At 63.1% G+C, this 372,947-nt stretch carries 333 protein-coding genes, 10 tRNA genes, 1 other RNA gene and 2 pseudogenes; 221 read left to right on the forward strand and 125 right to left on the reverse strand.

Features of this window, described 5'->3' with window-relative positions:
* Positions 1-282: 282 nt before the first annotated feature.
* Positions 283-1,119 carry an ammonia-dependent NAD(+) synthetase gene (nadE, locus tag CXY72_RS17315; RefSeq protein WP_104128921.1) on the forward strand — a complete coding sequence of 279 codons (837 nt, stop codon included), beginning with the start codon at positions 283-285 and terminating at the stop codon, positions 1,117-1,119.
* A 66-nt stretch (positions 1,120-1,185) separates the two neighbouring features.
* Here the strand turns inward: nadE and CXY72_RS17320 are convergent, their stop codons facing one another.
* Together CXY72_RS17320 and CXY72_RS17325 are read right to left on the reverse strand one after the other, a co-directional pair.
* A complete protein-coding gene (locus CXY72_RS17320; RefSeq protein ID WP_104128922.1) occupies positions 1,186-1,944 on the reverse strand; it encodes a hypothetical protein in 759 nt (252 codons plus the stop codon).
* Positions 1,945-2,051: 107 nt separating this feature from the next.
* Positions 2,052-2,357 carry a DNA mismatch repair protein gene (locus tag CXY72_RS17325; RefSeq protein ID WP_233197925.1) on the reverse strand — a complete coding sequence of 102 codons (306 nt, stop codon included), beginning with the start codon at positions 2,355-2,357 and terminating at the stop codon, positions 2,052-2,054.
* A gap of 152 nt (positions 2,358-2,509) precedes the next feature.
* Here CXY72_RS17325 and msrA point away from each other — a divergent pair, with 152 nt between their 5' ends.
* The 7 genes from msrA to CXY72_RS17360 all read left to right on the forward strand — a co-directional run bounded on the left by msrA (position 2,510) and on the right by CXY72_RS17360 (position 7,848).
* Positions 2,510-3,034 carry a peptide-methionine (S)-S-oxide reductase MsrA gene (msrA, locus tag CXY72_RS17330; RefSeq protein ID WP_104128923.1) on the forward strand — a complete coding sequence of 175 codons (525 nt, stop codon included), beginning with the start codon at positions 2,510-2,512 and terminating at the stop codon, positions 3,032-3,034.
* A 208-nt stretch (positions 3,035-3,242) separates the two neighbouring features.
* Entirely contained in the window at positions 3,243-3,773 is a 531-nt protein-coding gene (locus CXY72_RS17335; protein WP_104128924.1) for a single-stranded DNA-binding protein, read from the forward strand.
* Positions 3,774-3,838: 65 nt separating this feature from the next.
* Positions 3,839-4,357, forward strand: coding sequence for a hypothetical protein (locus CXY72_RS17340; protein ID WP_158252625.1), 519 nt, complete (start codon positions 3,839-3,841; stop codon positions 4,355-4,357).
* 5 nt (positions 4,358-4,362) lie between these two features.
* Positions 4,363-6,045, forward strand: a complete 1,683-nt coding sequence (gene ettA / locus CXY72_RS17345; RefSeq protein WP_104128926.1) for an energy-dependent translational throttle protein EttA — start codon at positions 4,363-4,365, stop codon at positions 6,043-6,045.
* A gap of 18 nt (positions 6,046-6,063) precedes the next feature.
* On the forward strand, positions 6,064-6,534 hold the full coding sequence (locus CXY72_RS17350; RefSeq protein ID WP_104128927.1) for a thioesterase family protein: 471 nt from the start codon (positions 6,064-6,066) through the stop codon (positions 6,532-6,534).
* A 91-nt stretch (positions 6,535-6,625) separates the two neighbouring features.
* Positions 6,626-7,135, forward strand: a complete 510-nt coding sequence (locus tag CXY72_RS17355; protein WP_104128928.1) for a sigma-70 family RNA polymerase sigma factor — start codon at positions 6,626-6,628, stop codon at positions 7,133-7,135.
* A complete protein-coding gene (locus CXY72_RS17360; protein WP_104128929.1) occupies positions 7,132-7,848 on the forward strand; it encodes a zf-HC2 domain-containing protein in 717 nt (238 codons plus the stop codon). The genes CXY72_RS17355 and CXY72_RS17360 overlap by 4 nt, the downstream gene beginning before the upstream one ends.
* A 9-nt stretch (positions 7,849-7,857) precedes the next feature.
* On the opposite strand, the gene CXY72_RS17365 is transcribed toward CXY72_RS17360, so the two are convergent.
* Positions 7,858-8,733: an acyl-CoA thioesterase II gene (locus CXY72_RS17365; RefSeq protein ID WP_233197926.1), complete on the reverse strand. Its 876-nt coding sequence runs from the start codon at positions 8,731-8,733 to the stop codon at positions 7,858-7,860.
* Between the two features lie 68 nt (positions 8,734-8,801).
* Here CXY72_RS17365 and CXY72_RS17370 point away from each other — a divergent pair, with 68 nt between their 5' ends.
* The 3 genes from CXY72_RS17370 (at position 8,802) to CXY72_RS19365 (ending at position 10,460) form a co-directional block, all read left to right on the forward strand.
* Positions 8,802-9,479, forward strand: a complete 678-nt coding sequence (locus CXY72_RS17370; protein WP_104128930.1) for a hypothetical protein — start codon at positions 8,802-8,804, stop codon at positions 9,477-9,479.
* Positions 9,480-9,595: 116 nt separating this feature from the next.
* On the forward strand, positions 9,596-10,243 hold the full coding sequence (locus CXY72_RS17375) for an FMN-dependent NADH-azoreductase (RefSeq protein WP_104128931.1): 648 nt from the start codon (positions 9,596-9,598) through the stop codon (positions 10,241-10,243).
* Between the two features lie 16 nt (positions 10,244-10,259).
* A complete protein-coding gene (locus CXY72_RS19365; RefSeq protein ID WP_146071227.1) occupies positions 10,260-10,460 on the forward strand; it encodes a hypothetical protein in 201 nt (66 codons plus the stop codon).
* Positions 10,461-10,651: 191 nt separating this feature from the next.
* Here CXY72_RS19365 and CXY72_RS17380 read toward each other — a convergent pair whose 3' ends face one another.
* The 3 genes from CXY72_RS17380 to CXY72_RS17390 all read right to left on the reverse strand — a co-directional run bounded on the left by CXY72_RS17380 (position 10,652) and on the right by CXY72_RS17390 (position 13,487).
* Positions 10,652-11,695, reverse strand: coding sequence for an LLM class flavin-dependent oxidoreductase (locus CXY72_RS17380; protein ID WP_104128932.1), 1,044 nt, complete (start codon positions 11,693-11,695; stop codon positions 10,652-10,654).
* Positions 11,696-11,865: 170 nt separating this feature from the next.
* Positions 11,866-12,273: a globin gene (locus CXY72_RS17385; protein WP_304466254.1), complete on the reverse strand. Its 408-nt coding sequence runs from the start codon at positions 12,271-12,273 to the stop codon at positions 11,866-11,868.
* A gap of 89 nt (positions 12,274-12,362) precedes the next feature.
* On the reverse strand, positions 12,363-13,487 hold the full coding sequence (locus tag CXY72_RS17390; protein ID WP_104128933.1) for a mechanosensitive ion channel family protein: 1,125 nt from the start codon (positions 13,485-13,487) through the stop codon (positions 12,363-12,365).
* A 26-nt stretch (positions 13,488-13,513) separates the two neighbouring features.
* Here CXY72_RS17390 and CXY72_RS17395 point away from each other — a divergent pair, with 26 nt between their 5' ends.
* Positions 13,514-13,711 (forward strand): hypothetical protein, encoded by a 198-nt coding sequence (locus tag CXY72_RS17395; protein WP_104128934.1) that lies wholly within the window; start codon positions 13,514-13,516, stop codon positions 13,709-13,711.
* Here CXY72_RS17395 and pepN read toward each other — a convergent pair.
* Positions 13,708-16,254 (reverse strand): aminopeptidase N, encoded by a 2,547-nt coding sequence (gene pepN, locus CXY72_RS17400; protein WP_104128935.1) that lies wholly within the window; start codon positions 16,252-16,254, stop codon positions 13,708-13,710. The two genes, CXY72_RS17395 and pepN, sit on opposite strands and share 4 nt — an antisense overlap.
* A gap of 119 nt (positions 16,255-16,373) precedes the next feature.
* Between pepN and CXY72_RS17405 the strand changes: the two genes are divergently transcribed.
* The gene (locus CXY72_RS17405) at positions 16,374-17,384 is read left to right on the forward strand and encodes a DUF2332 domain-containing protein (protein WP_104128936.1); all 1,011 of its coding nucleotides are present in this window, start codon (positions 16,374-16,376) and stop codon (positions 17,382-17,384) included.
* Here CXY72_RS17405 and CXY72_RS17410 read toward each other — a convergent pair.
* The 3 genes from CXY72_RS17410 to CXY72_RS17420 form a co-directional block, all read right to left on the reverse strand.
* Positions 17,367-18,929 (reverse strand): AAA family ATPase, encoded by a 1,563-nt coding sequence (locus CXY72_RS17410; protein ID WP_104128937.1) that lies wholly within the window; start codon positions 18,927-18,929, stop codon positions 17,367-17,369. The two genes, CXY72_RS17405 and CXY72_RS17410, sit on opposite strands and share 18 nt — an antisense overlap.
* Before the next feature lie 171 nt (positions 18,930-19,100).
* Complete coding sequence (locus CXY72_RS17415) at positions 19,101-20,606, reverse strand: SDR family NAD(P)-dependent oxidoreductase (protein WP_104128938.1); 1,506 nt, start codon at positions 20,604-20,606, stop codon at positions 19,101-19,103.
* 124 nt (positions 20,607-20,730) lie between these two features.
* Positions 20,731-22,305 carry an MFS transporter gene (locus tag CXY72_RS17420; protein WP_104128939.1) on the reverse strand — a complete coding sequence of 525 codons (1,575 nt, stop codon included), beginning with the start codon at positions 22,303-22,305 and terminating at the stop codon, positions 20,731-20,733.
* A 160-nt stretch (positions 22,306-22,465) separates the two neighbouring features.
* On the opposite strand from CXY72_RS17420, the gene CXY72_RS17425 reads away from it, so the two are divergent.
* The 4 genes from CXY72_RS17425 (at position 22,466) to CXY72_RS17440 (ending at position 26,262) form a co-directional block, all read left to right on the forward strand.
* On the forward strand, positions 22,466-23,086 hold the full coding sequence (locus CXY72_RS17425; RefSeq protein WP_104128940.1) for a DsbA family protein: 621 nt from the start codon (positions 22,466-22,468) through the stop codon (positions 23,084-23,086).
* A 9-nt stretch (positions 23,087-23,095) separates the two neighbouring features.
* The gene (locus tag CXY72_RS17430) at positions 23,096-23,587 is read left to right on the forward strand and encodes a ribose-5-phosphate isomerase (RefSeq protein ID WP_104128941.1); all 492 of its coding nucleotides are present in this window, start codon (positions 23,096-23,098) and stop codon (positions 23,585-23,587) included.
* Between the two features lie 6 nt (positions 23,588-23,593).
* Positions 23,594-24,595, forward strand: a complete 1,002-nt coding sequence (locus CXY72_RS17435; protein WP_104128942.1) for an Fpg/Nei family DNA glycosylase — start codon at positions 23,594-23,596, stop codon at positions 24,593-24,595.
* Between the two features lie 74 nt (positions 24,596-24,669).
* Positions 24,670-26,262 (forward strand): multicopper oxidase family protein, encoded by a 1,593-nt coding sequence (locus CXY72_RS17440; RefSeq protein WP_104128943.1) that lies wholly within the window; start codon positions 24,670-24,672, stop codon positions 26,260-26,262.
* A gap of 75 nt (positions 26,263-26,337) precedes the next feature.
* On the opposite strand, the gene CXY72_RS17445 is transcribed toward CXY72_RS17440, so the two are convergent.
* Positions 26,338-26,411, reverse strand: a tRNA-Gly gene (locus tag CXY72_RS17445).
* 184 nt (positions 26,412-26,595) lie between these two features.
* On the opposite strand from CXY72_RS17445, the gene CXY72_RS17450 reads away from it, so the two are divergent.
* The 5 genes from CXY72_RS17450 (at position 26,596) to clpX (ending at position 31,036) form a co-directional block, all read left to right on the forward strand.
* A tRNA-Pro gene (locus tag CXY72_RS17450) sits at positions 26,596-26,669 on the forward strand.
* A gap of 43 nt (positions 26,670-26,712) precedes the next feature.
* Positions 26,713-28,137, forward strand: coding sequence for a trigger factor (gene tig, locus CXY72_RS17455; RefSeq protein WP_158252626.1), 1,425 nt, complete (start codon positions 26,713-26,715; stop codon positions 28,135-28,137).
* A gap of 180 nt (positions 28,138-28,317) precedes the next feature.
* On the forward strand, positions 28,318-28,914 hold the full coding sequence (locus CXY72_RS17460; protein ID WP_104128945.1) for an ATP-dependent Clp protease proteolytic subunit: 597 nt from the start codon (positions 28,318-28,320) through the stop codon (positions 28,912-28,914).
* Positions 28,915-28,941: 27 nt separating this feature from the next.
* On the forward strand, positions 28,942-29,625 hold the full coding sequence (locus CXY72_RS17465) for an ATP-dependent Clp protease proteolytic subunit (protein WP_104128946.1): 684 nt from the start codon (positions 28,942-28,944) through the stop codon (positions 29,623-29,625).
* 133 nt (positions 29,626-29,758) lie between these two features.
* Positions 29,759-31,036 carry an ATP-dependent Clp protease ATP-binding subunit ClpX gene (gene clpX / locus CXY72_RS17470; protein ID WP_104128947.1) on the forward strand — a complete coding sequence of 426 codons (1,278 nt, stop codon included), beginning with the start codon at positions 29,759-29,761 and terminating at the stop codon, positions 31,034-31,036.
* 28 nt (positions 31,037-31,064) lie between these two features.
* On the opposite strand, the gene CXY72_RS17475 is transcribed toward clpX, so the two are convergent.
* From CXY72_RS17475 to CXY72_RS17525, 11 genes and pseudogenes are all read right to left on the reverse strand, one after another.
* Positions 31,065-31,835: a hypothetical protein gene (locus CXY72_RS17475; RefSeq protein WP_104128948.1), complete on the reverse strand. Its 771-nt coding sequence runs from the start codon at positions 31,833-31,835 to the stop codon at positions 31,065-31,067.
* A gap of 181 nt (positions 31,836-32,016) precedes the next feature.
* Positions 32,017-34,081, reverse strand: a pseudogene (locus CXY72_RS17480) (M3 family metallopeptidase).
* A gap of 91 nt (positions 34,082-34,172) precedes the next feature.
* Positions 34,173-34,535 (reverse strand): GntR family transcriptional regulator, encoded by a 363-nt coding sequence (locus tag CXY72_RS17485; protein ID WP_104128949.1) that lies wholly within the window; start codon positions 34,533-34,535, stop codon positions 34,173-34,175.
* Positions 34,536-34,545: 10 nt separating this feature from the next.
* Positions 34,546-35,496: a hypothetical protein gene (locus CXY72_RS17490; RefSeq protein WP_104128950.1), complete on the reverse strand. Its 951-nt coding sequence runs from the start codon at positions 35,494-35,496 to the stop codon at positions 34,546-34,548.
* A gap of 79 nt (positions 35,497-35,575) precedes the next feature.
* Positions 35,576-35,845 carry a hypothetical protein gene (locus CXY72_RS17495; protein WP_104128951.1) on the reverse strand — a complete coding sequence of 90 codons (270 nt, stop codon included), beginning with the start codon at positions 35,843-35,845 and terminating at the stop codon, positions 35,576-35,578.
* Positions 35,846-35,848: 3 nt separating this feature from the next.
* A complete protein-coding gene (locus CXY72_RS17500; protein ID WP_104128952.1) occupies positions 35,849-36,295 on the reverse strand; it encodes a GNAT family N-acetyltransferase in 447 nt (148 codons plus the stop codon).
* An 8-nt stretch (positions 36,296-36,303) separates the two neighbouring features.
* Positions 36,304-38,898, reverse strand: a complete 2,595-nt coding sequence (valS, locus tag CXY72_RS17505) for a valine--tRNA ligase (RefSeq protein WP_104128953.1) — start codon at positions 38,896-38,898, stop codon at positions 36,304-36,306.
* A gap of 127 nt (positions 38,899-39,025) precedes the next feature.
* A complete protein-coding gene (locus CXY72_RS17510) occupies positions 39,026-40,747 on the reverse strand; it encodes an ABC transporter ATP-binding protein (RefSeq protein WP_104128954.1) in 1,722 nt (573 codons plus the stop codon).
* Positions 40,744-41,604 carry an ABC transporter permease gene (locus tag CXY72_RS17515; RefSeq protein WP_104128955.1) on the reverse strand — a complete coding sequence of 287 codons (861 nt, stop codon included), beginning with the start codon at positions 41,602-41,604 and terminating at the stop codon, positions 40,744-40,746. The genes CXY72_RS17510 and CXY72_RS17515 overlap by 4 nt, the downstream gene beginning before the upstream one ends.
* On the reverse strand, positions 41,601-42,527 hold the full coding sequence (locus CXY72_RS17520) for an ABC transporter permease (protein ID WP_370446279.1): 927 nt from the start codon (positions 42,525-42,527) through the stop codon (positions 41,601-41,603). The genes CXY72_RS17515 and CXY72_RS17520 overlap by 4 nt, the downstream gene beginning before the upstream one ends.
* A gap of 94 nt (positions 42,528-42,621) precedes the next feature.
* Positions 42,622-44,325 (reverse strand): ABC transporter substrate-binding protein, encoded by a 1,704-nt coding sequence (locus CXY72_RS17525; RefSeq protein ID WP_104128957.1) that lies wholly within the window; start codon positions 44,323-44,325, stop codon positions 42,622-42,624.
* A 386-nt stretch (positions 44,326-44,711) separates the two neighbouring features.
* Here CXY72_RS17525 and ileS point away from each other — a divergent pair, with 386 nt between their 5' ends.
* From ileS to ndk, 4 genes are all read left to right on the forward strand, one after another.
* Positions 44,712-48,131, forward strand: coding sequence for an isoleucine--tRNA ligase (gene ileS / locus CXY72_RS17530; RefSeq protein ID WP_233197945.1), 3,420 nt, complete (start codon positions 44,712-44,714; stop codon positions 48,129-48,131).
* A gap of 85 nt (positions 48,132-48,216) precedes the next feature.
* Positions 48,217-49,587: a folylpolyglutamate synthase/dihydrofolate synthase family protein gene (locus CXY72_RS17535; RefSeq protein WP_104129208.1), complete on the forward strand. Its 1,371-nt coding sequence runs from the start codon at positions 48,217-48,219 to the stop codon at positions 49,585-49,587.
* Entirely contained in the window at positions 49,584-50,006 is a 423-nt protein-coding gene (locus CXY72_RS17540) for a DUF4233 domain-containing protein (RefSeq protein WP_233197927.1), read from the forward strand. The genes CXY72_RS17535 and CXY72_RS17540 overlap by 4 nt, the downstream gene beginning before the upstream one ends.
* The gene (gene ndk / locus CXY72_RS17545; protein ID WP_104128960.1) at positions 50,003-50,425 is read left to right on the forward strand and encodes a nucleoside-diphosphate kinase; all 423 of its coding nucleotides are present in this window, start codon (positions 50,003-50,005) and stop codon (positions 50,423-50,425) included. Before CXY72_RS17540 ends, ndk begins: the two co-directional genes overlap by 4 nt.
* 75 nt (positions 50,426-50,500) lie before the next feature.
* On the opposite strand, the gene CXY72_RS17550 is transcribed toward ndk, so the two are convergent.
* Positions 50,501-51,100: a vitamin K epoxide reductase family protein gene (locus CXY72_RS17550; protein WP_199184085.1), complete on the reverse strand. Its 600-nt coding sequence runs from the start codon at positions 51,098-51,100 to the stop codon at positions 50,501-50,503.
* Between the two features lie 304 nt (positions 51,101-51,404).
* On the opposite strand from CXY72_RS17550, the gene CXY72_RS20265 reads away from it, so the two are divergent.
* Entirely contained in the window at positions 51,405-54,983 is a 3,579-nt protein-coding gene (locus CXY72_RS20265; RefSeq protein ID WP_233197946.1) for an Rne/Rng family ribonuclease, read from the forward strand.
* A gap of 229 nt (positions 54,984-55,212) precedes the next feature.
* Here the strand turns inward: CXY72_RS20265 and CXY72_RS17560 are convergent, their stop codons facing one another.
* The gene (locus tag CXY72_RS17560) at positions 55,213-55,485 is read right to left on the reverse strand and encodes a DUF4031 domain-containing protein (RefSeq protein WP_104128961.1); all 273 of its coding nucleotides are present in this window, start codon (positions 55,483-55,485) and stop codon (positions 55,213-55,215) included.
* A 226-nt stretch (positions 55,486-55,711) separates the two neighbouring features.
* On the opposite strand from CXY72_RS17560, the gene rplU reads away from it, so the two are divergent.
* The 14 genes from rplU to CXY72_RS17630 all read left to right on the forward strand — a co-directional run bounded on the left by rplU (position 55,712) and on the right by CXY72_RS17630 (position 65,464).
* Entirely contained in the window at positions 55,712-56,020 is a 309-nt protein-coding gene (gene rplU, locus CXY72_RS17565) for a 50S ribosomal protein L21 (RefSeq protein ID WP_104081810.1), read from the forward strand.
* Between the two features lie 18 nt (positions 56,021-56,038).
* Positions 56,039-56,296, forward strand: a complete 258-nt coding sequence (gene rpmA, locus CXY72_RS17570; RefSeq protein ID WP_104128962.1) for a 50S ribosomal protein L27 — start codon at positions 56,039-56,041, stop codon at positions 56,294-56,296.
* Between the two features lie 149 nt (positions 56,297-56,445).
* A complete protein-coding gene (gene obgE / locus CXY72_RS17575; RefSeq protein WP_199184086.1) occupies positions 56,446-58,173 on the forward strand; it encodes a GTPase ObgE in 1,728 nt (575 codons plus the stop codon).
* Positions 58,170-58,976, forward strand: coding sequence for a glutamate 5-kinase (gene proB / locus CXY72_RS17580; protein ID WP_104128963.1), 807 nt, complete (start codon positions 58,170-58,172; stop codon positions 58,974-58,976). Before obgE ends, proB (CXY72_RS17580) begins: the two co-directional genes overlap by 4 nt.
* A 260-nt stretch (positions 58,977-59,236) precedes the next feature.
* Positions 59,237-60,043: a glutamate 5-kinase gene (gene proB, locus CXY72_RS17585; RefSeq protein WP_104128964.1), complete on the forward strand. Its 807-nt coding sequence runs from the start codon at positions 59,237-59,239 to the stop codon at positions 60,041-60,043.
* 43 nt (positions 60,044-60,086) lie between these two features.
* Positions 60,087-61,355 carry a glutamate-5-semialdehyde dehydrogenase gene (locus CXY72_RS17590; protein WP_104128965.1) on the forward strand — a complete coding sequence of 423 codons (1,269 nt, stop codon included), beginning with the start codon at positions 60,087-60,089 and terminating at the stop codon, positions 61,353-61,355.
* Positions 61,356-61,469: 114 nt separating this feature from the next.
* Positions 61,470-61,685: a hypothetical protein gene (locus tag CXY72_RS17595; RefSeq protein ID WP_104128966.1), complete on the forward strand. Its 216-nt coding sequence runs from the start codon at positions 61,470-61,472 to the stop codon at positions 61,683-61,685.
* A gap of 15 nt (positions 61,686-61,700) precedes the next feature.
* On the forward strand, positions 61,701-62,294 hold the full coding sequence (gene nadD / locus CXY72_RS17600) for a nicotinate-nucleotide adenylyltransferase (RefSeq protein WP_104128967.1): 594 nt from the start codon (positions 61,701-61,703) through the stop codon (positions 62,292-62,294).
* A 317-nt stretch (positions 62,295-62,611) separates the two neighbouring features.
* Complete coding sequence (locus CXY72_RS17605; RefSeq protein WP_146071228.1) at positions 62,612-63,400, forward strand: hypothetical protein; 789 nt, start codon at positions 62,612-62,614, stop codon at positions 63,398-63,400.
* Between the two features lie 124 nt (positions 63,401-63,524).
* A complete protein-coding gene (gene rsfS / locus CXY72_RS17610) occupies positions 63,525-63,926 on the forward strand; it encodes a ribosome silencing factor (RefSeq protein WP_104128969.1) in 402 nt (133 codons plus the stop codon).
* A 73-nt stretch (positions 63,927-63,999) separates the two neighbouring features.
* Positions 64,000-64,075 (forward strand) — tRNA-Ala (locus tag CXY72_RS17615).
* A gap of 62 nt (positions 64,076-64,137) precedes the next feature.
* The gene (locus tag CXY72_RS17620) at positions 64,138-64,605 is read left to right on the forward strand and encodes an Lsr2 family protein (protein ID WP_233197928.1); all 468 of its coding nucleotides are present in this window, start codon (positions 64,138-64,140) and stop codon (positions 64,603-64,605) included.
* 24 nt (positions 64,606-64,629) lie between these two features.
* Positions 64,630-65,025, forward strand: a complete 396-nt coding sequence (locus CXY72_RS17625) for a YchJ family protein (protein ID WP_104128971.1) — start codon at positions 64,630-64,632, stop codon at positions 65,023-65,025.
* Positions 65,026-65,122: 97 nt separating this feature from the next.
* Positions 65,123-65,464, forward strand: a complete 342-nt coding sequence (locus CXY72_RS17630; RefSeq protein ID WP_104128972.1) for a TIGR02611 family protein — start codon at positions 65,123-65,125, stop codon at positions 65,462-65,464.
* A 37-nt stretch (positions 65,465-65,501) separates the two neighbouring features.
* Here CXY72_RS17630 and CXY72_RS17635 read toward each other — a convergent pair whose 3' ends face one another.
* Entirely contained in the window at positions 65,502-65,900 is a 399-nt protein-coding gene (locus CXY72_RS17635; RefSeq protein ID WP_104128973.1) for a hypothetical protein, read from the reverse strand.
* Between the two features lie 377 nt (positions 65,901-66,277).
* Between CXY72_RS17635 and glgX the strand changes: the two genes are divergently transcribed.
* From glgX to CXY72_RS17665, 6 genes are all read left to right on the forward strand, one after another.
* The gene (gene glgX / locus CXY72_RS17640; RefSeq protein WP_104128974.1) at positions 66,278-68,476 is read left to right on the forward strand and encodes a glycogen debranching protein GlgX; all 2,199 of its coding nucleotides are present in this window, start codon (positions 66,278-66,280) and stop codon (positions 68,474-68,476) included.
* On the forward strand, positions 68,476-70,890 hold the full coding sequence (gene treY, locus CXY72_RS17645) for a malto-oligosyltrehalose synthase (protein WP_370446280.1): 2,415 nt from the start codon (positions 68,476-68,478) through the stop codon (positions 70,888-70,890). The genes glgX and treY overlap by 1 nt, the downstream gene beginning before the upstream one ends.
* Positions 70,887-72,641, forward strand: a complete 1,755-nt coding sequence (treZ, locus tag CXY72_RS17650; protein ID WP_104128975.1) for a malto-oligosyltrehalose trehalohydrolase — start codon at positions 70,887-70,889, stop codon at positions 72,639-72,641. Before treY ends, treZ begins: the two co-directional genes overlap by 4 nt.
* A gap of 110 nt (positions 72,642-72,751) precedes the next feature.
* Positions 72,752-73,279 (forward strand): hypothetical protein, encoded by a 528-nt coding sequence (locus tag CXY72_RS17655; protein ID WP_104128976.1) that lies wholly within the window; start codon positions 72,752-72,754, stop codon positions 73,277-73,279.
* Positions 73,276-74,013, forward strand: coding sequence for an enoyl-CoA hydratase/isomerase family protein (locus CXY72_RS17660; RefSeq protein ID WP_104128977.1), 738 nt, complete (start codon positions 73,276-73,278; stop codon positions 74,011-74,013). Before CXY72_RS17655 ends, CXY72_RS17660 begins: the two co-directional genes overlap by 4 nt.
* Before the next feature lie 158 nt (positions 74,014-74,171).
* Positions 74,172-75,191, forward strand: coding sequence for a hypothetical protein (locus tag CXY72_RS17665; protein ID WP_146071229.1), 1,020 nt, complete (start codon positions 74,172-74,174; stop codon positions 75,189-75,191).
* On the opposite strand, the gene CXY72_RS17670 is transcribed toward CXY72_RS17665, so the two are convergent.
* The 6 genes from CXY72_RS17670 to CXY72_RS17695 all read right to left on the reverse strand — a co-directional run bounded on the left by CXY72_RS17670 (position 75,188) and on the right by CXY72_RS17695 (position 81,902).
* Positions 75,188-76,702, reverse strand: coding sequence for a DUF2079 domain-containing protein (locus CXY72_RS17670; RefSeq protein ID WP_104128979.1), 1,515 nt, complete (start codon positions 76,700-76,702; stop codon positions 75,188-75,190). The two genes, CXY72_RS17665 and CXY72_RS17670, sit on opposite strands and share 4 nt — an antisense overlap.
* Positions 76,703-76,883: 181 nt before the next feature.
* Entirely contained in the window at positions 76,884-78,290 is a 1,407-nt protein-coding gene (locus tag CXY72_RS17675) for a dihydrolipoamide acetyltransferase family protein (protein ID WP_104128980.1), read from the reverse strand.
* The gene (locus CXY72_RS17680; RefSeq protein ID WP_104128981.1) at positions 78,290-79,309 is read right to left on the reverse strand and encodes an alpha-ketoacid dehydrogenase subunit beta; all 1,020 of its coding nucleotides are present in this window, start codon (positions 79,307-79,309) and stop codon (positions 78,290-78,292) included. The genes CXY72_RS17675 and CXY72_RS17680 overlap by 1 nt, the downstream gene beginning before the upstream one ends.
* Positions 79,306-80,448 (reverse strand): pyruvate dehydrogenase (acetyl-transferring) E1 component subunit alpha, encoded by a 1,143-nt coding sequence (gene pdhA, locus CXY72_RS17685; RefSeq protein WP_199184087.1) that lies wholly within the window; start codon positions 80,446-80,448, stop codon positions 79,306-79,308. The genes CXY72_RS17680 and pdhA overlap by 4 nt, the downstream gene beginning before the upstream one ends.
* Before the next feature lie 109 nt (positions 80,449-80,557).
* A complete protein-coding gene (locus CXY72_RS17690) occupies positions 80,558-81,046 on the reverse strand; it encodes an Lrp/AsnC family transcriptional regulator (RefSeq protein ID WP_104128982.1) in 489 nt (162 codons plus the stop codon).
* A gap of 7 nt (positions 81,047-81,053) precedes the next feature.
* On the reverse strand, positions 81,054-81,902 hold the full coding sequence (locus CXY72_RS17695; RefSeq protein WP_233197929.1) for an oxygenase MpaB family protein: 849 nt from the start codon (positions 81,900-81,902) through the stop codon (positions 81,054-81,056).
* Positions 81,903-82,096: 194 nt separating this feature from the next.
* On the opposite strand from CXY72_RS17695, the gene CXY72_RS17700 reads away from it, so the two are divergent.
* The gene (locus tag CXY72_RS17700; protein WP_104128984.1) at positions 82,097-82,657 is read left to right on the forward strand and encodes a YceI family protein; all 561 of its coding nucleotides are present in this window, start codon (positions 82,097-82,099) and stop codon (positions 82,655-82,657) included.
* A 142-nt stretch (positions 82,658-82,799) separates the two neighbouring features.
* On the opposite strand, the gene CXY72_RS17705 is transcribed toward CXY72_RS17700, so the two are convergent.
* Positions 82,800-83,090: a DUF4287 domain-containing protein gene (locus CXY72_RS17705; protein ID WP_104128985.1), complete on the reverse strand. Its 291-nt coding sequence runs from the start codon at positions 83,088-83,090 to the stop codon at positions 82,800-82,802.
* Between the two features lie 181 nt (positions 83,091-83,271).
* Here CXY72_RS17705 and CXY72_RS17710 point away from each other — a divergent pair, with 181 nt between their 5' ends.
* The gene (locus CXY72_RS17710) at positions 83,272-84,306 is read left to right on the forward strand and encodes a nitronate monooxygenase family protein (RefSeq protein ID WP_104128986.1); all 1,035 of its coding nucleotides are present in this window, start codon (positions 83,272-83,274) and stop codon (positions 84,304-84,306) included.
* Positions 84,307-84,397: 91 nt separating this feature from the next.
* Here CXY72_RS17710 and CXY72_RS20270 read toward each other — a convergent pair whose 3' ends face one another.
* Both CXY72_RS20270 and CXY72_RS17720 read right to left on the reverse strand, forming a co-directional pair.
* A complete protein-coding gene (locus tag CXY72_RS20270; RefSeq protein WP_233197930.1) occupies positions 84,398-84,847 on the reverse strand; it encodes an FUSC family protein in 450 nt (149 codons plus the stop codon).
* A 760-nt stretch (positions 84,848-85,607) separates the two neighbouring features.
* Complete coding sequence (locus CXY72_RS17720; protein WP_104128987.1) at positions 85,608-86,561, reverse strand: LysR family transcriptional regulator; 954 nt, start codon at positions 86,559-86,561, stop codon at positions 85,608-85,610.
* Between the two features lie 173 nt (positions 86,562-86,734).
* Between CXY72_RS17720 and CXY72_RS17725 the strand changes: the two genes are divergently transcribed.
* Together CXY72_RS17725 and CXY72_RS17730 are read left to right on the forward strand one after the other, a co-directional pair.
* On the forward strand, positions 86,735-88,207 hold the full coding sequence (locus CXY72_RS17725; protein WP_233197948.1) for an amino acid ABC transporter substrate-binding protein/permease: 1,473 nt from the start codon (positions 86,735-86,737) through the stop codon (positions 88,205-88,207).
* A complete protein-coding gene (locus tag CXY72_RS17730; RefSeq protein ID WP_104128989.1) occupies positions 88,204-88,965 on the forward strand; it encodes an amino acid ABC transporter ATP-binding protein in 762 nt (253 codons plus the stop codon). The genes CXY72_RS17725 and CXY72_RS17730 overlap by 4 nt, the downstream gene beginning before the upstream one ends.
* A gap of 124 nt (positions 88,966-89,089) precedes the next feature.
* Here the strand turns inward: CXY72_RS17730 and CXY72_RS17735 are convergent, their stop codons facing one another.
* From CXY72_RS17735 to CXY72_RS17755, 5 genes are read right to left on the reverse strand one after another with little or no spacing between them, the layout of a single operon-like run.
* Positions 89,090-90,133, reverse strand: coding sequence for an aromatic acid exporter family protein (locus CXY72_RS17735; protein WP_104128990.1), 1,044 nt, complete (start codon positions 90,131-90,133; stop codon positions 89,090-89,092).
* A gap of 28 nt (positions 90,134-90,161) precedes the next feature.
* Positions 90,162-91,301, reverse strand: coding sequence for a winged helix DNA-binding domain-containing protein (locus CXY72_RS17740; protein WP_104128991.1), 1,140 nt, complete (start codon positions 91,299-91,301; stop codon positions 90,162-90,164).
* A gap of 52 nt (positions 91,302-91,353) precedes the next feature.
* A complete protein-coding gene (locus CXY72_RS17745; protein WP_104128992.1) occupies positions 91,354-93,012 on the reverse strand; it encodes a tripartite tricarboxylate transporter permease in 1,659 nt (552 codons plus the stop codon).
* A complete protein-coding gene (locus CXY72_RS17750) occupies positions 93,013-93,540 on the reverse strand; it encodes a tripartite tricarboxylate transporter TctB family protein (protein WP_104128993.1) in 528 nt (175 codons plus the stop codon).
* Positions 93,541-93,542: 2 nt separating this feature from the next.
* Complete coding sequence (locus CXY72_RS17755; RefSeq protein ID WP_104128994.1) at positions 93,543-94,562, reverse strand: tripartite tricarboxylate transporter substrate binding protein; 1,020 nt, start codon at positions 94,560-94,562, stop codon at positions 93,543-93,545.
* A gap of 198 nt (positions 94,563-94,760) precedes the next feature.
* Between CXY72_RS17755 and CXY72_RS17760 the strand changes: the two genes are divergently transcribed.
* Positions 94,761-96,452, forward strand: a complete 1,692-nt coding sequence (locus CXY72_RS17760) for an ATP-binding protein (RefSeq protein WP_158252627.1) — start codon at positions 94,761-94,763, stop codon at positions 96,450-96,452.
* Positions 96,445-97,131, forward strand: coding sequence for a response regulator (locus CXY72_RS17765; RefSeq protein WP_104128996.1), 687 nt, complete (start codon positions 96,445-96,447; stop codon positions 97,129-97,131). The genes CXY72_RS17760 and CXY72_RS17765 overlap by 8 nt, the downstream gene beginning before the upstream one ends.
* A gap of 12 nt (positions 97,132-97,143) precedes the next feature.
* Here the strand turns inward: CXY72_RS17765 and sepH are convergent, their stop codons facing one another.
* Positions 97,144-98,280, reverse strand: a complete 1,137-nt coding sequence (gene sepH, locus CXY72_RS17770) for a septation protein SepH (RefSeq protein WP_104128997.1) — start codon at positions 98,278-98,280, stop codon at positions 97,144-97,146.
* 200 nt (positions 98,281-98,480) lie between these two features.
* On the opposite strand from sepH, the gene CXY72_RS17775 reads away from it, so the two are divergent.
* Complete coding sequence (locus tag CXY72_RS17775) at positions 98,481-98,774, forward strand: DUF4193 domain-containing protein (RefSeq protein WP_092112645.1); 294 nt, start codon at positions 98,481-98,483, stop codon at positions 98,772-98,774.
* A gap of 9 nt (positions 98,775-98,783) precedes the next feature.
* On the opposite strand, the gene CXY72_RS17780 is transcribed toward CXY72_RS17775, so the two are convergent.
* A complete protein-coding gene (locus CXY72_RS17780) occupies positions 98,784-99,236 on the reverse strand; it encodes a DUF3093 domain-containing protein (RefSeq protein WP_104128998.1) in 453 nt (150 codons plus the stop codon).
* Between the two features lie 38 nt (positions 99,237-99,274).
* Here CXY72_RS17780 and dut point away from each other — a divergent pair, with 38 nt between their 5' ends.
* The 5 genes from dut (at position 99,275) to dxs (ending at position 106,465) form a co-directional block, all read left to right on the forward strand.
* Complete coding sequence (dut, locus tag CXY72_RS17785; RefSeq protein ID WP_104128999.1) at positions 99,275-99,784, forward strand: dUTP diphosphatase; 510 nt, start codon at positions 99,275-99,277, stop codon at positions 99,782-99,784.
* A gap of 35 nt (positions 99,785-99,819) precedes the next feature.
* A complete protein-coding gene (locus tag CXY72_RS17790) occupies positions 99,820-100,410 on the forward strand; it encodes a DUF3710 domain-containing protein (RefSeq protein WP_104129212.1) in 591 nt (196 codons plus the stop codon).
* Between the two features lie 7 nt (positions 100,411-100,417).
* Complete coding sequence (locus CXY72_RS17795; protein ID WP_158252628.1) at positions 100,418-101,311, forward strand: DUF3159 domain-containing protein; 894 nt, start codon at positions 100,418-100,420, stop codon at positions 101,309-101,311.
* 209 nt (positions 101,312-101,520) lie between these two features.
* A complete protein-coding gene (locus CXY72_RS17800; RefSeq protein WP_104129001.1) occupies positions 101,521-104,367 on the forward strand; it encodes an aconitate hydratase in 2,847 nt (948 codons plus the stop codon).
* 148 nt (positions 104,368-104,515) lie between these two features.
* Complete coding sequence (dxs, locus tag CXY72_RS17805) at positions 104,516-106,465, forward strand: 1-deoxy-D-xylulose-5-phosphate synthase (RefSeq protein ID WP_104129002.1); 1,950 nt, start codon at positions 104,516-104,518, stop codon at positions 106,463-106,465.
* Positions 106,466-106,595: 130 nt separating this feature from the next.
* Here the strand turns inward: dxs and CXY72_RS17810 are convergent, their stop codons facing one another.
* From CXY72_RS17810 to CXY72_RS17825, 4 genes are all read right to left on the reverse strand, one after another.
* Positions 106,596-108,764, reverse strand: coding sequence for a 3-hydroxyacyl-CoA dehydrogenase NAD-binding domain-containing protein (locus tag CXY72_RS17810; protein ID WP_104129003.1), 2,169 nt, complete (start codon positions 108,762-108,764; stop codon positions 106,596-106,598).
* Complete coding sequence (locus tag CXY72_RS17815) at positions 108,761-109,966, reverse strand: thiolase family protein (protein WP_104129213.1); 1,206 nt, start codon at positions 109,964-109,966, stop codon at positions 108,761-108,763. Before CXY72_RS17815 ends, CXY72_RS17810 begins: the two co-directional genes overlap by 4 nt.
* Before the next feature lie 97 nt (positions 109,967-110,063).
* The gene (locus tag CXY72_RS17820) at positions 110,064-111,266 is read right to left on the reverse strand and encodes an HRDC domain-containing protein (RefSeq protein ID WP_199184088.1); all 1,203 of its coding nucleotides are present in this window, start codon (positions 111,264-111,266) and stop codon (positions 110,064-110,066) included.
* Positions 111,259-111,849 (reverse strand): DUF3000 domain-containing protein, encoded by a 591-nt coding sequence (locus CXY72_RS17825; protein WP_104129005.1) that lies wholly within the window; start codon positions 111,847-111,849, stop codon positions 111,259-111,261. The genes CXY72_RS17820 and CXY72_RS17825 overlap by 8 nt, the downstream gene beginning before the upstream one ends.
* Before the next feature lie 64 nt (positions 111,850-111,913).
* On the opposite strand from CXY72_RS17825, the gene CXY72_RS17830 reads away from it, so the two are divergent.
* Positions 111,914-113,143 carry a S9 family peptidase gene (locus CXY72_RS17830; RefSeq protein WP_104129006.1) on the forward strand — a complete coding sequence of 410 codons (1,230 nt, stop codon included), beginning with the start codon at positions 111,914-111,916 and terminating at the stop codon, positions 113,141-113,143.
* Here the strand turns inward: CXY72_RS17830 and CXY72_RS17835 are convergent.
* Both CXY72_RS17835 and CXY72_RS17840 read right to left on the reverse strand, forming a co-directional pair.
* A complete protein-coding gene (locus tag CXY72_RS17835) occupies positions 113,116-113,544 on the reverse strand; it encodes a SufE family protein (RefSeq protein ID WP_104129007.1) in 429 nt (142 codons plus the stop codon). The two genes, CXY72_RS17830 and CXY72_RS17835, sit on opposite strands and share 28 nt — an antisense overlap.
* Positions 113,541-114,446 (reverse strand): sulfurtransferase, encoded by a 906-nt coding sequence (locus CXY72_RS17840; protein WP_104129008.1) that lies wholly within the window; start codon positions 114,444-114,446, stop codon positions 113,541-113,543. Before CXY72_RS17840 ends, CXY72_RS17835 begins: the two co-directional genes overlap by 4 nt.
* Positions 114,447-114,600: 154 nt before the next feature.
* Between CXY72_RS17840 and zapE the strand changes: the two genes are divergently transcribed.
* Together zapE and CXY72_RS17850 are read left to right on the forward strand one after the other, a co-directional pair.
* A complete protein-coding gene (zapE, locus tag CXY72_RS17845; protein ID WP_104129214.1) occupies positions 114,601-115,653 on the forward strand; it encodes a cell division protein ZapE in 1,053 nt (350 codons plus the stop codon).
* A 157-nt stretch (positions 115,654-115,810) separates the two neighbouring features.
* Positions 115,811-117,031, forward strand: coding sequence for an ammonium transporter (locus CXY72_RS17850; protein WP_104129009.1), 1,221 nt, complete (start codon positions 115,811-115,813; stop codon positions 117,029-117,031).
* A 205-nt stretch (positions 117,032-117,236) separates the two neighbouring features.
* On the opposite strand, the gene CXY72_RS17855 is transcribed toward CXY72_RS17850, so the two are convergent.
* Positions 117,237-118,418 carry a MarP family serine protease gene (locus tag CXY72_RS17855; RefSeq protein ID WP_104129010.1) on the reverse strand — a complete coding sequence of 394 codons (1,182 nt, stop codon included), beginning with the start codon at positions 118,416-118,418 and terminating at the stop codon, positions 117,237-117,239.
* 178 nt (positions 118,419-118,596) lie between these two features.
* Between CXY72_RS17855 and CXY72_RS17860 the strand changes: the two genes are divergently transcribed.
* Both CXY72_RS17860 and CXY72_RS17865 read left to right on the forward strand, forming a co-directional pair.
* The gene (locus tag CXY72_RS17860) at positions 118,597-119,328 is read left to right on the forward strand and encodes a YqjF family protein (RefSeq protein ID WP_104129011.1); all 732 of its coding nucleotides are present in this window, start codon (positions 118,597-118,599) and stop codon (positions 119,326-119,328) included.
* Between the two features lie 70 nt (positions 119,329-119,398).
* Positions 119,399-119,968 (forward strand): hypothetical protein, encoded by a 570-nt coding sequence (locus CXY72_RS17865; protein WP_104129012.1) that lies wholly within the window; start codon positions 119,399-119,401, stop codon positions 119,966-119,968.
* Positions 119,969-120,005: 37 nt separating this feature from the next.
* On the opposite strand, the gene CXY72_RS17870 is transcribed toward CXY72_RS17865, so the two are convergent.
* The 3 genes from CXY72_RS17870 to CXY72_RS17880 form a co-directional block, all read right to left on the reverse strand.
* Positions 120,006-120,656, reverse strand: coding sequence for an SDR family oxidoreductase (locus tag CXY72_RS17870; RefSeq protein ID WP_104129013.1), 651 nt, complete (start codon positions 120,654-120,656; stop codon positions 120,006-120,008).
* A gap of 35 nt (positions 120,657-120,691) precedes the next feature.
* Complete coding sequence (locus tag CXY72_RS17875; RefSeq protein WP_104129014.1) at positions 120,692-121,405, reverse strand: M50 family metallopeptidase; 714 nt, start codon at positions 121,403-121,405, stop codon at positions 120,692-120,694.
* A 74-nt stretch (positions 121,406-121,479) separates the two neighbouring features.
* Positions 121,480-121,555 (reverse strand) — tRNA-Val (locus CXY72_RS17880).
* 235 nt (positions 121,556-121,790) lie between these two features.
* Here CXY72_RS17880 and CXY72_RS17885 point away from each other — a divergent pair.
* The 3 genes from CXY72_RS17885 to CXY72_RS17895 all read left to right on the forward strand — a co-directional run bounded on the left by CXY72_RS17885 (position 121,791) and on the right by CXY72_RS17895 (position 122,124).
* Positions 121,791-121,862 (forward strand) — tRNA-Gly (locus CXY72_RS17885).
* Between the two features lie 73 nt (positions 121,863-121,935).
* Positions 121,936-122,006, forward strand: a tRNA-Cys gene (locus tag CXY72_RS17890).
* A 46-nt stretch (positions 122,007-122,052) separates the two neighbouring features.
* A tRNA-Val gene (locus CXY72_RS17895) sits at positions 122,053-122,124 on the forward strand.
* A 205-nt stretch (positions 122,125-122,329) separates the two neighbouring features.
* On the opposite strand, the gene CXY72_RS17900 is transcribed toward CXY72_RS17895, so the two are convergent.
* Complete coding sequence (locus CXY72_RS17900; RefSeq protein ID WP_104129015.1) at positions 122,330-123,412, reverse strand: Ig-like domain-containing protein; 1,083 nt, start codon at positions 123,410-123,412, stop codon at positions 122,330-122,332.
* A 225-nt stretch (positions 123,413-123,637) separates the two neighbouring features.
* Here CXY72_RS17900 and thrS point away from each other — a divergent pair, with 225 nt between their 5' ends.
* From thrS to CXY72_RS17965, 13 genes are all read left to right on the forward strand, one after another.
* Positions 123,638-125,581: a threonine--tRNA ligase gene (thrS, locus tag CXY72_RS17905; RefSeq protein ID WP_233197949.1), complete on the forward strand. Its 1,944-nt coding sequence runs from the start codon at positions 123,638-123,640 to the stop codon at positions 125,579-125,581.
* Between the two features lies 1 nt (position 125,582).
* Positions 125,583-126,191 (forward strand): HIT domain-containing protein, encoded by a 609-nt coding sequence (locus CXY72_RS17910; protein ID WP_104129017.1) that lies wholly within the window; start codon positions 125,583-125,585, stop codon positions 126,189-126,191.
* 101 nt (positions 126,192-126,292) lie between these two features.
* Positions 126,293-127,195 carry a pyridoxal 5'-phosphate synthase lyase subunit PdxS gene (gene pdxS, locus CXY72_RS17915; protein ID WP_104129018.1) on the forward strand — a complete coding sequence of 301 codons (903 nt, stop codon included), beginning with the start codon at positions 126,293-126,295 and terminating at the stop codon, positions 127,193-127,195.
* Between the two features lie 26 nt (positions 127,196-127,221).
* Entirely contained in the window at positions 127,222-127,848 is a 627-nt protein-coding gene (gene pdxT, locus CXY72_RS17920) for a pyridoxal 5'-phosphate synthase glutaminase subunit PdxT (RefSeq protein WP_104129019.1), read from the forward strand.
* Positions 127,849-127,923: 75 nt separating this feature from the next.
* The gene (locus CXY72_RS17925) at positions 127,924-128,484 is read left to right on the forward strand and encodes a DUF1697 domain-containing protein (RefSeq protein WP_104129020.1); all 561 of its coding nucleotides are present in this window, start codon (positions 127,924-127,926) and stop codon (positions 128,482-128,484) included.
* A 128-nt stretch (positions 128,485-128,612) separates the two neighbouring features.
* The gene (locus CXY72_RS17930; RefSeq protein ID WP_104129021.1) at positions 128,613-129,377 is read left to right on the forward strand and encodes a YebC/PmpR family DNA-binding transcriptional regulator; all 765 of its coding nucleotides are present in this window, start codon (positions 128,613-128,615) and stop codon (positions 129,375-129,377) included.
* Positions 129,378-129,381: 4 nt separating this feature from the next.
* Positions 129,382-130,008, forward strand: a complete 627-nt coding sequence (ruvC, locus tag CXY72_RS17935; protein WP_104129022.1) for a crossover junction endodeoxyribonuclease RuvC — start codon at positions 129,382-129,384, stop codon at positions 130,006-130,008.
* The gene (gene ruvA / locus CXY72_RS17940; protein WP_104129023.1) at positions 130,005-130,673 is read left to right on the forward strand and encodes a Holliday junction branch migration protein RuvA; all 669 of its coding nucleotides are present in this window, start codon (positions 130,005-130,007) and stop codon (positions 130,671-130,673) included. The genes ruvC and ruvA overlap by 4 nt, the downstream gene beginning before the upstream one ends.
* Positions 130,674-130,708: 35 nt before the next feature.
* A complete protein-coding gene (gene ruvB, locus CXY72_RS17945; RefSeq protein ID WP_104129215.1) occupies positions 130,709-131,719 on the forward strand; it encodes a Holliday junction branch migration DNA helicase RuvB in 1,011 nt (336 codons plus the stop codon).
* A gap of 113 nt (positions 131,720-131,832) precedes the next feature.
* The gene (yajC, locus tag CXY72_RS17950) at positions 131,833-132,219 is read left to right on the forward strand and encodes a preprotein translocase subunit YajC (protein WP_104129024.1); all 387 of its coding nucleotides are present in this window, start codon (positions 131,833-131,835) and stop codon (positions 132,217-132,219) included.
* A gap of 116 nt (positions 132,220-132,335) precedes the next feature.
* Positions 132,336-134,057, forward strand: coding sequence for a protein translocase subunit SecD (gene secD, locus CXY72_RS17955; protein WP_104129025.1), 1,722 nt, complete (start codon positions 132,336-132,338; stop codon positions 134,055-134,057).
* Positions 134,057-135,070, forward strand: coding sequence for a protein translocase subunit SecF (gene secF / locus CXY72_RS17960; protein ID WP_104129026.1), 1,014 nt, complete (start codon positions 134,057-134,059; stop codon positions 135,068-135,070). Before secD ends, secF begins: the two co-directional genes overlap by 1 nt.
* Positions 135,071-135,235: 165 nt before the next feature.
* Positions 135,236-137,491, forward strand: a complete 2,256-nt coding sequence (locus tag CXY72_RS17965) for a bifunctional (p)ppGpp synthetase/guanosine-3',5'-bis(diphosphate) 3'-pyrophosphohydrolase (RefSeq protein ID WP_104129027.1) — start codon at positions 135,236-135,238, stop codon at positions 137,489-137,491.
* Here CXY72_RS17965 and CXY72_RS17970 read toward each other — a convergent pair.
* From CXY72_RS17970 to CXY72_RS17980, 3 genes are all read right to left on the reverse strand, one after another.
* On the reverse strand, positions 137,488-138,096 hold the full coding sequence (locus CXY72_RS17970; protein ID WP_104129028.1) for a type IV toxin-antitoxin system AbiEi family antitoxin: 609 nt from the start codon (positions 138,094-138,096) through the stop codon (positions 137,488-137,490). The genes CXY72_RS17965 and CXY72_RS17970 overlap by 4 nt on opposite strands.
* Positions 138,097-138,211: 115 nt before the next feature.
* Positions 138,212-139,444, reverse strand: a complete 1,233-nt coding sequence (locus CXY72_RS17975; RefSeq protein WP_104129216.1) for a DUF349 domain-containing protein — start codon at positions 139,442-139,444, stop codon at positions 138,212-138,214.
* 110 nt (positions 139,445-139,554) lie between these two features.
* On the reverse strand, positions 139,555-140,370 hold the full coding sequence (locus CXY72_RS17980; protein ID WP_104129029.1) for a peptidylprolyl isomerase: 816 nt from the start codon (positions 140,368-140,370) through the stop codon (positions 139,555-139,557).
* Positions 140,371-140,477: 107 nt separating this feature from the next.
* Between CXY72_RS17980 and CXY72_RS17985 the strand changes: the two genes are divergently transcribed.
* The 11 genes from CXY72_RS17985 (at position 140,478) to aroB (ending at position 151,716) form a co-directional block, all read left to right on the forward strand.
* On the forward strand, positions 140,478-141,818 hold the full coding sequence (locus tag CXY72_RS17985; RefSeq protein ID WP_104129030.1) for a replication-associated recombination protein A: 1,341 nt from the start codon (positions 140,478-140,480) through the stop codon (positions 141,816-141,818).
* A 197-nt stretch (positions 141,819-142,015) separates the two neighbouring features.
* Entirely contained in the window at positions 142,016-142,645 is a 630-nt protein-coding gene (gene rpsD / locus CXY72_RS17990; RefSeq protein WP_092107727.1) for a 30S ribosomal protein S4, read from the forward strand.
* Between the two features lie 129 nt (positions 142,646-142,774).
* Positions 142,775-143,146 carry a DUF948 domain-containing protein gene (locus CXY72_RS17995; protein ID WP_104129217.1) on the forward strand — a complete coding sequence of 124 codons (372 nt, stop codon included), beginning with the start codon at positions 142,775-142,777 and terminating at the stop codon, positions 143,144-143,146.
* Positions 143,147-143,229: 83 nt separating this feature from the next.
* Entirely contained in the window at positions 143,230-143,439 is a 210-nt protein-coding gene (locus CXY72_RS18000; protein WP_104129031.1) for a hypothetical protein, read from the forward strand.
* A gap of 69 nt (positions 143,440-143,508) precedes the next feature.
* Positions 143,509-146,163: an alanine--tRNA ligase gene (alaS, locus tag CXY72_RS18005; protein WP_104129032.1), complete on the forward strand. Its 2,655-nt coding sequence runs from the start codon at positions 143,509-143,511 to the stop codon at positions 146,161-146,163.
* Positions 146,164-146,165: 2 nt separating this feature from the next.
* The gene (gene ruvX, locus CXY72_RS18010) at positions 146,166-146,636 is read left to right on the forward strand and encodes a Holliday junction resolvase RuvX (protein ID WP_104129033.1); all 471 of its coding nucleotides are present in this window, start codon (positions 146,166-146,168) and stop codon (positions 146,634-146,636) included.
* A gap of 2 nt (positions 146,637-146,638) precedes the next feature.
* Entirely contained in the window at positions 146,639-147,991 is a 1,353-nt protein-coding gene (gene mltG / locus CXY72_RS18015) for an endolytic transglycosylase MltG (RefSeq protein WP_233197931.1), read from the forward strand.
* On the forward strand, positions 147,984-148,862 hold the full coding sequence (locus CXY72_RS18020; protein ID WP_104129034.1) for a shikimate dehydrogenase: 879 nt from the start codon (positions 147,984-147,986) through the stop codon (positions 148,860-148,862). Before mltG ends, CXY72_RS18020 begins: the two co-directional genes overlap by 8 nt.
* A gap of 5 nt (positions 148,863-148,867) precedes the next feature.
* Positions 148,868-150,076, forward strand: coding sequence for a chorismate synthase (gene aroC / locus CXY72_RS18025; protein WP_104129035.1), 1,209 nt, complete (start codon positions 148,868-148,870; stop codon positions 150,074-150,076).
* A gap of 19 nt (positions 150,077-150,095) precedes the next feature.
* Positions 150,096-150,617 carry a shikimate kinase gene (locus CXY72_RS18030; RefSeq protein WP_233197932.1) on the forward strand — a complete coding sequence of 174 codons (522 nt, stop codon included), beginning with the start codon at positions 150,096-150,098 and terminating at the stop codon, positions 150,615-150,617.
* A 10-nt stretch (positions 150,618-150,627) separates the two neighbouring features.
* The gene (aroB, locus tag CXY72_RS18035) at positions 150,628-151,716 is read left to right on the forward strand and encodes a 3-dehydroquinate synthase (protein WP_104129220.1); all 1,089 of its coding nucleotides are present in this window, start codon (positions 150,628-150,630) and stop codon (positions 151,714-151,716) included.
* Positions 151,717-151,808: 92 nt separating this feature from the next.
* Here aroB and CXY72_RS18040 read toward each other — a convergent pair.
* The 3 genes and pseudogenes from CXY72_RS18040 to CXY72_RS18050 all read right to left on the reverse strand — a co-directional run.
* Positions 151,809-152,204, reverse strand: a pseudogene (locus CXY72_RS18040) (DUF779 domain-containing protein); the annotation flags it as partial.
* Between the two features lie 130 nt (positions 152,205-152,334).
* Positions 152,335-153,858: an aldehyde dehydrogenase family protein gene (locus CXY72_RS18045; RefSeq protein ID WP_104129037.1), complete on the reverse strand. Its 1,524-nt coding sequence runs from the start codon at positions 153,856-153,858 to the stop codon at positions 152,335-152,337.
* Positions 153,859-153,914: 56 nt separating this feature from the next.
* Positions 153,915-155,267 (reverse strand): GAF domain-containing protein, encoded by a 1,353-nt coding sequence (locus tag CXY72_RS18050; protein WP_233197933.1) that lies wholly within the window; start codon positions 155,265-155,267, stop codon positions 153,915-153,917.
* 272 nt (positions 155,268-155,539) lie between these two features.
* On the opposite strand from CXY72_RS18050, the gene CXY72_RS18055 reads away from it, so the two are divergent.
* The 19 genes from CXY72_RS18055 (at position 155,540) to CXY72_RS18145 (ending at position 175,828) form a co-directional block, all read left to right on the forward strand.
* On the forward strand, positions 155,540-155,938 hold the full coding sequence (locus CXY72_RS18055) for a hypothetical protein (protein ID WP_104129039.1): 399 nt from the start codon (positions 155,540-155,542) through the stop codon (positions 155,936-155,938).
* A gap of 49 nt (positions 155,939-155,987) precedes the next feature.
* On the forward strand, positions 155,988-156,422 hold the full coding sequence (locus CXY72_RS18060; protein ID WP_104129040.1) for a type II 3-dehydroquinate dehydratase: 435 nt from the start codon (positions 155,988-155,990) through the stop codon (positions 156,420-156,422).
* A 106-nt stretch (positions 156,423-156,528) separates the two neighbouring features.
* Entirely contained in the window at positions 156,529-157,092 is a 564-nt protein-coding gene (gene efp / locus CXY72_RS18065) for an elongation factor P (protein ID WP_104129041.1), read from the forward strand.
* A complete protein-coding gene (gene nusB, locus CXY72_RS18070) occupies positions 157,089-157,508 on the forward strand; it encodes a transcription antitermination factor NusB (protein WP_104129042.1) in 420 nt (139 codons plus the stop codon). Before efp ends, nusB begins: the two co-directional genes overlap by 4 nt.
* Positions 157,509-157,570: 62 nt before the next feature.
* The gene (locus CXY72_RS18075) at positions 157,571-158,530 is read left to right on the forward strand and encodes a thioredoxin domain-containing protein (protein WP_104129043.1); all 960 of its coding nucleotides are present in this window, start codon (positions 157,571-157,573) and stop codon (positions 158,528-158,530) included.
* Positions 158,531-158,641: 111 nt separating this feature from the next.
* Entirely contained in the window at positions 158,642-159,184 is a 543-nt protein-coding gene (gene pyrR / locus CXY72_RS18080; protein WP_104129044.1) for a bifunctional pyr operon transcriptional regulator/uracil phosphoribosyltransferase PyrR, read from the forward strand.
* Complete coding sequence (locus CXY72_RS18085) at positions 159,181-160,143, forward strand: aspartate carbamoyltransferase catalytic subunit (protein WP_104129045.1); 963 nt, start codon at positions 159,181-159,183, stop codon at positions 160,141-160,143. The genes pyrR and CXY72_RS18085 overlap by 4 nt, the downstream gene beginning before the upstream one ends.
* Positions 160,133-161,500 (forward strand): dihydroorotase, encoded by a 1,368-nt coding sequence (locus CXY72_RS18090; protein ID WP_199184089.1) that lies wholly within the window; start codon positions 160,133-160,135, stop codon positions 161,498-161,500. The genes CXY72_RS18085 and CXY72_RS18090 overlap by 11 nt, the downstream gene beginning before the upstream one ends.
* Positions 161,493-162,032, forward strand: a complete 540-nt coding sequence (locus tag CXY72_RS18095; RefSeq protein WP_104129046.1) for a hypothetical protein — start codon at positions 161,493-161,495, stop codon at positions 162,030-162,032. The genes CXY72_RS18090 and CXY72_RS18095 overlap by 8 nt, the downstream gene beginning before the upstream one ends.
* Before the next feature lie 97 nt (positions 162,033-162,129).
* On the forward strand, positions 162,130-163,320 hold the full coding sequence (gene carA / locus CXY72_RS18100) for a glutamine-hydrolyzing carbamoyl-phosphate synthase small subunit (RefSeq protein WP_370446285.1): 1,191 nt from the start codon (positions 162,130-162,132) through the stop codon (positions 163,318-163,320).
* Positions 163,320-166,607 (forward strand): carbamoyl-phosphate synthase large subunit, encoded by a 3,288-nt coding sequence (gene carB / locus CXY72_RS18105; RefSeq protein WP_104129048.1) that lies wholly within the window; start codon positions 163,320-163,322, stop codon positions 166,605-166,607. Before carA ends, carB begins: the two co-directional genes overlap by 1 nt.
* Before the next feature lie 20 nt (positions 166,608-166,627).
* Positions 166,628-167,533: an orotidine-5'-phosphate decarboxylase gene (gene pyrF, locus CXY72_RS18110; RefSeq protein ID WP_104129222.1), complete on the forward strand. Its 906-nt coding sequence runs from the start codon at positions 166,628-166,630 to the stop codon at positions 167,531-167,533.
* Positions 167,526-168,446: a guanylate kinase gene (gene gmk, locus CXY72_RS18115; RefSeq protein ID WP_104129223.1), complete on the forward strand. Its 921-nt coding sequence runs from the start codon at positions 167,526-167,528 to the stop codon at positions 168,444-168,446. The genes pyrF and gmk overlap by 8 nt, the downstream gene beginning before the upstream one ends.
* A gap of 114 nt (positions 168,447-168,560) precedes the next feature.
* Complete coding sequence (rpoZ, locus tag CXY72_RS18120; protein WP_092107764.1) at positions 168,561-168,821, forward strand: DNA-directed RNA polymerase subunit omega; 261 nt, start codon at positions 168,561-168,563, stop codon at positions 168,819-168,821.
* Positions 168,822-168,845: 24 nt separating this feature from the next.
* Positions 168,846-170,072, forward strand: coding sequence for a bifunctional phosphopantothenoylcysteine decarboxylase/phosphopantothenate--cysteine ligase CoaBC (gene coaBC, locus CXY72_RS18125; protein ID WP_104129049.1), 1,227 nt, complete (start codon positions 168,846-168,848; stop codon positions 170,070-170,072).
* A gap of 74 nt (positions 170,073-170,146) precedes the next feature.
* Positions 170,147-171,340, forward strand: coding sequence for a methionine adenosyltransferase (metK, locus tag CXY72_RS18130; RefSeq protein WP_104129050.1), 1,194 nt, complete (start codon positions 170,147-170,149; stop codon positions 171,338-171,340).
* A 13-nt stretch (positions 171,341-171,353) separates the two neighbouring features.
* Positions 171,354-173,399, forward strand: a complete 2,046-nt coding sequence (locus CXY72_RS18135) for a hypothetical protein (protein WP_104129051.1) — start codon at positions 171,354-171,356, stop codon at positions 173,397-173,399.
* On the forward strand, positions 173,400-174,317 hold the full coding sequence (gene fmt / locus CXY72_RS18140; RefSeq protein WP_104129052.1) for a methionyl-tRNA formyltransferase: 918 nt from the start codon (positions 173,400-173,402) through the stop codon (positions 174,315-174,317).
* On the forward strand, positions 174,314-175,828 hold the full coding sequence (locus tag CXY72_RS18145; RefSeq protein WP_104129053.1) for an RsmB/NOP family class I SAM-dependent RNA methyltransferase: 1,515 nt from the start codon (positions 174,314-174,316) through the stop codon (positions 175,826-175,828). Before fmt ends, CXY72_RS18145 begins: the two co-directional genes overlap by 4 nt.
* Before the next feature lie 80 nt (positions 175,829-175,908).
* On the opposite strand, the gene CXY72_RS18150 is transcribed toward CXY72_RS18145, so the two are convergent.
* From CXY72_RS18150 to CXY72_RS18160, 3 genes are all read right to left on the reverse strand, one after another.
* Entirely contained in the window at positions 175,909-176,142 is a 234-nt protein-coding gene (locus CXY72_RS18150; protein ID WP_104129054.1) for a helix-turn-helix transcriptional regulator, read from the reverse strand.
* Complete coding sequence (locus CXY72_RS18155; protein ID WP_104129055.1) at positions 176,142-176,912, reverse strand: hypothetical protein; 771 nt, start codon at positions 176,910-176,912, stop codon at positions 176,142-176,144. The genes CXY72_RS18150 and CXY72_RS18155 overlap by 1 nt, the downstream gene beginning before the upstream one ends.
* A gap of 725 nt (positions 176,913-177,637) precedes the next feature.
* Positions 177,638-177,985, reverse strand: coding sequence for a DUF2809 domain-containing protein (locus CXY72_RS18160; RefSeq protein ID WP_158252629.1), 348 nt, complete (start codon positions 177,983-177,985; stop codon positions 177,638-177,640).
* 171 nt (positions 177,986-178,156) lie between these two features.
* On the opposite strand from CXY72_RS18160, the gene rpe reads away from it, so the two are divergent.
* The 15 genes from rpe to pyk all read left to right on the forward strand — a co-directional run bounded on the left by rpe (position 178,157) and on the right by pyk (position 195,266).
* Positions 178,157-178,840: a ribulose-phosphate 3-epimerase gene (gene rpe, locus CXY72_RS18165; RefSeq protein WP_104129057.1), complete on the forward strand. Its 684-nt coding sequence runs from the start codon at positions 178,157-178,159 to the stop codon at positions 178,838-178,840.
* Entirely contained in the window at positions 178,837-179,100 is a 264-nt protein-coding gene (locus CXY72_RS18170; RefSeq protein WP_092340073.1) for a phosphoribosyl-ATP diphosphatase, read from the forward strand. Before rpe ends, CXY72_RS18170 begins: the two co-directional genes overlap by 4 nt.
* Before the next feature lie 71 nt (positions 179,101-179,171).
* A complete protein-coding gene (gene hisG, locus CXY72_RS18175) occupies positions 179,172-180,011 on the forward strand; it encodes an ATP phosphoribosyltransferase (protein WP_104129058.1) in 840 nt (279 codons plus the stop codon).
* A gap of 21 nt (positions 180,012-180,032) precedes the next feature.
* Positions 180,033-180,794 carry an imidazole glycerol phosphate synthase subunit HisF gene (gene hisF / locus CXY72_RS18180; RefSeq protein WP_104129059.1) on the forward strand — a complete coding sequence of 254 codons (762 nt, stop codon included), beginning with the start codon at positions 180,033-180,035 and terminating at the stop codon, positions 180,792-180,794.
* The gene (gene hisI / locus CXY72_RS18185; protein WP_104129060.1) at positions 180,794-181,159 is read left to right on the forward strand and encodes a phosphoribosyl-AMP cyclohydrolase; all 366 of its coding nucleotides are present in this window, start codon (positions 180,794-180,796) and stop codon (positions 181,157-181,159) included. Before hisF ends, hisI begins: the two co-directional genes overlap by 1 nt.
* On the forward strand, positions 181,156-182,712 hold the full coding sequence (locus tag CXY72_RS18190; protein WP_104129061.1) for an anthranilate synthase component I: 1,557 nt from the start codon (positions 181,156-181,158) through the stop codon (positions 182,710-182,712). The genes hisI and CXY72_RS18190 overlap by 4 nt, the downstream gene beginning before the upstream one ends.
* A gap of 11 nt (positions 182,713-182,723) precedes the next feature.
* Positions 182,724-183,371, forward strand: a complete 648-nt coding sequence (locus CXY72_RS18195) for a Trp biosynthesis-associated membrane protein (protein WP_158252630.1) — start codon at positions 182,724-182,726, stop codon at positions 183,369-183,371.
* Positions 183,372-183,444: 73 nt separating this feature from the next.
* Complete coding sequence (locus tag CXY72_RS18200) at positions 183,445-183,666, forward strand: DUF6704 family protein (RefSeq protein WP_104129063.1); 222 nt, start codon at positions 183,445-183,447, stop codon at positions 183,664-183,666.
* Between the two features lie 19 nt (positions 183,667-183,685).
* The gene (gene trpC, locus CXY72_RS18205) at positions 183,686-184,456 is read left to right on the forward strand and encodes an indole-3-glycerol phosphate synthase TrpC (protein ID WP_104129064.1); all 771 of its coding nucleotides are present in this window, start codon (positions 183,686-183,688) and stop codon (positions 184,454-184,456) included.
* Positions 184,457-185,668, forward strand: a complete 1,212-nt coding sequence (gene trpB / locus CXY72_RS18210; protein ID WP_104129065.1) for a tryptophan synthase subunit beta — start codon at positions 184,457-184,459, stop codon at positions 185,666-185,668.
* Positions 185,665-186,498, forward strand: a complete 834-nt coding sequence (trpA, locus tag CXY72_RS18215; RefSeq protein ID WP_104129066.1) for a tryptophan synthase subunit alpha — start codon at positions 185,665-185,667, stop codon at positions 186,496-186,498. The genes trpB and trpA overlap by 4 nt, the downstream gene beginning before the upstream one ends.
* An 89-nt stretch (positions 186,499-186,587) precedes the next feature.
* Positions 186,588-187,577, forward strand: coding sequence for a prolipoprotein diacylglyceryl transferase (gene lgt / locus CXY72_RS18220; RefSeq protein ID WP_370446281.1), 990 nt, complete (start codon positions 186,588-186,590; stop codon positions 187,575-187,577).
* Positions 187,578-187,726: 149 nt separating this feature from the next.
* Entirely contained in the window at positions 187,727-192,304 is a 4,578-nt protein-coding gene (gene gltB / locus CXY72_RS18225; protein ID WP_104129068.1) for a glutamate synthase large subunit, read from the forward strand.
* Entirely contained in the window at positions 192,297-193,754 is a 1,458-nt protein-coding gene (locus tag CXY72_RS18230) for a glutamate synthase subunit beta (protein WP_104129069.1), read from the forward strand. Before gltB ends, CXY72_RS18230 begins: the two co-directional genes overlap by 8 nt.
* Before the next feature lie 66 nt (positions 193,755-193,820).
* Positions 193,821-195,266, forward strand: coding sequence for a pyruvate kinase (pyk, locus tag CXY72_RS18235; RefSeq protein WP_104129070.1), 1,446 nt, complete (start codon positions 193,821-193,823; stop codon positions 195,264-195,266).
* A 218-nt stretch (positions 195,267-195,484) separates the two neighbouring features.
* On the opposite strand, the gene CXY72_RS18240 is transcribed toward pyk, so the two are convergent.
* Positions 195,485-195,567, reverse strand: a tRNA-Leu gene (locus CXY72_RS18240).
* A 38-nt stretch (positions 195,568-195,605) separates the two neighbouring features.
* On the opposite strand from CXY72_RS18240, the gene CXY72_RS18245 reads away from it, so the two are divergent.
* Both CXY72_RS18245 and CXY72_RS18250 read left to right on the forward strand, forming a co-directional pair.
* Positions 195,606-196,211, forward strand: coding sequence for an ANTAR domain-containing response regulator (locus tag CXY72_RS18245; protein WP_035879545.1), 606 nt, complete (start codon positions 195,606-195,608; stop codon positions 196,209-196,211).
* A 130-nt stretch (positions 196,212-196,341) separates the two neighbouring features.
* A complete protein-coding gene (locus tag CXY72_RS18250) occupies positions 196,342-199,845 on the forward strand; it encodes a bifunctional RecB family nuclease/DEAD/DEAH box helicase (RefSeq protein ID WP_104129071.1) in 3,504 nt (1,167 codons plus the stop codon).
* On the opposite strand, the gene CXY72_RS18255 is transcribed toward CXY72_RS18250, so the two are convergent.
* Entirely contained in the window at positions 199,842-200,258 is a 417-nt protein-coding gene (locus CXY72_RS18255; protein ID WP_104129224.1) for a hotdog fold thioesterase, read from the reverse strand. The genes CXY72_RS18250 and CXY72_RS18255 overlap by 4 nt on opposite strands.
* Positions 200,259-200,319: 61 nt before the next feature.
* Here CXY72_RS18255 and polA point away from each other — a divergent pair, with 61 nt between their 5' ends.
* The 19 genes from polA (at position 200,320) to CXY72_RS18345 (ending at position 226,107) form a co-directional block, all read left to right on the forward strand.
* Positions 200,320-202,998 carry a DNA polymerase I gene (gene polA, locus CXY72_RS18260; RefSeq protein WP_104129072.1) on the forward strand — a complete coding sequence of 893 codons (2,679 nt, stop codon included), beginning with the start codon at positions 200,320-200,322 and terminating at the stop codon, positions 202,996-202,998.
* 74 nt (positions 202,999-203,072) lie between these two features.
* Entirely contained in the window at positions 203,073-204,746 is a 1,674-nt protein-coding gene (locus tag CXY72_RS18265) for a DUF885 domain-containing protein (RefSeq protein WP_104129073.1), read from the forward strand.
* Positions 204,747-205,068: 322 nt separating this feature from the next.
* The gene (locus CXY72_RS18270; protein WP_199184090.1) at positions 205,069-206,037 is read left to right on the forward strand and encodes a hypothetical protein; all 969 of its coding nucleotides are present in this window, start codon (positions 205,069-205,071) and stop codon (positions 206,035-206,037) included.
* A complete protein-coding gene (locus CXY72_RS20275; RefSeq protein WP_233197934.1) occupies positions 206,034-206,783 on the forward strand; it encodes a hypothetical protein in 750 nt (249 codons plus the stop codon). Before CXY72_RS18270 ends, CXY72_RS20275 begins: the two co-directional genes overlap by 4 nt.
* Positions 206,784-206,795: 12 nt before the next feature.
* Positions 206,796-208,706 carry a multicopper oxidase domain-containing protein gene (locus tag CXY72_RS18275; protein ID WP_233197935.1) on the forward strand — a complete coding sequence of 637 codons (1,911 nt, stop codon included), beginning with the start codon at positions 206,796-206,798 and terminating at the stop codon, positions 208,704-208,706.
* Positions 208,707-208,913: 207 nt separating this feature from the next.
* Positions 208,914-210,368 (forward strand): 30S ribosomal protein S1, encoded by a 1,455-nt coding sequence (gene rpsA / locus CXY72_RS18280; protein ID WP_092448535.1) that lies wholly within the window; start codon positions 208,914-208,916, stop codon positions 210,366-210,368.
* Between the two features lie 330 nt (positions 210,369-210,698).
* Positions 210,699-211,274, forward strand: coding sequence for a response regulator (locus tag CXY72_RS18285; protein ID WP_104129074.1), 576 nt, complete (start codon positions 210,699-210,701; stop codon positions 211,272-211,274).
* 128 nt (positions 211,275-211,402) lie between these two features.
* Positions 211,403-212,071 carry a dephospho-CoA kinase gene (coaE, locus tag CXY72_RS18290; protein ID WP_104129075.1) on the forward strand — a complete coding sequence of 223 codons (669 nt, stop codon included), beginning with the start codon at positions 211,403-211,405 and terminating at the stop codon, positions 212,069-212,071.
* Positions 212,072-212,119: 48 nt separating this feature from the next.
* Positions 212,120-214,183 (forward strand): excinuclease ABC subunit UvrB, encoded by a 2,064-nt coding sequence (gene uvrB / locus CXY72_RS18295; protein WP_104129076.1) that lies wholly within the window; start codon positions 212,120-212,122, stop codon positions 214,181-214,183.
* Between the two features lie 373 nt (positions 214,184-214,556).
* Complete coding sequence (gene uvrA / locus CXY72_RS18300; protein WP_104129077.1) at positions 214,557-217,424, forward strand: excinuclease ABC subunit UvrA; 2,868 nt, start codon at positions 214,557-214,559, stop codon at positions 217,422-217,424.
* A 13-nt stretch (positions 217,425-217,437) separates the two neighbouring features.
* Positions 217,438-219,339 (forward strand): excinuclease ABC subunit UvrC, encoded by a 1,902-nt coding sequence (uvrC, locus tag CXY72_RS18305; protein ID WP_104129078.1) that lies wholly within the window; start codon positions 217,438-217,440, stop codon positions 219,337-219,339.
* Between the two features lie 73 nt (positions 219,340-219,412).
* Positions 219,413-220,288, forward strand: a complete 876-nt coding sequence (gene rapZ, locus CXY72_RS18310; RefSeq protein ID WP_104129079.1) for an RNase adapter RapZ — start codon at positions 219,413-219,415, stop codon at positions 220,286-220,288.
* An 81-nt stretch (positions 220,289-220,369) separates the two neighbouring features.
* On the forward strand, positions 220,370-221,359 hold the full coding sequence (gene whiA / locus CXY72_RS18315) for a DNA-binding protein WhiA (RefSeq protein ID WP_104129080.1): 990 nt from the start codon (positions 220,370-220,372) through the stop codon (positions 221,357-221,359).
* A gap of 124 nt (positions 221,360-221,483) precedes the next feature.
* On the forward strand, positions 221,484-222,110 hold the full coding sequence (locus tag CXY72_RS18320; RefSeq protein ID WP_104129081.1) for a superoxide dismutase: 627 nt from the start codon (positions 221,484-221,486) through the stop codon (positions 222,108-222,110).
* Positions 222,111-222,203: 93 nt separating this feature from the next.
* Positions 222,204-223,211, forward strand: coding sequence for a type I glyceraldehyde-3-phosphate dehydrogenase (gene gap / locus CXY72_RS18325; RefSeq protein WP_104129082.1), 1,008 nt, complete (start codon positions 222,204-222,206; stop codon positions 223,209-223,211).
* Positions 223,212-223,221: 10 nt separating this feature from the next.
* Positions 223,222-224,436, forward strand: a complete 1,215-nt coding sequence (gene pgk, locus CXY72_RS18330) for a phosphoglycerate kinase (protein WP_104129083.1) — start codon at positions 223,222-223,224, stop codon at positions 224,434-224,436.
* A complete protein-coding gene (gene tpiA / locus CXY72_RS18335) occupies positions 224,433-225,227 on the forward strand; it encodes a triose-phosphate isomerase (RefSeq protein WP_104129084.1) in 795 nt (264 codons plus the stop codon). Before pgk ends, tpiA begins: the two co-directional genes overlap by 4 nt.
* A 130-nt stretch (positions 225,228-225,357) precedes the next feature.
* Positions 225,358-225,609, forward strand: coding sequence for a preprotein translocase subunit SecG (secG, locus tag CXY72_RS18340; protein ID WP_092340102.1), 252 nt, complete (start codon positions 225,358-225,360; stop codon positions 225,607-225,609).
* 129 nt (positions 225,610-225,738) lie between these two features.
* Positions 225,739-226,107, forward strand: a complete 369-nt coding sequence (locus tag CXY72_RS18345; RefSeq protein WP_104129085.1) for an RNA polymerase-binding protein RbpA — start codon at positions 225,739-225,741, stop codon at positions 226,105-226,107.
* Positions 226,108-226,208: 101 nt separating this feature from the next.
* Here the strand turns inward: CXY72_RS18345 and pgl are convergent, their stop codons facing one another.
* From pgl to tkt, 6 genes are all read right to left on the reverse strand, one after another.
* Positions 226,209-226,994, reverse strand: a complete 786-nt coding sequence (pgl, locus tag CXY72_RS18350) for a 6-phosphogluconolactonase (RefSeq protein WP_104129086.1) — start codon at positions 226,992-226,994, stop codon at positions 226,209-226,211.
* Positions 226,995-227,008: 14 nt separating this feature from the next.
* Positions 227,009-227,953 (reverse strand): glucose-6-phosphate dehydrogenase assembly protein OpcA, encoded by a 945-nt coding sequence (locus tag CXY72_RS18355; RefSeq protein WP_104129087.1) that lies wholly within the window; start codon positions 227,951-227,953, stop codon positions 227,009-227,011.
* The gene (gene zwf / locus CXY72_RS18360; protein ID WP_104129088.1) at positions 227,950-229,491 is read right to left on the reverse strand and encodes a glucose-6-phosphate dehydrogenase; all 1,542 of its coding nucleotides are present in this window, start codon (positions 229,489-229,491) and stop codon (positions 227,950-227,952) included. Before zwf ends, CXY72_RS18355 begins: the two co-directional genes overlap by 4 nt.
* Positions 229,492-229,634: 143 nt before the next feature.
* Complete coding sequence (locus CXY72_RS18365) at positions 229,635-231,236, reverse strand: glucose-6-phosphate isomerase (protein ID WP_104129089.1); 1,602 nt, start codon at positions 231,234-231,236, stop codon at positions 229,635-229,637.
* Complete coding sequence (tal, locus tag CXY72_RS18370) at positions 231,236-232,363, reverse strand: transaldolase (RefSeq protein ID WP_104129090.1); 1,128 nt, start codon at positions 232,361-232,363, stop codon at positions 231,236-231,238. The genes CXY72_RS18365 and tal overlap by 1 nt, the downstream gene beginning before the upstream one ends.
* 100 nt (positions 232,364-232,463) lie before the next feature.
* The gene (gene tkt / locus CXY72_RS18375; RefSeq protein ID WP_104129091.1) at positions 232,464-234,557 is read right to left on the reverse strand and encodes a transketolase; all 2,094 of its coding nucleotides are present in this window, start codon (positions 234,555-234,557) and stop codon (positions 232,464-232,466) included.
* A 324-nt stretch (positions 234,558-234,881) separates the two neighbouring features.
* Here tkt and CXY72_RS18380 point away from each other — a divergent pair, with 324 nt between their 5' ends.
* Positions 234,882-235,799 (forward strand): heme o synthase, encoded by a 918-nt coding sequence (locus tag CXY72_RS18380; protein WP_104129092.1) that lies wholly within the window; start codon positions 234,882-234,884, stop codon positions 235,797-235,799.
* 26 nt (positions 235,800-235,825) lie between these two features.
* On the opposite strand, the gene CXY72_RS18385 is transcribed toward CXY72_RS18380, so the two are convergent.
* Together CXY72_RS18385 and CXY72_RS18390 are read right to left on the reverse strand one after the other, a co-directional pair.
* Positions 235,826-236,413 (reverse strand): hypothetical protein, encoded by a 588-nt coding sequence (locus CXY72_RS18385; protein WP_146071230.1) that lies wholly within the window; start codon positions 236,411-236,413, stop codon positions 235,826-235,828.
* Between the two features lie 122 nt (positions 236,414-236,535).
* Entirely contained in the window at positions 236,536-237,513 is a 978-nt protein-coding gene (locus tag CXY72_RS18390) for a heme A synthase (RefSeq protein WP_104129094.1), read from the reverse strand.
* A 310-nt stretch (positions 237,514-237,823) separates the two neighbouring features.
* Between CXY72_RS18390 and sufB the strand changes: the two genes are divergently transcribed.
* The 8 genes from sufB to CXY72_RS18430 all read left to right on the forward strand — a co-directional run bounded on the left by sufB (position 237,824) and on the right by CXY72_RS18430 (position 245,831).
* Positions 237,824-239,242, forward strand: a complete 1,419-nt coding sequence (gene sufB / locus CXY72_RS18395; RefSeq protein WP_104129095.1) for a Fe-S cluster assembly protein SufB — start codon at positions 237,824-237,826, stop codon at positions 239,240-239,242.
* Positions 239,243-240,490 carry a Fe-S cluster assembly protein SufD gene (gene sufD / locus CXY72_RS18400; protein WP_104129096.1) on the forward strand — a complete coding sequence of 416 codons (1,248 nt, stop codon included), beginning with the start codon at positions 239,243-239,245 and terminating at the stop codon, positions 240,488-240,490.
* A gap of 2 nt (positions 240,491-240,492) precedes the next feature.
* Positions 240,493-240,819, forward strand: a complete 327-nt coding sequence (locus CXY72_RS18405; protein ID WP_104129097.1) for a non-heme iron oxygenase ferredoxin subunit — start codon at positions 240,493-240,495, stop codon at positions 240,817-240,819.
* Positions 240,820-240,885: 66 nt separating this feature from the next.
* Positions 240,886-241,650 carry a Fe-S cluster assembly ATPase SufC gene (sufC, locus tag CXY72_RS18410; protein WP_104129098.1) on the forward strand — a complete coding sequence of 255 codons (765 nt, stop codon included), beginning with the start codon at positions 240,886-240,888 and terminating at the stop codon, positions 241,648-241,650.
* A gap of 4 nt (positions 241,651-241,654) precedes the next feature.
* Positions 241,655-241,984, forward strand: a complete 330-nt coding sequence (locus CXY72_RS18415; protein ID WP_104129099.1) for a metal-sulfur cluster assembly factor — start codon at positions 241,655-241,657, stop codon at positions 241,982-241,984.
* 165 nt (positions 241,985-242,149) lie between these two features.
* Positions 242,150-242,797, forward strand: coding sequence for a TetR/AcrR family transcriptional regulator (locus CXY72_RS18420; RefSeq protein ID WP_158252631.1), 648 nt, complete (start codon positions 242,150-242,152; stop codon positions 242,795-242,797).
* A 107-nt stretch (positions 242,798-242,904) separates the two neighbouring features.
* Entirely contained in the window at positions 242,905-244,503 is a 1,599-nt protein-coding gene (locus tag CXY72_RS18425; protein WP_104129101.1) for an ABC-F family ATP-binding cassette domain-containing protein, read from the forward strand.
* 53 nt (positions 244,504-244,556) lie between these two features.
* A complete protein-coding gene (locus CXY72_RS18430) occupies positions 244,557-245,831 on the forward strand; it encodes a glycosyltransferase (protein WP_104129102.1) in 1,275 nt (424 codons plus the stop codon).
* Positions 245,832-245,844: 13 nt separating this feature from the next.
* Here CXY72_RS18430 and CXY72_RS18435 read toward each other — a convergent pair whose 3' ends face one another.
* From CXY72_RS18435 to CXY72_RS18445, 3 genes are all read right to left on the reverse strand, one after another.
* Entirely contained in the window at positions 245,845-246,693 is an 849-nt protein-coding gene (locus tag CXY72_RS18435; RefSeq protein WP_104129103.1) for an SURF1 family protein, read from the reverse strand.
* Positions 246,690-246,872, reverse strand: coding sequence for a hypothetical protein (locus tag CXY72_RS18440; RefSeq protein ID WP_370446282.1), 183 nt, complete (start codon positions 246,870-246,872; stop codon positions 246,690-246,692). Before CXY72_RS18440 ends, CXY72_RS18435 begins: the two co-directional genes overlap by 4 nt.
* An 89-nt stretch (positions 246,873-246,961) precedes the next feature.
* Positions 246,962-247,240: a DUF3099 domain-containing protein gene (locus CXY72_RS18445; RefSeq protein ID WP_104129105.1), complete on the reverse strand. Its 279-nt coding sequence runs from the start codon at positions 247,238-247,240 to the stop codon at positions 246,962-246,964.
* Between the two features lie 168 nt (positions 247,241-247,408).
* Here CXY72_RS18445 and CXY72_RS18450 point away from each other — a divergent pair, with 168 nt between their 5' ends.
* Entirely contained in the window at positions 247,409-248,119 is a 711-nt protein-coding gene (locus CXY72_RS18450) for a beta-ketoacyl-ACP reductase (protein ID WP_104129106.1), read from the forward strand.
* 27 nt (positions 248,120-248,146) lie between these two features.
* Here the strand turns inward: CXY72_RS18450 and serB are convergent, their stop codons facing one another.
* Complete coding sequence (gene serB / locus CXY72_RS18455) at positions 248,147-248,800, reverse strand: phosphoserine phosphatase SerB (protein ID WP_233197936.1); 654 nt, start codon at positions 248,798-248,800, stop codon at positions 248,147-248,149.
* Entirely contained in the window at positions 248,797-250,041 is a 1,245-nt protein-coding gene (locus CXY72_RS18460; protein ID WP_104129107.1) for a glucose-1-phosphate adenylyltransferase, read from the reverse strand. The genes serB and CXY72_RS18460 overlap by 4 nt, the downstream gene beginning before the upstream one ends.
* Before the next feature lie 80 nt (positions 250,042-250,121).
* Between CXY72_RS18460 and glgA the strand changes: the two genes are divergently transcribed.
* From glgA to CXY72_RS18475, 3 genes are all read left to right on the forward strand, one after another.
* The gene (gene glgA, locus CXY72_RS18465; RefSeq protein WP_104129108.1) at positions 250,122-251,303 is read left to right on the forward strand and encodes a glycogen synthase; all 1,182 of its coding nucleotides are present in this window, start codon (positions 250,122-250,124) and stop codon (positions 251,301-251,303) included.
* An 83-nt stretch (positions 251,304-251,386) separates the two neighbouring features.
* On the forward strand, positions 251,387-252,169 hold the full coding sequence (locus CXY72_RS18470; RefSeq protein WP_104129109.1) for an ABC transporter ATP-binding protein: 783 nt from the start codon (positions 251,387-251,389) through the stop codon (positions 252,167-252,169).
* 195 nt (positions 252,170-252,364) lie between these two features.
* Positions 252,365-252,616 (forward strand): type B 50S ribosomal protein L31, encoded by a 252-nt coding sequence (locus tag CXY72_RS18475; protein WP_092107894.1) that lies wholly within the window; start codon positions 252,365-252,367, stop codon positions 252,614-252,616.
* 207 nt (positions 252,617-252,823) lie between these two features.
* Here the strand turns inward: CXY72_RS18475 and CXY72_RS18480 are convergent, their stop codons facing one another.
* The 4 genes from CXY72_RS18480 to treS form a co-directional block, all read right to left on the reverse strand.
* Positions 252,824-253,510, reverse strand: coding sequence for an exonuclease domain-containing protein (locus CXY72_RS18480; protein WP_104129110.1), 687 nt, complete (start codon positions 253,508-253,510; stop codon positions 252,824-252,826).
* 92 nt (positions 253,511-253,602) lie between these two features.
* Positions 253,603-254,316, reverse strand: coding sequence for a GAF and ANTAR domain-containing protein (locus CXY72_RS18485; RefSeq protein WP_104129111.1), 714 nt, complete (start codon positions 254,314-254,316; stop codon positions 253,603-253,605).
* Positions 254,317-254,412: 96 nt separating this feature from the next.
* Entirely contained in the window at positions 254,413-255,114 is a 702-nt protein-coding gene (locus CXY72_RS18490; RefSeq protein ID WP_104129112.1) for a GAF and ANTAR domain-containing protein, read from the reverse strand.
* Positions 255,115-255,232: 118 nt separating this feature from the next.
* Positions 255,233-256,930, reverse strand: a complete 1,698-nt coding sequence (gene treS, locus CXY72_RS18495; RefSeq protein WP_104129113.1) for a maltose alpha-D-glucosyltransferase — start codon at positions 256,928-256,930, stop codon at positions 255,233-255,235.
* Between the two features lie 118 nt (positions 256,931-257,048).
* On the opposite strand from treS, the gene CXY72_RS18500 reads away from it, so the two are divergent.
* Both CXY72_RS18500 and CXY72_RS18505 read left to right on the forward strand, forming a co-directional pair.
* Positions 257,049-257,984 carry an alpha/beta fold hydrolase gene (locus tag CXY72_RS18500; RefSeq protein ID WP_104129114.1) on the forward strand — a complete coding sequence of 312 codons (936 nt, stop codon included), beginning with the start codon at positions 257,049-257,051 and terminating at the stop codon, positions 257,982-257,984.
* Entirely contained in the window at positions 257,981-259,051 is a 1,071-nt protein-coding gene (locus CXY72_RS18505; protein WP_104129115.1) for a glycosyltransferase family 1 protein, read from the forward strand. The genes CXY72_RS18500 and CXY72_RS18505 overlap by 4 nt, the downstream gene beginning before the upstream one ends.
* A 68-nt stretch (positions 259,052-259,119) precedes the next feature.
* Here the strand turns inward: CXY72_RS18505 and CXY72_RS18510 are convergent, their stop codons facing one another.
* Positions 259,120-259,773 (reverse strand): histidine phosphatase family protein, encoded by a 654-nt coding sequence (locus CXY72_RS18510; protein ID WP_104129116.1) that lies wholly within the window; start codon positions 259,771-259,773, stop codon positions 259,120-259,122.
* A gap of 6 nt (positions 259,774-259,779) precedes the next feature.
* Positions 259,780-260,622: a Sir2 family NAD-dependent protein deacetylase gene (locus CXY72_RS18515; RefSeq protein WP_104129226.1), complete on the reverse strand. Its 843-nt coding sequence runs from the start codon at positions 260,620-260,622 to the stop codon at positions 259,780-259,782.
* 220 nt (positions 260,623-260,842) lie between these two features.
* Here CXY72_RS18515 and CXY72_RS18520 point away from each other — a divergent pair, with 220 nt between their 5' ends.
* Together CXY72_RS18520 and CXY72_RS18525 are read left to right on the forward strand one after the other, a co-directional pair.
* Complete coding sequence (locus CXY72_RS18520) at positions 260,843-261,652, forward strand: RNA methyltransferase (protein WP_104129117.1); 810 nt, start codon at positions 260,843-260,845, stop codon at positions 261,650-261,652.
* Positions 261,653-261,697: 45 nt separating this feature from the next.
* Positions 261,698-262,939 carry a D-alanyl-D-alanine carboxypeptidase family protein gene (locus CXY72_RS18525; protein ID WP_104129118.1) on the forward strand — a complete coding sequence of 414 codons (1,242 nt, stop codon included), beginning with the start codon at positions 261,698-261,700 and terminating at the stop codon, positions 262,937-262,939.
* 87 nt (positions 262,940-263,026) lie between these two features.
* Here CXY72_RS18525 and CXY72_RS18530 read toward each other — a convergent pair whose 3' ends face one another.
* A complete protein-coding gene (locus tag CXY72_RS18530) occupies positions 263,027-263,815 on the reverse strand; it encodes an SGNH/GDSL hydrolase family protein (protein ID WP_104129119.1) in 789 nt (262 codons plus the stop codon).
* 87 nt (positions 263,816-263,902) lie between these two features.
* Between CXY72_RS18530 and CXY72_RS18535 the strand changes: the two genes are divergently transcribed.
* Positions 263,903-265,720 carry a DEAD/DEAH box helicase gene (locus CXY72_RS18535; protein ID WP_233197937.1) on the forward strand — a complete coding sequence of 606 codons (1,818 nt, stop codon included), beginning with the start codon at positions 263,903-263,905 and terminating at the stop codon, positions 265,718-265,720.
* Between the two features lie 164 nt (positions 265,721-265,884).
* Positions 265,885-266,364, forward strand: a complete 480-nt coding sequence (locus CXY72_RS18540; RefSeq protein ID WP_092107921.1) for an Lrp/AsnC family transcriptional regulator — start codon at positions 265,885-265,887, stop codon at positions 266,362-266,364.
* Between the two features lie 93 nt (positions 266,365-266,457).
* On the opposite strand, the gene CXY72_RS18545 is transcribed toward CXY72_RS18540, so the two are convergent.
* Entirely contained in the window at positions 266,458-266,661 is a 204-nt protein-coding gene (locus CXY72_RS18545) for a cold-shock protein (protein ID WP_035840308.1), read from the reverse strand.
* A 311-nt stretch (positions 266,662-266,972) separates the two neighbouring features.
* On the reverse strand, positions 266,973-267,809 hold the full coding sequence (locus CXY72_RS18550) for a DUF3097 domain-containing protein (protein WP_104129121.1): 837 nt from the start codon (positions 267,807-267,809) through the stop codon (positions 266,973-266,975).
* Between the two features lie 38 nt (positions 267,810-267,847).
* Here CXY72_RS18550 and CXY72_RS18555 point away from each other — a divergent pair, with 38 nt between their 5' ends.
* Positions 267,848-268,579, forward strand: a complete 732-nt coding sequence (locus tag CXY72_RS18555) for an SOS response-associated peptidase (protein ID WP_104129122.1) — start codon at positions 267,848-267,850, stop codon at positions 268,577-268,579.
* Positions 268,580-268,684: 105 nt separating this feature from the next.
* Positions 268,685-268,849 (forward strand): hypothetical protein, encoded by a 165-nt coding sequence (locus CXY72_RS19700; RefSeq protein ID WP_158252632.1) that lies wholly within the window; start codon positions 268,685-268,687, stop codon positions 268,847-268,849.
* A 38-nt stretch (positions 268,850-268,887) separates the two neighbouring features.
* Here the strand turns inward: CXY72_RS19700 and CXY72_RS18560 are convergent, their stop codons facing one another.
* The gene (locus tag CXY72_RS18560) at positions 268,888-269,541 is read right to left on the reverse strand and encodes a DUF1345 domain-containing protein (protein WP_233197938.1); all 654 of its coding nucleotides are present in this window, start codon (positions 269,539-269,541) and stop codon (positions 268,888-268,890) included.
* A gap of 134 nt (positions 269,542-269,675) precedes the next feature.
* Here CXY72_RS18560 and CXY72_RS18565 point away from each other — a divergent pair, with 134 nt between their 5' ends.
* Positions 269,676-270,611, forward strand: a complete 936-nt coding sequence (locus CXY72_RS18565; RefSeq protein ID WP_104129123.1) for a DnaJ domain-containing protein — start codon at positions 269,676-269,678, stop codon at positions 270,609-270,611.
* On the opposite strand, the gene CXY72_RS18570 is transcribed toward CXY72_RS18565, so the two are convergent.
* The gene (locus tag CXY72_RS18570; protein ID WP_199184091.1) at positions 270,608-271,501 is read right to left on the reverse strand and encodes a hypothetical protein; all 894 of its coding nucleotides are present in this window, start codon (positions 271,499-271,501) and stop codon (positions 270,608-270,610) included. The genes CXY72_RS18565 and CXY72_RS18570 overlap by 4 nt on opposite strands.
* 94 nt (positions 271,502-271,595) lie before the next feature.
* Between CXY72_RS18570 and CXY72_RS18575 the strand changes: the two genes are divergently transcribed.
* The 4 genes from CXY72_RS18575 to CXY72_RS18590 all read left to right on the forward strand — a co-directional run bounded on the left by CXY72_RS18575 (position 271,596) and on the right by CXY72_RS18590 (position 275,131).
* Positions 271,596-271,976 carry a hypothetical protein gene (locus tag CXY72_RS18575; RefSeq protein WP_104129229.1) on the forward strand — a complete coding sequence of 127 codons (381 nt, stop codon included), beginning with the start codon at positions 271,596-271,598 and terminating at the stop codon, positions 271,974-271,976.
* A 99-nt stretch (positions 271,977-272,075) separates the two neighbouring features.
* Positions 272,076-273,242 (forward strand): DUF2092 domain-containing protein, encoded by a 1,167-nt coding sequence (locus CXY72_RS18580; protein ID WP_104129124.1) that lies wholly within the window; start codon positions 272,076-272,078, stop codon positions 273,240-273,242.
* 58 nt (positions 273,243-273,300) lie between these two features.
* The gene (locus CXY72_RS18585) at positions 273,301-274,269 is read left to right on the forward strand and encodes an ATP-binding cassette domain-containing protein (protein ID WP_104129125.1); all 969 of its coding nucleotides are present in this window, start codon (positions 273,301-273,303) and stop codon (positions 274,267-274,269) included.
* Entirely contained in the window at positions 274,256-275,131 is an 876-nt protein-coding gene (locus tag CXY72_RS18590; RefSeq protein ID WP_104129126.1) for an ABC transporter permease, read from the forward strand. The genes CXY72_RS18585 and CXY72_RS18590 overlap by 14 nt, the downstream gene beginning before the upstream one ends.
* Positions 275,132-275,243: 112 nt before the next feature.
* On the opposite strand, the gene CXY72_RS18595 is transcribed toward CXY72_RS18590, so the two are convergent.
* A tRNA-Leu gene (locus CXY72_RS18595) sits at positions 275,244-275,328 on the reverse strand.
* 107 nt (positions 275,329-275,435) lie between these two features.
* Between CXY72_RS18595 and CXY72_RS18600 the strand changes: the two genes are divergently transcribed.
* The 3 genes from CXY72_RS18600 to mshC all read left to right on the forward strand — a co-directional run bounded on the left by CXY72_RS18600 (position 275,436) and on the right by mshC (position 279,099).
* Positions 275,436-276,803 (forward strand): M20/M25/M40 family metallo-hydrolase, encoded by a 1,368-nt coding sequence (locus tag CXY72_RS18600; RefSeq protein WP_104129127.1) that lies wholly within the window; start codon positions 275,436-275,438, stop codon positions 276,801-276,803.
* A gap of 75 nt (positions 276,804-276,878) precedes the next feature.
* Positions 276,879-277,733, forward strand: coding sequence for an undecaprenyl-diphosphate phosphatase (locus CXY72_RS18605; RefSeq protein ID WP_104129128.1), 855 nt, complete (start codon positions 276,879-276,881; stop codon positions 277,731-277,733).
* A 73-nt stretch (positions 277,734-277,806) separates the two neighbouring features.
* Positions 277,807-279,099 (forward strand): cysteine--1-D-myo-inosityl 2-amino-2-deoxy-alpha-D-glucopyranoside ligase, encoded by a 1,293-nt coding sequence (mshC, locus tag CXY72_RS18610; RefSeq protein WP_104129129.1) that lies wholly within the window; start codon positions 277,807-277,809, stop codon positions 279,097-279,099.
* A 35-nt stretch (positions 279,100-279,134) separates the two neighbouring features.
* On the opposite strand, the gene CXY72_RS18615 is transcribed toward mshC, so the two are convergent.
* Positions 279,135-280,091 carry a PAC2 family protein gene (locus tag CXY72_RS18615; protein WP_104129130.1) on the reverse strand — a complete coding sequence of 319 codons (957 nt, stop codon included), beginning with the start codon at positions 280,089-280,091 and terminating at the stop codon, positions 279,135-279,137.
* Between the two features lie 106 nt (positions 280,092-280,197).
* On the opposite strand from CXY72_RS18615, the gene CXY72_RS18620 reads away from it, so the two are divergent.
* From CXY72_RS18620 to lnt, 9 genes are all read left to right on the forward strand, one after another.
* Complete coding sequence (locus tag CXY72_RS18620) at positions 280,198-280,938, forward strand: HAD family phosphatase (protein ID WP_255409391.1); 741 nt, start codon at positions 280,198-280,200, stop codon at positions 280,936-280,938.
* The gene (locus CXY72_RS18625; protein ID WP_104129132.1) at positions 280,935-281,936 is read left to right on the forward strand and encodes a tRNA (adenine-N1)-methyltransferase; all 1,002 of its coding nucleotides are present in this window, start codon (positions 280,935-280,937) and stop codon (positions 281,934-281,936) included. The genes CXY72_RS18620 and CXY72_RS18625 overlap by 4 nt, the downstream gene beginning before the upstream one ends.
* 130 nt (positions 281,937-282,066) lie before the next feature.
* Positions 282,067-283,014 (forward strand): FKBP-type peptidyl-prolyl cis-trans isomerase, encoded by a 948-nt coding sequence (locus CXY72_RS18630; protein WP_104129133.1) that lies wholly within the window; start codon positions 282,067-282,069, stop codon positions 283,012-283,014.
* A 14-nt stretch (positions 283,015-283,028) separates the two neighbouring features.
* Positions 283,029-285,170: a YafY family protein gene (locus CXY72_RS20280; RefSeq protein WP_233197939.1), complete on the forward strand. Its 2,142-nt coding sequence runs from the start codon at positions 283,029-283,031 to the stop codon at positions 285,168-285,170.
* Between the two features lie 3 nt (positions 285,171-285,173).
* Complete coding sequence (locus CXY72_RS18645; protein WP_104129134.1) at positions 285,174-285,488, forward strand: hypothetical protein; 315 nt, start codon at positions 285,174-285,176, stop codon at positions 285,486-285,488.
* 26 nt (positions 285,489-285,514) lie between these two features.
* Positions 285,515-285,781 (forward strand): Sec-independent protein translocase subunit TatA, encoded by a 267-nt coding sequence (tatA, locus tag CXY72_RS18650; RefSeq protein ID WP_104129135.1) that lies wholly within the window; start codon positions 285,515-285,517, stop codon positions 285,779-285,781.
* 45 nt (positions 285,782-285,826) lie between these two features.
* Complete coding sequence (gene tatC / locus CXY72_RS18655) at positions 285,827-286,579, forward strand: twin-arginine translocase subunit TatC (protein WP_104129231.1); 753 nt, start codon at positions 285,827-285,829, stop codon at positions 286,577-286,579.
* 40 nt (positions 286,580-286,619) lie between these two features.
* Entirely contained in the window at positions 286,620-289,082 is a 2,463-nt protein-coding gene (locus CXY72_RS18660) for an RNA helicase (RefSeq protein ID WP_104129136.1), read from the forward strand.
* A gap of 7 nt (positions 289,083-289,089) precedes the next feature.
* Positions 289,090-290,616 (forward strand): apolipoprotein N-acyltransferase, encoded by a 1,527-nt coding sequence (gene lnt / locus CXY72_RS18665; RefSeq protein ID WP_104129137.1) that lies wholly within the window; start codon positions 289,090-289,092, stop codon positions 290,614-290,616.
* Between the two features lie 82 nt (positions 290,617-290,698).
* Here the strand turns inward: lnt and CXY72_RS18670 are convergent, their stop codons facing one another.
* From CXY72_RS18670 to CXY72_RS18685, 4 genes are all read right to left on the reverse strand, one after another.
* Positions 290,699-291,067 carry an RNA polymerase-binding protein RbpA gene (locus tag CXY72_RS18670; RefSeq protein WP_104129138.1) on the reverse strand — a complete coding sequence of 123 codons (369 nt, stop codon included), beginning with the start codon at positions 291,065-291,067 and terminating at the stop codon, positions 290,699-290,701.
* Between the two features lie 111 nt (positions 291,068-291,178).
* Positions 291,179-291,943, reverse strand: a complete 765-nt coding sequence (locus tag CXY72_RS18675; RefSeq protein ID WP_233197940.1) for a glycerophosphodiester phosphodiesterase family protein — start codon at positions 291,941-291,943, stop codon at positions 291,179-291,181.
* 3 nt (positions 291,944-291,946) lie between these two features.
* The gene (locus CXY72_RS18680; RefSeq protein WP_104129139.1) at positions 291,947-292,897 is read right to left on the reverse strand and encodes an SPFH domain-containing protein; all 951 of its coding nucleotides are present in this window, start codon (positions 292,895-292,897) and stop codon (positions 291,947-291,949) included.
* On the reverse strand, positions 292,890-293,384 hold the full coding sequence (locus tag CXY72_RS18685; protein WP_104129140.1) for an NfeD family protein: 495 nt from the start codon (positions 293,382-293,384) through the stop codon (positions 292,890-292,892). The genes CXY72_RS18680 and CXY72_RS18685 overlap by 8 nt, the downstream gene beginning before the upstream one ends.
* Positions 293,385-293,548: 164 nt before the next feature.
* Here CXY72_RS18685 and CXY72_RS18690 point away from each other — a divergent pair, with 164 nt between their 5' ends.
* The 3 genes from CXY72_RS18690 to CXY72_RS18700 are packed head-to-tail and all read left to right on the forward strand — an operon-like array spanning position 293,549 to position 298,876.
* Positions 293,549-294,313 carry an SDR family oxidoreductase gene (locus CXY72_RS18690; RefSeq protein WP_104129141.1) on the forward strand — a complete coding sequence of 255 codons (765 nt, stop codon included), beginning with the start codon at positions 293,549-293,551 and terminating at the stop codon, positions 294,311-294,313.
* A gap of 14 nt (positions 294,314-294,327) precedes the next feature.
* Positions 294,328-296,508 carry a S9 family peptidase gene (locus tag CXY72_RS18695; protein ID WP_104129142.1) on the forward strand — a complete coding sequence of 727 codons (2,181 nt, stop codon included), beginning with the start codon at positions 294,328-294,330 and terminating at the stop codon, positions 296,506-296,508.
* Entirely contained in the window at positions 296,471-298,876 is a 2,406-nt protein-coding gene (locus tag CXY72_RS18700) for an excinuclease ABC subunit UvrA (protein WP_104129143.1), read from the forward strand. The genes CXY72_RS18695 and CXY72_RS18700 overlap by 38 nt, the downstream gene beginning before the upstream one ends.
* A gap of 21 nt (positions 298,877-298,897) precedes the next feature.
* Here CXY72_RS18700 and CXY72_RS18705 read toward each other — a convergent pair whose 3' ends face one another.
* Both CXY72_RS18705 and CXY72_RS18710 read right to left on the reverse strand, forming a co-directional pair.
* Positions 298,898-300,403: a mannitol dehydrogenase family protein gene (locus tag CXY72_RS18705; RefSeq protein WP_104129144.1), complete on the reverse strand. Its 1,506-nt coding sequence runs from the start codon at positions 300,401-300,403 to the stop codon at positions 298,898-298,900.
* A 7-nt stretch (positions 300,404-300,410) separates the two neighbouring features.
* Complete coding sequence (locus CXY72_RS18710; RefSeq protein WP_233197941.1) at positions 300,411-301,781, reverse strand: MFS transporter; 1,371 nt, start codon at positions 301,779-301,781, stop codon at positions 300,411-300,413.
* Positions 301,782-301,925: 144 nt separating this feature from the next.
* Between CXY72_RS18710 and CXY72_RS18715 the strand changes: the two genes are divergently transcribed.
* The 6 genes from CXY72_RS18715 to CXY72_RS18740 all read left to right on the forward strand — a co-directional run bounded on the left by CXY72_RS18715 (position 301,926) and on the right by CXY72_RS18740 (position 308,182).
* A complete protein-coding gene (locus CXY72_RS18715; RefSeq protein WP_158252633.1) occupies positions 301,926-302,771 on the forward strand; it encodes a DeoR/GlpR family DNA-binding transcription regulator in 846 nt (281 codons plus the stop codon).
* A gap of 164 nt (positions 302,772-302,935) precedes the next feature.
* Positions 302,936-303,865, forward strand: coding sequence for an aldo/keto reductase family oxidoreductase (locus CXY72_RS18720; RefSeq protein ID WP_104129147.1), 930 nt, complete (start codon positions 302,936-302,938; stop codon positions 303,863-303,865).
* Positions 303,866-303,893: 28 nt separating this feature from the next.
* Positions 303,894-305,792, forward strand: coding sequence for a Na+/H+ antiporter (locus CXY72_RS18725; protein ID WP_104129148.1), 1,899 nt, complete (start codon positions 303,894-303,896; stop codon positions 305,790-305,792).
* Positions 305,793-305,943: 151 nt separating this feature from the next.
* Positions 305,944-306,648 carry a DNA-3-methyladenine glycosylase gene (locus tag CXY72_RS18730; RefSeq protein ID WP_104129149.1) on the forward strand — a complete coding sequence of 235 codons (705 nt, stop codon included), beginning with the start codon at positions 305,944-305,946 and terminating at the stop codon, positions 306,646-306,648.
* A 54-nt stretch (positions 306,649-306,702) separates the two neighbouring features.
* Positions 306,703-307,551, forward strand: coding sequence for an alpha/beta fold hydrolase (locus CXY72_RS18735; RefSeq protein ID WP_104129150.1), 849 nt, complete (start codon positions 306,703-306,705; stop codon positions 307,549-307,551).
* 220 nt (positions 307,552-307,771) lie between these two features.
* Positions 307,772-308,182, forward strand: coding sequence for an ester cyclase (locus tag CXY72_RS18740; protein ID WP_104129151.1), 411 nt, complete (start codon positions 307,772-307,774; stop codon positions 308,180-308,182).
* A gap of 163 nt (positions 308,183-308,345) precedes the next feature.
* Here the strand turns inward: CXY72_RS18740 and CXY72_RS19370 are convergent, their stop codons facing one another.
* The 4 genes from CXY72_RS19370 to dhaK form a co-directional block, all read right to left on the reverse strand.
* Entirely contained in the window at positions 308,346-308,567 is a 222-nt protein-coding gene (locus CXY72_RS19370) for a hypothetical protein (RefSeq protein WP_146071231.1), read from the reverse strand.
* Between the two features lie 74 nt (positions 308,568-308,641).
* The gene (gene dhaM / locus CXY72_RS18750) at positions 308,642-309,337 is read right to left on the reverse strand and encodes a dihydroxyacetone kinase phosphoryl donor subunit DhaM (protein ID WP_104129153.1); all 696 of its coding nucleotides are present in this window, start codon (positions 309,335-309,337) and stop codon (positions 308,642-308,644) included.
* Positions 309,337-310,035, reverse strand: a complete 699-nt coding sequence (gene dhaL, locus CXY72_RS18755) for a dihydroxyacetone kinase subunit DhaL (protein WP_104129154.1) — start codon at positions 310,033-310,035, stop codon at positions 309,337-309,339. The genes dhaM and dhaL overlap by 1 nt, the downstream gene beginning before the upstream one ends.
* Before the next feature lie 11 nt (positions 310,036-310,046).
* Positions 310,047-311,048: a dihydroxyacetone kinase subunit DhaK gene (gene dhaK, locus CXY72_RS18760; RefSeq protein ID WP_104129155.1), complete on the reverse strand. Its 1,002-nt coding sequence runs from the start codon at positions 311,046-311,048 to the stop codon at positions 310,047-310,049.
* Between the two features lie 217 nt (positions 311,049-311,265).
* On the opposite strand from dhaK, the gene CXY72_RS18765 reads away from it, so the two are divergent.
* Together CXY72_RS18765 and glpK are read left to right on the forward strand one after the other, a co-directional pair.
* Positions 311,266-312,033, forward strand: a complete 768-nt coding sequence (locus CXY72_RS18765; RefSeq protein WP_255409380.1) for an MIP/aquaporin family protein — start codon at positions 311,266-311,268, stop codon at positions 312,031-312,033.
* 98 nt (positions 312,034-312,131) lie between these two features.
* On the forward strand, positions 312,132-313,646 hold the full coding sequence (glpK, locus tag CXY72_RS18770; RefSeq protein WP_104129156.1) for a glycerol kinase GlpK: 1,515 nt from the start codon (positions 312,132-312,134) through the stop codon (positions 313,644-313,646).
* Positions 313,647-313,675: 29 nt separating this feature from the next.
* Here glpK and trpD read toward each other — a convergent pair whose 3' ends face one another.
* Complete coding sequence (trpD, locus tag CXY72_RS18775) at positions 313,676-314,728, reverse strand: anthranilate phosphoribosyltransferase (protein WP_104129157.1); 1,053 nt, start codon at positions 314,726-314,728, stop codon at positions 313,676-313,678.
* Between the two features lie 104 nt (positions 314,729-314,832).
* Between trpD and CXY72_RS18780 the strand changes: the two genes are divergently transcribed.
* The 6 genes from CXY72_RS18780 (at position 314,833) to CXY72_RS18805 (ending at position 320,622) form a co-directional block, all read left to right on the forward strand.
* Entirely contained in the window at positions 314,833-315,501 is a 669-nt protein-coding gene (locus CXY72_RS18780; protein ID WP_104129158.1) for a heme-copper oxidase subunit III, read from the forward strand.
* A gap of 38 nt (positions 315,502-315,539) precedes the next feature.
* Positions 315,540-316,352 (forward strand): c-type cytochrome, encoded by an 813-nt coding sequence (locus tag CXY72_RS18785; RefSeq protein WP_104129159.1) that lies wholly within the window; start codon positions 315,540-315,542, stop codon positions 316,350-316,352.
* Between the two features lie 95 nt (positions 316,353-316,447).
* Complete coding sequence (locus tag CXY72_RS18790; protein WP_104129160.1) at positions 316,448-317,521, forward strand: ubiquinol-cytochrome c reductase iron-sulfur subunit; 1,074 nt, start codon at positions 316,448-316,450, stop codon at positions 317,519-317,521.
* Complete coding sequence (locus CXY72_RS18795) at positions 317,518-319,167, forward strand: ubiquinol-cytochrome c reductase cytochrome b subunit (RefSeq protein ID WP_104129161.1); 1,650 nt, start codon at positions 317,518-317,520, stop codon at positions 319,165-319,167. Before CXY72_RS18790 ends, CXY72_RS18795 begins: the two co-directional genes overlap by 4 nt.
* A 25-nt stretch (positions 319,168-319,192) precedes the next feature.
* Complete coding sequence (locus CXY72_RS18800; RefSeq protein WP_104129162.1) at positions 319,193-320,014, forward strand: methyltransferase domain-containing protein; 822 nt, start codon at positions 319,193-319,195, stop codon at positions 320,012-320,014.
* Between the two features lie 341 nt (positions 320,015-320,355).
* Positions 320,356-320,622, forward strand: a complete 267-nt coding sequence (locus tag CXY72_RS18805; RefSeq protein WP_104129163.1) for a hypothetical protein — start codon at positions 320,356-320,358, stop codon at positions 320,620-320,622.
* 133 nt (positions 320,623-320,755) lie between these two features.
* Here CXY72_RS18805 and CXY72_RS18810 read toward each other — a convergent pair whose 3' ends face one another.
* From CXY72_RS18810 to CXY72_RS18840, 6 genes are all read right to left on the reverse strand, one after another.
* A complete protein-coding gene (locus tag CXY72_RS18810) occupies positions 320,756-321,187 on the reverse strand; it encodes a hypothetical protein (protein WP_104129164.1) in 432 nt (143 codons plus the stop codon).
* A 627-nt stretch (positions 321,188-321,814) separates the two neighbouring features.
* Complete coding sequence (locus tag CXY72_RS18820; protein WP_104129166.1) at positions 321,815-322,231, reverse strand: cytochrome c oxidase subunit 4; 417 nt, start codon at positions 322,229-322,231, stop codon at positions 321,815-321,817.
* Positions 322,232-323,962: a cytochrome c oxidase subunit I gene (gene ctaD / locus CXY72_RS18825; RefSeq protein WP_104129167.1), complete on the reverse strand. Its 1,731-nt coding sequence runs from the start codon at positions 323,960-323,962 to the stop codon at positions 322,232-322,234.
* Positions 323,963-323,965: 3 nt separating this feature from the next.
* Positions 323,966-324,856 carry a cytochrome c oxidase subunit II gene (coxB, locus tag CXY72_RS18830; protein WP_104129168.1) on the reverse strand — a complete coding sequence of 297 codons (891 nt, stop codon included), beginning with the start codon at positions 324,854-324,856 and terminating at the stop codon, positions 323,966-323,968.
* A 249-nt stretch (positions 324,857-325,105) separates the two neighbouring features.
* A complete protein-coding gene (locus tag CXY72_RS18835) occupies positions 325,106-325,492 on the reverse strand; it encodes a HesB/IscA family protein (protein WP_370446284.1) in 387 nt (128 codons plus the stop codon).
* Between the two features lie 147 nt (positions 325,493-325,639).
* Positions 325,640-327,115, reverse strand: coding sequence for a dipeptidase (locus CXY72_RS18840; RefSeq protein ID WP_104129169.1), 1,476 nt, complete (start codon positions 327,113-327,115; stop codon positions 325,640-325,642).
* 38 nt (positions 327,116-327,153) lie between these two features.
* On the opposite strand from CXY72_RS18840, the gene CXY72_RS18845 reads away from it, so the two are divergent.
* A complete protein-coding gene (locus tag CXY72_RS18845) occupies positions 327,154-327,747 on the forward strand; it encodes a DUF3043 domain-containing protein (RefSeq protein WP_104129170.1) in 594 nt (197 codons plus the stop codon).
* Positions 327,748-327,780: 33 nt separating this feature from the next.
* Here the strand turns inward: CXY72_RS18845 and CXY72_RS18850 are convergent, their stop codons facing one another.
* A complete protein-coding gene (locus CXY72_RS18850) occupies positions 327,781-328,926 on the reverse strand; it encodes an alkaline phosphatase family protein (RefSeq protein ID WP_233197942.1) in 1,146 nt (381 codons plus the stop codon).
* A 120-nt stretch (positions 328,927-329,046) separates the two neighbouring features.
* Between CXY72_RS18850 and CXY72_RS18855 the strand changes: the two genes are divergently transcribed.
* Positions 329,047-331,536 carry a DNA topoisomerase (ATP-hydrolyzing) subunit A gene (locus CXY72_RS18855; protein WP_233197943.1) on the forward strand — a complete coding sequence of 830 codons (2,490 nt, stop codon included), beginning with the start codon at positions 329,047-329,049 and terminating at the stop codon, positions 331,534-331,536.
* A gap of 26 nt (positions 331,537-331,562) precedes the next feature.
* Here the strand turns inward: CXY72_RS18855 and CXY72_RS18860 are convergent, their stop codons facing one another.
* Positions 331,563-333,641: a type IIA DNA topoisomerase subunit B gene (locus tag CXY72_RS18860; RefSeq protein WP_199184092.1), complete on the reverse strand. Its 2,079-nt coding sequence runs from the start codon at positions 333,639-333,641 to the stop codon at positions 331,563-331,565.
* A 183-nt stretch (positions 333,642-333,824) separates the two neighbouring features.
* Here CXY72_RS18860 and CXY72_RS18865 point away from each other — a divergent pair, with 183 nt between their 5' ends.
* Positions 333,825-334,061: a hypothetical protein gene (locus CXY72_RS18865; protein ID WP_104129172.1), complete on the forward strand. Its 237-nt coding sequence runs from the start codon at positions 333,825-333,827 to the stop codon at positions 334,059-334,061.
* A gap of 104 nt (positions 334,062-334,165) precedes the next feature.
* Here CXY72_RS18865 and CXY72_RS18870 read toward each other — a convergent pair whose 3' ends face one another.
* The 5 genes from CXY72_RS18870 to CXY72_RS18890 form a co-directional block, all read right to left on the reverse strand.
* On the reverse strand, positions 334,166-334,927 hold the full coding sequence (locus CXY72_RS18870) for a type 1 glutamine amidotransferase (protein WP_104129173.1): 762 nt from the start codon (positions 334,925-334,927) through the stop codon (positions 334,166-334,168).
* Positions 334,924-336,201, reverse strand: a complete 1,278-nt coding sequence (locus tag CXY72_RS18875) for a Mur ligase family protein (protein WP_146071233.1) — start codon at positions 336,199-336,201, stop codon at positions 334,924-334,926. Before CXY72_RS18875 ends, CXY72_RS18870 begins: the two co-directional genes overlap by 4 nt.
* Positions 336,202-336,244: 43 nt before the next feature.
* Complete coding sequence (locus CXY72_RS18880; RefSeq protein ID WP_104129175.1) at positions 336,245-337,534, reverse strand: RNA polymerase sigma factor; 1,290 nt, start codon at positions 337,532-337,534, stop codon at positions 336,245-336,247.
* A gap of 197 nt (positions 337,535-337,731) precedes the next feature.
* Positions 337,732-339,063 carry a nitrate/nitrite transporter gene (locus tag CXY72_RS18885; RefSeq protein WP_104129176.1) on the reverse strand — a complete coding sequence of 444 codons (1,332 nt, stop codon included), beginning with the start codon at positions 339,061-339,063 and terminating at the stop codon, positions 337,732-337,734.
* Between the two features lie 69 nt (positions 339,064-339,132).
* Positions 339,133-340,056: a proteasome assembly chaperone family protein gene (locus tag CXY72_RS18890; protein WP_104129177.1), complete on the reverse strand. Its 924-nt coding sequence runs from the start codon at positions 340,054-340,056 to the stop codon at positions 339,133-339,135.
* A 113-nt stretch (positions 340,057-340,169) separates the two neighbouring features.
* Between CXY72_RS18890 and CXY72_RS18895 the strand changes: the two genes are divergently transcribed.
* The 3 genes from CXY72_RS18895 (at position 340,170) to sucB (ending at position 344,565) form a co-directional block, all read left to right on the forward strand.
* Entirely contained in the window at positions 340,170-341,663 is a 1,494-nt protein-coding gene (locus CXY72_RS18895) for a leucyl aminopeptidase (protein ID WP_104129178.1), read from the forward strand.
* 99 nt (positions 341,664-341,762) lie between these two features.
* Entirely contained in the window at positions 341,763-343,136 is a 1,374-nt protein-coding gene (gene lpdA / locus CXY72_RS18900; protein ID WP_104129179.1) for a dihydrolipoyl dehydrogenase, read from the forward strand.
* Between the two features lie 61 nt (positions 343,137-343,197).
* Positions 343,198-344,565 carry a 2-oxoglutarate dehydrogenase, E2 component, dihydrolipoamide succinyltransferase gene (gene sucB, locus CXY72_RS18905; RefSeq protein ID WP_104129180.1) on the forward strand — a complete coding sequence of 456 codons (1,368 nt, stop codon included), beginning with the start codon at positions 343,198-343,200 and terminating at the stop codon, positions 344,563-344,565.
* 45 nt (positions 344,566-344,610) lie between these two features.
* Here the strand turns inward: sucB and CXY72_RS18910 are convergent, their stop codons facing one another.
* Complete coding sequence (locus tag CXY72_RS18910) at positions 344,611-346,482, reverse strand: protein kinase (protein WP_146071234.1); 1,872 nt, start codon at positions 346,480-346,482, stop codon at positions 344,611-344,613.
* Between the two features lie 167 nt (positions 346,483-346,649).
* Between CXY72_RS18910 and lipB the strand changes: the two genes are divergently transcribed.
* The 3 genes from lipB to CXY72_RS18925 are packed head-to-tail and all read left to right on the forward strand — an operon-like array spanning position 346,650 to position 349,071.
* Entirely contained in the window at positions 346,650-347,330 is a 681-nt protein-coding gene (lipB, locus tag CXY72_RS18915; protein ID WP_104129182.1) for a lipoyl(octanoyl) transferase LipB, read from the forward strand.
* On the forward strand, positions 347,327-348,316 hold the full coding sequence (gene lipA / locus CXY72_RS18920; RefSeq protein ID WP_104129183.1) for a lipoyl synthase: 990 nt from the start codon (positions 347,327-347,329) through the stop codon (positions 348,314-348,316). Before lipB ends, lipA begins: the two co-directional genes overlap by 4 nt.
* Positions 348,317-348,363: 47 nt before the next feature.
* Positions 348,364-349,071, forward strand: a complete 708-nt coding sequence (locus tag CXY72_RS18925; protein ID WP_104129184.1) for a DUF4191 domain-containing protein — start codon at positions 348,364-348,366, stop codon at positions 349,069-349,071.
* A 71-nt stretch (positions 349,072-349,142) separates the two neighbouring features.
* Here CXY72_RS18925 and CXY72_RS18930 read toward each other — a convergent pair whose 3' ends face one another.
* Positions 349,143-349,571: an RDD family protein gene (locus CXY72_RS18930; protein ID WP_104129185.1), complete on the reverse strand. Its 429-nt coding sequence runs from the start codon at positions 349,569-349,571 to the stop codon at positions 349,143-349,145.
* A 144-nt stretch (positions 349,572-349,715) separates the two neighbouring features.
* Here CXY72_RS18930 and glnA point away from each other — a divergent pair, with 144 nt between their 5' ends.
* Entirely contained in the window at positions 349,716-351,140 is a 1,425-nt protein-coding gene (gene glnA / locus CXY72_RS18935; RefSeq protein ID WP_104129186.1) for a type I glutamate--ammonia ligase, read from the forward strand.
* Positions 351,141-351,296: 156 nt separating this feature from the next.
* Here glnA and CXY72_RS18940 read toward each other — a convergent pair whose 3' ends face one another.
* Together CXY72_RS18940 and CXY72_RS18945 are read right to left on the reverse strand one after the other, a co-directional pair.
* Positions 351,297-354,392 (reverse strand): bifunctional [glutamine synthetase] adenylyltransferase/[glutamine synthetase]-adenylyl-L-tyrosine phosphorylase, encoded by a 3,096-nt coding sequence (locus CXY72_RS18940; protein WP_104129187.1) that lies wholly within the window; start codon positions 354,390-354,392, stop codon positions 351,297-351,299.
* Between the two features lie 37 nt (positions 354,393-354,429).
* Positions 354,430-355,767, reverse strand: a complete 1,338-nt coding sequence (locus CXY72_RS18945) for a glutamine synthetase family protein (RefSeq protein WP_104129188.1) — start codon at positions 355,765-355,767, stop codon at positions 354,430-354,432.
* 115 nt (positions 355,768-355,882) lie between these two features.
* Here CXY72_RS18945 and panB point away from each other — a divergent pair, with 115 nt between their 5' ends.
* Positions 355,883-356,761: a 3-methyl-2-oxobutanoate hydroxymethyltransferase gene (gene panB / locus CXY72_RS18950; RefSeq protein WP_104129189.1), complete on the forward strand. Its 879-nt coding sequence runs from the start codon at positions 355,883-355,885 to the stop codon at positions 356,759-356,761.
* Between the two features lie 14 nt (positions 356,762-356,775).
* On the opposite strand, the gene CXY72_RS18955 is transcribed toward panB, so the two are convergent.
* Positions 356,776-356,964, reverse strand: coding sequence for an SPOR domain-containing protein (locus tag CXY72_RS18955; RefSeq protein WP_104129190.1), 189 nt, complete (start codon positions 356,962-356,964; stop codon positions 356,776-356,778).
* A gap of 12 nt (positions 356,965-356,976) precedes the next feature.
* On the opposite strand from CXY72_RS18955, the gene map reads away from it, so the two are divergent.
* Both map and ppgK read left to right on the forward strand, forming a co-directional pair.
* Complete coding sequence (gene map, locus CXY72_RS18960) at positions 356,977-357,840, forward strand: type I methionyl aminopeptidase (protein WP_104129191.1); 864 nt, start codon at positions 356,977-356,979, stop codon at positions 357,838-357,840.
* A gap of 31 nt (positions 357,841-357,871) precedes the next feature.
* Positions 357,872-358,630 (forward strand): polyphosphate--glucose phosphotransferase, encoded by a 759-nt coding sequence (ppgK, locus tag CXY72_RS18965; protein WP_104129192.1) that lies wholly within the window; start codon positions 357,872-357,874, stop codon positions 358,628-358,630.
* A 102-nt stretch (positions 358,631-358,732) separates the two neighbouring features.
* Here the strand turns inward: ppgK and rnpB are convergent.
* From rnpB to CXY72_RS18995, 6 genes are all read right to left on the reverse strand, one after another.
* An RNA gene (gene rnpB, locus CXY72_RS18970) (RNase P RNA component class A) lies at positions 358,733-359,128 on the reverse strand.
* Between the two features lie 47 nt (positions 359,129-359,175).
* The gene (locus tag CXY72_RS18975) at positions 359,176-359,913 is read right to left on the reverse strand and encodes a zinc ribbon domain-containing protein (protein ID WP_104129193.1); all 738 of its coding nucleotides are present in this window, start codon (positions 359,911-359,913) and stop codon (positions 359,176-359,178) included.
* Between the two features lie 72 nt (positions 359,914-359,985).
* Entirely contained in the window at positions 359,986-360,804 is an 819-nt protein-coding gene (locus CXY72_RS18980; RefSeq protein ID WP_104129194.1) for a Nif3-like dinuclear metal center hexameric protein, read from the reverse strand.
* 80 nt (positions 360,805-360,884) lie between these two features.
* Entirely contained in the window at positions 360,885-361,220 is a 336-nt protein-coding gene (locus tag CXY72_RS18985; RefSeq protein ID WP_104129195.1) for a hypothetical protein, read from the reverse strand.
* Positions 361,221-361,530: 310 nt separating this feature from the next.
* A tRNA-Val gene (locus CXY72_RS18990) sits at positions 361,531-361,603 on the reverse strand.
* 68 nt (positions 361,604-361,671) lie between these two features.
* On the reverse strand, positions 361,672-362,142 hold the full coding sequence (locus CXY72_RS18995; protein ID WP_104129196.1) for a peroxiredoxin: 471 nt from the start codon (positions 362,140-362,142) through the stop codon (positions 361,672-361,674).
* Between the two features lie 276 nt (positions 362,143-362,418).
* Here CXY72_RS18995 and aceE point away from each other — a divergent pair, with 276 nt between their 5' ends.
* From aceE to CXY72_RS19030, 7 genes are all read left to right on the forward strand, one after another.
* A complete protein-coding gene (gene aceE, locus CXY72_RS19000) occupies positions 362,419-365,145 on the forward strand; it encodes a pyruvate dehydrogenase (acetyl-transferring), homodimeric type (RefSeq protein ID WP_104129197.1) in 2,727 nt (908 codons plus the stop codon).
* A gap of 48 nt (positions 365,146-365,193) precedes the next feature.
* The gene (locus tag CXY72_RS19005) at positions 365,194-366,357 is read left to right on the forward strand and encodes a CdaR family transcriptional regulator (protein ID WP_199183220.1); all 1,164 of its coding nucleotides are present in this window, start codon (positions 365,194-365,196) and stop codon (positions 366,355-366,357) included.
* 293 nt (positions 366,358-366,650) lie between these two features.
* The gene (locus tag CXY72_RS19010) at positions 366,651-368,024 is read left to right on the forward strand and encodes an amino acid permease (protein ID WP_233197953.1); all 1,374 of its coding nucleotides are present in this window, start codon (positions 366,651-366,653) and stop codon (positions 368,022-368,024) included.
* Between the two features lie 134 nt (positions 368,025-368,158).
* A complete protein-coding gene (locus CXY72_RS19015; RefSeq protein ID WP_104129200.1) occupies positions 368,159-369,079 on the forward strand; it encodes an ACP S-malonyltransferase in 921 nt (306 codons plus the stop codon).
* A gap of 17 nt (positions 369,080-369,096) precedes the next feature.
* Positions 369,097-370,101: a beta-ketoacyl-ACP synthase III gene (locus CXY72_RS19020; RefSeq protein ID WP_104129201.1), complete on the forward strand. Its 1,005-nt coding sequence runs from the start codon at positions 369,097-369,099 to the stop codon at positions 370,099-370,101.
* A 58-nt stretch (positions 370,102-370,159) separates the two neighbouring features.
* Positions 370,160-370,408, forward strand: coding sequence for an acyl carrier protein (locus CXY72_RS19025; RefSeq protein ID WP_104129202.1), 249 nt, complete (start codon positions 370,160-370,162; stop codon positions 370,406-370,408).
* Between the two features lie 104 nt (positions 370,409-370,512).
* Positions 370,513-371,748: a beta-ketoacyl synthase gene (locus tag CXY72_RS19030; protein WP_104129203.1), complete on the forward strand. Its 1,236-nt coding sequence runs from the start codon at positions 370,513-370,515 to the stop codon at positions 371,746-371,748.
* Between the two features lie 150 nt (positions 371,749-371,898).
* Here the strand turns inward: CXY72_RS19030 and CXY72_RS19035 are convergent, their stop codons facing one another.
* Positions 371,899-372,378 carry a DUF3145 domain-containing protein gene (locus tag CXY72_RS19035; protein ID WP_104129204.1) on the reverse strand — a complete coding sequence of 160 codons (480 nt, stop codon included), beginning with the start codon at positions 372,376-372,378 and terminating at the stop codon, positions 371,899-371,901.
* Positions 372,379-372,947 lie beyond the last annotated feature (569 nt).

A 372,947-nucleotide genomic window follows, 5' to 3' on the forward strand; every position in this document is an offset into this window, starting at 1 on the left:
CACAATTATAGCCCGAATCGACCATTAAAGCGAGTAAATCTCAGCATAAAAGTGATGTCAAATCAAAAGTTTCTTCTCATTCTTAAAAAGGCCAAAACTCGTCGATTTAGTGGCCCAACACAACTACTTTTGCATTCTCGTGAACAGTGGTCGGAAGGGGGTCGTTTGGTTTACCGTGCTGGCAGAATGTCGTCGCCGTCGCTGCCCAACTGCCGGGTGTGACCAGCCATATTCCTTGAGTTGACCGGCAGCAACATTTCTCGAGGATTGCTAGATTTAGGTATGCGAGAACTGCAGGCGCGAATCATCGCCGAACTCAACGTGTCACCCACTATCGACCCGGCCGCCGAAGTGCGCCGTCGGGTGAAATTTCTCAAGGAGTACCTGAAGCGCACCGGCGCCCAGGGCTTCGTGCTCGGCATTAGCGGCGGCCAGGACTCCACCCTCGCCGGCCGTCTTTGCGCCCTGGCGGTCGACGAACTGACCGAGGAAGGGCATCCGGCTACCTTTGTGGCAGTGCGCCTGCCGTACGCAGTGCAGCGGGATGAGGTGGATGCTCAACTTGCTTTGACATTTATCCGCCCGCCTTCGCAAGCTACTTTCAACATTGAACTCGCCGTCGATGGATTCGAAAGTGAATTCCTGGCGAGCCTCGAGGTGGCCATGACGGACTTCACCAAGGGCAACATCAAGGCTCGCTCACGCATGATCGCCCAATATGCCGTGGCCGGCCAACTCGGCTTGCTCGTGGTCGGAACCGACCATGCTGCCGAAGCTGTGACCGGATTCTTCACCAAGTACGGCGACGGCGGCACCGACATTCTGCCGTTGACCGGGCTGACCAAGCGCCAGGGTCGCGCCCTGCTGATGGAGCTGGGTGCGCCCGAACAGCTTTATCTGAAGGACCCCACCGCTGACCTGCTCGACCACACTCCTGGCCAGACCGATGAGGCCAACCTCGGTCTTCAGTACGAGCACATCGACGACTTCCTCGAGGGCCGATCGGTCGAAGATGAAGTGGCCGAGGCCATCGAGGCACGCTATCTCAGCACCGAGCACAAGCGGCGCGTACCTGCGTCACTGTTCGACACGTGGTGGCACTCGTCACCGACGCGGTAAACAAAACACGAACCGGTCAGCGCTAAGAAAGCGCCGACCGGCTCGTCGTTTGTATGAGAAGAGCGACTACAGCGTGGGGGCCGCCGAGGAACGCGTGAGCGGGTCAGTGCCGCGCACCTCGAGCTTGTTCACGTCATCCAAAAGGCGCTGGGTCTCGGTCGAAGCGTCCGCAGCCGTCGAAGCGGGCGAGGTGGACCGGTTGGCGACCGCCGGTGTGAGCGGCGTGGCCCGCATCGGAGCGGGTGCCGAATCGGTTGGGGTGTACTGGTCATGGTGTTGCTGGGCCACCCACGCTTCCTGCTCTGCCAGCAGGCTCTTCTCGGTGGAGGAGTTCTGCGACTTCCATCGGTCGAGATCGCCCTGAAAAATCTTGCGTGCGCGGGCGGGCTTGTTTTGCCATTCGATCAGTCGGTCACGAAACTCCACCAACGCCGGCTCCAGCTGGTAACCGAACGTGGCGGAGGTGCGCTTGAGTTCGTACAGTTCGTGGGCAGCCCAGTTCGCGGCGATTCTCGATCCGCGAATTGGCAGCAGCCGGACCTGAATATCGGCCTGGGCGACCGCGCGGTCGCTCATGACTTGTTCCTGCGGTGTGAGCGAATTCCACACGGATGCCTCGGTGGCGGCATCGACGAGGGTCGCGATAGCAGCCACCTTGATCTCGCGATCGCGCTGGGTAATGAGCCGTTTGATGGCTCCGCGCGAGATCAACGCGGCCAGCACGCTGGCAATGACGATCGCGCCGATGAACACGACCGCAGTGAAAATCATCGGTTGGGTACTGACGTCGGTAAACCAGGCTACGAAGTTATTCCACCATTCCATGTGCAGGATTTTATCCGTGCCGAACCCTGTTCTCTGGGATCAGACGCGGCGTGCCCTCAGGCAAGTGCACTCCTTCCCCTCACGACGGTGCACTTATTAAAGCGGCACTAGCGAAAGCAGTCGACCGCATCGTCGATGAGACAGAACTCGCCGAGGTCCCGGGTGCGGGTCGCGAAGACGATTCTCCGGGCGCTGTATCGGCTGCCGTCGACGCCGACGTGATGTTCGATATACCCGATGACAGCGCCGGCCGGATCGACAATACGCCACAGCCCGTCGCGCACGAGGATGAAGCTGCGGCCACGCACCGTGCGAAGCGCTGTTGTGGGAAGCGCTGTTGCGGGAAGTGCGGTTACGGGGCGTGCTGGGATGGAAATTGCTGAGCGAAGAATCGGTGCGATGAGAGTGGTCATTTGTGCGCCTCCGTAATAATGCCGCAGTGGCCCAGCCGCCTTGGGTGTTTCTTCAGCGTACGGGCGACCACCGACATCCGCTTTAGGCGAACAGGCGGCGTGAATGCCGGTTCGACCGGAGGCTGCCGCAAGCGAAGAGTTATACTGATACGATGCAAACTTTTGTGGTCGCAGGTGGATGTTTTTGGTGTCTCGATGCCGTGTATCGGGTCTTACGCGGAGTAAGTGACGTTGTGTCGGGGTACACCGGCGGTACGACGATCAACCCGAGCTATGAATCGGTCTGCACCGGTCATACCGGTCACGCCGAAGCCGTCGCGGTGACTTTCGATCCCGATGTCATTCCGGCTAGCGTGATCCTTGATGTATTTTTCACCCTGCACGATCCCACCCAGCTCAATCGGCAGGGTAACGATGTGGGTACCCAGTACCGTTCGGCAATGTTCTACACCGACGACGCGCAGAAGCAGCTGTTTGAAACGGCCCGTGATCGCGCGACTGAATGGTGGGGTGCCGGCATCACAACCACGATCGAGCCGCTCGACGATTACCACGAGGCCGAGGACTACCACCAGGACTTCTTCGCCAAGAATCCCGGACAGGGGTACTGCATGGCGGTCGCCGTGCCCAAGGTCAACAAGATTCGCAAGTCTTACTCGGAGTACCTGATCGGCTAGGTCCTCCTCCACAGGCGTTTCTGTGCCCCGTTCTCCACTGATCGCACACAGCGTGCGCGGCGGCGTCGTTCCGCGCGACACACTCACAGTATGCGATCCGGGAACGGCAAAGAATGGCACGAGTTGCCGTTTCCGGGTCGCGTGCGCCGGGTGTTCGCCCGGCGGGTGACGTGCGCGTACTCACGCGCTGACCGTGCCGGGAGAAACTATGAGCGACCACATCACCGTATCCGGAATCATCGGCACCGTTCCCCGCCGCAGTGTGGCCAAAAACGGCGCCCCGATCACGTCCTTTCGACTGGCCTCCCGCCAGAGTCATCTTGACCGCGCGAAAGATGAGTGGGTTGAAGACGAAAGCAGCTGGTACTCCGTCACGACGTTTCGCCAGCTGGCCACAAATGCGGCGTCGTCGCTCAGTAAGGGCCAGCATGTCATCGTGAGTGGCCGCTTGGTCATCCGCAATTGGTCCAACGCCGAAAAATCCGGAATTGACGTCGATATCGTGGCCGACGCTCTCGGCCACGACCTTACGTGGTACACCACGACGCCGGTGCGCAGCGATGCTTCCTCCAAAATCCCCCCCGAGCAGACCGGGCCAGAACCGGTAGAGCCAGCAGAATACGCCGAATTAGCGATCGCGGATGAGGCGGACAGTAGGCAGATCCTCCGTTCCGACGACGGTTTTATTCCGATCGACGCCGACGCTGCTCAGGATGCGTATGCCCGTTTAGACTCATAGCACCGTTCACGTGCGTGGACTGGGGGAGGCAAGTCGTGGGCGTGGCGAAACCAGCATGGCAGAGTGTGGGCACGAGAACAGCGGGGGGACGTGCCTGCCGCCCGCGGTTCGTGCTGGGCGTGGTGAGCGCTGGACTGCTCCTCGGGGTCAGCCTGACCGCGTGCACGAGCATCCCAGCAGAACCCCGCGCTAACGACACGGCGCCGTCCAGCTCCGGCGCGCGTGAGCCCTCGGCCACACCGGCGCCTGATGCAACGCTCGTGCCTGACGGGACCGCGGCCGAGAACCTGGTCTACTTCAACTTTCTCGCCGCCGCGGTCACCAAAGCTAACCCCGCAGCCGACGGACGCGACTACATCGATGCGCTCGTGGCCGGCGGGTTCGACCGTGCCGCACTGGAGGTGACCTTTGATCGAACCCAGGCCGATCTGGCGGTGGACTCTACCCAGTTCTCCGTGCGTTTCGCCGGCGAATGCCTGATCGGCCAGATCGGGCCGGCCACCAACGGCTTCCACAGTGTGGTTGCGCCTATTTTGTCGACCGGTTTGTGTCTTGTTGGGTCCACCCGGCAAATAGACTGGTAAGCACTATGGCCGAATTTATTTACTCAATGGTCCGCGCTCGCAAGGCGATCGGCGAAAAGCTGATTCTTGACGACGTCACCATGTCCTTTTTTCCCGGCGCCAAGATCGGTGTGGTCGGCCCGAATGGTGCCGGAAAGTCTACGATTCTCAAGATCATGGCGGGCCTGGACACCCCCAGTAATGGCGAAGCGAGACTCTCCCCGGGCTACACCGTCGGCATCCTGATGCAGGAGCCGCAGCTTGACGAGAGCAAGACCGTGTTGGAGAACGTGCAAGAGGGCGTCGGACCGATTAAAGCCAAGGTCGACCGCTTCAACGAGATCAGCCTCGCCCTCGGCGAGCCCGACGCAGATTTCGATACGCTGCTCGCCGAAATGGGCGTGCTGCAGGAAGCCATCGATGCAGCGGACGCCTGGGATCTCGACTCGCAGCTGGAGCAGGCCATGGACGCCCTGCGCACCCCGCCTGGAGACTCCGAAGTCTCCAACCTGTCCGGTGGTGAGAAGCGCCGGGTGGCCCTGACCAAACTGCTGCTGCAAAAGCCTGACCTACTGCTTCTCGACGAGCCCACCAACCACCTCGACGCCGAGAGCGTGCTCTGGCTCGAACAGCACCTCGCCAAGTACCCGGGCGCTGTGCTCGCCGTCACTCACGACCGGTACTTCCTCGACCACGTGGCCGAGTGGATCGCCGAGATCGACCGCGGACACCTGTACCCGTACGAGGGCAACTACTCCACCTACCTCGAGATGAAGCAGGAGCGTCTGCTCGTGCAGGGTAAGAAGGACGCGAAGCTGTCGCGTCGTCTCGCCGACGAACTTGAGTGGGTGCGTTCCAACGCCAAGGGCCGCCAGGTGAAGTCGAAAGCGCGACTGGCTCGCTACGAAGAGATGGTCACCGCCGCCGAAAGCACCCGCAAGCTCGACTTCGAAGAAATCGTGATTCCGGTCGGCCCGCGCCTCGGCGCCCAAGTGATCGACGCAACCAAGCTGGAGAAGGGGTTCGACGGACGCATACTCATCGAGAACCTCAGCTTCACCCTGCCGCGCAACGGCATCGTCGGCATCATCGGCCCGAACGGCGTGGGAAAAAGTACCCTTTTCAAAACCATCGTCGGCCAGGAACCCCTCGACGGCGGTGAGCTCAAGATCGGCGAAACGGTGGATATTTCCTACGTCGATCAGGACCGTGGCGGCATCGATCCGAACAAAACGCTGTGGGAGGTCGTCTCGGACGGCCAGGACTATATCCAGGTCGGCAAGACCGAGATTCCGTCGCGCGCCTACGTTTCAACCTTCGGGTTCAAGGGTCCAGACCAACAGAAAAAGGCCGGTGTGCTCTCCGGTGGTGAACGGAACCGCCTGAATCTGGCGCTCACCCTGAAGCAGGGCGGCAACCTGCTGCTCCTCGACGAACCCACTAACGACCTGGACGTTGAAACTCTCGGCTCGCTCGAGAACGCGCTGCTCGAGTTTCCCGGTTGCGCCGTGGTGATCACTCACGACCGGTGGTTCCTCGACCGGGTGGCCACGCACATCCTCTCCTATGAAGGAACCGATGACAACCCGGCCAACTGGTACTGGTTCGAGGGAAACTTCGAGTCGTACGAACAGAACAAGATCGAGCGGCTCGGCCCGGATGCAGCCAAGCCGCACCGCTCTGCGTATCGCAAGCTCACCCGCGACTAAGCAGAACAGGGAAATCTGGTGAAGCTGCACGTTCCGATTCGCCTGCGTTGGTCCGACCTCGACGCTTACGGTCACGTGAACAATTCTGAGATGCTGCGCCTGCTCGAGGAGGCGCGCATCCTGGCGTTCTGGGTGACCGAAGACGACGGGGCGATCGGAGCGAGTACGGCCGTGCTCGACGGTCGCCCCGGGGCGTCGACCCTGACGTTGATCGCGCGCCAGGAGATCGAATACCTCGCGCCGGTGCCCTACCTGCGCCAGCCCCTCGACGTGAGACTCTGGCTCGGCAAACTCGGCGGTGCCAGCCTCGATGTCTGTTACGAGGTATTCAGCCCGGAGGGCGTCACACCCGAGGTTCTCTACGCCCGGGCGAACACCACCATCGTGCTCGTCGACGCGACGAGCGAACGCCCGCGCCGCATCAACGACACGGAGCGGGTGGCTTGGACGCCCTACCTCGACGCGCCGATCGAGTTCGCGCGGCGGTGATAATCACCGCACTCTGCGGCTAGAATTCCCGTAATACCGGTACTACTGAACCACAGACGCGTTTACCGCGTGTTAAGCGGGGGAGGTACTTATGGCCGATGAGCGCGCCGAACTCTTGCAGGCCCTGCACGATGAGCACGCACCGCTGTTGTGGCGCTATGTCGTACGGTTGACGCAGGATCCGGCCTTCGCCGATGATGTAGTGCAGGAGACGCTGCTTCGAGCTTGGCAGCGCCCTCGCCTGCTCGACCAGACCGAGGTGTCTGCTCGCGCATGGCTGTTCACGGTAGCCCGAAACCTGGTGATCGATGACCGGCGCTCGGCCCGTGCCCGCCATGAGATTCCCACCGACCAACTGCCCGAGGTGCCCACCGACGATCAAACCGATGCCCTGCTCGATGCTTGGCTGGTCGCGGACGCACTGCACGATCTCTCTCCCGACCACCGGGCGGTCATCGTCTGCGCATATTATCGAGGTCAATCCGTGGCCGAGACTGCGCGCGATCTCATTATTCCCGAAGGCACCGTGAAATCGCGGCTGCACTACGGACTGCGAGCCCTGCGACTCGCACTGCAAGAACGTGGAGTGACGGAGCGATGAACACTCCAGCAGATCTGTACGCCGACTGGGACGGCGCGTATATGCTCGGCGCCCTGTCACCGGGCGACCGCCGGGACTACGAACGGCATCTCAATGACTGCGTCGCCTGCAGCCAGGCGGTCGCGCACCTCGTCGGCTTGCCAGGGCTGCTGGCTCAAGTCCCACTCGATCAGGCACTGCAGCTCGGCCCGTCCACCGAGACGTCCACCGAGACCAGAGCGGATGCCGCGCACTCCGCCACCCTGTTGCCCCGCCTGGTGCAAGCGGCGCGGGCCAGTGTCCGGCGCGCCCGTTTGCTCGCCGCCGGAGCCGTGGTCGCGGCGGCTGCGATCGCGGCATCCGCTGCCCTGGTCGTCCCGGGGTGGCTGGAACAGCCGGGCGTAAACGTCACCGAACCGGCCGTGGCTATGGCCGCGGTGGTTCCCAGCCCGCTCACCGCATCCTTTCGCCTGGCCGGCGAAGACTGGGGCACCCGGATCGACGCGAACTGCAGCTATGCCACGAGCGGTAACGATTTCGGTCCGCAGGCCTACGCCCTGTTCGTGACCGACCGGGACGGACATGACACCCTTGTCGCCAGCTGGATCGCTGGTCCCGGAAGCACGATCAGCGCTGTCGGCACCACGAGTGTGGTGGAGAACGATATTGCCAGTGTGGATATTCGCTGGATGCCCGACGAGCGGGTGCTGTTGGAATCCACCCCCACCTGGTAGGTGCTCGAGTTATTCGAGAATGATGGGCACGCGCAGCATGCCCTCCTGCGCAACGGTGGCCAGGAGTACGCCATCGCGGCTGAAGATACTGCCCGTGGCCAGTCCGCGACCGCCCTGAGCGCTCGGTGAATCCTGCACATAGAGCAGCCATTCATCGACGCGCCCGAAACGGTGCCACCACATGGCATGGTCAAGGCTCGCGACCTTGAGGCCGGGGGAGGACCAGGCGATGCCGTGCCGGCGCATGATCGGCTCCATGATCGAATAATCACTGGCATAGGCCAGGGCGGCGCGATGCAGATCGGGGTCGTCGGGCAAAGGAGAAAAAGTCTTCATCCACACGGCTTGGCGGGAGGTGTGCTCACCGTTCACCTTGAGGTAGATCGGTGAGGGGACATGCCGCATATCGAAGGGACGCTCGCTTGCCCAATAACGGGCCACCGAATGATCGATGTGCGCAAGCGCATCGGATGCCGTCGGCAGGCTCTCCGGGTCGGGGATATCCTTCGGCATCTCGATATGGTGCTCCAGGCCCTCATCGGCGTCCTGGAAGGAGGCGATCATCGACAGGATGGGCACGCCCTCCTGGTAGCACTGCGTGCGGCGGGTGGAGAATGAGCGACCATCGTGAATGCGCTCGACCGAGAAGGTGATCGGCGCTTTGACATCGCCGGGACGCAGAAAATATCCGTGCATGGAGTGCACGTGGCGTTCGTCGGGAACGGTGCGCATCGCGGCAACAAGCGATTGGGCCAGAACCTGCCCGCCGAACACGCGGCCAAGCGGCATCCACTGGGACGGACCGGTGAAGATATCCTCACTGGTGCGGGCACCGGTGTCGGTCAGATCGAGAACGGCCAGAAGGCCTTCCATCGGCTTGTGCATGCTGTCTCCTCGGGCAAGTTCGCGACCGCGGCACGCGGATGTTTCGTATCTTGGTAGTTTAGGAGGTGATGAGCCAGTCATTCACTCTTACCGATTCCCAGTCCCTCAGCGATTTGATCGTGTTTCTCTCACGATCCGGCCGCGTCCTCGATGGTTCCGTGCGTCTCATGGCGTCCGAGGGCGTTCTCGCGGTCTACACTGCTATTTTCTATCCGCGCGGTCTGCTCGACGCGAGCCCGACCGTGCTGGGGCTACGCACCTTCGCCCTGACGGAGCCGGTCGACCTCGACACGGTCGTGCCGGTGCGGTCCCTGCTAGAACGCCTCAAACGCCTCGAATCCACCGCGCGTGACCTCACCGTGCCGGTGATCGTGACCGTTCCGCTGGAGGTGAATACCGTGACCTGGACCGGCATCTCCCCGCCGAAGGGCGGCTGGGAACCCCACGGCCAGACGCCGGCATCTCACCTCGAAGCGGCCGCCCGGGAGGGCATCGACGAGGTTGCCGCCGCCGTGCCGGAGGGCACCGGAGAGTTGATCGTCGAACGCGTGCGCGCTGAGGTCTGGGGCCGCCAGGTCGATGGGCTCGAATTCGTACCGACCGGGGCCGGTTTCGCAGCCTTCAGCCTGGGCTTTCTCGCCGATGACGAACCGGTGCACCTGTTCGAGTCGGGCCTGTGGACGCGCCTGAGTACGAGTCGCGGCCACGTTTTGGTGCGACGCAAGCCGTGGACTCTCCAGGCCTGACCGGCTCTAGAGTGCACTGGCGGCCGCGGTGGTACCTATGCCGTAACCCGCTTGCATCCGAAGTCATCACAGCAGAGACTCGGGCGGGCACGCTGGATGCCTCTAGGCTGTGGGGCATGCCCATACTGTTGCAGCTCGATTCGTCCGCCGACCTTATGAGTTCGCGCTCGCGCGCGATTACGGCGACTTTCGCGGATACCTGGCGCGGTCTGAGCAGTGAACACACCGTCGTTCACCGTGATCTGCACCGGGAACCGTTGCCCCACCTGACCGATGCCGCGCTGCACTTTCCACCACGGCTCCGCCCGGAGGGTGCGAGCGCCAGCCCGGAGCAGGAAACGCTGCAGCAGCTCCTCATTGCGGAACTCGTCGCGGCCGACGTGCTGTTGATCGGTGTTCCGCTGTACAACTATTCGATGCCATCGACCCTGAAGGCGTGGATCGATTACATTCACCTGCCGACGGTGACCGCTCCGTTCGACGACCCGACCAGTCAGCAGCCCCTCGCTGGTCGCCCGGCCGTACTCGTTTCCACTCGCGGCGCGGTCTACGACCCGGGAACCTCCACAGAGTTCGACGATCACGCGCTTCCGGCGCTGAGCCTGATTCTGGCGAACGCCTTGGGAATGACCGTCGAGACGATCGTGGCCACTCGCACTCTCAGCGAACGGTTCGGTGCTCCCGCCGACGAGGTCGACAAGGAACACCGGGAATTGACCGCGGCGCACGAGTCCGCTGCCCAGACCGCCCGCCGCCTGGGCTGAGGGACGTCGCGACGACGTGACGCTGAGTGCGGTCGGCGCGCATCCAGGGCTGCGCCGCAACGTTGCCTTCTGGCAGGCGGTGCTGTTGACCGGCACCCGCGCGGTGCTGGGCCGACTCTTCGGCCTAATGGGGCCCACCATGCTCGGGCTGGTCGGTCTGCTGACTTTCGCACCGCCGTGGCCTCAGGTCGCCTGCTCGTTCTCGTGCTACCCGTGATCATCGCGGTCGGCAGCTGGATCCTCACCCGCCCGGCCGAATTCGAAGAGCGTCTGCAGCGCACGCTGAACTGATCCTGGTCAGGATGCTGCTGGATCCCGAAAGTGTGGCTGTTCAGGCGGATTCGTTTGGGCCAGCAGTCACCCGACGAACTGCTGCGTCATTGCCCTCGATGAGCGGCCGGAGCGCGCTTATTTGGCGGCGAGCAGGCGCGCAACGCGGGGCTTGACCTCGGTGGCGAGCAGGGTGATGGACTCGAGCAGGTGTTCCTGGGGGAGCCCACCGTGGTCGCCCTGCAGAAAATGACGCATGTGGCCGAGGTGCCTGTGCAGCGCGACAATGCGTTCCGCGACGTCGTCGGGGTCGCCCACGAAGTAGGCGCTGGGTGCATCGACCTGAGCCAGATAGGAACTGCGCTGCGGCACCGGCCAGCCCCGCAACCGACCCATCTCCACGTTCAAGTTCACCCACCCCGGATACATCCGCTCGACGGCTTCCTTCTTGGTCGGGGCCACCAGGCCGAAGGTCGCGACCGAGACCTTGATGTTGTCGCCGGTGTGGCCGGCCTGCGCAGCGGACTGCCGATAGAGGTTGGCGAGGGGCGCGAACCGGTGCGGCTCTCCGCCGATGATGGCGTAGGCGAGGGGGAGACCGAGGCGTCCGGCGCGGGCCGACGACGGCGCGCTGCCGCCGGTTGCGATCCAGATGGGGAGTGAGCCCTGCACGGGGCGCGGCACGACGTCGAGCTGGGGGATCGACGGACGTGCGGTGCCCGACCAGGTCACGTTTTCGGTGCTGCTGGCGTTGAGCGTGAGCAGCAGGTCGAGCTTCTGGGCGTAGAGCTCGTCGTAGTCGTTCAAGTCATAGCCGAACAACGGAAAAGTCTCGACCGAGGAGCCGCGGCCGGCGGTGATCTCGATGCGGCCACCGCCCGAGATCGCATCAGCGATGGCGAACTGCTGGAAGACCCGCACCGGATCATCCGTTCCGATAATGCTCGCCGCGCTGCCCAGTTTGATCTGACTCGTCGCGGCGGCGGCCGCTGCGATGATCGCACCGGGAGAGGAGGCTGGCATCGACACGGTGTGGTGCTCACCGACACCGAAGTAGTCGAGCCCGGCCTTATCGGCCAGCACGATGGCGTCGAACAGGTTCCTGATCGCTTCCGCGGTGGAGCGCGAGCTGCCGTCGGGGTCGAGCTGAGTGTCGCCGAAGCTGTAGGCGCCGATCTCCATGATGTTCTCCATTGTGTACGGGATAGTGAGGCGGCGTCCGGGAGCGGGCGCGCCTTCTGGTGCAGAAATCCTCCGACGATCGCACGCGTTGTGCGCGAGTCGCCGTAGCTAGTTTCGCGCCTCTGTTACCCGCCCGGAAATGGGTAACGACCATTCGCCGCGCGCGCGCCCTAGTCTTCGAAGCTGTTCACCATCGCGAAGGCGGCGCGTTCCATATAATCCCAGAGAATTCCCCGCTGCAACGGCGGCAGGTTGGCGGCGTCCACGGCGACTTTCATGTGGCCCAGCCAGCGGTCGCGGGCATCCGGGTTGACCTTGAACGGAATGTGACGCTGACGCAGACGCGGGTGGCCGCGCTGCTCGCTATAGGTGCCTGGACCGCCCCAGAACTGCTCAAGGAACATAACCAGGCGGTGTTCGGCCGGTCCGAGATCTTCTTCGGGATACATGGGCTTCAGCACCGGGTCGGTGGCTACCCCGACGTAGAAGTCGTGCACGAGCTTTTCAAAGAACGGGGTTCCGCCGACTTCGTCGAAGAATGTGGGCACTGCGGCTGGGCCGTTCTCACCTTCGCGCAGGTACACGTCGGCAAGGGCTGCAGGCTGATCGGTGGGGTGTCGTTCAGTGGTCACGTGGTGCGGCTTTCTTCTCTTCGGTTAGTTCACTGTCAGTCAATGCCATCCCCACGAACTTCAGGGTCGGGCGTCTTCATCGGAGCCGGAACATTTTTGGGCTTGCGCGGCCCGCGGGGCTTGCGTACCGCAACTGGCCCGGTGCGTACGCCATCGACGGCGTCGGGTACGGCCGCAGCGGCCGCTTCGGCCGCGTCGAGAGCGCCTTCGGCCGGTTCACTGGTCGATCCCTCAAGGGTACCGTCGCCGGTGGTCATGACCACGCTGTTGAGCGGCGTGAGTGGCACTCCCATGCCGTCGAGGGCCTTCTTCATGTGCAGGCGCAGGTCACGGGCGAAGTCCCACTTGGCGGAGACCCGGGTCTTGACCACGAGCCGGGTCACGAGGGCTTCGGCGCTGATCGACTCGAGGCCCCAGATCTCGGGCTTTTCGAGAATGAACGCGCGCCACTTGCGACTTGAGGCGAGGGCAGTGGCCACGCGCAGCAGCTCGTCTTGCACGGCCTCCACGTCGGAACTGTAGGGAATGGCGAGGTCGATGATGACGCGCGCCCAGCCCTGCGACATGTTGCCAACTCGCAGAATCTCGCCGTTGCGCACGAACCAGAGCGTGCCATCGATGTCGCGTACCTGAGTGATACGAATTCCGACCGTTTCGACCACACCGGAGGCGAATCCCACGTCGACGATGTCGCCCACGCCGATCTGGTCTTCCATGACCATGAACAGGCCGTTGAGAATGTCCTTGACGATGTTTTGTGCGCCGAAACCAAGGCCGGCGCCGAGCGCGGCGGTGAGCAGAGCGAAGGAACCGAGAATGTCCTTGTTCAGGACCGTGACGATGAGCAACAGGGCGGTGATCAAGATGAACACGTTCACTATGTTCGCCAGCACGGCCCCGAGCGTGCGTGAGCGCTGGACAACGCGAACCGCCGCGAGCGGTGAGACATTGAGTGCCTGGGTGTCGTCGACCTTCTGATTCTTCTTGACGCCGGAGACGATCTGCTGCACCACGCGCCGAATGACGAATTGCAGAACCCAGCGCAAGGCGAAAGCGATGAGGATGATCATCGCGATGGCGAAGGCCTTTTCCAGAAACACGGTCCACGGAATTTTAGCGAAGTAGGTACCGAGATCGGCCCAGAAAGTTTCCCAGTTCATATCCAAACCAGTCTACCGAGAGCCGTTTGTGGAACCCGGGAAGGGACCCCGGTCACGGTATCGGCGCCCGCGACACGCAGCCGCAGCAGACCGGTCTCGGCGCCGCAGGCAGTGGCATCCTCTCGGAAACCGTGGAATTTGCTGTGAACCTCACGGGATGCGTGAAGCCCGCGGCCAACCGTCGGCTGGCTGCGGGCTTCACGGTGTTCCCTGCCGATGGCTAGTCGGCGTCGCGCGCTTGTACCTTCAGCGACCGCTCGACTCCGGCCAGGTTCTCGACCACGAGGCGGCGAAGCGCTGCCGGTTCCGGGTTCGCATCGAGCCAGGCCCGGGTCGCGTCGGCGAGGGCCTGGTTGTTCAGCGGCGCCGGGTAGAGACCGATGACGAGCTTCTCGCCGATCGAGAAGCTACGCGCCTCCCATACGCGCTGCAGCATCTCGAAGTAGGTCACGACAAACGGCTCGAGCAGGGCCGCGTCGTTGACGCGCAGGAACCCGGCGGCCGTCGTGCGCACGATGGTCGTCGCTGCCGTGTCAACGTCGATGAGTGACGACCAGGCGGCGAGCTTGCCGTCGGCGGTGGGGAGAGCGGCCCGGGCCAGGGCGGCCGACTGGGCGCCGGTGGCCGTGTTGTCGGCCGTGAGCGCCGCGTCGATCTCGGTGGCGTCGGCGCGTCCACCGGCCACAAGAGCCGTGAGCAACTCCCAGGCCAGGTCGGTATCGACCGTGAGGCCCTCCAGCACGGTACTGCCCGACCGCAGGGCAGCTACGTTCTCGAGCTCGGCTGGGTTGGTCGCAACAGCGGCGAAGAACTTCACGAACTGGAACTGGGCGTCGCTGCCGGCCACAGCATTCTGGGCCAGCGTCCACAGTGTCGCGGCGACCTCGGTCGTGACGGCAGCGCGGTGTGGCTGGCCGACGTAGTAGTTCGCCGTGAGTACGACCTGGCCGAGCACGGTGCGCAGCGTGGTCGACTCGGTTTCGGTAGCCACGTTGTTCAGTACCAGGCGCACGAAGTCGCGCGCCGTGGTTTCAGCGTCGCGGGTGGCGTCCCAGACCGAACCCCAGACCAGAGCGCGGGCGAGCGGGCTCTCAATGGCGGAGAGATGTTCCAGCGCCACCGTCTCTGAGGCCGGGTCCAGGCGAACCTTGGCGTAGCTGAGGTCGTCGTCGTTGAGCAGGATCAGGTCAGGACGCTCGCGGCCGACGAGGGCGGGGACATCCGTTCGCGAGCCGTCGACGTCGAGCTCGACCCGGTGCGTGCGCACGAGCTTGTGGGCGTCGGTGAAGGTGTAGAAGCCGATGGCCAGGCGGTGCGGGCGAATGGTGGGGTAAGCGGCTGCGGCGCTCTGCAGCACAGCGAAGCCGGTGATGACTCCCGCCGCGTCGACGGTGATTTCGGGGCGCAGGGTGTTGACGCCGGCGGTTTCGAGCCACAGCTTCGCCCAGTCGCGAAGGTCCCGGCCGCTCGCCGCTTCGAGTTCGACGAGCAGGTCGCGCAGCTCGGTGTTGCCCCACTGGTGCTTCTGAAAGTAGGAGCCGACACCGGTGAAGAACGCCTCGATACCGACCCAGGCGGCGAGCTGCTTGAGCACGGAGCCGCCCTTTGCGTAGGTGATGCCGTCGAAGTTGACGAGCACGTCGTCAAGGTCACGGATGGTGGCGACGACCGGGTGGGTCGAGGGGAGTTGATCTTGCTTGTAGGCCCAGCTCTTCTCCATCACGGCGAAGGTGGTCCAGGCTTCGTGCCACTCGGTGGCTTCGGCGGTGGCGATGGTCGATGCCCACTCGGCGAAGCTCTCGTTGAGCCAGAGGTCGTTCCACCAGGTCATCGTGACGAGGTCGCCGAACCACATGTGGGCGAGCTCGTGCAGAATCGTCACGACGCGGCGTTCCTTGACGGCGTCGGTCACCTTGGAGCGAAAGATATAGGTTTCGGTGAAGGTGACGGCGCCCGCGTTCTCCATGGCGCCGGCATTGAACTCCGGCACGAACAGCTGGTCGTACTTGTCGAAGGGGTATGCGTAGCCGAACTTCTCTTCGTAGTAGGCGAAGCCCTGGCGGGTCTTCTCGAGGATGTAGTCGGCGTCGAGGTGCTCCGAGAGGCTTTTGCGACTGAACACGCCAAGTGGGATGGTGCGTCCGTCGCTTGAGACGAGCTCGCTGCGCACGACGGCGTACGGGCCGGCGATGAGCGCGGTGATATAGCTCGAGATGGTGTGGGTGGGTGCAAACGCCCAGGTGCTGGCGCCGTCGCCGGCGTCGATGGGTTCGGGCGTGGTGGAGTTGGAGACGACCTGCCACTCGCTCGGCGCCGTGACGGTGAAGGAGAATTTTGCCTTCAGGTCGGGTTGCTCGAACACCGCGAACACGCGGCGGGAGTCGGGTACCTCGAACTGGCTGTACAGGTAGACCTCGTTGTCGACCGGGTCGACGAAGCGGTGCAGGCCCTCACCGGTGTTGGTATAGAGTGCGTCGGCGACGACGACGAGCTCGTTCTCAGTCTGCAGGCCGTCGAGCTGAATGCGGATGCCGTCGCTCACGACGGCGGGGTCGAGCGCGGCACCGTTGAGGGTCACCGAATACACCTGTGCTGTGATGGCGTCGATGAAGGTCGAGGCGCCGGGGGTGGCGTTGAAGCGCACCGTGGTGGTGCTGCCGAATGTGGTGGGGCCGGTAGTGAGGTCGAGTACAACGTTGTAGCTCGCTACCGTGATGAGCGCGGCGCGCTCGGACGCTTCCAGTCGGGTGAGGTTCTCTCCAGGCAAGTTAATACTCCAATTCGATTCACGATTCGATTCGCGACGGATTCCATTTGGAACGGTGAAGCTTTGGCGCTCGTGGCGCCAACGCACCCCGCAAGCCTAGCCATGATTAGGATGTGGGCATGAGAGCGAGCACCGATCCCGGAGTCGCGACCGCTGAACGCTACCGGGCCTTCGCCGAGGTTGAAGCCCGCGGAATGAGCGCCTGCTACGAACGCTGGGCCGCTGGGGTTGCGGCTGATCCTGAGATCGTAACGCTGATCAATCTGCTGCCGCCAGTCAAGCGGCAACCGAACCTGGTGTTCAGTGCGGCCCGGTTGCACGGGGCAGTGGCGGGGGAGTACCCGGCATTCGTGGCCTGGCTGCGCGCGCACTGGGCGCTCGTCGCCGCCACCTGCCTGACCCATGCGACCCAGACCAATGAGGCCGGGCGGTGCGCTGTGCTGTTACCGGCCCTGGCGGCGCTCGCCGGGCCGCTCGCGATCATCGAAGTGGGGGCATCCGCCGGCCTCTGCCTGCGCCCCGATCGGTACAGCTACCGGTATCGCTCTGCCGATGGTGGCGAGCGGATGCTGCACCCGGCAGACGGCCCCAGCCCAGTGCTGCTCGACTGCGCCGTCATCGGCCCGGTGCCATTGCCCGAGCGGATGCCCCAGATCGTGTGGCGGGCCGGAATCGACCTTCATCCCCTCGACGTGCACAGCGACGCGGACGTGGCCTGGCTCGAGGCGCTGATTTGGCCGGAGCACGACGACCGTCGAGCCCGGCTGCGCGCCGCGGTTGCCGTGGCCCGCCAGGAGACGGTTGAGATCGTGCCGGGAGATCTTAACGGCCAGATCGAGGCCCTCGTTGCCCGGGCACCGGCCGGGGCAACCGTTGTCGTGTTCCACACCGCGGTGCTCGCCTACCTGAACGCAGCCGACCGCGACCGGTTCGCCGCGCAGATGACCCGACTGCCGGTACGTTGGCTATCGAACGAGGGGCAGAGTGTGGTGCCCGGGGTGCTGGAGCGGCTGGGGGAGGCGCCGGCACCGTCACATTCAACTCCGGCATCCGCTTTCATTCTCGCCCTGGACGGCGAGCCGATCGCCCTGACCCAGCCACACGGCCGGTCATTACACTGGCTCGGGTGAGTCCGCTGAGGGCTCGGGGGTCGGCTCCGCTGTCAACGGCGCTGCGCTACCGGCTGCCCAGCCGAAGGAGGCAGATTGGCGCGCCATCACGGCCGCCGCATCGTGCATCGAAACGTAGCTCCCGCTGTTCGGCCCATCGCTTGGCTCCTCATCGGGCTGCCAGCGCGGGCTTCCGCTGCTGCGGGTGCCGAGGAGCCGTCGGGTGAGGGATTCGCCCGCCGACAACAGATCGTCGAGGGCGACCTGCAGGTCATTGTCGTCGACGGTGTCGGTGCGAAGGGCAGCGCGAAGCACGGCCCGGCGAATCAGCTCCTTCGCAAAGGAGCCCGTGACGCCTTCCGCACGGCGGGCAGCGGCGTCGAGGGCAGCCGGGCTGAACGGCAGCCCTCCCGCATAGCGCCGGAACAGCCGCTCGCGTTCGGCCAGGGCGGGCAAGGGTACTTCGACGGCGAGATCGACCCGGCCTGGCCGTTCGGCGAGGGCGCGTTCGAGCACCTCGACTCGGTTGGTGGTCATGACGAAAGCTACATCGGCGTCGCCGTCGAGCCCGTCGAGGGCGTCGAGCACCTCGAACAACAGCGGCTGCGGAGTGGCATTGCGTTGCATCGCGACCAGGTCGATGTCTTCCAGCACGACGATCGACGGCGCGAAGGTGCGGGCGATCTCGGCCGCGGCAGCGATATGCACGATACTGGACCCGGTCAGTAGTACGGCCGTGATGCCCGGTGTCTCGCTGAGCAGGTGGCGCACGGTGAGGGTCTTACCGGTGCCGGGAGCACCATAGAGCAGCACGCCGCGCTTCAGGTGTTGACCGGCGGCGAGTAGGGCCTGGCGTTGCTCACCGATTCCGATGACGTGGTCGGAAATGGTTCCGAGGATCCCCTCCGGCAGCACGATCGCCGCGGCGGGCACGACGGGCCGTTCCAGAAAGGTGATTCCGGCCCCGGCCCCGTATTCGGTGTGCACGAAAGACAGCACCTGCCCGCGCAGCACGCTGTGCTCGATCATGAGCCCGCGCAGGTGCTCGAGAAAGTCCGTGACCGTCTGCGCTGACACCGCCATGATTTCGAGTTCGGCCGTATTACGCCCGAATTGCGGGTTCGCGGCGCGCTGCAGCACGGCGATCGGCTGCCCGTTGAAGCGGATGAGCCGGAGGCCGAACGAGACCACCTGGCGGGTCGACGTTGGCCCGGTCGCCCGGGCCGAGTAGTCCACCGGTCCGGGGCCGAAGCCCGGAAACGGGCTGGCCACGAGCTCGGACAGCGTCGAGTGAAACCGCTGCTGCCCACCCGTTACGCCCAGAAGCGCGGCCGGATCCGCGCCGGTCAACGTGCTCAGGGCGATGTCCGCGTCGACGAGGCGATGATCGGCCAGGGCCTCCGACACGACCGGCAACATCGACGCGTTGGCGCCGAGAAAGGCGCTGATGCGGTCGCCGAGTGGTGTCAAGCCCGACCCGGCCCGGTCATCTGCCGCAGATACGACCCGCTCCATGAAGTGTTTGAACGCGCGTACGACGTCTCGGTCGAAAGTGTCCTCGGTCATGTCGTTCTCCTGTTCTCGTGGCAGCCCTGTCGAACCTAGCGGGCCTGGGCGATTATTGCTTCAGCGACAGCGACGGTACGTGACTCGATACGCGCTCGAGCCGGTCAGAGAAGGGCTAGCCCAATTATGTGGCCGCCTGAGGCACACTCCAGGAGCCGACGGCACTGAGCGTTACCATGCTCCGGGCTGGTAGTCCTTGAGGAAGACGCCGTAGAGGTCTTCGCCAGCCTCGCCGCGCACGATCGGGTCATAGACCCGGGCGGCGCCGTCAACCAGGTCGAGCGGCGCGTGAAAGCCTTCCTCGGCCAGGCGCACCTTGGTCGGGTGTGGCCGTTCATCCGTGATCCAGCCGGTGTCGACGCTCGTCATGAGAATGCCATCATCGAGCATCTCTTTGGCGCTCGTACGCGTGAGCATGTTCAGCGCTGCCTTGGCCATATTGGTGTGCGGGTGGCCAGGCCCCTTGTAACCGCGACCGAACACGCCCTCCATCGCCGACACATTCACAATGTAGGTACGACGCGCAGCGGATGCCGTGAGCGAGCCCCGCAGACGGCTCACCAGCAAAAATGGTGCGGTTGTGTTGCACAGCTGAACTTCGAGCATCTCGAGCGGATCGACGTCTTCGACGTTGGCCGTCCAGCTGTTCACGTCGTGCAGGTCGGGAACGAGCCCGCCGGCGTCAATGGCGGTGCCGGCGGCGAGACGCTCCAGTGACGACGACCCGGCGGCGAGAGCCAGTCGGGTGAGGTCATCCGCTGTGAGCGCGCCGGAACCGGACGCCGCCGCGAGCAGCGGATGCCCGGAGACCGACGCGGCCAGGGCGAGCGGATGCGCATCATTGGTGTGCCCGAACGACACGATCTCGGGGAGGGGACCGTCGGGCAGCGGAGCGTCCTCGGCCTCGACCAGGGGGGAGTACGAACCGCGGGAGCGTCGCACGGTCTGCGCTGCATTGTTGATGAGAATGTCGAGCGGTCCCTGGGCAGCGACGGAATCAGCGAGAGCGATCACCTGGGCCGGGTCGCGCAGATCGATTCCGACGATGCGCAGGCGGTGCAGCCAGTCCTGGGAATCGGGCATAGCGGCGAAGCGGCGAACGGCGTCGCGCGGAAACCGGGTCGTGACGGTGGTGTGGGCACCGTCACGCAGCAGGCGGAGTGCGATGTACATGCCGATCTTGGCACGGCCGCCGGTAAGCAGTGCGCGCTTGCCGGTGAGGTCGGTGCGAGCGTCACGCTTGGCGTGACTGGAGAGGGCGCAGCTCGGGCAGAGCTGGTGGTAGAACGCGTCGACCACGGTGTACTTCTGCTTGCAGATATAGCAGGCGCGCGGAACGAGCAGCTCACCGGCGGTCGCCGCGCTGGTACCGAGGGAAAGCTGGGCCCCGCGGGTCTCGTCGTCGATGCGGGTGGGCGCGCCGGTGGCGGTGGCGGCGATGACGCTGCGATCGGCATCGGCGATGACCGCGCGTTTCTCGATGCGACGCACCATCTTGACCGACTTGAACATCTTGGCGGTGGCCTGGCGCACAGTGACGAAGTCGGGGCTGTCCGGGTCGATGTCGGCCAGGGAGGCGAGCACGCGGAGGGTGACGGCGAGATCGTGTGGATCGATTCCGACGAACTCGGTAGCCGGTGCTGCCAACTCGTCGGCGGTAGTGGGCGCAGAAGTCATTAGAGAATCCTACGCGGACCGACTGGGAGCATCGGTGTCAGCGAAACGATGGCGCCCATACGGAAGGCCCATTCCGCCTCCACCCGATCATCGACTGGCCCCGACGAACAGATACCGGGAAGCACTACACCTTGGTCGATTCCTGAGTCGGAATGGCGCTGGTCGGGGGCTCGAAGGTATGGTCAAACGGCATCTGGTCGGTATCGAGCAGGGGATTGCCGTCTTGCGTTTTGACGAGTTCATGCGCTTCCTCCTCGCTGTTCACGCTCGGCATGGAGCCAGGAAGATGGCGGTTGGCCGATTCCCGCAGAAAGAAGATGGCGATCGCGCCGATGAACGACGTGCCCATCAAGTAGAACGCCGGCATCAGGTCATTGCCAGTGCCCACAATGAGCGCCGCGATGATGAATGGCGTGGTCCCGCCGAATATGGCCACGGCGAAGTTGTACGAGATGCCCATGGCACCGTACCTGCTCGCCGTGGGAAACAGTGCGGGCAAGGCGGAGGCGAGGTTGGAGACGTAGAACGTAACCGGAAACGCGATAAACGCCAGGCCGAGCAAGGTCGACCAGACGTCGCCGATACCGATCAGCAAAAATGCCGGGTAGGCCAGTACGACCGTGCTGATCGCTCCGATCCACAGCACCGGTCGGCGCCCGATGCGGTCGGACAGGCGGCCGGCCAGCGGGATACACAGGGCCATGACCACGAGAATAGGAATCGTCAGCGCTGTGCCGTGCAATTCGTCGTAGCCCTTGTTCTCGGTGAGGTAGGTGGGCATATACGAGGTGAGCGCGTAGCCGACCGTGTTCGCGGCGGCGACGAGGATCATCGCGATGATGATATTGCGCCAATATGCCTTGAAAATGGCGATCGGACCCTTCGGGGTATCCGCCGTGGCGCCGATGGGATTCTTCTGCGCTTCCTCTTGGGCGTCGAGAGTGGCCTGGAAGGCGGGCGACTCGTCGATCTTCAATCGGAAGTAGATTGCGACCAGGCCGAGCGGCCCGGCGACGAGAAACGGAACCCGCCAGCCCCACTCCTCCATGACCGACTGCCCGAGCGTGAGCTGAAGTACCGAGACGAGCGAGGCACCGACGGCGAAACCAAGGTAGCTGCCCATATCGAGAAAACTCGCGAAGTAACCGCGCTGGGTGTCGGGCGCGTGCTCACTGACGAACGTTGTCGCCCCCGCGTACTCGCCACCGGTGGAGAACCCCTGTACGAGCTTGACGAATACCAGCAGAACCGCAGCCCAGACGCCGACCTGCGCGTAACCGGGAAGGATACCGACGGCAAACGTCGAGGCGGCCATCAACATCAGCGTGGTGGCGAGCACCTTCTGCCGGCCGATGCGGTCACCCAGCCAACCGAAGAACACGCCGCCGAGCGGGCGGGCGAAAAAGGTAGCGGCGAAGGTTCCGAGCAAAAACAGGGTTTGAACGGATGCGTCCGCCTCCGGCAGAAAGACCGGACCCATCGTGGTGATGAGGTAACCGAAGATACCGACGTCGTACCACTCCATGGTGTTTCCCACGATGGTGCCACCGAGGGCACGCTTCATAATGGGTTTGTCGACGACATTCACGTCGGACACCGCGATCCGTCGGCGGCGCAAGATTTTAGCGGGCTTTCTCCTCCCGGCCGAGGCGTTCGTGGCGTCGAAATGCGGGCTGGATGTACTTCGGTCAGTGGGCATGAAATTTCTCCCGTGGAGATTTTGTGCTGCGAAGTCGAGGCTGTGCTGCGTGGTGCAGATTTTTTTTAGTTGAATCAGAATACCCCCGAAGGGGGGCATTGTCTAAATAGCAAGTCCCGGTTTCGGGGAGGACCCAGAGAGTTCTGCCTAGGCTGGAGATATGACTGATTCCGTAGATTTCTGGTTTGACCCCTCCTGCCCCTGGGCCTGGATGACTTCGCGCTGGGTGGACGAGGTTGCGCGCCTGCGCAATCTCGACGTGACCTGGCACGTGATGAGCCTCGCCGTACTCAACGAAGACCAGGATGTGAGCGCGGAATACGCGGCGTTCTTTCCGCGGGCGCTCAAGTACACCCGACTCGTGGCTGCCGCTGCCGAACTGCACGGGCAGCCGGCGGTCAAGGCGCTGTACGACGCGCTCGGCACCCAGATTCACCCGGGCGGTAGCAACAATCCCGACGAGGTCATTCCCGCAGCGCTCGCCGAGGTGGGCCTACCCGCCAGTTTCGCAGCCTTCGCCGACAGTGATGAGTATGACCCCCAAATGCGCGCGAGCCACTTCGACGGCATCAATCGGGTCGGCCAGGACGTCGGAACCCCGGTGATTGCGGTCAACGGTGTGGCGTTCTTCGGCCCAGTCATCTCACCGGCACCCATGGGGGATGCCGCACTGGCCCTGTGGGACGGCGTCGTGGCGCTTGCAAGTTACGACGGGTTCTTCGAGCTCAAGCGCAGCCGCACCCGCGAACCAATTTTCACCCCAGTGGCCAGCACTAAATAGACTGATCACATGCGCATCCACATCGCCACGGACCATGCCGGTCTCGACCTCAGTCACCACCTGATCACGCACCTGAGTGCAGCCGGTCACGAGGTCATCGACCACGGCCCCCAGATCTATGACGCCTTCGACGACTACCCGGCGTTCTGCATCAACGCCGCGCAGGCAACCGTCGACGACCGCGAGTCTGGCATCGAAGCGCTCGGCGTCGTATTCGGCGGTTCGGGCAATGGCGAGCAGATCGCCGCCAACAAGGTACCCGGAGCCCGAGCAGCCCTCGTCTGGAATCTCAGCACGGCCCGGCTCGCACGTGAGCACAACGACGCCAACGTCATTTCCATCGGGGCCAGAGAGCACACCATCGCTGCGGCCACGAGCTTTATCGATGCTTTTGTTGCCGAGCCGTTCAGTGACGAGGAACGGCACACGCGGCGTATCCGTCAGCTCGGTGAGTATGAGCGAACCGGAACCATCGCCGGGAAAAACGTCGACGGCAGGTGAACTGAGGTGCCAGAGGGTCACTCCGTTCATCGCATCACCCGCCAGTTTCAGCGCAATTTCATCGGCCACCGCGTGACGGTCAGCTCGCCGCAGGGCCGGTTCGCGACTGGCGTCACCCAGCTCAGCGGACATTCGGTGGTAGATGCTCGCGCCGTGGGCAAGCAGATGTTTTTGGAGTTTGATCACGGATTGTGGCTGCGCATCCACCTGGGATTGTACGGCGCCTGGGATTTCAGCGGCGAGGTTCTCATGGATGCCACGATGGCGTCGGCCAATGGCCGGATGGGCCAGACCAATCAGCGCGGCACCACGGTCGCGGCGGGGGCCGAGACCGCGACCCTGGACGCCGACGGTGAAAATTCGATCTTCAGTATCGGGGCGCCGCGGCGCACGCGGGTGCGCATGGCCGAGCAGGAAAAGGAGATCGACCTCGTCGATTCCTTTCCCCCTGAACCGGTCGGCCAGGTGCGGGTGCGGCTGCTCACCGACACGGTGTGTGCAGACCTGCGTGGACCGACGGCGTGTGAGGTGCTCGACCCGGCTCAGGTCGACGCTGTGATCGCCAGGCTCGGACCCGATCCGGAACTGGATAACACCCCCGCAGCCGAGGAACGCTTTGTCTCTGTCGTGCGAAAAAAACCCACGCCGATCGGCCGGCTGCTGATGGACCAGAGCGTGGTCAGTGGAATCGGCAACGTCTATCGTGCCGAAATACTCTTTCGTGCCGGTCTCAACCCGCACACTCCCGCCAGGTCACTCAGCGACAAAACCGTGCGCGCGCTGTGGCAGGACTGGGCACACCTCTTGCATATAGGTGTTGCCACTGGCCAGATGATGACCATGGACAAGCTCGAGGGTGCGGGGTACCGGCGCGCCATGAGGAGTCGGGCCCATCGACACTGGGTCTACAAACGCGAAGGCCTGCCCTGCCGAGTCTGCGGTACGCACATCGTGCTCGAAGAAATGGCGGCCCGCAAGCTGTACTGGTGCCCGCGCTGTCAGGCGTAACCGCTCCTGCCGCAGCGTGAGGGAGGACACCACGCGTGGTACTCGGGTGTGGGGCATGCTGCGAAAATAAAGTCATGATCCATCGTCGATTTGCCCGGCCGCGCCGGCGTGTTGCAACCATCGTCAGCGGTGTCATCGTCGGAGCGGTCGTACTCACCGTCGCACTGACCGCCTGCTCCAGTGACAACGGCGCCGGCGTCATCGACACCGTCGGCAGCGTCGACTTCGTCACTGCGCTTGCGATCCCGCCGCTGGCCGAATCGACCGTGAACGCCGCAGGTGAGCGAGTGTTCGACCTCGCCGCCCAAGAGGGAACGAGCGAGTTCAGGCCGGGCGTCAGCACCGAAACCTGGGGCTACAACGGCAGCTACCTCGGCCCCACCCTCGTCGCCGAGCGCGGCGAAAACGTGCGCGTCAATGTCTCCAATAACCTTCAGGAAGCTACGAGCGTGCACTGGCACGGCATGAGCCTGCCCGCAAAAATGGACGGCGGCCCGCACCAGATGGTCGACCCGGGCGCTAAGTGGAGCCCGAACTTCACGATCGACCAGCCCGCCGCGACCCTCTGGTACCACCCGCATCCCGACGGCACAACCGAGCACCAGGTGGAAATGGGCCTAGCCGGCCTGTTCCTGATCCAGGACGACGAGGAGGCCGCACTCAATCTGCCCCGCAGCTACGGGGTCGATGACATACCCGTTGTGGTGCAGGATCGCCGCTTCGACGCGACGGGCCAATTCATCAGCGACGTGCGCGGTTACATCGGTCCCATCGGCGATGAGTTGTTGGTCAACGGCACTCTCGCGCCGTACTTCGACGTGACAACCGAGGTGGTGCGCTTGCGCCTGGTCAACGGATCGTCGGCGCGCGTGTACGACTTCGGCTTCAGCGACGGCCGGTCCTTCGACCTGATCGGAACCGACGGGGGGCTGCTCACTGAAGCGGCACCGATGGACGGCATCCGCTTGTCGCCGGGGGAGCGCGCCGAGATCCTCGTCACAGTGATCCCGGGTGAGACTGTGAAACTGCAGTCCACCCCGCCCAACCTCGGCACCTCGGCCCGAGCTTCGACCCGCAACGCGGGTGATGACACGCTCGACGTGATGGAGTTGCGCGCGGCCGCCACGCTCGGCAGCATCGGCGCAGTATCGACGACTTTGGCCAACATCGAGCCACTGCAGAAAGCGGATGCCTCCGTCGACCGCTCGTTCACCCTCAACGGCTACACGATCAACAACCGGCTGATGGACATGACACGCATCGACGAGACCGTCGAGGCCGGTGCCATCGAGGTGTGGACCGTCGATAATACCATGCCGTTACCGCACAACTTTCACGTGCACGCCGTGCAGTTTCAGGTACTGCGGGTGGGGACGAAATCGCCGCCACCCGAACTTTCCGGCTGGAAGGACACGATCTACCTCGAGCCGGGTGTGCGCTACGAACTCATCATGCAGTTCGCGGAATATACCGATCCAAACTTTCCTTACATGTTCCACTGCCACATGCTTGCCCACGAAGATGCCGGAATGATGGGCCAGTTCGTCGTAGTGGAACCCGGTGAGCGGGCCGGTACGCCGCCGACGGCTCACGCCGCGAGCCTGCCGAAAGTAAACCGGGCCGTTGGCAGCGGGCCGCGCGTGATCTCGAAGGCCCACGGTCACTAGAGGCGGACATCCGTCTCACCAGCGAAAGCCGCCAGCTTGGGGCTGGCGGCTTTCGCTGTGTGCATATTCACGCTGTGGAGGGGACGACGGGAATCGAACCCGCGTCATAAGTTTGGAAAACTCAGGCTCTACCATTGAGCTACGTCCCCAGGCCCAATATTTGAGCACTCGACGATCCTAGTACAGGAAACCGGGGGACGTTTGCCAGTGCGGGCGCATCCGCTCGAACGGCGTGCATTAGACTGGTCGAGGTCAATCCGCCTGTCGTGAGCTTTCGCCTGCGCCAACAGATTGGTTCCCCAACAAAGCAGTATCGATGGGTCGAAGTAGATCCGGGGCGTAGCTCAGCTTGGTAGAGCGCTCGTTTTGGGGGCGAGAAGTCGCAGGTTCAATTCCTGTCGCCCCGACATTATCCGCAGCACACCGTTTCAATACACAGGAGAGTCTCGAGTGAAGTCCACGGTCGAAAAACTGAGCCCCACGCGCGCCAAGCTCACCATCACAGTGAGCCCCGACGAGCTGAAGCCAGCCATCACCCACGCCTACGGCCACATCGCCGAGGACATCAACATCCCCGGTTTTCGTAAGGGAAAGATCCCGCCGGCCATCATCGACCAGCGCGTCGGCAAGGCCGCTGTTCTGGAACACGCTGTCAACGAGGGTCTCGACGGTTTCTACCGTGCGGCCGTCGAAGAGAACAAGCTGCGCCCCTTGGGTCGTCCCGAGGCCGATATCGTCGAATGGCCGAGCAACACCGACTTCTCCGGTGACCTGCTCCTTGCTATCGAGGTTGACGTGCGCCCCGAGATCGACCTGCCCAGCTATGCCGGCCTCAAGCTCACCGTGGATGCCGTCGCGGTATCCGATGAAGAAGTCGCCGAAGAACTCGACAAGCTGCGCAGCCGGTTCGGTACGCTCATCACCGTCGATCGTCCCGCCAAGACCGGTGACTTCGCTCAGATCGACCTGAACGCCGCAATCGACGGCGAAGAGGTCGACACCGCCAGCGGCATCTCTTACGAGGTCGGCTCCGGCGACCTTATAGACGGCATCGACGAAGCGCTTGACTCGCTCAGCGCCGGCGAGACCACGACTTTCAACTCCGACCTCATGGGTGGGGACCACGAGGGTGAGACGGCTGAGATCACCATCACCGTGATCGCCGTCAAGGAGCGCGAGCTTCCCGCCGCCGATGACGACTTCGCTCAGATCTCGAGCGAGTTCGACACGATCGCTGAGCTCACCGAGAGCCTCAAGGTGCAGGTCGAGAAGTCCAAGGCCTTCAGCCAGGGTAGCCAGGCCCGAGAGCGTCTCATCGAGACGCTCCTCGGTTCGGTCGAGGTTCCGATCCCCGCCGCGATCATCCTCGACGAGGTGAATCGTCACCTCGAGGGCGAAAGCCGCCTGGAAGACGACACTCACCGCGCCGAGGTGACCGAAGCCAGCGAGAAGACGTTCCGTCAGCAGATCCTGCTCGACACGATCGCCGAAGCTGAGCAGGTCAAGGTCAGCCAGGACGAGCTTACCCAGTACCTCATCCAGGGTGCAAGCCAGTACGGCATGGACCCGAGCGAGTTTGTGCAGACGCTCAACACCAACGGCCAGATTCCGTCGATGGTTGCCGAAGTTGCCCGTAACAAGGCCCTCGCCATTGCCCTGGGCAAGGCGGAGGTCGTTGACTCCAACGGCAAGCCGGTCGACCTGAGCGAGTTCACGGGCCCGGTCGACGATGAGGGTGCTGGCGAAGAGGATGCTGCTGACGCGGCTGCTGACGCACCTGTTGACGCTGCACCTGTTGACGCTGCACCCGTTGCCGAGGCTGACGCTGAGGTCGACGAGAAGCCGAAGAAGAAGAAAGCCGCTGCTAAGAAGTAGCGTGTGTAGCACTACTTCCTAAGTGCGTGCATGGGCCGGCCGGATTCACTCCAGTCGGCCTTTTGCATGCTGTGGGAGCCTGGGCGTGCGCCCGGTAATCTGCCGAGGGCGAACACAGCCGTTTTCCGCCGCGCGCTCCGATAGATTCATTGAGAAGCGACAACTGAAACGGAGCACGACATGGCCGACCCGACACCCACTAACGTTGTATTTGACCGACTGCTGAAGGACCGCATCATCTGGCTCGGCTCAGAGGTCCGTGATGAAAACGCCAACGAGATCTGCGCCAAGATCCTGCTTCTGGCAGCCGAGGACTCGAAGCGCGACATCTATCTCTACATCAACTCTCCCGGCGGTTCGATCACCGCCGGAATGGCGATCTACGACACGATGCAGTTCGTACCCAATGACATCGTCACGGTCGGCATCGGAATGGCGGCCTCGATGGGCCAGTTCCTGCTCACCTCGGGCACTAAGGGTAAGCGGTACATCACCCCGAACGCCCGGGTGCTGTTGCACCAGCCGTCCGGCGGATTCGGTGGCACCGCGGCCGATATCCAGACTCAGGCACGCCTCATCCTTGATATGAAGCAGCGACTGTCGGAGATCACAGCCGTGCAGACCGGCAAGACCCCCGAGCAGATCAACGCTGACGGTGACCGCGACAACTGGTTCAGCGCTCAGGAAGCCCTCGAGTACGGTTTCGTCGACCACCTCCGCGCATCCGCTTCGGATGTCATCGGTGGCGGCGGCACCGATCCCGACGCCACCAAGTAGTCCGCCGAAACTGAACAGGAAGAAATCATGACTATCCCCACATTCGGTGGAACGGCCTACAGCTCGATGGGCGGCTCGACCAAGAACTTGCCCGAATCCCGCTATATCCTTCCCACCTTCGAAGAGCGCACCGCCTACGGGTATAAGCGCCAGGACCCCTACGCGAAGCTGTTCGAAGACCGCATCATCTTTCTCGGTGTGCAGGTTGACGACGCTTCGGCCGATGACGTGATGGCCCAGCTCCTCGTGCTGGAGAGCCAGGACCCGGACCGCGACATCATCATGTACATCAACTCGCCCGGTGGATCGTTCACCGCCATGACGGCGATTTACGACACCATGCAGTACATTCGCCCGCACGTGATGACGGTCTGCCTCGGACAGGCGGCATCCGCTGCGGCCGTGCTTTTGGCCGGCGGTACCGCGGGCAAACGTCTCGCCCTGCCGAACGCGCGCATCCTCATTCACCAGCCCTCGGTTGGCGGCCAGGGTGGTGGCCAGGCTTCGGATATCGAAATTCAGGCGGCGGAGATTCTGCGCATGCGCGTCTGGCTCGAAGAGACCCTCGCTCACCACTCCAATCGGAGCGTGACTCAGGTCAACAAGGACATCGATCGCGATAAGATCATGAGCGCAGCAGAGGCCCTCGAATACGGACTCATCGACCAGGTTCTGACCAGCCGGAAGAACCTTCCCATGCTCGTCAAGTAGCCTGTGGTCTGAACCGGCCTGACCGGCGCGTCGCCTTCGGGCGGCGCGCCGTTTCGGTTTATTGCGTGCTGCACCTAACTGTCGGATGCACAGACTAGGCTCGATTGCAGCGAGACCAATGGAGGAGGCTGACATGGCCCGAATCGGTGAAAGTGCCGACCTGCTCAAGTGTTCCTTCTGCGGAAAGAGCCAGAAGCAGGTGCAACAGCTCATCGCCGGCCCCGGCGTGTATATCTGCGATGAATGCGTCGAGTTGTGCAACGAGATTATCGAAGAGCGCCTGGCTGAAGCCGGCTCGGAAGACACGACCGGTGAGTTCGACCTCCCCAAGCCCAAAGAAATCTTCGGCTTCCTCGAGGAATACGTCATTGGCCAGGAACCTGCCAAGCGTGCCCTCGCCGTTGCCGTCTACAACCATTACAAGCGTGTCCGGTCCCGGGCTACGCTCACGGCCGCCGAAGCTATCCACGACGACGTCGAGATCGCCAAGTCCAACATTCTGCTCATCGGCCCGACCGGCTGCGGCAAGACCTATCTCGCCCAAACCCTCGCCAAGCGGCTCAACGTTCCCTTCGCCGTAGCGGATGCGACGGCGCTCACCGAAGCTGGATACGTCGGCGAAGACGTCGAGAACATTTTGCTCAAGCTCATCCAGGCCGCAGACTACGACGTCAAACGGGCCGAGACGGGCATCATCTACATCGATGAGATCGACAAGATCGCCCGCAAGGCTGAAAACCCGTCGATCACCCGCGATGTTTCGGGCGAGGGCGTGCAGCAGGCGCTCCTGAAAATTCTTGAGGGCACGATTGCCTCGGTCCCCCCGCAGGGTGGGCGCAAGCATCCTCATCAGGAATTCATTCAGATCGACACCACGAACGTGCTGTTTATCGTGGCGGGCGCTTTCGCCGGGCTCGAAGACATCATTTCGTCCCGCGCCGGCAAGAAGGGCATCGGATTCGGAGCTCCCCTGCACGTCAAGGGCGACGACATCAACCTATTCAGTGAGGTTTTGCCCGAAGACCTGCACAAATTCGGGCTGATTCCTGAATTCATCGGGCGTCTGCCCGTCGTCACGACGGTCACACAGCTCGATCAAGTGGCGCTCATGCAAATTCTGACCGTGCCCAAGAATGCGCTTGTGCGTCAATACCAGCGCATGTTCGAGCTCGACGGGGTCGAGCTCGAGTTCGAGCAACCGGCACTCGAAGCCATCGCCGACCTCGCTGTGCTCCGAAAGACCGGGGCCCGAGGCCTGCGAGCCATTCTCGAAGAGGTACTTGGCCCGGTCATGTTCGAGGTTCCGTCGAGCACTGACGTGGACCGCGTCATCATCACGCGCGACACGGTGTTGAACAACGCTCCCGCTGAGATGGTGCTGCACAAGTCCCGCGACGTAAAATCCGCGTAGATGGATGTGGACCGTGGAGCTCCTGCGCTCACGGGGATGCGAGCGTACGCTTAGTGGCCGTGTCGTCGGTTTGGGCAAATGAAGTGCGAATCAAGACTCCGGCCGTCGTGCGTTTAATGGTCAACGCGGACAACGCTGCGGCCAGCGCGAGGAAAGCGCCCGTCACTTCGATGCCCTCTTCGAGAGCGACCATCATGTGGTGCGGCACGCTGGCGCGCGCGAGATCGTTGGCTTGTCCGCCGACCACGATGCCGCCGATGGCCTCGAAACCGACAGCGCCGAGCAAGAATATGATGCCCGCGACGACGAGACGGCGACGGAGATGTCGATTGATTCTCTTGGCGATCCAGAGAACGATCAGGCCGGCAATAACGGCCAACGGCACACCGACCGTTAGCCAAGCGTACGTAAATCGGCTGCCGAGATCGAAGCGCGCGAGCTTTTCATGAAGCTGGGCGATTTCGTCGGCCGACAGCACGACGGCCACGGCAGCGAGTAAAAAATAGGGAACGCTACTTGCTCTCTCATTTCGAACAGCGAACCCGATAGCGGCGAGGGAGAGCCCAATGGTGGCTAAGAGCAGCCCTGACGCCCAGGCCCACAGGTTCGCTTCACCGTCAGCATAGATCAGGCTCGCTAGGGCGCTGAGCGCGGCCCACCCCGGGGTCGTGGTGTCGAGGTTGGCGCGCAGGTAGTGCGCGACGGATCCGACCACAAGCATGAGTGTGAAACCGATGGCGGCGGTCCAGAGAAGCCGCCGTCGAGTCGCGCCCGGAATCCTATCTGTCGTAATGTCCATGGGCAAGGACCGTACGACAAGCCAACGCGCTGCGCACCCCCCAATGTTAGGGGGGGGTACCGACCGTTGCGACCCACCGTCAGCAATCGCGACGTTTTGGGGGCCGGGGGGACGAGTCGCGCAGAGGTGGCCGCGTCGCGCGGAAAGTGCATCAGCTTACTGTTTACGAGCCCCCTGCGCCCTAGTTCAGGCCGCGTCGGTCGAGCAACGGCTGCAGATCGGCGTCGTGGCCGCGCCAATCCCGGTAAGCCTCGAGCGGATCCTGAGTGCCGCCGACTCCGAGCAGGCGATCACGAAAACGATCGCCGTTGGCGCGAGTCAGGCCGCCGTTGTCCCTGAACCATTCCACGGTGTCGGCGTCGAGTACCTCGCTCCAAATGTAGGAGTAGTACCCGGCGTCGTATCCTCCCGAGAATGTGTGCGCGAAGTAGGTGCTCGCGTAACGGGTGGGAACAGCCGGATTATCCAGTCCAACAGAAGTGAGGGCATCCGCTTCGAACCGGGCGACGTCGGCGACGGTCGTGTCGGCGTCAATGCGATGCCAGGCCTGGTCGAGGAGTGCTGCGGCGAGATACTCGCTGGTCAGGAAGCCCTCGTTGAAAGCCGACGATGCCTGGATGCGGTCCACCAGGTGCTGCGGCATCGCCTCACCGGTCTGGTAGTGACGGGCGTAGTTGGAGAGTATTTCGGGCCAGAGCATCCACATCTCATTGACCTGACTGGGGAATTCCACGAAGTCCCGATACACGTTGGTGCCGGAGAACTTGGGATAGGTCGCACGGGCCAGGAGCCCGTGCAGGGCATGACCGAATTCGTGGAACAGGGTGGTGACCTGGTCGTAGGTGAGCAGAGTCGGCTCCCCGGCAGCAGGTTTCGACACGTTGAGGTTATTACAGACCACGCTCGTATCGGTTCCGAGCAGGGCAGACTGCGAGACCAGGGCGTTCATCCAGGCCCCGCCGCGCTTGGAATCGCGGGTGTAGAAGTCGCCGATGTACAGACCGAGCGCTAAGCCTTCTTCGGTGGTGACCTCGAAGACGCGCGATTCAGGGTGCCAGCCGACCAGTTCGGGCCTCGCCGTGAAGGTCAGCCCGTAGAGCTGGTTAGCCGCGTAGAAGACCCCATTGGTCAGTACGCTTTCAAGCTCGAAGTAGGGGCGCATGGCCGCGGTGTCCACGTCGTACTTCTCCCGCCGTACCTTTTCGGTGTAGAACGCCCAGTCCCAGGCCGCCAGCTCGAAACCGCCGCCCTCGGCATCGACCACGGCCTGCAGATCGGCTTGTTCCACGCGGGCATTGGGGGCAGCAGCCGGTGCGAGGCGCCCGAGCAGGTCCCAGACGGCTTCGGGTGACGTGGCCGTTTGATCGGCGGTCACGACAGGCGGCGTGACTGTCAAACCCGAGCAGGCGGGCACGCTGGGCGCGGAGATGAGTAATCTCGATCACGAGAGGCCGGTTGTCATTGGCCGCTCCCGTCGTATCCGAGCGGATGCCGCGGGCTCGGCTCGCTGCGAGCAACCGTTCGCGCACCCCCCGGTCGGTGAGGCTCGCAAGGTAGGGGTGCGAGGTGGGGAGTACGAGGTTGATCAGGTATTTGCCGTCGAGCTGGCGTTCCCGAGCGGCCTCGGCCGCCGCCGAGATCTCGCCGTCCGTGAGTCCGTCGAGCTCGGCCACGTCGTCAAGGACGAGGGCGAGCTCGTTGGTATCGGCCAGCAGGTTCTCTTCGAAGCGGGTGGTGAGGGTCGACAGGCGCGAGTTGACGTCACGCAATGTCTGCTTGTCGTCATCGCTCAGGCCGGCCCCGGCCAGCGTGAACTCGGTGAAATAGCGGTCGATGAGGTACAGAGACTCGGCGTCGAGTGTGAGGCCGGCGCGCTGCTCGTGCACGGCTTCGACGCGCGCGTAGAGGGCGGGATCGAGCCGGATCGCGTCGGCGTGGGCGGCCAGCAACGGCGCGAGTTCTTCTTCGAGGTCGTTCGTGAAGTCAGTGGAGTCGGACGAGCTTTTGTTGAAGAAGACCTCGGAGACCCGGGCGAGCATTTGTCCGCTGCGCTCGAGGGCGACGAGCGTGTTGTCGAAACTGGGGGCATCCGCTGCGCCGGTGATAGCGCTGACTTCGGCGAGCTGCTCGACCATGCCCTGCAGAAAGGCCGGCCGATAGTGGTAATCGGAAATGGACGAGAAGGGCGGCAGCTGGTGCGGCAGCGTGCTGCGCGTGAAAAAAGGGTTGTTCGCGGTGAAAGCCATGCGTCCACACTAACCAACACGGTCCTTAGGTCCGACGGTGCGAAGAAGTAGTGACGTTGATGCCGGATATCGAGCAGCCCACCCGCCCGAGTTACGAGTTATTGCCGCGCGACCACTCGGCACGCACGGCGCTGAGCGCATCGTCGAGACTGACTCCCCGTCGATGTAGGGCCTGTGTGAAGAGTCGCGCACTCGCGCGAGACTCGTCGTCGATGCACTGACCGGCGCGTACCCTGGTGCCGCTGCCCCGACTGGTCGAAATGAGCCCCGCCGCCTCCAACGCGGCATAAGCACGCGCAACGGTGCCCGTCGCTATCTGAAGATCGGTCGCGAGCTGGCGCATCGAGGGCAGGCGCTGGTCCGCTCTGAGCGATCCAGCGCGGATCTGATCCGCCACCTGGGCCCGAATCTGCTCGAACGGCGGCGTGGCCTGGTCTTCGTCGATGGCGATCATGTGCCGAGGCTCAGGACTGCTGAGTGGATGCCGCACTCGTTGTCGAGGCGCGTGCCGGATAAACGCGGCCGAGTGGCTGCCTCGTGGCATCCAGGATCGAGAGGATGACCAGAACCCCTCCAAGTAGAGCGACGATCAGCCCGGTACCCAGCTCGATGAGACCGAAGGCAGCGGCTGGCTGCACGGCGGAGGTGGTCCCGCCGGGCAGGAACGTGATTGCAGCGTTTCTCGTGGCCCAGCCGGCGACGAGCAACACGCCGCCGGAGTAGAGAAACAGTGCACCAGAACTGAGCTGCATGACGACGCGCGTGGCCAGAACTCGCACAGCCCGATCGAGCTCGTCGAAGTGTTCGGGGCGCGCTGCCGAGGCGATTCGACCGAGTGCGAACAGTGTCGCCGCGGCGAGCAGCACGGTCAAGCCGATCAGCGGCACACCGTAATACCAGCCCGGGTAGGGTCCCGCTGTGCGTGAGCCGATGGTGATCGAACGGAAAGCGCCGTCAGGCGGCGTACTAGCGGCCAAGCCGGCGATGACCGCGAAGACGACCACGGCGACTGCAGCACAAAGCGGCAGCAGAAATCCCCAGGCCGGTCCGTACGTCCACACTCGGCGCGGCACCAGGTCGGCCGAGCGGCGCCTGGATCGGTCGGTCACGATGCGCGTCGGGCTGAGGGCGAAGACCAGCAGGCCGATCACCGCAGCGACGCCAGGAGCCAGCATCAGCGGCAAACCGTACCAGCTCGGTTGCGCCTGGTTGATCCGATCGAGCGCCCAGAGCACGACTCCGCCGGCCGCGAGGCCGCCGATGTTGCGCAGCATGATCGAGCGGGCGAACCTGCGCGCGGTCACCGCGTTAATCTCGGGAACCGTCACGACCAGGTCGGCCAAGCGTTTTCGGCTGCTCACCCGAACAATCCCGACCACCAGGAAAAGGAGTAGGAAGTAAATGAGAAACAACATGCACGCCGCCTTGTGTGTATCAGTCAGGTGATACACACAAGGCTAGCAGGCGTCTCATCGCACAGCTACACGTGAAACCCTAAATCCATTCCTCGTCATCGTCATCGACGTTGGTGGACGGCTGCGTGATGGTTGCGCTGTCGTCGACCGGGTTGAACCGAATGATGGTGCCATCGTCGAGCTCGATCACCGGTTTGGACTCCAGCCAGGTCAGAGTCCAGCGCCAGGTGCTGCTGTCGACGGCCAGCGCCGTGACGTCTTCTTCGACCGATCGCACGGCGATTTCAGCAACGTGCGGCAGCCCGGCCGGCAGGGTGCCGCCGAGCGTCCATCGAGTGCCTAACTGCATGATCTAGACGTCGATCTCGTAGGTGACCCAGTCGGTACGCGTTCCGAGCTGCTCATAGAGTACCTGCGCGGTTGCGTTGTCGGCGGCGGTCACGAGCTGAATCTGGGCCAGCTTGTGCGCACGGGCATAGGTCTTGGTGAATTCCATCAAAAGGGAACCGACGCCGTTCTTGCGCGCGTCTTCGGCCACATAGAGATCGTCCAGGAACAGCGCCACGTCGCCGCTGAGGGTACGCGGAACGCTGCGATAGTGGGCAAAGCCGACAAAATCACCATCGTCGTTGACTGCCACGGCACCAACAAGGGCGTTGTTCGTGTCGATAATCCAGCTCCACACCTGCAGGGCTTTCTGATCGGTCAGTTCGCTTTCGTAGAACGCGCTGTAGCCTTCGAACAGGCCCAGCCAGGCAAAAAAGTCCTTGTCGCCCAGTGGGCGGACGGTCACTGACATCTGGTCTCCTAACTTTCCAACACGGTGGCGAACACGATGTCGGTCACAGCGAGTTCGCTGCCGTCGACAAAGGTCAGATTGTGAATGCGACCGACAGCTTTGAGATCAGCGGCGGCCAGGGTGAGTAGGGCGATTTCGGCGGGAGCACCGCATATTATCGCGGAATCCACCTCGGACTTTTGCGACGCTTTCGCATCCGTTTTGGCACGACGGATTCCCGTCAAAGCTCGGCTGGCCAGATCGAGCAGAGCGATATTGCCGGTGGCAACCTCGTCACTGCCGAGCAGATCGGCCGCGACCGGCCACGGCGCGGTGTGCACCGAGCCGTCGTTCGACCAGGACCAGGCTTCTTCGGTCGCGAACGGAACGAACGGCGCGAACAAGCGCAGCAGTGTAGCCAGTGCAGTGCGCAGCGCGGCAACGGCGGAAGCCTGGCCGGGGCCGGGCTCACCGTAGGCACGTTCCTTCACCAGTTCGAGATAGTCGTCGCAGAAAGTCCAGAAGAAGCTTTCCGTGGTCTCCAACGCGCGCGCGTGATCGTAGTTCTCAAATGCGGTCGTGGTTTGGGCGACGACGGCTGTAAGGCCGGCGAGCATGCTCTGGTCGACTGGTTCGGTGATCGGGGCCGTACTGCTGCCCTGCGACATGGAGACGAACTTGCTCGCGTTCAGAATCTTGATGGCGAGGCGACGGCCGATCTTGATCTGCGTCGGGTTCTGTGGGTCGAAGGCCGCGTCGGTACCGAGGCGAGACGATGCCGCCCAGTAGCGCACCGCGTCGGATCCATGCTTTTCGAGCATGTCGGCCGGGGTGACAACGTTGCCCTTGGACTTCGACATTTTCTTGCGGTCAGGGTCGACGATGAAGCCGCTGAGCGCGGCATGCTGCCACGGCGACACCCCGTGTTGCTGCTCGGCGCGCAGCACCGTGGAGAACAACCAGGTGCGAATGATGTCCTGGCCCTGCGGGCGCAGCGAATAAGGGAAGACCAGCTGGAACAGTTCCGGGTCTCGCTCCCACCCACCGGCAAGTTGCGGAGTGAGCGAGGACGTGGCCCAGGTATCCATGACGTCGACTTCGCCCACAAAACCGCCGGCCTCGCCGCGCTGGTTCTCGGTGTAGCCGGGCGCGGCATCCGAGGAGGGATCAACCGGAAGCAGGTCGCGCGTGGCGACGATCGGCTGGTCGAACACCGGGTTGGCGTCGGTGTCGAGCGGGTACCAGACCGGCAGCGGCACGCCGAAGAAGCGCTGGCGGGAGATGAGCCAGTCGCCGGTGAGACCATTCACCCAATTCTCGTAGCGCACCTTCATGAATTCAGGGTGCCAGGCCAGCTCGGTACCGTGCTCGAGCAGTCGCGCGCGTAGCTTCTCGTCACGGGCACCGTTGCGGATGTACCACTGGCGAGTCGAAACGATCTCCAGCGGCTTGTCACCCTTTTCGAAGAACTTGACCGCGTGCACGATCGGCTTCGGCTCGCCGATCAGGTCGCGGCTGGCTGTCAAAAGCTCAACCACGGCGGCCTTCGCGCCGAACACGGTCTTGCCGGCAAGCTGCGCATACGCGTCGCGGCCGACGACGGAGGTGATCGCCTCCGGGGCTTCTGCGATGATGCGACCATCGAAACCCATGATGGCGCGGTTGGGCAGGTCGAGTTCGCGCCACCAGACCACGTCGGTCACATCTCCGAAGGTGCAGATCATGGCGATTCCTGAACCCTTGTCCTTCTGGGCGAGGTGGTGCGCGAGAACGGGAACCTCGACGCCGAACACCGGCGTCGTCACGGTAGTGCCGAACAGGTGCTTGTAGCGTTCGTCATCGGGATGCGCGACGAGGGCGACGCACGCTGGGAGAAGTTCGGGGCGGGTGGTCTCGATCTCGATCGTGCTGCCGTCGGGCTTGAGAAACGACACCCGGTGATACGCGGCGGGCATATCTTTGTCTTCGAGTTCGGCCTGGGCTACAGCGGTGCGAAAAGTGACGTCCCAGAGGGTCGGTGCCATCGCCTGGTACGCCTCGCCGCGTTCGACATTGCCAAGAAAAGCGAGCTGGGAAGTGAACAGCGCCTCCTGGCCGATTGTGCGGTAGGTCTGGGTCCAGTCGACACTCAGACCGAGAGTACGCCAGAGCGCTTCGAACTGCTTCTCATCTTCTTTGGTGAGGGTTTCGCACAGTTCGATGAAGTTGCGGCGGCTGATCGGCAGCTGGTCGGCGGCCTTGGAGCTCTTGCCGTCTCCACCTTCGAACGGTGGAACAAAGTTCTCGGTGTAGCCGAGCGAGGGGTCGCAGCGCACACCGTAGAAGTTCTGCACCCGGCGTTCGGTGGGCAGACCGTTGTCGTCCCAGCCCATCGGGTAGAACACGTTCTTGCCGCGCATCCGCTGAAAACGGGCAACGACATCGGTGTGGGTATACGAGAAAACGTGGCCGATGTGCAGTGAACCAGATGCGGTCGGCGGGGGAGTGTCGATCGAGTAGATCGTCTCGCGGGTGGCGTTCGCTCGTGCAAAGCGGTAAGTGCCGTCGGTTTCCCAGCGAGACTCCCACTTGGTTTCGAGCCCTTCGAGCGCAGGCTTTTCGGGGACGCGGTCGGCGTGGGTCATAACTCTCCGGTTCGGTGTATTCGGCACCGTGTGAATGATGAGGTGCCCGAGTGTGCCCACCTAATCTACCCGATCGGCTCTTTTTCCCCGAACGGGGGTCTTCCTCCCCAGCGTGAATGTGCTCGTTTCACACGGGTCCGCGGGGCACAGCAGCCAGTAACTGCGCCGAGTACGGATGCTGTGGCGCGGCAAAGACGCGCTCCGCCGGGCCGATTTCTACGATGCGCCCGTCACGCATGACCGCGATCTGATCACTGATGTGTTGCACGACACCGAGATCGTGCGAGATGAAGATGAGGCTGAGCCCACGCTCTCGCTGCACGTCGTCAAGCAGATCGAGTACTTGGGCCTGAACGGTCACGTCGAGTGAGGAGACGGGTTCATCACAGATGAGAATCTCGGGTCGACCGGCTAGCGCCCGGGCGATACCAACCCGCTGTCTCTGCCCGCCGGAGAGTTCGAGCGGGCGTCGGGGCAGCACGGTAGGTGCGAGGCCGACCTCGTCGAGCAGGCTGGTGAGTCGCGTCGTCGTGTGCGGGGCGCCACGCTCGCGCCGTAGGTTCAGGGCGTCGGTGAGGATTTCGGCGATACTCCAGCGCGGATCGAACGAGCCGAGGGCGTCCTGATAGATCGCCCCCACGGATGCGCGCAGTTCGCGCCGGGTCTTTTCGCTGGCCGCGCTCCACGGCTCGCCGAAGACGTGGACTTCACCGTGCTCTGGCGCCAGCAACGCGAGCAGAAGACGCGCTACCGTGGTTTTGCCGGAGCCGGATTCGCCGACGATGCCGAGGGTGCTGCCGTGGTGCAACGTGAACGAGACGTCGTCGACGGCGAGCTGACTGGTGCCGTCGGGGCGTCGAAAACTCTTCGACAGCCCGATGGCTTCGAGCACGACGGTGCTCTCGCGCGAAACCTCAGCGCCGAAATTGCTCGGGGTGCTGAGAAAGCTCGGGGTGCTGAGAAAGCTCGGGGTGCTGAGAAAGCTCGGTGTGTCGGGAGTGCTCGGTGCGCCTGACCGGTTGGCCGGGCTCAGTCGCGTGCCGCGTGGTTTATCGGCCGGTATCGCGGCGACCATTCGCCGCGTCTGCTCGTGCTGGGGCGAGCCGAGAACCTGTGCTGTGCGGCCGGTTTCCACGAGTTGTCCGTCGTACATGACGGCGACCCGGTGAGCGATGCGACTCACCACAGCCAGGTCATGGCTGATCAGAAGCACGGCAGTGCCGGCACCGGTGATCTGTTCAAGCAGTGCCAGAATCTGCGCCTGCACGGTGACGTCGAGCGCCGTCGTCGGTTCGTCGGCGATCAGCAGCGGCGGGTTCAACGCAATCGCCGCCGCTATCAAAGCGCGTTGACGTTCGCCGCCGGATAGCTGCCCCGAGAGCTTGCGCACCTGCAACTCAGGTTGTGGCAGGCCGACCGCGTCGAGTAGCTCGAGCACCCGGCGGGCCCGGCCCGCAGCACCAAGAGTGGTGTGCAGCCGCAGCGAATCAGCGATCTCTCGGCCGATCGGCCTCAGCGGATCGAGCGAGACCAGGGCGTCCTGCAACACCAGGCCGACGTCCTTGCCTCGTCGAGCCTGCCATGCGCGATCGGTCAACCCCAAAACGCTCCGCCCGCCGAGCTCGAGCCGGTCGGCACTGACCCGGGAATTCGTACCGGCCAGACCGAGCAGGCTGCGGGCGGTCACGCTTTTGCCCGAGCCGGATTCGCCGACGATGGCGAGGCACTCACCCGGGGCGACGACGAAGGACACACCGCGAACGACCGGTTCGGCCGAGCCGAAACCCACCCGCAGATTGCGCACGGTCAACGCGGCAGCACTGTCACTTTCGAGTACCTGCCCATTCATACGTGCCTCATCCGCCGGTCGATGCTGCGGCCGAGTACCGTGGCGGTCACGGCGGTCAGCACGATGAACAGGCCGGGAAAGAAACTCATCCACCAGGCCGAGGTGATGTAGGTGCGCCCGGCCGAGAGCATGGCGCCCCACTCCGCGGTCGGCGGTTCAGCGCCGAGCCCGAGGTAGCTCAGCGTTGCCGCCCAGACAATGGCCTGGCCGATGCCGAGGGTTGCGAGAACGAACAGGGGGGCGAGGGTGTTGGGCAGAATGTGGCGCAGCAGAATCTGCCACCGAGTGCGGCCGAGCACGGTTGCCGCCTCGACGAACGCTTGTGATCGCACGGTAATCAGCTGGGCCCGAATGATGCGCGCATACCCGGGCGCTGTCGACAGTCCAACAGCAATCGTCGCGGTGACCACGCCGGGGCCGAAGATGACAATGAACAAAAGCGCCAACAGCAACCCCGGAAAAGCGAAAAGTACCTCAAGAAATCGATTGACAGTGAAATCGATGACACGGCCCAGCATCCCAGCCAGGGTGCCCAGCACGATGCCGAGCCCCAGTCCGATAGCGGTAGCGGCAGCCCCGATCACGAGTGAATACTGGGTGCCGTGCACGACTCTGGTGTAGATGTCGCGGCCCGATTCGTCGGTGCCGAACCCGTGCGCGAAGTTCGGCGGCTGAAACGCCGAGAGCGGGTCGATCGCGAAGGGGTCGCCCGGCGCCAACAACTGGGGCACCACCGCTGATGCCACCAGCAGCAGGGCGAGAACGCCAGCCGTTGCCTCGGCAACCCCGAGACGCCGTGACGGGCCGGACTGTCGGGATTGGGCCGAGAGGCCGGTCTGCACTTCGAGGTCGCTCATGTCAGTCGCAATCGCGGATCAACGAGGCGACTGGCAGCATCCGTGAGCAGTGTCATCAGGATATAAGCGACCGCGACGATCATGACCACGCCGGTCACTACCGGAACGTCCCGAAGGGTGACGGCATTGAGCAGGGTGCGGCCAAGTCCGGGGCGGGCGAAAATGGTCTCGACGACGACCGCGCCGCTGATCAGGGAACCGAACGCCCATCCGGAGAGGCTGATCGCCGGCAGCGAGGCATGGCGCAGCGCGTGCACCCAGCGCACACCGCGCTCGCTCTCTCCGCGGGCGCGAGCCGAGAGTACGAAGGGGCTCTCCAGCGCGGCCAGGAGCGATTCGCGCATGATCTGCCCGAGAAATCCGGCCAGCGGAACGGCCAGGGTGAGAACCGGCAATACAAGCCCGGCGATGTCGCCGGTGCTGATTGGCGGCAGCACGCCGAGCCCGATGCTGAACACGACGATCAACGAGGTCGCGAGCCAGAAGTGTGGCAGCGCGGCCGCGACGATTTCAAGGCTCGACCCTACCCGGGCGGCGACTTTGCCACCGCGGGTCGACCAGGTGGCGAGGGCGAGGGCGAGCAGCCAGGCGAGGACGAGGGCGAGAACGGCCAGCAGCAGGGTGCCGCCGAGCTGGCTGAGCACGAGCGGTCCGACATCCATGTTGAGTGCATACGACCGCCCGAGGTCGCCGGTTATGAGCCGGCCCAGCTGGGCGAAATACTGCACGATCACCGGTTGGTCGAAGCCATATTCGGCGCTCACGGCAGCAAGCGCCTCCGGCGAGGCTTGCGATCCCGGGCCCCCCAGAACGGCTTGGGCAGGGTCACCCGGAATGAGGCGCACCGCAAAGAACGTAATGGTGGCCACCATCCACAGCACGAAGACCGCTCCGGCCAGTCGGGCTGCGAGTCGGGGGAGCACCCGGGCCAACATCTCGAGCGCGGCTAGGAATCGCGCGCGCTGGCGCTGTTGCGGTCGGGGAGAGCCCGGCCCGGCCCGGGGCGACCGGCCGGCGCTACCGGTTCAGCCACGCGTCGTACAGCGTGGGAACGGCCACGGTCGGCAGGGTACGCAGACCTATCACGTCGCTGCGCAGCAGAAAGTGGTTCTGCTGGTCGTACAGCGGCAGAATGTAGAAGCCCTCCAGAATGCGGTCCTGGGCATCGGAATAAAGGGACGCGCGTTCTGCGGCATCCGCCGTGGTCGCAGCAGTCGTGAGCAGCTCGTCGATCGCGGGGTCATCGACCTGGGCGAGATTGGCGAAGTAGCCGCTCGGTGCCGGCACGATGCTGTCGGAGTGGTACAGGATGCGCAGGACGTCGGGGCCGACCTTGGTGTACGGCGCGCTGACCGCGTCGTAGTCGTTGCCGGCAAGGGCGGCGTACCAGCTGGAAAGGTCCATCGGGCGCAGTTTTACCTCGAAACCGGTGGCCTTCGCCGTGGCCTGAATCTGCTCGAATACGCTCTGCTCGGCGGGAATGGACTGGTTGGTGCTCACCGGAAACTCCACCGTCAGGCGAACGCTGTCTTTGATGCGGTAACCGTCGGCATCAGTCTCGTCCCAGCCGGCTTCATCGAGCAGGGTGCCGGCAGCGGCCGGGTCATAGGCGAACAGGGCGGCGTTTGAGACGGCGGTCGGCTCGACGCTCGACAGTGCCGAGTACGAGCGGGTCGCCGTGCCCTGGAACAGGCTCGACACGGCGTCGTCGACGTTCGCCGACCGGATGAACGCCTCTCGAACGCGTACATCGTCGAAGGGAGCTTGACCCGAGTTCAGTTCGATGCGGTTGGAAGAGCCGGGACGCGGGGAATCGAGCTCTTCGATTGAATCACTTTGCTCGGCCTGCACGATCGTGTCGGGCTGGGCGTTGTCGATCACGTCGACCTCGCCGGACTGCAGGGCCGCGTACCGCGAAGCGGAATCGGGAATGAACCGCCAGATAACCGTGTCGAGGTAGGCGGGACCGGAATGGCCGGCATCTGCTGGCGGGGAAACGTAGTCCTCGTTGCGCACCAGGGTGATGGCGTTCTGCTTCACCCAGCTCTCCACGATAAACGGGCCGGTGCCGACCGGGGCGGCGCAGTTGTCGTCCTGGCTGCGTTCGAGCGCCGCCGGCGATTCGATGGCGAGCCACGGCTGGGACAGCGATTCCAGCAGGGCACTGTCGGGTTCGCTGAGGGCGAAGCGCACGACGGTGGGGGAGACCGCCTCGGTGCCGGTGACCTTGCCGAGGGCAAGATATCCGGTGGAGGACAGCGTCGTCGGGTCTTGCAGATGAGCGATGTTGGCCTGCACCGCGCTCGCGTCGAAAACCGTGCCGTCGGTGAAGGTCACGTCGTCGCGCAGGGTGAATTCCCAGGTCAGGCCGTCGGCGCTCGGAACCCAGGACTCGGCCAGCCAGGGGATGATCTGGCCAGTGCTGTTGCGGGAGACGAGCGACTCGAGGTATTGGGCGCTGACCAGCGCCTGGGGAAAGTTTCCGCCGACGTGCGGGTCGAGGCAGCTTGGCTCGGCGTCGCCCGAGGCGTAGGTGAGCGTGCCGCCACTTTTGGGTTCACCGACCGATTTGGTCGAACCAGCCGCGGTGCAGCCGGCTACGAGCAGCCCGAGGGCGACCAGGCCGGCGAGGGAACCAAGCGCACGAGTAGTGCACCGTGAAGTGGTTCGCGCCGGAGTGCCAGTTGGGGCGGGGCTGTGGAAGGCGGGCCGGGTAGGCATTCACAAACTCTTTCCCCGGCATTCGCTGCCGAGTTGATAGCACGTTGAACCGGCCCCTCGTGCGAATGAACCGGCCTTTAACACTAACGCCGCCTGCGTTCCGGTAGAATCAAACGCGAATGACAGTGACCCGGCTATCACCGGGAAGTCTTCGGAAGAACGGATGCTCACCCCCGGGTGGACAGCTCAGTAGAACCGAACGAGTCGGGCCCGTCACAGCCTGTGAACAAGCGGTCGCCCGGTAATTGTGGGCGGCAAGCGAGGTGGTACCGCGGCGATTTCTCCAGGATCGTTCGTCCTCGTGGAGCAGGGCCCCTGTGACCCGTCCCGGTAGGAGAAGCAATTTGTACCCCAAGAAGCGCAACGCCCCAAGTGGCAGCACCCCCCTGAACAGCGAGCCGACGCCCGGCGCGAACATCGTTCCGTCGCCGAACTTTCCCGCGCTGGAAGCCGACATACTCGCCTTCTGGAAAAGCGACGACACGTTCCAGACCTCGATCGACCTGCGTGAAGGCGCCGAGGAATGGACCTTCTACGACGGACCGCCCTTCGCCAACGGACTGCCCCATTACGGTCACCTCCTCACTGGCTACGCCAAAGACCTGTTCCCACGGTTTCAAACCATGCGCGGCAAGCAGGTGCACCGCCGTTTCGGCTGGGACACCCACGGCCTGCCGGCCGAGCTCGAGGCCGAACGTAAGCTCGGCATCACCGACAAGAGCCAGATCGAAGAGATGGGCCTGGCCGCGTTCAACGCCGTCGCTCGCGAGTCGGTGCTCGAGTACACCAAGGACTGGGAAGAGTACGTCACTCGCCAGGCCCGCTGGGTCGACTTCGACAACGATTACAAGACCCTCGACATCACCTTCATGGAGTCGGTGATCTGGGCGTTCAAGCAGCTGCACACCAAGGGTCTCGCCTATGAGGGCTACCGGGTGCTGCCGTACTGCTGGCGCGACCAGACCCCGCTCTCCAACCACGAACTGCGCATGGACGACGACGTCTACAAGATGCGCCAGGACCAGACGGTCACCGTGACCTTTCCGCTGATCGGTGCCAAAGCCGAAGCGCTCGGCCTCACTGCGGTACGCGCCCTTGCCTGGACCACGACCCCGTGGACCCTGCCGACGAACTTCGCGCTCGCCGTGGGCCCTGAAATTGTCTATGCTGTGGTGCCGGCCGGACCGAACGGAACGCCAGACGCGGAGGTGCTGCGTGAGGGCAATGATTCATCGGATACCTCCTTCCTCGGTTCGGTAGAAGTACTCGGCGCCGAATACCTCATCGCGATCGACCTGGTCGGCAACTACGCAAAAGACCTCGGCTACGAGACTGCAGCGGAGGCATCCGCTGCCGTATCGCGCACCGTGCTCGGCAGCGAACTCGAGGGGGTCTCCTACGACCGCCTGTTCGACTACTACGCCGACGCATCGATCTGGGGCACCCAGAACGCGTGGCGCATCCTCGTCGCCGACTACGTCACCACGAGCGACGGTACCGGCATCGTGCACCAGGCGCCGGCCTACGGCGAGGAGGACCAGAAGATCGGTGAGGCCGCCGGCATCCCGGTCATCCTCTCCCTCGACGACGGCGGAAAGTTTCTGAGTGACATTCCCGAGGTCGCCGGTCAGCTCTGGAGCGATGCCAACAAGCCGCTCACCGCGCTACTCAAAGCCAACGGCCGACTGCTGCGCCAGGCCAGCTATGAACACTCCTACCCGCACTGCTGGCGCTGCCGTAATCCCCTTATCTACAAGGCGGTTTCGAGCTGGTTCGTGCGCGTCACCGACTTTCGCCCGCGCATGGTCGAGCTCAACCAGGAAGTGAACTGGGTTCCGGAAAACGTGAAAGACGGCCAGTTCGGCAAGTGGATCGGCAACGCCCGCGACTGGTCGATCAGCCGCAATCGGTACTGGGGCTCGCCCATCCCGGTCTGGAAAAGCGACAACCCCGAGTACCCCCGAACGGATGTCTACGGCTCGCTCGACGAACTGGCCGCCGACTTCGGCGCACGCCCCACCGACCTGCACCGCCCCTACATCGACGAACTCACCCGTCCGAATCCCGACGACCCCACCGGCCAGTCCACGATGCGCCGCATTACCGACGTGCTCGACGTCTGGTTCGACTCCGGCTCGATGCCGTTCGCCCAGGTGCATTACCCGTTCGAGAACAAGGACTGGTTCGAGGCGCACAACCCGGCCGATTTCATCGTCGAGTACATTGGGCAGACCCGCGGCTGGTTCTACCTGCTGCACGTGCTCTCCACTGCACTGTTCGACCGGCCCGCGTTTAAAAACGTAGTCAGCCACGGCATCGTGCTCGGTAACGACGGCCAGAAGATGAGCAAGTCCCTGCGCAATTACCCCGATGTCAATGAGGTCTTCGACCGCGACGGCGCCGACGCCATGCGTTGGTTCCTGATGAGCTCGCCGGTGCTGCGCGGCGGCAACCTCGTCGTCACCGAGGAGGGTATTCGCGAGAGTGCCCGCCAGGTGATGCTGCCGCTGTGGAGCACCTGGTACTTCTTTTCCCTCTACGCCAACGCCTCGGGAACCGGCGGTGCCACCGGCTCCGACGCACGGGGCTATGAAGCACAGTGGCGCACCGACTCCACTGACGTTCTCGACCGCTATCTGCTCGCCAAGACCCGCGACCTGATTGTTGGTGTCACGACCGATCTCGAAGCGCTCGACAGCACGGTTGCGGCTGCTCGCCTGCGCGACTTCGCCGACGTACTCACCAATTGGTACGTGCGCCGGTCACGCGACCGATTCTGGGGTGGAGCGGCCGAAAACGCCACCGCCCACGAAGCCTTCGACACCCTCTACACCGTTCTCGAAACCGTGTGCCGCGTCACCGCGCCGCTGCTGCCGCTGGTCACCGAGCGCATCTGGCAGGGCCTGACCGGCGGTCGCAGCGTTCACCTCGAGGACTGGCCAGACGCCACCCTATTCCCCGCCGACGAGAACCTCATCGTCGCGATGGACCAGGTGCGCCTGATCAGCAGCACCGTGTTATCGCTGCGCAAGCAGGCCAGCCTGCGCGTGCGCCTGCCGTTGACCAACCTCACCGTCGTCACCGGCAACACCGCCGCACTATCGGCGTTCGTAGGAATCCTCCGCGATGAGGTCAATGTGAAAACGGTCACCTTGGTCGAGCTCGAAGATGACAGTGCCGCCGCCTACGGTGTCACGAGCAAGCTCGTCGTCAACGCCCGGGCTGCCGGTCCCCGCCTCGGTAAGCAGGTACAGCACGTTATCAAGGCCGCGCGCGCCGGAGACTGGAGCGAATCCAACGGCGTCGTCACGGCCGGCGGCATCGCGCTCGAAGCGAGCGAATTCGAGTTGACGCTCGAAGCGAACAACGTCGGCACTGACGGCGGGACGGCCTTGGCGTTGTTGCCCGGTGGCGGGTTTGCGCTTCTCGCAACGAACACCACGCCCGAACTTGAAGCTGAGGGTTTCGCCCGCGACCTGATTCGCGCCGTGCAGGACACCCGCAAGTCGGCTGGTTTTTCGGTGAGCGACCGCATCCGTCTCGATCTGGTCTTTCAGAGCGAAACGGATGCCGAATCCTTCGACCTCGCCCTCGGGGTCGATGTGGCGGCCGAAACACTCGCCACGAGTTTCACCACTCATCGTCCGTCAACCGGGGAAATTCTTGCGGAGTTGCCGTCGGAGTGGCTCGAAGCTCGTGTCGGCGCTCCCGTCGAACACTACGTTCGGTTTGAAGCACACCACTATGTCAACCAGGGCGCCGTCATTGTGGCTGTCGCACGCGTGAACGGAGCCATCCTTGTCTGAGAACGACACCCCCACCGACGGCGTACCCGACGACGACAGCACTGACTGGAAGAACATCACCGGGCGCGGCGACGATGAGGAGCCGATGAACCAGCCGGCTCCGCTGGACGCTTTTCGCGAAGCCGGCGACGCCGTGTTCGCTGAACTATTGCAGCGGGTGGGGGAGGCGCAGCCGCAGCCGCGCCTGGCCCCGACCCGGCGCGCCCTCGATTTTCTCGGCGACCCGCAAGGGTCGTACCCGATCATCCATGTGGCCGGGACGAACGGCAAGACCAGCACGAGCCGCTTGGTCGAGAGCATTGTTCGGGCCTACGGGCTGCGCACCGGCCTGCTGACCAGCCCGCACCTGGTGCGGCTGAACGAGCGCATCGTCATTGACGGCGAGCCGATCAGCGACCAGATCCTCGCCGCTAACTGGGCCGACATCCAGCCCTACCTGCAGCTCGTCGACGCTGAACTCGACGCCGCCGGCGAAGTACCGCTGACCTTCTTCGAGGCGCTCACCGTGCTCGCGTACGCCTGCTTCGCTGACGCGCCGGTGGATGTGGCCGTGATTGAGGTCGGTATGGGCGGCGAGTGGGACTCCACCAACGTCGCCGACGGGCAGGTCGCGGTGTTCACTCCGATCGCGCTGGACCACACCCTGCGACTCGGCACGACCGTCGCCGAGATCGCCCGCACCAAGAGCGGCATCATCAAGCCGGCAGCCGCCGTTGTCTCCGCAGCGCAGAGCGCGGACGTGCAGGCCGAACTCAACCGTGCCGCCGAGCTGAGCGAGGCGACACTCGCTCGTGAGAACGAGGGCTTCGAACTGATTTCCAGTACCGTCGCTGTCGGCGGACAGGTCATCTCGGTGCGCGGTCTCGCCGGCACCTACACGGATCTGTTCCTGCCGCTCTACGGCACCCATCAGGCCCACAATGCGGCGCTTGCCATCGCTGCCGTCGAGTCGTTCCTCGGTGCGGGCAGCCAGGCGCTGGTCGGCGACCTGCTCGCCGAAGGCCTCGGCTCGGCGACTTCGCCCGGTCGGTTGCAACTCGTCGGCATCGAACCGACCGTGCTCGTAGACGCCGCGCACAACCCGCACGGCGCCGGCGCTCTCGCCGCCGCCCTCGAGGACTACTTCGACTTCGATGAAATCGCCGTGGTTGTCGGGATTCTCGCCGACAAGGACGCCCAGGGCATCATCGCCGCCCTCGCCCCCCAGGTCGACCGGTTCTACGTCACGGAGCCGCACTCCGAACGCGCCGCGCGCATGGACGACCTCGCCGACAACATCGCCGAGTGGACGAGCGATGAGGTCACGTTTCGCTTCGACGACCTGGCCGGCGCGCTGGAGAGCGCGCGGGAGTGGGCCGCCGAGGCCCCCAAGCGTGCCGTGCTCGTCACCGGGTCGATCGTGCTCGTCGGCGAAGCGATCACCCTGGCGGCCGCCGGCGAATGGATGGAGAAATGAGCTCCGTGGGCGCCGACGATGCCGACGCTGACCCGGGCGCAGGTCGGTTTCGCCGGTCGTCGGGCCCGCGCTCGGTCAAACGCTCGCTCGCTACCATCGTGCTCGGTTTCGAAACCATCGTCGTGTTTCTCGGTGCGGTGGTCACCCTCGGGCTGGTCTCGGTGGCGACCGAGCCGGGTCCGGTCTCACCGCTGACTGTCATCATTGGCGGTGCGCTGCTCTGCCTGGCCATGGTCGTCCTGATTGCACTACTGCGTTTTCGCTGGTCCTACCCGATCGGCTGGCTGCTGCAGGCGGTCATCATCGCTACCGGGTTTATCACCCCGGCCATGTTTTTTGTTGGCGCCCTCTTTGCTGCCATGTGGACGTACTGCATGGTCACCGGCTCACGAATAGATCATCAGAAGGAGATTGAATGAACACCACGGTCGAAGAAACCCTCGTTTTAGTCAAACCCGACGGCGTTGCCCGCAACCTGACCGGCGAGATCCTGCGACGCATCGAGGCCAAGGGATACTCCTTGGTTGACGTGAAGCTGGTCGAGCCTGACCGCTCACTTCTCGCGGCACACTATGCCGAGCACGAGGGCAAACCATTCTTCGAGCCCCTCGTCGAATTCATGGAAAGTGGGCCCATCGTCGCGTTCCGCGTTGCAGGCAACCGGGTCGTCGAGGGGTTTCGCGCCCTGGCCGGCACGACCGACCCCACGACCGCCGCGCCCGGCACGATCCGCGGAGACCTCGGCCGTGACTGGGGCTCCAAAGTTCAGCAGAACCTCGTGCACGGCTCGGACTCGCCCGAGTCGGCCGCGCGTGAGCTCGCGCTCTGGTTCGACTGACCGAACAGCATCCGGTAGGTACAGGATTGGCCCGTCTCATCCGTGAGGCGGGCCACTCCTGTTTACACCAGCGCGTCACAGCCGATTCAACACGTCCATATTGACCTGCGCGACGATGAAGAACACGATGTAGCAGACGATGGTTATGACGAATATCCAGGAATACGCGGCGTCGGCCACGCGGCGTACGGATGCCCCACCGGGCAGATTGCCCACCGTGAAGTTGTACAGCGTCACAGCCAAAAAAGCCGGAATGGTCACCGCCCAGGTCACCATGCACCACGGACACAGAACGTCAAGCACGAAAATACTCTGGGCGATCAGCCAGATCACGAAAACAATCGCGGCGAGCATGCCCACGTTCAGACCGATCCAGAACCAGCGGGCCAATTTGGCCCCGGCCAGAATGGCGACACCGATCGTGACAACCACGCTCCAGGCGACGAGCCCGATCAGCGGGTTCGGAAAGCCGAGCACTGCGCCCTGGGGCGAGGCGAGGTTGGTCGCGCATCCGATCAGAACACTGAAGCTGCAATTCAATTGAGCGTTCGGATCCTCCAGCAGGTGGATCTTGTCGAGGGTGAGGGCGAATGCCGCTGCAAGTGCGATTAATCCGGCGATGATCAGGAAAATAGCCAGGCCGGTTGGACGCTGAGAACGCTCTGTCTGAGGCACGCTTGCGATTATGCCACGCGTGCTGCGCGGGTTTGTGCGATTACATGCGATAATCACTGGTAGTCGTTGAGCCGCGCTCAAGCAGACGCCAAAGAAGCTTGCCTGGGCAACAGTCGCCCAGAATTAGGGTCCCACGATCCGAAGTATTTGCAGCCAGAGCACAGTCCCCGAACAGCAACAGGGGACAACGCCGGTTGCCGCAGTAAAAAAAGTTCGCGGAATCGTCACGAAGGTGACAATCCCGCACGAGAGAGTAACCGGTGGATGGCGCGGTCATCCACAACGGTCAAGGAGCGCACCAGTGATGGTGGAAGACAACGAAAACAAAAAACGCAAGAGCCTGTTCGGCCCTCGCAAATCAACCCGGAAGGCGCCGGTCACCCGTTCAACAGCACCAGCGATCGAGGCTCCGGCAGCGTCAGTGACCGCTGAGCCTGCAACCGCTGAACCTATACCCGCCAAGACAACCATCGCGGAGTACAACAACGTCACCGGAGCGCAGCAGATGACCGGCGTCACGTCCGCAAACGACACGGCGAGCGACGGATCAGTCGCGCCGGCAGCGACACCCGTACGCCCGTCGTTGTCTCTATTGTTCCAAGCGCCGGAAATTCTGCCGATGATGGCACGCACGGGTATCCGCTCGGCGCAGGAGTCGCACCAGCAAGAACGCGATCTGGATGACGACGAGGAAGAAGAGGCGACGACGGTTCGGCGTCGAGCCCGTCGGCGCACCGGCGACGAAAACAGATCAGGCTCCGACGACCCCGCCAACACGGTGGTCAAGGTGCGCGCCCCGCGCGAACCCGAACTCATCACCGAACCTCAGCGCATCAAGGGGTCAACCCGGCTCGAAGCAAAGAAGCAGCGTCGCCGCGACGGCCGTGACGCCGGCCGTCGCCGCCCGGTTATCACGGAGGCAGAGTTTCTCGCCCGTCGTGAGTCCGTCGACCGCCTCATGGTCGTGCGCGCCAAGCACAATAAAATCCAGATTGGTGTGCTTGAAGACGGCGTGCTGGTCGAGCACTACGTCGCCAAGAACCAGGACGCCTCCCTCATCGGCAACGTCTACCTCGGGCGGGTGCAGAACGTGCTCCCGAGCATGGAAGCCGCCTTCGTCGATATTGGGCGTGGCCGCAACGCTGTGCTCTACTCCGGTGAAGTCGACTGGGATGCTGCCGCCGAGAACTCCGGCAGCAACAATCAAGCCCGCCGCATCGAGCTCGCGCTCAAGCCCGGCGACAAGGTGCTCGTGCAGGTCACGAAAGACCCGATCGGGCACAAGGGTGCCCGCCTCACCAGCCAGGTCTCCCTGCCTGGCCGCTACCTCGTCTATGTACCCAACGGTTCGATGAACGGCATCAGCCGCAAGCTTCCTGACACCGAACGCGCCCGCCTGAAGAAGATTCTCAAGGAGGTCCTCCCCGACAACGTTGGCGTGATCGTGCGCACCGCTGCTGAGGGCGCGACCGATGAGCAGCTCACTGTCGATGTCAACCGGCTTCGTGAGCAGTGGGCGCACATCGCTGAGCAGGTCGAGTCCGCGCAGGCGCCCGCCGAACTGCACAGCGAGCCCGACCTGCTCGTCAAAATCGTTCGGGACGTCTTCAACGAAGACTTCCAGCGCATGGTCGTGGCCGGCCCCGACGTGCGGTCCACGATTGAGACGTACCTGAGCCAGGTCGCTCCCGATCTGCTCGAGCGCATTGAAACCTACGAGGGCGAGATTGATTCCTTCGATCAGTTCCGCATCTCGGAGCAGATCGAAAAGGCCCTCGACCGCAAGGTCTGGTTGCCGTCCGGCGGATCCCTCGTGATCGACCGCACCGAGGCCATGACCGTTGTCGATGTCAACACCGGCAAGTTTGTTGGCAGCGGGGGAAACCTCGAAGAGACCGTCACCAAGAACAACCTTGAAGCGGCTGAAGAGATCGTGCGCCAGCTGCGCCTGCGCGATATCGGCGGCATTATCGTGGTCGACTTCATCGACATGGTGCTCGAGTCCAACCGCGACCTCGTGTCGCGCCGGCTGATCGAATGCCTCAGTCGAGACCGCACCAAGCACCAGGTGGCCGAGGTCACCTCGCTCGGGCTCGTTCAGATGACGCGCAAAAAGCTCGGCCTCGGACTGTTGGAATCGTTCAGCGAAGACTGTGAGTCCTGCGCCGGACGCGGCATCATCGTGCACCACGACCCGGTCACCAAACACCGCCAGACCGCGCAGCCGCCGCAGGAACGCCGTCCGCGCGCCAAGGGCGGCAGCAATGCGGCGGGCGCCAACGGTGGAGGAAACAACGGTGTGGGAAACGGCCGTGACAATTCGGGCCAGCGCGACGGTTTCAACCGCGACGCGCACTCCGGCAGCAGCGCCGGGTTCGACGCGCCGAAAAGCGGTCAGGGCACCCACGGCATCACGGAGGACGCCAAGCAGGCCCTCGCGCTGATCGCTGCTCGTACCATCACCCGCACCGGCTCCATCGCGATCATCCCAGCTTCGGATACGCGGGCAGCGGATGCTGGTGCAGCGAAGGTCGTACCGGTCACCACCGGTACTGCCAGCACCGGCACTGCCAGCGCCGAGGCTGTCACTATCGAGGCTGTCAGCACCGAGTTGGCTGGCACGGAGTTGGCTGGAATCGTACCGGCTGGCACGCTGCCGGCTGGCGATGGACCCGCCAGCACCGAGGCGGTCGAACCGACGAACACCGAGCGTTCACGAGGCCGTCAGTCGCGATCGCGCGGTCAGGGCGGGCGCGGTCAGCAGTCGCGGTCCGAACAAGCTCGTGCCCGTCAGGCCAGTACGGAACAGGCCAGTACGGAACAGGCCAGTACGGAACAGGCCAGTACGGAACAGGCCAGTACGGAACAGGCCAGTACGGAACAGGCCAGTACGGAACAGGCCAGTACGGAACAGGCCAGTACGGAACAGGCCAGTACGGAACAGGCCAGTACGGAACAGGCCAGTACGGAACAGGCCAGTACGGAACAGGCCAGTACGGAACAGGCCAGTACGGAACAGGCCAGTACGGAACAGGCCAGTACGGAACAGGCCAGTACGGAACAGGCCAGTACGGAACAGGCCAGTACGGAACAGGCCAGTACGGAACAGGCCAGTACGGAACAGGCCAGTACGGAACAGGCCAGTACGGAACAGGCCAGTACGGAACAGGCCAGTACGGAACAGGCCAGTACGGAACAGGCCAGTACGGAACAGGCCAGTACGGAACAGGCCAGTACGGAACAGGCCAGTACGGAACAGGCCAGTACGGAACAGGCCAGTACGGAACAGGCCAGTACGGAACAGGCCAGTACGGAACAGGCCAGTACGGAACAGGCCAGTACGGAACAGGCCAGTACGGAACAGGCCAGTACGGAACAGACGGGCGCTGAGCTGGGGAACATCGGTCAGACCAACACGGGACAGACCAACACGGAACAGGTCGACGCAGCCGTATTGGCTACGCCGGGTACCGAGCCGGTCGTCGGCACCGTCACCACTGCTGGGGCGCCCCGCACCCGCGGTGGTCGCAGCGCCCTGCCGGCTGGGGCGCCGGCTGTGCAGTCGCCCGTGCAGTCGCCTGTCGCCGTGCCGTCACTCGTGGACGTGCAGTCACTCGCAGCCGATATAGCGGAGTCTGTCGATATCCTCGACATTCCGGTGAAGAAGGCGTCGCGTACCGCGGGGCGCCCCAGTAAGCAGGTCACTGACCAGCTGCTGGACTCGGTGTTGGATTCGCTACCCGAGCCGAAACTTCCCGGTCAGGGACGTGCGCGCAGCCGCCGCGTCACGACCGCTGGAGGTTCTGGTGGGCAGGCCATTCTGACCAAGACGGGTACGGCGACGTCCGCTTCGGCACCGAGCCAGTTGCCGCCGGGTGAATAGGCCGCGGCGCCAAATCAGGCGATAACGTAATCGGTCCGTAGCTCTCTGCTGGGGCGATAGCCTGTCGGCCTTGCCCAGGGGACCCGATCGCCATTATCACCATGCAGCGGGCCGTCGGCTGGGGCTGCCACATCCTCGTGGCACACCAGCCGGTTCGCCGCGCCGCGCCGCGCCGCGACGGGCTCGTGCTCGGGTTCGACGCTCCGTGAGTAGGCGGGAAGCAGTGTGCTTATTCGAAGCGCCGTTCTCGAGCCGTCACACGCAGCCCGCTGGAGCGTAACCGCTCGATCATCTCGCGAAAGCCCACCGGGAGTGCCCCGGCGGCGACCAGGTCGGCGTAGCGAGCTTCTGGGACGTCGTAGTGGTCACGGTCGAAACCACGTCGCGGAATGCCGGCTGCGGCCGCGAAAGCGTGCAATTCGTCAAGATTTGAATCACTCACGAGGTGTGCCCACACTGTTCCGTGCGCCGGCCAGCTAGGCTGGTCGATAAGTATTGCCATGATTGAAGTCTATGAGCCGCACTGGTTCAGACACCGTGGTTCAGACACGCCGCGCCATTGGTTTGACCACGGGTAGCGGATCAGGTAAAGTCAACCCTTGGTGTGCGTTAGGCAATATCAACGCAAACACCATGATTTTCTGAGTGCTCTGGGCCAACCGGTCCGGCCATGCAGCAAATTTCCAGATTCGGAGTCTTTTGGGGCTCCCCAACGATTGGTACGTAAAGTGGTTTACGCAGTTGTGCGCGCCGGAGGGCGGCAGGAGAAGGTAGAGGTCGGTACCATCGTGACGATGGACCGAATCAAGGCTGACAAGGACGGCAACGTCGAGCTGGCCGCCGTGCTTCTCGTCGACGGCGACAAGATCACCTCTGACTCTACGTCGCTGGCCAAGATCAAGGTCACTGCCGAGGTTTTGAACAACCTTCGCGGTCCGAAGATCGTCATCCAGAAGTTCAAGAACAAGACCGGGTACAAGAAGCGTCAGGGGCACCGTCAGGAGCTCACTCGCGTTCAGGTTACCGGCATCGCCTAGGCCTGAGGAGATAGACAGATGGCACACAAAAAAGGTGCGAGTTCCACTCGCAACGGTCGCGACTCGAACGCTCAGCGCCTCGGCGTAAAGCGCTTCGGAGGTCAGGTTGTCGGCGCGGGCGAGATCATCGTTCGTCAGCGCGGCACGCACTTCCACCCCGGCATCAACGTCGGTCGTGGCGGAGACGACACGCTCTTCGCCCTTGAGGCTGGCTCCGTGCAGTTCGGCGCCAAGGGTGGCCGCAAGGTCATCAACATTGTGGTCGCAGCCGCGTAGGTTTCCACAGCATAATATTTTTTAGCACAGCGTCAGGGCGGGCTTCGGTCCGCCCTGACGTGTTTGTCCGTGACAGATTTGATTACCGCACCTAGTTTCATAGCACCGTGTTTTGAAGCACTTCTTGCGCCACCTGAAAGGGGCACTCCATGGCCACATTCGTTGACCACGTGACGCTGCATTTACGAGCGGGCAATGGAGGAAACGGATGCGTTTCGGTCAAGCGCGAAAAGTTCAAACCCCTGGCCGGCCCCGATGGCGGTAACGGCGGGGGCGGCGGAGACCTCGTACTCGTCGCCGACCCGAGCACGACCACCCTGCTCGGATACCATCGTTCGCCCCACCGTAGCTCCGACAACGGTGGCCCCGGCATGGGGGACCACCGCAATGGTTATAACGGTGACATGCGCGAGCTTATGGTACCGATCGGCACGGTCGTCAAAGACGTAGACGGCAACCAACTCCTCGATATGAACGAACCCGGCCTGCGCCTCATCGTCGCACCCGGCGGCCAGGGCGGGCTCGGTAACGCTGCCCTCGCCTCGACCAAGCGCAAGGCCCCAGGCTTCGCTCTGCTCGGCACGCTTGGCTGGGAAGGTGACGTCTATCTCGAGCTCAAGACCGTAGCGGATGTCGCGCTCGTCGGGTATCCCTCCGCAGGCAAGTCCAGTCTTATCGCCGCCATGAGCGCGGCTCGGCCCAAGATCGCCGACTATCCCTTCACCACGCTGCACCCCAACCTCGGCGTCGTCGAGTCCGGTGAGTCGCGCTACACCATCGCCGACGTGCCCGGCCTCATCGAAGGAGCGAGCGAAGGCAAGGGCCTCGGCCTCGAGTTTCTGCGGCACGTCGAGCGGTGCACCGCCCTGCTGCACGTGTTGGATTGCGCCACACTTGAGCCTGGCCGCGACCCGATCAGCGACCTCGACGTCATCCTGAGCGAACTTGACGCCTACCCGGTACCCGAGGGTCAGAAACCGCTGCTGCAGCGTTCTCAGCTCGTGGCCTTGAACAAGATCGACGTGCCGGAAGGCCGCGAGCTGGCCTCCTTCGTCAAGGCAGACCTCGAAGCCCGTGGCTACCGCGTGTTCGAAATCTCCAGCGTCACTCACGAGGGTCTCAAGCAACTCAACTACGCCCTTGCCGAGGTCGTGGAGCAGGGCCGCGCCGAGACGGCCGCAGCTGAAGCGAAGAAGCCACGCATTATCATCCGTCCCAAGGCCGTCGACGAGGGTGGTTTCGTCATCAAGGTCGAGGGTGGCACCTTCGGCAACATCTACCGCATCCTCGGTACCAAACCGGAACGCTGGATTCAGCAGACCGATTTCACCAACGACGAAGCCGTCGGCTTCCTCGCCGACCGGCTCGCCAAACTCGGCATCGAGAACCAGCTGTACAAGTCGGGGGCCATTGCCGGTTCGACCGTCATCATCGGCCCTGGCCACGGTGTCGTCTTCGACTGGGAGCCCACGCTGACCTCGACCGCCGAGCTGATCACCGCTCCGCGCGGCACCGATTCCCGGCTCGACGAGCCCAAACGCCGCACGAGCAACGAACGCCGCGAGGAATACTTCGGTCGAATGGACGCCAAGTCCTCGGCCCGCGCCGAGCTCATTCGCGAGCGCGAAGCCGGCATGTGGCAGACCGGCGAAGAGGAATACAACGAAGACGTGCGCCTCGCCGACGTCGAATTGACCACCGATGGGGGAGTTGCTGCCGCCGACAGCTCGCCGGCGGCGACCGAAGCCGAGACTGGAGCCGAGACTGAAGCCGAGATCGAAGCCGAGACCGAAGCCGAGACCGAAGCCGAGACCGAAGCCGAGTTCGACCAAAGCAACGACGTCGACAGTGACACTGTGGAGGAAATTCAGAAGTGAGTGGTTTAGCCAGAGAAAACGTAGCGGGCGCGAAACGCGTTGTTGTGAAGGTGGGGTCGTCGTCGATCAGCGGCGAGAACTCCGACCAGATCACCCTCCTCGTTGACGCTTTGGCCGAGACATACGGTCGTGGGATCGAGGTCGTACTGATTTCTTCGGGTGCCGTCGCCACCGGAATGCCGTTCCTCAACCTCGAGGAGCGACCCAGCGATGTCGCCACGCAGCAGGCAGCCGCCGCCGTCGGGCAGAACGTATTGATCTTTCGCTATCAGGAAAGTCTGGACCGCTACGGCATCGCGGCGGGCACGGTGCTATTGACCGAGGGTGACGCCCTCAACGAACCGTACCGCAGCAATACCCGGCGCGCGCTCGAACGCCTGCTCGACCTGCGCATCCTGCCGGTCGTCAACGAGAACGACACCGTGGCGGTGTATGGTTTGCGGTTCGGAAGCAACGACCGCCTCGCTGCTCTGGTGGCGACACTCATCCGTGCGGACCTGTTGATCATGCTCAGCGACGTCGATGCGCTCTACACCAAGCCTCCGCACCTGCCGGGGGCGGTAAAGCTCGACTTCATCGGCGCGGACGATCCACTCGACGCATTCGAGTTCAGCTCCGGCGGGGCGACCGGAGTCGGCACCGGGGGAGCGAGCACCAAGGTCGTGGCCGCCCGTCTGGCAACCGAGGCTGGTACCGCTGTTCTCGTGACGTCGACCGAGCTGGCCGCCGCTGCCCTCCGCGGCGAGCACGTCGGCACCTGGTTCGAACCGAAAGCGACTCAAGAGCGCCACGCGCTGCTCTAGTGAAGTGGGGGCAGGCGCACTGTTTCTACTTACGGGTACCCTTTTGGGGGCGTCAACGTGATCGGCCTCATGCGTGACGATTCTGCTTCCCCTCAGTTAGATGCTCTTCGGACGCTACCGGGCAGCGTGCAGCGGTGAAAAACGTTCGCTGCATTCGGTAAGCTGCCACTAACCGCGCTCGGCGCGGTCGCTTTTTCGCCGAAGGTTGAGTCCGTGGGGTTGCACGTCGTGAGTTTTAAATTCGTGGGGCTTGCGAGGCGATGAGGGCGCATTCGCAGCACGTCGTTCGATCCGCGTCGCGCGTCGTAGTCAAGGTGGGATCCTCGTCGATCAGTGGTGAGAACTCCGGTCAAATTGCGCTCCTCGTTGATGCTTTGGCCGAAGCCCATGCTCGGGGTACCGAGGTGGTTCTGGTGTCATCCGGTGCCATCGCGATCGGAATGCCCTATCTGCAACTGCAGGAACGCCCCACCGACCTGGCCACCCAGCAGGCGGCGGCATCCGTTGGGCAGAATCTGCTGATCTTTCGCTACCAGGAGCGCCTCGACCGCTACGACATCGTAGCCGGTCAGGTGTTGCTCACGGCGAGTGACCTCGACAACGCCACTCACCGTGGTAACGCCCAGCGCGCCATGGAACGCCTGATGGCACTGCGTATACTGCCGATCGTCAACGAAAATGACACGGTCGCCACCCACGAAATTCGATTCGGCGACAATGATCGGCTGGCCGCACTCGTTGCCACTCTCATCGGCGCCGACCTGCTGGTGTTGCTCAGTGACGTGGACGCCCTCTATACCTGCCCACCAGACGTGCCCGGGGCAGCGCGGATCAGTCACGTTGCGTTCGGTGACCCTTTAGCCGGTATGACATTCGGTGCCACAACCGTCAATGGAGTCGGTACCGGGGGAGCCAGCACCAAGGTGACGGCGGCTCGCATCGCCGCCCAGGCCGGCACTGCAGTGCTGGTCACCGCTACCGGGCTGGTGGCCGAGGCTCTACGCGGGGACCCGGTGGGAACCTGGTTCGAATCCTCGACGGCTCCGTCGGCATTGCGGATTTCCTGAGGACCAAGAATGCTCTCCCGGATGCCTCCCGTAAACTAGGGATATGTTGCAGTCTCCGAACGATGTAGCCCAACTCACGCCCACCCTCGAGGCCGCGCGCACCGCCTCCCTGTCACTCGCGTCGGCGCCGACGGAGCTAAAAAACAAAGCCCTCAAGCTGATCGCCCAGGCGTTGCGTGATCATGTCGCAGAGGTCGTCACTGCGAACCGGGCCGACCTCGCCGCCGGCGTCACCAACGGTCTGCGTGACGGACTGCTGGACCGGCTGAAGCTCGATGAGCCCCGAATATTGGCCCTGGCGCATTCCGTCGACCAGATCGCGCTGCTCACCGACCCGGTCGGACAGATCGTGCGCGGCAGCAGCCTGCCCAACGGCATCAAGATCAGCCAGGTGCGCGTTCCCTTCGGCGTGATCGGGGTCATTTACGAAGCTCGGCCCAATGTCACGGTCGACCTCGCGGCCCTCGCGCTGAAGAGCGGAAATGCCGTTGTGCTCCGCGGTGGTTCCGCTGCCGAGAACAGCAACCGGGTGCTCATCGGCTTGGTGCAGGCGGCGATCATCGATGCCGGGCTCAACCCCGATTCAGTGCAGACCATCGATCCCTTTGGTAGAGCCGGTGCCACCGAGCTTATGAAGGCCCGCGGCTACGTCGACGTGCTCATTCCCCGTGGCAGTGCCACCCTTATTCAGACCGTGGTGGCCGAGTCCCAAGTACCGGTCATTGAAACCGGAGCCGGTGTCGTGCACGTCTTCCTTGACGAATCGGCCACCAAAGAGTGGGCGATCGAGATCGTGCACAATTCCAAGACGCACCGCCCGAGCGTTTGCAATGCCCTCGAAACCCTCCTCGTGCACCGAAGCGCCGCCGAACGACTGCTTCCCGCTGTGTTGGCCAAGCTTGCGGCATCCGGTGTCACCATCCATGCTGATGCCCGCACTCGGTCGATCTATCCCGCTGCGGTCCCGGCGACCGACGAAGACTGGGGCACCGAGTACATGAGCCTTGATATCTCCGTAGCAATCGTCGACTCACTTGACGAGGCCATCGCCCACATCCGCCGCTATTCCACGGGGCACACCGAGTCGATCATCACCAATAACCTGCAGAACGCGGAACGTTTTCTGAACGAGGTCGATTCGGCGGCGGTCATGGTCAATACCTCGACCCGGTTCACCGACGGCGGGGAGTTCGGGTTCGGCGCCGAGGTGGGAATCTCTACCCAGAAGCTGCACGCTCGCGGGCCGATGGGTTTACCGGAACTAACCAGCACAAAATGGATCGTGCGCGGCACCGGACAGGTGCGTGCTTAGGTCCGATGGCGGGGTCCGGCTAGAATAGGGCGACGGCGTGAGTCGCCAGGCCTGCGATCCGTCGCTGTCATCTCAAGCCGCGCTTAATCGGTGCGGCCCGTGAATGGAGAACCGATGTCTTTTCTGACTGCCGTGCTGACCGAAGTCGAGCACATCGCCCTGCCGTTGCCGCTCCTGGTCTACCCGATGGTCGCGGCCGTCTTGTTTCTGGCGCTCGGCGTCGTGGTGTGGAGCTTTCGTGACGTAGCGAACCGTCATAGCGGCAAGGCGAATGCTTACGCGGCCGCGCACGGCGGACATGGTGGCGCCTCTGGCACCGGTGGCCATTAGAAGCCTGATTTCACAGTGACAGTTCGTCGTCCACGTATCGGCGTAATGGGCGGAACGTTCGACCCCATCCACCATGGGCACCTGGTCGCCGCCAGCGAGGTGGCACAGAGTTTCGACCTCGACGAGGTGGTCTTCGTGCCGACCGGGCAGCCGTGGCAGAAAAGCGGCGTAACCCAAAGCGAACATCGATACCTGATGACCGTGATCGCAACCGCCTCCAATCCACGGTTCACGGTAAGCCGCGTCGATATCGACCGGGTCGGACCGACCTACACAATAGACACGTTGCGTGACCTGCATGAAGAGCGTCCGGACGCCGAATTGTTCTTCATTACCGGAGCAGACGCCATCACCCAGATTCTCGGCTGGAAAGACGTACGCGAACTCTGGGAGCTGGCGCACTTCGTCGCTGTGAGTCGCCCGGGGCATGAGCTGAGCGTTTCAGGATTACCGAACCAAGACGTAAGCTTGTTGGAGGTTCCGGCACTGGCCATTTCGTCCTCTGACTGCCGGGCACGGGTCAATCGGGGATTCCCGGTCTGGTATCTGGTCCCCGACGGGGTTGTCCAGTACATCTCAAAACATCATCTGTATCGGAGTGTGGCATGACGTTGGGAGAGCCTCAGCCGCTCAGCCGACGTCAGGCGCGCGAACTCGCCCGCGACCAGGGCGAAGCGGCTGCGTCACACGACGCAATCCCGACTCTCGACGTTCCGGTCCTGGCGCCGGCCGCGCTCCGCCCTGCATCCTTCGTCGCCTCAACGCAGCCTTCGACATCTCGTCGAACGAGCCGGCACCATACGACGTCCGAAATAGACGAGGCCCAGGAGACAGTATTTCCTAGCCCAAGTCCACTCGCAGCCGAGTCCGCGCCGTCTGCTCCGGTTTCGGCACCACACACGCCCAGTCGCCGGGAGTTACGTGCATTGCACGCGCGTGAGGAAGAGCGGGCCCTCTCTACCGGCGACTTTGCGATTTTGGCTGGTGAGCCAGTCGAGGCGAAACCTGCTGATGCTACGCCGGTCGAGCCCGAGCCCGAGCTAATCGAGCCCGATCTGATCAAGCCCGAGCTAACCCAGTTCGAGCCGGCCACTCCGGTCACCGTTGACCGGGTCGAACCCGAGCAATTGTATGCCGAACCGATCGTGGCCGAACCGATCGTCACGGCACCGATCGAGGCGCCAGCCTCGGCTGTCAGCTCCGCCACCGGTTGGATACCACCGATCGGGCACTGGTCGGTCGATGAGGATGCTCTACGCGTCGAAGCGCCAAAGCGTGACCAGTCCCTCGACGAACTGATCAACCGCGGTATCGGGGCCGGTGGGATCCCCACCACCACGAACGCGCTCATATTGCCGTCGATTCCGCATCAGGGCAGCAGCGTGAGTCCCATCTCCAATACCGGTGAGATCATGATCACCGGTTCATTCGACCTGCCGCGTAGTCTTGGCTCGACTGGCGCGCACCCGAATCTGTTCGATTCGTCGGAGATAGACCACATGATGGACCAGCTCGATGCCGATCAACTCGGGGGGGACTCGGCCCCGGTTAGTGCGAGTCGCGCTGTGAGTACGCATGCCTCGACGCGGGGAATGCTGGCCCCGCCCAAGAAACGCCGTGCCTCGCTTCCGATGATTCTCGTCATCGCGACGGCAGTTTTGGCTGTGAGCGTTCTAGCGCTTTTCGTGACCGGCTATCTGCTGGGCAATTTCTAGTGGCTCGAAGCCTTCAACCTCGTTCCACCCGCTCTATGATCCCCTGCTGTCCGCCTTCTTTCGTTCCCTCTTTCATCGCCGCAATGGCAATACCGCCTCGCTTTACAATCTCAAGGATTCATTCATGACCACTTCACCTCACGCCCTCGAGCTGCTTGCAATCGCCGTCGCTGCCGCCGACTCCAAGGGAGGAGAAGATCTTGTCGCTCTCGATGTCTCAAATCCGCTTCCTCTGGCCGATATCTTTTTCATCGTCACTGGCCGATCCGAGCGCAACGTGGTTGCGATTGCCGGTGAGATCGAAGACAAACTGATCGAGGCCGGCTACAAGCCGCTTCGTCGTGAGGGACGAGCTGCCGGTCGCTGGGTGCTGGTTGACTTCGGTGACCTGGTCGTGCACGTCTTCCACGAGGAAGAGCGCCAGTATTACTCCCTTGAGCGCCTGTGGAAAGATTGCCCGGTGATTCCAACCGGGATCCCCGCCAAACTGTCGGTAGAAGACGCCGTAGAAGAGGTCGCGGAGTAGTTTCGGTTTCGCAGATCCCATTCTGTGTTGTAAGCTAACAAAGTTGTTTCGAAGCAATTCGAAACAACAATCTGGGTCCGTGGCGCAGCTGGTAGCGCACCTGCATGGCATGCAGGGGGTCAGGGGTTCGAATCCCCTCGGATCCACCAAGTATGAAATAGCTCCGACATTGTCGGGGTTATTTTTTGTATTGGCAGTGTAGAAGTTGTGAATGCAAAAGAATACCGCGTGGCGGGTATCGGAATGCGGGTGGGGCAGCCATAATCTGTTAGTGGTTATTGCCACAACGAATGCATCCATCCCGAATGTATTTGACACCGTATTGGAGAAACTCAGAATGAAAAAGACCACGGTTCAGCTGCTCGACGACCTTGACGGTACCGTTATCGAGAATGGCTCCGGTGCGACCGTTTCCTTTACCTTTGAGGGTGACTCCTACGAGATCGATCTGTCTGCAGGGAATCTCGCTGAATTCCGATCTGCAATCAAGCCCTACGTAAATGTTTCACGGCGCGTTGGCTATGTGCCCGCCAAGCCGCGCGGTGCCAGTTCGGCTGGTTCAGACCGGGCCGAGCTGCAGGCCATCCGCGCCTGGGCTGCTGCCAACGGCACGCACGTATCCGACCGTGGGCGCATCTCCGGCACCGTGCGCGAGGCTTACGCCAAAGCGCACGCGTAGCAGACTCTCACGCAGACCATCACTGTGCATCAGCGTTGTCCGTGCCTGAGCGGCGACACCTACTCCGTCTGCTGCGGCCGCTTTCACGGTGGTGCTGCGTCACCACCAACGGCTGAATGGCTCATGCGTTCGCGGTATAGCGCGTTTTACCTCGGCGACACCCAGTACTTACTCAAGACCTGGCATCAGCTGACCAGGCCTGAATCATTCGAACTGGACCCGGAGATAACGTGGCGGCGGCTCGATATCGTGCGCACAGAGCGCGGCGGATTACTCGATAAAGAAGGCATCGTGGAATTCGCCGCGCACTATCGTGAAGACGGCATAGCAAGGCAGCATAAAGAAGTCAGTCGCTTTCTCAAGGTCGACCGCCAATGGTATTACTTCGATGCTGTGTCAGAGGGTCTGGCGTGGAAATAGCCCGGCTCGGCAATGGCGTGCGTCAGATTTCAACAGATTTGTCAGCGACGGGGATATTCGGCGACCATTTCCCAGACACGTAACCGAGGTTTGATAAATGTCAGAGCACCTCTCCCACGATATAGTCAGCGGCAGCGACCCGCGGCATCCGGTGCGGCGGGCACTGCGCCGAGCTCGCACGTGGGTCGACGGGCACCCGCATCTGCTCTTCGTCTATCGTCTCGGCGTCGCGCTGCTCGGCACGCTGATTACCGCGATCGGCATCCTTCTGATTCCCTTGCCGGGACCGGGGTGGCTCATCGTCTTTTTGGGCCTCGCCGTGCTCGGAACGGAATTCGCGTGGGCGCGTCGGTTTGGATCATTCCTCAAGCGCATTGTCGCTCGGGTCTGGACGTGGTGGCGTGTGCGACGTGATCGCCGGGTGGCGAGTTCTACCTGATCGCATCCGCGTATCTGCTGGCGGCGGAGGCGATTGGTCAGCGGCCCAGCGACGGTGCGGGAACGGTGACGAAAAGTGAAATCAAGATAGCGACGTAGACAATCACGAAGATCGCCGGGGTCACGTAACGCACGACATTGACCCACGCTGCCATAGCGATGATGCATCGGGTCAGCGAGCTGGGCGCCGTCACGGAACGCAGGTCCGCGATGACGGCCAGTCCCTCGTTGGCGGCTGCTATTTGCGCGAGCGCCCCGAAAATACCCGAGGCGAGCAAAATACCCGCCGCGGCAATGCGTACAGCCAGGTCGGCGGTGCCGAGTCCGAGTGCGAGAAAGCCCACGGTGGCGGTCAACAGAAAAGTTGGGGCGGCCTGGGACGCGATGATGTGTGCTCGCGCCTTGACCCACAAACTGATGAGGTCGATTTCGGTCATGGGGGTCTCCAGTCGTCGGGTGCAGAGAGCACGTGATTCCATTTTGGTGGCTCTGACAGTGCAAATCGAAAATGATGAACGAAATTCTGTCAGGACCTTGTTGCCCCGGCAGATTTATGTGCAGGGAAAGATTCACATGTCGTGAGAGGCGCTAATCGTCTGACGTGCACGGGTGAACCGGGATTCGATATTTTCGGAGTCGTCACCGTTTCTGTTTCTGTTTCTGTTACCGTCGCCGTCGCCAGTCGCGGAGAAGGCGGATATGTCGGCGGATGCCTGTAGCGTGTTCTGCAAGCGCGATCCGATCGCCTGGCTGCGCGTGCCCTCGTCGCTGCTTTCGCATCTGACCGTGTCTTATCTTCATCCCGAGGAGTCTCATGGAAACCTGGCCTGGAACCGCCTATCCCCTCGGCGCGACGTTTGATGGGAGCGGTACCAACTTCGCCCTGTTCAGCGAAGCCGCCCAACGCGTCGAGCTGTGTCTGATCGACGAGGACGGGGGTGAGACGCGGGTGGAGGTGCGCGAGTCATCCGCTTTTATTTGGCACTGTTACCTACCACTGGTACAGCCGGGCCAACGTTACGGGTATCGGGTGCACGGCACTTATGACCCGGCTGCCGGTAATCGGGCCAACCCGAGCAAGCTGCTGCTCGATCCATACGCCAAGGCCACGACCGAGGCCATCGACTGGGATCCCTCGCTCTTCTCCTACGATTTCGATGACCCCGACTCACCGAATAACGACGATTCCGCCTCGCACATGATGCTCGGCGTCGTCGTCAACCCGTTTTTCGACTGGACCGGTGACCGGTCTCTGCGCACACCGTACAGTGAGTCCTTCATCTACGAAGCACACGTCAAGGGCCTCACCAAGCTTCAACAATCAGTGCCCGAAACGCAGCGCGGCACCTACGCAGGGTTGGCGCATCCGTCGGTCATCGACCACCTGCAAAAGCTCGGCGTGACCGCCATCGAGCTGATGCCGGTGCACCAGTTCGTCGACGACGGAACCCTCGTTGATCAGGGCCTGAACAACTACTGGGGCTACAACACGATCGGATTCTTCGCGCCGCACAGCGCGTATTCCTCGACCGGCGACCTCGGGCAGCAGGTGCAGGAATTCAAGGGCATGGTGCGCAGCCTGCACGCCGCTGGCATCGAGGTCATTCTCGACGTGGTGTATAACCACACCGCCGAGGGCAACCATATGGGACCGACCCTGTCGTTCAAGGGCATCGACAATGAGGCCTACTATCGCCTGATGAACGACGACAAGCGCTACTACATGGACTACACCGGTACCGGAAACACCCTCAATGTGCGCCACCCGCATGTGCTGCAGCTCATCATGGACTCGCTGCGGTACTGGGTGCTTGAGATGCACGTCGACGGATTTCGCTTCGATCTGGCGTCGGCCCTGGCCCGAGACCTCTACGACGTCGACAAGCTCTCCACCTTCTTCGAGCTTGTGCAACAAGACCCGATCGTCTCGCAGGTCAAGCTCATCGCCGAACCGTGGGATGTCGGTCCCGGCGGCTACCAAGTGGGAAACTTTCCCTCCCAGTGGTCAGAATGGAACGGTCAGTACCGCGACACCGTGCGCGATTTTTGGCGTGGTGAGCCGTCCACTCTGGGCGAATTCGCCTCCCGCGTGGCCGGATCCGCCGACCTTTACGAGCACTCCGGGCGCCGCCCGATGGCCTCAATCAACTTCGTAACCGCGCACGACGGTTTCACCCTCGCCGACCTCGTCTCGTACGACGAGAAACACAACGATGCCAACGGCGAAGACAACACAGATGGCGAGTCGCACAACCGCTCGTGGAACTCCGGTGTCGAGGGCCCCAGTGATGATCCGTCGATTCGCGGGCTCCGCGCCCGGCAGGCACGCAATTTCATCGCGACGCTGCTTTTGTCGCAGGGAGTACCGATGTTGCTGCACGGCGACGAACTGGGCCGTACGCAGCTCGGCAACAACAACACCTACGCGCAGGATTCCGAGTTGACCTGGATTCACTGGGACGAGGCCGATGTGCCGCTGATCGAATTCACGGCGGCCGTATCCCGCCTGCGCCGTGAGCACCCAACTTTTCGGCGCAGCAGATTCTTCGACGGTCGACCCGGAAAGCGGGTAGCGGGCGAATCGCTGCCCGATATCGTCTGGCTCAACACCGATGGTGAACCGATGGCTCCCACAGACTGGGATGAAAGCCTGGCCCGCACAGTGGCCAAATTTCTCAACGGTAACGGAATCCGCGAGCGTGACGCGCGAGGCCAGGACGTCACCGACGACAACTTTCTCCTCTTGTTCAACGCCGACGCCGAAGACGAGGAATTCAGGCTCCCGCCCGATGAGTACGCCCCGGCCTGGGAGATCGTGGTCGACACCGCCGGCGACGGCGCCGATTCCACCCCCCGTCCGGCCGGAGCGATTCACACCGTGGCCGGTCGTTCCCTCGCGGTGCTGCGCGCCTATTACGAACCCGAAGTTGTACCGGATCACTCCGTCGCAGCGTCACTGGCCGGTGCCACCGGCTTGATGATCCTTGCCGGCCACAGCGAAGGGCCAGGCTGATGACCGACGAACCAAGTAGTGCGGCAACGGAGCCGATACCCGTACCGCGCTCGACCTATCGACTGCAGATTACCCCGGCCTTCGACCTGGATGCCGCCGCAGCAACGGTCGACTATATTCGCGATCTCGGTGCCGACTGGGTCTACCTCTCGCCGTTGCTGCAGGCCGAGGCCGGATCGGATCACGGGTATGACGTCGTCGATCATTCCCTCGTCGACCCGGCCAGGGGCGGGGCGGATGCCCTGGATCGGTTCGCGACAGCGGCCCACCTGTCGGGGCGGGGCGTACTCGTGGACATCGTGCCGAACCACATGGGGGTCGCGACGCCGCGGCAGAATTCCTGGTGGTGGGATCTGCTCCAAAATGGCCAACAGTCGCGTTACGCCGAGGCTTTTGACGTGGACTGGGCCTTCGGCCGGGGGCGAATTCGCATTCCGGTGCTAGGGGACGGGCCTGGCCAGCTCGACCAGTTGAAGATTGTCGACGGCGAACTGCACTACTTCGATAATCGCTTTCCGATTGCTGCCGGATCGGCCGACACCGGTGCCAGCCCAGCCGGTGTGCACGATCGGCAGAACTATGAGCTGGTGAACTGGCGGCGCGCCGACGACGCATTGAACTACCGTCGATTCTTCGCTGTGAACAGTCTGGCCGGTATTCGCGTCGAAATACCGTGGGTGTTCGAGGAGTCGCACCGTGAGATCGTGCGTTGGGTGCGTGAGGGTCTCGTGCAGGGACTGCGGGTCGACCACCCGGATGGCCTGGCCGACCCGGCCGCTTATCTCGAGGCGCTGCGTCGTGCCACACATGGCGCTTACGTTCTGGTCGAGAAAATTCTCGAGGGGCCAGAGCAACTGCCCACGAGCTGGGCTACGGCCGGTACCACCGGGTATGACGCCCTCACCGACGTCGATCGGGTTCTGGTTGATCCGGCCGGTCAGGTAGATCTCGACGCACTGGAGTTGCGGCTGCAGGGGGAGAACGCGGCTGGGTGGGGGACGCTGATGTATCTCAACAAGCGTGCGGTGGCCGACGGCATTCTGCGCTCGGAGGTGCTGCGCATCGCTCGCCTAGTACCAAGCGACGAGCAGAGCAACGACCACACCGCCGACGCTCTCGCCGAACTTCTCGCCTGGTTCCCGGTCTATCGTTCCTACCTGCCGCTGGGCCGGGGCAACCTGCAGGCGGCGGCGAATCGATCGATCGCCCACAGACCCGAATTCGAGGCCGAAATCCACCGGCTCCTGCCGCTGCTGGGCGACCAGGAGCATCCGGCTGCCGTGCGCTTTCAACAAACGTCGGGCATGGTCATGGCCAAGGGTGTCGAGGATCGGGCCTACTACCGATTCAGCCGGCTGACCTCGCTCAATGAAGTCGGCGCTGACCCCGATGAGTTTGCGGTCACGGTAGCGGAATTCCATGAGCGGCAGCGAGCGCGCCAGGCCGGGTTTCCGCTGTCGATGACAACCCTGTCAACCCACGATACGAAACGTGGCGAAGACGTGCGGGCGCGCATCTCGGTGCTCGCTGAGATCCCCGCTCGCTGGGGGGCCATGCTCGAGCAACTGCGGGCGCGCCATCCGCTTGATGACGCGCCGTTTGAGAACCTGCTCTGGCAGGCGATCGTCGGCGCCTGGCCAGCCAGCCGGGAGCGCCTCTTCGCCTACGCGCTCAAAGCGGCGCGCGAGGCCGGAACGTCGACCACCTGGACCGAGCAGAACGCTGATTTTGAGGCGAAACTCGAGGGAATGATCACCGCCGTCGTCAGTCCCGGACCGACCCACGACCTCATCATCGGTCTGGTCTCTGAACTGCAGCAGGCAGGCTGGAGTAATTCGCTCTCGCTCAAACTGTTGCAACTGACCATACCGGGAGTCCCCGACGTGTATCAGGGCAGTGAGCTGTGGGAGACGTCGCTGGTCGACCCGGACAACCGGCGCCCGGTCGACTATGAGGTGCGCCGCGAACTGCTGACCCGCATCGACGACGGATGGCTCCCTCCCATCGACGAGGGCGCAGCCGCCAAGCTGCTGATCACCTCGCGCGCCCTGAGGCTGCGCCGGGACCGGGCGGGCTTGTTCACTCGCTACGTTTCGATACCCGCCTGTGGCGCGGCCGCCGGGCACATCGTGGCATTCGATCGCGGGGGAGCGATCACGCTGGCCACCCGGTTGCCGACAGGGCTGCGCCGCGACGGGGGCTGGGGCGACACGACCGTTGTGGTGGCCGGCCGCAGCTACGTCGACGTGCTCACCCAGGAGAGGTTCCATGGCCCGAGCTTGCGCGTCGCTGATGTTCTCGCACGCTACCCCGCAGCTCTGCTGGTCGCCGATGACGATGACGATGACGATGACGATGATCGAGGTACCCCGTTCGACTCCGCCCTCCACAACCGCACAGGACGACACACATGAACGATCAGAAATTTGAGGTCTGGGCACCCGACGCGCACTCCGTGCAGGTGCAGCTCGGGTCGCGCAGGCTCGAGCTGACGGCGCGCGGTGACGGCTGGTGGGAGCTGCCGGCATCGATTCCCCCTGCCGGTGCAGGCGGAATCGACTATGGGTTCATCGTCGACGGGAGCGGGCCGTTCCCAGACCCGCGCGCGCGGCGTCAGCCCGATGGGGTTCACGCCCTGTCGCGCACCTTCAACTCCGCTGAACATATCTGGCAGGACACCGCCTGGACCGGTCGCCAACTCGCCGGCGCCATCATCTATGAGCTACATGTGGGAACGTTCACGCCCGAGGGCACGTTCGAAGCAGCAGCGAGCCGACTCGATCACCTGAAATCGATCGGTGTCGACTTCGTTGAACTGTTGCCGGTGAACGCGTTCAACGGAACGCACAACTGGGGTTACGACGGTGTGCTCTGGTACGCCGTGCACGAAGGCTACGGCGGCCCGGCCGGGTATCAGAATTTCGTCGACGCCTGTCACCGGCATGGCATCGGCGTGATTCAGGATGTCGTGTACAACCACCTCGGTCCGAGCGGCAACTATCTGCCCCGGTTCGGTCCATATCTGAGCGAGGCGGCGGAAAACACCTGGGGTTCCTCGCTCAACCTCGACGGGCCGCACTCCGACCCGGTACGCCGCTATATTCTAGATAATGCCCTGATGTGGCTCGGCGAATACCACGTCGACGGCCTGCGACTCGACGCTGTCCACGCGCTGCGCGACACGAGCGCCACCCACCTACTCGAGCAACTCGCCACCGAGGTCGCCTCGCTCAGCGCCGCAATCGGGCGTCCGCTCACCCTGATAGCCGAATCCGACCTCAACGATCCGCGCCTCATCACGCCCAAAGCGGCGAACGGTTACGGCCTGGACGCCCAGTGGAGTGACGACTTCCACCACGCCGTGCACGTGGCCCTCACCGCGGAAACCGCCGGGTATTACGCCGACTTTGAGCCGCTTGATGCCCTCGCCAAGGTGATCACCCACGGATTCTTTCACGACGGCACGTATTCGAGTTTTCGTGAACGCACCCACGGCCGCCGCATCGATCGCGAACGGATGCCCACTTGGCGACTGGTCGTCGCATCCCAGAATCACGACCAGATCGGCAATCGAGCCATCGGCGACCGCCTCAGCGCCCAGCTGGATGTGGGTCAACTCGCCATTGCGGCCGCGCTGATTCTGCTCGGGCCGTATACGCCGATGCTGTTCATGGGGGAGGAATGGGGTGCGACAACGCCGTGGCAGTTCTTTACATCGCATCCCGAGCCCGAGCTCGGCACAGCAACGGCCACCGGGCGTATCAACGAGTTCGCCCGGATGGGCTGGGATCAGCAGATCGTTCCCGACCCGCAGGACCGGGCCACGTTCGAGCGTTTCAAACTCAACTGGAGCGAGTTAGGCGAGACCGAGCATGGTCGGCTGCTCGGGTTCTATCGTGACCTCGCGGTGCTTCGACGTTCGCATCCCGACGTTACCGATCCACGGTTCGACCAGATTGGTGTGGAGTTCGATGCTGCCGACGAGTGGTTGCGGCTGCGCCGTGGCGGCATAGAGGTTGTGATCAACTTCGGTGAGCGGTCGGTACACGTGCCGGCCGGTGGGGGAGAGGTGGTGTTGTCTTTCGCGACCGGTCCCAATGCTGTGCAGGATCGGCTGCCCAATGCTGTGCAGCTGGCTCCGCACTCCGTCGTCGTGTTGGCCTGAGCTGATCTGTGCTGGCGTGCGCTGAGCTGATGGGCTGCGCTGGTGACGGATCTGGTCTGGCAAGATGGGTCTGCTGACACCGGTTGCAGCAGATGTGATGAGGACCAGGCATGGGATCGTTTTTAGCACCGACGACAGCAGCCGCGCTCGAGCGGCTTCTGGCGCTGCACACGGATGCCGGCAGCTCGCCCCTGGACCGGCTGCGCGCCATCCGCTCGCTGCAGGCCTCCCTCGATCAAGATCCGGCAACGCTGGTCGCTGTGCGCGCTGCGCTCGCCGCCGACACATCGTGGGAGCAGGTCGCCGATGCCACCGGGCTCAAACCCCCGGCGGCCAGATGGCGTTGGGGCGGCACCGACGATGAGATCAGCGCCCGCCTTGAAGCTGGCCGCAAACGCTCCGCGCGGCCGAGCAGTGTGCCCACCGACCTCCCAGGTCTGTCCGTCGCTGAGGCGGCAGCCGAACGTGGGGTGAGTGCCCAGGCCATCTACCTGCAGGTGCGTCGCGGTACCTTGGTCAGCCGCACGGTGACCCTGCCGGACGGCCGCAGCTACAAGCGAGTGTTCCCCGCCGCCGCGACTGGACCCGATGCCAGCCACGACCGAAGTGTCGACCTCAAGGGAGATGTCCCACAATGACCACCACCCTCACGATTGACCGCCGCGTCGACCGGGTGCACGTTCAGCTCGACCGGCCCGACGTGCGCAATGCCATCGACCAGACCATGATCGACGAGCTGCACGCCGTCTGCGCCGAACTCGAACAGCAGCCGCGGATCCTCATCATCAGCGGTGCAAATGGTGTTTTTGCCTCGGGCGCTGATATCGCCCAGCTGCGCGAACGTCGCCGCGACGACGCGCTGCGTGGAATCAACTCTGCCCTGTTCTCGCGCATCGCACAGCTGCCGATGCCCGTGATCGCCGCGATCGACGGCTGGGCGCTCGGCGGCGGAGCCGAACTCGCCTACGCGGCCGACTTTCGCATCGCCTCAACGAGCGCCCGGCTCGGCAACCCGGAGACAACACTCGGCATCCTGCCCGCAGCCGGTGCGCTCTGGCGCCTCGCCGAGCTCGTCGGCGAGCCGGTGGCCAAGGAGATCATACTGGCCGGACGCATCCTGAGCGCCTCCGAATGCCTCGCGGTACACCTGGTCACCGAGGTACACGACCCCGATGACCTGCTCGCCGCCGCTCACGCACTGGCCGACCGGATCGCCGCCCAAGACCCGCTGGCGACCAGGCTTGCCAAGGAGGTCTTCCACGCTCCGCGGGCCGCGCATCCGCTGGTCGATGACGTCGCCCAGTCGATCCTGTTCGAGTCCGAGGCAAAATTCACCAGAATGGATGCGTTCCTCGCCCGTCGAAAGCGCTAGCCCTTCCGTGAAAGCGCGTACAGGGTTGCTTCAGCAGCCATGACGCAAGCCATTACGTGCTTGGGGAAGAAGTTTCCTGACTACGCCATGGCTGGTTCGTGATTGGATGAAGTCGGTGCGATGGTGGACTTACCCGCCCGCACTCATTGGGGGACCTCATGACACTGGTGAATAGTTCGGCGCCAACCCGCCCGAGGGATGTTGTTGCAGCTCTGACCCTGTGGCTGCCGGTTCTGGCGGTGATCGTCACCTGGTTGCTCTGGATCGATCGCCTGCCCGACGTGCTGCCGCGGCAGTGGGGGCGCGACGGTACAGTCAGTTCAACGATGCCCACGTGGGCCATGGCCGTGGTTGCCCTCGTGGTGAGCCTGGGTGCGGCGATTCTGACCACCTACTGGCTACGCGAGCGCGGTGCGCCGAATCGGCGTCAGGCGTACCTCGGACTCGGCCTCGCCGCCGGGTTGTCATCGTGCCTGTGGCTGACCACGGCCGGTATCACGATTGCCTCCGGCGGCGCGGAACCCGACTGGGGTGCTTGGCTGCTGTTCACCTATACCGCCTGCGGCTATGGTGCGCTGCCGTTCCTGATCGCCCATAAGTGGGTTGTTCCGGCGTCCGTGGCTGAACCCGTCGATGCGATGGCCGAGACGACCGCCGAGACGACCGCCGAGACGACCGCAGTCGACCTCACCGCCACCTGGACCCAGCTCGTGACAAGTCCGGTCATGGCCGTCATCGGCGGACTCATCGTGCTTGGCGGAATCATCGGTGTGATCGCGGTGTTCGGCGCGGACGGTCAGGCCTCTTCGGTGGGCGCCGGTGTCATGACGATGGTGATTGTCGGGCTGATCCTGGTGATGACTCTCGCCTGTGCGCAGGTGCGGGTGAGCGTGGATCAGCGGGGGCTCCGCGTCGTGTCTCGGTTGCTGGGCATCCGTTTGAAGCAGGTGTCGCTCGATCAGGTGGAGTCGGCTTTCGCCGACACGGTGAGCCCGCTGCGATCCGGTGGCTGGGGGTACCGCCTGACGGGCGGGCGCACGGCAGTGGTCCTGCGCGGCGGGCCTGCACTCGTGGTGAACCTGCGTCGCGGTAACCAATTCGCTGTCACGGTCGACGACCCGCAAACCGGCGCAGCCCTGCTGACCGCCCTGGGCGCCGAGAATCCGTCGGCGCACTAGCTTCTGGGTTCACCAGGGGAAGGCAGGTCCAGTTTCTCCGCTGGGCCCGGGACCTGGAGGTCACGGCGGGAGCTAGGGAGCTGGGGAGCTAGGGGGGTAGGGAGCTCGGGCGTCGGGGTGGCCAGGCGGGCCACCTCGTAACCGCCGGCAGAGTAGAGCGTCGTGAATGCCACCCCGGGGTGCAGCGCCTCACCCACGACCTGCGCCGACGTCCACTCGGCGGGCAGACCTCCGGCCACAAGGTCGATCACGAGATAGTCCGGCAGGGGGTTCGTGTTGCCGAGCCAGAAGACATCCGTTCGTTCCACGAGATAGTTCATCAACCCAATATCTGATTCGACCCGGGCGCCGTCTGGCACGACCCGCAGAGCGGCGGTCGCAGCGATGCTGCGATCCATTGAAAAATTGCCCGCCGCATCCGTCAGTGTGAACAAGGGTAGCGTCGTGGCGAGCACGAGGGCGGCGGCAATCGAAACGGATGCTGCCTGCCGCCCGTATGCGCGCAGCCAACGTCGTCGGCTGCCGCGCGCGAGCGCGATACCGTCGAGCGCGGCGGCGAATACGATCGGCATGAGCACGGCGCTGTACTGCCAGGTCGGCCCCCAATAGCCCGAATTATCGGATAGAAATCGCCAAGCCAGGGTCGGCAACAGCACGAGCGCGAGCGGCGAACGCACCGCGATAACGCCGCCGGCCACGAGGATCAGCGCGAGAGTCACGCCTTTCTGAGGCTGAAACAGCGACGCCGGGTCACCCATGATTTTGAGCAGGTCGATGCTGCTCGAATATGCCCAGGCCCCATTCGGGTTGAGCAGCGGCAGGATGACCAGGCTGGCTAGGGCGAACCAGCCTACGCCCCAGACCGCCAACCACACCCCGAGCGGATTCCGGCTGCGTACGGCCAGGACGATGCCCAGCGCGGCCACGGTCAGTCCGAGGTCTTCCTTCACGAACACGAGCGGCATCGCCCAGAGCAGGCAGGTTACCCACTTTTGCCCAAGAAAGGCCGTCAGAGACAGCGCCAGCAACGGAACGGCGAAGGCGATCTCGTGGAACTGCGCCGCGACCGCGGCTTGCAGACCAAAGCTGAACGCAAACGCCAACCCGAACAGAGTGCCGGTGCGCGACCCCAGCAGTCGAATGGCGGCGTAAGTCAGGGCTGCCGCGGCGATCCCCAACATCGCATTCTGCACCACCAGTAGGGTGAAAGCGTGCGGAAAGATAGCGAAAATCGGGCCGAGTACCACCAGAAGCGGATGAAAGTGGTCACCGAGCAGGTTGAAACTCTCGCCCTTGATCGTGACGAGAGGCGCCTCGACTGTCGCGTACTGCCGGGCCAGCTGCGTGAAGATTCCGAGGTCCCAGGATGGTGCGGCGAAACTGCGCCATTGCAGGTGCGAGAACACGGTGTACAGCGCGGTCGTCACGAGCCCGACACCTACCGGAAGCACGAACGGTCCGAGCGCGCGCCGCAATTCAGGCCGTCGCCGACCGCCGCCCATTCCCCTCATCCGACCACGCTAATGCACCCCTGGCTGTTCCTGTAGCGGTACGGGACCTATGGCCCTGGATAACCGACGATGCAGGCGGCACACTGAGAGCGCGCCACCTCGGTTCGTGGGCAGCTGGCCACCACAAACGCCTCTGGCGCCTGACAGTACCGCAAAAACTAACCTGTTTTTCCCTGTGGAACTACAGGTCGGCCAGCAGAGTGACCGGGTTTTCGATGCAGCGAGCCACATAGGTGAGAAACCCGGCCGCGGTCGTGCCGTCGCAGACGCGGTGATCGAACACCATCGACAGTTCAACGACGGTGCGCACCGCGAGTGCGCGGTCGACCACCCACGATCGCTCGATCATGCGGCCGATACCGAGGATCGCCGCCTCCGGGTGGTTGATGATCGCCGCCGAACCGTCGACACCGAGCGACCCGAAGTTGTTCAGGGTGAACGTTCCACCGGTGAGCGCGCTCGGCGGGAACGTGCCGTCTGGCGAGTGCGCCACGAGCTCGGCGAGGGAATCGCGCAACTGCCGTGTCGTCATCGCGTGCGCGCCGTGGATCACCGGAACCATCAGCCCGCGCGAGGTTTGCGCCGCAATGCCGAGGTTCACGGCTCCGTGTTGCAAAATCTCCTGGCTTGCGGTGTCGACCGAGGAGTTGAGCAGCGGAAACTGTCGCAACCCGGCGACGACGAAACGCGCGATGAGCGCCGTCACGCTGAACCGCTCGCCGGTCACTGCCAGCAATTGATCGCGGGCGGTGAACAATGCCGTTGCGTCGACGTCGAGCCAGATTGTCGCCTCGGGAATCTCCCGCCGCGACGTCGTCAACCGCGCGGAGACGGCCTTGCGCAGGCCGGTGATGGGAATGCGGATGTCGGCACTCACATCGGCCGGTTGGACGGCGTTGCGGGCAGGCGTCGCGCGGGCAGTCAGGTCGCAAATATAGTCGTCGACGTCTGTACGCAGCACCAGGTTGTTCTGCCCGGTGCCGGCGAGCATGCTCGCATCGAAGCCGTTGTCGCGGGCGAGTCGACGCACGATCGGCGAGACGACGGGGGAGCGGCGGGCTGGGTCCGGCACGTCGGTCATAACGGATGCCGTGGGCGTAGTCCGCGCCGCGGCCACCGGGAGAGTCGGCGCGGGCAAAGCCGAGGCATCCGCTGGAAATACGCGGGTATCGCGGGACGTACTTATGCCGCCGAAACGTCCGGCGGCCACCGTGCGCGCCGGCCGGGTACTCTCCGTCGTGCCGTAGCCGACCAGTACGGCGCCGGAGCCTTCGGACGCGGTGGCGGCGGTCGCTGCGGCAACCGGAACGTCTGGAACGCCTGGAACGTCTGGAACGTCCACAGCCTCGGCGGCGTCAGCCACGGTCAGTAAGACCTCCCCGGCGTGGATGATCTGCCCTGGGTCACCGAACAGGCTGGCCACGACACCGCCGTATGGTGAGGGCAGTTCCACGATCGATTTCGCCGATTCGACCTCGACCACGGCCTGATCGATGACAATCGTGTCGCCGGGAGCGACCAGCCAGGCCACGATCTCGGCCTCGGTGAGGCCCTCGCCGAGGTCGGGCAGCCGAAATTCGCGGCCCATCAGGACCACTCCCAGGTCGATAGTGCGGCAAGAATGCGGTCCGGGGTCGGCAAGTAGTACTCCTCGAGTTTGGGTGACGGGTAGGGAATGTCGAAACCGGTGACGCGCAGAATGGGTGCGGCCAGATAGTAGAAATTGCGTTCGGTCAGGCGAGCGGCGACCTCGGCGCCATAGCCGCCGAATTGGGCGGCTTCGTGCACGATGCACGCGCGGCCGGTCTTTTGAACGGATGCCCCGACCGTCTCGTCGTCAAAAGGCGAGAGCGAACGCAGATCGATGACCTCGATCGAGAGCCCCTCAGTGACAGCTTGCGCGGCCGTGGCAAGGGCCGTTTTCACGGTCGGACCGTAGGCGATGAGTGTGACGTCGGTGCCGGCCCGCAGCACGACCGCCCGGTCCAGCGGCTCGGTCTGCACCGGCAAGGCGACAGAAGCCTTGCTCCAGTACCGGCTCTTCGGTTCCATGAAAATGACCGGGTCATCGCTTGCTATGGCGCCCCGCAGCATGGAATAGGCGTCGGCCGGGTTCGACGGGCTCACCACGGTCAGTCCGGGCGTAGCCGTCCAGTAGGCCTCGGAAGAATCGGAGTGGTGTTCGACCCCGCCGATGTCGCCGGCGTAGGGAATGCGGATGACGATGGGTAGCTGGATTTTGCCGCGCGTTCGATTGCGCATCTTGGCCACGTGCGACACGATCTGTTGAAACGCCGGGTAGCTGAACGCGTCGAACTGCATCTCTACGACGGGGCGCAGGCCGTACATGGCCATGCCGATCGCGGTTCCGACGATGCCGGCTTCGGCCAGTGGGGAGTCGCTCACCCGGGTTTCACCGAATTCGGCGTAGAGCCCGTCGGTGACTCGAAAGACGCCGCCGAGCGGGCCGATGTCTTCGCCGAACAGCACGACCGTCGGATCATCGACCATGGCATCGTGAATGGCGGCGTTGAGCGCGGCGGCCATGGTGAGGGTTTCTGGCGCGCGTACCGCGGTGCCGGTCTGCAGGGGCTGGTTTGGGCTCATCGGGTGCTCTTTTCACGAGCAACAACGGATGCCACAGCGTCGCCGTCGAGTTCGGCCGCCAGAAAGGCGCGTTGCTCCGCCAAGGCGGTGCGCGGGGTGGAGTAGACGTGCTCGAACAGTTCCAGCGGGTCGACCACCGCCTGCTCGGTCATGCAGTCCCGGGTCGTGGCGGCGAGCTCCTCGGCGGCCGCCAGGATCGAAGCACGCACCTCATCGGTCAGGGCGCCCTGCGCGACGAGGTATTTTTCCAGACGTTCGATCGGGTCTCGGTGGCGCCACAGGTCGACGTCGGCCGCCTTTCGATAGCGCGTGGGGTCATCCGAGTTGGTGTGTGCTTCGATGCGGTAGGTGAGGCCCTCGATCAGGGTCGGACCGCCGCCGCTGCGAGCGCGGTCCATCGCGGCCGAGATGACGGCGTACATAGCCGCAACGTCGTTGCCGTCGACGTAATAGCCGGGCATGCCGTAGCCGATCGCCTTGTCGGCGATGGTGCGGCAGGCCATCTGCTTGTCGAGGGGCACGCTGATGGCGAACTGGTTGTTCTGCACGACGAAGACGACGGGAGCCTGCCAGACGGCCGCGAAATTGAACGCCTCGTGGGCGTCACCCTCGCTCGTGGCGCCGTCACCGAGCAGTGTCAGCGCCACGGTGTCGTGGCGTTTAAGCTTCGCTGCGGTCGCCAGACCGACGGCGTGGAGCGCCTGAGTGGCCAGCGGGGTGGCTTGTGGGGCGATGCGGTGCGTGTGATAGTCGTAGCCGCTGTGCCAGTCCCCGCGGAATGAGGCGAGGATATCTTTCGGCTCGACGCCCCGGGTGAGCAGCGCGATACTGTCGCGGTAGGTCGGAAACAGCCAGTCCTGCGGGTCGAGCGCGGCGACCGCGGCGATCTCACAGGCTTCCTGGCCGAGCGCGGAGGGGTACGTGGCGAGGCGACCCTGCCGGGTGAGGGCGGTGACCTGTACGTCGAAACGGCGGGCGATGACCATCTGCCGGTACAGACTGAGCAGGGTGCCCACGGCCGGCAGGGTGAATCCGCCGCTCTCGTTGTGCGGGACCGTGTGGCCGAGGTCGTCGATCAAACGCAGTGGTGGCGCCGGTGGCATGGTGGTCATGATCGGGTTCTCGACATTGAGGCTCATGAGGCAATGGTGCGCCTTTACGCCAGCCCGCACCCAGCTTTTTTGCAGTTGTGAACGATTGGCCGTGCACCTGCACGACAGCGACCAAACGTCATTGCTGAAGTGTGTTTCAGTGCCAAGCGTCCGGGGCGGTTCCGGGCGTGTGCCCTACGATCTCGTCGAGGATGAGATGCGACCGGGTCGAGATCACCCCGGGCATGCTGTGGATGTCGCGAAGAATGGCCTGGCTGAGCTGTTCGTGGTCGGGAGCGCTCACGGTGAGAATGATGTCGATGTCCCCGCTCACTGCCTGCGCCTTCTCGACGAAGGGGAGTTCGGCCAGCTGCGCGGCGATATCGCCCCAGGCCACGTCAGCGATCTTCACGATGACGAGAGCCGACACATTGAGGCCGAGGGCCTTGCGGTTGGTCTGGGCGCCGAAACCGGTGATCACACGATGGCTGATGAGCTTCTGCACCCGGGTGTGTGCGGCGGTGCGGGAGATGTGCACCTGCAGGGCCAGCTGGCGAATGGAGAGTCTGGCGTCCCGGCTGAGCTCGGCGATGATCTGGCGATCAACGCCATCGAGTCCGGGGTGGGGTGTCTGCGGCTGCGTCATTGGACCCTCAGGCTACCGGCGTCGATGCGGGCGGTACCGGCGCGGGCGGCATCGATCCGCGCAGCGCGGATTTGCGCAGCAGGCGCAGGTAGTGATTCTTCGGCCAATGTCGTATCAGGCGCGGCAGCCGCGGATAGACCAGGCGGATGCCGCGCAGCACCAGGTCAAAGCTGCGCCGCTGCCGCGTCGACCAGGGCAGGTCGAAGAGCACCCGAACGTGCGGAGGCAGCAGTCCGGCGGTCATCAGGCGGACCACGGGCAAGGCGGCGCGATACCAGAGCGGTGCAGTGCGCGAATGCAACAGTTCGTGCGCGACGGCGCGGGTGGCGGCATCCGTTGTCAACAGGGCGAGCTGCTCGTTCCAATAGAGTCGAAACGCCGCGCGGTCGGTCGGGCACAGCCCGGGCGGCACCTGCAGCGACGTGCCGAGGCGAGAGTATTCGCGGTAGACCTTATCGGCTGCCTGGTCGTCGAGCGCACCGAAGAGCAGGCCGTGCAGGTGAGTGGCCGATTCGTACAGCGTCGCGGCGACCCAGAGCTGGAGCTCGGGGGTGAACGCGTTGTACCCGGGTGTCGTGCCCCTTGAATGCACGGGACCGTGCGCGTGGTTGACCCGCGCCGCCATGGTGGCGGCCAGCTCCGCATCGCCGAAGACGATGGCGTAGACGTAGCTGAGCGTGCCGTTCAGTCGATCGAGGGGACGATCGGCGAAATGACTGTGATCGGCGACGCCGTGACCGATGGCCGGATTGGCCAGCTGTAGCAAAATGGCGCGGCCTCCGGCGGCAATCAGGATGCCCTCACCAGCGACCCCCATCAGGCTCGGGGCTATCCTGCGGGAATGACCTATGCGCACAGCTACCTCCCGATAAACACGCAGAACCCCGTGACACGCTGAGTGTATTCGGTCGGCCTGCATGCAGGCTTCGTCCGAATGCCCAATGAGGGGAAGATAAATTCTTGCCTTCCCGGGAATACGACCGAGTTCTATGCACTTGCATGTATCTGAGGGCGTCAATTCCTGGGCCCACACACTGGAGGAGATTTTTTATGAGCGAGAGCACCACAACGAGCATCCCCGGCTTCAAGGCCGGAACCTGGACCATCGACAAGACCCACAGCTCGGTGAGCTTCAGCATTCGCCACATTGTCATCAGCAAGGTCAAGGGCACCTTCGAAGACTTCGACGCCACCTTCGTGACCGGCGAAAACCCGCTCGAGACGAGCGTCACCGCCTCGGCCAAGGTCGTCTCCATCAACACCAACGAGCCAAGCCGCGACGGTCACCTGCGCACCGGGGACTTCTTCGACGCCGAGACGTACCCGACCATCGACTTCGTGTCGACCGGTGTGCGCGAAGTCAAGGGCGACTACCTCGTCGACGGCAACATCACCATCAAGGGCGTCACCAAGCCGGCCACCTTCGAGCTCGAGTTCGGCGGCTTCGGCGGCGACCCCTACGGAAACTACAAGTTCGGTGCCACGGCCAAGACCGAAGTCAACCGCGAAGACTTCGGCCTCACCTACAACGCCGCCCTCGAAACCGGCGGCATGCTGCTGGGCGACAAGGTCACCATCACGCTCGAACTGCAGGCTGCGCTCAACGCGTAACCGGTATTTTGTCGGTCAGGGCCCCACCTCGGTGGGGCCCTGTGTCGTTAAGAATCCACGACTCCGGGGTGAGACAGAAACGAATGTCATTCCCTTCGTGACGCGCTGGTTTCGAACTGCGCCGCGCTGCGCTTGCTGAAGTTCAGACCGGGCGGGTATCCTCGCCATCAAGCCACAGCTCGACAGTCTCGTCGTGGTGTACGCCATCTGTGCCGACATGTTTGTCGCTGATCGTGGCACCATTCTTGATGACATAGACCAGGGCTATGGCGTGGCCGCGACCCAGCCCGTAGTCGGCCTTGAGCCAGTCGACGATGACGCCGGCCTTCGTGGTTGGTGCGTCGAGACCGCGTTCGTGCGCGAGGGCGACCAGCGCGCGCGGCGTGAACCCAGTCTTTTCTTCGATCACGGTGAGGTAAGCCTGAAATGACATGAGGTCTCCTGACGTCGAGGCGCGCACTCGTTAGTATGCCGGAGACAGCACTGCGGGGCTAGGGTGAAATAACGCCCGCACACTAATCCCGGTGCGTAACGTGCCTAAGACCGTGCGAAACGAGCTTGAGATCACCGTTCCAGTCACTAGAACAATGGTCTAATCAAACGAGGAGATTCCCGTGTTCACCCTGAACGACCTGAAGATTCCGATTCTCGCGGCCCCCATGGCCGGCGGCGCCTCAACGCCCAACCTCGTGGTCGCTGCAAGCGACGCTGGCAGTCTCGGTTTTCTGGCGGGCGGCTACAAAACCCCCCAGGCGCTGGCCGAGCAGGTCATCGAGGTGCAGCGACGCACCGAGAATGCCTTCGGCGTCAACCTGTTCGTACCGCAGCCGCCCCTGACCGACCGGGCCGCCGTTCTGGCCTATCGAGATGCACTGGCAGACGAATATACAACTGCGTTTTCCGAGATTGTCGCCGAGGACGACGATGGGTTCACCGAGAAGGTAGCCGTGGTCATCGAGCATCAGGTTCCGGTGGTCTCCTTCACCTTCGGACTGCCTCCCGCCGATGTGGTGGCACGGATGCACGCAGCCGGGTCATACCTGGTCGCCACGGTCACCTCGGTCCCGGAAGCTCTGCAAGCGGTCGAGCGTGGAGTCGACGCACTCTGCGTGCAGGGCCCGGAAGCCGGCGGACACCGGGCGACCTTCCAGACGCAAGACGAACCGGGCACCCTGGCATTGGGCGCGCTGGTGACCGCGATTCGTGCGGAGGTGACACTGCCCCTGATCGCGGCGGGCGGCATCCACTCGGGGGAGCAGATCGCCGCGTTGCTGGCGACCGGTGCCGAGGCCGTTCAGCTGGGCACGGCCGTTCTGCGCACCGACGAATCGGGCGCAACCCAGGCCCACAAAGACGCGCTGGTCCAATCGCGATTCACCGAGACGGTAATCACCCGCGCTTTCTCGGGCCGTCCGGCGCGCGCCCTGCTGAACGCCTTCATCATCAACCACGGCAATACCGCACCGAGTGAGTACCCCCAGGTGCATCACCTCACCAAGGGTCTTCGAGCGGATGCTGCCCGCCGCGGTGACGCCGACGGGCTCGCCCTCTGGGCCGGCACCGGGTATCGCGCTGCGACTGCGGGCTCTGTCCAGTCTGTTCTTGAGGCCCTCTGGGTTGACGCAACGGCGCTGATCGCTCGTCCTTGATCGGGATCCGGTTCAGCGGATGAGCCGTGGCTGCACTGGGCTGACCCGCCGCCTCGGGGTAGCGGCACGCGGGCTGCGCCGCGCTGATTGGTCAGGCGGCAGGGTTTTCCGACAGTGTCATGCTGCTTCGGGGGAGACGGTCGCGGATCAGCAGAACGACGGTGATCCCGACCACGGCACCGATCAGGGTTTCCAAACCGCGGTCAGCGAGCAGGGCCATCGGGTCGACCGGGCTGGCGAGTTGGGTCATCAGCAGTATCACGGGCGTGAAGAAAATGAGGGCGAGACCGTAATGGCGCACCATGAATAGTTCCGCCGGAAATTGCAGGGCCATGACGAGGATAACCAGTACGGTCGTGCCGGGATGCAGAAGCAGGACACCAGCCGTCACGCCCAGACCGGCATAGGTCCCGAATACGCGATGGATGCCTCGCTGCACCCGGCTGGGAAGATCGACCGGCGAGGGGAACGGCCGCAGCGGCCATAGCCCAATAGGCGTGCCCGATTCCCAGAAGCAGGCCGAGAGCACCGGCGGCTGCAACGGCGACGATATAACGCGTGGCGTGCATGCCCGCCTTCGAGAGCCATGGTCCGGAGCGAGGTTCGATAGTGCGTCTCGCCGTGGAATCCCAGGTGCGGTTTCTCAACCAGCCGGTGAAGCCGACCAGCAGGGAAAAGAGTGCGGACGCGGCGCAGATCAGCGCGGCGGCCCACAGTGGAATGGCCGGGGGGATCGATGCGCAGGCTCCCAACGCAAAAATGCCAAAGAACGGCCCGGCGGGTCTGAGCTTTATTTTGTCGGCTACGAGTGAACCAAGTCCGGCCAGGAGCGCCTCGATACAGACCAGTCCCCAGGCCTGAACGTGAGTGATGGACAGAGCCACACCGACAGTCACCCCGGTCAGCAGTAACGCCGCGGCCTGGGCCTGGTGCACCAACCGAAGCTGATGGGTTTCACCGCGGCCGTACGTGCCCGTGAAGGCACCGAAAACGGCATAGATGGTCAGTTCGGGGTGGCCAAAAATCAGCAGGACCAGTACGGGGACGGTGACCCCCAGACCGACGCGAAGCGCCGGCCAGTGGTCATTGACCGCGGGTGGGACGCTGACGAGCGCGCGCAGGTGGAACAGGACCGGGCGCACAAGTCTCACGGCCTTTCGAACAGAACAATGGTGGCGCGGCGTAAACAGCAGAACCCGGTTGGCTGGTTGTACGCCCGACTGCTGCGCTCACCCCCAGTCTGTCCCGCTTTGCCCCGCCGGTCCAAGACTGGAATTCAACCAGTCGATAACCAGAAATTATCAATCAGCCTGGGGCGTCGTGGGCGCGTCGGGCGCGACCGACGAAAGTTCCCGATCGAACAGCTCACCCAGGGAAAGCCGCGTTGCAACGGCCGCGAACGCCCGTGCGGTCACCGAACCAGGCGACGCCGGACTTATTGCCGCAGCGACGCGCGCGGTGGCGACGGGATCGACCAGTGGCACAATGCGGGTCCGCGATGACGGTGTGATGGTTTGCACCCACGAATGTGGCACGATGCTGGCCCCCTGGCCCGTCTTCATGTGCGCGTGGAGAGAGGCGATCGAGTCCGTCTCCACCTGCGGCTCCATCCGAATCTGGTTCTGGCTGAAGGCATCGTCGATCACCTGTCTGCTGCGCATTTCCGTCGTCAAGACAGCGAGGGGGAGCGCAGAGGCCTGACGCCAGGTCATTGTTTCTGAAATCTCCGGAAGGAGTTCGTCGGAGGCGATGAGAACGTAGCGTTCCTCATATAACGGTATGAACAAGAGTCGCGGGTCTTCCCCGTCATTGAGATAGGTGACGCCGGCATCCAGCTCGAAATTACGCAATCGCCGACCAATCTCGACCGCGGACAGGCCCGACGTGATCTGCACCCTGGCCAACGGATGCGCAGCACAGAACGCGGCAACCACCAGCGCGACCGTGGTCGAGGCACTCGGTACAACACCCAGCTTCAACACTCCGGTCACTCCGGACTGGACGGCCTGCACCTCCGCCTTGAAAGCGTCGTGTTCGGCGAGGATTCGTTTGGCCCAAATCACCAAGCGTTCGCCCTCCGGCGTCAGCTCCTCAAAGGTATGACCACGATTGATCAAAGAAACATTGAGTTCCTGTTCCAATCTGTTGATTGCCGCGGAGAGGGCAGGCTGGGAAACCTGGCATGCGGCGGCCGCACGAGCGAAGTGCCGTTCCCGGGCCACAGCGACAAAATATTCGAGCTGGCGAAAACGCACAGGCTCTCCTTTCACGTTGGTAATCAGTGCGGCGTGTACCCCAAGGTAGGCTCGTTTCGACAGGGTGTGCAGCAACCGCCCTGGGGTAGATCAGCGTCGATCGGCGCGAAACAACTTTCTGGCCGCCAGTCCAAGCAGATCGCACGACAAGAAATGGTTCTCCTTTGCGCAAAATGAATATGTCCCGGGCAAGAAAGCTCTCGGTTGCCGTCACGGCGCTGCTGGCCCTCGCCAGCGGATTTGCGGGCGTCAGCGCCGTGGCCGCGAGTCAGCCGAACAGCCACGTGCAGCCCCAGGCAGCGGTCGCCGGCGAAACCTACGTTATCGGTACCGACACGACCTTCGCACCGTTTGAGTACCGCAAAGACGGTGAACTGACCGGCATCGACATGGACTTGATTCGGGACATCGCTGCTAACCAGGGCTTCACCGTTGAGATCAAGTCGCTCGGCTTCGACGCCGCGCTGCAGGCGTTACAGTCCAATCAGGTGGACGGCGTCATTGCCGGAATGTCGATCACCGACGAGCGCAAGCTGGTGTTCGATTTCTCCGACCCGTACTTCGACTCCGGTGTGCAGATGGCTGTCGCTGAGGACAACACCGAAATCACCGGTTACGCCGACCTGGCCGGTGAAACCGTCGTTGCCAAACGCGGCAGCGAGGGTGAGACCTTCGCCAACTCGATCAAAGACGAGTACGGCTTCACCGTCAAGGCCCTGGCCGACTCGGCCACGATGTACGACGACGTCAAGGCTGGCAACTCTGTCGCCGTCTTCGATGACTACCCGGTGCTCGCCTACGGCATCAATCAGAACAACGGGCTCAAGTCGGTCACCGAGAAGGAACAGGGCAGTTCCTACGGCTTCGCTGTCAACAAGGGCCAGAACCCCGAGCTGCTTGCTGCCTTCAATACCGGTCTGGCCGAGCTGAAAAGCAACGGTGAATACCAGTCCATTCTCGATACGTATCTGAAGCAGCCGGCGCCCGTCGCGGCATCCGGTTTCTTCGGGCTGTTGTCCGACAGCCTGCCGGCCCTCATGAAGGGCCTCGGCCTGACGCTGCTCGCGACCGGGCTGTCGATCGTGGTCGCCCTCGTGCTCGGCGTACTGTTCGGGTTCTTCAAGGTCTCCGAGAGTCGCGTGCTGCGCGGCTTGGCGAGCATCTACGTGAGTATCTTCCGGGGTACCCCGCTGCTCGTGCAGGCGTTCTTCTTCTACTTCGGCCTGCCGCAGCTCACCGGGCAGCCGATCGACGTACTCACCGCCGGTGTACTGACCCTGAGCCTCAATGCCGGCGCCTACATGACCGAGATCGTGCGCGGCGGTATCCAATCGGTCGACCCGGGCCAGACCGAGGCCGGCCGGAGCCTCGGCCTCGGCTACGTCACGACGATGCGACGCGTCGTGCTCCCGCAGGCCGTGAAGATCATGACGCCGTCATTCATCAACCAGTTCGTGATGACGCTGAAGGACACCTCGCTCCTGGCGGTGATCGGCTTCGCCGAGCTCACCTACCAGGGCCAGCAGATTTACGCCGCAAACTTTCGCACCGGTGAGACCCTGCTGATCGTGGCCGCGCTGTACTTCATTGTCATCAATTTGCTCACCATGCTCTCCAACAAGCTCGACAAGAGGTTCAACAAATGAGCACCAGTTCCAATAACACCGCGAGCGTCGGCAGTAAAATCAGTGTCAGGGGACTGCGCAAGTCATTCGGTTCCAACGAGGTGCTCAAGGGCCTCGACGTCGAGATCACCGAGGGCGAGGTCGTCTGTGTCATCGGTCCGTCGGGCTCGGGCAAGTCCACGTTTCTGCGCTGCCTGAACAAGCTCGACGAGCTCAGCGCCGGCACGGTCATCGTCGACGGATTCAACCTCGGCGATAAGACGGTCGACCTCAACGAGGTACGGCAGCACATCGGCATGGTTTTTCAGCACTTCAACCTGTTTCCGCACATGACGGTGTTGCAGAACATCATGTTGGCCCCGGTTGAGTTGAAGAAGGAATCCAAGGTGGATGCCCGCGCCACCGCCCTCACACTGCTCGACCGGGTGGGCCTCGCCGACAAAGCAGACGCCCGTCCCGGCCAGCTTTCCGGCGGCCAGAAGCAGCGTGTCGCCATCGCCCGGTCGCTCGCTGTGAACCCCGACATCATGCTCTTCGACGAGGCCACGAGCGCCCTCGACCCGGAGATGGTCGGCGAAGTGCTGCAGGTCATCCGTGATCTCGCCGCCGAGGGCATGACCATGGTCGTGGTCACCCACGAAATGGGTTTTGCCCGCGAAGTCGCCGACCGGGTCATCTTCATGGCCGACGGGGTCATCGTCGAAGAGGGTACCCCGGCCGAGCTGTTCGGCAACCCGCAACAGGAACGCACGCAGGACTTCCTCGCCAAGGTGCTGTAGCTTCAGCGCACCCCATTTCGATGGCCGCTACGGTAACCCCCGGAGTGCACACCGAAGTGCGGCGCACCTACTCGATGGATACTGCATCCACGGTGCGCGCAGCATCCGCTCCTGCGAGGGAAGCTCAGGCGCGGTCGCCGACGATTTCTTCGCGCACCCGGCGCAGGTCTTCCATGAGCGATCCGATCAGAATCCAGTGGTCAGGGTGCGGCGTCACGATCCGCAGCGGCGCGGTCAGGGCGAGCACGTCGGGCGCGGCCGGCTCCGGCACAGACGCACGGTCACCGTCGGCGCGGGCGAGTAAGCCCAGGTCGTGCGCCGCCCGGGCGAGTTCCTGAGAGAAAGCCTGAACGGTGGGCTCGAACTGCAGGGAGGGGTCGTAGTGGTCGTGCAGTGCACGAGTCATGCCGATTGCGCGGGTCACGAGAGTCGGCAGTCGCTCGATCATGTCGTGGTCGGCGTCGAGGGCCACTCGCAGCTTGGCCTTGCGAGGGTTGAGCATGAGGCTCTCCTCGGCCTGCGCGATGGCCTTCTCCGCCGACGCGAGCATGGGGCGCAGCAGCCGGGCCTTGATCATCAATTCCATCAGGTCGATCGGGCTCTGTGGGGTGCGCAGCGCCTGCGCAATGCGGTCGAAGGTATCGGCCAGCTCGCGAGCCAGCAGCCCGACAGCGTCGCGGGCGGGTGCAATCAATACCGGGGGAACGATGAGGGCATTGATGACCAGGGCGATTCCGGCGCCGATGAACGTCTCGAAGATGCGATCGAGGGCGTACCCGGGTGTCGTGGCGCCGAGGGCGAGAACGAGCATGGCGCTGATGGGAATCTGGCTAGCCGAGGACGGGGAGAGGCGCAGAGCCCAGGCAACGAACAGGCTGACCATAATCGTGCCGAGCACGACCCAGCTGGACTCGCCGAGGAAGAAACCGATCGTGGAGGCGATGATGACGCCGCCGATGACGCCCGCGGTGCGTTCGATCGCTCGCCCGAGGGTCTGGTTGACGCTCGGCTGCACCACGAGCAGGGCAGCGATCGCAGCAAAGATCGGCAGGTCGCTCGGCAACAGCAGTTGGGAGGTGACCCAGGCCAGGGCGACGGCGACGGCCACCTTGACGACCTGCAGCAGCGGGAGTCGTTTGGAGATGCGCAGGGCCGAGGTTAGTTTCACTGGTCAAGGGTAACCCGGGCCGGGTCAGTCAAGCGGATGCCGGCGCATCCGCTTTCACGGTGTACCGATTTGGCACGCCGAGAAACCGGGCATAGTCCTGCGCGGCCCGGCCGAAGCCCCGCCGGGTTTTCGCCGCCCGAGTGCGGGCGGTGGCCGAGGCCGGGTCCTCGAACAGTGCCGCCTCGGTGGTCAGGCCGGACGCCGTGATCTTCTTGCGCCACGTTCCGACGACGCGACCATTCGTGACCATGAGCGGCAGAAAGATGCCGTTCAGTCCGGGCACGACCCGAACCAGCTCGTTCGCGGAGATCACGTGGCTGCGATCGCGATACCCGAGTAGGTACTCGTCGAACCCGGGCAGCGCGAGCACCGGCGTGTGCTGGGGGAGCGCATCCGTTGTTTCGTCGGCCATGAAGTAGGCAGCTCCGTCGACCTGCACCTCGATCAGTCTGTCCAGCGCCACGGCCAGACCGATTTTGGCGTCGGCCACGGTGAGCTGGGACCACCAGGCGAAGTCGACCAGGGTCGCCGGCCCGTGGCCGAGAAAATAGCGGTACACGAACTCGCCGAGCGCCTCGTCGCGCTCGAGCCGGCGCGGGTTCGGCACCCACTCATCGAGCAGCACGAGACCCTGCTGGGTACCCACCTGTCGGCCCCAGCACAGGGTTCCGGTGAGGGCGAGATGGGCGATCGTATGGTACCCGCGCTGGCCCTCTGTCGACAGTCCCGCCGCGTGCAGCATGCCCATGAATTCGGCGCGGCTGAGCTGCTTGTGTCCGGTCAGGGCGGCGATCGCAGCTTCGCGAGCCCGCTCCAGCACGGCCGGGCCGAGACCGAGTCGCTCGTTGATCGTTCGGGTTTTCGCGAGCAGTCGCGGTGTCGTGAGGCCTTGCATCCAGCCCAGTTCCCGCGCCGGGACAAAATGCAACGTGCCCCGCATCGGCCACGACCGCACGATCTCACCAGTCGAAATGACGGCCTGAAGGTCATGGATCGTCGTGCCGGGGGAGCGCACCCCGAGGGCCCACTGCCCGGCCGGGTAGTCCTGGGCCTGTACCGCGAGCATCCGCTCGGCAACGGCTACCGCACCGGGGAGCGGAACCCCGGCCAGCCCCTGGGCCTGCAGGCGCAGGCGCACGACATCGGCGCGGGAGGCAGCAGTTGGCATGACACCAGTATGCCGACTCCCGCGCCGGGCGTAGCTCACATCAACCGATGTGCTATTTTTCGCGCCGCCCGACTTTGGGTCGAACCACCCGAATCACCCGGGCGCTTCCGTCCGACGTCCGGGTTCCGAACGCATCGAACTCCACGGTCTCATCTGCCTCGGCGCCGTAGCCATCGGTGTCATCCATGCTGCCGCCTGCCAGGGGGCCGTCGGCAGGTCCGCCGCGTCCGAAGCGACGGCGTAGGGCCTTGACCAGCGGCGGGCCGATCAGGAACAACACGATCACGCTGTAGACCACGACGGCAAGCGGCTCACTCACCAGCGCAGCGGGGTCGCCCGCGCTGATCTGCAGTGCACGGCGCAGCTGGCGTTCCATCTCCGGGCCGAGGATGGCACCGACGATGATCGGCAGCACCGGAAAGCCGAAGCGCCTGGCCATGTAGCCCAGAGCGCCGAGCAGGAGCAGAATGCCGATGTTGAAGGTTTGCATTCCCGCCGCGTAGGCGCCGAGGGTTGCGAAGAACAGAATCCCGGCGTAGAGGTAGGGCCGTGGAATGCGCAGCAGCTTCGCCCAGAGCGGTGCGAGTGGCAGGTTGAGCGCGAGCAGCAGCGTGTTGCCGATGAACAGGCTCGCGATCAGGGTCCACACCAGAACGGGTTCGGTCTGGAACAGTAGCGGACCGGGGTTGATGCCGTACTGGTTGAACGCGAGGATCATCACGGCGGCTGTCGCCGTGGTGGGAAGACCGAGGGTGAGCAGCGGAACGAGCGTTCCGGCGGCCGAGGCGTTGTTGGCTGCTTCCGGTCCGGCTACGCCCTCGATGGCGCCGTGCCCAAACTGCTCGGGATGCTTGGACAGCTTCTTTTCCGTCACATAGGAGAGGAAGGTCGGGATCTCGGCGCCGCCGGCCGGGATGGCCCCGAATGGAAAGCCGATAACCGTGCCGCGCAGCCACGGCTTCCAAGAGCGTTTCCAGTCGTCCTTACGCATCCACGGCACACCCACCGGGATGGTCGCGGGGGTACCGTGCCGCAGGTGCGCAGCAATCCACAAGGCTTCACCGACCGCGAATAGGGCGACGGCGATGACGACGACGTCGATGCCGCCGGAGAGCAGCGGCTGCCCAAACGTCAGTCGTGGCTGCCCGGTCGTGCCGTCGAGGCCGACCAAACCGATGGTGAGGCCGATGAACAGCGAGGCGAGCCCGCGAATGCGGCTCGAGCCGAGCACGGTGCTCACCGCGATGAAAGCGAACACCATCATGGCGAAGTACGAGGGAGCCCCGAGCCCGATAGCCATCGCCACCACGAACGGGGCGACGAAGACGAGGGCACCCGTGGCCAGGGTGCCGGCCACGAAGGAGCCGATCGCCGCCGTTGCGAGCGCTTGGGCGCCGCGGCCGGCCTTGGCCATTTTGTTACCCTCGAGCGCTGTGACGACCGAGGAAGATTCACCGGGGGTGTTGAGCAGAATCGACGTCGTCGACCCGCCGTACATGCCGCCGTAGTAGATGCCGGCGAACATGATCAGCGATCCGGTCACATCAAGCGCGTAGGTGAGTGGCAGCAGCAGGGCCACGGTCATGGCCGGGCCGATGCCGGGCAACACGCCGACGGCGGTGCCGAGCAGCACACCAATGAGGGCGAACAGAAGGTTCTGCAGGGTCAGCGCGTTGCTGAACCCTTCCATCAATAGGGCGAGGTTGTCCATTTAGAGAATTCCCGTCAACAGGCCGGCCGGCAGGTTGATGCCGAGGCCTAATACGAAGCCGTAGAACGTGCCGACGGCGAGAAGAATGCCGATCACGAGCGCCCAGACGAAGCGGCGGGAGCCAAGCAGCAGGGCAGATCCGTAGAACAGCAGCGCACTGCCGATCACGAATCCGAGAAAGTCCATCGAGAGCGCGAAGACGAGAATCAGGCCGCCGAGGCCGAAGACGGTCGGCCAGTGGGCCTTCTGAGAAAGGTCGATGTCCTCACCGTCTTCGGCATCGGCGTGGCCGCCCCGCAGTACAGAGATCGCTAGGGCGATGGCACACAGGCCCAGGCCGATCGCGATGATCGTCGGAACGACCCGCGGTCCCATCACACCGGCATTGATGGCGGTGTGACGGATGTTCGCGGTATCGACCGCGATCACGATCGCGATCACCGCGAGCAGGGCGGCGACGCCGAGCTCGGAGCGACCCTGGAGTCTGGCGCGCAGCCCGGAAGTCGCTGCTGTGCTGGGGGCGGTCATGGTTAGACCAGACCCAGGGTTTTCAACACGTCGGCGACGCGGGCGTCCTGCTCGGTGAGGAAGGTGCTGAAGTCGTCGCCGGTCATGAAGGCATCGGTCCAGCTGTTCTCCGTCAGGACCTGCTTCCACTCCGGGCTGTCGTGCATCTTCGTTACGGCATCGACGAGGCGAGCGATTTCGGCATCCGTCAGGCCTGGTGCGGCAAGCAGGCCGCGCCAGTTGGTGAAAACCAGGTCGATACCCTCCTCGGTCAGCGTGGGGGCCTCGATGACCGGAACGCGCTCCTCGCTCGTGACGGCGAGCACGCGCAGGCCGCCCGCCTTCACCTGTTCGAGAAACTCTCCATAGCCGGAGGCCCCGAACTGCAACTTGCCGCCAAGAATGGCCGGCAGCAATTCGCCGCCGCCATCGTAGGCGACGTAGTTGACGGCACTGGGGTCGATGCCGACGGCATCCGCGAGCTGCATCGGTAGCAGGTGGTCAGGCCCGCCCGGCGACGAGCCGCCGCCGACGGCGAAGGTGGATGGGTCGGCCTTCCATGCCGTTACAAGATCATCAATCGTTTTGTAGGGGGAGTCAGCGGCGACGAAGATCGCGCCGGCTTCTTCGATCAGCCCGGCGATCGGGGTCGCTTCGGCAACCGTGGCATCGCCCTCGTTGGTGTACGCGGCACCGACGACGCCGAGCCCCATCATGAGCATGAAGTTGGCGTTGCCGGTCTCGGTCAAGGTGCGGGCCAGGCCCACGGTTCCGCCGGCGCCGGCCAGGTTGGTGACCTCGGTGCCGGAGGCCAATTTCAAGTCATCCATCACCTTGACCGCAGCGCGGCCGGTGACGTCGTAGCCGCTGCCGGGAGCGTTGGGAATCATCACCTGCAGGTTTTGGATGGGACCGCTATCGGTGGCCTCGGTGTTCTTGGCGCTGGTGACCCCGCAGGCGCTGAGGGCGAGTGCGACGGCACCGGCGAGAACGACGGTCCCCGCGGTGCGGCGCGAACGCGTGGTGCGTGCTGTGATTGGCATGCTCAAATCCTCTTCGATTTTTTGGCGAGCGTCTTTGCCGGCCGAGCTCAGCCTGCCGGGTGGGCCGGGCGAGACACAACTTGTGGCCTGAGTGAACGTTGTGTAGCTTGCGGTTGCGCGCGGGAAAATTGCACAATTTCGGTTTGGCTTCACGATGAGGGAGTATCTCTTATGGCCAGAGTCGACCGAAGGGACCCGATGCCGAAACGCGAGGCGTCGTCCCCTTTGCCGACGGCGTGCCCGCGTGGGTCGGGCATCCGTTCGAGCCGCCTCAGCCTGACCCGTCAACTGCTGCTCTTCCAGTTGAGCTTGATCGCCCTCGTTCTGGTCGCCGTCACGGCCATCTCAATCGAGCAGACCCGCAGCAGCTTTGAAAGCGGCGCCCAGCGACGCATGCTGACGGTCGCCGAATACACCGCCGCCAATCCGCTCGTGCGCAGCCTGCTCGACACCGCGGCGGTGCCCCAGCAATCTTCCGGTCCGGTCGAAGCGCTTCGCACCACAACCGGGGTCGACCAGCTGATCGTGACGGATGCGGCCGGCCGAATCATCGCCTCACCGGCCGATCCGCGGCTGCTCACGACCGACCTGGCCATCGATCCCACGCCGGACGAATCTGATGCCGCGTGGGCCGGCGCTGCGCCGATCGGCGCCAACGATTACGTTGTCGCGCAGGTGCCGGTGCTGTCCAACTCCGGAGAGGTGGTCGGTTCGGTGGTAGCCGCCCACCAGTTTCCGGCCGTGGCTGAACTACTCAAGGCCGCGGCACCGAACCTGCTCACGTATCTCGGGGTGGCCGGGGTGCTCGGCGTCGTGGGATCGCTGCTCCTGGCGGCCCGGGTGAAACGGCAGACCCTCGGCCTGGAGCCGGAACAGATCGGTCGGCTGGTCGAGCATCGGGAGGCGATGATCCACGGCATCCGGGAAGGGGTGATCTCCATCGACAGCGACGGACTCATCACGCTCGCCAATGACAGCGCACGCACCCTGCTGGGTTTGCCTTCTGACGCGGAAGGCCGGGCGATCGACGCGGTCGGCCTTGATGAGGAGGCGGTGCGGGCGCTGCGCCAACAGAAAGTCGGCGGCATGGATACAGTGTTCGTGAATCGGGGGGTGCTGCTCGTGCTCAACCAGACGCTCATTCACCCTCCCCGGTCGCGGCCCGAGGTCGTCACAACCCTGCGCGATCGCACCGAACTGGTCACCCTGCAGCACGATCTCGGCAGCAGCCGCCAGACTACGGACACGTTGCGCGCCCAAACCCACGAGTTCGCCAACCGGCTGCACACCATTTCAATGCTCATGCAGCTGGGCGATACCGCAGCGGCGGTCGAATATGTCGATGCCGTCACGCGCGACCGCACCGACCTCGACAACTCAGTCCTCACCAGGCTCCAGGAGCCGGCGGTCGCCGCACTCGTGATCGCCAAGACCTCGCTCGCTCGTGAACGCGGTGCCACGCTCCTACTCTCGGCCGAATCGACGCTGGCTCGGGTCGACGCTGGCCTCTCCACCGACCTCGTCACGGTGATCGGAAACCTGGTCGACAACGCCCTCGACGCCGTCACCGGAGCCCGAGAACGCGGTGTTCGCCTCGATGTACAACCGATTTCCGATGCCGGGGCCGGTGCCGTGCGGGTGACGGTGAGTGATTCCGGACCAGGCATCGATATCGCGCTCATCGACCGGGTGTTCGAGGTGGGGGTGACGAGCAAATCGGCGCTCGGCGATACCGACGCTCACGGTTACGGACTCGCCATTGTGCGCCTCGTGGCGATGCGCCGCGGGGGATCGGTCGACTACCGGGCGGAGAACGGTGCCCTGTTCGAGGCCGTGCTCCCGATTGATGCGGCCGGGGCAACCGAAAAGAAGGAGCTGACCTATGTGTGACGTGCTCATCGTCGACGACGATTTCATGGTGGCGCGCGCGCATCAACGCATTGTGGCGCAGCAGGTCGGTTTCACTGTCGTCGGCGTCGCCGTGTCCGGGGCAGACGCGCTCGCCCAGATTGTCGATAAGGCCCCGCACCTCGTCCTCCTGGACATGTACCTGCCCGATATGACCGGCCTCGACGTGATCCGTCGCGCGCGAGAGGCGGGGTGGGCTGTGGACTTTCTCGTGCTCAGTGCTGCCCGCGAGGCCGAAATGGTCACCGCGGCGCTGCAGGGCGGCATTGTGAGCTACCTGCTCAAACCATTCAAGATCATCGAACTGCAGTCGCGGTTGGTGGGATACGGCCAAAGACGACGACTGCTCGACCGCGAGGGAGACCTCAACCAGATCGAGCTTGACCGGGTGATTGGACCCGCGCCCGTTGTGCCACCCACTGGGGCACTCTCCACGCTACCGAAAGGACTGAGCAAGGAGACGGCTGCGCCGACCACTGCGGCCCTGACTAACAGCAAACCAGACCTGGCCGCGTCGGAGTGCGCCGAACTGCTCGGCTTGTCTCGGGTGGTGGCACGCAAATACCTGGAATACCTCGTAGCGACGGGGCAGGCGGCCGTCAGCCTGCGCTACGGCCAGACCGGCCGCCCGCAGCGGCGTTACGCCTGGCTGGTCGGCTGACTTTCCCGCTGGTTAGCCCAAGTCGTCGTCGGTGCGAGCGCCAAACACGATCTCGTCCCAGCTCGGCATGGATGCCCGGCCGCGTTTCGGTGTCGTCCGACTGTGGTTTGTGCGTTCCTGGGCGCGGGCAGCCTGGTTGGCCCAGGCATTACCGGTCGGCTCAGGGGTGGTGGCTGGCGCCGCAGCGGACTCATCGGTGACCGTGCCGGCGGTCGGAGTCGCCGGCCGGGGCCGCAGCGGTTCAGTGGAAACCGGCACCGAAGCGGATGCCGCCGGCTTGGCTGCAGACGCATCCCCGCTCGACGCCGCTTCGCGTTCGCCGCGTCGTCGACGCAGGGATTCTAAGAGATCGGCGGTTTCGCTCATGTTCGAGGCCGGCTCTGCAGCACGCTTGATCGCCGCTTTCGACACCGCATCGTCCCGGCTCAGCGAGCGCGAGTACGGGACGGCTTCGAGGTTGGGACTGGTGTCGCTCAGAATCTCGTCGGCAAGGGATTCCTTGAAGTTGAACGCGTTACTGTCGAAGCGCGACACGTCGGCGGCGCTCGTCTCGGAGCCGACGGCACGTAGGCGCGGGATCAAGGAACCCTTCAGCTCCCCCTGTTGGGATAGCGCGATGGCTTCGCTGCCAACCGGAGAGAGAGAATTCTTCTTCGGTTCGAAACCCCACCGAGCGTCATGGTCGATCTCGTCGGCGGTGAACGACAGTTTGACGATCCAGCCGCCACCGGGTTCTTTCCAGCTCGCCCAACGCTCACCGGTGGCCCCGAGGGAGGCGAGCCGTTCGCGAATCACACTTCCGAAGTTGACGTTCTCGTCGATCGGATCCGGGTCGATGGCGGTGTGCACCGGAACGCTCAACGCCGACGAGACGATGTACTCCCGCTCGGCGACGACCGGCCCCTCGAATCGGCGCACGTAGTCGAGTGATGCCCCCGTGACCGCAGCGACGTCCTCGGCGGACATTCCCGAGCGTATGTGCGCCTGAACTTCCCGCGGGGACAGCTTGGGAGCGTTGACGCGCTCCGTCTGGGTTTGGCGAAGCCGGGACTGAAGAACTTCGTCGATGGCGATGCGATATCGGTCGCCATCTTCGGACGCTGCGAGCAGCGCACCGTTCTCAACTCCAATAACCTTCAATTCCTGCATGAAGACAAGCCCTCTCGCGATTACCGTTGGCTGCAAGACTGCCACGGGTTGGTGCCTTTTCGCGGGAATACGCCGGGCGTGCCGCAAGTTGTTTCTTCGTGTCCGAATAAAAAGGTTGGCGGACGGTTTGCTATTCCGTCTGGATTGTTGGAAACTGTGGCCGCCGATTTCGTTTTTCGGCGTAACTGAAATGGATGGGCATGGCAACCGATTACGACGCACCCCGAAAGACTGAAGACGACTCTGAGTCGATCGAGGCTCTTAAGGAACGTGTGCCAGACAAGATGTCCGGCAGCGTTGATGTCGACGACTCCGACAACCCAGGGGGGTTTGACCTTCCGGGTGCTGACCTGTCCGACCTGGACCTCGATGTCGTCGTTCTGCCCGCGCAGGCCGACGAATTCACCTGCGTGAATTGCTTCCTGGTGAAGCACCGCTCGCAGATGGGTCACGAGACCAAGCTCGGCACCGTCTGCTTGGAGTGCGACTCTTAAACCTTCGATTCATTCCACGTTGGCCGTTCGCGATTCATTGATCGCGGCGGCCAACTGTGTTGGGTGGCGGCTGGAGATGATCCAGTACGGCGCAGGGTCGGTCGCGTCGACGATAGGCACGCGCACAATTGGGTCGATCCAGCCGCGAATGAGCAGCCAGGCTCGGGCGTCCAATCGGGGCCCGCGTTCCTGGGTCGCTTCCGACTTTTCATATGCCGTTGCTTCGCCGAGCAGCCCGGTGGAGATCGTGGCGGGGCCGGCGGTCAGTACGCCGCCCTGTACGCGTACGACCGGCGCGGCCAGCACGAGCAGCAGCACGCATCCGCCGTACAAAACGGCGGCCGTGACGATACCCGCAAACAGGGAAATCGGCACGAGCACGAGAATGCTCGCCGGTATCACCAGGGCGGTGACAAGGAAGGCCCAGGCATTGGGCCACAGTTTTTCGCGGTATTCAGGCATGGCTCTATTCGATCAGATATCTGCACTACCCTCGACACGTGGCAGAAAGCGTCGAAGTACTGATCCAGGCATCCAACCTCCCAATCTATGCACACCCCGGTGATGCCGGGGCTGATCTGCATGCTGCCGAGGCTGTCGTGCTCGGCCCGGGAACCCGTGCACTTGTCGGTACCGGCGTGTCGATCGCCCTTCCCGATGGCTTTGCAGCTTTCGTCGTTCCTCGCAGCGGCCTTGCGGTCAAACATGGCATCACGATCGTGAACTCGCCCGGAACAGTGGATGCCGGCTACCGCGGTGAAATCAAGGTGGCGTTGCTGAACACCGATCTGCATGAATCGTTCACGATCGCGATCGGCGATCGCATCGCTCAAATCATCGTGATGCCCGTCGCTCGTGCCACATTCATCACCGTCGACAAACTACCCGGCAGCCAGCGCGGCGAGGGCGGTTTTGGCTCGACCGGAGTTGTGCCCCGCGCGACAACCAACACGTCCAACAGCGCGCCAGTATCGGGCCCTACAGTCCCGCAGTCAGGAGACAACCGGTGAGTGACCTCACAAACTCTGGGGAGATCCCCGAATCGATGCCGAAGTCGGCCCCTGAAGACCGCGAAACCGAGGGCCCGCTCGATGAATCAGAGGCCAACCCGGTGCGTCCGTACGTGGACCTCGGTGGGATTAAAATCCTTCCGAGAGAGGGTCTGCACCTACGCCTTGAAATCGAAGAGGGTAGTAAGCGAGTGGTAGCCATCGGCCTTGACTTCGCCGGGTCGACGTTGCAGGTACAACCGTTCGCCGCACCGCGCTCGAGCGGCCTTTGGCATGAAATTCGAGAACAGATCGCCGACCAGATCGGCAAGCAGGGCGGAACCACGACTCCGCGAGAAGGCCCCTTCGGCCCCGAACTCGTGGCTGAGATCCCCGTCGCGGCCGGGCAGCAAGCCGGTGGTGTCACCCGCCTCGCACGCTTCATCGGTGTCGACGGTCCGCGCTGGTTCCTGCGGGGCGTCATCGCGGGCGAGGGCGCAATCGACCCAGATGCTGCCACGCAGATCGAAGACCTGTTCCGCAGCATCGTCGTCGTGCGCGGGTCCACGCCGATGCCGCCGCGCGATTTGATTCCGCTGCGCATGCCGGCCACCCCCGCCGGCGCGTCCGAAACCACCGCAGTCTAAACAGGCGATGAGCGACACCTCCAAAGAGCGGCCGGAGCAGTCCGTTCAGCCGGAGCAGCCCGAGCGGCCCGGTCAGCCCGAGCAGTCCGGTCGGCCCGGTCAGCCCGGTCAGTCCGGTCAGCCGGAGCAGTCCGGTGAACCGCACGGCGAGCCGGAAGACGCCTTGCCTCCGACAACCTCCGGACTGTTTGCCGAGTCGATGGCCGGCGCAGCGCGGCGCGCCGGGTTTGGCGCGGCAACCGAGGGAAAGCCGATCAGTGGCCAGGCGCTGCTGGCGGCGATGGGCGGCATTCGCGGCCTGATTGAAGCTGTCCTGCCGGGTCTGGTCTTTCTGATCACCTACTCGCTCACCATCGATCCCTCCACCGATGTGACGAGCGACCCGATCGGAACTTTGCTGCCGTCGCTCGTGGCGCCGCTGGTGATCGGCGTGATCTTCGTCGCTCTGCGGGCGATCACCCGGCAGACCACGACGCCCGCCCTCGGCGGCCTGGTCGGAACCGCGATCAGCGTCGCGCTGGCGCTGTTCTCAGGCAAACCGTCCGACTTCTTTCTGGTCGGCCTGTGGACCAACGCCGGTTACGGAGCTGTCCTGCTGATCTCCGTACTCGTGCGCTGGCCGCTCATCGGCGTGGCCGTCGGCTTTCTCATGGGTGACGGTGTCGCCTGGCGTCTCGACATGTCGAAACGCCGGGTTCTGACCATCCTCACCCTGTGTTGGACCGGTCTCTTTCTGGCTCGTCTGGCCGTACAGCTGCCGCTCTACCTGGCTGACAACGTCGAATTGCTCGCCTCGATGAAACTGCTCATGGGCATCCCGCTGTACGCGCCGCTCCTGATCGTTTCGTGGCTCATGGTGCGCTCGGTCTATCGCAAAGCGGATGCCACTGACACGGTGTGAATGACGACTCGGGCACCCGCTCTCCCTGCTAGAGTTATCTCGACGTCAAGATAGTTGTTCGGCGAGGAGTCGCCGGTGCAACTCGATGGAAAAAGGCAGCTCCCGGCATCCGCTGGTTAGGCTTGCCTTGCTGGCACGAGGTTGTGCCTGTCAGAAGAATTGAGGATTGCCGCCGGTCTCCCGTCGGCTCCCACAACGGAGAGGGCATTGTGTCGGAATCAACAAATACCGCGGTAAACAGCTTCGGAGCCAAAGACACCCTGCGCGTCGGATCGACGGAATATGAAGTCTTTCGTCTGGACGCGGTCGACGGCTACGAGAAGCTGCCATACAGCCTGAAGGTGCTGCTCGAGAACCTCCTCCGCACCGAGGATGGCGCCAACATCACCGCCGAGCACATTCGCGCTCTCGCCGCGTGGGTACCCACCGCTGAGCCCGACACCGAGATCCAGTACACGCCGGCTCGCGTCGTGATGCAGGACTTCACCGGTGTTCCCTGCATCGTCGACCTCGCCACCATGCGCGAAGCCCTCGTCGAACTCGGCGGCGACGCCAAAAAGATCAACCCGCTCGCCCCGACCGAAATGGTCATTGACCACTCCGTCGTGGCCGACCTGTTCGGCACGACCGACTCGTTCGAACGCAACGTGGAAATCGAATACGAACGTAACGGTGAGCGCTACCAGTTCCTCCGCTGGGGCCAGACCGCGTTTGACGACTTCAAGGTCGTTCCGCCGGGAACCGGAATCGTACACCAGGTCAACATCGAATATCTCGCGCGCGTCACCATGACGCGAGAGGTCAACGGCGTTCTGCAGGCCTATCCCGACACGTGTGTCGGCACCGACTCGCACACGACCATGGTCAACGGCCTCGGCGTGCTCGGCTGGGGCGTCGGCGGAATCGAAGCCGAAGCAGCCATGCTCGGCCAGTCGGTTTCCATGCTCATTCCGAAGGTTGTCGGCTTCAAGCTCTCCGGAATCATCCCGGCCGGCGTCACCGCAACGGATGTCGTGCTCACCATCACCCAGATGCTGCGTAAGCACGGCGTCGTCGGCAAGTTCGTCGAGTTCTACGGATCGGGCGTGGCCTCTGTCCCGCTCGCCAACCGCGCCACCATCGGTAACATGAGCCCCGAGTTCGGCTCGACGGCCGCCATGTTCCCGATCGACGACGTCACGCTGGGCTACCTGCGCCTCACCGGCCGCAGCGAGGAGCAGGTCGCGCTGGTCGAGGCCTACTCCAAGCTGCAGGGACTCTGGCACAACCCCGACCAGGAGCCGGTCTTCAGCGAGTACCTCGAGCTCGACCTCTCCACGGTCGTTCCCTCGATCGCCGGACCGAAGCGCCCGCAGGACCGCATCGTCCTCTCCGAGGCCAAGACCCAGTTCGAGCGCGACCTGGACAACTACGCCAATGCGTCCGTATCCCTCGTGGACGCGGCAATAGAGGGCACCTTCCCGGCCTCAGACCCGATCGGCCTCACCCCGCAGGACGAAGAGACCGCGCACAACCACGCGTTCGAGAGTGGCTTGGCTCGCCACACCAGCCACCCGACGCAGTCGCACCCGCAGCCGACCGACGTCACCCTGGCCGACGGCCGTGAATTCACGATCGACAACGGTTCCGTTGCGATCGCGGCCATCACTTCCTGCACCAACACGTCCAACCCGAGCGTTATGCTTGCGGCCGGCCTGCTGGCCCGCAACGCGAGCCTCAAGGGCCTCAAGAGCAAGCCGTGGGTCAAGACCACGCTCGCTCCCGGCTCCAAGGTCGTCACCGAGTACTACGCGAAGGCCGGTTTGAACGGCTACCTCGAAGACCTCGGTTTCTATCTCGTTGGCTACGGCTGCACCACCTGCATCGGTAACTCCGGCCCGCTCGAAGATGAGATCTCCACCGCCGTGCAGGAGAACGACCTCGCCGTGACCGCCGTGCTCTCGGGTAACCGCAACTTCGAGGGACGCATCAACCCCGACGTGAAGATGAACTATCTGGCCAGCCCGCCACTCGTCATCGCCTACGCCCTGGCTGGAACGATGAACTTCGACTTCGACACCGACTCGCTCGGCACCGACCACGAGGGCAACAACGTGTTCCTCAAGGACATCTGGCCCGATGCCGACGAGGTGCAGAAGACCATCGACGAGTCGATCGACTCGAACATGTTCGAGACCCAGTATGCCGGTGTCTTTGACGGCGACGAGCGCTGGCAGTCGCTGGAAACTCCCGTCGGCGACACCTTCGCCTGGGACGCTGAGTCCACGTACGTGCGGAAGCCCCCGTACGTCGACGGAATGACCCTAGAAACCAGCCCGGTCGTCGACATCTCCGGTGCTCGAGTACTCGCCAAACTCGGCGACTCCGTCACCACCGACCACATCAGCCCCGCCGGTTCCATCAAGGCAGACGGCCCCGCCGGCCGCTACCTGGCCGAGCACGGCATCGAACGTGGCGACTACAACTCCTACGGCTCGCGCCGGGGTAACCACGAGGTCATGATTCGCGGAACGTTCGCGAACATTCGCCTGCGGAACCAGCTCCTCGACAACGTCGAGGGTGGCTTCACCCGCGACTTCACCGTCGCCGGAGGACCGAAAGCCGACATCTACGATGCCAGCCAGAACTATCAGGCCGCCACAACCCCGCTCGTCATCTTCGGTGGCAAGGAGTACGGGTCGGGTTCCAGCCGCGACTGGGCAGCCAAGGGCACCAGCCTTCTCGGCGTCAAGGCCGTCATCGTGGAGAGCTTCGAGCGCATTCACCGCTCGAACCTCATCGGTATGGGTGTTGTGCCGCTGCAGTTCCCGGCGGGCGAGAGCGCCGATTCGCTCGGCCTCGATGGTACCGAGATCGTTTCGGTCGCGGGTATCACCGAGTTGAACAACGGCACGACCCCGAAGACCGTGCACGTGACCTGCGCTCCGAGTGAATTCTCGGCAGCAGGCAAGGCTCCGGTCGAGTTCGACGCCATCGTGCGCATCGATACGCCGGGCGAGGCCGAGTATTACCGTAACGGCGGCATCCTGCAGTACGTGCTGCGCTCGCTCGTCTAAGCCAGTAAACGCGCTGGAAGGGCCTCGCTCTACCAACACGACACCGGCGCGTAGACTCGATTCATTCGGGTCTGGGCGCCGGTTTGTGTCAGTGCCGGTTCAACCAATTCAACAGATTCGTGAACAAACGATGTGAAAGGTGTGACGGATGATCCTTCTGGAGACAATTCATGGTCCCCGGGACCTCGATGGTCTCTCGAAAGAGCAGCTGCCCCAGCTGGCCAGCGAGATCCGTTCCTTTCTCGTGCGGGAGGTTTCCAAGACCGGTGGGCATCTGGGTCCCAACCTCGGCGTCGTTGAGCTGACCATTGCCATCCACCGGGTCTTTCATTCGCCGATCGACCCCATCGTCTTCGACACCGGTCACCAGTCCTACGTGCACAAGCTGCTCACCGGGCGCCAGGACTTCAGCAAGCTGCGCCGGGTCGACGGGCTTGCCGGCTACCCACAGCGATCCGAATCCGAGCATGACATCGTCGAGAGTTCGCACGCGTCGAGCTCACTGTCCTGGGCCGACGGCATCTCTCGCGCCTTTGAAATCACCGGTCAGACTGAGCGACACGTCGTCGCCGTCGTCGGCGACGGGGCACTGACCGGGGGAATGACCTGGGAAGCGCTCAACAACATCAGCGACGACAATACCCGCAAGCTCATCATCGTGGTCAACGACAACGGGCGATCCTACGCACCCACCATCGGCGGTATGGCGCGTTTCCTCAACACCATCCGCACGCGGGCCAGCTACCGGGATGCCTACCTCACCAGCAAAGACGTGTTCGATCGCCTGGGTGCTCCCGGACGCGCCGTCTGGCGCGGTGTGCGCGGTGGCATGCACGGTTTCCTCGCCCGGGTCACCAACAATGAAGCCCTGTACTCCAACCTCGACATCAAGTACATCGGTCCCATCGACGGGCACGACGTACACGCGATGGAAGAGGCCCTCACCCAAGCCAAGGGTTACGGCGCACCGGTCATCGTGCACGCCATCACGCAAAAAGGGAGGGGCTACGACCCGGCCGTCAAGGACATCGCCGACCAGTTCCACGCGGTCGGGCAGATCGACCCGGAAACCGGCGAATCCGTCGAAGAATCCGGTGCCGAATCCTGGACCTCGGTCTTCGCCGACGAACTATTGCAATTAGCGATCGGCAACGAGCGCATCGTGGGTATCACCGCCGCCATGCTGCGTCCGACCGGCCTCCACAAGATGGCCGAGCGTTTTCCTTCCCGCGTGCATGACGTGGGAATCGCCGAACAACACGCGGTGACCAGCGCGGCCGGCCTGGCCTACGGTGGTCTGCACCCCGTCGTCGCGCTTTATGCAACGTTTATCAACCGCGCCTTCGACCAGGTACTGATGGACGTCGCCCTGCACAAAGCCGGGGTCACCTTCGTTCTCGACCGCGCCGGGGTCACCGGACCGGACGGCCCCAGCCATCACGGCATGTGGGACCTCGCTATCTTGCAAGTCGTTCCCAATATTCGCCTGGCGGCCCCGCGCGATTCTGTTCGGCTGCGCGAAGAACTGGCTGAGGCTGTCGTCGTCGACGATGGACCGACGGTCCTGCGCTATCCCAAGGGCACCGTCGGGGTCGAGTTCGATGCCATTCGCCGCCTCGACGACGGTGTTGACGTGCTCCAGGAATCCACCCAGCTCGACGTGCTCATAGTGACGGTCGGCCCCATGGCGGCGATGGGGCTCGACGTCGCTGACCGCCTTGCCGCCCAGGGCATCGGTGCAACCGTCGTCGACCCACGCTGGGTGGTGCCCGTGCCGCGAAGCATCATCGGCCTCGCGGCCGCGCACCGCATAGTCGTCACGATCGAAGACGGCATTCGCGTGGGTGGGATCGGCACACGGATCCGTCAGGACCTCCGCGAGGCGGGCGTTGCCACGGCGGTGACCGAACTCGGCTTGCCCGATCAGTTCCTCGATCACGGCACCCGGGCCCAGATTCTCGAGCGGGTCGGGCTGACCCCGCAGGTGATCGCCCGCGATGTGGTCGCGATGGTACTCGGCAGCAAAATTCCCAATGCCCGGCCGCTGCCTGCCGACTACACCGACACCGGTGCCATCCAGGTGACCCGCCGCGACTAGCCCCCTCCGCCGTCCCGCACCGATCCCTCCCGAATACGGACGGGGCCCAGGCCCCGTCCGCGGGCCCAGTCTATAAACTGGGCCCGCGGACGCAAGGTGGGCCCGGTCACCGGGCCGCCCAGAGGCCCGGTTAGCCGCGGGTGACCGCGGGCACGGATGCAGCGATACCGCGGATCGGCGGGGTGTGGAACGTACCGCCGAACACTCGCTCACTCGCGCCGACGCGATCGAGGTACGGGGTGATGCCACCCATCTGGAACGGCCAGCCGGCTCCGAGGATCATGCACAGGTCGATGTCCTCGGCCGCGTGCACGACGTCTGTGTCCAGCATTCGCTTGATCTCGTCGACCAGGCCGTCTTCAACGCGCTGCAGAATTTCCTCGGCCGTCATCGGTGTGGTGCCGCCGGCGACGATCTTCAGTGCGCCCTTGTCGAAGCCTGTGCGACGTCCCTTGCCGTCGCGTTCGAGAATCTTGCCGTGCTCGGCGAGCCTGTGCAGGTTGTCACTCTCGAAGAAGCGATCGGGGAACGCCGCGTGGTGCGTGTCGAGCACGTGAGCGCCCACGGTGAGACCGACGAGCTCGAGCAACTCGAACGGGGTCATCGGCAGTCCGAACGGTGCCACAGCGGCTTCCACGACCTCGAACGACGTTCCGGTATCAACGGCGTGCATGGCTTCGCCGAGCAATTTGGCGAGTACACGGTTGACCACGAAGCCGGGGGTGTCCCTGGTGATCACGGCGTTTTTTCGCAGCTTGCCGGCAATGACCATCGCGGTGGCGAGTGTCACTTCGTTGGTCTGCGGCGCGTTCACCACCTCGATGAGCGGCATCACGGCAACCGGATTGAAGAAGTGGAACCCGACCAAACGCTCCGGGTGCGCGAGCTTCGACCCGATTTGTTCAACTGAGAGCGACGAGGTATTGGTGGCCAGAATCGCGTCGGGCGAGATGATCTTTTCGATCTCGGCGAACACCGACTGCTTGACGCCCAGTTCCTCGAAGACAGCCTCGATCACCCAGTCGGCGTCGGCGAACGACGACTTGTCGGTCGTGCCGGTGACGAGTGCGCGCAAGCGGTTCGCCTCGTCGGGGGAGATGCGGTTCTTGGCCTGGAGCGCGGCGATTTCGTCGTGAATGTACGCCACACCCTTATCGACGCGGGCCTGGTCAAGGTCGGTGATGACGACGGGCACCTTGAGGCGGCGCACGAACAGCAGCGCGAACTGGCTCGCCATAAGGCCGGCGCCGATCACGCCGACCTTGGTTATCGGCCGGGCCAGTTTCTTGTCCGGCGCTCCGGCTGGGCGCTTGGCGCGTTTCTGAACGAGATTGAAGGCGTAGATGCTCGCCTGCAGCTGATCGCCGGCGATGAGGCCGGCCAGGGCGTCATCCTCGCGCTGAAAACCTTCAGCGCGACTGCCGCTCTTGGCCGCCTGCAGCAGGTCGAGCGCCACATACGGTGACTGGGCAACGTCGCCGATGCGGTTGATGAGCATCTTGCGGGCGATACCGACGGCCGCGTCCCACTTGACGAGGCGCTCGATCTTGTTAGGCGCATTGGATCGCGACACCTTCTCGCTGCCCGCGATGACGCCGTCGGCCCAGTTGATGGAGTCTTCGAGGAACCGCGCCGATGGGAACATGACGTCCGCGATACCGAGCGCGAGGGCATCCGCTCCAGTGAGGGTGCGGTTGTTCTTGAGGGGGTTCTCGATGATGACCTTCAAGGCATTTTCGATGCCGATCAGGTTGGGCAGCAGATACGAACCGCCCCAGCCGGGAATCAGGCCGAGAAAAACCTCGGGAAGAGCGATCGCGGGCACGGACGCGTCCACGGTGCGGTATGCGGCATTGAGACCGATTTCGAGCCCGCCGCCGAGCGCGAGCCCGTTGATGAACACGAACGAGGGCACGCCGAGCGTGTCGAGCTTGCCGAGTGCGTGGTGGCCGAGCTGGCTGAGCAGCTTGCCGACCGCGAGCGAGGGGATGTCGGCGACCTTGCTGAGGTCGGCGCCAGCGGCGAGAATGAACGGCTTACCCGTGACGGCGACACCGTGAATCTCCCCGCGCGCGGCGCGAGCGGTGAGCTCGTCCATGGTGGCGGCGAACTCCAGCAGGGTGAGTGGGCCGAGTGTGTTCGGCCGGGTGTGGTCGCGCCCATTGTCAAGGGTGACCAGCGCCAGTCTGCGGCCAGCGGCGAGCGGCACGTCGCGCACAAAGGAGTGCGTGATGACCTCGTCTCCGGAGATCGCGACGAGCGAACTGAAGTCGAGGGAATTGTAATCGGTGGTCGTCATCGTTTGGCTGCCTTCTTGGTGAAGTGCGGGTTTTCCCAAATCACGGTGCCACCCTGGCCGAGGCCGATGCACATCGCGGTGAGGCCGTAACGCACCTCGGGGTGCGATTCGAACTGGTGGGCGAGCTGGTTCATCAGTCGAACGCCGGAGGAGGCGAGCGGATGCCCCAGCGCGATCGCCCCGCCGTACTCGTTCACGCGGGGATCGTCGTCGTCGATGTCGAAGTGGTCGAGAAAGGAGATGACCTGCACGGCAAAGGCTTCGTTGAGCTCGAACAAACCGATGTCGGTGATCGACAGACCGGCCTTGCGCAGTGCTTTCTCAGTGGAGGGCACCGGCCCCAGACCCATGACCTCCGGTTCCACGCCGGCGAAGGCGAAGCTGACCATGGTCATCTTCACGCCGAGACCGAGTTCCCTGGCCATGGCGCCACTCGCCATCAGACAAGCGGACGCGCCATCGTTCAGACCGGACGCGTTACCCGCCGTGACGCGGCCATGCGACCGGAACGGCGTGCGGAGGGTGGCGAGGCCCTCGAGTGTGGTGTCCGGGCGCGGTGCTTCGTCGCGGGTCGCGAGGCCCCAGCCGGATTCGCTGCGCGTGGCAACGGGAATCAGGTCGGGCTGAATGTTTCCGGCCGCGTAGGCGGCTGCGACCTTCTGCTGGCTGCGCAGCGCGAACCGATCGGAGCGTTCCTTGGTGTACTCGGGGAACCGGTCGTGGATGCGTTCGGCGGTAGCACCCATGTTCAGGGCGTCTTCGCTGACCAGCCGCTCGGAGAGGAACCGCGGGTTCGGGTCTGCCCCGAACCCCATCGGGTGGCGGCCCATGTGCTCGACGCCACCGGCGATGGCGAGATCGTAAGCGCCGAAACCGATGGAGGACCCCATCATGGTGACGGCGGTCATCGCTCCGGCGCACATGCGGTCAATCGCGAAACCGGGGACCGATTTCGGAAGACCGGCCAGAAGAGAGGCGGTACGCCCGAGGGTTAAACCCTGGTCACCGGTCTGGGTTGTGGCTGCGATAGCAACATCATCGATGCGGTCGGGCGGTACAGCGGGGTTTCGTTCCATCAGCCCGATGATCGCCTTGACGACGAGATCGTCCGCTCGGGTGTTCCAGTACATACCCTTGTCGCCGGCGCGTCCGAACGGGGTTCGAACTCCATCCACAAAAACGACTTCTGCTCTCTCGGCCACAATGCCTCCCATACGTCAAACAGATCCGAAGCGGCCTGTTAGCTCTGAATCGATCCTAGGGTGACTCAAATGGGCCTCTCGAATCGTTTGCAGGTTTCTACGACGTCAGATCCGAGATGGGATCGGCTGTTTGTGGAATCTCTACAAAAGCATCCGCTATTAATTGTGCGGTCACGTCAATTTGCCAGCGCCGGGCTCCGAGAACGCTGAGGGCCTGCCCAACGGATGCCGTGTCAGCCGGTTCTGGCGGCGACCACGACACCCGGCGCAGATAGTCCGGAGTGAGCAGATTCTCCAAGGGAATCTCGAGTTCATCCGTGGCCGTCTGCAGCGCAGCGCGCGCCGCCCGATAGCGCACATCGGCCTCCGGATTGCGGTCCGCCCAGGCCCGCGGCGGCGGCAGGGTATCGCTGATCGCCTTGAGCGCTGGCAGATCAGTCGTCGTCCGACCGCGCTCAATGGCGGCCCACCAGCGTTCGAGTTCCGTGCGACTGGCACGACCGTTGAACTCGCGCAGATCGGCCAGGGCCTGTCTCGTTGCCGGCAGCAAGCGTGCGGCGGCAAGCAAGGAAGCGTCGGGAATGAGGCGCCCGGGGGAGACATCGACGTCACGGGCAAATTCATCGCGGGCAAGCCATAATTCGCGGGCAACGGCCAGATTGCGCTGCCCGTGCAGGGAGTGGATGCCCGCCAGCCGCCGCCAGGGATCGATGCGCGCAGCCTTGGCCTCTTTGGCCAGGGTGGCGGCGAACTCCTGGTCGGCGATGTCGGTCTTCTCGGACTCGACGAGCAGTTCGACCATGCGGTCGCGCAGGTCCGGCAGTAGTTCGACGTCGAGTGCGGCGTACACCAGCCACGATTCGGGCAGTGGCCGGGTCGACCAGTTCGCGGCAGAATGCTCCTTGGCGAGGTGGATTCCGAGCAGCTCCTCTACCACGGTGCCGAGGCCGACCCGTGGGATGCCCAGCAGCCGGGCGGCGAGCTCGGTATCGAAGATGTGGGCCGGGTCGAGTCCGACTTCGCGCAGGCAGGCGAGATCCTGGCTCGCAGCGTGCAACACCCACTCGGCGTCGGCGAGCGCAACGTTCAACTCGCTGAAGTTGCCGATCGGCGGTGGGTCGAACAGAAACGTGCCGGCGCCGCGACGGTAAATTTGAATCAGGTACGCGCGCTGCGAGTACGTGAAACCGGATGCCCGTTCCGCGTCGACCCCGACCGGCCCGTTCCCGGCCGCCAGAGCGGCCGTCGCAGCAAGGTACGCCTCCCGGGTGTCAATGACGAGGTGGTGCGATTCAGCCACGGGCTGCTCGGCGTGCTGATAACATGCTGACTCCTTCCCCAGCGGGAGGGAGTCCGGCGAGCATGCACAGCAGCTCGCCCCACCCCTCGACGTGGGCGGTGAGATTGTGATTCAGGGGCGTCCACGATGCGCGCAGCTCAATCTGCGCACCATCTCCCTGTTTGGCGAGTGCGCCAAAGCCGGATGAGATTATTTTAGTCGCCGTTCCGGAAGCCGCGGTGTACGTGGCCTTGCGCGAGTCGAGGGCATCGACGAGCCACGTCCAGGTGACCTCGGCCAGAAACGGGTCGAGCCCGATCTCGACCTCAAGCGGAGCGTGCGCGAAACAGACGACGCGGAAGGCACCATTCCAGCTTTCTGGTTCCTCCGGGTCGTACAGCAGGATGAACCGGCCGGTTCCCAGCTCGGAGTCGCTGCCGTGCCGCACCGGCCCGATATTGGCGGCCAAGGCGATCGAATACGGGGCGAGTTGTGCGGGAGCAGCAATTTCGGTGACGACCAGTTCGGCCCGGCTCCTGGCACGACGAATCGCTGTCAACGCCGCGGCGAACTCCGTGGGGAGCGATTGATCTGTTTCGGGCACGTCTGCAGACTAGAGTTTTTTCTGGGTGTTGTCCGTGAGGCACGCCGATCAGTCGGAGGTGCACATGCACGACCCACAGCCCCCAAACAGGCGTCATGATCACGTTCTGCGCGCGATTCTCGGTGTCACCGGCATTGTTATCGCCGGCTCTGCTGCGGCCATCGTCGGTGTCGCCGGTGTGCTTGCGGGGGTCATGGCGAAGACCATTGTCACACCGCCGGCAGCCCGTACCGATGACACCCGGGTTGTTGCGGTCGACCTGCCAAGCGGCACGATCACACTGCAACGCCATCGCGATTCCGTCCTTGCGGGTGATTACAGCTTCTTCTTCAGCGCGGGCACCGGGCATGCGCGGGTCGGTGAGATTACCGCGCGCTCGGCCGTGACCGTCACCCGGCGTATCCTCACGGTGGACTACGGCGACCTCGCCGCTGCCCGCCGAGGGCGGTTCAGCGGTTGGCTCTACACGGGCCCCGCCGATCTTGGTTTCGCCTGGTCTGAGGTCATCATTCGCACGCCCGTGGGGCTGGCGCCCGCCTGGCTCATTCCAGCGGATGCCGCCATCCGTTCGACAGGGTGGGTGATCCAGGTGCACGGCCGGGCCGTGCGCCGCGAGGAGGCTCTACGGGCCGTGCCGGTGTTTCACTCGGCCGGCTACACCTCGTTGCTCGTCTCCTACCGAAACGACGGCGACGCTCCCGCCAGCACTGATCGCCGTTACGGCCTCGGCGACACCGAATGGCCAGACGTCGACGCCGCCATCGACTATGCCGCCGCGCACGGGGCGACGAGCATCGTGCTGATGGGCTGGTCGATGGGCGGCGCCGTGGTGTTGCAGACGCTGACCCGCGGTCGACGCGCTGACCTGATCGTCGGTGTCGTGCTGGAATCGCCGGTCATCGACTGGCGAGACGTTGTTGACGCGCAGGCCACAGATCGCAAGTTGCCAAGGCTGATCGCCCGCGGCGCCATCGTTGCGCTGGGGGCGCGCTGGGCCCGGCGCCTGACCGGGCAAGACGCTTCCATTGATTTTGCCAGGCTCGACTTTGTGGAACGCGCCCGCGACGTGCACCGTCCCGTTCTCCTGTTGCACAGCGACGACGATGGTTTCGTGCCCCCGACCGGGTCGCGTCGACTCGCCGACCGACGGCCCGACATGGTGACCTTCGTTGCTTTTACCGAAGCCAGACATACGAAACTATGGAACTACGACCCCGATCGGTGGAACGAAGAGATCGCAGCCTGGCTGGCGCAGTTGCCAATGTCTCAAGTAGCGAGTCGATCTCGGAGCTGACGTTTGGCCCGGCCGAGCATAGCGCTCATGCCGCGCAGGCGCAGCGGTGAGACGGCTTCGCTCAAGCCGATGGACTGGGGATAGTCATCGGGAACGGCGAGCACCTGCTGGGCGCTCAGGCCGTCGAGCCCCTGGGCGAGGATTGACGCAAACCCTCGTGTGGTCGGCGACTCGCGCGGAGCAGTGGCGTGCAGGTGGAAGGCGCCGTCGGCGTCCAGGTCGACGAAAATAAAAACCGGCGATTGGCATTCGACGACACGTTCGAGCAGGTCGGGATGATCCTGAAAATTTTGCGGAAGTTCCGGCAGGTCGTTGGCGAACTCGAGCAGCAAGAGCAGGCGGTCCTTCTGCTCGAGTGCCAGAAAGTCCTCCCGAATCTCCGCCAGCAGGTCTGCGCTCATGGACGCGGTGCCGGGGCGGTACCCGGCGCCGTACCGACCGCGATCGGCACGGCGACGGCGTTGCCCCACTCGGTCCAGGAACCGTCGTAGTTGCGCACATTCTCGAAGCCGAGCAGGTAGGTCAGCACAAACCAAGTGTGACTCGACCGTTCACCGATACGGCAGTAGGCGATCACGTCGTCGCCGTCGGACAGGCCTGCTTCCCCGCGGTAGATGTCGTCCAGCTCGGTGCGGGCGCGAAAAGTGGAATCGGTGTCCGCGGCACGGGCCCATGGAACAGACGCTGCCGTAGGAATGTGGCCGCCGCGCAGGGCTCCCTCCTCCGGGTAGGCGGGCATCGTCGTGCGCACACCGCTGTACTCCTCGTCGGAGCGCACATCAATGAGCGGTTTACCGAAATGGGCGAGCACGTCGTTCTTGAAGGCGCGAATCGGGGCGTCGTTGCGCGAGACTACCGGGTATTCCGTGGGGGTGACGGAGGTGGTATCCGTTGTCATCTCGCGCGCCTCGGCAAGCCACTTGGTGCGTCCACCGTCGAGCAGACGAACATCGTCGTGGCCGAACAGGGTGAACACCCAGAGGGCGTAGGCAGCCCACCAGTTGCTCTTATCGCCGTAGATGACCACAGTGCTGTCGCGGGTGATGCCCTTGCTGCTCATGAGGGCAGCGAAAGCGGCGCCCTCGATGTAGTCGCGGTTGACCTTGTCGTTGAGGTCTGTGTGCCAATCGATTTTCACTGAGCCGGGGATGTGTCCCACTTCATACAGCAAGACGTCTTCGTCGGATTCGACCACGACCAGTCCGGCGTCATTGCGATGTTCGGCCAGCCAATCGGTGGAAACCAGTCTGGAAGGGTAGGCGTAGGTGGCAAACTTCTCGGTGGGATCGAACGGGGCAGACATGTAACCTCCAGTGGACAGCGGATGCATACGGATTTGGGTTGACCGCGGATTAGGCTTATCTGGTCCACCCCATAAATCTACGCGGTGCCGGCACACAGCGCATTTGCACACACTGCGCATTCGCAGCACGAAGAACGAGAACGGGCGATTCAGCATGGCACCAGAGGCCCACCAGAAGGCGCACCATACAGTTCCGCAACTGGCCGACCGAACTCCGAGCATCACGGGCCGGGAAATAGTGGCCGAACTGGTGCCGCCTCCCCAGTTTGAACACGCCTCGTTCGAGAACTACCGGCCGGATCACGACTACCCGTCCCAGGTCGCGGCCGTTGAAAAGCTGCAGGAATTCGTGAACCCTCGGCCGGCCGGATTCTTTTCCCGCCGCCGACAGGCGAAGGACGACCTGCCGGGCATCTACCTCGATGGTGGGTTCGGTGTCGGCAAGACGCACCTGCTCGCAGCGCTCTGGCATGCCGCGACCGGCCCGAAATACTTTGGCACCTTCATCGAGTACACCGCCCTCGTGGGCGCCCTCGGCTATCAGGAGACCATCAAGGAGCTGCGCAGCGCGAAACTCATCTGCATCGACGAGTTCGAGCTCGACGATCCGGGCGACACCATGGTGATGACCCGGCTGCTCGGCGAACTCGTCGCCACCGGCACCCGCGTCGCCGCCACGTCGAACACCCCGCCCAACTCGCTCGGCGAGGGCAGATTTGCCGCGCAGGATTTTCTCCGCGAGATCTCCGCGATGAGCGCCAACTTCGAGACCCTGCGCATCGACGGTCTCGACTACCGTCGCCGCAACGTCACCGGTCAGGCCGTGGCGGTTGAGCCGGAGGCACGTGAACACCTCGTCAACACCCTGCTGGAGCGTGGTTCGAAGGTCACCGAGGATGACTTCGGTTCCCTGATTCGTCACCTGGGAACCGTGCATCCGTCTAAATACATCAAGGTCATCCGTGACGTCCAGGTCATTGCTCTGCGGGGCGTCTTTCTTCTGACCGATCAGTCGGACGCCCTGCGTCTGGTCGCGTTCATTGACCGCGTCTATGATGCTGAGATTCCGATCGTCGCCAGTGGACGTCCGCTCAATGAGGTGTTCGACGACGAGATGATGGCGGGCGGGTATCGCAAGAAATACCAGCGGTCGCAGTCGCGCATGGTCGCCCTCACTACGGGAGAGTTGCCGCCGCACACCGACTGACCCCGAAATCTGGCGTTAACAATTTGCCAGCGGCCGTAACCGCGACGAAACACGTCGGAACGTTTGTTGTAACAGTCACCTCGGATACTTATCTCGTATCCGAGGTGGATCGCCTCGCGCTACGCCCTGCACATTTGAGACGCGTGAGGACAATTCTATGGAAACCGGAAGCATTGCCTGGGGGCTGACCGCCACCGCGCTCGTGTTGTTCATGACACCGGGGGTCGCCTTCTTCTATGGCGGGCTGGTCAAGGCGAAAAGCGTCATCAGCATGATGATGATGAGCTTTGGTGCACTGGGCCTCATCAGCGTCCTGTGGATTCTGTACGGCTACAACATGAGCGCCGTGAACGGTCCCACCGAATTCGCCGGCAATCCGTTCTCCGACTTCGGCCTGGGCAATCTCGCCATGGGAGAGACGGGTAGCACCGACCTGCTCGGTGCCACGTACGGTGCCACATTCGCCATCATCACCGTCGCGCTCATCAGCGGGGCCGTTGCCGACCGGGCAAAGTTCGGATCCTGGATGATCTTCGCGGGAATCTGGGCGACCCTCGTCTACTTCCCGGTCGCAGCCTGGGTCTGGGGCGGCGGCTGGATCATGAAGCTCGGCGAAACGTTGGGCCTGCCGAGCGTCATCGACTATGCCGGTGGTACCGCGGTGCACATCAATGCCGGTGCCGCAGCTCTCGCGCTTGCCCTGGTCCTCGGCAAGCGCGTCGGGTTTCAGAAGGGCATCACCAAACCGCACAACGTACCGCTCGTCCTCATCGGCGCCTCGATTCTCTGGTTCGGCTGGTTCGGTTTCAACGCCGGTGCTGAATGGCTCAATGGCCTCGCCAATGTCGGCATCATCGTGATCAACACCCTGGGCGCCACGGCAGCGTCCATCCTCGCCTGGATGCTCGTGGAAAAGTTCAAGGACGGTAAAGCCACCTCGGTGGGCGCCGCATCGGGCGCCGTTGCCGGCCTCGTCGCCATCACCCCGGCCTGCGCCAACCTGGAGCCGGGGTGGGCGCTCCTGCTCGGCGGGCTCTCCGGTGCCGTGTGCGCCCTCGCCGTTGAACTCAAGTTCAAGCTCGGCTTCGACGACTCGCTCGACGTCGTCGGCATCCACCTGGTCGGTGGCATCATCGGCACCCTGTATCTCGGCTTCTTCGCCATCAACACCGGACTCCTCACCGGCGGAGACCTCGGTCAGCTCGCGGTGCAGGCCATTGCAGGCTTTTCAGTTCTCGTCTACTCCTTCATCGTCGCCTACCTGCTCGGCCTCGCGATCGAGAAGACCATCGGCTTCCGTATCAAGAACGAAGATGAACTGGCCGGAATCGACACGAGCGTGCACGGCGAAGAGGGTTACGCCCTCGAGCGGGTCTAGCTTCTGACGTCGTCAGTGTGCACTGTCTGCCTGGCACGGGGCGGCACGGAATACGGGTTGGCCCGCTTCTGTACCGCCCTTCGTGCGTTGCGCACCTCGTTGACACCGCGCACTGTTCGTGCGAAACAGATTGGTGCGAAGCAGGTTGCTGCTGGGAAGAATTTGTGCGGGGCTGTGTTTCTGCGAGCGAGCGGATACCGGCGGTTCAGCCGCGAACGCAGGTCCCGGATGATATCGGCGAGCTCAAACCGGGCGCCTGGCTGATAACCGGCTGCACCTCTTCGAGCGCGAGGGCGTAGCCGACATTTTCGGTGTTGGACGCCTTGGCAAAGATAACGCCGACCACCAGGCCGGATTCGCTCAAAAGAGGTCCGCCCGATTCGCCCTGCTGCACGTCCGAAGCCACGGTGTACACCTGGCGGGGCGTGGGGTCCTGTCCATAAATATCGGCGACGTTGATGGTGCCGATCGAGATGACCTGCGCGGGATCGGAGACATACGGACCTCCGAAGGGATACCCGTCGGCGGCCGCGCCGCTGCCTACTGGGAGATTTGCGCCGACGGTCAGCGGTGCAGCATCCAGGCCGGGTACCGAAATGATGGCGAGGTCATCGACCGGGTCGAAGTAGACAATTTCGCCGGCAATTGTTTCACCGGCCGGCGTTTGCACGACGGGCTGCCTCACGCCAGCGACGACATGCGCATTCGTGACGACGCGGCCGTCAGAGACGACAAAACCGCTGCCGGACTGGCTCTGCCCGCAGGCGTAGGCCGTTCCGGTGATGCGTACGACCGACTGCGCCGCCACAGCCAGTGCCGGGCTGCTCGTGTCGGCTTCGGCGGCATCCGGTGCCGGTCCCGCAAATGCGTCGACGATGCGCGGCAGGCCCTGCTGCACGGCCAATGAACGCAACTCGGCCAGGAGCGCCTTGACCGGGTCGGGGGTGAGAGAGTCAATTCCTGAGACGACGGTGGAGGAGGCGATGGCGGGGGACAGGAACGGGATGCCCAGGGCGCCGATGCTGAACGCGACCATCGACGCGACGAGGGCGGAGGCAACAGCGGCAAACGCTGATCCCAACACGCGGTTGAGGGTGCCGAGCGGGGAGCGCCGTGTCTGACTACCGAACAAGCCACCCACGGACACACCGATCGAGTGGCCGATGAGTACGAGCAGAATCGCCACGGCGATCGTGGCCGGAGTGCGCCATTCGGCCGCAGGCACCCAGGCACCCACGAGGGGCACTATGAAGAAGGCGGCTATCCCGCCGAGCACGGCGCCGACGATACCGGTGAGGCTCCGCAGCAGTCCACTGCGATAACCGTTGACGAGGGCTACAAAGAGGACGAGAACGAGAAAGAGGTCGAGAACGGTCGAACCCGGCATTCGTCTCCTCATCTGTAGTTCGTGTGGTGCAGCACGACGTTTCTTGTCTTCTTCATGTTTACACAGGCCGCCTCCGCGATTGCTGAGCGGAACCGCCTCCCTGCATGCATTCCCGGGTGATCAACATGCGCAGGGGGTGCCCAGCGAGTACCGTGAGGCAGATCGAGAAAGGATTCGTATGGCGAACGCTGAGGCACATCCCATTTCCGCGATAGCACCGCCCCTGGCCGGGAGGGCCTCGGCGAGCCAGAACTGGTCGCATGTGGTGTTTCTGCACTGGCGAGTGGATGCGGCTCTGGTCGCGCCGTTGTTGCCGAAAGGCCTCGTCCCCGACGAACACGACGGGTCGAGCTGGGTCGGCCTGATTCCTTTTGTGCTCGATCGCGCGACCATTCTCGGGAGCCCGCCGATTCCGTACTTCGGCACCTTCGTCGAAGTGAATGTTCGGCTCTATGCGGTCGACTCCGAGGGCCGTCGCGGTGTCGTGTTTGTCTCATTGGAGGCCGGTCGCCTCGCGGCTGTGCTGGCTGCCCGCGCCCTGTTCTCGTTGCCCTACATCTGGTCGCGCACCCGACTCACGATCGATTCCGGCCAGTACCGGTACACCTCGACGCGACACGGGGACCGTTCCAAGCGCTCAGAGATCGTGGCGCGACCGCGGTCAGGTGCTGTCGTTGATGATCCGCTGGCAGATTTTCTCACGGCACGATGGGCGTTATTCACGAGTATCCGTGGGCGGACCGTGTATTTGCGCAACCACCACGAGCCGTGGCCCTTGTTCGGGGCTGAGCTGGTCAGACTCGATGACACACTATTGGCCGGGGCTGGTTTTGCCGGCCTCACCGATCGCGCGCCCGATTCTGTGCTCTATTCACCCGGCGTCACGACCTGGTTCGGCCGGGGAAAGTAACGACGCCAGCGCTCAGAAAGATCTGGGAAAATAATTGTGACAGACAAATCCACACGAGGAGCAATACACCATGGGATTTCTTGACTTTCTGCTGGGCCGCAAGGAGCAATCACCCACCGACCACCGATCAAACCGTTCGACCAGCGGCGCCACGCGCAGCGAGGATGAGATCGCAGTCGAGCGCTACCAATACCTGCTGCGCACGGCCCCGCCCGAAACCATCGAACAGGTGCATAGCGAGGCGTTCTCAAAGTTGACCGACGAGCAGCGCGATATTCTCTTTCGCCAACTCACCGAGAACGTCGAACCGAGCGAACGCCCCGCGGACGCCGCACCGGCCGCGCTCGCCCAAGCCGCGACCCGGGCTGAACTGCGTCAGCCCGGCACGCTGACGCGCTCGTTTGGAAACCAGAACGGAAGGGGCTTCGGCGGCATGATGGGCAGCTCACTGCTGGGCACCGTCGCCGGATTCGTCATTGGTTCGGCACTGGTCAGCGCCTTTATGCCGATGGATGGCGGCGGTACGGATGCCGGAGCCGACGCCAACACCGAAACCAACGCGGACCCCGCGAGCGATGCGGGCGGCGACTCCGGCGGCGATTTCGGCGGCGATTTTGGTGGCGGCGACTTCGGCTTCTGAGCCTGTGAGCTTCTGGGCCTGTGAGCTTCTGGGCCTGTTAGTGGATAGCGGCTATCGCGTCGCCGATCGGCACGTCGCCGTCGGTGAATTCAATGAACGCGCCCACGGTGTTAGCCTCGTCCAGCACGGCCGCGGCAACGAGCGCCACGTTCTCGCGTGAAGTGTCACCGGTCGCTTTCGAGCCCACGTTGATGGAGCCCGTCGCGGCGGCCAAGGTCAACGTGCTCGGTCCGAGAATGGTCCAGTTCAGCGAGGTGGCGCGCAGATAGTCATCGGCGGCAGCCTTGGCCTCGTAGTAGGCGAACATGCCGTTGTCGGGTGAGGCACCGTGATCGGCACGTGATCCCAGATACGACACCATCACGTAACGGTGGATGCCGGCTTGAGCGGCGGCATCCATCGAGCGGATGGCCGCGTCCCGGTCCACCGCGTACGTGCGCTCTGCGCCTCCTCCGCCGGCGCCGGCGGACCAGACCACCGCAGCATGCCCGGCGAGCGCTTTGGCCATTTCATCCGCAGTCAGGTGCTCGACATCCGCTACGAGCGGCGTTGCACCGGTCGCCGTGACGTCGTCGACGTGTTCGGGGTTGCGGATGAGCGAGGTGACATCATGTCCCGCAGTCGTGAGCAAACGGGCCAGGTGGAGGGCAACTTTTCCGTGTCCGCCGATGATCGCAATTTTTGTCATGCCTTCAGCCTCCCACGATTGACTGAAAGCGCGTCTTAGATCTGAACAAAGCCGAGCAGTTGGGCACTCAGGGCCACGCAGATCAGTTGCACGGCGGTGAAAACGGCCACCCAGAAAATACCCGGAATGTGGGTGAGTCTTGCCAATTGATCGGCGTCCGACGAGGAGCCGCCCCGACGCGACCGGGATTGTTGCAGTTCGAAAGACGTGCGCAGCGAACCGAAAAGGAGAACCAGGGTGACCAACAGCGCGAACACACCCTGTACCCGGGGCGACCCAAACCAGGAGACACTAAACACGACGGCGCCGGTAACAGCAACCGACCAGAGCCCGAACCAGTTGCGGATCTGTACGAGCAGCACTGCCAGTAGCACGAGAAGTACCCATAAGAGACCCACGTCGTAGCCCAAACTGAGTAACCAGGCCGCGCCGAGGCCGAGCAGCGCTGCGGCCGGGTAGCCGGCCAGCAGGGTGAAGATCATTCCGGGGCCGGTCGCACGTCCGCGACTCACGGTGAGCCCGGAAGTGTCCGAATGCAAGCGGATGCCGCCCAACCGCCGCCCGCTCAGCACGGCGACGACACCGTGGCCGCCTTCGTGCACGATCGTGATGACATGCCGCGCGAGGCGCCACGTCGGAGGAAAGAGCACGATCACAGCTGCTGCTGCCACGGTTAGCCAGGCAATGAGCGGTTCCAGCGCGGCATGTGGTGTCGTCATGCGCTGCCAGATGTCGAGAAGTACGTCCATGTCTCTCAGACTAGGTCGCCTCGACCGCGCGAGGTGATCAACAGAAAAACCCCCGCTGACCGGGGGGTTTTTCGTGGTGGGCGATGCGGGACTTGAACCCACGACCTCTTCCGTGTGAAGGAAGCGCGCTACCAGCTGCGCCAATCGCCCAATTGCTTTTCGCACAACAGCCAAGGCTTATCGTGCGGCTTTTGATACTAGCCCAGACTGGCGCGCCGCCGCACATCGAGACCGCACCGGGAGTGGCGCGGGTGCCGTGCGCGGTCAGCAGTCAGGTCACGGCAGGCCGTTGCGCCGACCGACGCAACACGCCGTAAACGCCTCGGTTTGGTTTCCGTCTTGCTATTCGGCTAGAGTCTCCAAGTACGCAGAAATGCGGACAGTTGCGGATGTGGCGCAGTGGTAGCGCATCACCTTGCCAAGGTGAGGGTCGCGAGTTCGAATCTCGTCATCCGCTCGAATGAACTGGAATCGGTCGAAAGGCCGGTTCCAATTCGTTTGGTATGAACCCATATGGTGTGAACCCACATGGTGGATTGGCCGAGAGGCGAGGCAGCGGCCTGCAAAGCCGTTAACACGGGTTCGAATCCCGTATCCACCTCCGTTCTTTGTGCACGTCCTGAAGAATAGATAGTTCCCAGAATCTTGGGCGATTGGCGCAGCGGTAGCGCGCTTCCCTGACACGGAAGAGGTCACTGGTTCGATCCCAGTATCGCCCACAGAGCATCTCCTGCTGTACAAGAACCCCGGTCATCCGGGGTTTTTTTTGCCCGAAGCCTCGGCGCAGACGAGCGGCAGGGGAGCGGCAGGGGGCGGCGGGGTTGTCGGCGCCGATGTCGTGATTGAACGCTCGACGGTTTCGGAATCGGTATCGGTGTGAGATCGGAACCCGGGCATCACCAGGCTGCGCCCTCACACCCCCTGCTACCGAACTACCCGTACGATTTTTGGCACGGTCAACGCCTGAGCGAATTTCGACGTGCCCAGGTAGCGGGCGACCAGCGCGTGAGTGCCGACCTTGAGCGACGCGTACCTGAACGTGGCTGAACCGTTCTTGAGCGCCACCGGGGTGCCGACCTTCGTTGTCACGTCGTAGAACTGCACGAAACCGGTCACCACGGCGGTGCCGGAGCGCGGAGCGAATTTCGCCAAAGCCGTGACGGCGGTGCCGACAGTAACCGAACCTCTCGGCGACACGGTCAGCGTTCCATGGACCTTGCTGGCCCTGGCGGTCTTGGCCAGAACTGTGACCGTCACCGCCAGCGACTTCGAGGACTCGTAGAACACGGCGAAACTTTCGGCGGTGATGCGGTGCACCCCCACGGACAGACTCGTCGTGGTCAAAGTGGAGTGCCATTCGCCAAACACCTGGCTGCCAACGAGTGGCTGGCCGTTGTCGTAGAAAGTGATCTCTTCGCCTGATCGGTCACCGTTGAGGGCGCGTCCCTGACTGTCCGTGACGTTCGCCGTGAAGGTGATGCGCTGCCCGGCTGTTACGGTGCCGGACGGCGTCGCGGCCAGCGTCGTTTTCGTATCGGGACCGGTCGGTACGAAGTAGTTGAAGGTTTTCGAGGCCGGGGCAAAGTTCTTATCCCCGAGGTAGTCCACTCGAAACTGGCGCGTTCCGGCCGCGCTGGGATGAGCGTCGGAGTAGAACACACCGGCCGTGTCGCTTGGCAGGAGCGGCGGCGTTTCGGTGGGGTTGCCTGGCTCGAGGGAGACGACCCGAACAGTCCCCGTCGGGACGCAGGTGGCAGGGGTGGTGGGCGTGATCTCGCCATAAACCGAAGCGGCCCGCCCGGCAAAGTAGATGTCGAACGTGCCGGCCACGATACTGACCGTGGCCTGCCCCGTGGACACGGCCGACGCATCCGTTACCGCCGATGCTGATGGCGCGGCGATGAGGGCGCCGAGCATCACGGCGACCGGTACTACCAGCGCGGGAAAGCGCCACGAGCGCCTCGCGCCCGCACGGCTGGAATGGGATGGGTGCGGTGCAAGTATCATGCTTGGCTTCTTTGCGGTCGGTAGTAATCGATCCCCCAAATTAAGGACAAGATACTCCGATATCGGCGAGGCTAGAAGTGCGGGCGAGCGTTTTCGCGGCGACGTGACGGCGCAACCGACGAGCGCACCCGTGCACGCCGCTAAAGTTGACGGGTAGGCAAACAACAGGGAGTTATACACGTGGCTGACGGCTTTGCGCTTTTCACCGATCGATCCATTGTCGCCATGCGCGTCAACGGCGAGTTGAAAGACCTGGCCGCCACGGTGTTGCCAACGGATACCGTCGAGCCGGTCAGCATAAATTCTCCCGACGGCCTCAGTATTTTGCGCCACTCCGCCGCTCACGTGCTCGCCCAGGCAGTGCAGACGGTCAACCCGACCGCCAAGCTCGGCATCGGCCCGCCCATCACCGACGGGTTCTACTACGACTTCGACGTCGAGGTTCCGTTCACCCCGGACGACGTGAAGTCTTTGGAAAAAGCGATGGATCGCATTATTCGTCAGGGGCAGCGCTTCGTACGCCGAGTCGTGACCGATGACGAAGCCCGAGCCGAGCTGGCTGCCGAACCGTACAAGCTCGAACTGATCGGGCTGAAGGGTGGCTCCACCACCGAAGACAACGAGTCCGTCGAGGTCGGCGGCGCCGAGCTCACCATCTACGACAACGTTGATCCGAAGACGGGGGAGACGCTCTGGAAAGACCTCTGCCGCGGCCCGCACCTGCCCAACACCCGCATGATCGGCAACGGCTACTCGCTCACCCGCCTGGCCGCCGCCTACTGGCGTGGTTCCGAGAAAAACCCGCAGCTGCAGCGCATCTACGGCACCGCCTGGCCCACCAAGGACGAACTGCGCGCCTACCAAACCCGCCAGGAAGAGGCCGCCAAGCGCGATCATCGCAAGCTCGGCGCCGAACTCGACCTGTTCAGCTTTCCTGAGGAGATCGGCTCAGGCCTGGCCGTGTTCCACCCCAAGGGCGGCATCATCCGTCAGGAGATGGAAAGCTACTCCCGCAAGCGCCACGTGGAAGCCGGCTACGACTTCGTCTACTCGCCGCACATCACCAAGTCGACCCTGTTCGAAACCTCGGGCCACCTCGACTGGTACCGCGACGGCATGTTCCCGCCGATGCACCTCGACGAGGAACGTGACGAGACCGGCCATGTCACCCGCCAGGGCGTCGACTACTACCTCAAGCCCATGAACTGCCCGTTCCACAACCTCATCTTCAAGTCCAGCGGCCGCAGCTACCGCGAGTTGCCGATGCGCCTGTTCGAATTCGGGTCGGTTTACCGCTACGAGAAGTCCGGCGTGCTCAACGGGCTCACCCGGGTGCGCGGCATGACCCAGGACGACGCCCACATCTACACGACCAAGGAAGGCATGAAAGAGGAGCTCACCAGCACGCTCAACTTCGTGCTGCAGCTGCTCGCCGATTACGGCCTCGAGGACTATTACCTCGAGCTGTCCACCAAAGACCCGAAAAAGTTCGTCGGCAGCGACGACGCCTGGGACGAAGCGACCGAGACGCTGCGGGAAGTCGCGGAGGCATCCGGTCTCGATCTGGTCGCCGACCCGGGCGGGGCGGCGTTCTACGGCCCGAAGATCTCGGTGCAGGCCCGCGATGCCATCGGCCGCACCTGGCAGATGTCGACCATTCAGCTCGACTTCAACCTGCCCGAACGGTTCGACCTCGAATACACCGCGAACGACGGCAGCCGCCAGCGCCCGGTCATGATCCACCGCGCCCTGTTCGGCTCGATCGAACGCTTCTTCGCCGTGCTCACCGAGCACTATGCCGGGGCGTTCCCGGTCTGGCTGGCGCCGGTGCAGGTCGTGGGCATCCCCGTCTCCGAGCAGTACGGCCCGTACCTCGACGACGTGATCGCCACCCTGAAGAAAGTCGGCGTGCGCGCTGAGGTCGACCATTCCGACGACCGCATGCAGAAGAAGATTCGCACCCACACCAAAGCCAAGGTGCCCTACCAGCTCATTGTGGGCGAAGACGACCAGGCCAACGGAGCGCTGAGTTTTCGTTTTCGAGACGGTACGCAGCAAAATGGCGTGCCGGTCGCCGAGGCCGTGCGCCTCATCGTGGAATCGATCGAGAACCGCGCTCAGGTCACCACGAGCCCGGTTGCCCCGATCGCGGCCGAAGTACAGGCGTAGCATGACGGAAATTCCGGACGATCGACTGCGCGGCTCGGAATCTGTCGCCCCGGATGCGACCGAAGTCTCTGCGGCGTTCGCGGCGGTTCCGGATGCCTTCCAACGCCTCTGGACACCGCATCGGATGGTCTATATCCAGGAGGGGCAGCAGCCACACCCGGATGACTGCCCGTTCTGCATCGCACCGAGTCTGGACGACGAGAAGGCGCTGATCGTGGCGCGCGGCACCCACGCTTATGTGCTGCTCAACCTATTTCCATACAACAGCGGTCACCTGCTGGTCTGCCCGTATCGGCACGTCGCCACCTACGACCAGGCCACACCGGAGGAGGTCGCCGAAATCGGCGAACTCACGCAGATCGCCATGCGGGTTCTGAAGCAGGTGTCCAATTGTGACGGATTCAACATCGGCATGAATCAGGGGCGCATCGCCGGGGCGGGCATCGCCGAGCATCTGCACCAGCACATCGTGCCCCGCTGGGCCCTCGACTCGAATTTCTTCCCGATCATCGCCGGCACCAAGGCGATTCCGCGCCTGCTCGGCGACGTACGGCGCGAAATCGCCGATGGCTGGCCCGGCGCCACGACGGCGGCTGCAGCGACCCGCTAACTCTAGAAACACTGGACGCGTGCTGGCGCGCGCCTGGTCTTCCCCTGTCGGTGCACTAGCCGCCGACCAGACCACCACCGTGCAAGGAATATAATCGTATTATGACTAAATCAACCTCCGCCGAGCAGTTCGGCTCGAGCCGCGTCAAGCGTGGACTCGCCGAAATGCTCAAGGGCGGCGTCATCATGGACGTCGTCACCGCTGCCCAGGCTCGTATTGCTGAAGACGCCGGCGCTGTCGCCGTCATGGCTCTTGAACGCGTTCCCGCCGACATTCGCTCACAGGGTGGCGTAGCCCGGATGAGCGACCCTGACCTCATCGACAGCATCATCGCGGAGGTCAACATTCCGGTCATGGCCAAGGCTCGTATCGGCCACTTCGTCGAGGCGCAGATTCTTGAAGTGCTCGGCGTTGACTACATCGATGAGTCCGAGGTGCTCAGCCCGGCCGACTACATGAACCACATCGACAAGTGGAATTTCACCATTCCCTTCGTCTGCGGTGCTACCAACCTCGGAGAGGCGCTTCGCCGCATCAATGAGGGTGCGGCCATGATCCGTTCCAAGGGAGAGGCCGGCACCGGCGACGTCTCCGAAGCCACCAAGCACATCCGCACCATCAACGGCGAGATCAAGCGTCTCACCTCACTCAGTCGCGACGAACTGTACGTCGCCGCCAAGGAGCTGCAGGCACCCTACGAGCTCGTCGTTGAGATCGCCTCCACCGGTAAGCTGCCCGTCGTGCTGTTCACCGCCGGAGGCGTGGCCACTCCGGCTGACGCTGCCATGATGATGCAACTCGGCGCTGACGGCGTTTTCGTCGGCTCCGGCATCTTCAAGTCGGGCAACCCCGAGCAGCGCGCAGCGGCCATCGTCAAGGCCGTCACGTTCTACGACGACGCCAAGGTCATCGCAGATGTCTCGCGTGGCCTCGGCGAAGCCATGGTCGGCATCAACGTGTCGGACATTCCCGCGCCGCACCTCCTCTCGACCCGCGGCTGGTAACTGAGCGGTTCGTGACGATCCTCTCCATGCGCACCCGACCGGCAGAAACCGCTGTACCAGCAGGTCTGCGGGTCGGGGTGCTCGCCCTGCAGGGCGATTTTCGCGAACACGCGCACGTGTTGCGCGAACTCGGCGCACACGTCGATGCGATACGCCGCCCGGAAGAACTCGACCGCATCGACGGTCTGGTCATCCCGGGCGGTGAATCGAGCGTCATGGACAAACTCGCCCGCACGTTCGGTCTCGCCGCGCCGCTGAAGGCCGCTATTCGGGGCGGACTGCCGGTCTACGGCACGTGCGCCGGCCTCATCATGCTGGCCGACACGATCATCGACGGTATGAACGGTCAACAGAGTCTCGGCGGACTCGACATCGTCGTGCGCCGCAACGCCTTCGGGTCGCAGACGGCCTCCTTTGAGACCGACCTCGACATTGCGGTGCTCGGTCAGCAGCCGGTGCATGCCGTGTTCATTCGAGCACCGGTCGTGGAAACCATCGGTGCGCGGGCGACCGCGCTGGCCACCCTCAAGGACGGACGCTGCGTCGCTGTCGAGCAAGGAAACCTGCTCGGGACCTCCTTTCACCCGGAAATCACCGGCGAATACCGTTTTCACCAGTATTTCCTGCAGAAGGTGATGTCCGCCGCGCGGTGAGAAGTCGGCTTAATTGTGTCGTGTGCGCGAGTGTGGCTAGGGTTCAGACATGACTCAGACAACCGGTGGTCAACGATGACCCGATATGTAGCACTGCTCCGTGGCATCAACGTCAACGTCAACGGCATCACCATAGCCATGACGGATCTTGCTGAAACATTCCACGAACTCGGTTACATCGACGTCAAAACCGTGTTGGCAAGTGGCAATGTGATCTTCAGTATCGACAGTCCGCTCGTTGATAAAGCGGATGCGGCGGCCCTCAAGGCCCGAATCGAGAAGGCCCTGGCGGCTCGGTTTGACTACGAGGCGTGGATCGTGCTCGTCGACGCCGAATCCCTCGACCGGATCGTTCGCGCCTACCCCTTCGACGCGGACCGCGACGGCTGGCATCCGTATGTGATGTTCTCCTCGGACCCGGGACATCTCAGCGAGCTCGCCGGACACGGTAAAGAACTCGAGGCCGCCGAGGAACGCATCGAACTCGGCCATGGTGTGCTCTACTGGGAGGTTCGCAAGTCGGTCGGCATCAAGAGTGCTTTCAGCAAGAAGAGTGCCAAGCTCAAGTACCGCAACACGACGACCACCCGCAACCTGCACACTCTGCACAAGCTGCTGGAACTCACACCGGGATAGACTGATTTAGCACCTACGCGTGCACCGACCACGCACTGCCGCCGTCCGCAGCATAACGGCCACAGAGCCACGGGCCCCCGCGCCTGCTGCACCACGTCCAAACGATCGAGCACAACAACGGGAGATGTATGTCCGGGCATTCCAAATGGGCCACCACCAAGCACCAGAAAGCGGTCACCGACTCCAGGCGGGCCAAGGCGTTCGCCAAGCTCATCAAGAACATCGAGGTTGCGGCTCGATTGGGCGGCGCTGACCTCTCGGGTAACCCGACGCTGGTCGACGCCATTCAGAAGGCCAAGAAGACCTCGGTACCCAACGACAACATCGACCGCGCGGTCAAGCGCGGTGCCGGCCTATCGGGCGAGCAGGTCGACTACACGACCATCATGTACGAGGGCTACGCCACCCACGGTGTCGCGATCATGATCGAGTGCCTCACCGACAATAAAAATCGTGCAGCGGCCGAGGTGCGCACCGCGATGGCCCGCAACGGCGGAGCCATGGCCGATCCGGGCAGCGTCGCCTACAACTTTCACCGCAAGGGCGTCGTTGTGGTCAAGCACCTGCCGACGCTCACCGAAGACGACATCATGCTTGCCGTTCTCGATGCCGGCGCCGAAGAAGTCATTGACGAGGGTGAGACCTTCGAGATTCACTCCAATGTGAGCGACCTCGTCGCTACCCGCACCGCGCTGCAGGCCGCCGGCATCGACTATGAGTCAGCGGATATTGCGTTCATTCCCTCGCTCAAGATCGAGGTCGATGCTGAAACCGCCCGCAAGGTGTTCCACCTGATCGACGCCATGGAAGATCTTGACGACGTGCAGAACGTGTATTCCAATTACGATCTGTCGGCCGAGGTGCAGGCCGCACTCGCGAGCGAGTCCGAGTAGTTCGATGGCGGTACGGGTTCTCGGCATCGATCCGGGCCTCACCCGTTGCGGTGTGGGCGTGGTCGACGTCGAGGGTAACCGCTCGGCTCGCCTGGTGGATGTGACGGTGCTGCGTAGCGCACCCGATCTGCCCCTGGAGCAGCGTCTGCTGCTGCTGGCCGAGGGCTTGGAAGACATGCTCGACCGCCATCGGCCTCAATTCATTGCCATTGAACGCGTCTTCGCCCAGCACAACGTGCGCACCGTCATGGGCACCGCGCAGATCAGCGGCGTCGCCCTACTCCTCGCCGCGAAGCGCGGTCTGCCGGTGACCCTGCACACCCCGAGCGAAGTGAAGGCGGCCATCACCGGCTACGGCGCTGCCGACAAGAAACAAGTCGGCACGATGGTCGCCCGCATCCTGGGGCTGACCGAAATTCCCCAACCAGCCGACGCAGCGGATGCCCTCGCCCTCGCGATCTGCCACGCGTGGCGTACCGGGGCATCCGGTGGAACTCTGCCGACCGTCACCTCGGTGAAAGCGGCCGTCGTCAGGCCCGGAGCGCTCACCCCCGCCCAGAAAGCGTGGCGCGACGCCGAACGTAAATCGGTGCCAGCAGTGTCGGTGGTGCCCCGTAGTCTTAAGCGGTGATCTCCTCCGTACGTGGCCCTGTCCGCTCAGCTGTCGGCTCAACCGTCGTGATCGAGGTCGGCGGTGTCGGTCTCGCCGTGCAGGTGACGCCGGCCACCGCACTCGGCCTGCGCATCGACGAGGAAGCCCGGCTGGTGACCGTACTCATCGTGCGTGAGGATTCGCTCACGCTCTATGGCTTTCCGAGCGGCGATGAGCTCGCCGTCTTCGAACTGCTCGTCGGTGTGACCGGTGTGGGGCCCAAGTCCGCTCTCGGCGTGCTCGCGGTGCTCACCCCCAACCAGATCGCGCAGGCTGTCGCCGGTGATGACGACGGCGTGTTCCGTAAGGTCAGCGGCATCGGACCGAAAACGGCAAAACTCATCGTGCTCTCCCTGGCCGGCAAACTCGCGGTGACGGCGGCAACCTCTCCAGCCCGAGCACGTGGGGCCTCCTCGGTCGCGGCCAGCGTGCTGGCTGCACTGATCGGCCTCGGCTGGTCGGAGCGGGTCGCGGCGGAGGCGGTCGACGAGACCCTGTCCGAGCTGGCGGATGCCGCCGGCGCAGACTCCGCCCCGCCTGCGGTTGCCGCTGTGCTCCGGTTGGCCCTCGGCCGGCTCGGACCGGCAGCGCACCACGTGACCGGTGTGGCCGCCGCAGCGAGCACCGGAACGGCTCGCTCGTGACAACCGATCCATCCATCGAGAACCCTGCCGTTCAGCTGGTCAACCCCTCGCTGGAAAGCGAGTCAGAGCTGGCGTTCGAGGGCGCCCTGCGCCCGGCGAGTCTGGGCGAATTCGTTGGCCAGAAGAAGGTGCGTGGGCAGTTGCAGCTGCTGCTGACCGCTGCGACGATGCAGAACCGCACACCCGACCACATCCTTCTGGCCGGCCCTCCCGGCCTCGGCAAGACCACCCTGGCCATGATCGTCGCCTACGAGGGCAACCGTCCGTTACGCATGTCGAGCGGTCCAGCCATTCAACACGCCGGCGATCTCGCGGCCGTGCTGTCGTCCCTGGTACCCGGCGAGGTACTCTTCATCGACGAGATCCACCGCATGGCTCGCTCCGCGGAAGAGATGCTCTACCTCGCCATGGAGGACTTTCGCATCGACATCATGGTCGGCAAGGGCGCCGGCGCCACCTCGGTCCCGCTCGAACTGGCCCCGTTCACCCTGGTCGGCGCCACTACCCGGTCCGGGCTGCTGCCGAACCCCTTGCGTGACCGATTCGGTTTCACCGCCCATCTCGAGTTCTACGCTCAGAGCGAGCTCGAACAAGTTCTCGCTCGGGCAGCACACTTAATCGGGCTGCCGATCAAAAAGGATGCTCTCGCCGAAATCGCCGGGCGATGCCGCGGCACGCCGCGCATCGCGAATCGCCTGCTGCGTCGGGTACGGGACTATGCGCTCGTGCACGGGGGAGCGGCCGACATTGCTGCGGTGCATGCAGCTCTCGAACTCTATGACGTCGATGCGATCGGCCTCGACCGCCTCGATCGCGAGGTGATGAAGATCATCTTGACCCGGTTCGGGGGAGGGCCGGTAGGGCTCAACACCCTGGCCGTGTCTGTTGGCGAAGAGTCCGAAACGGTGGAGGCGGTGGTAGAGCCGTTTTTGGTGCGGATAGGATTTCTCACGCGCACCCCGCGAGGTCGAGTTGCCACCAGCGCAGCATGGCAACACTTCGGTCTGACCTCTCCTCAGGGCAGTGCGACCCTTCTTGACCTATAATTCAATTTGGCCCGTCTGCCTATAGCTGTAATTCAGTAGGCGCGTCCCCGCAAATCGGGCCCCCATCACAAGCTTCGGCCACTCGTGCCGCAATCGAAAGGTAATACAGTTTTATGGATTCATTGACTCTCGTCATGTTGGCCGTTTTGGCCGTTCTTGTCTTCTTCATGTTCCGAAACGGCCGCAAGCGCAAGAAGGACCAGGAAGCGCTGCAGGCCACCATGGTTCCCGGCGCCGACGTTATGACCAACTTCGGCATGTACGGCACGATCATCGCTATTGATGAAGAAGCCAACAAAGTCGAGCTGCAGATCGCCCCCGGCGTCGTCGTCGAAATTCACCGTCAGACCATCGCCCGCGTGGTGGAGCCGGTTGTCGTCGACGTTTCCGAGGGCTCTAGTGTTGATAGCATCGATTCGCTCACCGAGCCGGAATTCGGCCAGCGCGTTGCCGATGTCGACACCGACACCACCGAACAGCCGAAAAAGGGTGACGCGTAGTTTTCAACTTTTAGGGCATACTCGCTTGGCACCATAGTTCACACAACGCACGTACTGCATCACGCGGCGCGCCCACGCATGTTGGCGTGGGCGCCAACAGAAAGCTGAGTTCATAGGTGGCTAAGTCGTCTCCGGTCAAGAAGGCCTGGCGTTCCCTGACCTGGCTTGGCGTGATTATCGTCGGCCTGATCGCCCTCAACGCTTTCGGGGTGCTGACCCAGAACGGATCATGGACGCCGAAACTGGCCCTTGACCTTGAGGGGGGAACACAGATCATCCTCGCCCCCCAGGTTGAGAGTGGCGCGTCAGTGAGTTCGGAGCAGCTCACTGAAGCCGTGGGTATTATTCGCCAGCGTGTCAACTCCTCGGGGGTATCCGAGGCGGAGGTCAACACCCAGGGCGGACGAAACATCGTCGTGTCGATCCCCGGCACCCCCGATGACGCCACCCTGGAACGCATCAAGTCGTCAGCGAAGCTCGAGTTTCGGGCGGTGCTCGTGGCCGGTCAGCCGTCCGGCCAGACCGTCGGTGCTGACGGAACGGCAACACCGGTGCCGCAAGCTCCTGTCGATCCGAGCCTGTCGACCACTCCCGCCGTGGCGCCGACCAACGCAAGCGACTTGAACTACGTCACCCCAGCGCTTCAAGCCGAGTACGACGCCTTCGACTGCAGCAAAATCAATACCACCAACGTGGCACCGGCCAACCAGCCCCTGATCACCTGCGAAACAGATGGGTCCGTCAAGTACATCCTGGGTCCGGTCGAAGTAGACGGTTCCACGATCGCCGACGCGACCAACGGCCAAGTCACGACTCAAAACGGTGCCACCACCGGCGAGTGGGCTGTCAATATCGTCTTCAACAATAATGGAACCGCGAAGTTCGCTGACGTTACGACCCGGCTATTCGACCTCACCGGTGTGCAGAACCAGTTCGCGATCGTGCTCGATGGCCGTGTCATCTCTGCACCAGCCACCCGGGGCGCCATCCTCGATGGCAAGCCACAGATCACCGGGTCATTCGACCAAGACAGTTCCAAGGCCCTGGCCGACCAGCTCAAGTTCGGTGCCCTTCCGATCAGCTTCACCGTGCAGAGCCAGGACACCATTTCAGCGACGCTCGGGTCGACCCAGCTGGTCAACGGGCTGATCGCCGGCCTGATCGGCCTGATCCTCGTGGTCTTGTACTCGCTTGCGCAGTACCGTCTCCTCGGCCTGATCACGGTTGCATCGCTCGGCGTGGCTGCGGTGATCACCTACCTGCTCATCACCATCCTGTCCTGGCGCGAAGGCTATCGCCTGTCTCTGGCCGGTGTGGCTGGTTTGATCGTGGCCATTGGTATCACCGCCGACTCGTTCATCGTGTACTTCGAACGTGTCCGTGACGAGCTGCGTGACGGTCGCGGGTTGGAGTCCTCGGTCGAGGCCGGCTGGAAGCGGGCTTTCCGCACCATCGTCGCCTCTGACGTCGTCAATTTTCTTGCCGCTGCCGTGTTGTTCGTGCTCGCCGTCGGCAACGTTCGCGGTTTCGCGCTGACGCTTGGCCTCACGACGATCGTCGACCTGCTCGTGGTGAGCTTGTTCACGCACCCGATGCTGCAGCTGGTCGCCCAGACGAAGTTCTTCAATGAGGGTCACAAACTCAGTGGGCTTGATCCGCGTGCACTCGGCGCCGTCTACCGGGGGCGGGCCCGATTTGAACCATCGGCGTCGATATCCGCCTCCAAGGTCTCATCCTCGAGCAAAGAGGCAGCGAAGCGACAAACCATCGCCGAGCGTAAAGCTTCCGAGCTCGTAAGCAGCAGCACTGAACGATCGACTAACGAGAAGGATTCCTGATGGCTAGCTTCTCAAAATTTGGAAACGACCTCTACACGGGCGCTCGTTCGCTCAATATCGTCGGGCGTAGAAAGCTCTGGTACTTGATCGCTGGAGGAATGGTTCTCATTGCGTTGCTTGGTCCGTTCCTGCTGCGCGGCGGTTTTGTCTTCGGAATCGAATTCACCGGGGGCAGCGAGTTCGTTGTCTCGCAAACGACCAGCCAGTCAGAGACCACGGCAACGGATGCCGTCGCGAGCGTCGTTCCAAATGCCATCCCGAAGGTCTCCACGATCGGCAACGACGGCGTCCGGGTGCAGACCGATCAGCTGTCGGAAGCGGAGTCGACGAGCGTGCGAGACGCTCTCGCATCCGCTTACGACGTTCCCGTCGCTGAAGTGGCCACTTCGTTCATCGGTGCAACCTGGGGGCAGGACATCACCGGGCAAGCTCTTCGTGCCCTGGTTGTGTTCCTCGTGCTGGCCGGAATCATCATGGCGATCTACTTCCGCACCTGGAAGATGTCCGTCGCGGCGATGGTCGCCCTACTGCACGACCTCGTGATCACCGCGGGTTTCTATGGAATAACCGGTTTTGAAATCACGCCAGCGGCGGTGATCGGGTTTCTCACGATTCTCGGGTACTCGCTCTACGACACCGTCGTTGTCTTCGACAAGATTCGTGAGAACACGAATTTCGACGGGTCAGGCTCAAGCCGAACGTTCTCTGAGTCGGTCAACCTCGCGGTCAACCAGACGCTCGTGCGATCCATCAACACCTCCGTCGTGGCAGCCCTGCCCGTGGCATCCATTTTGTTCATCGGTGCGTTCGTTCTGGGCGCCGGTACCCTGCGCGACATCTCGCTCGCCCTGCTGATCGGGATCCTGGTCGGCACCTACTCGACCATCTTCATTGCGTCACCGATGTATGCCCAGCTGCGAAACGGTGAGGACGTCATTCGTAAGCACGACAAGAAAGCCCTCGCTGCTCGCGCCAAGGCATCAGCTCCAACCGCGGCGAGCGTCACGGTGTAGTCAGAGAAACGTGCACAGCGAAAAGCGGTCGGCCCTGTCGGGTCGGCCGCTTCTGCGTGTGATCGATGTGTGATCGCTGGGGGCGTACGGGTGAGCCTCAGAGAACCGGCATAATTGACAGTACCCACACCCGCCCCTGTAAAGCGTGAAGTACGAGGTGAGACTTTGACGGACACGACGACACCATCGCCGGCCTCGCTGCGCCGACTCGTGCCGCGCATCTTCTCCCGCGCGCAGCCCGCCGGTGCCGTGGATCGCTTGATCAAGACAGTCCGGTCGAACCATCCCAAGGTTGATCTGTCGATCATCGAACGCGCGTATACCGCTGCCGAGCGAGCACACGACGGGCAGTTTCGGCACAGCGGGGAACCGTATATCACGCACCCGGTTGCGGTAGCTCAGATTCTGGCCGACCTGGGCATCGGTACCAAGACCATCGCCGCAGCGCTGCTGCACGACACCGTGGAGGACACCGACTACACCCTCGACGCACTCCGAGGCGACTTCGGCGATGAAATCGCGATGCTGGTGGATGGGGTCACCAAGCTCGACAAGGTGAAGTACGGCGATTCGACCCAGGCTGAGACCGTGCGCAAGATGATCGTGGCAATGTCTAAAGACATCCGGGTGCTCATCATCAAATTGGCCGACCGGCTGCACAACGCGCGCACCTGGGGTTTCGTACCCAACGAATCCGCCGTACGAAAAGCAACAGAGACGTTGGAGATCTACGCGCCGTTGGCGCATCGGCTGGGAATCCAGACCATCAAATGGGAACTCGAAGACCTGTCTTTTGCAGTGTTATACCCCAAGTTGTACGCCGAGATCGAAAGTCTGGTCAAGCAGCGCACTCCGCAGCGCGAAGAGTTCGTTCAGCAGGTCATCGACACCATCAACGATGACCTCAAATCGGCACGCATTCGCGGCAAAGTCGCCGGTCGACCCAAACAGTACTATTCGATCTACCAGAAGATGGTCGTGCGCGGCCGGGAGTTCGATGAGATCTACGACCTCGTCGGTATACGCATTCTCGTGAACTCTGTGCGGGACTGCTACGCCGTGCTGGGGTCCATCCACGCCCGGTGGACGCCGCTGCCCGGCCGGTTCAAGGACTACATCGCCACCCCGAAGTTCAACCTGTATCAGTCCCTGCACACGACCGTGCTCGGTCCGAGCGGTCGTGCAGTGGAAATTCAGATTCGCACCACCGAGATGCATCAGCGTGCTGAGTTTGGCGTTGCCGCGCATTGGAAGTACAAGGAACAGGTCAACGGTAAGAGCACCGGCGGGCCAGGTCCCCAGAGCGATACCGATATGGCGTGGCTCGCGCACATCTCTGACTGGCAGGCCGAAACGGCCGACCCGGGCGAGTTCCTGGACTCCCTGCGTTATGAGATCGGTGCCAAGGAGGTTTACGTCTTCACGCCGAAGGGACGAGTCATCGGCCTGCCGTCCGGCGCCACCCCGGTCGACTTCGCCTATGCGGTGCACACCGAGGTTGGCCACCGCACCATGGGTGCCAAAGTCAACGGCCGACTGGTTCCGTTGGAGAACGAGCTGATCACCGGCGACGTCGTCGAGGTGTTCACTTCCAAGAACCCTGACTCCGGCCCGAGCAAGGATTGGCTGAACTTCGTCAAGAGCCCTCGGGCGCGCAACAAGATCCGGCAATGGTTCACGAAAGAACGCCGCGACGAAGCCATCGAACAGGGTCGCGACGCCATCGCGCGTGCGATGCGCAAGCAGAACCTGCCCCTGCAGAAGCTGATGAACCAGGATTCCTTCGCGGAGGTCGCGGCCCAGCTCAAGTACGAAGACGTATCGGCGCTCTATGCCGCTGTGGGTGAAGGTCACGTTTCAACCCAGTCGGTGCTCGAAAAGGTTGTCTCGTCGGTGCAAAGCATCGAAGACAATGACAACAACGACTTCCCGGTCGCCGCACGGGGTCGCACCCAGTCCACCCGCAATACAGATTCGGGAGTGCTCGTGCGCGGTGCGCCCGACATCCTGGTCAAACTCGCCCGTTGTTGTACTCCGGTGCCCGGTGACAAGATTGTCGGGTTCGTCACTCGCGGAGCCGGCGTTTCGGTGCATCAGGCTTCCTGCCACAATGTGCAGTCGCTGCTCAAAGAACCGGAGCGCATGATCGAAGTCGATTGGGCACCCACGTCCAAGAGCCTGTTCCTCGTGCATATACAAATTGAAGCTCTCGATCGTTCCGGGCTGCTCTCCGACGTGACCCGGGTGCTGTCAGAGCACCACGTGAACATTCTTTCGGCTACCGTCAACACGTCCAGTGATCGGCTGGCGCTGAGTCGTTTTGTGTTCGAAATGGGCGACACTACTCATCTCGACCGTGTACTGAACGCGGTTCGTCGCATCGATGCCGTTTATGACGTGTACCGGGTCAGCGACGGCTAACCTACGATAACGGTTGCAGCACGCTGCGGGCTGTGCAGCCGCAGGGCCTGCAGGGGCGCCCGGACGGCCGCCAATCGCCCCACGGCGAGTGTGCTGTGAGCGGGGCTGCCGCGTTTGCAAAGGCGAATGGCAGCCGAGACGTCGGAGAACTCGCCGTAGTGCAGGAGGCGGGCCAGCAAGGTGGTGAGCCCGGCGGTTGACGTGGTACCGGGCGTGTAGCGCGCGAGGTCGACCGCGGTACGCAGGGGCGTGGTAACGCGCACCCCCGAGATGGTGCGGACGTCATCGGGAGAACGCACGATTTCACGCACCTGTGCCCGCGGAGACCACACAGCGGTAGTGCGGGCGCTGATCAGCACGCAGAACTGGTGGCGACGCGGCTCCGGTGCGAGGCCGTAGATCCACGCGGCGGTGAGTTGCTCGGCGATGGCGCGGGGCGGGACCAACTGGCTGGCCGCGATGGCCCGGGTGTCGCATCCGTCTATCTCATCGATCACGCACCAGGAATCTGCGACTTGAAAGACCTGGCCATCGAGGCGGGCGCTGTAGAGCTCAGTGAGCGGGAGATCGTTTACGGTGAGCGGTCGTCCCGGTAGATTCGTCATGCTCCCAGAGTGACGGCCTTACCCAGTCAGGCCCCTCGGGGGGGCCGGATCTGTGGATAAAGTGCGGACTCCCGAGGAGTGTGTATAACTCCGCGGGAGTCCGCTGCCGCCCTGGCTACTGGCCGATCGCCTTCAGCCAGGCCTTGCGGGCCTCGAGCGCTTCGGTGGCGTCCTTGATGGCGCGCGCGTTTTGCCCCTTCTGCGCCGCGACCAGCTCAGCCTCGAGCTTGGCAATCGCGTCGTTCAGCTGGCCGGCGAGGCCCTCCGTGCGGGCCTTCGTCTCCGGGTTGTTGCGCTTCCAGTGGTCGTCATCGAGTTTGCGGACGACGGCTTCCACTTTGCGCAGGCGATCCTCGATCGGCTTGACCTGGTCGCGGGGGACCTTGCCGATGTCATCCCACTTGCGCTGGATCACGGTGAGCGTGTCGCGGCCGGCGTTGCGGTCGCTCGTGGTGAGCAGGGTTTCGGCCTCGGTCAGCAGTTCAAGCTTGAGCATGAGGTTTGCAGAGAATTCCTCGTTGTCCTGGGCTTCGACCTCGCTCTTGACCGCGTAGAGCACATCGCCGGCGGCCTTGAACTTCGCCCACATGGCGTCGTCCTGCTTCTTGCCGCTGCGACCGGCCTTCTTCCATTCGTCAAGCAGGTTTCGGTACGTCGAGACGCCGTCGGCACCCTGCGGGGCCAGGGCCTCCGCCTGTTCGATCAAGTTCTGCTTCTTGGTGCGTACGTCTTTGTGAGCGCTGTCGAGCTCGGCGAAAAAGGCCTTGCGGTTCTGCTCGATCGTCGTGCGTGCGGCACGGAAGCGCTTCCACAGGTCGTTGGCTTCCCCCTTGGGAATGCGCGGGGCATCGTGCTGGTGTGCCTGCCATTTAGCGAACAGGGCATCGAGGGCGGCGCTGGTCTGTTTCCACTGCGTCTTCGCCGGATCTTCGGCGGCGAGACGCTCGGCCTCAGTCACGATTTCGGCCCGCTCCGCGACGGCGGCAGCGGATGCGGCCTTGGTCTCGATGCTCTGCTGCTCGGTGAGCTCGCTGACGGCGCCGCCGAGGGCACCGAGACGTTCGGCCAGTGCGGCGAGATTGCCAACGGCGTTGGCGTTGGCGACGGCAACGGTGAGATTGGCGACTGATTTCGCGATATCCGCAGCCGGAGCGCCACCTTTCGCACGCTGTTCGAGCAGGGTGACCTGCCCGTTGAGTTCTACGTACTTGCGTTCGAAGTAGGCCAGGGCCTCTTCCGGAGTGGCATCCGGGTACTGGCCGACGGCGCGTTCACCATCGGCCTCGCGCACGTAGACCGTGCCGGTTTCGTCTACGCGACCCCATGGTTGCTGATCTGTCGTAGTCAAGAGCCTCACCTTTGCTGAATTGTTGTGTGTGGATCCGCGGGAGGGACGAGTGCGGAGCCAGGAAATACCCTGATAAGCCTATTGCAATAGCGCAGGCGGGTCGATTGATCCTACTGAACTGTTATGCCCGTGATCGTCGTTGGCACCTTCGGGGCACCGTCGCCGGCACCATCCGCGGTTCCGGCATCCGTGATCTGGGCCTTGAGCTCGTCCAGGCCGCTCGTGACGTGGCCAAGCACGGTGTAGCCACCGCCCGCGTCCGATGGGATGGTCGTGTCGTCATAGACCACGAAGAACTGACTCCCCATGCTGTACCCATTTCCACCTTGACGGGCCATCGCGAGTGTTCCAGCGGGGTAGATATCGTCGGCCGGGGCGTTTTCCACAGGGCCATAACTGTAACCCGGGCCGTGCGTGGCATCTGCGCCAGTTTTTTCGGCGTCCGGGTCGCCGCACTGCAGCACGAAGAACCCACCCGTGGTCAGGCGATGGCACGTGACGCCGGTGTAGAAACCGCTCTGGGCGAGGCTGATGGTGGACGAGACTGCCTGAGGAGCGAGCGCACCGTCAAGCTCGATGCCGAGATTGACCTCGTTGAGGGTGAGGCTTCCCGTCCAGGTGCGGCCTTCGGCGAGGGTACTCGCGGGGACGTCTCCGCGGTTCTCACCCGCTGCTGGTGTGCCGGGCGCTGTCGGAGTGGGACTCTCCGCTGCGGTGGGCGCAGGGGTGCCGGGGCCGCCGTCGAAGTAGAAGACCTGAGCGATTACGATCAGGGTCAGCACCACGAGTAGACCGGCGCCGGCGATCACGTTGTCGCGCACACGACGCTTCTTCTGGTGCTCGTGCACGGCCCGTCTGGCCTGGTAGGAACGAACGCGTCCGCGCTCCTCGCGTGCCGCGCGCTCGAGCTTGTAATTCGAAGCCACTAGAACCCCTCCAGGGCCGTCGGGGTTGGCGACGACCGAACACAAAGCAATCGGACGCGTCGTGCTTCCGACCTCGTAGAACTCTACGCACAAACTACGCTGGAAGAATGTCCGATGCTCAACCGGGTCTGCGCAGTGGTGCGACCCCCCTCGCCGTACGAATGCGCCCAAAAACTCTTGACGAGGTCGCCGGCCAGCGCCACCTGCTGACACCGGGCTCGCCACTGGTGAGTCTCGCGAGTGACAAGACCGGGGAACGCGGCAGCGTGTCGGTCATCTTGTGGGGACCGCCCGGCACCGGAAAAACCACGCTCGCGCAGGCTATCGCGCACAGCTCAGGGCGGCGATTCGTCGAGCTGTCCGCAGTGACGGCCGGCGTACGTGACGTGCGGCAAGTGATGGAAGATGCCCGTACCAATCGCGATTTGTACGGCCTCGCGACGGTGCTGTTTCTCGACGAGATCCACCGCTTCTCCAAGGCCCAACAAGACACCCTGCTGCCCGGGGTCGAGAACGGCGTCGTCATCCTGGTCGCCGCGACGACCGAAAACCCGTCGTTCTCGATCATCTCCCCGTTACTGTCTCGTTCCCTGTTGCTCACCCTCGAAGTTCTCAGCGACGACGACCTCGGCATCGTCGTCGATCGTGCCGTCACCGATGCGCGCGGCCTGGCCGACCGGTTCGAACTCGAACCCGAAGCCCGCGGCGCGATCATCCGACTCGCCTCCGGTGATGCGCGGCGGGCACTGACCGCGTTGGAGGCAGCATCCGTTTCGGCCGAATCAACGCTCGAAGCGGGAGCTACCGGCAAGCCCGTCATCACGACCGATATTGTCGCCCTGGCCGTTGATCGCGCCTTGCTGCGCTACGACCGCAACGGTGACGAGCATTACGACGTGATCAGCGCGTTCATAAAATCGGTGCGCGGCAGCGACGTCGACGCTGCACTGCACTACCTGGCGCGCATGATCGAGGCCGGCGAAGACCCGCGCTACATTTGCCGGCGCATTATCGTTCTCGCCTCTGAGGACATCGGTATGGCGGACCCGCAATCGCTCCTGATCGCCGTAGCCGCTGCCGATGCCGTGCAACTGATCGGCATGCCTGAGGGCCGCATACCGCTGGCTCAGGCCGTCGTGCACCTCGCAACCGCCCCCAAATCCAATGCCGCCTACATGGCGCTCGACGCGGCGATCGCCGACGTGCGGGCCGGCAAGATGGGCCGGGTACCCAAGGGCATGCGCGACGCGCATTACCCCGGTGCCAAACGGCTCGGTCATGGGAAGGGGTATCTGTACCCGCACAATGATGCGCTCGGCGTGGTCACCCAACAGTATCCGCCGACCGAATTGAAAAACACCCGCTACTACGAGCCCACCGAACACGGCCACGAACGCGACATTTCTGCGCGCTTGCTGAAAATTCGTCGGATAGTACGCAATCAGTAACAGTCCCCCCGTGTGCTAGCCTTATTCCTGCCTACAACTGGTTTCGGCATGCGGCTGCGTCCGTTTCCAGTTTGGAGGGAGTCGTTCTGTAGCCGAACGTCCCCTGGCACCCAATCCTCTGATCTCCCATGACCTGTGTCGGTTCTGTCCACACTCGCCCTGGTATCCCTGTTATTGAGTCCGATCGAAAGGAAACCGTGTCTACCAAGTCACGTACCCGCAGTAAAACTCGCCTCTCGCGCGCCCTGGGCATTGCCCTCACGCCGAAGGCAGCCCGCTTCCTCGAGAAGCGTCCTTATGCACCCGGTGAGCACGGCCGCACCAAGCGCAAGACCGATTCGGACTACGCCGTGCGCCTTCGCGAAAAGCAGCGCTTACGCGCCCAGTACGGCATCCGCGAAGCCCAGCTCAAAATTGCCTTCGAGCAGGCTCGTCGTCGCCAGGGACTGACCGGTGAGAACCTTGTGGAAATCCTCGAGACCCGTCTCGACGCCCTTCTCGTTCGTTCCGCGATTGCGCGCACCACGGCCCAGGCGCGTCAGATGATCGTGCACCGTCACATCCTCGTTGACGGAGAGCTCGTCGACCGGCCTTCCTTCCGCGTGAAGCCGGGCCAGCTCATGCACGTCAAGGCTCGTAGCGAGGGCATGGAGCCCTTCCAGGTTGCAGCAGCCGGCGGACACGTCGACCTGCTCCCCAAGCTCCCGCCGTACCTCGAGGTTGAGCTCGACAAGCTTCAGGCCCGCCTCGTGCGCGCCCCGAAGCGCATCGAGATTCCCGTGACCTGTGAAGTTCAGCTCGTCGTGGAGTACTACGCAGCTCGCTAAGCACCTGACCGATCGAGGGCAGCCCCCGGCTGTCTGAAACGGTACGCTGAAAGGCGGATCACCCCAGGGTGATCCGCCTTTTTGTATACCCGCGCTCCGCTGGAGCCGATCGAACTGAGTGGAGTCACCGTGTCAGGTGGAGATATTGCCGGTCTTATCGCAGCCGGCGTGTTCGCGATTCTGGTCGCGGTCATCGCTATTCCGCTGATCAAATTGGGTCGGGTGTTTGACGAAACCACCGCCGCCATCCATGAACTCAGCGAGGGAATCAGTCCGATGCTGACCGAAACGACCGATGCCATTCGCGGCGCCAACCAACAACTGGCTCGGGTAGACACCATCACGAGTAACGTGGCGGATGTCACCGGTAACGTTTCCGCGCTCGTCGCGTTGTTCGCCGCGACGGTTGGCGGACCACTGATCAAGCTCGCCGGGTTCTCTGCCGGCGTGCGGGCGGCGTTTCGCGCCGGGCGGCCGCGGCCTCGGCGTGATCAGGGTTGACCGGCTACTCTGGACTCGGCGCTGATATTCTGGCGACCGACTTATCGATGGCTTCGGCTAGCGCAGATTCAGGGAGAAGTGCAATGAAGAACGTCATCTGGTTGGTCATCGGCGTGGCCGCGGGCTTCGTGGTGGCCCACGAGGTCAACAAGACCCAGCAAGGCAAGCAGTTCTTCACCGAACTCGACACCAAGGCCCGCGAGTTCGGCGAGGCCATCTCCGAGGGCTACCGCCAGCGCGAGGCCGAACTGCACGCCGCGGTCGGCACCGCGCCAACGCCCACCGTGCCGTAGGCATCCGGTCACACAGAACCACAGCCTTTCGCACCACCACACTCACGCATCATCAAAGCTACGGACACCATGCAGACTGCTGACATTCGCGGGCGCTGGCTCGACTTCTTCGCCGATCGTGGACACACCGTTGTGCCGTCCGCGTCACTGGTGAGCGACGATCCCACCCTTCTTTTCACCGTGGCCGGCATGGTACCGTTCGTGCCATACCTCACTGGGCTCGTTCCAGCGCCATATCCGCGCGCCACGAGCGTGCAGAAGTGCATTCGCACAAACGACATCGAAGAGGTCGGCAAAACACCCCGGCACGGCACCTTCTTTCAGATGAACGGCAACTTCAGCTTCGGTGACTACTTCAAAGAAGAAGCCATCGGCTTCGCCTGGGAGCTGCTGACCACACCGGAGAACCAGGGCGGCTACGGCTTTCGCGAAAGCGAGCTCTGGGTCACCATCTACCTCGATGACGACGAGGCCTACCGCTACTGGCGTGCCATCGGGGTGCCGGACAACCGCATCCAGCGCCTCGGCATGGAATCCAACTACTGGTCCACCGGCCAGCCCGGCCCGGCTGGCCCCTGCTCAGAGATCTTCGTCGATCGCGGCCCAGCGTATGGAGCCGATGGCGGCCCGGCCACGGACGATGACCGCTACGTCGAAATCTGGAACCTCGTCTTCATGCAGTACCTGCGCGGTGAAAGCACCGGTAAAAACGACTTCAAAATTCTTGGCGACCTGCCCAAGAAGAACATCGACACCGGCATGGGCCTCGAACGCGTCGCCTTCCTCAAGCAGGGCGTCGAGAACATGTACGAAATCGACCAGGTGCGCCCGGTACTCGACCGGGCCGCTGCGCTCACTGGCCGCCGCTACGGCGCCGACCACGACGATGACGTGCGCATGCGAATCGTCGCCGACCACGTGCGCTCCTCCCTCATGCTCATGAGCGACGGCGTCATGCCATCCAACGAAGGTCGCGGCTATATCCTGCGCCGCCTCCTGCGCCGTAGCGTGCGCGCCATGCGCCTGCTCGGCGTCGACGCCGTCAGCCTTCCCGAACTGCTGCCCGCCTCGCGTGACGCCATGAGCGCCGCCTACCCCGAGGTCAAGAGCGACTTCGGGCGGATCAGTCAGGCCGCGTTCGCCGAGGAGGAAACCTTCCTGCGCACCCTCGCGAGCGGCAGCACCGTGCTCGACCTTGCCGTGGCGAAGACGAAAAAGGCTAACAAGACCGAACTGGCCGGCCCGACGGCATTCCTGCTGCACGATACCTACGGGTTCCCCATCGAGATCACCCTCGAGATTGCCGAAGAAGCCGGCCTGAGCGTCAACCGTGACGCCTTCGACGTACTCATGACCAAGCAGCGCAGCCTGGCAAAGGCCGACGCGAAGTCCAAGAAGACGACCCTCGCCGACCTCGGCGTCTACAGCCCGTTCCGAGCCCTGGGTGAGACCGTCTTCACCGGGTACGACAACCTGCGGAACGAGTCAAGCGTGCTCGGCCTCATCGTCGACGGCGAGTCCGTCACGAGCGCGGTGGCCGGTCAAACAGCCGAGATTATCCTCGCCGAGACCGCGCTCTGGGCCGAATCCGGAGGACAAGAGGCGGATGCCGGCCTCATCGTCGGCGCCGGTTACGAGCTCAAGGTGCTCGACGTGCAGAAGCCGGTCAGGGGCCTCATCAGCCACAAGGTACTCGTGCTCGCCGGCGAGGTAGGCGTGGGAGAGCGCGCCACGAGCGTCGTCGACGAAAGCTGGCGCCGCGGTGCCCGCCAGGCGCACTCCGGAACGCACGTGCTGCACGCCGCCCTGCGGCAGGTTCTCGGCCCCAACGCCCACCAGTCCGGCTCCTACAACAAGGCTGGATTCTTTCGACTCGACTTCTCCTGGAACCAGGCACTATCGCCGGCGTCCCGCACCGAAATCGAAGAGATCTCCAACAACGCCATTCGTGACAACCTTCCAGTCACCACGCGGGAGCTGCCTCTCGCTGAAGCGAAAGCGCTTGGCGCTATGGCGCTGTTCGGCGAAAAGTACGGCGATGTCGTACGCGTCGTCGACATTGGCGGCCCCTGGTCGCGTGAACTCTGCGCCGGAACGCACGTGTCCAGCAGTGCTGAGATCGGCATGATCAACCTCATCAGTGAAGCCTCGGTCGGATCGACCAACCGCCGCGTCGAGTCTCTGGTCGGCCTTGAGGCCTTCCGCGATCTCGCCGCCGAACGAGCCCTCGTCTCGCAGCTCACGTCGAGCCTGAAAACGCCGCGTGAACAGCTGCCAGAACGCATCAGCGACCTCGTGACGAGCCTCAAAGCGGCGGAGAAGAAGATCGCCACCTTCGAAGCCCGCGCCCTGACCGACCGTGTTCCCGCCCTGCTGACAACGGCCCGCCGGGTCGGCGCCGTGACCGTTGTCGCCGAAGACCTCGGTGTGCTCGGTTCGCCGGACGACCTACGCGTGATGGCTCTGGCAACCCGAGATCGCCTCGGCACCGACGCGGTCGTCGTGGCCCTCTCCGCCACTGCCGCGGGCAAGCCCGTCGTGATCGTTGCCACCAACACGGCCGCGCGAGCTGACGGTCACAAGGCCGGAAGCCTCGCCAAGACCGTTGCGGGAATTCTCGGCGGAGGCGGTGGCGGCAAGGACGACGTCGCGCAGGGGGGCGGCCCCAACGGCGACGCCATTCCGGCCGCGCTGCAGGCCGTCGTAGCAGCGATCAGTCGCTAACGATGCGGTCAGGGGTGCGTGTCGGTGTCGATGTCGGCAAGGTGCGCATTGGCGTGTCCCGCAGCGATAACCACGGGATGCTCGCTACACCGGTCGAAACCGTTGCCCGCGACCTGGCCGGGCTGACCGACCTCGTGCGCATTCGAGCTGTGGTGCTCGAGCTTGACGCGGTCGAGGTCATCGTCGGTTTGCCCCTGGCTTTGTCGGGAAACGTGACCGCGTCGACCGACGACGCGATCGATTTCGCAGCGCGGCTCTACCGAATTCTCGATGTGCCGGTGCGCTTGGTCGATGAACGGCTCTCGACCGTGTCTGCGCAGTCGGCGTTGCGGGCGTCCGGTCGGCCCACGAAAACGCACCGGCCAGTGATTGATCAGGTGGCGGCGACTATCATTCTGCAACACGCGCTTGACAGTGAGCGTGCCTCAGGGCGACCGCCAGGGTCGCCCGTCGAACCGACAGAGAGGCCGTAACCGTGCCGAGTTCCACCCCGGAAGAGCCGTTGCCGAGCCGTCGGCAGTTGCGCGCGCAGCAGGCCGCAGCGGAACAAGCGGCCGCGGGAGAGCGCCAGGCTGCACCGCCTCCTGTCACCGTCGCCAAAGACAGACCGCTGTTGCCTCGATTGGCCAGCGAAGCAGCCGTACCCCCGACCGACGCCACCGACTTTTGGACGGCGACCGAGAGCGGCGGCGCCGGCCGCGGCCGTGCAAACCGGCGCTCACTTTTGGCCGGCGAACCTCCCCGAGAAAAGCGCAGCCACAAGGCCGCCTGGGGTTGCCTCATCGTTTTTGCCGTTCTGGCTGCGCTCGTGGCCGGGGCCTACTTCTTTCTTCAAGGTCCGATCTCGCAAATCATCGCGGCTACACAGGGCCCCGCTGATTTCACGACCGAGGAGGCAGCCTCCGGTGAAGACGTCGTCGTCATGATTCACGGTGGTGATGGCGGCTCGGACATCGCCTCCACCCTGGTAGACCGGGGCGTAGTGAAGAGCTTCGATGCGTTTTACACGCTTCTGTTACAGGCTACCCCGGAGCCGGTGTTCCAGCCCGGTGCTTACCAGTTGAAGACCAAAATGGTCGCGAGCACAGCCCTCGATGCGCTGCAGGCTGACGGTACGCGACTACGCCAGACCGTCGTCGTTCCGGAGGGAACCGCGGCCGTCGACGTGTTGCAGTCGATATCCGAGGGCACCGACATTCCTCTCACCGACGTGCAAGCCGCTGCGGCCAACGTGGGCTCGTTTGGGTTACCGCCCGAAGCGACCACGCTCGAAGGTTTTCTCTTTCCTGCCACCTATACGTTCTCACCCGGGGACACCGCCCAGGTCGTCCTGCAGGCCATGGTTGATCGGCAGTTCGAGGCCCTTGATTCGGCCGGGGTCGCTGTTGCCGACCGCTGGTCGACCGTCGTGTTCGCCTCCCTCATTCAACGAGAAGCTGGCCTCGCCGCCGATTACTACAAGGTGTCCCGAGTCTTTCTGAACAGGCTGAATCCGGCGCAGTGGAAAAGTGGTCTACTGCAGTCCGATGCGACCGTCGCTTACGGTACGGGAAACACCCACCTGGTGACCACGACCGATGCCGAACGCGGCAATGCCGGCAACGCGTACAACACCTACGTGCACCCCGGCATGGTCGTCGGCCCCATCTCGAACCCGGGTGACTTGGCTATTGACGCCGCCCTGCACCCGCTGGATGGCCCGTGGCTGTTCTTCGTGACCGTCAACCTCGATACCGGTGAGACGGTCTTCTCCACCACCGTGGCAGAACACGACGCCGCGGTCGTCATCTGGCAGAACTGGATGAGGGAGCACCCCGAATATGGATAGTCTGACCTCGACTCGGCTGGCGGTGCTCGGCTCGCCGATCAAGCACTCCCGTTCGCCGCTGGTGCACCGAGCCGCCTACCGGCAGCTGGGACTCGACTGGTCCTACGATGCTGTCGAGGTCAAATCGGGTTCCCTCGCCATGTTCCTGAGCAAGCTCAAGCCAGAATGGCGAGGTTTGTCACTCACGATGCCGCTCAAGCAGGAGGTTCTGCCGTTCATCGACGACTGCGACCGGGTTGCCCAGCTGACCGGTTCGGTCAACACAGTGCTGCTGCGCCGGGTTAGGGGGCGCGGCACACTGAGCGGCTTCAACACGGATGTTTCGGGTCTGGTGCGCGCCCTCGCCGAAAGTGCAGTCACCCAGGCGACGCACGTGACCCTGCTCGGATCGGGCGCAACGGCGTCATCCGCTTTGATGGCGGCCGCAGAACTCGGCGCCGAGTTCGTCACGGTGCTCATGCGGGACGCACGGAAAGCGCAGCCACTGGTGGACCTCGGCCGGACCCTGGGCGTGGTCGTTGACCTGCAGGATTTCAGCGGGGTGAGCCGGGTCGACAGCGATGTCGTGATCAGCACGCTGCCGGGAGGAACCGTGCTGCCGTCGCCGCTTCCGCTGGAACTGCGCGAACGTGCCGTCTTGTTCGACGTCGCGTACTCACCGTGGCCGAGTGGGGTCGCCACGTCGTGGCAGGCGGCGGGGGGCACGGTGGTGAACGGACTCGGCATGCTGCTGCATCAGGCTCTCATTCAAGTGCGGGTCTTTGTTACCGCTGACCCGTTTGAACCATTGCCCGACGAGCCGTCCGTGCTCGCGGCCATGCGCGGTGCGCTCACCCGTGACACTGGCTTCGACGATGCTGTGGAAAGATAGGAACCATGCTTCGTTGGCTCACTGCCGGAGAATCTCACGGCCCAGAACTCATCGCCATTGTCGAGGGTTTGCCCGCTGGAATCCCGGTCACCCTTGATTCGATCCGCCTCGATCTGGCGCGCCGCAAGCTCGGCTACGGCCGAGGCGCGCGCATGAAATTTGAAGAGGACGAGCTCACCATCTCGGGTGGTGTGCGGCACGGGCTCACCCTCGGTGGCCCGGTCGCACTGCGCATCGGCAACTCGGAATGGCCCAAATGGGTCGACGTGATGAGTGCAGCGCCGGTGGACCCCGGCACGATGACCCGCGGTCGTGGTGCGCCGCTGACCCGGCCGCGGCCTGGTCACGCCGACCTGGTCGGCATGCAGAAGTACGACTTCGACGAAGCCCGCCCGGTGCTGGAACGCGCCAGCGCTCGGGAAACCGCCGCACGGGTGGCGCTGGGCGCTATCGCCAGGTCCCTTCTGAACGAGCTCGGGATTCACCTGGTCAGCCACACGATCGCCATCGGACCGGTACGCGTGCCAGACGGCGCGCCGTTGCCGTTGCCCGGAGACGTCGACGCCCTTGATACTGACTTGCTGCGCTGTTTCGACGCCGCGACATCTGCTTTGATGGTCGCTGAAGTGGATGCCGCGCACGATGATGGTGACACCCTCGGCGGCGTCGTCGAAGTGCTCGCCTACAATCTTCCGCCAGGCCTCGGATCATTCGTGCACTGGGACCGTCGTCTGGATTCGCAGCTGGCCGCTGCCCTCATGGGCATACAGGCGATCAAGGGCGTCGAGGTCGGCGATGGTTTCGAGACCACCCGTCGTCGCGGGTCCGACGCGCACGACGAGCTCGTGCAGGCGGATGGCGTTATTGTGCGGGTCAGCGACAAAGCCGGCGGCACAGAGGGTGGTATGAGTACCGGCACGGTGCTGCGCGTTCGCGCCGGTATGAAGCCGATCGCCACGATTCCCCGGGCACTGCGCACGGTCGACGTGGCAACGAGCGAGCCGGCAGCGGCGCACCACCAACGCTCCGATGTCTGTGCGGTTCCGGCGGCCGGTGTCGTCGCCGAGGCCATGGTGGCGCTCGTGCTCGCCAACTCGGTGCTCGAGAAGTTCGGCGGCGACTCGATCAGAGAGACCCGCCGTAACCTCCAGTCGTATCTGGCCGAAATTCCCGCCAACCTGCGCACCGGTGCGTCCAGCGACGCGACACTGTGACGAGTTTTCGGCCCGAGCGATGCTGAGTCTGCGTAACTCGTTGCTGCCGGTCGTCTTCATCGGGCCGATGGCCTCCGGGAAGACCAAGATCGGTCGCCGAGTGGCACGCGGCCTGAACGTGCCCTTCATCGACACCGATAAACGCATCGTTGAACACTACGGTCCGATTGGCGAGATCTTCGCTCGTGAGGGCGAAGAGTACTTCCGCATCATCGAACGCGAAGCCGTCGATTGGGCTCTCGGCGAGCCCGCCATCGTGTCGCTCGGTGGGGGAGCGGTGCTGAATGCCGACACCCGGTCCGACCTGGAAAACGCGACGGTCGTCTATCTGAGCGTCACGACGGCGGCAGTGCAGGCGCGTCTGGGCGGCAGCACAAGACCGCTTCTGGCGGGGGGAGTCACCGACTGGGAACGCATTTACAACGTTCGTCGCTCCACCTATGAGGCCCTCGCGACGATTCACCTGGATACCTCCAACCGGCCCATCAGCGGCATCGCCGACGAAATCGTGAATTGGGTACAAGAAAGAAATGATGAGTGAGATTTTCGAGATGACCGATCAGCCCGCAACGACCGTGATCACCGTGACGGGGGTCGAGAGCTATCCGGTCCACGTGGGGCGTGGCCTCGTCACCACCGTCGCCGAGCAGCTGGGCAGCGGCGTCAACAAGGTGCTTATCGTGCATACGTCCACCGTCGGTGCCCGCGCCGTTGCACTGCGGGACAGCCTGCTTGAAACCTATTCCGAAGTGTTGCTCGCTGAAGTTCCCGACGCCGAGGCCGCCAAGCGTGTCGAGGTGGCAGCGTTCTGCTGGGGCGTGATGGGTCAATCCGACTTCAGCCGTACCGACGCCGTGATCGGGCTCGGCGGCGGCGCGGTCACCGACCTCGCCGGTTTCGTCGCGGCTACCTGGCTGCGCGGTGTGAAGCTCGTGCAGATTCCCACAAGTGTGCTCGGCATGGTCGACGCCGCCGTCGGCGGCAAGAACGGTATCAACACCGCCGAGGGCAAGAACCTGGTCGGCACCTTCTACGCGCCCGCCGCCGTGCTCTGCGACCTGGACCTGCTCGAGGCGCTGCCGAAGAATGAGATCCTGGCCGGGTTCGCAGAAATCGTGAAGGCTGGCTTCATCCAGGTTCCCGAAATTCTCGACATCATCGAAGCGGATGTCGACCGTGCCACTGACCCGACCACCCCCGAATTTCGCCGGCTGATCGAACTGTCCATCGCGATGAAAGCCCGCATCGTGGGGGAGGACTTCAAGGAGGTCGGCCTCCGTGAGATCCTCAACTACGGCCACACCCTCGGCCACGCGGTCGAGCACGCCGAACGGTACGGCTGGCGCCACGGCGCTGCCGTTGCCGTCGGCATGATGTTCGCGGCCGAGCTCGCTGCCTTGAGCGGCCGGCTCCCGGTCGAGGTCGTCGACCGGCACCGCAGCATTCTCGAATCGCTGACCCTGCCGACCGGTTATCCGGTGGGCCGCTGGCCCACCCTGCTCGCCACGATGCAGCGCGATAAGAAGACGCGCAGCGGCATGCTGCGCTTTGTCGTGCTGGACGATGTGGGCAAGCCCACCATCCTCGAGGGCCCGGACGCCTCCCTGCTGTTCAGCGCGTACCAGGCCATCGGCCAATAGCCTCAGGCCGGGACAGCCTTCGTGGCACTGGCCACGGCATCCTCTTCGGCGGTGTCGGTTTCGGCCGATCCGGCAAGCGGGGTCATCGTGGTCATGAGCTCGGAGCGGATGAGAAAGCGCACACCGCGCGGGGCTTCGGCGCTGAAGCCGCTGCCGCGACCCGGTACGACGTCGACGGTGAGAAAGGTGTGGCTCCAGTAGGTGAACTGTTCGGCCGACATCCAGAAGTCGAGTGGCTGGCCGGGCTCATTGGCCGGAGCGATATCGAACTGGCCGAGGCGCACGTCCTGATCGGAGGTGATGAACTCGCCGGCCATGAACAGCATCGGGGAACTACCGTCGCAGCATCCGCCGGACTGGTGGAACATGAGGGGCCCGTGCTCCTCCCACAGGCTGCGGAGCAGATCCACCGCGACCGGAGCGAGTTGCACGCGGGGAACGGTTTCACCGGCGATCGTGACCGATGCGGTGATCGTGGGTGTCGACATTGACTGACCTCCTGCTAGACGGATGAAGATATAAGGGGCTGCCTACGACGTTACGTCGTTAGCAGCCCCCGGGCCAGATTTCGAGCGAACTCCCACCCGTTGGGCTGCTCGGCGGACCCGATTGATCGGTTTAGAAGAAGCCGAGCTTATTTTCGGAGTAGGACACCAGCAGGTTCTTGGTTTGCTGGTAGTGACCGAGCGCGAGCTTGTTGTTCTCCCGGCCGATGCCGGAGCTCTTGTAGCCGCCGAATGCCGCGCCGGCCGGGTAGGCGTGGTAGTTGTTCACCCAGACACGGCCGGCCTGGATGTCGCGGCCGGCCCGGTAGGCGACGTTGCCGTTTCGCGACCAGACACCGGCTCCGAGGCCGTAGATGGTGTCGTTGGCGATGGAGATAGCGTCGTCGTAGTCCGTGAAGCTCGTCACGGCCAGTACCGGACCGAAGATCTCCTCCTGGAACAGGCGCATCTTGTTGTGGCCCTCGAAGATGGTCGGCTGCACATAATAACCGTCGGTGAGGTCACCGCCAAGATCGGCACGTTCGCCGCCGAGCGCCAGTTTCGCGCCCTCCTTGGTGCCGATGTCGATGTACGACAAGATCTTCTCGAGCTGGTCGTTGCTGGCCTGTGCGCCCATCTGGGTGTCCGTGTCGAGTGGGTTGCCCTGGATGATCTTTCTGGCGCGGGTGACCGCGTCCCCGAGGAAGCTGTCATAGATCGGCTTCTGCAGCAGCGCCCGGCTGGGGGCCGTGCAGACCTCTCCCTGGTTGAAGGCGAACAGCACGAAACCTTCCTGGGCCTTGTCGTAGAAAGAATCCTTCGCCTCTGCGACGTCGCTGAAGAAGATGTTTGGGCTCTTACCGCCGAGCTCGACGGTCGACGGGATGATATTGGCCGAGGCGTATTGAAGGATCAGGCGGCCGGTAGTGGTTTCGCCGGTGAAGGCGATCTTGCGGATGCGGTTGCTTGAGGCGAGCGGCTTGCCGGCCTCGAGACCGAAACCATTGACGATGTTGACCACTCCGGGGGGGAGGATGTCGCCGATGAGCTCCATCAGCACGAGAATCGAAACCGGGGTCTGCTCGGCTGGCTTGAGGACGACCGCATTGCCGGCGGCGAGGGCAGGGGCCAGCTTCCAGACGGCCATCAAAATGGGGAAGTTCCATGGAATGATCTGGCCGACGACGCCGAGCGGCTCGTGGAACTGATACGAGACCGTGTCGCCGTCGAGCTGGGCGTGGTCGCCGTCCTGGGCGCGGATCGCCGAGGCGAAATAGCGGAAGTGGTCGGCGGCGAGGGGAATGTCGGCATTGACCGTCTCGCGAATGGCCTTGCCGTTGTCCCAGGTTTCGGCGACGGCGAGCATTTCGACATTGGCGTCGATGAGGTCGGCGATCTTGTTCAGCACAGCGGCGCGCTCGGCGGGGCTGGTCTTACCCCAGGCAGGAGCGGCCTTGTGGGCGGCGTCGAGCGCCAGTTCGATGTCTTCGGCGGTGCCCCGAGCGACTTCGGCGAATGCCTTGCCGGTGACCGGGGTGATGTCTTCGAAGTACTGGCCTTTGACGGGGGCGACCCATTCGCCGCCGATCCAGTTCTCATAGCGGGACTTGAAGGTAATTTTAGAGCCTGGTGTTCCTGGGACTGAATAGACGGTCATGTCACTCCTATTTCGACGACGATGTCGGGCTCGCAAACCTGCGGCCTAACATGACTCTACGAGGGGGGACGTTGCGAAACGTTGCGATGGCCACCGATTTCAACTTCGATGCGCGCAAGATGCGCCACGACCGTTGCACGTTTGGGCGATCGGGCCGGAAGCAGCTCAAGACAGGCCCGCCAGACTTCGGTGTCCCAGGTGGCTTCTTCGGTGCGCGCGTAGCTGAGCAGCAGGTCGACCGAAGCATCCGCGAGCATTGCGTCGCGCAGTCGGCTGCTCACTTCTGAACGTATTTCGATGATCCCGGGAGCGGACGATCCCGGAAGTACAGCGCCGCGGTAAGCGCCGAGAGCCACCCGGTGGGCGCCGCGCTGCAGAAAGGCCAACACCTGTTGGGCATCGAGTTCAAGCCGTGATTCCAGCCGATACGGTCGGGAGGTGATCGTGATCGAGGGATCGAGGAGGGCAAGTACCTTGCGTACCCGCACCATTTCGGCGCGCAGCGTTTCCACCGCTGTGTCCAGATCGAAGAGGTAGCTGGAAAGACGATCGGCGGAAAGTCCTTCGCGGTGCCAGGCGAGGAGCGTGAGAATCTCGGTGTGGCGGGGCGAGACATCCACGGTGTTGCCGCCGTAGCATAACTGGCCGTGATCGGTGCCGAGCACACTGAGGCGGGCCGGCGCCAGTCGCTGCACGGTCGTCGGTAGTGATGTCTGCGACCGGCGGGTGGGCGGTGAAGAATTCGGCTGGCCGAGGCGCTGGATGCGTAATTCTGCCTCCATCGCGGCGACAGCTGCTTCAACGAGGGGGAGTGTTTGCGGTGCGACTGCCTGATCGCCGCCGGTGATGTCGATCACGCCGAGGATTTTGCCGGTGTCTGGATCGTGGATGGGCACGGCCGTGCAGCTCCAGGAGTGCGCAAGGGCGTTGAAGTGTTCGGCGCGCCGAATCTGAATACCGCGGTCCAGGGCCAGCGCGGTACCGGGGGCGCTGGTTCCGACCCGTTTTTCTGACCAGTCCGCTCCCTCGACGAACAGCATCTCCTCGACCTGACGGCGCAGCGCCCGGTCGCCATCGATCCAGAGCAACCGGCCGGATTCGTCGCCGATGGCCACGAGTAACTCAGCATCAAAGGCGTGGCGAATAAGCAGGTTCTGCACGACGGGTAATACCGTGGCGAGCGGATGCTGGTTGCGCAGGTCCCGCAGTTCGCGATCGGACAGCGCCCGCTCGGGTGCCACACTGCCGGGATCGAGGCTGAGAGAGAGCGACCGCTGCCAGGAATCCTGGACGAGCTGGCGCACGCCGGTCTGGAAGACTCGGCCTGTGACGGCGGATTCGTGGGCCCGTTCCAGGGCGAGCAGACTTTCGTACGCCGACCCGGACGGAACCGACGAGGTACTCTTCAAGCCGTGTCCCATCAGCGTCTGCCTCCATTAGCAGTAGCGGGCGCAGCTGCCGCGGCCGCCGTTTCAATGTCATTCTACGGGCACTGCCGCTCCGGGGCGTGCGGACCATCGAATTACCCGAATCCGTGCCATCGCCGCCGCCCAAATTGAACCGCAACGTCGCCGACACCCGGACGACCGGACGCCCGCCGGAAGATACCCACAGCCGAGCGGATTCAGGAAATTCCTGTGGATAATCCTTCGCGACTGCGAGACCGGCTCATGCTGGGCACATGACACTCAACATCGTCGACGCTCCACCCGTGAGCACTGTGGTGCAGGCCAAGGCACGGGTTTTCGACCTGATCGGCCACGCTATCCGCCACCAGCTCTGGCTCATGGTTCTCGACGCCCACGGGCAACAGCTCCCGCTGATGATTCCCCTCGACGGCATTCCGCTCCGGCCGGAACCTGGTTCGGTGCGAGCGTTCGCCGTGAGGATCAACGAAATCCTGGCCAGGGACGCCCCGGGAGGCAGCCTCATTGTGACCCTGGAACGACCAGGGTCAGCGGCCCGCACCGCCCCAGACCAGGCCTGGGCAGTGGAGTTGACCGAGTCCTTTGGCAAACTCATGCGCATTACCGGCCTGTTCATCGCCCACGATGACGGCGTGGCCGTACTCACTCCCTGACGGAGACTGCCGACACGGCAGCTGCACGGGGACGGCCTAGGCTGAGAGGATGAGTACAGTGCTGGTTCTGAACGGTCCGAACCTCGGGCGCCTGGGTAGTCGCGAGCCGGACGTGTACGGGTCGGCGAACCTGGAGGACCTGCGCGAGCTGCTCGTCGCATCCGCTCGTGACGGGGTCTCTATCGATCTGCGGCAGACCGACGACGAGGCTGAGCTGATCCACTGGCTGTACGAGGCCGTTGACGAGCGGACGCCGGTCATCCTGAATCCGGCAGCGTTCACGCACTACAGCTACGCGCTGAGGGATGCCGCTGCCCTCGTCACCAAGGCTGGCCTGCAACTGATCGAGGTGCACCTCTCGAACCCGCACGCTCGTGAAACCTTTCGCCACACGAGTGTGGTGAGCGCCATCGCGACCGGTGTCATTGCCGGTCTTGGCTTCGACTCCTACCGGTTGGCACTGGACTTCGTCACCGCTTCGTGACGCAGGGTCGAAACGGTGCCTTTGGCGCTTGAGGCTTCGGCACCTAGACTTATTATGGTGCCATTTGCACCCGCGCACCTTATCAATTGAACGGAACACCCCTCCCATGGCTTCTACCGCTGATATCAGAAACGGCGTCGTACTCAACATGGACGGCCAGCTCTGGGCCGTCGTCGAGTTTCAGCACGTCAAGCCGGGCAAGGGTGGCGCCTTCGTTCGCACCAAGATGAAGAACGTCGTCTCGGGTAAGACCGTTGACCGCACGTTCAACGCCGGTGCCAAGATCGAGACCGAGAACGTCGATCGTCGCGACTTCCAGTACCTCTACAACGACGGCGATGCCTACGTCTTCATGGACGTGGCCGATTACGACCAGATCACCGTCCCCGCAGCAGTCGTGGGCGATGCGAGCAATTTCATGCTCGAAAACCAGGCCGTGACCGTGGCCCTGCACAACGGCAACCCGCTGTACGTCGAGCTGCCGGCATCCGTCACCCTGGAAATCACCTACACCGAGCCGGGCCTGCAAGGCGACCGCTCCACCGGCGGCACCAAGCCGGCCACAGTGGAGACCGGTTACCAAATTCAGGTTCCGCTGTTTCTCGAGCAGGGCACCAAGGTGAAGGTCGATACCCGCACCGGCGACTACCTCGGCCGCGTCAACGAATGAGCGCACGTACCAAGGCTCGCAAGAGAGCCATCGACATCCTGTACGTCGCGGACGTGCGCCAGATCAGCATTCCGGAGTCGCTCGCGATCGAGGCTGAGCGTGCAGCAAGCGAGCCAGCCCGTCTGGTGTCCTGGCTGTATGCCCGAGAGCTCGTGGACGGGGTCGTCGACCACCGTGAGGAGATCGACGAACTGATCGAGACCTACTCGCAAGGCTGGTCGCTCGCTCGCATGCCCAACATCGATCGCGCTATTTTGCGGATCGGTATCTGGGAGATCCTGTACAACGACTCAGTACCGCACGCCGTCGCCATCGATGAAGCCGTCGAAGCCGCCAAGATTTTTTCAACGGATGACTCGGCCGGTTTTGTCAACGGACTGCTCGGCAAGATCGCCCAAACCGCGCCGTCTGCTTAACAACCCGACCGGCAGGATCGGCTGTTGCCGGGCGCGTCTCGACGTCACCGAAGGACACGAACATGGATAGCTTCGGACCGAACGGCTCCCGCGACGAGCCGGTGCAGCCCAACTCATTCGTGCCGCCGCTGCCGGGGCCAGTCGTTTCGTTTGCGACCGTGCCGAAGACCAACACCTTGGCGATTGTGTCACTCGCGTCGTCGTTCTTCGTCGGTCTCGTCGCAGTCATAACGGGGCACATTGCGCTGGGGCAGATTCGCGCACGCGGCGAACTCGGCCGCGGTTTTGCGCTGGCCGGTCTCATCATCGGATACGTCCATATTGCGGTGGCAACCCTTCTGGTGGTGTTGCTGATCGTGTTCGCCTCCGCTTTTGGAGCATTCTTCGTCGCGCTGAATGCAGGCCTAGCTTCCTCGACGCCGGCGGAATCTCCGGCACCGCTGCCGACCGGTCAGGTCGGCGCCGCCAACTTCGATGGCGGCTATCTCGAATTCGGTTCCGGCGCCGTCATCGTCGACGAGTATGTGGATTTGATGTGCCCGTTCTGCGCCCAGTTCGAAGAGACCAATGGAGAACTGCTGGCCGCGGGGGTGGAAAGCGGTGTCATCACCCTTCGGGTGCACTCGCTCACCTTTCTCGACCGAGTCTCTCAGAGCACGAACTACTCCAGCCGCGCATCCGCAGCGCTGACCTGCCAGGCCACCCTGAACCCCGATCAGACCCTCGACTTTCTCGCGTCACTGTTCGCCAAGCAACCACTCGAACAGACGACCGGGCTCAGCAATAGCCAACTCGTCGACCTCGCGTCCGGCGCGGTCAGCATCGCCGACTGCGTTGAAGCTGGGAAATACCAGACCTGGTCGCAGGAGAACACCGAAACGGCCGTGACCGGGCCGATCGCCGGAGCTGAGGTCGCGTCCATTCAGGGCACCCCAACCGTGCTCGTTGACGGGGCGCTCTACACCGGCAGCAACCTTGACCGGGCCGAATTTCAGGCTTTCGTTGCCGCTGCTTTTTCGTAATTCGTTTTTCCCGAAGCCGTTGGTGCGCGGACAACGGCGCCAACGGTAAGCTAGTCCCACTCAGACATCCTTTAATGATCCGTCCTGTGAGACGGGGAAGGAGGTCGGCATTTGGCGCACATTGTGCTCACCCAAGCTGACATCACCCGCGCGTTGACTCGAATTTCCCACGAGATCCTGGAGTCCAATCGGGGGCCGGACAATCTCGTCATTCTCGGCATCCCGACGCGGGGCGTGATCCTTGCCCGTCGTATCGCCGAGATCATCCAGCGGATCGAACCGGCGGCAACCGCCCTTCGGGTCGGATCGCTTGACGTGACGCTCTATCGTGACGATCTCGCCCACGGACGTACCCGCACGCCGTCGCGCACCGAGGTTCCTGGCCGCATCGACGACGCGACTGTCGTGCTCGTCGATGACGTGCTGTACTCGGGGCGCACCATCCGCAGCGCCCTCGACGCGCTCGGCGACCACGGCCGCCCGAACATCGTGCGCCTGGCTGTGCTCATTGATCGTGGCCATCGTGAGCTGCCGATTCGCGCCGACTTCGTCGGTCGAAACCTGCCGACGGCTGCTGACGAACGCATCAACGTGCACCTCGAAGAGATCGACGGTGACGAATCCGTCTCGATCGATGGCCGGAGTGACCGATGAGGCACCTTCTCTCCACCAAAGACCTCTCCCGCGACGAGGCCATCAACCTGCTCGACATTGCCGAAGACATGGCGGATGTCGCACAGCGCGAGGTCAAAAAGCTCCCGACCCTGCGTGGCAAGACCGTGGTGAACCTTTTTTTCGAAGACTCCACCCGCACGCGCATTTCCTTTGAGGCGGCTGCGAAGCGACTCAGTGCCGACGTGATCAACTTCAGCGCCAAGGGATCGAGCGTGTCGAAGGGGGAAAGCTTGAAAGACACCGCGCAGACCCTCGCCGCAATCGGTGCGGACGGCGTCGTCATTCGCCACCCCGCCTCAGGCGCCCCCGCCGTGCTCGCCGCGAGCGGGTGGATCGACGCCGGCATCATCAATGCCGGCGACGGCACCCACGAGCATCCCACCCAGGCCCTGCTCGATGCGTTCACCATCCGCCGTCGCATCCACGGTCAGGCCTCCCGGACCCGGGGACTCGACGGGGTCACGGTTACCATCGTCGGCGACGTACTGCACTCCCGGGTGGCCCGCTCCAACCTCTGGCTGCTCACCACTCTCGGCGCGGAGGTCACGTTCGTCGCCCCGCCCACCCTGTTGCCGAGTAATACCGCACTGTGGCCGGCTCGCTTCAGCTTTGACCTCGATGATGCGATCGATGCCGGCCCCGACGTGGTCATGATGCTGCGTATCCAGACCGAACGGATGAGCGCAGCGTTTTTTCCAAGCAGCCGCGAGTACTCCCGGGTCTGGGGACTCGACGACGCGCGATTTGGCCGACTCGGTCCGGCTAGCATTGTTATGCACCCCGGCCCGATGAATCGTGGTCTGGAGATTTCCTCGGCGGCGGCCGACTCCGCGAATTCGACCGTACTCGAACAGGTCACGAACGGTGTCTCCGTGCGGATGGCCGCGCTCTACCTGCTCTTATCCGGTGATCGGAAGGAATCGAAGAATGTCGATTGACGGATTACAGCAACACGACGTGCACGAAGCCTGGCTGATTCGCGGGGCGACGTTACCGGACGGCACGCGCACCGACATCCGTCTCGCTGGCGGACGTATCGACGAGCTCGGGACCGGCCTGTCCCCGAGCGGCGCGCGCGTGCTCGACGCCGACGGCCTCATCGCGCTGCCCGGCCTGGTAGACCTGCACGCCCACCTGCGCGAACCCGGCTACGAGCACAGCGAAACCGTGCGGAGCGGCAGCCGCGCCGCTGCCCGGGGCGGGTTCACGAGTGTGTTCGCCATGGCCAACACCCTGCCGGCCCAGGACACGGCCGGGGTGGTCGAGCAGGTACTCGCCCTAGGCGAGAGCGCCGGCTACGTTGACGTTCAGCCGATCGGCGCCGTCACCGTTGCCCTGGCCGGCAAACAGCTCGCCGAACTCGGAGCCATGGCATCGAGCAGGGCTCGCGTGCGGGTGTTCTCGGACGACGGATTCTGCGTCTCGGACCCGCTCCTCATGCGCCGTGCCCTCGAGTATGTCAAGGCCTTCGACGGCGTCATCGCGCAGCACTCTCAGGAACCACGCCTTACCGAAAAAGCCCAAATGAACGAGGGCGCCCTCTCCGGTGAGCTCGGTCTCATCGGCTGGCCGGCCGTCGCCGAAGAGTCGATCATCGCCCGCGATGTCCTGTTGGCCGAACATGTCGGGTCCCGCCTGCACGTCTGCCACGTCTCCACGGCCGGCTCGGTCGACGTGATCCGCTGGGCCAAGGCTCGCGGCATCAACGTGACGGCCGAGGTCACCCCGCACCACCTGCTGCTGACCGAAGACCTCGTGCGCGGCTACGATGCCCGGTTCAAGGTGAATCCGCCGCTGCGCAGCCGTGAAGACGTCGAGGCGCTGCGCGCCGGACTGGCCGACGGCACGATCGACATCGTCGCGACCGACCACGCACCGCATCCGGCCGAAAGCAAGGACTGCGAGTGGGACGCCGCCGCCAATGGCATGGTCGGGCTGGAATCGGCCCTCTCGGTCGTGCATGCCGCCGTTGTCGCCACCGGGCTGCTCGACTGGGCCGATATCGAACGCGTTCTGTCGCGCACCCCGGCCCGTATCGGTCGCCTGGCCGGTCAGGGCAACCCGATCGCGGTCGGTTCGCCGGCCGAGCTGGCGCTCTACGACCCGGCAGCGAGCCGAGTTTTCGGCCGCGCCGATTTGGCCGGTACCAGCTCGAACTCGCCCTACCTGTCCATGACGCTGCCCGGCGACGTGCGAGCGACATTCCACCGTGGCTATGCCACGATGCTCGACGGCGCGATTCGCAGCAGCCTCGAGATAGCCGGCCACACCAGAAAAGTAGTCACCCATGGATAGGTCTATTCCCGCCATCATCACAGGCCTTGTTCTGATCGGCGTTCTCGTTCTCATGTGGCGCAGTTGGCGAAAGCGTAGTCGACGAGATGGCGCCCTTGCCGCCGGCTACCCGATGCCGGAGAACACCGGAGCTGCACTGGCCGATGCCGCGACCTACTATGTGGCAACCACCCCCCGCGATGCGCCGCTCGAGCGGCTTGCTATTCGCGGGCTGGGTTTTCGGGCTCGCGCCGCTGTCACCGTGACCGAGGCCGGCGTGACGCTCGACCTCGATGGGAACCAGCCGGTGTTCATTGCTGCCAGCGCTATCGACGCGGTGGGTGCGGCCCAGGTGGCCATCGACCGGGTGGTCGAAACCGATGGTCTGGTCTGCCTGAGCTGGCGCCTCGCTACGGGCGCCACTGCCGGGCCCGACGACCGCCGCGCCGTTGACAGCTTCTTTCGCATCATCGATCCCAGTGATCGTGCTCGCCTCGTCGACTCGATCCGAACCATTGCCGCTACGGCCCATCAAGATGAAAGCGAGGCCTGACGTGCCCGACTCGACCGCTCCAAACCAGGCAGAAGCAATCCAGGCTGTACCAACGGAGGCCGTACCAAGCGACGCCGTCGCATCCGCTGCCGCCGTCTTGCCCGCAGTGAGTAGCACTTTCTCGACGACGACGACCGACCGGCCCGGCCCGGCCGTACTCGTTCTCGAAGACGGCCGCCGCTTCGTGGGTCGCCGCTACGGCAGCGAAGGCCAGACGCTCGGCGAAATCGTCTTCGCGACCGGCATGACCGGCTATCAGGAAGCCCTGACCGACCCGTCCTACGCCGGGCAGATCGTGCTCATGACTGCCCCGCACATCGGCAACACCGGAATGAACGACGAGGACATGGAGTCCAGGAAAATCTGGGTCGCCGGCTTCATCGTGCGGGAACCGGCCCGGATCGCCTCGAACCATCGTGCCACCCGCACCCTCGACGACGACCTCGAAGCGCAGGGCGTCGTCGGGATCAGCGGCATCGACACCCGTGCGATCACCCGCCACATCCGCTCGAAGGGCGCGATGAAGAGCGGCATCTTCTCGGGCGACCTGTTCGGCTTGTCCGACAGTGAACAGCTCGAACGGGTGCTCTCGGGCGCGCCCATGCGCGGTCGCAATCTCTCGCTGGAGGTCTCGACGGTCGAACCCTTCTCGATTCCCGCGCAGGGCGAGCACATCGGCTCCGTCGCGGTGCTCGACCTCGGTGTGAAGACCAGCACGCTCACCTACCTCGCCGAGCGCGGGTTCGAGGTGCTCGTCTTACCGCAGTCGGTCACCGCCGAGCACGTTCTCTCGCTGAAGCCCTCTGCCCTGTTCTTCTCCAACGGACCCGGTGACCCGGCCGCCTCCGACGCCCACGTCACCCTGCTACAGGAAGTGCTCCGCGCCGGCATCCCCTACTTCGGTATCTGCTTCGGCAACCAACTGCTCGGCCGGGCGCTCGGGTTTCGCACCTACAAGCTGCCGTTCGGGCATCGGGGCATCAACCAGCCCGTGCTCGACAAGACCACCGGACGAGTGGAGATCACCTCGCAGAACCACGGATTCGCCGTCGACATGCCCATCGAGGGTGTCCACGACTCGCGCGCCGGGTTCGGCCGCGTGGAAGTGAGCCACTACAGCCTCAACGACCAGGTGGTCGAAGGCATCCGCTGCCTCGATATCAACGCTTTCTCGGTGCAGTATCACCCGGAGGCAGCCTCCGGCCCGCACGACGCCAACCACTTGTTCGATCGATTCAGAGACGTTGTGCTGGCTTCGCAGCGCGGCAGTGCAGGAGAAACCAAATAATGCCCAAGCGCGACGATATCAACAGCGTTCTTGTCATCGGCAGCGGCCCGATCGTCATCGGTCAGGCGTGCGAGTTCGACTACTCCGGTACCCAGGCCTGCCGGGTGCTGCGCGAGGAAGGCGTTCGCGTCATCCTGGTCAACTCCAACCCGGCCACCATCATGACCGACCCCGACTTTGCCGATGCGACCTACATCGAACCCATCACGGCCGAGATTCTCGAGACGATCATCGCCAAGGAACGGCCGGATGCGATTCTGCCGACCCTGGGTGGGCAGACCGCCCTCAACGCGGCGATCCAGCTGCACGAGCGCGGAATCCTTCAGAAGTATGACGTCGAGCTGATCGGCGCGAGCTTCGACGCTATCAACAAGGGCGAAGACCGCATGATCTTCAAGCAGCTCGTCCTCGACGCGGGCGCGGGCGTGGCCCGGTCGTTCATCGCCCGCACGGTCGAGGAAGCCGTCGGCTACGCCACCGACCTCGGCTACCCGCTGGTCGTGCGTCCCTCCTTCACCATGGGCGGACTCGGCTCCGGCTTTGCCTACACCGAGGTGGAACTGCGGCGCATCGTCACCGACGGCCTGCACCACAGCCCGACGACCGAGGTATTGCTCGAGGAGTCGATTCTCGGCTGGAAAGAGTACGAGCTCGAGATGATGCGCGACACGGCCGACAACACCGTCGTCGTCTGCTCCATCGAAAACATCGACCCGGTCGGAGTCCACACCGGCGACTCGATCACCGTCGCCCCGGCCCTCACCCTGACCGACCGTGAATTCCAGCACCTGCGCGACATCTCAATCGACATCATCCGCGCCGTCGGCGTCGACACCGGCGGCTGCAACATCCAGTTCGCGATCAACCCGGTCGATGGCCGCGTCATCGTGATCGAGATGAACCCGCGGGTGTCGCGTTCCTCTGCCCTGGCCAGCAAGGCCACCGGATTTCCGATCGCCAAGATTGCGGCCAAACTCGCCATCGGTTACCGTCTCGACGAAATCCCCAATGACATCACCGGTGTCACCCCGGCAAGCTTCGAGCCCACCCTCGACTATGTCGTGGTCAAGGTGCCGCGCTTCGCGTTCGAGAAGTTCCCGGCCGCCGACCAGCGCTTGACCACGACCATGAAGTCGGTCGGTGAAGCTATGGCGATCGGTCGCAGCTTCACATCCGCATTGCAGAAGGCGCTGCGCTCGCTCGAGAAGCGCGGCTCGAGCTTTCACTGGGGCGAGGAATCCCGCACGGTCGACGAACTGCTCATCGCCGCCGAGATTCCCACCGACGGCCGCATCGTCACCGTGCAGCAGGCCCTCCGCCGTGGCGCGACCATCGATCAGGTCTTCGCCGCCACCAAGATCGATCCGTGGTTCCTTGATCAGATCGTTCTGATCAACGAGATCGCCGACACGGTCAAGGCCGCCGACCGGCTCGACCGCGACGTCATGATCCTCGCCAAGGACCACGGCTTTTCCGACGCCCAGATCGGCGAGTTGCGCGGTTTCGGGGAAGCGGATGTCCGCACCGTGCGCCACATTCTCGGTGTGCGTCCCGTGTTCAAGACCGTCGACACCTGCGCGGGGGAGTTTCCCGCCCTCACGCCGTACCACTACTCGAGCTACGACGACGAGACCGAGGTCGTCGCCAGCGACCGGCGCAAAGTCGTCATCCTGGGCTCCGGCCCGAACCGCATCGGGCAGGGTGTCGAATTCGACTACTCGTGTGTGCACGCCTCTTTCGCACTGTCGGAGGCCGGCTACGAGACCATCATGATCAACTGCAACCCGGAGACGGTCTCCACGGACTACGACACGAGTGACCGGCTCTACTTCGAACCGCTCACCCTTGAAGACGTGCTCGAGGTCATCTACGCCGAAAGCCAGAGCGGCGAACTCGTCGGTGTCGTCGTGCAGCTCGGCGGCCAGACCGCTTTGAGCCTCGCCCGAGGCCTGGAAGCGGCGGGTATCCCCATTCTCGGCACAACCCCCGATGCGATCGACCTCGCTGAGGAACGTGGACTGTTCTCGAAGATTCTGGACGATGCCGGCCTGCTCGCGCCCCGCAACGGAACAGCGATCGACTTCGCCGGAGCCGTCGTGGTCGCCGAAGAGATCGGTTACCCGGTGCTCGTGCGCCCGAGCTACGTGCTTGGCGGCCGCGGCATGGAGATCGTCTACGATTCCCCGTCACTCGCCGACTACTTCACCCGCATGGCCGGGCAGGGAATCATCGGCGCGGGGCATCCGCTTCTCGTCGACCGTTTTCTCGATGACGCGATCGAGATCGACGTTGACGCCATATACGACGGTCACGAGCTCTACATCGGCGGCGTCATGGAGCACATCGAAGAAGCCGGAATCCACTCCGGTGACTCGAGCTGCACCTTGCCGCCGGTCACCCTCGGGCGCGCCGAAATCGACCGGGTACGCGAAGCCACCCTCGGCATCGCCCGTGGCATCGGAGTGAAGGGCCTGCTCAACGTGCAGTTCGCGATCGGCGCCGGTGTGCTCTACGTGCTCGAGGCCAACCCGCGCGCCTCGCGCACCGTGCCGTTCGTCGCGAAAGCGCTGGGCATCACGCTCGCCAAGGCCGCCGCGCTGATCATGGTCGGTACGACCATCGCCGAGCTCAAAGCCGAGGGCAAGCTGCCGCTGATCGACGGCTCTCGCGTTTCGATCGAATCGCCGGTAGCGGTGAAGGAAGCCGTGTTGCCGTTCAACCGGTTCCGCACCCCCGAGGGCCTCGTCGTCGACTCCATCCTCGGCCCGGAAATGCGCTCCACCGGCGAGGTCATGGGCATCGATCGCGACTTCCCACGGGCCTTCGCTAAGAGCCAGCTCGCTGCCTACGGCGGAATTCCGCTGTCCGGCACCGTCTTCGTGTCGGTCTCCGACCGCGACAAGCGTGCGATCATCTTGCCCATGCTGCGGCTGCAGCAGCTCGGCTACGAGATCACCGCGACCATCGGTACCGCCGAGGTGCTGCAACGCAACGGTATCCGCGCCCGCGTTGTGACCAAGTTCAGCGAGAAATCGGGGGAGGACGACGTGTCCATCGTCGAGCTCATTCGCCGCGAAGAGATTCAGATCGTCATCAACACTCCCGGTGGCAGCACGGCCAGGGCCGACGGCTATGAGATTCGTGCGGCCGCCGTTGCCGGCGACCTGCCGTTGTTCACCACGATTGCTGAGCTCAGCGCTGCGGTCGCCTCAATCGACTCTATTCGCGACGGGTTCGAGGTGACCTCGCTCCAGGAATACGCCACCGCGCGAACGGCCCTGTTGTGACGAGGTCGCCTGAACCGGACGTGACCGGATCGGTTCTCACCTTCGGCGATCGTCTCACTGGAGTGTTCGCCGAACGCGGCCAGCTGTGCGTGGGTATCGATCCGCACTCCTGGCTACTGAGCGACTGGAACCTACCCGACACGGCCGCTGGCGCCGAATCCTTCGGCCGCACGGTCGTCGCCGCTGCGGCCGGCCGGGTCGGCCTGGTCAAACCTCAGGTCGCTTTCTACGAACGTTTCGGTTCGGCCGGGTTCGTCGCGCTCGAGCGGGTACTGGCCGACGCCCGGCAGGCTGGCCTGCTCGTGATCGGCGACGCCAAACGCGGCGATCTCGGCACGAGTGCCCTGGCCTATGCCGAGGCCTGGTTCTCACCCGGTTCCCCGCTCGAAGTGGATGCCCTCACCCTGGCCGCGTACATGGGTGTCGGTTCGCTCGACGCGTCACTCAGTCTCGCGGCCGCACACGGCAAGGGTGTCTTCCTGCTTGCCGCGACGTCCAACCCCGAGGCCGGCAACATTCAGCGCGCAATCGTGGCCGACGGGAGCTACGCCGGTTCGAGTGTCGCGCGCGCCATTCTCGATGATGTCGGAGAGCGCAATGCGCGCGCTGGCCGGGATACCGAAGTGACGGCATCCGTTCGCGCAGTGACCGGTCTCGGGTCGATCGGCGTCGTGCTGGGGGCCACGCTCGACCTGGCCCTCTTCGGCATTGACGTGCACCGGGCGCCGACCGAATTTCGAACACCCGTGCTCGCACCGGGCTTCGGACACCAGGGTGGGAATATTATGGATCTGATCTCGATATATGGCGGATACGCCGATGGGGTTATCGTGAGTGAATCGCGCAGTGTGCTCTCGGCCGGACCCCACCGAATCGAAGAAGCCATTGAGCGCCGAGTAGCCGAGGTAGGTGCCGTTCGTGGCTGAAAATCGTCCAACCCCGCCCGAAGTCGACCGGGTCGCTGCCTCGCGTGCTGCTGTCGCGGCACGCCGCGCTCGCGCTCGGGTCAAGGCGGAGGTCGCCTCCGGCGAACGGACCGCGCTCGAGGTGCTCTCCACAGCGATCGCGAACCCGATCGGAACCGAGGGTCGGCTGCGCGTGACCGAGCTGCTCGTGAGTATTCCGGCCATCGGCGTGACCAAGATGCAGCGCATCATCCACCGCTTGGAGATTTCACCGTCCAAACGTCTCGGTGGGCTCGGCCGGCACCAGCGCGATCGGTTGCGCGATTTTCTCTCTGAACGACCCACCCTGCGCCATAGCGCTGTCGACTCCAAGCTCATCGTTCTTGCTGGCCCGACTGCTGTGGGCAAGGGAACTGTGGCCGGGTACATTCGCGAGAACTACCCGCACGTGTTGCTCTCCGTTTCAGCGACGACTCGAGCACCGCGCCCCGGAGAGGTTGAGGGAGTGAGCTATTTCTTTGTCTCGGACGATGAGTTCGATGAAATGATCGAGTCCGGCGAATTGCTCGAGTGGGCCACAGTGCACAACGCGTACCGCTACGGTACCCCCCGCGGACCCGTCGACGACGCCATCGCTGCAGGCAACAGCGTGCTTCTCGAAATCGATCTGCAGGGCGCCCGCGCCGTTCGGCGTGCCATGCCGGAAGCCTGCCTCGTGTTCCTGCTGCCACCGAGCTGGGAGGAACTGGTGCGCCGCCTGATCGGTCGCGGTACCGAAGACGCGGCAGAACAGGCCCGCCGTCTGGAGACCGCAAAGCTGGAATTAGCCGCCCAGGGCGAGTTCGATTATCGCGTGATCAACCATGATGTCGGCGACGCCGCTCGTGAGGTCGTAGACTTGATGGAGATTCGCGCTGCATCCAGCATGTCGTAGCACCCGTTTCTGATGAATTCTTGCGTGTCCTCGGGCGCGCTCGCCCTCGTATGTTCTCGTTCAACAACAGATTCGCACAGGCCACGGCCGTGCTCTATTAGGAGTGTGACACCAATGGCGAACAAGCCCACTGGCATCATTGACCCGCCCATCGACGACCTGCTCTCCAAGGTCGATTCGAAGTATGCCCTCGTGATTTTCGCATCCAAGCGTGCGCGCCAGATCAACGACTACTACGCCGACCTCCACGAAGGCAGCTTGTTCGACAACGTCGGACCGCTCGTCGACTCAACCGTTGAAGACAAGCCGCTCTCGGTCGCCCTGCGCGAGATCAACGACGACAAGCTCGTTTCCCGCCCGATCGTCGAGGCCTAGAACACCGCACCCCAAGCGCGCAGGATGAAGACACCTCGCACGATCGTCGTCGGAATCACCGGCGGCATCGCCGCGTACAAGGCAGTCAACATCGTGCGCGCTTTCGTGTTGAACGGCGACTCGGTGCACGTTGTCGCCACCGCTGCTGCCCTGCGCTTCGTCGGCAAGCCGACCCTCGAAGCGATCTCGCGTAACCCGGTGTACACCGACCTCTATGAGGGCGTTGACGAGGTGCGCCACGTAGCCATCGGGCAGAGCGCGGACCTCATCGTCGTGGCTCCGGCTACGGCAAACAGCATTGCCAAACTCGCCGTTGGCCTCGCCGACGATCTGCTCGGCAACACGATTCTGGCCAGCACCGCGCCGCTCGTGATCGCCCCGGCGATGCACACCGAAATGTGGAACAACATAGCCACGGTCGCCAACATCGCCACCCTGAGGTCGCGCGGCGTCACCATCGTCGGCCCCGGCGTCGGCCGCCTCACCGGCACCGATACCGGTGTTGGGCGCATGGAGGACCCCGAGACCATCGTGGCGATGGCTTTGGCCGTACTCGACCGCGTGCAGCCCGGTGGCGAGTGCGCGGCATCCGCTGTGCACGATCTGACCGGTCGCCGGGTGCTGATCAGCGCCGGCGGCACCAGGGAACCGCTCGATCCGGTGCGGTTCCTCGGCAATCGGTCGAGTGGAAAGCAGGGCGTCGCACTCGCTCAGGCTGCGCTGGCCCGGGGAGCTCAGGTCACCCTGGTCGCCGCTCATCTCGAGGTGCCCGTTCCCACCAGCGTCACCACCGTCAGGGTCAGCAGCGCTCTGGAGATGCACGAGGCTATGACACTCGCCGCCGAATCGGCCGAGGTCATCATCATGGCCGCTGCGGTGGCCGACTATCGGCCCAAGACCGTGCAGCTCGGTAAAATCAAGAAGGAAGACGTGGGGGATACCCTCACCCTGGAACTTGTCAAAAATCCCGACACTCTGGCCAGCCTGTCTGCTGCGCGCCGGCGGGACCAGCTGATCATCGGCTTCGCCGCCGAGACAGAAATGGATGTTGATCGGCTGCTCACTCTCGGCCGCGCCAAAATCTCCCGCAAGGGGTGCGACTACCTGGTCGTGAACCGGGTAGGCCCGGGCGTCGGTTTCGGCACGGAACGTAACACCGTGACGGTGCTCGATCGCCACGGAGTTATAGTGAAGGAGGCCTCCGGCAGTAAAATGTCGGTGGCCAATTGCATACTTGACCTGATCGGCTAGCGTCCGCTGCGACAGGCGAGAACTCCTACGTTTTCATTCAAAACTACGTTTTTTAGTAAACAGAGACGAGCCAGATGAGCGACCTTCGCCTCTTCACCTCGGAATCAGTGACCGAGGGTCACCCCGACAAGATCTGCGACCAGATCTCCGACAGTATCCTCGATGCCCTGCTCGCCGACGATCCGCACAGCCGGGTCGCGGTTGAGACCCTGGTCACCACGGGGCTCGTGCATGTGGCGGGCGAGGTCACTACCGATGCGTATGTCGAGATTCCCTCGATCGTGCGCAAGTGCATCACCGACATCGGCTACGACTCTTCCGACGTCTGGTTCGACGGCCGGTCCTGCGGCGTGGAAATCTCCATCGGCGGCCAGTCACCCGACATCGCCCAGGGCGTCGACGACGCTTTCGAAACGCGCGAGCAGTCCAGCCTCGACGACTTCGACCGCCAAGGCGCCGGCGACCAGGGCATCATGTTCGGCTACGCCACGCGGGAGACCCCCGAACTCATGCCGATCCCTATCTGGATCGCCCACCGCCTGGCGGAACGCCTCGCCTTCGTGCGCAAAAGCGGCGAACTCGATTACCTGCGCCCCGACGGCAAGACCCAGGTCACCATCGGCTATGACGGAATCGTTCCACGCACCGTCGAGACCGTCGTGGTGTCAACCCAGCACGCGCCCTCGGTGTCCACCGAGCAGTTGCGCCTCGAGGTGGAAGAGCGCGTGATTCGTCCGGTGCTCGACCTGATCGATCTTGATTCTTCTGAGCTCACAACCCTGATCAACCCGACGGGGCGCTTTGAAATCGGTGGCCCGCAGGGCGATGCCGGCCTCACCGGTCGCAAGATCATCATCGATACCTACGGCGGATCGAGCCGCCACGGCGGCGGTGCGTTCAGTGGCAAGGACCCGTCCAAGGTCGACCGATCTGCTGCCTATGCCATGCGCTGGGTCGCGAAGAATGCTGTGGCTGCCGGCCTGGCCGAGCGCCTCGAAGTACAGGTTGCCTATGCGATCGGAAAGGCGTCCCCGGTTGGCCTGTACGTTGAAACTTTCGGCACCGGTGTGCTGCCTGATAAGGAGATCACCGCGGCTATTCGCGCCGTGTTCGACCTGCGACCGGCAGCCATCATCCACTCGCTTGACCTGCTGCGTCCCATCTACGCGCAGACGGCCACGTATGGCCACTTCGGCCGGGAGCTTCCCGACTTCACCTGGGAGCGTCTCGACAAGGTCGACGACCTGATCCGCGCCGCCGGCCTCTGAAGTCGGCGCAGTCATGACGCACTCCGGCCTCGTCGCACGGGTGCTGATCGAGTCCCCCCTGCCGCAACTGGACCACCTGTTCGATTACGGCGTCCCCACCGAACTGGTCGGTCAGGTTGCGGCGGGAATGCGCGTCAAGGTGCCCTTTCGGTCTGGCGGCCGTGTCGTCGACGCGTATGTGATCGAGGTGCTGGATCCGCGAGCCGCTCGGCCCCGGTCCGACTCGGAAACGGATGTCGCCTTCCGCGGCGCCCTGAGTCCGCTCGACTCGGTCGTATCCGCAGCCGTCGTGCTCACGCCCGACGTGTGGAAACTGGCGCGCCGGCTGGCGGATCGGGCTGCCGGCAACGCGAGTGACATCATCCGACTCGCGGTGCCGCCGCGGCAGGTGCGCGTTGAAAAGGCCTGGTTGGCGGCGCAGGCCGTTCCTGCCGTTTCGCGCACGGGTACCGAACCGGCTGATCCTGCTCCGTCACCCGTAAGGATCGGCCTGGCCGCTCCCGCCTTCGTCGGCTACCCGACCGGACGGCTCGATAGTGTGATCATGGAGCACCACCGCGTCGCCGTCGCCGCTATCCCCGAACTCACGCAGCTGATCGACGGCAGCACGATCGGCCGTTGGGCTCAAACCCTGGCCGAACTCGCCGTCGCCACCGTCAGCGCAGGGCAGAGCGCCATTCTCTGCGTGCCCGACTTTCGTGATCAGGACCAGGTACAAGCCGCCCTGGCCCAGCTCGCCCCGACGCTGCCGCTCTGCCGGGTCGATGCCCGCCAGCCGAACCCCGACCGGTACCGCGCCTTTCTGGCCTGCCTCGAGCCCGCACCGCGCATCATCCTCGGAAACCGCTCGGCTGTCTACGCGCCCGCGCACGACCTCGGCCTCATCGCCGTCTGGGACGACGGCGATCCGCTCTACTCCGAACCGCTCAGCCCCTACGTCAATACCCGCGACGCGGCCCTGGTGCGCCAGCAAGACAGCGACTGCGCCCTCGTGCTGCTCGGCCACTCGCGCAGCGTCGAAACCCAGCGCCTGGTCGAGCTGGGGTACCTGACCGAGGTGAATCCGGCCGCCGATCGACACCCGCGCATCATCCCTACTGATTTTCAATCCGAACCCGACCAGCAGGCTCGCGCGGCCCGGATCCCGTCGGCAGCATGGCAGGCTGCGCGGGAGGCGCTCGTGCATGGGCCGGTACTGGTGCAGGTCGCGAGCCCGGGGTATGCCCCGATGCTCGCCTGCCAAAGCTGCAAGAAAGCCGCTCGGTGCACCCACTGCCAGGGGCCGCTCGGGCTGAAGTCAGCCTCGGCCGTGCCGTCTTGTCGGTGGTGCGGCGCCCTCGCCGCCGGGTGGACCTGCGCGCACTGCGAAGGCACCAAACTGCGTGTGGTGACGCTCGGCACCGGGCGCACCGCCGAAGAACTCGGCCGCGCCTTTCCCGGCGCGCGCGTCATCGTCGCCGACGGCGAACATACGATTCAGACCCTTGGCGCCCAGCCGGCTCTCGTAATCGCCACCCGGGGCGCCGAACCGGTGCCGACCGGCGGGTACCGGGCCATCCTCATCCTCGACGGCGAGCGGATGCTTGCCCGCGAATCGCTGCGCGTCGCTGAGGACTGCCTGCGCTGGTGGGCCAACGCGGCCGCTCTTGCCGCGCCCGGCGCTCCCGTGTTGCTCGCCGGGGTCGGGGGCACCCTCGCCCGGGCACTCAATTCCTGGCGGCCAGACAACTTCGCCGCGAGCGAGCTCGCCGACCGTCGCCAGCTGCGGTTTCCGCCGGCCGTACGCGTGGCTTCGGTCACCGGCACCGCTGCAGACGTCGACGCTGCCCTCGCTGATCTCGTTGCGGTGGCCGGCCTGGACATACTGGGCCCGGTCGACACCGACGCCCCCCTGGTGCGGGCGGTCGTCCGGTTCGGCTACGCCCGCGGCGATGAAGTGGCCCACGCGCTCAAGGCGGCGGTCGTGCGAAACGCCGCCACACGCCGCAAGTCGAAGTCGGGTTCGTTCCAACCGCCACCTACACTTAAAGTTCGATTCGACGACCCGGAGCTGCTCTAAATGAAACTCGTCTTTGCCGGCACGCCCGAGGTCGCGCTGCCCAGCCTCACGGCCCTGGCCAGCTCCGAGCACGAGATTGTCTCTGTGATCACTCGAGCGGATGCTCCGCTCGGCCGCAAGCGCACCCTCACTCCGTCGCCGGTCGCGCAGGCCGCGATGGCCCAGGGCTACCCGGTACTGAAGACCAACCGACTCGACGCTGAGGCGACCGAGACCATCCGTGCCCGGCAACCCGATCTCGGTGTCATCGTCGCCTACGGCGGCATCGTGCGTGAGCCCCTGCTCTCCGTTCCCCGCCTCGGTTGGATCAACCTGCACTTCTCCCTCCTGCCGCGGTGGCGGGGAGCCTCCCCGGTGCAGCGCGCCGTCATCGCCGGTGATGAACGAACCGGCGCCGCAGTGTTCCAGCTGGTACCCGAACTCGACGCCGGTGCCGTTTTCGGAAGTTTCTCCCAACCCCTCGGCGCACATGCCACATCAGGAATACTTCTCGAGGAGCTCAGCCACAGCGGCGCCGCGCTGCTCCTGCGGGTCGTCTCTGAGCTCGCCGCCGGCACCGCCCTGGCCGTGGCGCAGACCGGCGAGGCGACCCTCGCGCCCAAACTGGTGCGAGACGATGCGCGGATCGTGTTCAGCCGACCAGCGGCATCCGTTTATAACCATATTCGCGGGGTGACCCCGGAGCCGGGTGCGTTCACGACCGTGAACGGCGCCGAATTGAAACTCCTCGAGGTCGCTCCCAGCGTCGACCAACCCAACCTGCCTGCCGGAACTATTGTGCAGCGCGAAAAGATAGTGCTGATTGGCACGCAGACCGAACCCCTGGTTCTGCTGCGCGTGCAACCGGCCGGAAAGACAGCGATGACAGCGAACGACTGGTGGCGCGGAGTGGCAGCAGAATCGGTGACGGCGTCATGAGTGACGACCGCCCAGGCTCGGCCCGTGGAGGCTCGGACCGTTCAAAATCGGACCGTGCTCACTCAAACCGTACCTACTCGGACCGTGCGGCCGACTCGGTAGTGTCGGGCACTGTCCGGTCGCGCCCGGCCCCGGCCGACTTCGTGCAGCCGGCCCGACGTATCGCCTATGAGGTGATCGCGGCGGTGCGCGAATCCGACGCGTACGCGAACCTGCTGCTGCCGACGCGCATTCAACGCGCAGCCCTGAATACGGCGGATGCCGCCCTCGCGACCGAGCTCACCTACGGAACCCTGCGCATGCAGGGGTTCTATGACCGTGTGATCGCCCTCGCCGCCAACAGACCGGTCAGCGCCATCGATCCGGGCATTCTCGATGTGCTGCGCCTTGGCACCCATCAGCTGCTGGCGACTCGTATCGCGACCCACGCCGCGGTCAACGAATCCGTCTCACTCGCCAAGCAGGTCGGTTCGCGCTCCGCGACCGGTTTCACCAACGGCGTGCTGCGCACCATCTCTCGATCGAGCGCCGAGGAATGGCGTGACCGGGTGCTCGAAGGCGCGGTCAACGTCGATGACCGGCTCGCCGCCGAATATTCGCATCCCGCCTGGATCGTGCGGGCCTTTCGGCAGGCACTGCGTGCGGAAGGTCACGAAGACGAGCTGGCCGATCTGCTCGCAGCCGACAATATGGCGGCAAAGGTCAATATGGTCGCGTTGCCCGGCCTCGCCACCGACGAAGACCGCGAACGGCTGGGCCTCGCCGATGAATTCTCACCGGTGGGTTTTGTGTTGGACTCCGGAGACCCCTACCACCTCGTGACCGCGACAGCGGGTCGCATTCGGGTGCAGGATGAGGGATCGCAGATCGCCGCTCTGGCACTCAGCCGGGCCCGGCCGATCGTTGCGGGGGAGCGGTGGCTCGACCTCTGCGCCGGACCCGGTGGCAAGGCCGCCCTGCTCGCTTCCGAGGCACGCGCCGGGGGAGCCGAACTTGTAGCCAACGAGCTTGTTCCCGCCCGGGCGACCCTCGTGCGCACCGCCCTCGAGGCCCTTCCCGAGCCAGTTCCGGTGTGGGAAATCGACGGCACCACCATCGGCCGAACGCACCCGGAAACCTTCGACCGTATTTTGCTCGACGCCCCCTGCACCGGCCTCGGCGCCCTTCGGCGCCGACCCGAGGCGCGTTGGCGCAAACAGCCCAAGGACGTCGCCGACCTCGCTGGCCTGCAGTCGGGACTCATCGAGGCGGCCTTGCTCGCGCTCAAGCCCGGCGGCATCCTCGCCTACGTCACCTGCTCCCCGCACACCGCCGAGACACGGGCAATTGTCGCCCTCGCTGTGCGCAATGCCGGCGGAACCGTGACGGCGCTCGACACTGCCGCCGTCGTGCAGTCATTCAGCGCGGCGAACCTTGACCTGCCCGCCGATACCGGGAGCGTGCAACTGTGGCCGCACCGCCACGGTACCGACGCCATGTTCATCATTCTGCTGCAGCGCTCCGACGAGTAGGCGCACCGCCGCCCAGACCAGCGGATGCGCGCTCCCGAAACGGGTGCGCGGCACGCCCGTTACCGTAGCGGCTACCGAGATCAGGCGCTGGGTCCCACCACCAGCAGATCTCCTACATCGCAGTCGAGCGCATCACAGATCGCCCGCAAGGTTGAATACCGGATGGCTCTGGCTCGGTCGTTCTTCAGCACCGACAGGTTGACGATGCTGACGCCCACGAGGGAGCTGAGCCGCGTCAGGGTCATGCCACGCTGCTCGAGGAGCTCGTCGAGCCGGCAATGAATACCGGAGTCCTCATCGGGAACCGCGGGCATCAGACGAGCCCGTCGGAGTCTCTTTGCAACTTCTGCCCGTATCGAAATACCGCGGCTACGGCGAACAGGGCCAGGCCCACCCAGATCGGCCAGAAATCCAGAGTCCATTCGTGGCCTGCCATCGGCAGCCCGATGACCTGACGAATATCAGTCCAGTCGATCTCGGCTGTGTCCAGACTCCACCCGGTTGCCCTGAGTACCTGAGAGGAGGCGAGGCCGCCCGCGACAGCATCACACACCTGCCAGCCAAGGCCGCCGACGATGATCGAGGTCGCGGTCAGGTTGATGCCGCGGGTCAGCGCCGGACGGAACGGATCCAGCCTGATGATGCTCGTGCAGAGCATAACAACAACGACAGCGATCACAACGTTCGTCGCTCCCTGAAGCGCGTCGCCGGCTGCCAGCCAGACGCGGGTGGCAGTGTCCAGCCCTGCCACGGTCACCACAGCGTGGTCGAACCCTCCACCCACAACGTCGGCGGTCGTCCCCGTGACCTCAACCGTGTTCGGCAGGCTGGGCCAGAATGGCTTGACGGGCAGCCGCACACTCACAGCGTCGCTGAGTAGCCGTTGCAGGGCATCGGCTACAGTTCTAAACACCGTCACCACCGCATAGAGGATCGCGATGATTCTGGTGGCCCGCACCGCCTTGGTGGGGCCGACATCGGTGCCCGGTCGAGATCCCGATCGACGTTCGATTACCACGACGGTCGCTATGGTGCCGAGCACGAGTAAGACGAGGAGAGCAGTCCACCAGGTTAGAGCCGCCATCAGCGTGTCATTTCAGAGTTCTTCGTGTCGTGTTGAATCAGCATCATGCTGGACCCTTACACCATAACGTTTGTCGATACATAACGATAAACGCTAACACGATTTAGACAGCGCGAAATGCGCCCCGAGCGATGACCAAGCATGCTGCCCAGTGTCGAGCAGTGGTGGCGCTCGGAGCGCCGCGCGGCAGCGCGAGGAACTTTATGCTCGCCGTCTCCTTGTTTCTGCCTGTGCATAGCTTCTGGTACTTTCGAAAATTTGGTCGATAACTCGCACTAAGGCCGGGTCGGGGAGGTTTTTTCTTTGAGCAAGTTTGCACTCAATTTCAGGTTTTTTCATAATGCACCGGACGGGTCTGCGCCGCGGTGAGGCCCCGGCGCACGGGCGGACCTGCCGATATCGACAATGCTGTGCTGCTCTGCAACGCCGGGCGTGTGAGTATCGAGACCTCTGGCTCGGACATCACCATGCGAGACGGCCGGCCCGGGGTCTGCGGCCCCTTGTGTTCGACCCCACCCAAACCTGGCGCGCCGCCGGCCAAAACCGCGCCGCCACCCCTGCCGAAAAACCCAAGTGGGAAAAGTAGGCGCCCGCCCCACGTGTACGACGCCGAGACCGCGCCACGTCGTGCACGTAGAGGTGTCGGCAAGATCGACTAGCGCGGATGTAGATTGTGGCGCCTCGACCACGGTGAGTGCCGCTTGCACGAGCGCATTCCGTAACTGCTACCTGGCGGTTGACCGGATCGATCGCGTGCGGCGTTGTGGAATGAGCCTGTCGCAGACCAGGACGGCTGACACCCCCACGGCATAGGCGAGGAGATCCACCGGCGCAAACGTCGTGCCGAGAATGAGTCTGGCCGGCGGAAAGACATCGGCCAGGGCAGCCGGCCCTGGGGATAGTTGGGTTGCCTCGATCGTCACGCAAACCAAGTAGGCGACCGTTGCACTGACCTGAGGTCGAAAGCGTGGAACGATGAACGAAACGGCCAGGTAGGTCAGCACCGCGTACAGAGCGTCGGCAGCGAAATCACCGACCGGTCCATTGTTGGTGAAATGAATTGTCAACCCCATGCCCGTGATGACAGCGCCGGAAGCCAGGAGGCTCCGTCTGCTCCTCGACGCGGGTCTCGTCCCACGCGAATACGGGGATTCCGAGCGTTCCATCCCTTGAGGATAGGGGACCGTCCCGCGGCACGGTCCTGGGGCAACCGTGTGCCGCGCTGGGCTCGATAAACTGAGCGGATGGCTAACCGCATCAATCCGAGCATTCTCGCCGCCGATTTCGTCAATATTGAGAGCGAGCTGGGTCGCATCCGCTCCGCCGACCTCGTGCACGTCGACATCATGGACAATCACTTCGTTCCAAACCTCACCTTCGGGCTGGGAATGGTCGAACGCTTGCAGCAGGTATCGCCGCTGCCGCTGGACATCCACTTGATGATCGACGATCCCGAGCGGTGGGCGCCCGGCTACGCCGAGGCCGGGGCCTACTCGGTCACCTTCCACGCCGAGGCCACGACCGAGCCCGTCGCTTTGGCCCGTAGCCTGCGACAGATCGGCGCGCGCGCCGGCATCGCTCTGAAACCGGGCACCGATGTCGCACCATATCTCGAACTGCTTTCCGAATTCGACCAGGTGCTGGTGATGACTGTAGAACCCGGATTCGGCGGCCAGAGCTTCATGGAATCGACCATGCCGAAGCTGGTTCAGTTGCGCACAGCAGTACAAAAGACCGGCCTCGACGTCTGGTTGCAGGTGGACGGCGGCATTACCGCACAGACTATCGAGATCGCAGCCATGGCCGGCGCCGACACCTTCGTGGCAGGTTCCAGCGTGTTCGGGGCCGAGAATCCGGCCGCCCAGATCGGCCTGCTGCGGGAGCGCGCGGCCAGCCACCGGCACGGGGCGGGTAACCTAGAGCTGTGAAAACATTCGATGACCTTTTCGTAGAACTGAGCGACAAGGCCGCCACTCGTCCAGAGGGCTCCGGTACCGTGCGCGAACTCGACGCCGGCGTGCACGCCATCGGCAAGAAAATTGTTGAGGAAGCCGCCGAAGTCTGGATGGCCGCCGAGTTTCAAAGCGACGACGAAACCTCCGCGGAAATCTCCCAGCTGCTCTACCACCTGCAGGTCATGATGATCGCCAAGGGCCTCTCTCCGGCCGATATCTACCGACATTTGTGATCCGCACCAGCGTGCGCCGCTGGCTCGTATTCACCAAATAGTCGTGTGAAAAAAACCAAGAGAGTATCCCTATGCTGAGAATTGCCGTGCCCAACAAGGGCTCGTTATCTGAAACCGCCGCGCAGATGCTTGCTGAAGCCGGCTATACCGGTCGCCGCGACCCCCGCGACCTTGTCACCGCCGACCCGCGCAACGGCGTCGAATTTTTCTACCTTCGCCCCCGTGACATCGCCACCTACGTCGGTTCCGGCGCCCTCGACGTCGGCATCACCGGACGCGACCTGCTGCTCGACTCGCACTCGAAAGCCGTGGAGATCGCCAGCCTCGACTTTGGAGACTCGACCTTCCGCTTTGCCGGGCCGGCCGGTCGCTTCACCGAGCTGACCGACCTCGACGGCCTGCGCGTCGCCACGAGCTACCCGGGTTTGGTCGAACGCTTTCTCGCCACGCACTCGGTGACCGTCGAACTGGTTGAACTCGATGGCGCGGTCGAATCGGCGGTTCAGCTCGGGGTAGCGGATGCCGTCGCCGACGTCGTCTCCACCGGGACGACCCTGCGCAAAGCCGGCCTCGAGATCTTCGGACCGGTCATCCTCGAGTCCACCGCCGTTCTGATCAGCTCCACCAACGACAAGGCTGGAATCGACACTCTGCTCCGCCGTCTCCAGGGCGTGCTCGTGGCCCGCCAGTACGTGCTTCTCGACTACGACATTCCCGTTGCCCTGCTCGATGCGGCCGCAGCGCTTGCGCCCGGCATCGAATCGCCGACGGTTTCCTCCCTTCACGACCCGGAGTGGGCCGCCGTTCGGGTCATGATCGGCCGTGTCGACATGAATAACGTGATGGATGCCCTCTACGCCCTCGGGGCCCGGGCCATTCTCGTCACCACCATCCACAACGCCCGTTTGTAACCCGGTGAGAGGAGAACTCGCATGAGTTTGAGTGTGCGCGTCATTCCCTGCCTTGACGTGGCCAACGGTCGTGTCGTCAAGGGCGTCAACTTTCAGAACCTGCGTGACGCCGGCGACCCGGTCGAACTGGCGCGACGCTACTACGAGCAGGGTGCCGACGAACTGACTTTTCTCGACGTCACGGCCACGGTAGACAACCGCTCAACGACCTATGACGTGGTGCGCGCCACCGCTGAGCAAGTCTTCATTCCGTTGACGGTCGGCGGCGGCATCCGCAGTGTCGAAGACGTCTCCCGGTTGCAGGCGAGCGGCGCCGACAAGGTCGGCGTCAACAGCGCGGCCATTGCCCGGCCCGCCCTCATCGCTGAAATCGCCGACCGGTTCGGCGCTCAGGTACTCGTGTTGAGCCTCGACGTGAAACGGTCCGAACGCACCGAGAGCGGTTTCGTCGTCACCACGCACGGTGGTCGTACCGAGACCGACCTGGATGCCGTGGCCTGGGCCCGGCAAGCGATCGAGCTCGGTGCCGGAGAACTCCTGGTCAACTCGATCGACGCCGACGGTACCAAGGCCGGTTTCGATACCGACCTGATTGCGCTCATGCGCGCGAATAGTCGGGTTCCGGTGATCGCCTCCGGTGGCGCCGGGCGGGTAGAAGACTTTCCCCCGGCGATCCGAGCCGGCGCGGATGCCGTTCTCGCGGCGTCTGTTTTTCACAATGAATTATTGACCATAGGCGACGTCAAGCGTGAGCTCGCCGACGCCGGAATGCTGGTGCGCTGATGACCAACGAACTGACCGATCAGCTGGATGCCGCTGTATTCAGTGACAACGGGCTGCTGCCCGCCGTCATCCAGCAGTGGGACACCCATGAAGTGCTCATGCTCGGGTGGATGAACCGGGAAGCGCTGCGCCGCACCCTCACCGAGGGCCGCGTCACGTTCTGGTCGCGCAGTCGGCAGGAATTCTGGCGTAAGGGCGACACCTCCGGCCACGCTCAGTATGTGCAGTCCGCCGCCTTCGACTGCGATAGCGACACACTGCTCGTGCAGGTCGACCAGGTTGGAGCGGCGTGTCACACCGGAACGCATACCTGCTTCGACGGCCGCGACCTGGGCGCGACCACCATGAACAGGCCGATGGAATGAGTGACGGTATCCCAGTGGCAACCGGTTCCCGTACCGCCGGTTCGACGACGCGCCATCAGTTTGACGCGTTGACCGGGGAGCACCGGGTAATCCCGGTGATCCGGGAACTATTCGCCGACGGTGAGACCCCCGTCGGCATCTACCGCAAGCTCGCCGAGGGGCTGCCGGGTAGCTTTTTGCTCGAGTCCGCCGAACAGGGCGGCATCTGGTCTCGGTTCTCCTTTGTCGGTGTCTCCTCGTTTGGTGTGCTCACCCAGCAGGGCGACGACACCCGATGGATCGACTATGGGCTCTCTGCCGAGCGTGCGCTCGGTTCCGCAGCCGATCTCGGACCGCTCGATGCTCTGGCCTACTTGTTCGAACGCTGGCAGACGCCCAGGCTGCCCGAGCATCCTCCACTCACGGGCGGACTGGTCGGCTTCATCGGCTGGGAGGCGATTCGCCAGATCGAACGCCTGCCGCACCAGCCGCCGGCCGACTACGACGTGCCAGGCCAATCCTTCAGCTTCGTCGCCGACCTCGTTGTCCTCGACCACAAGTACGGAACCGTGCAGCTCATCGCCAACGTGCTCAACGACGGTGCCGACACCCCCGAAAAGCTCTGGGCTGACGCGAGCACACGACTGGATTCACTGCAAACCCGTCTCGCCGCGCCCGGAGAAGCCTGGCTGGCCGAGGTTGACCTGCAGGCGCCGAGCGCGCCCCTCCACCGCACCACGCGAGACGATTTTCTCGCCGCCGTCAACGTCGGCAAACAGCACATCGTCGACGGCGACGTGTTTCAGGTCGTCATCTCCCAGCGTTTCGACCAGGTCTGCACCGCACACCCCATCGACGTCTACCGGGTGCTGCGCAGCCTCAACCCGAGCCCATACATGTACCTGCTCAGCCTGGAAACGCCGAACGGCGACCCGTACTGGATCGTGGGGTCCTCGCCCGAAGCGCTCGTCAAGGTGCAAGACCAACGCGTCTTCACCCACCCGATCGCTGGCTCGAAACCCCGTGGCACCACACCGGATGCCGACGCCGACTTCGCGATCGAGCTCGCCGAAGACCCCAAGGAACGTGCCGAGCATCTCATGCTCGTCGATCTTGCCCGCAACGACCTGCTCAAGGTCTGCGCGGCCGGGTCGGTCGAAGTGACCGAATTCATGCGGATCGAACGGTTCAGTCACATCATGCACCTGGTGTCCTCGGTCGAGGGCAACCTGGTTCCCGGCAAGACCGCGATCGACGTCTTCCGTGCCACGTTCCCGGCCGGCACCCTGTCGGGCGCGCCGAAACCGCGGGCGCTCGAGATCATCGACGCCCTCGAACCGGCCCAGCGTGGCGTGTACGGGGGAGTGGTCGGCTACTTCGGCTTCGCCGGCGACGCCGACCTGGCTATCGCCATCCGTACCGCCACCATCAAGGACGGCATCGCCCGAGTGCAGGCCGGCGGCGGCGTCGTCACCGATTCCGATCCGGCCTCCGAGTATGCGGAGTCGCAGAACAAAGCGGCAGCCCCCCTGCGCGCTGTCGCTATCGCCAACGCGATGCGGCGAGTGTTCTAATGAGCAAACGGATGTCTCCGCGTCGCCTCAAACTCGTGCTCATTCTCACCATTTTGGGCGCGAGCGCCCTGGCAATGCTCGCCTGGACGCAGGTGTGGGTGCACGCTGAAGTGGGGCTGCCCGACGCTGGAACCCAGGTACTCCAAATCGACGGAGCCATCGCCGCGCCGGCCCTGACGGCGCTGGCGCTCTCCGGGTTCGCCCTCGCCGCGGCCCTCACTATCGCGGGGCGGTTCATCCGGGTCGTGCTCGGTGCGCTCGAAGTTCTTCTCGGATTCTCGGTGTTTCTCGCCGCCTACCTCGCGGTCGAGGATCCCTCCCAGGCCAGTGCCGCTGCGGTCACCGCCGCGACCGGAGTTGCCGGACACGAGTCCATTCAGCTGGGCGTTCTCGGCACGGTGGTCACCGCGTGGCCGTTCGTCGCAATGGGCGCCGCGGTCATTATGGTGGCGACCGGTGTGAGCGTCATCATGACGAGTGCACGGTGGCCCGGGCCGACCCGTAAATACCAGGGCGTGCGTTTTGAACCGGTAGTCGCCCCCGACGGTTCCCTGCCAGCTTCGCCCGTGACCGATGATGTGTCGACCGAGCCCGCACCGGCGGACTCCGTCGGTGACTGGGACGATCTCAGTCGCGGCGAAGACCCGACCGCTCGCTAGGGACGCGCTGCCGCTCCGCTAGACTTGGGTTGCTTGTCAACGCATACAGGCTTACGCATTCACGAGGAGAACCATGAGCATCGATCTGTCAGATCCCGGACACGGCCACTCCCCGGCGGCTTGGATCGCGGTCATCATCATGCTGGCTGCCTTCACTATCGGCACCACAGCATTCTTCTTCAACCTGGTCTGGCTCGTCTGGGCCTCCTTCGGATTGCTTATTGCCGGGCTCATCGTCGGCTACGTTCTCGGTAAAGTCGGCTACGGCGTCAGCGCCACGTCGACCGGCCACTAGCCGTCGGCGCTGAGACCTGGTGCTCCAAGAACTTCTCGCCGGCGCGCTCTCTGACGCCGAACAGCGCCTCCTCACTCGCCCGCTGGCGAGCGTGGAGGCTGCGGCGCGCGCCCACGCGCCCGCCCTCGATGCCTTGGCAGCCCTGGCCCCCACTGACCGAGTCAAGATTCTCGCAGAAATCAAGCGGGCCAGCCCGAGCCGTGGCGCCCTGGCGTCCATCACCGATCCGGCAGCCCTGGCAGTCTCCTATGAAACCGGTGGGGCCAGTGCTATCAGCGTGCTCACCGAGGGTCGCCGTTTTCACGGCTCCATGACCGACCTGGAGCAGGTGCGGGCTGCGGTGAGCCTTCCCCTCCTACGCAAGGATTTCATCGGCACGCCGTACCAGGTGTTCGAGGCCCGCGCTGCGGGCGCCGATCTGGTGTTGCTCATCGTCGCCGCCCTCGATCAAGCCACGCTGCTCTCGCTGCACGCGCTCATCCACGAGCTCGGCATGACCGCCCTGGTCGAAACGCACAGCGGCGACGAAGTCAGTCGCGCTCTCGACATCGGAGCCAGCCTGGTCGGGGTCAACGCGCGTAACCTGTCCACCTTTGAGCTCGATCCGAACCTCTTCGGCACTCTGGCCGGCACAATTCCGTCCGGCGTCATCCGTGTCGCCGAATCCGCCGTCAAGACAGCCGCCGACGTCGCGCACTACCGTGGCGCGGGCGCCGATGTCGTCCTGGTCGGCGAAGCGCTCGTCACGAGCGATCCCATCCGAACCCTCTCTGAGTTTTTGGCGGTCTAAATGTCTCTACGTACACAGCCCGGCCCGTATTTCGGTGACTTCGGCGGCAGGTTCGTGCCCGAATCCCTCGTGGCGGCACTTGATGAACTGACGGCGGAGTACGAACTCGCCAAGAACGATCCGGCTTTCGCCGCGGCCTTGATGACGTTGCACATGAACTACAGCGGTCGCCCTTCCATCATCACCGAGGTGCCGCGCTTCGCCGAATATGCCGGTGGCGCCCGCATCATCCTCAAGCGCGAAGACCTCAACCACACCGGTTCGCACAAGATCAACAACGCCCTCGGCCAGGCCCTTCTCACCCAGCGCATCGGCAAGACCCGTGTGATCGCGGAAACCGGGGCTGGCCAGCACGGTGTGGCCACGGCCACCGTCGCGGCCCTGTTCGGGCTGGAGTGCGTCGTCTACATGGGCGAGGTCGACACCGAACGTCAAGCCCTCAACGTCGCCCGCATGCGTTTGCTCGGCGCCGAGGTCGTTCCCGTGAAAACCGGCTCGCGCACCCTCAAGGACGCCATCAACGACGCCATGCGCGACTGGGTCAGCAACGTCGACACCACCAACTACATTTTCGGGACCGTAGCCGGACCGCATCCGTTCCCCGCCATGGTGCGTGACTTTCAAAAAATCATCGGTGAAGAGGCCCGCAAGCAGGTTCTCGATCTGACCGGCAGCCTGCCCGACGCGGTCACCGCCTGCGTTGGCGGCGGTTCCAACGCCATGGGGATTTTCGATGCCTTCCTCGACGACCCCGATGTCGCCCTGTTCGGCTATGAAGCGGCTGGCGACGGCGTCGAAACGCCCAGACACGCGGCGACCATCACGAAGGGCCGCCCAGGCGTGCTGCACGGAGCCCGCAGCATGCTGCTGCAGGACGAAGACGGTCAAACCGTTGATTCGCACTCCATTTCGGCGGGCCTCGACTACCCGGGGGTCGGGCCAGAGCACGCCTGGCTTGCCAGCATCGGCCGGGCCACCTATCTGCCGATCACCGACGACGAGGCAATGAGCGCCCTGCGGCTGCTGAGTCGCACCGAGGGTATCATTCCGGCGATCGAGTCGTCCCATGCCCTCGCCGGCACCCTCGAACTTGGTCGCGCGCTCGGCCCGGAGGCAACCATCCTGGTCAACCTCAGCGGTCGCGGCGACAAAGACATGGAAACAGCCGGTCGGTACTTCGACCTGCTCGACGAAGGCGCGGAACAGTCATGACGACCCCCATCACCAGCGGCGCTGTGAGCACGGTCGAACACACCATCGCCCGGAAGCGCTCCGAGGGCGGGGGAGCCCTCATCGGCTATCTTCCGGTGGGTTTCCCCACGCTGACCGACAGCATCGATGCTGCGGTGGCGCTCGTGGCCAACGGCGTCGACATCATCGAACTCGGCCTGCCCTACTCCGACCCGGTGATGGACGGCGCCGTGATCCAGGCGGCCACCCAACAGGCGCTGGCCAACGGATTCAAGCTGCGCCACGGGTTCGAGGCTATCCGGGCCATCACCGCGCAGGTCGATGCCCCCGTTCTGGTCATGACCTACTGGAACCCCGTCCTGCAGTACGGCGTTGAACGATTCGCCGACGACCTGCGCGCCGCTGGCGGTGCCGGACTGATCACTCCAGACCTCATTCCCGACGAAGCCGACGACTGGATGAGCGCAAGCGAACGCACCGACCTCGACCGCGTCTTTTTGGCCGCACCATCGTCGTCTGACGCACGCCTGGTGCAGGCGATCGAGGCGAGCCGCGGCTTCGTCTACACCGTCTCGACGATGGGAACCACTGGCGCTCGCGCCGGCGTGGACGCGGCCGCCCGCATATTGGTGGAGCGCCTGCGCGGGGTCGGCTGCACGAGTGCATGCGTCGGCCTCGGCATTTCCACCCCCGAGCAGGTGCGGGAAATTCTCGGCTATGCCGACGGCGCCATTGTCGGGTCAGCCCTCGTGAAAGCACTCACCGACGGGGGAGTACAAGCTGTCGCCCGTCTGGCACTCGACCTGGCTGCGGGCGCTAACAATATTCGCCCGGCGTCAGCCCCCCGGTAAATCCAGGCGCGCTCTACACTCAATTGTTCGCGGCGATCGATTCGCCCCAGGTGACGTGAGTCACGATGAAAGGTAGTACCCCGGTGTCTGTGAATCTTCTTCTGAGCGCGAGTATCCCGAGCCCTGAGTGGAGCTTCTTCGATGTCGGCCCGTTCCGCATCCATGCGTACGCGTTGTGCATCCTTGCCGGAATCATCCTGGCGACCATCATCACCTCGCGTCGCCTGACCAAGCGTGGCGCGGAACCGGGCGTCGTACTCGACATCATCCTCTGGGCGGTCCCGCTCGGTATCGTCGGGGCGCGCGTCTACCACGTACTCACCCACCCGGGGGACTACTTCTTTGAAGGCGCCGACCTGCTGCGCACCCTGTACATCTGGGAGGGCGGTAACGCCATCTTCGGATCATTGATCGGTGGCGCCGTCGGCGCGTATATCGGCTGCCGGCTGGCGGGCATCCGCTTTTGGACGTTCGCCGATGCTGTCGCGCCAGCGCTGCTCGTCGCGCAGGCCACCGGCCGGCTCGGCAACTGGTTCAACCACGAACTGTTCGGCCTGCCGACGACCCTGCCCTGGGGCCTCGAAATCGAACCAAACAATGTTGCCTTCCCGGTCGGGCTGCCGGCCGGCACGCTGTTCCACCCGACTTTTCTCTATGAAATCATCTGGAACCTGCTCGGTGTGGCCGTCATCCTCTACCTCGAACGCAAATTCCGTTTGCGGTTCGGTCAGACCCTGGGTGCCTACCTCATCTGGTACGGACTGGGACGCAGCTTTTTTGAGTCGATTCGCATCGACCCGAGCGAGATCTACTTCGGTATCCGAACCAACGTCTGGGCTGCCCTGGCAGCCATCGCACTCGGTCTGGTCATCATTCTCGTGCAGCGTCACCGCCACCCAGGCCTTGAGTCCAGCCCGTATGTTTCCGGCCGGGAATGGATTGCGCCTGACGCTGGGGTAGAATTCGAAGACAGCGATTCGGAACCAGAAGACGACACCACCGCGGATCAGAGCGATGATGCCGATCACCCCGAATCACCCGCGACCGCAGCCACAAGCACGAGCGCTCCGCGTCTGTAGTCTCACGTCTGCCAATCCCAGCTGACATACCCGTAGCGGCGCCCGGTTGTGGGCCCGGCCCGAACAGGGCGCCGCTCCGGTCTCCTGCACACTTCACCATCGGGCCAACGTCGTCCCTTACAGCCAATCATTTCGTGAGGACGGTCTCCATGGCGCAGAAACCTCTCTATTCCCGCTTCAGCAGCATGCCCGAAGCATCCGGTCTGTACGACCCGTCGGCCGAACGCGACGCGTGCGGGCTGGCCATGGTGGCGACCCTGCGGGGAACCGCCGGTCACGACATCATCACCCAGGCCCTCGATGCCCTGCGCAACCTCGAGCACCGCGGTGCGGTCGGCTCCGACGCCGGCACCGGTGACGGCGCCGGCATCATCACGCAGGTACCGGATGCGTTCCTGCGCGCCGTGACGGATTTCGCGCTTCCCCCGACGGGTCAGTACGCCGTCGGCAACGTGTTCCTACCGACCGACCCGACCGCGCGCACCAGGATCAAACGCGCAATCAGCCTGATCGCTGACGAGGAAAGCCTCACCATCCTCGGCTGGCGCGAGGTTCCGGTGCACCCGGAAGACCTCGGCATCCAGGCCCGCGCCAATATGCCCGCCATCCAGCAGCTGTTCGTGCAGAGCGCCCGCACCACCGAATCCGGCGACCCGTTTTCGGATATCGCGCTGGATCGGCAGACGTTTCGGCTGCGCAAGCGTGCCGAACGCGAACTGGAGATCTACTTCGTCTCGCTGTCCAGTCGCACCCTGGTCTACAAGGGCATGGTCACGACCCTGCAGCTCGAACCGTTCTACCCCGACCTGTCCGACGAACGCTTCGTCTCGACACTCGCCCTCGTGCACTCCCGCTATTCCACAAACACGTTCCCGTCCTGGCCCCTGGCCCAGCCGTTCCGCATGATCGCCCACAACGGCGAGATCAACACGGTGCAGGGCAACCGCAACTGGATGCGTGCGCGCCAGTCCCAACTCGAATCCGAGCTGCTCGGCGACGTCGCGCCACTGCTGCCGATCGTCACCCCGGGCGCGAGCGACTCGGCCTCCTTCGATGAGGTCGTCGAACTGCTCAGCCTGTCCGGTCGATCGCTGCCACACGCGATCATGATGATGGTGCCCGAGGCGTGGGAGAACCAGACCGACCTCGACGACGAACGTCGTGACTTCTACGAATACCATTCCATGCTCATGGAGCCGTGGGACGGCCCAGCCGCGATCGTTTTCACCGATGGTTCCCTGGTAGGGGCAACGCTCGACCGCAACGGCCTGCGCCCCGGACGCTACCTCGTCACCGACGACGGCCTCGTTGTGCTCGCGAGCGAAATCGGCGTGCTCGGCATCGACCCGGCCCGCGTCGTGCGTAAGGGCCGCTTGCGCCCCGGACAGATGTTCCTGGTCGACACCAAGGCCGGCCGCATCATCGACGACCGGGAGATCAAAGCAGAACTGTCCGCGAGCGAACCGTGGGGAGATTGGCTCGAGAAGGGGCGCATCAACCTCGAGGACCTCCCGGAGCGAGAGCACATCGTGCACCCGCCGGCATCCGTCGTGCGTCGTCAGCGCACCTTCGGCTACACCGAAGAAGAGGTGCGCATTCTGCTCGCCCCGATGGCCAGAACCGGTGCTGAACCGCTGGGCGCCATGGGTAGCGACACCCCTATCGCCGTGCTCAGCGACCGCCCACGCCTCATGTTCGACTACTTCACCCAACAGTTCGCGCAGGTCACCAACCCCCCGCTCGACTCGATTCGCGAAGAAGTCGTCACAAGCCTCAAGCTCGCTCTCGGGCCGGAACGCAACCTGCTCTCCGCCGGTCCGGAGCACGCCCGCCAGGTCATTTTGAATTTTCCGGTCATCGATAACGACGAACTGGCGAAGATCCAGCACATCGACCCGGTCGTCGGCAGCCGCACCACCACGACCATTCGTGGCCTCTACCGCGTCGAAGAAGGCACCGACGCGCTGTCAGAGCGCCTTGCTGCCATCTGTGTTGAGGTCGACGAAGCCATCGCGGCCGGTGCGTTGTTCATCGTGCTGAGTGACCGCGACTCCAACAAAGACCTCGCACCCATCCCATCGCTGCTCATGATCGCTGCCGTGCACCACCACCTGATTCGCACCGAACACCGTATGAGGGTCGGGATCGTCGTCGAGGCCGGCGACGTGCGCGAGGTGCACCACGTGGCGCTGCTGATCGGCTACGGCGCGTCCGCCGTCAACCCGTACCTGGCAATGGAAACCTGCGAAGACCTCGTGCGCAGCGGAATCATCACCAACGTCACGCCCGAAAAGGCGGTGCGCAACGTCATCAAAGCCCTCGGTAAGGGCGTGCTCAAAATCATGTCCAAGATGGGCATCTCCACCGTGTCGTCCTACGCCGGCGCGCAAACCTTTGAAGCCGTTGGCCTCGCCCAGTCCTTCGTCGACCAGTACTTCACCGGAACGACGAGCAAGCTCGGCGGCGTCGACATCGACGTGATCGGTGTCGAAAACCTGGCGCGGCACGCATCCGCGTATCCGATGGATGCCGCCGTCACCGCCCACGAACGCCTCGCGACCGGCGGCGAATACCAGTGGCGTCGGGACGGGGCCCCGCACCTGTTCAACCCGGAGACCATTTTCCGTCTGCAGCACGCCACCCGCACCCGGCGCTACGACATCTTCCGTGAATACACGAAGATGGTCGACGATCAGGCCGAATCGCTGATGACGCTGCGGGGCATGTTCACGCTCAGCCCCGGCCAGCGCCCCCCGGTACCCCTTGACGAGGTCGAATCGGTCTCCCAGATCGTCAAACGGTTCTCCACCGGCGCGATGAGCTACGGCTCCATTTCGCAGGAAGCGCACGAGACCCTCGCGATTGCCATGAACCGCCTCGGCGGTAAGTCCAACACCGGCGAAGGCGGCGAAGACCTCGACCGTCTACTCGACCCGACCCGGCGGAGCGCGGTGAAGCAGGTGGCGTCGGGCCGATTCGGCGTGACGAGCATGTACCTGACCCACGCTGATGACATCCAGATCAAACTTGCCCAGGGTGCCAAGCCCGGTGAGGGCGGTCAGCTTCCTCCCACCAAGGTGTACCCGTGGATCGCCCGCACCCGGCACGCCACGGCCGGCGTCGGCCTCATCTCGCCGCCACCGCACCACGATATCTACTCGATCGAAGACCTCAAGCAGCTCATCTTCGACCTGAAACGGGCCAACCCGAAGGCGCGCATCCACACCAAACTGGTCAGCCAGTCCGGTATCGGTGCCGTCGCGGCCGGTGTCGCCAAGGCACTCTCCGACGTGATCTTGATCAGCGGGCACGACGGCGGAACGGGCGCCAGCCCAGTCAACTCGCTCAAGCACGCCGGCACTCCGTGGGAACTCGGCCTCGCCGAGACCCAGCAGACGCTCATGCTCAACGGCATGCGTGACCGCGTGGTCGTGCAGGTCGACGGCCAGCTGAAGACCGGGCGTGACGTGCTCGTTGGTGCCCTGCTCGGCGCCGAGGAATTCGGTTTCGCCACCGCGCCTCTCGTCGTCTCGGGCTGCATCATGATGCGCGTCTGTCACCTCGACACCTGCCCGGTCGGCGTCGCCACGCAGAACCCGGAGTTGCGCAAACGCTTCAACGGTCAGGCTGACCACGTCGTGAACTTCTTCGAGTTCATCGCCCAGGAGGTTCGTGAGTACCTCGCCGAGCTTGGATTCCGCAGTCTGGACGAAGCCATCGGTCACCGTGAGGTGCTGAACGTCAACCGTGCCCTGAACCACTGGAAGGCACAGGGGCTTGACCTCTCACCCATTCTGAGCGGCCCGGACTTTTCCGAGAACGAACCGCGCAAGTGGGCCCGCTCCCAGGAGCACGAACTCGACAAGCACTTCGACAACGAACTGATCCGCCGAAGCCAGAACGTGCTCGAGCACGGCGGAACGATCAGCATCGACCTGCCGATCCGCAACACCGAGCGCGCCGTCGGAACCATGCTCGGCAACCAGGTCACCCTGCGGCATGGCGAAAACGGCCTGCCGGCCGGGTCCATCGAGGTCACCCTCACCGGGTCTGCTGGGCAATCATTCGGAGCGTTCCTGCCGAGCGGCATCACCCTGCGGCTCGAAGGCGATTCCAACGACTATGTCGGCAAGGGCCTCTCGGGCGGGCAGATCGTCGTGCGCCCCGACCGGGCCAGCCAATTTCCCGCCGAAGACAACGTCATCGCCGGAAACGTCATCGGTTACGGGGCTACCCAGGGCAGCATGTTCATTCGCGGCATCGTCGGCGAACGATTCCTGGTGCGCAACTCCGGCGCGATCGCCGTCGTGGAGGGTGTGGGCGACCACGCCCTCGAGTACATGACCGGGGGCCTCGCGGTCATCCTCGGCGAGACCGGACGCAACCTCGGAGCCGGGATGAGTGGCGGCACGGCATACGTCTACGGGCTCACCGCCGAACGGGTCAACCGTGATGCGTTGACCTCGGGGGAGTTGCGCCTGCTGGCACTCGACAGTGTCGACCGTGAGATCGTGCGCGACCTGCTCGAACAGCATCGAGACCAAACCGACTCCGCGCTGGCCACGCGAATGCTCGACAACTGGGAAGAAACCATGGATACATTTGTCAAGGTGCTGCCGCGCGACTACGCGGCCGTACTGGAGACCAGACAGACGGCACTCGATGAGGGACTCGATCCCGACGGACTCGTTGTCTGGAATCGAATTCTGGAGGTAACCAATGGCTGATCCGAAGGGATTCCTGAAGACCACGGAACGTGAGCTGCCGGCTCGTCGGCCGGTGGCCATCCGTTTGATGGACTGGAAAGAGGTCTACGAGCAGGGTGATAGTGCCGTGCTCAAACGGCAGGCCGGCCGCTGCATGGACTGCGGTGTGCCGTTCTGCCACCAGGGTTGCCCGCTGGGCAACCTCATTCCCGAGTGGAACGACCTGGTCTGGCGCGACGAGGGTCGAGCGGCCATCGAACGCCTGCACGCGACGAACAATTTTCCCGAATTCACCGGTCGTCTCTGCCCGGCGCCGTGTGAATCGTCGTGCGTGCTCGGCATCAACCAGCCGGCAGTGACCATCAAGCAGGTCGAGGTGTCAATTATCGACCAGGCCTTCGCGAAGGGCTGGGTGCAGCCGCAACCGCCCGGCCGTCTGACCGGCAAGACCGTCGCGGTCGTCGGCTCCGGCCCGGCCGGGCTGGCCGCAGCCCAGCAACTCACTCGCGCCGGTCACACCGTCGCCGTGTTCGAACGGGACGATCGCATTGGCGGGCTACTGCGCTATGGCATTCCGGACTTCAAAATGGAGAAGAAGCACCTCGAGCTGCGCCTCGCCCAGATGACCGCCGAGGGCACCCGGTTTCGCGCGAACGTCAACATCGGTGTGGACATCGCCTGGGACGACCTGCGGGCCCGCTATGACGCTGTCGTGGTGGCGACTGGCGCGTTGGTTCCCCGCGACCTGCCCATTCCGGGGCGCGATCTGCCCGGAGTGCACTTCGCCATGGAATTCCTCGTTCAGCAGAACAAGATCGGCGCCGGTGGAAGCATCGAAGCGTTGATCACCGCCGAGGGCAAGCACGTCGTTGTGCTCGGCGGTGGCGACACCGGTGCCGACTGCATCGGCACCGCGCATCGCCAGCTGGCAGCATCCGTCACCAACCTGGCGATCGGCAAGCAGCCGGGCACCACCCGCCCGGAGAGCCAGCCCTGGCCGATATCGCCGACCCTGTTCGAGGTGTCCAGCGCTCACGAAGAGGGCGGGACCCGCCAGTACCTCGCGTCGACGGTCGAATTTCTCTCCAACGAATTCGGCGAGGTGCGCGCCATTCGCATCGCCGAGACCGAGTACCTTGACGGACGTCGCGTTCCCAAGGCCGGTTCGGAACGGGAGATTCCGGCGGACCTGGTGTTGCTCGCTATGGGATTCACCGGTCCGGAACAGGGCGACCTCAACCATCAGCTGAAGGTTCCTTTCGATGGGCGCGGCAACGTTGAGCGTGACGGTAACTATCAGACCAGCCAGGAGGGTGTCTTCGTCGCCGGTGACGCCGGCCGTGGCCAGTCGCTGATCGTCTGGGCCATTGCTGAGGGTCGCGCCGCTGCCGCTGCGGTCGATGAGTTTCTGGAAGGGCAGACGCAGCTTCCGTCTCCCGTCAAGCCCACAGATCGCTCGTTTGCCCTGTAACTCACTAGCCTTCCTGCCCTACGTTCAAATGCGCCTGAAGAGCGCGGAAATCGGAGATTCACCAGTATGAGACGCGCAAAAATCGTCGCCACCCTTGGGCCGGCAGCTGCCAGTTACGAGCAGATCAGGGCCCTCATCGATGCGGGCGTCGACGTATGTCGCATGAACCTGAGTCACGGCAACTACCAGGTGCACGAGAGCGTCTATGCCAATGTGCGCAAGGCCGCCAACGATTCCGGCCGTGCCATCGCCGTCATGGTCGACCTGCAGGGTCCGAAGATTCGTCTGGGTAAATTCGAAGGCGGCCCGTACGACCTTGCCGTCGGCGACATCTTCAAGATCACCACCGAAGACGTACTCGGCACCAAAGAACTATCCGGCACGACCTTCAAAGGTCTGCCGCACGACGTGCACCCCGGCGATTTTCTCCTCATCGACGATGGCAAGGTCAAGGTGCAGGTCGTGGAAACGGATGGCGTCGTGGTCACGACCAGGGTGATCGTTGCCGGCCCGGTCTCCAATAACAAGGGCATCAACCTGCCTGGCGTCGCCGTCAACGTTCCCGCCCTGTCGGAGAAGGACGAAGCAGACCTGCGCTGGGGCCTGCGCCTCGGAGCCGACCTCATCGCGCTGTCGTTCGTGCGCAGCGCCGATGACATCACCCGCGTGCACGAGATCATGGCCGAAGAAGGTCGCCGCGTTCCGGTGATCGCCAAGATCGAGAAGCCCCAGGCCGTCGACAACCTCGAAGAGATCGTTGATGCCTTCGACGCGATCATGGTCGCCCGAGGCGACCTCGGCGTCGAGCTGCCGCTGGAGGCCGTGCCGATTGTGCAAAAGCAGGCCGTCGAAATCGCACGCCGCATGGCCAAGCCGGTCATCGTGGCGACGCAGATGCTCGAATCCATGATTTTGAGTCCGGTACCCACCCGGGCTGAGACCAGCGACGTTGCCAACGCCGTGCTCGACGGCGCAGATGCCGTCATGCTCAGCGGTGAGACCAGCGTCGGAGAATACCCCGTTGTCACGGTACAGACCATGGCCCGCATAGTGGAGTCCACCGAGGTACACGGACTCGAGCGCATCGGCAAGCTGACCAATAAGCCACGCACGCAGGGCGGTGCCATCACCCTGGCCGCCATCGAGGTCGCCGAGTTCGTCGACGCCAAGTTCCTGTGTATTTTCACCGAGTCGGGAGACTCTGCCCGACGCATGTCGCGTCTGCGGTCAAAAATCCCGATGCTGGCCTTCACCCCGGAGGCCGCCATCCGTCGTCGTCTGGCCCTCACCTGGGGCATCCAGACCTATCTGGTAGACCCGGTCACGCACACCGACGCAATGTTCGGTCAGGTGGATGACATCCTCATCGGTCAGGGCCTCGCGCAAATCGGTGACAAGGTCGTCGTCATCTCGGGTTCCCCTCCCGGAATCGTCGGTTCGACCAATGACATTCGCGTGCACCGCGTGGGCGACGCCCATAACGAGGTCGCACCGGCGTACGTCAAGAACTAGCGTGTAGGACGTATAGCCCCGCTCCGTGATTTCTACGGAGCGGGGCTATTGGTCGATAACGACGACTCATTTCTGGTGCCGTCAGCGCGCTCGTTTTCGCCGATACGAACCGGCGTACCTCAGCGACCGTGTGAAAACCTCACCTGCACATACGTACAGACAAGGCCCAGCAGCAACAGAAGCTACATTTGATCTGCTTATTTACTGGTAAAAAATTGTACCGGTGGTGGGACTCGAACCCACACGTCCTTGCGAACAAAGCATTTTGAGTGCTCCGCGTCTGCCATTCCGCCACACCGGCTTACAACTACTCGTTCAGAATACCGTAGGCTTTTGCACGTGACCGACCAAGACAGCACTCCCACCCCTCCGCGCCGCGTTGTCGTCGCTGAGGATGAATCCCTCATCCGCCTCGACATCGTCGAGATTCTGCGCGACAACGGCTTTGAAGTCGTCGGCGAAGCCGGTGACGGAGAAACTGCGGTCGCCTTGGCACGGGAACTCCGCCCCGACCTGGTCATCATGGACGTCAAGATGCCCCAACTCGATGGCATCAGCGCAGCTGAACGCCTGTCCAAAGAGCACATTGCACCGGTCGTCCTGCTGACAGCGTTCAGCCAGAAAGAACTGGTCGAACGCGCCACCGAAGCTGGCGCCCTCGCGTACGTTGTCAAGCCCTTCACCCCGAACGACCTGCTGCCTGCAATCGAGATCGCCCTCTCGCGCTACAGCCAGATCATCACCCTCGAGGCCGAGGTCGCCGACCTGGTCGAGCGGTTCGAGACCCGTAAGCTCGTCGACCGGGCCAAGGGACTGCTCAATGAGAAAATGGGCCTGACCGAGCCGGAAGCCTTCCGCTGGATCCAGAAAGCCTCGATGGACCGTCGCCTCACCATGCACGACGTGTCGCAGGCGATCATCGAACAGCTCAGCGCCAAGAAGTAGACGAACGTAACAGAAGAACGGCCCGGCAGGTTCTGCCGGGCCGTTCGGCTGTCCAGCGGTCCAGCCCAGGGTCTGGCGGACTGGGTGTCAGTAGTGCCCGCTACGCTCGAAATTGACGAAGGGCGGGCGCATGTTCTTACTCGATGGCCAGGTGGTGACCAGCGCGAGTGACCTGAGCGCCGCATCCGTCTGCGAGTTTGCGTTCCTGCGCCGTATCGACGCCAAACTCGGCCGCATTGAGCGGGTTGTTGAACCGGTCGACGCCATGCACAATCGCACGTCCCGGCTCGGCGACGAGCACGAACATCGGGTGCTCGAACGCTACCGGCAGGAGTATTCGGTCGTGGAGATCGCCTGGCCAGAGCGGATATCGCGCTCCGCCCTCGAGACAGCAGCCGAAAACACGCGGCTGGCCTTCGCGGAGCACACCGACGTTATTTTTCAGGCCACCTTCTTTGATTCCGATTATGGCCTGCCCAACATCGCCGGCCCCATCGTCTTCCTCGGCTTCGCCGACTTCATCGTGCGGCAAAGTGATCACACCTGGCTGGTACAAGACACGAAACTTGCCCGGCACGCCCGGGTCACCGCCCTGCTGCAGCTGGCCGCGTACGCCGAACAACTCGAACGCATTGGGGTTGACCCGGCTGAGACCGTGGAGCTGCTGCTCGGCGATGGCTCCGTCAGCGTGCACCAGCTGGCAGATATTCGTCCGGTATACCGCAAGCGCAAACAACGTCTCGTGCAGATCATCACGGAACGACTCGGCGACAGTGCCTGCGTGCGGTGGGGTGACTCGCGCTACAGCGTCTGTGGGCGCTGTGTCACGTGTGAGGTAGAGGTGCACCAGCACCGCGACCTGCTCCTGGTAGCCGGCCTGCGGCTGTCCCAGCGCGCCCGGCTCGTGGCCGCCGGCCTCTGCACCATCGATGAACTCGCTGCATCCGGTGGCGCTATCGACGGCATGGCCGATTCCACGCTCGCCGCTCTGCGCACACAGGCGCGGCTGCAGCTTCAGGCGGTCGCGGGAACAGCGCCGCCGGTAGATCTGTGCAATCCGGGCGCGCTGGCGGTGCTGCCCGAGCCCAACCCCGGCGATATCTTCTTCGACTTCGAGGGTGACCCGCTGTACACAGAAGACACCGCGGCCGAGGGTGCTAGCACGCGGTGGGGCCTGGACTACCTGTTCGGTCTGGTCGACGTCGATGAATCCTTTCGCGCCTTCTGGGCGCACACCCGGGCCGAAGAGAAGCAGGCTCTCACAGACTTTCTGGCATACCTGGTCGAGCGTCGCGCTCGATACCCCGGCATGCACGTCTACCATTACGCCGCGTACGAGCGCACTCACCTGCTCAGCCTCGCTGCCCGGCACGGCGTCGGCGAAGATCAGGTCGACTCGCTGCTGCGTGAGAACGTGCTGGTCGACCTCTATCCACTCGTGCGCAAGAGCATGCGTGTCGGGTCCCGCTCCTACTCGATCAAGAAGCTCGAGCCGCTCTACATGGGCTCCGAACTGCGCGGCGGCGAGGTCACTAACGCAGCGGATTCCATTACCGAATATGCCGGCGCTCGAGACCTGCACGCGCACGGCGACACGGCCGAAGCCCAGCGCATGCTGGAATCCATCGCCGACTACAACCGCTACGACTGTGTGTCAACATTGCGGCTGCGTGACTGGCTGCTCGCGCTCGCGCGTGGGGCGGGCATCCGCTCCGTCGGCACCCGGCCCGAAGCGCATGTCGACACGCTCGAGCCGTCGCCGGCGCGCGACGCCCTGCTCGCCATCGCGGCCACGGCTGGCCGCAGGTCGCGCACCGCAGACCAGGCAGCGGCAGCCTTCGCCGCCGCTGCGATCGACTACCACCGCCGGGAGCAGAAGAGTTTCTGGTGGGGACACTATTCTCGGCTCGAATACCCCATCGACGAATGGCAAGATACCCGCGACGTGCTCAGAGTCGACCGTGTCGACGTGGACCGTGACTGGTTTCGCGAGGGCCAGCAGCGCGTCGATCGTCGCCACCTCTGGCTTCGGGGGCGTTTGGCACCGGGCAGCAGCATCAAACCGGGCGACCAGGCCGGGCCATATCTGCTCTATGAATACCCCGGGCCTTTCGCCAACCCCGACGCAGCGGAGGGCGCCCGCACCCACCGCGCCGTAAAAGTGCTCGCGGTCGACGACGACGGCGCAATCCTGGTCGAAGAGACCCTGCCAAAAGATGTCGGCCGCTACGACCACCGACCGAGCGCTCTGGCACCGGCCGCACCACCCCGACCGTTGCAGCAGAAGCCCGCCATCGATGAGTGGGCTCAGACAATCGTTGACGCCCAGCCGGACTGGCCACGCGACCCGATGGTCGATATTTTGCGCCGCACCCCGCCGCGCACCCAGACCGGACACCTCGCGCCCGTCACGGTTGCTGGAGAGATCATCGGCGCTGTCGTGACAAGTCTGCGTGACCTCGACAGGTCGTATCTTGCGATCCAGGGGCCACCCGGCACCGGCAAAACCTACCTCGGTGCCCACGTCATCACGGCGCTCGTGCAGCAGCACGGCTGGAAGATTGGTGTCGTCGCCCAATCCCACGCCGTCGTTGAGAATTTGCTCGGCGCCATCGTCACGGCCGGGCTCGACCCTGCACTGGTCGGAAAGGTGGCCAAAACCGGGGTTGACCCGGCACCGGCCGCGTACACGGTGCTGCCCAAAGACGGCCAGCTGCTCTTTGCACTCGACCACGGCAACTCCGGATTCGTCATCGGCGGCACTGCCTGGGACTTCAGTAATCCTGCCCGTGTGCCGCGGCACAGCCTGGACCTGCTCGTCGTCGACGAGGCGGGCCAGTTTTCACTCGCCTCGACCATCGCGGCGAGTGTCGGCGCGAAGAACCTGCTCTTGCTGGGTGACCCGCAGCAACTGCCGCAGGTGAGCCAGGGCATACACCCCGAGCCGATCGACCAGTCAGCGCTCGGCTGGGTCGCGGCCGGCCACGACGTGCTGTCAGACACGCGAGGCTATTTTCTGGCCGAGAGTCGCCGCATGCATCCGGCGGTGACGGCCCCGGTCTCCCGCCTCTCCTACGGCGGACTCCTGCGCGCCAATCCGATCACCTCGACCCGGTTCCTCGCCGGTGTCACGCCTGGGCTGCACGCTGTTCCGGTGGTGCACACCGGCAACGCCATTTCATCGGCTGAAGAAGCGGAAGCCGTCGTGGCACTCGTGCGTAACGTCCTCGGCCGGCTCTGGACCGACCCGACCGACCGCCGCTGCGAGAACCCACTCAGCGAAGCCGACGTGATCGTCGTGACCCCCTACAACGCCCAGCTGGCCCTCGTGCATGCAGCACTGGCTGCTGCCGGCTACTCCAACGTGAGAGTGGGCACGGTCGATAAATTCCAGGGGCAGGAGGCGGCCGTCGCGATCGTCACGCTCGCCGCCAGCTCGGCCGACGACGTACCACGCGGCCTGGCCTTCCTCATTATGAAGAACCGCTTGAACGTCGCCATCTCGCGAGCCAAATGGGCCGCGTACCTGGTCTACTCACCTGCCCTGACCGCATATCTGCCGGTGACGCCCGCCGGCCTCACCGAACTCAGCGCGTTCATCCGCCTGGTGGAGCCAGACCCGGCCGAGATCTAGGCTTGCGGCGGCAAGTCCTTGATGATGTTCGTGATGCGAATCGTCGAGCAGCGCCGGCCGGCATCATCGGTGACGACGATCTCGTGGGTGGTGAGCGTGCGCCCAAGGTGAATCGGGGTACACACCCCCGTGACGTAGCCGGACGTTGCCGAGCGATTGTGCGAGGCGTTGATTTCGATACCGACAGCGAGTTTTCCCGGTCCGGCATGCAGGTTCGCGGCCATCGAGCCCAGCGACTCACCGAGCACGACATAGGCACCGCCGTGCATGAGCATGGCCGGCTGTGTGTTGCCCGCCACGGGCATCCGTGCCACGGCTCGGTCAATGGTGAACTCGGTGAACTCCAGCCCCATCTTGTCGGCGAGATCTCCGCAGCCACGCTGCTGAACCCAGGCGAGTGCGTCGTCAGTCATATTGAACATGATCACCTTTGGTCGGGGAGCCTTGTCGGGGAGACACTTGTAGGCTAGGGGAGTGTTGGACTCCGAAAAGCCTACCCTGATGATCATCGACGGCCACTCCCTGGCATTCAGAGCGTTCTACGCCTTGCCGGTGGACAGCTTCCAGACCCATGCCGGTCAGCATACAAACGCCATCCACGGCTTTCTGTCGATGCTGCTCAGCCTGCTGCGCAACGAGAAGCCGACCCACCTCGCCGTCGCCTTCGACATTTCGCGCGCATCCTTTCGCACCCGGGAATACCCGGAGTACAAGGGCACGCGCAATGCGACACCGCCGGAGTTCCTCGGCCAGATTCCACTGCTGCAAGAAGCTCTCGCCGCGATGCACATCACGACCATCACCAAGGAAGACTTCGAGGCCGACGATATTCTGGCGACCCTCTCGGTGCAAGGCACCGTGGCCGGCTACAACGTACTCGTCGTCTCTGGCGACCGGGATGCGATCCAGCTCGTCAACGAGACCGTCACCCTGCTCTACCCTTCCAGCCAGGGCGTGTCCGCCCTCACACGCTACGACCCGGCCCGGGTGCGCGAGCGCTACGGCGTCGAACCGGAACAGTATCCCGACGTCGCCGCCCTCGTCGGTGAAACCAGTGACAACCTGATCGGCATCAGCAAGGTCGGCGAGAAGACCGCCGTCAAGTGGCTCGGCCTCTACGGCAGCCTCGATGGCATCCTCGAACACGCCGACGAGATCAAGGGCGTCGTCGGCAACAACCTGCGCGAGCAGCGGGAGAACGCGATTCGCAACCGCCGTCTCAACCGTCTGGTTACCGACCTGGAGCTGCCCGTGGCCGTTGCCGGCCTCGAACGCGGGGCTATGAACACCGACGCTGTGCGTGACATCTTCACCCGCCTCGAATTCAAGACATTGCTCGACCGGGTGCTCAAGCTCGCCGGCGAAGACCCGGCGGCTGCAGTATCCGCTCTTGTCGCCGCTATCGACGAGGTTCCAGCCGTGCAGTCGCCCATCGCGCAGGACCTGCTCGACGAAGAGTTGCAGTCCTGGCTCGACCGGGCAACGGTGGCGCACCCGGCCGGTCTCGGCCTCACGGTGGAAGTACAAGACGGCAAAGCCATCGGTTTCGGACTGGCCAGCCCGACCGAAACCATCAACCTGCCGTGGCAGCAGGGCCGCAAAGACTACGCCCCGTTCGAAGCCTGGCTCGCGAGCGACGCCCTGAAGATCATGAACGACGCCAAACACCAGGTGAAGGCGCTGCGCCGCAGCGGTCTGCCCTTTGCCGGCCTCGCCTTCGACACGCTGGTCGGTGCCTGGCTCGTCCGTCCGGGCGGACCGGATAAGTCTCTGGCCGACCTCGTGTCACGGTACCTCGACGAAGCACTGCCGGTGGCCGACCCCAACCAGCTCGTGCCCGACGAGGCCCAGCAGGCCGGCGCTCCCGCCCAGGCCTGGTACACGCTACGGGTGTTCGCCGCCGTCGAGACCGCGCTCGACCCCGGCTCTCTCAAGCTGCTGCTAGAGATCGAACTGCCCACCCTGCTGGCTCTTGCCGACATGGAGCTCGCCGGCGTCAGCGTCTCGCACGAGCAACTCGCCGAACTCTCAGCTGAGCTCGGCGCCAGCACCGCGAGTCTCGCAGCGGCGGCCTATGCCGAAATCGGCCGTGAGGTCAACCTCGGCTCACCCAAGCAACTACAAGACGTGTTGTTCGAGCAGCTTGAGATGCCCAAGACCCGGGCGAACAAGACCGGTTTTTCAACGGATGCCGGCGCCCTGGCCGACCTGCAGGCGAGCAACCCGCATCCGTTCCTCGACCTACTGCTGAAGCACCGTGATGCCACCAAGCTGCGCCAAATTGTCGAGACCCTCGATAAAGCCATCGACAGCACCGGACGCATCCACACGACGTATGTGCAGATCGGTACCACGACCGGCCGCATCTCCTCGAACGACCCCAACCTACAGAACATCCCCGTTCGTACCGAGGAGGGTCGGCGCATCCGGGCCGCTTTCCAAGCCGGTGCGGGAAGCGAGAGCCTGCTCACTGCAGACTATTCACAGATCGAGATGCGCATCATGGCGCATCTGTCCGAGGACGCGGGGCTGATCGAAGCCTTCAATGCCGGCGAGGACCTGCACCGTTTCGTCGGTTCGCGTATTTTCGGTGTCGACCCCGCTGACGTATCCGGTGAGATGCGCAGCAAGGTCAAGGCGATGAGCTATGGGCTCGCCTACGGCCTCAGTGCCTTCGGCTTATCCAAGCAACTGCGCATCGACACCAAAGAAGCCAAGCAGCTCATGACCGACTACTTCGAGCGGTTCGGAGCTGTGCGCGACTACCTGCGCAACGTCGTTGAGCAAGCCAAGGTTGACGGCTACACCGAGACCATCTACGGACGGCGCCGGCCGTTCCCTGACCTGGCCAGCCCCAAACGAGTGCTGCGCGACAACGCCGAACGCGCGGCCCTCAACGCTCCGATCCAAGGTTCGGCGGCCGACATCATGAAGATCGCCATGAACGGTATCGCCGCCGATCTGGCGGATGCCTCGATGGGGTCCAGCATGCTGCTCCAGGTTCACGACGAGTTAATTTTCGACGTCGCGCCGGGGGAGTGGGACGCCCTGCGCCAGGTCGTCACCCATAACATGGAGTCCGCCGCCGACCTGCTCGTTCCGCTGACGGTGCAGGTCGGTCGCGGACCCAACTGGGACGTAGCCGCCCACTAGTTCCGTGCGGGTTGACCGGCCACTCTCCCCGAATGGGGGGTTCAGCCGGAACTCTGGTGTCCTAGGCTCGGGGCATGACACACGACATCCAGCGCACGCCAACGGCCATCGACCAGATCGCTGAAGAGTGGGTGGACACCCTCGTCGACCTCGACCCCACGGTGGGTACCTACATCGGCCGCACCGAGGGGGATGGTCGCTACGGCGACTATTCCCCGGCCGGCCACGAACGATTCGTCGCCGAGGCGAAGAAGACCATTGCCCAGCTGGATGCCGCCCGCCCGGTCGACAGTGTCGATGACGTTACCCAGACCGACCTGGCCAGCGAGTTGGCCCTCACCGTGGAAAGCTCCGACGCCGAGTTACAGCTGCGCGACCTCAACGTCATCGCATCACCGGCGCAAGAGATTCGTGAGATCTTCGACCTCATGCCAACCAAGACCGTTGACGACTGGGCCAACATCTCATCCCGGCTCGGCAATCTGCCCGCAGCTATCGACGGGTATATCGACACGCTGCGCCTCGGCATCGAACGCGGCGTGACGCCGGCTCTTCGGCAGGTGCGGGAGGTGCTCGCCCAGGCGCAACGCCACGCGGCCAGCGACGGGTTCTTCGCCGAGTTCACCGCGAACGCCGCTGTGGACGATGGCACACTGCCGGCGTCCCTGGTCACAGACCTCGGTATGGGCGCACGCCGCTCAGCGACCGCCTACGACAAACTGGCCACTTTCTTCACCACAGAACTCGAGGGCAGAGCCACCGAAAACGACGCGATCGGTCGTGATCTCTACTCCCTCGCCTCCCGTCGCTTTTTGGGCGCGACTGTCGACCTCGATGAAACCTACGAATGGGGCATCGAAGAACTTGCTCGCATGGTGGAAGAGCAAGAAAAGATCGCCGACCAGATCAAACCCGGTGCGAGCGTACTCGAAGCCATCGCCTACCTCGACACGGACCCGAAACGCAAACTGCACGGCACGCGAGCCTTGCAGGAATGGATGCAGAAAACCAGCGATAAAGCCGTCGCCGACCTCGCCGAAACCCAATTCGACATTCCCGACGAGATCAAGACCATCGAGTGCATGATCGCGCCGACCCAGGAGGGCGGCATCTACTACACCGGCCCCACCGACGATTTCTCCCGCCCCGGACGCATGTGGTGGTCAGTACCCGTCGGAGTGACCGAATTCGACACCTGGCGCGAACTCACCACCGTCTATCACGAGGGCGTGCCCGGCCACCACCTGCAGATCGGCCAGGCCGTCTACAACCGGGCCAAGCTCAATACCTGGCGCCGTCAACTGGCCGGCACGTCGGGCCACGCCGAGGGCTGGGCGCTCTACGCCGAGCGACTGATGGAACAGCTCGGCTACCTCGACGACCCGGCTGACCGTTTCGGCATGCTCGACGGGCAGCGAATGCGCGCCGCTCGTGTGGTTCTTGACATCGGCGTGCACCTCGGCAAGACCCTGCCAGACGGTTCGGGTAAGTGGACTTCAGAGTATGCCTTCCAATTTCTCGGTCAGAACGTCAACATGAACGAGGGTTTCGTGAAGTTCGAGGTCAACCGCTACCTGGGCTGGCCGGGCCAGGCGCCGTCGTACAAGGTCGGCCAGCGCATCTGGGAGCAGCTGCGCGACGAGTGTGCCGCCCGCGAGGGAGCGAACTTCAGGGTCAAGGAATTTCATCGTCGTGCCCTGGACCTCGGCGGCGTTGGCCTCGACACCCTGCGGTCGGCGCTGGCGTAACGGGCAGGGGCGACGCAGTCCTCAGTGAGCATATAAGGCTCGGTAAACTCGACAGGTGCGTCCCCCGAGTCGTCCTCGTTCGATACCTGCTCTATATCTAGGCCGGAACAACTATCGGGCGTCACCGCTCCACTGCCGCTTCGGCCGAAGTCCCGCTGGGGAGTGATCGATCGAACGGGCATCCGCTTTTTGTTTTTGGCTCCAGCCGGGGCGTCGCTGCTGCTGGGGCTCTACGCGGCAACGGCCCTGCTCGGCTTCGACGTTCCACCGCTCGCCGACCGCGTCGCCGCGTCGCCGCGTCGCCGCGTCCCACGGTGCGCTGATGGTTTTCGGTTTCGTGGGTACCCTCGTTGTGCTCGAACGGGCCGTCGCCATCAAGAGGTGGTGGGCCTTCACCGCCCCGGCCTTGCTCGGCCTCGGCAGCCTGCTCGTGCTGGCGCCGCTGCCGTCCTGGCTCGGACGGAGCGCGATCGCGGTCGGTGCGCTCGGCCTGCTGCTGATCTACCGCAGCATCTGGAGACGGCAGGCGATGACCGCCATCGCGATCCAGTTCCTCGGCGCAGTCAACCTCCAAGTGGCCGCGATTCTCTGGCTCGCCAACGTACCGGTTGCCCACCTGATCCCGGCATTCAGTGCCTTCCTCGTGCTCACCATCGCCGGTGAACGCCTCGAACTCGCGCGGTTGACCCTGCGCGGCACCCATCCCGGACGAGGCCTGCTGTGGGCGGCGCTGTCGTTGACCGGATGCGTCTCGCTCGCCCTGTGCCTGCCCGCATTAGGCTATCCGTTGTTGGGCCTGGCTCTTTTCTGGGTGGTCGGCTGGCTGTTTCTGCACGACGTCGCGCGCCGCATGCTGGGGTCGGTCGGGCTTCCAAGGTACCTGGCAGCCTGCTTGCTCAGCGGGTATGCCTGGCTGGTCGTCGCCGGCGGAATCTGGCTCGTCGGAGGCGCCGCGACGAGCGGCCCGACCTACGACGCAGTCATCCACGCTGTGCTGCTGGGGTTCACGCTCTCGATGATCATGGCGCACGCGCCCGTCATCCTGCCGGCGGTGCTGCGCCGCCCGCTGCCGTACCGGCCGATCATGTACCTACCCGTAGCTTTGCTGCACGCCTCGCTCGTGCTGCGGGTGCTGTTCGGCGATGCGCGCGGGTTGCCCCACCTGCTCCAGCTGGGCGGATCGCTCAACATCACAGCACTGCTGCTGTTCATCGTCATCGCTGTGGTCTCCGCGGCGCTCGGCCCCGTGCACCAGGGCAAGCCCGCGAGACCCGTTCGGAAAAACCGATGATGAGTCCCGTCTCGGCCCGCGTGCATGCCCGCCGCACCTGGTATCTGCAGACCAACGCCGTCGTCGCCGCCTGGCTCGCCGTACTCGGCGTCGTTGTTCTGGGCCATCAGGGCATTCCGGTTGCCGACTGGCTCATGGTGCATCTTTTGCTCCTCGGCGCAGTCAGTACGGCGATCATCATCTGGAGCCAGCATTTCGCCGACACCCTGGTGCGACGACCGGCACTCGCCGGGCGCCGGTCGCTGATCGTTCGCCTGGTGGGGCACACGCTCGGGGCCATTCTCGTGATGATCGGCATGATCGTGAACCTGTTCGCCGTGGTGCTCGTGGGCGGCGTGCTGGTCGGCGCGGTTGCGGTGCTGCATGCGATCCTCCTGGGCGGCGAACTCTGCCGGGCGAAACCATCCCGCTTCGGCTCGCTCGTGCGGTACTACGTCGTCGCCGCGGTGAGTCTCTTCGGTGGGGTCGGTCTCGGCATCTGGATGGCGAACCCGGGGACAGACAGCGACCTGCACGCTCGCCTTTACGTGGCGCACATTGCCCTCAACGTGCTCGGTTGGGTCGGTCTGACCGCGGTCGGAACCCTGCTGTTGCTCTGGCCTACGGTGCTGCGCACCCGGCTCGGTGATGGAACGGATGCCGCCGCCCGCGCCGCCCTTCCCGTACTCATCGCCGGCGTAACGGTCGTCGCCGGCGCCAGCCTGGCCGGAGTGCCGCTCGGTGTCGGGGCGGGCAGCGTGCTCTAACTGCTCGGACTCGTGCCCGTCGTGCGGGAGGCAGTGCGGCAGGCGCGGCACGCGCCACCGACGACTTTCGCCGGCTGGAGCCTCGCCGCCTCGATGGCCTGGCTCGCGTTCAGTGTTGCGGCGCTCGGGGTCGTGGTCGGGACGGCGGCCACCCCGGCCGACGCCGTCGCCCGCCTCGGCTGGCTGGTGATTCCGTTGCTGGCCGGTTTCAGTGCGCAACTGCTGCTCGGCGCCCTCAGCTACCTGGTTCCGATGGTTTCCGGCGGCGGACCGCAAGCCGGTAAGGCTGCCGCTCTCGAACTCAACCGGGCGCCGCTGTTTCGCCTGCTCGTCACCAACGGCGGCATCGTGTTGTACCTCCTGCCGGTACCGAGCCTGGTCAAGGTCGTGCTGTCCCTGTTGGTGTTCGGGGTGCTGCTGAGCTTTCTGGTGCTGCTGGTGCGCGCGGTCGCGGCGGGCGGGCGCATCCGCTCCCGTGCCGGGTCCGTTCCGGTCGCCGGGCTCACAGCGGTCCCGGAAGGTGCGGTGGGCTCGCGCCGCACGCGCAGTGGGATGGCCGCCGCCGCGGTCGGTGCGCTCGTACTGGCCGTCACCGCGGGTGTCGCACTCGACCCGGTCACGGCCGGGGTCGGTACGGCATCGGTCACTACTCGGGGCGCCAACGCGAGCGTCGCCTCGGGCGAGGTCACCGAGGCGACCGTGACCATGCTGGACATGCGGTTCTCACCGTCAAGCCTGACTGTACCCGCCGGTAACCGGCTCGAAATCACCGTCACCAACGGTGACACCGCCGTGCATGACCTCACCCTCGCGAGTGGAGTGACCTCGGGCCGGGTCGCTCCGGAGGAGGCCGTCATCGTCGACGCCGGAATCATGGCCGCCAGCAGCGAAGGCTGGTGTTCCATTGCCGGCCACCGCCAGATGGGCATGGTGCTGCAGATCGTCGTCACCGGGTCCGGAGCGACGGATGCTGCGGCCGACCACGCCGTCGCCGGCGCGACGGGCTCCGAAGCATCCGAAGCATCCGAAGCATCCGCCGCCGACGACCTCGGAGCCCAGTCGGAGCCCTCGCTGGGATTCGTGGCGCGCGATGCCGTCCTGCTGCCCGCATCCGCCGAAACCCATCATGATTACACCTTCCGGGTCGGCGACACCGAGATCGAGGTCGCCCCAGGGGTGACCCAGACACTGTGGCCGTTCAACGGCACTGCGCCAGGCCCGACCCTGCGCGGAAAAGTCGGCGACACCTTCACGATCACCCTGATCAACGAGGCCTCGATCGGCCACTCCCTCGACTTCCACGCCGGCGCGCTGGCCCCCGACGGTCCGATGCGCACCATCGAGCCGGGCGAAACCCTCGAGTATTCCTTCACTGCCACGCGGTCCGGTGCCTGGCTGTACCACTGCTCCACGATGCCGATGTCGCTGCACATCGCCAACGGCATGTTCGGGGCGGTCGTCATCGATCCCGCCGGACTCGACCCGGTCGACCGAGAATACCTGCTGGTCCAGTCTGAGTTCTACCTCGGGCCGCAGGGAGGCGTTGCCGATTCCGACAAGATCGCCGCTGCGGCCCCCGATCTCGTTGTCTTCAACGGCTATGCCGACCAATACCAGGACCAGCCGCTCCGCGCGAAGGTGGGCGAGCGCATCCGCTTCTGGGTAATCGACGCCAGACCCAACCGGGCGAGTTCCTTCCACATCGTCGGGGGCCAGTTCGACACGGTCTACGCGGAGGGTGAATATCTGCTGCGTGACGGCGGCAGCACCGGCACCGGCGGCAGTCAGACGCTGGCGCTCGCGCCGGCGCAGGGCGGGTTTGTGGAGCTGAGCTTTTCCGAGGCGGGTATCTATCCGTTTGTGACGCACGCGATGACAGATGCTGAACGCGGCGCCGCCGGGCGGGTCATGGTCGTCCCCTAGGCACCGTTCAGCGGCAGGGCACCCGTGTTGGACATCGAGTTGCTCCTCGTCGCTCAGGGTGGCTAGACTAAAGTGTCACAATCGTGACGCCTATCCGCTGCCATGCGCGGAGTGTTCCCCGGCTTTTTTGCACCGCTGAGCATCCTCAACACCTGTACGATCTTTTCGCGCGTGGCCCGATTTTGTCCATCCTGGAGCAACTACTACATGACAATCGCAACGACCGAACGGGCACCCAAGCAGGTCGCCATCAACGACATTGGATCTGCTGAAGACTTTCTTGCCGCGGTCGAAAAGACTCTGAAATTCTTCAACGACGGAGACCTCATTGAAGGCACCGTTGTGAAGATCGACCGCGACGAGGTTCTCCTCGACGTTGGGTACAAGACTGAGGGTGTCATTCCCTCCCGCGAACTCTCCATCAAGCACGACGTCGACCCTTCTGAGGTTGTCAAGGTCGGCGACCTGGTCGAGGCCCTCGTTCTTCAGAAAGAAGACAAAGAAGGCCGCCTCATCCTGTCCAAGAAGCGTGCTCAGTACGAGCGTGCATGGGGCGACGTCGAGAAGATCAAGGAGTCCGACGGTGTTGTCACCGGTTCGGTCATCGAGGTCGTCAAGGGTGGACTCATCGTCGACATCGGCCTGCGCGGCTTCCTGCCGGCATCGCTCATCGAACTTCGTCGTGTTCGCGACCTGACCCCGTACCTGGGCCAGGAGATCGAAGCGAAGATCCTCGAGCTCGACAAGAACCGCAACAACGTTGTGCTGTCACGTCGCGCCCTGCTCGAGCAGACGCAGAGCGAAAGCCGCACCACGTTCCTCAACAACCTCCAGAAGGGACAGGTCCGCAAGGGCGTCGTCTCCTCGATCGTCAACTTCGGTGCGTTCGTCGACCTCGGCGGCGTCGATGGTCTGGTTCACGTTTCCGAGCTCAGCTGGAAGCACATCGAGCACGCCAGCGAGGTCGTTGAAGTTGGCCAGGAAGTCACCGTCGAGATCCTCGAAGTTGACCTCGAGCGCGAGCGTGTCTCACTGTCCCTCAAGGCAACGCAGGAAGACCCGTGGCAGGTATTCGCCCGCACCCACGCCATTGGCCAGGTTGCACCGGGTAAGGTCACCAAGCTCGTTCCGTTCGGCGCGTTTGTTCGCGTGGCCGAGGGCATCGAGGGCCTCGTGCACATCAGCGAGCTCTCCGGCAAGCACGTCGAGCTCGCCGAGCAGGTTGTCTCGGTCGGCGACGAGGTCTTCGTCAAGGTCATCGACATCGACCTCGAGCGTCGCCGCATCTCGCTGAGCCTCAAGCAGGCTAACGATGGCGTCGACCCCGACGGCACCGAGTTCGACCCGGCGCTCTACGGAATGCTCACCGAGTACGACGACAAGGGCCAGTACAAGTACCCCGAAGGCTTCGACTCCGAGACCAACGAGTGGCGCGAAGGCTTTGACGAGCAGCGCGAAAAGTGGGAGCAGGACTACGCTGCTGCCCAGGCTCGCTGGGAAGCCCACAAGAAGCAGGTTTCGACCGCGAACGACGAGATCGCTGCCCCCAGCGACGTCGCACCGGCCGGATCGGCCTTCTCGAGCGAGTCGGCTGGCGCCGGCACGCTCGCCGACGACGAAGCACTCGCGGCTCTCCGCGAGAAGCTCTCCGGCGGCAACTAGCACCACAGCTACACCCCCAACAGCGGGCTGCATCCTTCGGGGTGCGGCCCGCTGTGTCGTGTCACCGACGGATCTGGTACCCACGGTTCACGTAACGCCTGCGGTTGAGCCGGATGCCACAGGCCGCTGGGTATCCGTCGCGGTCGGGCTGACCGTGGAACTGTGAAACTTCGTGCTATACCTGATAGTGAGGATTTTTTCTCCTCTTTGGCGCGTCCCGATATCTTCAGGATTGCCGCGCACTTCCCACTTCCCCACGAGAACCTGTTTTCTGGATGAATTCGCCCGGGCACAACAGTTCCACGAACCACAGCCCCATCGGAAAATCGCATGAATAGTTTTCATCCCTCAGACAATACGGAAGGCTCCGCTACCTCCGACGCAGCGCCGCCCAGTCTCACTGAAGCCATCGTCTGCAGCATCACCATGCAGAGTCACTCGACGGCGCTTGTCGTCGAGAACGATCCCACATCGGCCGAGCTCCTGCGGCTGCTCCTGGAGACGGAAGGATTCCGGGTGATCACGGCCGCGAGCGGCGAAGAAGCTGTCGAGATCGCGCGGCGCGTTCCGCTGAGGCTGATCACCCTCGACGTGCACCTTCCGGGAATGGACGGTTGGAAATTCCTGCTGAACCTGCAAGATTCGTTGGGGTTGGCATCCGCACCGGTCATCATCATCGATGGCCTGACGGACATGGGCCTGGCGCTGAGCCGGGGGGCTGCTGCCGTTCTGGAGAAACCAGTCCAGCCTGCCGAGCTGCAGATCTCACTCGCCCTACTGGGTCTCCGCCCCGATCGGCCGCAGACGCGCACCATCCTCGTTGTCGACGAGGATGAAGAAACCGTCAACCAGGACACGCTGGACAGCGGCCCAAAACGAGGTTGTGGTCGAGGTGAACGGGCCTGACATCGACCGTGCGGCACTCCTGGCCGAGATTCAGCGAGCCCTCGGGTAGGGCGACGCCCGCCCCTTCGGTGTTGATGCGGGCGGTCGCATCCGCTCGGCGCCGACGGCGCAGCGGATAACATGGCGGAATGTATCTGATTGGACTGACCGGCGGAATCGCGTCGGGCAAGAGCACCGTGGCAAAGCGTCTGGCTTCCTGGGGCGCCATCGGAATCGACGCCGACCAGCTGGCCCGTGAAGTGGTCGAACCCGGAACGCCCGGCCTCGCCGCGATCGTCGCTGAGTTCGGCGGCACGATCCTGCTGAACGATGGCACGCTGAATCGACCAGCGCTGGGCGCCATCATTTTTACCGACGCGCGCCAGAGGGAGCGGCTGAACGCCATCACGCATCCGGCGGTACGGCGACTCACTCGCGATCGGGTCGCCGCCGCGGTGGCCGCCGACCCGCACGTCATCGTCGTGTATGACGTTCCGCTCCTGGCCGAGGCTATCGCCGGCGGTCTGGTCACGTTCGATCTGATCGTTGTCGTGCATGCAGATGCCGAAACCCGAATTGAGCGCATGGTGGCGTCACGTGGACTGTCGCGTGAGGAGGCTACCCACCGCATTGCCGCGCAGGCGAGTGATGCAGACCGCCTCGCCTTGGCTGATGTCGTCATCGAGAACAACGGCGCCGTCGAAGCGACTCTGGCCCAGGTCGACGCACTGTGGACTCGCGTACGCGCTGCCGAAGCTGCCGCGGACAAAGCTGGCGCTGGCGAGGGCGAAGAGTCCGACGGCGTTCCCACTCCGTAGTCCACCTACGAAGGCTGACTGTCAGACCCCCTTTGTAGAATGGGAGCCATGGAACCCACGCGCTCTGTGAACCCGTTTGAAGTGGTCAGTGAGTACACCCCGAGCGGCGATCAGCCGTCCGCCATCGCGAACCTGACCGCCCGCATCAATGCCGGTGAAACTGACATCGTTCTGCTCGGAGCTACCGGTACCGGCAAGTCAGCCACGACCGCCTGGCTGATCGAGCAGGTGCAACGCCCCACGCTCGTGCTGGCCCACAACAAGACTCTCGCGGCCCAGCTGGTCAACGAATTTCGCGATCTGATGCCCAACAACGCGGTCGAGTACTTCGTCTCGTATTACGACTACTACCAGCCCGAAGCCTACGTTCCGCAGACCGACACGTTTATCGAAAAGGACTCCTCGATCAATGAGGAGGTCGAACGGCTGCGGCACTCCACCACCAATTCGCTGCTCTCCCGTCGCGACGTCATCGTGGTGTCCACCGTGTCGTGCATCTACGGGCTCGGCACGCCGCAAGGCTACCTCGACGCCATGATCGCGCTACAGGTAGGCCAGAAAGTCAGCCGCGACTGGTTGGTACGCAAATTCGTGGCTATGCAATACAAACGAAACGATGTTGATTTTTCGCGAGGCAATTTTCGAGTGCGCGGTGACACGATCGAGATCATCCCGATGTACGAAGAGCTCGCTATTCGCATCGAAATGTTCGGTGATGAGATTGAGGGGCTCTACAGCCTGCATCCGCTCACCGGTGACATCGTCAAGAAACTCGATTCGGTATCCGTTTTTCCCGGGTCGCACTATGTCGCAAGCGACGACGTTATGCGCCGTGCCATCGGCACCATCGAGATCGAACTTGCAGAGCGCCTCGAGGTGCTCGAACGTGAGGGCAAGCTACTCGAAGCCCAGCGGCTGCGCATGCGCACCACCTTCGACCTCGAGATGATGGAGCAGATCGGGTTCTGCTCCGGCATCGAGAACTACTCCCGGCACATCGATGCCCGTGAGCCGGGGGAGGCTCCGCACTGCCTGCTCGACTATTTTCCCGACGACTTTCTCATGGTCATCGATGAGTCGCACGTGACCGTGCCGCAGATCGGTGCCATGTACGAGGGGGATTCCTCGCGAAAGCGCACCCTGGTCGACCACGGCTTTCGGCTGCCGAGCGCGCTGGACAATCGACCGCTGAAGTTCAACGAGTTCAAGAACCGAGTGGGTCAGACCGTGTACCTGTCGGCCACGCCGGGCAAGTACGAGATGGGTATCGCCGATGGCATCGTCGAACAGATCATCCGCCCGACCGGCTTGATCGACCCCCAGATCATCGTCAAGCCGAGCGCGGGGCAGATCGACGACCTGCTGGAAGAAATCAAAAAACGCGCCGAACGCAATGAGCGCGTGCTGGTCACAACGCTCACCAAGAAAATGGCCGAGAACCTCACCGACTTTCTCACCGAAGCGGGGGTGCGCGTGCGCTACCTGCACTCCGACGTCGACACCCTGCGTCGAGTCGAGCTCCTCACCGAGCTCCGTGCGGGCATTTACGATGTGCTGGTCGGCATCAACCTGCTGCGCGAGGGCCTCGACCTGCCCGAGGTATCCCTCGTCGCCATCCTCGACGCCGACAAAGAAGGCTTCCTGCGCTCGGCCACGTCCCTCATCCAGACCATCGGGCGAGCCGCCCGCAACGTGTCCGGCGAGGTGCACATGTACGCCGACCGGCTGACGGCATCCATGGCGAAAGCGATTGACGAGACCGATCGTCGTCGGGAGAAGCAGGTCGCGTACAACACCCTGCACGGCATCGACCCGACGCCGCTGCGCAAACGCATCGGCGACATCACCGAGGCCCTCGCCCGGGAGGAAGCCGACACCGCCGAACTGCTCGCCGGCCGAGATGCCCGGCGCAAGAGTTCCAGTCCCAACCGGCGGGTCGGCCTCGCCGCGAACGGCGCCAACGACCTCGAGTCGATCATCGCCGACCTCAACTCGCAGATGCTCGAGGCTGCCGGGGAGCTGAAGTTCGAGCTTGCCGCGCGCCTGCGCGATGAGCTCTCCGAGCTCAAGCGTGAACTGCGACAAATGGAGAAGGCCGGCCACCTGCAGTAGTCGCCCGGGGAACCTCATATACCGGTACCAATCCCACAGGGGCACGGGCTGTTCGTTCCCCACTTCGTGGCACTCGTCGGGTCTCGTGGCACTCGTCGGGTGTCGCGGCACTCGTTACACTGCGTGCCCTCAGCCCTAGTGAGTGCCGCGAGAGCGGATGCGGCCCGCCCACCCCAGACGTCGCGCCAGCCGAGAAAGCACCCGTTTCGAGATGCCGAGCAGGCCCTGGCTGAAGACACTGGCTCCGGTGGTTCATCCGGGTCATAATTTTTGAGCATATAAATACCCCGGAACAAGATGTGGGTATCCGTGTGTTCGCTCTCGGCGGCGGTCTTTGTACAGCAGTGTCGGTGGCGTTGCATAGACTCGATAGGTGTCAATAACGAAGGTAGAAAACGGTCCGAAACTCAGTGTGCGCGGAGCCCGCGTACACAACCTCCACAACGTTGATCTGGAGATTCCGCGCGATTCGCTCATAGTTTTCACCGGGCTTTCGGGTTCGGGCAAGTCATCGCTGGCCTTTGACACCATTTTCGCCGAGGGTCAGCGCCGCTACGTCGAGTCGCTTTCAGCGTACGCTCGGCAGTTCCTCGGGCAGGTTGATCGTCCCGACGTGGACTTCATCGAAGGTCTGAGCCCGGCGGTCTCGATCGATCAGAAATCGACTAACCGTAACCCGCGGTCCACGGTGGGGACCATCACGGAAATCTACGACTACATGCGCCTGCTCTGGGCCCGCATCGGTGTGCCGCACTGCGCCGTCTGCGGTGAGATCATCCAGTCCCAGACCGTACAGCAGATCGCCGACCAGCTCATGGAGCTGAAAGCGGGCATCCGCTACCAAGTGGTCAGCCCGATCATCTCGCAAAAGAAGGGCGAGTTCGTCGACCTGTTCCAGGAACTCGCCGGTGGTGGCTATTCCCGCGCGATCGTCGACGGTACACAGATTCAGCTCAGTGAACCGCCCACGCTCAAGAAACAGCAGAAGCACGATATCGCGGTCATCGTCGACCGCCTCGTCGCCGGCCCTGAGCTGCTTTCCCGCCTCACCGACTCGCTCGAAACAGCGCTCAAACTCACCGACGGACTCGTTCAGATCAACTTTCTCGACGAAGAAGGCGATAAGGCTTGGCAGAACTATTCCGAAAAGCTCTCCTGCCCGAACAACCACCCGGTGCAGCTGACCGAAATCGAGCCGCGCACCTTCTCGTTCAACGCTCCGTTCGGCGCCTGCCCCGAGTGCTCCGGTCTCGGCACCCGCATGTCGGTCGACGAAGACCTGCTGCTCGGCGATCCCGACTTGAGCATCGCCGAGGGAGTTGTGCTGCCGTGGACCACCCAGGGCAAGGGCCTGTTCCAGTACTACGAGAAGCTGCTCGACGGCCTCGCCCGTGACCTCGACTTCTCTCTCGACACCCCCTGGGGTGAGCTGACCAGTGAGGTACAGAACGCCGTCATGCGCGGTGACAACTTCGAGGTGCGCGTCAAGTGGAAGAACCGCTATGGCCGGGAGATGAGCTACACCTCGGGCTTTGAGGGCGTCGTTCCCTACATCGAACGCCAGTACCTGCAGGCCGAGAGCGACACCCAGCGTCAGCGCTGGTCCGAGTACCTGCGCGAGGTTGACTGCCATGTCTGCAAAGGCACCCGGCTCAAGCCCGAAGTGCTCGCCGTACTCGTGCACGAGGCGAGCATTGCGGATGTCTGCGCGCTCAGCTTGAGCGACGCACGCGAATTCATGGACCGGCTCACGCTCACGGACCGTGAGGCTGCCATTGCCGCTCAGGTCTTGCGCGAGATCCGGGCACGCCTCGACTTTCTGATTCGGGTCGGGTTGAACTATCTCAACCTGGCTCGTGCTGCGGCGACCCTCTCCGGTGGCGAGGCGCAGCGCATCCGCTTGGCGACGCAGATCGGCTCCGGCCTCACCGGGGTGCTCTATGTGCTCGATGAGCCGAGCATCGGCCTGCACCAGCGTGACAATCGCCGCCTGATCGAGACGCTCGTCACCCTGCGTGACCTCGGTAATACGCTCATCGTGGTCGAGCACGACGAAGACACCATCAAAACCGCCGACTGGGTCGTTGACATCGGGCCGGGCGCCGGGATCAACGGCGGGCACGTCGTGCACTCCGGGTCTTATGAGGGACTGCTGGCCAATACCAAATCGCTCACCGGAGACTACCTGTCCGGGCGCAAGTCCATCGCCACGCCGAAAACTCGCCGCCCGATCGACCCGGAACGACTCATCGGCGTCACCGGTGCGGAGGCGAACAACCTGCAGAAGGTTTCGGTGACTTTCCCCCTCGGCACATTCACCGCTGTCACCGGGGTGAGCGGCTCCGGCAAGTCCTCGCTCGTCAACGACATCCTCTACCGGGTGCTCGCCAACCGGCTCAACGGTGCCCGCAAGCTGCCAGGTAAGCACACCAGGGTTACCGGGCTGGAGCAGCTGGACAAGGTAATCCATGTCGACCAGGCACCGATCGGCCGCACGCCGCGCTCCAACCCGGCCACCTACACCGGCGTGTTCGACAAGATCCGCACTTTGTTCTCGGAAACCATCGAATCCAAGACTCGCGGCTACCTGCCCGGCCGGTTCAGCTTCAACGTCAAGGGCGGGCGCTGCGAAGCCTGCTCGGGCGACGGCACGATCAAGATCGAAATGAACTTTCTGCCCGACGTGTATGTCGCCTGTGAAGTGTGTGGGGGAGACCGGTACAACCGCGACACCCTCACCGTGCACTACAAGGGCAAGAACATCGCCGAGGTGCTCGACATGCCGATCAGCGAGGCGGCCGATTTCTTCGAACCGATCTCGTCCATCCACCGTTTTCTCAAGACGCTGGTCGAGGTCGGCCTCGGTTACGTGCGGCTCGGCCAAAGCGCCACCACACTTTCCGGCGGCGAAGCTCAGCGGGTGAAGCTCGCCACCGAATTGCAGCGACGCTCCAACGGTCGCAGCGTGTACGTGCTCGACGAGCCCACAACGGGCCTGCACTTCGAAGACGTGCGCAAACTGCTGCTCGTGCTCAACAGCCTTGTCGACAAGGGCAACACCGTCATTGTCATCGAGCACAACCTCGACGTCATCAAGTCCGCTGACTGGGTGATCGACCTCGGACCAGAAGGCGGCTCCGGCGGCGGCAAAGTGCTCGCGACCGGCACGCCCGAACATCTCGCCACGGTCAAGAAGAGCTTCACTGGTACCTTCCTGAAAGAGGTCCTGGCTGCCGACTAGGCGGCAAATATCCATGTCTGATGCCCTGAGCTATCGCCCAAAAACGGGCGAGATTCCTACGACCCCCGGGGTGTACCGGTTCCGCGACGCGACCGGGCGCATCCTCTATGTCGGTAAGGCTAAAAACCTGCGTGCGCGGCTGAGCAATTATTTCGCGCCGCTGCATAGCCTGCACGAACGTACCCGGCGCATGGTGACGTCTGCGGCCGGGGTCGAGTGGACGGTCGTCGGCACCGAGGTCGAGGCACTGCAGCTCGAATGGATGTGGATCAACGAGTTCGATCCGCCTTTCAACGTGCAGTTCAAAGACGATAAGTCCTACCCGTATCTCGCCGTCACGCTGGGTGACGAGGCGCCGCGCGCCTTGGTCACTCGCACCGAAGGCATCAAGGGTGCTCGCTATTTCGGTCCATACCCCAAGGTGTGGGCGGTGCACGAAACCATTGAGCTCATGCTCAAGGCTTTTCCCATCCGCACCTGCAGCAATGCCAACTACAAGCGGGCGATGCAGAGCGGCAAGCCCTGTTTCGCCGGCCAGATCGGACGCTGCTTCGGCCCCTGTTCCGGTCTGGTTTCGATGGAAGACCACCGAAAGATCGTCAACGAGTTCGTGAGCTTCATGGGCAGTCATGACAAGAAACTCATCAACCTGCTCACCCAGGAGATGAAAGACGCCGCGGCGGCGCAGCAGTATGAAATCGCCGGCAAACGTCGTGATCAGGTGCGTGCACTCAATGCCGTACTCGAAAAAAGCGCTGTTGTGCTGCGCGACAACGTCGATATTGATCTGTTCGCCATCGAGCAAGACGAGTTGGCGGCGGCCGTGCAGTTGTTCATCGTGCGTGGTGGGCGTATCCGCGGCGTGCGCGGGTGGATGGTCGACAAGGAACTCGACGTCACCATGAGTGAACTCATCGATTCCATGATGCAGACGGCGTACAACCACGACGCAGTGCCGCCGCGCGAAATCGTGCTCCCCGAGCTGCCAGACGACGCGGAGGCTCTCGAGGCGTCGCTGGCTGACCTGGCCGGTCGCAAGGTGCGGCTCGTTGCCGCCCAACGCGGTGAGAAGGCTGCTCTGCTCGTGACAGCGAGCAACAACGCCAAGCAGGCGCTGATGCTCTACAAAACCCGTCGCAGCTCGGACTTCGTCGCACGTTCCAAGGCCCTGGAAGACATTCAGGACGCCCTCGAGATGCCGGACGCTCCGCTGCGCATGGAGTGCTACGACGTGTCGCACCTGAGCGGCACGAACATCGTCGCGTCCATGGTCGTCTTCGAAGACGGGTTACCCCGCAAAGATGAATACCGACGCTTCAACATTCCCGAATCAACCGACGACACCGACTCGATTTATCAGATTCTCACTCGACGCCTTGCTTACCTGAAGCCAGAGGCAGGTGTTGCGGATGCATCACCTCTCGCGCCGGGCGCTAATGATCTAAGCGACATTGCCCAGGTAGAGCAGAAGCGCGCCAAATTCAAGTACCTGCCCAACCTGCTTATCGTCGACGGAGGCCAGCCGCAGGTCGCCGCAGCCAAACGCGCCCTGGCCGAATCGGGCGTGACCGGAATCCAGCTGTGCGGGATCGCCAAGCGGCTTGAGGAAATCTGGCTGCCCGACTCCGACTATCCGGTTATTCTGCCCCGCAACAGCGACGCTTTGTTTCTGATCCAGCGCATCCGCGACGAAGCCCATCGGTTCGCCATCACGCATCAGCGCATTCGCCGCAAAAAGGACATCTCCTCGATTCTGGGTGAAGTCGCGGGGCTCGGGCCGGCTCGGGTGAAAGTTTTGTTGCAACATTTCGGTTCAGTGGCGCGCCTCAAGGTGGCTTCGGTGGCGGAAATTGCGGATGTCCGTGGCATCGGCTCGGTGCTGGCGGAGTCGATCCACGCCCACCTGCGCGCCTGAACGACACCCGAAACCGGCCAGCGCTCGGTAGGCTTGCTAGTCCATCAACTTCTCATTAAGGCGATTTCCAAGAATGACTACGGACCCCGACAAGCAGGAAGTGCTGATCGTCACGGGAATGTCCGGGGCGGGACGCTCCACCGTAGCCAACGCATTGGAAGACCTGGACTGGTACGTCGTCGACAATCTTCCGCCGCAAATGCTGCGGCCCCTGGTCGATCTGGTCGAACGGGCCGGCACGAATCTGCCCAAGATCGCGGCCGTCGTGGACATTCGCGGCCGCGATCTGTTCGGTGATTTTCTCGAAACCGTGCATCAACTCCGTAGCAACACCCAGGTGCAGGTCATCTTTCTCGAAGCTCGGGACGACGCGCTTGTGCGCAGGTTTGAATCCGTGCGACGGCCGCATCCGCTGCAGGGCGACGGCACCCTTCTCGACGGCATTTCGGCGGAGCGTTCTCGGCTGCTCACGGTTCGGGAGTCGAGTGATCTCGTTGTCGACACCTCCGACCTGAACGTGCACCAGCTTGCGACGACGATCACCGAGCGGTTTGCGGCCGAGGGGCGAGCGGGGGTGCAGCTGACCATCATGAGCTTCGGCTTTAAGTACGGTCTGCCGACGGATGTCGATCTGATCGCGGACGTGCGCTTTTTACCGAACCCGTTCTGGATTCCCGAGTTGCGCGCGCACACCGGTGTCGAGCCGGAGGTGAGAGACTTTGTACTTGCCCAAACGGGTGCCCTTGATTTCATCGACCATTACGCCGCCGCCATGGCGCCGGTGCTGGCCGGGTATCAGCGGGAAAATAAACACCACGCCACCATCGGCATCGGCTGCACAGGAGGCAAGCACCGCTCTGTCGCCATGGCCAGGGAACTGGCCTCTCGGCTTGAAAAACTTCCCGGTGTCGCGGTCAATATCAAGGACCGCGACCTCGGACGCGAATAAGCGAGCCCGGGCGCAGCATCCGGCTCCCCAGGCTTTCACCACTCAGACGTAACGCAACTGATCAACAGAATGGAAAAGCGATTGGCACTCACCGCCGACGTTAAAGATGAACTTTCGCGCGTAAAGGTCTCCAAGACCACCGTGCGCGCGGCCGAACTGGCCACGATTCTCCGGTTCTCCGGCGGATTACACATGATCAGCAGCCGCATCGCGATCGAGTCCGAACTCGACACGGCCATCTTGGCTCGACGGGTGCGCAAAGACCTCGCTGAACTCTATGGGGTACGCAGTGCTCTGCAGGTCATCGCGGCCACCGGCATCCGTCAGTCGAGCCATTACCTCGTTCAGGTGATCGAGGGCGGCGAGACACTCGCGCGACAGACCGGCCTGCTGGATGCCCGCCGCCGCCCGATTCGCGGTCTGCCCAACCGTCTGACGACGGGCTCGAAGGAAGAAATCGCCGCCGTCTGGCGCGGCGCCTTCCTTGCCCATGGCACCTTGACCGATCCGGGCCGATCGGCGGCGCTGGAGGTCGTCTGTCCCGGCAACGAGGCAGCCATGGCACTTGTCGGAGCGGCCGGACGCCTCGGCGTTGCGGCCAAGGCGCGCGAAGTCCGAGGGGTGCACCGCGTCGTCATCCGCGATGGCGACGCCATTGGGGCGATGCTCGTCCACATGGGTGCCACTAACACGGTGCTCAACTGGGAAACCTTGCGCCAACGTCGCGAGGTGCGCGCCACTGCAAACCGATTGGTCAACTTTGATGACGCCAACCTGCGTCGTTCCGCCGAAGCGGCGGTTGCGGCCTGCACCCGCGTGCAGCGAGCGATGGATATCCTCGGCGAGGATATCCCCGAACACCTGCGCTACGCGGGAGACCTGCGTCTCAACTTTCGTGACTCCAGCCTCGACGAGCTCGGCCACCACGCCGATCCGCCCATGACCAAGGACGCCGTCGCCGGCCGAATTCGACGCCTGCTCGCTATGGCAGACAAGAAAGCGGTCGAACTCGGCATCGAAGGCACCGACGTCGGCTATCCGATTCACCCCGACGACGTAGCGCCCGTCTAAATCGAACCGTGACGGTGCGCGAGGTCATGAATTCTGTGACTTCGAACGCTCGCGGTTAGACTGAATTGTCGCTTACAACGCCGCCGCACCCGGTACGGTGGCACAACTCACAAGGAGAAAAGTAATGGCTGAATACACCCTCCCCACCCTTGATTATGATTACGCGGCTCTCGAGCCCAGCATCAGCGGCACCATCATGGAACTCCACCATGGCAAGCACCATCAGGCTTACGTCACCGGCGCCAACACGGCACTCGCCCAGCTCGCGGAGGCCCGCGACAGCGGAAACCTCGCCAACGTGAACAAGCTCCAGAAAGACCTCGCCTTCAACCTCGGCGGTCATGTCAACCATTCCATTTTTTGGACCAACCTGTCCCCGAACGGCGGCGACAAGCCCGTTGGCGAGCTCGCGGCGGCAATCGATGACAACTTTGGTTCCTTCGACAAGTTCCAGGCGCATTTCACCGCTGCCGCGCTCGGTGTGCAGGGCTCCGGCTGGGCCGTGCTCGCGTGGGACTCCATCGGTCAGCGTCTGATCATCCAGCAGTTTTTCGACCAGCAGTCCAACTTCGCTGCCGGTACGGTTCCAGTTCTCATGCTCGACGTGTGGGAGCACGCCTACTACCTCGACTACCGCAACGTGCGCGCTGACTACGTCAAGGCTTTCTGGAACATTGCCAACTGGGCAAACGTGCAGGACCGCTTCACCGTTGCACGTGAGAAGACGAACGGCCTGCTACTACTCTCGTAGGCTGTTGGTGCCCCGTGCGATACGGGGCACCGGCGTTCGTTTAGCATTTTTTCATCGCGCCATCCGCGCCCTTTTCAACAACAGGAGCTATTTGTGTCCGTAAAGATCGGTATCAACGGTTTTGGCCGAATTGGTCGAAACTACTTCCGAGCCGCCCTTACCAAGGGTAGTGACATCGAAATTGTCGCCGTCAACGACCTCAGCGACCCCGCGTCGCTCGCCCACTTGCTCAAGTACGACTCCGTCGGTGGTCGCCTGAACGCCACCGTCGAGGTCGACGGAGACAACATCATCGTCAACGGCAAGGCCATCAAGGTGCTCGCCGAGCGCGACCCGGCCAACCTGCCGTGGGGCACCCTGGGTGTTGAAATTGTCATCGAATCCACCGGCCGTTTCACGAAGGCCGTCGATGCGCAGAAGCACATCGCTGCCGGTGCCAAAAAGGTCATAGTGTCTGCCCCGGCGACGGGTGCTGACGTGGCAACGCTCGTGCTCGGTGTGAACGAAGACACCTATGATTCTGCGGTCCACGACATTATCTCGAACGCGTCCTGCACGACGAACTGTCTTGCGCCGCTGGTCAAGGTGTTCCTCGACAACTTCGGGATCGAGCGTGGCCTCATGACCACCATCCACGCCTACACCGCAGACCAGAACCTCCAGGACGGGCCGCACAGTGACCTCCGTCGTGCCCGTGCCGCTGCGCTGAACATCATCCCGACCTCCACCGGTGCCGCTAAGGCTCTTGGCCTGGTCATCCCGGAGAGCATCGGCAAGCTCGATGGTTATGCGCTCCGCGTTCCGGTTCCGACCGGTTCGATCACAGACCTCACCCTCACCGCCTCCCGTGCGGTAACGGTCGAAGAAGTGAACGCCGCCTACAAGGCTGCAGCCGATGGCCCGCTCAAGGGCATCCTCAGCTATACCGAGGACCCGATCGTGTCCAGCGACATCGTCGGTGACCCGCACTCCTCGATCTTCGACGCCGGCCTCACCAAGGTGATCGGCGATCAGGTCAAGGTTGCCTCGTGGTACGACAACGAGTGGGGTTACTCCAACCGTCTCGTTGACCTCACCGAGTTCGTCGCCGAGCGACTCTAACGGCCGCGCGGTGACGTTACGCACGATTGACTCGCTCGGTTCGCTGACCGGCAAGCGGGTTATTGTCCGCTTCGACCTGAATGTTCCGTTGAAAGACGGGCAGATCACCGACGACGGACGAGTGCGGGCGTCACTGCCCACTCTCAACGCCCTCGTCGCTCAGGGCGCCCGCGTGGTGATTGTTTCTCACCTCGGGCGCCCCGGCGGGGCCGTTGATCCAAAGTACAGCCTGCGGCCCGTCGCTGCCCGCCTGAGCGAACTGGTGAATCTCCCTGTCGCCTTCGCCACCGACACCGTCGGCGATGCGGCCACGCAGGCCGTCGCGGCCTTGCAGAACGGGAACATCGTCGTTCTGGAGAACCTGCGCTTCAACGCCGGTGAAACCAGCAAAGTGGATGCCGAGCGCCTCGCGTTCGCGCACCAGCTCGCACTGCTCGGCGATGCACTCGTCTCCGATGGCTTTGGCGTCGTGCACCGCAAGCAGGCCAGCGTGTTCGACCTGGCCACGCTGCTTCCCAGCGCTGCCGGCCTGCTCATCGCCGCCGAACTGGGCGTGCTCGATCAGCTCACCGAAAAGCCGCAGGCGCCGTACACGGTCATCCTGGGCGGTTCGAAAGTGAGCGACAAGCTCGGCGTGATCGGACACCTGCTGCCGCGCGTGAACTCGCTGCTGATTGGCGGCGGCATGCTGTTTACCTTCTTGGCCGCCCAGGGGCACAAGGTTGGTGCCAGTCTTTTGGAAAGCGACCAAATTGAGACGGTTCGCGGATATTTGACCGAAGCCGAACGTCTTGGAGTGAAAATTGTCCTGCCGACAGACGTCGTGGTCGCCTCAAAGTTCGGCGCCGACGCTGAGCACGTGACCACCCCGGCAGAGGGAATCGAGAACACCCCCTTCGGTGCGAACGGTCTCGGCTTGGACATCGGGCCAGACACCGCTCAAGCGTTTGCCGAGATTATTCGAGCATCGAAGACGGTGTTCTGGAACGGCCCGATGGGCGTTTTTGAACTGGCACCGTTCGCAGAAGGCACCCGCACAGTGGCTGCCGCACTCACCGAGGTCACCGGCCTCAGCGTTGTCGGTGGTGGCGATTCCGCCGCTGCTGTGCACATTCTCGGTTTTAACGACGACCAATTCGGTCATATTTCTACCGGCGGCGGCGCGAGCCTCGAATTTCTCGAAGGCAAGCGTCTCCCAGGACTGGAGGTCCTCGGATGGCAATGAACATCAACCCTCGGCGCACACCGCTGATTGCGGGCAACTGGAAAATGAACCTGGACCACCTCCAGGCGATCGCTTTCGTGCAGAAGCTTGCTTGGAATCTCAAGGATGCCGGCCACGACACCGCCGCGGTCGAGGTAGCCGTGTTCCCGCCGTTCACGGATCTGCGCAGCGTGCAGACCCTCATCTCGGCGGACAAGCTTCCGCTCGCTTTCGGTGCGCAAGACGTGTCAGCACACGATTCGGGAGCGTACACCGGTGAGGTTTCGGGTGCCTTCCTCGCTCAGCTGGAGTGCCAATACGTCATCATCGGTCACTCCGAACGCCGCACCCTGCACAACGAGTCCGATGAGCAGGTCGCCTCCAAGGTAACCGCCGCCCTCAAGCACAACCTCGTGCCGCTGATTTGCGTCGGAGAGAGTGCCGAGGACCTCGCCGTTCATGGTCCCAGTGCGGTTCCGGTCGCCCAGCTGCGTGCCGCTCTCTCGGGTGTCACGAACGCGGTGGACATCGTCGTGGCCTATGAGCCCGTCTGGGCCATCGGGTCCGGCCAGGCCGCCACGCCGGAGCAGGCTGAGCAGGTGGCGGCCGCACTCCGTGGGGTTCTCTCCGACACCCTCGGGCAGGACGTCGCCGACAAGACCCGCATCCTCTACGGCGGTTCGGTCAAGAGCACCAACATCGCCGCGTTCATGCGGGAGCCCAATGTCGACGGTGCCCTCGTTGGTGGTGCGAGCTTGGATATTGCGGAATTTTCCAGCATTATTCGATATCAGAAGCACGTCGGCCTGTAGGCCGCGGCGCACCCGACAGTGAGCAGCGAGATGGTTGTCGGTCCGGCAACCACCTCGCTGCTGCCTGCAGAGTATAATTACGATGGTCTTGGCGCCCGAGTTGCGCCCACCGTGTTTCGAAAGGTTTCGTGTGGAGATTCTCCAGGTCGTCATGCAGGTGCTCGTTGGTATCACGAGCCTCCTGCTCACCATGCTCATTCTGTTGCATAAGGGACGGGGCGGTGGATTGTCGGACATGTTCGGCGGCGGCGTAACGTCCAACCTGGGAGCGTCGGGCGTTGCGGAGCGCAACCTCAATCGCATCACGGTCATTCTGGGTCTGCTGTGGATCTCCTGCATCGTAGTTCTCGGTTTGATCACCAAGTTCGACACAGGGGCTTAACTTTTGGCCCCGCGCGGGGTTACCCTGAGTTTTCCGGGTATAGATCTTGACGGTACAACACAACAGCAATCGCACCATTAACAGCTCGAATTCGCAGCGCACAACTGCACGAGTCAACGGAGGAACAAGATGGCATCAGGCGGAAGCGCAATTCGTGGCTCTCGTGTCGGCGCGGGCCCCATGGGCGAGCAGGACCGGGGTTTTCACGCGGACCGCATCAAAATCTCGTACTGGGATGCGCTCGGAAATGAAACCGTACGGTATTTTGCGGCAAGCTTACCGGACGAAGAAATTCCCGTCACCATCGATTGCCCATCATCGGGGCTGCCCGCCGGGCGCGACAAGGAAAATCCTCCGTCGGTCGTGAAGCTCGAGCCGTACAAAACGCACCTCGCCTATGTCAAGGAGCGTCGTACCGAAGAAGAGGCCGACTCGCTGCTCGAAGAGGCCCTCAACCAGCTGCGCGTTCGTCGTGGCAAGTTGTCACCGACGAACTGACGCGAAAGCGCAAAACACCGGTTCTCGATTGGTAGAGAACCGGTGTTTTTTTGTAGCCGATCACGCCGATGGTGGGTGAGGGATAAACGGAGAGCGTAAATCTAATAGCCCGGAGCGATGAGGCTTTCGGGTACTTGCGCTGCTGCGTCGTTGTCGACGAAGAACACGGTGCGGTAACGGCCTTTGATGCCTGCAGCGGGTACCTCATCGCGGCTGGCTCCGGCGAGGGCCAGTCCGAGCGCCGATGCCTTGTCCGATCCAGCCAGCACCAGCCAGACGCGATCCGAGGAGTTGATCACGGGGCGGGTCAACGATAATCGGGCGGCCGGCGGCTTGGGGGAGTCGCGCACAGCGACGACACTGGCTTCACGCTCGCGGATACCCGATCGGTGTGGGAACAATGACGCAACGTGTCCGTCCGGTCCGACTCCGAGTAACATCACATCGATTCGAGGGTACTGGGCCCCATTGGGGGCACGACCCAGTAACTCCGCCGCATATCGCGCCGCTGCAGCATCGAGCGCATCCGTACCGGCTTCGACCGCATCATCCGATGCTCCGAAGGCGTGAATATTCTCTGGCGGCACCGAAATGTGGTCCAGGAGCGCTTCGCGTGCTTGCAATTCATTGCGCTCCGGATCAGCGCGCGGCAGCCAACGCTCGTCGCCCCACCAGAAATTAACCCGCGACCAGTCGATCGTGTCGCGGGCGGGTGATTCGTTGACGGCGGCCAGAACAGCAATACCGACGGAACCACCGGTGAGTACGACATTCGCCTCCTCCTGCTGGTGCAGAACGTCCACCATATTAGTCAGGAACCGTGCAGCGACCGATGCGGCTAGGGCGTGCTTGTTCTGGTGCAGTAGCACGCGTCGGTCATTTGTCACGGTTAGGCTCCGGTCTACTGGCTCACCACTTTTTTGAGCTGCGATAACCCGCGGGTGATGACCTCACCATACAGCTCATCGGGGTCGAGGCGGCGCAGCTCGTCGGCCAGACAGTCCCGCAGGCTGCGACGCTTGAGCGTCAGGTCCTGCAACGGCTGCCCAGGCTGGCTGAGTGTGGCAATATCAGGAATCTCGCGTTCGAGTGAGATCGTTCCCGACGCTCGCTTCAGATGCACGCCGTGCACACCATTAGCCAAGGGGCCGGTGGTCAGCTTGCACTCCACGGGTACCTGCAGCTGCATCTGGAGCCACGCGGCGAGCAGCGTGGTCGAGGGGGACGCCGCTGCACCAATGACTTGAATACCGATGATGGGTTCGTAGGGCGGCTGATCCAAAACCGCGGCGAGTTGGGCGCGCCAGAGCGTCAGTCGAGTCCAGGCGAAATCGTTGTCGCCTGGCCGGTAGGTGCTGGAGAGTTCGCGCAGTGCTGCCTGTGGGTCTGGCTGGGCGGAGGCATCCGTAATGCGTCGATAGGCGATTCGGCCGATGGGGGAGTCACTGGGAACGGCGGGAGCCGTGCCGGGCCACCAGGCGACAACCGGGGCATCCGACAACAGCAGACCGGTGACCAGGCTTTCCGGGTCGGCGGCGGCATCCCCGTAGACACGCAAGACGATGACTTCGCTCGCGCCAGCGTCGCCTCCGACGCGAATCTCCGCATCAACCCGCGCCACGGCATCAGCCGTATCGTGCTCCTGCGTAGATACGACGATGACGCGCATCGGATGTTCTCTCGACGCGTCGTTGGCCGCTTCGATGGCCTCTTCCTCGTGTCCGAGCTGCGACGCGATGATCAGGGTCAGCACACGTCCGAGGGCAACAGCACCGCCTTCCTCGCGAATACGTACGAGCGCCTTCGATATTTTCGCGGTGGTGGTGTCGGGCAGATCAACGATCATGGTCGCCTCCAGGTTCGGCCGTCGCGGGCCAGCAGGTCGTCAGCGGATGTGGGTCCCCAGGTTCCGGGGCGGTAAGGTTCTGGCTGTCCTTGCGTCGCCCAGTACTCTTCGATCGGGTCGAGAATTTTCCAAGACAATTCGACCTCTTCGTGGCGGGGGAACAGGGGCGGGTCGCCGAGAAGTACGTCGAGGATGAGTCTCTCATACGCTTCGGGGCTCGCCTCGGTGAAAGCGTGTCCGTAACCGAAGTCCATGGTCACGTCGCGAACCTGCATGACGACACCCGGAACTTTCGAGCCGAAACGGATGGTGACGCCCTCGTCGGGCTGCACCCGAATGACCAGGGCGTTGTGGCCGAGTTCGGCGGTCTGGCCCGGTGCGAACAGGTATTGTGGTGCTCGTTTGAAGACCACGGCAATCTCTGTCACGCGACGTCCGAGGCGTTTACCGGCGCGCAGATAGAACGGAACACCAGCCCAGCGTCGGGTGTCGATTGTGAGCCGCATGGCGGCGTAGGTTTCGGTGACGGAATCGGGGTCCATGCCGTCTTCCTCCAGGAAGCCGACGACTTTTTCTCCGCCCTGCCAGCCACCGGCGTACTGCCCGCGCGCGGTGCCCTCGCCGAGGTCAGCGGGGAGTCGAACCGAGGCGAGTACTTTTTCCTTCTCGGCGCGCAGGTCGGCAGCGTCGAAGGAGATCGGTTCTTCCATGGCCGTGAGCGCGAGCAGCTGCAGCAGGTGGTTCTGGATCACGTCGCGGGCGGCACCGATACCGTCATAGTAGCCGGCCCGACCTCCCACGCCGATGTCTTCAGCCATGGTGATCTGCACGTGTTCGACGTGGTTGGCGTTCCAGAGCGGTTCGAACATCTCGTTGGCGAAGCGCAGCGCAAGGATATTTTGCACCGTCTCCTTGCCGAGGTAGTGGTCGATCCGAAAGACCGAGTCTGGAGGAAAGACCGACTCGACGACGTCATTGAGCTGCCGTGCCGTCGTCAGGTCGCTGCCGAATGGCTTCTCGATGACGACGCGTCGCCATTGGCCGTTTTTCTGCTCCGCCAGGCCGGAGCGGCGCAGCTGCTCTGTCACTTGTGGGAACGCCTTGGGCGGGATGGCCAGGTAGAACGCGTGGTTGCCCATCGTGCCGCGCTCACGGTCCAACTCGTCAATGGTCTGGCTGAGGCGCGTGAAGGACTCGTTATCGTCAAAGGTGCCAGAAACGAAACGGATGCCTTCGGCTAGCTGCGCCCAAACATCCTCATGGAACTCGGTACGGGCATGCTCCTTGACGGCATCGTGCACGACTTCCATGAAGTCTTCGTTGTCCCAGTCTCGGCGAGCAAACCCGACGAGGGCGAATCCGGGTGGCAGTAAGCCTCGATTTGCGAGGTCATAGACCGCAGGCATGAGTTTCTTGCGCGCGAGGTCACCGGTTACGCCGAAAATCACGAGGCTGGACGGCCCGGCGATACGATTCAGTCGATAGTCGGATGGCGACCTGAGCGGATTAAACTCCGGGGTAATTTCCACCGGGGACATGCAACTCCTTTTACGGTTCAGTACGGGAAGGTCGAGAGCGCAGGCAACGGGGTGCTGCGGAGAGAACAATCCGTTCGCTTGGTTGGTTCCTCACTGGGCTCTGCCCGCGAGGAACCAACCAGGTGTTCGGTTTATACCTTTTTTTAGGCCAAAGCCTTGAATAATGTGGAAATATTCTGCTGGCGTTTCGTCAGGGTCAACGTCAACACTGGCCGCCCGTGCTCGGCCAGCACGCTCGCGTCGCCACTGGCCTGCGCTTGGATCAGTTCGCCGAACGTGAAGGGGCGATCGGGAACGTCGAGGTCTTCGGTCGGCGTAGCGAGAATCTGCAGGTACACGGCCGTTGCCGGTCCTCCTTTGTGGAACTGTCCGGTGGAGTGCAGAAAGCGTGGTCCCCAGCCGAACGTGACCGGACGCTTTGCGAGCGTGGCGAGTTTGTTGCGAATCTCCGCCAGTTCCGGCAGGGCCAGCCGATCTACGTAGGCTTGGACAGCAACATATCCGTCGGGGCCGAGTTCTTCAAGTAGAGCGTCGATTGCCGAGGCGAGATCGCTCGCCGCACCGATAACGTGCGGCGTGCCCCGCACTTCGATACCGTCCGCGATGAAGGCGGCCGGTTCCGGCGCTGGACGGGCGTCAAGCAACCCGCGCGTGGCAATCTTGGCGGACTCCACGTCGGGCTGGTCGAACGGGTTGATGCCGAGCAAACGGCCGGCGACGACGGTCGCGTATTCCCAGACCAGGAACTGTGCTCCGAGAGTTCCGCTGACCCGAATCTCGTCGCCGGTTTCCGCGAAAAGATCGGTGCCGGCGTTGGCCACGACCCGCACGAGCTGCACGTCCGGCAGTGCCTCGGTCAACTCGGGAGCGTCAAGTTCGAGAACAACCGGCAGAATGCCGGTACCGAGCTTGCCGGTGGATTCTGCGATGAGTTGTTCGACCCAGTCAGCGAAGCCCACAATGTGGGTACCGTCCGAGACGATGGCGAGCTTGTCCCGACGAGGGCTGGTAGCGGCGATCGCCGCTCCGAGGACGAGGCCCGGATTCTCGGGGGAATCAACGGCCAATGCCAGCGAGATGGATTCGGCTTCGTCAAGGAGCGCCTCAATGTCAACACCGGCCAGCCCTGACGGAACGAGACCGAACGCGGTCAGCGCCGAATAGCGTCCGCCGACTGTGGGGTCGGCGTTGAACACGCGGTATCCAGCTTCCCGGGCGGATGCCTCGAGCGGCGACCCTGGGTCGGTGACGACGATGATGCGTTCGGCCGGGTCGATGCCCATTTCACGGAACGCACGCTCGAACACGCGACGCTGGCTGTCGGTTTCCACGGTTGAGCCGCTCTTAGACGAGACGACGAGCGCCGTTCCGGCCAGATTGTCGTTCAACGCGGACAGTACCTGACCGGGGTCGGTCGCGTCGAGCACAGTGAGCTTCACTCCCGCGGTGCGGGTGATGACCTCGGGAGCGAGCGACGACCCGCCCATTCCGGCGAGAGCGATCTGGGTGACACCGCGGGCCTGGAGGGCGGCCCGCACCTCCACAATCTCGGCCACGAGCGGGCGAGATCTGGCGACGGACGCCGTCCAACCGAGACGCAACGCGGCCTCGGCTTCGACTGCCGGACCCCACAGCGCGGGGTTCTGGGCGGTTATTCCGGACGCGACCAGGTCAGTGGTCAGGGCCGGTACGGTGGCGCGCACAGCATCGGCTGCGGCACCACTGACGGAGATTCGAAAGCTCATTACGCGACCGACGGAGTCGAAGCGGCGGTAAGGGCCGTCTGTACGGTATCGAGCAGTTCGTTCCACGACGCCTCGAACTTCGACAGACCTTCCTCTTCAAGCAGGCGAGTGACGTCGTCGTAGGAGACACCCTGTGCGGACAGCGCATCGAGTACTGCGTTTGCGGCTGCATACGAGGCCGTCACCGAGTCGGACGGGATGACTCCGTGGTCGGCCGTCGCCTGCATGGTCTTTTCCGGCATCGTGTTGACGACTTCGGGGGCGACCAGTTCGGTGACGTACAGGGTGTCGGGAAGGCTGGCATCCTTGACGCCGGTCGAAGCCCAGAGAGGACGTTGCTTAGTCGCTCCGGCCTTGATCAGGCCGAGGGCGCGCTCACTGCTGAACGCCTGCTCGTAGACCTGGTAAGCGAGCTGGGCATTGGCGACGCCGGCCTTGCTCTTGAGCGCGAGGGCTTCGGGAGTGCCGATAACTTCGAGGCGGGCGTTGATCTCAGAGTCGACGCGTGAAACGAAGAACGAGGCAACGGAGTGAATCGTGGAGAGGTCGAAACCGGCAGCCTTCGCCTGCTCGAGGCCGGCCAGGTAGGCGTTGATGACCTGGCGGTGGCGCTCGAGGCTGAAGATCAGAGTGACGTTGACGCTGATGCCGAGGGCGGTCGTCGCCGTGATGGCTTCCAGGCCTTCGACCGTTGCCGGAATCTTGATCATCGCGTTTTGACGGTTTACTTTAGCCCACAGCTTCTGGGCTTCGGCGACCGTACCGGCTGCGTCGCGTGCAAGGTTCGGCTCTACCTCGATCGAAACGCGTCCATCCTGGCCGTTCGTCGAGTCGTAGACCGGGCGAAAGATATCGCAGGCAGCGGCGACGTCGTCTGTGGTGATAGCAAAGACGGCATCGGTCACGTTGGAACCGGCGGCCGCGAGGGTCGCAACCTGCTCGGTGTACGCCTCACCTTTGGCCAGGGCGCCAGCGAAGATCGTCGGGTTGGTCGTGACGCCGACGACGTTGCTGTTCTGGATCAGGTCCTGGAGTCCGCCGGAGTTGATGCGTTCGCGGGAGAGGTCGTCGAGCCAGATGCTGACGCCGGCTGCGGATAGCTGGGCGAGGGGGGTCGGATTTGTCATTGTTGAAATCTCCTGGTCGTGCTGCCGTCAGGCAGCTGAGTCGTGCGGTGTGTGGAGAGGTTGGTGCAGTGCGTAGTTGGCCCCGTACTGGAGGGCAGCATCAGGCTGCGCTAATTGATTCCTTGGCGGCGGCAACTACAGCTTCGGTGGTGATGCCGAATTCGCGGAACAGAGTCTGGTAGTCAGCGGATGCCCCGAAGTGTTCGATCGAGATGCTGCGGCCCGCATCGCCGACGTAGCCACGCCAGGTCAGCGCCAGGCCGGCTTCAACGGACACCCGCGCCGTGATGGCGGCAGGCAGCACGGACTCGCGGTATTCGCTGCTTTGTTCTTCAAACCATTCGAGGCAGGGGGCGCTGACCACGCGCGCATGAATGCCCGAGGCGTCCAGCTCGGCGCGAGCGTCCACGGCGAGCTGCACTTCGGAGCCGGTAGCGATGAGGATCACGTCGGGGATTCCGCCGGCCGCTTCGGCCAGTACGTAGGCGCCGCGAGCGACATTTTTCGCCGAGGCGAAGATCTCCCCAGATGCTGCGCCTTCGCCGCGCTCGTAAACGGGAATGTTCTGGCGGGTCAGGGCGATTCCGGCCGGGCCGCCCCGCCGTTCCAGAATGGTCTTCCAGGCCCATGCGGTCTCGTTGGCGTCGCCGGGACGAACCACATCGAGACCCGGGATAGCCCGCAGGGTCGCGAGCTGTTCGACCGGCTGGTGCGTGGGACCATCCTCGCCGAGAGCGACTGAGTCGTGGGTCCAGACGAAGATCGACGGCGCCCGCATGAGCGCTGCCAATCGAACGGCCGGGCGCATGTAATCGCTGAAGATCAAAAAGGTGCCACCGAACGGGCGGGTGTTGCCGTGGAGCACGATGCCGTTGAGAATCGCGGCCATGGCATGCTCACGAATACCGAAGTGCAGCACGCGACCGTGCGGGTTACCGCTCCATTCGCCGGTCGAGTGCTCGCTCGGAATGAACGAGGCCGCACCGCCGATGGTGGTGTTGTTCGATTCGGCGAGGTCTGCCGAACCGCCCCAGAGTTCGGGGATGACGCCGCCGAGGGCGGTCAGTACTTTGCCGGATGCTGCACGGGTGGAGACCGCGGTGCCGGCTGGGAAGACCGGGAGTGCTGCGTCGACGCCGTCCGGCAGATCTCCGGAGCGCACTCGATCCAGCAGAAGCTTGCGCTCGGGGTTCAAAGCGGCCCAGGCATCGAACTGGACCGTCCACTCAGCATGCTGGGTCGCACCGCGTTCGAGGGCCAGCCGGGTGTGCGCGATGACTTCGGGGGCCACGTCGAAGGTCTTCTCCGGGTCGAAGCCGAGGACGGTCTTGACACCGGCGAGCTCTTCGGCGCCGAGGGCTGACCCGTGGATCTTGCCGGTGTTCTGCTTCTTCGGGCTCGGCCAGCCGATGATCGTCTTGAGGATGATCAGGCTGGGCTTGCCCGTTTCCTGTTGCGCAGCTTCAATGGCCGCATTCAGCTCGGCGACGTCTTCAACGTAGGAGCCGGTCTTCTTCCAATCCACCGTTTGCACGTGCCAGTCGTAGGCGGCGTATCGAGCAGCGACGTCTTCGGTGAAGGCAATGTTGGTGTCGTCTTCAATCGAGATCTGGTTGCTGTCGTAGATGGCGATGAGGTTGCCGAGCTGCTGGTGGCCGGCGAGAGAGGATGCCTCGCTCGTGATGCCTTCCTGCAAGTCACCATCGCCGGCGATGACATACACGAAGTGATCGAACGGGCTGTCGCCGGTGGCGGCATCCGGGTCGAACAGGCCACGCTCGAAGCGGGACGCGTAAGCGAAACCGACAGCGGATGCCAAGCCCTGGCCGAGTGGACCGGTGGTGATCTCGACGCCGTCGGTGTGGCCGTATTCCGGGTGGCCGGGAGTTTTGGAACCCCACGTGCGCAGGGCCTTGAGATCGTCGAGCTCGAGGCCGTAGCCGCCGAGGTAGAGCTGCACGTATTGGGTCAGCGAGCTGTGCCCGACCGAGAGGATGAACCGGTCGCGACCGATCCAGTCGTTGTCGGACGGATCGCGCCGCATGACTTTCTGAAACAGAAGATATGCGGCTGGAGCGAGGCTTATCGCCGTGCCGGGATGCCCATTCCCAACTTTCTCAACGGCATCGGCCGCCAGAATGCGTGCGGTATCGACCGCCTGATTGTCAACGGAATTCCATTGGAAAGCTGCCACGTCACGTAACCCTTCATTGAAGCGAAGGCGGGTTGGGCTCAACCCATCCTTTTATAGTTGTGCAAGCGTCGGCAGCCTTCTTGCAGGACGGACCCGCACGCTGGTCACGCGGGACTGCAAGCAAAATATCAACCCCGGCGAGTTGGCCTGCTAGATGCTGCCATCTCCCACCCGGGGGCTCGCCGATCTGCTGATTCACTGTGGGGAGCCTTTTAAGTATACGCATCGAAGACGCCGGGCGGTCGATCTGACGTGACCAGTCATTTGCAGTCACGAGCCACCGGGTGACCTAGAATTAGATAACTGCCTAGCATTCGAGGATTTATGGACGTCGCACTTCAGAGCATCGAGAGAACTCCACGTACGCTGAAGCGCACCCTCACGGCTTATATTTCGCTGACTAAACCGCGAGTTGTCGAGTTGCTCCTGGTAGTCACGGCGCCCACGATGCTGCTTGCCGAGCGGGGAATGCCAAGCCTCTGGCTCATCCTGGCGACGCTCGTCGGGGGGTCGCTCAGCGCGGGATCCGCTGGTGCATTCAACTGCTATCTCGACCGTGACATCGACCGTCTCATGAAGAGGACTAAAAATCGTCCCCTGGTCACCGGAGAACTCAGCGACCGGGAAGCGTTGATCTTTGCCTGGGCCCTGGGCGCAGCATCCATTTTGTGGCTCGGACTGCTGACCAACTGGCTGGCGGCCGCGCTGTCCTTCGGCGCGATTGTGCTCTACGTCGTCTTCTACACGATCATTCTCAAGCGTCGTACGCCCCAGAACATCGTTTGGGGCGGTGTAGCTGGTTGTATGCCCGTCCTCATCGGTTGGGCGGCTGTGACCGGAGACCTGTCCTGGCCGCCGGTTATTCTGTTCATGATTATCTTCCTGTGGACACCGCCGCATTACTGGCCGTTGTCCATGAAATACCGCAGCGACTACCTGGCTGCCGGCGTTCCCATGCTCGCTGTCGTGCGTGGTCGTGCGCAGGTGGGCCTTCAGGTCATTCTGTATGCGTGGGCAACCGTCGCCTGCTCGCTACTGTTGATTCCGATCGCCGACATGGGCGTCCTCTACACCTGTGTCGCCCTCGTCACAGGCGGCTGGTTCATCTACGAAACGCACCGGCTGTACAGCCTCGCGATTCGGCACGAGCACGTGTCACCGATGCGCGTCTTCCATGGCTCGATCGCTTACCTGACATTGCTGTTCGTAGCCGTCGGAGTGGATCCGCTGCTTCCGTTCTAAGCTCTGCGCGCCGGCCTCGGTCGAGGTTAGACCCGACGAGACAGCCGGTTGTCGATCTTGGCAACGTCGGCCGAATGGATGACAACGGTCACCACTCGGCCGGCCAAAGCCATGCCCGTGGCGGTGAAGTCCGAGGCCGTCACCGTGATAGCGGGTAAGGCAGTATCGTCGACGATCAGGTTGGACCGGTGGGCGAGCGCGAGTTCGATTTCGGACTGCTGTTGAGTGTGCCGGTCGGCCCACAATTGCGAACCGAATTCGTAGGGGTTTTTGGCGTAGTTCATCACGACATACTGCAGGTGTTGGTCAAGGGCATCGCGGATCGGATCGCCGCCGCGATTGGTGGAACCGGGCACGTCCGTGAAGACGAATCCGCGCAGTTCGGCGATGCCGACCGGACCGGCTGGAGAATCTTCGAACCAGAAATTACCAGACGGGTCGGCTAGCCAGTAATGTGCCTGAGCTTCCAGCGTATGGCCGTGGTTGCCGTACCAGCTCCATCCGCGTTCCTGGAGGCGTGGCTGATTTACGAAACCGAATATCGCAGGACCGAACAGGGCGAGACGCGCCGCGTCGTCTGGCGGCTTCGATTTGGCTCCCGGTACGAGATGCATGTTCTGAGAATACACCGGCGGCCACCGCCGGGGGAGAGTCACGCGGCAGTTTTCCGGCGGTAGGGACTGCCCTAACACCGGGCTGCGACATCAACGATAGGTCATCCGGGGGAGACCGCAGGTTATCCGCGGCGGCTGCTGACCTCGTTCGTGTTGGCCAATTCAGTTGCGTCGGGCGTTATGCCGATCGGAGCCTTGAGGTTCAGCACAACGGCGGTCATCGTTGCGGCCAGGACGCAGGCCAGTACCATGTGCAGGCCCACGAGAACGGGCGGCAGGCCGAGGTTGGCCTGCAACAGGCCAATAACGATCTGCAGAAGCTCGATGAGCAGTAGCGTGACGATGAATGAACGAACCCGCAGCTTGATCCGAACGGATGCCACGAGGAGCAGAATCGTCAAGACCAGCGTGGCGTAGCCCGGCCAGGCGTGCAGGTGCTCCAGCAATTCAGCCTTGAAGCCCGTGCGTCCCGCGGCAGCATCACCCGAATGCGGTCCGGAGGCGGTGGTCAGCACGCCCATCATCACGGTCAGTGCCACGACGAAGCTGGTGGCGTGGGCCAGCCCGGCGACGCCGACCGGAACGATCAGGGCACGCGGCCCCGGTGCGAGATAGACCCGGTGCACGAGCACGGTCGCCAGGCAGACCATGATGAGCGACACCGTGAAGTGGAAGCCAACGATAAATGGGTTGAGACCGGTCCACACGGTGATGCCGCCTACGAATGCCTGCGCGAGAACACCACCGACGAGGATCACGGCGAGGGCGAACAGGTCTTTGCGCTCCCGACGTAGACGCCAGAGCAAAACGACAGCGGCGATCGCGATGATTCCGATGAGCCCGGTCATCAAACGGTTGCCAAACTCAATGACACCGTGAAGGCCCATCTCCTCCGTCGGCACGAGCGAACCGACGACGCAGTTTGGCCATGTCGGGCAGCCGAGTCCGGAGCCGGTGAGGCGCACGGCGCCGCCGGTACCGACAATCACTATCTCGGACACCAGGGACAGCCAGGCAACAACCCGAATACGTGCGTCAATAGCGCTGGGTAACCATTGGTATATGGAATTCACCGGTTCTGCTCCCACTGTCTTACTCATGATCGCGTGCTTTCTGATTGTGCCCTGTGCAAATGTGAATCAACCGGCAAGCACGCGTATCCTGCCGATCAACCTGTAGAATTGGTATTTCCATGGAGAACTCTCATACGGTCACAGTGACTGCACGAGGTCAACCGGAATCGAATAGTGGCCGATTGGGCACTAGCGACTCGGGTTCGATTTGGCTCTATGGACATTCTAGGTACGCAACGTAGCTGTCCACACAACCCGTTCCCCGTGGTCTCCACTGAGGTCGCCCGGGAATCACCGGACTAATATCCGGGTTGTGCTGGGTAGAGAAGAGGTAAATATGTCGGATGTCCTGCTCGACCGTCCTGACCTTGAGGGGATTGGCACCTACGAATTCGGGTGGGCCGATTCAGACAAGGCCGGTGCATCCGCGCGCCGTGGCATTTCTCCCGAGGTCGTCACAGACATCTCGAACCTGAAATCCGAGCCGGATTGGATGCTGCAGCGTCGGCTGAAAGCCCTACAGCTGTTTGAACGCAAGCCCATGCCCACTTGGGGCGCCGATCTTTCCGAGATCGACTTCGACAACATCAAGTATTTCGTGCGGTCTACCGAGAAGCAGGCCCAAACCTGGGAAGACCTGCCCGACGACATCAAGAACACCTACGAGAAGCTGGGAATCCCCGAAGCCGAGCGCCAACGCCTCGTCTCCGGTGTGGCAGCCCAGTACGAGTCCGAAGTGGTCTACCACCAGATCAACGAAGAACTTGCAGCGCAGGGCGTCATCTTCATGGACACCGACACGGCGCTCAAGGAACACCCCGAGTTCTTCGAAGAGTACTTCGGTACCATCATCCCTTCTGGCGACAACAAATTCGCTGCGCTCAACACGGCCGTGTGGTCTGGCGGATCCTTCGTCTACGTGCCGCCCGGCGTGCACGTCGAGATTCCGTTGCAGGCCTATTTCCGCATCAACACGGAGAACATGGGCCAGTTCGAGCGCACGCTCATCATCGCCGACGAGGGCAGCTACGTGCACTACATCGAGGGCTGCACCGCCCCGATCTACAAGTCTGACTCGCTGCACTCCGCCGTGGTCGAGATCGTCGTGAAGAAGAACGCTCGCGTTCGCTACACGACCATCCAGAACTGGTCGAACAACGTCTACAACCTCGTCACCAAGCGGGCCACGGCTGGCGAAGGCGCCACGATGGAATGGATCGATGGAAACATCGGCTCCAAGGTCACCATGAAGTACCCGTCCATCTACCTGATGGGCGAGCACGCCAAGGGCGAAACCCTCTCCGTGGCCTTCGCCGGCCCCGGACAGCACCAGGATGCCGGCGCCAAGATGATCCACATGGCTCCGTACACGCAGTCCTCGATCGTCTCCAAGTCCATCGCTCGCGGTGGCGGGCGCAGCGGGTACCGGGGCGAGGTTCGAGTGGATGCCTCGGCACACCACTCCGCCAACACCGTGCGCTGTGACGCACTGCTGGTGGACACCCAGTCGCGGTCCGACACCTACCCGTCTATCGACATTCGGGTGGACGACGTGCAGCTCGGCCACGAAGCCACCGTCTCCCGTGTCAGCGAAGAACAGTTGTTCTACCTGATGAGTCGCGGTATGCCCGAAGACGAGGCCATGGCCATGATCGTTCGCGGATTCATCGAACCAATCGCTCGGGAGCTCCCGATGGAGTACGCCCTTGAACTCAACAAGCTCATTGAAATGGGCATGGAAGGATCCGTCGGCTAAATGTCCGCCGCTTCAGCGCTTTCGAAGAGCGCTTCAAAAACTGTGCCCGCACCATCCAAGCCGGCTGCCGATTCGTCGACCCTTCCGCCCGGCCAGCATGGAATCAAAGAACACTCCGACGGGCGTTTCGGTTATGTGCCGGTGCAAACCCGCTCTGACCGCTTCAAAAGCGTCAACGTGGCCGACTTCGAGGCCGTCACCGGCCGTGAAGCCGTGTGGAAGCACTCACCCGTCGCGAAATTCACCGACCTCACTGCCGGTGACCTCGATGGCTCCCGCTACCCGGTCGAGTCGACTCCGTCAGCGGACATCTCCGTCGAATGGGTACCGAGAACGGATGCCCGGATCGGGACTGCCGGTCTGCCCGAAGAGCGTGCCGCCGCCAGTGCCTGGTCGGTGTTCGACGACGCCCTCGCCATTACGGTGAGTGGTGAAGAAGCCAAGGAAATCGTGGTCACCCGGTCGGGACTCGGCAACAACGCCCGCGGCGCCCATACGATCATCGAAGCCAAGCCGTTCAGCCAGGCCACGGTCATCCTGGAGAATACGGGCGACGCCCGGCTCACCGAGAATCTCGAGATCATTCTCGGCGAGTCCGCAAACCTCACCGTTGTCTCACTGCAGGAATGGGACGACTCCGCGGTGCACCTCGCCAACCATTTCGCATCCGTCGGACGTGACGCCCGCCTCAAGCACGTCGTTGTCTCGCTCGGCGGCAGTATCGTACGGGTGAACCCGTCGGTGCGCCTGGCCGGAACCGGTTCGGATACCCTGCTCCTCGGACTGTACTTCGCGGATGCCGGCCAGCACCTGGAACAGCAGGTGTACGTCTTCCATGACGCCCCGAAGAGCCGTAGCCGCGTGAACTACAAGGGAGCACTGCAGGGCCAGGATGCTCGCACGGTCTGGATTGGCGATGTGCTGATCGGCAACAGGGCTGCCGGCACCGACAGCTACGAACAGAACCGCAACCTTGTGCTCACCGAGGGTACCCGAGCCGATTCCATCCCCAACCTGGAGATTGAAACCGGCGACATCGTCGGGGCCGGTCACGCCAGCGCAACCGGACGGTTCGACGACGAGCAGCTGTTCTACCTTCAGGCTCGCGGCATCACCGAGGAAGAAGCGCGGCGACTGGTCGTGCGCGGATTCCTCACCGAGGTCGTGCAGCAGATTGGTTCCCCCGAACTTGAAGCTCGGTTGCAACTCGCAATCGAAGCCGAACTTATTGGAACGGACGACAAGTAAGCATGACCGCAACGAAGATCTGCGCTCTCGATGAGCTCGAAGTGAACCAGGCCATCAAGGTCGAAATCGATGGGGTCGCCATCGCCCTCGTGCGTGACGCCGCTGGCGATGTTTTCGCCATCGGAGACACGTGCACGCACGGCGATATCTCGCTATCCGAGGGATTCGTGGAGGGCCAGACTCTCGAGTGCTGGGCCCATGGTTCGATGTTCTCCCTCACCACCGGAAAGCCGCTGTCCCTGCCGGCCTACGATCCGGTCCCGGTTTACAACGTCGAGCTCATTGACGGTTTCGTCTTCGTCGATCCTTCCGTCACTGTCGCGGTCTGAGTCTGTCTCACGCACCAACCGTCCCACCAGCCATTCAAGCCAAATTCAGAAGGGAATAAGACATTCATGTCTGTTCTTGAGATCAAAGACCTGCACGTCAGCGTCGAGACCGACCAAGGCACCAAGCAGATTCTGCGCGGCGTCGACCTCACTATCAATGAAGGCGAAATTCACGCCATCATGGGCCCGAACGGTTCGGGCAAGTCCACCCTGGCGTACACGATCGCTGGCCACCCGAAATATCACGTCGAGAGCGGTTCTATTTTGCTCGACGGCGCCGAGGTGCTCAAAATGACCGTGGATGCCCGTGCGCGCGCCGGCCTGTTCCTTGCCATGCAGTACCCCGTCGAGATTCCCGGTGTGACCGTCACCAACTTCCTCCGTACGGCCAAGACTGCCATCGAGGGTGAAGCCCCGCCAATCCGCACGTGGATCAAGGACGTGCGTCAGGCCATGACCGACCTGCGCATGGACAAGGCTTTTGCCGAGCGCAACGTCAATGAAGGCTTTTCCGGCGGTGAGAAAAAGCGTAACGAGATTCTCCAGCTCGAACTGCTCAAGCCCAAGTTCGCCGTGCTCGATGAGACCGACTCCGGTCTCGACGTTGATGCACTCAAGATCGTGTCGGAAGGTGTCAACCGCGCCAAGGCCAACACCGGCCTTGGATTGCTGCTCATCACGCACTACACGCGTATCCTGCGCTACATCCACCCGGACTTCGTGCATGTCTTCGTCAATGGCCGTATCGCCGAACAAGGCGGCCCTGAGCTCGCTGACCGCCTCGAAGACGAAGGCTACGATCGCTTTCTCGTGCCGTCGAACGTAGGCTGAACTTATGGTTTCAACATTGAGTCCGGCGCGCTTCGATGAAATCGAAGAGGCTCTCAAAGACGTCATGGACCCGGAACTCGGCATCAATGTCGTCGACCTCGGGCTCATTTACGACCTCGGCTGGGACGATGAAAACAATGCGCTCATCATCCATATGACCCTCACCTCCGCCGGCTGCCCGCTGACCGATGTGCTCGAGGAGCAGACGGCTGAGGCTTTGGATGGTGTCGTTGACCAGTTCCGCATCAACTGGGTCTGGATGCCGCCGTGGGGTCCCGAAAAGATCACCGACGACGGTCGCGACATGATGCGTGCCCTCGGCTTCGCAATGTAACTCCTGCTCGAATTGAAAGCCCCGTCTGCATCAGCAGGCGGGGCTTTTTCGTGCCTGCCCTTCGCGTTGCCTGTCGTTCGCGTTGCCTGTCGCTCGTGGTGCCTGCCCTGCAACCACCTACGAGTAGATGTATGTTCCACTGATTAGATTGCTATGCTAAATTACATGGATAGCGGGGAAAATGGCGTGGTCCGGCGGCGGGCTGCCCAGGCGGCGAGCACGCGGGCTGAGATCGTAATGGCGGCAGGAAAGTTGATGCTCGAGCGCGGGTATGTCGGCACATCGGTGTCGGCAATCGCGGGGGAGGCTGGCGTGGTGGTGCAGACCATCTACAACTCGGTGGGGTCGAAGGCCGAGCTATTGGCGGCGGTGCTCGATCGAGTCGCTGCAGAACCGGGGGCGCCGGCACTGTTATCCGGGGCCACCCGGGAACGCATTGCCGCGGCGCGCACGGCAACCGAGGTCATTCGGATTGTGGCTCGATCGAGCGCGCTGGTGAATGAGCGCACGTCGGGAATCTTGCGCATTGTCAGCGAAGCGGCCGTGGTCGATCCCGATGTGGGGGAATTCGAGCAGAAGCGTGACGCGGCCCGGCTGCACGGCTTTGGTGAGGTGGCAACTGCACTGCGGGAGAAGCGGGGCCTGCGCGCAGGCCTGATCTATAGCGGGGGTCTGAGCGACCATGAAGCAGCGGCGGCGATGTGGGCGCTGGCCCATCCGCACACCTTCCGCACCCTTGTCCTGTCCCTGGGATGGTCGACCGAAGCGTACCTGAACTGGCTCGAAAAATCGCTTCTGGCCGCCTTGCTCTAGGCGCCCATGTGCCGAGCACAGCCTGAAGGCAAATATACTAGTGAGTTGGACCGCTTTGGCCCACCCACACCTCACATCCGTAAACACACCTCGAATGGACTATTGCTGTGCTCAACGTGCAAGATCTCGAAATCCGCGTTGGAGCCCGCGTGCTCATGGAGGGCGTCAACTTCCGCGTCGCGAGCGGCGACAAGATCGGCCTCGTCGGTCGTAACGGAGCGGGCAAGACGACGCTCACGAAGACGCTCGCGGGGGAGACCAACCCGACCAAGGGTTCGATCAGCCATTCCGGTGAAATTGGCTACCTGCCCCAGGACCCTCGTGCGGGTGACCCGACCATGCTCGCCCGCACCCGCATTCTGGACGCGCGCGGCCTCGGGACCATTGCCCTCGGCATGCAGGAGTCCAGCTTGGCCATGGCAGACCCTGATCCCAAGGTCAGCGCCGCGGCCATGAAAAAGTATGGTCGCCTCACGGACGAGTTCAACGGTTTGGGCGGTTATTCCGCTGAGGCTGAAGCTGCATCGATCGCTAGCAACTTGAAACTGCCCGACCATATCCTCGACCAGGCACTCAGTACGCTCTCCGGTGGTCAACGTCGCCGCATCGAACTGGCCCGTATCTTGTTCTCGGCCGCCGAAATGATGATTCTCGACGAACCCACCAACCACCTCGACGCCGACTCGGTGGCCTGGCTACGCGAGTTTGTCAAGAACTACAAGGGCGGCTGCATCATCATCAGCCACGACATCGAGCTCGTCGGAGAGACGGTCAATCGCGTCTTCTACCTCGATGCGAACCGCATGATGATCGACATTTACAACATGAACTGGAAGAACTACCTGCTGCAGCGTACGGCGGATGCCGACCGTCGTAAGAAGGAACGCTCCAACGCCGAGAAAAAGGCCTCCACCCTGCAGCTGCAGGCTGCCAGGTTCGGCGCTAAGGCCAGCAAGGCCGCCGCCGCCCACCAGATGGTTGCTCGAGCCGAGAAGCTTCTGTCCGGGCTCGACGCCGTGCGCGCCGTGGAACGCGTCGCCAAGTTGCGTTTCCCCGAGCCGGCACCGTGTGGTCGAACCCCACTGATGGCCAAGGACCTGTCCAAGAGCTACGGTTCCCTGGAAATCTTCACCGCCGTCGACCTGGCGATCGACCGCGGGTCCAAGGTTGTCATCCTCGGCCTCAACGGGGCCGGAAAGACCACCCTCCTGCGCATGCTCGCCGGTGTCGACGAGTCTGACACCGGCTCGATCGAACCCGGGCACGGCCTACGGATCGGCTACTACGCGCAGGAACATGAAACGATCGACGTCACGCGCAGCGTGCTTGAGAACATGGTGTCCTCCTCACCCAGCATCACCGAGATGGAAGCCCGGCGGGTACTTGGCTCGTTCCTGTTCACCGGCGACGACTCCAACAAACCGGCCGGTGTGCTCTCCGGCGGCGAGAAGACCCGTCTTGCCCTGGCCATGATCGTCGTCTCCGGCGCCAACGTGCTGCTTCTGGACGAGCCGACTAACAACCTCGACCCGGCCAGCCGCGAGGAAATTCTTGATGCTCTTGCGCACTACGCCGGTGCTGTCGTACTCGTGAGCCATGATGAGGGCGCAGTGCAGGCCCTCAATCCGGAGCGCGTGTTGATCATGCCCGAGGGTACGGAAGACCACTGGAACAAGGATTACCTCGACCTCATCGAGCTGTCCTAACCGATTCTCTTATTCGGCGTAGCCTCATCGGATCCGATTCACAGGAAGGGTGTGTGTTGACGCTCAAAAAATCACTGCGCATCGCGCTGGTATGTCTGCACACTTCACCGGGTGCTGATCCCGGTGCCGGCGATGCTGGCGGTATGAACGTCGTCGTACGACATCAAGCCGAAGCTCTTGCAGGTCTCGGTCACTCCGTGACCATTCTGACCCGCCGTTCGGCGGCTAATCAGCCGACTACGACGCAGCTCGTACCCGGTGTGACCCTGGAGTTTCTTGACGCCGGCCCGGCGACTGCACTGCACAAGGGCGACCACGAACATTGGATCGAGGAGTTTTCGACCCAGCTGGCGGCGCGACCGCCCTGGGACATTATCCACTCGCATCACTGGTTTTCCGGCATGGCCGCCTTGCCTGTGGCCAGGAAGTGGGGCGTACCGCACGTACAAAGCTTCCACAGCATCGCTGCCCACGATTTAACGCCGCTCTCAGCCGGGGAACGTGCCGAATCGCCGGGACGGATGCTCGGCGAGGCGTGGCTGGCGCGTGAATCGGATTCACTCGTCGCGATCAGTGCGTCCGAAGCGGCGACGATCACTGGTCGACTGGGCGGTCCCGTGCACCGCACGGTCGTCGTGCCGCCCGGTGTCGACAGCAGCATGTTCTCACCGATCGTGCCGCGTGATTTGGCGGCACCAGTCGATGACCGTGGCTACGTTCTCGTCGCCGCGCGTCTGCAACCACTCAAAGGCATCGACCTGGCCATTGCAGCCGTCGCGGCCGTGCCGGCCGTCATTCGTCCGACTCTCCTGGTCGCCGGCGCAGCTTCGGCCGACTACGACGGCTACGTTGACGAATTGCGGGCGATCGCCGAGCGGGTCGGGTTCGCTGATCAGCTGGGGCTGATCGGTCCACAATCCCGGGTTGATATGACCGCCCTGTTTCGGGGCGCCCGGCTCGTGCTCGTGCCGTCTCACTCAGAAACCTACGGGCTCGTTGCTCTTGAAGCTGCCGCGAGCGGTGTGCCCGTCATCGCCGCCGCATCCGGCGGCCTCCGTGAAGCCGTAACTGACGGGGTGACCGGCCTGGTGCTGGAGTCGCGTGAACCACTGGTGTGGGCCGATGCGATCACTCATCTACTGAACGATCCACGGCGGGCGCGGCAGCTATCGTTAGCGGCGCGGGAGCACGCACTCGGCCTGAAATGGACCCGGTCGGCCGCGTCCCTGCTCGAGGTCTACCGTGGACTGCTCGCGCTCGGCGCCCACGGGGAAAAACTACGTCAGGGTTCGAACGAAAGCCCACGGCAGCGCCGCGACGTCGCCTGACGTTTCTTTTGACTTAGGTCAGTTGGTGGTCGAGCAGCGCATCTTCAATTTCTGCGTCGTCGCGCGGTTTTGCGGCCCGCTTGCGGGCACGCTCATCGGCGCGAGCGCGCTCTTCTGGATCTTCGGCATTCACGCTGCGGTATTCCTCGCGCAGGGCCCAGCCGAGGCCGATGAAGGCGAGCAGACCGAACACAAACCACTGAAAGGCGTACGAGAGGTGGGGGCCCTCATCGCGGATCGGTTTGACCACAGCGATCGGGCGTTTCTCGTTCGGCGCGGGACTTTCCGAGTCCATGAGGCCGTATGCTCCGGTGTAGGTCGGCGCGTTGAGCCGCTCGGCGATAGAGGTGAGGTTGATCGTTGCCACTTGGTTACCGCTCGCCGTGCGACCGGGGAGGTCGGGTTCGGTAGCTTTGAGCCGAGCTACGACGGTGACGGTTCCGCTCGGCGGTGCCGGGACGGTGTCGGGAGCATCCTGCTCCTGGCCGGTCGGCAGCCAACCGCGGTTGACGATGAAAATCGTGCCATCGGAAAGCCGTAGCGGCGTCAGCACCTCAAAGCCCGGGTTGACGTTGAGGGGGCGGTTGCGCGCGAGCATTTCCTCGTCTATGAGGTAGGTGCCGGTGAGCTTCACCGGCATCCATTTCTGGGAGTCGTCGAAGGACGTCAGGTCGGGGAGCGCTTCGACGACGGGAACAGGGCTCGAGTCAAAGTTGGATTCAATCTTGAACAGCTCGGTGAGGGCTTCATCACGACGGGCGAGTTGCCAGACGCCGAGTCCGGAACACACCGCGGCGAAGAGAATGGCGAGTACCAGATACCCTGCCCAGCGCCGACTGAAGGCGAACTGCCAGCCCGTCATTGCGCATCTCCAGCGCGCTCTGGCCCGACGAGCGCAAGCGGGCTCACGGCGAGCGGAAAATCACGGGCGGTGAGAAATTCACGCAGGTAGTCGACATGGTCGTCGCAGGCCAACCAGGTTTTGACGCGGTCAGTCGAGTGGATGCGCGGGTTGCGCCAATCCAGACGCCACTGACCCACATTTCGGCAGTCTGCGCGTGAGCAGGTTGACGTGTGCATGGGCGCGCCCAGTCCGATCATCGGACCGAACCGAGCGGCCGCGCGGTCAATTACCGAACCTCGTCGTCGGTGTTGCGGAACGTCGCGACGGTACCGGGCCGTAAAACTTCGGCTCCGCGCGGCGCGACCTGCACGTTCGCAACCACGACCGCGAAGTAGGGAAGCACGATCGCACCGATGGCGCAGAGGAGAAGCCACCAACCCTGCACAAACAGCATCAGCACAATGCACACGATACGAATACCCATCGCAATGGAGTACTTGATCATCCGGTTGCGTCGTTCAACCTCCGGAGAGGCGGGGAGCGAAGTGATCGACTGCTGCTTCATGGGTCCGTCGGGTTCGTCATCGGGTTAGTCAGCGGGGAATAGTCCACTGCTACCAGCCTACGACTGTGTGGCGTGATTCTTGCACGCCTTAAACTTGAATCTGCCGGGTATTTTGTAAAAGTCTTTACCGGCAGCCCACAGCTGAGTGAACAACAGAAGAGGAACTTTATGACAACGGCTCGAACAGTGCTCGTTACCGGCGGTAACCGCGGCATCGGTTTTGCCATCGCGGAGGAATTTCTCGCCCAGGGCCATCGCGTTGCTGTGACTTCGCGGTCTGGACACGGACCGGCCGGTAGCCTCACCGTGCGCGCCGACGTGACCGACGCCGCGTCGATCGACGCCGCGTATACCGAGATTGAGGCGACATACGGTCCGGTTGAGGTCGTCGTTGCGAACGCCGGAATCACCCGCGACACCCTGCTCATGCGCATGTCCGATGATGATTTCACGTCGGTGATCGACACGAACCTTAACGGGGCCTTCCGCGTGGTCAAAAGGGCGAGCAAAGGCATGCTCAAAGCCCGTTTCGGTCGTATCGTGTTGATTTCCAGCGTGGTCGGACTGTATGGGTCACCGGGACAGGTGAATTATTCGGCATCGAAGAGTGGACTGATCGGCCTGGCCCGCTCGATCACACGCGAGCTCGGTGCTCGCGGCATTACCGCCAACGTCATCGCTCCAGGTTTTATCGAAACCGACATGACCGCTGCTCTTCCCGAAAAGCAGCAGGCAGACTACAAGCGCAACATCCCAGCCGGCCGTTTTGCCACTCCATTAGAAGTTGCTCGCGCTGTCACGTGGCTGGCCAGTGACGACGCCGGCTACATTTCCGGTGCCGTTATTCCCGTCGATGGCGGCCTGGGAATGGGCCACTGAACAAGCAGCCGGGAGGCACGCACCTCGTCAGCCGCGCAGGCCAAGCAACGGCAGCACCTGGCTGAGGTCGCAGCGGTCGATCACGAGGTCGGCCGCACGCTTGACCTGTGGCTTGGCGTTGAACGCGACGGCGAGGCCGGCGGCATCCATCATGCGCAGGTCGTTGGCGCCATCGCCGACTGCGACCGTCTGCGACTGGGCGATACGTTCCTGAGCCGCCCATTCGCGTAGGGCGACTGCTTTGGCCTCGGCGTCGATGATCGGTCCGAGGACCCGCCCGGTCAGGCGGCCGGCTTCGACTTCAAGTCGGTTGGCCCGCCAATGGTCGACTTTGAGGTCGGCTGCGAGGGGATCGAGCAATTCGTGAAAGCCGCCGGACACGACGCCCACGAGGCCCCCGGCGGCATGAATGCCGGCAATGAGCTCCTCCACCCCCTCGGTCGGGCGGATGCGCTGCCCCACCTCGGTGAAAACGGAGTCGGGCAGTCCCGCCAGAGTCAAAACTCGCTCGCGCAGGCTGTCGGCGAAATCAAGTTCACCGCGCATGGCGCGCTCGGTCACGTTGGCGACGAGATCTCGCGAGCCGGCGGCATCCGCCAGCAGCTCGATCACTTCATCCTGAATCAAAGTCGAGTCTGCATCGAGCACGACCAGAAAGCGTGGTGCAGTTGCGAGGATCACGGAGTAACGAACACCCCCTTACCGACGACGGTGATACCGGATTCGGTCACACTGAAACCGCGCGCGAGGTCGCGATCACGATCGACACCGACCATGGCGCCAGCCGTGACGATGACTTCCTTGTCGAGAATGGCACGACGCACGATCGCATTGGGCCGAATCTGTACCCGGTCAAACACGATCGAGTCGATGACTTCGCAGGCCGACCCGATCGAGGTCCAAGGTCCCAGAACGCTGCGCTCGATGTGGGCGCCGGAAATGACGCAACCCAGCGACACAATGGAGTCGATCATGGTGCCGAGAGCTCCCTTGCCGTCGCGCACGAATTTAGCCGGCGGCGAGTTCAACTGCATGCTGAATATCGGCCATTCGTGGTTGTACAGGTTGAACACGGGCAGCGCCGAAATAAGATCCTGGTGGGCCTCGAAGAACGAGTCGATCGTTCCCACATCGCGCCAGTAGTACCGATCGCGATCGGTTGATCCCGGCACCACATTGCGCTGGAGGTCGTATACACCGACTTCGCCGCGGGAGACAAAATCGGGAATGATGTCACCGCCCATGTCGTGGCTCGAATCGGTACGCTCACCATCGCGCAGCACCGCCTCGATCAGAGCGTCGGTGTTGAAGACGTAATTACCCATCGATGCGAACACCTCATGGGGGGCGTCGGCAAGCCCGACGGCATCCTTGGGCTTCTCACGAAAATCGGAGATCCGCTCAGGTGTGGCGGTATCCACTTCAATGACGCCAAACTGGTCGGCCAAGCCGATAGGCTGGCGAATCGCGGCGACCGTGGCCGACAGGCCGGAGGCGATGTGTGCGTCGATCATCTGGCTGAAATCCATGCGATAGACGTGGTCGGCACCCACGACGACAACGATGTCGGGTTTCTCGTCATGAATGAGATTCAGGCTCTGCAAAATCGCGTCAGCCGAGCCGCTGAACCAACGCTTGCCGAGACGCTGCTGAGCGGGCACGGAGGCGATGTACGAGTTGGACAATCCACCGGACATATGCCAAGTCTGAGAGACGTGACGGTCGAGACTATGTGATTTGTATTGGGTCAACACAACGACCTGGGTGAGGCCCGAATTGATCAGGTTGGACAGGGCGAAATCCACCAAGCGGTAATGCCCCCCAAAGGGGACCGCTGGCTTGGCCCGGTCCTCGGTCAGCGGCATCAGCCGTTTTCCCTCACCGCCGGCGAGCACGATTCCAAAGATTTTCGTGGCTTTCATGTGTACAGAGTAGGGCCAACCGTGCATCTCGAGTTGCACGGCGGGATGTGGGTCGGGTTTGGCTGCGCTACCTTTGCTCCATGCGAGTGGATCTGATGACCAAGGAATACCCTCCGGAGATCTATGGGGGAGCGGGCGTTCACGTAATGGAGCTCGTGCGAGCACTTCGCGAAGATATTGACGTGTCGGTGCGGTGCTTCGGTGCACCCCGCACGGACACCGATACCTTTGCCTATGACGTTCCGGCACAGCTGGTCAGCGCCAACGCTACCCTGGGTACCCTCGGCGTTGACCTGCAGATGGCTCAAGACGCCGCTGGCGCCGATCTGGTGCACTCGCACACCTGGTATGCCAATGTGGCCGGCCACCTCGCGCAGATGCTGCATGGAATTCCGCACGTCGTCACGGCCCACAGCCTCGAACCCCTGCGACCGTGGAAGGCCGAGCAGCTCGGTGGCGGCTACCGCGTCTCCAGCTGGATCGAGAAAACGGCCTTTGAAGCAGCAGATGCCGTGATCGCCGTCAGCGACGGCATGCGGCGCGACATTCTGCGCAGCTACCCGGCACTTGATGAGAGCCGAGTGCACACCGTGTACAACGGCATCGATCTTGACCGCTGGAAACCCAGACTGGACGCTGACGTCGTCCGGGAGCTGGGAATCGACCCTGAGCGGCCGTCCGTCGTCTTTGTCGGTCGCATCACCCGGCAAAAAGGCCTGCCGTACCTGCTACGCGCCGCCGCGTTGCTGCCGTCAGAGGTGCAGCTCGTACTGTGTGCCGGTGCGCCGGACACTCCAAAAATCCTGGCGGAAGTGACCGCTGGCGTCGAGGCATTGCAGCGGGAACGGTCGGGGGTCGTCTGGATCAACCGACTTCTCGCCCAACCAGAGCTCGCCGCGGTACTTACGCACGGCACCGTCTTTGTGTGCCCGTCTATTTACGAACCGCTGGGAATTGTCAACCTCGAGGCAATGGCCTGTGGGTTGGCAGTTGTCGGGACCGCTACCGGTGGTATCCCCGAAGTCGTCGCCGACGGTCAAACCGGACGTCTGGTGCCGATTGAGCAACTCACCGACGGTACGGGCACCCCGGTGAATCCCGATCAATTCGTCGCTGACCTCGCCCGCATCCTGACCGAGGTGGTGAGCGATCCGACTCGAGCGGCTGAAATGGGGCGCGCTGGTCGTCTGCGCGCCGAACACGAGTTCGGCTGGAGTCAAATCGCCACCCGCACCCGGGAGATCTATGCGTCTCTACTGTGACCCACCCCGTGGGTGGTGCCGCTCTCAGTCTTAGGGCGAGCCCAGCGTATTTGTGTGTCGGCGCCGCCCGATAACATGGCTATATGGTCAACGTTTTGCATTTCACCGACGTCTCGGTCGTCCGGGGTGGCACTACCATCCTCGACTCAGTGAATTGGAGCGTCGACGACGATCAGCGGTGGGTCATCCTGGGCCCGAACGGGGCCGGCAAGACCACGCTGTTACAGATTGCTGCAGCTTTCATGCATCCGTCGGCCGGTCAGGCCGAGGTGCTCGACGAGACGCTGGGCGGAACGGATGTCTTTGAGCTGCGGCCCCGAATCGGGTTTGCCTCGACGGCCATGGCACGGAAGGTTCCCGCCAAAGAGAAGGTCCTCGACGTAGTCATGACCGCGGCCTATTCGGTAACCGGCCGGTGGAATGAAGAATACGAGACTATCGATGAACGACGTGCCCAGCGCGTTTTGCAGGAATGGAGTCTCGATCATCTTGCCGAGCGCGAATTCGGCACCCTGAGCGATGGAGAACAGAAGCGGGTTCAGATCGCCCGCTCAGTCATGACCGACCCGGAAATTCTCTTGCTCGACGAACCTGCTGCGAGCCTCGACCTCGGCGCCCGGGAAGCGCTTTTGCAGCTTCTGAGCGGCTTCGCTCAGGAACCCAACTCACCGGCCATCATCATGGTCACCCACCACGTTGAAGAGATTCCATTGGGATTCACCCACGTGTTATTACTGTCCGGTGGCAAGGTCGTCTCGGCCGGGCCGATTGGTACGGCACTCACCGGGTCGGCTCTGAGCGAAGCGTTCGGCTTGAATATCGAACTCATCGAGAACGACGGCCGCTTCGCGGCGCGCGCTGTCTAAACAGAACGCCGCGACACGACGACGTCAAGTCCGAGGCTCTCTTACTGAAAGTAAGGTCTGCTAGGGTGAAGGGCTGGCCATCAGGCCAACCAGCTCGTCGTCGTCCTGTGAGTATGCGTCGAGTGGTGCCCAACAATCGAACAGCACTGTGACCAGTTACAAGTCTGTTCACCAGAAGTGCAAAAGGAAATCTTCATGAAGTCTGATATTCATCCCGAGTACGCTGCCGTCGTGTTTCGCGATCTCGCCTCCGGTGCGACCTTCCTGACCCGGTCGACGGTCTCGAGCAAGAAGACCATCGAGTGGGAAGACGGAACCACGTACCCGGTCATCGACGTGGAAATCTCCTCCGAATCGCACCCGTTCTACACGGGTAAACAGCGCATCATGGACTCCGCCGGCCGCGTCGAAAAGTTCAACTCGCGCTACAAAGGCTTCGGCAAATAACACCGGGTTTATTGCGAACTCGCACGCTCGGAACAAAAAAGCGACCAGCTTCTGCTGGTCGCTTTTTTTGTTTGGGATCCGAGTTGAATGCTGGGGCCAGTTCAGCGATTTCGGCTTGAGCAATTTCTCTGTTCCGCAACTACCCGGTCAGCAACTACCCAGTCCGCAACTACCCAGGCACCAACTACCTGAGCAACGCCGTCTGAATCAACGCTGGGGCCAGGCGGTGTCGGCCAGAAACTCGGGATCGCGGGCGCGCCGCATGTACTCCTGAAAGCTTTCGGCCTGTTGGCGATACCAGGTGACCTGCAGAGAATGCATCTCGTCGAGAGTGGTTGGTAGAGCATCTTCGTGCGCGCGATGGATCGCTTGAGCGACACGCCCGGCGGCGATCGCATCGGCTCCGGCATCGTGCGCATCTTCCAGGCTGACTCCGTAGAACGCGCTCGTGACCTCGAGGGTGCGCTTGCCCTTTCGATACTTATCGACGGCTTTGTCGATGACGAGAGGATCAACGACCGGGCGGGGGGAGATCAGGGGAACGATACCATAGCGCAGGGCTTCGCGGTCGAGCAAGGTGAGGTCGTAGGGAGCGTTGTAGGCCACAATCGGCAGGCCGTCGCTCAGATGACCACGGAGCGCACCGACGATCTCGGCCACAGCCTCGGCTGCCATGCGGCCGTGCTCCACGGCATGTTCTGTTGTGATGCCGTGCACGGTGGTGGCGCCAGCCGGAATCTCGATCCCCGGATCAACCAGCCAATCAATGCGCTCCACCGCCGTACCGCTGGCGTCGATGACGGCGACAGTGGCCGACACGATACGACACGTTTCTACATCGATGCCGGTAGTTTCAAGGTCGAATACGGCGAGGTGATCGCTCCAAGTGCTCATACTTCCAGCCTAGGGGCGACCGCCGACACGTTCCGCAGCACTAACTGGTGCTCTGGTTGGGCGTGCCGGGGAACGTGGGTCCCAGAGTGAATTTAGAGGTGCACACTTCGATTGATGACGTTTTCAGCACTTTCGCGCATGGTGTGATTATTCGCCCGAGCATCCGCTCGCAGTCGTTTGAAGGCTTCGTCCATGTTGACCATGCTCACCTGGGCGATGACTCCCTTGGCCTGTTCGATCAGAATGCGACTGTTCAGTGCGCGCTGCAACTGTTCGTTGACGACGGCATCTTCATGCACGGTACGTTCCTGCAAAATACTGATCGTTGCGACATCGGCCAGGGCCTGGCCGATCACGGCGTCTTCGGGGGTGACGTCACCGGTGTCAGAGCGAAACAGGTTGAGCGCCCCGATCGCCCGATGGCGCACCCGCATTGGAATGGCATGCACTGAGTGAAATCCCTGAGACAACGCAGCGGCTGCAAAATCTGGGTAGGTGTCCTGACATGCTGCGATGTCGCCCAGAGTGACGACTGTGCCCGTGAGATAGCAGTCCACACACGGACCCGCGCCAGCCTGCTGTTGCAGAACCTCAACAAGGTAGCTCTCTTCGCTCGTCGAAGCCACGACCTGGAGTTCCCCGCTCGGGTCGGCCAGCAGCAGACGAGCCGCCGTGGCGTCGAGCACCTCGACGCACGACTCCACCAGAGTATGAAGTACGTCGAGAACGTCATATTCGCCCACGAGAGTGTCCGTCAACTTCATGAAGGCGGCGCTCACCAGTGAGGCGCGAGCCAGGGTGATCATGGAAGGAGTCTAGAACTTTTACTGACGATATGTCAGCTGTCCCGAGTAAATGTCTCCCGAGTCGATTCACATCGAATCAAGTTGCAGCGACGTATTTCACGGGCCTTCGGTGTCCGGGCTGAATTGCAGGCGCCGAGCAACTACGTCGCCTGCGATGGCGCGCACTGTTTTGCCGTGGGAGAAGGCGTGCGCGCGTAGCAGCAGCAGGGCATCCGTCGGTGTGACGTTCATCTGCACCAACACCATCCCGGTCGCCTGATGAATTTCCCGGCGTGACAGTGGGGACTCCGCGGCTGCTTGAGACGTCAACGACGTTTCGCCGGTAGCGGCCTCCTGCAATCGAAGCAGATGGTCGAGCAGGTTCCAAGCGGTCTCGGTGGCTAGTACCAACGCTTTTGCGCGGTCCGCGCGATCAAGCGCTCCGGTGGTTGTGCTGTACAGCTCGACGATACCGACATTGAGCGCGCCGAGCGTCAGCGGGAATACGAAGAGCGCTTTGACCGAAGTGTCCATCAGCGCCATGTGGAAGACCGGCCACAACGGATGCTCCACCTCTTGCACCCGAGGTTCCAAAACGGGAAGTCGCGTGCGGGCCGCTTCCCAACGCGGTCCCTCGCCAAGATCGAACTGCAGTTCGTCGAGCCGAGCGGCGAGGCGATCGGTGGCACAGACGACCGCCTCGGGTACCGCACCGACGAAAACCGAAACGGCGGCGCCGTTCACGGGTAAGGCCTCAAGAAAATGGGCGCACAAGGCAGCGTTCTCGACACCGTCTTCGGTACTGGTCCATTGAGCCACGACCGGCCTCCAGGCTTTGGATGGCTTGCTTACGCCAAGGATACGTCGTGCGCACGATCACGACAATGAACGTTCACTTGGAGTTCGTCACGATCGGGCCAGCGAACGGCCAACGTGGTCAGCCGCAGTGTAACCAGTAAAAACTCTGCGCCCCGAGCGTGAGCGTGAGTGAGCCTTCTTCAGTGAAACTGGGAAAGACTGCGCCGCCGAATAAGTCGTACAGCCGCGTCCCGGCCATGTCCACATCATCGATCGTGAACGCGACCGGGTTGTGCGAGAAACTGAACACGCACATCACGGTTTCCGGCTGATCGCCGAACATAGAACCGGAGCCCGCATAGTTGCGGATGAATACGAGTACGGATTCATGGTTGGTCTTGAGCACGCGGATCGCGCCGAGCCCGAAGGTTGGATGCGCCTTGCGTACGTGGATCACATTGCGAATCCAATGCAAAAGCGAACCGGATTGGGCGAGTTGTGACTCCACGTTGGTCTGCGTGAAGTTGTAGACGAGAGACTGCACGATTGGCAGGAACAGCTTGCCGGGGTCGGCATCGGAGAAACCGGCATTGCGATCAGGGGTCCATTGCATCGGGGTACGGGAACTATCCCGGTCGGGCAACCAGATGTTGTCGCCCATGCCGATCTCGTCGCCGTAGTACAGAAACGGGCTACCCGGGAGGGCAAAGAGCAGGGCATGGGCCAGCTCGAGTTCCGCTCGGGAGTTATCGAGTAGAGGTGCCAGTCGTCTGCGAATGCCGATGTTGGCGCGCATTCGTGGGTCGTAGGCATACCAGCCGTACATGGCTTGGCGGTATTCCTCACTGACCATCTCAAGGGTGAGCTCGTCGTGGTTGCGCAGAAACACGCCCCAGCCGGTACCATGAGGAATGTCGGTCGTTTCGGAAAGCACGCGCACCAGTTCGTTGGCCTGCTGGGAGCGCAGCGAGTAAAAGATTCGCGGCATCACCGGAAAATCGAATGCCATGTGGCATTCCGGTTCATCTTCGGTGCCGAAGAATGCGGCAACCTCGCGCGGCCATTGGTTGGCTTCGGCGATCATGACTCGACCGGGATATTCCCGATCGACCAGGGCACGCAGCCGCTTGACGAACTCGTGGGTGGGCGGCTCGCCCTCACCGTTACCCTCTTCGGACTCGAACAGGTACGGAATCGCATCCAGGCGAAAGCCATCGACACCAAGATCGAGCCAGAACCGTATGACATCAAAAATGGCTTCCTGCACGGCCGGGTTCTCAAAATTGAGGTCGGGCTGGTGCGAGAAGAACCGGTGGAAGAAGAACTGCCGACGCACTGGGTCGAAGGCCCAGTTCGATTCCTCGGTGTCAGTGAAGATGATGCGAATGTTGGGGTACCGCTCGTCGGTGTCGCTCCAGACGTAGAAATCTCCGTATGGCCCCTCAGGGTCCTCACGGGATTGCTGAAACCATTCGTGCTGGTCAGACGTGTGGTTCAGCGGGAAATCGATCACGATGCGCATATTTCGTTCGTGCGCTTTGGTCACGAGGTCTTTAAATTCTTCGAGGGTACCGAATTCCGGCAAAATCGTGCGGTAGTCGGCCACGTCGTAGCCACCGTCTTTCAACGGTGAGTTGAAGAACGGTGGAATCCACAGTGCGTCGATGCCGAGCCACTGCAGGTAATCGAGCTTTGAGACGAGGCCGGCCAGATCTCCGGAGCCGTCGGCATTACTGTCGACGAACGACCGAACCATCACCTCATAGAAGACGGCGCGGCGATACCACCGCGGATCGAGGGCCAAACCGGGCAACTGAATGGGTGCGGTAAAGCTCACGGCTTTCCTTCCTTCCCCGCAAAAAGGGCTCTCTCGATGCGTCTGATGGATTGAGTCTAGATCGGCCACCCCGGTGCACGTCCAGCCTTGAATAAGTGTCGCGTCTAAACTAGGTCCGGTGATCGTTTCTTCTCCCTACGACAGGCTTTTACGGCGCCTCCCCGTGCGTGAGGTCACTGCGTCCGTTCCCGGCACAGACCGCCAGCGCACAGACACGCGGTACTGGGAATACGGCGACCCCGATGCCCCGACAACCCTTGTACTTGTGCATGGGTTTCGGGGCGATCACCACGGTCTGCAACTGGTCGTGGCGGAACTGCTGGGCGACGGTGCAAACCCGGTCGACCTGCGTATCGTGGCACCCGACCTGCCCGGTTTCGGCGGATCAGCGCCACTGCCCGGAGGCGTGCACTCGTTGGCGGCATACGTCGATTGGCTCGAGGAATTTGTCCGCGTGTTGGCCCCGGCGGGGCGGTTGGTCGTGCTGGGCCACTCTTTCGGCTCGATCGTGGTCGCTGCGGCCGTGGCCGACGGACTGGTGACGCACGACGTCGTCCTGGTCAATCCGATCGCCGCGCCGGCACTGTCCGGGCCGCGCGGTGTGCTGACCCGACTGGCCGTGTTCTACTACTGGACTGCTGCGAGCCTGCCGGATCGCTGGGGCTATGCCTTGCTGCAGAACCGAGCCATCGTGCGCATCATGAGCGTGAGCATGGCCAAGACGCGTGATCCGGGCCTGCGGCGCTGGATTCACAACCAGCACGACCGTTACTTCAGCGTCTTCGCCAACCGTCGAGTCGTGATGGAGGTGTTCGCCGCTTCGGTTAGTCATGACGTGAGCGAGTTCGCTGCACGCATCCGGCAACCCACGCTGTTGATCGCGGCCGACAAAGACGACATCACGCCGATTGCCGCGCAGTACCGACTGCAGTCGCTGTTTCCGAACGCCACGCTGCGGGTCATCAACGGAGTCGGCCACCTCATCCACTACGAGAAGCCGAAACCGGCCGCCGAGTTCATCCGTGAATTTCTCGCGGAAGACCGACCAGCATGAGAATCGTCGTCGACTGCCGCTACGTGCGTCTGGATCACCACGACGGCATCAGCCGATACATCGCTGGCCTGGTCACAGAACTGGGCCGATTGCATCCGCTCACCATGCTGATCAGTGACCACCGCCAGCTCGGGATGCTACCCGCCCTGCCCTGGCAGCTCGTACGCGCCCCGACCAGTCTGCTCGAACCGTTCATCGCTCTCGCGGTCAACCGGTTGCAGCCCGACGTCGTTTTCAGCCCCATGCAGACCATGGGTTCTTGGGGCCGCAAATACCGGTTGTTCCTAACCGTGCACGACCTCATCTATTACCGCAATCGCACACCCCCGCATGACCTTGCACCGTTGATCCGGCTGCTCTGGCGCGCCTATCACCTCTCCTTTTGGCCGCAACGGATGCTGCTGAACGGCGCCGACGGCATTGTGACCGTGTCCGAAACCACCCGTTCACTGATCAACGAGCATCACCTCACCCGGCGGCCGATCACCGTGGTGCCGAACGCCGCCGACCCTGTTCCCGGCGCCCCTACCCACCGGAGTATGCCGGAAACGACCCGCCTGATTTACATGGGGTCGTTCATGCCGTACAAGAACCTCGACACGCTGGTCATGGCTCTGGCTGACCTGCCAGATCACGAACTGCACCTGCTCAGCCGGGTGTCGGCGACGGAACGAACACGGCTGACCCGTTTGGCAACGCAAGCCCGGCTGGTCTTTCATGATGGGGTGACCGATGAGGAGTATCACCGCCTGGTGCGCTCGGCGACGGCGCTCGTGACCGCCTCTCTCGATGAGGGCTTTGGAATTCCCCTGGTTGAGGCGATGGGCCTCGGCATTCCCGTTGTGGTCAGCGATATCGCAATCTTTCGTGAGATCGGCGGAGCTGCCGCGCTGTACTTCGATCCGCGCAGTGCTGACGCAATCGCAGCAGCCGTGCGTCGCCTGGCGCTTCCGGGGGAGTGGGAAACGCGATCGGCTCTCTCGATCAAGCAGGCCGCTCGGTTCACCTGGGCGGAGTCGGCCCGCACGCTGCTCGGGGTGTTGGAGGGGACAAAACCCATCGCGTGACGGGTGCCGCAACTAGACTGTGCGATTGTCTCCGACATGGTTTTCCCGCACGACCAAGCGTCGCAGGGTCAGGGTAACGCCGGCGCGACAGCCTCGCCACGATCGCCGGGCGATCGGATCGTCGCATCGAAGTGGGTCAGTGATAGCTGATCGTTCTCCCACCGAAAATCGTGCACCGATCCATTGGCAATGAACTCGCCGTGACGCGGGCGGTCCCCGTCGGTGAGGTGACGCAGCAACGCACCAATGATCCCGCCATGGCTCAATATCAGAACGGACTGACCGGCGCGCCCGACGGCCAACCCCGCCAGCGCTGCGAGCACTCGGTCGACGACGTCGCGGCGGGTTTCGAGGCCAGGAACGGCCACACCGTCGGGAAACCGGTGTTGGCGTTCAGTGAAGGTGAGCCCCTCGATAGCGCCATGGTGGCGTTCGGTCAGGGAGGGAATCACGACGGGTTCGTCCAGCCCGAGTTCGGTGGCAATGATTGTGGCTGATTCAGCGGCGCGCAGCAGCGGGCTGGTCGCTATTGCATTCCAGTGTCGGTTCCGCAGGCGCGCCGCCGCTGCAACCACCTCAGCCCGCCCAGCAGCGTTGAGCGGGATATCCGTGCGACCTTGAATGCGCTGGTGCAGATTCCAATCGGTCTGGCCGTGGCGCACGATGGAGAAAACGGTCGTGCGTGATTCACCAGTCGGATTGGTGCTTCGCCGGGCGGACACGAACGGTCAGCCCAGCAGTCGTTCGGTCAAGGCGGCGAGGGTTTCGGAGGTACCGGCTTCGAGTTTGTGCAGCGCACGCCCATCACCCTTGGTGACGCCGCGGTTGATGACAATGATGGGCAGCCTGCGCCGACGAGCCTGTTCCACCAGGCGGATGCCGGAATTGACGGCCAGCGAAGATCCTGCCACGACGAGGGCGTCGGCGCCCTGGATCACAGCGGATGCCTCGAGAAATGTTTCCGTGGGAACGAGCTCACCGAAAAAGACAACGTTTGGCTTGAGCATGCCCCCGCACACCGTGCAGTTCGGCACGACGAAGTCATCGATATTTCCCACGTCGGCATCGCCGTCGGGAGCTATGCGGATGCTTTCCGGGTGGCGGAGCACGGGATTGTCCGTTTCGAGCCTGGCAGCGATGCTGTCCCGGCCGAACGCCTGGCCACAGGTCAGACAGATCACCCGGTCGAGGGAGCCGTGCAGTTCGACGACATGGCGTGAGCCGGCGCGGGTATGCAGGCCATCTACGTTCTGGGTGATGATGCCGGCGATGGCACCGGCGTTTTCCAACTGCACCAGCGAGCGATGCCCGAGGTTGGGTTCAGCCTGGCGGAACACTCGCCAGCCCAAATGGCTGCCAGCCCAGTAGCGTTTGCGCGATCGTTCATCGGCGACGAAGGTCTGAAAGGTCATCGGAGTGCGGATCGGTGCCCCCGCGCCCCGATAGTCCGGAATGCCGGAATCGGTGCTGAGTCCGGCACCGGTGAGGACGGCGGCACGTTTGCCGCGCAGCAGGGTGGCTACAGCATCCACTGCCCGCTCGGAATCGAGGGCGACCGCCGAGGCGAGCACAGCGGCGGCATCGGGAGCGCCGGTAGGTTCGAGCGCGTCGCCAGGCGCCGTTTCGGTGGGCAGGGCCGAGTCGGCTGTCACCGGTGCTCCTTTCACGCAGAGATGGGCGAACGAGCTGAACAAAATACCCGTTACCTGATTCTAAACTCGTCTGTTTTCCTGTTTGACTACCTACCTGTCAGGCTTGAGGTCAGTCACTCGTCTCGGAAGGCACTACTTCGTGCAGATCACCCGCATTACCGACCTGTCTAGTGCGGGTCTCGCCGACTATTCGCGGTTGACCGATGTCGCTCTCCGACGGGTTCTCGAACCGGCCGGCGGGTTGTATATCGCTGAGTCACCCAAGGTGATCGCTCGGGCGCTGAACGCCGGGCATCGGCCCCGGTCCCTGCTGATTCAGGAACAGTGGATGCCGGACGCCGCGCGTTTGCTGGTCGACTGGCCCGACGTGCCGGTTTACGTGGGTGAGCCTGGCGTGCTGGAGCAGCTCACCGGCTACAACCTGCACCGCGGAGCGCTCGCCGCCATGCACCGTCCGGTGCTGGAACCAGTCGAAGCGCTGCTGACGAGTGCCCGCCGCATTGTGATCCTTGAAGACATCGTCGACCACACGAACGTCGGCGCCATTTTTCGTTCGGTTGCCGGGCTCGGTGCCGATGCCGTGCTGATCACCCCACGCTGCGCGGACCCGCTCTACCGGCGAAGTGTGCGCGTGAGCATGGGCACGGTGCTGCAGGTACCGTGGACTCGCCTGCCGGAGTGGAGCGTGGCCACCCCGCTGTTGCACGCCGCGGGGTTTCACCTGGCAGCCCTGGCGCTGGCCGACGACGCGGTCTCTCTCGACGTGTTCGCCGAGGCGGTGCCCGAACGGCTCGCCATCATCCTCGGCGCGGAGGGCGATGGGCTCAGTCAGCACGCTTTGGCTGCCGCCGATACGGTCGTGACGATTCCCATGTTGCACGGCGTCGACTCGCTCAATGTCGCCTCGGCGAGCGCGGTTGCGCTCTACGCCCTGCGCGTTCGCTCGTGAACTCGGCGGGCCGGCTGCGCGCCGCGAAGAAGTTAGGCTGATCGGATGTCTCCCTCCCGGCGTGTCCTCCTCCGACGCCGAAGACTGGCCGTCTTCAGCATTCTCCTCGTCGTACTGGGCGGAATCGGCTACGTTGGCGCCACCAACCTTGCTCCCGTACCGGGTAGCGCCGCGTCGATCGTGCAGCCGGATGCGCTCTCCCAGCCGGCGGCTGCACCGGCCTGGCCGGCCTTTGGCGCGAGCGCTATCGGCGCGGTCGGTTTTCCCGGTGTTCTGGCCTCGACCGGCCAGGAAGACACGGTGCCGATCGCGAGCATTGCAAAAATGGTGACAGCTCTGGTCGTCCTCGATGCCAAGCCACTCGGTGCGGGCGAGGACGGACCCGACATCACCTTCACCGACGCTGACGTGGACAGGTACTACGACGCGATCGCCGAGAACGGTTCGGTGGCACCCGTCGTCTCGGGGATGGTGCTCACGCAACGTGAGGCTTTTGAGGCAATGCTGCTGCCGTCGGCCAATAATTATGCGTCTTCCCTCGCGGTGTGGGCGTACGGATCCGCGGACAATTATCTGGCGACGGCGAAAACCTGGCTGGCCGACCACACCCTGACCCAGACCAGTATCGCGGATACCAGCGGTCTCTCCGCGTCGAGCGTCAGCAGCCTGGCCGACCTGGTGGAGATCGGCCAGCTCGTCGTGGGCCACCCGGCCCTCGCCGAAATCGTCGCCCTCCCGTCGGCGGTCCTGCCGGTCATCGGAACCATTACCAACACGAACAAGCTGCTTGGCAAAGATGGCGTCGACGGCATCAAGACGGGCACAACGGATGTTGCCGGTGCGTGTCTGTTGTTCTCGACCGATTTCACTATCGGCACCCACACGGTCACCCTTGTCGGTGTCGTTCTCGGCGGGGACACGCACTCCAAGCTCAATTCGGCCATTGCCGCGCTGATCGACAGCGTCCAGCCTGGCTTTCACGAGGTCGTCCTGGCCGAAGAAGGCGCCGTGTTCGGCAGCTATACGACACCGTGGGGTGACGTGAGCGACATCGTCGCCGAGCGGGCGGCATCCGTTCTGGTCTGGTCGGACTCGCCGATCTCGGGCACCGTCACGGCCAAGGACGTGCAACTCGGTCATGCCGGTGACGAGGTGGGCGAGGTGTCCTTCACGATCGGTGCCGCAACGCCGACGACGGTGACCGTGCCGCTCGAATTGCAGCACACCCTCGCGGATCCCGGCCCGGCTTGGCGCATGGGACACCCCGGCGAGCTTGTCGCCGGCTGACCTCGCCGCGCCATCCCGACTCACCCCGTCCCGACTTACCCCGTCCGGACTCACCTGATCCGGAACCTACGGCGCAGGCACAAGCGGTCAAACCGGCGGCAGGGTGAACGGGCCGGCGTCTGGTCGTTTGGGCAGCACGTGGTCGCCGGAGGATTGGTGGCGCACCCGGCGCAGAACCCAGGGCACAAGGTATTCCCGCGCCCAGACGAGGTCTTCCGTGCGGGCCTGACGCCACGTGGTGCCCGGCATAGGCTCCGGTGCGCTCGGTGCGAGGGAACTCGTCACGTTGAGGGTCTGCAGCACCATGCGCGCGACTGTGTGGTGCCCCAGCGCGTTGAGATGCAGCCGATCCGGAGCCCACATGCGAGGGTTCTGAATCTCGGTCAACTGCCACATGTCGGCCACGATGCAGTCGTACTTGGTGGCGATCGCCCGAATGTTTTCGTTGTAGATGGCCACTTTACCGCGAATGCTGCGAAAAACAGGGGAGAAGCCCACATCCGCGCCGGTGAACAGCACGACTGTCGCGCCAAAGTGCGTCAGCCGGGAAATCGCTGCGTCCAAGCGTGCTGCAATGGAATCAGGGTCGGTCCCTGGTCGAAGCACGTCGTTACCGCCCGCCGAGATGGTGATCAGGTCGGGTCGTAGCGCGAGGGCAGGTTCGACCTGTTCGTCGACAATCTGCCGGATGAGTTTGCCACGGACCGCGAGGTTGGCATAGGCGAAATCCTCGGTGCCGTCACTGAGAATCTCGGCAACCCGATCTGCCCAGCCACGATGCCCGCCGGGGCTCTGTTGCTCGGGATCGCCAATGCCTTCGGTGAACGAATCGCCAAGAGCGACGTAGCGCGACCATGGATGCTGTTGCTTCGTCATCGATCTATTCTGTCGGAACTCCCAGTCCTGGGTCGAACCGAGCGAGGCGAACGCGAACGTCGGTGGGCTTTGGTAGATTTGGAAGACGTGAATACTCCATCGGTTTTCGGTCCCGCGCAGGGAACAAGTGCAGCCGAACACCTATCGCCGTCATTCCCCGAACGCGCGGCCTGGGGTACGGCCGGCAAGCTGCGTGCCTGGCAGGCTGAAGCGCTGGAAGCCTATTTCGTGCACGAACCCCGGGACTTCCTGGCCGCGGCTACACCGGGCGCCGGCAAGACCACCTTCGCCCTGCGACTGGCTGCGGAACTACGCTCCCGACGCACGATTGATCGCATCACCGTCGTGGCGCCGACCGAGCATCTCAAGAATCAGTGGGCGGACGCCGCAGCGCGCGCAGGGATCCGTCTCGATCCAATGTTCAAGAACGCTGATCGTAGCTACGGCAGCCACTATCACGGGGTCGTCGTGACCTACGCGCAGGTAGCCGCTCGCGCTGCCCTGCACAAACAGATCACCGAGTCGAGTCGTACCCTTGTCATCCTCGACGAGATTCACCACGGGGGAGATGCCCTGAGCTGGGGCGACGCGATCCGGGAGGCCTTCGGCCCGGCCACCAGGCGCCTCTCGCTGACCGGGACGCCGTTTCGCTCGGATACTTCACCGATCCCCTTCGTCAGTTACCTGCCGGACAAGCACGGCATCCGCATGTCGCAGAGCGATTATGCCTACGGCTACGGGCGCGCCCTCGCCGATGGCGTCGTGCGCCCGGTGATGTTCATGGTGTACGCCGGGCACATGAAGTGGCGCACCAGGGCCGGTGATGAAATGGAAGCCAAGCTCGGCGAGGGCAATACTAAGGACATCACCAGCCAGGCCTGGCGCACCGCGCTCGAGCCCAGCGGGCAATGGATTCCGTCGGTATTGCGCGCCGCGAACTCTCGCCTGACCGAGGTGCGGCACGGCATTCCGGATGCCGGTGGTCTCGTCATTGCCACCGACCAGACCGCCGCACGTGCCTACGCCGTCATTCTCGAGGACATTTGCGGCGAGCCGGTCACCATCGTGCTCTCCGACGAGAAGGAGTCGAGCGACCGCATCGATGAGTTCTCCAAGAACACCCGTCGGTGGATGGTCGCCGTGCGCATGGTGTCGGAGGGCGTGGATGTGCCACGCCTGGCCGTCGGCGTATACGCAACCAGTGCGGCAACCCCGCTGTACTTTGCCCAGGCAATCGGCCGGTTCGTGCGAGCCCGGCGACGTGGTGAGACGGCATCCATTTTTCTGCCCAACGTTCCCGGGCTGCTCAGCCTCGCCAACGCGCTCGAATTAGAACGCGATCACGCCCTCGACCGCAGCAATCGTGAAGACGGCGATGACGGCATGTACAACCCCGAAGATGCCATGGTCGCAGCGGCGAACAAGGAGGACAAGGCTTCGGATGATCTTGGCCTGGACGACTTCACCTGGCAGGCACTGGACTCGCAGGCGACCTTCGACATGGTCATGTTCGACGGTGACGAGTTCGGAGAGCTCGCCGAACCCGGCACCGATGAAGAATTTGATTTCATCGGCATCCCTGGCCTGCTCGAACCGGAACAAGTGTCGGAGTTGCTGCGGCAACGCCAGTCGCGCCAGTCCAAACGGTCATCTGACAAACGCAAAGACCCGGTGACGGGCGAGATCGCCCCGCTTGAACCGCCGCCGCTGTATCGCACGCTCAAGGAACAGCGCACACTGCTGTCGAGCCTGGTCGGCATGTGGTCCAAACTCGCCAATGAACCCCACGGAATGATCCACGCCGAACTTCGCCGATTGTGCGGCGGTCCGGCCGTCGCGCAGGCCAGCGTCACCCAGCTGCAGATGCGCATCGATCTGCTGCGTCGCCGCCTCGGGCGCAGCTAGCAGCGGCCATTCCGGCATGCACGGCATGAGTTTCACGATGTGACGACGGTGGCAACACGACCACACGGGAGCAGATGCTGTGTTCTCGTGCCAGTGTCGATGCAGACCCTTGCGAATCATTTGCTCGAATCGCATAAACTGCTTAGTAACGAGGGAGTCTGTTGATGGAATCGAAGAAGCCGGAACTCGACCGGGTTGACCGCGCACTGTTGCGAGCCCTATCGGTCAATGCGCGGGCTTCGGGAGCTGCCCTGGCAAGCGAAATCGGTGTCGCCGAGTCCACCGTGTCCCTGCGCCTCCGCCGGTTACAGCAGCTCGGCCACATTCGTGGCTACCGGGCCAATATCGACCTGGCTGCGCTCGGTGCCAGCCTGCAGGCCCTTATCTCGGTGCGGTTGGCCAAACACGCCAGAGTGCAGATCGATGACTTTCGTAACGCAGCCCCGCACTGGCCGGGCGTGATCGGGCTGTTCCACACCGCAGGTGCCGACGACTATCTGCTGCACGTTGCCGCAGCGGATGCTTCCCACCTGCGTGACTTTGTGCTGGAACACCTTGCGGAGCATCCGGCCGTCGCTCACACGGAGACAAACCTGATCTTCGAGTATGTCGACGGCGACGGCTGGCAAGACCTGGTGAAGTAGGGCGACCACGCCACAACGACAGCACGCTGGTACCAACCGCTTAAAACAAGAACGCCTCCCGCAAAAGCGGGAGGCGTTCTTCGCAAGCTCTATTTAGAGGGCGCGGATGTTCTCGGCCTGAGGACCCTTGGGGCCCTGGGTTACCTCGAACTCGACCTTCTGGTTCTCATCGAGGGACTTGTAGCCATTCGACGCGATCGCGGAGTAGTGCGCGAAAACATCGGCGCTTCCGTCGTCGGGTGCGATGAAGCCGAAGCCCTTTTCAGCGTTGAACCATTTCACGGTACCTGTTGCCATTTGTAAAACTCCTCCAGGAGTGTTAGACCGGCCCCGACTGTCGGGACCGTTCGTCGCGGTATTCGTCGTCCGCTTCCGAAAGGAATGTGGCGCATCAACCGCGATCCAAGTGAATCACAATCGGTGCGTTTAAGACGTGCAAGCACTACAACTTCGAGTTCAACACTAGCCCACAAGTCTGGACGGTTTCAAAGTTCCCAGCCTTTTTGACATGAAAGCGTTACGTTTACACAAGAATTCAGGTGATCTCCGGGGCGACCACTGCTCGGCGAGGCCGCGGGCACGGGTTGGCCGAAACTGGTTACGGCGTGTCATTCGGCAGTCACGAAGTCGATCAAATGTTCCACGCGCCCTAAAAGTTGCGGTTCCAGATCGGCAAAGGTACGCACGCGGCCGAGAATTCGCTGCCAGGCCCGGGCGATATCGGCCTGTTCCTCGTGCGGCCAGCCGAGTGCGTCGCAGATGCCGTGTTTCCATTCGATGCTCCGTGGTACGTCGGGCCAGGCTGTGAGGCCGATCCGTGCGGGTTTCACCGATTGCCATACGTCGACGAACGGATGCCCCACTACGAGAACATTCGCCGCGAACGGCCCGCGCGCCACGGCTTCTGCGATGCGACTCTCCTTGGATCCAGGCACGAGGTGGTCTACCAGTACGCCGACGCGACGTGCAGAGGTCGGACGGAATTCGCGGAGAATCTCGTCGAGGTTGTCGACCCCCTCGATGTATTCCACGACGACGCCTTCGATGCGTAGATCGGCGCCCCAGACCTTCTCCACCAGCTCGGCGTCGTGACGCCCCTCGACAAAGATGCGACTGGCGCGCGCGACGCGAGCAGGCGCATTGGGCACGGCCGTCGAGCCTGAAGCCGTGCGTACCCGGCCCAGGGCGGCCGCCATGGTCGGTGCGACCAGTGTGACGGGACGCCCGTCGATCAGGAAACCAGAGCCGAGCGGAAACAGTCGCAGCTTGCCATGCCTGTCTTCGAGTGTGACAATCTTTTTTTCCACACGAATGACGGCGCCACAAAATCCTGTGGCTGTTTCTTCGACAACCAAGTCCCGGACAGCTTCCTGGCTGGGAATAATGATTCGACCCGCGTCGCGCCACCCGGGGGAGAGCACGTCTGCACTGTAACGTTCGTCCATTGCATCGACGCTAGCGGAAGTCCGTGGAGTCGCCCGGCATGACGCGGTACTCTGAGGGTATGTGTGGTCGACTCGTCATTACCGATTCAGCGCCCGATCTGGCTGCGATGTTCGATATCGAGCATGTTGGGGAGAATCTGCCGGAACCGTCCTGGAATATCCGGCCGACTGAACAGATTCCGATCGTGCTGGAATCGGCTAAAACCGACCCGTCCGTGCGTCGATTGGAATCAGCACGCTGGTCATTGATTCCATCTTTCGCGACGGAGTCGACGTCGAAATTTCCGACCTTCAATGCTCGGGCAGAAACGGCCGCCGAGAAGCCGACCTTCACGATGTCCGTGCGGTCGCGGCGCGCTCTGGTCCCGGCGACGGGCTATTTCGAGTGGCACACCGAGGGAACCGTGAAGACTCCGTACTTCATTGAATCCGACGATGGCCTTCCCCTCGCTCTCGCTGGTCTGTATTCCTGGTGGAAGAACCCGGCTGCCGTTGACAGCGATCCGGCGCGCTGGGTGTTGTCCGCAACCATCCTGACGACTAATTCCGAGGGTTCGCTTGCGCAGATCCACGACCGCACACCCGTTGCCCTGCCGGAGGAGTGGTGGGACCACTGGTTGGATCCGGCCACCGAGGGTGACCAAGATCTCGTGGATGCCGCCGTCGCAGCGTCCCGGATAGTCTTAGCATCACTCAATTTTCATGAGGTCGGCCGGGTAACCGGGAACGGCCCTGAACTGATCGAGCCGATAACTAACGCTTCGATGTAATTGCATCGGGCGCCAACCGGTACGCTCGAAGCAGTACGAATAAGCAGAACGCTCAACTCAGTGCCTGGCGGAATTACCTTGGGTGCTGCCGTGAAAGGAACACCCATGAACATCGTCGCCTTCGTCGTAGCGTTTGCGATTTTCGTTTTCGGTTTTTGGCTGTTTGGCCTGGCTTTCTCGGTCACGTCCCTGATGGCACCGATCTTCATTGCGGGAATCTTGTGCGTGGCCATCGCCATGGCAATCCCGTTCCACCTGCTGCGCAACTAAGTCCCGATCGAGTCGCCTGAACGTGCCGGCTGCTGCATTCAGTGCAGGAATCCCGCTACGAGATTGATCAGCGTAGCCAAAATCACCGATCCGTACGGAAATGACAGCAGCGCATGCTGGAGCGTCGCCATCCGCAGCGAGTGATTCTGGATGCTGGTGTCTGAGACCTGGTAGGTCATGCCAATGGTGAAGGCCAGGTAGGCGAAGTCAGTATACCGCGGGGGTTCGGGCTGATTGAAGTCGATGCCGCCGGGAGAGTGACTGTAATACAACGAGGCGTAGCGCAGGGTGAACAGTGTGTGCACAAGCACCCAGGACAGGGCGACGCTGGCAATGGCCACTGCGGCGAGAAATCCGCGCTGGGAACTCAGAGTCGCCGTCGTCCCGAGCAGCAACACGACAATCGCGCCGAGACTGCCGAGTCCAGCCAGCAGAATCAGAAATTCTGAAACAACCCGTGACGGATCTTCGCGAGTGGCGTGCTGGGCCGTCGCGTCGGCATCCTGGCGGCTGATGACAATCCAGACCCAACTTATGTACGTCACGCAGGCAGCACCCCAGCCGAGAATTACAGTGAGAACCCAATCGCCTGCCAGACCAGCCGTAACCCCGACGGCAAGACCGGCCACGAGCATGACGACCAAACGGGTACTGTACCGGTGCAGGTGCAGGTGCGCAAGTGGAATGGTCACAGGCTGATCGTGGCACACAATGGCCGATCACCCACCCAGCTCTCGCTCGGTGCGGTATCAGAATCGCACGGTAATGTAGATTTTCGATCGATTTCGCATTGATTGTCTTCAAACACGGAAAGGTCCCGCCCAGGATGCAAGACAGCCCGGCCGCATCCACCCCCTACGAGGTCCTCGGAGTGAGTCCGACCGCGACCGAGAATGAGCTACGTCGCGCCTATCGAGTGTTGTTGCGCCAGACCCATCCCGATGTCGGCGGCAGCGCGAGCAAATTTCATGCCGTGCAACTCGCCTGGGAACGTGTGGGAAGTCCACAGAACCGAGCCGACTACGATCGTCGACGCTTCGGCGACCCGGAGCAGGCCGCTTCAACGGATGCCTACGCCGCCTCCGCCGCCCGCGGCCCCGCCACGAAATCCAGCCTGAAAACCCGCATGCACGGTCATCCTGGTGGGCAGGCCCGCTTGAGATACCTCGACCTCGTGCGCGAATGGGCTGGCCGAGGCACGGTCATCGACGACCCGTACGCCCCCGCGCTCATTCGGAGCGCACCGAAACTTGTACGGCACTGCCTCGCCAAAGCTCTGGCAGAGGAGGCCACAGCCCAGCTTGTGGCCAACCTCGGTATCGGTTTCACCGCGTGGCACGACATCGACACCGGGAGCCAGACCGACAAACTCGACCACATCGTCCTCGGCCCGGCTGGATTGTTCGGCATCTTGTCTGAAGACTGGGGCGCGCCCGTGCAGCTGCGCCGCGGCGAACTGATCGGCGACGAACTGCCGGAGGAGGATCGCCCGATCCACCAGTTCGAGGATGCCTCCCGCTCACTCAGCCGTGCATTGAAAGTACGCTTCACCGCGCTGATCGTCGTGCTGCCCGACGTAGCCCTGGACGAAGCGCTATCGCTACCCAAGCGTGGCCGACGGCCGATGATCATTGTGATTCCGCGATCGCGGCTCGTCGGCGTGCTGCGTGAGGGATTGGCCGGCATGGAGCGCGGCAGCTTCGAAAAGGTCTTCGAGCTGCGCAGCACCCTGCTGAACGGCATCCGTTTCGTGAATACCTAGGCGTTTCGAGATGACGAGCGCAGGGCCAGCTTGTCGACCCAATAGCGCAGAAATGTAGCCCCGGCCTCATCGTGGATCTGGTCGCCGATCACGATCACCGGGTACGGCCGGTCAAGAATGCCATCGGATGGACGCACGTCAACGTGGGTGACGTCGTAGCCGGCTTCGTACAGGTGATCGGCCATGCGATAGTCGCTGCGGGAATCGCCCATTGATCGCCACAGCTGGGGCAACGGACCACTCGCTGCGAAGTAGGCAAGAGCACGTTTCGCGGCATGGTCCTTGTCGAGCGTGACCGACTCGATATCGGTTGAGATGATCGTGGCGTCGAGTCGAAACGGAATGCGACCAAATTCGTCGGGCGATTGGCGATCGTCGAATTGCACGCCGAGACCGTGTTCCACCAAGATGGCGAAGGCTGCCTCGTTGAATTCGGATTGGCGGGCGAGATAGTTTGCATGGCTCACATCGGTGCGCTGTTCGACCGAGATCATCGCCTGCTTGGTTTCGTCGAAGAACATCTCGGCTGCGAACGAGTCAGAGACCAACTGGCGCACCGCGTCAATGACCGCCATCGGAAGGGCAACGCTCTGATCGACGACGACGTCCCCCATGCCGTTCGGTCCGATCGGAAACCACACCGCGCCCTTCTCGCAGACGCCGTACATCCGAAAGGTCTCCGGCAACCCGGCGAGCACAAGCGGGGCGATCACCTGCTCGCGGATAAAGTCGGCTGACCTCCCGGTGATGAACGCGATCGGCACGTGTCCGGCCGCCAATGTGATCAGATCGGCCAGGATACTCGGCGTTGAAATGGTGCGCGTGATCGGGCTCGCAATCGGGCCGTCGACGTCGAGGAGGAGTCCGAGTGGAGACACGGGAATTGACATTCAGCCATTCTCTCACGACCGGCGAAAGAGATTCCGGCTTCGATCGAAAAGCGGATTCTGCGCCCGCGCATGCCAGCACGTATCGTTATCTATGATGATTACGCGACGAGAAGTAGCACTGCGACTGGATATCCCGCTGGAAATGGCGGCACGTCACGGAATTCCTTCGCGCGTAAGCGAAGGTCAGCTGGCTCAACTCGAGGCTGAGCCGCCGGTCTGGCTGCTGCAGTCGCGCACCAATCGCACCGGCAAGAAGCCGGTGTGGGTGCAGCTCACCTGCACGATTTGTGGGTACACCGAAGCTGTGCGCCCGAAGAAATGGTGGCCGACGTTCACCTATATCAGTTGCTCGAACCATGGCTTCGATGAGCTGCCCGAGCCAGCCGCCGGATTTGGCCGCACCGAGTGCGACGGGATCGGCAGTCAGTTCATTGGAATCACCGACGAGGCACCTGGCCAGAGCGCACCCGTCTGATCCCCTTCCGGCACCTGAAAATACGCTGATCTCAGCACTGCTGCGCACGCCCAAGGCGTACGATCGCCGTATGAATCCGAATGCAACCAGGCGTTGATCATGTCTCGCAATTCTCTCAAATGGCTCCCCGCCGTCGTCGTACCGGCGATCGTGGTCGCTGCGGTCATCGCCGTGCCGCTCCAAGCCGGTGCCGCCGTCAATCTGCCCGATAAGACTCCCGAACAGGTTCTCCTCCTGGTGCACGACAGCACGGTGTCGACCTTCTCCGGAACGGTCTCCCAATCGTCTGATCTCGGTCTCCCTGCGCTGGATCTCAGCGCGGGCATGACTAAATCCATGCAGAAATCAATGTCCGAGTCCAGTCCGGAAGGCACGGCGGCCTCCGTCCCGGGAGCGTCAACCACCGGCGCACTGAGTACGGCACTGGAATTGCTCAGCGGTTCCCACGAATTCCGGGTCTACGTCGGTGGCGAAAACAAGTCTCGCGTACAGATCAAGGACCGCATGGCGGAGCGTGACGTCGTGCACAACGGGAACGACGTATGGCTGTACGACTCGAGCAGCAACGCAGCGACCCACATGAGCGTGCCGACCGATCTCGCTACTAGCGCCGAGTCGAAGTTCGCCGAGCTCAAGTCGCTCATCCCCACCGACCTCTCGACCCCGGCGCAGGTTGCCGATCGTCTTCTCAGCGAGCTGGACCCGAGTACGACGGTGTCGGTCGGCACGGACGCCCGGGTCGCCGGACGCAGTGTGTACCAGTTGGTGCTCACGCCGAAAACAGCGGACAGTCTCGTCGCATCCGTCTCGATCGCGGTCGACTCTGAGACCGGCCTGCCCGTCCAGGTGGTCGTGATGGCCGAGGGCCAGAGCGCACCGGCACTGCAGGTCGGCTTCACTGCTCTTGACTTTGCCGCTCCCGACGCTGAGCGGTTCGATTTCGTACCGCCGGCCAACGCCACGGTGACGGAGCAGGCTCTACCGGCCCAGCCTGACCACGCTCGCGGTGACCATGCGGGCGCGCAGGGCCCGACAGCGGCTGAACTGCCCCGCGTCACGGGAAGCGGCTGGTCCAGTATCGTCGAGGTTCCGGCCGCCGCCGTGCCCGCCGAGCTCGGCAACAAGCCCCTGATCGACCAGCTGACCACTGGTGTCGACGGAGGTCGCGCCCTGACGACGTCCCTCATGACGGTGTTCCTGGCCACGGACGGGCGGGTCTTCGCCGGAGCCGTTCCGCTCGCCCAGCTCAAGGCCGCCGCCGAGTGAGCGTCACCTCAGTGACGCGCACCGCAGTGCCGCGCATCACACTGACGCGCATCACACTGTGACCGGCGATACCCCGGCTCTCGACCTCGCGATCGAGAGCCGGGGTCTCACCAAGCGGTTCGGCTCGCAAACCGCCGTGAATGGCATCGACCTCGCGGTTCCCCGCGGTTCGGTCTTCGGCTTCCTGGGTCCGAACGGTTCGGGCAAAACCACCAGCATCCGCATGCTGCTGGCACTCACCCAGGCAACCAGCGGCACAATCACCGTGCTCGGCCACAGCATGCCCGCGCGACTGCACGAGGTGTTGCCCCAAGTCGGCGCCCTGGTCGAAGGACCGGCGTTCTACCCCTTCCTTTCCGGGGCGGCGAACCTACGCCGCCTCGACACCGCCGACCGGCACGCGCCGAGCGGCACGCGTCGTGCTCGGGTGCAGCGGGCCCTCGAACGGGTCGGGCTCTCCCATGCCGCCGACAAGAAGGTACACGCGTATTCGCTCGGCATGAAGCAGCGGCTCGGCATCGCCAACGCCCTGCTGCTCCCGCGGCAGCTGCTCGTACTCGATGAACCCACGAACGGCCTCGATCCCCAGGGCACCCGGGAGGTGCGCAGCCTCGTTCGCTCACTGGCCGCAGAGGGAACGACAGTTTTCGTCTCAAGCCATTTGCTCGCCGAGGTCGAGCAGATGTGCACGCACGCCGCCGTGATGAGTGCCGGCCGCCTCGTCGCCCAGGGCACGCTGGCCGCGCTGCGGCAGGTCGGTGAGACCCGAGTGCGGGTGCGCACACCGGATGCCCCGGGTACGATCCGCGTGCTGAGCCACCTGGGGCTGGAGCCCGCGATCCGCGTGCTCGATGATGCTGACCCGGTCGTGGTCGCGCCGCTCGTCGGTACCCATTGGCAGCCCGAGGCCATCGTGACGGCTCTCGTCGCCGGTGGGGTGCGTATCCGCGGCTTCGCTATCGAGGAACCGAGCCTCGAAGAACGCTTTGTCGCACTGACCGGGGAGGGTTTCGATGTCGTCCAGTGATGTTCTGCCAGCAACGGGCCACAGCGATATCCCGGGCGGCCGCGGGGGAGGATGGGACCTGCTCGGTTCCGAAATCTCCGTGCTGTTTCGCCGCCGCCGGACCTGGGCAATGCTGGTCGCCGTAGCGCTGATCCCGGTACTGCTCGCCGTCGCTGTTCGTTTGTCGTCCTCCACACTGGCGCCGGGGCAGGGGCCGCCGTTTCTTGATCGGGTGACCCAGAACGGACTGTTCGTCGGCTTCACCGCGATGGTCGTTGCCATCCCCCTGTTCCTGCCGCTGACCATCGGTGTGGTGGCCGGAGACACGATCGCCGGGGAAGCCGGCCTCGGTACCCTGCGCTACCTGCTGGTGGCGCCAGCTGGCCGGGTACGGCTGTTGTTGGTCAAGTACGCGGGCGCAGCTCTGTTCTGCCTCGTGGCGACGCTGACCCTCACCGTCTCGGGTGCGCTCATCGGGGCAGCCCTGTTTCCGGTCGGACCGGTCACGCTCTTGTCGGGCGACACCATCAGCGTGACCGAGTCGCTGTTGCGTTCGCTGCTGGTGGCCTCCTATGTCACTGTATCGTTGCTCGGCTTGTCGATGATCGGGCTGTTCATCTCCACGCTCACCGATGTTCCCGTGGGGGCTATGGCGGCGACGATCGTGGTCTCCGTCGTTGCGCAGATCCTCGATGTCATTCCGCAACTGTCCTGGCTGCATCCGTGGCTGTTCAGCCACTACTGGCTTGGTTTCGCCGACCTGCTCCGGCAACCGCTCGACCTCAGCTCGTTCGGCCAGAACGCGATCGTGCAGGTCTGTTACCTGGCAGTTTTCGGGGCGTTGGCGTACAGCAGGTTTGTGACCAAGGACATTTTGTCCTGACCATCGACTCGAGGACAGAACGCCGGCTTAACGAGACAAGGCCGGATCCAAAGGATCCGGCCTTGTGAACTGTCTCAACCAGTCCTCGATGATTTCCCAAAAGAAATCTCCGTGTCCGAGATGGGAATTGAACCCACACGCCCTTAACGGGCACTGGCACCTCAAGCCAGCGCGTCTACCAATTCCGCCACCCGGACTGGGTGAAACGGCCTCCGGACGAACCGGCTGCCGAGGTAATAACTTAGCACGGATTAGAACCGGCGTTGTGTCGCCTCCCCCCGGCGACGGCGGGTAGCGTTTGAGCATGCCTTCCATTCCGAACGTGCACCCGGCCGCAAAATCCGCTGATTCAGCTGGAATCTCACCCGCAGGTCATCCTCAAAAACTTGACCTGACCGCCGAAATCGCGCGTGATCTCATCCGCTTCGACACTACGAACTATGGTGCCGGCCGTTCCAACGGCGAAACGGAAGCCGCAGAATACGTCGCCGAGAAGCTGCGAGACCTCGGCCTCGTGCCCGAACTCTTCGATTCCGAACCCGGTCGGACCAGCGTTATCGCCCGGGTCAAGGGTCGCGACGCCGCCCGGCCGGCTCTGGTCGTGCACGGTCATCTTGATGTTGTTCCGGCTGATGCCGCGAACTGGAGCGTCGACCCGTTCGGCGGCGTTATCAAGGACGGCCTGCTGTGGGGGCGAGGCGCTGTCGATATGAAAAATATGGACGCTATGATTTTGGCCTCTCTGCAGGACGTGATCAGTGCCAATGGTGCGCCAGAGCGCGACCTCGTCATCGCCTTTTTCGCCGATGAGGAGGCCGGCGGCGTGCTCGGCTCGCACTTTCTCGTTCGCGAGCATCCGCACCTGTTTGACGGAGCCACCGAGGCGATCAGTGAGGTGGGCGGATACTCCATAACGCTCGGCGGTCAACGTGCCTACCTCCTGCAAACCGGGGAGAAAGCGCTGATCTGGGTCAAGCTGGTTGCGCGCGGCGAAGCTGGGCACGGCTCGCGAATGCACCCCGACAACGCCGTCACTCGGCTCGCCGAGGCCGTGGCGAAACTCGGACGTTACGAATGGCCCATTCGCCTGACCGACACGACCGAACAGCTTCTCGGCGAAATCGCCCGCATTCTCGATGTTGACCCGCAACGGGTCGGCCCGGACGAGCTCGCTCTGGCGACCGGCACGGCGACCGGCTTCATTCAGGCCAGCCTGCGCACGACGACCAACCCGACCGGCCTCACCGCTGGCTACAAGCACAACGTCATCCCCGACACGGCAGAGGCCCTCATCGACATCCGCGCGCTGCCCGGCGAGGAAGATCTCGTGCTCTCCCAGATTCAGGAGATTGTCGGCGCTGACATCGAAATCGTCACCATGCACCGCGATATCGGTCTGGAGACTGCATTCAGCGGACCGCTGATCGAAGCGGTCGTGAGCACCCTGGAGCGCCATGACCCCGGCGCGCCGGTGCTCCCGTACCTGCTGTCGGCGGGAACGGACAATAAAGCGCTCAGCACCCTGGGCATCAAAGGGTACGGTTTTGCGCCCCTTCGCCTCCCAGGGAACTTGGACTTTCCTGCGATGTTCCACGGAGTGGATGAGCGGGTACCGCTCGACGCACTAGTGTTTGGCAGGCAGGTTTTGACCGACCTGCTCTCACAATATTGAAGCTGTGAGGTGCAGCCGGGGCCCGATGGGTTCGGGTTCCCTGAGTATTTTATGTAATCCAAGAAAGCGCGGCGTGTGGACTTTCTGAATGCGATCATTCTGGGCCTCGTTCAGGGGTTGACCGAGTTCCTTCCGGTGTCGTCGAGTGCGCACATCACGATCGTCGGCCAGTTTCTCGGCACCGGTGATGACCCGGGTGCCCGATTCACGGCCATCACCCAGATTGGCACTGAAGCTGCCGTCGTCATCTTCTTTTGGCGCGATATCGTGCGCATCATCGGCCAATGGGCAAAATCGCTCACCGGCAGAGTGTCCCGCAAAGATCCGGATGCCCGCATGGGCTGGCTGATCATCCTGGGATCGCTTCCGATCATCATTCTCGGCCTGCTGTTCCAAAACCAGATTGAAACGGTGCTGCGCTCACTCTGGATCACCGCGACCATGCTCATCGTCTTCGGCATTCTGCTGGGTATCGCCGACCATGTCGGCGCCAAAAGGCGCCAACTGCAGGACATTACCGTCGGCCACGGCGTGATCTACGGATTCGCGCAGGCGCTCGCACTCATCCCCGGCGTATCACGATCGGGCGGGACCATCACTGCCGGGCTGTTCCTCGGCTACGAACGCGCAGCAGCGGCCCGGTATGCGTTCCTGCTGGCCATTCCCGCCGTGCTCGGCAGCGGCTTCTACCAGGTGCACAAGTCCGTCGCCGATCCCTGTTTGGCGGGCGCGACCACGTGCACTCCCGAAATTTTTGGACCGCTCGAAATTCTGGTGGCCACTATCGTCGCCTTCGTTGTGGGCCTCGCTGTGATCGCGTTCTTCATGAACTACATTTCGCGACGGAGTTTTCTGCCGTTCGTGATCTATCGCATCCTGCTGGGTATCGTGCTGTTCGTGCTCCTCGGAACGAACGTTATCTCCGCCTAACCGGTTCCCGAAGCGGTCGCTGCAGCAACGACGGGTCGCAAACCCACCGCCGCATCGAAGCTAGGCTTGAAGCATGCGTGCATGGGAACGACCCGAAATTGTCTCTGTCCCCGGCGAGTCGAGTGCACCCTGGCTCCACGACACAAAAACCGACAGTCTGGTGCTGGCCCAGCCGCTCGATTCAGCCCGACTCTACGTCTGCGGCATCACGCCCTACGATGCGACCCACATTGGCCATGCCAACACCTACCTTGCCTTCGACACCCTCCAGCGAGTCTGGATCGACGCCGGTTACCGCGTGCACTATGCCCAAAATGTGACGGATGTCGATGACCCGCTCCTGGAGCGGGCGACCGCCACCGGCGTCCACTGGCGTGACCTGGCCGAATCACAGGTGGAACTCTTCCGCACCGACATGAAAGCTCTGGGCATCATTCCGCCGAATGATTTCGTTGCCGTGACCGAGGTCATCGACGAGATAGTCGCCGCCGTAGCCCTCTTGCAGGAGGCGGGACTGGCCTATCCGGTCCCGACGGACGACGCCTTCGCTGGGGCGGGCGGAACGATCGCCGTCGACTTATACTTTGACATTCGTGCCGCCGAAGCCCGTACCGGCTGGGCGCTTGGTGACGAGAGCAACCTCGACCTCGACAGCATGCTGCGCCTATTCGCCGAGCGCGGGGGAGACCCCGACCGGGCAGGCAAACGCGACCCACTCGACCCGCTGCTCTGGAAGGCTGCGCGTTCGGGGGAACCGGCGTGGGAGTCTCCGGTCGGCGCCGGGCGACCAGGCTGGCACATTGAGTGTTCGGTGATCGCCCTCAAAGAACTCGGCATAGATTTCACCGTGCAGGGGGGCGGATCTGACCTGATCTTTCCGCACCACGATATGAGCGCCGGGCATGCGCAGGCGTTGTCCGGACATCCGCTCGCCGGGGTCTACAGCCACACGGGCATGGTCGCCTATCAAGGCGAGAAGATGAGCAAGTCGCTCGGTAATCTCGTTTTGGTCTCCGGACTACGCGCTCAGGGTATTGACCCGCGTGCGATTCGCCTGGCCTTATTGGCCCACCACTATCGCACCGACTGGGAATGGACCGACGCGCTCCTGGAGGAGGCCATCGCGCGCCTCTCCGTGTGGTCTGCAGCCTTCGGCGCTTCGGCCGTTTCCGCAGCCGAGAACGTTCCTACCGTGGAGTCGCCTGGAACGGCGGCTTCGCTCGTGCAGTCCCTGCGCCTCGCACTCCGCCACGACCTCAACACCCCCGAGGCTCTGAGGCTCGTCGACGACGCGGCCGCCGGTCAGCTCGATGACGTGAGCCTGGTGAATCGTGCCGTCAGTGCGCTGCTCGGCGTCGCTCTGTAGAACCGAGCCTCGTCTGCGGCTGACCCGCTGCGTTCCTAGTGCCGTGGCCCGTCGGGTCGGCTTCCGGGACCATCGGGCCGGCCGTCTGCGCGCCCGTCGCGTCCGTCGGTGCCGCGCCTGCGCAGATACTTCTCGAATTCCTGAGCGATCGCCTCGCCGCTTGCTTCTGGTGAGTCGACGGTGTCCCTGGCCTGCTCGAGCTGGGCGATGTACGCGGCCATGTCCTCGTCTTCGCCTGCTAGGACATCAATACCGGTCTCCCACTCAGCCGCCTCGGTCACGAGCGCACCGCGGGGGATGACCACATCTATGACCTCTTCGAGCTTGTCGATCAATGCGAGCATCGCCTTGGGCGATGGTGCGTTGTGCACATAGTGCGGCACAGATGCCCAAATCGATAGGGTCGGGATTCCCACCGTTTCAGCGGCATCGGACAACACGCTGAGTATGCCGACCGCTCCCTCGTAATTGCTGCGTTCAATTTGCAGTTCGGCCCGCACCTGCGCGTTATCACTCGAGACGAAAATAGAGATCGGGCGGGTATGCGGAACGTCGGCCAGCATGGCGCCCAAAAAGACGACGCCGCTGATGTCGGCGGCCAGGGCCGCGTCGAGTATCTCCGCGGCGAAGCTCTTCCAACTGCGGGACGGCTCCGTACCGATCAGCAGAAAGATATTGCCCGCGTTCGTTCCACTGACCCGCAACTCGGCGTCGTCCGCCAGTGGCACGCTCAGCGCCCCAGGGGTCTTCGGACCATACATGATCGCTCCCGGCCAACCGAGAGTACGCACACCATCCTCGTTCGTTGACACGGTCGGCCGGTTGAATTGGTAGTCGAAGTACAACTCCGGATCGACCTCGGTGATCTTCTCAACGTCGAGTAATTCTTTCAACGCACGAACCGCCCCCGTCGCGGCCTCTCCGGCATCGTTCCAGCCTTCGAAAGCGACGACGAGCAGCCGTCCGCCCAGAAACCCATTACCGTCAGTCACCGTTTATATCCTCAATTTTTCAGCCTCCCATATGGAGAGCCTCCGTCAAGGATAGGCGGTGGCCCTACACTTGAACCCCGTGAATGTTTTTTCTCCGCCCCTGCCCTTGCCCGATTCTCTACCCGCCGCTGTCCTGTGGGATATGGACGGCACGATCGTCGACACCGAACCGTACTGGATGCGTGCCGAGACCGAGCTCATGGCCGAGTTCGGCGGTGTCTGGACTCACGAAGACGGAATGTCGCTGATCGGATCAGGATTGTGGAATTCTGCGGCAATTCTGCAAGCCCGGGGCGTCGATCTCACCGCGGACGCCATTGTCGCCCGCCTCACTGACCGCGTGCAGCAGCAGCTGGCCGAACACGGGATTCCGTGGCGTCCAGGATCTCGTGAGCTTTTGCGGCAGCTGAAAGCTGCCGGCGTCCCGACCGCACTCGTCACGATGTCGGTGGAGCGCATGGCTCGCCAGATCATCGACCTCATCGATTTTGCAGCATTCGATGTCGTCGTTGCCGGCGATATGGTCGAAAACAGCAAGCCGCATCCTGATCCGTATCTGGTCGCCGCCGAGCAACTCGGCGTGGATCCGGCAACGTGCATCGCGATCGAGGATTCCGTGCCGGGTGTCGAATCCGCTGTTGCCGCCGGCACGATCACCATCGCTGTTCCCCACCAGATCGACCTGCCGAAGAGCACGCTCTACACTCGCTGGCCGACGCTCGACGGGCGCACGATCCACGATATCGCCGCGTTGTATCACCGTTCGAAGCGTTCCGACGAGCTCTCTCCTGTTCATCCCTTCGCTCCTACCGGGGCCGCCCGAAACGAAAGCGCACCACTCGCATGAGCAGCAACCAGGTCATTCAAAACAGCGGACTTTTTCGTGTCGGCGACCGGGTGCAACTCACCGGGCCCAAGGGGCGGATGAACACCATCACCCTTCAGGAAAGCCTGACCTTTCACACCCACCGCGGCATCCTCAAGCACGACGACATCATCGGGCAGCCCGACGGGTCGGTCGTCACCAACAACGTTGGCGTTGAGTACCTGGCGCTCCGACCGCTTTTGGTGGACTTCGTGATGAGCATGCCGCGCGGTGCAGCCATCATCTACCCCAAGGACGCGGCCCAGATTCTGGCGCAGGCCGATATCTTTCCCGGCGCTACCGTCGTTGAGGCCGGCGTTGGTTCCGGTGCGCTGTCGCTCTGGCTGCTGCGCGCAATCGGGCCGGCCGGCCGTCTTGCGTCCTTTGAACGGCGCGAGGAATTCGCCGACGTCGCTCGCGACAACATAGCTACCTTCCTCGGCAATGATCCGCAGAACTGGACCATCACCCTGGGCGACCTTGCCGAGACGCTGCCCGATACCATGCCGCCGCAGAGTGTCGACCGGGTGGTCCTCGACATGCTCGCGCCTTGGGAATGTCTCGGCGCCGTCTCCGAAGCTCTCAAGCCAGGAGGAGTGCTGCTGTGCTATGTCGCCACGGTCACGCAATTGTCTCGTGTGGCCGAGGCCGTCCGCGGCAGCGGTTTTTATACCAATCCGGATTCCAATGAAACGATGATTCGTGGTTGGCACGTGGAGGGACTTGCAGTGCGTCCCGACCACCGGATGATCGGTCACACCGGGTTCCTGATCACCGCACGTCGGCTCGCCCCCGATACAATCCTCCCCGAGCTGAAGCGACGTCCGTCCAAGACGGACTTCAGCGACGCGGATGTCGAGGCCTGGACCCCGGGGGCGCTTGGTGAACGCAACGTCAGCGCCAAGGTCATGCGCAAACGTGTGCGGGCCGCTGGCGCGAGCGCCGAGCTCTCCAAGGCTCGCGACCTCGACGCCGGTTAGGATAGGGCCCGGCCCGTTTCGGTTGAACTGCGCCGAAACTGCAACCACCTGGACCCAGCCGCACCCGCACCAATCTCACACTCGCGCAGCAGATTCATGCTGCGGCAACCCCGTACCGAAAGAAGGACTTGTGCGCAAAGCATCCGCGCTGATCGTCACCGCCGGCCTCGTGATGACGGCATTGACCGCCTGCGCCGGCCCCGGCACGGCGGGGGCCTCCTGCGAAGCCGCTGCCACGTCCGGTGCGGCCTCGGCGTTGGTCTCGACCTCCGGCGACTTCGGTTCGGCGCCCGACGTCAGCTTTCCGACACCGCTCAAGTCGTCGACTACTCAGCGCACGCAAATCATCGAAGGTTCCGGTGAGAAGCTCGTAGCCGGTCAGATGATCTCCGCCGTCATGACTATGTATAACGGAACGACCGGCGCTGCCATTCAACAAGCTCCGTTCGACGGCAGCGTTGCCTTTCCCATTGCCCTCGCCGACACCACTCTTCCCGGGATAGTCGCCGGCCTGCTGTGCGCCCGCGAAGGTGAGCGCATCGCGGTCGTCATTTCCCCTGACGATGGGTTCGGTCCGGCCGGCGGTAGCGAGCAGCTTCAACTGGGAGCGACGGATGCTGTAGTGGTCGTCGTTGACATCGTCAAGGCGTATCTGCCGCGAGCTGACGGAGCTAACCAGATCGTCGCCAATGGCCTTCCCGCCGTGGTGCTCGATGAAAACGGCGTCCCGGGCATAGTCGTCCCCAACGGGGACGCTCCCACCACGCTCGAAATGGGAGTGCTGAAGCAGGGTGCCGGCGAAAAGGTCAAGGAGGGGTCGACGGTCACGGTGAATCTCGCCGGCGTGCTGTGGAAAGAGAAGACAAGCTTCGTGTCGACCTGGACCAACGGAAGCCCCGTTCAAATGGTCCCCAGCGCGGTGATCCCCGGCCTGGCAACAGCACTCATCGGACAGACGGTTGGTTCACAGATCGTCGCTGTCATTCCTCCCGACCAGGCCTACGGTGACACAGCGGATGCCACTATTCCGGCAGGTTCCACACTCGTTTTCGTCGTCGACATTCTCGGCGTCGACTAGGTCGGCTGGTCCGTATGTCTATCCCGCCAGAGTCGGAACCTCCAAAAAGCGCGACCGACGTCAAGCCGCTGCCGGTCACGGCTCCGGAACGGCTGTTCAGCTTGGTTCTCGCGCTCGTGGCAACGGAAGCAGGGCTGACCAAGGCCGACATTCTCGCGAACGTGCAGGGTTACCGACAGCGATTCTCGTCGGCCGGCTCGAATGAGAGTCTGGAGCGCCAGTTCGAGCGAGACAAGGATGACATCCGGGAATTGGGAATTCCGCTCGAAACACTCGAGTCGCCCGACGATCCGGGCAGCAATCACTTTTTGCGGTATCGAATTCCAAAGGGTCTCTACGACCTACCCGCCGACGTGACCTTCACTCCCGACGAGGTGTCCCTACTCAAACTCGCTGGCACGGTCTGGCGGGAAGGATCATTGTCCGGGGAATCCCGCCGGGCCCTGATGAAGCTGAACTCGCTCGGTGTCGAATCGAGCGAACCGGTCCTCGGCTATGCACCCTCGCTGCGCACGCAAGACCTGAGCTTCGAACCGTTGAGCAAAGCCCTCGACCGGGCGCAGATCGTGGCTTTTCTCTACCTCAAACCGGGGGAGACCAAGCCGGTCCGTCGCGAGGTTGCTCCGCGTGCGTTGGTGCAGCACGAAGGCCGCTGGCACCTCTACGCAACGGATGAGGTCGCTCGCGCACCGCGCACCTTCCTGCTGGCTCGCATCGTGGGCACGGTGACAGTGCTCGCAAACTCCATTCCGACTTCGATTGGCGACGAAACAGCGGGCAACACGACAGATAGTGCACGCGCTCTCTGTGAACTCGATGCCCTGTGGGCGAGTAATGTGGCCCACCTCGTCGTGGTGTCAGGATCCGACGCCGCAGTGCGGCTCGCCGCCCGCCAGGCGGCTCAGTGCCCAGCGCCCCAGCCAGGCCATCCGATGACGCTCGAGCGCACCCTGCATTTCACCGACGTGAACATCCTTGCCGACGAACTGGCCGGGTTCGGCCCCGAAGTGTTCGTCGAGAGTCCACTCGCGTTGCGCGCCGCCGTGCGCGAGCGACTGGTTGCCGCTCGTGACGCGCATGCCAGCGTTCTCCCCGCGTTCCCACCCGGCCGCGTACAGCGCCGCCGCCCGACTCTGCTGTATGCGCAGACCTCCCAGCCAGTCAGCCAGCCTCGAGTCGCCGGAGATCAGCTCACCCTCTTACTCTCCCTCGTTCCGTACTTGATCGATCAGGGGCCGGTCACCGTCACCGAGGTGGCCGAGCACTTCGGACTGTCAGTGGAACGAGTGCGCACACTGGTCCGCCTCATCGCGCTGTCTGGTATTCCTGGGGAAACACGTCAATACCTGCACGGTGACCTGTTCGACATTCTCTGGGACGAATTCGAAACCAATGATCGAATCGTACTCACCCACCAGGTCGCCATCGATGACTCCCCGCGATTCTCCGCGCGCGAGGCCGCAGCACTTATCGCCGGACTGCAGTACCTGTGTGCCCTGCCGCACAACGCCGACACCGATGCGATCGCGTCGCTGATGGCAAAGTTGACGCGCGGCTCATCGGCGCCACCCACCCAGGTCGCTGTCGCGCAGCGCGATGCCGGCGCAACTCGCGAGATTGTGCAGGCTGCCCTCAGCACAGGAATGCAGGTCGAGTTCGATTATCTCAATGCGCGTGGCGACCAGGAACACCGCCTCGTCGATCCCTTGCGCATTGAATCCGTCGACAGCGACTGGTACCTCCGGGGCTGGTGCCACCTTCGCGAAGCCGTACGAACCTTCCGTCTTGACCGGATGACCGACCCTCGCGTCACCGCCGCACCGCGCAGTTCGCACACGATGGACCTGCTGCTGCCGGACACCCTGTTTCAGCCGTCCAGCGACGACGTTGATGTGCGACTCGAACTCCCTACCGCGGCGCTACCGTTGCTGGCCGACTACCGACCCGAGCGGTCCGAGGTGGTCGGAACAGGCGCGCGCACGCGCACCACCCTTCGCGTCGCCCATGCCCACGTGCTCAAACGCCTCATTACCAGCCTCGCCGGCATCGTCACCGTGCTTCAACCGGCAGAATCACGCTCGGTTGTTTTCGCCTGGGCCGCAGCCGGACTGGCGCAGTACCCCGGCAATAATCAGCGCCAGGTAGATGAGGGTTAGCGGATGCCGTGGTGGTCGTGGTTGCTGATCTGGGGCGTTTTGGTGGCCGGTCTTGTCGCGGTCCTCATCTGGTGCGCGGTGGCGCTCTTCCGCAAAGCCGTCACAACCCTGCACGCTCTTGAGGCCCTCAACGATCAAGTTTCCTCAGTGGACCTCGATGTGCCGTCGGTCTGCGCCTCGTTCATCCCCGCCGTATTCGCAGACTCGGCCGTGTTGCTCCGGAATGTCGAGCAGAATCGCGCTGACCGCGGCCACCGGAGTCAGGTGCGGCGCGATGCGCGGATCGTGCGGGGTAAACTGTTTCCAACCGCCCGCTAGCTAGCTAACACAGAGGACACACCCTCATGCTGCAAAATCTGACCGGATGGCACTTTTTAATCATCCTCGTCGTCGTCCTGCTCCTTTTCGGTGCGCCAAAGCTTCCCGGACTCGCACGCAGCCTGGGGCAGTCCATGAAGATCTTCAAGAGCGAGATCAAGACCGACACGGTCGACCCTGATCCCAACGCCGAACCGCGGTCGAAGAGCTCAACGAGCACGACGGGTGACGACGTATCAAAGACGTCGCGTCCGACCACGCCCAGCCCGGCCGACCCCGCCTCGAAGCCTTAGCTGCGAATGGTCCGTGCTGGGCGGAGTGCGACCGAAGCGGGAAAGATGTCGCTGGGGCAGCATCTGATCGAGCTGCGCAAGCGCCTCTATCTGGCTGCAGCCGGTCTCCTGATTGGTGCCATTGCTGGTTGGTACCTCTCCGATTTCGTCTGGGATCAATTGCGCGAGCCGATCTATGCCATCATCAATGCGCAGCATCGCAACGCCCAGATCAATTACCCCGACATCACGAGCGCTTTCGATCTCAAACTCAAAATTTCACTCTACGTCGGTCTGATAGTTTCCAGCCCGGTGTGGCTGTACCAGATCTTTGCTTTCTTGGTTCCCGGTCTGACCCGTACGGAGAAGAAGTACACGTTCGGCTTTATTTTAACAGCCATTCCTTTGTTTTTGGCGGGCTGCGCGGCGGGCTGGGTCGTACTGCCGCACGTGGTCGAGCTCATGACGAGTTTCGCGCCCACCGAGGATTCGGCGTTCATCAATGCGCAGGGTTATTTCGACTTCGTACTCAAACTTGTCGTGGCGATCGGCATTGCCTTCGTCCTGCCGGTCTTCATCGTGCTGCTCAACTTCGCCGGCGTGATCAGTGCGGCGTCGATCATCAAATCCTGGCGGATTGCAATCTTGGTCATCGTTCTCTTCACGGCGATCGCCACTCCAGCCGCTGACGTCGTCTCGATGTTCTTGCTGGCCATTCCCATGGTCATGTTGTACTTTGCCGCCTACGGCATCGCTTGGTTGCACGATCGCCGAGTGGCTAAGAAAGTGCTGGCTTTCGAGAAAGAATTCGCGCTCTAGTCTCTACTCAGAGTCGTTCGTAGCAATTGTTAAGGATCACGTGACGCACACGCAATCGCCGGCCGAACGATACTCGGCCGCGCGCACCCGAGCTAACCAACCGAAGTTGCTGGCTTTTGATCGTGGCCTCAAATTCGACCTCGATCCGTTCCAGCGTGAGGCGTGCGCGTGCCTGGAAGCCGGTAACAGCGTGCTCGTTGCTGCGCCGACCGGAGCAGGCAAAACCATCGTCGCCGAATTCGCCATCTACCTGGCAATGCAGCAGTCGCGTGCGAAGGTTTTTTATACCGCGCCCATGAAAGCCCTCAGCAATCAGAAATTTCAGGAGTTCGTTGCTGAGTATGGTGCGGAGCAGGTTGGGTTGCTCACCGGGGACAGCAACGTCAATCCGGGAGCACGCATCGTGGTCATGACGACCGAGGTGCTCCGCAACATGCTCTACGCCGATTCCGACTTACTGACCGATCTCGCTTTCGTGGTGATGGACGAGGTACACTACCTTGCGGATCGCTTTCGTGGTGCCGTGTGGGAAGAAGTGATCATCCATTTGCCGCAGTCGGTGCGCATGGTGTCGCTCAGCGCGACCGTGTCGAACGCCGAGGAATTCGGCGACTGGTTGCAGGCAGTTCGCGGTGAGACTGATGTGATCGTTTCTGAAGAGCGGCCGGTTCCGCTGGAACAGCACGTGCTGGTCAAGAACAATATGCTCGATCTGTTCGATTCCTCCGGACTGATCGGCGCGCATCGGGTCAATCCCGAGCTCGTACGGTTGGCGCAGGCTGGCGGGCGCTCGGCCGGTGGGCGTGGTCGCGGTTCTGGTCGTCAAGGTGGCTCATCCGCGGGCGGCTACCGGGGTCATGACAAGCACCGCACACAGGTCGACGCCGGCCGAATGGATCGCGGCGATATCGTGCGCATGCTCGATGGCAAACACCTGCTGCCGGCTATTTTCTTCATCTTCAGCCGGGTCGGCTGTGACCAGGCCGTGCGGCAGGTGCTCCGCTCGGGGATACGTCTGACAGAAGAACACGAGCGGGATGAAATTCGTCAGATCGTGGACGATCGATGCCGTACCCTGCTCGACGAAGACCTCGGCGTGCTCGGCTACTTCGAGTGGCTCGACGGACTCGAACGCGGTGTCGCCGCGCACCACGCCGGTCTGCTGCCAGCATTCAAGGAGGTCGTTGAAGAACTTTTCCAGAAAAAACTGGTCAAGGCGGTCTTTGCCACCGAAACGCTGGCCCTCGGAATCAATATGCCCGCCCGCACGGTCGTCCTGGACAAGCTGGAGAAATTCAACGGCGAAGCCCGCGTACCGATCACCCCGGGGGAGTACACCCAGCTAACGGGTCGGGCTGGTCGCCGCGGAATCGACACCCTCGGTCACTCGGTCATTCAATGGGCGCAGGGACTGGATCCGCAGGCGGTGGCCTCGCTCGCCTCCCGGCGGACGTATCCGCTGAATTCCAGCTTCAAGCCCACGTACAATATGGCCGTCAACCTCATCGACCAATTCGGCGTCACACGCACGCGCGGTGTGCTCGAGTCGTCATTCGCCCAGTTTCAGGCCGATCGAGCCGTCGTCGACCTGGCCCGTTCTGTGCGCCAGCAAGAAGAATCCCTAGCCGGGTTCAAAGCCAGCATGACCTGCAACCTGGGCGACTTCGAAGAGTACTCGGCCATTCGTCGACGGCTCACCGAGGTGGAACGTGAGGGTGTCAAAGCCGACAATTCCCTGCGCGGTGAACGTGACAAACGCCAGCGTGAGGTGACGAGCTTACGCAAGCAGATGCGCGCCCATGGCTGCCACCACTGTCCCGATCGAGAGGCGCACTCCCGCTGGGCAGAACGCTGGTTCAAGCTCAAACGCCAAACGGATGCCCTCAACCAGCAAATATCACAGCGCACCGGAGCCATCGCCCGCGTCTTCGATCGCGTGACCGACGTCCTGCTCGGCTACGGCTACCTCGAATCGAATGCCAGCGGCGCTATCGAGCTCAGCGAGAGTGGACGTATCCTGCGCCGAATCTACGCGGAGCGGGACCTCCTGGTCGCGGAGTCTCTGCGCCGAGGTCTGTGGAACGAACTCGATGCCGCGAGCCTCGCTGCGATGGCCTGCGCGCTGGTCTTCGAGCCGAGACGTGAAGAGGGCTTGATCGACGCTCGGTACCTGCCCAAGGGACCATTCAGACCGGCCCTCGACGAAACCCAGGACCTGTGGAGCCGCATCGACGACGTGGAACGGGACCACAAGCTTCCCGGTAGTAATCCGCTCGCGGTGGGCCTGAGCCTCGCCATGTGGAAGTGGGCTCGCGGTGCATCGCTGGCCGACGTACTCTATGAGGCCGAGATGGCTGCCGGTGATTTCGTGCGCTGGACCAAACAGACCATCGATCTGCTCGACCAACTCAGCATTGCCGGCGACGGACAAGTCGGGCCGACCGCTCGTAGCGCCATGGATGCGATCCGCCGCGGTATCGTGGCCTACTCCTCGGTGGCCTGAATCCACTATGTGGGGGAATGAGCGCACGTTCAGCCTGCCGCTGTGGGCGGCTCTTGTCGTCGCAGCCGGCGCCGGCGCGGTTCTGGACGCCGGTTTTCCGGATCGCGACTGGTGGTATCTTGCGCCGGTGGGGGTCGCGCTCATGCTCCTGGCTCTGCTCGGTCGCAGCCTGGCAACGGGTCTGCTCGTGGGACTGGTCGCCGGATTATCGTTTTGGCTGATTCATATCTTCTGGATCACCCTGTACCTCGGCCTCGTACCGTGGTTTGCGCTCGGCGGGTTGGAGAGCCTGTTTTTCGCTGTGGGGCTCGGCTTGACCGCTGTCGTCCTTCGGCATGGCCCTCGGGTCTGGCCGAGTATCTGGGGTCGCCTCGGCGTCGTGCCGGTTATCGTGGCCGGTTTGTGGACGGCCAGGGAGGCAATCAGCGCGGTCTGGCCCTACGGCGGCTTTGCCTGGGGCCGGGTTGCCCTGTCACAGTCGGAGAGTCCGTTTGGTCCGCTCGTGGCCTGGGTCGGCCTGTCCGGCCTGAGCTTTATTCTGGTCTGGCTGAGTGCTCTCTCCGTACAACTATTCCGCGAACCGGAGCTGGCGCGCACGCTGCGTACGGGCATCGCCGTCGGCGCCGTCGCGGTCGTCCTCATCGTCCCGGCATGGCCGACTATCCAGAACGGCGAGGTTCGCCTCGCCGCAGTGCAGGGAAACGCGGATGCCGGTCTGTTTGCCGAATATTCGCCGGGTCAGATTCTGCAAGACCACACGTCGGCCACCCTGCCGCTGATCGGCGAGAAGGTCGATTTCGTGGTCTGGCCGGAGAACTCGAGTGACATCGACCCCACCCGCTCGCAGGCAGCCGCGCAGGTGCTCGACTACATCAGCACCGAAATGGATGCCCCTCTCATCACCGGCACCATCACCAAGCCCGATGACACGTACTACAACAGCTCCCTGCTCTGGGAAGCCGGCCGCGGCGCTGTCGATGTCTATGACAAGGTGCACCCGGTGCCGTTTGCCGAGTACATGCCGGATCGGGCTTTCTGGCGACCATTCGCTCCGGACCTGATCGACCTCATCGGCCGGGACTACGGCATCGGCACCCGCGACAATATTTTTGACATCAACGGAGTTCTGGCTGGAATGGCGATCTGCTTCGACATCGCCGACGATCAGCTGGTGCACGAAATGATCGACGACGGAGCCCGCGTTATTCTCGCCCAAACCAACAACGCCGATTTCGGGCACACCGATGAGAGCGTGCAGCAGCTGGCCATCGCCCGGCTGCGCGCAATGGAGACCAGCCGTACGGTCGTCAATATCTCAACGGTCGGCTCGAGCGCGATCATCACCCCCGATGGGGCAACGCTCGACAGCCTTCCGACCTTTACGTCGGGGGCCATGGTGCAGACCGTCCCGCTCAGCGACACCATCACACCAGCGATGGTGGCCGGCCGCGGACTCGAATGGCTCGTCTCAGGGCTGGGTCTGGCCGGATTGGCTCTGTGCGCCCGTTCTGCGGGGCAGCATCGCCGCCGCTAACTGCAGCGTTCGTCAAGAACCGACCGGTTAACCAACAACGACCCCGGCACAAAGTGCGGGGTCGTGTGGGTGTGACCGGCGGTCAGGCGCCGATCTTCTGTTGGCCACCACGGCGCAGACGCAACACCGAGAGGCGCTCTTCGAGCAACTCTTCGAGTTCGTCCCTGGAGCGGCGTTCCAACAGCATGTCCCAGTGGGTCCGGGCAATTTTTTCATCGGAGTGGTCAACGATCACCGGCAGGGAGTCGACCAGTCGGGTCGCCGTCCTGGCACAGTACTTACATTCCCACTCGTCCGGAGCCTCGGCGTCGGCGGAAAAAACCATCACCGTCTCGCGCCCACACGTTTCACACCGATAGGTGTGAGTAACCCGGGGGGAGAAGGTGACGCCCTCTTCGCTTTGCAGGCTTTGTGCGCCCAATCTCATGCCACGCAAACTGCGGTCAGCCATAGTGTGGTCTCCTCTCGCTCGCGATAACAGTTCGATCGCGATACCTACATAGTTCTAAACCATCAAACTGGGTATTAACCTTCCCAGACCCCCTGTTCTGGGAGGTAATTCTCAGACTCCGAGAGTAGCAGCTTTGACAGCAAGATCCGTGCGATCTGTCACGATACCGTCAACTCCCAGATCGAAGAGTCGAACCATGTCCGTCGGGTCGTTGATGGTCCACACGTGCACCTCGACGTCCACCCTATGCATCATCGCGATGAAACGGGGTGTGACAAGTCGAATTGGTCCCGCCCGCTCGGGTACCTGCACTGCAACGCAGCCCGCGAGCGTTTTGCGCACGAGGGAGGTCAGGCCCAGATTCGTCGCCGCCACGGCCCGCGCCACGAGCGGCGACGACGCAGAGGAAACCACACCGGGCAGCAGGTCGACCACGCGGCGGCGACGCGAGTCGTTGAACGAGGTCACCAGGACTCGAGCCGTGGCTCGCTGGTCACGGATCGCCTGGGCGGCCGGCTCGGCCGCGGCATCCGTCTTGATGTCGATATTGAACAGTGCCGATGGAAACGCTTGGAGGGCATCGGCGAGGGACGTGAACGATTGCCCGTAGCCCCGGTTGATACGCCTCAACTCAGGCATGGTCAGCTGGTCGATGCGAATATCGCGTCCGAGCGCAGTCAAGTCGGGGTCGTGACTGATCACAGCCACTCCGTCAAGCGATACGTGCACGTCGGTTTCGAGATGGGTGGCCCCGGCCGCCAGAGCCTTCACGAAGGCGAGCAAGGAATTTTCCGGCGCCTCCCGCGCCAGGCCGCGGTGAGCGAAAACCCGGGGATACGGTGCGGCCAGAAAAATGGACTGTGCGCTTTCGGCCACCAATCAGGCCTGCGGCGCCGCTGCCGGTGCAGCGGCGGCATCCGTTTTTGGGTTGTGAGTATTCGCACCAAACGCACTGCCGATACCCTTCATCGCCTCGGTCAGTTCGCTCGGCACGATCCAGAGCTTGTTGGCGCTGCCCTCGGCCAGCTTGGGGAGCGTCAGCAGGTACTGGTAGGCGAGCAGCTTCGGATCTGGATCTCCGTCATGAATGGCCTTGAACACGGTGGTGATGGCTTCGGCCTCACCCTGCGCGCGCAATACCGCAGCTTTGGCGTCGCCCTCAGCCTCGAGGATCGCCGCCTGGCGCGCTCCCTCGGCGGTGAGGATCGCGGACTGCTTGGTACCTTCTGCCGTCAGGATGAGGGCGCGACGGTCACGTTCGGCTCGCATCTGCTTCTCCATCGAATCCTGGATGGAGTGAGGTGGCTCGATTGCCTTGAGCTCGACTCGGCCCACCCGGATGCCCCATTTGCCGGTGGCTTCGTCGAGCACGATGCGCAACTGGCTGTTGATGTTGTCGCGGCTGGTCAGAGCCTCTTCGAGGTTCAACCCGCCGACCACGTTACGGAGGGTGGTCGTAGTGAGCTGTTCGACCGCACCGAGGTAGTTGTTGATCTCGTAGGTGGCAGCGCGGGCGTCCGTCACCTGAAAGTAGACGACGGTGTCGATGGACACGACGAGATTATCCTCGGTGATCACCGGTTGCGGCGGAAAAGACACCACCTGCTCGCGAATGTCGAGGAGCGGCCGTACCCGGTCGACGAACGGCACTAGAAGATTCAAACCGGGAAGCAGCGTCTTATGGTACTTGCCGAGGCGCTCAACGACCCCGGCGTTGCCCTGGGGAATGATGCGAATGGCGCGCACGAGGATGACGATGACGAACACCGCCAACACCGCGAGCAGGGCAAGCACGAAGATCTGACCGATAAAAGCTGCGGGGTCAAGCATTGTTCTGGGTCCTTTCGGCGGAGATGACGACGGCGGTGGAGCCTTCGATGAGGTGCACGGTGACCGGCTGGCCGGGCTCGACACCAGAACTGAAACCGGCGTCGTTGTCGGGGTGGGCCGGCAGAAGACGAGCGGTCCAGGTTTCGCCGTTGGCCAGTTTCACCAGCCCTCCGGTTTCGGTGACCGTCGACATGACACGGCCGGTCATTCCGATCAGCGCGGCGATATTGCTGAGCGCCGGATCGCCCCCCTTGCGAAGGGCTCGCAGCAAGAAGGGGCGGATGGTCAAAAGCAAAAGCACCGACAACCCACCGGCGACCACGATCTGCAGCCACCAGTCCAGTCCGAGCAAGTTGGCAGCCAAACCGCCCAGGCTGCCGATGGAGATCATCAGGAAGGTGAATTCCAGGCTCAGCAGTTCGATGGTGATGGCCACGAGAATGAACACGAGCCACAAAATCCAGAGATAGTCGGTCAGGTCGACCATGTTCGACACCTTCCACGTTCGGTTTCACCTTGAAACTAGCAGGTACCGGGTTCAACACGCCGAGGGAGTGACTGAGGCTTGTTGATAAGGTCACAAGAGTAGGTAGTGGCCGATCAGGTCACACTTCATCACTGAATCAATTTGATTAAATCAGAGGAGCATGCGTGACCAATCCACTTGCAGCAGGATCACTCGAGTGCAAGCGCGTACTCGTCACCGGCTCTTCCCGCGGTATCGGCGCCGATACCGTCGGGTATTTTGCTCAGGCCGGAGCGCGAGTCGTCATCAACTACCGTAATAAAGAGGCACGAGCGAATAAACTCGCCGACGCCATTCGCGTCGCCGGCGGGGAGGCCATCACGGTCGGCGCCGACCTGACCGATCCGGCATCGGTTGCCGCGATGTTCGACACCATCAAGAGCGAATACGGGGGCCTCGACATTCTCGTGATGAACGCATCGGGCGGTATGGAAAGTGGTGTGGCCGCTGACTACGCCATCAAGCTCAATCGCGATGCCCAAGTCAACTTGTTGAATGGGGCCATCCCTCTGCTCGGCGACGATTCCCGGGTTGTCTTTGTCACCAGCCACCAGGCGCACTTCATCAAGACGACCACCACCATGCCGGAGTATGAGCCGGTCGCCCGCAGCAAGCGCGCGGGCGAAGACGCCCTGCGCGCTGTCATTCCCGAACTCGAACAGTCCGGTATCGGATTCGTGGTCGTCTCCGGTGACATGATCGAGGGCACCATCACGGCGACGCTACTCGAACGGTCCAACCCGGGCGCCCTGAACGCTCGCAAAGAGGCAGCGGGACGCCTGTACAACGTCAGCGAGTTCGCGGCGGAGATCGTCTCCGCCGCGGTGGATCCGGTCCCGGTCGGAAATACCCGATTGGTCGGCGACACGACCGGGTTCACCAGTGACTAGAAAGTGAGAAATCAATGAAGGCGGCCGATCTTCCGTTGCTCTATACCGTCTCGCGCGCGACGATCCATCCCGATGGGTCGCGGGCGGTATTCTCGCGGGTGAACGCCGACTTCGCAGCGGATGACTACGTCGGCCAGCTCTGGACCGTCGCGCTGGCGGGGGAGCCGGCTCCGCGCCGCATCACCCGCGGCTTTCGTGACTCGGCACCCCGATTTTCCCCGGATGGCCGCCTGATCGCTTTTCTCAGGGCCGACGCCGGCGGGAGCGCACAGGTGCACGTTGTCGATGCGGCCGGGGGCGAGCCCCTGGCAATGACCGACGCGGTTCTCGGCGTGACCGACTTTCGGTGGCATCCACACGGTAGCCGGATCGCCTTCCTGGCTCGGGTTCCCGAACCCGGACGATACGGTACGGTCGTCGGCTTGTCAGCGGACTCAGAACCGGCCCGCCGCATCGATACCCTGCGTTACCGATCGAACGGGGTCGGATACACCAACGACCGGCGCGTGCACGTGTTCCTGGCGGTGGTGCCTGATGTCTGGGGCGAACCGACGCCCGCTCCCGTTCCTGTCACGGCCGATGCACCTCGCGCTGAGTCCCAAAACCCGCCGGATGCCGGGGAGAATCCCATTCTTCCGGTGCGGGCCAGCCTTTCGTCCGGACTTCCGATCGCGCGGCGGGTAACCGAGGGGGATTTCGACCACTTCGGCCTGGCCTTTGTCGCTGACGGGTCCAGGCTTCTCACCATCTCGGCGCGTCATACCGGCCGTGACAACGACCTGCGCAGCGAAGTCATCGAACTCACTCTCAGCCATAACGAAGACGCCGCCCTCGCGGAGAAAATGATCGCTCCGGTTCGTACCGTCGTGCGTTCGGCTGAGAACCTGAGTATTTCGGCTCTCGCTTATGCCGATGACGGTACTGTCTGGCTGCTCGCCACCGATGTGGGTACGACCGGGCGAGATTTCGTCGGACGGGTAACCGCACTCTACCGCAGCGGTTTCCTGATTGATGGTTCAGCGCCGATACGCGTCACCGACCCGTACCAGACCGATCAGGATCTATTCGATCTGGAGGCGACTGGGGATATCACTGTGCTGGCGGACGGTTCCGTACTCGTGCTCCGAGGCAGTCGCGGCCGCGTTGATCTGGTGCGGGTGCACCACGATGGGCACCGGGAGCCACTCGACTGCGGAGCAACCGTCGCGACCGCAGTGGGTACCAACGGCGACTCTGTGGTCGTCGCCGTTCAGACCCCCAGCACGTCCGGTGAGCTCGTTCTCGTGCACACGGACCCCCTCGGCACGCCAATGCCGCACACCGAACCCAAACGCCTCACCGATTTCTCCGTGCACCTTCGCTCGACCGGCCTGGCGATGGGCATCGAACTCACCATCACCGGGCGAGACGGCTACCCGGTGCACGGCTTTGTGCACACCCCACCGGGGCCGGGGCCGCACCCGGTGCTGCTGACCATCCACGGAGGTCCGTACGCGCAGTACACCGACGCGCTCCTCGATGAGACCCAGGTCTACGTCGATGCGGGCTACGCGGTCGTTCTCTGCAACCCGCGCGGATCATCCGGTTATGGTGAAGCCCATGGGCGCGCCATCCGCCAGCGTATGGGTACCCTGGACCTCGCTGATGTGTTGGACTTTCTCGACGGTGCCCTCGAAGCCGAGCCCGTCCTCGATGCGCAGCGCGTTGGCATCATGGGTGGGTCCTACGGCGGCTATTTGACGGCCTGGACGATCGCGCACGACCACCGATTTGCCGCCGCCATCGTGGAACGCGGTTTTCTCGATCCCGACGCATTTGTCGGGACGAGTGACATCGGCGATTTCTTCGGTGACGAGTATGCAGGAACGGATGCTGACCTGGTGCGGAGCCAAAGTCCGCAGTTCCTGGTCGGCCAGGTGAAAACCCCGACCCTCGTTCTCCATTCCGCGCAGGATCTGCGTTGCCCGTTGTCGCAGGGTGAGCGCTACTATACGGCGCTCAAACGCGGCGGAGTTCAAACCGAACTGGTCATCTTTCCGGGGGAGAACCACGACCTCAGTCGTATCGGACGCCCACGGCACCGTTTACAACGGTTCGAGATTATTCTGGATTGGTGGGCCCGATTTCTGCCCAGTGCCGCCAATCATAGGAGATTCGATGACCGCGACCATGAAAACGGACACTCCGTCACCTGAACCGAAAATCGCGGACAGCCACGACCTGATCCGCGTGCACGGTGCCCGTGAGAACAATCTCAAGAACGTCAGCGTGCAGATTCCGAAGCGCCGGCTGACCGTGTTCACCGGCGTGTCCGGCTCGGGTAAAAGCTCGCTGGTGTTTGGCACCATCGCCGCCGAGTCTCAGCGCATGATCAACGAAACGTACAGCACGTTTGTGCAGGGGTTCATGCCGTCCCTCGCCCGGCCAGACGTCGATGTACTGGACGGGCTGACAACGACGATCATCGTCGACCAGGAACGAATGGGTGCCAACGCGCGGTCGACCGTCGGGACCGCCACCGATGCCAACGCGCTCCTGCGCATCCTGTTCAGCCGGCTCGGCCAGCCGCACATCGGCTCGCCGCAGGCGTACTCCTTCAACGTCGCCTCGATCAGCGGAGCGGGTGCCGTTTCGATCAAATGCGGCGAACAGACAGTCAAGGAACGGCGCAGCTTTAGCATCACCGGCGGAATGTGCGCACGCTGCGAGGGGAGTGGCGCGGTCAAAGACATCGACCTGACCGCGCTCTACGACGACACTAAGTCTCTTATCGACGGCGCGCTCACCATCCCCGGCTACAGCATGGACGGCTGGTTCGGCCGCATCTTCAACGGTTGTGGATTCTTCGACCCCCGTAAACCGGTCAAGGACTTCACCGACCGGGAGCTGGACGACCTACTCCGCAAGGAGCCGACCAAGATCAAGGTCGACGGTATCAACCTCACTTACGAGGGGCTGATCCCCAAGATCCAGAAATCGATGCTCTCCAAAGACCTCGACTCGCTGCAATCGCACATCCGAGCTTTTGTGGAACGGGCGGTGACTTTCACCGTCTGCCCCGACTGCGACGGGACCCGACTCAGCGCGGGGGCCCGATCGTCGAGGATTGGCGAAATCAGCATCGCCGATGCCTGCGCGATGCAGATCAGCGACCTCATTGAGTGGGTGGGAGGTCTGAGTGATGCCTCCGTCGAACCGCTACTGGAGTCGTTGCGGCGCCTGCTCGAATCTTTTGTCGAGATCGGGCTGGGCTACCTCTCGCTCGACCGCCCCTCCGGCACGCTCTCCGGCGGTGAGGCCCAGCGCACCAAGATGATCCGCCACCTCGGCTCGTCGCTCACGGATGTCACGTACGTCTTCGATGAGCCGACGATCGGCCTGCACCCGCATGACATCCAGCGAATGAACAGCCTGCTGCTTCAGCTGCGTGACAAGGGCAACACCGTGCTCGTTGTCGAGCATAAGCCGGAGATGATCGCGATCGCCGACCACGTCGTCGACCTCGGCCCAGGAGCGGGATCGGATGGTGGCGTCATTGTGTTCGAGGGCACCCTGGTCGGTCTTCGATCGAGCGATACCGTAACCGGCCGGCACCTCGACGATCGTGCCACAGTGAAACCGAGCGTGCGCAGACCTGCTGGGGTATTGCAGGTTCGCGGCGCCACCGCCCACAATCTGCAGAACGTCGATGTGGACATCCCCCTCGGTGTGTTGACCGTGCTGACCGGTGTGGCCGGGTCGGGCAAGAGTTCACTGATCCAGAGTTCGGTGACGGGCCGCGACGGAGTGGTCTCCATCGACCAGGGCGCGATCAGGGGCTCCAGACGCAGCAACCCGGCGACATACACGGGGATGCTTGCACCGATCCGCAGGGCCTTTGCCACGGCCAACGGCGTCAAACCGGCGCTGTTCAGCTTCAACTCAGAGGGAGCGTGCCCCAACTGTAACGGCGCTGGCGTCATCTACACCGACTTGGGCGTGCTGGCCGGCGTCGCAATACCCTGTGAGGTATGCGAAGGAAAGCGTTTCGAAGCATCCGTTTTGAAATACCACCTCGCGGGACGCGACATTAGTGAGGTGCTGGCGATGTCGGTGACCGAGGCCAGGGAATTCTTTGGAACGGGCCAGGCACGAACCCCGGCAGCCCATACGATCCTGGGCCGGCTCAGCGATGTCGGGCTCGGCTATCTCAGCCTCGGCCAACAGTTGCCGACCTTGTCCGGCGGTGAACGCCAGCAGCTGAAACTCGCCACGCACATGGCCGAAAAAGGTGAGGTGTACGTTCTGGACGAGCCCACGGCCGGCCTGCATTTGGCCGACGTCGAGAATCTGCTCGGCCTGCTCGATCGGCTCGTCGATTCCGGGAAGTCGGTCATCGTCATCGAGCACCATCAAGCCGTCATGGCGCACGCCGACTGGATCATCGACCTCGGCCCGGGCGCAGGTCATGACGGCGGCCGCATCGTCTTTGAGGGAACGCCCGCCGACCTCGTGGCCGCGCGTTCGTCCCTCACCGGCGAGCACCTCGCAGCCTACGTCGGTGCTGGGACCGCGACTGTGTAGTCCAACCGGCACCCCAGCAGGCTACGCGAGGAGCGCGACCAGCGTGTCGCGGGCACCGACCGTGTGCAGCAGCTCGAGCGCCCGGTCGTAGGCTGCGACAAACGTCGTGTCGTCGACGAGATCGGCGAACAGGTCGCGGTCGCGCAGGAAGGAATGTCGGTCAGAGGCGAATCCGGCAGCGTTGTTCATAACACGTTCCCTGAGGCGGTCGGCGACCTCGATAGGCTGGCCCTGCTCATCCGTTCCTTCCGCGTAGCGGGCCCAGCTGGCCACGATCGCCGCTGACAGTTGCACCGAACGGCCCGCCGCAAGCTGGTCGACGATCACCGGTACGAGCCACTTCGGGATCCGGTCAGAGGACTCGTTGCAGAGCCGCGCGACGGTGTCGCGTACGCCTGGGTTCGAGAACCGCGCGATGAGCTCGTCTTTGTAGGCTTCGAGGTCGATGCCGGGCACCGGCTTGAGCGTGGGGGATCCCTCGCGGTCCATGTAGGCGCGAAGGAAGCCGGCGATCAGCGGATCAGCCGTAGCGTCGTGCACGAGTCGGTAGCCGCACAGGTGTGCAAAGTAGCACAGGCCTTGATGGCTTGCATTCAACAAACGCAGCTTCATCAGCTCGTAGGGCTCAACGTCGGCGACGAGTTGGGTGCGCACGTGCTCGTACGGTGGTCGACCGTTGGTGAAGGAGTCCTGTAGGACCCATTGGAAGAAGGGCTCGCAGACCACGGGCCAGGCGTCCAGCACACCGAAGGTCGCGGCGACGAGTGCGCGATCCTCATCTGTCGTGCTGGGGGTGATGCGGTCGACCATGCTGTTCGGAAAACTGACGTGTTCGTCGATCCAGGCGGCCAGTTCGGCGTCGCGGGCGGTCGCGAACGCTATGAAGGTACGGTGGGCAACCTCACCGTTGTTCTGCAGGTTGTCGCAGGACATGACCGTGAAGGGGGTCACTCCGCGGTCGCGCCGGCGACGCAGAGCCTCAACGGTGATGCCAAAGACTGTGGCTGGTGCGGCGCCGGGCGCCAGGTCGGCCTGCACCTGTGAGTTGCCGAGGTCGAAAGCCCCGGTCACAGGGTTGATGTTATAGCCGCCCTCGGTCACGGTGAGTGAGACGATCTTTACCTCGGGGCTAGCCATCCGCTCGATGACAGCATCGATGTCGTCGGGGGCGAACATGAAGTCGATGATCGATCCGATGACGCGGCCCTCCAGGTGCCCGTCGACGTGCTTTTCGACCAACGTATAGAGGCCATCCTGAGCGGCTAAGACGTCCCGCATGCGTGCGTCACCGGCCAGCACGCCGACTCCGCAAATGGCCCAATCGCGGGCCAGACCCTGGCTGAGCAGGTCGTCGATCATGAGTGCTTGATGCGCCCGGTGAAACCCGCCGACACCGAAGTGCATGATGCCCGCCGTCAATCCGGTGCGGTCGTAGGACGGAACGCGCACGGTGGCGGCGAGGGCGGGTAGGGACTCCGTAGTGAGGGTGAGGCCGGTGAAAAAAGGGGGAGTGGTGAGCGTGGTCATGTGGGTCTCAATTCAATCGAGCGTCATCAAATGGAATGCGAGCGGGCACACCGTGGAAGCCGGGCTGCGTTCCCCGCAAGACGGAGGCCATCACAGCGGCCACAAGGTACAGCGCGGCAAAGAGCACCACGAGTCCGAGTGCGCCGAGGGTGCCGTAGAGCAGTGCCACGAGGAGCGGGCCAGCAAATACGGCCGCGCCGATACCGAGGTTGCAGGAGCTCATTGCCGCCCCGGGCTGCTGCGGGGCGAGCGACACGGCGATCGCAGACAGTGGCACAAACCCGGCCAGGCCGATTCCAAAAATCGCCCCGACGATGAGGGTGAGGCCGTAGGCGAACGGCCAGCCCTGACCGATGGCGTAGACGGGAACGACGTAGAGGCCGATCATGGACACGGCGCAGAGCACGGCGCCGAACCAGGTGACGGTGCGGCTCCAGCCGAAGCGGTCACCGAGCGCACCGAAGACGAGGTTGAAGGGGATGTTCACCGCGTAGATCACGGTGGTGAGAATCAGGAATTGGCCGATCGACCAGCCGAACCGGTCCACGAACAGGGCTGGGAAGAAGATTGCCATGCCGTAGGTGGGGATCGAGTTGATCATGCGGGTGAGCATGACGAGCAGCACCCTCGGTTTAGTGGCGAGAAGTTTGAGCCCATAGGACAGGACTGTGACGACCTCCGAAGGATTGTCGACGAGGGGCTTGCGACCGACCTTATCCTTGACGCCGACAAAGGCGACGACGGCCCCGCTGACGACGAGCACGAGGGAGACCCAGAGGGTTTGATACATCGAGAGATGGAAGATATCGAGGGCACCGGTCGCAACGAGCGCGCCGAGGGTGGGAAGCCCGGCGGTGAACGCCACGTAGAACCAGCCGATGGAGCTTGCGAGGTGCCTGGGGTTGGCTGTTGCGGTGATCCAGACCAGGAACCCGTAGGCGAAAAAGGGGTAGCCAAAGCCGCGCAGGCCGTAGGTGACGAAGATCAGCATGACGTTGCTCGAGGTGAGTGCGACGGTGAGAAAAAGCAGGTTGAAGACGACCCAGATGCCCGCGCCGATCATCATGACGCGGCGCGGGCCCCAGAGGTCAGAGAGAGCGGCAGAGAGGAAGGCGGCGGTGGCGACGGCCACGCCGTAGACGGTGACAAGCGTACCGACGAGGGGGATGCTGAAGCCGTGGTCGCCGGTGAGGAATGGCGCAAGAATGTTGGTCTCGACACCGTCACCGATCATGAACAGCGCCAGTCCGATGTAGCCCCAGAGCAGTGGGCGGGGGAGTCCGAGTCGGTCGAGCAGCCTGGGCCGGGCGAGGCCGCCGGTCATGCCTGCTGGGTTGCTTGGGTGGGTGCCTGGGTGGGTGAGAGCCTGAGGTGCCATTCTTCGCGTCCTTACGATGGTCCAGAGATCGAGCGCCCCAAAACTAACACACAGTCTCACTTATTTAACATGCAGCCTGTTATGAGTCAGGTAATTGAACACATCGATTTAACAATACGCCTCAAGGCATCTATGCTGGCGATCATGAAGTTTGCCGACGTCACCGACGACGATTCCCTCACGCGCGATTCCCTCACGCGCGACGGCCTCACCGGTCCGGTGCGGCGAAGTGAGCTGGTGCGCCACATCGAGGCGAACGGTCCCGTGCGACTGGAAAAGCTTGTCGAGACCTTCCGTGTCAGCGCCATGACTATTCACCGCGACCTTAATCTCCTGTCCCGCGAGGGACTCATCGAACGCGTGCGGGGCGGAGCGCGTGCAAAGCCGCATCCGTTTGCCGAGCAGGATGTCCGCCTGCGCCGGGCCACGCGAGTCGGCCTCAAGAAGGCTCTCGCCGCAGAGGCAGCCCTGCTGATCCGGACCGGCGATGTTGTCGCCTTCGATGACTCAACTACGGTCGCAGCCATGCTCGCTTACCTCGCAGAGCGCGCCCCGAGCGCGGTGGTTACCCACGCGCTTGGGCTGATGCGCGAACTGACGCTGATGCATCCGCAGATCTCGCTTGTGGGCCTCGGCGGACAATACATGCATGAGACAGACTCGTTTCTCGGCGCCATCGTGGTCGAACAGCTCAGTCGGGTCTCTACCGACGTGGTTTTCGTGTCGACGACGGCATTGAAGAATGATGCTCTCTTTCACCCGGATGCCGCGGCCGCTGAAACGAAGCGAGCGTTGCTCGCTCGGGCCGACCGCAAGGTTCTGCTGCTGGACGACAGCAAGTTCGAAGCCAAGGGGCTGTACCACGTGGCCGACCTGGCCGACTTCGATGACGTGATCGTCAATGCCGAACTCGCACCGGAGCTTCGTGAGCACCTCGACACACTCGGTCTACGCGTGCACTACGTATCGACCCCGCTGGCCGAATTTTAGACGGGCCCAGCCGCCTCGAGCCAGACCGGCGAGTACAGTCGGCGCGCAGCAATAAACCGATTTTACAGCGTTCACCATATGACCGATAATGCACATTATGTCAATAAAGCGATAATCGTTTACCACAGTTGTTGTTGTTACCCGTCTGCACCCAGACTGGAGGCATGAAGACAATGACGTTGCCCAATACCCACCTGGAAGTCTCGAACATCGTTCTCGGGCTGATGCGAATCGTTCCTCTCGGCGCCGAAGAGATCCGATCCTTGGTTGGGGCCTCCCGAGACGCCGGCATAAACTTCTTCGATCACGCCGACGTGTATGGCAGCACCCCCCACGAATGCGAGCGTCGCTTTGGGGACGCGGTGACGTTTTCGGCAGAAGATCGGGCACGAGTGGCCATCCAATCAAAAGTCGGCATTCAATCCGGCTTCTGGGACTTCTCCAAGGAGCACATCCTTGAATCCGTCGATGAATCGCTCACCGCGTTGAAGACCGACTATCTCGACACGCTGCTCCTGCACCGCCCGGACGCCCTCGTGGAACCCGACGAGGTCGCCGAGGCTTTCAACGTCTTGCACGATGCGGGAAAAGTGCTCAATTTCGGCGTGAGCAATCATACCCCGGGGCAGGTCGAGCTGCTGAAACGTTCGGTGGCCCAGCCGCTCATCGTGAACCAGGTGCAGCTCAGCATCACGCACGCGCCACTTATCGCCGCCGGTATGTCGGCCAACATGGCCGGCCTCGACCAGTCCATTGACCGGGACAACGGCATTCTCGATTACTGCCGACTCAACAACATCACACTGCAGGCATGGTCGCCGTTTCAGAAGGGCTTCTTCGATGGTATATTTCTGAACGATCGAGAAAACTACTCCGCGTTGAACGATGTCATCTATGACCTTTCTCGAACCTATGGCGCTCCCCCGGCTGCCATCGCCATCGCCTGGATCACCCGTCATCCTGCCCACATGCAGGTAGTGCTCGGTACGACCAGCGTGCAGCACCTTCTCGATTCGGCCGTGGGATCTGATATCACTCTTACTCGGGAAGAATGGTATCGACTCTTCACTGCTGCTGGACATATCTTGCCGTAGTCCAGCCCCAGAAACCTTTGGCGGAAAAATGGATGTTTCACTCGCTCTGCTCACTCTCGTCGTGGTTGTCTGCGCCGCCAGTGCCCTCGCGAGACGCTTGAACGTGTCTGTTCCGCTGCTGCTGGTGGTTGTCGGTGTCGTCGGCTCGTACCTGCCGTTTATTCCGGCGATAACGCTGGATCCAGAACTGGTGTTGGTGGGGATTCTTCCTCCGCTGCTGTACGCAGCCGCCATCCGTACCTCCCTGGTCGAGTTCCGCACCAACCTGCGCTCTATCGGCCTGCTGTCGGTCGGTTATGTCATTTTCGGTACCGTGGCCATCGGCCTGATCGTCTGGTGGCTGATCCCGGAAATTCCGCTGGCAGCGGCGTTCGCCCTGGGGGCGGTGGTGGCTCCCCCGGATGCGGTGGCGGCGACTACCATCGCCCGCCGAGTTGGGCTCCCGCGCCGGGTAGTGAGTCTTCTCGAAGGTGAGTCGCTCGTCAACGATGCGACCGCTCTGGTACTTCTTCGCACGGCGATCGTTGCCATTGGTGGCAGCGTCACCGTCTGGCAAGTAGCGTCGGATCTTGCTTTTGCTGCCGTTGGCGGTGTCGTGATCGGCCTGATCGCTGCCTGGCTCCTGTTGCAGATCCGAAAACGCGTGCGCAATGTAGCCATAAACACGTCCATGTCGCTTGCAGCCCCGTTCGTCGCCTACATTCCAGCCGAGGAGATCAACGCATCTGGCGTGTTGGCTGTCGTTGTGGCTGGCCTGGTGATCGGTACCAAGACGCCCGCTATGCCGGGCGGCGCGTCGCGATTGAGCCAGCGCAGCAACTGGGCCACGGTGCAGTTCCTGCTCGAGAACTCTGTTTTCCTGCTGATCGGGTTACAGGTGCGATCGATCATTGAAGCGACCTCCGGCGACTCGCTCGGTGCCGGGCGCATTTGGGGTGCCTGCGCCGTCATACTCGTCGCGGTTCTCTTGTTGCGCCCGATTTGGGTGTTCCCGGCGATTTATCTTCCTCGCCTGTTCCCTAAAATTCGAAAGGCCGACCCCGCACCACCCTGGCAGTTGCCCGCCATCGTGTCGTGGGCTGGCATGCGCGGTGTGGTCACGCTGGCTGCCGTGTTCGCCCTCCCCGAAGACGTCGCACACCGTCCCGTCCTCGTTCTCGCGGCCCTGGGGGTGGTGGCGGGAACCTTGGTCGTGCAGGGCCTGAGCCTGCCGTGGCTGGTTCGTATCCTGGGGGTACGTGGTCCAGATACCAAAGCGGATGCGCTCAGTCAGGCCGCGCTCATGGATCAGGCCACCGCCGCGGGGATCGCAAAGCTGCGCCGGCACGCTCGGCCAGACGATCCACCGGAGGTACTCGACATGCTCGAACGCCGCACACAGGAACGCAACCGTGCGGCCTGGGAGCGTCTCGGACGTTCGGAGCTTGCGGACCGCACTCCCAGTAAGCGCTATGTACAGTTGCGGCTGGCCATGCTCGATGCTGAGCGCGCCAAGGTTCTGAAACTGCGCCATTCGGGCGAATATGCCCACGAGGTAATCAGCGAAGTGCTGGAGATGCTCGATGTTGAGGAATCTATGTTGGATACCTCGTCTGACGACCTGAGTATCGACTTCAGCAGCGAAACCCATCCCTCGACCAAGCCCGACACCTCTGGAATACCTCTGGGCGCCGGCGGCTGCGAGCACTTACGCGCCGTCGGTGAGCATCCGGTACAGCCGGATGCGGAATGCAACGACTGTGTGCGCGAGGGCACCAGCCCGGTGCACCTTCGGATGTGCCTTATCTGCGGCAACGTGGGGTGCTGCGATTCATCCGTCGGTCAGCACGCGACCAGGCATTTCCAAGAATTCGGCCACCCCATCATGTGCAGCGCTGAGCCGCGGGAATTGTGGCGTTGGTGTTACGTTGACGAACTCCTCGGTTAGCGAGTGTTCGTCGACACGCCTATGACTCACCGTAGATCCTCCCCGCAGACCCGCATCCTGAGCTGGTACTGCTGTTCTGGCACGTCGACGTCCCAGATTCACGGAACGGCGTGGGCGAGCGCTGCTCAGCGGGAGTGGATACGCTGACCAGATGAGCGTTCTCACTGGGTTTCATGTAGCGGACCGAGGGTTCTTTTCCCGCGAGGTGCTCGATGTTGCGCCAGAAATTCTCGGCTGCATCCTTCAACACACCGATGACGATGGCACTGTGGCCATTCGAATTACCGAGGTTGAAGCGTATGCGGGGGAACGCGATCCCGGCGCGCACAGTTATCGGGGCAAGACGAATCGGAATAGGACAATGTTCGGCCCCGCCGGCCACCTGTACTGCTACTTCACCTACGGAATGCACCACGCTCTCAACCTCGTCGCCGGACAACCCGGCCAGCCATACGGTTGTCTCATTAGGGCGGGAGACGTGATAGGAGGTTCCGACATCGCCCGAGTCCGGCGAGAAAGCAAGCCACGAAAAGTTCCTCTCCTGGATAGGAGTTTGGCGCGAGGCCCCGGCTGCGTTGCCCAAAGTTTCGGAGCAACCCTGGACAACGACGGTGACGATCTTTTCGGCGGTCAGTGGAAGTTCTTCATTCCGGATGACGGTGTGGTTTTACCGCACCAAACCGGCCCCCGCGTTGGCGTCAGCGGGCCCGGCGGAGATGCGACCAACTTCCCGTGGCGGTATTGGTTAGCCGATGCGTCATCCGTCTCGACCTACAAACCAGCGAAGTTCCGCGGTTCGACCGGGTCCCCCCGTACCATCGTTTCAGCGTTTTCTCAGCGAACCTCGATTGTCTAAGACGCACAAACTCCGTTACCTCCAACGAACCATCAACGATTGCGAGGAGAGAACATGCCTTTCATTACCGTCCCTGGTCAAAACGGGCCTGACGTTGAACTGCACTACGACGACGTCGGTGCGGGCAAGCCCGTCGTACTGATTCACGGCTGGCCGCTCAGCAGCAGGTCCTGGGAAGGTCAGGTACCCGCGCTGGTCGACGCCGGTCGCAGAGTCATCACATACGATCGCCGCGGGTTCGGCCAGTCATCTCAGCCGTGGAACGGGTACGACTATGACACGTTTGCCGCCGACTTGAAGGCCGTTCTTGATGCCCTCGACCTGCGAGACGTCACTCTTATTGGATTTTCAATGGGTGGCGGCGAGGTTGCTCGTTACGTGGGAACGTACGGCACCGACCGCATCGCGAAGCTCGTCTTCGCCAGCGCAGTACCGCCGTACCTCTGGAAATCGGATGATAATCCTGATGGAGGTGTCGATGCCGATTTGGCCCAGTGGTTCCACGACGGTTTGACCGAAGACCGTCCGGCATTCCTGCATGAATTTGTTCAGATGTTCTTCACTGCCGGTAAGCCCTCGTTGGTCAATAAGCCGAAGGTCAGTTCCGAGCAGATTGCGTATAACCGTAGTCTGGCCGAAATGGCCTCGCCTAAAGGCACACTCGACTGCACGGCTGCATTCGCTACGACGGACTTCCGCGACGATCTGTCGAAAATCACCGTGCCAACCCTGGTGATACACGGCGACGCCGACACGGTCGTGCCATTCGAGGTCAGTGGCAAGCGTACTCACGCAGCCATTTCCGGCAGCGAACTCGTGGTGATCGAAGGCGCCCCGCACGGTCTGATCGTTTCACATCGGGAGGAATGGAACCGGCACGTACTCGCCTTCCTCGCCAAATAGCGAAACCGAGAGGGTTCGCGCTGACGGGCAGAATCCAACGCGCAAATCCTCGTCTTCTCCCTAGGGGTCGTGGCAGTGCGGCAGCGTGGAGAAGCTGAAGCTCTTTTCGGCCTGATCCATAGCCTCCCGCCACCGGCGAAACGCTGAACGTCAGCCGGGGTACGGTCACCCAATTCCACCTAGAACAATCCATGTCAAACCCCACGGAAAGAGTAAGCACATGAGCAAAGAAGCGAATATCGCCGCACAGCAGAAGTTCGGTGAAGCCGTGAACAGCGGAGAACTTGATCTTTTAGACGACCTCGTGACCGAAGATGCAGTCGATAACGACCCTGCACCGGGTCAAGGCCCGGGCCCGGCAGGCTACAAAGCATTCTTCGGCGAGATGATTGCCGCTTTCCCGGACCTGCACATCGAAGTCGAACGCCTTGTCGCAAACGACACCGACGTCGCATTCGCCTATACGCTCACCGGCACCCACCAGGGCCCCTTCATGGGCCACCCCGCCAGCGGTAAAACGATGTCGGTCCGGGGCATGCAAATCAGCCGGTTCGAGAACGGGAAATTGGTAGAGCGGTGGGGCAGCAGCGACCAACAGGGCATGCTCGAACAGCTCGGCCTCGCACCGTAGCCTGCGACAGCGGGCTTCCCCAATCGGAATGGCTGGGGCCGAGAATGGATTTATGTGTCTGACCTACGACGCGAGTCCGTCGTGATCGCGCTCGGCCGATCCTTTCGCCCGGTTCTGGGGCCGGTCGTCCCGCACTCCCGCGGCGCCAGGTTACCCCGACGAGTCAGGTGCGTGTCCGATGGATGACCATGCCAAATTCATTGACCGGTTCGAAGGCATCGCGGTCCCACGCTCCCGGATGCGCAACCGGGCAGTTGACCACGGTATTTCGGGTGGAATGGTCAATGGTGTGCTCATGCATGGCATGGCCGCAGATGGGGCACGCCTGTGCACTGGTCGTGGGCGGCTCTTCCGAACCTTTTGAGGTGTTCCTGTCCTGAATCATGCCATTACGATACGCCGAATTGGACAATAAGGCACGAAACTGCTAGGCGATCTCCTCACGTGCGCGGCGGCAACTCACTGCTCACCGAATCCTGATTCCAGCAGGTCCGCGAGGGCGTTGATCGCCGGTCCAGCCGCGGGGTCTGTCGACGTGAGCTGCACGCTGCTCCCCCGGGCCAGGCCGAGCGACATTATGCTCAGCAGGCTGCGGGCGTCCGTGCCGTTCACGCTGATCGGAACCGAAAATGTGCTCGCTAGGTTGACGAATTCTGCGGCGGGCCGTGCGTGAAGACCGTCCTTATTGATGAGAATCACCGTGCGCGACACCCCGGTCGCAGCGGGAGGCTGGATCGCTGGCGTGCCTTCACTCCTCACATGCAGCGCTGACTGCGCCGCCGCCACGACCTCGTTGAGGTCTCCCCCGGTTTCTGCAGCCACAGCCGCAGCCACCCCACCTTCGACGAGGGGCGCGTCGACAATCCGCATCTGGTCTTGCTCGGCCTCCTCGAGAAAATCGCGCACTGTTTCCGCGGTCAGGATGGCCGAACCGAGATCGCACAAGATCACCACCCCGGCACCATCGTTCGCCGCGCTGATTCCGGCGCTGATCTTCTCAAAGCTCGTACCGATCCCACCGGAATCTGTTCCACCCGCGGCGGCAAGACGCACCGTCGGTGCCATTTGGCGCGCCAATTCGACCAAGCCCGTCGCGATCTTCTCGCTGTGCGAAACGAACACGATACCGACCCGTTCAGCGGATACTGCCGCCATCAACGTTGCGACATCAGGTCGGCCGCGGCGCGCAGCAGCAGTGACGTCGACTGGGAACCCGGGTCTCGGTGACCGATCGCTCGCTCTCCGAGATAACTTGCCCGTCCCTTGCGTGCTACCAGCGGCTCGGTAGCCTGCGCGCCGTGCTCTGCAGCGTCTGCTGCGGCCAGCAGGACGGTGCCAACGGGTGAGCCTGCCGTGTGCGCGGCTGACGCCGCGTTCACCGCCGGTGTCCAGGCGTCGATCATGGTCTTGTCACCCTCCACGGCTTTGCCCCGCAGCACGATGCCGTCCCGCGCCGCCGTCAGCAGAGCGACCAGTGCGGTCGCATCCAACGATTGCGCCGCCCCGACAGCGCCGGCTGCTTTGAGAAAGGCTGTGCCGTACAACGGACCGGCAGCGCCGCCCACCGTCGAGATCAGGGTTGTAGCGACGAGTTTCAACACTGCCCCCGGCGTCGTCTCGTCGGTGAGTTCCTCGAGCTTGGGCAGGATCGCCTGAAAACCACGATCCATGTTCTCCCCGTGGTCGCCGTCGCCGATGTCGCGGTCGAGGGTGTTCAGGGTGGCACGGTTGGCTGCGAGTACCTCGGCGCATCGCCGAATCCAGCGAATAGTCCAGCCAGTGTCCAGCCGGAGCGCTGCGTTGGCGAGAGCGGCGTCACCGACAACTGCGCCAGGTTCGTCGTTGGGGGTCATTGAATCTCCTTCTACCGTCCCCACCGTAGCGCGGACGTCTGCACCGGGGCGTCCCACAGTGCCGTGAGCTCGTCGTCGAGTTTCAGAACGGAGATCGATGCTCCCGCCATCTCGAGGCTCGTCGTGTAATTGCCGACCAGGCTCCGGGTGACTGTGATGCCGCGCTCTTGCAGAACTTCGGCGGCCCGGCGGAACACGATGTACAGCTCAATCTGTGGTGTGCCGCCCATACCGTTGACGAGCAGGAGCGCCTCGTCGCCACTGGCAAATGGCAGGTCCTCGAGAATAGGGCCGAGGAGGCGGTCCACGATGGCGTTGGCGGGCTCGAGCTTGATCCGCTCTCGCCCCGGCTCGCCGTGAATGCCGATGCCGATTTCGATTTCGTCGTCGGCCAGGGTGAAACTCGGTTCCCCGGCGTGCGGCACGACGCACGGGGTGAGCGCAACACCCATGGTGCGCACGCGGGAATTCACTTTCTCGGCCACGCCGGCCACGGCATCCAGGTCATCTCCGCGCTCAGCGGCAGCTCCGGCAATCTTCTCAACGAGCACCGTTCCTGCCACGCCGCGGCGTCCGGCCGTATACAGCGAGTCCTTGACGGCGACATCGTCGTTGACGATGACCGTGCGAACCTGGATGCCATCAGCGGCTGCAAGATCAGCCGCGGTCTCAAAATTCAGCACATCGCCGGTGTAGTTCTTGACGATGTGGAGCACTCCCGCTCCGCCGTCCACGGCCTGTGTCGCCGCCAGTATGGGGTCCGGTGTTGGTGAGGTGAAAACGGGGCCGGGAACGGCGGCATCCAGCATTCCGAATCCGACAAATCCGCCGTGCAGCGGTTCGTGTCCGCTGCCGCCTCCACTGACGATTCCGACCTTACCGCGCAGCGGCGCGTCCGCTCGTACAAGGAAAAGCGGATCGTGTGAGACCCGCACAATGTCGGCGTGCGCCACCTCGAACCCGGCGACGGCCTCATTGACGACATTCTTCGGATCGTTGATGAGTTTCTTCATGACCAGCCATTCACTCGGTGGTGCCACGGATTCATTCGGGTGCTTCGCCCAAGCGCATTTTCCCACGCTTAACATACGCGTTATTACCAAAATCAGTAAGAGTCAGGGCGAACTCGTCTGGCCTATTCCCCTTCGTGACGCCCCGCGCTATGTTATGTCCGTCCGCTCACCGCAGAGGGGAAGCTGCAGCATCCCCTGCCTGAACAGAAAGGTTCTCGTGGAAAATATCGGAGCTGTATTCGTCTCGGAGGTCGTGGGCACTGCGATGCTGGTCCTCCTGGGAACCGGCGTGGTTGCCAACGTCGCCTTGGCCAAGAACAAGGGCCTTGGGGGTGGATTCCTCATGGTGACCATCGGCTGGGGCTTTGCGGTGTTCGCCGGTGTCATCGTCGCCTACCGCTCGGGGGCGCACCTCAACCCGGCCGTTACTCTAGGTCTCGTCGCCAACAACGCGGAGAGCTTCGGGATGGGAGTTCCCATCAACCCGGTCTCCGTGTTGGTCTACGTCGGGGCCCAACTGCTCGGCGCCTTTCTCGGTGCCATCGCCTGCTGGCTTGCTTATAAACAGCACTTCGACACCGAACCAGACCCGGCTAACAAACTCGGCGTCTTCTCAACCGGGCCGGCCATCCGCTCGTACGGCTGGAACCTGGTCACCGAGATCATCGGTACCTTCGTGCTGGTTTTCGTCGTCATCGCCTTCGGTGGGGATCGGCAGGGAGTCAGTGGCGGTTTGGCGGGTCTCGGTGCGCTTCCGGTCGCCATCCTGGTTATTGCGATCGGCGCTTCCCTCGGTGGTCCGACCGGTTACGCCATCAATCCGGCTCGAGACCTCGGTCCACGCATCGCCCACTTCATCCTGCCGATCAAAGGCAAGGGAAGCTCCGACTGGGCCTACTCCTGGGTGCCCGTCGTTGGGCCCATCATCGGTGGCCTGCTCGCCGGCTGGGCTGCGCTGATTCTGCTGCCCTTGTTGGCCTCTTGATTTGACGAACGGGCCCGTCCCTGGACCGGACCGGCCCGGCCCGTCGTCGCGCGACCACAGCTGAACTTCACACACACTCACAGGGAGAACACGCACCAATGACTGACTACATTCTCGCGATCGACCAGGGAACGACCAGTTCTCGGGCCATTATCTTCGACCGGGCCGGATCGATCGTGTCGACCGGGCAACTCGAACACGAACAGATTTTTCCCCAGGCCGGCTGGGTTGAACACGACCCGAAAGAAATTTGGGACAACACCCGCGAAGTGATCGGGCAAGCCTTATCCAAGGCGAATCTCACACGGCACGACATCAGGGCCATCGGCATCACAAATCAGCGAGAAACCGCCGTGGTGTGGGACAAGACGACCGGTGTTCCCGTCTACAACGCGATCGTGTGGCAGGACACCCGCACCCAGCCCATCGTTGACCGCCTCGCCGCCGATGGAGGCGTCGAACGGTTTAAGACGAGGGTGGGGTTGCCCTTGGCTACCTACTTCTCCGGCACGAAAATAGTTTGGATTCTGGAGAACGTTGAGGGCGCCAGGGCCAAGGCCGACGCCGGTGACCTGCTCTTTGGAACAACGGACTCCTGGGTGTTGTGGAACCTCACCGGCGGAGTGGACGGCGGCGTGCACGCTACCGACGTTACCAACGCTAGCCGTACCCTGCTCATGGATCTGGAAACCTTGCAATGGGACGACGAGATTCTCGCTATTTTCGACGTGCCCAAGTCGATGCTGCCCTCGATCCGATCGTCATCGGAGGTGTACGGCACCGCACACACCTCGAGCCTGCTGCGTGAGGTTCCCATCGCCGGCATCCTCGGTGACCAGCAGGCCGCGACCTTCGGTCAGGCGGCGTTTGACCAAGGCGAAGCCAAGAATACGTACGGCACCGGAAATTTCCTGATTTTCAACACTGGTACCGAGATTGTGCATTCCAAGAACGGACTTCTCACGACTGTGGGGTACAAGCTCGGGGACGATGCCCCGCACTACGCCCTGGAGGGATCCATCGCCGTAACGGGCGCCTTGGTGCAGTGGATGCGCGACAATCTTGGCATGATCAGCTCGGCCTCCGAGATTGAGGCTCTGGCAAAAACCGTCGATGACAATGGTGGAGCCTACTTTGTACCAGCGTTTTCGGGATTGTTTGCGCCGTACTGGCGTTCCGACGCGCGCGGTGCCCTGGTCGGACTCACCCGATTTGTGAACAGAGGCCACATCGCACGAGCAGCGCTGGAAGCGACGGCGTTCCAAACCCGGGAGGTCATCGATGCGGTCAATGCCGACTCGGGCGTTCCCCTCACCGAGATCAAGGTCGACGGCGGGATGATCGCCAACAACCTGCTCATGCAGTTTCAGGCCGACATCCTCGGCGTTCCCGTGGTTCGGCCGGTCGTTGCGGAAACGACAGCGTTGGGTGCAGCCTATGCTGCCGGTCTTGCGGTGGGCTTTTGGGCGGGGCTCGACGAACTGCGCACCAACTGGCAGGAAGACAGCCGGTGGACGCCACAGATGGACTCAACCGAACGCAACCGCCAACTGCGCAACTGGAAAAAAGCGGTCACGAAGACGTTCGGGTGGGTCGACGAGGACGTTCTCTAGCGGGCCTCAGCCGCACGCCGGCCTCGGTTTCAGACCTCGGTCGCCGCAATCCACGCTGATAATTTGGCCGTGGCTACACCGGAGTCAATGGTTTCGGCGGCCACGGCCAACTTATTGCGAAAGCGGTCCAATATAGCTACTTGAACTTGAGACGCGTCGTTGGCCAGGTCGAAGGCCACCAACCCCGCTGCGGCATTGAGCAAAACGATGTCGCGAATGGGGCCTGGCTCCCCGGCGAGGACAGAGTGCACGATGTCCGCATTGTGTTGAGGTGAACCGCCGACCAAATCGTAAATCTGCGCACGCTGGATGCCGAGGTCCCGCGGGTCGATGTCGTGTTCGGTCACCAGACCGCGCGACACTTCCCAAACGTGGCTGTGCCCGGTGGTCGTCATTTCGTCGAGGCCATCGTCCCCCCGAAAGACCAGGGCCGTTGCACCGCGAGTTTGAAACACGCCAACGAAAAGCGGCACCCGGTCAAGGTCAGCCACGCCGACGGCGGATGCCTCGGGTCGCGCCGGATTACACAGCGGACCGAGGTAATTGAATACGGTTGGAATACCCAATTCCTTACGAGTTAGAGCCACGTGGCGAAACCCAGGATGAAAAGCCGCGGCAAAGGCAAAGGTGATCCCGGTTTCCTTGAATACCTGGGCCACACGCGTCGCGTCCTGGGACAGGTCAATCCCTAATTCGCCAAGAACGTCGGACGATCCGGACGCGGAACTGGCGGCGCGGTTACCGTGCTTGACTACCGGAACACCCGCTGCCGCGCAGACGATCGACGCCATGGTCGAAATATTCACGGTATTGAACTTGTCGCCCCCGGTTCCGACGATGTCAAGGGCCATGGGGTTGACCGGCAGTGCGATCGCCTGCTCGAGAATTGCATCACGAAATCCAACAATTTCGTCGACAGTCTCCCCTTTTGCACGCAGCGCCACCAGAAAAGCGCCGAGTTGGGACGGGGAAGCCTCTCCGAGCATGATCTGTTCCATGCTCCAGGCAGCATCCGCCACGCTCAGATCCCGTCCCTCTAGGAGGGAATTCAGTACGTTAGGCCAAGACTGCGATTCAAGCATGATTCCGATCTTAGGAGAACGAGCGCAACTCCCCCGAATTCACGCCGTTCGTGTGCTGAATCAGCCGACTCCCAGCGGGTAGAAACTCTCAATTACACGCCCGAATGAGAAAAATCTGTGGGATTATCGGCCATAATAGAAGGGTGACCAGCACCTCAATTACTCAGACGGCGAGTGCGCCCGTCGTGAACCGGCCCAACAGCGTGGCTGTAGGCACCATTGTGTGGTTGGGCAGCGAGGTGATGTTTTTCGCGGGTCTGTTCGCAATCTACTTCACGCTTCGTTCAACCTCCTCCGAGCTCTGGCTCTTCGAGGCCGACAAGCACAACGTCACCTTCGCGTTGATCAACACGCTGATTTTGGTGTCGTCCTCGGTGACCTGCCAATTCGGAGTGTTTGCCGCTGAACGGCTGCAGGCACGTTCGACCGGTTGGAAGCCGAGTGAGTGGGGCATGGTCGAGTGGTTCTTCCTCACCTATGCCTTGGGCGCGATCTTCGTCACCGGCCAGGTGGTCGAATACGCCACTTTGGTCTCAGAGGGAGTTTCCCTCTCATCGAATGCCTACGGTTCGGCGTTCTACATCACGACTGGCTTTCACGGGATTCACGTGACCGCCGGCCTAATCGCCTTCCTTCTTGTTATTGGGCGCGGTTTCGCGGTCAAGAACTTCGGCCACAAGGAAGCCACCAGTGCCATCGTGGTCTCCTACTACTGGCACTTCGTCGACGTCGTCTGGATCGGGCTCTTCCTGGTCATCTACGTTCTTAAATAGAAGTAAATACTTAGAAAACGGGAGCGGACTACTTCAGCATGACCAAGATCAAAACCCCTCGCGCACGTCGGCCACGCAAGACCGGACGTCGCAATCCTCTCGCCAGTGTTGCGCTCATTGCCGTCGGACTGCTCTTTACTGGAGGCGCCTATGTCGCCTTCAGCACCAGCACTGCCGTTGCGACAACGGATGCCTCCTCGCAGCAGACTATCGACCAGGGTGAAAAACTCTTCGCCGCCAACTGCGCCACATGCCATGGGCTGAGCGCTCAAGGATCGTCAGAAGGTCCCAGCCTGATCGGAGTTGGAGCAGCCTCGGTTGATTTCCAGGTCGGTACCGGTCGTATGCCGCTGCAGATGCAAGGTCCACAAGCACAGAAAAAGCCGGTGCAGTTCACCGCCGAGCAGACTGCTGCACTGGCCGCTTACGTCGCTTCGCTCGCTCCCGGCCCAGCCATTCCCTCCGCCGACTTGGTCAAAGCTTCCGGCGATGCTTCGGCGGGTGCCGAACTGTTTCGCATCAACTGCGCCATGTGCCACAACGTCGCCGGTGCCGGCGGCGCGTTGACCGAAGGTAAGTTTGCTCCCGCGATCGAGAACGTGTCGGGCCAGCACATCTACGAGGCCATGCTTACCGGCCCGCAAAACATGCCGGTCTTCAACGACATGAACATGACGCCCGAAGACAAGCGGGACATCATCACCTACCTGAAGTACGTCGAGGACAACCCGTCTCCAGGCGGTTTAGCTCTCGGGTCAGTGGGGCCGGTAGCGGAAGGCCTCTTCATCTGGATCTTTGGCCTGGGTGCAATCGTGGCCCTCACCGTGTGGATCACCGCGAAATCAAACTAGGCCGCGTTTTTCGGTCTTGACGTAACGTTCGGAATCGATCGGACGGCACGGAGCACCACAGTGCACAGTATTTACACAGCCTACAAAGGAGAACAATGGCCAAGGACGATAACGGCGCGGAAGACGTAACCGCCGCCGACTCGCCTGGCGCGCAGCTCGCGACATCCGCCGCAAGCACAGCCGTCGTTACACGGGATGCCTTGGTCAATCCAGGGTTCCCGCCGCACCGCCCGCGTATTACCGACCTTGATCCCAAGGAAGAACGCAAGGCTGAGCGCACCGTCTACACGCTGTTCTACGTATCCATCGTGGGTAGTGTTTTCGCGATCGCCGCATACATGGCCTTTCCGATCGTTGCCGAGGACCCCGGATCCGTAAGACTGAACAATCTTTTCATCGGACTCGGACTCAGTCTCGCCCTGTTGGCGATCGGTATCGGAGCGGTGCACTGGGGCAAGGCCCTGATGAGCGATCACGAGGGTGTTGACGAACGCCATCCCGTGCGGGGAACCGAACCGGTTCGTGCCCGCGCCGTCGAGATCTTCCAACAGGCCAACGAGGAATCAGGCTTCGGCCGCCGTACGCTCATTCGGAACAGCCTGATCGGCGCCCTCGTCGTCTTTCCGCTTCCGGCCGTCGTCTTGTTCCGTGGCCTTGGCCCGATGGACCAGGACCCGGTTGCCCTGCTCCACGAGACCCTGTGGAAAAAAGGCGTCCGTCTCACAATGGACCCGAGTGGAACCCCGATCAAAGCAGCAGACGTCACGCTCGGATCGTCATTCCACGTCATTCCTGAGGGCCTGTCTGAAATGGGCCACGGTCGTTTGGAAGAGAAAGCTAAAGCCGCTGTTCTGCTCATTCGAATGGATCCAAGCGACCTAGTCGAGCAGGAAGACCGCAAGTCTTGGTCGTATGATGGAATCGTTGCATACTCCAAGATCTGCACCCACGTTGGCTGCCCGGTCGCACTTTATGAACAGCAAACGCACCACCTGCTTTGCCCGTGCCACCAGTCGCAGTTTGACGTTGAGAACCACTGCAAGGTCATCTTCGGACCGGCCAAACGGGCACTACCGCAGCTCCCGATCGCCGTGGACGCTGAGGGCTACCTAATCGCACAGAGCGATTTCACTGAACCAGTCGGCCCGAGTTTCTGGGAGCGAGCATGACAACGTTAACCACCCGCGAATCCGCTGATGACCAAGCCGTCGGGGCAAAGAAGTCTGGTGGTTTCACCGCGTCAGCGGCCAACTACATTGACGAACGAACGAGCATTTCGGGCGCGGTCAAGGAACTTGGCCGAAAGATTTTCCCTGACCACTGGTCATTCCTTCTAGGAGAGGTGGCGCTGTACAGCTTCGTCATCATCCTGCTGTCGGGATCATTCCTGACATTCTTCTACCAGGCATCGATGGCCGAAGTCGTCTATGACGGTTCGTATGCCCCACTCAAGGGCATTCCGATGTCCGTGGCAATGTCGTCCACGATGGACATCTCGTTTGATATTCGCGGTGGCCTTCTCATGCGTCAGGTCCACCACTGGGCAGCGCTGCTTTTCGTCGCAGCCATCGGGTTGCACATGCTGCGCATCTACTTCACGGGTGCGTTCCGCAAACCGCGGGAGCTCAACTGGGTGATCGGTTTCATCCTCTTCATCCTGGCCATGGCTGAAGGCTTCACCGGCTACTCCCTCCCCGACGACCTGCTCTCCGGCAACGGTCTGCGCATCATCGATGGATTGATCAAGGGCATCCCGGTTGTGGGCACCTGGGTGTCATTCCTGCTCTTCGGTGGAGAATTCCCCGGCACTGACATCGTCGGTCGGCTGTACTCGTTGCACATCCTGCTGCTGCCGGCCATCATTGTCGCTCTGATCGCCATGCACCTTCTGTTCGTCGTCGTGCACAAGCACACGCAGTACCCGGCAGCCGGACACACCAACGAGAACGTCGTCGGTTACCCGGTTCTCCCGGTCTACGCCGCCAAGGCTGGTGGGTTCTTCTTCATCGTCTTCGGTGTCGTCATGCTTATTGCGTCGCTGTTCACGATCAACCCGATCTGGAATTACGGGCCGTACGATCCTTCGCCGGTATCGGCGGGCACCCAGCCCGACTGGTACATCGGTTTCGCCGACGGCGCCATGCGTTTGATTCCGAGCGGTTGGGAATTTGTCTGGCTCAACCACACGTACTCCCTCAACATCATGGTCGTACTGATTGTGGTGGGATTGTTCATCGTGACCGTTATGGTCTACCCCTTCATCGAAGCGTGGATCACCGGAGACAAGCGGGAACACCACGTCCTCGATCGTCCGCGCAACGCTCCAACCCGCACCGCTATCGGCGCGGCTGGTGTGACATTTTACGCTTCGCTCTGGGCAGCAGCCTCGTCGGACATCATGGCGACGCACTTCCACCTGACTATGGAAGGTGTCATCCACACGCTCCAGGTGACCACGTTGCTCGGGCCGTTCCTCGCCTTCTTCATCACCAAGCGGGTTTGCCTGGCCCTGCAGAAGAAGGACCGTGAAATCGTGCTGCACGGTTACGAATCGGGTCGCATTGTCCGGCTCCCGGGCGGCGAGTTCGTCGAAGTGCACCAACCCGTTGATGAGTACGAGCGCTGGAAGCTGGTCAGTTACAGCGACTTCAAGCCGCTTATGCTGCGCCCCAATGCCCAGGGGAAGATCGGGCCGGTTGAGAAGGTACGTGCCGGCCTGTCCCGCTGGTTCTTCGAGGACCGGATCACTCCGGTCACGCAGACGGAACTGAGTCGGGCCCACGGCGATCATCCTGCAGAAATTACTGATAAATAGATCACACCCAGCAGAACGGGCATCGATGTCACTCCAGACGCTATCGGAGTGGCTTCGGTGCCCGAACTGTTTTCTGCCGTTACAACGCAGCGGCGAGCTTTTGCTGGGCTGTGACACTGGGCATTCCTTCGACGTGAACAGGCGCGGCTTTGTCAACCTGCTTGCCGGGCCGCGCAAATTCATTGGTGATAGTGTCGCTATGTTGGACGCCCGAGATAGTTTTCTCGTCGCCGGGTGGTACTCACCACTCCGTGACGCGATCCGGCACATCGTGGCCGATGAGGCGCCCAAGTACATCCTCGATGTGGGCTGCGGTACGGGCTACTATCTAGGGGCGGCGCTGCCCTCAGGAGACGATGTACGGGCGCTGGGTATGGACCTCTCCCCCACTGCCGTGCGCCGTACCATCCGGTCGCGCGATCGCATTGAGGGGCTAGTGGCGGACGTGTGGTCGCCGCTCCCTGTGCGCGATGGCGCCGCGGATATCATTCTTAACATTTTTGCTCCGCGCAATGCCGCCGAATTCGCCCGCGTGCTCCGAGCGGATGGCTTGTTGCTGGTCGTCGTTCCACAACCGAACCATCTGCAAGAGCTACGCGAGGCGGGCCTCGCTGTAGAAATTCAAGCTGACAAGGCTGCTCATTTGACGGCTAGTCTCTCCGCCTGGTTTACTCTCGAGATGCACGAACAGCTCGGCCGGACCGTAAAGCTAACGCCTTCGGAGGTGACGTCGCTCATTGGCATGGGTCCATCCGCGCATCATGCGGGCTCGACCGTTGTGGACCCGGTGGAAATGGATCGAGTCGTCACGTTTGCGTTTGATATTTTTGGCTTTCGGCGACGCTGAGGCAATAGAGGTGTTCGTGGGCGCCAGCTGGGGTGCGGGTACGCGTCATCGCCCGGTTGGACGATTGAAGTGGTTGGTACCACATCAGGAATATGTCGACGCAGCCGGTTCCGCGCAGCCGGTTCAGCGCGGCCGGTTGAGAGCAGCTACCGGAGCAACTGACGGCGTTCTTCACGGCGGAGCAGCGGAGCCACTTGAACGCGTCCGTTTCGAATGGAGAAAGAGCAGGGTCGCCATCTACCAGAACAAATGGGGCTGCCTCGCACTCGGTGGCGTGTGGGGCAGCCCAATTCCGCTTGTTCTCTGAAGAGATTAACGGCCCAGATTCGATTGGAAGTGCATTGCTCGGGGGCTTGGAAGCCTGGAAGGGTGACGCCTTCACCGACCTCAGCGCCCCCGAACTCTGCTTCCTCGTCGAGGTGGCGCTGCTCGTCACCGACAGTGAGTGTTTCGCCATCCCAATCTGCTTGACCCTCAGGGAAGGCAAGAATCATGGGGCTGTCACCATCTGGGTCAGCCAGAGCGATACAGCCGTTCTCAAGTACCAGAATCCCCGAGATCGCCGCTGCCTCACCCCCAGGGCCCGTCGGCTGAAACGTGACTATTGAACCGGATTCCGCGGAACATCCCGACAAGACTATTGCCACCACCCCAACAATTGGAAGAATTCTGTTGTGTCGTGGGGCGAATCGCTGTAACTGGCGATCTGGGCCACGATCCGTCGAGTTGTGTTTCATCTGTCTACCCTCTCAGAACTGAACCCAAGCCGTAGGTTGCAAGATAACTGACGGAACTGTGATGGCCGAAGGAGGTACTGCCGTAGGAGATGGTTCCGACGGCGACGTTGCCGGTGCCGTTTGATGCGGTAGCTCCGCCGCTGACTCCTGGGACCACCGCAGTGCTGGCGCGGATTTGTCCGTACACACGTGCACCGGTTGTCGTGCTGGTGTGGCCTGCATTGATTGACGACACGCTACCGCACTTGGCTTCGTTCCCTAGGGCTCGGAAAAGGGCTTCAACATCGGACTTCGCTGCCCCGTTATTCAGGTTCAGATCGACGGTGTTTTTGATGACGTACTCAGAAAGAGCGCCGATTGGCTTGTCAGCCCGGCCTTCGCTCCAATCCCAGGCTGCGGTGATTGCCCCGGCCAACTTCGAAGGAGAGTGTTCCACGTTACGGAATTCTACGGGTTCTGCTGTTGAGCCGACAGGCACTTCAGCCAGGGTTGAGGCTTGCTCGCCTTTCAACCGTCGTCGACACTAGTGGGGGTGGCTTGTGAAAAAGTGAAATACCCGACGCTAACTTCCCTTTCGGGCGTCGCACACGAGACGCCAGTCCGCAACAACCAATGGCATCGTGGTCATGAGCGTCGAAGCCGAGCCGATCAATATGACGGTGTACCCGAAGGCGGACGGCACTTGGTGGGCCCGCGTCTGGAGCGCTTCAGACGCGGGCATGTATGAGGCGCCGACCAATTGGAACGGGCAGGCTTGTTTCCACCGTTTGGCGAGAAGTACTGTGCAATGGCGGCTTGAGCGGATACCGCGCGGCTCCAGCTGAACATCTCGTATCCGCGCGAACACGCCGGCCGCACCAAGCGACTGAGCCGACATCCGTACGGCGTGTCGCCTGCGGGGGAAGAAGTCTCGGATACCCCGCGTTGAGCCCCTAGGGATCGCAGGAGCGAGCATCACGCCTGTCCCTCGGCACCGGATGTGCGCATCATGTGGCGCTTCCGACTCGTTAAACGACGATACCGACCTTCCATGAGGAAGGTCGGTATCGACTGAGTGGCGTGCTTAGCGGGCGAACATGCCGCGGTAATACTCGTAAACCCAGCCGGTAAGGGCCACGAGGCCGATACCTAAACCGATGAAACAAATCCAGTAGCCGACGGCCAATCCGAGGAAGATCAGGGCCGTTGATGCTGCCAGGAAAATGGGCCACCAGCTCCAGGGGCTAAAGAAGCCCATTTCTGGATCACCATCATCGATGTTGCCATCAAGACGGTCTTCCGGTAGCTCACCGCCCTGGGCTGCGTGTACTTTATCGAGGTAGAAGGCGACGAGCGCCATCAGCGCTGCCGTCAGGCCGAACAGGAACGTGCCCGCCCACTCGACCGCGCCGTGGTCCAGCAGGTTCCACACGACGTACACAATCGTCACGATTACGAAAAATACGGTGAGGACCCAGAGCAGGTTTGCATTGGTTTTCATTTATTTAACCCGATTCGAGTCGATGTCGTATACCGACGCGTCGGGGGCATCTTTACCCGGGCCGATACCGACGGGTAGGCCGGCTTCGGGATGGTTCAAGTCGAACGCAGGCCGCTCAGAGCGGATTCGAGGAATAGACGTGAAGTTGTGGCGTGGCGGCGGGCAGGATGTTGCCCACTCCAGTGATGAGCCATAGCCCCACGGGTCGTTCACGGTTACCAACGGGGCTTTGCGCGCCGTGATGTACACGTTCAGGAAGAACGGAATCATCGACACGGCGAGGAGCATTGCGCCGACGGTGGATACCTGGTTCATCCAGGTGAAACCGTCTTCCGGTGAGTACGTTGCATATCGGCGAGGCATCCCCATGACACCGAGCCAGTGCTGGATGAGGAACGTGGTGTGGAAACCGATGAAGAGCAGCCAGAAGTGCCACTTTCCGAGGCTTTCGTTGAGCATCTTGCCGGTCCACTTGGGCCACCAGAAGTAGAAGCCACTGAACATCGCAAAGACCACGGTGCCAAAGACTACGTAGTGGAAGTGCGCGACGACGAAGTAGGTGTCCGATACGTGGAAGTCGAGCGGCGGCGATGCCAGGATGACACCGGTGAGTCCACCGAAGGTGAACGTTACAAGGAAGCCGATGGCCCAGATCATGGGAGTTTCGAAGGTAATTGACCCCCGCCACATGGTGCCAATCCAGTTGAAGATTTTCACCCCAGTCGGGACCGCTATAAGCATGGTCATGAGTGAGAAGAACGGTAGCAGCACCGAACCGGTGACGTACATGTGGTGCGCCCAGACCGATACCGATAGCGCTGCGATCGAAATGGTCGCGTAAATGAGCGTTTTGTAACCAAACATCGGCTTGCGGCTGAAGACCGGGAATACCTCGGAGACGATGCCGAAGAATGGCAGCGCAATAATGTACACCTCGGGGTGGCCGAAGAACCAGAACAAGTGTTGCCAGAGTATGGCGCCACCGTTTGCCGGGTCGTAGATGTGAGAGCCGAAGATGCGGTCGGATGCCGCGGCCAGCATAGCGGCGGCCAGGACCGGGAAAACCATCAGGCTCAGCAGAGCTGTGATGAGGGTGTTCCACGTGAACACCGGCATACGCCACATCGTCATACCGGGTGCCCGCATGGTGATGATGGTTGTGATGAAGTTCACGGCACCGAGGATAGTTCCAAAGCCGGAAAGCCCAAGCCCGACCATCCACAGGTTTCCACCGACTCCAGGCGAGAACGTGGTGCTCGCTAGTGGCTGGTACGCGAACCAGCCGAAGGACGCCGCCCCCTGAGGGGTGAGGAACCCGGCTACGGCGATGAGGCTTCCGAAGTTAAAGAACCAGTACGCCAGTGCATTGAGCCTGGGGAAAGCAACGTCGGGAGCACCGATTTGCAGGGGAACCAAAAAGTTTGCGAAACCGAAGAAGAGCGGCGTTGCAAACATCAGGAGCATAATCGTGCCGTGCATCGTGAAGAGCTGGTTGTACTGTTCCTTCGTTTGCACCACGTCGAGCCCGGGCGCGAACAGCTGAGCACGAATTATCAGTGCCATTACGCCGCCGAGGCAGAAGTAAATGAAGGAGGTGATCAGGTACATGTACCCGATGACCTTATGGTCGGTGGAAGTTATCCACCTGACAAGGACGTTGCCCTTGCGCTCTGCCGACGTCGAGACCGGTGCGGCCGGGCGTGACTGGGGGGGTGCGATGGTCGTAGTCATGGCTTAGTTACCCTCCGGAGCCGTCGGGGCGCTAGTACCCGGCTGATTCTGATTGCGGTCGAACTGGTTGTCGAGTTGGCCGACCTGACCCGCATTGCGCAGGGACGCGATGTACGTGTCGTAGTCAGATTGAGAGACAACGTTGACGTTGAAAAGCATAAGGGAGTGGTATTCACCGCAGAGCTCGGCACACTTACCCGCGAACGTTCCGATGCGCTCCGGGGTGACCGACATGTAGTTGGTCCTGTCCGGGATGACATCTTTTTTGTACAGAAAGTCGATGACCCAGAAGGAGTGGATGACGTCGCGAGATTCGAGTGCTATTTCGATGGTCTTATTGACGGGAAGCACCAGCACGGGAAGTTCGGACTGATTGATCGCACCGGTTTCGCCGTTGGGATCAAGCTGGCCCTGAATGCCGGGCGAGAAGACATTTTCGTCAACGTAGTTGAAATCCCACGCCCACTGCTTGGCTTGAACTTCAATCTTCACGTCGGGATTGTCATAGCGGGCTTCGATGGCGACTTGGTCGCGTACCGTGAAGGCGAAGAAGCCGATGACGAGGATGAGCGGTACGACGGTGTAGAAAATCTCGATCGGCATGTTGTACCGGAGCTGGACGGGAAGGCCGGTCTGGCCCTTCCGACGTCGATACACAACGATCGTCCAGATAATGAGACCCCACGTGATGAGACCCACGATCAGGAGCACGATCCAGGAAGTGGTCCATAGACCCGCGATACGGTCGGTGTGGTTGGTCACCGCCGCTTCGCCCTCTTCTTCAAAACCGGGCAGGAAACCGTGGAGCTGGGCTTGCGTGCATCCTGCCAGTACAACGGCTAACGTTGCTGCGAGCGGAATGGCAGCCCAACGAAGGCGGTGATTAGTGCGCACCGGGGGACCTTTCGGGAGATTCGAGGACGCTTCTCTGGAAGCGCTTTGATCGTTTTCTAGCTTACTCCGCGAGAGCGCATGAGAAGTGCACTCCGGGGCGGGTCATACACGATTTATCTGCGTGGGTGTCTCGTGGCGGGGCTAATTCGTATGATTCGGGAAATTTTGGGCAGAAAAAACGGGGACACCATCGTAGTGATGGTGTCCCCGCGATCAGTACGGGACAAACGCCCGCTGAAGCGCTTGTTGTTAGTGGAAAGAGTCTCCACAGGCGCAGCTGCCGCCAGCGTTTGGGTTGTCGATGGTGAAGCCCTGCTTCTCGATCGTGTCCTCGAAATTGATTGAGGCTCCATCGAGATAGGGGACGCTCATCTTGTCGACGACGACGCCCACGCCGTCGAAATCAACGAGGGCATCACCCTCGAGCATGCGCTCGTCGAAGTAGAGCTGGTAGATCAGTCCGGAGCAACCGCCGGGCTGGACGGCGACGCGCAGGCGAAGGTCTTCGCGTCCTTCCTGAGTCAGCAGGCTGCGGACCTTGAGCGCGGCCGTATCGGTGAGTCCGACGCCATGCGCAGCGGCTGGGACAATGGCGGTATCAGCAGTGCTGACTGTTTCGGTCATGGTGTCGGTCATGCTTCTCCTCGGTTTACGCAGTCACGCACGGTGCGATCTCATAGATTGCGCTGGGTTAAATTCTACCTTCGTCAACCATAAAGTCGACGGGGGCATTCCCTCGTTGTCAGAATTCCTTTGATCTTCGTCGGCTGACACGGTGCTCGCTCAGTGGCCGGTACGGTCATTTAAGCTGCCCAGGAGGAAAGCTTCGCTGAGCACAGCGCGTTTGAAGACACCCAGGTGCAAGGACTCATTCGGGCTGTGCGCCCGGGAATCCGGGTCTTCAACTCCGGTCACGAGAATCTGGGCGGCCGGAAACACTCGCACCAAATCGGCGATAAACGGGATTGACCCACCGACACCGATGTCGACAGGAGGAACACCCCAGGCAGCCGTCATGGCGGAACGAGCCTCGTTCACGGCCCATCCACTGGTATCAACGAGGAAGGGCTCGCCGGTATCCACGTCGTCGATCTCAACAACCGCGCCGAACGGCGCGTTCTCTCGAAGGTGCGTCTCGATCGCCGCGGCGGCGTGTACGGCGGACTGCCCGGGGGCGATCCGCGTGCTGAGCCGAACCGTCACCGCCGGGGTGAGTGTGTTGGAGGCGTTGTCGACGGTCGGTGCGTCGATTCCCGTCACTGTGAGAGCTGGCTGCGACCAGATTCGACTCAGGATAGAGCCGTGGCCGATCGGGCTGACGCCGGGCAACAGGCCCGTTTCTGCCCGAAGCTGATCTTCGGAATAGTCCGGCGTGGGAACATCGATGCTGGTGAGGCCGGCGACGGCCACCGAGCCGTCTTCGTGATAAAGAGTAGCGAGCAGCTTGATGGTCGCGAGCATGGCATCGGGGACTGCTCCGCCGAACATGCCGGAGTGTGAGGCGTGCGCGAGGGTGCGCACGGTTAGCCGGAGTGTGACGTTACCGCGAAGGGCCGTCGTGATGGCGGGCGTGTTGATGTCCCAGTTGTTTGAATCGGCCACGACGATCACGTCTCCGCGCAGGGCCTCACGGTTTTCATCGAGGAAGGTGGCAAAGGAACGACTTCCGAATTCCTCCTCCCCCTCGATAAACAGCGCTATTCCCAGATCGAAATCAGGACCGACTGCCGCGACGAGAGCGCGGATGGACGCGACGTGGGCCATGACGCCGGCCTTGTCGTCAGCAGCTCCTCGCCCATACAAGCGGTCTCCGCGCACCGTAGGCGTAAACGGATCGGACTCCCAATCTTCGTCCTTGCCCGGGGGCTGTACGTCGTGGTGGGCATAGAGCAAAACCGTCGGCCGGCCATTGCGGGCTGCGCGCGACGCCAATATCGCCGGCTGCCCCAGCTCCGTGCCGCCGCCGGTGCTGCTCGGCCCGATGCCGGCCTGCACGATATCGACCGACTCGAAGACGTCGAGCCCGCGCACCAGCGCCGCGACGGCGTCGGCACTAGCGGCGACGGGTGCAGGATCAAACGCTGCCCAGGACACCGATGGAATGCGCACCAGCGCGCACAGGTCGGCGATCGTGCTGGGTAGGCCTAGTTCGACCGCGGCGCGGAGGCCGGCCCGTGCACCAGAATCGGCGGCTGAATTGCGCGCATCGTCGAGCGCCCGGCCGGTGGAAGAAGAATTTGTCTGTGGGTTACCCGTCATACCGGTAATCTTAAGGCACCCAATTGCAAGGATTTGATGTGGCTAAGCACCCCGTAAACCCCGACGCCCAGCCGTCGATTGAAAGCGCCGACGAGACCGCAGTGCGGCTAAGTCTCTCGCACACCGCCGGTAAAGGTCAGGCGACCCCGACCCGCAAAAGGCAGGAGGCGGCTAACAAACGCCCCCTGGTTCCGGATGACCGCAAGCTCGCCGCCAAGCAGGCACGCGTCAAGTCGAGCGCTGCGCGTGACGTGGCCAGAGCTGGCATGGCCGCCGGCATCGACAAGTACTTGCCGCTGCGTGAACGTGGCCTGCAGAAGCGCTATGTCCGTGACTATGTCGATGCCCGGTTCAGTGTCGGTGAATTGATGATCCCGATCATGTTCTTGGTTATTCTGCTCAGCACGATTCCTAGCATTGCCAGCGTGTCCCTGATTGCGCTCTGGGCATTTTTCATTTTCGCCGTCGTCGACTGCGTTGTTCTCGGTTTTGTGCTGACCAAGAAAATCGAGGCCAAGTTCGGTTCTGACAAGGCCGAACGCATCCGCTGGTATGCGGCCATGCGTGCGTTGCAGCTTCGCCCGATGCGTCTGCCCAAGCCGCAGGTCAAGCGCCGTCAGTACCCGGTCTAATCCCGCAGGATGCCTACGGGCGGCTTCGGCGTATTAGCGCGCGAAGGCGCCCGCGCGGATGAGTGGCACACGCACTTCCTCATCCGTGAGGGAACCGTGTTGCCCGATCATGCCGCGGGCTTTCTGGTTGGTCGGACGGGAGTCGTAATAAGCGATCGACTTGCGGGCGGCGACGAGCACGTCCCCGATGCGCGGCAGTACCTCGTCGGCAACGCGTCCGTACAGGCCGGCCGAGACGGCTTCAGAGCGCGTGTAGACCCATGCGCGGTCCCCCTCTGACGCACGCCAGGCGTCGGCCAGCGTGTCAGCGGTCACCGACGACTGCTGATAATCGAGGTAGAGCTGTACACAACGCGGGTCTCCCGCGACGTGCCGTACGCCGGCCACAAGGGCGGGTTCGGTGTCGAACAATACGTGCCTGACGCTTGGAACGTCGATCACACCATGGTCGGCGGTGAGCAGCAGACCCTCGTCGGAACGGAGTGTCGCAGCGAAGCGGAATACTTCGGCGTCGAGGGTCTCGAGCTGAGCCAGCCACCGATCGGACTCCCACCCGTGTGCGTGCGCTGCCACGTCAAGCTCGGCCACGTACAGATAGATCAGGGCCGTCGGGTTGGCGTTGAGGATGCCGCGGGCGGCCGCGAAGCGATCGGCTACCGAGTCAGCGGATACGTAGTGGGCGCCGCGCAGGACCGCCTGGGTGAAGCCAGAGGCCACGAATCGTTTCGGGCCGATCGCGAAACTCGGCACATTTTCATCGGTGGCCAGATCGAAGACGGTCCGGGCACGCTGCCAGGTGGCCGGTTGCATGCCGTCGTCCCATCCGGTGAGCTGGTTGACCACGCGGTCGTTGGCCTCGTCGAGAACCTGGTAGCCGACCAGCCCGTGCTGGCCCGGTTCCACGCCGGTCGTGAGCGACGCGATTCCCGCAACCGTCGTGGCGGGGAAGACACCGTCGATGATGCTGGATTTGTTGAGCCGGGAAGACAGGAACCGGGCGTGTCCAGCGCGTGCCCGAAGCGAGCTGACGCCGAGCCCATCCGCCAGAATCACGATCGCCTTGTGTGCCGGGGGCAAATCCAACGCATTCGGCCGGGCGCACACGGCGCTGAGGGAACTGGTCAGAACATCGGCAAGCCGCAGGGCACTGAATTGGCGGGCCGGTAGCATGGTGGGCATCGGGTCTTATTCTTGCACAGGGATGAACCCGGGCCCAGCGCTCTCGAGAGCGCTTCCTACGTAGTGCAGTGGTGACCGGTTCAATCGGTTTCCGCCGCACGATTGAAGCAGAATTTTTCAATGAGCCGCTCAGACAGCACCCCAATAGTCGCCACCACAGCCAGCACCGAACGCATCGAAGACGTCGATGTGTCGGTGGAGATGCAGGGGTCGTTCCTCGAATACGCGTACTCGGTGATCTACTCCCGGGCCCTGCCTGACGCCAGGGACGGTCTCAAACCCGTGCAGCGGCGCATTCTGTACCAGATGAGCGAAATGGGGTTGCGTCCCGACAAAGGGCACGTGAAGAGCGCCCGCGTAGTCGGTGAAGTGATGGGCAAGCTCCACCCGCACGGCGATACCGCGATCTATGACGCCCTCGTGCGCATGGCCCAGTCGTTTTCACTTCGCGTTCCGCTCATCGACGGGCATGGCAACTTCGGTTCCCTCGATGACGGGCCAGCTGCTCCCCGTTACACTGAGGCGCGCCTCGCGGCCCCAGCGTTGGCGATGACCGAAAATCTCGACGAGGACGTCGTCGATTTCGTGCCGAATTACGATAACCAGCTCACTCAGCCTGACGTGCTGCCGGCTGCGTATCCCAATCTTCTCGTCAACGGCACCAGCGGCATCGCCGTCGGCATGGCGACGAACATGGCTCCCCACAACCTGATCGAAGTCGTCGGGGCGGCCCGGCACCTGTTGGCGCACCCGAACGCGACTCTCGACGACGTTATGGAATTCGTGCCGGGGCCCGACCTGCCGACCGGTGGAACCATCGTCGGCCTCGCCGGCATAAAGGATGCGTACAGTACGGGCCGCGGGAGTTTCAAAACCCGCGCCCGCGTCTCGGTCGAGGCGATCAGCGCTCGCAAGACCGGACTCGTCGTGACCGAACTGCCCTATCTGGTCGGCCCGGAAAAAGTGATCGAAAAGATCAAGGATGGCGTCAACTCTAAAAAACTCAGTGGCATCTCGGACGTGACCGACCTCACTGACCGTACCAAAGGATTGCGCCTGGTCATCGGAATCAAGACTGGCTTCAGCCCCGACGCCGTGCTCGAGCAGCTCTACCGCTACACACCCCTGGAAGATTCCTTCAACATCAACGCTGTCGCCCTGGTCAACGGCGCCCCGCAGACGTTGGGGTTGCTTGAACTGCTGCACGTTTACGTGAACCACCGAATTGAGGTCGTCACCAGGCGCTCGGCGTACCGGCTGGCCCGTCGCAGGGAACGGCTGCACCTCGTGCTCGGCCTGCTCGTCGCGATTGTCGACATTGACGAGGTCATTCAGGTTATTCGAGCCAGCGACGACGCCGAACAGGCTCGTGCCAAGCTGATCGACGTGTTCGAGCTCAGCCAGATCCAGGCTGAGTACATTCTCGAATTGCGGTTGCGGCGCTTGACCAGGTTTTCTCGTATTGAACTCGAAGCCGAACGCGACCAGTTGCTCGCCGAGATCGCGAAACTCGAGAAGTTGCTGTCGTCGAAAGCGGCCATTCGCACGCTCGTCTCCGAGGAACTCGGTGCTGTCGCCGAAAAGTTCGGCACTCCGCGGCGCACGGTACTGACCGAGGCCAAGCCGAGCATTGCTGGCCTGTCGGCGGCTGCCGCCAAACGCCAGGCCGCGGTGCTCGAGGTGCAGGACATTCCCACTCGGGTGTTCCTGAGCGTGACCGGGCGTGTTGCCCGGGTAGATCTGGTCGCGGTCGACGACGCCGCACCTCCGCGGATCCAACCGCCGCAGCGCCGCAGCAAGCACGATGCCGTGCTGTCGACGCTCGACACAACGAGCCGTACGGAGGTGGGGGCCGTGACTAATCGCGGCCGGCTCATCCGCTTCTCTCCCGTCGACCTTCCGGTGATGCCGGCGACGTCTATTCAGCTGGCGGCCGGCGTGCGGATCAGCGAGTATCTCGTACTGCCCGACAAAAAAGAACATGTGTTGGCCATTGTCTCGCTCGACTCCGATCGGGCAATCGCGCTCGGCACGCGGCACGGAGTTGTCAAGCGGGTCACTCCTGGCGACTGGGCCAACAAACCCGACTTCGAGATCATCGCGCTCAAGCCGAAGGACGAGGTGGTCGGTGCCGTGCAGGGCTCCGAGGAGGACGAGCTGGTCTTCATCTCCTCGGATGCGCAGCTGCTGCGCTTCAACGCCTCGGGTGTGCGCCCCCAGGGCCGAGCGGCCGGAGGAATGGCCGGAATCAAGCTGACGCCGGGCGAAACCGCCGTGTTCTTTTCCAGCCTGTCGATAGAGGACGTCACCACTGCTGTCGTGGCCACAGTGGCATCGAGCAGTCAGACACTGCCCGGCACAGACCCCGGCAGTGCGAAGCAGAGCGACTTCTCGGAATATCCGGCTAAGGGACGCGCCACCGGCGGCGTGCGCGCCCAACGCTTCCTGAAGGGTGAAGACACCCTCGCGGTGGCCTGGGTCGGTCGCTCCCCCGCCCGCGCCGTTGCCCCGGACGGGACTCCGCGCACCCTGCCGGATTCCGGCTCCCGCCGTGACGCCTCCGGAGTGATGCTCGACGCCCTGGTCGGAGCCATCGGCGCCGAGATCTAGCCTGACGGGGCCGCGAAAGCGACTCGTTAGACGTCGATGCGGTCTCGGGAGAGCTTGTCGGAGCTGTCGATGATGAATTCTTTACGCGGGGCGACGTCGTTGCCCATCAGTAGCTCGAACACCTTGCCGGCGGACTCGGCATCGTCGACGCGTACCCGCCGCAGGGTGCGGTGGGCTCGTTCCATGGTCGTGGTCGCGAGCTGGTCGGCATCCATTTCACCCAGGCCTTTGTAACGTTGGATGGGGTCCTGATAGCGCCGGTTCTTCTTCTCCAGTGCGCTGAGCACCCCCTGTAGTTCAGCCTCCGAGTAGGTGTAGATGGTTTCATTGGGTTTGGTGCCCGGGTTCATCACGACGACCCGATGCAGGGGTGGTACGGCGGCAAACACGCGGCCCTCGGTGATCATCGGACGCATGTAGCGGAAAAACAGCGTGAGGAGCAGGGTGCGAATATGAGCGCCATCGACGTCGGCGTCGCTCATGATGATGACCTTGCCGTAGCGCGCCGCCGACAGGTCGAAGCTGCGCCCGGAACCGGCGCCGATCACCTGGATGATCGAGGCGCACTCCGTGTTGGAGAGCATGTCGGCAACCGATGCCTTCTGCACGTTCAGGATCTTGCCCCGAATCGGCAACAACGCCTGGTGCTCGCTGTCGCGGGCGAGTTTCGCGGTGCCGAGGGCCGAGTCGCCCTCCACGATGAAAAGCTCGCTCGTGGACACGTCGTTGCTGCGGCAGTCGACCAGTTTGGCCGGCAGGGAAGAGCTTTCCAGGGCGTTTTTGCGTCGCTGGGTCTCTTTGTGCGCTCGGGCTGATATGCGCGATTTCATCTCGGCGACGATCTTGTCGAGCAGCAACGCTGACTGTGTCTTGTCGTCGCGTTTGGGCGAGGTGTACCGCTCGGCCATAGCCTTCGCGACGACGGTGGCGACGATTGCTCGCACCGCGGGGGTGCCGAGCACTTCCTTGGTCTGACCCTCGAACTGCGGTTCGGGGAGGCGCACGGTGAGCACGGCGGTGAGCCCGGCCATAACGTCGTCCTTGTCGAGTTTGTCGCTGCCGACTTTGAGACGGCGGGCGTTCAGGTCTACCTGCGCTCGAAGAAACTTCAGCAGTCCCAGGTCGAAGCCGGCCTGGTGGGTGCCGCCCTTGGGGGTGGCGATAATATTGACGAAGCTCTGCACGATCGTGTCGTAGCCGGTGCCCCAGCGCAGCGCGATGTCCACCTCGCAGTCGCGCACGAGCTCGGTCGGGACCATGGCGCCCGTGTCGGTGAGCACTGGCACGGTTTCACTGAAGGTGCCGTTGCCGGTCAGTCGCCAGGTGTCGGTGATCGGGGCATCCGGTGCGAGGTGTTCGACGAATTCTGAGATGCCCCCGTCGAACTGGAACAGGCTGATCACCGGCTCATCGCTACGGCGGTCGGCGACCTCGATCGCAAGGCCGGGTACGAGGAATGCCGTCTGACGGGCACGGCTCAGCACCTCGTCGGTCTGAAACGATGCGCCCTTGGTGAAGATCTGTCGGTCGGCCCAATAGCGGATACGAGTTCCGGTCACACCGCGCTTGACCTTTCCGATGACACGCAGTTCACTCTGGTTTTCAAACGGAGTGAACGGGGCATCGGGGCTCTTTTCCCCCGAATCGGCAAACAGGCCCGGTTCTCCCCGGTGAAACGACATGGCCCAGGTCTTGCCGTCGCGATCGACTTCGACGTCCAGACGTTCGGACAGAGCATTGACGACGGACGCTCCCACGCCGTGCAGACCACCGGACGCCGCGTATGAGCCGCTGCCGAATTTTCCACCCGCGTGCAGTTTGGTGAACACAACCTCAACGCCGGTCAATCCGGTCTTGGGCTCGATATCGACCGGGATTCCCCGGGCGGTGTCGCGCACCTCGACGCTGTGGTCCGGATGCAGCTCAATGTTGATGCTGGCACCGTGGCCACCCAAAGCCTCGTCGACGGAGTTGTCGATGATCTCCCACAGGCAATGCATCAATCCGCGCGAGTCGGTGGAACCGATGTACATACCGGGGCGTTTGCGCACTGCCTCGAGTCCCTCAAGGACTGACAGGTGGCGCGCGGAATAGTCAGAGCTCACAACATCCAAGAATACCGGCCCCGACCGGCAATCTTTCGCGCGGAGACGGCTGGCCGCGACTCACCATTCACCGCAACACGTCTACGCGGTGAGCGAAATACCCGCCAAACAACTCGTCGAAAGCCCTGCAGCGTGTTTACATTAGATAAGAGGGTTCATGCATTCAATCTGGAGGAGGAGAAAATGTCCCAGATCGCCACTGAAAATGGTTCCGTAGCCAACCAGGGTGCCCCCCACCAGCTCACCGCAGCCGATCGCTGCGACGCTTGCGGCGCCCAGGCTTACATTCGTGTCGTCGTGAAGAACAGCGAACTGCTGTTCTGCGCACACCACGGCCGTAAGCACCAAGAGAAGCTCGCGGCCATCGCTGAAAGCTGGCACGACGAGTCGAGCCGACTGCTCGAAGATCAGCGGTCCTAGCCGACCCAGCGATTTCAGAACGGATGCCGCGCAGGCGGCTGGCTTCGGCCGGCAACCTGCGCGGTTTGCTCGTTATTGTGAGCCGAATCTCGTCTATGAGGCCGCTATTCGACTGACTGTCCGAGGCGCGCGGCCACTTGATTGCGTGCTGCCCGCGCGGTTTCATCCACCAATTCTGACCTTGCCCCCCGTGAGTAACGGAGACCGGAACGCTTGAAGGCTGCCTGTAAGAGGTGATCAGCCAAGGCCGGGTTGCGCGCGAGCACCGGCCCGTGCAAGTGCGTACAGAACACCTCGCCCATGGTCAGTCCCTCAATCTGCGGTCCGTTCGCCGGAGCGTCCGAGTTGCCGGTGCCGTAGATAACCCGTCCGAGCGGACTGGCTTCGGCGCCGACATAGTCGCGGGCGTGATTTTCAAACCCGACCAGCCGCCCATACTTGGACGCGACGATGATGTCATCGGTCGCGCGCGCAGCACGCGGCACCGCGTGGCCAGCCACGAGCCCGAGTCCCTCCAACGCCGTGCCATCCGCCCGATCGATGCCCCAGCTCAGCAATTCCCAACCCGTTCCGATTGCCAGGATGGGCACACCGGAGTTGGACCAGACGCGCAGTTCTTCGACCAGCGTGCGCAGTGCGTCCCTCGCCGGCAGGAGGGCAGCATCCGTTCCTGAACCCACTGACACCGCGTCCACGTGTTCGGGCAAGTCCGCCCGAGAATGTACTTCGACTACCCGGGCGTCGTGACCGTTCCACCGAATGCGCTGCGCGAGGACCCGGGCGTTGCCAGCATCACCATTCGTGTCGAGCAGGCGCGGCAGCAGCGAGACGACCGTGAACGGCCGGTCAAGCGAAGTGGCGGTCATACCGGGTCCTCAGAGTTGGAGACGAGACCGAGGTGCACACGCGTGCGCCGCATTCCGTCGGCCGAAAAGATAATGGTTTTCACCCCGGATACGGGATTGGGCAGGGACAGGAAGGCGTCGAGGGCAGTCGGTACATCCGGCTCGATGCGGTCAACGACAACGTCGTCGTAGGCCAGCTGCAGGGCGATCTCGTGCGCCTTGAGTCCTGAGGCAATGAGCACGTGGCCGAGCCCGGTAGTGTGCACCGGCCAGAAATATGACGGATCCCGAACGTCCGAGCCAATGATCACCAGAATCTGCTCTGTGCCAGGTTCCAGGCTGTCGACGTTGAGCTGAAAGCTCGACGGGTTTTGGACGAGAACGAATTCGATGGTTTTACCACCAACGGTCACCACTTCGCCACGACCGAAAACGGCCGGCATCGCCGACAACGCCGCACAGGCGACCGTCGGAACGAAACGTTCGCCGAGGGTCGCGCCAGCCGTGCTCAACGCGGTCAGCGCATCGACGGCATAGTGGATGCCGCGGGCCGGCAAGCGGATGCTGTGACTGCCCGTGGCAAACTGCACGTCAGCGTCACGGCCGACCACACGGGTGAGCTGCAGCCCCGCTCCGGCCGGCAGGCGAGTCGGCGCGGTGTCGGCATAGCCGAGTCCACGAGGGTGCTCAGCGAGCACTTCGCCGGTGACACCGTAACGGGACACCGCAACGCCAGGTTCGAGCGCATTACCGAGGTCAGCCAGGTACCGGTCATCGGCGTTGAGCACGACCGACTCCGTGGCGCGTGCTGCGATTTTCGCCAGCAGAGCAACGACCATTTCGGAATCGTGGAACCGATCGATCTGGTCGACCATGACGTTGGTCAGGGCGACGACTCGCGGCGTCAATGACCCGGCGATGAGCGCGCCGTGTCCCTCATCCATTTCCAGCACGGCGACATCGCCGGCGATCGTGCCAGCGAGACTGACCTGTTCCAAGAGGGCGCTGGTCAGGCCTTGGCTGATATTGGCCGTCGACTGGTTGGTGAACACGGAAAGACCGTGGGCGCGAAGGATAGCGACGAGCATCTTGGTGGTCGTCGATTTGCCGCTTGACCCGGTCACGATCACGAGCCCGAGTGGAAACCCGTTGAGCGTTGCAGCGAGAAAGCCCGGGGCGATGCGATTGACGACGACTCCGGGGATGGCAGAGCCACCGCCCGGTTTGCGCCACCTTGCCAGCGTACGAACCGCCCGACCGACCAGAATGGCGGGACCGTAGCGAAAGGAACTCACGAACCGCACTGCCTAGCCTGGGCGGGACCTGCCACTGTCACGTTTACTCGAGGTAGTCGCGCAGGGACTGCGACCGGGACGGGTGACGAAGCTTCGCCATCGTTTTGGACTCGATCTGACGAATGCGCTCGCGCGTCACACCAAAGGTGTCGCCAATCTGGTCAAGAGTCTTCGGCATTCCGTCGCCGAGACCGAAGCGCATACGAATTACCCCAGCTTCGCGCTCGGAGAGCGAGTCGAGCAGACTCTCCAGCTGCTTTTGCAGCATCGTGAAACCCACGGCGTCCGCTGGGACAACGGCTTCAGTGTCTTCGATGAGGTCACCGAATTCGCTATCGCCGTCTTCACCGAGCGGGGTGTGGAGAGAAATCGGTTCGCGTCCGTATTTTTGAACTTCAACGACCTTTTCGGGCGTCATATCGAGTTCGCGGCTGAGCTCTTCCGGAGTGGGCTCGCGACCGAGGTCCTGCAACATCTGTCGCTGAACGCGGGCGAGCTTGTTGATGACTTCGACCATGTGCACGGGGATTCGAATCGTGCGGGCCTGGTCGGCCATGGCCCGGGTGATGGCTTGACGAATCCACCAGGTGGCATAGGTGCTGAACTTGAAACCCTTGGTGTAGTCGAACTTCTCGACGGCACGAATAAGGCCGAGGTTGCCTTCCTGGATCAAGTCAAGGAATTGCATGCCGCGACCGGTGTAGCGCTTGGCGAGTGACACGACGAGGCGTAGGTTGGCGCCGAGAAGGTGGCTCTTGGCTCGGGCGCCGTCTTTAGCGACCCACTGCAGCTCGCGGCCCAGCGCATTCTTCTTCTCGACGTCGGTCATTTCCGACAGCTTGTCTTCGGCAAACAGGCCGGCTTCGATGCGCATCGCCAGCTCGACCTCTTCGGCCGCGTTCAGTAGGGCGACCTTACCGATCTGCTTGAGGTAGTCCTTGACCGGGTCAGCCGTGGCTCCGGTGATGGCGCTGGAGTACACCGGGACCTCGTCGTCGTCGTCGACAAGGGAGAGCACGAGAGCCCCACTGGGGAGCGGCTCGGTCGACGCCGAACGCTGGGTGTTGTCCTCGTCTGACTCGTCCTCGTCGGCTTCTGAACCACCATCAACGTCGGCTTCGTCGTCTTTCTTGACGACCTTCGCCTTCGTCGCACGCTTCTTGGGGGCCGGCTTCTCGGTAGCCAGGCCAGCAGCTGCAGACGTCTTCGTCGCGGCTGCTTCGGCAGCAGCGGCTTTTGCAGCAGCGGCCTTGGTGACGGTCTTCTTGACCGGCGGTACTACCGGAGTCGTGACGGACTCATCGGTTAGGTCAGTCTTGACAGTGGTTGCCATTCGAACACCTCTCATGCGGAGTCGTACCTGCTTCTCGGAACCAAATAGGAGCCAGAAGCGTTTTTGGGCAGAACTTGGACCCATGTCAAGTCCCGGGATACCCATGCCGAAGTGACTTCGGAATGCCCCGGACCAGAACGGGTCCTAGAATCAAGTATTGCACGGTTTGTCTGGACGACAAGCCACGACACGTACTACTATTCTTCGTCACGCCGTTTCCACGCTCGTGATAGTGCAACCCAGATGGGGGCCACTTCTATTCCTTCGTCACGGGAAAGCTGGCGCCTGGTGCGCCGGCGGGCGTGCACCAGAAAACCGATGCCGAGTCCGACGACGAGGTACTGCACCGTGAAGGCCACCCGAAATGCGTCGAGCGCATAAAGGTCACTCGCCGCTCCCCCGGCGACGCGCCATCCGTTTTGAAGGTCGAGAAGTAACCCGATCAGGTACATCATGACGAAGCTCGCGGTGAAGCCTCCGACGTTGACGACGCCGTTAGCCGAGCCCAGGCTTCGCTGTGGATTGAAGGTACGGGCGAAGTCGAAGCCGATCAGCGATCCGGGCCCGCCGATTCCGAGCACGACAAGTAACAGCGCTATCGTCCAGAGTGGTGGAACACCGGGCCAGAGCAACACGATCGCCCAAGCGACACCAATACCGGTCGCGATGGCGAGCACGATGTTACTGCGGCGCAGCGGGTGACGCGCCGTCAGCAAGCCAAGGATTGGTCCGAATACCAGGCCTGCACCGACCAAAACGGTCAGCATGCCGGCCGCGAACGCCGGTTCGTAGCCGAGGGCGAAGACCATGAACGGATAGCCCCACAGCAGGCTGAACACGGTACCGGAGGACTGTGTAACGTAGTGGGACCAGAATCCGAGTTGCGTGCCTGGGCGACGAAAACTATGCCGCAGCTGGGTCAGCGCCATTCCGAGGCTGTTGGCATGCACGTGTTCAGTGACGTCTCTGGGGCGGTCCTGCACGAAAATGACGACCACGATCAAGGCGACAACAGCCACGGACGCCGCCGAGAGGAAGGCCGGTGTCCAGCCGGCCGTGTGCAGTAACCACGCCAGGGGCACCGCGGAGAGCACCTGGCCGAGTTGGCCGATGTTGCCCGTCCACTGGGACAGCAGAGGAACGATGGGACCGCTGAACCAGGAGCTGATGAGGCGGATCATCGAAATGAAAATGGTCGCATCACCGGCGCCGACGAGGATGCGGCCGACGACAGCGACTGAGATTTCCGGTGCCAGTGCCAGTGTGATCTGCCCGGTGACCATGAGCGCGGTCCCCGTGATCATGAGCACTCGCGGACCGTATCGGTCGATCAACACCCCAACCGGGATCTGAGCGGCGGCGTAGACGATGAGTTGCACGACGGCCAGGCTCGAAAGAATGGCGGCCGACCCACCGAATTTCTCCGTGGCGGCCACCCCGGCGATCCCCATTGACGTGCGCTGAAGCACGGCCGACAGGTACGCGAACGACCCGATAATAAAGATCAGGGTAGATCGACGAGAGTTCACTGAAATCAGTCTACCGCGTTCGTCCTGAACGACACTTCACGCCGGTTCACCGGGTGCCGTGGGATGGTTTCAGCTGACAGAGCCGTCATCGCGGCTGCGACGCAGGGCTAGGAAGTTCTCGAGTTCTGCAGCGATCTCATCGGCTGACGGCAGCTCGCCGTCTTCGTCGGTGAGTGGCGAACGCAGCGGACTCCCTTCCATGTAGGCGTCGTAGCGCTGCTCGAGGGTGCCCACAAGTTTGGCCAGCTCCGGATTACCCTGCACCTGGTCGTCGATGCGAGCGACGAATTCTCTGTTTGCCTCGCGCAGGTGATCGGTGGGAAAAATCAAACCCGTCGACGCGCTCGTGCTTTCCAACGCGCTGAGGGCTGCTGCTGGAAACTCGGTATCACCCAGGTAATGCGGAACGAGTAATACGTAGCCGACCGTCGACGCGCCACGCTCGTGCAAGCGGAACTCCAGAAGGTGTAGGACGTTGGCGGCTACCTGCGTGTGCGGTCGCCAGACCGATCGGTTTTCGATGAGGTCGGAACGATTGCCGCTGACGGTCACACCGATCGGACGAGTGTGCGGAACGGGCATCGGAATGGCGTGCACCCAGGTCGTTGAAGAAACAGTGAATCGTTCGACGAGCTGCAGCATGGCCGCCGTGAACTGTTCCCAGCGGAAGTCTGGTTCGAACCCGGTCAAAAAAAGAAACGGCTGACCGATCTCGTCGCGGGCCAAGTACAGCTGGAGCGATGGCGGCTGATAGTTCGTGAGGTGATCCTGATCAAAGTAGATGACCGGGCGCCGGGCCCGATAGTCGAGCAGGGCGTCGGTATCAAACGACGCAACGATGGTGTGATCCAGGGTGTTCAGCAGATAGTCGGTGAATTGCGCTACCGCGCCGCCGGCATCCGCGAAGCCGGTCAGTCCCATGACGAGGTGTAGTCCCTCCGGAACGCCATCGGCGTCGGCGGTGAGTGTGTAGAGCTCCTCGGGGTCTGGCATTCCTTAACTCTAATCCGAGGCGCCCATTCGTGCAGTTTTTCGGGGCTTTCACCATCGTGCCCAGAGCGAACAACCGGGAGCGGGTGGGTGGGCGCCACGGATACCATCGTGATATGACTGTTCCCGCCCTGTCCCTGTCCACTGAGTCCGCATCGGGCTCTACCACCGAAATTCTCATTCTTGCTTCGCTCCAAACGGATGACGGGGTGCGGTTGCTCGCGGATGTCACGCTCGGTGACGATCTGATCGCGTCGGTGACAGCTCAGTTGCTGCTTCTGAATGCGACCGGCGCACGTGACGAGGTGGTGCGCCTGGTGGTCATGACCGAAACGCCGCGCAGCATCGCCATCGTCGGACTGGGACGTCTGCTCAACACCGAGGCCCTTCGACACGCGGCTGGGTCTGCTGTACGTCAGCTGAGCGGTGCAGCCTCAGTGGCATTCTCACTTCCCCTGGACGATGCCGACCAGGTCGAAGCTGTCCTTGAAGGCGCCGCCCTCGGCGGCTACTCCTACACGGCTTACCGGCACAGTTCGTTGGCTGCGACCAAACTGCCTGCCCGCAGTGTCGTCGTGCACAGTGCGACCCCGGCGGCGTCCGCTGTGGAACGCGCCCGCGTCAGCGCCGAGGCGATTGGTCTGGTGAAGGACCTCGTGAATATGCCGCCGCTCGACCTGTACCCCGCTTCGCTCGCCGACCAGGCGGTCGATGCTGCACGTGGCCTGCCGCTTGACGTGACCGTCTGGGATGAGCATCAGCTCGCGGCCGACGGGTTCGGTGGCATTGCCGGTGTCGGTGCGGGTTCCACCCGCCCGCCGCGCCTGGTCAAGGTCAGCTATAGCCCGAACGGGGCCGGCAAACACCTCGCCCTCGTCGGGAAGGGCATAACGTTCGACACCGGCGGACTCTCGCTCAAGCCGCCGGCATCGATGGTGGGCATGAAGTACGACATGACGGGGGCCGCCACGGTCCTTGCTGTGGTGGTAGCCGCAGCCCGGCTCCAGCTGCCAGTGCGCATCACGGCGTGGATGTGCATCGCCGAAAACATGCCGTCGGGATCGGCCATCCGTCCCAACGACGTGCTGCGCATGCGCGGCGGACGCACCGTTGAGGTCCTCAACACTGATGCTGAAGGTCGCCTCGTGCTCGCAGACGGACTCGTCGCCGCGGGTGAAGAACACCCCGACGCCATCATCGACGTCGCTACTCTGACCGGTGCTGCTGTCGTGGCCCTTGGCAACAGGTATTTCGGCGTGATGGGAGATGACACTCTCGTGCAGCACGTGCTCGCGGCCAGCACCGCGACCGGTGAGACGGCCTGGCCGATGCCATTCCCGAATGAATTGCGCGCCACGCTCAATTCGGATGTCGCCGACATCGCCAATGCAAAAATCGGCAGCTCGGTCGGCGGGATGCTCCTCGCCGGGATATTTTTAAAGGAATTCATCGGAACAGATACGGCCGGCCAGACCATTCCGTGGGCTCACCTCGACATCGCCGGCCCGGCTCAGAATTCCGGATCAGGTTGGGGATTCACCGGTGTCGGACCAACCGGAGTGTCCGTTCGGGCGCTTCTTCGACTGGCCGAGGACTTTTCACGCCCGTAGTACAGTCGAAGAGGCAAGAAAAGCTTGTCAATCCACGCTGCCGATCTGCAAAATCTGTCGGCCGTCGTGATGGAGCGTAATGCGCGAGGGAGTAGCTGAGTGTCGGAACAGAATTTTGACATTGTCGTTCTCGGTGGCGGAAGCGGTGGATATGCAGCAGCGCTGCGTGCCGTGCAGCTGGGATTCACCGTTGGTCTGATCGAGAAAGGCAAACTCGGCGGCACCTGCCTGCACGTCGGCTGCATTCCGACCAAGGCCCTCCTGCACTCGGCCGAGGTTGCTGACGTCAGCCGTGAAGCCGCCAAATACGGCGTCAAGACCGCGTTCGAGGGCATCGATATGGCCGCCGTCAACGCGTTCCGCGAGGGCATCGTAGCGAGCAAGTACAAGGGACTGCAGGGCCTGGTCAAAGCACGCGGGATCACCGTGATCGAGGGCGAAGGCCACCTGGTCTCTCCGACGACCGTTCAGGTTGGCGATGACCTGATCGTCGGCAAGAACGTGATCCTGGCCACTGGTTCCTACTCCCGCTCGCTGCCCGGGCTCGAGATCGGCGGCCGCGTCATCACGAGCGAGACCGCACTCGCCCTGGACTATGTTCCAAAGAAGGTCGCCGTGCTGGGCGGCGGCGTCATCGGCGTCGAGTTCGCGAGCGTCTGGAAGTCCTTCGGTGCCGACGTCACGATCATTGAGGCCCTGCCTCACCTCGTGCCCAACGAGGAAGAGTCGATTTCCAAGCAACTCGAGCGCGCATTCCGCAAGCGCGGTATCGAGTATTCCCTCGGCATCCGCTTTCAGAGTGTCACCCAGTCCGACTCCGGCGTTGTCGTCACCCTCGAGAATGGCACGACCGTTGAGGCCGACCTGCTGCTTGTTGCCGTCGGGCGCGGCCCGGTCACCGCTGGACTCGGCTTTGACGAGGTCGGCGTGACCATGGATCGCGGATTTGTCATCACCGACGAACGCCTCGCCACGAACATCCCCGGCGTCTACGCCGTGGGCGACATCGTGCCAGGCCTGCAGCTCGCCCACCGCGGTTTTCAGCAGGGCATTTTTGTCGCCGAGGAGATTGCCGGACTCAACCCGATCCTCGTCGACGACCTGAATATCCCCAAGGTCACCTACTCGGATCCCGAAGTGGCCTCCGTCGGCTACAGCGAAGCCAAAGCCGTAGACAAATTCGGTGCCGACCAGATCTCGACCTACGAATACAACCTCGGAGGAAACGGCAAGAGCTCCATTCTGGGTACCGCCGGTTCGGTCAAGCTGGTCCGAGTCAAGGACGGCCCCATCGTGGGCATTCACATGATCGGCGCCCGCGTCGGCGAACTCATCGGCGAAGGCCAGCTCGTGGTGAATTGGGAAGCATTCCCGGAAGACATCGCACCGTTCCTGCATGCGCACCCGACCCAGAACGAAGCGCTGGGTGAGGCTTTCCTGGCTCTGGCCGGCAAACCGCTCCACGCGATGTAGTCGGTTCGCGCATTTTTATCCAATTTTCAGACAAGCAAACGGTTTTGAAGGAGACATACGCATGAGCGAATCCGTCAGCCTCCCGGCACTCGGAGAGAGTGTCACAGAGGGCACGGTCACCCGCTGGCTGAAGAACGTGGGCGACCGCGTAGAGGTCGACGAGCCGTTGCTCGAGGTATCGACCGACAAGGTGGACACGGAAATCCCGTCCCCGGTCGCCGGCATCATCGAAGCCATTTTGGTGCAGGAGGACGAGACCGTAGAGGTCGGAACCCCGCTTGTCACAATCGGCGATGGCTCCGCCGCAGCCGCCCCCATCGCTGAAGCCCCCATTGCTGAGGCACCGGCTGCCGTCGCAGCACCCGAGCCCGTTGCCCCCACTCCGGCACCGGTCGCTGCTGCGGCACCGGTCGCAACCCCAGCACCGGTCGCAACCCCAGCACCGGTCGCAACCCCAGCACCGGTCGCTGCTGCCGCACCGGTCGCTACACCGTCCCCGGTCGCCGCACAGGCTGCCCCTGTGGCCCGGGGCTCACACGCCGGAACCAGCGGTTACGTCACGCCGATCGTGCGCAAAATGGCGAACGAAGCCGGCGTTGACCTGTCGACGGTCAGCGGCACCGGCGTAGGCGGACGCATCCGAAAGGAAGACATCGTTCAGGCCGCTTCCGCAGTGGGCACCGCTGTGGCCGCGCCTGCCATCGCGATCTCACCGCTTCGCGGAACGACCCAGCCGATGTCCCGCCTACGCAAGGTTGTCGCCGAGCGTGCCGTCATCTCGATGCAGTCATCCGCTCAGCTCACGACAGTGGTCGAAGTCGATGTCACCCGCGTAGCCCTGCTGCGCGATCGGGTCAAAGGAGCATTCGCTGAGAAGACCGGCAACAAGCTCTCGTTCCTGCCGTTCTTCGCTCTGGCAGCCGCTGAGGCGCTTCGTGCCATCCCCATCGTGAACGCCACGATAGACGGTGACGCGATCGTGTACCCGGCCCAGGAAAATATCAGCATCGCCGTTGATACCGAGCGTGGTCTCCTGACTCCGGTCGTGCGCAACGCCGGGGAACTTGACCTGGCCGGTTTTGCCGCCCAAATCGCGGACCTCGCCGCTCGCACGCGGGAAAACAAGCTTAAGCCCGACGAACTGAGTGGTGGAACGTTCACGCTGACCAACACCGGTTCGCGCGGTGCCCTGTTCGATACGCCCGTCGTGTTCCTGCCGCAGAGCGCCATTCTCGGAACCGGAATCGTCTACAAGAAGCCGCTTGTTGTCACCAACGACGGCCTTGATTCGATCGCGATCCGATCGAGCGTCTACCTCGCCCTCTCTTACGACCATCGCATCATCGACGGTGCGGATGCAGCCAGCTTCCTCACCACCATGAAGACGCGGCTCGAAGCCGGTGCATTCGAGGGTGACCTCGGCATCTAACAACTCGAACTTTTCGCTCTGGACCACCTGCGGTTTTAGCGCAGTTCAGTAGTCGAAAATCTCCCGAAGACGCCAGCCGTCCTCGCCCTTGACGACAAGGACCGAGGCCGGCTGGCCTTTTTGCTGCCCGGGCACCGGGGTCAGCACGACGACGGCCAGGTCGCCGCTGCGTTCAGCCAGTGACGGCGAGTAGCCGGCATAGTCGGCGACATCCCGGCCGGATAGACCCTGTTGCCGCTCACGGGCGTCGTAGCTGTCTGACGCCAGCATGGCCGACCCGGTCTGATCCACGTCAACCAGGCAGACCAGGGACGTGGTGGCCAGGCACGCAGCCCGACGCTCGAGCAAGGCCAGCACGGCCGCTATCGGGTCATCCCCCGCTATTGCCGCCTGGCTGGCGGAGCCCGCGGCATCCGCTGGTACATCGGCCGTTGTTGTCGATAGTGTCGAACTGTCGGCGACCCCTGGCGTGCCGTTGACCTGGGTGGCACCGTTTGTGCGTGCAGTCTCGGGTGTCCCGGTTTCACCGGCACGGCCCGAGACAGGGAACAGAGTCAGGGCGAGCATGAGAATGCCGGCACCTCCGATAACGGCGACCAGCAGGGGCCGATGGTGCCCGTGAAGACGTTTACGCAGTGCATGCCCCGCAGAGTTGAACGGATGCGCGTCGACCAGGGAGTCGATGATGCCCTCGAATACTCGATGGGAACCCGTCCGCTGCTGGAATGCCCTGATAATAGCGGTGCCCCGCACGGAAAGACTGCGGTGAACACTCCCGTTACCGAGGGAGAAACGACCGCGTGGCAGCCTGTCGCTGAAGCTCTCGCTGAGTTCCGCGCCGTATTCGTCGCCGCGGTAAGCCTCGGAGTCCACGTCGTTATCGAACTTGCCGCCCAATTTGTCGGTGCAGGTGTCATCGTGAAAATTGCTGTTGTCGGAAACCCCCGACCTGACCGGGTCCGTTTGGAGAGCGGTGTGGCGAAGCTGAACCCCGTTGACCTGCCCGGTCTCCGTCTCGACGACGGTAGAACCCACCGTGATTGACTGTGCATCCCGACGGTCGTCGGTGTGAAAACCTCGAAGTGGTTCGGCGTCGGCCCAACCGAAAAGGTCGTACTCCAGTGTGCCGAGGATCGAACCGGGGTGCGCGGTACCGGCTGCCTGATCGGCACTGTCTGAAGCCCCGGCGGAGTTGATCGAAGCCTGAAATCGACGCACCAGTGCGGCACCGCTCTCATGGTGCGGGTCCGTTCTATCGACCGACTCAAAGACGGCAAGCATAACAATTCCCCAGCGTTCGTAATCGACTCGCAGCCGCCGCAGTCGGTCCCGAGGCGCTTCGCCGAGGTTGGAAACAGCACCAAAACCGGTCAGCACCGCCCGGCCATTCGCATCGAGCAGAACAGTTGACTGGCTGACGCTCCCGTGCGAAAACCCGGCCGTGTGCATGGCGCCCAGGGCTACGGTGATCGGTGCTAGCAGGGTCACGACCTCGCCCGGCGAGAGAGCCGGGTGTTCGACCAGATACTTGGCGAGAGACCCCCCGGGGAGTCGTTCCAGAATCAGACAGATGCGGCCATCGCTGACTTGCGCGACGTCAAGCAGACGCACGAGTCCCGGCGCGGCGGCAGATGTCAGCACGGCGATGTCGAGTTCGACGCTCGCCGTTTCGGTGGCGGGGTGGAAGACCTTGAGAGCAACGACGCTCTCGGAACCGGTATGTCCGAGGTACACCACGGCGCGGTCTCCAGCGCCCAACAGACGGATTACGCGGTGCCCGGCAACGACACCCTCCATATGCACCGTTGCCACAGCGCTTGCATCCTGGTCGGCGTCGCGGTGGGACGCCTGCTGAGCTGAGTCATGCCATTGTTTCTCGTCGGCCCAAGCCGGGGGCTGTTCAGCGCGTCGTCTCACGGAACCATGTTCGCCTGCACAACAGGCTGAGCGACGCGCACACCCCTCATCCGTGCAGGGCAGGCGATCCGGGCCGTTGTGGAGGAGGTGGGAAATCCGCCTGGTGACCTTGCGCTGTGCTGTATTCGTTGCACGCAGATTTGCCACTGCACCCCTAGACTGGGCACATGCTCGACTTTGTCGTCGCGGGGCTAAGCGCCAACTCCGTGCCGTATGTTGAGGGCCTAGAGCTCCAACGCGCAGTCCATCGTTCTGTTGTCGCCCGCGAGCGACCGGACGCCGTCCTCCTGCTGGAGCATCCCGCCGTGTATACGGCCGGAAAACGCACCCTGCCCGAGGAACGCCCCGACGACGATACGCCGGTGATCGACGTCGACCGGGGTGGCAAGATTACCTGGCATGGACCTGGCCAACTGGTCGGGTACCCCATTGTGCACTTGCACGAACCCGTCGACGTCGTCGGTTATGTTCGGTCCCTCGAAGCCATATTGATTGAGGTTCTGATCGAGTTCGGCATCGACGCCGTGCGGGTGGCCGGACGCTCGGGCGTCTGGGTCGGCGAGGCTGGCCATGAAGACAAGATCGCTGCCATCGGTATTCGCGTCGCTCAGGGTGTCACGATGCACGGGTTTGCACTCAACTGCAGCAACTCACTGGAAGCCTATTCGCGCATTATCGCCTGTGGCATTCGTGATGCCGGTGTGACCACCATGTCGCGTGTGCTGGGACGCACGGTCGACCCGGTTGAGTTGATTGACCCCATCACGGTGGCATTCCGGCGTTCGGCAAGTCTGAATCCCGCCCAAACGACCTCCGCCAGCCTCGACAACGTCAGGACGAACGCATGAGCGCAGTACCCGAAGGCCGCAAGTTGTTGCGATTGGAAATTCGCAATGCGGAGACACCGATAGAACGCAAGCCCTCCTGGATCAAGACGGTCGCCAAAATGGGGCCGGAGTATCAGAAACTGCAAAGCTTGGTCAAAAGTGAGAATTTGCATACCGTGTGCCAGGAAGCGGGGTGCCCGAACATCTTTGAGTGTTGGGAAGACCGGGAAGCAACCTTCCTGATCGGTGGCTCACAATGCACCAGACGGTGTGATTTCTGCCAGATCGATACTGGAAAACCGGCCGACTACGACGTCGACGAACCTCGCCGGGTCGGCGAGTCCGTTGTCACGATGAACCTGCGTTATGCCACCGTGACCGGCGTTGCCCGCGACGATCTGCCCGATGAGGGGGCCTGGCTGTACGCCGAGACGATTCGCCAAATTCACCAGCAGAGCCCTGGCACCGGTGTGGAGATCCTCGTGCCGGACTTCTCCGGCAATCCAGAACACCTCGCTCAGGTGTTTGATGCCAAACCGGAGGTCTTCGCCCACAACGTCGAAACCGTGCCACGCATCTTCAAGCGAATCCGCCCGGCGTTTCGATATGATCGGTCGCTCGACGTGCTCACGCAGGGACGCAACGCTGGCCTGATCACAAAATCCAACCTCATCCTCGGCATGGGAGAGGAACGCGCTGAAATCACCCAGGCGCTCCACGACCTGCATGAAGCCGGGACCGACATCATCACTATTACGCAGTACCTGCGCCCGAGCGCCCGGCACCTGCCGGTTGCTCGCTGGGTACGCCCAGAGGAGTTCGTCGAGCTCAACGAGGAAGCCAAAGAGATCGGCTTTCTCGGCGTACTCTCGGGGCCGCTCGTGCGCTCTTCATATCGCGCCGGTCGCCTGTGGGCCCAGTCCATGGTCGCGACCGGTCGGGAAATCCCCGCCGAACTGCGCCAGTTGGCGGATGCCCAACTCGGGTTCGCCCAAGCCGTGTCGTGATCGAATGCGGTCACGCGGCATTCGAGTGACTGGGTAGTCTTATACCCATGGCACGCAGCAAGGAAAAGACCCCCAAAAAACCAAAACAGCCCGGCCGCTTGAAGCAAATGTGGCAGGTTTTCCAGATGACGAGGCGTTACGACTCGAACATCGTGTGGATTCTGGTTTTGGCCTTCCTCATACCCGTTCTGATCAGCCTGGCCCTGGCACTGTTGATTCCCGGCAGCAACGTCTTCACGATGGTGCTGTGGATCATTGCCGGTGTGCTTGCCGGCATTCTGGCGATGCTGATCATTCTCGGCCGACGCGCGGAGAAGGCTGCGTATTCGCAAATTGAGGGTCAGCCCGGCGCCGTTGGGGCCGTGTTGCGCAGCTCACTGAAGCGGGGGTGGGTCGGCAGCGAGATGCCGGTGGCCGTCAACGGTAAGACGCAGGATGCGGTGTATCGCGCCGTCGGCCGCGGCGGTGTCGTGTTGATCAGTGAGGGTCCGAAAACCCGAACTGCCCGCATGCTTGACGAAGAAAAGCGCAAGATCGTGCGCATTGGTGGAAATGTGGGTGTGACCGTGATCTCCGTTGGCCCCGACGAGGATGCCGTGCCGCTGCACAAGCTCGCTCGTCGCCTGACTCGGATCAAGCCCGCTCTGACCAAGGCCGAGGTTCTCGCCGTCAATAACCGGCTGAACTCCATGGGTACGAAATTGCCTATCCCCAAGGGTGTCGACCCGATGAAAGCCCGTCCGCAGCGCGGCTAATCCCACACAGATCAAGCGAAGGGCCAGATGCGACAGCATCCGGCCCTTCGTCGTTCTATCGGGTTAGCGGGTTACCGGCGGATCAGCACCGTTCCGGCGATCTTGTCATGGAAGCCACGCTGGTCCGAATCCCAGACGAGGGCGGGGATCGCAAGTCCGAGGAGCACCGATCGCACCACGGGACGCCACAATCCAACCCATCCGCCGTGGATGGAAATGATCCGTAGCCCCACCAAACGATGCCCGACACTGGCACCGATCGTGGAAATGAAGACGATCTGCAAAACGATGAAGATGATCAGGTTCGCGGCCGGGTCGTAGTTGAAGAAGATCCTCGAAACGCCGATGGCGATCGCCCAGTCAATGGCGAAGCCGAACAGCCGTCGCCACGGACGGCCAACAGAACTCGGCCCGACCCGCGGTAATCCGAGCCGCTCCCCCGGCCATTTACTCGGTGGAAGCTGACCAAAAGTATTCGGGCGGAAGTTGGAGTCTGGCACCTGATGAGTCTACCGAGAGGCCATCCCTGTAACATGGGGGAAACATAAGCGTCACGGAGAAGTAACGCGGCGATACTAATCTCAGGGGAGCCGATGTGTCCGATTCGGCCGTTTCTACGCCCCCGTCGTCTGGAGTTAGTCCGCATGTTCCGCGATTCGTCCGAAGTGCTCAAATTCATCAAAGAGAATGACGTCAAGTTTCTCGACATCCGTTTCACCGATCTTCCCGGTGTGCAGCAGCACTTCAACATCCCGGCATCCACGGTCGATGAAGAGTTCTTCACCGTTGGCCAAATGTTCGATGGCTCGTCCATCCGTGGTTTCGCAACGATCCACGAATCGGATATGCAGCTCATTCCCGACGTGTCGACCGCGTACCTGGACCCGTTCCGTACCGAGAAGACTCTCATCATGCTCTTCGACATCTACAACCCGCGTAACGGTGAGATCTACTCCAAGGACCCGCGCCAGGTAGCGAAGAAGGCCGAGAAATACCTTGCCTCCACAGGCATTGGCGACACGGCGTTTTTCGGTTCCGAAGCGGAGTTCTACATCTTTGACGATGTGCGCTACGAAGTGAACCAGCACACGAGTTTTTACTCCGTTGACTCCGGCGAAGGTGCCTGGAATTCCGGAAAGAAAGAAGAAGGCGGCAACCTCGCCAACAAGACACCGTTCAAGGGCGGGTACTTTCCGGTCAGCCCGGTCGACCAGCACGTCGATATGCGCGACGATATCTGCCTGAAGTTGATCGAAGCGGGTCTCATCCTCGAACGCAGCCACCACGAGGTGGGCACCGGCGGCCAGGGCGAGATCAACTATAGATTCGACACGATGGTGCACGCCGCCGATGACCTGCTGAAATTCAAGTACATCGTCAAGAACACAGCGCACGACTGGGGCAAGACCGCAACGTTCATGCCCAAGCCGCTGTTCGGCGATAACGGTTCCGGCATGCACACGCACCAGTCACTGTGGGCCGATGGCAAGCCGTTGTTCTATGATGAGTCCGGCTATGGCGGACTCTCCGATGTGGCTCGCTGGTACATCGGGGGCCTACTCAAGCATGCGCCGGCCGTGCTCGCGTTCACGAACCCCACGGTCAACTCCTACCACCGGCTCGTTCCCGGATTCGAGGCCCCGGTCAACCTGGTCTACTCGGCCGGCAATCGTTCGGCGTCGATCCGCATTCCGATCACCGGAACCAACCCGAAGGCCAAGCGCCTTGAGTTCCGCGCTCCCGATGCATCCGGTAACCCGTATCTCGCCTTTGCCGCGCAGCTCATGGCTGGGCTCGACGGCATCAAGAACCGTATTGAGCCGCACGAGCCTGTCGACAAGGATCTCTACGAGCTGCCGCCCGAGGAAGCCAAGAACATCCCCCAGGTTCCGGCCTCGCTCGAGCAAGCCCTGCAGGCCCTCGAAGCAGATCACGACTTTCTGCTCGCCGGAAACGTGTTCACTCCCGAACTGATCGAGACCTGGATCGAGTACAAGCGCGAAAACGAGATCAAGCCGCTCGCGCAGCGACCGCACCCGTTCGAGTTCGAGCTGTACTACGGGGTCTAAACCGCACCGCACTGAGGCCGCACCGCACTGAGGCCAGACGGCGCCTCGGTCATACGGCGCCTCGGTCAAACGGCGCCTGCAAAAGGGACCGCATCTTTGGATGCGGTCCCTTTTATGTTGCTGAGGGAACTGGGCGGGTCAGCCTGATGTCGATCGTCAGCCGGCGTTTGGCCCTGGGCGTTCGACGGGGCCGTAGAACAGACGCTCGAATACGGCGCGGGAACGTCGGGTCACAGCGAGGTAGTCGTCCTCAAGCTGGTTACCCGACCCTAGTGGGTACTCCATAACCCGGGCGATGCCCTCGAGGGCGGCACGATCAGTCGGCAACACATTCGAGGTATGGTTCGTCCAGAGAGTGATGGCCGAGCGAGCGCGAGAGGCAAAGACCCACGCGCTGCGAAGCACCGCCGCATCCGCTGCCGGTATCAATGCGGCGCTGACCGCTTCCTCCAACGCCGACAAAGTAGACGTCGTGCGCAGCGCCGGAATCGCCGCGCCGTGCTGCAGCTGGAGCAGTTGAACCAACCATTCCACGTCGCTGAGCGAGCCACGCCCCAATTTCAGGTGCCGGTTCGGGTCGGCGCCCTGCGGGAGGCGCTCGTTCTCGACCCGAGCCTTGATGCGACGAACCTCCCGCACAGCCTGCTCGCTAATGGCTGCGGGGTACCGCACGTCGTCGGCCACGGCCTCGAAGTCTCGTAGCAACGCACCATCGCCGGCCACACCCCGACCGCGCAGGAGCGCCTGAGCTTCCCAGGTCAGTGACCAACGGCGGTAGTACGCCTGATAGGAGTCGAGCGACCGTACGACCGGCCCGTTGCTGCCTTCCGGACGTAATCCGATGTCCAGATCGAGCGGCAAACGCCCGTCTTCGGTGAGCCGATTGACTTCGCGCACGATATACCGGGCACGGTCGTTGGCCGCTTCGCCGTCGAGACTCCCCGCGCGGAATACGTACATGACATCAGCATCGGAACCAAAACCGAGCTCGGCACCGCCGAACCGCCCCATACCGATTACCCCGAATTCAATACCATCACCGCTCGACGTGCTGTCGTCAGAACCATCAGGACCGCCCCGAACACTCAGGTCTCCCCCACGTATAGCAGCGATGACGCCCTGAATATAGGTCGCGTTAATATCTGTCAGGCCCTGGCCCAGCTGGTCGAGATCGATCTGACCGAGAAGGGCTGCGAATGCCAGTCGCAGCATCTCACGGCGCCGGGCCGCGCGCAGAATAGTCGCGGCAGCATCCGAGCTTTCATGCCGGCCAAGGACCGCTCGGGTTTCGTCTTGGAGTGCTCTGAGCGGTCGTGGCTGGAGGTCGGCTTCGTCTTCGAGCCACGCCACCGCTTCGGGGATCTTCTCCAGCAGCTCGCCGATATAACGACTCCCGGACAGCACCCTGGTGAGGCGTTCAGCGGCACCCGAGGAGTCACGCAACATGCGCAGGAACCAATAGGTCGAACCGAGGTTGTCGCTCAGACGCCGAAAGACCAGGAAGCCGTAGTCCGGGTCTGCTCCCTGCGACAGCCACTGCAGCAGGACGGGGAGGAGGTGCCGCTGAATCGCCGCGCGCCGGGATACTCCGCCGGAGAGGGCGGCGATGTGCGCCAGAGCGCCCTTGGTGTTCAAAAAACCAATGGCCGCCAGACGAGCCTCGGCCTGTGCGCTGGTCAGGTTCAGCCCGTCAGCCGGCAGCGACGCTACCGCCGAGAGCAGGGGACGGTAGAAAAGCCGCTCGTGCAGGCCGCGCACCCGTTGTTTCGTCTCCGACCAGCGGGCGGTGAGTCCGGCAGCGCTGGTGGCTAGCCCGGTCGAACGGGCCAGCACCCGTAGATTTGCCTCGTCGCGCGGCACCAGGTGGGTACGACGGAGTTTTTGCAGCTGCAGCCGATGTTCCATCAGGCGCAGAGAGCGATAGTCCTGAGCAAACTCGGTGGCTTCGGCTCGACCTACATACCCGGCGGTAGCCAGGGCGCTCAGCGCCGGGAGGGTACCAGCCTGTCGAACGGCGGGGTCGGTCTGGCCATGAACAAGCTGAAGCAGCTGCACCGTGAACTCGATATCGCGCAGTCCGCCCGGCCCGAGCTTGAGCTGAATATCTACCTCGTCGTCGGGGATATTATCGGTGACGCGCTCCCGCATACGCTGTACCGATTCGACGAAATTCTCGCGGCCGGCGCTGCTCCAGACCTTGGGTGTGACCGCATCCATGTACCGGGCTCCGAGTGCGCGGTCACCGGCCAGCGTCCGGGCTTTGAGCAACGCCTGAAACTCCCAGCTCTTGGCCCAACGGTCATAGTAGACGAGATGGGATTCGATCGATCGTACGAGGGCTCCGCTCTTGCCTTCCGGACGCAGATTGGGATCGACCTCCCACAGCTCCGGTTCAATACCGGATTCGCCCAGGCCGCGCATGATGAGCACGGCAAGGCGGGTCGCGATTTCGACAGCCCGAGAACTTTCCAGACCGGCTGATTCGTCGCCGTCTGCGACGAAGATAACGTCGACGTCGCTCACGTAGTTCAGCTCGCTCGCCCCGGCCTTGCCCATGCCGATAATGGCCAGGCGCGTTGCCCGCACCTGGTCGGCAGCAAAGACACCGAGCCCGGCCGTGTCGCCGCTGCACATGGTACGGGCAACCGCTAAGGCAGCCTCGAGCGCCGCCGTGGCGAGATCGGACAGGGTACGAGCGATGCCGTCGAGCCCGGCAACGGGGTCGGCCTGTTCGAGGTCGAAGGCGGCGAGCTCTGCCAGGCGGCGACGGTAGCGCACCCTGAGGGCGATCCACGCTGCATCATCGACCAGGCGGGAGAATCCTTCGATCGCGCCGACGGAGTCCAACAGGTCGCGGACCAGCTCGTCGACGCTCGGCAGCACCGTCAACGGCGTGACCAGAACTGCAAGTTCCACCGGATGCCGGAGGAAGAATTCGGTGATTCCACTGGACGCTCCGACGACTTTCAACAGCCGCCCGGTCGCAGCCGGCGACTGGAGCAGTTCGAACAGTTCAGGCGAACCCTGCCGCAGCAGGGCGACCAACGCAATCAGCGCGGCATCCGGGCTGGCCGTCGCCGTGAGCAGCGGCAACAATGCCCGAGTATCGGTCAACCGGCCAGCTGAACCGGAGGCCCGGTGCGGGCTGCTCGCCCCGAGCTGGGCAATCTCGTCGAGCCGAACACGTACGTCGGCAAGGTCAACGAAACCTACCCGAACGAGTTCGGTCAGGGTCAAGTGCAAACGCTCCATCGCGGGCGATTCCTTCGATCAGCGACACACTGGCGAGTTAGAGCATCTCCAGGTTTTTTTGAAGTTCGAACGGGGTGACCTGTGACCGGTAGTCACGCCACTCCTGCCGCTTGTTGAGCAGAACATAATTGAAGACCTGTTCGCCCAGGGTCTCCGCGACGAGCTCGGACTCCTCCATGAATTGAATTGCATGATCGAGGCTGGCCGGCAGCTGCGTGTATCCGAGCGCACGACGCTCGGTGTCGCTGAGGCTCCACACATTGTCTTCGGCCTCCGGCGGCAACTCGTAGCCCTCCTCGATGCCCTTGAGGCCGGCGGCCAGCATGAGGGAGTAGGCAAGGTAAGGGTTGGCAGCGGAGTCGATCGCTCGATACTCAACGCGGGCACTCTGGCCCTTGTTCGGCTTATACAACGGTACGCGCACCAGGGCTGAGCGGTTGTTGTGACCCCAGCAGACGAAGCTCGGAGCCTCATCGCCACCCCACAGCCGCTTGTACGAGTTCACGAATTGATTGGTCACCGCGGTGATCTCGGGGGCGTGCTTGAGCAGGCCGGCAATGAACTGGCGGCCGATCTTGGAGAGCTGGTATTTAGCACCGGGCTCATAGAACGCGTTTGCGTCACCCTCAAACAGCGACATGTGCGTGTGCATGCCCGATCCGGGATGCTCCGACATGGGCTTGGGCATGAACGTCGCGTACACGCCCTGCTCGATCGCGACTTCCTTGACCACGGTACGGAAGGTCATGATGTTGTCGGCGGTAGTGAGCGCGTCGGCATAGCGCAGGTCGATTTCGTTCTGGCCGGGACCCGCCTCGTGGTGGCTGAATTCAACGGAAATTCCGAGGTCTTCGAGCATACGCACGGAGCGACGACGGAAGTCATGGGCGGTTCCACCGGGAACGTTGTCGAAGTAGCCGGCCGAGTCGACCGGAGTCGGACCGTTCTTACCGTACTTCGATGACTTGAGCAGGTAGAACTCCACCTCGGGGTGGGTGTAGAACGTGAAGCCGCGGTCGGCCGCTTTGGCCAGGGTGCGCTTGAGCACGTTGCGGGGGTCGGCGACGGCGGGCTGTCCGTCGGGTGTGGTGATGTCACAGAACATGCGGGCAGTGGGGTCGACTTCCCCGCGCCACGGCAGAATCTGGAAGGTGGTGGGATCCGGGTGAGCGAGGACATCCGCTTCAAAGGAGCGGGTGAGGCCCTCGATGGCGGAGCCGTCGAACCCCAGGCCTTCGTTGAATGCGCCCTCGACCTCGGCGGGCGCAATGGCCACCGATTTGAGGGTGCCGACCACGTCGGTGAACCAGAGTCGAATGAACTTGATTCCTCGCTCCTCGATGGTCCGAAGAACGAAGTCGCGCTGCTTGTCCATTCACGCTCTTTCTGATTGCTCCAACGGGGAGGCACCTAAATAGCTACCGTCCTCAATACCTGCTGTCTAGGCTACTGGCTCCGAGCATGATTGCTGGCCTGACTACACTTGTTGCATGCCAAAGTTGACAGCACCAGAGCCCGAGCCGACGGGCGTCGATGCCGCCGTGCAGCATCCGTATGGCGCGGTTTCCGGGCCCAAGCGGGTCCGCACGCGGCACTTTCAGAATGCGAAGGCCCAGGGGATTCCCATTACAGGCCTGACCAGCTACGACATGCTCACCGCCCAAATTTTTGATGCGGCCGGAATCGATTTTCTCCTGGTGGGCGATTCAGCCGGTAACAATGTCTTCGGGTACGAGACCACTCTCCCCGTCACGGTCGACGAGCTCATCCCGTTGACCCGTGCCGTTTCTCGGGCGGTGACCCGTGCGTTCGTCGTGGCCGATATGCCGTTCGGTTCGTACGAGAGCGGCGCGGATCAGGCCCTCTCGACCGCCGTGCGGTTCATGAAAGAGGCGCAGGCTCACGCGGTGAAACTCGAGGGCGGCCAGCGCAGCCATAAACAGATCAGGCGCATCGTCTCGGCTGGCATCCCCGTGATGGGCCATGTGGGATTCACTCCGCAGAGCGAACACGGCTTGGGCGGCCATATCATTCAGGGTCGCGGAGACGCCGCCGAGACTCTCATCGCGGACGCCCTCGCCGTTCAGGACGCAGGTGCCTTCGCCGTTGTCCTGGAGATGGTACCGGCGTCTGTCGCCGCCCTCGTTACGGAGCGACTGTCGATCCCGACGATCGGGGTCGGGGCGGGGCCATCCGTTGACGGGCAGCTGCTCGTGTGGACGGACTTTGCTGGCATGACCAGTGGTCGAGTACCGAAGTTCGTGCGTCAGTACGCCGACGTTCGATCGGTGCTGACGGATGCTGTGCAGCGGTTCACCGCTGACGTCGCCTCTGGTGCGTACCCGGCAACAGAGCACAGCTACGAGTAGAGCGCGTTCAACGGTTAGCGGGCGTCCCGAGCGTCGTCTTCCGACCACTTGGCGCTGTTGGCGCGCAGTTTTTCCAGAGCATGGGCTGCCTCGTCCCGGGTGGCGAATGGCCCCACCCGATCCAGCGATGGCGACTGGAACCCGTGCTCCACTTCCCCCGTGCGCATGTTGTACCAGAATGCGTGTTCTTTGTCGTCGGCCATAAGCTTGATCCTATGCCTAAGGATTCCGTCGGTCACCTCATCCCGGGAACGGTGTCATCGACCCGTTCCGTCCCATCACACATCATTCGTCCGGAGTACGTGGGTAAGAAGGGGCCGAGCCCGTTCACCGGCTCTGACGTCTATTCCAGCGAAAAGATCGAGCTCATTCGTCACTCCGGCCGCATCGCCGCCGAGGCGATTGCTGCTGTCGGTCGAGCCATCGTGCCCGGCGTCACGACCGAGCAACTGGACCAGATCGGTCATGACTACCTGGTGGCCAACGATGCCTACCCTTCGACCTTGGGCTACCGCGGCTACCCCAAATCGCTGTGCAGTTCGGTGAATGAGGTTATTTGCCATGGAATCCCCGATAACACAGTGCTCGACAATGGTGACATCGTCAACATCGACATCACGGCGTACAAGAACGGCGTGCACGGCGACACCAATGTGACGTTCATTGTGGGCGACGCTACCGAAGAGGTGACGCTATTGGTCGAACGAACCAGGGAGGCGCTCGCACGCGGCATCAAAGCCGTTGCCCCCGGGCGCCAGGTCAATGTGATCGGTCGCACGATCGCGTCCTATGCCAAGCGGTTCAACTACGGCGTTGTGCGCGACTATACGGGGCACGGCGTTGGCGAAGCCTTTCACTCCGGCCTTATCATCCCGCACTATGACGCACCGCAATTCGACACGGTCATGGAGGTCGGCATGGTCTTCACCATCGAGCCGATGCTCACCTTGGGAACCAGCGACTGGGACATCTGGAGCGATGACTGGACGGTTCTCACCCGCGACCGAAGCCTGACAGCGCAATTCGAACACACACTCGTAGTGACCGAGCGTGGCGCTGAGATCCTGACCTTAGCCTGACTCGGTTTTCGAATAGATAGAGGATCAACTCATGACTGCAACGACGGCCATTGGAATCGACATCGGCGGCACAGGAATCAAGGGGGCGGTGGTCGACCTGGCCACCGGTGCGCTCCTAACCGACCGGGTGAAGTTGCCCACGCCCAAAGGGGGGCGCCCGCAGGACATCGTCGAGACAACCCGTACCCTGCTCTCCACCGTCTCGAAAGGCGTCGGCGACCTTCCGGTCGGCGTGTGTTTTCCCGCCGTCGTCAAGAGCGGTCACACCATGTCAGCGGCAAATGTATCGTCGAAGTGGATTGGCCTTGCCGCTGAAGCCTTGTTCGAAAAGGGCCTCGACCTGCCGATTCACTTCGTCAATGACGCGGATGCTGCCGGTTACGCTGAAGCACAGTTCGGTGCGGCGAAGGGTGTCGCAGGCGTCGTGCTATTGACCACGCTCGGTACCGGGATCGGTTCAGCGCTGCTGAACGACGGCGTGCTGGTGCCCAACACGGAACTGGGCCACCTGCAGATCGACGGGCATGACTACGAGACGCGCGCGGCCTACTCCGCCAAGGAACGCGACGACCTCAGCTGGGAGACCTGGGCCGCACGCTTGCAGAAGTACTACTCAACGCTTGAACGGCTCTTCTCGCCCGACCTGTTCATCGTCGGAGGTGGGGTCTCCAAGCACCACGAGAACTTTCTGCCGTTGCTTGACCTGAAGACGCGCATCATTCCCGCTGTCCACCGCAACAACGCTGGAATTCTGGGTGCGGCCGCTTTGGCTGCCCGCTTTCCCGGCTAGTCCGACAGCGCGACCCGACCCGGGCGGGTCCGCGTCGCTGCTGACCAGCCCGGGTGGGATGGCGGGTTCGTCGATACGGTAGGTTCGTCGGTACGGTGGGGTGGAATGGGCCGGCTAGTACGCCGGGTTCTGTCCAGGTGTTCACACACCGTCGACGGCCATCTATCTCGTGACTACGTTGCCGCAGCCCTCTAGCGGTCTACCCGAAAGCTCGGCGAGCAGCCTTAGCGCTTTCTGTCTGACCTTGCTCCGGACGAGGTTTACCGAGCCGACCAGGTCACCCTGGCCTCTGGTGGTCTCTTACACCACCGTTTCACCCTTACCACTACACCCGACCCGAAGGCCGGGCGTAAACTGGCGGTTTACTTTCTGTGGCACTGTCTCGCGGGTTACCCCGGGTGGGTGTTACCCACCATCCTGCTCTGTGGAGCCCGGACGTTCCTCGGCATTCTTCAGACCCGAAGATCCAACAAATGACGCGACCGTCTTGCCGACCCATTCCGAAGATTGAGTCTACCCGGCGAGCGGACCGTCGCGAACCGTTATTAGATTCCGGATTCTTCGGTGCGCACCAGCACGGCACCACAGTCGGGGCAGAAGATGACCTCGTCGGCGGGTGCCTGGCGAACGTCGGCGAGGTCGCTCCCGGTGATCGTCATTGTGCAGCCGCTGCAGGTACGGGCTCGGAGCAGCGCCGCGGCGTTGCCGTGGCCGGAGATACGTAACCGCTCGTAGAGAGTCGAGAGGTCATCAGGAATGGTGGCGGCCACGGCGGCTCGGTCGCGGGTCAGTTCGCCGAGCTGTCGCGTGAGGTCAAGGAGCACCTCGTCGCGCGCGGACTCGGTTGCCCTCACGCGCTCGGCGATGGCATCGCGTTCCTTCGCCACGACGGCGACGGCCGCTTCATGCTCTTCCTGACGCTCCAACACGGCGATCTCGATCTCTTCGAGGTCGAACAGGCGCTTTTTGAGCGAGACGATTTCGGAGTCGAGAGCCTGGATATCCTTGACCGACGAAGTGTGCTGAAGGCGGTCGGTGTCGCGACTGATGCGCTTCTCGACAACCTCGACGTCGCTCTCGATGCGTCCCAGTTCGGTGCGCACGTCGTCGAGTTCGCCCGTTCGACCGAGCAGCTTCATACGGCTGGCTTCCGCTTCGCGATTGAGCGCGGCCAGTTCGGCGTGCGCCGCGAGCGATTTTGACTGGTGCCTGATCTGAAGAACCTTGGTATCCAGGGCTTGCAGCCGCAGAAGTTCCTTCTGCTGGAGTGGTGATGCCTTCACGATGTCCTGACCTAACGCTGGAAATGAGATGTGGTTCGAAAAAATGCGGAGACTGGGAGGTTAGTGCACGAGTCAATGCACAACGGCGAAGTCCCAGGGATCGGTGTTCAGCTCACTCACCGTGACAGTGGTCCCGGGAAGGGCAGCTCGTAGCTGCACGGCAGCTGGTTCCAGCCAGAGCCATTCGCTGGCCCAGTGCGACACGTCCATCAGCGCGGGGCCGCGCGCGCAGAGCGCCTGCTCTCGAGCTTCGGAGGCAGGGTGATGACGCAGGTCGGAGGTGATGTAAACATCTGCTGTGATTACTCTGGGGTGGCGCAGTAACGAATCGCCTGCACCGCCACATAACGCGATGGTGGTGACCGCTTCGGCATAATCGCCTGCGACACGCACGCCGGACGCCGTAGCCGGCAATAGTGCCAGCATGGTGTGCGCGAGGTGCCCCAGCGTTGTTGGCTGGGTCAAACGTCCCACGCGACCAATGCCGGTGCCGGGCGCGACGCTCTCGGAAATGGGGATCACATCAGCCAGTTTGAGGTGCGTGGCAATAATGTCCGATACGCCGTCTGCGACAACGTCAGCGTTCGTATGCGCGGCCAGCAAGGCGCAGTCTGCTCGAATGAGCCGGCTGAGCAGCGCACCTTTGTAGCCATCTTCGGCGACGCTTGTGACACCGTGCAGGAGCAGCGGATGGTGCGTCAGCAGCACGTCGGCCTCGGCCTGGATGGCCTCGTCGACGGTGTGGGACGTGGCATCAACCGCGAGGTGGATACGGCGCACCGGCCGCAACGGATTTCCGCTGACCAGACCGGGCCGATCCCAGTCTTCAGCACCGTCGAGGGGCCACAGGGTATGGGCGACTCGAGTAAAGTCGGCTAGCGAGAAAGACACTCGTTCAGCCTACTGGGCGACCGGCACTGGAGCTTCGTCGGACACGGAGCAACCCGACGCTTCATGTTCGACGAAAAGGGTCAGTAGTCGAATTCGTCGAACTGCGCAGCAGCCGATTCTTCCCGAGTCCAAGCGGCAGGAATCATGGTCCCGGTCTGGGCTTTGCGGTGCAGAAAATCGGTAGTCTCCGGTTCAACCAGCTCCGGCGACAGGCCGTCGGCCGTGACGCTCACCAGTTGACTCGACGAACCGATCAGGAACTGGGCGCGCAGCAGGCATCCGTTGTCGCCCATCACGGGGATGTCGACGACATCCACTTGCCGGCGATTGCAGAGGGCCTCTGCGTAGAGAAGGACCGCATCAGCGAGATCGCTGCCGGTTATTACTGAACCGCCAGGGTGAAATATGCGTTTCATGATCGCCCCTCGAAAGCTCGCTGATAGTTCACGTACGTCCAGGGTCTAGGGTCGTGCTGAAAGTATATGCCCGGTCTACCCCAAAGGGATGCAAATTTAGCTATCTCGCATGTTCAAACGTTGAGGAACGACCCAGATGCGCTCAGCGCGTGCTGTAACTCCCGACGAACAATCAGTCCCGGTGCACAAACAGTCCCGGTGCACAAACAGTCCCGGTGCACATCCGGAACGCGCGCACCGAGATGCTCGGCGTCCCGAGCGCACGGCCCGCTGGGTTGTGCTGGCAGATAGCGGCTAAATCTGCTGTGTGTGGGCCCTACCGGGCTCGAACCGATGACATCCACGGTGTAAACGTGGCGCTCTACCAACTGAGCTAAAGGCCCCAACGTCTCACTGATCGGGTGTGTTCAGTATAGGTCAGTGTCGACGCAGGTTTGGCGACCCGATGGGTTCACAGAACGGGTGCGAGCTGTTCGAGGGCAGCGCGGTAGGCATCGATCGAACGCGCTTCGCCTGGTGCGGTGATAAAACTGGCCCGAATAATACCGCTTGGATCGATCAGGAAGGTCGCGCGATTGGCGAACCCCTTCTCCTCGAGAAAGACGCCATATTCCTTCGCGACCGCGCCATGGGGCCAGAAGTCAGCGACCAAATCAAACGTATATTTTTCCTGTTCACCGAACGCGCGCAGGGCGTGTCGAGAGTCGACCGAAATGCCGATCAGCTCGACACCGCCGTCTTGGAACAGTGCGAGGTTGTCGCGCAACTCACAGAGCTCTCCGCTGCAGATTCCGGAGAATGCCAAGGGAAAGAAAACGAGCGCTACTGATTTCATTCCTCGGTACTGACTGAGTTGCACGCTCTCACCGAACTGATTGATGAGCTGAAAATCGGGTGCCTGGGTATCGTTTTCGAGAGCCATTTATGCTCCTTTCCTGGTGCGTCGTTGACGCACGGATTGGCCGAGGACACACTCTAGTCCGGCAACGTGCGTGGTTTCACAGACCGTATCCTTGCCCGGGTGGTTTTTCGGCGGTTGGCACTCTCGTACGCGGACATCGAGTGAGATCTGTAGGCTTATGTGGTGCCACCGGTTGCAATCCAACCTGCTTACTTGCGGCACGTGCCCTCGTGGTGACAAAGATTGTCCCCGCCCTCGGAGCACCTTCGCTGCATAACCCCCAGAGAGAGGTCGACTGTGACGGTCAACGACCAGGACCCGTACTCGACGAACAACGCCGACTCCGACCCGGAGGAAACGGCGGAGTGGTCGCAATCCCTTGATGCGCTCGTTGCCGAACATGGCCACGAGCGCGGCCGCGAAATCATGTTGAGCCTCTTGAAGCGTTCGAAAGAGCTTCATCTGGGCGTTCCCATGGTTCCGACGACGGACTACATCAACACCATCGCCCCGGAGAACGAACCCGACTTTCCGGGTGACGAAGATATTGAGCGTCGCTATCGGGCGTGGATTCGCTGGAACGCTGCCGTTCTGGTGCACCGTGCGCAGCGCCCGGGTATCGCCGTGGGTGGCCATATCTCCACCTACGCGTCGTCAGCTGCCCTGTATGAAGTTGGTTTCAACCACTTCTTCCGCGGTCAGGACCACCCGGGCGGTGGCGACCAGATTTTCATTCAGGGTCATGCCTCCCCCGGTACCTACGCGCGCGCCTTCCTCGAGGGCCGGCTGACCGAGAACCAGCTCGACGGTTTCCGTCAGGAAAAATCGCACGCTCCCCATGGCATCTCGTCATATCCGCACCCGCGGCTCATGCCGGAATTCTGGCAGTTTCCCACCGTCTCCATGGGTCTCGGCCCGATCAATGCCATCTATCAGGCGCAGCTCAACCGCTACCTGACCAATCGGGGCATCAAAGATGCCAGCGACCAGCAGGTCTGGGCATTCCTCGGCGACGGTGAAATGGACGAGGTGGAAAGCCGCGGCCAGCTGCAGGTGGCCGCTAACGAGGGCCTCGACAACCTCAACTTTGTCATCAACTGCAACCTTCAGCGCCTGGACGGCCCCGTTCGCGGTAACGGCAAGATCATTCAGGAGCTCGAAAGCTTCTTCCGCGGCGCTGGCTGGAACGTCATCAAGGTGGTCTGGGGCCGGGAGTGGGACAGCCTCCTCAAGAACGACGTAGACGGCGCCCTGATCAACCTGATGAACGTCACGCCCGACGGTGATTACCAGACGTACAAGGCCGAAAGCGGCGCCTACGTGCGCGAGAATTTCTTCGGACGCGACCCGCGCGCACGGGCGCTCGTCGAGCACCTCAGCGACGACGAGGTCTGGAACCTCAAGCGCGGTGGACACGACTACCGCAAGGTCTATGCCGCATTCAAGGCCGCGTCGGAGCACACCGGCCAGCCCACCGTCATCTTGGCGAAAACGGTCAAGGGCTACGGCCTCGGTCCGAGCTTCGAGGGTCGCAACGCGACCCACCAGATGAAGAAGATGACCCTCGACAACCTCAAGTCGTTCCGCGACAGTATGCACGTGCCGATCACGGATGCCCAGCTCGAGGAAAATCCCTACCTGCCGCCGTACTACACGCCTGGCGACAAGGACGAGGCGATCGAGTACATGCACGAGCGCCGGCGTGCGCTCGGCGGCTACCTGCCGGAGCGACGCACCACCCACACCAAGCTCAACCTGCCCGGAGATGAAACCTACGCGGTCGCCAAGAAGGGGTCGGGAACCCAGGAGATCGCCACGACCATGGCGTTCGTGCGACTGCTCAAGGAGTTGTTGCGCGCCAAGGACTTCGGAAACCGCATCGTTCCGATCATCCCCGACGAGGCTCGCACCTTCGGCATCGACGCGTTCTTCCCCAACGCGAAGATCTACAACCCCAACGGACAGCACTACACCTCGGTCGACCACGCCCAGCTCCTCGCCTACAAGGAGAGCCCGCAGGGCCAGATTCTGCACGTCGGCATCAACGAGGCTGGCGCCGCCGCTGCTTTCACCAATGTGGGCACGTCGTATTCCACGCAGGGTGAACCGCTCATTCCGGTCTATGTGTTCTACTCCATGTTCGGTTTCCAGCGCACCGGCGACGCTTTGTGGGCCGCCGGCGACCAGATGAGCCGTGGGTTCATCGTCGGTGCCACCGCCGGGCGCACGACGTTGACCGGGGAAGGTCTGCAGCACGCCGACGGTCACTCGCCGCTGCTGGCATCGACGAACCCGGCCGTCGTCTCCTACGACCCGGCATACGGATACGAGATCGGCCACATCGTGCGCGCCGGACTCGAGCGCATGTACGGCGGTACCCACACTGACCCGAACGTCATGTACTACGTCACGGTGTACAACGAGCCGGCCGTCCAACCGGTCGAGCCCGCTGATGTCGATGTGGACGGCATCCTGCACGGTATTCACCGGGTTAGCGCATCCGCTGTCGCCGGACCGAAGGCGCAGTTGCTCGCCTCCGGCGTCTCTGTACCGTGGGCACTGGAAGCTGCGCAGCTGCTCGCCGACGATTGGGGTGTCTCGGCCGACGTCTGGTCGGTCACCTCGTGGACCGAACTGCGCCGCAATGGTCTGGCCGCTGAGGAACACAACTTCCTCAACCCCGACGATGAGCCCCGTATCCCGTATGTCACCACGAAGCTCCAAGGCGCTGCCGGCCCCTTCGTCGCCGTGTCCGACTTCATGCACGCCGTCCCAGACCAGATTCGGCAGTTTGTTCCGGGCGACTTCGCGACGCTCGGTGCCGACAGTTTCGGCTTCTCGGACACCCGTCCGGCGGCACGTCGATTCTTCAAGATCGACGGTCCATCGATGGTCGTGCGCACCCTGGAGCTGCTGGCTCGTCGCGGTGAAGTAGACCGCAGCCTCGCGGGCCAGGCGATCGCCAAGTACCGCCTGCACGATGTGAGCGCGGGCACCACCGGCTCTGCCGGGGGCGAGAGCTAAGAAACCGTGGCACCGGCGCCCAAAACGAAAGAACAGACTCTCAACTGGTTGCGCACCATCTCTGGTGAACTGTCGACTCAGACGCTCAAACGACTCGAAGACACGCTGTCCTGGTATGGCGACATGCCACCAGGGCGGCGGTCCGCCGTCGGCCTGGTCGCCCAGGCCGGGATCACGAGTTTCATCTCCTGGTTCGACGATCCGCGGTCAACGCCGTGGATCGCCGCGGACGTCTTCGGTGCTGCCCCACGAGAGCTGCTGCGCTCGGTGAGTCTGCAGCAGACGCTGCAACTGATCCGCGTGACGGTTGAGGTTGTCGAGGAGCGCGTCAAGGACGGCGGCGAGGCCCTTCGCGAGGCGATTCTGCTCTATTCGCGGGAGATCGCCTTCGGAGCGGCAGATGTCTACGCTCGCGCTGCCGAGGCGCGCGGCCTCTGGGACGCGCGGCTCGAAGCTCTCGTCGTTGATTCCATTCTCAGCGGTGAATATGACGACGAACTGCCCAGCCGAATCGCCGCCCTGGGTTGGCACGGCCACGGCGAAGTCTGCGTTCTGGTCGGCACTACCCCGCAGATGCTCGACGTCGACCAATTGCGCCGGGCCGCCCGGCACATGGCCGCGGACGTACTCATCGGCGTGCAGGGAAACCGCCTCGTGCTCGTGATCGGTCGTGCACGCCCCGCCCCGGCGGACAGCGACGATGTCGGCACGGCCGCAGCCCTCACTTTTATGGAGATCGCCATGCAGTTAGAGCCGATCTTCGGCCCTGGACACCTGGTGCTGGGCCACGAGGTTCCCAACCTTGTCGACGCGTCCAAGAGTGCCAAGGCGGCGCTGGCGGGTTTCGCTGTCGCCCGCTCATGGCGCAACGCTCCCCGGCCGGTGCAGGCCGACGACCTGCTCCCCGAACGTGCCCTGGCCGGTGATCCGCTCGCGCGCGCCACACTCATCCATCGCATCTATCGGCCCCTGCAGGCGCACTCCACCGAGCTGCTCACCACTCTGTGGTGCTATCTCGACAACGGCCGCTCGCTGGAGGCAACCGCGCGGGAACTATTCGTGCATCCCAACACCGTGCGGTACCGCCTGAAACGAGTGTCTGAAGTCATCGGCTACGACGCGACGGGAGCCCGCGAGGCGCTCATTTTGCAGTCCGCGCTGATCATCGGGTCGATCAGCGACCACGATGGGTCCAGCCGTCGTCGTTCCTGACGGTGCGTGATTTCATGGCTGGGGGGATAAAGTGTGAGTCGGTCGTCACATCGTCGTGACGTTCCTCTCAGCTTGAGAAACGACTTGGTGGGCGTCGTTGCTACACCGGCATCCGTTGCCATGGCCGTCACTTGTCTCGCGGGAGATCAGAGCTGCCCGATTCAGACTTGGAGCGTGTCATGCCGCCGTCCCCGAAATCCGCGACCGAAGGTGCTGCGAAACCAACTGGGGCCGCCAGCGCCGCTCCACCGGCCAGCGAACTGACCCGCAGCCTCAAACCCCGTCACCTCTCGATGATCGCGATCGCGGGAGTCATCGGAGCAGGCCTGTTCGTGGGTTCCGGAGCGGCGATCCAGCAAGCTGGCCCCGGAATTCTCGTAGCCTACGTCGCCGCGGGCCTTGTCGTCATTCTGGTGATGCGGATGCTCGGCGAAATGGCGGCGGCGAGCCCGGAGACCGGGTCGTTCTCGGCCTACGCCGACCGGGCTCTCGGCCGCTGGGCCGGGTTCAGCATTGGCTGGCTCTATGCCTGGTTTTGGATCATAGTCCTCGGGATCGAGGCAACCGCGGGCGCGGCGATCGTGCATCGTTGGGTACCCGAGGTCGATCAATGGGTCTGGGCTCTCCTGCTCATGGTGCTACTCACCCTCACGAACGTGGCCTCGGTGAAATCGTTTGGGGAGTTTGAATTCTGGTTCGCCTCGATCAAGGTGGCGGCCATTGTGGTCTTTCTGGTGCTGGGTAGCGTGGCGATCCTCGGCTTCATGCCCGGTGTGTCTGCGCCCGGCCTCGACAACCTCATCAATCGCGGCGGATTCTTCCCTAACGGTGCGGGAGCGATATTCGGTGGAGTGCTCGTGGTCGTCTTCTCCTTTTTCGGCGCCGAGATTGCGACCATCGCCGCCGGGGAATCGCAAAACCCCGTGGCCGCTGTCCGTCAGGCCGTGCGGTCCACCGTGTGGCGAATCCTGATCTTCTACATCGGCTCGATCGCCATTGTCGTCACCCTGCTGCCCTGGGACAGTGCCTCCGTAGCGAAGAGTCCGTATGTGGCGGCCATCGAACTCTATGGGATTCCCGGTGCCGGCACGATCATGGACGTGATCGTGCTCACTTCGGTGCTGTCCTGCCTCAACTCTGGTCTCTATACCGCGAGTCGAATGTTATTTTCGCTCTCCACCCGCGGCGACGCTCCCCGTTCCTGGGGAAAAATCTCGGCCCGTGGGGTGCCGCGCAGCGCCGTGCTCGCTTCGACCATCGTTGGGTTTGTGACCGTCGGTCTCAACTACCTAGCCCCGGACACCGTATTCCTGTTCCTGGTGAACACCTCCGGCGCCATCGCCTTGTTCGTCTGGCTCGTGATTGCGGCCTCGCAGCTGATCCTGCGTCGCCGGATGGGACCGGATGCCGCCCGGGCGCTCTCGCTCAAGATGTGGTTGTTCCCGTACCTCACCTGGTTCGCCATCCTCAGCATCCTCGCCCTGCTTGTGGGCATGTTGATCATCCCGGCAACGCGCGAGTCCCTCGCGCTGTCCCTTTCGTTGGCCGGGCTGCTCGTGGGCGTAGGTCTGTGGCGTTACCGGGGTGGGCGTGGAGTGAGCGGCGTAGCCGACACCCAAACGACGGTCGGCGCGGCGCATTCTGAATCGGGCCACGACCGGGAATGATCCCGCCATCGATCACGAGCTGAGAAATCAAAATCCGTCCCCGGGGCTCAGCCTGCAGGAATCTACAAAGGTTTTTGAAATACTTAGTGCCATCTGCACATTCATTTCCGGGCTCCGATTGGAAGACTGAATAAGTGATCGTTGTCGTCTGCCCGGGTCAGGGCTCCCAAACTCCCGGATTCCTCGAACCCTGGCTGGCTTCGCCTGCCTTCAATGCCGGCTTACGGCAAATCTCCAGCGACGTCGACCTAGACCTCGTCACCCACGGCACGCTCAGCGACGCCGATACCATCCGCGACACGGCGATTGCCCAGCCCCTCATCGTCGCCGCAGGCATTCTGACGCTTGAAGCGCTGCTCACTGATGGTCGCCGAGACGGCGTTGCCGGGATCGCCGGGCACTCGGTCGGAGAACTCACTGCCGCCGCGGGCGCCGGCATCCTGAAAACTGCCGATGCGGTGCGATTCGTTCGAGAGCGTGGCCTGGCAATGCAGGCCGCTGCCGCTCTCGTTCCCACCGGCATGAGCGCCGTGATCGGTGCCGACGAGACCGAATTGCTCACTCGAGTGGTCGAACTCGGCCTCGAACCCGCCAACTTCAACGGCAGCGGTCAGATTGTCGTCGCCGGGGCACTCGACGCTCTCGCCGAACTTGCCGCGGCTCCCCCGCACCGCGCCCGAGTCATCCCGCTTCAGGTCGCCGGCGCATTCCATACGCGTTATATGCAACCAGCCGTCGAACGGATGACCGTGGTTGCCGGCTCACTCACCCCCACCGACCCCACCCTCCCCATCTGGACCAATCGCGACGGAAGCCAGGTAACCAACGGCATCCGTTTTCTGGACCTGCTCGTGGGTCAGGTGTCATCGCCGGTACGGTGGGACAGGTGCATGGAGGCTTTCACCGCAGCGGGAGTCACCGGAATCATCGAGATCGCACCCGCCGGCGCGCTCGTCGGTCTTGCCAAGCGAGGCCTCAAAGGCGTCCCTACCGTCGCCATCAAGACCCCGGACGACCTGCCCGCCGCCTGGGCCATGATCGACCAGCAGTCCTGAAACTGATAAGAGAGACAATGACCAAGCCAACACTGAAGCAGTCCCATGGGGCGCAGTACACCCGAATCCTCTCGATCGGCGCCGCCCGCGGCGACCTCGTCGTCCCCAACGACGAACTGGTCGCAGCGATTGACTCCTCCGATGAGTGGATCCAGCAGCGCACCGGCATCATCACCCGCACGCGTGCCAGCCAGAACATCGAAGCTATCGACATGGCAACGGATGCCGCCCGCGAAGCGATCGAGAAAAGTGGCATTGACCCGGCGCTCATTGATGCCGTGATCGTCGCCACCATCAGCAACGGCCGCCAGACACCATCAATGGCCGCCGTTTTGGCCGACCGTGTTGGCAGCAATCCTGCCGCCGCTTACGACATCAATGCAGCTTGCGCCGGGTACGCCTACGCCATCGCCCAGGCCGATGCACTCATTCGCACGGGGGCTGCCCACTACGCCCTCGTCGTGGGCGCTGAAAAGCTCTCCGATCTCGTCGACCCTGCAGACCGCAGCATCTCATTCCTGCTCGGCGACGGTGCTGGCGCTGTCGTCATCGGCCCGAGTGACTATCCGGGCATCGCCACAACGGTGTGGGGATCGGATGGTTCCAAGGCAGACGCGATTCACATGAATCACACCCTGCAGGAGTACCGTCGCGGCGAGGCCGACTGGCCAACCCTGCGTCAGCAAGGGCAAACTGTCTTCCGCTGGGCTGTCTGGGACATGGCGAAGGTAGCCAAGAAAGCCCTCGAAGTCGCCGGAATCGAGAGCGCCGACCTCGCCGCGTTCATTCCCCACCAGGCCAACATGCGTATCATCGACGAGTTTGCCAAGCAGTTGAAGTTGCCGGAATCCGTCGTCATCGCCCGCGACGTCGCCACGACCGGTAACACGTCATCGGCCTCAATCCCCCTCGCCACCCACCGCCTGCTCGAGGAACACCCAGAGCTCAGCGGCGGACTCGCGCTGCAGATCGGCTTCGGTGCCGGACTCGTGTTCGGTGCGCAAGTCGTTGTGCTGCCCTAACCTATCCACCCTCTAAACTAAGTCTCGGTCAACCGAGACACCCTCAAGGAGAAATAACATGGCATTGTCCACCGCAGAAGTTCTGACCGGCCTGGCCGAGCTCATCAACGACGAAACCGGAATTGCAACCGACACGGTTGAGCTGGGCAAATCGTTCACCGACGACTTGGACATCGACTCCATCTCGATGATGACCATTGTCGTCAACGCAGAAGAGAAGTTCGACGTGAAGATCCCCGACGAAGAGGTCAAGAACCTCAAGACCGTCGGCGATGCCGTCGAGTTCATCGTGAAAGCACAGGACTAGACCCAAGACTGAACCGGGTCGGTCGGACAACGACCGACCTGTTCATTGGGCTGGTGCCACAACGCACCGGCCCACACGTTTGTCGTTCCATGGAGAGTTGACTTATGACCAAGAAAATCGTTATCACCGGTATCGGTGCCACTACGCCGCTGGGCGGCACGGCGGTCGACACCTGGACGGCCCTCTTGGCCGGCGAATCGGGTGCAACCACCCTCGAGCAGGCCTGGGTCGCTGAAACAGCGATCCCCGTAACTTTCGCAGCCCAGGCACGCGTGAAAACCGTGGATGTTCTGCAGAAATTTGAGGTCAAGCGTCTTGACCCGTCCAGCCAATTCGCCCTGATCGCTGGACGCGAAGCCTGGGCCGATGCCGGCTCCCCCGAGGTCGAGCCTGAGCGCCTCGCCGTGGACTGGGCAACCGGGATCGGCGGCGTGTGGACCCTGCTGGATGCATGGGACACCCTGCGTGAACGCGGCCCGCGTCGCGTGCTGCCGATGACCGTGCCGATGCTCATGCCCAATGGTCCGGGAGCGGCCATCGGAATGGACCTGCACGCCCGTGCCGGCATCACCACTGTGGTCTCCGCGTGCGCGTCGAGCACCGAAGCGCTGATTAACGCGTACAAGCGCCTGCAAGCCGGACTCGCCGACATCGTCATCGCCGGAGGCTCCGAAGCGGCCATTCATCCCCTGCCGATCGCCTCGTTTGCAGCGATGCACGCCCTGTCGACCCGGAACGACGACCCGGCTACCGCGAGCCGCCCGTACGATGTGACCCGCGACGGTTTCGTTCTCGGCGAGGGTGCAGCCGCCCTCGTCATCGAAACCGAGGAGCATGCCAAGGCGCGCGGCGCCCACATTTACGCCGAACTGCTCGGTGGCGTTGTCAACAGTGATGCGCACCACGTGACCGCGCCGGACCCCGAAGGATCGGCGGCCGCCCGCGCAATGCGCTCGACCATCGAGAACGCTGGCGGGACCCTCGCCGATGTCTCCCACATCAACGTCCACGCCACGAGCACCCCGGTTGGTGACATCGCCGAGTACAACGCGCTCAAGCGCGTGTTCGGCGATCTGCTCGACGGCATCCCGGTCTCGGCCACGAAGGCATCAACCGGCCACCTGCTCGGTGGCGCTGGCGCCCTCGAAGCCTTCTTCACGGTGAAGGCTCTCGCCGAGCGCGTCGCACCGCCGACGATCAACCTCACGTCGCAGGATCCGGAGATTCCGCTCGACGTGGTCACCACACCGCGCGCACTGCCGGCCGGAGACCTGCTCGCGTTGAGCAACTCCTTCGGCTTCGGCGGCCACAACGCCGTTGTAGCGTTCCGGTCGGTCTAAAATCGGGTAGAAAAGAATGACCCCGCCCGGGTTCGGGCGGGGTCATTCTCATAAGGCGGTTCGCCGGACTGCGCGGGGTTGCCACCAGGAATGTCGCCGATCGACGGGTGGCGCTGTTATGGGCGAACCGCACGCTGGAGAAGTGGCTGATCAGCCGACCTGGTGCAGCCAGACCACGGCATTCAGGTCGCTCGCCTGCCGAAACGGTTCAAGTTCGTCGTCCCAGGATTGCCCGAGGGCGAGGCGCAACTGCCGGTGCAGCTCGATGGCGTTGGCCCCCGCATTCTCCATGGCGGATCGAATGCGATCTTCCGGCACGACCACGTTGCCCACGCTGTCGGTCTGGGCGTAGAAGATACCCAACTCGGGCGTGTGCAACCAACGTCCGCCATCCAAACCTGATCCAGCATCTTGGGTGACTTCAAAGCGCAGCTGTTCCCAGCCGCGCAGAGCGGATGCGAGCGCGGCGCCGGTACCCGGAGACCCTTCCCAGTAATATTCCGCCCGGTGGGATCCGGGCAGGGCTGGCTGCTCTGACCAGTCGAAGTTGACAGCCTCGCCAAGTGCTCGCCCGGCAGACCACTCAATATGCGGACAGACGGCTCGCGGAGAAGAGTGCACAAAAAGCATCCCCCGCGCAATCGACGTCCGACGGTTCGGTACTGCATCCATCGTGTTTCTCCGTTCCTAGTAGGTTCGTCTTCCCCAACGACCTCGAAACGACCGCGCCTTCAACTCCGAGTTGAAGCACGATGGCGAATGTTAAATTATTCGGTAGCTGGATACCAACGTTCCGATATCGTCATTATGCCCCAGCGACCTGCACATTCACAAGGACACCGATAGTGAACCCGCGCTGTGCAGAGGGTCAGTTTCGTCGGCCCAGCGTGTTCACCGCCATCACAACGACGCGGCTTAGCCGCGCAACGCCGTACTCCGCGGATCGAGCTCGCCGAGACCGCCAGATCTACTTAGGGTCAAAGATGAGCGGCCGATAAATCGACTTCGATCGTGAGCGTTTACCCTTCGGGTTTGCGCGAAATCTATCGTGCGCTCTGCGCAGCGACTCGCGGATGTCGGCCTAGCGAGAACGTGCGTGCGTTGGATCGTGCTCAGACTCGAAATTCGTTTATTTTGGCACATGGATGCGGCCGGGCCTGTTATCGCAGGTCTGGCCGCTTTTTTGCGCGCATTGTGCG

This window comes from Cryobacterium sp. Y57, assembly GCF_002929505.1.
Taxonomy (GTDB): Bacteria; Actinomycetota; Actinomycetes; order Actinomycetales; family Microbacteriaceae; genus Cryobacterium.

Coding starts and splice junctions, on each gene's coding strand:
- nadE (WP_104128921.1), top strand. CDS start 283: ATGCGAGAACTGCAGGCGCGAATCATCGCCGAACTCAACGTGTCACCC.
- CXY72_RS17320 (WP_104128922.1), bottom strand. CDS start 1,944: ATGGAATGGTGGAATAACTTCGTAGCCTGGTTTACCGACGTCAGTACC.
- CXY72_RS17325 (WP_233197925.1), bottom strand. CDS start 2,357: ATGACCACTCTCATCGCACCGATTCTTCGCTCAGCAATTTCCATCCCA.
- msrA (WP_104128923.1), top strand. CDS start 2,510: ATGCAAACTTTTGTGGTCGCAGGTGGATGTTTTTGGTGTCTCGATGCC.
- CXY72_RS17335 (WP_104128924.1), top strand. CDS start 3,243: ATGAGCGACCACATCACCGTATCCGGAATCATCGGCACCGTTCCCCGC.
- ettA (WP_104128926.1), top strand. CDS start 4,363: ATGGCCGAATTTATTTACTCAATGGTCCGCGCTCGCAAGGCGATCGGC.
- CXY72_RS17355 (WP_104128928.1), top strand. CDS start 6,626: ATGGCCGATGAGCGCGCCGAACTCTTGCAGGCCCTGCACGATGAGCAC.
- CXY72_RS17360 (WP_104128929.1), top strand. CDS start 7,132: ATGAACACTCCAGCAGATCTGTACGCCGACTGGGACGGCGCGTATATG.
- CXY72_RS17365 (WP_233197926.1), bottom strand. CDS start 8,733: ATGCACAAGCCGATGGAAGGCCTTCTGGCCGTTCTCGATCTGACCGAC.
- CXY72_RS17370 (WP_104128930.1), top strand. CDS start 8,802: ATGAGCCAGTCATTCACTCTTACCGATTCCCAGTCCCTCAGCGATTTG.
- CXY72_RS17375 (WP_104128931.1), top strand. CDS start 9,596: ATGCCCATACTGTTGCAGCTCGATTCGTCCGCCGACCTTATGAGTTCG.
- CXY72_RS17380 (WP_104128932.1), bottom strand. CDS start 11,695: ATGGAGATCGGCGCCTACAGCTTCGGCGACACTCAGCTCGACCCCGAC.
- CXY72_RS17390 (WP_104128933.1), bottom strand. CDS start 13,487: ATGAACTGGGAAACTTTCTGGGCCGATCTCGGTACCTACTTCGCTAAA.
- CXY72_RS17405 (WP_104128936.1), top strand. CDS start 16,374: ATGAGAGCGAGCACCGATCCCGGAGTCGCGACCGCTGAACGCTACCGG.
- CXY72_RS17410 (WP_104128937.1), bottom strand. CDS start 18,929: ATGACCGAGGACACTTTCGACCGAGACGTCGTACGCGCGTTCAAACAC.
- CXY72_RS17415 (WP_104128938.1), bottom strand. CDS start 20,606: ATGACTTCTGCGCCCACTACCGCCGACGAGTTGGCAGCACCGGCTACC.
- CXY72_RS17420 (WP_104128939.1), bottom strand. CDS start 22,305: ATGCCCACTGACCGAAGTACATCCAGCCCGCATTTCGACGCCACGAAC.
- CXY72_RS17425 (WP_104128940.1), top strand. CDS start 22,466: ATGACTGATTCCGTAGATTTCTGGTTTGACCCCTCCTGCCCCTGGGCC.
- CXY72_RS17430 (WP_104128941.1), top strand. CDS start 23,096: ATGCGCATCCACATCGCCACGGACCATGCCGGTCTCGACCTCAGTCAC.
- CXY72_RS17440 (WP_104128943.1), top strand. CDS start 24,670: ATGATCCATCGTCGATTTGCCCGGCCGCGCCGGCGTGTTGCAACCATC.
- CXY72_RS17460 (WP_104128945.1), top strand. CDS start 28,318: ATGGCCGACCCGACACCCACTAACGTTGTATTTGACCGACTGCTGAAG.
- CXY72_RS17465 (WP_104128946.1), top strand. CDS start 28,942: ATGACTATCCCCACATTCGGTGGAACGGCCTACAGCTCGATGGGCGGC.
- clpX (WP_104128947.1), top strand. CDS start 29,759: ATGGCCCGAATCGGTGAAAGTGCCGACCTGCTCAAGTGTTCCTTCTGC.
- CXY72_RS17475 (WP_104128948.1), bottom strand. CDS start 31,835: ATGGACATTACGACAGATAGGATTCCGGGCGCGACTCGACGGCGGCTT.
- CXY72_RS17485 (WP_104128949.1), bottom strand. CDS start 34,535: ATGATCGCCATCGACGAAGACCAGGCCACGCCGCCGTTCGAGCAGATT.
- CXY72_RS17490 (WP_104128950.1), bottom strand. CDS start 35,496: ATGTTGTTTCTCATTTACTTCCTACTCCTTTTCCTGGTGGTCGGGATT.
- CXY72_RS17495 (WP_104128951.1), bottom strand. CDS start 35,845: ATGCAGTTAGGCACTCGATGGACGCTCGGCGGCACCCTGCCGGCCGGG.
- CXY72_RS17500 (WP_104128952.1), bottom strand. CDS start 36,295: ATGTCAGTGACCGTCCGCCCACTGGGCGACAAGGACTTTTTTGCCTGG.
- valS (WP_104128953.1), bottom strand. CDS start 38,898: ATGACCCACGCCGACCGCGTCCCCGAAAAGCCTGCGCTCGAAGGGCTC.
- CXY72_RS17510 (WP_104128954.1), bottom strand. CDS start 40,747: ATGAATGGGCAGGTACTCGAAAGTGACAGTGCTGCCGCGTTGACCGTG.
- CXY72_RS17515 (WP_104128955.1), bottom strand. CDS start 41,604: ATGAGCGACCTCGAAGTGCAGACCGGCCTCTCGGCCCAATCCCGACAG.
- CXY72_RS17525 (WP_104128957.1), bottom strand. CDS start 44,325: ATGCCTACCCGGCCCGCCTTCCACAGCCCCGCCCCAACTGGCACTCCG.
- CXY72_RS17535 (WP_104129208.1), top strand. CDS start 48,217: ATGAACCAGCCGGCTCCGCTGGACGCTTTTCGCGAAGCCGGCGACGCC.
- CXY72_RS17540 (WP_233197927.1), top strand. CDS start 49,584: ATGAGCTCCGTGGGCGCCGACGATGCCGACGCTGACCCGGGCGCAGGT.
- ndk (WP_104128960.1), top strand. CDS start 50,003: ATGAACACCACGGTCGAAGAAACCCTCGTTTTAGTCAAACCCGACGGC.
- CXY72_RS20265 (WP_233197946.1), top strand. CDS start 51,405: ATGGTGGAAGACAACGAAAACAAAAAACGCAAGAGCCTGTTCGGCCCT.
- CXY72_RS17560 (WP_104128961.1), bottom strand. CDS start 55,485: ATGGCAATACTTATCGACCAGCCTAGCTGGCCGGCGCACGGAACAGTG.
- rpmA (WP_104128962.1), top strand. CDS start 56,039: ATGGCACACAAAAAAGGTGCGAGTTCCACTCGCAACGGTCGCGACTCG.
- obgE (WP_199184086.1), top strand. CDS start 56,446: ATGGCCACATTCGTTGACCACGTGACGCTGCATTTACGAGCGGGCAAT.
- proB (WP_104128964.1), top strand. CDS start 59,237: ATGAGGGCGCATTCGCAGCACGTCGTTCGATCCGCGTCGCGCGTCGTA.
- CXY72_RS17590 (WP_104128965.1), top strand. CDS start 60,087: ATGTTGCAGTCTCCGAACGATGTAGCCCAACTCACGCCCACCCTCGAG.
- CXY72_RS17595 (WP_104128966.1), top strand. CDS start 61,470: ATGTCTTTTCTGACTGCCGTGCTGACCGAAGTCGAGCACATCGCCCTG.
- rsfS (WP_104128969.1), top strand. CDS start 63,525: ATGACCACTTCACCTCACGCCCTCGAGCTGCTTGCAATCGCCGTCGCT.
- CXY72_RS17620 (WP_233197928.1), top strand. CDS start 64,138: ATGCAAAAGAATACCGCGTGGCGGGTATCGGAATGCGGGTGGGGCAGC.
- CXY72_RS17630 (WP_104128972.1), top strand. CDS start 65,123: ATGTCAGAGCACCTCTCCCACGATATAGTCAGCGGCAGCGACCCGCGG.
- CXY72_RS17635 (WP_104128973.1), bottom strand. CDS start 65,900: ATGACCGAAATCGACCTCATCAGTTTGTGGGTCAAGGCGCGAGCACAC.
- glgX (WP_104128974.1), top strand. CDS start 66,278: ATGGAAACCTGGCCTGGAACCGCCTATCCCCTCGGCGCGACGTTTGAT.
- treY (WP_370446280.1), top strand. CDS start 68,476: ATGACCGACGAACCAAGTAGTGCGGCAACGGAGCCGATACCCGTACCG.
- treZ (WP_104128975.1), top strand. CDS start 70,887: ATGAACGATCAGAAATTTGAGGTCTGGGCACCCGACGCGCACTCCGTG.
- CXY72_RS17655 (WP_104128976.1), top strand. CDS start 72,752: ATGGGATCGTTTTTAGCACCGACGACAGCAGCCGCGCTCGAGCGGCTT.
- CXY72_RS17660 (WP_104128977.1), top strand. CDS start 73,276: ATGACCACCACCCTCACGATTGACCGCCGCGTCGACCGGGTGCACGTT.
- CXY72_RS17665 (WP_146071229.1), top strand. CDS start 74,172: ATGACACTGGTGAATAGTTCGGCGCCAACCCGCCCGAGGGATGTTGTT.
- CXY72_RS17670 (WP_104128979.1), bottom strand. CDS start 76,702: ATGAGGGGAATGGGCGGCGGTCGGCGACGGCCTGAATTGCGGCGCGCG.
- CXY72_RS17675 (WP_104128980.1), bottom strand. CDS start 78,290: ATGGGCCGCGAATTTCGGCTGCCCGACCTCGGCGAGGGCCTCACCGAG.
- CXY72_RS17680 (WP_104128981.1), bottom strand. CDS start 79,309: ATGAGCCCAAACCAGCCCCTGCAGACCGGCACCGCGGTACGCGCGCCA.
- pdhA (WP_199184087.1), bottom strand. CDS start 80,448: ATGAGCCTCAATGTCGAGAACCCGATCATGACCACCATGCCACCGGCG.
- CXY72_RS17690 (WP_104128982.1), bottom strand. CDS start 81,046: ATGACGCAGCCGCAGACACCCCACCCCGGACTCGATGGCGTTGATCGC.
- CXY72_RS17700 (WP_104128984.1), top strand. CDS start 82,097: ATGAGCGAGAGCACCACAACGAGCATCCCCGGCTTCAAGGCCGGAACC.
- CXY72_RS17705 (WP_104128985.1), bottom strand. CDS start 83,090: ATGTCATTTCAGGCTTACCTCACCGTGATCGAAGAAAAGACTGGGTTC.
- CXY72_RS17725 (WP_233197948.1), top strand. CDS start 86,735: ATGAATATGTCCCGGGCAAGAAAGCTCTCGGTTGCCGTCACGGCGCTG.
- CXY72_RS17730 (WP_104128989.1), top strand. CDS start 88,204: ATGAGCACCAGTTCCAATAACACCGCGAGCGTCGGCAGTAAAATCAGT.
- CXY72_RS17740 (WP_104128991.1), bottom strand. CDS start 91,301: ATGCCAACTGCTGCCTCCCGCGCCGATGTCGTGCGCCTGCGCCTGCAG.
- CXY72_RS17745 (WP_104128992.1), bottom strand. CDS start 93,012: ATGGACAACCTCGCCCTATTGATGGAAGGGTTCAGCAACGCGCTGACC.
- CXY72_RS17750 (WP_104128993.1), bottom strand. CDS start 93,540: ATGACCGCCCCCAGCACAGCAGCGACTTCCGGGCTGCGCGCCAGACTC.
- CXY72_RS17755 (WP_104128994.1), bottom strand. CDS start 94,562: ATGCCAATCACAGCACGCACCACGCGTTCGCGCCGCACCGCGGGGACC.
- CXY72_RS17760 (WP_158252627.1), top strand. CDS start 94,761: ATGCCGAAACGCGAGGCGTCGTCCCCTTTGCCGACGGCGTGCCCGCGT.
- CXY72_RS17765 (WP_104128996.1), top strand. CDS start 96,445: ATGTGTGACGTGCTCATCGTCGACGACGATTTCATGGTGGCGCGCGCG.
- sepH (WP_104128997.1), bottom strand. CDS start 98,280: ATGCAGGAATTGAAGGTTATTGGAGTTGAGAACGGTGCGCTGCTCGCA.
- CXY72_RS17775 (WP_092112645.1), top strand. CDS start 98,481: ATGGCAACCGATTACGACGCACCCCGAAAGACTGAAGACGACTCTGAG.
- CXY72_RS17780 (WP_104128998.1), bottom strand. CDS start 99,236: ATGCCTGAATACCGCGAAAAACTGTGGCCCAATGCCTGGGCCTTCCTT.
- CXY72_RS17790 (WP_104129212.1), top strand. CDS start 99,820: ATGCCGAAGTCGGCCCCTGAAGACCGCGAAACCGAGGGCCCGCTCGAT.
- CXY72_RS17795 (WP_158252628.1), top strand. CDS start 100,418: ATGAGCGACACCTCCAAAGAGCGGCCGGAGCAGTCCGTTCAGCCGGAG.
- dxs (WP_104129002.1), top strand. CDS start 104,516: ATGATCCTTCTGGAGACAATTCATGGTCCCCGGGACCTCGATGGTCTC.
- CXY72_RS17810 (WP_104129003.1), bottom strand. CDS start 108,764: ATGACGACCACCGATTACAATTCCCTCGACTTCAGTTCGCTCGTCGCG.
- CXY72_RS17830 (WP_104129006.1), top strand. CDS start 111,914: ATGCACGACCCACAGCCCCCAAACAGGCGTCATGATCACGTTCTGCGC.
- CXY72_RS17835 (WP_104129007.1), bottom strand. CDS start 113,544: ATGAGCGCAGACCTGCTGGCGGAGATTCGGGAGGACTTTCTGGCACTC.
- CXY72_RS17840 (WP_104129008.1), bottom strand. CDS start 114,446: ATGTCTGCCCCGTTCGATCCCACCGAGAAGTTTGCCACCTACGCCTAC.
- zapE (WP_104129214.1), top strand. CDS start 114,601: ATGGCACCAGAGGCCCACCAGAAGGCGCACCATACAGTTCCGCAACTG.
- CXY72_RS17850 (WP_104129009.1), top strand. CDS start 115,811: ATGGAAACCGGAAGCATTGCCTGGGGGCTGACCGCCACCGCGCTCGTG.
- CXY72_RS17855 (WP_104129010.1), bottom strand. CDS start 118,418: ATGCCGGGTTCGACCGTTCTCGACCTCTTTCTCGTTCTCGTCCTCTTT.
- CXY72_RS17860 (WP_104129011.1), top strand. CDS start 118,597: ATGGCGAACGCTGAGGCACATCCCATTTCCGCGATAGCACCGCCCCTG.
- CXY72_RS17865 (WP_104129012.1), top strand. CDS start 119,399: ATGGGATTTCTTGACTTTCTGCTGGGCCGCAAGGAGCAATCACCCACC.
- CXY72_RS17870 (WP_104129013.1), bottom strand. CDS start 120,656: ATGACAAAAATTGCGATCATCGGCGGACACGGAAAAGTTGCCCTCCAC.
- CXY72_RS17875 (WP_104129014.1), bottom strand. CDS start 121,405: ATGGACGTACTTCTCGACATCTGGCAGCGCATGACGACACCACATGCC.
- CXY72_RS17900 (WP_104129015.1), bottom strand. CDS start 123,412: ATGATACTTGCACCGCACCCATCCCATTCCAGCCGTGCGGGCGCGAGG.
- thrS (WP_233197949.1), top strand. CDS start 123,638: ATGCGCGTCAACGGCGAGTTGAAAGACCTGGCCGCCACGGTGTTGCCA.
- CXY72_RS17910 (WP_104129017.1), top strand. CDS start 125,583: ATGACGGAAATTCCGGACGATCGACTGCGCGGCTCGGAATCTGTCGCC.
- pdxS (WP_104129018.1), top strand. CDS start 126,293: ATGACTAAATCAACCTCCGCCGAGCAGTTCGGCTCGAGCCGCGTCAAG.
- pdxT (WP_104129019.1), top strand. CDS start 127,222: ATGCGCACCCGACCGGCAGAAACCGCTGTACCAGCAGGTCTGCGGGTC.
- CXY72_RS17925 (WP_104129020.1), top strand. CDS start 127,924: ATGACCCGATATGTAGCACTGCTCCGTGGCATCAACGTCAACGTCAAC.
- CXY72_RS17930 (WP_104129021.1), top strand. CDS start 128,613: ATGTCCGGGCATTCCAAATGGGCCACCACCAAGCACCAGAAAGCGGTC.
- ruvC (WP_104129022.1), top strand. CDS start 129,382: ATGGCGGTACGGGTTCTCGGCATCGATCCGGGCCTCACCCGTTGCGGT.
- yajC (WP_104129024.1), top strand. CDS start 131,833: ATGGATTCATTGACTCTCGTCATGTTGGCCGTTTTGGCCGTTCTTGTC.
- secF (WP_104129026.1), top strand. CDS start 134,057: ATGGCTAGCTTCTCAAAATTTGGAAACGACCTCTACACGGGCGCTCGT.
- CXY72_RS17970 (WP_104129028.1), bottom strand. CDS start 138,096: ATGACGAATCTACCGGGACGACCGCTCACCGTAAACGATCTCCCGCTC.
- CXY72_RS17985 (WP_104129030.1), top strand. CDS start 140,478: ATGTCCGATGCTCAACCGGGTCTGCGCAGTGGTGCGACCCCCCTCGCC.
- CXY72_RS18000 (WP_104129031.1), top strand. CDS start 143,230: ATGAAGAACGTCATCTGGTTGGTCATCGGCGTGGCCGCGGGCTTCGTG.
- alaS (WP_104129032.1), top strand. CDS start 143,509: ATGCAGACTGCTGACATTCGCGGGCGCTGGCTCGACTTCTTCGCCGAT.
- ruvX (WP_104129033.1), top strand. CDS start 146,166: ATGCGGTCAGGGGTGCGTGTCGGTGTCGATGTCGGCAAGGTGCGCATT.
- CXY72_RS18020 (WP_104129034.1), top strand. CDS start 147,984: ATGGATAGTCTGACCTCGACTCGGCTGGCGGTGCTCGGCTCGCCGATC.
- aroC (WP_104129035.1), top strand. CDS start 148,868: ATGCTTCGTTGGCTCACTGCCGGAGAATCTCACGGCCCAGAACTCATC.
- CXY72_RS18030 (WP_233197932.1), top strand. CDS start 150,096: ATGCTGAGTCTGCGTAACTCGTTGCTGCCGGTCGTCTTCATCGGGCCG.
- aroB (WP_104129220.1), top strand. CDS start 150,628: ATGACCGATCAGCCCGCAACGACCGTGATCACCGTGACGGGGGTCGAG.
- CXY72_RS18045 (WP_104129037.1), bottom strand. CDS start 153,858: ATGACCGTCTATTCAGTCCCAGGAACACCAGGCTCTAAAATTACCTTC.
- CXY72_RS18055 (WP_104129039.1), top strand. CDS start 155,540: ATGACACTCAACATCGTCGACGCTCCACCCGTGAGCACTGTGGTGCAG.
- CXY72_RS18060 (WP_104129040.1), top strand. CDS start 155,988: ATGAGTACAGTGCTGGTTCTGAACGGTCCGAACCTCGGGCGCCTGGGT.
- efp (WP_104129041.1), top strand. CDS start 156,529: ATGGCTTCTACCGCTGATATCAGAAACGGCGTCGTACTCAACATGGAC.
- nusB (WP_104129042.1), top strand. CDS start 157,089: ATGAGCGCACGTACCAAGGCTCGCAAGAGAGCCATCGACATCCTGTAC.
- CXY72_RS18075 (WP_104129043.1), top strand. CDS start 157,571: ATGGATAGCTTCGGACCGAACGGCTCCCGCGACGAGCCGGTGCAGCCC.
- CXY72_RS18085 (WP_104129045.1), top strand. CDS start 159,181: ATGAGGCACCTTCTCTCCACCAAAGACCTCTCCCGCGACGAGGCCATC.
- CXY72_RS18090 (WP_199184089.1), top strand. CDS start 160,133: ATGTCGATTGACGGATTACAGCAACACGACGTGCACGAAGCCTGGCTG.
- CXY72_RS18095 (WP_104129046.1), top strand. CDS start 161,493: ATGGATAGGTCTATTCCCGCCATCATCACAGGCCTTGTTCTGATCGGC.
- carB (WP_104129048.1), top strand. CDS start 163,320: ATGCCCAAGCGCGACGATATCAACAGCGTTCTTGTCATCGGCAGCGGC.
- rpoZ (WP_092107764.1), top strand. CDS start 168,561: ATGGCGAACAAGCCCACTGGCATCATTGACCCGCCCATCGACGACCTG.
- coaBC (WP_104129049.1), top strand. CDS start 168,846: ATGAAGACACCTCGCACGATCGTCGTCGGAATCACCGGCGGCATCGCC.
- metK (WP_104129050.1), top strand. CDS start 170,147: ATGAGCGACCTTCGCCTCTTCACCTCGGAATCAGTGACCGAGGGTCAC.
- CXY72_RS18135 (WP_104129051.1), top strand. CDS start 171,354: ATGACGCACTCCGGCCTCGTCGCACGGGTGCTGATCGAGTCCCCCCTG.
- fmt (WP_104129052.1), top strand. CDS start 173,400: ATGAAACTCGTCTTTGCCGGCACGCCCGAGGTCGCGCTGCCCAGCCTC.
- CXY72_RS18145 (WP_104129053.1), top strand. CDS start 174,314: ATGAGTGACGACCGCCCAGGCTCGGCCCGTGGAGGCTCGGACCGTTCA.
- CXY72_RS18150 (WP_104129054.1), bottom strand. CDS start 176,142: ATGCCCGCGGTTCCCGATGAGGACTCCGGTATTCATTGCCGGCTCGAC.
- CXY72_RS18155 (WP_104129055.1), bottom strand. CDS start 176,912: ATGGCGGCTCTAACCTGGTGGACTGCTCTCCTCGTCTTACTCGTGCTC.
- CXY72_RS18160 (WP_158252629.1), bottom strand. CDS start 177,985: ATGGGGTTGACAATTCATTTCACCAACAATGGACCGGTCGGTGATTTC.
- rpe (WP_104129057.1), top strand. CDS start 178,157: ATGGCTAACCGCATCAATCCGAGCATTCTCGCCGCCGATTTCGTCAAT.
- hisG (WP_104129058.1), top strand. CDS start 179,172: ATGCTGAGAATTGCCGTGCCCAACAAGGGCTCGTTATCTGAAACCGCC.
- hisF (WP_104129059.1), top strand. CDS start 180,033: ATGAGTTTGAGTGTGCGCGTCATTCCCTGCCTTGACGTGGCCAACGGT.
- hisI (WP_104129060.1), top strand. CDS start 180,794: ATGACCAACGAACTGACCGATCAGCTGGATGCCGCTGTATTCAGTGAC.
- CXY72_RS18190 (WP_104129061.1), top strand. CDS start 181,156: ATGAGTGACGGTATCCCAGTGGCAACCGGTTCCCGTACCGCCGGTTCG.
- CXY72_RS18195 (WP_158252630.1), top strand. CDS start 182,724: ATGTCTCCGCGTCGCCTCAAACTCGTGCTCATTCTCACCATTTTGGGC.
- CXY72_RS18200 (WP_104129063.1), top strand. CDS start 183,445: ATGAGCATCGATCTGTCAGATCCCGGACACGGCCACTCCCCGGCGGCT.
- trpB (WP_104129065.1), top strand. CDS start 184,457: ATGTCTCTACGTACACAGCCCGGCCCGTATTTCGGTGACTTCGGCGGC.
- trpA (WP_104129066.1), top strand. CDS start 185,665: ATGACGACCCCCATCACCAGCGGCGCTGTGAGCACGGTCGAACACACC.
- gltB (WP_104129068.1), top strand. CDS start 187,727: ATGGCGCAGAAACCTCTCTATTCCCGCTTCAGCAGCATGCCCGAAGCA.
- CXY72_RS18230 (WP_104129069.1), top strand. CDS start 192,297: ATGGCTGATCCGAAGGGATTCCTGAAGACCACGGAACGTGAGCTGCCG.
- pyk (WP_104129070.1), top strand. CDS start 193,821: ATGAGACGCGCAAAAATCGTCGCCACCCTTGGGCCGGCAGCTGCCAGT.
- CXY72_RS18250 (WP_104129071.1), top strand. CDS start 196,342: ATGTTCTTACTCGATGGCCAGGTGGTGACCAGCGCGAGTGACCTGAGC.
- CXY72_RS18255 (WP_104129224.1), bottom strand. CDS start 200,258: ATGACTGACGACGCACTCGCCTGGGTTCAGCAGCGTGGCTGCGGAGAT.
- CXY72_RS18265 (WP_104129073.1), top strand. CDS start 203,073: ATGACACACGACATCCAGCGCACGCCAACGGCCATCGACCAGATCGCT.
- CXY72_RS18270 (WP_199184090.1), top strand. CDS start 205,069: ATGGTTTTCGGTTTCGTGGGTACCCTCGTTGTGCTCGAACGGGCCGTC.
- CXY72_RS20275 (WP_233197934.1), top strand. CDS start 206,034: ATGATGAGTCCCGTCTCGGCCCGCGTGCATGCCCGCCGCACCTGGTAT.
- rpsA (WP_092448535.1), top strand. CDS start 208,914: ATGACAATCGCAACGACCGAACGGGCACCCAAGCAGGTCGCCATCAAC.
- CXY72_RS18285 (WP_104129074.1), top strand. CDS start 210,699: ATGAATAGTTTTCATCCCTCAGACAATACGGAAGGCTCCGCTACCTCC.
- coaE (WP_104129075.1), top strand. CDS start 211,403: ATGTATCTGATTGGACTGACCGGCGGAATCGCGTCGGGCAAGAGCACC.
- uvrB (WP_104129076.1), top strand. CDS start 212,120: ATGGAACCCACGCGCTCTGTGAACCCGTTTGAAGTGGTCAGTGAGTAC.
- uvrC (WP_104129078.1), top strand. CDS start 217,438: ATGTCTGATGCCCTGAGCTATCGCCCAAAAACGGGCGAGATTCCTACG.
- rapZ (WP_104129079.1), top strand. CDS start 219,413: ATGACTACGGACCCCGACAAGCAGGAAGTGCTGATCGTCACGGGAATG.
- CXY72_RS18320 (WP_104129081.1), top strand. CDS start 221,484: ATGGCTGAATACACCCTCCCCACCCTTGATTATGATTACGCGGCTCTC.
- tpiA (WP_104129084.1), top strand. CDS start 224,433: ATGAACATCAACCCTCGGCGCACACCGCTGATTGCGGGCAACTGGAAA.
- CXY72_RS18345 (WP_104129085.1), top strand. CDS start 225,739: ATGGCATCAGGCGGAAGCGCAATTCGTGGCTCTCGTGTCGGCGCGGGC.
- CXY72_RS18355 (WP_104129087.1), bottom strand. CDS start 227,953: ATGATCGTTGATCTGCCCGACACCACCACCGCGAAAATATCGAAGGCG.
- zwf (WP_104129088.1), bottom strand. CDS start 229,491: ATGTCCCCGGTGGAAATTACCCCGGAGTTTAATCCGCTCAGGTCGCCA.
- CXY72_RS18365 (WP_104129089.1), bottom strand. CDS start 231,236: ATGAGCTTTCGAATCTCCGTCAGTGGTGCCGCAGCCGATGCTGTGCGC.
- tal (WP_104129090.1), bottom strand. CDS start 232,363: ATGACAAATCCGACCCCCCTCGCCCAGCTATCCGCAGCCGGCGTCAGC.
- CXY72_RS18380 (WP_104129092.1), top strand. CDS start 234,882: ATGGACGTCGCACTTCAGAGCATCGAGAGAACTCCACGTACGCTGAAG.
- CXY72_RS18385 (WP_146071230.1), bottom strand. CDS start 236,413: ATGCATCTCGTACCGGGAGCCAAATCGAAGCCGCCAGACGACGCGGCG.
- CXY72_RS18390 (WP_104129094.1), bottom strand. CDS start 237,513: ATGAGTAAGACAGTGGGAGCAGAACCGGTGAATTCCATATACCAATGG.
- sufB (WP_104129095.1), top strand. CDS start 237,824: ATGTCGGATGTCCTGCTCGACCGTCCTGACCTTGAGGGGATTGGCACC.
- sufD (WP_104129096.1), top strand. CDS start 239,243: ATGTCCGCCGCTTCAGCGCTTTCGAAGAGCGCTTCAAAAACTGTGCCC.
- CXY72_RS18405 (WP_104129097.1), top strand. CDS start 240,493: ATGACCGCAACGAAGATCTGCGCTCTCGATGAGCTCGAAGTGAACCAG.
- sufC (WP_104129098.1), top strand. CDS start 240,886: ATGTCTGTTCTTGAGATCAAAGACCTGCACGTCAGCGTCGAGACCGAC.
- CXY72_RS18415 (WP_104129099.1), top strand. CDS start 241,655: ATGGTTTCAACATTGAGTCCGGCGCGCTTCGATGAAATCGAAGAGGCT.
- CXY72_RS18420 (WP_158252631.1), top strand. CDS start 242,150: ATGGATAGCGGGGAAAATGGCGTGGTCCGGCGGCGGGCTGCCCAGGCG.
- CXY72_RS18435 (WP_104129103.1), bottom strand. CDS start 246,693: ATGACGGGCTGGCAGTTCGCCTTCAGTCGGCGCTGGGCAGGGTATCTG.
- CXY72_RS18445 (WP_104129105.1), bottom strand. CDS start 247,240: ATGAAGCAGCAGTCGATCACTTCGCTCCCCGCCTCTCCGGAGGTTGAA.
- CXY72_RS18450 (WP_104129106.1), top strand. CDS start 247,409: ATGACAACGGCTCGAACAGTGCTCGTTACCGGCGGTAACCGCGGCATC.
- CXY72_RS18460 (WP_104129107.1), bottom strand. CDS start 250,041: ATGAAAGCCACGAAAATCTTTGGAATCGTGCTCGCCGGCGGTGAGGGA.
- glgA (WP_104129108.1), top strand. CDS start 250,122: ATGCGAGTGGATCTGATGACCAAGGAATACCCTCCGGAGATCTATGGG.
- CXY72_RS18470 (WP_104129109.1), top strand. CDS start 251,387: ATGGTCAACGTTTTGCATTTCACCGACGTCTCGGTCGTCCGGGGTGGC.
- CXY72_RS18475 (WP_092107894.1), top strand. CDS start 252,365: ATGAAGTCTGATATTCATCCCGAGTACGCTGCCGTCGTGTTTCGCGAT.
- CXY72_RS18480 (WP_104129110.1), bottom strand. CDS start 253,510: ATGAGCACTTGGAGCGATCACCTCGCCGTATTCGACCTTGAAACTACC.
- CXY72_RS18485 (WP_104129111.1), bottom strand. CDS start 254,316: ATGATCACCCTGGCTCGCGCCTCACTGGTGAGCGCCGCCTTCATGAAG.
- CXY72_RS18505 (WP_104129115.1), top strand. CDS start 257,981: ATGAGAATCGTCGTCGACTGCCGCTACGTGCGTCTGGATCACCACGAC.
- CXY72_RS18525 (WP_104129118.1), top strand. CDS start 261,698: ATGTCTCCCTCCCGGCGTGTCCTCCTCCGACGCCGAAGACTGGCCGTC.
- CXY72_RS18530 (WP_104129119.1), bottom strand. CDS start 263,815: ATGACGAAGCAACAGCATCCATGGTCGCGCTACGTCGCTCTTGGCGAT.
- CXY72_RS18540 (WP_092107921.1), top strand. CDS start 265,885: ATGGAATCGAAGAAGCCGGAACTCGACCGGGTTGACCGCGCACTGTTG.
- CXY72_RS18545 (WP_035840308.1), bottom strand. CDS start 266,661: ATGGCAACAGGTACCGTGAAATGGTTCAACGCTGAAAAGGGCTTCGGC.
- CXY72_RS18550 (WP_104129121.1), bottom strand. CDS start 267,809: ATGGACGAACGTTACAGTGCAGACGTGCTCTCCCCCGGGTGGCGCGAC.
- CXY72_RS18555 (WP_104129122.1), top strand. CDS start 267,848: ATGACGCGGTACTCTGAGGGTATGTGTGGTCGACTCGTCATTACCGAT.
- CXY72_RS19700 (WP_158252632.1), top strand. CDS start 268,685: ATGAACATCGTCGCCTTCGTCGTAGCGTTTGCGATTTTCGTTTTCGGT.
- CXY72_RS18565 (WP_104129123.1), top strand. CDS start 269,676: ATGCAAGACAGCCCGGCCGCATCCACCCCCTACGAGGTCCTCGGAGTG.
- CXY72_RS18570 (WP_199184091.1), bottom strand. CDS start 271,501: ATGTCAATTCCCGTGTCTCCACTCGGACTCCTCCTCGACGTCGACGGC.
- CXY72_RS18575 (WP_104129229.1), top strand. CDS start 271,596: ATGATTACGCGACGAGAAGTAGCACTGCGACTGGATATCCCGCTGGAA.
- CXY72_RS18580 (WP_104129124.1), top strand. CDS start 272,076: ATGTCTCGCAATTCTCTCAAATGGCTCCCCGCCGTCGTCGTACCGGCG.
- CXY72_RS18590 (WP_104129126.1), top strand. CDS start 274,256: ATGTCGTCCAGTGATGTTCTGCCAGCAACGGGCCACAGCGATATCCCG.
- CXY72_RS18600 (WP_104129127.1), top strand. CDS start 275,436: ATGCCTTCCATTCCGAACGTGCACCCGGCCGCAAAATCCGCTGATTCA.
- mshC (WP_104129129.1), top strand. CDS start 277,807: ATGCGTGCATGGGAACGACCCGAAATTGTCTCTGTCCCCGGCGAGTCG.
- CXY72_RS18625 (WP_104129132.1), top strand. CDS start 280,935: ATGAGCAGCAACCAGGTCATTCAAAACAGCGGACTTTTTCGTGTCGGC.
- CXY72_RS20280 (WP_233197939.1), top strand. CDS start 283,029: ATGTCTATCCCGCCAGAGTCGGAACCTCCAAAAAGCGCGACCGACGTC.
- CXY72_RS18645 (WP_104129134.1), top strand. CDS start 285,174: ATGCCGTGGTGGTCGTGGTTGCTGATCTGGGGCGTTTTGGTGGCCGGT.
- tatA (WP_104129135.1), top strand. CDS start 285,515: ATGCTGCAAAATCTGACCGGATGGCACTTTTTAATCATCCTCGTCGTC.
- tatC (WP_104129231.1), top strand. CDS start 285,827: ATGTCGCTGGGGCAGCATCTGATCGAGCTGCGCAAGCGCCTCTATCTG.
- lnt (WP_104129137.1), top strand. CDS start 289,090: ATGTGGGGGAATGAGCGCACGTTCAGCCTGCCGCTGTGGGCGGCTCTT.
- CXY72_RS18670 (WP_104129138.1), bottom strand. CDS start 291,067: ATGGCTGACCGCAGTTTGCGTGGCATGAGATTGGGCGCACAAAGCCTG.
- CXY72_RS18680 (WP_104129139.1), bottom strand. CDS start 292,897: ATGCTTGACCCCGCAGCTTTTATCGGTCAGATCTTCGTGCTTGCCCTG.
- CXY72_RS18685 (WP_104129140.1), bottom strand. CDS start 293,384: ATGGTCGACCTGACCGACTATCTCTGGATTTTGTGGCTCGTGTTCATT.
- CXY72_RS18695 (WP_104129142.1), top strand. CDS start 294,328: ATGAAGGCGGCCGATCTTCCGTTGCTCTATACCGTCTCGCGCGCGACG.
- CXY72_RS18700 (WP_104129143.1), top strand. CDS start 296,471: ATGACCGCGACCATGAAAACGGACACTCCGTCACCTGAACCGAAAATC.
- CXY72_RS18705 (WP_104129144.1), bottom strand. CDS start 300,403: ATGACCACGCTCACCACTCCCCCTTTTTTCACCGGCCTCACCCTCACT.
- CXY72_RS18710 (WP_233197941.1), bottom strand. CDS start 301,781: ATGGCACCTCAGGCTCTCACCCACCCAGGCACCCACCCAAGCAACCCA.
- CXY72_RS18715 (WP_158252633.1), top strand. CDS start 301,926: ATGAAGTTTGCCGACGTCACCGACGACGATTCCCTCACGCGCGATTCC.
- CXY72_RS18720 (WP_104129147.1), top strand. CDS start 302,936: ATGAAGACAATGACGTTGCCCAATACCCACCTGGAAGTCTCGAACATC.
- CXY72_RS18725 (WP_104129148.1), top strand. CDS start 303,894: ATGGATGTTTCACTCGCTCTGCTCACTCTCGTCGTGGTTGTCTGCGCC.
- CXY72_RS18730 (WP_104129149.1), top strand. CDS start 305,944: ATGAGCGTTCTCACTGGGTTTCATGTAGCGGACCGAGGGTTCTTTTCC.
- CXY72_RS18735 (WP_104129150.1), top strand. CDS start 306,703: ATGCCTTTCATTACCGTCCCTGGTCAAAACGGGCCTGACGTTGAACTG.
- CXY72_RS18740 (WP_104129151.1), top strand. CDS start 307,772: ATGAGCAAAGAAGCGAATATCGCCGCACAGCAGAAGTTCGGTGAAGCC.
- CXY72_RS19370 (WP_146071231.1), bottom strand. CDS start 308,567: ATGATTCAGGACAGGAACACCTCAAAAGGTTCGGAAGAGCCGCCCACG.
- dhaM (WP_104129153.1), bottom strand. CDS start 309,337: ATGGCGGCAGTATCCGCTGAACGGGTCGGTATCGTGTTCGTTTCGCAC.
- dhaL (WP_104129154.1), bottom strand. CDS start 310,035: ATGACCCCCAACGACGAACCTGGCGCAGTTGTCGGTGACGCCGCTCTC.
- dhaK (WP_104129155.1), bottom strand. CDS start 311,048: ATGAAGAAACTCATCAACGATCCGAAGAATGTCGTCAATGAGGCCGTC.
- glpK (WP_104129156.1), top strand. CDS start 312,132: ATGACTGACTACATTCTCGCGATCGACCAGGGAACGACCAGTTCTCGG.
- trpD (WP_104129157.1), bottom strand. CDS start 314,728: ATGCTTGAATCGCAGTCTTGGCCTAACGTACTGAATTCCCTCCTAGAG.
- CXY72_RS18780 (WP_104129158.1), top strand. CDS start 314,833: ATGAGAAAAATCTGTGGGATTATCGGCCATAATAGAAGGGTGACCAGC.
- CXY72_RS18785 (WP_104129159.1), top strand. CDS start 315,540: ATGACCAAGATCAAAACCCCTCGCGCACGTCGGCCACGCAAGACCGGA.
- CXY72_RS18790 (WP_104129160.1), top strand. CDS start 316,448: ATGGCCAAGGACGATAACGGCGCGGAAGACGTAACCGCCGCCGACTCG.
- CXY72_RS18795 (WP_104129161.1), top strand. CDS start 317,518: ATGACAACGTTAACCACCCGCGAATCCGCTGATGACCAAGCCGTCGGG.
- CXY72_RS18800 (WP_104129162.1), top strand. CDS start 319,193: ATGTCACTCCAGACGCTATCGGAGTGGCTTCGGTGCCCGAACTGTTTT.
- CXY72_RS18820 (WP_104129166.1), bottom strand. CDS start 322,231: ATGAAAACCAATGCAAACCTGCTCTGGGTCCTCACCGTATTTTTCGTA.
- ctaD (WP_104129167.1), bottom strand. CDS start 323,962: ATGACTACGACCATCGCACCCCCCCAGTCACGCCCGGCCGCACCGGTC.
- CXY72_RS18835 (WP_370446284.1), bottom strand. CDS start 325,492: ATGACCGACACCATGACCGAAACAGTCAGCACTGCTGATACCGCCATT.
- CXY72_RS18840 (WP_104129169.1), bottom strand. CDS start 327,115: ATGACGGGTAACCCACAGACAAATTCTTCTTCCACCGGCCGGGCGCTC.
- CXY72_RS18850 (WP_233197942.1), bottom strand. CDS start 328,926: ATGCCCACCATGCTACCGGCCCGCCAATTCAGTGCCCTGCGGCTTGCC.
- CXY72_RS18855 (WP_233197943.1), top strand. CDS start 329,047: ATGAGCCGCTCAGACAGCACCCCAATAGTCGCCACCACAGCCAGCACC.
- CXY72_RS18865 (WP_104129172.1), top strand. CDS start 333,825: ATGTCCCAGATCGCCACTGAAAATGGTTCCGTAGCCAACCAGGGTGCC.
- CXY72_RS18870 (WP_104129173.1), bottom strand. CDS start 334,927: ATGACCGCCACTTCGCTTGACCGGCCGTTCACGGTCGTCTCGCTGCTG.
- CXY72_RS18880 (WP_104129175.1), bottom strand. CDS start 337,534: ATGGCAACCACTGTCAAGACTGACCTAACCGATGAGTCCGTCACGACT.
- CXY72_RS18890 (WP_104129177.1), bottom strand. CDS start 340,056: ATGCCAGACCCCGAGGAGCTCTACACACTCACCGCCGACGCCGATGGC.
- CXY72_RS18895 (WP_104129178.1), top strand. CDS start 340,170: ATGACTGTTCCCGCCCTGTCCCTGTCCACTGAGTCCGCATCGGGCTCT.
- sucB (WP_104129180.1), top strand. CDS start 343,198: ATGAGCGAATCCGTCAGCCTCCCGGCACTCGGAGAGAGTGTCACAGAG.
- lipB (WP_104129182.1), top strand. CDS start 346,650: ATGCTCGACTTTGTCGTCGCGGGGCTAAGCGCCAACTCCGTGCCGTAT.
- lipA (WP_104129183.1), top strand. CDS start 347,327: ATGAGCGCAGTACCCGAAGGCCGCAAGTTGTTGCGATTGGAAATTCGC.
- CXY72_RS18925 (WP_104129184.1), top strand. CDS start 348,364: ATGGCACGCAGCAAGGAAAAGACCCCCAAAAAACCAAAACAGCCCGGC.
- glnA (WP_104129186.1), top strand. CDS start 349,716: ATGTTCCGCGATTCGTCCGAAGTGCTCAAATTCATCAAAGAGAATGAC.
- CXY72_RS18940 (WP_104129187.1), bottom strand. CDS start 354,392: ATGGAGCGTTTGCACTTGACCCTGACCGAACTCGTTCGGGTAGGTTTC.
- CXY72_RS18945 (WP_104129188.1), bottom strand. CDS start 355,767: ATGGACAAGCAGCGCGACTTCGTTCTTCGGACCATCGAGGAGCGAGGA.
- panB (WP_104129189.1), top strand. CDS start 355,883: ATGCCAAAGTTGACAGCACCAGAGCCCGAGCCGACGGGCGTCGATGCC.
- CXY72_RS18955 (WP_104129190.1), bottom strand. CDS start 356,964: ATGGCCGACGACAAAGAACACGCATTCTGGTACAACATGCGCACGGGG.
- map (WP_104129191.1), top strand. CDS start 356,977: ATGCCTAAGGATTCCGTCGGTCACCTCATCCCGGGAACGGTGTCATCG.
- ppgK (WP_104129192.1), top strand. CDS start 357,872: ATGACTGCAACGACGGCCATTGGAATCGACATCGGCGGCACAGGAATC.
- CXY72_RS18985 (WP_104129195.1), bottom strand. CDS start 361,220: ATGAAACGCATATTTCACCCTGGCGGTTCAGTAATAACCGGCAGCGAT.
- CXY72_RS18995 (WP_104129196.1), bottom strand. CDS start 362,142: ATGGCTCTCGAAAACGATACCCAGGCACCCGATTTTCAGCTCATCAAT.
- CXY72_RS19010 (WP_233197953.1), top strand. CDS start 366,651: ATGATCGCGATCGCGGGAGTCATCGGAGCAGGCCTGTTCGTGGGTTCC.
- CXY72_RS19020 (WP_104129201.1), top strand. CDS start 369,097: ATGACCAAGCCAACACTGAAGCAGTCCCATGGGGCGCAGTACACCCGA.
- CXY72_RS19025 (WP_104129202.1), top strand. CDS start 370,160: ATGGCATTGTCCACCGCAGAAGTTCTGACCGGCCTGGCCGAGCTCATC.
- CXY72_RS19030 (WP_104129203.1), top strand. CDS start 370,513: ATGACCAAGAAAATCGTTATCACCGGTATCGGTGCCACTACGCCGCTG.
- CXY72_RS19035 (WP_104129204.1), bottom strand. CDS start 372,378: ATGCTTTTTGTGCACTCTTCTCCGCGAGCCGTCTGTCCGCATATTGAG.